Origin of the sequence: Mycobacterium kubicae, assembly GCF_015689175.1 — a bacterium.
Classification (GTDB): domain Bacteria; phylum Actinomycetota; class Actinomycetes; order Mycobacteriales; family Mycobacteriaceae; genus Mycobacterium; species Mycobacterium kubicae.
In genome coordinates this window covers 115,343-576,715 of the sequence record NZ_CP065047.1, presented here as the reverse complement: position 1 = coordinate 576,715, position 461,373 = coordinate 115,343, and the positions used below count along the sequence as shown (strand labels likewise).

Below are 461,373 nucleotides of genomic sequence, written 5' to 3'. Positions count from 1 at the left end.
TTCAGCAGCCGGAATTCGGCGTTACATGCCCGTAATCAGCCGCTCTTCTTAGCGAGTTGCTAACTTTACAGCTGTCTTATATGCTCCTTAGCATAGTCATGAGCTGGAGGCCACGGCGCATGAGCAGAAACCCATATGTGGGAGACATCATGTGGATCATCGAAGTCAACGTTGCCGGCCACCGCTACACCCGCGAGATACCGAACCTGCGGCGCCGGTCCTTCCGGTTCAACCCACGCACCTTGCACTGGCCCGTAACCCGGCATTCACCCGCGGCATGACACGTCAGGATCCCTGCTCAACAAAGCGCGGTGCTACCCGCACCAAGATGCTGGTCAGCGCCGCCCAGGTCATGCGGGAATGTGGCGCGGCGGGTGTGACTATCGATGCGGTCCTCGCCCGCAGCGGTGCGCCGCGCGGTTCGGTGTACTACCACTTTCCCGACGGGCGCAACCAGATCCTCACCGAGGCACTGCGCTACGCCGGTGACACCATCACCGCGACCATCGACGCCGCGGTCGACCGGGGCGCCCGGGCCCTGTTGCGCGAGTTCGTCGAGTTCTGGGAGAACCTGTTGCTCGACGGCGGATTCACTGCCGGCTGCCCGGTGGTCGCGGCCGCGATCGGCTCGGCCGACGACGAACTGTCGCTGGCCAACGAGGCCGGCATCATTCTTGGTCGCTGGTGTACCGCATTGACGCGCGCCTTCGTGGCCGAAGGCTTCGCCGACCAAGACGCCGCCTCGCTGGCGGTCACCTCAATCGCCGCACTGGAGGGCGCCATCGTGCTGTGCCGCTCCACCCACAGCATCGGCCCGCTGCGCGAGGTAGGTGATCAGCTCGAATTCCTGATCAAGGCAAGGGAATTCGTGCGCCGCAATGGGCTGGCCGACAAGCGTGACGACGCTGGCGCTCGTTCAGTGGCTCAGTGATCGGCCGGCCTCAGTCACTGGCCGGCAGCGGCTTGACCTCTTTGAGTTCCAACCGGGTCTGTCCGACGCTCAAACTCCCGGCACCGGGCTTGGTGACCAACACCTCGGCGCCGGTTTCGTCGACATACCGCTTACCCATGACGCTGCCGTCGGCGAAGGCGGGGTCCAGTTCTCCGGAGCGCTCCCCCCCGATCGGCACCATCGGGGCTCCCCCGCAACGCAGATCGTCAAGGCTGTCAGAGCTTCTCACGACGATGACTTGGGTGTCGCACACCTGGCTGGCCAGCCGGGTTCCGTTCTTGATCATGCGCGCAGTCCTTCCAACCTCTGGATGATCTCCCGGCGAAGCACCTTGCCGGTGGCGGTGGTGGGCAGCTCGTCGCGAAACACTACCCGGTCGGGGGTCCGCGACCCTCGCAAACTCTTGCGGACATACTCACGTAATTCTTCGGGGTCAGGATCAGCACCGGCAGCCGGAACGACGACCGCGACGATCGCCTGACCCCACTCGTCGTCCTCAACGCCGACCACGGCGACGTCACGGACCGCGGGGTGTTCGATCAGCACTTCTTCCAGCTCGGCCGGCGCGATGTTCTCCCCGCCGCGAATGATGGTGTCGTCACTGCGTCCGCCGATGAACAGGTAACCGTCCTCGTCCAGCAGGGCGATGTCTTTGGTTGGGAACCAACCGTTTTCGTCGAGTACCGAGCCGACCCCGGTGTAGCGCCCGGAGACCTGCTCGCCGCGCACATACAGCTCGCCGCTGCAGCCGGGCCCCAACACGGTCCCATCGTCGTCGCGGATTTCCAGTTCGATGCCCGGCACCGGCCGTCCCACCGAGCCCAATCGGCGGGCGCCGCCGGCGTCGGTCGCCGCGAGCGCCGAGCGGTGGTCCTCCGGCGTGAGCACCGCGATGGTCGAACTGGTTTCGGTCAAGCCATAGGCGTTGACGAAGCCGACGTCCGGTAGCAGTTCCAACGCTCGGCGCACCAGCGGCAAGCCCACCCGCGAGCCACCGTAGGCCAGATTTCGCAGCGAAGGCAGCTTGTGGTCACCGGATTCCAGCACCGTGATGATCCGGTCCAACATGGTGGGCACCACGGTCGCGGTGGTCACGTGCTCGGCGTTGATCAGCCGAACCCATTCGTGGGCATCGAAATTGGGCAGATAAACCATCTTGCGGCCGGCATACAGGTTGGACAGCGCCGCGCCGACACCGGCGATGTGATAAGGCGGCACACAGATCAGCGCCGCGTCTTCGGTTGCCGCAGAATCGAATTCGACGGTCCCGGTGACATAGCTGGTCAAGTTGTTGTGCGTCAGCTCGACAGCCTTGGGCTGCGACGTAGTGCCCGAGGTGAACAGGACGATGGCCACCGAGTCCGGGTCGGGGAACTCGGCGGCGGGCTCGGCGCTGCCGGCCGCGGCGCGGAACTCCTCGGAGGTCAGCACCGACGCGCCGGTCACCATGTCGCGGTACCGCTCGTCGACGATCACCAGCGGCTCGGGCAATCGCTCGATCAGGGCGCCGATACCGTCGGCGGACAGCCGGTAGTTCAGCGGGGTGAACGGCAGCCCGGCGCGCGCCGCGGCGAAGATCAGCAGCGGCAGCATGGCCCCGCCGGTGCCGACGTACGCAACGTGGCGGGCGTTCGACGCCGCGATCACCCCGGCGCCGCCGTCAGCGAGATCGCTGAGTTGCTGGGTGGTCAGCCGCAAGTCGCCGCTGACCAGGGCGGTGCGATCGGGGTTGGTGGACGCCGCCATCTCGAGTAGCAGCGAAATGCTCATCCACGATCCTTCGGGGTCCGGGGCCCGTTACAAATCTTGGCCTTAGTGTAACCCATGGCCAGTGCGGCGGACCCGCGGCGGCGAATTACCCGCCCTCAGTTCGCCCGGGCGCACGCCGCGACCAACGCGTCGGGGTCATCGACGCTGATGGTGAGCCTGCTCAGGTTGATCGCCATGCCCACAGCCCGCGCGGGCACGGGTGGGTCGAGTACCAAGTCGACCAGGCCGTGCGCGGAACCGTTGACCAGCCACCCGCGTCCCGACGTGCCATGCACACCCCGAGAAAAGACGCGCCTTGAACTGTGTTGCGCACTGGCGATGGCCGTCAGCGGTATGGTCGCCTCGAATGCCCAGCCCATCTTCACGTGCAGATCGGGGCCGGAAATCCGGAGCGTGCTGGACTTCGGTCCGAGGCCCAGCGGAACGGTAAGCGGCAGCACCCAGCGGTCGTAGCGAATTTTCATAGCAGCAGTATCCCGCTGCCACCTTCTGGAGTTCTTCGCAAATTCTTGGCGGCCGTCAATCTCGCGCACCCGGTGGGTGCTGGCCGCGGGTCACGGCCAGGCCGAGATCCGCGGGATCCACCCAGGCACGTTGCGCCGGTACTCCACATAGTCGCGGCCGTAGCGCCGTTGCAGATGCGGCTCTTCCCACAACCGGATGACCGTCGCCTGAAGGGCCCCGAATATTGCGAACCACAACAGCAACCAGCCCGAAGCGGTCATGGCCGCCTCACCCAGCAGGATGCACAACACTGCGCTGATCATCGGATTGCGCACATGCCGGTACGGGCCCTGCACCACCAGCTTGACCGGCTCGCCGAGCATGTCACCGACACCGAGGGTGCCCTGACCCACTCGGTCGAACAGCGCGACCGTCCACACCAGCAAACCCAGGCCGAGGGCGACCAACAGGCCACCACCCGTGACCAGCGCGATGCTCGCCGGCGAATCGAGGCGGGGCGCCGACACCCCGGCCAAACCGGCGATCAGCGCCGGTATCACCAGCGTCATGGTGACCGGTGCGATCAAGAAGGACAGCAGGTGCCGCCACCACAACCGACGTTCATGCGTGTTCGTGTTCATTTCTTCAACCTCCGTTCAAGAATGAGAGTACGCGTGCTGCGTCCAATCATCAACGGGTGTTGAAGTATGCTCGGCGGCATGTCGGAACCTCGGCGCAGCGGCCGTTGGCGCACCGGTCAGTTGAGCAAGCAACGGATCATCGATGCGGCGCGCACCCGGTTCATGCGCGACGGATACGAGCGGGCCACCGTGCGCGCGATTGCCGCCGATGCGGGGGTGGACGTCGCGATGGTCTATTACTTCTTCGGCAACAAAGAGGGCCTGTTCACCGCCTCAGCGCTGACCGGACCGCAGCATCCGTTGCATCAGTTGGCCACGCTGCTCGACGAAGGGACCGACGACATCGGTTCGCGGCTGGTGCGACGCTTCGTCGAACACTGGGACTCCGGCGCGGGCTTCGAGCCGCTGCTGACGCTGTGGAGCTCAGCCGCGATCCAGCCCGCGGCACGAAAAGTGTTGCAGGACAGTCTTGCCGGGCCGATGGCCGAACGGGTCGCAACCGAGTTCGGGGTGCCCGACGCACGGCTGCGGGTCGAGTTGGTGGCCAGCCATCTGGCCGGTTTGGCCTTCGCGCGTTACCAGCTCAAGATCGAGCCGCTGGCCTCGACCAGCGTCGAGGAGTTGGTCTCCTGGCTCGGCCCGACGGTGCAGCGATATCTGACCGGCTAGCTCCCGGTCCAGCGGGGTGGGCGCTTTTCGGCGAAAGCGATGGCGCCTTCCTTGGCGTCGTTGGACATGAAGATCGGGGCCAGGATCTTCATCTGCTTGGCGAACCTGTCCTCCAGGCTCCAGCCGCGTGATTCGGTGATGATGCGTTTGGTGGCGGCCACCGCAAGCGGGCCGTTGGCGGTGATCTTCTCGGCCAGCTCGATGGCGGCGTCCAGCGCTTTGCCCGGCTCCGCCACGACGTTGACCAGCCCGAGCTCGTGAGCGCGTTCGGCCGACAGGTTGTCCCCGGTCAACGCCAGCTCCATGGCGATGGCGTAGGGGATCCGTTCGGGCAGCCGCAGCAGTCCCCCGCCGCCGGCGACCAGGCCGCGCTTGACTTCCGGGATGCCGAACGCCGAATCGCGGGCTGCCACGATCAGGTCGGTGGCCAGCGCCAATTCCGTTCCACCGGCCAGTGCGTAGCCTTCGACTGCTGCGATGAGCGGCTTGGCGGGTGGGCGTTCGGTGAAGCCCATACCCCGGCCTTCGACGACGACGTTCTCACCGCGCGCGAAGGCCTTGAGGTCCATGCCCGCGCAGAAGGAGCCGCCCGCGCCGGTCAGGATGGCCACCGACAGTCCGGCGTCGTCGTCGAGGCGGTCCATGGCGTCGGCCAGGCCTCTGCTGACCGCGGCGTTGACCGCGTTCTTGGCTTTGGGCCGATTGATCGTGATGATCAGAATGCGGTCGCGTTGTTCGACCAGGACTTCGGGTTCGGTAGCTTCGTCGCTCACAGTGCTGATGGTAACGGCCGCCGATCGTGCCTTCGATCAGGCCGGAGCCATCGCGGCCTCGACGACCGTCAGCTCCTCGGAAAGCCCTGCGGCGCGCCGTATTTCGACAAAGTCAGCCACCATGGCCTCGGTGACCTCATGCGGATCCTTGAGGGTTGCGCCGTCGGTGAGCACCGAGATGTTGAGCTGGTCGACATAGCTCCATACGGTGATGTTGAGCCCGCTGCCCGCGGTCAGCGGTCCCACCGAATAGATCTCGGTGACCAGCGCGCCGCCCACTCGGCCGCGCTCGCGCGGGCCGGGCACGTTGGAGATGTTCAGGTTGAGGATCTTGTTGTGCCCGTCGCGGCCGGAGGCATAACGGAAGAAGGCCTCGGTGGGCGCGGGCGGCATGTAGGACGCCCAGCGGCTGACCAATTCCGGACCCATCAGCTGATTGGCTTCCTTGGCCGAGATGGCGTTCTCGTGGCTGCACCGCACCCGTTCCAGCGGGTCCTCGCAGTCGGTGGGGATCGCCACCAGCATGCCGCTGAAGTAGTTGCCGGAGATCCGCTCGGGCGAGAAGTTGAAGCTGACCGGGACCGACGCCAGCAGCGGTTCGGCCTTGCCGTCATAGCGCAGCAGCAACTGGCGCAGCGCCCCGCTGGACATGGCCAACACCATGTCGTTGATGGTCGCGCCCAGCTTCTTGCCCGTCTCCTTGACGTCGGCCAGCGCCAGCGTGGCCGTGGCGAACCTGCGTTCGGGGGTGATCATGTGGTTCAAGAAGGTGCGCGGCGGGGTGAACGGCCGGGTCAATTCCGGGGAGAGCTTGCGCGAACTGCGTCGCACCCGGCCCAGCCCTTCGGCGGTGTAGCGCATCGTCGCCGGAATCCGTCCGAGGTGGCGCAGGTGGTCGACGAAGGCCGCGCTCATCAACTCCCGCCGGCTGGGAGCCGGGTCCGAGGTGTACGCGGTGGGTTCGGGGCTGGGCAGCAGGTCCATGCCGCGCGCCATCAGGTTGGCCGAGGCGACCCCGTCGGCCAGAGCATGATGGATCTTGGCGACGACGGCCACGCGCCCATGGGCAAGGCCGGTAATGAAATACATCTCCCACAGTGGGCGGCTGCGGTCCAGCGGCGTGCTGGCGATCTGGCCGATCGCCTCGTCCAGTTCCCGCCGGCCGCCCGGGGCGGGTAGCTGCCACGGCCGGATGTGGTACTCGACGTCGACGTCGCAATGCTCGCGCCACATCGGATGGTGGAACTTGAACGGGACGTCGATGAGCTGATAGGTCAACGGCTCGAGCTTGTCCAGGCGTCCTTTGAGGACCTGGCGGAACGCCTCGATCCCGAAGTCGCGCCTGTCCGGGTCGAGTTCGATGACGGCCGCCTTGATGGTGTGCATGTGCACATTCGGCGTCTCGCTGTAGAGCAGGACCGCATCCCAGCCGCTGAGCCGTTTCATCGCAGCCCCCTAGTCATAGGGCGACCGTACACTCGGCCGCGGGCTAGATAACCTCTTTGGCGAATTGGTCGCGGGTGCGATGAACCTGGTTGAGGAACAACGCGATCGCGTGCGCCATGGTGCCGGTGCGGGCACCGTCGACCAGGTCGAAACCGTGGCCCGCCCCGGGCAGTTCGACATAGGCGACCAGGGAGCGCGACACCGCGCGGAGACGCTCGACGAAGCTGCGTGCCTGAGCCACCGGAATGACGGTGTCCCGGCTGCCGTGGATCACCAGGAACGGCGGCGCGTTGGTGTGCACTCGCGCGATCGGGGAGGCATCGCGGAACACCTCGGGGTGGCGGTCGATGGACCGCTTGACGACCACCCGCTCGAGGAAATCGACGAAGCGGGCACGTTCGGGGGTGGACCGGTCCTCGAAGTCGTAGCGACCGTAGATCCCGACGACGGCGTCGACGGAGGTGTCGGAGCCCTCGGGCAGTTCGGCCTCGAATTTGGGATCGTTGGCGGTGAGGCCGGCCAGCGCGGAAAGGTGTCCGCCGGCCGAACATCCCGCGATCGTGATGAAGGTGCGGTCACCGCCGAACTTGTCGACGTTGGCCCGCGCCCAGGCGATGGCCGTCTTGACGTCGACGATGTGGCGCGGCCAGCGGTGGTGCGGCGAGACGCGGTAGTCGATGGACAGGCACACCCAACCGAGTTCGGCCAGACGCGACATCAGCGCGTAACCCTGAATGGCGCGGCTGCCGTGGATCCAGGCGCCGCCGGGCACGAAGATCATCACCGGCGCAGGCGTGCTGGGCAGGTCTTTGCGGCGCCAGACGTCGAGCAACTGGGCGGGATGGTCGCCGTAGTGGACGTTGCGGCGGTAGAGGTAGCGACGGTGCCGGCGCGCGCCGGCCACCGGCGGCGTGCGTTCCGGCTCGGGCCAGGCTCCGTCGAGGTCGGCGGCGGACACGATGCCGCGCAGCGCCGTGACGGAGACCTCGTTGGTGCTGGCCCGGTCCTTGCGGCGCACCTCATTGGTGCCCGGGGTCATCCATTCCTTGGCCATGGCGGACATCAGTTCGGGGGCCTGGCGAACACCCCAGACGCCCATTGCGGTCACGCAGCCCAACGGCTCGAGGTGCTTGCCCACCACCGGAAGGGAAGCCCCCGCGACGCTCATGGCCAGCAGGTAATCGGCTGGTCGGGCGCGAAGGAACCATTTAACGCAGGGGGCAATAGCTGGCCTCGTCGCCGTCATGAGGGGGAGCGTACCCCGGGAGGTCAGAAGTAACCCAGCATTATCTGCTGTGTATTTACCGTCGCGACAATTGCTTAGCTTTCCGATTTTGCTAGTCAGCATGCCGCAGCTGGTCGTGGGCGGTCGCCGCGTTCGCGGGGTCCGTGCGTCGGCGAACAAGAATTAACCGGATCGCGTAGCTGACGGCGCTGCCGGCAAACATTGCCGCGACCAGCAGCAGCCACCTGCCCAGGTATGGCTGCTGGGTCTGTCCGGTTGCGGCCTGATAGGTCGGCGCGCCCTGCTCGATGATGCCGGGCAGGAAAACCAGCAGGGTGAGTCCGGCTCCGAGGATCGGAACGCGAATGTGATTGCGCGCGGCCAGGTTTGAGGTCGCACGCGGCGGCACCAGCCTGCTCAGCAGCCAGTCGATGAGGGTGTAGAGCGGGAAGAAGACGAAGTCGTGAGCGATGACAGCGACGGCGAACCAGACCGCAATCGATTGCCACCACTTGTCCGGGTTCCATAGCGCGGTTGGGGTAACCGTGGCCAGGATGTACCCGAACAGCGCGAACCCGCTCACCATGGTCAGCAGATGGAGCGGATGAGATCCATAGTGGGCGGCCAAACCCTTTGCGCTGTTGATCATTTCATTCCGCCTGAAAGTCGATGGCGGCCACCCACTTGGTGTTGTGCACACCGGGCAGGGCGGGAACGATGATCCGGACCGGGTAACCGTGGTCCAGGGGCAGTTCGGCGCCGTTGACACGCAACGCCAGTAGCGCGTCGGGATCATGAATCTGGTTGCGCTGCAATGCCGCGGTGCTGAACGCCCCACCACGCTCCAGCGAGGCGACGCGCGCCGAACGCGCCGCCGGCACACCGGCCCGGTGCGCCAGATCGGCCAGACGCACGCCGCTCCAGGTTTGCACCGTCGACCAGCCCTCGACGCAGGCGATCGGCAGTCGGGCGGTGTGTTGGGGCATGGCGGCCAGCGCGGCGCGGTCCAAAGTGATCTCGGCGGCCCCACCGCGCAACACCAATCGCCAACTGGCGCCGGTGTTTTCGGCGGTGACGCCGGCCGCCGCGGCCGTCCTGTTGACGGGGAAATCGCCGGTGTCCCGGGCGGATCGACCCCGCGGCACCAGCAGCGCGGCGCCGCGCGCCGCGCCGCCGAGGGTTTGGCCGACCGTCAGCACCGCCAGTAACAGCACTCCGGAGCCCACCAACGCCAGCGCACCGCGTCTGCTCATCGTCGGCTGGGCCGGGTCGGCCGCCACCAGGCCGGACGGATCGACAGGCTGAGCCTTGGTGTCAGAAGTGTTGGTGCGCAATACTTCTCGTAGCGGCAGTGACCGCAGACCCGTGCGCAGGTGTGGAATCTTGAGGGCGATGTGCATCAGGAAGCCGGTGATGAAGATCCAGGCGCCGAAGTAGTGTCCGGTGTAGAAGCTGAACCCGAAGATGTAGTCGTACTGGATGTTGAGGACACCGGTGACGATTTCGAAAAGCACCCCACCGACCAGCATCACCAGCGACAAGCGCTCCAACAGCTGAGCAATCGAGCGGGCCGGCGGCCAGACGAACAGTCGGGGAATCACCGACCACAGCTTCGCCAGCACCACCGGGATGACCAGCAGGCCCAGCCCGACGTGCAGGCCCTGCGTCAGCCGATAGAGCCACGAGGGCCGGGTGGGCCAGGCGAACGGCGGTAGGCGCAGCCAGCCGACATCTGCGGGGATGGCCTGGCCCAACTGTGGCGAATACGCCACGTACGACAGCAATCCGGTGATGACAACGATCGGCAGGATTATCAGCAGAACCAGCCCGAACACCGACGTCAGCCAGGGGCCACGCAGCGGGCTGCGGAAACGTCCCAGCTGACGCGGAGGTCGGCTCACATAGCCACCAGGGTGGCGAGGATGCGACCGCTCATCAACCGGACGTTGGTCAGCGACAGCCCCACCTGGGCGGCCAAGGTGGCGGCGCTGTCGATGCCGACCGTTGCCCAGCGAAACCAGGGCCCGATGTCGGTTCCCGATTCCAGGCGCACCCAGCGGGTACGGATACCGAGGGTGGGCGCGTCGAATTCGGCGATGCAGCGCCCGCCGCGGGCGAGCAACTCGGCGGCTCGGCTCAGGATCCGCTGCGGGTCACCGCCCAGGCCGACGTTTCCGTCGACCAGCAGCACCGTCTGCCAGCGCCCCATGCCGGGCAGCGGATCGAAGACATCGCCGAGCAGGGCCGGAGCGCCGCCCCGGCCGGCCAGCCGGATCGCGGTGGCCGATCGGTCGATGCCCAATGCGGGGATGCCCCGTTGCACCAGGCGCGCCACCAGGCGTCCGGGGCCGCAACCCAGTTCGATGGTGGGGCCGGCGCACAACTGGGCGACCGCTTCGTCGAACGCCTCGTCGGACACATCGCGTTCGTCGGGGATGTCGGCGTCGCCGAGCCAGCGGTGCACCGGCAGCGGATGGACCTCGCCGTCGTCATGACGCAGCCAACACCGTTCGCCCGTGAGTGCCCGGTCGTAAAGCTGCCCACGCATGTCACGTCCCTTGCTTCGTGCTTGACCACGTCGCGCGGACGCGCGGCGACAGCTGGCGATAACCCCATCCGCCAATACGTCCATCGTTACCCCAAACGCGGCTCGGTTACACAAGCTGTCAAGGGTTACGTTCGCGCCGATGAAATGGTTCAAACGAGGGCGGCGACGCTGCGCCGGCGGACGTACGCGGCGTACGTCACCACCATGCAGATCAGGTAGAACGCCAGGAACACCCAGAACGCCGTCGTCGCCGACTTGGCGGGTCCGGCGTAGGAGGCGTGCAGCACCACGTTGATGCCGACCCCGCCCAGCGCGCCGACGGCACCGGCGATGCCGATCAGCGCACCGGACATGGCCCGCTCCCAGCTGAGCGTGGCGACGGCCGAATGATCTTTCAGGGCAAGGGATTTCGCGGCGAAGATGGACGGGATCATCTTGTAGACCGATCCGTTGCCGATACCGGAGATGACGAACAGCAGGATGAAGCCGATGACGTAGGCCAGCATGATGCCCGAGCTGATCTTGCCGGGCTGGGCGTCGTCTCGGATGCCGGCGGCGATCAGGACGCCGGTGGCCGCGGCCATGGCGACAAAGCACCACATGGTGATCTTGGCGCCGCCGATCCGGTCGGCGAGCAGTCCGCCCAGCGGCCGGCTCAGCGACCCCAGCAGCGGGCCCAGAAAGGCGATCTGGGAGGCGTGCAGGGCGGCGGTGGCCGGGGTGGTGCCCGGGGTGGCCAGGTAGTTGATCTGCAGCACCTGCCCGAAGGCGAAGCTGTAGCCGATGAAGGACCCGAAGGTGCCGATGTAGAGGAACGAGATCAGCCAGGCGTCGGCGTAGCGCAGTACCTGCAGCATCGCCGCGCCGTTGGACTTCTGCCCGTCGAGGTTGTCCATGAACAGCGCCGCGCCCAGCGCCGCGACCCCGACGAGCACGAGGTAGGTGGCGCACACGATCTGTGGTGAGCGGTTGCCCAGGGTGGCGACGACGAGCAGGCCGAGCAGTTGAATGACCGGCACGCCGATGTTGCCGCCGCCGGCGTTGAGACCCAGTGCCCAGCCTTTGAGGCGGACCGGGAAGAACGAGTTGATGTTGGTCATGGACGAGGCGAAGTTGCCGCCGCCGAACCCGGCGAAGGCGGCGATCACCAGGCAGGTGGTGTAGGACGCGGCCGGGTGCACCATGAACCACCACGTCAGCGTCAGGGGAATCAGCAACAACAAGGCGCTGACGATGGTCCAGTTCCGACCGCCGAACCGGGCGACGGCGGTGGTGTAGGGCAACCGCAACACCGCCCCGACGAGCGTGGGCACCGCGACCAGGTAGAACTTGCCCGCGGCGTCGATGTGGTAGACGGTCTGCGGCATGAACAGCACCATCACCGACCAGATGGACCACACCGAGAACCCGACGTGCTCGGCGAAGATCGACCAGATGAGGTTGCGCCGGGCGATCTTGCTGCCGCCGTTGCGCCAGGCGTGCAGGTCTTCGGGATCCCAACCGGAGATGCGCCGGGAGCGCCGCCGGGTGGCGGGTGGGTCGGGGGCCAGGGTGATGGGTTGAGCGGTCACAGCGATCTCCCTCGACTCGACTGGGATAGCGCGCCGTTGCGCTCGGGGTTGGGGCCCTGCTCCATGCGCAGGTGGATGGTTCCGGTGTCGTCGGCGTGCACGGCGTAGGCGGACACGGCGGGGCCGTCGCTCGCGACCTCGGCGCCGGTCTGTAGGTCGTAGGTGAAGCCGTGCAGCGGGCAGACGACCACCTCGGCGTCGGTGAGCCCGTCGGCCAACGGGCCGCCGCGGTGCGGGCAGACCGCGTCCAGGGCGCGCAGCGAGCCGTCTCGCAGCCGGAAGACCGCGATCTGTCGGCCGTCGACCGCGTAGGCGCGGCCCTGACCGACCGGGATGTCCTCGACGGGACCCAGCGTGATCTCGGTCATCGCACCGGCACCTGCGGCAGCGGTATCAGCGGCAGTGCAGGCCGGAACTGTGCGGCCTCGGCTTCGTTCTGGCTTTCCCGCCACGGATCACGGTAGGAGTCAACCGATTTCTGCATCCGGGCGTCGAGGTCGGCGGCGATGCCCTCGCTGTCGTCGACTACCACGGCGCGCAGGTGCTCGATCCCCACCCGCGGCACGAAGGTGTAGGTGCGTTCCAGCCAGTTGGCGTTTTCCCGGTAGTACTGCAGGAATCGGCCGGTCAGGGTCATCACGTCGTCGGGGTTGTCGACGGTGGCCAGCAGGTCGCCCTTGCGGACGTGGGCGCCGGCCGCGCCGCCGACGTAGATCTGCCATTGGCCGCCCTCGATGGCGACGACGCCGAGGTCCTTGCACAGCGCCTCGGCGCAGTTGCGGGGGCACCCGGTGACGGCGAGTTTCATCTTCGCCGGGCTCGGCAGGCCTTGGTAGCGTTCCTCGATCGCGATGCCCAGCGCTGTGGAGTCGCCTAACCCGTAGCGGCAGAAGTCGCTGCCCACACAGGTTTTCACGGTGCGGAAGCTCTTGCCGTAGGCGTAGCCGGACGGCATGTCCAGGTCCTGCCACACCGCGGGCAGGTCCTCTTTGCGCACGCCGAGCAGGTCGATGCGCTGACCGCCGGTCAGCTTGATCATCGGGATGTCGTATTTGTCGGCGACGTCGGCGATCTTGCGCAGTTGCTCGGCGCTGGTGACCCCGCCCTTGAGCTGGGGTACCACCGAGAAGGTGCCGTCGCGTTGGATGTTGCCGTGCACCCGGTCGTTGATGAATCGGCTGTCGCGCTCGTCGACGAACTCATCGCCCCACATCATGTCCAGCAACGAGGCCAGTGCCATCTTCGAGTTGGCGTCTTCGCGGCCGTCCGGTGCGAGTGCGGCGAACACCGAGGACACCGAATGCAGCTCGAGTTCGCGGATTTTGCGCATCAGCTCGGGCTTGTCGTAGGGGATGCTGGGCACATACCAATTGGCCTGCGGGTCTTCGGTGACCGACGCCCCGGCTTGGGTGGCCGCCCAGTCCACGATCTGGCCCACCAGTCCCTTGCAGGATCCGCAGCCCTTGCCGGCCCGGGTCGCCGACATCACGCCGGCCAGGGATGTCTGACCGTCGTTGACGCAGTTGACGATTGCGGCCTTGCTGACGCCGTTGCAGTTGCACACCTGCGCGTCGTCGGCCAATTCGGCAGCGCCGGTGGCCACTTCGGGGGTGCCGATGTCGAACATCAGCGACACGCGTTCCGGTGGTAACGGCAGCCCACGGTCGAAGGCCTGCATCAAGAACGCGACCTTGCTGACGTCGCCCACCAGGGTGGCGCCGATCAGCTTGTCGTCGCGCACCACGACGGTCTTGTAGACGCCGTGCTTGGGCTCGGAATACTGCACGAATTCGTCGTCGTCGCGTTCGGGGCATTTGACGCCCATGGCGGCAACGTCGACACCGGCGACCTTGAGTTTGGTGGCGGTGCGTGAACCATGGTATGCCGCTTTGGGATTGGTGCCGGTAATGTGGTCCGCCAGCACGGTGCACTGTTCCCACAGCGGCGCCACCAGGCCGTAGACCTGGCCGCGGTGCTGGGCGCACTCCCCCACTACGTAGATGTCGTCGTCGTCGATCGAGCGCATCTGGTCGTCGACGACGATGGCTCGTTCCACGGTCAGCCCGGCGCGCTGTGCCAGACCCACATTGGGCCGAATGCCGGCGGCCAATACCAGCATGTCGCAGGCCAATTGGCTGCCGTCGGTGAATTCGATGGCGCTGGGCAGGCCGTCTTTGCTGAGCATCCGAATAGTCCGCTTGCCGGTGAGCACCTCGATGCCCAGCGCCTCGACCAGGCGGCGCAGGATGCCGCTGCCGTGGTCGTCGAGTTGGGCGTTCATCAGGGTGGGCCCGCCCTGCACCACGGCCGCCTGCAGCCCCCGGTTCTGCAGGCCACGCGCGGCCTCCAGGCCCAGCAGCCCGCCGCCGATGACGGCGGCTTTGCTTCGGCCCTGCGCGAATTCGATCATGGTGGCGCAGTCGTCGAGGCTGCGGAAACCGAAGACGCCGGGCGCCAGGGTCGTGTTGTCTTGCCAGATGCCGTCGATCGGCGGGAAGAACGACCTGCTCCCGGTGGCCAGGATCAGCTTGTCGTAGCGCAGGATGGTCCCGTCGTCGGCATAGACCAGGTGCGCGAATGGGTTGATGCGCACCACGCGCACCCCGGCACGCAGTTCGATGCCGTTCTCGGCGTACCAGTCCAGCGGATTGAGGTAGATCTCCCCCGCGTCGTCGGACCCGGCCAGCACATTGGACAGCAGGATGCGGTTGTAGTTGCCGTAGGGTTCGTCGCCGAAGACCGTGATGGCGAATTTCTCACCGCCGCCGCGGGCGATTATCTCTTCGACCGCACGCGCGCCGGCCATACCGTTGCCGACCACCACCAGCTGGGCCAGCTTGGCCCGGGCGTGGCCGTTGGTTTCGGGCTGGGCATGCCCCACCAGTGTCGTCATGAGTCCTCCCGGGCCCGATCAGATTTCGACGAGGCCGATGTCGACGAAGACGGTGCCGCTCAAGCCGTCCGGTGCGGCGACGAACACCTCCAGGACGGTGTCGGCGATCAGGTCTTCGACGACGCGAAGCGGTACGTGCACAGCGTCTTTGGCGCCGATGGGGAAATACCGCATCGGGGCGCCGTCGCGCATGATGACGATGGTGACCAGCTCGGCGGTGCTGTTGCCGCCGCGAAAGTACACCGGCTGGGTGATCGCCCCGGCCGGTACGACGTAGCGCAGCGACGAGTCGAGCAGGACCGGCGACTCGTAGCCCTTTCCGTCAAACGTGAACGATCCCTGCAGGAATTGCGGTGTGCTGCCATCACCCATGGGTCAGATCTCCCTCTTCGATCGGTGCATCGGCTGCTTCGATGCGGGTCACCGCGACCGCGCACACCTTGAACGACGGCATGCGCGAATGCGGGTCCAGTTCCGGATTGGTCAATCGGTTGATGCAGGCCGCGCCGCCCCAATGGAACGGGGCGAATACGGTGTCGGGGCGGATGCCGGTGTCGGTGCGAGCCGTCATCACCACCTCGCCGCGACGCGTCCGTAGCCGCACTTTGTCCCCGGCGCGGGCACCGAGGCGTTGGGCGAGCGTGGGGTGCATCTCGACCACCGGTTCCGGTTCAGCCTCGGCGAGCTGGGGGACCCGCCGGGTCTGGGTGCCGGACTGGTACTGGCGCAACAGGCGGCCGGTGGTGAGGTAGTAGGGGTATTCGTCGTCGGGCAGTTCGGGGGTAGCGCGCTGCTCGACGGCGTGAAAGCGTGCCCGCCGGTCCGGGGTCGGGAAGTCTTCGACGAACATCCGTGGCGTGTCGGCATACGACGGCGACGGGCACGGCCAGAACACTCCGTCGTGGTCGGCGATGCGTTGGTAGCTGATGCCGCGGTAGTCGGATTTGCCGCCGGCGCTGGCGCGGGTCAGTTCGTCGAACACCTCCTCGGGTTCGGCGGAAAACCCCTGTACGCCCAGGCGTTTGGCGAGGTCGGCCATGACGTCGAGGTCGGTGCGGACGTCGTCGGGTGCGGCGACGGCCGCGCGCCGCAAGATGACCCGACCTTCCAGGTTGGTCATGGTCCCCGACTCTTCGGCCCACTGGGCGGTGGGGAGCACGACGTCGGCCAGCGCGGCGGTCTCGGACAAGAAGATGTCGGAAACCACCAGGAAGTCGAGTTCGGTGAGTTTCTCGGTGAGGTGCAACGCGTTGGGCGCGGAGACCACGATGTTGGACGCCAGCACCCACAGGGCCCGCAGCCCGCCGGGAGTGCCTATGCCGTCGAGCATTTCGTAGGCCGACTGGCCGGGCGCCGGGAGGTCGGCCGGGTTGATGCCCCATACCTGGGCGACGTGGGCGCGCGCGGCGGGGTCGTCGAGTTTGCGGTAGCCGGGCAGTTGGTCGCATTTCATGCCGTGTTCGCGGCCGCCTTGGCCGTTGCCCTGACCGGTCAGGGTGGCAAAGCCGCTGTAGGGACGTCCCGGCAGGCCCAGCGCCAACGCGAGATTGATGAATGCTTGCGCGGTGTCGGTGCCGCTGCTGTGTTGTTCGGCGCCGCGGGCGGTCAGGATCATGGCGCGCTTGGCGCCGGCGAGCATGCGTGCGGCGGTCACGATGTCGTGCTCGGGAACCCCGGTGATGCGTTCCACCCGGTCGGGCCAGTACAGGCGCACCGCCCGGCGCACCGCGTCGAAGCCGGTGGTCCGGTCGGCGATGTAGTCGCTGTCGATGAGTCCTTCGCGGACAATGACATTCAGCATTCCGTTGGCCAGTGCCAGGTCGGTACCGGGGACGGGCTGCAGGTGCAACTCGGCGCGGCGCGCGGTGGCGGTGCGCCGCGGGTCCACGACGATGTGCTTGGTGCCACGGGCGCGGCCTTCGTCGAAGAACTGCATCGACGGCGGCAGGGTGTCGGCGGGGTTGCCGCCGACGATCAGGACGACGTCGGCGTGCGCGACGTCGGCCAAGGGAAATGGCAGTCCGCGGTCGATGCCGAACGACCGGTTCGATGCCGCCGCCGCCGATGACATGCAGAATCGCCCGTTGTAGTCGATCGCCGCGCTGCGCAGCGCGACGCGGGTGAATTTGCCCAGCTGATAGGCCTTTTCGTTGGTCAATCCACCGCCGCCGAAGCAGCCCACCGCGTCGCGCCCGTGGTCGTGCTGGATGGTCTGGAAGTTGGCGACGATGCGTTCCAGCGCCTCGTTCCAGGTCGCCGGTCGCAGTGCGGAGTTGCGGTCATCGCGTACCAGGGGGCCGGTCAGCCGGTCGGGGTGGTTCAGCAACTCCGCGGCGGTCCAGCCTTTGGCGCACAGCCCGCCGCGGTTGGTCGGGAAGTCGCTTTGCGGCGCGAGTTCCACCACCCCCTGCGACACATCCAGGGTGATGCCGCACTGCAAAGCGCAGTACGGGCAATGCGTTTTCGTCGGCGCCGAACCCATTCGTTCTCACCTCCTCTCGGCTTTACTGCCGAAGTTACGTCGCGTCTGTTTCGTTGGGATTGCGGCAGATTGCCGCCGCACTACCGCTCGCTCACGGCCCTCACCGCGCCGCTGCGTTTGACGTCAGTAATACTGGGCAGGTGCCGGACGACGAAGTCCATCCAGATCTGCGCCGCATCGCCCGCCTCGCGCCGCGACGGCTGGTCGGCCCGCGCACGCTGCCGCTGGTGCGGGCGTTCTCCGGGCTCCTGGCCCGCCGGACTCCCCGCGATGTCGAGGTGCTCACCCTGCCCTCCGGGGTGGGCGTCCGGCTCTTCCGCCCCGACGGTGTCACCGAACCGGCGCCGGCGCTGCTATGGATCCATGGCGGTGGCTACGTGCTGGGCAGATCACCCGGGGACGACGTGGTCTCCCGCCGGTTCAGCAATCAACTCGGCATCACCGTGGCCGCGGTGGACTACCGGTTGGCGCCCGAACATCCCTACCCGGCCGCGCTCGAGGACTGCTACGCCGCGCTGACGTGGCTGGCCCGGTTGCCCGCGGTCGATCCCGAGCGGGTCGCGATCGGCGGCGCCAGCGCCGGCGGGGGCCTCACCGCCGCCCTGGCCTTGCTGGCCCGCGACCGCGGGGAGATCCGGCCGGCGTTTCAACTGCTGTCCTACCCGATGCTCGACGACCGCAGTGCCGCCGCGCCGGCCCAGCCCACGTATCGGTTGTGGGATCCGCTCGCCAACCGGTTCGGCTGGTCGGCGTATCTGGGCGGGGCCGACCCCGAAATCGCGGTGCCCGCACGACACACCGACCTGAGCGGCCTGCCGCCGGCGTGGCTGGGCGTCGGCACGCACGACCTGTTCTATGAGGAAGACCTCGACTACGCCGACCGGCTGGTCGCCGCCGGGGTGCCGTGTCAGGTGGAGCTGATCCCGGGCGCGTTTCACGGCTTCGATCTGCTGGTTCCGAAAGTGCAAGTGTCGCAAAGGTATTTCGCCGCGCAGTGCGATGCCTTGCGGGCGGCTTTGGCGCCGACTACGTAGCCCGGTAGGCCACTTCGCCGCCGATGATGGTCGCGGTGACCATGGCCGCGTCCAGCTCGGCCAATGCGGCCGCGGGTGGTTGCGACAGAAGGCACAGCTGCGCGGGCTCGCCCGCCGCGATGGTGCGCGGCCGTGCCGGTTGCTCGGGGTGTCCGGTGAACATCGTCAAAGCCGTTGTGGCGTCGATGCATTCGCGTGGATTCAGCACCACACCGCTGGGCGTCGTGCGGTGCACTGCGGCGCGCATCACCGCCCAGGGATCGAAGTGGCCGAACGGCATGTCGGTGGACAGCGCAAGCGGCACTTCGGCGTCTCGCAGCGAGGCGACCCGCCACAGCTGCTGATGCTCGTGCTCGGGCACGTCGGTGAGGTACTGATCGCCGCGCTCGGCAACGAAGTTGGGTTGGGTCACCACGGTCAGGCCCAGCTCGGCCAGGTCGGCCAGGTTGTCTTCGGGCACCACGGCGGCGTGCTCGATGCGGTCACCCGGGTGGCTGCCCGCCGTGCGCAACGCAGCAATCGTCACCAGGAGTTGCGCGGCGCTCACACAGTGCACGGCCACGGGCCGTCCCGCGCGGTGCTGGGTGGCGACCCAGGCCGTCAGGGCATCCAGGTCGAGGCGGTCGTCGTGCAGGATCTTCTTGCCCGGCGCCAAAAACCTTAGCGTGGGCCGGAATTCGCCGCTGCGGTGGGCTTGGGTGAGGGCGGCCGCGTCCTTCGCGCCGAGGTCCGGGGTGGCGTCGGTGACTCCGGTGACACCGAGCGCGACGAGCCGGTCGCTGAGGCCGGCGAGGTCGGTCGGGCGCTGGGGCACCGCGCCCGACCAGCCGGGATCGTCGCTGCGCAGCCGCCCGTCGACGTGGTCAGCCAGGCCGATGCCGTGCAGGGCCGCGGAGTTGAGCGTCCACAACGCACCACTGCGGTGCTGCACGCGCACCGGAATGTGGGGCACCACCGCGTCCAGCGCAGCCCGATCCAACGGCCCGGCCACCGATTCGTGGTATCCGACCGCGCGGATCCAGCCGTCGGATCCGGGCGCGGCCTTCGACAGCGCTTGGCGCAGTTGCCCTTCGGTGGTGACCGCAGGCGGCCCGACGGCCAGCGAGTGCAAAGCCGAAGCCGCCGCTCGCACGTGCGCGTGGTGATCGTGCAGGCCGGGCAGCAGGGTACCGCCGGCGGCGTCGAGCACCGTTTCGTTTGAGCGGGCGGCCAGGCCGTCGGCAACCTCCTCGATCCGCGCGCCGACGCGGACGTCGACGATTCTGCCGTCCAACAGCGTGGCGCGCCGAATTATCATGGCAGGCAATGGCTTTGGCCCACCAGCCGATGCACCGCCTCGTTGTCGGCGCCGAGGGGGGCCGCTGCCCGCGCTGGGCGAGGGGCCGCGGGTGGCGGCGCCGGGTGTGGCGACACGGGTGGGTCGGTGGGCAGCGCGGCGTAGCTGGCGGCCACGGCCGCCATGGACACGTTGATCAGCTCGCCACCGCCGCGGTGCAGCGACCCCAGCACCGCCGCGGCGGCCTCCAGCCCGGCCAACGGGTCGGCGACGGCGTCGGCGCAGAACACCGGTCCCACGCCGACCAGGCCACCGGCCACCGCGGCATCGTCGCCGAACGCCGGCCGCCGGCAGTTGGCGCCATAACCATTGAGGCGCAACCAGATCCGGCCGGGTCGCGGGGCCACCTGGTCGGGGCCGAGGCGGCGGCGGGCCAGCGCATCGGGTCGCGACCCTTCGATCACGATGTCGGCGATGGTCAACAGGGCGCGGACCTGCTCGGCGTCCCGGTCGAAGTCAACGCAGTAGGACAGCTTGTGGCCGTTGATCCAGTCGAAGAAGGCGGGATCGCCGGCTCGGGTGCCGTCGGGCCGGGTCGGGCTTTCCACCTTGATGACGGTGGCGCCTGCCATGGCGAGCACCTGCCCGCACAGCGGACCCGCCCACATCGAGGACAGATCGGCCACCACCAGACCTGCCAGCTCGCGCCTGGCCGCCGGTGGCCACAGCCGCCGGGTCTGCGGCGGTGCGGCGGTGGCCTCGCCGAGGACGGCAGCGGGGAGGTCGAGCAGCGCGGCGCGCTCGCTGATCTCGGACACGGACCGGGCGCCCGCCCAGCGCTGCACGGCCGGCCAGGGATCCTCGGGCACCTCGTCGGCGTGCAGCAGCGCCGGCACCGCGGCGATGTCGTCGGGGCGAGACAGCGTGATCGCGCACCAGCCGTCGCGCGCGGACATCAGGCGGGTAGCGCCGCCGGCGGACGTGCGGCCGGCGCGGGTCAGTCCGAGCAGTCCGGCGCGGCCGGTCAGGAGTGCGGACGCCTCGAGCGTGATGCCGGTTCGGCCCGCGATGTCCGCGGCGATCTGTTCGGCGCGGCCCAGCACCGGCGCCCGGGAGAAATCGGGGGGCCCGTCGGCGCGGCCGGTGAGGTAGGCCAGCCCGCTGCTGCCCCATGCGCTGGTCCACTGGCTGCCCTGCGGTGACGGCACCGAACCCACACCACCCATGGTGGCCGGTTTACCGACCAATCGGATGACAAATTTTCGTCGCCGTTAACGAGACGACGGTATGGCGGCGGGCTTTCAGCGCACGTTTCCTCGTCTTATGCACGGATCCTCATGGCTCCGGTGTGGTGCAGATTACAGTTTAGAAACTTTTTTAATGACTTGAGCTCTATTCAACAGAAGTTAGTATGCAAAGTACCAAGTTGATCTAACGTTCGTTTCGACGCGACGCCGGCACAGTGACGGGAGCCAGGTTCATGCCCGTCGATCGTGGCCTAGGTAGGTAGGTGGTCCAGATGTCATACCTGTTGGCGTCCCCCGAGACACTGTTAGCGGCGGCTGCAGACGTCGCGGGCATCGGCTCGGCGATCGAATCGGCCAACGCGGCCGCGGCCGCACCGACCACCGCCCTGCTGGCCGCCGCCGAAGACGAGATCTCCACCGCACTCGCGGCCCTCTTCGGTGCGCACGCGCAGGCCTACCAGGTCGTCAGCGCCCAAGCCGCTGCATTCCACACGCAGTTCACGCAGGCCCTGGCAGCGGGCGCCAACTCCTACGCCTTGGCCGAAGCCGCCAACGCCTCCCCCCTGCAACAGCTGCTCAACCTGATCAACACCCCCACCGAGACGTTGTTCGGCCGTCCGTTGATCGGCAACGGCGCCAACGGCATCGACGGCACCGGGGGCAACGGCGGTGCGGGCGGCTTCCTGTACGGCAACGGCGGCCGGGGCGGCATCGGCGCACCGGGCCAAGCCGGAGGAACCGGCGGCAGCGCCGGTCTGATCGGCAACGGCGGCGCGGGCGGGGCCGGCGGCATTTCGATGAACGGTGCCGGCGGGGCCGGTGGCGCCGGCGGCATGGGCGGTTTGCTTTTCGGTAACGGCGGGACCGGCGGGGCCGGCGGCGCCAGCGCGGGCGGCATCGGAGCCGGCGGCGTCGGTGGGGCCGGCGGGAACGCGTGGCTGCTGGGCAGCGGCGGCGCCGGCGGAGCCGGTGGAACCAGCGTCAGCGCCGAAGGCGGCACCGGAGCGGCCGGCGGCAGCGCCGGATTCCTGTGGGGCCACGGTGGTGCCGGCGGGGCCGGCGGGGCCAATCTCGGTGGCGTCGGAACCGGCGGCGCGGGCGGCGCCGGCGGCAGCACCTGGCTGCTGGGCCACGGCGGAATCGGCGGCGCCGGCGGCAGCAGCGTCAGCGCCGATGGCGGCGCCGGCGGGGCCGGTGCCAGCGGCGGGCTCCTGATCGGCAGCGGTGGCGCCGGCGGCGCCGGCGGGGCCAACTTCGGCGGCACCGGGACCGGCGGCGCCGGAGGTGCGGGCGGCAACGCCTGGCTGGCGGGCTTCGGCGGTGACGGCGGTGCCGGCGGCAGCAGCGCCACCGGCGACGGCGGCGTCGGCGGGGCGGGGGCCGCAGCTGGATTCCTGATCGGCAGCGGCGGCTCCGGCGGCAACGGCGGCGCCTCGAGCTTCCTGGGCGGCTCCGGCGGCAACGGCGGCGCGGCCGGCAACGCCGGACTGCTGGGCAACGGCGGCAGGGGCGGCAGCGGCGGCAGCGGCCTCAACGCCGTCGCGGGTGCGGGCGGCAACGGCGCAAACGGCGGCAACGGCGGCTGGCTGCTCGGTAGCGGCGGAGACGGCGGCGTCGGCGGTTCCGGGATATCCGGCGAGGGCAACGGCGGTTTGGGCGGCAACGCGGTGCTCTTCGGGCACGGCGGCGACGGCGGCAACGGCCTGGTCGGCGGCACCGCCGGCCGTGCCGGACTGCTGATCGGCAACGGCGGCGACGGCGGCACCGGCCGCGCGGGCGCCAACGGCGGCCTGTTGTTCGGTAGCGGCGGCGACGGCGGCAACGGCGGCTTCGGCAACCCGACGGCCGGCGGCGACGGCGGCCGCGCCTGGCTGTTCGGCAACGGCGGTCATGGCGGTTTCGGCAGCAACGGCGTCGCCACCATCGCCGGCGGCAACGGATTCAACGGCGGCAACGGTGGCAGCGCCGGTGTGCTGCTGGGTGTCGGTGGTGGCGGCGGCGCGGGCGGCACCGGGCTGGTGACCGGCGTCGGCACCGGTGCGGGCGGCAACGGCGGCCTCGGTGGCGGCAGCGGATGGCTGCTCGGCCTCGGCGGTGACGGCGGAGCCGGCGGCAGCGGCGGCGTCGGCATCGCCGGGGCATCCGGCGGTCACGGCGGTGTCGGCGGCAGCGGCGGCGACGCCCGGCTGCTGGGTATCGGCGGGGCCGGCGGAGCCGGTGGGGTCGGCGGAGCCGCGGGAGCAGGTACGGCGGCCGGGGCCGGCGGCCAAGGCGGCAACGCCGGTGCCAGCGGCTGGTTGGCCGGCAACAGCGAGGCCGGCGGCGCGGGCGGGGCCGGCGGCACCGGCACGCTCAACGCCGCGGGCGGTGCCGGCGGCAATGGCGGGCTGGGTGCGTCCGCGACGCTGCTCGGCGACGGTGGGGCCGGCGGAGCGGGTGGTGCCGCAGGCAGCGGCGGCCACGCCAACGGCCTCGGGGCCGCGGGCGGTCAGGGCGGCGCGGCCGGCAACAGCGGGTTCATCTACGGCAACGCCGGTGCCGGCGGCGCCGGTGGTGCCGGGGGCACCAACCTCAACCTCGGCGCCGGTGGCGCCGGCGGTGGCGGCGGTCCGGGCGGCAACGCCACCTTGCTCGGTAATGGCGGAAACGGTGGCGCCGGAGGCGCCGGTGGTGACGGGACACCCACCGGGCCCGACGGACACGGCGGTGGCGGCGGCCGCGCCGGCTGGCTCTTCGGCCAGCCCGGTGCGCCCGGCCCAACCGGCTAACACGCAGTCAGACAACAACTTTCACACACACGACTCCATCGTGGCCTAGCGAGATAGGTGGTCCAGATGTCATTCCTGTTCGCCTCCCCCGAGGCGCTGCTGGCAGCGGCATCCGACGTCGCCGGAATCGGTTCGGCGATCGAAGCGGCCAACGCGGCCGCGGCGGGCCCGACCACCACCCTGCTGGCCGCCGCCGAAGACGAGGTGTCGACCGCCATCGCGGCGCTCTTCGGCAGCCACGCCCAGGCGTACCAGACCATCAGCGCGCAAGCCGCGGCCTTCCACACCCAGTTCATGCAGGCCCTCAACGCCGGGGGCAACTCCTACGCCTGGGCCGAGGCCGCCAACACCTCACCATTGCAGGCCTTCGAAAAAGCCGTGCTCGACGCGGTGAACACACCCACCCAGTTGCTGCTTGGGCGCCCGCTGATCGGCGACGGCGCCAACGGCACCGCCCCGGGCCAGGCCGGCGGCAACGGCGGGTTGTTGATCGGTAACGGCGGCGCGGGCGCATCGGGTGCCGCCGGGCAGGCCGGCGGCGCCGGGGGCAGCGCCGGGTTGATCGGTAACGGCGGCGTCGGCGGCGCGGGCGGCATGTCCCTCAACGGCAACGGCGGCGCCGGCGGCGCCGGCGGCAACGGCGGATGGCTGTGGGGCAATGGCGGCACGGGCGGTGTCGGCGGCGCCAGCGCCGGACTGCTCGGTGCCGGTGGAGCCGGTGGTACCGGCGGCCACGCGTGGCTGCTGGGCAACGGCGGTGCCGGAGGTGCCGGCGGCGCCGGCGCGTACGGCGGAGCCGGGGCGGCCGGCGGCAACGGCGGCAACGGCGGCCTGCTCTACGGCAACGGCGCGGCCGGCGGCGCCGGCGGCGCCAACCTCAGCGCTACCGGGACCGGTGGCGCCGGTGGCGGCGGCGGTAACTCCTGGCTGCTGGGCTCCGGCGGCGCCGGCGGAGCGGGTGGGAGCGGCCCGGCATTCGGCGGACACGGCGGATACGGCGGCCACGGCGGCCTCCTGACCGGTGCCGGTGGCGCCGGCGGCGCGGGCGGTGCCGGCGGCATCGGCGGCAGCGGCGGTGGCGGCGGCAACGCCGGCTGGCTTTCTGGCGGTGCGGGTGGCGCCGGTGGCGCCGGCGGCATCGGCCACACCGGTGACGGCGGCCTAGGCGGCGCCGGCGGATCCGGCGGACTGTACGGCGCCGGTGGCGCCGGCGGCGCCGGCGGCAGCGGCGCAGCTACCGGCGGTACCGGTGGATCCGGCGGCCGCGCCGGCCTGTTGTTGGGCGCCGGCGGCGGGGGCGGCACCGGCGGCAGCAGCGGTGGCCCGGGCAGCAACGGCGGCGACGGCGGTGCGGGCGGTAGGGGCGGCTGGCTGTACGGCAACGGTGGCGCCGGCGGTAACGGCGGCAACGGCGCGGCGGGTCTGGCGGCCGTCAACGGCGGCACCGGCGGCGCCGGCGGTCACGGCGGTTCCGGCGGCGTCGGCGGTAGAGGCGGGCTGCTGTTCAGCAACGGCGGCAACGGCGGCAACGGCGGGCTGGGCGGGGCCGGTGGCACCGGCGGTCATGGCGTCGACGGCGCCATGGGGACCTTCCCCAGCGGCAACGGCGGTGACGGCACCGATGGCGGCGCCGGCGGCGCCGGCGGTAACGGCGGCAATGGCGGTGCCGGTGGTCGCGGCGGGCTGTTCGGCCACACCGGTACCACGGGCGCCGGGCGCGCCGGCGGGGCCGGTGGTGGCGGCGGAATCGGTGGCAACGGCGGTGACGGCGCCGCGGGTGCGGCCAACAGCCCCAACGGCGGCAACGGCGGTAATGGCGGCAACAACGGGGCCGGCGGGGCCGGCGGCGTCGGCGGCACCGGTTCCACCATCGGCGTGCACGGTGCGTCGGGCACCACACCGACGAATGCGGGCGGTAACGGCGGTAACGGCGGCGCGGGGTACAGCGCCACCACGGCCGGCGCCAACGGCGGTGACGGCGGGGCCGGCGGGCGCGGCGGAAACTACGGCAATGGCGGTAACGGCGGGGCCGGCGGCAACGGCGCGGCCGGAGTGGCCGGCGCCAACGGCATCAACCCCGGCGACAGCGGCGGCAACGGCCTGGCCGGTGGGTCCGGCGGTCGGGGCGGCGCCGGAGGGACCGGCGGCTCGATGGCCGGTAACGGCGGCGCCGGCGGTATCGGCGGCAGCGGCGGCAGCGGTGGCGCGGGCGGCGCCGGTGTCACCGGCAACAACGGTGTCGCCGGCGTCAACAACGGCGCGGGTCAGTCCGGCGGCAGCGGCGGCAACGGCGGCACCGGCGGCACCGGCGGCGCGGGCGGGGTCGGCGGCACGGCGGCCCACGGCACCGCGGGCACATCGGGCACCGGTGGGTCCGGCGGTGACGGCGGCGCTGCGGGGCGCCCCGGTGATGGTGGGCACGGCTCCGACGGCAACGCCACCTACCTCGACGGCGGTAAGGGCGGCGACGGCGGTAACGCGGGCGCGGCGGGTACCGGCGGCTCCGGCGGCGCCAACGGCAGCGGGAGCGGGACGGGCGCCAAGGGCGCAGGCGGTGCGACGGTAGCCGCCCCGGCGGGCAACGGCGGCGCTGGCGGCACCGGTTTCAGTGCCACCACGGCGGGCGGCAACGGCGGCAATGGTGGGGCCGGCGGGGCCGGCGGCAATGTCGGTAACGGCGGCAACGGTGGCGCCGGCGGCAACGGCGCGGCCGGCACCAACGGCACCAACGGCGTCAACGCGGGCGACAGCGGCACCAGCGGTTTGGCCGGCGGTAAGGGCGGCGACGGCGGCGCGGGTGGTAAGAGCGGCGGCGCCGGCACCCACGGCGGTGACGGCGGCACCGGCGGCACCGGCGGCAGTGGTGGGGTCGGTGGTTCGGGCGTCTCCGGCGCGAACGGCGCCGCCACCAGCGGTGTCGGCGGCGCGGGCCAGGCCGGTGGAAACGCCGGCAGTGGCGGCGCCGGCGGCGACGGCGGTAAGGGCGGCGCCGCGGGCGCGGCCGGCACGGGCGGCATCGCCGGCCACGCGGGCGACGGCGGAGCGGCCGGCAACGGCGGGGCCGCGGGCACCGCGGGCAACGGCGGGACCGGCGCCAATGGCGCCAACGGCACCGCGGGTGTCAACAACAACGCCGGATACGACGGCGGGAACGGCGGCGCCGGCGGGGCCGGCGGCAACGGCGGTAAGGGCGGTACCGGCGGCGTATCCGGCGGTACCGGGGCGAACGCGGGCACCGACGGCACAGGCGGCAACGCCAGCAACGGCGGCATCGGCGGTAACGCGGGATCTGGCGGGACCGGTGTGTCCGGCGTCAACGGCACCGCCGGGGTCAACTCCGGCGCGGGGCAGGCCGGCGGTAACGGCGGCAATGGCGGCGGCGGCGGGACCGGCGGCGCCGGCGGGCACCGTGGCCTCGGCGGCGGCACCACGGGCGCGGCGGGCAACGACGGCCTGGGCGGCGCCGGCGGTAACGGCGGCAACGCGGGCCGCCCGGGTGACGGTGGCCATGGCGCGGATGGCACTGCGACGTTCCTCGACGGTGGTCGGGGTGGTGCCGGTGGTAATGCCGGTGTCTCGGGTACCGGCGGCAGCGGTGGCGCCAACGGCAGTGGTATCGGTTCGGGTGCTGCCGGTGATGACGGGGCGATCGTGGCGGCGGCCGGTAACGGCGGCGCGGGCGGCAGCGGCTACAGCGCGACGACTCCGGGTGCCAGCGGTGGTCATGGTGGCGATGGTGGCGCGGGCGGCAACGTCGGTAGCGGTGGTGACGGTGGCGCCGGTGGTAACGGCGTGGCCGGAAAGTCCGGCACCAACGGGGTCAATCCCGGCGCCAGCGGGACCGACGGGCAGGCCGGCGGGGCCGGTGGTGACGGCGGTAAGGGTGGTGCGGGCAGCGGCACCCTGGGCACCCACAGCGGCAACGGCGGTGCCGGCGGCGCCGGCGGGGCCGGCGGCCAGGGTGGCAGTGGTGTGGACGGCGCCAATGGGGTGGCCACCAACGGTGTCGGCGGGGCGGGCCAGGCCGGCGGCAACGCCGGTAACGGCGGCGCCGGTGGCGCGGGTGGTAATGGCGGCGCGGCCGGCGGTGCGGGTGCGGTGGCCGGCAACGGCGGAGCCGCCGGCAACGGTGGAGCCGCGGGCACCGCGGGCAACGGCGGTGTCGGCGCGGCCGGGGCCAACGGCACGGCAGGAGTCAACAACGGCGCGGGCTACGCCGGCGGTGCCGGCGGCGCGGGCGGCCACGGCGGCAACGGCGGCGCGGGCGGCCACGGCGGCAACGGCGGCGCGGGCGGCACCGGCGGTTCCGGGGCACAGGCCGGCGCCGACGGCAACGGCGGCAACGCCAGCAACGGCGGGGTCGGCGGAGCGGCCGGATCCGGCGGCAACGGCATCACCGGCGCCAACGGCACCGCCGACGTCAACAAGTACGGCACCGGCATCGGCGGCGGCCAGTCCGGCGGCGACGGCGGCAACGGCGGCACTGGCGGGGCTGGCGGCGCCGGCGGCACCGGTGGCCTGGGCGGCGGCACCACCGGCGTGCAGGGCGGTAACGGCAGCGGCGGCGTAGGCGGAGCCGGCGGTAACGCCGGCACCCCGGGCAGCGGCGGTGACGGCGCGGCTGGGACGGTCACCAACACCGCCGGCGGCGCCGGCGGGGCCGGCGGCAACGCCGGCAGCATCGGCAAGGGCGGCGCCGGCGGCGCCAACGGCGGCGGCGGCACCGCGAACAACGGCGCCGACGGCGCGGCGGTCGCCGGGTTCGCCGGCAACGGCGGTCACGGCGGCACCGGCTTCACCGCCACCACACCCGGCGCCAACGGCGGCGACGGCGGCGCCGGCGGGGCCGGCGGCAATGTGGGCAACGGCGGCAACGGCGGTGCCGGCGGCAACGGGGCGGCCGGCGGCAACGGTGGCAACGGCGTTAACCCCGGCGACAGCGGTACTAACGGCACCGCCGGCGGCAAGGGCGGCGCCGGCGGTGCCGGCGGAGCCAGCGGCGGCGCCGGAACCCACAGCGGCAACGGCGGCGCCGGCGGCATCGGCGGCGCGGGCGGCACCGGCGGTTCCGGGGTGAACGGCGCCAACGGGCAAGCCACCAACGGCGCGGGCCAGGCCGGCGGCAACGGCGGCAATGCCGGCAACGGCGGCGCGGGCGGCGACGGCGGCAAGGGCGGCGCGGCTGGCGCGGTCACCAGCCCGGGCGCCACCGCGGGTAACGCCGGCAACGGCGGCGCGGCCGGTAACGGCGGCGCGGCGGGTGTGGCCGGCGCCGGGGGCGCCGGCGCTCTGGGCGCCAACGGCACCGCTGGGGTGAACAACGGCGCCGGGTACGCCGGCGGCAACGGCGGTAACGGCGGCGCCGGGGGCAGCGGCGGCAATGGCGGCACCGGCGGCCAGGCCGGCGGCGTCGGCGCAACCGCGGGCACCAACGGCAACGGCGGCAACGCCAGCAACGGCGGCGCCGGCGGCGCGGCAGGGTCCGGCGGCACCGGCAGCACCGGGGCCAGCGGCGTCGCGGGTGTCAACAGCGGCGCTGGTCAGGCCGGTGGTGACGGCGGCGCCGGCGGCACCGGCGGAACCGGTGGCGCCGGCGGCAAGGGTGGCACCGGTGTCATCGCGGGCACGGACGGCAGCGGCGGCGTCGGCGGCAAAGGCGGCAACGCCGGCTTCGCCGGCGGCGGCGGCCGCGGCGCTGACGGCACTGCCACCTTCGTCGACGGCGGCGCGGGTGGGGCGGGCGGCAACGCCGGCAGCATCGGCCAGGGCGGGGCCGGCGGCACCAACGGCGGCGGCGGCACCGCGCAAAGCGGCGCCAACGGGACCGGCGCCAGCGGCGGCAACGGCGGCGCGGGCGGTAACGGCGCGGCCGGCGCGAACGGCGTCAACGGCGTCAACGCCGGCGACAGCGGCACCGACGGACTGGCCGGCGGTAAGGGCGGCGCCGGCGGGGCCGGCGGTTCCGGCACGGGCACCGGCTTCAAGGGTGGTAGCGGCGGCGCCGGTGGTATCGGTGGCGGCGGCGGCACCGGCGGCTCGGGCCTCAACGGCGTCGCGGGCACAGCCACCAACGGCGCGGGCACCGCAGGCGGTAACGGCGGCAACGCCGGCAACGGCGGCGCCGGCGGTAACGGCGGCCAGGGCGGCGCGGCGGGCGCGGGCACCAACGGTGCGACCGCGGGCACCGCGGGCAACGGCGGGGCCGCCGGCAAGGGCGGCAACGCGGGCAACGCCGGCAACGGCGGGGCCGGCGCTACGGGCGCCAACGGCATCTCGAGTGTCAACAACGGCGCCGGATACGACGGCGGCAACGGCGGGGCCGGCGGTAAGGGCGGCAACGGCGGCAATGGCGGCACCGGCGGCCAGGCCGGCGGGGTCGGCGCGAGCACGGGCGCCAACGGCAACGGCGGCAACGCCAGCAGTGGCGGCAGCGGCGGCGCGGCCGGCTCCGGCGGCGCGGGCAGCAACGGCGCCAGCGGCGTCGCGGGTGTCAACAGCGGCGCCGGGCAGGCCGGTGGCAACGGTGGTGCCGGCGGCACCGGTGGCGCCGGTGGCGCTGCCGGTAAGGGCGGCACCGGCGCCACCGCGGGCACTGACGGCAGCGGCGGCGTCGGCGGCAAGGGCGGCAACGCCGGTGTCGCGGGCGACGGTGGTCGGGGTGCCGATGGCACCAGCACCTTCGTCGACGGCGGCGCGGGTGGGGCCGGCGGCAACGCCGGCGGCATCGGCAAGGGCGGCGCGGGCGGCGCCAACACCGGTGGCGGCACCGCGCTCAGCGGCGCCGACGGCACCGGCGCCAACGGCGGCAACGGCGGGGCCGGCGGCAACGGCGCGGCCGGCACCAACGGCATCAACGGCGTCAACGCCGGCGACAGCGGCACCAACGGCGCGGCGGGCGGTAAGGGCGGCGCCGGTGGGGCCGGCGGTACCGGCGCGGGCACCGGCTTCAAGGGCGGCAACGGCGGGGCCGGCGGTATCGGCGGCGCCGGCGGCACGGGTGGCTCAGGGATCAACGGCGCCAACGGCGTCGCCACCACCGGAGCCGGCGGAGCAGGTCAGGCCGGCGGTAACGCGGGCAGCGGCGGCGCCGGTGGCGACGGCGGCCAGGGCGGCGCGGCGGGCGCGGGCACCAACGGCGCGACCGCGGGCACCGCGGGCAACGGCGGGGCGGCCGGCAAGGGCGGTAACGCAGGCGCGGCGGGCAACGGCGGGGCCGGCGCGGCGGGTGCCAACGGCATCTCGGGCGTCAACAACGGCGCCGGATACGACGGCGGCAACGGCGGGGCCGGCGGTAAGGGCGGCAGCGGCGGCAACGGCGGCACCGGCGGCCAGGCCGGCGGGTCCGGCGCGACCGCGGGCGCCAACGGCAACGGCGGCAACGCCAGCAACGGCGGCAGCGGCGGCGCGGCCGGCTCCGGTGGCACCGGCATTACCGGCGCCAACGGCACCGCGGACCTCAACAAATACGGCACCGGCATCGGCGGCGGGCAAGCCGGCGGCAACGGCGGTAACGGCGGCACCGGTGGCGCCGGCGGCGCCGGCGGTAAAGGCGGGACGGCCGGTACCGGCGCGACCGCGGGCAGCAACGGCGTCGGCGGCGTCGGCGGCAACGGCGGCAACGCCGGCACGCCCGGCAGCGGCGGTGACGGCGCGGCCGGCACGACCACCAACACCACCGGCGGCAATGGCGGCAACGGCGGTAACGCCGGCTCCGCGGGTAGCGGCGGATCCGGCGGGGCCAACGGCAGCGGCAGCGGCAGCGCCGCCGCCGGCAGCAACGGCGCCTCGGTCCTCGGCGCGGCCGGCAACGGCGGCACCGGCGGCACCGGCTTCACCTCGACCGTGGCCGGCGCCAGCGGCGGCAACGGCGGCGCGGGCGGTAACGGCGGCTCGGTCGGCAACGGCGGCGCCGGTGGCGCCGGCGGCAACGGAGTGGCCGGCACGGTCGGCAGCAACGGCGTCAACGCCGGTGACAGTGGCGGGGCCGGTCAAGCCGGCGGGTCCGGCGGCATCGGCGGCCAGGGCGGCAACGGCGGCTCGACCTCCGGCGCGGCCGGGGTGGGCGGCGCCGGCGGCGCCGGAGCCGACGGCGGCAAGGGCGGCGCCGGTGTCAGCGGCGCGGTCGGCACCAGCGGGGTCAACAACGGCGCCGGTCAGGCCGGCGGCAGCGGCGGCAACGGCGGGGCCGGCGGCTCCGGCGGCGCGGGCGGGGCCGGCGGCAAGACGCTGGGTGGCACCGGTCTCCAGGCGGCCAGCGGTGCTGGCGGCAACGCCGGCAACGGTGGCGCCGGCGGCAACGCTGGCGCCGGTGGTGCCGGCGCCAGCGGCGTGGCGGGCACCAACAGCGGAACCGGCGGCGCCGGCGCGGCCGGCGGTAACGGCGGCACCGGCGGCAACGGTGGTAACGGCGGCGCCGGGTCCACGATCGGCAAGGCGGGCAGCGCCGGCAACGGCGGCAACAGCGCCGCTGGCGGCAACGGCGGCATCGGCGCCGACGGCACGGCGGCCAACCCCAACGGCGGCAACGGCGGCAACGGCGGCAACCGGGGCACCGCAGGGGTCCGCGGCGCGGTCGGCACCGGTTCGGGCACGCCCAGCGCCGGCTCCAACGGCACCGCCCCCAGCTCGGGCGGTAACGGCGGTAACGGCGGGGCGGGCTTCACCTCGACGGTCGCCGGCGCCAGTGGCGGCACCGGCGGTAACGGCGGCAACGGCGGCAATGTCGGCACCGGCGGCACCGGTGGTGCCGGCGGTAACGGTGTGGCCGGCAACGCGGGCGGCAATGGCGTCAACCCCGGCGAGAGCGGCAGCGCGGGGCAGGCCGGTGGCGCCGGTGGTAGCGGCGGCCAGGGTGGTAACGGCGGCTCGGTGTCCGGCGCGGCCGGAGTCGGTGGCGCCGGTGGGACCGGCGCCGACGGCGGTAACGGCGGTGCCGGTGTGGCCGGCTCCAACGGCGTGGTCGGCACCAACAACGCCGCCGGTCAGTCCGGCGGGTCCGGCGGTGCGGGCGGCAACGGCGGTAGCGGCGGCAACGGCGGCGTCGGCGGGAAGACGGCCGGCGGCAGCGGTACCCAGGCGGCCAGCGGCGCCGGGGGCGCCGCAGGCAATGCCGGCAGCGGTGGCAACGGCGCGATCGGCGGCAACGGCGCGGCCGGCGTGGCCGGCATCAACAACGGCGCGGGCGGCGCGGCCGGTAACGGCGGCGCCGGCGGCGCCGGCGGCACGGGCGGCAACGGCGGCACCGGATCGACCATCGGCAAGGCGGGCAGCGCCGGCAACGGCGGCAACGGCGCGGCCGGGGGCAACGGCGGCATCGGCGCAGACGGCACCGCGGCCAACCCCAACGGCGGGGCCGGCGGCACCGGCGGCAACGCGGGCAGCGCCGGCGCGGCCGGCAAGGTCGGCACCGGCACCGGCACCCCCAGCGCCGGAGCGAAGGGCAGCACCGCCACCTCGGGCGGCAACGGCGGTAACGGCGGCAACGGCTACACCTACAGCACACCGGGCGCCAACGGCGGCAGCGGCGGCGCGGGCGGTGACGGGGGCAACGTCGGTAACGGCGGCTCGGGCGGTAACGGTGGCAACGGCGTGGCCGGCACGGACGGCACCGCCGGCGTCAAGGCCGGCGACAGCGGCGGCAACGCGCAAGCCGGCGGGTCCGGCGGTGACGGCGGCCGCGGCGGCAAGGGCGGCGTGAACGCCGGCAACGGCGGCGCCGGCGGTAACGGCGGCAGCGGCGGCAACGGCGGCACCGGCGGCACCGGTCAGGACGGCGCGACCGGCGTCGCCGGCGTCAACAACGGCGCCGGACAGGCCGGCGGCAACGGCGGCAACGGAGCCAACGGCGGCAGCGGCGGCAACGGCGGAGTCGGCGGCGGCTCGACCAAGGGCGTCGCGGGCACCTCGGGTCTGGGCGGCAACGCCGGCAACGGCGGCAACGCCGGCACGCCGGGCAGCGGCGGCAACGGCGCGGCCGGCACGGCCATTAACCCGACCGGCGGGGCCGGCGGCAACGGCGGCAACGCGGGCACCGCGGGCGCCGGGGGTACCGGCGGCAGCAACGGCAGCGGCTCGGGCACCGGCAAGTACGGCCTCGACGGAGCCATGCCCACCACGCCCGTCGGCAACGGCGGCAACGGTGGCACCGGATTCACCTCAACTGCGGCCGGCGCCAACGGCGGCGACGGCGGCGCCGGCGGCAACGGCGGCAACTACGGCAGCGGCGGCGCCGGCGGCAACGGCGGCAACGGCGTGGCGGGCGCAGCGGGCGTCGACGGAGTCAGCGACGGCAACAACGGCGGCACCGGTCAGGCCGGCGGCGCCGGCGGTAAGGGCGGCGCCGGCGGGGACGCCGGGGCCAACCTGGGTGACGGCGGCGCCGGCGGTGCCGGCGGATCCGGCGCCGACGGCGGCAAGGGCGGCACCGGGCACAACGGCGGCAACGGCGTATCCGGCGTCGACAACTACGGCACCGGCGTCGGCGCCGGCCAGAACGGTGGCAACGGCGGCAACGGCGGGGTCGGCGGCAACGGCGGGCAAGGCGGCACCGGCGGTAGCGCCGGCCTGTACGGCACCGCGGGCACCGTGGGCGCGGGCGGCAACGCCGGCAACGGCGGTGCGGCCGGGACACCGGGCAGCGGCGGCAACGGCGCGGCCGGCATCGCGACCAGCACCGCGGGCGGCAACGGCGGCAATGGCGGCAACGCGGGCAGCGGCGGCGCCGGCGGTATCGGCGGCCTGGACGGCGGCGGAGACGTCAGCGGCAGCAACGGCACCGCGGGCGCCGGCTTCACCGGCTCGGCCGGTCACGGCGGCAACGGCGGCGTCGGCTTCAGCCAGGCACCCAACGCCACCGACGCCAGCGGCAACGGCCTGGCCGGCGGCGCGGGCGGTAAGGGCGGCAGCGGCGGCACCAACGGCAACGGCGGCGCCGGCGGCGCCGGCGGCAACGGCTCCAACGGTGCGACCGGCAGCAACGGCGTCAACACCGGCTCTTCGGGCAGCACCGGCGGTAACGGCGGGGCCGGCGGTCAAGGCGGCGCCGGTGGCGCCGGCGGCACCACCGTCGGCAACGGCGGCGCGGGCGGGCTCGGCGGTAACGCGGGCAGCGGCGGCAACGGCGGCAGCGGCGTGAACGGCAACAACGGTGTCGCCAACTCCAACGCCTACGGCACCGGCATCGGCGGCGGCCAGAACGGCGGCAGCGGCGGTAGCGGCGGGACCGGCGGCAACGGCGGCGCCGGCGGCGCCGGCGGCAACGCCACCAACGGCGCGGCGGGCACCGGTGCGGCCGGCGGCAACGCCGGCAACGGCGGCAACGGCGGCACCCAGGGCAACGGTGGCAACGGCGCGGCCGGCACCATCGCCAACCCCGACGGCGGCGCCGGCGGCAAGGGCGGCAACCCCGGCACCGGCGCGGGCGGCGGCACCGGCGGCAGCGGCGGCGCCAACGGCAGCGGGTCGGGCGCCGGCGCCAAGGGTGCCAACGGCACCGGCGGCACCACGCCCACCGGCGTCGGCGGCAACGGCGGCCAGGGCGGTGATGGCTTCAACGCCACCGTGCCGGGCGCCAACGGCGGCAAGGGCGGTGTCGGCGGTGACGGCGGCCTGTACGGCGACGGCGGCGCCGGCGGTAACGGCGGCAGCGGCGCGGCCGGCCAGAACGGCAGCAACGGGACCGCCCTGAACCCCAACGGTGGCACCGGCCAGGCCGGCGGCAGCGGCGGCGCGGGCGGCAACGGCGGTAACAGCGGCACCCTGAACGGCAAGGGCGGCGCCGGCGGTAACGCCGGCAACGGCGCGGCCGGCGGCAGCGGTGGCGACGGCGCCAACACCTTCAGCGGCACCGGCGGCAAGGGCGGCAACGGCGGCAACGGCGGCCTGGGCGCGGCCGGCGGCACCGGCGGCAACGGCTACCTCGGCGGCGGTAAGGGCGGCAGCGGCAGCAATCCCGGCACGGGCGGCGGCGGCGGCACCGGCGGTGTCGGGCCGGGCGGCTTCGGCGGCAACGGCAGCGCCGGCACCACCCCGACCACCGCGACCGGCAACGGCGGCAACGGTGGCAACGCGTTCGGCCTGCCCGGCGCCGGCCAGACCGGCTACGCCGGTGGCGACGGCGGCAACGCCGGGGCCTACGGCAACGGCGGCAACGGCGGCAACGGCTTCACCGGCGGCACCGGCGTGACCGGTTCGACCGGCGGACCGGGCCAAAACGGCGGTGTCGGCGGCACCGGCGGCGCCGGCGGCGCGGCCGGTAAGGGCGGCAACGGCGGCACCATCGCCGGGAACAGCGGTAACGGCGGCGCCGGCGGCAACGGCGGCGCGGGTGGCACCGGCGGCGCGGGCGGTACCGGCGACTGGAGCGTCAACGGTGGCACGGGTGGCAACGCCGGTAACGGCGGCACCGGCGGCGCCGGCGCCGCGGGCGGTAGCGCCGGGACGGTCACCAAGGGCACCGTCGGCACCGGCGGGGCCGGCGGCAACGGCGGTGACGGCGGAGTGAGCGGGGTCGGTGGCACCGGTGCCGCGGGCACCGCCGCCCACCCCAACGGTGGCACCGGCGGTAACGGTGCCAACCCGGGCAGCGGCGGTAACGCCGGTCTGGGTGGCAGCGGCTCGTCCACCGGCAGCAACGGCAAGTCCGGCGCCACTCCCACCACCATCGCCGGAAACGGCGGCACCGGTGGGGCCGGCTGGAACTCCACCACGCCCGGCGTCAACGGCGGCAACGGCGGTACTGGCGGCAACGCCGGGCAGTACGGCACCGGCGGCACCGGCGGCAAGGGCGGCACCGGCGCGATCGGCCAGACCGGCGCCGGCGGCAGCACGCCGGGCGCCAACGGCAGCATCGGCGGCAGCGGCAGCACCGGCGGCAACGGCGGTACCGGCGGTAAGGGCGGCACGCTCGGCGGGGACGGCGGCGCCGGCGGTGCCGCAGGAAACGGCGGCTCCGGCGGCACCGGTGGTAGCGGGGCCGACGGCGTCAACGGTGGCGGCGGCGGCAACGGCGGCGGCGGCGGCAACGGCGGCGGCGGCGGCAAGGGCGGTGACGGCGGAGCGCCCAGCGCGGCCGGCTACAAGGCGGGCGTCGGCGGTGCCGGCGGCAACGGCGGCAGCAACGGTGTCGGCGGCAACGGCGGCAACGGCGGGGCCGGCACGGCCGCCAACCCGAACGGCGGCAACGGCGGCAACGGCGGCGTCCTGGGCAGCGGCGGCGGCGCCGGTGCGGGCGGCAACGGCTCCACCCTCGGTGCGAGCGGCAAAGCCGGCACCATCCCCACCGTCACGGCCGGTAACGGCGGTAACGGCGGCGCCGGCTTCAACCCCACCACCCCGGGCACCTCCGGCGGCAACGGCGGCAACGGCGGCAACGCCGGTTCGATCGGCAATGGCGGCAACGGCGGGGCCGGCGGCAACGGCACGGCCGGCACGGCCGGCGTCAACGGGACCACCGCCGGCAGCAGCGGCACCAGCGGCACATCCGGTGGCTCCGGCGGTAACGGCGGCGCCGGCGGGGCCAGCGGCAACATCTCCGGCAATGCCGGCAACGGCGGGGCCGGCGGAAACGGCGCCGCCGGTGGCAAGGGCGGCAACGGAGTGAGTGGCAAGGCCGGTCTGCCCGGAGTCAACAACGGCGCGGCCGGCAACGGTGGCAACGGCGGCAACGGCGGTAACGGCGGCTCCGGTGGCAACGGCGGGGCGGCGGGTGCGCTGCAAAACGGCAGCGGCGCCGCGGGCACCACCGGCACCGGCGGCAACGGCGCCAACGGTGGCAAAGCGGGCACACCCGGCAACGGCGGCACCGGCGCGGCCGGCACCGTGACCAACCCCAACGGCGGCAACGGCGGCAACGGCGGCAACGCCGGCATCGCCGGCACCGGCGGTACGGCGGGCACCGGGTCCACACCCGGCACCGCGGGCGTCAACGGCGCGTCGGTCACCGGACCGGCCGGCAACGGCGGTCAGGGCGGCGCCGGCTACAACCCGCTGACCAAGGGCGCCAGCGGCGGCAACGGCGGCAACGGCGGCAACGGCGGTTCCATCGGTAACGGCGGTAACGGCGGCGCCGGTGGTAACGGCGTCGACAACCTGGCCGGTGCCAACGGCACCAAGGCGGGCGACTCCGGCGTCGACGGCCGCGCCGGCGGGTCCGGCGGCAACGGCGGTGCCGGCGGTATGGGCGGCTCCGTCTCCGGCAACGGCGGCACCGGCGGCGCCGGCGGCAACGGCGCGGCCGGCAGCGCCGGCGGCAACGGCGTGACCGGCGGCAACGGCGTCTCAGACGTCGACCAGTACGGCACCGGAATCGGCTCCGGCCAAAACGGCGGCAACGGCGGCGTGGGCGGCAACGGCGGAAACGGCGGCAACGGCGGAGTCGGCGGCAAGACGCAGGGCGTCGGCAGCAACGGTGTCGACGGCGTCGGCGGAAACGGCGGCAACGGCGGCAAGGCCGGAACCCCGGGCGACGGCGGCAACGGCGCAGCCGGCACCGCCACCAACCCCAACGGCGGCAACGGCGGCACCGGCGGCAACGAGACCGCAGGCACCGGCGGCACCGGCGGCACCTCCACCACCAAGGCGGGCACCGCCGGCACCAACGGCGCCCTCGCCGCGGGGGCCGTCGGCAACGGCGGCAACGGCGGCACCGGCTACACCCAGACCAGCACCGCGGGCGCCGCGGGCGGCAGCGGCGGCAACGGCGGCAACGCCGGCAGCCACGGCAACGGCGGTAACGGCGGGGCCGGCGGCAACGGCTTTGCCGGCACGGCGGGCACCAACGGCGCCACCGCGGGCGCCAGCGGCACCGACGGAATGGCCGGCGGTGCGGGCGGCAACGGCGGTCTGGGCGGCAACGGCGGCTCGGTGTCCGGCAACGGCGGCAGCGGCGGCGCCGGTGGCACCGGCGCCCGGGGCGGCGACGGCGGGGCCGGCGTGACCGGCGCCAACGGTGTAGCCGGGACCAACAGCGGAGCGGGCCAGGCCGGCGGCAACGGCGGTAACGGCGGCGCCGGCGGCAACGGCGGCAACGGCGGGGCGGGCGGCACGGTCACCAGCGGCGTCGCCGGCACCACCGGCGCCGGGGGCAACGCCGGCGGCGGTGGCAATGCGGGCGCACCGGGCAACGGCGGCACCGGCGCCAACGGCACCGCCAGCAACGTCAACGGCGGGGCAGGCGGCAACGGCGGCAACGCGGGCGCCGCGGGCAACGGCGGCACCGGTGGCACCGGATCGACCGCAGGGGCCAACGGCAGCAACGGCGCCTCGATCGTCGGCCCGGCCGGTAACGGCGGCAACGGCGGCACGGGCTTCACCTCCTCCGCCGCGGGCGCCAACGGCGGCACCGGTGGCAACGGCGGCAACGGCGGCAACATCGGCAACGGCGGCAAGGGCGGCGCCGGCGGCAACGGGGTCGCCGGCACGGCCGGCACCAACCCGGCCACGGCCGGCGCCAGCGGCGGCAACGGCCAGGCCGGCGGGTCCGGCGGTAGCGGCGGCAACGGCGGCGCCGGGGGATCGACCTCCGGCAACGGCGGTGCCGGCGGGGCCGGCGGTACCGGGGCCAACGGCGGCGCCGGCGGCACCGGCGTGACCGGCGCTACCGGGGTGGCCGGGACGAACAACGGCGCCGGCCAGGCCGGCGGCAACGGCGGCAACGGCGGGGCCGGCGGCAACGGCGGTAACGGTGGCGTCGGTGGCACCGCGCTGGGCGCCGGATCCAACGGCACCGCAGGCGCGGGCGGCAAGGCCGGCAACGGCGGTAACGCCGGTACCCCCGGCAGCGGCGGCGGCGGCGCCAACGGCACCGCGGCCAACCCCAACGGCGGTGTGGGCGGAAACGGCGGCAACGCCGGCACCGCGGGCACCGGTGGCACCGGCGGCACCGGGTCGACCACCGGCGCGGGCGGCAGCAACGGCGTGGCGGTGACCGGACCGGCCGGCAACGGCGGCACCGGCGGCGCCGGCTTCAACGCCACTACCCCCGGCGCCACCGGCGGCAACGGCGGAGCCGGCGGCAACGGCGGCAACGTCGGTAACGGCGGCAACGGTGGCGTCGGCGGCAACGGCGCCGCGGGGACGGCCGGCAGCGGGGGCGTCAACCCCGGCGACAACGGCGGCGTCGGTCAGGCCGGCGGCGCCGGCGGCACCGGCGGCGCGGGCGGCCTGGGCGGCTCGATCTCCGGCAACGGAGGCGTCGGCGGCAACGGCGGCCAGGGCGCAACAGGCGGGGCCGGCGGCACCGGCGCGGCCGGAGACATCACCGTCAACAACGGCGCCGGCGGCGCGGGTGGCAACGGCGGAGTCGGCGGCGCCGGTGGCGCCGCGGGCGCCGGCGGCAATGCCCAAGGTGCCGGCACCGGCGGTGCGGGCGGCAACGGCGGGGCCGCAGGCTCCGGCGGGGCACCGGGCACCGGTGGCAAGGGCGCCGACGGCGCGGGCGCCAACCCGAACGGCGGCGTCGGCGGTAACAGCGGCACCGGCGGCAACGGCGGAGTCGGCGGCGCCGGCGGCAACGGCGGCAGCGGCGGGGCCACCTCCGGTAATGGCGGCAAGGCCGGCAACGGCGGGGCCGGCGGCAACGGCGGCAGCGCCACCACCGGGCAGACCGGCGGGGCAGGCGGCAACGGCGGCGCGCCCGACGGCAACGGCGGCACCGGCGGCACCGGACCCAGCGGCGGCAACGGCGGCGCCGGCGGCCCGGCAGGCACACCGGGCGCGGCGGGCACCGGCGGCAGCGCGGGCGGTACCGGCACCACCGGGGCCGGCGGCACCGGCGGCAGCCAGGGCGACGGCGGTGCCGGCGGGAGTGCGGTCGGCGCCGGAGTGGCCGGCCAGCAGGGCCCGTCCGGTACCCCCGGCAGCAACGGCTGAGCGGAGCCGGACCGGCTGGGCGACTAGAACTGCAGCGCCGAAAAGCGCCAGTCCAGCACCTGCCGGTCCGGCTCGCCGGCCGAGCCGCCGACGGCGTAGACCAGCGACCGCAGCCCCAGCACTCCCCCGCTGGTGGTGGGTTCGGCGGACTCGACCCGCACCTCGCTGTACAGCGTGTCCCCCTCGCGGACCGGTCCGGTGTGGTCGCAGTGGGCCCAGCCCAGGACCGTCGCCAGGTTGGGCAGCAGCCGGGTCACCTGCGCCAACGCCAGGCCGATGGTGTGCCCGCCGTAGACCAGACGATGGCCGCCCACCCGCCAGTCATGATGGGTGGCAGCGATATTCAGGGTGAGACGGGCCAGCTCGGGGGCGCTGCTGACCACGTCGGCGGTGCTGCGCAGCACCGCACCGGCCAGACCCGGCTCGAAATGCGGACCGGGCACCCGGGCGCGGAACACCGCACCGTCCCAGCCGGCGGCCGGGTCGGTGGGCGGCGGCGGCGCGTCGACGCCGATGCCCGACAGGTCGTCGCTGGGCGCATCCTGTGGATCCCACTGCGGGCCGGCGGGCAGCATGGCGCACCGGTAGAAGTCGAGCACCAGGCGGTCGGCCTGGTCAACCGTGGTCATTCGCAGCGCCGCCAGGCCCGTCGGGGCCCGGCCCGGCTTGGCCGCGTTGGCGCGCAGCCCGACCACTTCGGTGCGGGTGTAGAGGGAGTCCTCGATCACCGGGAAGCGGTGAAATCGCAGCCCGCGATAGAACAAGTTGGCTTTGACCCGCTGGGTGACCACCGTCGACTGCCCGATCGCCACGTCGCACACCAGACCCGGATGCGCCAGCGCCGCCGGGGCGCCGGTCACCGCGGCGCACAAACCGCCGTCCAGCGCCAGCCGCAGCCGGTCGCCCAGGATCGCCTGATGCGCGGCGGCCAGACCCGACGACAACGTCATCGCCGGCGCCCAGTCGAACACCTGCCCCACCACCAGGTCGTCGAAGTAGGGGCCGCCCTCGCGCATCGCCGCATACCCGGTCCGACTGTGGGAAGTCACAACGCCCAATATGGCACGGGTGAGCAGTGAGCTGAACGACGACGAACAGATGCTGGTCGCCACCGTGCGCGCGTTCATCGACCGTGAGGTGAAGCCGACGGTCCGAGAAGTCGAGCATGCCAACACCTATCCCGAGGCGTGGATCGACCAGATGAAGCGCATCGGCATCTACGGGCTGGCGGTACCCGAATCCTTCGGCGGTGCACCGGTATCCATGCCGTGCTATGTACGGGTCACCGAGGAACTGGCGCGCGGCTGGATGAGCCTGGCCGGCGCGATGGGCGGGCACACCGTGGTCGCCAAGCTGCTGACGCTGTTCGGCACCGACGAGCAGCAGCAGACCTATCTGCCGCGGCTGGCCACTGGCGAGTTGCGGGCCACCATGGCACTGACCGAGCCGGGTGGGGGTTCGGATCTGCAGAACATGTCGACCACCGCGCTGCCCGACGGCACCGACCTGGTGATCAACGGCGCCAAGACCTGGATCTCCAATGCGCGCCGGTCCGGGTTGATCGCGCTGCTGGCCAAGACCGATCCCACCGCCACGCCGCGCCACCACGGCATCTCCATCGTGCTGGTCGAACCCGGGCCCGGCCTGACGGTGTCGCGGGACCTGCCCAAGCTGGGCTACAAGGGGGTGGAATCCTGCGAGCTGTCGTTCGACGGCTTCCGGCTCCCGGCCACGGCCATCCTGGGCGGGGAACCCGGCCACGGCTTCGCGCAGATGATGAAAGGCCTTGAGACCGGCCGGATTCAGGTCGCCGCGCGCGCCCTGGGGGTGGCCACGGCGGCACTCGAAGACGCGCTGGCCTACGCCCAGCAGCGCGAGAGCTTCGGCAATCCCATCTGGAAGCACCAATCCGTCGGCAACTATCTGGCCGACATGGCAACCAAACTCACCGCCGCCCGCCAACTCACCCGCTATGCCGCCGAGCGCTACGACAGCGGCGAGCGCTGCGACATGGAGGCCGGCATGGCCAAGCTGTTCGCCTCCGAAGCCGCGATGGAGATCGCCTTGAACGCGGTGCGCATCCACGGCGGCTACGGCTACTCAACCGAATACGACGTGGAACGCTACTTCCGCGATGCGCCGCTGATGATCGTCGGCGAGGGCACCAACGAGATTCAGCGCAACGTGATCGCCGGCCAACTGGTGGCCCGCGGCGGAATCTGAGGGCGCGTGCCGGCCGCGGAAATGAATTGTCACCCCGAACCTTTCGGGTCATCATGCTATGGGCCGTCCGAGAGCAGTGCTGACGAGAGGAGAGGAGACCATGAAGCTGGCAGAGGCGTTATCGCTGCGAGCCAATGCCGCACGCCGCATCGAACAGCTGCGCTCCCGCATCGTGAGCAATGCCCGCTACCAAGAGGGCGAAGAACCGGCCGAGGATGCCGCAGCTTTGTTGGCCGAAGCTAGCGAGGTGCTCGACGAGTACGAGACGCTCATCCGCCGCATCAACCGCACCAACGCCGCTACGGCGATTGGTGCAGACGGCACGCTGACCGACGCGCTGGCCCGGCGAGACGCATTGCGCCTGCGGCATTACGTCCTGACCGCCGCGGCCGACGCGGCAGCGGGAATCAACCAACCAGGCTATGCCCGGCAACTGCGGTCGGAGCTGAAAATACTGTCCGCTCTGCCGGTCGGCGAGTTACGCGCTCAGGCCGACGAGGTGGCCCGCCAGCTGCGGGAGCTGGATGTGCGGATTCAACGCTCCAACTGGGAGGTAGAGCTGCTGGACTGATCAGACCGAGGCAAGCAGGTAGTCGTCGCGGAGGCGTGCACAAGCCCCCGACCGGCGGGCAAAGCCGGTCTGCCGGCGCACGAAGGGCAGTGCGGAGGGTTCGACTCCCTCATCACAGCGCAGCCCAGCACCGCGCACCGGTGACAGGGCACACCACACCGCACATCACCACGTGCAGATCCGTGACGACGAGGGTGGGCACGGGGCAAACCTCGGGATACGTGATCGCCGGCCAGCTGGTGGTCCTCGGCGAAATCTGCAAGGTTGTGAGGGCCAGCGAGTCGCCGATCCAAGAGGGGCACCATGAAGCCATCTGTGACTAAAGGGGTGGTCTCCGACAACCAGGGCGACGAACGCAGGTTGCTGCACTTCGACGACACTTGGAGTGTCAAAATCGAGTTGCGCGACCCGGATTCCTACGCGGAGGAACGCCGAGGAGGTAGTTTCTGGCTCCTCAATGCCCGGGTGATCATCGCCAACTATGACGATTCTGCACAGGTCGCCGAGGCCCGACTCCTCTGGATCCGCGGCGAGGAAGAACTGGTCATCGACAAGGTCAGGATTTTCATTCCGCTCATGGCGAAAGCTGCATCGCCTTGCAGGGCCAAGTCGACGCCTACGCGGCCAAGCAAATTTACCTGTACTGCAATACATTTGACGGAATGGCATCGAACAGTCGGATCAACGCCATCTGTGTCGACGAGTTGGAGACCCAGTACCCGTAGTCCCACCTGAGCGCGAGGAACGCCGGGCAACCTAACCGCCGGCGGCCACCCGTTGCGCTAAATTTGCCTGACTTCGGCTCAGCAAACCTGTTCCGGCCGAGGGAGATCAACGGGAAGCAGTTGCCATGAGTTATCCGCCGAGTCCGTACGGAGGCGACCCAGGTTGGCAGGGCCAGCCCGGCTGGCAGGGCCAGCAGCCCGGGTGGCAGGGCCAGCAGCCGGGTTGGTCGGGCCAGCAACCGGGTTACGGCGGACGCGAACCCGACAACTACCTGGTGTGGGCGATCCTGGTCACGGTGTTCTGTTGTCTGCCGTTCGGGATCGTCTCGATCGTCAACTCCACCAAGGTTTCCAGCCTGTGGGCGCAGGGACGGTACGGCGAGGCGGAGGCCGCGTCGGCCAGCGCCAAGAAGTGGGCCATCGTCGGTGCGATCGCAGGGGCCGTGATCGCGGTGATCTCGGTGATCATGTACATCGCGCTCATCGCCCTGGCGGTGCATTCCGTCGACCACAACCTGCCCTCGACGACGTTCACCACCTACCCCGGCTACTGACCGGCTAGGTCACGGCGTCCACCAGCCCCCAGTCCAGGGCGGTCGCTGCGTCGATCATGCGCCCGGACAGCACCAGATATGCGGTGCGCCAGCGGCCGATTCGCCGCGTGACGCTGACGGTGCCCCCGGCTCCGGGGATCAGTCCCAGGCTCAGTTCCGGCAGCCCGAACAGCGAATCCTGCCGCGCCTCAACCCATCCGCAAAACGCCGCCATCTCCAGCCCGCTGCCCAGTACCCGGCCGTGCACCTCGGCGCGACACGCCCGGCCCAGCCGGGCGGTCAGCGCGTCCAGGGCCAGTGCCGGGCTATGACGGGTGCGGGCCAGGTGTGCACTGGCTGGGTCGGCGAAGGTGCCGAACTCGGCCAGGTCTCCCCCGCTGCAAAACGACGGACCGTTGCCGCTCAACACGATTGCGGTCACCGACGGGTCCAGCAGGGCCACGCTCAACGCCTCGAGGAGCGCCGCGCGGGCATCGGTGGAAAACGCATTGTGCCGCTGCGGCCGGTTGAACCGGATCCGCAGCACATCGCCGTCGCGCTCGACGGTCACCGGATCGGCGATGTCAGGTACCCGCGCCGGGCCGCGCTGCTCGAGCCACCCCGCGAATTCGGGGCCCGCCTGCAACGTCGAGTACGCCAGTGATTCGGTGATGACGCCGCGCAGCGTCGCGTCGGCCGGGTCCACCGCACGCAGCACGTCGTCACACACCGCGCTGGCGTGCGGCCAGCGCTGGCAGCGCCGCGTCAGTTCGGCGAGGGTGTTTGGCACCGAGTCGACGGTGATCACCCGACGGTCCGCACTCGGCTCTTCCGACAACGTGAATGTTGCTGTGTTCAACCAGCATTCGTCCGGTGCCGAGCCGTGGGCGATGATCACTCCGGCAGGTGGTGACACGTCGAGGGCCGGCGCGTTCGCCATGTCGACCACCCGAAGCATGTTCAGCCCGAATACTTCTCGATCAGGCCGTTCTTGTAGAGCTTGCCGGTGTCGGTGCGCGGGAGCTGCGTCTCGAAGGCGATCGTGCGCGGACACTTGAAGTGCGCCAACCGCTCCCGTAGCCAGCTCAACAGCTCCGCACCGAATTCGTCGGTCGCGTCGTCCGGGTCGACGGTCTGCACGGCCGCCATCACCCGTTGGCCCATCTCGTCGTCGGGCACGCCGAACACCGCCGCGTCCATCACCTTCGGGTGCGTCACCAACAGGTTCTCCGCCTCCTGCGGGTAGATGTTGACCCCGCCGGAGATGATCATGTGGTGGCGGCGGTCGGTCAGGTAGAGGTAACCCTCCTCGTCGAGGTAGCCGATGTCGCCGACGGTCATCCAGCCCTGTTTGTGGCGCGACGCAGCGGTTTTCGACGGATCATTGAGGTATTCGAAGGAATAGCCGCCCTCGAAGTAGATTTCGCCGGGCTGGCCGGGTGGTAGTTCGGTGCCGTCCTCGCCGACGATGTGGATGGCGCCCTGCATGGGTTTGCCCACCGAACCGGGGTGGGCCAGCCAGTCTTCGGCCCCGATCAGCGTCGACCCGATGGCCTCGGAGGAGGCGTAATACTCGTCGACGATCGGCCCCCACCAATCGATCATCTGTTTCTTGATCTCCACCGGACACGGCGCCGCCGCGTGCATGACCCGCTGCAGGCTGGACACGTCGTAGGAATCACGGACTGCCTGAGGCAGTTTCAGCATTCTCGTGAACATGGCCGGCACGAACTGGCCGTGCGTCACCTTGTGGCGGGCGATCGCGTCCAGCGCTTGCTCGGCGTCGAACTTCTCCATCACCACCGTGGTGATTCCCGCGGCCTGCACCGTCATCGACCACACCGAGGGGGCGGTGTGGTAGATCGGCGCGGGACTCAGGTAGACGGCATCGGGATGCATCCACACGTCGATCAGCATCGACATCATTCCCGGCGCCTCATCCGGCGGCACGTGCGGCAGTTCGCGTTTGATCCCCTTGGGCCGGCCGGTGGTGCCCGACGAGTACTGCAGCAGGTCACCTTCGAGTTCGTCGTCGATCGGCGTATCGGGTTGCTGCGCAACGCATTCGGGGTAGCGTTCCCAGCCGTCGAGGTCACCTGCTTGATCTGAAGAAGCGATCATCAGCAGGCCCGGCAACCCGCCGGGCAGGTGCTCGGCCAGACCCTTGCAGGTGTCGAGCAACGCCGCCGAGGCGATGATCGCCTTGGCGTTGCTGTTGTCGATGATGTAGGCGGCCTCGGCCGCGGTCAGATGCGTGTTGATCGGCACGTAGTACAGGCCGCTGCGGCGAGCCGCCCACATGACCGCGTGGATGTGCTCGTTGTTCTCCATCAAGATGGCGACCGCGTCACCCTCGCGCAGTCCCGCCGCGCGCAACCGATGGGCTAGCCGATTGGCCCGCGCCTCAAGTTCATCGAAGGTGACCACCGTTCCCGACGGGTGCAGGATGATCGCAGGTTTGTTGGCGCCGACATGCTGCCGAATCTGCATGCGCCGACTGTACGACGCCCGCCTTGACACCTGTCACGCGGGCGGCGGGCCGCCGAGCGCGCCAACCGGCGAATGTGACGCCAGCCGCACACTCGATGCCGAACGTGCGGCTAGCCGCACACTCGGCGCCCCAGAAAAGCCCCGCGACTAGTCGGCCTCGGCCAACCGCCCCTTGAGCGCGTCGAATTCGTCCTTGATGCCGGTGGGCAGCTTCTCGCCGACGAACTCCAGCCACTCCTCGATCAGCGGCAGCTCTTCGCGCCACTCGTCGGCGTTGACCGCCAGCGCCTGCTCCACATCGGCGGCGTCGACATCCAGGCCGTCCAGGTCGAGGTCTTCGGCGGCGGGCACGGTGCCGATCGGGGTGCTGCGGCCGCCGGCCTTGTGCTCGATGCGGTCGACGATCCACTTCAGCACGCGGCTGTTCTCACCGAAGCCGGGCCACAGGAAGCGGCCGTCGTCGCCGCGGCGGAACCAGTTGACGAAGAACACCTTCGGCAGCTTGGACTCGTCGGCGTGCTTGCCCAGGTTGATCCAGTGTTGGAAGTAGTCGCCCACGTTGTAGCCGAGGAACGGCAGCATGGCCATCGGGTCGCGGCGCACCGCGCCCACCTTGCCCTCGGCCGCGGCGGTCTGCTCGCTGCCCAGGGTGGCGCCGATGAACACGCCGTGCTGCCAGTCGCGGGCCTCGGTGACCAGCGGCACCGTGGTCTTGCGGCGCCCGCCGAACAGGATGCCCGAGATCGGCACCCCCTGCGGGTCGTCCCACTCGGGCGCCAGGATCGGGCACTGCGACATCGGCGTGCAGTAACGGGAGTTCGGGTGCGCGGCCTTCTCGCCGGACTCCGGCGTCCAGTCGCGGCCCTTCCAGTCGGTCAGGTGCTGCGGGTCGCCTTCCAGGCCTTCCCACCACACGTCGCCGTCGTCGGTGAGCGCGACGTTGGTGAACACCGTGTTGCCGCCCTCGATGGTGCGCATCGCGTTGGGGTTGGAGTTCCAGTTGGTGCCCGGGGCGACGCCGAAGAACCCGAATTCGGGGTTCACCGCGTACAACCGGCCGTCCTCACCGAATCGCATCCAGGCGATGTCGTCACCGAGCGTCTCGGCGCGCCAGCCCGGGATAGTGGGCTGCAGCATCGCCAGGTTGGTCTTGCCGCACGCCGACGGGAACGCCGCGGCGAAGTAGTAGGCCTTGTTCTCCGGCGAGATCAGCTTGAGGATCAGCATGTGCTCGGCCAGCCAGCCCTCGTCGTGGGCCATCGCCGAGGCGATCCGCAGGGAGTAGCACTTCTTGCCCAGCAGCGCGTTGCCGCCGTAGCCCGAGCCGTAGCTCCAGATCTCGCGGGTCTCGGGGAAGTGGGTGATGTATTTGGTGTCGTTGCAGGGCCAGGGCACGTCGGCCTGGCCGTCGTCCAGCGGGGCGCCGACGGAGTGCAGCGCCTTGACGAAGAAGCCGTCGTCACCGATCTTCTCCAGCGCGGCCTTGCCCATGCGGGTCATGGTGCGCATCGAGACCACGACGTATTCGGAGTCGGTGATCTCCACGCCCAGCTTGGGGTCGTCGGCGCCCAGGGGACCCATGCAGAACGGCACCACGTACATGGTGCGACCGCGCATGCAGCCGCGGTAGAGGTCGGTCATGATCGACCGCATCTCGCTGGGGTCTTTCCAGTTGTTGGTCGGGCCGGCGTCGATCTCGCGCTCCGAGCAGATGAAGGTCCGCGATTCCACGCGCGCGACGTCGGACGGGTCGGACAGCGCGAGGAAGGAGTTGGGGTGCTTCTCCGGGTTGAGGCGGATGAAGGTGCCCGCTTCGACCAGCTGGTCCGAAAGGCGCTGGAACTCCTCTTCGGAGCCGTCGGTGAACACCACCCGCTCGGGTTGGGTCAGCTCGGCGACCTCCTCCACCCAAGACAGCAACCCCTGATGCTTTGTCGGCGCGGTATCAAGTCCGGGGATGGTCGCTGAGGTCATCGAACTCTCCTGAATTCTGCTGTGTAGTTACGTCTTGCCTGGTTCCGCATGGCTCGCAGGCAACTTATCGAGGCTCTGCCGGCACAGCTATTGACGTGTTTGTCATCTTCACTACAGATTAACGTGCATCACTTGTCGGGTAAGGCGCGGGCGGGTATAAGCCTGCTCACAAGACCGATTCAGAAGCCGTTGTGCTCTAGAAACTATTGCCTGTGGCATCAAACCTCCAACCCGGGTCTGGCGCGACGGAAGATTCGTTGTCCTCGGATATACCCGTTTCACCCAATTCCGCACGCACCGCTTGCAATGCGGCCTGCACCGTCGGCATCTCCCGGTCCCGCACCGCCGCGGCCCGCGCGGCGGCGATAGCGTGTTCGCGCAATTCGCTGTCGATCGCGCTGACCTGGTCGTTCACCCGGGTGTTCTCCGCCTCGTCGCGCGCGCTGCTGGCGGTGTTCAGCAACGACTCGGCGACCAGGACCTGACTGGCGACCAGCTGCTCGGTGACCGATCGCAGCTCGGCCACCAGGTCGCCCGCCCACCGATCCAGCAGGGCCCGATCGTGCAGCAGCGCGCGGGTGTGCACCACCCATACCGTGACCGCCAGGCCGACCGCCACACACGCCGCGATACCCGCCGCGGTGACGGCGACGGGCAGCCCCGCGGTCAGCCCGGTCATCACCCGGGTCAGGGTCAGCGCCACGCCCAGCCCGAACCCGGCGCCCAGCAGCATCATCAGCCGCGTCTCGAGGCGCCGCGACTTCAGCGGCGGAGCGGCAATGGTGACCGTCGGCAACGGCTCGAGGGGCGGCAGATCCAGCGGCACACCCAGCACGCCGGCGATCTCGCCGAGCTGCTCGGCGGTACCGTCGGCGACTTCGCTGACCACCTCTTCGACCCGGGCGCGGGCGCGGGCCTCGAAGCCGGCCATGTCCCGCCGCGACAGCCCGGAGACGTCTTCTTGCAGCTCCCCGCGCACCGACGAACACCGGTTGCGGGCGAAGTAAGCCAGCTCCACCCGGGCCTGCTGGATCTGCCCGCGCAGCGTGATGGAACGTTCGGTCCTGGACTGCCGTCGTTGCCGCAGCGCGTCGCTGCGTTCTTCCCGCAGCGAGTCCACCCGGGCCCGCCGGCCGCTGCCCTCGGCGTCGCGGTCGAACCTCTCGGCGACCTTGCGCAGGCGAGATTCCCACGCGCGCAACCTGTTTCGTCGCGGTATGTCGGGGTCGGCGAGGCGTTGCGTGAGGGTCTCGACCAGGTCGTCGACGCGCGACTCCCCCAGCTCTGGCACGGCGGCCACACCCACCCACGGCACCTCGGCGTAACGCCGCGCGTGCGCGGCCAGCCGGTCCCGGTTGTCGGCCAGCACCTCCCGCCAGGTGAGGTGCACGTCGATCTTGGACACCACCCCCACCACCACGTCGGTGTTCTCGGCCGCCGCGTCCAGCAGCGTGCAGTCCGATTCGGTCAGGCCCGCCGCCGCCGACACGACGAACACCACCGCCGTCGGCGCATCGCCCGGCGTCAACTCCGGCGACTCGACGAAGGTGCAGTGCGGCAACCGCTCACGCAGCGCGGTGACCACGCCGGTGACCCCGGCCAGCCAGGGACCGGTCACCAGGATCACGTCTTTGCGGTTGATGCCGGGCCGACCCAGCCGCGGCCCGATGGCGGCGACCAACTCGTCCACCGCGGCGGCCGGGTCGTCGTGGTTGGTCTCGCTCATCGGGCCTCCGCGCGTTGCGGGATGCCCCCCGCCTGCGACCACAGTCGAAGCGAGCCGCGGACCAGGTCTGCGGCGCACGCACGGTGCACCTGCGGGCCGTCGCTGTAGCGGTGCCAGCGTTGCGCGCGTTCCAGGTGCCCGACGGGCCCGGTGTCCAACCCACTGGCCCGCAGCACGTCTTCAGCGGCGGCCATCCGGGCCAGCACCGTGTCGTCGCAGGATAGAAACTCGCTGACCGCATCATTGCCGACCGCGATGGCCGCCAGTTCCGCCGTCGCCTGCAGCACCCGCTGGTAGCGCACGTTGGCGCCGGCGGTGCGGAGCGCCGCGACGACCTCGTCGACCCCGCTGACCCGCCGCAACAGCGCCCGGAACCCCGACAGGCTGCCGTGGCGCCGGGCCGCGGCGATGCCCAGGGCGACTCCGAACAGGTCCAGCTTTTCCAGCAGTGTGCGCCGCGCTTCAACCGATACCGGAAGCGAGGCGCTCAAGAAGCCGTCATGGGACTCATCGAGGCAGGCCCACCCCGCATCGGCCAGCGCTTGCAACGCGGCCCAACGGGCCGGGTCGAGGTCCCTGGCGGCGACGGCGAGCAGAGCACTGACCGGCAACACCGGCACCCCGGCCACCGCCGACAACTGCGCGGCACGTGCCTGAGCCGCCATCATCGGCCCGGCACCGCCGAAACCGGTCAGATCGGCCTTGTTCAGCAGGATCAACGCCGGCGGGTGCGCGGCGATCATCGCCCGATCCTCGGGTTTGAGCACTTCGACGGTGACGTACACCGCCACGTCGGCGGGATCGGCCACCGCGATCCCCGGCGCGCTGTTCAGCGCGCGTCTCACCGTGGCGCCTCCCGTGCCCGGCCGACCGCGCACCGCCACCCGCAGCGGCGCGCCCGCCCGCTCGGCGACGGCCCGCACCCGCGGGTCGCCAATCTTCTCAGCGAATCGCCTCAGCTCGTCGACGAAAATCTTTCTGCCCCTTGTCGCCGGTTGTTCCACCGAATGGTGGCAGCTACGTCGCCCAGATGCGAGCCAGGTGTTACTCGTTACCAGCCGAAGGCAACTGTTAGGTATCAATCTGGATCAGGAGCGGCTACACCGAGCCTTCATAGGCCACCATGGACAAATGCACGCGCATCCCGGGTTGGGAGTAAATCCCGACACGCCGGTGGAGTCCGGCACCGGGTTCGATGAGCAAGACGATTCTCGCCGCGGCTACCTCCCGGCGACCAGCTTCCGTTCCCGGCGCTCAGCTCTGTCCCCTGCCCAACGGGAGCTGTGGGAGCGGCTGTGGCCCCAGCTGGGCAGGCAGGCGCGCTCGGAGAGCGACACCGCGCCGCTGGACGCCGGGGCCTGGTTCGGTCGCCAGGCGCCGCTGGTCCTCGAGATCGGCTGCGGCAACGGCGCCTCGACCTTGGCGATGGCCCAGGCCGAACCCGACGTCGATGTCATCGCGGTGGAGATCTATCGCCGCGGGCTGGCCCAGCTGCTGGCCGGGATCGACAGCGCCGGCGTGCCCAACATCCGGTTGATCCGTGGAAACGCCGTCGACGTGCTGCAACACCTGATCCCTTCGGAGTCGCTGACCGGTGTTCGCGTCTTCTTTCCCGACCCGTGGCCCAAGGCGCGCCACCACAAACGCCGGTTGCTGCAGCCGGCGACGATTGCCATGATCGCCGACCGGCTACTCCCCGGTGGTGTGCTGCACGCCGCGACCGACCACTCGGGTTATGCCGAGCACATCGCCGAGGTCGGTGACGCCGAACCTCGATTCGTCCGCGTCGACCCGCACACCGAGGCGGTGCCGATCTCGGTTGTGCGTCCCGTCACCAAGTACGAGACCAAAGCGCGCCACGAGGGCCGCGATGTCACCGAACTGATCTGGAAAAGACGATGACTTCATGAGCGTGACCGAAGACGTGACCGCCGAGACACCCGAACCGCTGGCCGATGCGGATTCGGTACTGAGCGGCGAACCGCTGGGCGGCTACGCGGCGCCCGGACGCGTCCTGCTGGTGTGGGACGCGCCGAATTTGGACATGGGGCTGGGCTCGATCCTGGGCCGGCGCCCGACGGCGTTGGAACGGCCCCGCTTCGACGCCCTGGGCCGCTGGTTACTGGCCCGCACCGCCGACGTCGCCGCCGGCCGACCCGGCGTCGTGGTCGAACCGGAGGCCACCGTCTTCACCAACATCGCGCCGGGCAGCGCCGAAGTGGTCCGGCCCTGGGTCGACGCGCTGCGCAACGTCGGCTTCGCCGTCTTCGCCAAACCCAAGATCGACGAGGACAGCGACGTCGATCGCGACATGCTCCAACACATCGAGCAGCGGTACAACGAAGGGCTTGCCGCGCTGGTGGTGGCCTCGGCGGACGGGCAGGCGTTCCGCCAGCCGCTGGAGGAGATCGCCCGCGGCGGAACACCGGTTCAGGTGCTCGGATTTCGTGAACATGCGAGTTGGGCGCTAGCGTCGGATACCTTGGAGTTCGTCGACCTGGAAGACATCTCGGGTGTCTTTCGGGAGCCACTCCCGCGGATCGGGCTCGATTCGCTACCTGAGCAGGGAGCTTGGCTGCAGCCATTCCGGCCGCTGTCCTCGCTGTTGACCTCGCGTGTGTGAACAGGCCTCGCGTGCAGTAAACAACCCGAGCGTCTGACAACCGAAAAGCAAAGCAAAGCAATGCGCGGGTCGTTGCAGATCCAGTAAGGAGCTTACGTGTTCGCCTGGTGGGGTCGAACTGTGTACCGCTACCGGTACATCGTAATCGGGGTCACGGTGGCGCTATGCCTGGGCGGCGGCATCTTCGGGCTCAGCCTCGGTAAGCACGTCACCCAGAGCGGTTTCTACGATGAGGGCAGCCAGTCGGTGAAGGCCTCGGTCCTGGGCGACGACGTCTACGGCCGCGACCGCACCGGCCACATCGTCGCCATCTTCAAAGCTCCGGACGGCAAGAACGTCAACGACCCGGCGTGGTCGAAGAAGATCACCGACGAGCTCAACAAGTTCGTCTCCGACCACCCCAAAGAGGTGCTCGGCTGGGCCGGGTACCTGCGGGCTCCCGACACCACCAGCCCGATCGTCAAGGGCATGGCCACCGACGACAAGAAGTACACGTTCGTGTCCATCCCGCTCAAGGGCGACGACGACGACACCATCCTGAACAACTACAAGACCATCCAGCCCGCGCTGCAGAAGCTCGACGGCGGCACCGTGCAACTGGCCGGGCTCGAGCCGGTCGCCGAGGCGCTGACCGGGACCATCGCCACCGACCAGCGCCGCATGGAGGTGCTGGCGCTGCCGCTGGTGGCCGTGGTGCTGTTCCTGGTGTTCGGCGGCGCGGTCGCGGCCTGCCTGCCGGTGATGGTGGGTGGCTTGAGCATCGCCGGCGCCCTGGGCATCCTGCGGCTGATCGCGGTGTTCGGGCCGGTGCACTTCTTCGCCCAGCCCGTTGTCTCGCTGATCGGGTTGGGTATCGCGGTGGACTACGGGCTCTTCGTGGTCAGCCGGTTCCGAGAAGAGATCGCCGAAGGCTACGACACCGAGACGGCGGTCAGACGCACGGTGATGACCGCCGGGCGCACGGTCGTCTTCTCGGCGGTGTTGATCATCGCCTCCGGCATCAGCCTGCTGATGTTGCCGCAGGGCTTCGTGAAATCGCTGACCTACGCCCTGATCGCCGCCGTCGGGCTGGCCGCGGTGCTGTCGGTGACGCTGTTGCCGGCCGTGCTGGGTGTCCTGGGCCGCCACGTCGACGCGCTGGGCGTGCGCACCGCGTTCCGGGTGCCGTTCCTGCGCAACTGGAAACCGTCGCGTGCCTACCTGAACTGGCTGGCTGACCGGCTGCAGAAGACCAAGACCCGCGAAGAGGTCGAGGCCGGCTTCTGGGGCAAGCTGGTCAACTGGGTGATGAAGCGGCCGCTGGTGTTCGCCATCCCGATCGTCGTCGGCATGATCCTGCTGGTGTTGCCGCTGTTCAACCTGTCGCTGGGCGGCATGAGCGAGAAGTATCTGCCGCCGAACAATGCGGTGCGGCAGTCCCAGGAGCACTTCGACAAGCTCTTCCCCGGTTACCGCACCAACCCGTTGACGCTGGTGATTCAGTCCAGCAACCATCAGCCGGTCACCGACGGCCAGATTGCCGATGTCCGCAGCAAGGCGATGGCGATCAGCGGGTTCATCCAGCAGGACAACAACCCGGCCAATATGTGGCAGGAACGCAGCCAGGCGCCCGGTGGCTCGAAGGACCCGTCGGTCCGGGTGCTGCAGAACGGGTTGCTCAACGCCGGTGACGCGCCGAAGAAACTGCAGGAGCTACGTTCCATCACCCCGCCCAAGGGGATAAATGTCTATGTCGGCGGCACGCCGGCGCTGGAACAGGACTCCATCCATAGCCTGTTCGACAACATGCCGGCGATGCTGGTCATCTTGCTCAGCGCCACCACGGTGTTGATGTTCCTGGCGTTCGGTTCGGTGGTTTTGCCAATCAAGGCCGCGGTGATGAGCGCGTTGACGCTCGGCTCCACCATGGGCATCTTGACCTGGATCTTCGTCGACGGACACGGCTCTGGGCTGCTGAACTTCACCGCGACGCCGCTGACCGCGCCGGTGATCGCGCTGGTGGTCGCGGTCGGCTACGGCTTGGCCACCGACTACGAGGTCTTCCTGGTGTCTCGCATGGTCGAAGCGCGAGAACACGGCATGTCCACTCAGGAAGCCATCCGAATAGGTACGGCGACCACCGGACGCCTGATCACCGCGGCCGCGCTGGTGTTGGCCGTGGTGGCCGGTTCGTTCGTGTTCTCCGACCTGGTGATGATGAAGTACCTGGCGTTCGGGCTGATGGCGGCGCTGTTGCTGGACGCCACCGTGGTCCGCATGTTCCTGGTGCCGTCGGTGATGAAGCTGCTCGGTGACGACTGCTGGTGGGCGCCGCGCTGGATGCGTCAGCTGCAGAGCCGGATCGGTCTGGGCGAGATCCACCTGCCCGACGAGCGCAAGCGGCCGGTCAGCGCCGGTCGCACCATCCGCCCGCCGGTCACCGCCGGCCTGGTTGCCGCCACGCCGCGCCCCCCGCACGACCCGACGCACCCCGCGGCGCCCGGTGCGCTGGACGCGCCGCGGCTGGTGCGCACCGCCCCGGGCGGTGCCCGTCCGGACGCCATCCCGTCCCAGAACGGCCCGGCAGCCCCGGCCACCAAGCAGGTGCCTGTGCGCGCGGGGTCGACGGAAGCTCCGACGACCCGCCTCACCGCACCCGGCGGCCAGGCTCCGCAGCGCGGACCGAGCACGGCCGCGCCGTCGAAGGCGCCGACGCGTCCCCCGACGCCGGTCCCGCCGTCGCCGCCCACGGCGCCGCCGGCGCCCAAGACTCCGTCAGAGGGTCAGACCCACGCCATGCCGGTGGCGGGCCGCGCCCAGGACACACCCGCCGAGCACGGGGACAAGACCACGGCCCTGCCGGTGCAGCGGCCCGAGGGCGACGATTCGGATGCGGCGACCCAGCAACTCAACGCCCGTGGTCAAGACGACAACGGGACCGATCCGGCCCGGCAGCGCCGGCGCACCGGCGGTGGTGGCCTCAGCGCCCAGGACTTGCTGCGCCGCGAGGGGCGTTTGTAGCTTCCCGGTCGTCCTCGGCTTCGTCCTCGTCAGGGGGCGGGTGATCGCCCGGACGGTCCGGTTCGGCCTGCAAGATGGCTCCGGTGTCGTCGGCCTCTTCGGTTTGTTTCTCCGACTCGGCGGCCGGATCCTTGGCCAGCAACACCTGCATGGCGTTGTTGAGGAAGGCGACCGTGGGCACCGACAGCAGGGCGCCCACAATGCCGCCGAGCACACCTCCGGTGGAGATGGCCAGCACCACCGCCAGCGGGTGAATGGACACCGCCCGGCCCATCACCAGCGGCTGCAGCAAATGCGCCTCGAGCTGGTTGACCGCGATGAGCACGCCCAGGGTCATGAGGGCATAGAGCATCCCTTTGGCCAGCAGCGCCACCACCACGGCCAGCAGGCCGGACACCAGAGCACCGATCAGCGGAATGAACGCGCCCAGAAAGACCAATGAGGCCAGCGGCAGCGCCAGCGGCACCCCCATGATCGCCAATCCGGCACCCACCCCGCCCGCGTCCACCAACGCCACCAGGAAGGTGGCCCGTACATAGCCGATCAACGACCCGTAGCCGGCCTGCCCGGCGGCCAGCACCCGGTCGCGGACGTGGGCCGGAATGATCTTCGCGACGTACTGCCAGATGTTGCGGCCGCCGTACAGGAAAAAGATCAGCGTGAACAGCACCAGCACCGCGCCGGTGAGCAGTTCGGTGATGGTGGCGGCGGTGGAGATGGCGCCGCTGGTCACCTTCGCCTGGTTGTTGCGCAGCGCTTCGATCGCCGAGTTACCGGCGTTGTCGATCTGTTCACGGCGCAGATGCGCCGGGCCCTCGATCAGCCATCTACGGGACGAGTCGATGCTGTGCTCGACCTGCTGCACCAGGTCGGGCAGCCCGACGATGAACTGGCTGACGACGAACGTCATGATGCCGCCCAGGATGGCGAAGCCGCTCAGCAACACCAGTGCCACCGCCGCGCCGCGCGGCAGGCCGCGCCGGTCCAGCCAGTCCACCGCCGGTATCAGCAACGCGCTGACCATCAGCGCCAGCAACACCGGGACCACGATGACCTCGAGCTTTTTGACGAGCCAGAGCAGGGCCACCGCGGCACCCAGGATGACCAATAACCGCCACGACCAGGCGGCGGTCTTCCGGACCAGCGGCACCACCGCAGCGTCGTCGGGACTTGTCAACATCCGGCAAGCGTATCCGCGGGCGGTGACGGTCAAACGCAAATAACCAGGCCGTCACCCCGGCACAATCCGGTCACGCTCTCAGAACGAGGTCGACACGGTCGGCGACGTGCGGTTATTGTGCGCTACCTGCGAGGTTAGGCTAAGCCCGTGTCGCACGGCGCCCTGACCCCCAAACTCGCCGGCCGGCGGGAAGAGGCCCCGCGCGGCAAATACTGGTGGCTGCGCTGGGTGGTGCTGGGCATCGACGCGATCGTGCTGGCCGTCGAGGTCGCGCTGGGCTGGGACCAACTGGCCAAGGCGTGGACGAGCATGTACGCGGCCAACTGGTGGTGGCTGGTGGCGGCCATGGTCGCCGCCGCCGCCTCGATGCACAGTTTCGCCCAGATCCAGCGCACGCTGCTGCGCTCCGCCGGCGTGCACGTCAAGCAACTGCGCTCCGAGGCCGCCTTCTACGCGGCCAATTCACTGAGCACCACGCTGCCCGGCGGGCCGGTGTTGTCGGCGACGTTTTTGCTTCGCCAACAACGCATTTGGGGCGCCTCGACGGTGGTGGCGTCCTGGCAGCTGGTGATGTCCGGAGTGCTGCAGGCGGTCGGGTTGGCGCTGCTCGGGCTGGGCGGCGCGTTCTTTCTGGGCGCCAAGAACAACCCGTTCTCGCTGCTGTTCACGCTGGGCGGGTTCGTCGCGCTGCTGCTGCTGGCCCAGGCGGTGGCCTCGCGACCGGAGCTGCTCGAAGGCATCGGCTGCCGGGTCTTGTCCTGGTTCAACTCCGTGCGCGGCAAGCCGGCCGACACCGGCCTGGAGAAGTGGCGGGAGATCCTCGCCCAGCTCGAGTCGGTCAGCCTGAGCCGGCGCGATCTGGCGGTGGCGTTCAGCTGGTCGCTGTTCAACTGGATCGCCGACGTCGGCTGCCTGGCCTGCGCCGCCTACGCCGCCGGCGACCACGCCTCGTTGGCCGGGCTGACCGTCGCCTACGCGGCCGCGCGCGCCGTGGGCACCATTCCGCTGATGCCGGGCGGTCTGCTGGTCGTGGAGGCCGTCCTGGTGCCCGGCCTGGTGTCCAGCGGCATGGCGTTGCCCAACGCCATCTCGGCAATGCTCATCTACCGGCTGATCAGCTGGCTGTTCATCGCCGCGATCGGCTGGGTGGTGTTCTTCTTCGTCTTCCGCACCGAAAAGTCCACCGCTGCCGACGGCGACGACCCGCCCACCGACCCGGGTATGCGCATCGCCTGAGCACCCAGATCTGTGGCGGCGATAGTCCCGCTTAGTGAACCGCCCCCGGAATCGGGGCGGTAGCCGCGGGGGCTCCCGCTACCGGCGCTGCGGCGCCGGGCATGCTCTGGCCGGGCGGCAGCGTCACGCCGGGCAGCGGGGCGGTGCCCGCCGGCGCGCCACCGGGCAGCGGGCTGGTCGCGCCGGGCGCCAGCGCCGGCAGGTTGGGCAGTCCGCCGCCGTTCTGCGCCGCCTGCACCATGCCCAGCGCCTGAGGCAGCGAGATCGGCAGCTTGCACTGCGTCCCCAGCTTGTTCAACGGGCTGGCCAGTCCCTGCAGGTCACTGGCGACCTTGGGGTTGGCGTCGAGGTAGTTCTTGATCGAGCCCAGGGACTGGGGGCCGGGCTGCTGCTGCAGCGCGTTGGTCATCACCTGGTTGGTCTCTTGGTGTGAATCCAGGTAGTCACCGGCCTGCTTGGCGACCGTGCCGATGGTGCGGGCCACTTCGCTGGCCGCGCACGGGTCCGAGGCGCCGGTGGCGGCCGGGGCCGCGAGGACGGCGGTGCCCGCGCCGGGCAGCGCGGCACCGATCGCGGTGATGGCTGCGGCCAGCAGCCCGCGTCGCATGGTCAGGGTGCGTGGCTTCATGGAAACTCCCTCAATTCCTGGGCCCGCCGCGTTCGGCTGAGTCGAGACGGCCTGGCATCCCCCCGGGCAGCGACAGCCCCGCAACATCCTGCCACCCGTCCCGTCCGGCCCGCCAACTCGTGTGATCTGCGCCGCAAGATCACAAGTTCGCAACGATCCCGCCGCATCTGCACAAAAGCCGTGTCACCGCAGCTCAGGAACCGATAAGCAGGCTAGAGACTCAGCGCCCTGCGGTAGGCTCGCGGGCACGCGTTGCGTGAGAAATACGGGGAGATCGCCATCCAGCAGTTCATGATGCGCCTCAGTCGCAACCTGCGCAGATTCCGCTGGTTCGTCTTCATGGGTTGGCTGCTTGCCCTGGTTCCAGCGGTGTATTTGGCGTTGACGCAGTCGGGCAACCTGACCGGCGGCGGCTTCGAAGTGGCCGGCTCCCAATCCATCTCGGTGCACGACGAGCTGCTCGCGCAATATCCCGACCTGGGCGCCTCCTCGCTGGCGCTGGTGGCCGCTCCCCGCCCCGACGCGACCTTCCAGGACATCAACGACGCCGTCACGCAACTGAAGGCCATCGCCGGCGAGTTGCCCGGGGTGTCGGAGGTGCCCAACCCCACGCAGCGGCCCCCGCAACCCGACCGGCCCTACGTGGTGTCGCTGCGGCTGGACGCCCGCAACGCGGGCACCAGCGACCTGGCCAAGAAGCTGCGGGAGAAGGTCGGCGTCAAGGGTGATCGGTCCGGTCAGACCGCCAACGGCCGGGTGCGGCTCTACGTCATCGGCCAGGGCGCGCTGACCGCCGCCGCGGCGGCCAACACCAAACACGACATCGCCGCCGCCGAGAAGTGGAACCTTCCGATCATCCTGATCGTGTTGCTGGCGGTGTTCGGCTCGCTGGCGGCCGCGGCCATCCCGCTGGCGTTGGGCGTGTGCACCGTCGTGGTCACCATGGGCCTGGTCTATCTGCTGTCGATGCACACCAGCATGTCGGTGTTCGTGACGTCGACGGTGTCCATGTTCGGCATCGCCTTGGCCGTGGACTATTCGCTGTTCATCTTGATGCGGTTCCGCGAGGAGTTGCGCACCGGCCGCCAGCACCAGGAGGCCGTCGACGCCGCGATGGCCACCTCGGGCCTGGCGGTGGTGCTGTCCGGCATGACCGTGATCGCCTCGCTGACCGGCATCTATCTGATCAACACCCCCGCGTTGAAGTCGATGGCCACCGGCGCGATTCTGGCGGTCGCGGTCGCCATGCTGACCTCGGCGACCCTGACCCCGGCCGTGCTGGCGACCTTCGGCCGGTCGGCCGCCAAGAGGTCGCGTTGGCTGCATTGGTCGCGCCGGCCGGAAAGCACCCAATCGCAGTTCTGGATGCGCTGGGTCGGGTGGGTGATGCGGCGCCCCTGGATTTCGGCGCTGGCCGCATCCACCGTGCTGCTGCTCATGGCCGCGCCCGCGACGTCGATGGTGCTGGGCAACAGCCTGCTGCGGCAGTTCGATTCCTCGCACGAGATTCGGGCCGGTGTGTCGGCGGCGGCGCAGGCGCTCGGGCCCGGCGCGCTGGGGCCCATCCAGGTGTTGGTCACCTTCCCCGACGGCAGCGCTTCAGCACCCGAGCACCGGCAGGTCCTGGCCGGCATCCGCCAGCAGATGAGCCAGGGACCCGACGTCGCCTCGGTGTCCCCGCCGAAGTTCGCCGACGACAACAGCAGCGCCCTGCTCAATGCGGTGCTCTCGGTCGATCCCGAGGACATGCGGGCCCGCCAGACGGTCGACTGGATGCGCACCCAGCTACCCGCGGTCGCCGACATTGGTTCGGCGCGCATCGACGTCGGCGGCTCGACCGCGCTGATCAAGGACTTCGACGGCCGAGTGGCGGCCACCCAGCCGCTGGTCCTGCTGTTCGTGGCGACGATCGCGTTCCTGATGCTGTTGGTGTCGGTGCACTCGGTGTTGCTGGCGCTCAAGGGCGTCGTGATGACGCTGCTCTCGGTGGCCGCGGCCTACGGCAGCCTGGTGATGATCTTCCAATGGGGCTGGGCCGACGCCCTGGGCTTCCCGCAGCTGACGTCGATCGACAGCACCGTGCCCCCGCTGGTGCTGGCGATGACGTTCGGGTTGTCGATGGACTATGAGATCTTTCTGCTCACCCGGATCAGAGAACGCTTCCTGCAGACCGGGCACACCCGCGACGCGGTGGCCTACGGAGTGAGCACCAGCGCCCGGACCATCACCAGCGCCGCGCTGATCATGATCGCGGTGTTCTGCGGCTTCGCCTTCGCCGGCATGCCGCTGGTCGCCGAGATCGGGGTGGCCTGCGCGGTCGCGATCGCCGTCGACGCCACCGTCGTGCGGCTGATCATGGTGCCCGCGCTCATGGCGATGTTCTCCAAGTGGAACTGGTGGCTGCCCGGCTGGATGGCGCGGGTCTTGCCGTCGGTCGACTTCGACCGGCCGCTGCCCGAGGTCGATCTGGGCGACGTCGTGGTCATTCCGGAGGACATCACCGCGGCGATTGCGCCCAGCGCGGACCTGCGCATGGTGATCAAGTCGGCCGCCAAGCTCAAAGACCTTGCCCCCGATGCCATCACGGTGACCGACCCGCTGGCCTTCACCGGGTGTGACCGCGGCAATGAGCCCGCCCAGGTCGCGGACGAGGAGACCAACGGACACACCGTCCCGATCGTCGCCGCCTCGGCCGAGGAGAAATCCGCCAACGGTCAGTCGACGGCCCGCAGGGTCGTGGAGCTGGCCTACCGCAGCGGCCTGGCGCGGGCGATGGCGTGGGCCGAGCGGCCCGTGCACCCGGTGACGGTGTGGCGCCGGCGGCTTTCGGTGGCCCTCGACGCGCTGGAAATCAACGCCTCCCAACGCGGCAGGCGCGGAGCGTCGGTGTGCCCGGAGTACGAACGGCGCAGCCCGGTGGAAACCACCAACGTCCAGCTGCCCACCGGCGACCGGTTACAGATCCCGACGGGCGCCGAAACGCTGCGGCTCAAGGGCTACCTGATCATGTGCCGTAACAGCAGCCGCGATTACGCCGAATTTGCTGACATGGTCGAGACAATGGAACCCGAAACCGCAGCGGTGGTGCTGTCCAGCATGGACAGGTATTACTGTTGTCAACCAGCCGGTTCGGTGTCGAGGCGGCATGTGATGGCCACGCAATTGGTTAGCCGGCTGTCGGATCCCCAACCGTCTGACCTGGACGACGAGTGGTCAGAACCGGATGACAAGGCAAGCTGGGAAGAAGTCAGACAGCGCTGCCTGTCGGTGGCCGTGGCGATGTTGGAGGAGGCGAGGTGACGTTGGCTGCTGACCCGCGCCCCGCGCCGCCTCCGCAGCGGCCCGCTGCCCTGCAGCCCGACAAGCCGGTGGAGTTCTGGTCCACCGCCGCCATTCGGTCGGCGCTGGAAAGCGGTGACATCGCCACCTGGAAGCGCATCGCGGCCGCGCTCAAGCGCGACCCGTACGGGCGCACCGCCCGCCAGGTCGAGGAAGTCCTCGAGGTCGCTCGCCCGTTCGGCGTTTCCAAGGCGCTGTGGGAGGTACTCGAGCGGGCCCGCACTCATCTCGAGGACAACGAGCGCGCCGAGGTGGCCCGCCACGTCAAGCTGTTGATGGACCGGTCCGGCCTGCACGAGCACGAATTCGCCTCCCGCATCGGCGTCAGCGCCGAGGACCTGGCCACCTACCTCGACGGCAGCGTGAGCCCGTCGGCGTCGCTGATGATCCGGATGCGCCGGCTCTCCGACCGGTTCGTGCGGGTCCGCAACACCCGCGCGGCCAACGGCAACTAACCGCGTTCAGCGCGAATTGATCGGCGTCACGTCGGCCACCAACCAATCGTGGCCGCGCTTGGTGAGGCTCACCCGTACCGCCGGCGCGGCCTGACTGGGGGGCTGACCGGGAACGGTCTGGGTGACCCGCAGGATCACCGCCACGCTGGCCGCCGACGGCCCGAGCGCCTCCACTCCGGCCGACAGCGTCGCCGCCTGCGCGGTGACCTTGCGCTGGATCAGATCGGCCGTCGACTTCGTGTACTGCGCCTTGAACGCTTCGGCCTGCTCGGGCACCATCATGGCCGCCGCCCGGTCCAGCGAATCCGTCGGTGCGGTGGGTGAGAACGACGCCGTCGCCTCGGCCATGCCGGTGGCCACCTGCACCACGTGCTGGGCGTCTTCCTTGAACTCGTCGTCGGAGCCGGTCCAGTGGGTGTAGCCGGTCAGCACCGCTGCGACGATGGCGGCGGTGCTCAGGATGGCGACGGCCAACCGCAGCCCCGGCGCGTCGTCGTCGGTCCCCACCGTGACCGCATCCCGCCGATACAGCCAGTAGTTGATCGCGACCGCTTGGACGATCAGCAGCACCAGCACCGAGCACGCCGATACCCACCACAGCGGCCAGGCCAGCACGACGCCGATCGCCAGCAGCGCCGCGATCGCGGCCAGCGGCGCCAGCACGTCGAAGGCGGCCACCCGCAACGCGTTCCTCATCGGATCGATTCCAGCCCGGAGATCCGCAGCTTGCCGTCGACGTCGGACACATCCAGGCGCAGGTTCCAGTGCACCGTCGTCGGCTTGGCGCCGGTGTTCTCGGCGACCGACGTGGCGACCAGCATCACCGAGTCGCTGCGGGTGGCGAAGGCGGGCAGCTTGGTGGTCACCACGTTGCGCTGCGTACCCGGCTGGGTGTCCAGGTCGTGGTGCACCCTCTCGACTGCGACCGCTTCGATGCGGCCGCTGCTGCGCGTCTGCAGCTTCTCCACCACCTGCCGGTACGGCTGCACGGCGGCGTCGAAGTCGGTGTTGAGCTGCCCGACGGTGCCGTCGTGCAACCGCTGCAGGCTGGCGTCGACGTTGCCGGCGTTCATATTGATCAGCACGTCGGTCCATTCGGCGGCGGTCTGCATGACCCGGGTCAGGTAGTGACGCTCGTTGATCTCGTCGCGGTGCGCCGACCAGACGAAGTAGCCGAGCACCACCGCCGCCACCGACAACAGTCCCAGGGCAGCCGAGGCGAAGCCGTACGGAGTGAAGATCCGTGCACGCCCGGCGTCCGACTCGTCGTCGGCGTCGGCTTCGACGACGTCCTCGTCCTCGAGTTCCGCGGTCTTGTCCTGGTCAGGCATGGCCCGATCGTCGCACTCCGCAAAGATGGAAGGATGGTTGGGTGACTGTAGAGGCCATCCGCTCGGGCATCGACCTGAGCTACGTCGACGCCGCCGCCCGCCCCCAAGACGACCTGTTCGGTTACGTCAACGGCCGCTGGCTCAACGAGTACGACATCCCCGCCGACCGCGCCACCGACGGCGCCTTCCGCCAGCTCTACGACCGCGCCGAGGAGCAGGTCCGCGACCTGATCATCGAGGCGAGTGAGAAGGGCGCGCCGCCGGGTACCGATGAGCAGCGCGTCGGTGACCTGTACGCCAGCTTCCTCGACGAGGACGCCGTCGAACGCCGCGGCGTGCAACCCCTGCTCGACGAATTGGCGCCGATCGACACCGCGACCGATGCCAGCGCGCTGGCCGCCGTCGTCGGGGCGCTGCAACGCACCGGCGTGGGCGGCGGCGTCGGCATGTACATCGACACCGACTCCAAGGACTCGACGCGGTACCTGGTGCACTTCAGCCAGTCGGGCATCGGCCTGCCCGACGAGTCCTATTTCCGCGACGAGCAGCACGCTGAGCTGCTGGCGGCCTACCCGGGCCACATCGCCCGCATGTTCGCCCTGGTGTTCGGCGGCGACGTGAACTTCTACCAGGACACCGCCGCGCGCGTCGTGGCGCTGGAATCCAAGCTGGCGGCGGCCCACTGGGATGTGGTCAAGCGGCGCGACGCCGACCTGACCTACAACCTGCGCACTTTCGCCGACCTGCCGACCGAAGCGCCCGGCTTCGACTGGACGGGCTGGATCACTGCGCTGGGAAGCAGCCCGGAAGCGGTCGCGGAAGTGGTTGTGCGCCAACCCGATTACCTCAGCGCGTTTGCGGCGCTGTGGGAAAGCGAGGATCTGCAGGAATGGAAGTGGTGGGCGCGGTGGCGGGTGATCCGCGCCCGCGCGCCCTGGTTGACCCAGGCCCTGGTGGCCGAGGACTTCGAGTTCTACGGCCGCCGGATGACCGGCACCGAGCAGATCCGGGACCGGTGGAAGCGGGCAGTGTCGCTGGTGGAGAGCCTGATGGGCGATGCGGTCGGAAAGCTCTACGTGGAACGGCATTTCCCGCCCGACGCCAAGGCTCGCATCGACACGCTGGTGCACAACCTGCAGGAGGCCTACCGGATCAGCATCAGCGACCTGGACTGGATGACCCCCCAGACGCGGGAAAAGGCGCTGACGAAGCTGGGCAAGTTCACCGCCAAGGTGGGCTACCCGGTCAAGTGGCGCGACTACTCGAACTTGGTGATCGACCGTCATGACCTCTACGGCAATTACCAGCGCGGCTACGCCGCCGAATTCGACCGCGAACTGGCCAAGCTCGGCGGCCCGGTCGACCGCGACGAATGGTTCATGACACCGCAGACCGTCAACGCCTATTACAACCCGGGCATGAACGAAATCGTTTTCCCCGCAGCCATTCTGCAGCCGCCGTTCTTCGACGCCGAGGCCGACGACGCCGCCAACTACGGCGGCATCGGTGCGGTGATCGGCCATGAGATCGGGCACGGATTCGACGACCAGGGCGCCAAGTACGACGGCGACGGCAACCTGGTGGACTGGTGGACCGACGACGACCGCGCCGAGTTCGGCGCCCGCACCAAGGCGCTGATCGAGCAGTACGAGGCCTACACGCCGCGCGGGCTGGACAACGGCCACCACGTCAACGGCGCCTTCACCGTCGGGGAGAACATCGGCGACCTGGGCGGCCTGGGTATCGCGCTGCTCGCCTACCAGCTGTCGCTGAACGGCCAGCCCGCCCCGGTCATCGACGGCCTGACCGGCGTGCAGCGGGTGTTCTTCGGCTGGGCGCAGGTGTGGCGGACGAAATCCCGTGTCGCCGAGACGATTCGGCGCCTCGCGGTGGACCCGCACTCGCCGCCGGAGTTCCGGTGCAACGGCGTGGTGCGCAACCTCGACGCGTTCTACGACGCGTTCGAGGTTTCCGAGAACGACGCGCTGTTCCTGGACCCGCGGCACCGGGTGCGGATCTGGAACTAAGCCCGCGCTAGTTCGATGCGCGCCGGGACATGCTTGTGCCACGGCGTGCCGGCATACGGGTCGCGCCACTGGGTGGAGGTCAGCGTGTTGGGCGCGACGCCCGGAATGACGGTGCGGCCTTGGTCGTCGGTGTAATCGAGTCCAAAACCGTTGGGCAGCGCCGCATGTCCGGCCAGCATGGTTTCGGTGACCTCGACGGTGGCCTCCGCGCTGCCGGCCGCGGTGGTGATCCGGGCGCGGCACCCGTCGTGCAGCCCCAGGGCTTGGGCGTCTTCGACGCTGACCCGCAATGCGCCGTCGGCGTCGCGTTTACGCCAGGACGGGTCGCGGAAGATGTCGTTGGCCGTGTAGGCGCGCCGTTCTCCGACCGAGAGCACTATCGGCAGTTCGGGTGTGGTCAGCCGCTGCGGCGTGCGGGACAGCGCGCGGATCTCGTCGAGCATCTGCGGGATTTCCAGCGCGATCTTGTGATCGGCGTGGCTGATCAGGTCGAAGTCGTCGGTGTAGTTGTGCACGGTGAAGGTGACACCGGACGGGCTGTTCACGATGGCGTCGAATAGCGCGTTGCCGTCGGCGTGGCCGGCGCGCCGGACGGCGTCGGGATAGGTCATCGCCGTCTTCTGCGCGAGCCCCCACAGCGCGGCCGCGCCGGCCAGGCCGTTGGGCAGCGTGGGCCCGAGCGTTTCGTAGAGGACATACGGCAGCAGTTTGGCCACCGTCGGGTTGCTGCCGACCGCGGTCAGAAAGGCTTCGGTGTAGGCCTGCCGCCCGCGCTGTGCCGCCTCGCGCAGCGGCCGCAGGTCGTCGTCGTGCACCATGTCCAGCGCCCGGACCAGTCGCGCCCAGATCTCGGGCTCGGGCAGCGTGCCGGGCAGCGGGTCCATCAGCGGGTGCCGCAACTGCATTGCGTTGCGCGGGAATTCGAGGTTGAAGAAGGTGGCTTCGCACTTCTCGAACTGCGAGGACGCCGGCAGCACGTAATGAGCCAGCCGCGCCGTCTCCGTCATCGCGATGTCGATGACCACCAGCAGTTCCAGCGACTCGAACGCTTCCCGGCATGCCGCCGAATTGGCCAGTGAATGAGCGGGATTGGCGCTTTCCACGATCATCGCCCGGAACCGGTCGGGGTGGTCGGTCAGAATCTCTTCGGGCACGACGTTGCCCGGCACCAAGCCGGCGATGATCGGAGCGCCGGTCACCGGGGTGCGGCCGGAGACGGTGCTGAACAGCGGTGCGAACGACGAATGCAGGTGCTGGCCGCCCTTTTTGGCGAAGTTGCCGGTGAGGATCCACAGCAGCTTGTCCAGATACGAGCACACGGTGCTGTTCGGCGCCTGCTGGACGCCCAAGTCTTCGAACACCGAGACGCTGGACGCGGTGCCGATGCGTCGCGCCGCGGCGCGCAGCAGTTCCTCGTCGACACCGCAGCGCGCGGCATAGTCGGCGACGTCGACCTCGCGCAGCAACGCGCGCACGGTGTCGGCGCCGTGCACATGCTCGGCGAGAAACGCTTCGTTGCAGAGGTTTTCCTGCACCAGGACGGCGGCCAGCGCGGCCAGGCACCAGGCGTCGGATCCGGGCCGCACCCGCAAGTGATAGTCGGCCATCTTCGCGGTGTCGGTGATCACGGGGTCGATGACGATCATGGAGCGGGCCGGGTCTTTGGCGATCTCGTTGAGCACCACCCGCGCTCGCGGGAAGCTTTGCGACATCCACGGGTTCTTGCCGACGAACACCGACACCTCGGCGTGTTCGAATTCACCGCGGGTGTGTCCGCCGTACAGTTGCGCGTCGACCCACGCTTCGCCGGTTTTCTCCTGCGCCAACGCATTCGACCGATACCGCGAGCCCAGCGCCTTGAGGAACGCGCCGCTGTAGGCGCCGCCGAGGTGGTTGCCCTGGCCGCCGCCGCCGTAGTAGAAGATCTTCTCCCCGCCGTACACGTCGCGGATGTGCTTGAACCGTTCGGCGATCTCGATAATGGCGGTGTCCCAATCGATTTCCTCGTAAGTCCCGTCGGGGCGCCGACGCAGCGGGGAGGTCAGCCGGCCGCGGCTGTTCTGGTAGTGGTCCAGGCGCAACGCCTTGTTGCAGGTGTAGCCCTGCGACGCCGGGTGCGCTTTGTCGCCCCGGATGCGGGCGAGCTTGCGGTCTTCGACCTGCACGACGATCCCGCAGTTGCATTCGCACAAGATGCAGGCGGAGGGCTGCCAGTCAGTGGTGGTCATTGCGGGGAGTCCTTTCTACCCAGCTCGGTCACGAGGAGGTCGTGCAGTTGCCGGTGCACCAGATCCAGGGGGGCCACGTCGCGGCGGACGCGGGCCAGCAGTAGGGCGCCTTCCAGCGCCGAGGTGGCCAGCACCGCCAGTTCGTGGGCGCGCTGCGCCGCGACGCCGTCGGCGATGAAGCGCTGCGCGATCAGGTCCGACCAGCGGTCGAAGACCGCCGCCGCGCGTTCGATCACCGGGGCCATCTTTTCCCGGTCGGCGGCTTCTCCCGCTTCGACCGACACTGCCGCTATCGGGCAGCCGGCGCGGAAGTCGGTGGTCAGCAGTTGCTCGCGGTACCGCTCGATCAGCGCGTCGAGCAGGGCGACGCCGCCCTCGGATTCGGTGATGATCCGCGCGATGTAGTCACCGGCGTAGTCGACGGCTTCACACAGCAGTTGAGTGCGGCCACCCGGGAAGTAGTGATACGCCGATCCGCGCGGGGCGCCGCTGTGGGCCAGCACGTCCGAGATCGCGGTGGCGTGCGCGCCGCGTTCCCGGATCAGCAGCGCGGCGGACACCACCATCCGTTCGCGCGGGCTTCGCATTCGGACTCCTCGGGTCGCTAACCAGCTTATGTATGATGCTATACATAATCCGGGCGGCAGCGGAAGCCCTTGCCGCATCGAGTGTGAAGCCGCGGTGGTCCCAGGCCGCCGAGTGTGAACATGCGGCGGTATTGGCCGCTGAGTGGTGAACCTGGGGCCTTCAGTGTGAGCTCAGGGCGACGAATCGCCGGGTTTCCCGCCGCAGAGCAACTCTCGACGCCGCACGCTCACACTCGACGCCGCAGAGCGTGAACCTGGGGCGGCATCGCTGTTGACTGTGAACCTGGGGCCTTCAGTGTGAGCTCAGGGCGACGAATCCCCGGATTTCCCACCGCAGAGCAACTCTCGACGCCGCACGTTCACACTCGACGCCGCAGAGCGTGAACCTGGGGCGCATCGCTGTTGACTGTGAACCTGGGGCCTTCAGTGTGAGCTCAGGGCGACGAATCCCCGGATTTCCCACCGCAGAGCAACTCTCGACGCCGCACGTTCACACTCGACGCCGCAGAGCGTGAACCTGACGCGGCATCGGTGTTGACCGTGAACCTGGGGCTTTCAGTGTGAGCTCAGGGCGACGAATCGCCGGATTTCCCGCCGCAGAGCAACTCTCGACGCCGCACGCTCACACTCGACGCTGCGGAGCACCCACCGCAGAGCACCCCGCGACGAGCTAACCCGGTCAGCTCATCCAGTCGTTGGAGCCGTCGTTGCGGGTATAGGTGCCGACGGAGTTCTTCACGATGATCGGATCGCCCGGGCCGAAGTTGGTGAAGAACCACTTGGCGTTCGTCGGGCTCAGGTTGATGCAACCGTGGCTGACGTCGCGCCGGCCCTGGTCATCCACCGACCACGGCGCGCTGTGCACGAAGTTGCCGCTGTTGTCGAAGCGGACCGCGTCGGCCACGGTGATCTTGTAGCCGTTGGCCGAATTGACCGGAACCCCGTAGGTCGAGGAATCCATCACCACAGACGCCATCTTCTCTTGCACGTAATAGGTGCCGTTCGCCGTCTGGTGACCGCCGCTGGCCATGCCCATCGACATCGGGAAGGTCTGCACAACGGCCCCGTTACGGGTAACCGTCAACTGGTGGGTGGCGTCGTCGGCGGTAGCAATCAGCTGATCACCGGTCCGGAAGCTCGACACGGTGCCTCCCGCGTCGACGGTCACGTCGGTGTGAGCGGGCCAGAAATTCAACGGCCGCCACCGCAGTTGAGTCGGGGTCTGCCAGTAGAACTTGCCGTCGACCGGCGGCGTCGACGTAACGCGGATCGCGCCTTCCGCGGCGCCGGCGTCGTCCACCCGCCCCGGGAAATCGATGATGATCGGCTGGCCCACGCCCACGGTCGCGCCGTTGGCCGGGTTGATCCGCGGCGGCCCGAACGGCGCCGCGCCGACGAACGGTGGCGGGTTGTCTGCCGCGGGAGGGGCCGCCGGGTCACCCGGTACGGGATCGGGATCGGCCAGCGCCGGACCCGCCGTCAGGACCAGCGCCAGTCCCAGCACCGACGCGATTCCCGCCGCCTTCAGAGCGCCGAAGAGGCTTCCCCTCCGCCGATCCGACATATGCATCCCTCCTCGTTCGCGCGATCCTGCCGTTTACAACTGCCAGTCTGAGGCCCCGTCGGGCTTGTTGTAGGTCCCTACGGAGTTCTTCACCACGATGGGGTCGCCGCTGCCGAAGTTGTCGTAGAACCACTTGGCGTTGGACGGGCTGAGGTTGATGCAGCCGTGGCTGACGTCCCGCTTACCCTGATCGGCCACCGACCACGGCGCGCTGTGCACGAAGTTGCCGCTGTTGTCGATGCGGACCGCGTCGGACACCGTCACCTTGTAGCCCTGCGCCGAGTTCACCGGCACCCCGTATGTCGACGAATCCATCACGACCGTGGGCATCTTCTCCAGCACGTAGTAGGTGCCGTTGGGGGTCTGGTGTCCCCCGGAGGACATTCCCATCGACATCGGGAACGTCTGCACCACCGTGCCGTTGCGGGTGATCGTCATCTGGTGGGTCGCGTCGTCGGCCGTGGCCACCAGCGCGTCACCGGTGCGGAAGCTGGACTTGGTGCCGGCCGCGTCGATGTTCACTGCGGTGTTGGCCGGCCAGAAGCTGAGCGGACGCCAGCGCAATTGGCTCGGGGTCATCCAGTAGAACTTGCCCGGCACCGGTGGGATCGAGGAGATGTGCACCGCACGTTCGGCCATCGCCTGGTTGGCGATCGGCACCTGGAAGTTGATGATGATGGGCTTTGCCACCCCGACCATCGCGCCGTTGACCGGGTTGAACGTCGGCGGCCGGAATGGCGGGTCGCCGACGAACGGCGTCGGGTCCTGACCGGCGGCCGTCGCACCGGCGGCGGCCGGCACCAACTGCGGGTCCTGCGGCAGGCCGAGCGGAGCCGGGGGCAGCGCCAGCGGATCGGGTGCCGGCGGCAGGGCCAGCGGGTCGGGTGCCGGTGGGTCGGCGGGCGCCATGACCGGGCCCGGACCGCCGGGTGCGTCGTCGGGGTCGGCCAGGGCCTGGCCGGTGCCCAGCACCAGCACCGCCGCTACCCCGGCTGCGTTCACAGCGGCGAACAGGGTCCTCGTCGTGCGGCCCCTTCTCCAGCGCGACATATTGCATCCCTCCAGTCGCGAGTCGGTGACCAGTGTGGCATAGCGGGGAAGCCGCAGACCTCATCGCAGCCCGCAAAAGCCCGGGAAACCGTTGTTGAGCTGCGGGTTCAGGTCGTCTGTGAACTTGCCGAGGAGACCTTGAAGACGTGCCGGGTGGCCGACATGCCCAGCAACGCCACAGCCATCAATCCCGCCGACGCGGTGAGCATCATCGCCACACTGCGCTCGTACAGCAGCCCGCCGGCCAGCGAGCCGGCCATGATGCCGACCTGAAAGGCCGTCACGTACAGGCCCGAAGCGCCATCGGGGTCATCCGCTCCGGCGCGCATCGCCGCGGATTGCAGCATGGGTGTCACCGCGGTGGCCATCGCGCCCCACACCACGATGGCGCCGGTTCCCACGACCAACGCCGTTCGGGCGGACAGATGCCCACCGAACGCCAGCGCCGTCAAGACGACGAACGAGGCCGTCAATCCGGCGATGCAGACGATGATGGCCCCACGAGGCCGACGGTCCAGCGGCCGCGCCACCAAGGTCACCGCCAGCACGCCGGCGACCCCGTAGGCGGCCAGCAGCCAGGCCACATTGGCCCCGCGCACCCCGACGACTTGCCGGATGATCACCACGATGTAGGTGTAGGAGGCGAAGTGGCCGGTGACCCCGACCATGGTGATCAGGCTGATGATGATCAGCGCCCGGTTGCGGTGGTGGTTGGCCCGCGGACCGACGTATTGCAGCTGGTCGGCACTGAGCGTCATCTCCGGAAGGATCAGCCGGGCCGCCACCGTGACCACAGCCGCGGCGACCGTGACGCACACCGCCGCGAGCCGCCAGCCCCACATCAGGCTCAGGGCGGCCGTCAACGGGCTGCCGATCACCAACGCCAGGCTGGTCCCGACGTAGATCGACATGGTGGCGCGTCCGGCGTGGCTGGGTGGTACCAGGCGGGTCGCGACGGGAGCGATCACTGACCACAGCAACCCGTGCGTCACCGCGCACAGTGCCCGCCCGCAGGCCAGCACCGCGAAGTTGGGCGCCAGCGCCGATATGAGCTGCGAGACGGTCAGCACCACCAGGCTCACCACCAGGGTGCGGCGGCGCGGCCAATGCGCGGTCCAGCGCACCAGCGGGAACGTCGTCAGCGCCGCGACCAGGGCATACCAGGACAGCAGCGTGCCCACCCACACGATGCTGACGTGCAGATTGCGCGCGATCGCCGACAGCGCGCCCACCGGCAGGATCTCGGCGGTGACGTAGATGAAGGCCGCCGCGGCCAGCACAGACAGCTGCGCGGCGATCCGTGGCGTCCACGTTCGCGAGGCAGTGGTGGGTATCTCGGTCACGGCAGTCATAACTTGGGACGCGCAATTGCCCAGGCGCGGTCGCCCTGACGCAATTACGCCGCTCTTACGGTACGCACGGCATGGACTGCTTTACCCCAACTTGGGGTTTCAACACGCCCGAGTGATTACGAACGTACCAAGCGCGCAATTGCGGCCGAGGCTTCGGCGAGTTTGCCGTCCGCCTCGGTGCCGCCCTCGGCCACCGCCCGGGTGACGCAGTGGTTGAGGTGTTCGTCGAGCAGGTTGAGCGCCACCGATCGCAAGGCGCTGTTGACCGCGCTGATCTGAGTGAGGACGTCGATGCAGTACTTGTCCTCTTCGATCATGCGCGCGATCCCGCGCACCTGACCCTCGATGCGCCGCAGCCGCTTGGCGTAGTTGTCCTTCTGCTGCGTATATCCGTGAGCGGTTGTCATCTACTCTCCAAGGAGGAACGGCCGGTGCCGCCCATCATACCCCAGCGGGGTATAAGCCTCGGATTTTGGCGCTTATCGCGGCTCGCGCATACTTGAATGATGTCCCGCACCATCGACGAATCAGCCCCGATGCCGACCGACGTCGACATCAAGCCCCGCAGTCGCGACGTCACCGACGGTCTGGAGAAGGCCGCCGCCCGTGGCATGTTGCGCGCGGTAGGCATGGGTGACGAGGACTTCGCCAAGGCCCAGATCGGCGTCGCGTCGTCGTGGAACGAGATCACCCCGTGCAACCTCCCGCTGGACCGGCTGGCCAAGGCGGTCAAGGAGGGCGTTTTCCAGGCCGGTGCCTACCCGCTCGAATTCGGCACCATCTCGGTGTCCGACGGCATCTCGATGGGCCACGAGGGCATGCACTTCTCCCTGGTGTCGCGTGAGGTGATCGCCGACAGCGTCGAAACCGTCATGCAGGCCGAGCGACTCGACGGATCGGTGCTGCTGGCCGGCTGCGACAAGTCGCTGCCGGGCATGCTGATGGCCGCCGCACGGCTGGACCTGGCCTCGGTGTTCCTCTATGCGGGCTCGATCCTGCCCGGGGTGGCCAAGATGTCCGACGGCAGCCAGCGCGAGGTGACCATCATCGACGCCTTCGAGGCGGTGGGCGCCTGTGCCCGCGGGCTGATGAGCCGCGAAGACGTCGACGCCATCGAGCGGGCCATCTGTCCGGGCGAAGGGGCCTGCGGCGGCATGTACACCGCCAACACGATGGCCAGCGCCGCCGAGGCCTTGGGCATGTCGTTGCCGGGCAGCGCCGCGCCCCCCGCCACCGACCGCCGCCGCGACGGGTTCGCGCGCCGCAGCGGCGAGGCCGTCGTCGGCTTGTTACGCCGCGGCATCACCGCCCGCGACATCCTGACCAAGGAGGCGTTCGAGAACGCCATTGCGGTGGTGATGGCCTTCGGCGGTTCGACCAACGCGGTGCTGCACCTGCTGGCCATCGCGCACGAGGCCGGCGTGGCGCTGTCCCTCGACGACTTCAGCCGCATCGGGTCCAAGGTGCCGCACCTGGCCGACGTCAAGCCGTTCGGCCGCCACGTGATGATCGACGTCGACCGCATCGGCGGGGTGCCGGTGATCATGAAGGCGCTGCTGGATGCCGGTCTGCTGCACGGCGACTGTCTGACGGTGACCGGCAGGACCATGGCCGAGAACCTCGCCGACATCAACCCGCCGGACCCCGACGGCAAGGTGCTGCGGGCGCTGCAGAACCCGATTCATCCGACCGGTGGCATCACCATTCTGCGCGGATCGCTGGCCCCCGAAGGTGCGGTGGTCAAGTCAGCCGGCTTCGAATCCGATGTATTCGAAGGGACCGCAAGGGTTTTCGACGGCGAGCGCGCGGCGTTGGACGCTCTGGAAGACGGCACCATCACCAAAGGCGACGCCGTGGTGATCCGCTACGAAGGCCCCAAGGGCGGCCCGGGGATGCGCGAGATGTTGGCTATCACCGGCGCGATCAAGGGCGCCGGTCTGGGTAAGGACGTGCTGTTGCTCACCGACGGCCGCTTCTCTGGGGGAACCACCGGGTTGTGCGTCGGCCACGTGGCACCCGAAGCGGTGGACGCCGGGCCGATCGCGTTCCTGCGCGACGGAGACCACATCCGCCTCGACGTGGCCAACCAGACCCTCGACGTCGTTGTCGATGCCGACGAATTCGAAGCGCGCAAACAGGGTTTCGCTCCCCCGCCCCCGCGCTACAGGACCGGCGTGCTGGCCAAGTACGTCAAGCTGGTCAACTCCGCGGCGGTAGGCGCGGTCTGCGGTTAGCCCCCGCTCGCCGGCCGGAGAGCGAGCGTCCGCTGACGGCGTCGAGTGTGCACACACGGCGGGAAAACCGGCCGATCCCGACCCTGACTACACACTCGACGCCGACGACTCACACTCGGCGCGGCGGCGACTAGCGCACCAGGGCGATCGCGAAGCCGTCCCAGCCCTTGGCGCCGACGGTCTGCAGCGCCGCGGTGTCCAGTTGCGGATGCTCGCCCATCAACTGCAAGGTGTGGCGCGTCGCGGCGACCCGGGCATCGTCGGAGTTCGTCGCCGCGACCTGACCGTTGCGAATCACGTTGTCCACCACGATGACTGAACCTGGCCGGGTCAACCGGACCGCCCACTCCAGGTACGCGGGGTAATTCTCCTTGTCGGCGTCGATGAACACCAGGTCGAACGGGTCACCGGTCAAGGTCGGCAGGGTGTCCAAGGCCGCGCCCACGAGTACCTCGACCCGCTCGGCGACGCCCGCGCGCTGCAGGTTGGCCCGTGCGACTTCGGCGTGCCTGGGCTCGTATTCCAGGGTCACCACGTGTCCCTGGGGGCCGGCGCCGCGGGCCAGCCAAATGGTGCTGAAGCCACCCAGCGTGCCCAGTTCCAGGATGCGGCGCGCCCGGATGGCACCGGCCAGCAACGACAGGAATTTGCCCTGCTGCGCCGACACCGCGATCGGCGGAAGCCCCGCTGCACTGCTGGCTTCCAGCGCCGACGCCAACGCCGGGTCGTCGTCCAGCAGGGCGCTATCCAAGAACGCGTCAACATCTTTCGGGGTGGGTTCGGTTGGCATGCCTGAAACGCTACCCCGTGACAAAGATGCCGCCACACCCTTTACCAGATACCCGTATGGGGTATAGTGGCGGTTGTCGGTCAAACACTGGGACGCTGCGAGTCCCCGTACAGATAAGGGTGAGACGATGCCGAATTACGAGGCTGGAACCGTACTGTCCTGCGGTCACGACCACTGCGGCTGCCGCGTCGTGGTCGAGCACAAGTGTGAATGCTCGGGCTCCGGTGAGGCCTACCGCTGCACCTGCGGCGCCGAGCTGGTTCCCGTCCAATAGGTCCCCCCAGCCGGTCGTGCGGATTCGGCGCTGTTCAAGCGCCTAACGCACGGCCGGCCAACTCGGTTGTGGCCGAGAGTTTCAAGGCCACAGCCGAGGCCCCGACGGCGACCGTGTGGTCACCCGGCTCGATCCGCCAGCAGCCCGCTGACCCCTGGTAGCGCGCCAGCAACCGCGGATCGGCCTCGATCCGCACCTGCGCGGCCTGGCCGGGTTCGAGTTCGACGCGGGTGAATCCCAGCAAGCGCAACATCGGTCCGTCGGGCGCGGCGGTCAAATACACCTGCGGGACGTCCGCCCCGCGCCGCTCACCCGTGTTCACCACGGTGAAGCTGGCCGTCACGGTCTGGCCGCCGGTGACCGTGAGGTCCCGGTAGTCGAAGCTGGTGTAGGACAAGCCATGGCCGAAGGCGAACAGCGGCCGGTGGCCGTATCGGCCGAACCAGCGGTAGCCGACGTCGGCGCCTTCCAGGTACTCAATCGTCGTCGGTGTCCCGAACGGCTCGCCCAGGCCGGGTAGCTGCGGGCGCGGCGTCTGATCCAGCTCCGCCGGGAAGGTGATCGGCAACCGCCCCGACGGATTCACTTGTCCGATAAGCACTTCCGCGATCGCCTGAGCACCGGCCTGGCCGGGATACCAGGCCGCACGACGGCGTTGACCTCCTCCGCCCACGGCATCGCCACCGGGTTTCCGGTTTCGCACACCACCACCGTGTTCGGGTTGACGGCGGCCACGGCCGCGATCACCGCGTCCTGCCCCCACGGCAGCGAGAGGTCGGCGATGTCGACGCCCTCTCCTTCGACCCGGATGGCGAACACGATCGCGACGTCGGCCAGTCGCGCCGCCACTGCCGCCTCTGCCGGGCTGATGCCGGGATCGAACTCGATCTGCGCGTGGGCAAGTCGCTCCCGCAGCGCGTCGAGCGGGCTCGACGGCAGCAGCTGCAGCTTGCGCATGCCGCCCGACAGACCCGGCCCGCCGATCGGGATGACCTCGGCGTAGCCGCCCGGCGGGACGACGGCGGCGGACCCGAAGCCGATCGGCACCCCGCGCTGGGCATAGCCGCCGATCACCGCGATGCGCGCCGTCGACTCCGCGGCCAACGGCAGCACCCCGCGGTTCTGCAACAGCACAATGCCTTCTCGGGCGATCTGCAGCGCAATGTCGTTGTGCGCGGCCATATCCGGGGCAGGAGGAGGGTCTGTTCGGTCGATGCCGACGGCGAACATGGACCGCAGGATCCGCCGCACCATGTCCGACAGCCGCTCCTGGCTCATCCGGCCATCGGCGTATGCGGCGCGCAGCGGTTCGCCGAAGGACTCGGCCTGCCAGAACAGCGCGTCGATCTGCGCACCGGACTCCTGGTCCAATCCGTGCCGGGCACAGTCCCAACTCGGGGTACCGCCCCAATCCGACATCACCCAGCCGCGAAAGCCCCAGGTGTTCTTCAGCACCTCGGTGAGCAGGTAGGTGTTCTGGGCGGCATAGTCGCCGTTGATCTTGTTGTAGGCGGTCATCACCGCGCCGGGCCGGGCGCGCTCGATGACCATTTCGAAGGCCAGCAGATCGGATTCGCGGTGGGCGTCGGGATCGATGAGCGCGTTCAGCCAGTGCCGGTTGGTTTCGTTGCAATTCAGCGTGTAGTGCTTGATTGTCGAGATGACGCCCTGCTGCTGGATCCCGAGCACCGACTCCGCGGCCATGGTCGCGGTCAGTAGCGGGTCTTCGGAGAGGTACTCGAAGTTGCGGCCGTTGCGGGGGTCGCGGGCCAGGTTCATGCCGCCGGCCAACAGCACGTTCAGTCCGCGGCTGCGGGCCTCCCGGCCGATCGCCTGTCCGGCGGCACGGGCCAGCGCCGGGTTGAAGGTGGCGGCCAGCGCCAAGCCCGCCGGCAGCGCGGTGGCGGTGTCGCCCGGGCGGAAGCCGGGATTGGTGACGCCCAGGCTGGCATCGCTCATCAGCAAGGCCGGGACGCCCAGCCGCGGCACCCCGGGCACGTAGCCGGCGCTCATCGGAACACCGTCGGGAATGCGCTCGTCGCGCAGCGGCCACATGTCGCCGGCGCCCATGACGCCGACCAGAAGCGAGAAGCGTTCGTCGTCGGTCAGCTGTGCTTCGATCTCGCGAGCCCGGACGTCGGCGTCTGATCCCGCTAACCCCTCACCGCACACCCTCTTTTGCGTACACGACCCGCAACACGTGGCCGAGTTCGGGGCCCATCACCGCCTCGGCCAGCGTGCACATGGTCGTCACGAACTGCGGACCGTGCGGGGGCGGCGTCTGGCACAGGTGGTGGGCGATCTCGTGCAACACCACCAGTTCGCGCATCGCCCAGTCGGCAGTGTTCCGGTCTGGAACGGCGATAGTGCCTGCGCCGTCGCGGTTTTCGTAGTGCGCGGCGGTGGCGGCTTTGCGCGCCCGCACTCGCAGTGGCCCTGCCGAGGGCCAGTGGGAGCGGACCGCCGGCAACGCCAGCACGTCGTCGACGTAGCGCTGCACCGAGGGCACCGAACCGAACCGGCCTTCGGGCGGCAGCGTCAACTGGGTCCCGAAGAATTCGATCATCGGCGACCCGTGCTCGGCGGCCCGGTCGAACAGCGTCCGCACGAACTCCTCGGCGGCGTAGACCTTGGCGCGCTGGGCGTCTCTGGCGGGCCGGCCCTGCGAATCCGCCGGTGTCACCGGCGCAGTGCGCTCCGCGCGCCGGGCAGTTCCGGGCTGGCACCCAGGCGCGCCCGTTTGCCGGCGCGGTCACCGGCGCGCCGCGCGGCCGACGAATATCCGGCCGAGGCCCTATTGGCCTGCCAGGTGCCCCGCGCCTTGGAGGCCTCGCGGTAGTAGTCGCGCAGCTCGAGATCCTTGTCGCGCAGCGCAATTGCGGTGCCCGGCGCGCGGACCCGGTCCTTGGTGACCTCTTGGCGGGTCTGTTCGCGGGCCTCGGCCAGCCGCTGGCCGACGCGGGCGCCGAACGCCAACTGGAAGTTGAGCCGGGCGGTGATCGTCGGGGTGGGCCGGTGCGCGCCGGAGGCGAGGTAGGCGTCGGAGGCCCGGACCATCTGGACCACCAGGCTGGCGTACAGGGCGTGCGTGGCGTCGATGTCTTCGGCGAACCCGTAGGCGTAGACGAAGGTCGAATTCGACGCCACATCGCAGCGCACGTCGTTGGCCGCCCCGATGAGCACGAACAGCTGCACGTAGGTGCGCAGCCCCCGGGTGCCGGCGTTGCCGATGGTGATGGTGCGTTGGGTCGGGGCCTGGGCCGGTGAGCGGTTGGCGGAGTGCGAACGCGCCACCGCCAGGTCGATGGACGCGGCCGTCGCCAAGCGCTGCGCGGCGGTCATGAATGCGTCCGCCTCGTGGGGATTGTCGGTGCCCTCGGCCTGCCGCAGCAGGGCCGCGATGCGCGCCAACATCTTGTCGTCGGTCATAGCGACAAACTACGGGAGCCTCACGACATCGGGACTACACCCGGCGGTCGATCCAGCTCACCACGTCGTCGAGCACCACGGCACGCTCGGGTTCGTTGAAGACCTCGTGATAGAGGTCCGGATACTCCTTGAGTTCGACGTCGGTGGATCCCACGCATTCGACCAGGCGGCGACTGCCGCCGATCGGGATCAACCGGTCCGCGACGCCGTGCACGACCAGTAGCGGCGCCGTGACGGCGGGGGCCCGCCGGGGCATCGTCTCACCGACCTGCAACAACGCCCGGCCGATGCCGGCCGGGACGCGGCCGTGGTAGACCATCGGGTCGGCGTTGTAGGCGTCCACCACGGCCTGGTCGCGGGAGATCGCGTCGACGTCGAGTTCTTGCACCGGCAAGCCGGGCACCACCACGCCCAGCACCCGCGCGGCCAGCGCCACCACCGGATTGACCAACTCTTGAGCGGCCACCGCCGGCGCGGACAGCACCATCAGGTCGTAGTTGTCCGGGCGTTCGACGCCGTAGGCGAACACGATCGCCCCGCCCATGCTGTGGCCGAGCACGATGCACTTGGTGCCCGGATGCTCTCTTTTGGCGATGCCGACCAGGGTGTCGAAGTCGGCGGTGTACTCGGTGATGTCACGCACCACCATCCGTTTGCCGCCCGAGCGGCCATGGCCGCGGTGGTCCAGGGCGTAGGTGACCAGACCCGCCTCGCCGAATCGTTGCGCGACGTGGTCGTAGCGGCGGGCGTGCTCACCGAGTCCGTGCGCCAAGACCAGCACCGCGCGCGGTTGGGCGTCGGGTGTCCAGACGTCGTAGACGAGGTCCACGCCGCCAAGACCGTCGAAGCTTCTTTCATCGCGGGTGGTAGTCATTACGGGCAGCGTAATGGCTCCTGGAGTTGTCGGCCGGTCTGCGTAGGCTGTTTCGGGTGACGGCGCTCACCGAAGATTTTGCGAACCCCATCGACGAAGGCGGCGGCGACTTCTCCGCCCTCGCCGAGCCCTACCGGCGGGAACTGCTCGCGCACTGCTACCGGATGACCGGTTCCCTGCACGACGCGGAGGACCTGGTCCAGGAGACGCTGCTGCGCGCCTGGAAGTCCTATGACCGGTTCGAGGGCAAGTCCTCGCTGCGGACCTGGCTGCATCGCATCGCCACCAACACCTGCCTGACCGCGCTGGAAGGCCGCCAGCGCCGCCCGCTGCCCACCGGTCTGGGGTCGTCCAGCTCGGACCCGACAGCCGAGCTGGTCGAACGCGCGGAGGTGCCCTGGCTGGAACCGCTGCCCGACGTGACCAACGATTCGGCCGACCCGTCGGTGATCGTCGGGTCCCGTGAGTCGGTGCGGTTGGCGTTCGTGGCGGCCCTGCAACACCTTTCGCCGCGGCAGCGGGCGGTGCTGCTATTGCGTGACGTGCTGCAATGGCGCTCCGCCGAGGTGGCTGAGGCGATCGGCACCACCACCGTCGCCGTCAACAGCCTGCTGCAACGCGCCCGAACCCAGCTCGAGGCGGTCCGGCCCAGTGCCGACGACCGCTTGGATGCGCCGGATTCGGCGGAGGCCCAGGATCTGCTGGCCCGCTACATCGCCGCCTTCGAAAGCTACGACATCGACCGGTTGGTGGAGTTGTTCACCGCTGAGGCGATCTGGGAGATGCCGCCCTTCACCGGCTGGTATCAAGGTCCGCACAACATCGTCACGCTCATCCACCAGCAATGTCCCGCCGATTCTCCCGGTGACATGCGGATGGTCCCGTTGGTCGCCAACGGCCAGCCCGCCGCGGCCATGTACATGCGCGACGGTGACCGGCACGTGCCGTTCCAGTTGCACGTGCTCGACGTCAGCAATGACCGCGTCTCGCACGTGGTGGCGTTCCTCGACGAGAGCCTGTTCGCGAAGTTCGGGCTGCCCAGCACGCTGTAATCGATGGCCGAGTCACCGAGTGTCGTAGCCATCCCCGGCAAACCCGCACTGCTGGTGGGCGCCTACGACATCGGCACGCTGGGCTATGTCGCCGAGGAGTTCTTCGTTTCCGGCACCGCCTCGTCCTTCGCGCCGCTGGGGACGCTCGGTGCCGACGGCCGCTGGGACGTAACCGCCTGCGACACAGCTGAATACACCACTCGCATGGTGGTGCTCCGGCCCAGCGACCCGGCGCAGTTCAACGGCACTGTGCTGGTCGAATGGCTCAATGTCAGCGGCGGCATCGATGCGCCTGCGGTGTGGATGATGGCTCATCGCGAGATCGTGCGCGCCGGTTACGGGTACGTCGCGGTGTCGGCGCAGCGGGTCGGCGTCGAAGGCGGCGCGAGCCTGCTGGGCGCCGACATGTCGTTGAAGAGCCAGGACCCGGCGCGTTATGCGCGTCTGAGTCACCCGGGTGACGCCTTCAGCTACGACATCTTCTCTCAAATCGGCCAACTCGCCGCCGGACCGGGCATCGCGGGATGGAGCGCGGAACACGTTGTCGCCGTGGGTGAGTCGCAATCGGCCATGTTCCTCACCACGTACGTCAACGCCGTCGATCCGGTTGCCGCGACGTTCGACGGCTTCTTGGTGCATTCGCGGTTCGGCTCGGCGGCGCCACTCAACGGCAGCTCGATATTCGACGAAGCGGACACCGACATGCCCGACGTGGTCCAGTTCCGGCCCGACCTGCGGGTGCCCGTCCTGACGGTCATCACCGAGACGGACCTGTTCGGCGGGGTACGGCACGGCTATTACTTCGCCCGGCAGCCCGAGCACGACCGGCTGCGGGTGTGGGAGATCGCCGGCTCGGCGCACGCCGACAACTACACCATCCAGGTCGCGCCGATCGACACCGGTAGCGCGCCGCTGGACGACATTCTCGCCGGCTACGCGCCGACCAACATGTTGATGGGTCAGCAACTCAGCCACTACATCAACTTCGCGCCACAACACCACTACGTGCTGCAGGCCGGCTTGGTCGCGCTGACCACCTGGGTGGGCGACGGCGCTGCCGCGCCGAGCGGCCCGCGCATCGAGGTCCGCGACAGCGGTTCGCCGCAGCCCGTTTTGGACGATTACGGCCTGGCTCGGGGCGGCATCCGCACGCCGTGGGTGGACGTCCCCATCGCGCGGACGTCCGGAGTGGGCGGTACCGACGGCGTGATGTCGGCGATCTTCGGTTCCGGCGAGCCCTTCGACCAAGCCACGCTGCACCAGCGCTACCCCGGCGGCGCCGACCAATTCATGACCGAGTTCACCACGGCCCTCGATGCCGCGGTCGCAGCCGGGTTCATCCTGGCCGCTGATCGTGCCGAGATCCTGGCGCTGGCAGCGGCCACCTATCCCAGCTGAAACAGTCGACTGTCCGGCGCCGGGCCCGGGACCGGACGCATCAGTCCCGCGCCGGTGATCAGGGGCAGGTCTAGCGCCGACAGCAGCCCGGGGCGGGCCGCGTACACGGCCGGGATCGCGTTCACCATCCGCGATGCGCCCGCGATGCGAGCGCCCAGATCGTGATCGCGGTCCTCGGCCATTTCGAACTCGCAGCGCATGCTCGGCGACCCTTCGATTTCCACGCGGTAGCAGCCGCGGCCGGACGCGAGCCCGTAGCCCAGGTCCTTGGGCGCTATGGAGATGTGCGGTTGCGGCCAGTCCGGCGCGAGGTCGTCGCGCATGCGGGTCACGTGGTCGACCACCAATGTCGCCTGGTCACCGACATAGCCGGTCAGCGTGGACCGCATCGCAGCGATCGTGCCCTGCGCGATGTGGCCGGTGGGGGTGTCGAAGGATTCGGGTGCGGGCAGCCGTTCGTTGCTTTCGTCGATGTGGTCGAGCTTGACGCCCAGTCCCGCGGCGAGCTGGTGCAGCACCGGGCCCCACCCGAAGGTGAACACCCCGGGCGTGGCCGCGAAGGCGGTGAACTCCGGCGGCTTGCCGAAACCGAGGATCTCGTAGACGGCCGCCGGGTCGGGGTAGGTGGCGTAGTTGAACATCTCGGTCACCCGCACCGATTCGATGACCCGGGACACCCCGGTCAACACCAGCGGCAGCACGTCGTTGGCGAACCCCGAGTCGATGCCGGTGGTGAAGAAGGAGACGCCGCCTGCCGCGGCAGCCTGCTGCAGCGGCTCGGCGAAGGCCGAGTCGACGGCGTCGGGGTACACCAGCGGCACCACCGAACACGACACCACGTTCTTGCCCGCCTTGAGGATCGACACCATGTCTTCGACGGCTTCCAGCGGCCGCAGGTTGGCCGCCGCGGCGTAGACCACCACATCGGCCTCACCGCCCAGCAGCGTCGCGGGATCCTGGGTGGCGACCACACCCACCGGCGCAACGCCACACAGTTCGCCGGCGTCCCGGCCCGCCTTGGCGTCGCTGTGCACCACCAGGTCGACCAGCTCGAGCTGCGGATGGTCGATGACGCCGCGCAGCGCGATCAGGCCCATGGATCCGGGTCCCCACACTCCCACCTTGATCATGTGATCTCCTAATAATAGGATCGCGTTATTCATTATTTGGACGGATGGTAAGGAGGCGGCCGTGGCGGCGTCAACCGCCAAGTCCCCGCCGACCGGTCGGGTGATGGATGTGCTGACCGCGTTGGCAGCTGCACCGGACGGACGGACGTCCGCCGAGCTGGCCCGGATCTGTCGGATCAGCACCTCGACGTGTGCCCTGGTACTCGCCGAACTCGAACGCGGCGGCTGGGTGGCGCGCCGCGACGACCGCCGTTATGCGCTGGGCAGCGGCTTGTTCGCCGTGGTGCATGGCCTGCGCAGGCAGTTCCCCCTGCTGGATCGAGGCCGCGCGGCGTTGAGTTACCTGCACGAGTCACTCGGCGGGGGTTGCTCGATGTCCAAGATCGGCACCCGGCAGCTGACCACCGTCGACGCGGTCGGTCATGGCACCGACGGCGAACACGCCGTCGGACAGCGCTTTCCGATCGGACCGCCGTTCGGATTGGTCGCGATGGCATGGCGTGACGACGCATCGGTACAGGAGTGGTTGCGCCGGGTCACCCCGCGCCTGGGCCGCGCCGAGATAGAGCAACACCAGCGAGTCCTCGCCGATATCCGCGCCCGCGGCTACGGCGCTTGGCGATTCGACGACACCCACCGATCGCTGCACCATCGGCTGACCGATGTGCTCGCGTCCATCAAGCCGACCGCGCAGGTGAGTCGCCAGCTCACCAACCTGATGACCATGGTCACCTTGGAGTCGGTCACCGATGTGCTCGAAACCTCGCTGGCCTCAACCGAATTCGTCGTACTGCCGATATTTGGGTCAGACGGGCAGCCGGAATACCAGATCGAGATCCACCTGGGCGGGTCGGTCGAGGTGACGTTGGCCGAACTCGACGCGGTACTGCGCCACGCCCAGGGACTGCTCGCGCCACTACCCTGAACCCATGCCTGCCGCCGCGCAGATTCACCGGTCTGCGGACCGCGCCGTCACCACGACATCCTGGCTGCGGTCCAGGCATTCGTTCTCGTTCGGCGACCACTACGACCCGCAGAACACCCACCACGGCGTGCTGCTGGTCAACAACGACGACATCGTTGAACCCGGTGGCGGTTTCGACACCCACCCGCACCGCGACATGGAGATCCTCACCTGGGTGCTGCAAGGGGCGTTGCGACACCAGGATTCGACCGGCAACCGCGGCGTCATCTATCCCGGCCTGGCGCAACGGATGTCGGCGGGCAGCGGCATCCTGCATTCGGAGATGAACGACTCCGCCTCCGAGCCCGTACATTTCGTGCAGATGTGGGTGATCCCCGACACAAGCGGCCTGGACCCCGGCTACCAGCAGCACGAGATTCCCGACACAGTTTTGGCCGGCGGCCTGACCACTATCGCTTCCGGCATCCCCGGCCACGATGCCGCAATCTTCTTGCACAACCGGGGCGCCGCCCTGCACGCCGCCCGACTGGCGCCCGGCGCGGTCGTCGACCTGCCCACCGCCCCCTACCTGCACTTATTCGTGCCCCGCGGCCGGGTCACGCTGGACGGAGTCGGCGAACTGGGCACCGGCGACGCGGTGCGATTCGCCGACGCCGACGCGCCGCGGCTGACAGCCAGGGAATCCGCCGAAGTGCTGGTGTGGGAGATGCATCAGAAATTGGGCGGCTGATCGACATTAGAGTGGGCTCGACAGACAGGAGCCCGCATGTCGAAGAAGCAGCCTAAAAGACAACCCCTGCACGCGGCGCCCAAACCCAATAGAAGTACAAAAGCGCTTCGCACGGTGCGGTTCTGGGTGGCACCGATCGTGATCACCCTGGCCCTGATGTCGGCGCTGTCCGCGCTGTATCTCGGGGGCATCCTCAACCCCACCACCAATCTGCGGCACTTCCCCATCGCCGTGGTCAACCAGGACGCCGGGCCTGCGGGCAAGCAGATCGTCGACGGCCTGGTCGCCGGGTTGGACAAGAACAAGTTCGATGTCCGCGTGGTGTCCAACGACGAGGCCAAGAAGCTGTTGGACCGCGCCCAGGTCTACGGCTCGGTACTGATTCCACCGACCTTCTCGTCCAAGATGCGGGAGTTCGGCGCGAGCGCGGTGACCAGTGACCGCGCCGACCGGCCGACGATCACCATCTCGACCAACCCGCGGGCCGGCACGCTGGGCTCCAGCATCGCCGGCCAGACCCTGACCCAGGCCATCACCGTCGTCAACAACAAAGCGGGCGAACAACTTTCGGCCAGTGTCGCCGCGCAGACCGACGGCGCACCGCTGGCCGGCGCCGCGGTGCTCGGGCTCTTGAGCCCCATCGACGTCAAGTCCGTCGTCTACAACCCGCTGCCCAACGGCACCGGTAACGGGCTCTCGGCGTTCTACTACGCGCTGTTGCTGCTGTTGGCCGGGTTCACCGGAAGCATCGTGGTGAGCACCCTGGTCGACTCTATGCTGGGCTACGTTCCGGCCGAGTACGGCCCGGTCTATCGGTTCGCCGAACAGGTGAACATCTCGCGGTTCCGCACGCTGTTGGTCAAGTGGGGGCTGATGGTGTTGCTGGCGTTGCTGACCTCAGCGGTCTACATGGCTATCGCGCACGGGCTGGGCATGCCCATTCCGCTGGGCTGGCAACTGTGGCTGTTCGGCGTCTTTGCGATCAGCGCCGTGGGCATCACGTCGAGTTCACTGCTGTCGGTGCTGGGCTCAATGGGCCTGCTGGTCAGCATGCTGGTCTTCGTGATCCTGGGCTTGCCGTCGGCGGGTGCCACCGTGCCGCTGGAGGCGGTGCCGCCATTCTTCCGCTGGCTGGCCGAATTCGAACCGATGCACCAGGTCTTCCTGGGTGTGCGGTCGCTGCTCTATCTCAACGGCCACGCCGATGCCGGTCTGTCGCAGGCGGTGACGCTCACCGCGATCGGGCTGGTCATCGGGGTGCTGCTGGGCGGCATCATCACCAACCTCTACGACCGCAAAGGTTTTCACCGCATCCCCGGAGCGGTGGAGCTGGCCATCGCCCAAGAGCATCAGGCCCAACACCAAGCGGCGAAAGCCAAGGAAGCCGCCCGGCGGAGCGCCGCTGATCCCGAGCCCGAACCCGCCGCCGAGGCCAGCCCCGACGCTGTGCCCGAAACCTCAAGCAAGCAAACGTAGTTCCCGCGCAGCAATACCGTCACAACCCTGTTACTAAAGTTGACAGTGTTACTTGTGTGACTGATTCTGGGATAGTCGCCACCATTCCCAGGAAAGGTCATCGTGCTGTCACCATCTGCCAGCGTCGCCAATGTGGCGCGCCGGCTGACGGCTGGTTGGGCGGTGCTCGCCACCTGTGTGACCGTTGCGGCCACCATCGGACAGCCCGTGGCGCGGGCGGCCGATGGCCGCGAAATGCTCGAACAGGCCATCGCCACCACCAAGGGCTCCTACCTGGTCTACAACTTCGGCCCCGGCCATCCCACACCGCTGCTCAACGGCGGCGGCAGCTGGTATGAGATGGACAACGGCGGGCACCTGATGATCATCAAGAACGCCTCGCAACGGCTGCAGCCACACCTGCTGGTCGACACCCACACCGGTGATCAGGCCCGCTGCGAGAACAACCCGGGCGCCCGCACCGGCGAGGGCCTGATGCAGGCATCCGAGACCTACCAGCCATTGCAGGCCTGGCAGCGCATGGGACAACCCACCATCGCGATCAACGCCAACTTCTTCGACGTGCGCGGGCAGAAGGGCGGTACCTGGCGCAGCACGGGCTGCAGCTCACCGCTGGGCGCCTTCGTCGACAACACCCACGGCCAGGGCCGCGCCAACCAGGCGGTCACCGGCACCGTCGCCTACGCGGGCAAGCAGGGTTTGTCCGGCGGGGGTGAGAGTTGGAGCTCGCTGACCACGATGATCCTGCCGGCCGGCGGTGCGCCCTATGTATTGCGGCCCAAGGGCCGGGAGGACTACGACGTCGCCACCCGGTGATCCAAGACCTGCTCAACAAGGACGCGAAGTTCGTCGCCGTGTCCGGGATCGGGCTGCTCTCACCGGGCAACACCGGCCAGCTGCACGACGGCGGCCCCAGCGCGGCGCGCACCGCGCTGGCCTACGTCAAGCAGCGCGACGAGATGTACATCTTCGAAGGCGGCAGCTACACCCCCGACAACATCCAGGATCTGTTCCGGGGGCTGGGCAGCGACACGGCGGTGCTGCTCGACGGCGGCGGGTCCTCGGCGATCGTGTTGCGGCGCGACACCGGCGGCATGTGGGCCGGCGCCGGCTCACCCAAGGGCTCGTGTGATACCCGGCAGGTGCTGTGCGACTCACACGAACGCGGCCTGCCCAGCTGGCTCGCTTTCAACTGACCTCAAATATCAAGCGGGGCAGCATCTTTCGGCGCGTCAGCGCCGAACCGGAAGATCAGCATGCTGGTTGCAACCACGAGCGCAGCAAGGGCCAGCACCGGAGCCACGGCGACCCGGGTGAGGGTCGCACCGACGACGGCCCCGCCGCACATGGTCGCAACCACGCTGTAGCGCAGCTTCTCGCGTTGGCCGGTCCCTCCGGCCAACCGGCTGTCGACGCCCAGACCGACGATGGTCGAGGTCAGCACCGTGGTGGTGAGCTCTTGGATGCCGAATTGTCGTGCGGTGGAGTGCTGCAGGCCGTAGGCGATGGCCATGCCACCGATCAGGAAGAGCTTGGTGTTGTCGTGGTAGTGAACGACGCCGGCGCCGGCCAGGATCGACAGCGCCACCAACAGCACCACCTCCGTGCCCAACGCGGTGGTGAGCCAGCGGCGGGTGTGCGCGGCGTAACGGCGGACCAGTCGGCCGCCGAGGATGGTGCCGGTGACGAAGGTGGGAAAGGCCACCACCGCGGCGGTCAGGTCGATGGTGGTCTTGGGGGCGAACCAGAAGCCCAGGAAGATCACGTTGCCGGTCATGTTGGCCACGAAGACGTGCCCGAGGACGAGCACACTGATGGCGTCGGCCAGTCCCGTGGAGAAGGTCAGCAACAGCAACGCTGTGACGGTCAACCGCTCCGTGATCGGGGATGCGACGGCCATGCGGTCCGGGCCTGACCGGGCGCTACAGGTGCGGCGTCAAGTCGAGCGAGGTGATCGTGGTCATCCTGGTCACCAGCCAGTGGGAGTCGTCGCGTTTCATGAACAACCGGTAGGACAGGTACTTCAGCGACGGAATGTTCTTGGTCAGCGGGCTGGTCGAAGTGGTGTTGGTGTACACCATCACCACCGCGTTCGGGTCCTCGAGGGTTTCGACGGCGACGCCGGTGACAACGGTGCTGTTGGTGATCTTGGCCTGCTTGTTGGGGGCGACGATGGCGTCGACGAATTTGCGGTACTGGGCGCCGAAGTCGCCGCTGAGGTAAGCCGCCGCGCGGTCGGCCAGGTTGTCCATGTTCTCCGGCGTGTAGGTCCACAGGGCGGTGATGGCGTCGGCCGCGGTGCGCGCCACTTTGAGCTTGGTAGCCGCGACCGCGCGATCGGTCAGATAGGGCTGCACCGCCCAGCCGGCGAATGCCGCCGAGCCCACGAACACAACGGCGGCCAGCGCGGCCAGCGCGGCCGCCCAGTTGCGCTTCTTGCGGCGCTTGGCGACCTTCGGGCTCTCGGTGGCGACTTCCGAGGCGGAGTCCGAGTCAGCTTGTGCCGCTTCGTCTTCCGCCGTTTCGGCGGCTGCTGTCGACTCGGCGGTTTCTTCGCTTTTGGTCTCGTCGGTCTGCGTGGCGGCAGCGGCCTCGGTTTGGTCGTCGCCGGGGATCTGTTTCAGATCACCTGCAGCAGGTTGCTGATCTTCCACTGGTTCCCTTCCTGGGTAGCGGTTGCCGTCCAGCGATTGGTGTTGGTGAAAACCTGTTTCTCGTCCGGAGATTTCGACGTCACCTGGGTCGCGACCAGTACGTTGACGCTGCCGTCGTCATTCCAGCGCTCCACTCCGGTTTCCAAGACGGTGCCGGTGGCCGGTTCGGCCCGCGCGACCTGCAGCAGGATTTCGTTCTCCTGCTCTTGGTAGTGCCGCGCGAAATCGCCGGTGGCTTGGGCCAGTACGCGCGCCACATAGTCGTTGGCGTGAAAGGGGTCGATCGAGGTGAAGCCGGTCATGAACCAGGAGACGTAGTCGAGCACCTGGCGATTCCTGCTGGCCGCGACCTCGCGGTTCTGATGTGCGATCAGCATCAGGGTCGAGACGGTGATCGCCGCGGCCATCACCAGCGCCGCACCGGCGGTGATGAGCGGCAGAGCCCAGCGGCGCGGCGGGACCGGCTGTTCGACCAGCAGCGTCTGTTCACCGGGTGCGAACTTGCGGCGGGGGCTCATCTTCCCTCCCCCGGCGGTCTGGGCTTGGTGATGACGTTGAGATCGTCGATGCGCCACTGGTCGTCGGAGCCTTTGGCGAACGTCACTCGAACCGTGGCGCTGATGTAGCGTTCGTCGGGCGCTACCCCGCGGCGGCCCTGCAGGAACAGCAGCATCGTCGCGCGGTCCGGGGTGGCCGATTGGATGGCGCCGCTGCGCGGCCAATATTCGTTGACGACCGGGTGGCCGCCCTTTTCCACGGCGTCTTGCTGCGCGGCGAGCTGACCGCGGTACCGGTCGGTGGCCAGCGACCGGGCCCGCGCGAAGTCGTCGTGCAGCGTCTTGGGGTCATAGGTCAGCATCTGCGCGACCATCTTGGGACCCTGCGTATTGATCTCCGAACGGGTTTGGTCGATCGCCCGGTCGCACGAGTACACCACCCCGTAGCTCACCGCGGCGCCTGCCAGGCATGCCGCGGCGGCGATCGAGGCCGCCACCGCCGTCCAGCGCCGCAGGTCGGCGGGCCGCTCCTGCGGATCAACCCGAGATTCGGTGTGCAGCAACAGGTCCGCGAAGGTCCGGTTCCGCGAATCCCACAGCGGCCACAGCCAGCCCACGAACGCGGCGGCGGTGTCCAACAGATGGGCGAGTTCGCGCAGCAGCAACCGCCACGCGTCGCTGGGTTCGCCGCTGTCCTTGACGACGGTGATGCCGAACAGGCCGCGGCCCAGGCTGTAGCCGAGGATCGTCGGCAACAGCACCCGGTTGACCGACATCAGCAGGATGAGCAGCCCGATGACGACGATGCACACCCACCACCAGGCGCCGCGCGGCGCCACGGTGAAGGAGACCACCGCCATGGTCGCCACCACGGCGCTGCCCAGCACGACGTCGACGGCGAACGCCCCGGCGCGCTTGTGCCAGGGCGCCAATGCTGGCTGCGGTGAGGCTAAGACAACGGCCGTCTGCTGGGGCTGAGTCTGGGGCTGGTCAACCACCACCGTCACTTCGTCACCTGGTCGAGTTTGGAGATCTTGTACTGGCCCTCGGTGGGCGCCATCCGCACTCGCAGCCGGTAGCCGGTCTCGTTCTGCGACTCGTTGTTGGCCACCTTGACGCGCAGCGCCACCAGCACGTCGACCGATCCGTCGGGGTTGTCGCGCTCGACCGCGGCGCGCATGTCGGAGACCTGGACGTGGACGTTGGCGGCTTGATAGGCCTGGACCACCATGCTGGTGTAGAGCAGGGCTTGGGACCGGAACGCGTCGGTGCCGCATTCGACGATCTTCTGTTCGGCGGCGACCATCGCGTTGGTGTCCGGAGCCTGGGTGGCCGCGACGCAATCCATGGCCGCCTTCAGCGCGGCGGCTTCATTGCGCGCGGTGGCCTGGCGCTCCTGGTTGTATCGCAGCGCGAAGTAGGCGCCCGCCCCGAGGCCGCCGGCCATCAGCAACAGCAGCACAGTGATGGCGGCGAACCATTTACGGCCCAGCCGCGAGGGGCCGCGCTCGGCGGTCGCGGACTCGGTGTGCGGGTCTTCGGGCGCCGCGATCTCAGGCTCGGACTCCGAGGACTCCTCGGCCGCCAGGACCTCGGTTTCTTGCGGGGTTTCGGCCTCGGATGCCGGTTGTTCCAGGGTGGTCGTGGTGGTGCGAGACGAATCGTCCGCGTCGGTGGGGTTCAGCCGGCTGGCGCCAGCATCTCCTTCCATCCGTCGTCTCCTGTTCTGGTTGAGTTTTCGACGGAGTACTTCACCCCGTCGGGCCCTACCAGCTCACCGCTCTGAGGACTATAGACCGCCGTGGGAGGCCCGCCGGGAGTGTAAACACACGGGTTGGGCTGCTGTCCGTTGCACTGAACGGTACCCGATCCGGGCCGGCTCAAGGGGTCACTGGTCGGCGGGGGTGTCCCCGGCACTCGGTCGGCTGGCGCGGGGTTCAGGCCGGTATTGATCGACGGCGCCGGAATCACCTGACCGGGTTTCACCGGCTGGTCACAGCGCGCCGCAGGCGCCGGGCACGTCAAGAGCTGGTTGGGGTCACCGAACCACGGGTTGGTGCCCGCCGGTTCGTAGGGCCTGGGGTCGCGGCATTCCCGGGGTGTGGCGGCGCGCTTGCCGGCGACGTCGACACACGGAATGTTGCGCGAGCCGCGCACGCTGTTGGCCGGGGTGTCCATCGGGATCTTGCAGTAGGTCCCGTTGGGCAGCGGCGCCATGTTGGTGTCGGCCGGGGAGCGCCACTCCGAGGCCGGGATGAAGCCGGTCAGACACGGCGGCGGCTGGTTGATGGACAGCGCCAGGTCCAGCGCGGCCTGGTTCGGGAACGGCGCGGCGACCGTCTCCGCGATGGACGCGCCCTGCGGCAGGAACACCAGCAACTGCTCGAAACCGGCATGGTAGCGCTTGAGCAGGTCGAAGACCACCTCCAGGTTCGCCAGCGTCTGCGGCAGCGACTCCCGCACGTCGCTGAACACCTCGTTGACCTGGTCAGCCGTCGGCGCGGCTTGGCGCAGGATGCTGCGCAGGTTCTGGTCGCGTTCAGCGGTCTGCGCGGCCAGCCGGTTGAGGTTGCGCGCCCAGCGCTCGATCGCACCGCTGGATTCGACTTGGCTGTTCAGGATCGGCCCGGAGTGCTGGATGATGTCGTTGACGTCGCGGATGTTGGTGTTGAAGTCCCCGACGATCGCCTGAGTCGAGTCGACAAGACGTTGCAGCGCCGGCCCCAACCCACCGACCGCCTGCGCGGTCTCGTCGAGCAGCGTGCTGATCTTCTCCTTCGGCAGCACCGCCAGCCCTCGGTTCGCGGTGTCCAGCGCCGGCCCGATCTCGGCGGGCACCGTGCCCTTGGTGATGGTCTGGCCGTCTGCGAAGTACTTGCCGGGATTGCCCGAGGACACCAGGTCCAGGTACTGCTCACCGACCGCGGACACCGAATGCACATTGGCGACCGCATCGATCGGGATCTTGTAGCGGCTGTCGATGCTCATCACCGCCTCGGCGCCCCGCTCGGTCGGCTCGACGGAGGTGACCTTGCCGATCGTGATGCCGCGGTAGGTGACGTTGGCCGTCGGGTACAGACCACCGGATGCGGGCAATTCGGCCTTCAGGTCGTAGCGCCCGATGCCCACCAGCGTGGGGACCTGCAGGTAGAACACGCCCAGCACGCTGAGCACGACGACCGTCAGCACGCCGAACAGGATCAGCTGGCGCTTGATGAACTGAGTCAGCATTGCCTATCCGCCCTTTCGACCAGCGGACCGCCGGGTGCGTCGTTCGGGTTGGGCGTGTACCGCACGTCCGGGATCATCGTTTCGGGGTCGCGGCCGAACGACTGCTCGAGTGCGCGCAGCGCGCCCGACAAGCCGGTTCCGGTCAGGAACGCGTTGTCGACCGAACTGTAGGTGACGTCCAACGTGATGGAGATGTTGATGTAGTCACCGCGGAACAGTTTCGGCACCGTATCGATGTCGAACGGCTGGGTGAGGATCAGCTTCAGGGCGCCAATCAGGAACGGCGAGCCCTTACCCAGTTCCCGCAACGGGCACTGCAGCGCTTCGAGGTCGGTGTGCAGCGGACCGCGGGCTTCACCGAGGTACTGAGCGGTGACCTTGCTGGCCGCTCCCAGCGAGTCGATCGCGTTGATCAGCAGATTCTTGGTCTCGGCGAAGTGCTTGATCAACGGCGGGATGTCGGTCAGCACCCGCTCGAGAACGTCCGAGCGGCCACCCACGTAAGCCAGCAACCGATTTGTCGAATCGATGGCGTGGGTGATGTCGTCGCGCTGCTGGTTGAGCTGGTCGGTGAAGGTGTCCAGCTTGCCCAGGAATGCCCGGATCTGGTCACCGCGCCCATGAAGGATGTTGAAGATCTCGTTCTGCAGCACCTCGAGGTTCGGGATGCCGCCGCCGCGCAGGATCATGGCCAGGCTGGCCAGGGTCTGCTCGGTGGTCGGATAGACCGAGGAATTCTTCAACGGGATGACGTCGCCGTTCTTGAGCTGTTCCCGCGCCGGATTGGGTGGCGAAAGCAGCTCCACGTGCTGTGAACCCAGCAAACTGGTCTGGCCGATCTTGGCCAGCGCGTTCTTGGGCAGCTTGACACCGTTGTTCAGACCCAGCGTCAGCGTGGCCACCCAGTTCTTCAGCTCGATCTTGCGGATCGAGCCGACCTCCACATCGGCGACCATCACCTTGCTGTTGCCGTTGATGGCCAGGGTGTCGGGCACCTGCGCGTAGACGACGTAGGACCCCGAGCCGCTGCCCGGCGCACCCGGAATGGCGACCTGCGAGATGCCGCGCCAGCCGCACGAGCTCAGCGTCAACGCGGCAGCCAACAACACCATGCCCTGCCAGGTGCGATGGCGAAGCTTGCCGATCACGGTCACTGACCTCCTACCTCAGCGGGTAGTGGAACACCGACCGGCGCGGGCGCCGGGGGCGCCACCACTGGCGCGGGCGTGGGAGCGACGGGGCCCGGGGCCACGTTCGGCCCTGGCGGCGGCGGCTGGATCGGCACCGGAGCGTTCAGGCCGATCGGGGGCAGCACCGGGTTCTCGTCGTAGGCGTTGGGCGGACCCGGCGGCGTCTGCAGGTTGGACTGGACCGGCTCGATGTTCGGCCCGCCCATCAACTCAGCTAACGACTCCGGCGTCATCAACCCGGCGGTGATCGGCCCGACCTGCACACCCTGCATGCCGGGTGCGGTGATCCAGCCCTGTTGGGTGTTGCGGTGCGAGGTTGGGGTGTCGGGCACCCAGATACCGGGCACGGTGGTGTCCTTGTACCCGTTGGGTGGCTGCAGCCGCGGCTCGGAGTACGCGACTTCCTTGGGCAACACCTCGGCGGTGCTGAATAGGTTCAGCCCGAACGGCAGGTAGTTGAACTTGATGGCGTCCAGGATCGGCGCCAGGTACTGCGCACACAGCTCGGCCGATTCCTGATACCCCAATCGGCTGCCCGCCTGAATCGAGCTACAGATCAACTGCATCGGGTTGGCGAAGTTGGTGATCGATGGAATGGCCACCAACGAGCCGTGAGACGGGTGATAGATCTGGTTGATGTTGGCCGCGGCCGTCGGCAGCACGTGAAGTGCGGTTTCCAGGCCGTTGAGCGGTTCGGGTTGCAGCAAGGTGTTCGTTACCGTCGCCAGGTTGTTGACGTCGGTGGTCAGCACCTCGCGGTTCTTTTCCAGGAACGGGCGCACGGTGGACAGCAGCGAGTCGAACTGCTGCAGCGCGTTGGACAGGTCGGTGTCCGAGTGGGTCAACCGGGTGGTGACCGACGCCAGGTTCTGGTTGAGCGCGACGAACTGCCGGTCGTCCTGGTGCAGCGCATTGACGAACAACGCCAAACTGCGCACCACCGCGAAGAAGTCGCCCCGGCCCTCGTTCAACGCGGTCAGCGCCTGCGAGAGGTTGTTCAGCGTCGTGTTGAACTGCTTGCCCTTGCCGGCCAGTCCGTTGGCGAAGGACTCGATCGCCTCACCGAAGGGACCCGTCGGCTGCTCCGGGGTGGGACCCAGCTTGGAGATGATGTTGGTGACGCTGTTGCGCAACTCGTCCCACTCGACCGGCACCTGAGTGCGCTCGATCGGGATCACCGCGTTGTTGCCCAGTTTGGGGCCACCCTTGTACGGCGGCTCGAGCTGGATGGCACGCGAGGCCACCAGGGTGGGGTTGAGGATGACGGCAGACGCGTTCGCGGGGACCTTGTAGGTGTTCTCGTAGTGGAAGGTCACCTTCATCCGGTCGCCGGCCGGCTCGATCTTGTCGATCGTGCCCACCTGCAGGCCCATGATCTGAACCTTGTCACCGGCGTACAGCGCGTTGGTTTCGGAGAAGTAGGCGATCACCGTGTTGGTGGTCAGCTTCTCGAACAACTTCCAGCCGACGAAAGCCGCGACCAACGCCAGCACCACCAGCAGCGATCCGATGATCACGGTCGCCCGTGACAGCGGCGGCAGCTTGATGTTGCGGATGTCAAAGGCAGTACTCAATTCTGGCTACCTCCGTCCGCGCCACTACCGCCGGTTCCGCCGGGGTTGATGAATGGAGCCGGCAAGTTCGGTCCTGGTCCGGGCGGCGCCGCCGGGCCCGGCGGCAACGCCGGGGCGAAGGTCGACGGCGGCGGCGTCGGACCGGCGGGTCCCAGGTGCTCGGTGCGCGCACCCGGCGGTGCGTTCGGCGGCAACGGGACCGGCGTACCCGGCACGTCCGGCGGGGGATCTCCGGGCCGGCCGGCGATCGGGATGCCCGGTGTGGGCGGCAGGCCGTTGGGGTTCGGCGGCGAGCTCAGCACGTCGAACGGCGCCGGGAAGCCCGGGCCACCGAACGGCCCCACGCTCAGACCCTGACAGGGCAATGGGTTGTCGGGGCGCGGCAGGCCGTCGATCGGCGGCGTGTAGGAGCACGGGGATCCCGGTGGCACCGCTGGCAGCGGGTGATCGGGCGTGCCCTCGAGCACCCGTGGCGCAGGCGGCGGCGCACCGTTGGGGAACCGGGTGCCGTTGGGGTCGGGGAACCGGAACGCCGGCAGCCCGGCGCTGCGCCAGAAATCTTCGGGGTCCAGGCCGCGCTTGCGGAACGCGGCGTCGACGAACGGTTGCACGATCTGGCCCGGCAGCAGGTTGTGCAGGACCACCTTGAAGAACGGGCCGGACCCGATGGCCTCGTTCAGGGACGGCAGGAACGATCCCACTTCGACCAGACCTTTGGCCAGGTCGTCCTTGCGCTGGACCAGGATGTCGCTGAGCTGGTGCAGCTGTTCCAGGACGTGGTTGAGGTTGGGGTTGTCGTTGATCAACCCCGAGACCTGGGTGGAGAAGGCCGCCACGTTGCCCAGCAGGGCGTCGATGGCCCGGCCGCGCTCGTCGATCGCGGCCAGCAGCGTGTTCGCGTTGACCAGCAGCCGGTCCACCTGCTCGCTGCGGTCACCGAGGATGCTGGCCACCTGGTTGGCCTGGGCCAGCAGGTGCTTGACCTCTTCGTCGCGTTTGCCGATCGTGTCGGAGAAGCGGGCGACGCCGTCCAGCGCCGAACTCAGGTGCGGGTAGGTCTCGTCGATGGTCTGGGACAGCACGTGCAGCGACTGCTTGACGGTGTCGATGTTCCAGCCCGATGCCGCCCTGGTCACGTCGAAGAACGCGTCGTAAATCTGGTAGGGCGTGGTGCTCTGGCCGATGGGGAGAATGCCGTTGGGTCGAAGCGGCTGGTTACCCCGCGCCTCGATCTCGAGCACCTTCTTACCCAGGATGGTGTCGGTGCGGATGTTCAACCGGCTCTCGGTGCCGATGGAGTAGGTGCCGATGTTGAACTTGACGCTGATGTGGTCGCCGTCGATCTTCATCGCCTCGACCTTGCCGACGTCCACGCCGGCGATGCGGACCTTGTCGCCTTTGTTCAGTCCCCCGGTGTCGGTGAACTGCCCGTAGTAACTGGGCCGCGCCATCAGCATCGGCACACTGGTGAAGCTCTGGCCCACGCCGATGACCAGCAGGGTCACCACGATGCCCATGAGGCCGATGCGGAGTCTGTTGGGCGGTTCGAGCGTTCTCATTGTGGGGTGCACCTACCCGTCGGCTGGTTGAAGAGCCGGACCGTTCGAATGGGCCCACCGGCCTGCAAACCGTTGATGCGCAGCAGGATGTCGCACTGATAGAAGTTGACGAAGTCCCCGTAGGAGCCGATGCCGCGACCGATCATGTTCAACGCGTTCGGCACCTTGTGGATGAAGTCGTTGAGCTGGTCACGCTGGTCGAGCAGCGGCTGCTGAATGGTGTCGAGGTTGTTGATCGCCTTGTGCAGCAGGGCGCGGTCCTCGGCCAGCAGGTCCGCGATGGTGCCCGTGGCGTTGCTGATGTTGGCGGTTCCGGCGGCCAGTGGGTCGGCGTGGTCCTTCAACCCGGTGATCAGCACCTCGAGGTTGTTGACCGTCTGGTCGAACTCTTTGCGGTGGCGGACGGTGGTGTCCAGCACGATGTTCAGGTTCTTGATCACGTCGCCGATCGCTTGGTCACGTTCGGCCAATTGCGACGTGAGCTGGGCCGTCTGGTCCAGGATGCTGTTGATGGTGCCGCCCTGTCCTTGGAACACGGTGATGATGGCCGAGGTGATGGCGTTGACCTTGTCCGGGTCCAGCGCACGGAACAGCGGCTTGAAGCCACCGATCAGTGCGTCGAGGTCCAGCGCCGGGGTGGTGCGGGCCACCGGGATGAACCCGCCGGGCGGCAGCACGCGGTCCGCGCCTTCGCCCTCGCCGCGCTTGAGCTCCAGGTAGCGGTTGCCGATCAGGTCGAGGTAGCGGATTTGCGCCGAGGTCGATTGGTACAGCTGCACGCCCCGGTCGACGTTGAATTTCACCTGGGCCCGCTTGCCACCGGCGACCAGTTTGACGTCGCTGACCTTGCCGACCTCGACGCCCGAGGCGCGCACGAACTGGCCCTGGCGTAAGCCGCTGACGTTGCTGAACTCCGCGGTGTAGGTGTTGGTGCGGTCGAAGCGCATCTGGCCGAACACCACGATGATCATCACGGTGAACAGCAGCAGCACTATAGAAATAATGCCGAGTTTGACGACGGTGCCGGTGATTTTCATGGGTTGATCGTGTTATCCCCTACCTGACGGCCCCACACGTACTCGATCGCGTAGGGCGAACCGGTGTCTAGGTGGTTGTACGGCGCGATGCTGTTGCCGCTGTCCATCACCAGCTCGGGCGCCGGCCACAGATCGTGGGTGATGTGCTGCCAGCAACCGGGTGCGCCACCTGGGCCACCGCGCGCGTTCACCCGCGGCAGGTTGTCCGGGTAGACGTAGGGGTTGGGCGCCCCACCGATCAGTCCGGCCAGCGAACCGACCTGGGTGAGCAGGGCTGCCACCAGCGATACGGGGTTCAGCAGCAGACCCAATCCGGACAGCAACTTGGTGTCGGCGTTCAGCGAGTAGCCGTTGCCGCCGAGGAACGCCGCGGCCTTCGGTTCGATGTCGTGGTAGTTGCGCAGCGTGCAGAAGATCGCCGGGCTGTAGGTGTCCAGCAGCTGAGCGCTGGGCACCAGGTCGGCGGCGCCGCGCGCCAGGTAGGGACCGGCTCGGCCGATGACGTCGGCGGCGGTGTTGCCGAACCCGGCCGCCGACAACAACGCCGCGTCCAGGTCCTTCTGCTGTTGGTTGATGGTGCGCGAGGTGATGACCGCGTTGCTGAGGAAGTCGAACAAGTCCGGCGAGGCGTTGGCGTAGGTGTCGCCGAGCGCGGCCAGTTGCTGGATGTCGCGACGCGCCTGCGGCATCTGCGGGTTGACGTCGTCGAGGATCTGGTTGGCGTTGATGATCGACTGGCCGAACTTGTCACCCAACCCGGACAGCGACTGCGCGGCCGCGCTGAGCGTCAGATTCAGCTTGACCGGGTCCACCTTCTCCGCGATGGAGGTGATGGTCTGGAACAGCGTGTTGATCTCCGTCGTCACCGTTCGGGCGTCGATCACGCTCTGCGGTGACAGGCGGCCCTTGGCGGTGATGTTTCCGTTGGCGTCCCTGGGCGTGGTCAGCGAGACGTACTTTCCGCCGAAGACGGTGGTCGCCTTGATGTCCGCGTTCACGTTGGCCGGGATCAACTTCAGGTACTTCGGGTAGACCTCCAAGGTGAACTTGGCGGCCGGCTTTCCGTCGCGCGAGATCTCGGAGATGTCACCGACCCGGCCGATCTCCACCCCGTTGTAGGTGACCTTCGACCCCGGGTCCATGACCAGGCCGGCTCGCGATGCCACCATCGTCAGTTTCGTTTTGGCCGTGAAGTCGCCCCGGAACTGGCCGTACACCAGGGCCATGATCACGAAGAAGACGATGATCAGGCCCAGGCCCGCCAGCTTGTACGGCGGGTTGTGCATCTTGTTTTGCTTGAGCAGCGGTCCAGTCATGGCACCTACACCGTCAGTGCGAAGTTGGGATTGACCCCGTAGAGGGCCAAGGCGGCACACAAGACAACTACCTGTACCGAGACGAGCGACAGTCGCATCGACCGACCGACGGCCTCGCCCACGCCGACCGGCCCGCCGCCGGCGTTGTACCCGTAGTAGCAGTGGGTGATCATGACGATCCCCGCGATGATGATCGCTTCCAGGAACGACCAGAACACGTCGTCCGGGCGCAGGAACGTCCGGAAGTAGTGCTCGTAGGTGCCGTGCGACTGTCCGTACAACGCGGTCGTGACAATCTGCGGCGATAGGAAAGACATGATCATCGCCAGCGCGTACAGCGGGATGATCACCACCAACCCGGCGATGATCCGGGTGGATGCCAAGTACGAGACCGACTTGATGCCCATCACTTCCAGGGCGTCGATCTCTTCAGCGATACGCATGGAGCCGAGTTCGGCGGTGGCGCCGGCTCCCACCGTCGCCGCCAAGGCAATGCCGGTGACCACCGGCCCGGCGATGCGCACGTTGATCAGTGCGGAGAAGAACCCGGTGAATGCCTCGACACCGATGTTGCCCAGCGAGGCGAAACCCTGAATGGCGACCAGTGAACTGCCCGACAGGGTCACGAAGCCGACGATTGCGGCGGTGCCGCCCACGACGGCCATCGCACCGGTGCCCATGCCGATCTGGGCGATCAGCCGCAGCGTCTCTTTGCGGTAGTTGGTGATGGCGTGCGGGATCTGCCCCAAGGAGGTGACGGTGAACCACGCGAGGTGGCCGGCTTCGTCGACTCCCCGGGTGACGGCGCCGGCGTAGCGACTGATGTTCGCCGTCGCCCGCGGGAAGCGGGAGCGAAGGACGGTGGCTGTCGACATGTCAGCGTCCTGTTCCGAAGCGCACGCCGATGGTGGTCAAGATGACGTTGACCGCATACAGCGCAACCACGCACAACACCACTGTCTCGTTGACCGCGGTGCCCAGTCCCTTGGAACCGCCCCGCACGGTCAGTCCGCGGTAGCAGCCGACCAGCCCGGCGATCAGCCCGAAGGTCGCCGCTTTGACCGTCGCGATGATCACCTCGGGCAGGCCCGTGATGGTGGTCAGCGTCGCCAGGTAAGCACCACCGGAGACGTTCTGCAGATAAACGCCGAACAGGTAGCCCCCCACCAGGCCGACGGTGATCACCAACGCGTTGAGCAAGGTCGCGACGATCGTCGCGGCGTAGACGCGGGGTAGCACCAGCCGTTGGATGGGGTCGATGCCGAGCACCTCCATCGCGTCGATCTCCTCGCGGATGGTGCGCGCGCCCAGGTCGGCGCAGATAGCCGTGGACCCGGCCCCGGCCACCACCAGCACCGTGGTCAGCGGGCCCAGCTGGGTCACCGCGCCGATCGCGGCACCGGCGCCAGACAGGTCGGCCGCACCGAACTGCGCCAGCAGCACGTTGAGGGTGAAGATCAACAGCACGGTCAGCGGGATCGAAACCATGATGGTCGGCAGGATCGCGACCCGCATGATGAACCAGCACTGACCGATGAATTCGCGCCACTGGAACGGGCGGCGGAACATGGCTCGTCCGGTCAGCACACACATCCGGAAGAACCCGCCGATGAGGGTGAGTGGCGTCTGCAGTTGATCGCGCGCGTAACCGATCAAACTCGGACGCGTGGACGTCGTCACCGCTGCCCCCTCAAACCAGTTCCCCAACCGAGGCATCGCGGTTGGTGTCGCACCCGTCCTCCTTGCCCCGACCCCATGCGTGTGACCCACGGCTCATTACCCGCAGGTAGTAACGCAGACCACAGGAATGTACCCGATGGCCGTTCAGGTGGGAACTGAAGTCGCACAATTAACCCTTCGTCAACAGCTGGCAAACGTAACAGATCCGGTGAGCGTCCCTTCCCTCGCTATGAATCCTTTGCGGCAGAGTGAATTTCGCCCTCTCGAGGGGCGCCGTATCGTACCCGCAGCTCAGTTTTGAGCACCTTCCCGGCGGGGTTGCGCGGCAGCGCGTCCACGACCTCGAGCGCCTTGGGATGCTTGTAGCGAGCAAGCCTCTCGGTCAGGTACTCATCCAACTCTTCGATCCGTAGGTGCCCCTGCGTTACAGCCGCCACGGCGATGGGCACCTCGCCCCATTTCGGGTCCGCCCGGCCGATCACGGCGACCTCCACGATGCGGGGATGCCCGGCCAGAACGTTCTCGACTTCAGCGCAGTAAATGTTCTCTCCACCGGAGATGATCATGTCCTTCTTGCGGTCCACCACCCAGACGTAGCCCTCGTCGTCCATCCGAACGAGGTCTCCGGAATGAAACCATCCGCCCGCGAACGCCTCGGCGGTGGCCTCCGGGTTGTTCCAATAACCGCTCATCAACGTCGGTGCCCGGTAGACGATCTCGCCGACCTCGCCGACGGGTACGTCGTTCATGTTGTCGTCGACCACTCGTGCTGCGACCGTCGGAATCACTTTGCCGACCGAGCCCAACTTCCGGATCGCATCCTCGCCCAGCAGCATGCAGGTGACCGGCGACATCTCGGTCTGGCCGAACGCCGCCAGGATCTGAGTGCCGGGAAAGATCTCGGCCATCTGCCGCAGCAGCGTGTCCGGCGCCGGGGCCGCACCCCACGACATCACCCGCAGCTTCAAGTCGCGGGGCCGCGCTTGCTGCTCGGCGCACACCGCCTGCCATTGGGCCGGAACCAGAAAGATGCCGGTGACCTTCTCGGCCTCGAGGACGTCGAGCAGTTGGGCCGGGTCGAACGCACCCAGCGGATAGATGACCGTGGGCAGGCCGAGCAGCATGCCGGTGAACATGTTGCCGATCCCGGCGATGTGGAACAGCGGCACTCCGATGAAACCGACGTCGCTGTTGATGTTGGCGCCGTTGGTGTAGAGCCCGGTCATGGTCTGGCCGGTGATGTTGGTGTGGGTGAGCACCGCGCCCTTGGGCCGGCCGGTGGTGCCCGAGGTGTACATGATCAACGCGGGTGCGTCGTTGGGGATGTCGACCGGCTCCGGTTCGTCGCCGGGCTCGTCGATCAGGTCTTCGTAGCCGAGCGCGCTGTCGTCGGTCGATCCACCGGCCACCACCACCGTCTGCAGCAGCGGCTGTATGCCGCGCACCCCGATGGCCACCGGAGCCAGCACGCTTTCGGTGACCATGACCCGGGCCGCGCTGTCCTCGACCAGAAACGCGATCTCGGTGGGCGTCAACCGGAAGTTCAGCGGGACCGCGATGGCCCCGAGCATGTTGGCCGCCAGCACCGCCTCGACGAACTCGGGGCGGTTGAGCATCAGGATCATGACCCGGTCGCCGAAGCCGACCCCTCGGCGGCTTAAGGCGCCGGCCAACGCCGCGACCCGGCGCCGCAGGTCGGCCCACGTTTCGGTGTTCCCCAGAAACCGAATGGCCGGCGTGTGCGGCTGCATCATCGCGTGGCGCTCCAGCTGGTTCACCCAGTTCTGCCGCCGGGCAAGATAAGGCTGCTCGGGAGCATGCCCGGAGTGAATGGGCTGACTGGCCAGTTGCGCGGTCAACTATGCATTCCCTTCACTTGCGCACCGCTTGCGCCAGATTGATATTTGATAAAACATGGTGTTGCCCGGGTCACATTAACGGCCTGGGTGGCCCTGTGACAAGACTTCGTTATCACCTCAGTCCAGACCCGTAACAATGCCCGACGAGACCAGAAAGTCCTGGCAGGACCCGTGAACGCACCACTGTCGGCGAAGCAGCGCAGCCGGCCGTTACGCCGCGCACAACTGTCTGACGAAGTCGCCGGGCACCTGCGCGCGGCCATCATGTCCGGGACATTGCGGCCGGGCACGTTCATCCGACTCGACGAGACCGCGGCCCAACTCGGGGTGAGTATCACCCCGGTGCGGGAGGCGCTCCTGAAGCTGCGCGGTGAGGGCATGGTGCAGCTGGAACCGCATCGTGGTCACGTCGTGCTACCGCTGACTCGCCAAGACATCGAAGACATCTTCTGGTTGCAGGCCACCATCGCGCGGGAATTGGCTGCAGCGGCCACCGCACGCATCTCGGAACGGGAGATCGGCGAACTCGAACGGATCAACGATGGGTTGGCGGCGGCCGTGGCGACCGGCGATGCCGAGACCATCGCCTCCCTCGAGTTCGCGTTTCATCGGGTGTTCAATCAGGCCAGTGGCCGGATCAAACTGGCGTGGTTCCTCTTCAATGCCGCGCGTTACATGCCGGCGCAGATGTATGCCGCCGACCCCGGTTGGGGCGTGGCCGCCGTCGACAACCACCGGAGCTTGATCGACGCGCTGCGACGCCGCGACTCAACCGCGGTGATCGAGCACACCGTCTGGCAGTTCACCGACGCGGCCCGCCGGTTGACCGAAGCCTTGGACAAGACGGGAATCTTCAGTTAGGGCTCATCTGCTCGGCGCGCTTCTTGACGTTCTCGGCCAGCGCATCGAGCACGTTGTTGAGCATCATCTTCACCATGGGCGCCGGCACGGGCATGCTCGGCTCGACGTCGATGTCCACGGTCAGCAGGCTGCTGGCGCCGGTCGCCACCACGCTGAACAATTGCTCCTGCTTGGCGAACAGGTCGCCTTGCTGCATCACGGTCTGAATCTGGTTTTCGCCCGGGTAGTACACGGCGTGGATATAGATGCCTTCGAGGCCGTTAATAGAGGTATCGAGCCGGACCTGGCTGGGACGGCCGTCGTCGTAGCGGGCGAGCACCCAGGCGCCTTTGACTCCCTCGTTCCATTCGGGGTAGCGCTCGATGTCGGCGACGATGGCCATGATCGACGCGGCGTCCGCATCGACCTCGACGGTCTTACTCATAACTGCCATGGCCGCAGCATACTGAATGCGCTGCGGCGGGCCTTATTTCACGCAGGCCGTGGAAAGCAGCTCACGGATCTCCGTAGGGATGGGGACGGCTTTGCGGGTGGTCCGATCGACGTAGACGTGCACCCAGTGTCCGAGCGCGGTGATCGGTCGGGCGCCCTGCGCGCCGGTCTGGAAGACGCCGAGCCGATAGGTGACGCTGCTGCGGCCCAGCCGGGTGACCGCGAGCCCCACCTCGAGGCTTTCCGGGAAGCGCAGCTCGGAGAAGTAGCGGCAGCCCGATTCGGCGACGATGCCCAGCGCCGGGATCGTCAGCGGGTCGACGCCGGTGCTGATGTTGATCCAAGCGTTGATCGCGGTGTCGAACAGCTGGTAGTAGACGGCGTTGTTGAGGTGGCCGAACATGTCGTTGTCGGCCCAGCGGGTCAGCACCGGCCACAGCACCGGGAAGTCCTCGCTGGTCAGCTTGTCCGGCGCGGACGGCACCGACGGGACTTCAGAAACCTCAGCCATGGTTGTATTCCAACATGATTCACATTCGGGGCGCGGTGCTGGACCGAATCGGGTCGCCTCGGCCGTACGCGGAGTCGAAGCCGATCAGCGTCGGGGAGCTCGACTTGGACGGGCCGCAGCGCGACGAGGTCCTGGTCCGCATCGAAGCGGCCGGGGTGTGTCACTCCGACCTGTCGGTGGTCAACGGCAATCGGGTGCGGCCGACACCGATGCTGCTCGGGCACGAGGCCGCGGGGATCATCGAGGCGGTCGGTCCGGATGTCGACGACGTGGCGCTCGGTCAGCGCGTGGTGCTGGTGTTCCTGCCGCGGTGCGGCCATTGCGTGGCCTGCGCGACCGAGGGCCTGACGCCGTGTGAACCGGGCAGCGCGGCCAACACCGCAGGGACGCTGCTGGGTGGCGGGATCCGACTGGACCGCGGCGGTCATCCCGTCTTCCACCATCTGGGCGTCTCCGGTTTCGCGACGCACGCCGTGGTGAATCGGGCCAGTGTGGTTCCGGTGCCCGACGACGTGCCGCCCCGCGTTGCCGCTCTGCTGGGTTGTGCGGTGCTGACTGGCGGCGGCGCGGTGCTCAACGTGGGTGATCCTCGGCCGGGTCAGACGGTGGCTGTCGTCGGGCTCGGTGGGGTCGGCATGGCGGCGGTGCTGACCGCGCTGACCTACTCCGACGTGCGGGTGGTCGGCGTCGATCAGTTGCCGGAGAAGCTCTCGGCCGCGCAATTGCTGGGTGCCCACGAGACGTACACGCCGCAACAGGCGGCCGATGCCGGGCTCAAGGCCGCGGTCGTGATCGAAGCCGTCGGGCATCCGGCGGCGCTGGAGACCTCGATTGCGCTGACCGCGCCGGGCGGACGGACCATCACCGTGGGACTGCCGCCGCCCAGCGCGCGAATCAACGTGTCGCCGTTGGGGTTTGTGGCCGAAGGACGTTCGCTGATCGGCAGCTATCTGGGGTCGGCGGTGCCCAGCCGCGACATTCCCCGATTCGTCGAGCTGTGGCAGTCGGGCCGGTTGCCGGTGGAGGCGTTGGTGTCCTCGACAATCCGGCTGGACGAGATCAACGAGGCGATGGATCACCTGGCCGACGGCACGGCGGTGCGCCAGCTGATCACGTTCTGAAGGTCGCCGGGCAGTGTCCTAGCCCGACCAATTTGAGTCGGTGAGCAGCGTCTCGGTGGGAGCGACTGTGGCGGTGTCGATTCCGGCCGCATTGAGGGCCTGTGCCTTGAACGCCACCGCGGCGGCGCTGAGGATGTGCTGCGCCTCGGTCATCCCGCGATCAAGGCCGAGCGGCCACCCCTGTCCCCACAGCGCAACCTCGGTCAACCGGTCAGCCAAGGCTTCTCGGACCTGTTCGCGCACGCAGTCGTGCGCGGTGAACGCCTCCACGCTGACGGCCAGGCTGTGACTCGGCTGGCCCAGTCGCGACTCCAGCTCCGCGGGGTGTACCCCCAGGATGCGCAGCGGTTTCTCATCGCAGCCACGCGGCAGCAAGACAGTGACTTCCCAACCCGCCATGGCCCGGTCGTAGAGCCACCCTCCGGCCGATTGCACGACGTCGACGGCACTGTGGGCTACCACGTCGAGCCGATACCTCAGGCATTCGCTTTCGGTGTGCGGTGGGCGTGCAGCACTCGTCGGGCTGCTTACCGAAGTGACCATCAATCCGTTCCTCTGCCACACCCGGACCGGTGCGCTCAGATGTGGCTGTCGCGCTCGCTTATGGGCCGTCGCCGCGACGGGAGGGGAGTGACGCGGCTCACCGGCTAGCGTGACACTTTTGTCCGGTTTTGTAAAGGTCCGTCGGGTGGTTCAAAGCTTTCGGCGCGCGGCCAACTCGGCCAGGATCTCGTCGGTGTGCTGACCGAGTTCGGGTGCTGTGCTGCGTGGCGCCCACGGCGTACCGTGAAAATCCGCAGGTGAGGCGACCATCGGGACGCTGGCCTGCCCATCCGGCACGTCGACGATGCCGCCCGCGGCGTGGAATTGTTCGTCGGCGACGACGTCTTCGAGTGAGTTGATCGGTGACCAGAAGAAGTCGGGTTCGGCGGCGAAGATCTCGGCCCACTCGTCGAGCGGTTTGGTGGCGAAGATTTCGTCCAATGCGGCGATCAAACCCGCGGCATTGTGCGCTCGGGAACGGGCGTCGGCGTATCGGGTGTCGGTCAGCCAATCCGGTCGGCCGACGGCGCGACACAGGGCCGGCCAGTGTCGGTCGACTTCCAGTCCGACGATCCAGAAGCGGCGCCCGTCGCCCGCGGCGTAGTTGTTCATGCACGGATTGCCCATCGTCTCCCGTTGGCCGACGGCGATGGGCTGGCCGGTGAGCAGATAGGTGTTGAGGTCGAAACTGACCGTGTAAGCGCCTTGGCGGTAGAGCGAGGTGGTGACCAGTTGGCCGGTGCCGGTGCGCGCGCGGGCCAGCAGCGCCGCGCACACCGCCGCGGCGAGGCTCATGCCGGCCGAGTGGTCGCCCATGCCGCCGCGCTGGAACGGAGGGGTGTCACCGGGTCGGGTGAGTAGATGAGCCACACCGGCGCGTGACCAGAACGCCGCGACGTCGTAGGCGGCGCGGTCGGCGTCGGGACCTGTTTCGCCGTAGCCGGTGACGAGGCCGTAGACCAGCCGCGGATTGTGGCCGGCCACCGATTCGTAATCCAGGCCTAGCCGGCTCAGCGCGCCAGGACGCACGTTCGTCACGAAAACATCCGCATCGGACAGCAATTGGCGTGCGGTGTCGCGCCCCGGGTCGGTGGTCAGGTCGAGCACGATGCTGCGCTTGGACCGGTTGTCCATCTCGAATGGCGGGTTGACGCTGAGGTCACAGCCCAGCATCCGGCCGAACAGCCGCCCCGGGTCACCGGTCGGCGGTTCGATCTTGATGACGTCGGCACCCCAGTCCGCCATGATGGCCGCCGCGGCCGGCCCGGCCACCCACACGCCCAGTTCGACGACTTTCACGCCCTCTAACGGTCCCGGCATGTTGGCACCCTAATCAGCCGCCCTAGAAAGGAGGTTCGTCGGGTGGGGGGTCTGGTGCGGGTTCGGCGGGCCGCCAGTCGGGTGGCAGTTCCTCGGGTTCGCGGGGATCGTTGACCCAGGTACAGAATGGACTGGTGCTCGGGCCGCCTTTGAAGGCAAAGAGCATGTCGCGCATGTGATTCCGGAATCGGCGAGCAGCGATCTCTTCTTGACGGGCCTGTTCCAGATAGCGGCGCTCCTCATTGAGTGGCCGCTGCTCGCGGTTATGCCTGCGCGCGGCGGCGATGCGGGTGCTGCGCCGTTGGGCTCGGCTGCGCGTGACCGGTGCTGGTGCCGCGCAAGCCGGCGAGCGCAACTGCGGAAAGAGGTCGGTGCCCGCCGGGACGGTGCGGTAGGTGCGCCCGGTCGGAGAGGTCCACACCACGGTGCCATCGATCAGCTGCTCGTCGCGCCAGCCACCGAAGGTCTTGAGCCGATGATGGCACTAGCGGCGCGAAGTACATTTCACGCATACAAACGCGGCGCCGCCCACCTCACTATCAGGAGTCATCATCCCTGGTCGCGGCAATCACCCGACGCAGCACGTCAAGCATGGGTTCCTTCTCGACGGGCAGAGCAATTTGCTCGCCTTCAAACACGTCGCCGTAGCTATGGGCGGTGGCCGTGTATGTGACTGCTATCTCGTCGGCCTCGAGACCGGGGTCCACAACAACCACTATGTCGTCTCCGTACTCGTCACTTCGCCACTCTGGATGCGGCCTTAGCTGCGGCAACGTGACCGTCACTTCGAGGTCCCCGTCGTCGTTGTGCCGCCATTCGATTGGGTAGTCCGACGGCGGGGCCAGCCGGGGCATAGCCGGCAGTGCGGTATAGAACAGCGGGTCCACCGGACGCTGCCAACTCGGGTCCGGAACCTTGTCGAATTCGAAAGCCTTCGAGATCCTCGAAGTTGACACCCCGTGCCCCGTGGAAGGTCAGGATGACCTGTACATCGTTGAGGAAACTTCTTGCCTCGTTCTTGATCCGAAACCGCAGGCCCGGCCACGCGACACCAGCGAGGTAGTCCCGGCACGCGGGCCAGCGCGCTTCTAGGCCTGCCCGGTATGCGGCTACCCTTTCCGTGATCTGCGCCTCGTCCAGCGGCTGTGGCGGCGTCGGCGGATTGATCCCCAGCGTCTTGTACAGCAGTTCCTCCCGTTTGGCGTCGTCCATCAGAGAGTCACGGCCTTGAACCTGACCAAGGTTGTAATACGGACGTTGACCGAGCATGTCGGTCATCCGTGGGATGGGGGTACCAGCTAGATCCCACGGCCTCTTTGGCCCGAGTTCCCGCAGCCTTTCCTGCTGCGCCTCCTCCGCCGCCTCGCGCGCCGCGGCCGCGGCCGCGCGCTCTCGTCTTTCGCGTTCGGCGCGTTCCTTCGCTTCGCGTTCGGCGCGAACGCGCGCATGCCCCTTATCGGACCGTTTTCGAATCCGCTGCTCATACATCTTCACGAAGGTTTCGAGTACAACCCTGTCATCAGTGAATGCATGAGCAGGCCCAAGTATGGACGCCTTGATTAGCATCGGCGGGGGGCCGGCGACGATATCGAGAAACTCCTCGCGGGTCCGGGCGTACTGAGGTTCGTTGAGGATTTGGGTGACCTTCAACAGATGGAACAGGTGGACCTTGAGGTCAGGGTCCAATTGCTCCCATTGCTCGCGCTCCGCCAGGGTGATCTCCTGATTGGTGACGAACGCGATGCCCACCCCGCCCTTGGCTTTCGCGCCCTTCATGTCTTGCAACAGCTTCTTCTTGATCGTGGCCGGCGTCTTCTGACCTAACGGGAAATAGGCCGCCATCACCCACGTCTCGCCATCCCGCTCACACATGGCGTCCCCACCACCGTCAGGGCCTCCGTGTGTATGTGCCGGGTCAATACGGGTGTAGCCCTCAGCCCCAATCACCTGCCACGCCAGCATCTCGGACTTGGATTGGCCACCTGTCCAATCGCGTAGCCGATGCCAGGTCTCGTCAAATCGGTTTCTCGGGACAGTCACGGTGCTCCACTTCGCCCCCGAATCGGGGATTCGTCACATCACAGCCCAAACGCTACATCCGCCATCAGACGGCACTCGTTGCGCTTCGAGCCCGATCTTTTTCGAGCCGCGCAAAAAATCCATGGCTACCCCGTGGGAGCCACCCCGAGGGGGGAGCCGAAGATTTTCGGGGGTGGGTGGCATCGGTGTGCCGCCGAGCCGAGGGCTGGCCGCGGCCCGCTGGCTGCTGGCTGTCTGGGCGCCCACCGCGGGCCTGGGCCGCCGTCTCGGGGGTCGTGGGCGGCGCCCCGGCAGCCAAGGACGAGTCGGAACCGGGGCGCCTGCCCACGCCGCGCCGGGGTGTGTGCGGGCTGTTGCACCCACCCGGCAGCGCGGTCTAGGTGGTCAGTAGAACCACTGGCCGGATGGGTTGGGGTCGGGCGTTGCGTCGGCGCTGTGCCCGACTTCGCTGAGTGGGACGGCGGTGCCGGGTGCGATGGAGGCCAGGTGCGGCAGCATCGTTTCGTCGTTTTCGCACAGGGTGATCCAGTGTTTCTTGCTGCTGGCCATGATGCGGCCGGTGTCGATGGCGTGGTCAACGGCGGCCTCGACTTTGGCCTTGGCTGCCGCGGCGATGACCCGTCTGCCTTCTTGGGCGTCGCGGCGCAGTGCGTCGGCGGTGGGCTTGTCGATGACCTCCATGCCGTGCCGTGCGGCTGCGGCGACGACGGCGCTGGCCTTGGCGGTGTCGAGGCCCTGGACCTGGGTGGCGAGGTCCTTGGCGGTGTCCACCACCAGGTTGGCGTCGTCGGTGTCGGCTGGTAGGCCCAGTGCGTCGAGTAGCGCCGCGGTCTGGGTGTCGTCAAGCGTGAGTGCCATGGTGTGCGTTTCCCTTCTGGGCTAGCTGAGGCCGGTGATTTTCTTGGCGGCGTAGGGCCGGTCGACGGCCATGGCGGGCACGGCGTAGACCTGCAGCACCCACGACCGGGTGCCCTTCTCTTCCCAGATGTCCACGGTGAGCGGCAGTTCGAAGCCGACCGTGCCCACTGCGCCCTGTTCGAGGACGAAAGCTTGCCCGATGGGGATGCGGGGGTTGGCGAACATGCCGTTGGTGAAGCCCGCGGATTCCAGTGCGGCGTCCAGGTTCTCGGCGTAGGCGACGCGTAGCTGCTTGGCCTGCTCTGGGTGCACAATGAGCAAATCGTGTTGCACACCAAGCTCTTCCAAATCGGCCATCTCTTGCGCCTCGGCCCAGTGGGCACTTGGCCGGTCTGCCGATGGGGTGATGGCATCCAGCGGCCCCACCATGACCAGGTCATCCCATCCGGCCGCGGGTGCCAGGCTGCCGATGCTGGCGGCCTGGAGGGCGGCCACCGCACGGGTATCCAACTTACGAGCAAGGGTATTCGAGAGCTGAGTTACAGTGTTGTCCAACAGGTTTGCGTCATTCCGCAAGATCGCCTCGGCAGGCAGGATGGCCTTGGCGCCCCAGTCCTCCACGGGTGCTAGCCGCGGCTCGGGTGCCACGCCTTCGATGACGGCGTACTCCGCGCCCGGTGTGCGCTTCTCCATGCCACCTGCGGCGTAGTAGTCGGCGGCGGTGATGGTGCTGTAGAGCAGCGCGCCGCCCTGCACCTGCGTTCCCAATTGGCGGAAGAACTTGCCGAGCAGCAGTTGCTTGTCGGCCAGCTTGGCGATGCGGGTCTGGATGATTGACGGATGCTTGAGCGCGGCATCGACGGTCAACTGCTGCCCGGACAGGGTGGGGATGAGCGGTGAAGTCATGGCGGTTCGGTTCCTTTCGGTTAGGCGTAGAACGCCACTTCGGCGACGGCGCCGTCGGCGGCCCCGGTGACGGCGAACCCGACCACGACGCCCGCCGCGGCGGTTGAGGCTGCACCCCCTGCGCCGACCTGGACGGCGGCACCGGCGGCGATGGCCCCGGAGGCAAGGACTTTGACGACGCCGCCGCGGGCCACGTGCACCAACTGACCGGTCGCGGCGTCGTGGGCGGCCACTCCGAACGCGCGGTCCCCTGCTGCGGCTGGCGCTACCGCGAGGTTGCCTGCGGCGGTGCGGTTGCCGCTGATCTTGACGAACTTGCGGGCGCTGATGGTGGCGGTGGCTTCGCCGGTGATGTTCGCGCCGGGGGCATACGAGTAGGGGTTGATGCGGGTAGTCGACATGCGGGTGTCCTTCCGGGTTAGACGGCCAGGGTTCGGGTGCTGCGGGTGCGTCGGGCACGTGCCACCGCGACAGCGCGGGCACGCTGGCTGGTCGCCTCGCCGCGCGGTGGTGCGGCCAGCACTAGGCGGCGCGCTGATGCTGCTGCGACGCCGTACAAGTCGGTGATGTCGGCCAGCGTCTCGATACCCGGCGCGGTGGCACCGAGTAGCGCCACCGCGGTCAGCACCAGCGGCCACACAGTGCCATCGGGTGCGGTGTAATCCACCAACGCCTCCACCGACCGCGAGGGATAGCTGTGCGGCAGCAGCGCGGCGATGGCGGCTGGCACGTCCACAAAGTCGCCGACCAACGTCGCACCGGCATCGGCCAGGCGCAGGTTATCGACGCGGCCAAGTGCGGGACCGCCGTCGAAACGGGGGTCGCTGTGCCCGATTTTGAGCCGAGCCCGCGGCAGCACACCCGCGGCGTGCGCGGCGACGACGGCGGCCAGATCGTCGGCCGTCACCGTCCAGCCATCGGGGTGGCTTGCGGTCTGCCACGTTCCGACCCGCATCAACTCCACGCCGCGGATGGTGCGCAGGTTAGGCACAACGCTCACCTGCCCTGCGCCGCGGCCCTCCGCTGGCTAAAAGCGGTGACGGCTGCGGCGTCGAACTGCCAGCGGGTGCCGGTGCGGCTGGCCGGTAGGCGGCCGCGGCGGGCAAGGTCGCGGACCCCGTTGGCTGAGATGCCGAGGAGGCGTGCGGCCTGGCCGGTGCCCATGGTGCCGGTGACATGCGGACCAGCGTGCACCGAATCACGTTGCAGTGCACGCACACTGGCGGTTGTTTCTGGCGGTTGCGCCGAATGCTGCTGCTCAGCAACCGAATCGGGCACTGGTGGTTGTGCTGGCGGTTCGGCCGAGTGGCGCACAGCGCGGCGCAGCTTCGCCGTCACCGACTCCAGGCGCGCCGGGGTCGGCCCAGCCGTCAACTGCGCCAAGCGGTCCAGCGCTTCCACAACAAACGCGCCGTCATAGGCATCGAGGTACACACCGGCCAGCCGCTGAATCACCGCGCACCCACATCGGCATCGGGGTAAACCATCAGCGAATCGAGGCGCACCAACTCCGCCTGCAACAACGCCACTAGGGCATCGGGTGCAAGGTCGGAGGCCATGCGCGCTACCGCAGGAGCGGCCACGCACCAGACGCCGCGGGGCGTCAGACCGCCGAACGGCTGTTCGCGGCACTCGCGCACGGTCAGGTCATGGGCAGCCGATGCCATGTCGTCAGCGTCGGTGATCTGTGCAATTGCTAGCACGTAACCCGCACGCAGACAACGTAACTCAAAGTCGTCATCGCCGCCTGTGCACCGCACCCGCAGGTCTTCGCGCTGGTGGTCGGTCAGCAGGTCGCGCAGCCGGTTGATGATGCGCCACACTAGCAACTCGACCTGCGGGCGGTCACGGGCACAGCACGTCGGCAGCACCACAGCGGCGCCGCGAATGACGGCATCGTCCAGCACCCGGCGGGCGTCACCGACCAAACGCACATCCGCGGCGCGGAACACTTCGTACGGCATTGACGCCAGGCCAACATCGTCCGGGCAGCACTCGCACGGCGTGCTGGCATGGTCCACAGCTGCCGCGAAGCCCACATCAAGGCCAGCCAGCCCAAACCACAGGGCCATGGCAGCCGTGGCATCGGCGCGCACCTGCCGCCGCACATCGGCGGGGTCGGCGTCGGTGACCGGGTTGACGGGCTTCCGCGGCCGGTTCCGCATCCGGGCAGCCACCCGCGCCACCACAGCCTCGTCATCGTCGGCCGGTTCGCCGCTACTTACCTCGCTCATTTTCCCTCCTGTGTTGTGCCGTGAACGGTTGTGCTGCGGAGTGTTTCGGCTGCCTCGACTAGTGCATCGGCCAATGCGAACGCTTCGGCCGGTGACACCGTCAGGATCACCGGCCCCGCGCGGATGCTCACGCGGCGTGTGCGGAGCTTGGGCACCACCGCAACCGCGTAGTCGCCGCCGTGGACGGTCAACCGCATGCCGCACCGGCATTGGGGTGCTCGTGTAGCGGCTCGCTGGGATCGCGCGCGACGGGCGGGTCGGCGGCGTTGTGGCCGCAGCGCACGGCCGGGTCCAACGGCACTCCATCCGCGCCCAGACGCCACCCTGACGGGTCGCAGCCGCGGCAAGCACGAATGGCTGCCGCGCGCGCCGCCCGCGCCGCCTGCGCCGCACCACGGCCAGTACGGCCCTCCAGGGCGGCGGCCACCTCGCGGGGCTCCGCTCCCGCGGCCAAGCCCGCAACGGCAACGATGCGAGCCCAGTCCTGCGTGCTGACCCAGCGGCCACCGGGCATGCTCACCGCACACGCTCGCCGCTGCGCTGGCCGCCCTCGGGCCTTTGACCTGCGGCAGTACGCAAAGCACGCAATTTCTGTATGACGACATAGGCGCGCGCGTACTGGTGAACCCCCAATTGCGTACTTTGCGTGCTATTCGCCTTCATCGTCGCTCACCTTCACCGCAATTCCGGTGCGCCATCGTTTGCCGTTGGTAGGACGCCCGGCCTGGTAGCCAAGGCGGTCTAGCGCTGAACCGAACGCCCGCTGCGACATCGCCTCGGCGCCATCACGCACCCGCCACCGCTCGAAGGCCTCGTGAAGCTGCGCGGTGGTTGCCTTGAGCGCCGGACTCGTCGTCACGCACTCTTCCGCTATGAAGCGGCGCGCCGCATCGCTCTCGGACTGGTAGTCGTCGGTTGCCGTGCGCACCTGTTCGGGTTCGTCAAGGCCCCAGGCAAGGTAGTCGGCAAGGCCCGCGACAGCCCAGGACAGAATGCCGTCAGCTTCGCAGTGCAGCTTTGTGTCCAGTTCGGTGTCCTGGTCGTGGCTGGGGATGCAGACGGCGAACGGCACCACGCGGATACGCGCCCAGACGGCCGGGTCGTCACCGGACACCTTCGGCAGGTGGTTGGTGACCAGGATCGGCAGGTGCGACGGGGTAAAGGTGACGAAGTTGCGGCGCATGTGGCGGGCGGTGACGGGGTCGCCCCCGGTCAGCCGCTTCATGGTGGCCTCGGCCAGTCGGCGGTCGCGGTCAGACTCCGACACCACTATCAGGCGCCGCCCCAAAAGGTCCATCTGGCCGGTGGGATGCGCCCCTTCGCGGTGCATGAACAGATCCGGTTCAGCCACGTGACCGTAATCGTCCAGCGCGTACAACAGCGCCTTGTACAGGGTGCCTTTCCCGTTGCGGCCGGTGCCGGTGAAGATGGGCAGGATGTGTTCACGCACCTCGCCCAGCAGCGCAAGCCCGGCCAGGCGCTGCACGAATCCGCGTACAGCCCCATCGGGTAGCACCCGCGCCAGGAACGCCTCCCACACTGCTGGTTGTGCCGCCTCGGGGTGGTACGCGCCGCGGCACACCTTTGTGATGCGGTCGGCCGGGTTGTGCGGCCGAAGCTCCTGCGTGCGTAGATCAAGTGTGCCGTTGGCGGTGTTCAGCAGATATGGGTCGGCGTCCAAGTCGCGCACGGTGGCCGCGAAAACCGTTAGCGCAGCGGCGATCTCCAGCACACCTGCAAGCCCGGCAGCGGATTCGCACTTGCGCACGTCCGCCCGCAACTCCCTATCGCCCAGCGACTCTGCCAAGGCTCGCCGCAGCACATCGAGAACGGCGCGGTGGGCGGCCCCGGTGTCGTCGGCTGCCCACCGTCGCCCGTCCCACTGATGCCAGCCGATGCCGTGGACGTGTAGCAGCTTGTTCTCGTAGGCCGCGGCCAACAGGTACGCCATGCGCACCTGCCCGGAATGTTTGGCCTGCTCGGCGTCCCGGATGCCGTGCGCTTGCCCGCTGTCGCCGACCGGCAAACCATTGCGGGCCTCTTCGACTGCCACGAGGTCGTCTAATCCCAACCCGGCGGCGATGTGGTCCGCCAAATCCTTGCCAGCCCTGGCTTCCACGATGCGCACCGATGCGGCGATGCCTTGAAGTTGCTCGGCTACCTGGTAGGCATGCCGGCGGCCGGGCTCGTCGCGGTCGGCGACGATCACGACCGGATGGTCGCGCAGTGGCGTCCAGTCGAACTTGTGGGCTTTACCGGCGCCCATTGCGCCGCACACCGCGACTGCACCTACCGCCCTTGCGGCCTCGACGTCCTTCTCGCCCTCGACGGCGTACACGGTGCCGTGCGCACCGATGTTGTCCACGCCGTATAACGCGCGGCCGCTGGTGTTACCGGATTGCGCGAATTTCTTGCCGGGCTTTCGGTGCACCTTCCGTCCATCGGTGTAGGTGTAGGTGCGGCTTGGGTTGTACGCCGCACGGATACGCGGCTCGTCGAAAAGGTCGCGGTCCGTCAGCCCGATGGCGCCCAAAATGTCCCGGTGGTCGCAACCGGCGTGGCAGTACACCACCACACCTGTGCCGTCACGGCGTTGCTTGATCGACAGCGACGGGTTGCTGTCGTCGTGAGCAGGGCACTGCGCGGCAAGCTGATCACCGCGCTCAACGACGTGTTTTCCGTTGCTGCGCAACGCCTCTGCAATCGCTATCAGCGCCGCACTCATTGCCGACCTCGCTGCGCTGTTCCGGCGCTGCGGCCTAACAGCGTCCCGGCGGTACGCTCAGTGTGCAGTTGTTGTGATGAAGCCTCCCCGAATGCCCGTTCTGGGAGGCTTTTTCGTTCATTCACGCCTGCGCACCACCCAACGCGGCGGTGCGGGCTGGCTTCAGCAACTGGGCAAGTTTCGTCCGCTGGGCATCTGTGAGCGGCGGCGCCTTCGCAAGGGTGTCGCGTATGTAGTCATCGAGGCGAGCTGCGGCGAAGTCGCGCCGCGCCTCAGTCGTCTCGGCCGAATCTCGCCCAGTGGCGTGGGCAGACTGCGCCAACCTGGCGCGAGCGGACCGCGATTGCGGCGAAGTGGGCACAGGCATCGGAGGGAACTCCCAAGGGGCACAAGAAGTGGCCCCTCCGATGAGAGGGATTTCAACGCGTCAGCGGCTGATCGGCAATTGCTTCCGACCGGCGGCGTTACCCGCGCTAACGGGAAACGATACCAGCTATCGCATGTAGAGGAAGTTCCGTCTGACCTGTAGCCGCCCAGGCATCGAGCGCCTCCACCATGCGGGCGTGCGCGCGGGTCTCGCGGGTTTCGTCGAAGACGACCTGGGCGCTGAGGCGGCAACCGCCATTACCGCACCTCAAATCAATCCGGTCACGTCCTTGGCCGCTCTGGTCGGCTCCGTGTCCACGACCGCCGTCGCGTGCAACAGCCCACCCGCGCGCGTCGTCCATGCGAAGTGTTCGCACCATCCGCGCCACGTACAGCCGTGTGTGGGGCGCACCCGGCGCGCCGTCGCAATGAACCTCGATAAGGTGTACGTCATCGTCGCTCATTTCCAGTTCACCTTCACTCTCTCGGGATTGAACACCTTGCCGCCCTTGCCAACTGGGGCAACTTCGAACTCCACCAACACGTCGATGACCGCGCGCAGGCGGTCCGCGGACAGCGCCCGGACCCGCTCGGCGACTTCTGGTGTCCCGAGCGGCAATCCGTCGAATACGCGCAACCGTTCCTGATCGTGCTGGCGGCGCTCGATGCCGGCCAACTGCTCGTTAATGCGATCGGTCATGGCGCGGTAACCCTTGCCGTCGATCAGGCCGTCGGCCCGTTCGATGGCGATGTCGTCCAGGCGCGCCAGCAGCGTCGCCCGCTCACCGCGTAGCCGCTCCGCTTCGGTGGTGTCGTGCAGTTCGGCTTTCAACAGGTCCACCGCGTCCGGCTGCGCCAACCGCCCCGCTACGACGCCGTAGACCAGCGGCTCAACGTGCTCAGCGCGCACCGACACCCCGCGGCACGTCTTGCACGCGTAGGTGATTCGTTTGTCGAGGGTCTGCATCCCGGACAGGTAGCCGCCGCAACCGTCCTTGCCGCATTGCAGCACGCCGGTTAACAGGTGGCGGCGCACCGTCTTGCGGCCCGGTGCCCGTCCGGGCGCTTCCAGCACGCCTTGGACGGCGCGCCACGTGTCCTCGTCCACCAGCGCTGGCCACGTGCCTTTGCCGACGACGACACCGTTGTGGTCCCGCAAACCGGCATTGCGGGGCTTGCGCAGAAAGTTCGAGACCTGCGGCTGCGTCCACTTGCGCCGTTCCACTACGGGCTGCGCGTCGCGGATCGTTTGGCCGTCGGCGTTCTTGGGCTTCACCCAGCGCTGCGTCAGCGCGCCCGCGTCGTTCCACATCCGGCACACGTCGCCGAGAGAGGCCCCGGCAAGGACCGCCGCGTACGCCTCACGCACCAGCGGCGCCACCGCAGGATCGGGTTGGTAGGTGTCACCGATGTAGCCGAAGGCGCGCCGCCACTTCGGTGCGCCGCTCGCGGCTAACTGCTTGGCCGCGGCCCGCTGCCGCTCACCCTTGTGCTCGGACTCCTGCGTCGACACGCTGCCGATGATGGTGGCCAGCATGCGCCCGGTGGCGTTGGAGAGGTCCATGTCGCCGCCGTTGACGGTGCGAATCTCCACCCCGGCGGCCACGTCCAGCAACCGCACCAGGTCAGCAAGACGCCGGTAGAGGCGGTCGGGGTGCCAACAGATCAGCGAGTCGATCTCGCCGCGCTTCATCGCATCCAGCAGCGCCTCGAACTGCGGCCGCGTCTTGCCGTTATAGGCGGATAGGTCGTTGTCGTCGAAGCGGGCCACCACGTTCCAGCCGAGGCGTTCGGCCAGTGCGGTGCAGTCCTCGAGTTGCCTGGTCACGCCGTGGCGTTGGCCGGAACGGTCCAGGCTGATACGGGTGTAGATGGCGGTAGCTTGGCGCATCCTTAAAATGTACTACGGATATCAGGTGATGCAACCGGCACAGGCATTTCAGATTCTCGAATACCGTGCGCCCTCCCGCGGTGGGGTCTTGGTGGTTGAACGGCACCGTATGGTCGAGGTCGCAGATGACAGCAGGGCGGCCACATCCGGGGAACCGGCACGTCAGGTCCCGGCACCGGACTGCGCGTTCCAAGGCGGCCGAGGGCTGGTACCGCAACGCTTCCGCCGCACTGGTCAACGAATCCACCGCATGCAGCGATGCCGTGGCCGCCAACTGACGTACTTGTTCTGCATCGATAATTCCGTAACCCTCGAGGTACCCGGGTCGTTCGCTGTCGCCAAGCAGGGTCTCATCGGTGGCCACCACATTGATCACTACCCGTACTCCGGCCGCCTCGGCCGTGTCGCTCGCCTTTGCCGGGCAATTCGATTGACCACACGCACAGGGCAAAGCGCGACCTTCCGCCAAGGCTGCCAACGCATCCGCGCGACGCTGATCCAGTGTGCGGGGATCGGCACCACACACCAGGGTGGCTAATTGCGACAATCGCCGATCAAACGCCGTGGCCGCCGCCGCGGCTACCCGCCCATACACTTCGGCCATCCCGTCATCCGCGGCGGTGATCCCGATATGGCGGTCTTGATCTGCAGTCTCCCGGCGTTCCTGGGCGGCATCTGGATCCAGCATGCGCACCGTGGCATCGACCGCATTGAGGATGCGCCGCTTGGACCACCCGCGCCAGGAGGCGATCTGGGCAACGAGCGACTCATCGACCGCCGCCATGACCTTCTCATCGGTCAGCAGATCGGTCCTGCTGATGATCAATCGCACTGTGCGCCAGTCGGTACGGCCTTGCGCCAGTAACGCGCGGATCTTGGGCAACCGGGTGTCGAGCGCCTCGGCATCGCTCACCACATAGCTTGCCGCCACCGGCGACAGGTTCATCACCGCGGCCACCTCGGCCGCGGTGTGCTCGAAGGCTCCGATCCTGGCATAGTCGCCGCGCTCGGCGGCTCGCTCGGTGGCGTCCGAGCGATACCGCAACAAACCTGCTATTGCCGCCATCCGCTGTGCCACCAACACCGATTCCTGCCGATATGTCGATGCGACCGCAGCCACCAATGTCTCCGGACCTACCGTAGCCACTTCATCGAATATACTTTCGATTCTAGTTGCACCCTCCGACCGCGTTGACTCGTCAGAAATGCGCGCGAAAGGGTGGTTCGTTGCCTCATGGAAAATGCGCGCGTAGGCCCAGTGGATGAGGTTGACGTTGGCGCAGCGCAGAGCAATCACCGAAGCGGCCGCGACCCGCTACCAGCTGGCGAGCAAGGGCGCTAAGAGTCGGATTCTTGACGAGTTGTCCGCCAATACGGGGTGGCACCGAAACCACGCGCGCAAGGCGCTCGCAGCCGCCCTGCGGCCCAGGATCGTTGCCCCGCGCAGTCCGCGTCCGGTGAAGTACGGGCCTGAGGTCATCGCGGCTTTGACGGTCTGTTGGAGGGTGCTGGGGATGCCGGCCGGCAAACGGCTCGCGCCGATGCTCAGTGAACTGGTGGCAGTGCTGCGCCATTTCGGCGAGCTGACCCTCGACGAGGGCACCGCCGAACTGCTGGTGTCGATGTCGGCGGCCACCATCGATCGCCGTCTGGCCGATCAGCGAGCCAAATACCAGCGGGGACGCTGTGGTACCAAGCCGGGATCGCTGCTCAAAAGCCAGATCCCAGTGCGCACCTGGGCCGACTGGGACGACGCTCGACCCGGGTTCGTCGAAATCGACCTGGTCTGGCACGACGGCGGCAACCGCGGCGGAGGCCATGCATTCACCTTGACCGTCACCGACATCGCCACAGGCTGGACCGAGAACCGCTCAGTGCCCGACAAGACCGCCAAATGCGTACTGGCAGCGCTCAATGACATCACCCACAAAATGCCGTTCCCGATCCTGGGGGTGGACTCCGACAACGGATCAGAATTCATCAACGACCACCTGCTGGGATGGTGCCAAGGCCGCCAGATCACCTTCACCCGGGCGCGGCCGGGCAACAAAAACGACGGCTGTCACGTCGAGCAAAAGAACTGGGCGGTGGTGCGCACCGTGGTCGGCTACCACCGCTACGACACCGCAGCAGAACTGTTGCTACTCAACGAGATCTGGCAGTTGCACTCCAGGCTGACCAACTACTTCTACCCACAGCAGAAACTGATCTCCAAAGTCCGCAAAGGCGCCAAGGTATCCAAAAAACACGACAGAGCCACCACCCCTTTTCACCGAACAATCGATCACCCCACCACGACCGTGCAACGCATCGTGGCGCTGACCCGGACCTACTCGCTGATCAATCCCGCCGCCACCCAACGCCAGGTACAAGCCCTGACCGCCCAGCTGTTCACCCTGACCACCAGCAAAGCTGCGCCCGGCGCCCAACCCCCAATCAATAAGCGCGCACGTTTACGTGAGGCAACGAATCCCCCCTCGCGCGCATCTTGACGTGAGGCAACAGGCCGACAAAACTGCGGTACCGCGCCTAGCTCCGTCCTGCGAGACTTGGAACCGTCGCCGCCTGCAGAAGGAGCTGTGGATTGTGAGTCTGGTAGCAGGACGCGGACCGCTCAGCGCCAATCCCGCCGGTTGGTTCACTCCCCCGATACCCACCGACGTCGTCTACATCGAGCCGCACCCGCGCCGCGTCCAAGCGTTTCGCGACGGCCGCTGCGTGATCGACACCGAGCAGGCGCTTCTGGTGCACCGGCGCAACCACCCCCTCAGCTACGCCTTCCCCGCCGACACCATCAGCGGCCTGCCCACCGAGCCGGAGCCGAAAGCCCCCGGCTTCGTGCATGTCCCATGGGACGCCGTCGACACCTGGCTGGAAGAAGGCCGCGAACTCGTCCACTACCCGCCCAACCCGTACCACCGGGTGGACTGCCGTCCGACCACGCGACGGCTGCGGGTGTCCGTTGGCGATACCGACCTCGTAGACACCGATGACACGGTTATCGTGTTCGAAACCGCGCTAGCACCAGTGCTTTACGTCGACCCCAAGCACGTGCGCACCGATCTGCTGCGCAGATCTGAGACGTCCAGCTACTGCAACTACAAGGGCATCGCGACATACTGGTCCACCGTCGATACCGAGGACATCGCCTGGAGTTATGACGACCCGCTGCCGGAAAGCGTTGCGATCAAGGGGTTTCTGAGTTTCGACGCCAGACGCGTTCAGCTCTTCGCCGAGCTGCCGTAGCTGGGCCGGCCCAGCCCGAGATAGTGTTGGGCGATCATGTTGCGGAAGACCTCGAGTGTCCCGCCGTAAATTCCCATCGGCAATGACAACCGAAACAGTGCTTCCACCGCACCGCCGCCGACGGCTCCCGCGGCATCGGTGGGCAACGCCGACACCGACCCTAGGACATCCATCAGATCCGGTGAGATGTCGCGCATCGTCTGACCGATCGCCACGCGCCCGAACATGCCCGGGGTCGACAGCGCGGCCTCCATCCGAGCGAAGCCTCGTCCCAGTCGATGCCGCACCGACTCGTCGTCGCTGTCGGCCACCAGCGCGGCCACCGTGTCCACCGCCTCGGCCATCAGCATGCCATGGCCGGCCATCGCCGCAACATCTTGCAGCCCATGGTCTTCCGGATCGGTCAAGCCGTGCTCGGCGTCCAGCGCCGCCCGCATGACGGTCCAGCCGCCGTTCACTTCGCCGATGCGGTAGCGGTCGTCGACCCGTACCTCGCTGTAGTAGACGATGTTGGTGCGGTCGCCGTCCAGCGTCCGGATTCCTTGAATCTCGATGCCCGGGGAGTCCAGCGGGACCAGAAACATGGTCAGGTTCTTGTGCTTTGGCCCTTGCGGATCGGTGTTGGTGAGCAGGAAAACATACTTAGCGTTCTGCGCGTTGGACGTGAACATCTTCGAGCCGTTGATGATCCAGCCGTCACCGTCACGCACCGCTTTGGTCTTGCAGGTGGCGACGTCGGAGCCGCCGTCGGGCTCGGTGTAGCCCAGACACAACCGGATGTGCCCGGACAGCACCCCCGGCAACACCGCCTCGCACAGTTCCGGAGTGGCGAACTGTTGCACCAGGCGCGCGACGACCAACGTTGTGCCCCAGTGATACCAGGGGGTATGCGCCCGAGCGATCTCGAGGTTGAAGATGCGCCGACGCAGCGCGCTGAACCCGCCTTCTGACTCCAGCCGCCAATCCGAGGCCAAATGTCCCGCCTCGCCCAACGCCAAATGCACCTGCTCGTCGAAGTTTTCCCCGAACTCCCTGTCCCGCCGCCGCACCTCGTCGGTGACGTGCTCGGTGACGAAGGCACGCATCTCGGCAAGAAACGCCTCGTCCTCAGCGGAGAGGGTGACCCGGGCGAAGTCCATCTAGATCACATCGATGACCGTGGTACCGAAGCGGTCGATAGTTTCCACCGCATGCGCCAGACTGTCGCCGGGCAATCCCACCTGCACCCAGGAAACACCCAGTGCAGCAAGCTTTTCCAGGCCGCCGAGGAAGGCGTCGGCGTTGAAGCCCTCGCTGGCCGGGCTGCCACCCTCGAAGTTGGTGAACGTCACGTCGACGGCCGACCAATCCTTGCCGACGGCATCACAGCGCCGCCGCAAGTCGTCGATGCCCTGGGCCAGCCGGTCCATCGAGTCGATGACCGCAGTGCCCGCGGTGCGGGCCAGACCCGCCGGTGCCGGAAAAGGGCACCAACCATCCCCGTATTCGGCGACGCGCTGGCGCGCCGCTGCGGTATTGCCGCCGATCCAGATCGGCGGATGCGGCTGCGAGGCCGGCCGGGGATGGGCGGTGATGCCGCGCGCCGTGAAATGCTTACCCTCGAAGGACAAGTCGTCGGAAGTCCACACCGAGCGAATCACCGCCAGCGCTTCCTCGAACAGCTCGGCGCGCTCGTCGAAGTTCACGCCCAGGGCGGCGAATTCTCGCTTGAGGTAACCGACTCCGACCGCAAGCGTGAAACGCCCACCCGACAACAGGTCCAGAGTCGCGCCAGACTTGGCGACTACGAACGGGTTTCGGTACGGCAGCACCACGATGTTCGGAATCAACCGCAGCTTCGTGGTACGGGCCGCCGCGAAACCCAACGCCACGAACGGGTCCAACGCGTCGTGTCCCCCGGCTTGCAGCCACCGCTGTGAGGGCGCGGGGTGATCGGTGAACCCGAATCCGTGAAAGCCCGCCTCTTCGGCCGCCGCGGCGACCGCGGCGATGCCCGCTCCACTCACCAACTCCGGGTTATAGGGATGGCTGTGCATCGGGTGGGTGATGGTGAAGCGCATGGGAATTCAGAACCGCGCGCGGGAGTCGATCGCCGAGTCGGTGGTGCGCAGCGGACGGATCAGCGCTTCCTGCGCGAAGGACGCGATCAACTCACCTTGCTCGGTGTGGACGGTGCCGCGCACGTAGGACATGCCCGCCCCGACTTGGGTGCTCTCGTGGCTGTAGAGCAGCCAGCCGTCCCACCGCACCGGCTCGTGAAAGGCGACCGAGATCGACATGGGCGCCGTCGAGACGGTCAAGTGCGCTTGGGCGGTGCCGATGCCCTCGTGCGGCCGCATGGTGGTCGAGATGCCCAGATGTCCGGTGAAGTAGGCGACCAGCGCCTTGGCCAAGTCGTCGCGGGTGGGAATCGGGTCGTAATGCAGCCAGGCGTAGAGCTCCGGCGAGCCTACCTCGTCGGGGCTGTTGACGTCGACCACGTCGACAAGCCGCAACTCCCGCCCGGCCATGGGCATCTCGGAGATATTCGCGTTGGCGGGCGGGGCAACATTGGGGCGCGGCAGGTGGTGGCGAATGACGTCCTCGGTCGGCACATCGGTCAGCACCGTCACGCTTACGCAGCGCCGACCGTTTTGTTGCACGGCCACGATCGCTGTGGCCGTCGACCGGCCTTCATGCACCACATCGACGACCAGTTCCACCGGCGGACCCACCATGACCGCCCGGACGAACACCGCCTGCACCGAACGCACCGACTTGCCCGGAAAGCGCTGCGCCACAGCGGTTATGGCTTGCGCAACGAGTTGGGTGCCTTCCACGACCTGCCGCTCATCCTGTCCGGCGATACCCGTCTCGGCGGTGTACCGGTCGGTTCCGTCGGCTTGTACCTCGAAGAGTTCGAGCAGGCCGTCGACCGACCACTGCGCCTGTTCCGAATCTGTGGTCAATGTGCTCACCTCTCAGCTCATGGCTCAGCGTGACACTCTAGCCATGTTTTGTAAAGGCGCGACGGACGGTGGGCCCGGTAGTTGGTGTCGACGTGATCCAGTCGCCTGATGGGTAGGCAGATACGTTCGAAACTGACGACCAAGGCCGTGGCGCGTGGCTGTATTACGGTAAAGACGCAACAGTCGTCCTTAACACTGACGGCCAAGTCGTCACCGCTTGGGCATGAGGCCGTGAGGGATGGAGACATCAGTGAGTACGGTTCTCGACGCAATCGCACCAGAGCACCGCACGGTAATTATCGATGAGCTAGCCCGTCGCGATTCTGCTCTCCTGGCTCAGCTTCGCGACGCACAGGAACCAACCACCCAGCAGCGAGAGGCCGTTGAGCACCTGCTCGCCACTGCGGTGATCAAAAGCTTGGGTTCTGACTACACCCCGAACGAGCATGGGCTGGCCGTTGAGCGCGCCGTCAAGGCCTTCCTCGAAGCGTGGCCGATTCGCGAGTAACACCCGTATCGCCGAGGATCAGAGGCCGCTACCACCATGGGCCCCGGTGCTAGAACCGAGGCGTGCATTCATTGGAAGCGAGACACCCTGACCTGGCTGGAAGCGCTTGGTGGGGGGTCGCTTGAGAATCTAGCCACCGCTAGACGTGTGGTCATGCAGAGCCAACTAGGGGACAGCAGAAACTTTTGTCTTTGGCGTGCAGTCGTTTCAGAAACATGCCAGGCCACCCGCGCGAACGAACCCTCCCCCGCACCAGCCAAAGGGCTGACGTTTCCAATGCACGACGCAAGCAGCAGGACAGGCTCCGCGTTGACAGCACCGCCATGGGTGCGTGACACTTTTGCGGTGATTTGTAAAGGCATGCTGGATCCCACACCGTTGTCGGACGGCTTCTGCTTCGGTGAAAGCCCGCGCTGGTTCGAAGGGCTGCTGTGGTTCTCCGACATGCTCGGCGAAGCCGTCCACACCGCGGACATGCGAGGGTCGCTGACCACGTTGCCGCTGCCGGGCCACTGCCCGGGCGGACTTGGCTTCCGGCCCGACGGGTCACTGCTGATCGCTTCGACCGAAACCCAGCAGATCCTGCGTTACGACGGCGACACCGTCGTCCCGATCACCGACCTTTCTGCATTGGCTCCGGCCAGCCTCGGTGACATGGTGGTCGACCGCGCCGGGCGCGCCTACATCGGCTCGCCGGCCTTCACCGGCGGCGTCCTCATCCGCCTCGACCTGAACAACAGCGCGACCGTCGTCGCCGACGACCTCGACTTTCCCAACGGCATGGTCATCACGCCGGACGGTCAAACGTTGATCGTCGCGGAGTCCATGGCCAGGCGGCTGACCGCGTTCACCATCGGCCGCGATGGCGGGCTGCATGACCGCCGCGTCTTCGCCGACGGCCTGGACGGACCGCCCGACGGCATCGCGCTCGACACCGACGGAGGGGTGTGGACCTCGATGACGCTGGCCCATCAGTTCCAGCGCATCACCGTCGGCGGCACCGTCACCGACCGCATCGACATGGGCGATCGGATCGCCACCGCCTGCGCCCTGGGCGGTCAGCAGCGCCGCACCCTGTTCTTGCTGTCCAGCACCGAGGCCTACCCCAAACGCCTCGTCGGTACCCGGCTGTCCCGCCTGGACGCGGTGGTCGTCGACATCCCCGGCGCCGGCCTGCCCTGAGCCGACCATGACCGACGCCTACTACGAGCTTCTCGACGACGCCGACGCGCGCGGTGAGAAGTTCCGCGCGACGGATCTGGTGCGCAGCACGTGGACGGCCGCGATCCAGCACGCCGCACCGGTGTCGGCACTGTTGGTTCGGGCCCTGCAGCGGTGCAACCCGCGTGACGACACCCGGCTGAGCCGGGTCGTGGTCGACCTGCTGGGACCGGTCCCGGCCGAAGGTGACCTCTGGGTGCGTCCACAACTGGAACGCCGGGGCACACAGATCGAATTGGTCAGCGCCGAAATGCTGGGCCCTGGCCCCGACGGCCGGCCCCGGCCCGTCGCTCGTGCCAGCGGCTGGCGCTTGCAGCACTTGGACACCGCGTCACTGGTACACGCCGCAGCAGCGCTTCCGCGCCCGCGGGCCGAGGCGCGCAGCCGCAACTTGGAGAAGGACTTCGACCGCAACTACGTGCACAGCCTGGACTGGCGCTGGCTCACCGAGCCCTTGAGCGCGGGGCCGGGCGAATCATGGATCAAGCCCACGGTCGACTTGGTCTACGGCGAGACGATGACCCCGCTCGAGCGCCTGTTCGCGGTGGCCGACTGCGCCAACGGCATCGGCAGCAGACTCGACATCACCAAGTGGACGTTCCTCAACACCGATCTGGCCGTGCACGTGTTTCGGGTCCCCGCCGGGGATTGGATCGGCATTCGCGCGGAAACCAATTACGGACCCGACGGCATCGGCACCACGGTCGGCACCCTGTTCGACGAGCAGGGCGCGGTCGGTGCGATCCAGCAGTCAGTGCTCGTACGCCGGCGGCCCCAGTGACACACGCGCGAAATTTCGTAAGGTTTCTCTCATGAGCCAGGCGGCCCAGGCGGCAGACATCAACGATGCGGACACCTCGACTCGTCAGCGCATCCTGGCGGCCACCGCCGAGGTGCTGGCCCGCAGCGGCAAGACCAAACTCAGCCTGTCCGAAGTCGCCACTCAAGCCGGTGTCTCCCGTCCCACCCTCTACCGCTGGTTCGCGTCGAAAGAAGAGTTGCTGTCGGCCTTCGCCGGCTACGAACGGCAGGTGTTCGAACGCGGCCTGGCCAAGGCGACTTCGGGGTTGAAGGGCGTCGAGCGTCTGGATGCCGCGCTGCGCTTCATCGTCGAATACCAGTACTCGTACTCGGGAGTGCGCATGGTCGACATCGAGCCCGAGCACGTCCTCGCGCAGATGTCCGGCGCCATCCCGGAGATGCGCGAGGGGCTGCAACGGCTCCTGCCCGGACCCAACGCGGCGGTCAAAGCGGCCACGGTGATCCGAATCGCCATCTCGCATTACGTGGTTCGCAGCGACGACGCCGATCAGTTCCTGGCTCAGTTGCGCCACGCCGTCGGCATCAAAGGCAACGGCGGCTAGGCCGGAAACAACACCGCGGCGTTGAGGTAACCCGTCGGGTCCAACGCCGCCTTGAGCGTGCGCATCGCCGCGATATCGGCCGGTTCGCGCGACATCGCCAGGTACGGCCGCTTGCGGGTGCCGACGCCGTGCTCGGAGCTGACGTTGCCCGCGCAGTCGGCCACCAGGTCCATCATCGGCGCGTACAGCGCAGCCTCGCGCTCGGGCGGGACACGCAGCACGTTGAGGTGCAGGTTGCCTTCACCGATGTGGCCGAACAACACCGGCAGTGCGTCGTCGACATGCTCATGCACCAAGGCGGCCGCAGCGTCGGCGAATCGGCCGATCGACGGCAGCGGCAGCGAGACGTCGAACTTCAGCGGCGGCCCGTACACCCCGAGCACCTCGGCCAGCGATTCGCGCGTGCGCCAAAGCCGTTGTTGGGCGGCAACATCCACACCAACCGCGGGCTCACCGCAGAGTTGCACGCCGTCGAGCAGGTCGGCCAGTCTGTCGGTCTGGTCTTGATCGGCGGCCAGTTCCACCAGCAGCAGCCAGGCTCCCGACACGGGCCGCTCGCCGGTGAGTTCTGCCGCACGGCCGTCGATCAATTCCAGCGCGGCGATGCCGTCGACGTCCCGAAATGTCTGCCCGGCCGCCACCAGCGCCTCGAGATCGGCGAATCCGCACACGGCGGTCACCCGGTGCGACGGGGTGGGGTGCAGGCGCAGGTCCACCTCGGTGATCACGCCCAGGGTGCCCTCGGCCCCCACGAACAGCGCCGTCATGTCGTAGCCGGTGTTGTCCCGCCGCACCCGGCTGTGCCGGCGCAGCACCGACCCGTCGGGCAGCGCGACGTCGAGGCCGATGACTTGCTCGCCCATGTTTCCGTAGCGGACCGTGCGCAGACCGCCGGCGTTCGTCGACGCCATGCCGCCGACGGTTGCGGTGTCCCGGGCCGCCAAGTCGACCCCGAACACCAGACCGGCGTCGGCGGCGGCCCGTTGCACGGTCGCCAATGTGGCGCCGGCGCCAACCTGGACGCGCCGCTCGACGGTGTCGACGTCGCCGACCGCGCTCAATCGCTCGGTGGACAGCAGGATGTCGTCGTGTTCGGGGACGGTGCCGGCGACCAGCGAGGTCCGCCCACCCTGCACGGTGACGTGCGCGCCGGCGTCGCGGCACACCCGCAGCACTTCGGCGACTTCATCGGCCGAACCGGGCCGGACCAAAGCACTGGCGCGGCCGCGATACCGGCCGGTGTGGTCGACGCTGCGCCCGGCCAGCACGTCGGGGTCGGTGATGACGTGATTGGCCCCGACCGCGCCCGTCAGACTCCGCAGCATGCTCGCGGTTATAGCACCGCTACATCTGCTTTGACGGCACGGCGGTCACCAGTCCGCCGTCCATGATGAACTCACTGCCGGTCGCGTACGACGCGTCGTCACTGGCCAGGAACACGACGAAGGTGGACACCTCCCGTGAGTCGGCCGGGCGGCCCAGTGGGATGGTGACCAGGTCTTCGGGCAGGTGTTCGGTCATCGGGGTGCGGATGAAGCCCGGGTGCAGCGAATTGACCCGGATGTTCAATGGCGCCAACTCCAAGGCCGCCGACTTGGTGATGCCGCGCACCGCCCACTTCGACGCGACGTAGGGGTGCACGCCCGGGGCGCCGCGCAAGCCCTCGATCGACGACACGTTGATGATCGAGCCGCCGCCGGCTTCGGTCATCGGGTCCACGGCCACCCGCATGCCCAGGAACGTCCCGGTCAAGTTGACGTCGATGACCTTCTGCCACTTGTCCATCTTGAAGCTGCGCAGCGGCCCCAACGCGACGATGCCGGCGTTGTTGACCAGCACGTTGAGCTTGCCGAACTCGCCGGTCGCCGTCGCGACGGCGGCCTCCCACTGGTCGAGTTGCGTCACGTCGAGATGGACGTAGCGGGCGGCGTCGCCCAGTTCTGCGGCCAGCGCCTTGCCCTCGTCGTCGAGGATGTCGCCGATCACCACCTTGGCGCCCTCGGCCACCAGTAGGCGGGCGTGCTCGGCGCCCATGCCGCGGGCTCCGCCACTGATCAGCGCAACTTTGCCGTCTACCCGTCCCATGTAGCCGGGCTCCTTTCGATTCAGGTGGTTACCAAGTTGTTCGGCGTGTACAGCCCTTGTCCGGTGACCAGCGGCAGGTCCACGGTGGTGCGGATGCCGGGGGGCGCGGCGACGACTGCGGGTATCGAGTTCACGATGCGGCCCGCGGCGCCGACGATCGCGGCGTGGTTGTGGTCGCCCTTGCGGCTGGTGGGCACGATGTCGACCGCGTAGGACGGCTCACCGGTGATCTCGACGCGGTAGGAGCCACTGCCCGCGGCGGGTTGCGGCCAGTCGGGCCGCAGGTCTGGACGCAGCCGGGTGATGTGCTCGATCACGATCGCCGGGTGGCCGTTCACCATGCCGCGGATCTCGAATTGCAAGGCGGCCAGCGTGCCCTTGGGTACCCGTCCCACCGCGATGTCGAAGTCTTCGGGCGCAGGCTCGCGTTGCACAGACTCGGTGATGTCGTCGACCTCGATGCCGAGTCCGGCCGCCAGCTGCCGGATCGCCGTCCCCCACGCGATGCTGAGCACGCCGGGCTGCAACAGCATCGGCTTTTCGTCCAGGGACCTGCCGAAGCCCATGTAGTGCATGACCTCCGCGCCGTCATAGGTCGCGTAGTCGGCGATCTCCATGCACCGCACTTGCTCGATGCGCTGGCAGGTCCCGGCGAGCGCGAACGGTATCAGGTCGTTGATGAAGCCCGGGTCGACGCCGGTAATGAGGATGCTCGAATTCCCTTGCTGCGCAGCGTCTTCGACGCGGGCGATGTATTTGTCGGGCATGACGCCCCACGGGTACTGCAGCAGTCCCGGTGAGGACCCGACGACGTTGATCCCGGCGGCCAAGATCCGCATCGCATCGGCCATCGCTTCGGGCAGCCGCGTGTCTCCCATGGCGCAATAGACCACGCAGTCGGGCTTGGTCGCCAACACAGCATCCAGATCGTTGACCGCCGTGATGCCCGTTTCGACGGGAGCATCGAGACCAACGCCGCACAGTTGCCCGGCGTCGCGGCCCACCTTCTCGGGATTGGATACACACACCCCGGTCAAATCGTATTGCGGGTTGGTGATCAGTTCGGCCAGCGCCAACCGGCCGACGTTTCCGGTGCCGACGTGGGCGACGCGAATCGCCATGAGGGTCTCCCATCCGAGATGCAACGCTGCAACTTTTCTAGACAGTAGTCCATTATTTGTGCGGCGGTCGCTGCAGGAGCAGGATTTTCGGAGCATTCTCTTGCTCTCAATGAGATAGACACCGCTATAGGAGGAAGCGATGGTGACGGTTTCTTCCCGAGTTCACGCGGCCTTCCCCGAGTGGGACGCCTTCGCTCATGCCGTGCAAGCTCGCAGACCGGATGCCGGGACTTGGTGCGAGGGCTGGACCGTGCGCGATGTGCTGATCCACAACACGGGTAACGCCGAGGAGTTCGCCCGGGTGTTGCAAGCGCATATCGACCAGCACCCCGTGCCGACCCGCAGTTTCGAGGAGCGGGAGGCACCGTACCGAGCGATGACCGACGTGGACTTGTGGAGTGCGTTCATCGAACGCTGCGAGCGGCTGGTTGACACCACCGAAGCGGCGAGTGAACTGCCGCCGGACGAAGAGATCGAATGGACCGGCCGCACAGTCACGCCCGGGTTTTTCGTCGAGCACATGCGCGAAGAGTTGGTGCTGCACCGATGGGACATGACCGGTGACGACAGTGCATCGGTGCACGCACTGAGCCAGCCGTGGATGACCACACACACCGTGCGCGACGTGGGCAAGCCATTGATGGCCCGCGGGATCAAAGCGCTGCACTTGGCGACCGGCCAGCAGGTTGGCGGACGTTTGCGCTGCCCTGGCACCGACGACGTTCTGGTCACCGCGACTGCCGAGGCCACCACCATTGATCTGGTCGCGCCGGAAGGACAGGCCACCATCGAGTGCGACCCGGCCGTGCGGGCGCTCTTTCTGTGGGGTCGACGCCCCGCCGATCCGTCGCGCTGGCACAGCCAAGCGGGTCCCGAAGCGCTGCGTCAGCTGCGCGCACTGCTTAGCGGGTATTGATCCCGATCGCTAACCTTCGACAAGTGCCTCGAGTAAGGGAGCGACCATGGCGCAGCGGAAAGATGTCGAGTTCACCTCCGGTGCCGACCGCATCAGCGCCTGGCTCTACCGGCCCGCGAGTGAGGGCGACGCGCCGCTGATCGTCATGGCGCACGGGCTGGGCGCGGTGCGGACCATGCGGCTCGACGCTTACGCCGAGCGTTTCAGCGCGGCCGGCTACGCCTGCCTGGTGTTCGACTACCGCAACTTCGGCGACAGCGCGGGCCAGCCGCGGCAGTTGATCGACATCGGGATGCAGTTGGACGACTGGGCGGCGGCGGTCACCTACGCCCGCACCCTGCCCGGGATTGACCATGACCGAATCGCCCTGTGGGGCACCTCGTTCGGCGGCGGGCACGTGATCGCCACCGCGGCGCGCGTGCCGGGCATCGCCGCAGTGGTCGCCCAGTGTCCGTTCACCGATGGCATCGCCTCGCTACGTGCGGTCAACCCGGTGGTTGCGGCCCGCGTGACGGTGCAGGCGGCGCGCGACCTGGCCCGGTCCGCAACTGGCAAGCCACCGTTGATGATTCGCACCGCGGGCAGGCCCGGGGAGCTGGCGTTGATGACCGCACCCGATGCGTACTCGGGCTATCTGCGGCTGGTACCCGAAGGGGTGGAACTATCCAACGAGGTCGCCGCTCGCATCGGCCTCAAGATTGCCACCTACCGACCGGGGCGCAGCGCCGCAGAGGTGTCCTGCCCGATCCTGTTCTGCGTTTGCGCGACCGACTCGGTAGCGCCGCCTGGTCCCACCCTGCGCTACGCGGCGAAGGCCCCCCGCGGCGAGGTCAAGGTGTATCCCGAGGGCCACTTCGCCATCTATGTGGACGACGCCTTCGAGCGCGTCATCGCCGACCAACTCAGCTTCCTGAACAAGCACCTCGAGCCGGCGCAGTAGTCCAGAGCAAAGGTTTTGGTCAAAACGCCGGACTTTGCGACGCGACGGTTCTAACCTCTGTTACTACCTACTACCCGCGGTTGCGGCTAGTTCGTGGCGATCGGAAATGGGGACCGGTCGCAGGGAAGGACGGGGAGATGTCGTACTTAGTCACTGCTCCCGACGTGCTTGCGTCAGCGGCTGTCAACGTGGACGGGATCGCCACCGCGATCAACGAGGCGAACGCCGCTGCGGCAAACCGAACGACAGGTCTCCTTGCTGCGGCAGAGGACGAAGTGTCGGCGGCGATTGCGGGCTTGTTCAATACCTACGGCGAGGAATATCAGGCGGTCGTCCCGCAGGCGAGCGCGTTCCACAGTCAATTCACTGCAGCTTTGGCCGCGGCCGGAAACGCGTATGTGCAAGCCGAGGCGGCGGCCACCTCGGCGCTTGCGAACGCGTCCAGCGAGATCAACACCACCTTTCAATCGCTGCTGGGGCCGGGGGCCGCCGCCACCGGCGGAACGGTCAGCACACTCGCTGCCAGCCCCTCCGCGCTACTGGCGAACCAAGTCGCCTTGATCATGGGCGGCACCAACAATCCACTGCCCGTCGCCCAGTACATCGCGGACATCAACGCCAATTACATTCAGCCGCTGTTCCCCGGGGCCAGCCCGATCGGCCTGCCCACGCCCGAGCAGTTCTGGCCGGTCACTCCGAACCTGGGCAACCTGACCTACAACCAGTCGGTCGCCCAGGGCGTCAAGGCGTTGGACAGTGCTATCCGCGCTCAGATCCTCAATGGGAACTCGGTCGTCGCTTTCGGCTACTCGCAAAGCGCCTCGATCATCCACAACGAGATTGTCGCGTTGATGGCGGCAGGCCCGCCCTACCCGGACGTGTCGTTCATCATGGCTGCCGCAGGGAACAACCCTAACGGAGGCCTGCTGGCGCGCTTCCCCGGCTTCTACATCCCGTTCCTGGACGTGTCGTTCAACGGCGCGACTCCGGCCAACAACCCCTTCCCGACCTCTATCTTCACCGCGCAGTACGACGGCGTCGCCCACGCCCCGCAATACCCGACCAACATCCTGGCGGACGTCAACGCGCTCATGGGTTACTTCTACGTCCACAGCCACTATCCGACTTTGCTGTCCACCGACGCGGTGCAGTTGCCCACGCTGAACCCCGGCAACACCAACTACTACATGTACTTGACCCAGAATCTGCCGCTGCTGCAGCCCATCCGGGACATCCCGTACGCCGGACCGGTGATTGCCGACCTGCTCCAGCCGCCGCTGCGCGTGATGGTCGACCTCGGCTACTCGGACTATGGCTACGCAGACCTGCCCACCCCGGCCGGGCTGATCAACATTCCCAACCCGATCAACGTCGCCTACTACTTGGCCCAGAGCGCCTGGCAGGCGCCGTATGGTGCGGCGGTGGAGATCGGGGTGCAGGCCGGGCTGTGGGGTCCCGAATACTTCCCGGACGCCTACCCGTGGGTTCCGTCGCTGAACCCGGGACTCAACCTCTACCTCGGCCCGGCCCTGAGCCAGCCGCCGGTGACGGCGTTGTCGCTACTGAGCGGAGCGTTGGGCAATGCGTTCCACATCATTCCGTCGATCCACTACTGATCACGGTCCCAGCGGCGAGGTGGTGCGGATCGACTCGTCGCGGATCAACCCGCGCAGCAGTGCGGTGCTGAACTCGGCGGCGATCTCCTTGGCGGAGCGCCGGCCACTGGGCCGCAGCCAGCGGTAGCTGCCCAGCGTCATCCCGATGTAGCCCAACGCCAGCACATGCGAGTCACACTCGTAGAACTCACCACTGGCGATACCGCGGTCGATCAGGCCGTGGACGTGCTCGTAGACCAGCGCTTCCTTCTCCCGCACCTCGGCCACCTGCTCGGCGGTGAACCATTCGGTGATGTACGGCTGTTCCTGGAAGTACACCGCGGCCCGCTCCGGATTGCCGGCGATCCCGGTGAGCAGCCGGACGGTGTATTGGTACAGCGCTTCGCGTGCGGTCCAGGACGGGTCGTCGTGCACGGCGGCCAACGTGCCCTCGGCGGCCTGGCGGTAGATGTCGAACAAGATCAGCGACTTGCTGGCGTAGTAGTGGTAGACGGTCGCCTTGTTCAGCCCGATGACATCGGCCACGTCGTCCATGCGGGTGCCGTGATAGCCGCGCGCAGCGAACAGCTTGGTGGCGACAGCCAGCAACTCTTCACGACGCGACAAGCCAGTTTCGGACGCCATCGATACTCACTATCTCGCTCAGTTATCAATCAACTGGTTGGACAGTTTAGGCGTGACACCGGCCGCCTGTTGCACCGACGCGGATGGGACTAGACTCCGGATGACAGACCAAGTCGCGAGCAGAGGGGTGGGAGTGATGGACCCGAGTCCGGACTACGACGCGAGCGACGAGATCGAGTTCTTCTTCGGCTACCTCACCTGGGGCCTGCGCGGCGTGGAGAGCGGTAACGGTTACCCGCCCCCGGCCTACCCCCCGGTCTAAATCAGAGCGCTTTCAGTTCTTCGGCGACCTGGGTCACCGATTTCTTCGCATCACCGAACAGCATGGTTGTGCCCTCGCCGTAGAAGAGCGGGTTGTCGATGCCGGCGAATCCGGAGTTCATTGACCGCTTGAGCACGATCACCGATTTCGCCTTGTCCACATTCAGGATCGGCATGCCGTAGATCGGGCTGGACGCATCGTTGCGGGCCGCCGGGTTGGTGACGTCGTTGGCGCCGATGACGATGGCGACGTCGGTGCGGGCGAACTCGTCGTTGATGTCGTCCATGTCTTTCATCGCGTCGTAGTCGACCTCGGCCTCGGCCAGCAGCACGTTCATGTGCCCGGGCATCCGGCCCGCGACCGGGTGAATCGCGTACTTCACCGTCACGCCCTTGTTCTCCAGCAGTGCGGCCATGTCCTTGACGGCGTGCTGGGCCTGCGCGACGGCTAGGCCGTAGCCGGGAACGACGATCACCTGGTTGGCATATGCCATCTGGATCGCCGCGTCGGCGGCCGAGGTGGATTTGACGGTCTTGTCGCCGCCGCCGTCGCCGCTGGGCGCCACACCGCCGCCGCCGAAACCGCCCGCGACGATCGCAGGGATGGAGCGGTTCATCGCTTTGGCCATGAGGTTGGTCAGGATCGAACCGGAGGCCCCGACGATCATGCCGGCGACGATCATGGCGGTGTTGTTCAACGCCAGGCCCGCGGCCGCAGCGGAAAGCCCCGTCATGGCGTTCAGCAGCGAGATGACCACCGGCATGTCGGCGCCGCCGATCGGCAGCACCACCATCAGCCCCAGCACACCGGCGGCGGCCAGCAATCCGACCATCCACCACAGCGACACCCCGCCGGTGCCCGGGTGCGCGTGCAGACCGATGACAACCGCGGCGCCCACCGCCGCCGCCAGCAGCAGCAGGTTGATCGGCTGCTGCGCCTTGCCGAACCCGATCGGCGCTCCGGAGATGATCTCCTGCAGCTTGCCGAAGGCGATGATCGAACCCCAGAACGAGATCGAACCGATGATCGCGGCGAACAACGACGCCACCACGATGTGCACCGTCGGTGACTCACCGTGCTGGAAGGCCGAAAAGCCGCTGGTCTCCATGAATTCCGACAGCGCGATCAGGGCGACCGTGCCGCCGCCGACGCCGTTGAAGAAGGCCACCAGCTGCGGCATGGCGGTCATCTTCGTCAGCCGCGCCGGCGGAACGCCCAGCACCACACCGACCACCAGACCGGCGATGATCAGCGGCCACTGGCTGGTGTGTCTGATCGCGATCAGTGTGGCCGCCACGGCCAGAGCCATGCCCACCGCGGCGATCAAGTTGCCGCGCACGGCGGTCTTGGGGCCGGTCAGGCCCATCAGGCCGTAGATGAACAGCGAGAAGGAGACGATGTACAGACCGATGACGAGGTAGTTCATTTGGCCGCCGGCCCTTCCGCCTTCTCGGCTGCAACGGCCGGTGGCTTCTTCTTGCCCTTGAACATGCCCAGCATCCGGTCGGTGACGATGAACCCGCCGATGACGTTCAGCGTGCCGAACACCGTCGCGACGAACAGAATGATCTGCACGGCAATCGAAGGGTGCTCAACCGAGCCGAACACCACCAGCGCACCCAGCACGACGATGCCGTGGATGGCGTTGGTGCCCGACATCAGCGGGGTGTGCAAGGTGTTGGGCACCTTGGAGATCACGGCGAAGCCGACGAAACCGGACAGCACCAGGATCGCCAGATTGGCCAGGAGGTCGTCGTACATGTCTAAGCCTTCTGGTCTCGAGTAACGCAGGACGCCGCGATGACTTCGTCGTCGAAATCGGGGGCCAGCTTGCCGTCGGTGATCAACAGGTCCAGCAGCGCGGTGATGTTCTTGCTGTAGAGCTCGCTGGCGTGCTCGGGCATGGTCGCCGGCAGGTTCAGCGGTGAGGCGATCGTGACGTCATGCTTGACCACCGTCTGTCCCGGCTCGGTGAGTTCGCAGTTACCACCGGTCTCACCGGCCAGGTCGACCACGACGCTGCCGGGCTTCATCGCTTCGACCGCCGCAGCGGTGACCAGCCGCGGCGCGGGCCGCCCCGGAACCAGCGCGGTGGTGATCACCACGTCGAACCCGCTGATCGCTTGTTCGAGCGCCTTTTGTTGTTGTGCGCGTTCGTCTTCGGTGAGCTCACGGGCGTAACCGCCCTCGCCGGCCGCGTCGATGCCGATATCGAGCCACTGCGCGCCGACGGAACGCACCTGGTCGGCCACCTCCGGGCGCACGTCGTACCCGGTGGTGCGCGCGCCCAGTCGCTTGGCCGTCGCCAGCGCCTGCAGCCCGGCCACGCCGACGCCGAGCACCAGCACGGTGGCCGGCTTCACGGTGCCCGCCGCCGTCGTCAACATCGGGAAGAACCGGGTGGACTCCGAGGCGGCCAGCAGCACCGCTTTGTAGCCGGCCACGTTGGCTTGCGACGACAGGGCGTCCATCACCTGCGCCCGCGAGATGCGCGGGATCGCCTCCAGCGCGAACGCCTGGACGCCGGCTTGCTTCAGCGCACCGATCGAGTTCTCGGCGTTGCGGGGCGCGAGGAAGCCGATCAGGGTCTGCCCGCTGCGCAGCCGTCCGACCTCCTCGGCGGTGGGAGGCGCGACTTTGACGACGACGTCGGCGTCCCACGCGTCGCCGATGCTGGCTCCGGCGGCGGTGTAGAGGTCGTCCGGAAGCAGCGCCTTGATGCCCGCACCGGTCTCGACCACTACCGCCACGCCGCTGTTCACCAGCGATGCGACCGCTTTGGGCACCAGCGCAACGCGCCGCTCGTCGGGGCCTGACTCGGCCACCACCCCGACCCTGGTGGCGTGGGTCTGCGGATCTGTCATGGCGCGTACATCTACTTTCCTTAGGTCCTGCCGGGCGAATTGCCCCAGCCACCCTAACGGGCGCCTTCCCGAGGCCCCAATTTCGCCTTGCGCTGGCAGTCGGTCGGGCACTCGGCGGCGGCCTGGAACTCGGCGTTGCCTTGCGTTGTCCTATGGTGGCGGACATGGACTTCGCGATGTCGGCCAAGGCCAGCGACTACCACAAGCGACTGTCCGACTTCATGGTCGAATACGTCTTCCCGGCCGAGGCCGAGTACGAAAAGTTCCGCCACGAAGCCGGCCCGAACGACCACTCGGTGCCGCCGATCATCGAGGAGCTGAAAACCAAGGCGAAGGCGGCCGGCCTGTGGAACCTCTTCCTTCCCGCCGAGTCGGGTCTGAGCAACCTGGACTACGCGCCGCTGGCCGAGCTGAGCGGCTGGAGCATGGAGATCGGGCCGGAAGTGCTGAACTGCGCGGCTCCCGACACCGGCAACATGGAGACCCTGCACCTGTTCGCCAACGAGGAGCAGCGCAAGCAGTGGCTGGAGCCGCTGCTGAACGGTGAGATCCGAAGCGCGTTTTCGATGACCGAACCGGCGGTCGCCAGCAGCGATGCCCGCAACATCGAGACGCTGATCGAGCGTGACGGCGGCGACTACGTGATCAACGGCCGGAAATGGTGGACCTCCGGCGCGGCCGACCCGCGCTGCAAGATTCTGATCGTGATGGGCCGCACCAACCCGGACGCGGCCAGCCATCAACAGCAGTCGATGGTGCTGGTGCCCATCGACACACCCGGCGTGACGGTGGTCCGCTCGACGTCGGTGTTCGGCTGGCAGGACCAGCACGGCCACTGCGAAATCATCTACGACAACGTGCGGGTGCCGGCCACGAATCTGCTCGGCGAAGAGGGCGCGGGCTTCGCGATCGCCCAAGCCCGGCTGGGTCCGGGCCGTATTCACCACTGCATGCGGGCTCTGGGGGCTGCCGAGCGTGCGTTGGCGTTGATGGTGGACCGGACCCAGAAGCGCGTCGCATTCGGTCGGCCACTGGCCGAGCAAGGCGTGGTGCGAGAGGCAATTGCCAAGTCGCGCAACGAGATCGACCAGGCCCGGCTGCTGTGTGAAAAGGCGGCCTGGACCATCGACCAGCACGGCAACAAAGCCGCGCACGTCCTGGTCTCGCAGATCAAGGCGGTGGCGCCGCAAGTGGCGTGTGACGTCATCGACCGCGCCATCCAGGTGCATGGCGCCGCTGGGGTCAGCGACGACACCGTGCTGGCCCGGCTCTACGGCTGGCACCGCGCCATGCGCATCTTCGACGGGCCGGACGAGGTGCACATGCGCACCATCGCCCGCGCCGAGCTGGGCCGGGAGAAGTCCCCGTTTGCCGCGGCGGTCACCTGACATGACGGTCCGGGACCTGCCGGGCGCCTGGAACTTCCGCGACGTCGCAGAAAGCACCGGAGCGTTTCGGCCCGGACGGCTGTTCCGGTCCAGTGAGTTGAGCCGCCTGGAAGAGGACGGCCGGGCGGCGTTGCGCCACCTGGGCATCACCGACGTGGCCGACCTGCGCTCGTCGCGCGAGGTCGCCCGACGCGGCCCCGGCCAGGTGCCCGACGGGGTCGACATTCACCTCTTGCCCTTCCCCGACCTCGCCGACGACCAAGCCGGCACCGACGACGAGGCGCCGCACGAAACCGCGTTCAAGCGGCTCCTCACCGACGGCGCCAATGGCGAGGCGGACCAATCCGAGGCGTCCATCGAAGAGTCCGCCGTCCGCTACATGACCGACGAGTACCGGCAGTTCCCGACGCGCAACGGAGCCCAGCGCGCCGTGCATCGGGTGTTCACGCTGCTGGCCGACGGGCGTCCGGTACTCACCCACTGCTTCGCGGGTAAGGATCGCACCGGCTTTGTGGTGGCGACGGTGCTGGAAGCGGTGGGGGTGGACCGGGACGCCATCGTCGCGGACTATCTGCGCAGCAACGACTCGGTGCCGCAGTTGCGGACCCGGATCTCGGAGATGATTTCGCAACGCTCCGATGTCGAGTTGACTCCAGAGGTCATCACCTTCACCAAAGCCCGGCTGTCCGACGGTGTGCTGGGTGTGCGCCCCGAGTACCTGACCGCTGCGTGGCAGACCATCGACGAGACGTTCGGGTCGCTGACCGGGTATCTGCGCGACGCCGGTATCGACGATGCGGACGTTCGGCGACTCCGCAACCAACTGCTCGGCTGATATGCCGTAGTTATGTGGTCGGCCCAAAGGCCAGACACGCTCGCGAGATCCCTTTACGCTCAGCGGATACCGTTCGCCAGGAGGGATGAGGGCGTTGAGTTACTTAACCGCGGAGCCGTTGATGCTGGCAACCGCGGCCACGGATCTGGCGGGCATCGGCTCGGCAATCAGCGAGGCCGCTGCCGCGGCGGCTAGCCCGACGACCGGTCTGTTGCCTGCGGCCGCGGATGAGGTCTCGGCCGCCATCGCCAAGTTGTTCGGCGCCTTCGGCCAGGAATACCAAGCCGTCAACGCCCAGATCTCGGCCTTCTACAACGATTTTCAGCAGCGGTTGATCGCCGCGGCCAACGCCTACGCCAACGCCGAAGCCACCAGCGCAGCGGCACTGGTGCAGCAAGCGATAGCCGGATTACCGACACCGGCTTCGCCGCCGCCGTCCTCGGTCAACCCGCTGACCGCGCTCGTTTTCGGCGGCACCGGGACGCCCATTCCCGGCCAGGCCTATATCGACGCGATGTTCACGCGATACGTTGCACCACTGTTCCCGAACGCCCTTGCTCAAGGTTTGTTCACCCCTGAGCAGCTCTATCCCATTACCGGTGTCAAGTCATTGCCGTTGGCAACGTCGGTGCAGCAGGGCCTGCAGATCATGGACGCCGCCATCTGGCAACAGCTCAATGCCGGCAACCCCGTCACGGTCTTCGGCTATTCGCAGAGCGCGATCATCGCCTCACTGGAAATTCAGCACCTCATCTCGCTCGGCCCGAACGCGCCGCTGCCCAGCCAGCTCAGTTTCGTCTTCACCGGTAACGAGATGAATCCCAACGGCGGCCTGTTGGCGCGCTTCCCCGGGCTGAACATCGCCAGCATCGGCCTGCCTTTCTACGGAGCTACGCCCGACAACCCTTATCCGACAACGACTTACACGATTGAATACGATGGCTTCGCCGACTTTCCCCGGTATCCGCTGAACTTCATCTCCGACCTCAACGCCGTCTTCGGCATTCTGACGCTGCACACGAAATATGCGAGCATTCCGCTGTCCGATGTGGCCAACAAGGTCCTGCTGGACACGGTCGGGACCACGTCGAATCAGTACTACATAATTCCGTCGGCGCATTTGCCGCTGCTGGATCCGGTACGCGCCATTCCGGTCATCGGAGAGCCGATCGCGGCGTTGATCGAGCCAGATCTGCGGGTGATCGTCAACCTCGGCTACGGCGACCCCAACTACGGCTACTCGACCAGCCCGGCCAACGTGCCCACTCCGTTCGGACTGTTCCCCGACGTCCATCCCAGCGTGGTCGCCGATGCGCTGGTCACCGGAACCCAGCAGGGAATCAACGACTTTGCTGCCGCATTGCCCACGGCGTTGACCACCGCTCCCACCATCGCGCCGCCGGGGTTGCCGCCGTTCTTCACGTCGGTCCTGCCGCCGGCACCTGCTCCCATTCCGGCCACGCCGCTGAACATCGCCAATACGTTCGCGTCCGCTCTCTCCGACGCTTACTCGACGCTGCTCCCGACCGCGGACCTGGGCCTGGCTCTTACCGCCACCCTGCCGGCCTACAACGCGACCTTGGCGTTGAGCCAGTTGGCGCAAGGCAACTTGATCAATGCAATCGGGTACCCGCTGGCGGCGACCGTGGGAATGTCGACTCTTGGCGGCATGATCGAATTCATCGCTGTGGTAGAACAATTGATCGCAATTGCCCAAGCCTTCCAAAGTCTCACTATCTAACTTCGGGCAAAAACCGGACAGGCATTACCCGTACCTCTAGTCTGACTGGCATCCCGGGTCGGAGGCAGAGGATGAGGCCAATGTCAGATTTGATCGCCGAACCGCAAATCATGGCATCGGTTGCGGCGGAGATCGAGGACATCGGCACCACCCTCACCGCCGCCAACGCCGCCGCAGCGGGACCCACTTCCAGTCTGCTTGCCGCGGCGGGTGATGAGGTGTCGGCGGCGATCGCCAACTTCTTTGGCGCATACGGCCAGCAGTACCAGGCCATCGTCGGCCAGATCGAAGCCTTCAACAACGAGTTCCAACGGACCCTGAACGCCGCCGCAACTGCCTACGCGCAAGCGGAAGCCGCTGCTGTCAGTGCGTTGCAGGGTGCTTTCGCTGCGCCCGCGTCGCCGGTGTTCCCGACGGCGACACTGCCGCCGTTCCCACCGAACGCGGTCCAGTTGATCTTCGGCGGCACGGGCGTCCCCATACCGACGCAGAAACTCATCACTGCGGCTGAGAACCTTTACATACGGGGTGCCAACGCGTTGGGCGTCAATACGCCCGAAGAGCTCTACCCGCTGACGGGCGTGCGGAGCCTGTTCTTCAATCAGTCGGTCAGTCAGGGCCTGACCATCATGGACAACGCAATCAAGAGCCAGATTGCGGCCGGTCAATCGGTGACCGTTTTCGGCATTTCGCAGAGCGCGGTCATCGCTTCGCTGGAGATGCAGAAGCTCGCGGCCGCGGGCAATCTGATCCCCCAGAACATGCTCAACTTTGTTCTGACCGGCAATGAAATGAACCCGAACGGCGGCCTGCTGTCGCGATTCCCGGGCCTGTCTCTGGCCAGCCTGGGCCTGGACTTCTACGGCGCAACCCCCGCGAACACGATCTACGACACGGCGATTTACACCCTGGAGTACGACGGCTTCGCCGACTTCCCGCGCTACCCGCTCAACTTCCTGGCGGACCTGAATGCGGTCGCCGGGATCGTGTTCGTGCATCCCACCTATTTCGACCTGACGCTGGCACAGGTGAACAGCGCCCTTCAGCTGCCGACCTCGCCGGGCTACACCGGCCACACCAGCTACTACATGATCCGCACGCCGAACCTGCCGCTGCTCGAGCCGCTGCGCGCCCTTCCGGTCATCGGCAACCCGCTGGCCAACCTGATCCAACCCGATTTGAAGGTGTTGGTGAACCTCGGCTACGGCGACCCGGCGTACGGCTTCTCCACCGCACCGGCCGATGTGTGGACTCCGTTTGGCCTGTTCCCAGAAGTCAGCCCGCTCACGGTGGCCAATGCGCTGGCCGCTGGGACTCAGCAGGGCATCGCCGACTTCTCGCGCGACATCTCCCAGCTGATGGCGCACCCACCCACGTTGCCGTCGTTCACTCTGCCGGCACCGACGGGTTTCCTGGGCGGTGGATTGGACGCACCCCCGACACCGCTTCAGGTGGCCAACACGGTTGCCTCGATCGTCTCCACCAACTATGGCGTGCTGCTTCCCACGGCAGACACGCTGACTGCGCTGTTCACCAGTATCCCGGCCTACGACCTCCAGCTGTTCGTCGAACAACTGGCGCAGGGCAACCTCGTCAACGCCATCGGATATCCCATCGCGGCCGACATCGGGTTGGGCACCGTCGCGGCGGCGGTGGAATTCTTGGTGCTTGCCGAGGCCGCCTCGTCGACGATCAAGGACATTCAAAGCCTGATCCCCTAGGCCGCACGGCCCTTCAGCAGACTCACAGGTACTTATTTAGCCAATACCCGCTATTCCGCCGTGAGCTGGACCACACCGATCTAGTCTGTTCAATGCCCGGGCTTCGCGATGGCCGGCCGCGCCGCCGCATCGACACCACAGCCAAGCGGTGTCACCGCGAAAAGCCCCGTCTGCGAAAGGATTTGGCCGATGGCATTCTTGACGACACAACCGCAACTGCTGGCTGACGTCGCCACCAACGTGGCCGACATCCGATCGGCCATCACCGCGGCGAATGCCGCCGCCGCCGGCCCGACGACCACCCTGGCCGCCGCGGCGGCCGACGAGATCTCCGAGGCCATCGCGGTTCTGTTCGGCAGCCACGCCCAGGAATACCAAGCGATCGTCGGCCAGGCGACGGCCTTCCATGAGCAATTCGTCGCGGCGCTGACCGCTGCCGGAAACGCCTACGCGGCAGCCGAAGCCGCCAATGCCGCAGTGGTCTCCAATGCCGTCCAGACCTTGACCTCACCGATTCAATCGCTGCTGGGCGGCGGCATTGCCCCCGCCGCGGCTGCTGGGGGTCAGCTTCCCAATCTCGCCAGCTTCGCGCCGGCGGCACTGGCCCAGCCGTTCACCGCCCTGATCATGACCGGTAGCGGAACGCCGATTCCTTCGCTGCAATACATGCAGAGCGTCGCCCCTTACCTCTTCGGTACACCCACGCAGCTGATCGGCCTGCCGACCCCCGAGGGGTTGTATCCGCTCACCGCGATCAAGGACTTGCCCCTGACCGTATCGGTGAACACCGGCGTGCAGATCTTGGATAACGCACTCTTCGGGCCTCAAGGGCTCATCACCTTGGGACAGAATGTCAACGTCTTGGGCTACTCACAAAGCGCCATCCTTTCCTCCCTTGAGTTGCGCAACATCATGGCGATGACAAACCCGCCGCCTTTCGACCAGCTCGCCTTCACGCTGCTGGGCAACCCGATGAACCCCAACGGCGGACTGTTCGCCCGCTTCCCCGGCCTGCAACTGCCCAGCCTGGGTCTTGACCTGTACGGCGCCATGCCGACGCACACCGGTTACCAAACCGCCACCTACACACTGCAATACGACGGCTACGCCGACTTCCCGCGGTACCCGCTGAACTTGCTGGCCGACCTCAACGCCTTCGCCGGCATTCAGTTCGTGCACGGCACCTACCCGGACCTCAACCCCGCCGCTCTACCGCCCGGGTTCAACCTCGTCCAGCTGCCGACCACGACGGGTCCCGCCGGGACCGACCAGTTCTACATGATCACCTACCCGAATCTGCCGCTGTTGGAGCCGCTTCGGGCCATCCCGGTGATCGGCAACCCGCTGGCCGACCTGATGCAGCCCAACCTGACCACCCTGGTCAACCTCGGCTACGGCGACCCGCACTTCGGCTACTCGACCAGCCCTGCCGATGTGCCCACGCCGTTCGGCATCTTCCCGTCGGTGAACCCGGTCAGCCTGGCCGGTGACTTGATCTCCGGAAGCCAGCAGGGCTTCGGCGCCTTCGTCGGGGACATTCAAGCGATGGTGCCGCCGTCACCCGCCGCGTTGGTCAATTCACTGACGTCAGCCTTCAGTGGCGGTGGCGCCACCGGCGGAACGGGCGGGTCCTTCCTGCCGGCGCTGAACGCCGGGTTCTCTCCGGATGGTTTCATCGACCAGCTGCAGGCGCTGAACACCAACATCACCAACTCGATCACCAACGCGGCGGCCAACACCTACGCGGTGGCGCTTCCCACCGCCGACATCGCCAATGCACTGGTGACCTCGGTGCCGTCCTACGACTTCAACCTCTTCCTCGACGGCATCGAGCAGGCCATCGGCGGCGACCCGGTGGGCGGATTGACCTATGCGTTCGGCGCCCCGATTGCGGCCAACACCGCGTTGTACGCGCTCGCCGGCGGGTTCGAACTGAATGTCCTCATCAACGCCGTCGAGGGAATCATCTAGCCGCGTCAGGGCTCCAACACGACTTTGCCCAGCACCCGGCCGGCGTCCAGCGCCTGCAGCGCTGCCCGGGCTTCGGACAGCGGATACCGTTGCGGCGGAGGCGGTCTCAAGCCCAGGAAGACCAACTGGTTCAGGCCCCAGGAAAACAAGGCCGCCGAACCCGGCACCTTGTTGAGGTATTCGCCCCACGCCACACCCACCACGCTGACGTTGCGCAGCAACAGCCGATTGACCGTGAGCGTGGGGATGCTGCCCGCCGCGAACCCGATCACCAGCAGCTTGCCGTCGATGGCGAGCACGCGCAGTGCGTCGTCGAACGCCGAACCGCCGACCGGGTCGACGACGATGTCCACGCCCTGGCCGTTGGTGTGCTCGTACACCTGCTCGGTCCATCCGTCGATCAACGGCAGGACCACGTGCGCCCCTAGTGAGGCGACGTAGTCGACTGCCGTCTCACGGTGTACCACCGCTATCACCTTGCTGGCGTTCATCGCCTTGGCGATCTGGACGGCGGCCGTGCCCACCCCGCCCGCGGCGCCGAGCACCAAGACGGTGTCACCCGGGCGCATCGCGGCGCGGCGCGTCAACGCGAAATACACGGTGTTGTAATTCACCAACAACGAAACCGCTTCGGCGTCATCGAGTTCCGGTGGGCTGCGCACCACGTTGGCCACCGGCACCGCGACCTGCTCGGCATAGCCGCCGAGGACGCCGAATGACGAAACCCGTTCACCCACCTCGAATCCGGAGCCTTCGGGCGCCGAGCGCACCACGCCGGCGGTCTCGAGGCCCGGGACGAACGGCGGGCGTAGCTTCAGTTGATATTCGCCCTTGGTCAACAGCAGGTCAGGGAAGCACACCCCGGCCGCCCGAACTTCGATGACCACGCTGTCGCCGTCGTCGGAGACGTCGTCGACGTCGGTGTAGACCATGCCGGACGGGCCGGAAAGCTTCTGTACGACACAGGCTTTCATCGAAGTTACAACTTGAATCCAGCTTTTTGCGCATTCGACAGGTCGGTGATCTCGCTCCAGTGATCAGCGATGTCCTGCACCGACGGCGGGTTGTCGAAGTTGAGGCCCTCGTTCTGGAACAACGCCACTCGCTGGACTTTGCCGCCGCCGACAACGAACACCGATCCGTTGTCGGGGCACTCTTCGGTGCACAGGTAAGCCATCACCGGGGCGACGAACTCTGGAGTCAGCTTTTCGAGCACCTCCTTGGGCAAGATGTCCTCGGTCATCCGGGTGGCCGCGATCGGGGCAAGCGCGTTGGAGTGAATGTTGTACTTCGCGCCTTCCAGCGCCAACGTGTTGATCAGGCCGACCAGGCCGAGTTTGGCGGCGCCGTAATTGGTTTGGCCGAAGTTGCCGAACAGGCCGCTGGTGGAAGTCGCCACCACGACGCGTCCGAAGCTCTGCTCGCGGAAGTGCGGCCAGGCGGCGCGGATGACGTTGTATCCGCCGTACAGGTGCACCTTGAGCACGGCATCCCAGTTCTCCGACGTCATCTTGTGGAACGTGCCGTCGCGCAGGATGCCGGCATTGCTCACTACGCCGTGCACGGCGCCGAACTCGTCGAGCGCGGTCTTGATGATGTTGGCCGCGCCGTCCTCGGTGGCGACGTTGTCGTAGTTCGGGGCCGCGCGGCCGCCCGCGTCGCGGATCTCGGCCACCACCTGATCGGCCATCGCCGACCCGGCTCCGGTGCCGTCGCGGGAGCCACCCAGGTCGTTGACGATGACGCTGGCCCCCTCCCGAGCGAGGGTCAGGGCGTATTCACGGCCCAGCCCCCCACCGGCTCCGGTGACGACGACGACGCGATCCTGCACTCCGGGCATCTGGTTCCTCTCTGAAGTTTTGACGATTCGGGAGATTGACGAGTTAGGTCAGAACATCCTTCGTGCCATCTTGAAGGCACGCTCGGTGTAGGGCGGGTAGATGAAGCTCGACAGGTCGGGCCGGGTGGGCTTGGTCAGCACCGACTTGCGGTGGCTGAACTCCTCGAAGCCGTAGCGGCCGTGATAGGCGCCCATCCCCGACGCACCGACCCCACCGAACGGCAGTTTGGCCGTCGACACCTGAAAAGCGATGTGGTTGATGAGCATGCCGCCTGCCGGCACTTCCTTGATGAACCGCTCGCGAGTCTCCCGCCCTTTGGTGAACAAGTAGGCCGCCAACGGCTTTGCCCGCGAGTTGACGAAACGTATTGCCTCGTCGAGGGATCGGACGGTGATCACCGGGAGAATCGGTCCGAAGATCTCGTTCTGCATCAGCGGGCCGTTCGGGTCGGGATCGACGACCACGGCGGGCTTGATCCGCAGCGTCGAGGGGTCGACGTCACCGCCGACGGTGATCTTGCCGTCCCCTTCGGTCAGATAGCTGCTGATCCGGTCGAACTGGCGCTGGTTGACGATCCGCACACCGTTGGGCTTGTCGGCCGTGAATTTGTTGATGGCGTCGCCGATCTTCTTCACCAGCTCGTCGCGAATGCTGAGGTCTGCGATCACATAGTCCGGGGCCACGCACGTCTGCCCGTTGTTCAACAGCTTCATCCACGCGATGCGCTTGGCCGCCACGTCGACGTCGGCGTCGGCCGCGACGACCACTGGGCTCTTGCCGCCGAGTTCGAGGGTGACCGGGGTCAGATGCGGTGCCGCGCCCTCGTACACCTTGCGGCCGATTTCGGTGCCGCCGGTGAACAAAACGCGGTCCAGGCCCTGAGCCAACAGCTCTTGACTGACCGATCCGTCGCCCTCGACCACCGCGATCGCGTCGTTGTCGAGGTAACGCGGAACCAGCTCGGCCATCAGTTGCGCGGACGCCGCGGCGATCTCAGAAGGCTTGAGAATGACCGCGTTCCCCGCGGCGATGGCGCCGACCGCCGGTCCCAGCGTCAAGTAGAACGGGTAATTCCAGGCGCCGATGACCAGCACGGTGCCGTAGGGCTCGTACTCGACCCAGCCGCGACCCGGCAGCTGCGGCACCTCGAGGAGTTGGTAGCGGCGCCGCGTCCACCTGCGCAGCTTCTTGGCCGCGTACTTGGCTTCCCCGGCGGTGGTGGCAACGTCAGCGATGTAGGCCTCGAACGGGTTGCGGTCGAGGTCTTCGGCCAATGCGGCGGCGATTGCCGCCTCGTTCTCCTCCATCAGCGTCGCCAGCTGCAACAGCTGTTCCTTGCGCCAGTCCAGGCTGCGCGTGCGGCCGGTGGCGAAGGTCTTGCGCAGCCGGGCGACGGTACCGGCGACGTCGTTGGTCTGTTGTGCACCGTTGGCCGGTGCAGCTTTGGGCAGGGAGTCGGTGGTCATCGTTGTCCTTCCTTCTCCGGAGCTGCACGCTGCTGTTCGCATGCGGTCGTCTACCGGGTGATAACGCGATCCTAGTCACGCCCAGAAAGCGGCAGTAGCACGATCCCGACCCGGTTGCTCATCACCCCGCCCGGCAGCCCGCGGGCGAGTCGCGCGACGCGCCGTCGACCATGGCTGGCGCGGGGACAGGTGTCGCGATGTCCGACGTGATACGCGACAACGGTCGGATCAGGCCTTGGCGGCCGTCACGAAGTAATTGAGGAACGGTCGATCCTCTGATTGCGGCGGCCGGCCAAGTCGCTGCGCCTCCTCGCGCGCACCGACCACCTGCGTCGACCAGCCATGCGCGCTGAACCACTCCGCAGTCTCGGGCCGGCCCTCGTCGTCGAACCACAGGTCGAACGGATTGAACGAGGTGTCTTCCCCGCGCGCTTCTCGCTGGGCGCTCACCTGGGCCCACCGCTCCTCGGCCTCTTTACGGTTTTCCTCGTCGACGCCGAACATCTCCACGGCCACCCGGCTGCCGGGCCCGCTCAACGCGTCGATCGAGCCGAACATCGCTTCCTGCGCAGCTGCCGGGAGAAACGGCAACAGCCCTTCGGCCAGCCAGGCGGTCGGCCGCTCGGTGTCGTAACCGGCATCGCGCAGTGCCTGCGGCCAGTCGTGGCGCAAGTCGACGGGCACTGCGCGCCGGTCGGCGGTCGGGGTCGCCCCGTGTGCCGCCAGCGTCTGTTCCTTGTACTCCAACACCTTGGGCAGGTCGATCTCGTACACCACCGTGCCGTCCGGCCACGGCAGCCGGTAGGCGCGCGAGTCCAAGCCGGCCGCCAGGATCACGACCTGCCGGACACCGGCCGCCACCGCCTCGGCGAAGTAGGCGTCGAAGAAGTGCGTGCGGACGGCCTGGTAGTTGATCATCTGCTGGGCGTCGACGACGAGATCCGCCGCCTCCTCGTCGCCGTCTTGAGGCTCGGGCGTCCACCACGTGGCCACCTGTTCCCGGACGCCGGCGAGTTCGGGCGTGGACACCAGCGGTTCAGCGAACTCGTCGCGGATCAGCGGGTCGGCGCTGGCGGTTTCGGCCGCCCGGGCCAGCGCGACCATCACCGCGGTCGCCCCGACACTCGTCGCAATGTCCCAGGAGTCGTCGGCGGTGCGCGGCATTACAGCCGTTCCGCGGTCACGAACTCGGAGAACGCTTGCTTGTCATCGGCCATCGGCACGCCGTCCACCCAGCGGCCCACCCGACGCATCTCGTCGGTCGCGTTCTGGGCCGTCGCGCGCCATCCGTGGCTGTTGAGCCAGTCGGCCAACACCGCGCGATCCGGGTCGTGGTAGATCAGCTCCTGCACGTCGACCGTCTGCTCCAACCCGAGCGTCTCGGCCACCTTCCGGAACCGTTCGCGCATCTCTTCTCGCCGCTCGTCGGCGTGATTGCCGGCCGTCTCTGCCGCGATCCGGCTGCCCGGCGGGCTGAGCTCACCGATGCGGGTGAACAGCAGATCCTGGGCTTCGGCCGGTAGATACATCAAAAGACCCTCGGCCAGCCAGGCGGTCCGCGCCGACGGGTCGAAGCCGGCCTCACGCAAGGCGGCCGGCCAGTCCTGACGCAAGTCGATCGGCACTTCACGGCGATCGGTTGCCGGCCTCACGTCGTTTTCGGACAGCGTCGCCGATTTGAATTCGAGCACCTGCGGCTGATCGATTTCGTACACCGTCGTGCCGGCGGGCCAGTCCAGCCGGTACGCCCGGGAATCCAGGCCGGACGCCAAGATGACGATCTGGCGGATGCCGTCTGCGACGGCGTCGCGGAAGTAGGTGTCGAAGAAGTTCGTGCGCACCGCTTGGTAGCTGCGCATGTGCTGCACGGTGGCGGCGGTCTCGGCGTCGATCGCCTCGACCTTGGCCACCATGTCCTGGTCCAGCATCGCTTCCCAGATCACCCCGGCGCGCGCGTTGGTGACCAGCAGCTTGGCGTACGGATCGCGGATCAGCGGGTCGGGCTGTTCGGTTTCGACGGCGCGGGCCGCTGCCACCATCACCGCGGTGGCACCGACGCTGGTCCTGATGTCCCAGGTGTCGTCGTGGGTGCGCAACGTGCTCATCGCTTGATCCCCTTGTCTGTGCTCAGTTGGCAGGCACGCCGAGACGGGCGCGCACCAGCGTGGTGGTGACCGCCTCGTCGGCCAAATCTTCGGGTACCGGGCGGCCCAACCGGGCCATCTCCTGGTGGTTGTTCACACTGTCCACTTGCCAGCCGTGGCCGGCCAGCCATTGCCCGGCGTCCGAACGGTCCGGCTCGTGGTAGGTCAACGCCTCGACGTTGATGTCCAGCCCCAGCCGGTCGCGCATGCGCTGCCACCGCTGCTTGTTGCCGCGGGTGTTCATCGCGAACACCTCGACGGCGAACTGACTGCCCGGCGCGCTCAGCGCGGTCACCATCTCGAACAGCCGGTCTTGCGCGTCGCTGGGCAGGTAGGCGAGCAGGCCCTCGGCCAGCCAGGCGGTGGGCTGCTCGGGGTCGAAGCCGGCGGCTTTCAGGGCGGCTGGCCAGTCCTCGCGTAAGTCCACCGCGACGGCATGCCGCTGTGCGGCGGGAACCGCCCCGTGCGAATCCAGAATGCCGGCTTTGTACTCCAAGACTTTGGGCTGGTCGATCTCGTACACCGAGGTGCCGGTGGGCCACGCCAACCGGTAGGCGCGCGAATCGAGCCCAGCGGCAAGAATCACCACCTGCCGTACGCCCGCCCCGGTTGCGGCGATGAAGTACTCGTCGAAGAAGTGCGTACGCACCGCCTGGTAGTTACAGCCGATCTGGTGCAGCCGCCGCCCGTGCTCATCCCCGTCCAACCAGGCCATCTGCGCATCGGTCAAGCGGGCCCAGGCCGGACCGGCCGCTGACACCAGCAGCTGCGCGAACTGATCCCGGATCAGCGGGTCAGGTCCGGCGGTTTCGACCGCGCGGGACGCAGCGACGCCCAGCGCGGTGGCGCCGACACTTTCGGTGATGACCCAGCTGTCGCCCGCAGCCCGCAACGACGGCGGCATGTCGTTCAGATCAGTCATATCGCGCCCATGTTACCGAATAAGTTAGCCAAGCTATGCGCTTTGTGCGCCAGGTCACTGTCGGTTCACGAGACGTACTTGCGGGCACCGCCGTTGAGTTGCTTGTCTTCTAGTTGCTGGTAACCGCGCTCCAGATCCGCCGGTACCGGCTTGCGCTCCCGTAGCACCCACGGCAGGCCCCGCACCGCGTCCGACACGCCCTGTGCGCTGATCCGATCACGAGGTAAGCGGCGCAGGAGCCGCATCGTGCGCAGCGCCGCGCTCGGCAGCGGCCGGCGCAGCCAGGTGAACCACAGTGTGTTTCGGATGCCATGCCGGCGGCGCAGGTGCGCGTCGCGCAGGCGCGAGGCGTAATGGTGCGCCACGACGTCGGGCACGTAGCTCATATGCCACCCGGCCCGGGCGAGGTCGGAGGCCAGCAGCTCCTCCTCGCCGCCGAGCCACAGTCGCTTCGAGAAGCCACCGGCGGCCAGGAAAGCCTCCCGGCGCACGATCGAGACGCCGGCCAGGAAGCTGAGCAGCGGGTACCCCGGGATGCCCGGCGGTCGGTCCAACGGCGAATCGGCCATCTCGGTGCAGATGTCATCGAGCCTTCCGTCGGGTTCGACGGTGATGCTTGCGGTCACCACACCGAGGGTGGGATGTGCGTCCAGCAGGTCGGCGGCCAGCCGCAACGCTCCGGGCTCGTACCAGGTGTCGTCGTCGCAAAACGCCACATAAGGCGTGTCGGCGACGTCGACTCCGAGGTTGCGCCCGACGGCGCCCAGGTTCTTCCCGGGAGTCAGCAGTGTGACCTCGGGGTGCCCGGCGCGCACCATGTCGGCCGTTCCGTCTGTCGAGGCGTTGTCCACGACGATGACGCGCGGCTGTTCGGGTAGGTCGGAGAGCCGGTGCAGCGTGCGGTCCAGTTCGTCGCGACGGTTGTGGGTGATCACCACTACGCTCACGCGGCCATCGGGTGACACATGTTCTCCTCGGGAATGGGGAAGTGCGCCCTCGCCGCCGTCCCCCTGCGAGCCGGCGAGTCGATCCGCCTCTTCTACTACCCCGACGACCAATCCTTAAGCAGGTGGCGCTATTTCAGTGATCCGGTCGCCACAGCGTCCCGGACAGCATCTGACCCAACGCGGCGGTAATGGTGTCGATCTCTTCATAGCTGCCGACGAACCCGGCATAAAAACCCACGCCGCACAACACCACCAACAAGGTCTCGGCCAGCACGGCCACGTCGACGTCGGCGGCGATTTCGCCGCGCTCGATCGCGTCGTTGACGGCCCACACCAAAAAGTCCCGGCTGATCCGCACCGCATCCTGTTCGGCGCGGGTCAATTCTGGATGTCGCTGCGACTCGAGCACTGCCGTCGCCAAAAACGCTGCCGTGCAGGGATTTCGCGAATCGACGTCCATCGCGACTGCAATGAAGGCGGCCAGCCGGCCCATCAGCGACGTCTCGCGGCGGGCCCGGTCGATCCCACCGGTGAGGACCAGCTCGTTGGTACGCTCCACCACTTCCCGATACAGCAACCGCTTACTGGAGAAGTAGTGATTGATGGCCGGTCGCGTCAGGTCGGCTCGGACGGCGATCGCCTGGAAGGTGGCGCCGTCGTAGCCGCGTTCGCTGAACACTTGACGAGCCGCGTTCACGATACGTTTGCGCGTCTCGTCTGCTTTCGCTGCCGGGGGACGACCCGGGCCGCGACTGGCCGTGAGCGGCATCATTATAGTGTGCCACCGCGATCGTGCGGCATTACCGCGTTCGGCGGGATGCTACGAAACTTGCCAGCTTGATAGTCCTCGAGCGCCTGGATCACCTCGGTCCGCGTGTTCATCACGAAGGGTCCGTAGTGGAACACCGGCTCCCGAATCGGCCGCCCGCCCAGGATCAGAACGTCCAGAGCAGTGCCGCGGCCCGCCGGCTGCCCGGCCACGGTGATCCGATCACCGGCCCCCAACACCGCCAACTGACGCGAGCGGATCGGGTGATCGACCGGCCCGACCGAGCCCGCACCGGACAAGACGTACACCAACGCATTGAAATCACGCCGCCACGGGATGCTCAACCGCGCGCCGGGTTCGATCGTCGCGTGCGCGAGCGTGATCGGCGTGTGAGTCAGACCGGGACCGCGGTGGCCGTCGATCTCCCCGGCGATGATGCGCAGCAGCGCGCCGCCATCGTCGGAGGCGACCAGCGCCGCGTCGGTGCCCTCGATCGACTGGTAGCGCGGCGTGGCGAACTTGTCCTTCTTCGGCAGGTTCACCCACAACTGGATCCCGTGAAACAGACCGCCGCTTTTCACCATCTCGGCCGGCGGGGTCTCGATGTGCAAGATGCCCGAACCCGCCGTCATCCACTGGGTTGCGCCATCGGTGATCAAACCGCCGCCGCCATGGGAGTCCTGGTGCGCGAAGGTGCCGTCGATCATGTAGGTGACCGTCTCGAAGCCGCGGTGCGGATGCCAGTCGGTGCCGCGCGGTTCGCCCGGTTGGTAGTCCACCGCACCCATCTGGTCCATGTGGATGAACGGGTCCAGGTCCGCCGTGCTGACCCCGGCGAAGGCCCGAACGACGGGGAATCCCAGGCCTTCGTATCCGGTGGGGCCGGTGGTGATCGATCGGACCGGACGTTCGGTGTCGCCGGGTCCGGCCGGTGCCAGCCGCGGCAGGGTGAGGGTGTCTGCGGTGATTGCGGGCATTTCGTCTCCTTTGCGAAAGATACCCATATAACCGGACCGCGGTCCGGTTATTCCCCGCTGAATAGGATGGCGTGGTGGACGAACCTGAGCCGCCACAGGCCCCGCCCGCAGCGGCCGGCGGACGCTTCGGTGCGGCGATCAGGCAAGCCGGTTACCTGCCCAAGTGGTTCTTGTTGGGCATCACCATCGGCGTCATCGCCGGCCTGGGCGCCGTCGTCTTCTACCTCGCGCTGAAATACACCGGCGAATTTCTGCTCGGATACCTGGCGGGCTACCACATTCCCACCCCTGTCGGGGAGGGCGGCAGCCACGGCTCCCCAGGGTTCGTGCGGCCGTGGGCCATTCCGTTGGTGACAACGGGGGGAGCCCTGCTGTCGGCGCTCATCGTGGCCAAGCTCGCGCCGGAAGCCACCGGTCACGGCACCGACGAAGCCATCGAGGCGGTGCACAGCGATCCGCGCGCCATCCGCGGCCGGGCGGTCCTGGTGAAGATGGTGGCCAGCGCGCTGACCATCGGCTCAGGCGGGTCAGGCGGCCGCGAGGGGCCGACCGCGCAGATTTCGGCCGGCTTCTGCTCCCTGCTGACCCGAAGACTGGGTTTGTCCGACGAGGACGGCCGGATCGCGGTGGCGCTGGGCATCGGCGCCGGCATCGGCGCGATCTTCGCCGCGCCACTGGGGGGCGCAGTGCTGGCCGCGTCGATCACCTACCGCGACGACTTCGACTACCGCAGCTTGCTTCCCGGATTCATCACCTCCGGCACGGCGTACGCGGTGCTCGGGTCTTTCCTCGGCTTCGACCCGCTGTTCGGCTACATCGATGCCGAATACCGCTTCGAGCGGGCCGGGCCGCTGCTGTGGTTCGTCGTGATCGGCCTGGTCGCCGCGGCCGTCGGCTACCTGTATGCCCGCGTCTTCCACGCCACCGTCGCACTCGTGCGCCGATTGCCGGGTGGTCCGGTGCTCAAGCCGACCGTCGGTGGACTGCTGGTCGGGCTGATGGGCCTACTGATCCCGCAGATCCTCAGCAGCGGCTATGGGTGGGCGCAACTCGCAGCCGACCGCACCTCGCTACTGGCCATCCCGCTGTGGATCGTCGTCGTGCTGCCGGTCGCCAAGATCCTCGCGACGTCGCTATCGATCGGCACCGGCGGATCCGGCGGCTTGTTCGGTCCCGGAATCGTCATCGGGGGCTTCCTCGGAGCCGTGGTCTGGCGGCTCGGCGAGATTTCCGGCGCGCCGGGCGTCCCCGCCGCGCCGGGAATCTTCGTCGTCGTCGGCATGATGGCCTGCTTCGGCTGTGTCGCCCGCGCGCCACTGGCGATCATGATCATGGTCGCGGAGATGACCGGCTCCTTTTCGGTGGTGCCCGGAGCGATCATCGCCGTCGGCATAGCGGCGCTGTTGATGTCGCGCACCAACGTCACTATCTACGAAGCTCAGCGACTGAATCGGGAGACCGCCGAAGCCGAACGGGCGCGGCAGACACCCCCGGTTTAGGACTCCTGACGAGCGGCGCTCGCGGCGTCCTTCTCATGAGTCGTGCCCTCGTGGGTCAACTGCCCACCCGCGCTCTCCAGGTGGGCCCGCACGAACCACTGGTACTGCTCGAGCTGACCCGCGTGGCCGATCAAGAGGTCCTGGGTAACCGGGTCGAGTTCCTCGGTTTCCTCGATCGCCTTGCGCAGGTCTTCGATGACACCGGTGTAGACCAGGTCCAGCGCGGCCAGGTGGGACTGGACGCAGTCGCGGCCGATCGAGTAGTCATCCCAGGTGCGGTCGCGGATGATGGCGCCCGGGGTGCCCTGCGGCGAACCACCAAGCGCCGCAATGCGCTCGGCCACCTCGTCGGCATAGCCGCGCACCTTCTTCACCTGCGGGTCCAGCATCTCGTGCACACCAATGAAGCTGGGGCCCACCACATTCCAGTGAATGTGCTTGAGCGTCAGATGAAGGTCGTTATAGGTGCTGAGTTGCTTCTGCAACAGTTCGATCAGCCGCGCCGCCTGCTTGTCGGTCAAGCCCGGAATAGTGAACTGTGTCATGAAATATCTCCCCTGAGGTTGCACACGGTCACTTCCTTCCGGGGGTACCCGATGGCCCTGTGCTTAACCGCGAGCCGGGTCACAGGTGCCGAATGTGCTGGACGGGCAGCCGCGGTCCGCGCCGCGGTTCGTATGCCAGTCCGCTGGCTTCGAGCAATCGGACCGCCCGCTGCCGGTGTGGTCGCATCGGTTCCAGCAACTCGAGCATGCCGGCGTCGTCGACGGGGTGGCCCAACAGTGTCCAGCCGATCATTTTCGGCACGTGATAGTCACCCACCGACACCGCGTCGGCGTCGCCGAAGGCCCGTTGCGCCGTCTCGGCCGCCGTCCAGACCCCCACCCCCGGCAGCGACGTCAGCGCCTCGCGTGCCTGTGCCGCCGGGATCGACACCAACCGCTCCAGCGACGCCGCCCGTTGCGCGCACGCCACCACCGTGAGGGCCCGGCGCGGGTCGACGTTGGCGCGATGGAACTCCCAGGACGGGATGGTTCGCCATACTTGCGCCGACGGCGGCACCCGCATCCCGTCGGGCGCCGGCCCGGGGGCGGGGGTGCCGTACTTGGTGACCAGCACCCGCCAGGACCGGAACGCGTCAGCGCCGGGCACCCGTTGCTCGATGACCGCGGGGATCAACGCCTCCAATACCCGCCCGGTGCGGCCCAGCCGCAGATGCGGAACCCGTCGATGCGCGGCCGCGACCGTCGGATGGCTCGGATCGAAACCCGAGGCATCGTCGTCGGCGCCCAGCATGGCGGGCAGCATGTCGAGAAACTCTTCGGCGCCGGCGCCCCACGCCTGGCAGTGCGCCGTGTCGGCTGTGATTCGGCTGATGCGCGCGGTCACTGGTCCGCTGGACAACAGACTGGTCCGCCAGATGGTGCCGTCCCCGGGCAAACGAAAGCAGGGGTCGCGGGGGCCGCGGCGCAAGGGCGCCAAGGTGTGCCCGAAGCTGACCGCGCCCGGGAACGTCACCGTCCGCGAGTACGTCACCGCTTCACTCCCACCGGCGCCGCCGCGATCCGATGCCCGCAACGGCCCCGTCAATTGACCACAAACTATCTCCCAGGTCAGGATGACCTTCATGATGACGCCGTTCGACGATCCGCACGCCGAACTCGTCTGGATGTTCCTGCAGAGCATGAGCGAAGGCGGCGATCTCGACGAGGGGTTCGCGTTGCTCAGCGACGACTTCACCTACTGGAGCATCGCGATCCGCACGACGATCGACAAAGACACGATGCGCCGAGCGGTCGAGCGGCGCAAACAGGTTTTCGAGGTCAACATCGACTTCGACCGCTGCGTCAACGAAGGCGACACGGTGGTGATCGAGGGTCACACCGACGGCGTGACCTCGGAGGGCACCGAGTACGACAGTCCGTTCGTGTGCATCTTCGAGACCCATGACGGCATGATCACGTCGATGCGCGAGTACAGCGACACCCAGTCGATGGCCAAAGTCTTCCCTTGAGCGTCGACTAGTCCGCTACGACGCGGATATCGGCCTTGTTCGGGTAGAAGGCCACATGCCCGGCGATCGCCGCGACCGCGGGATAGGGCTGTTCGTAGGTCCAGATCGCGTCGGTGACGGTGTCCCCGGCCGAGGTCGTCACGCTGTAGTAGTTGGCCTCGCCTTTGAACGGGCAATAGCTGGTGGTGTCGCTGCGCGACAGCCGCTCCGGTACCACATCGCTGAGCGGAATGTATTGCACGGCAGGCAAAGTCGCCTCTTGCAATTGCAGGGCCGCGGTGGTGTCGGCGACCAGTTCACCGTTGACGCGTACCTGCACGCGGCCGTTGGTGGGCGCGATGGTGATCGGGTGCCCGGCGTTGGGCTCTTTGATTTCAGGGTGGCTCATACCGGTGTGCAACGCCGACGGCGAGGCAACATTCCCGTCAGTACGCATAACGGTGGTATTGCGCCATGGTCCGCAACCCCGCAACCTTGCCCATCAGCCGGCCCATCCAGCGGAGCACGGGCGGCACCAGGTCGAAGGTGGGGCTGTCGAAGACCGATAGCCATGCCAGCAGCCGCACGCCGGGCACCTCGTCGATGATGTCGACGGGGCCGTCGATTCCCCAGTGCAGCGTCGATCCGGAGCGACGCACCACGGAGTTGAGCACCTGGGTGCGGATGCCAAGCCGGCTGAACGCATCGAATTGCACTTCACCGCTCGGAAACCGCCCGACCACCCGACGCAACAGCGCCAACCCGTCGTCTCGGGTCAGGTACATGGTCAGCCCCTCGCCCAGAAACAACGTGGGCCGGTCGGCCGGCACCTCGGCCAGCCAGTGCGGATCGGTCACCGATGCGGGCAGCATCCAGTAGTTGTCCCGCTGGGGGTACACCCGCTCACGCAGTGCGATGACGTCCGGGTAGTCGATGTCGTACCACCGCACGCCCGCTCCGGTGGCCACCCGATAGGCCCGCGCGTCCAGTCCGCATCCCACATGCAGCACCACCGCCTCGGGATGGACGGCAAGAAACTGCCGCGTCCACTGGTCGAAGTGTGCGGTGCGGACCGCCACCGACGGAGCCCGACGGGCGGTGATCGTTGTTGCGCGCCAGTCATAGTCGAGTTGCGCGACGGCCGACTTCGCGTACTGGTCACCGAGAATCGGCTGCGGCGCGTCGGCGTCGAGCGCCTTGGCGTACAGGGTCGCCAGCATGGTCTGCGGCGGTCCGGTCAGGTCGACACGAATGCGGGTCACGCGCGGTCAATCGGCCGGTGTGGCCCCGGTGGTTTTCGCGTCCCTTCTCGGCTTGCGCATCGCCGCCCAGAAACGCGCCGCTTCCCGGATCGATTCCTCGACAGGCCTTGGCTGCCAACCCAATTCCCGCACTGCCTTGCTGTGGTCGACCGGCGCTTCGGCACGCATCATGCGCACCGAGTCCAGGCTGAGCTCGGCGTCTTTACCGGTGACCCGGGCCCGCAGGCTGCCCAGCGCGCCCAGCGCGTACAGCACCGGAACCGGAATCGACCGTTGCGGCGGCGCCACCCCGGCCTCGTCCGCGGCGATCCGCACGACGTCTTTGAGCGGGATCATCCGTTCGGAGATCAGGTACTTCTCGCCGTTGCGGCCCCGTTGGGCGGCCAGGATCATCGCGCGGGCGGCGTCGTCGACACCGACGACCTCCAGTTCGATGCCGTCCATGAGAAACGGCAACTTGCCGAACACCGCGCCGGCGATGAACGCACCGTGCGGCGTGCGGCCCCAGTCGCCGCTGCCGTAGGTCGTGGAAACGCACATCGCGACGGCCGGTAAGCCGTGCTCTTTGACGTACTGCATCACCAAGTCCTCGGCCTGCACCCGCGACCGGACGTACGGGGTCACCCGCCGGGATCCGATGCGGTCCTCTTCGGTCGCCACGTGTCCGTGCCGGCGGTCCACCGAGGCATAGGTGCTGGTGAAGACGAACCGGTGCAGGTTCATGTCTTTTGCGACTTCGAGAACGTTGCGCAGCCCCTCCACGTTGGTGCGGAACAGCGGCGACGGGTCGCGCAGCCAGGCTCGGGTGTCAACGACGCAGTAGTAGACGTCGTCGCACCCGTCCATCGCCTCGCGCACCGTGTCGGTGTCGAAGACGTCGCCCTGGAATCGGGTGAGCGGCAAGTCGTCGATGGCGCGGGTATTCGCGGTGGGCCGCACCATGGCTCGCACGTCGCAGCCGTCCTCGACCAGCAGGCGGGTCACGTGGGAGCCCAAGAAGCCGTTGGCGCCGATCACCAGTTTCGGTGCGCTCATTGCGATCCTCCGTATTGCTGCATCCACCGAGCGGCGTCCTCGTCCAAGGTGCCCAGGGCCTGCGCCTTGCGGCACCACTTCATGCCGGCGCGCAGGAACCGCAACGGGTTGTAGATGTCTTCCTGGCGACGCCATTGACCGTCACCGGCGTAGGTGATGATCGAGATGTTGGTGGCGCTGACCACGCTGCCGTCACCGGGATCGCGCATCGGGTTGTCCAACTCCATGATGATGCGGCCGGTCGGCTCGTCGATCACCGACCACAACGACGGAAACGCCACCATGTGACTGCCCGGAAAGGTAGTCATCGTGCGCTGAATCCACTCGCGCACCTCGGCGCGGCCGCGCATGGTGCCGGCCGCGTGCTCGATGTACTCGACATCGGGTGTGTAGTGCTCCACCCAGGCGTCCCAGTCTCGCGTCTGCGCCGCCCGGGCGACGGTCTGCTCGAACTTGTCGAAGGCTTTTGCGAGCTCGCTGCGGGGGAATTCCGGGCTGCTCACGCGCCGTTACACCTCACGCGCGGAGTGTAGCCTGGGGCGTGATCAGGCCCCGGGCCGGTAAGGAGGACAACATGGCGGAAGCGCAGAAGGCGATCCTGGCCGGCGGTTGCTTTTGGGGAATGCAGGAACTCATTCGTAAGCAGCCGGGCGTGATTTCGACGCGGGTGGGCTACAGCGGCGGCGACGTCCCGAACGCGACCTACCGCAACCACGGCACCCACGCCGAGGCCGTCGAGATCATCTACGACCCCGCCGTCACCGACTACCGCACGTTGCTGGAGTTCTTCTTTCAGATCCACGACCCGACGACCAAGAACCGGCAGGGCAACGACCGTGGCCTGAGCTACCGGTCAGCCATTTTCTACCTCGACGACGAGCAGAAGCGCGTCGCACTGGACACCATCGCCGATGTGGAGGCCTCCGGCCTGTGGCCCGGGAAGGTGGTCACCGAGGTGACCGCCGCCGGGGACTTCTGGGAAGCCGAACCCGAACATCAGGATTACCTGCAGCACTACCCCAACGGGTACACCTGCCATTTCGTGCGGCCCGGCTGGAAGTTGCCGCGGCGCGCGGCCGCCGGTCAGTAGTCTGACGCCCTCAGCGGCGGCGCACGACCACCTGTCCGCCGTCCTTGGGTGTGTAGGCGACACCGCGGCTGTGCCACCGCTCGTCGGGGGCGGTCGTCGTCTCAAGAGTGAAGTGGCGCAAGACGGTTCGTAGCACCACGTCCATTTCCATGTTGGCGAATGCCGCGCCCACGCAGCGGCGGGTGCCCCCACCGAACGGAATCCACGCGAACGCCGACGGCTTGCCCCCGATGTAGCGCTGGGGGTCGAAGCGCTGCGGGTCGGGGAAGACGTCGGGGTCTTCGTGAATGTGCGAGATGTTCACCAGGATCGAGCTGCCACGGGGAACTGCCCACTCGCCTAGCCGATAGACCTCCGGGTACACATGGCGCGCCGCGAAGTCGATGACGGTCCTGGTCCGCTGCACTTCCAGGATGGTGGCCTGCCGCAGTTCCTGCCCGTCGTTGTCGGCCTCCTCGACGAGTGCGGCCAGTAACTCGGGGTGGCGGGTCAATCGTTCGAAAGCCCAGCCCAGGGTCGACGCGGTGGTCTCGTGCCCGGCGGCGAGCAGGGTGAGCAGCTCGTCGCCGATGTCCTTGCGGGACATGCGACTTCCGTCGTCGTAGGTGCTGCGCAGCATCAGCGCCAACACGTCGGTGCGCTCTTCGAAATTCGGATCGGAGCGTTCGATGTCGATCAACCGGTCGATGACGATGTCGTATTGCCTGCGGTACTCGGCGAGCCGGCCCCAGGGGCTGTAGCGCCCGTATTCCCGCTTCGGTTTGGGCATTGCCGCCAGCCGCGACCCCAGCGTGACCCACGGCGGGAGGATGCGGCGCAGGTCGTCGAGTTCGGCGCCCGCAGCGCCGAAGACGGCACGCAGAATGGCGTTGAGAGTGATGTGCATCATCGACGGCAGCGTCGGGAACGACTGGCCTTGCGGCCAGGAAGCGGTTTCACGCAGCGTCTCTTCTTCGATGATCGTTTCGTAATTCTTCATGCTCTTGCCGTGAAACGGCGGTGCCAACAGGCGTCGCCGGCGGCGGTGATCGTCGCCCTCGAGTCCGAACACCGAACCGGAGCCGAACATCCGGCTGAGGTTGGGCTGGATATTGCCGAGCACCTCGGGGCTGGTGGTGAAGATCTGCTTGGCCAGTTGCGGCTCACCCACGACCACCGCCCGGCCGTACATCGGCAGGTTGATCGTGAAGACGTTGCCGTGCCGGTGGGCCACCCAGCGCATCATGCCTCGCCGCGAAGCGGCAAAGCCCATGCCCACCAACAGCTTTGGTAACCGCGTCGCCGGTGGCCAATTGACTGTCGACGATGCCGGCGCGTCGGTGATGGCTTGACTCATAGAGGTTGGCTCCCAACATCTGGCCCGAAGGCAGTTGGTACTGCGGGGTACCACAGGCTCAACCGGTACGGTACTCTTTGGTACCAGGGCTGACAAGAGGGCTGACCAGAGGAGGCGCCCGTGACGGCGATGGCTGGCGGCGCGGTGGTCGTCGAGACCGACCCGTTCCGGATGCGGCTGCTCGACGGGCTGGCCGACTCGATCGGCGAGCGTGGGTATCGCGCAACGACGGTCGCCGACATCGTGCGTCACGCGCGCACCTCGAAACGGACGTTCTACGACCAATTCCCCAGCAAGGAGCAGTGCTTCTTGGAGCTGCTGCGCGTCGACATCGACAAACTCGGTGACAACATCGCCGCGGGCGTCGACCCCGAGGCCGACTGGCACGACCAAATCCGGCAGGCGGTCGAGGCCTATGTCGGCTACATCGAGTCCCGCCCGGCCATCACGTTGAGCTGGATCCGGGAACTACCGTCCCTCGGTGCTGCCGCCCGGCCCGTGCAGCGTCGGGGCCTGCAGTTGCTGTCGAGCCTGTTGATCGACCTCAGTGCCAGCCCGGGATTCCAGCGGGCCAACCTGCCGCCGTTGACCCAGCCGTTGTCGGTGATTCTGCTCGGTGGTCTGCGCGAATTGACCGCGCTCGCGGTCGAAGACGGCAAAGACGTCCGGGAGATCGTCGAGCCCGCGGTCGATGCGTCGGTGGCCCTGCTCGGGCCGCGACACTAGGTTTAGCTGCGGCTCGAGACCGACTAGTCAAGGAGGACACCTATGCGCCTGTCGACCCGAAATCAGCTCAAGGGCACCATCACCGAAGTGGACCTCGGCAGCGTGATGGCGATCGTCAAGGTCCGCCTCGACGGCGGTGATCAGATCGTCACCAGCTCGGTCACCAAGGACGCCGCGCAGGAACTCGGCTTGCAGGTCGGTCAGCCCGCGACGGTGTTCATCAAGTCGACCGAAGTGACGATAGGCGTCGACTAGCATGCCGGCCACCATGCGCGCCGAGCGCTTCTACGCGGATACCAAAAGCGTTGTGCTGGAAGACGTCCCGGTGCCCGAGCCTGGGCCCGGTGAAGTTCTGGTCAAGGTCGCGTTCTGCGGGATCTGCCATTCGGACCTGAGCCTGATCAACGGCACCTTCCCTGCTCAGACGCCGGTGGTCACCCAGGGCCATGAGGCATCAGGCACCATCGCCAAGCTCGGTCCCGGGGTGACCGGGTGGCAGGAGGGCGACCGGGTGGTGGTCGCCGCCGGCCGGCCGTGCCAGCGGTGCCCGAACTGCCGGCGCGGTGACGTGGTGAATTGTCTGCGAATTCAGTTGATGGCCTTCGCGTATGACGGGGCGTGGGCCGAGTACACGGTGGCGCAGGCGGCCGGGCTGACCCGGGTGCCCGACAACGTTCCGCTCGAGCAGGCGGCGATATTGGCCGACGCGGTGTCCACGCCGTTCGGCGCGGTGGTGCGTACCGGCAAGGTGGCGATCGGCGAATCGGTGGGGGTGTGGGGAGTCGGCGGAGTCGGCACCCACATCGTGCAGCTGTCCCGGTTGGTCGGCGCGGTGCCGGTGATCGCCGTCGACATCAACCCGGCCGTCCTGGACCGTGCGCTGGAGATCGGTGCGGACTATGCGTTCAACTCCCGCGAGGACGGGCTGTCGGACAAGATCGCCGAAGTCACCGGCGGTCGGCGGCTGGATGTGGCATTCGACGCCGTCGGGCTCAAGAGCACATTCGAGCAGGGCCTCGAATGCCTGACGCCCGGCGGACGGCTGGTCGGCGTCGGGATGAGCGCGGAGTCACCGACGGTCGGGCCCACCGCTCTGTTCGGATTGATGCGCAAGCAGGTGCTGGGCCACCTGGGCTACCAGAACGTCGACATCGAGACGCTGGCGAAGCTGGTTTCCTATGGACGCCTTAATCTTTCGCGTTCGATCAGCGACGTCGTGTCACTCGAGGAGCTGCCGTCGGGAATCGAGAAGCTGGAGCGCCAGGAAGGCAACCCGATCCGCATTCTGGTCAAGCCCTGAGAAACGCGCGCACCCGGTCCAACACCAGATCGGGTCGCTGCGCGACGATCCAGTGCCCCACTCCGTCGACCAGCTCGAACTCGAAATCGCTTGCGCGCTCGCCATATCCTTCGAACAAATCCGGTGTGATGACCGGATCACCGGTGCCGTGCAGCCACCGCACCGGCACGTCGACACGTGCGTCGTCGTATTCACCGCGCATCCAGCTCAGCGCTTCCTTGGTCTGGAATGTGCGGTACCACTTTGATCCGGCCTCCGCGTGACCGGGTTGACCCATCCGCTCGGCATAGATGCGGATGTCTTCCTCGGGCAGGCTGAAGCCCGCCCCCACCCACGAGGAGAGCAGGCGGGCGAAGCGGGCCTTGGGATCGCTGATCACCCGGGGTCCGATCACCGGCAACGACATTGGGATCTGATACCAGAACCGCCACATGTTGCGCACCATGCGCAGGTCGCGCTTCATCCACGGCGCGACGGTGTTCACCCCGAAGAATCCGGTCACCTTCTCGGGATGACGCAGCATCATGATGAATGCTGCCGGTCCACCCCAGTCGTGGGCGACTAGTTTGACCTTCTCGACGCCCAAGCGATCCAGCACCGCGGCCAGGTCGTCACCCATCTCCGTCTTGGCGTAACTCGACTTCGGCGCCGAACTCCATCCCGCGCCGCGCAAGTCCGGGCACAGCACTCGATAACCGTCGGCGGCAAGTGGACCGATCAGCTTGTGCCACTCCCACCAGTTCTCCGGAAACCCGTGCACCAGCATCACCGCTGGGCCGTCGGCGGGGCCGGCATCGGCGACGTGGATCGTGACGTCGTCGCCTAACTCGACGAACCTGTGCTCAACACCTTCCAGAGCGGGCATAGTGGTCATGCCCTCGAGCCTAGGCGAGGAATCGCTCGACATACGGCGCGAAGCGAGACCGCAGGTCCTCCTGGTCGAGGCCGAACATTTCGCACGACGTCTCGACGTTTCCCAACCGCCCGCGGCGGTGTCCGGCCAGGTAATCGGTGATCGCGGTACGCGCTTCGGGGGTGAACGGTTCACCGGCCAGCGCGTAGACCCGCTCGGCCACCCCGAGTTCGTCGGCCATGAAGTCCTCGAATCGGATGTCGATCGAGCGCTGCGGGCCGATGGTGTCCCGGTCAACGACGAGTGCGTTGAGCATCTGCTCCAATCGGTCGATCCAATACCGGGCTATCTGCCGCACCGGGACCGGCGCGCGGTGCATGCGCGCGGAGTAGGTGATCATCGCGATCATCGACAACGCCACCGGCACCGGATCGCGGTGCGTGAACACCACGATGCTGCCGGGAAAGACGCGGTCCAGGACCGGCACCTGCTCCAGGTGCTGCGGTGACTTGAGCAGCCAGCGCCGTCCGCCGCGCAGGAACTGCATGGCTTTGAGTTGGGTGGCGAGGTAGGCGTAGTGCGGAGTCTGGTCGTGGGCTTGGTAATAGTCGCGCCAGGCGGGTACCTCGGCCAACGTTTCCAGCAGCATCGTGGAGACATCGTTGGCCAGCAACTGGATCTCTTCGTGTACATGGTCGGTGGTCATCTCGTGCATGAGCGCGAAGTGCGGCATCACGGTGTTGATGACGCTGACCGCGACATCCATGCGGGTGCGACGCGGATCCGGCTCTAGCCCCACCTCATTGGGCAATGGGAACGGCTCGACGCTTTCCCAATAGGGCATGGTGCGGAAGGTGGGCGGGCCCGCCAGCAGGTTGTGCAGGTGGGTGGTGCCGGTGCGGGGCAGACCGGCGATCACCACCGGCGGCGCCAGCTCGATGTCATTGATCTCGGGATGCCGGTTCAGCAGGTCGGTCAGCAACAGCCGATTCTTGAGCACCTGCAGCAACTGGCCGTAGAAGTTGACCACTCCCCCGGCGTGCATCCCGTCGATGTCGCGGAGCGCGGCGAGGTAGACCTCGAGCCGTTCGCGATAATCGCCGGGGCCGAAATCGCTCAGGCCGGTCTCGGCGCTCGCCTTGGCGTGCAGCGCATCGGCATCCAACGGGCAGTCAGCGGCCAGTGCGCCCATCATGTCGAGGATCTGCCGGGCTTCCGGAGTGAAGCGAGGCTCCGCGAGATCGTCGAGGCGGACGGTTGTGGCGTCGGTCACAGCGACTTATGTTACTGTCAGTTTCGTAATGGCAGAAGACCTGGGGCGTCCCCGCGATCCACGTATCGACAGTGCGGTGTTGCGCGCGACCGTGGAGCTTCTCGCCGAGACCGGCTATTCCGGGCTGCTCGTGGCCGCCATCGCGGAACGAGCCGGAACCAGCAAGCCCGCGATCTACCGACGCTGGCCCAGCAAGGCGCACCTCGTGCATGAGGCGGCGTTCCCGATTGGTGCCGCGACCGCCCTCCCCGATCAGAAAAACCTCGCCATGGATTTGCGGGAGATGGTGCGGCGCACCATGTCGGTGCTGACCACACCGGCCGCCCGGGCGGCACTGCCGGGCCTGGTCGGCGAGATGGCCGCGGATCCCACCCTGCATGCGGCGCTACTGGAGCGGTTTTCCGACATTTTGGGCTCCGGGCTGGCGGACTGGCTTGCCGACGCCGCGGCCCGCCGGGAGGTCCGCGCGGACATGACCGCCGCCGAACTGGCCGAGGCCATCGCCGGCTTGGTGCTGCTGGCCGTGCTGACGCGCCCCGAAGGGCTCGATGAGGCGTGGGTGGACCGCACCACGACACTGCTCCTGAAGGGAATCAGCGCATGACCCTGGAATCGACCGCCGCGTGGCAGGAACTGCTGGACACGCTGGGCGGCTTGGACCGCTCGTTCCTGGAGGGGGAGCGCGCCGTCACCGACGACCGCCACATTGCCGACGGCTACCGCATGCTCGCCACCACACTGGGCGTGGCCTTCGACGCCTACCTGTTCCACGAACCGGGCCGCCCACAGTTCGTCGCCGTCAACACGCCGTTTCGCCGCGACCGTCGCTGGGGCGGCGACAACACCGATGCCTACTACTACATGTGTCCGGTGGATCCGCAACGGCGCTACCGGATCAGCGGCAACAAGGGTGACAGCGTGTACTTCTCGGTGACCGCCTACAACGAGCCATCGCCCGGCGCCTGGTCGGACCGGGTGGTTGCGTTGGTTCGGGACAGCGATCTGGACGTCGACGCCGACGGCAACTTCGCCGTTGAATTTCCGCCGACACCCGATGCGGCCGTGTTGATGACCCGCGACTATCAAGCGGACCCACTCAACGGCCGTCCCGTCAGCTGGAACATCGAGGCCCTCGACGAACCGGACTCCATCCGGCATGGCGACGCCGAGACCGCTGCCCGTCTGCGCGCGACCGCTGTGTGGCTTCGCACGATGTTCGCCATCGTGCCGCTGCCCGTCGGCACGCTGGTCGAAGACGAACACGGCCTCGGCCACGAAACCGTCCACGCCGCAAACGCATTCGCCGACCCATACCAGGTGCCCGACGCCAACTTCGGCTGGTCGGCACGCGACGCCTGCTATTCCTACGGCAGCTTCGTGCTCGACGAGGACCAAGCCTTGGTCATCACCCACCGGCCGCCGTCATGCCGGTTCTGGAACCTGGTGGTGTGGAACCAGTTCATGGCCACCTATGGCGCCTCGGAAGGACCCGATGTCCGCACGTCGATCAACGGCCACAGCGCCGTGCCCAACAGCGACGGCTCGGTGACGATCGTCTTGTCCCGGGGCATGACTGCCCACCCCAATTCGGTGACAGCGCTGGGTTATCCGCGGGGAAACTTGGCCTTTCGGTGGTTTCTGCCCGACGGCCTGCCGGTGCGGCCCGAGACGCAACTGGTCAACCTTTCCCAAGCACCGACCGACGTCTCGTGAGTCAGCCGATCTCGCCGACCAATTCGATGGCTCGGCCCAAGGTGTCCAGCTTGGCGCTCAGGGTCTGGCCGGCGGGGTAGAGCCGCACGGTGGTGACGCCCGCGTCGCGCCATACGGCAAGGCGTGCGCGGACCATCTTCTCGGTTCCGATCAGCGTGGTGGCCAGCACCATCTCGTCGGTCACCAATCCGGCCGCACCGTCGCGATCACCGCCTTGCCACCGCTCGCGCACCGCGGCGGCCACCTCGGCCCACCCTTGCCGGCTGTAGGCCTGGTTGTAGTAGTTGGTGGTCGACGAACCCATGCCGCCGAGGCTGAACGCGAGTTCCTTTTTGCGGTTCGCGACCATTCGGCTCAGCTCGTCTTCGTCGGAGGCGAACGCGACTTCGGCGCCCTGGCAGATGTCGATGTCGGCGCGGGTGCGTCCGGCGGCGGCCAGTCCTTCCTGGAGGTGCGCGAAGTAGGCGGTGCCGGCGCCTTCGGGAACGAAGCTGGTGCCCAGCCACCCGTCGGCGATGCGCCCGGTCAACCGCAGCATCGCCGGCGACAGCGCGGCCAGATAGATTCCGATGGCATGCTCGGGCCGGGTCGACAAACGCATCGGTACCGCGTCACCGCCGGGGCGGGGGATCTGTAACGCCTTGCCGGCGTAGGAGATCTTGTCGCCGGTGAACGCCTGCCGCACCACGTCGACGGTTTCGGCGATTCGGGTCAGTGGCCGGTCGAATGAGGCCCCGTGTAGGCCCTCGATCACCTGCGGGCCGGACGGTCCGAGCCCGAGCAGGAAGCGACCGTGCGACAGGTTGGCCAGCGTGATCGCGGTCTGCGCGATGACGACGGGCGAGCGGGTCCCCACCTGCAGGACACCGGAACCGAGCAGCATCCGCTCGGTGCGGGCGGCGAGGTAGCCCAGCGCCGACGGCGCATCCGAACCCCACGCCTCGGCCACCCAGCACACGTCCAGACCCAATTTCTCGGCCTCGACGGCGAATTCAGCGACCTGACTGGCGTCTTTGGAGAACTCGACCGTGGTCGCGGTCCGCATCAGCGGACTCCGTGCTCGGCCAGCCTTTTGATCGACGCGAGGGTCTTGTCGATGGCGGCTTCAAACTCCCGCAACCGGACAAAGACGATCTTCTGTTCCTTGTCGGGCATCGCATCGATCGCCGTGGACAGACCTGACCGGCCGGGCCCCATCTGCATGCCGTACGTGAGCACCGTGCCGCCGTCGCGCGGAGCCAGCCGGAACCGCCATGTCGCCGAAGGGTATTCGGGGTCGCCGACCACCCACGCGAATTCCCGGCCTTCGTCATAGCCGACGATCTGCGATGTGGTGCTCCACTGCCCGAACGCGTCGTGAGTGTTGTGCCCGACGAACCGGGCGCCCATGCGGGGTCCGCTGGCTCCGTCCGCCCATTGAACGGCTTGCAGCTCGTTGCTCAGCGACGGCATGAGCTCGATGTCGGAGACCAAGCCCCAGACCCGGTGCGGGTCGGCGTCCACCCACAGCGAGGCTTCCACCGTGGGCTTGTCCGCGTAGCGCGCGCCGGTCCATTCCATCTGGCCCATTGTCCACCGCTGAGGCCGGCGCGTCGCCCCCTCCCCTGCAGCGATTTGGACACGGCGCCGGCTCGGCGGGGCTTAGGCGGCCGCGGCGACTTTGTCGTCTGCTTTCTGCGCAGTTCCCTTCGGCCGCAACGGCAGGGACTCCGGGAGGGTCAGCTTGACGATCTTGCGCACGACGGTGCCGAACTGGCGCAGCAGCGGCCCGCGGTTGTAGGGGATGCCGTAGCGTTCGCAGATCTCCTGCACCTCAGGTGCGATATCGGCGTAGCGCCGTGCCGGCATGTCCGGGAACAGGTGGTGCTCGATCTGGTGGGACAGGTTGCCCGACAGCAAGTGAAAAAGCTTGCCGCCGGTCAGGTTTGCCGAGCCGAGGACCTGGCGGAAGTACCACATGCCGCGGGACTCGTCTTGGGTCTCCTCGACGGTGAACTCCTGGGTGCCGTCCGGGAAGTGGCCGCAGAAGATGATCATGTACGACCACACGTTGCGCATCAGGTTCGCCGACAGGTTGCCGCTGAACACGAACGGCGCGAACGGGCCGGCCAGCAGGGGGAAGGCGACGTAGTCCTTGAGGGTCTGGCGACGGGTCTTCTTCCAGATGTCCTTGAGGGTCTGGCGCTTATCGGCCAGGCGGATTTCACCGGCTCGGATGCGCTCGGTTTCCAGCTCGTGCAGCGCGACGCCGTATTGGAACAGCACCATCAGCAGGAATGCGTAGACCGGGTTGCCCAGGAAGTACGGTTCCCAGGGTTGGTCTTCGCTCATGCGGAGGATGCCGTAGCCGATGTCGCGGTCCATTCCCACGATGTTGGTGTGGGTGTGGTGCATGTAGTTGTGCGAGTGCCGCCATTGATCGGCCGGGCAGGCGGTGTCCCATTCGAAGGAACGTCCGGAGATCGTCGGATCGCGCATCCAGTCGTACTGGCCGTGCATGATGTTGTGGCCGATCTCCATGTTGTCCAGAATCTTCGACAGGCCCAGCATCGCGGTGCCGAGCAGCCAGGCCGGCGGCAAGAACAGCATCGCGCGTCCGCCGACCTCGAGCGCACGCTGGGTCTTGATGACCCGACGGATGTATTCGGCGTCTTCTTCACCGAGGTCCGCCAGGACGCGGTCTCGGATGGCGTCGAGCTCACGACCGAATGCGTCGGCCTGCTCTCGAGTCAGGGTGATCTTGTTCTGTGTCATGGCTTTTCCTCCACTTGTTTGGTGGGCACTGGCGTTAAAGAGACAGTTCGACGTCGCCGACGGGCACCGACACACAGATCTGCACATCTTCGTCGGGTCCGGTGGAGACAGCGCCGGTGACGAGGTTGCGGACGGTACCGGCGGTCTTGCGTCGCGTGCAGGTGTGGCAGATGCCCATCCGGCACCCGCTTTCCGGGGTTAGGCCGGCCGATTCGGCCTGTTCGAGCAGCGAGCGGCCGTCGTCGACGACATCAACCGCGCTGTCCACAAAGGCGATTCGACCACCCGACGGATTGGCCGGCGGCTCGAACACCGGCGGCACGAAACTTTCGGTGAACACATTTTCACAGTGCTGGCGCACCCCCTCCACCAAAGTGTCCGGCCCGCAGACGAACACCACGTCCGGTGCCGGCATGGCCGCGGCCAGATGCTCGGGCCCGAAGCGGCCGGTCAGGTCACCGGAATCCGAGCGGGTGTAGCCGTGCAGCACCCGCACCCCGGACATGGCGGCCAGCTCCTCGCGGTAGCAGGCCTCGGCCGGGGTACGCGCGTAATGCACGAACGCGATCTCGGTTTCCCGGACTCGCGAGTGCCCCTCGGCGACCAGCGTGCGCAGCATGGCCATGACCGGCGTGATGCCGCTCCCACCGGAGACGAACAAGATGCGGCGGGGGCGCTGTTCGGGCAGCACGAAGTCCCCGCCGATCCCGGCCAGGCCCACCACCATGCCGCGACGGGCACGTTCGTAGAGGTAGTTGGAGACCACCCCGCCGTCGTGGCGGCCGATGGTCAGTTCGAGTTTGCGGTTCCCCTCGGCATTGGCCGGCGAGTAGCACCGGGTGTGCCGGCGGCCGTCGATGTCGACCGCGAGGTTGACGTACTGGCCCGCCTTGAGGGTGTAGGTGGACGTGAAGGTGTCGTTCGGAAGGAGTGTCAGGGTGACGCTGCGCGGGGTGGTGCGCCGGACGTCGATCACTTTGGCGCGGGCCTCGCCGAGGGTCCAGGTGGGCGCCACCAGCTCGGTGTAGCGGTCGACGCCATGGGGTCCGGTGAGGAGGTCGAGCAGTTCGGAACCCAGCACTCGCTTCTTCAAAGTTTGAGTGAACATATGTACACGGTGCGCTGCTCAACCGCAGGTAGTCAAGGTTTTTTTGGCCTTTTGTGGTAGGGTTCACATAGTGAACGGTCGTACTCCTACACCACAATCTCGGCGGTCCGGCCGAGACCGTGACCGGGACAGCCCGTCCCGGGGTGAGCGCAAAGAAGCGACCCGCCGCGCCATCATCACCGCAGCATTGAAGTTGCTTCAGGACCGCAGCTTCAGCGGCCTGAGTCTGCGCGAGGTGACCCGCGAAGCGGGCATTGTTCCAGCGGCGTTCTACCGGCATTTCGAGTCGATGGAAGCCTTGGGGCTGGTCTTGATCGACGAATCGTTTCGGCACCTGCGCGACACCCTGCGGGGCGCGCGTGCCGGCAAGCTCGACCCGAACCGGGTGATCGAATCTTCCGTCGAGATCCTGGTGGCCAGCGTCGCCGAACGTCGCGAGCATTGGCGTCTGATCGGCCGCGAACGCAACAGCGGGCTGTCGGTGCTGCGCTATGCCATTCGCACCGAGATTCGGTTGCTCACTTCCGAACTCGCTACCGACCTGGCGCGGTTCCCGGGTCTGAACGAATGGAGCACTGAGGACCTCAACGTGCTGGCGACGTTGTTCGTCAACGCGATGATCGTCATCGCCGAGGCCATCGAGGATGCTCAGAGCGCCGAAGCGCGCGAGGAAATCCGACGAATCGCCGTCAAACAACTGCGCATGATCGCGATCGGCGTCGCCGGCTGGAAGAGCCGTCCCTAGTCGTTACTCGGCTTGTTCGTCGACGACTTCATACAGCGAGTCGCCGTCCTCGGGGGCACCCGAAACTTGTCCCCGGTGCGCTCGTCCGGGCACCGCGTCGTCCGCGTCGTCGTCCGATATGTCGGTTTCCGAGACGTCGGGCACCTCGGCGGCGAGTCGGGCGTCGAGGGGTTCACCCTCTTTGGCTTCGCGCGCGGTCATCCCGAATTTGTCGGCTTCGCTCCAGCCCTCGGGCGGGTCAACGACCACATCACCGTCGTCGTTGTGGAGTTCGTCGGAATCGGTCCCCTCCTGCGCGTTCAGCGTGTCGCCGGGGCCGCTTTCTTCCGGGAAATCGCCGGGATCCACCAGATCGCCACTAGTCATGGGCCAACGATTGCCCTCTGTCTCCGGTAGCTAAACGCTCACACCGTCAGCGGGTAACCGCCGCACACTTTCAGCGTCTCGCCGGTGATGAACGACGCCTGGTCCGAGCAGAGGTAGAGCATGGCCGAGACGACGTCGTCCATGGTGCAAAGTCGGTGCACCAGTTGCAGCTCGTGCACGAAGTCGTCGATCAGTGACCGCGGCACGTTGGCCATTGCGCTTTCGGTGTTGGTCAAGCCCGGGGCGATTCCGTTGACGCGGATGAGGTCGGGTGACAGTTCGGCGGCGAATGCGACGGTCAGTCCCCGCACCGCGAGTTTGGAGACACCGTAGGGCGTATTGCTCTGGAACCCCGCTGACGACGCCATGTTGAGCACCACGCCGCCACCCCGGTCGCGCATCGAATTGCGGCATGCCAGAGTGCAATTCACCACACCCATCACGTTCACGTCGAACAGTCCGCGGACGTCGGCACGTGACAGCGCGCCGAATGGCCGGCTGTACTTCATCAGGTGGCGGCCCGCGTTGTTGATGAGGATGTCGATGCCGCCGAACCTCTCGACGGTGGCGGCGACGGCGGCGTCCACCTGCGCCTCGTCGGCCACGTCACAGCGCACCGCCCAGGCGTCGGCGCCCTCGGCCACCAGATCTGCGGCGGCACGACTAGCGCCGTCGCCGTCGATGTCGGCCAGCGCCACACTGGCACCCTCGCTGGTCAGGGCGCGCGCGAAGGCCCGTCCCAGCCCGACGGCGCCGCCGGTGATGAACGCGATCTTGTTCTGGAACCGCACGCATCAACGGTATCGCGGCGATTGCGCTCAGCGAGGGTTTCGCCACATCGCCCACAGCGGCGGACCGCCGTCGGGCAAGGGCAGCTCACGGGTCACGGTGAAACCGAAACGTTCGTAATAGGGCACATTTTCGGGTTTGCTCGACTCTAGATAAGCCGGGGCGTATTCCGCGTCGCACCGGTCCAGCCGTGAGCGCATCAGCACCTGCCCGAACCCTTGGCCGCGCACGGTTGGGTCACTCCCGATGGCGGCCAAGTACCAATGCGGTTCTTCGGGGTGCTCACGCTTCATCATGTCCTGGACCGCCCGCGCTTGGCCTGCGCGCAAGCCGAACACCCGCAGGAAGGCCGGTATCTGCGCCAAGGACTGCCGAGGCGTCTCTTTCCACCTGTTCGGCGCAGCCCAGATTGCCGCCGCCCCGATCGCCGATCCCTGGCAAGCGACCTCCACCCCGCCGCCGGCCAGATGCTGGTGGCGGGTGATGGTGGCGAACAACCGGGCCAGGTGCTTGAGGCGCGCATTGTCGTCGGGCAGGATCCACATCATCACCGGATCGTCGTAGAACGCCCGGGCCATGGTGCGGGCCAACTCCCGGACGTCTGCTTTCTGCGCCGGGCGTGTCTGCGGGGCCATGCCGATCAGGCTAGTCCCCGCCCATCGTGTGGCCACTCGCCCGGCGGGTACTCCGGGGGGATGGCCGAATTTTCCAGACGGGCGTTCGGGCGCGTTGCCGCGGGAGCTGGTGTGCTCGGCGCCGGCGGCCTGGCCGCCGGTTGCCACGCCGGCACCGAGCGCGGCGCCCCTTCCGGTCCCCCCGCGAGTCCGGCCCCGCCCCCGGCCAAAGGCGTCGGGTTCGTGTTGGCACACGAGCAGTTCCGCACTGATCAGCTGGTGGCCCAAGCCAAGGCGGCCGAGCAGGCCGGCTTTCAGTATGTGTGGGCCAGTGACCACCTGCAGCCGTGGCAGGACAACGAAGGCCACTCGATGTTTCCGTGGCTGACGCTGGCTCTGGTGGGCAGCAACACCAGTCGGATCTCGTTCGGCACCGGGGTCACCTGTCCCACCTATCGCTACCACCCGGCCACCGTTGCCCAGGCCTTCGCCTCGCTCGCCATCTTGAGTGCGGGCCGGGTCTTTCTCGGCCTGGGCACCGGTGAGCGGCTCAACGAGCAAGCCGCGACCAACACCTACGGCAACTACACCGAACGTCACGACCGGCTCGTCGAAGCGATCACGCTCATCCGGCAACTTTGGAGCGGCGAGCGGATATCATTCGCAGGCAAGTACTTTCAGACAAACTCTTTGAAGCTTTACGACTTGCCGGCGGCGCCGCCGCCGATCTTCGTGGCCGCCGGTGGTCCCAAGAGCGCGACGCTGGCCGGCCAGTACGGCGACGGCTGGATCACCCAGGCCCGCGACTTGAAAGACCCGAAACTCCAAGCCGCCTTCGCCGCGGGGGCACAGGCCGCCGGGCGCGATGCGGCCACCATGGGTAAGCGCGCCGAATATTTCGCCGTCGTCGGTGACCGCGACGAGGCCAGTCGCAGCGCCGCTTTGTGGCGATTCACCGCGGGCGCAGTCGACCAACCCAACCCGATAGAGATCCAGCGCGCCGCCGAATCCGCCAACCCGACCGACAAGGTGCTCGCCAACTGGACCATCGGCACCGACCCTGCCCCGCACATCAGCGCGCTGCAGACGGTGCTGGATGCCGGTGCGATTCCCTTCATCCACTTCGCGCAGGACAATCCCCTGACGGCAATCGACTTCTACCGCACCAACGTCTTACCGAAGCTGCACTGACGAAACTTGAACTATCCGTCGTGCTCGACATCGGGCTGAAGGTAGACGGCCCGCACCATCGGTACCGCTTCGCGGACCCGCGCCTCCGCGGTTCGGATGGCGTCGGCGGCCACGCCCATGTCGATCTCGGGACCCAGCACCACCTTCGCGGTGACCAGCAGTTCGTCGGGTGCGAGGTATTGGGTGCGCATGTCGCTGACCCGGTCGACATGCGCGGTTTGCTCCAGCACAGCGCGAATCATGTTGTATTGCTTGGTCGTTGCGCCTTCACCGATCAGCAGGCTCTGCGTCTCGAAGATCAGGATGAACGCCACGCAGCCGAGCAGCACACCGATACCCAAGCTGCTGAAGGCGTCCCAGACGGGGTCGTGCGTGACGGTGGTCAAGATGACGCCGGCGAATGCCAGCGTCAGGCCGATCACCGCCGCGCTGTCCTCCAGTAACACCACGGCCGGTTCGGGCGTACGGAAATTCCGGATGAATTGCCACCAGCTACTCGAACCCTTCAGCTTGGCGGATTGCCTGACCGCGGTGCGCAGGCTGATGCCCTCGAATGCCGCCGCGACCACCAGGATCGTGATGGCAACCGCCGGTGTGGTCAGCGGCTCGGGGTGGGTGAGCTTGTGATAGCCCTCGTACAGGGCGACGACCGAACCGATGACGAAGACGGTCAGCGCCACGATGAAGGAGTAGAAATAGCGGCTGCGGCCATAACCGAACTGGTGCAAGGCATCTGGGCTGCGATGCGCGCGCCGCTTGCCCACCATCAGCAACAGCTCGTTGATACTGTCGGCGAGCGAGTGCTGGGACTCGGCGAGCATCGCCGAACTGCCGGTTATCAGGAAGGCCACGAACTTCGCGGCAGCGATTCCTGCGTCGGCACCGAACGCAACCACAATTGCTTTGGTCGTGCCGTCCGCTGCCATTGCCCATAGCTACCCTCGCCGCCATAGCGCCAAACGGGGCCGTCGGCTGTCTGCGGCCAACCAGTTTCAACGCTTCCGACCTGGGTATGCGCTTGCCACTCACCGACTGACAGCCCAATCGGAAGGGGACAATATGGACGCAATCACATTTCTTCGCCAGGACCATAAGAGTGTGCTCGGCTTATTCGAGACGCTTGACGGCGCACCGTCGGGAGCGGGTGCGCAAGCCAGCGGTTTGGAAACCGTGGTGAACAACTTGATCATCTCCGAGTCACAGCACGAAGCGATCGAAGAACAATTCTTCTGGCCGGCGGTCCGCGATGCGCTGGAAGACGGGGACGAGCTGGCCGACAAGGCGATCGAGCAGGAGCAGGCCGGCAAGAAATTGCTGCAGCGGTTGGAAGACGGCAAACCCGGCGAGCCCGATTACCACGAAGCGCTACAGGAATTCGTCAAACTCGGCCGCGAACACATCGCCTACGAGCAGGACGTGGTGTGGCCCCAGGTTCAAGCGGTGATCAGCCGCGAGGAGCTGGAGAAGATCGGGCAGAAGCTGGAGGCGGCCAAGAAGGTTGCGCCGACCCGCCCACACCCGGCCACCCCGCCCAACCCGGCGGTGCTCAAGACGATGGGGATGGGAGCGGCGGTGATGGACCATGTCCGCGACGCCTTCACCGGGCGCTCAGAGGACAACCCGCCAGACCCGCAGGTGAAGTAAAGACATAAAGGCCGGGCGTCGGATAACGCGACGCCCGGCCTTTTGGTGTCAAGATCAGTTGGTCGGCACCCGCTGCTCGTGGGTGAAAGGCTTCTCACCCTGCACGGCCGGCGAACCGTCGGGAACCCGTTCGGCTCCCTTGTTCTGGCGCGTGTCGCTGCCCAGCCACTCCTGCTCGGGCTTTTCCACGTACCGCCACTGCATGCCCTCGGGCCACGGGCCTTGGCCCTCGTTCCACGGTCCGCGGATCGATTCGCCGCCACCGTTGGACATGTTGAAAGCCAGGTTCTGGAAGCGGTCGTCGCCGGGCAGCTGCCCCGGGGGGAAGTTCACCGGCAACTCGTTGAGCGCCGCGGTGAATTGCTGGAAGTGCGCGACCTCGCGGGTCATCAGGAACGTCAGAGTGTCCTGCACGCCGGGATCATCAGTCATCTGCTTGAGGTATTCGTAGACGATCTTGGCGCGCGACTCCGCGGCGATGTTGTTGCGCAGGTCGACGGTGGGGTCACCGTTGGCGTCGATGAAGGCGCCGGTCCAGTTGTTCCCCGCAGAGTCTTTGACGTCCGGTCCCCCGCCGCTGAGCACCAGGAACATCGGGTTGACCGAAACGGAGTTGATGATGCTGTCGCGACCGTCGGCGCTGGCCACCGCGGGCATCCAGTCACACCGCTGGTTGGCGATGTGCAGATTGTCGTTGAGCCCGTCGAGCAACATCGTGATCATCGACCCGACCATCTCCAGGTGGCTGAGTTCCTCCGTGGCGATGTCCATGAACAGGTCGTACATCTTCGGGTTCTTCTGGCGCAGCACGAAGGCCTGCGTGAAGTACTGAAGCGCAGCCGTCAGTTCACCGTTCGCCCCGCCGAACTGGTCCATGAGCAGCGACGCAAAGCGCGGGTCGGGTCGGTCGACTCGGACCTCGAACTGCAAGTCTTTGTTGTGGATGAACATTGACGCCTCCCTGACGGGCTAGAACTTGGGCTGGTTCGAGCGGCGGTTACCCGTGGAGTTGGTGGCTAAACCTTGATGGTGACCCGTCGGCCTAGTTCAGGACGCATACATGGGGCACAATGCGGACCTATGGACTCATCGGAGCCAGATCGCAAACACGACCTGGCTAAGCAAATGGCCGCGCTCGCGCGGACCACAGCCGCGCCTCGGACCGTTAGCGAGATCTTGACCGAAGTGACCAACGCGGCGGTGGAACTCATCTCGGGAGCCGACGTAGCCGGTGTACTGCTGGTGAAGAAGGGCGGGGAATTCGAGTCTGTGGCCGACACCGACGGCATCGTTGCCAAGCTCGACGCGTTGCAGCACGACTTCGGCGAGGGTCCCTGCGCGGAAGCTGCCCTTCACGAAACAGTTGTGCGGTCTGATGATCTGCGCACCGAACCACGCTGGCCGCGCTATGCCCCGGCCGCCGAGGAACTCGGCATTCGGAGCAGCCTGTCGTTCAAGTTGTACACCGCAGACCGCACCGCCGGCGCCCTGAATCTGTTCAGCACCCGCAGCCATGCCTGGGACGTCGATGCCGAAACCATCGGCGCCATCCTCGCCGCCCACGCCGCCGCGGCCATCCTGGCGGGCCGCCACAGCGAACAGATGCAGTCCGCGCTGGCCAGTAGAGACCGGATCGGCCAGGCCAAGGGCATCATCATGGAGCGCTACGCCATCGACGAGATGCGCGCCTTCGAGATGCTGCGCGTGTTGTCGCAGGAGAATCAGACCAAGCTCGTCGATATCGCCCAGCGGGTCATCGACACCCGCGGCGACAGCGCCTGAATCGCATTCCCGCGCGCGGTGATCGGCGCACCGGCGCCCTCTAGGATGGGGTGGCTTGATCAACGATGCCGGTGCGACGGTGCGCCGGAGAACGGTTGCCTACAGTGTGGGACTTCGAAACAGACCCGGAATACCAAGCCAAGCTGGACTGGGTGGAAAAGTTCATGGTCGAGGAACTCGAACCGCTCGACCTGGTCGCCCTGGACCCCTACGACAAGAAGAACGCCGACCTGATGGCGGTGTTGCGGCCCTTACAGCAGCAGGTGAAGGACCAGGGGTTGTGGGCGGTGCACTTGCGACCCGAACTCGGCGGGCAGGGCTTCGGCCAGGTCATGCTGGCGCTGCTCAACGAAATCCTGGGCCGCTCCCGCTGGGCGCCGTCGGTGTTCGGTTGCCAGGCCCCGGATTCCGGTAACGCCGAGATCTTGGCGCTGTTCGGCACCGACGAGCAGAAGGCGCGTTACCTGCAGCCGCTGCTCGACGGCGAGATCACCTCGTGCTATTCCATGACCGAACCGCAGGGCGGTTCGGATCCCGGGCTGTTCGTCACCTCGGCGACCCGTGACGGTGAGGATTGGATCATCAACGGCGAGAAGTGGTTTTCCACCAACGCCAAGCATGCCTCGTTCTTCATCGTCATGGCCGTGACCAACCCCGAGGCCCGCACCCACGAGAAGATGTCGCTGTTCATCGTTCCGGCTGAGACGCCGGGCATCGAGATCGTGCGCAATGTCGGTGTGGGAGGGGAATCGTCAAAGCGCGCCAGTCACGGCTATGTCCGCTACAACGAGGTCCGGGTGCCGGCCGACCACGTGCTGGGCGGTGAGGGACAAGCGTTCATGATCGCGCAGACTCGACTCGGCGGTGGCCGCATTCACCACGCTATGCGCACAATTGCCTTGGCCCGCAAGGCTTTCGACATGATGTGTGAGCGGGCGGTGTCACGCCAGACCCGGCATGGGCGACTGTCCGACTTTCAGATGACTCAGGAGAAGGTCGCCGACAGCTGGATTCAGATCGAGCAGTTCCGGCTGCTGGTGCTGCGCACCGCCTGGTTGATCGACAAGCATCACGATTACCAGAAGGTGCGCCGAGACATCGCGGCGGTCAAGGTGGCCATGCCCCAAGTTCTGCACGACGTGGTGCAGCGGGCCATGCATCTGCACGGGGCGCTCGGGGTCTCCGACGAGATGCCGTTCGTCAAGATGATGGTGGCTGCGCAGTCATTGGGCATCGCGGACGGCGCCACAGAGCTGCACAAGATGACGGTGGCCCGGCGTACCTTGCGCGAATATCAGCCGGTGACAACACCTTTCCCGTCGCAGCACATCCCGACTCGACGGGCCGAAGCCGAGGCACGTCTGGCCGAACGTCTCGAGCACGCGATCGCGGAGTTCTAGCCGCGACCCCCGCCCTTCGCTTCCTCAGGTGATGTAGCGGACGACGCTTTCGGCCACGCACGCCGGCTTGGACGACCCCTCCACCTCGACGGTGGTCGACACCGTCGCCTGCACCGCACCGTTACCGACGTCATCGACGCTGACCAACGAACTCTGGGCGCGCACTCGGGAGCCGACGGGTACCGGAGCCGGGAAACGAACCTTGTTGAGGCCGTAGTTGATTGCCAGCTTGATGCCCTTGACCGTGTACATGTCGTGTTGCAGCCGCGGCAACAACGACAGCGTCATGAAGCCGTGGGCGATGGTCTTGCCGAACGGCCCCTTGGCGGCCCGTTCCGGGTCGACGTGGATCCACTGGTGGTCCCCGGTCGCATCGGCGAACTTGTTGACGTCCTCTTGGGTGATGGTCACCCAGTCGCTTTGCCCGATCGTCTCGCCGGCCGCAGCAGCGAGGTCGGCGACTGAATCGAAGGTGCGCATGGCTCTCTCCTCTGTTCGCGGGTAAGCATAGAACCTGTGCAGCTGCTGCTGATTGCCGATACGCACGTTCCCAAGCGCGCGCGGGACCTCCCGGCCAAGCTGTGGGACGAGGTCGCGAACGTCGACGTGGTCGTCCATGCCGGCGACTGGGTGGACGTGCGCCTGCTCGATCAACTGGAAAGCCGGGCGGCCAGGCTGGTGGCGTGTTGGGGCAACAACGACGGGCCGGAGTTGCGCGCCCGACTGCCCGAACGCGCCGACGTGACGCTCGACGGGCTGCGCTTGACCGTGACCCATGAGACCGGTGCCGCGTCGGGCCGTGAGGCGCGGATGTCGCGGCTCTACCCCGACACCGACGTGCTGGTATTCGGCCACAGTCACATCCCCTGGGACACCACGACCGCCACCGGCCTGCGGTTGCTCAATCCGGGGTCGCCGACGGACCGCCGCCGCCAACCGCACTGCACGTACATGACCGCCACAGTTCGAAATGGCGCCCTGAGCAGCGTTGATCTGGTCAGAGTCGAAAGATAGTTCTGCTACAGAGCTATTATGGGTGAGGTGGACACCCGCACCGACCTCGCCGCCGACGTAATGCGCACCATCGGCCGATTCCGGCGTCAACTGCGGCGTTCGGCCGGCACCGGCTACGCGCCCGGCCGCCTGTCGGAATCACACGCCGAACTGTTGCGCCTGGTCACCTACCGACCCGGCGTCTCGGTGAGCGCCGCGGCCAACGAGCTCGGGTTGATGCCCAACACGGCGTCCACCCTGGTGTCCCGGCTCGTCAGCGAGGGATTACTGGAGCGTCACAATGACGCCGCCGACCGCCGCGTCAGCCGGTTACGGCTCACTCCGTCGGCCCAGCATGTGATGGATGCCTCCGCGGCAAACCGCCGCGCGGTGGTATCCGAACTGCTCGAACAGCTTGACGACGGCCAAGTCGGGGTACTGGCAAAAGGATTGGAGGTCCTCGAAGAGATGACCAGAATGCTGCAGGAGCGGTCGCTATGAACGCACCCACGATGCTGGCGATCGATTGCCAGAACTTGACCTACCGGTACGGTCCGTCGACCGCCGTGGATGACGTGACCTTCCAGGTAGAACCGGGCGAGACGATGGGCCTGCTCGGGCCCAACGGCGCGGGCAAGACCACCGTGGTACGGGTGCTGACCACCCTCGCACCGGTACAGGACGGCCAGCTACGCATCTTTGGGCTGGACGCCCGCCACGAGACCATCGACATTCGCAGCAACATCGGCTATGTGCCGCAACAGCTCTCGATCGAGGCCGCGTTGACCGGCCGCCAGAATGTCGAGTGGTTCGCCCGGTTGTACGGCGTGCCGCGCAGTTCCCGCGAGGAGCGCGTCAACGAGGCATTGGAAGCCATGGACCTGATCGACGTTGCCGAGCGTCTGGCGTCGTCCTACTCCGGCGGCATGGTCCGCCGTTTGGAAGTCGCACAGGCGCTGGTCAATCGCCCGTCGCTGCTGGTACTCGACGAGCCGACCGTCGGGCTGGACCCGATCGCGCGAGACGGCGTATGGAGCCAAGTACAGAAGATGCAGGCCGAGTACGGCATGACGGTGCTGTTGACCACCCACTACATGGAAGAAGCCGACGCGTTGTGTGACCGTGTGGCGCTGATGCACCGCGGGGCGTTGCAGGCGGTGGGATCACCCGATGAGTTGAAGTCGACGGTCTCGCCGGACGCCACGCTCGAGGACGTGTTCCGGCACTATGCGGCCTCGGGTCTCACCGAAAGCTCCGGCGGATCCACGGAATCTTCCGGCATTCGCCAAATCCGTTCCAGCAGAAGGGTTGCCCGCAATGTCGGTTGACCGAGCCGTGCCCACCGTCGACGTCCACCTGGTCCGCGCTCCACGCGGCTTGGCGCGAGTCGGCGCGACGTGGAGCCGTATCGCCGCGTTCTCGATTGTGGAACTGCAGAAGTTGCAGCACGACCGTACCGAGTTGATCACCCGCATGGTGCAACCCGCGTTGTGGCTGTTGATCTTCGGGACCACGTTCAGCCACCTGCACGTGATCGACACCGGACCGGTGTCCTATCAAGCCTTCCTGGCCCCGGGAATCATCGCGCAGTCGGCGCTTTTCATCTCGATCTTCTATGGCATCCAGATCATTTGGGATCGGGACGCCGGTGTTCTGGCCAAGCTGATGGTGACACCGGCACCCGCGTCGGCGTTTATCACCGGCAAGTCGTTCGCGGCCGGGGTGCGCTCGGTCGCCCAAGTCGTCGGCGTGTTGGCGCTGGCATATCTGATGAACGTCGGCCTCACCGTCAACCCGCTGCGGATCTTGGCGGCGATGGCCGTGGTGATGCTGGGTGCGGCGTTCTTCGCGTGCCTGTCGATGACGCTGGCCGGGTTGGTGCGAAACCGGGACCGTCTGATGGGCATCGGCCAAGCCATCACCATGCCGCTGTTCTTCGCCTCCAATGCGCTCTACCCGGTCGACGTCATGCCGGCCTGGCTGCACGCGTTGAGCACGATCAACCCACTCAGTTACGAGGTCGACGTGTTGCGGGCGTTGCTGCTCGGCACGCCGTTCCATGCGGTGGACGTCGTCGTGCTCCTGGTGGCGCCGGTGATCGGAATCGCCACCGCCTCATCGCTTATCCGTCGCCTGGTGGCCTGACCTCCGCCGATACCGCATCGGCCGGCGCATAGCCAAGACAGCTCAATAGAGCTGCAAGCCAATCGTTATCGAATCGCGTCGTTTCTGCGCCGAAGCCCAAACGTTAGCCAACCGCGATGTGGGACTGCGGCGTTGGCAACGCGACCACCTGTGTCCCCTGTGTTTCACTTCTGCCCAGAACGAAATCGACCGCCGCAAGCGGCAGACGAAAGTTGGGATGGGCAGAAGCGATGAAGTTCGTTGAAAAGCTGTGTGGCACAGCGACAACCATGTCCCGCCGGTTGGCTTTCGCGGGTGCGGGAGCTGCTGTGTTGTGTGGTCTGGTCGGTGCCGTAGGCGGTTCGGCGACGGCCTCGGCATACTCCAAGCCAGGTCTTCCGGTGGAATATCTGCAGGTGCCCTCCCCGTCGATGGGCCGCAACATCAAGGTCGAGTTCCAGGGCGGCGGGCCGCACGCGGTCTACCTGCTGGACGGTCTGCGCGCCCAGGACGACTACAGCGGTTGGGACATCAACACCCCAGCGTTCGAAGAGTTCTACCAATCCGGCCTGTCGGTGATCATGCCGGTCGGCGGCCAGTCCAGCTTCTACAGCGACTGGTATCAGCCGTCCCAGGGCAACGGCCAGAACTACACCTACAAGTGGGAGTCCTTCCTCACCCGGGAGATGCCGACCTGGCTGCAGGCCAACAAGGGTGTGTCGCCGTTCGGCAATGCCGCGGTGGGCCTTTCGATGTCGGGCGGCTCGGCACTGGTCCTGGCTTCCTATTACCCGCAGGAGTTCCCGTACGCCGCGTCGCTGTCAGGCTTCCTCAACCCCTCGGACGGCTGGTGGCCGACGCTGATCGGGTTGGCGATGAACGACTCGGGTGGGTACAACGCCAACAGCATGTGGGGACCGTCCACCGATCCCGCCTGGAAGCGCAACGATCCGATGGTTCAGATTCCGCGACTGGTCGCCAACAACACCCGTGTGTGGGTGTACTGCGGCAACGGCACACCCAGCGACCTCGGCGGTGACAACATGCCGGCGAAGTTCCTGGAAGGCCTCACCTTGCGCACCAACCAGCAATTCCAGAACACCTACACGGCCGCCGGTGGCCGCAACGGCGTGTTCAACTTCCCCGCCAACGGAACCCACTCGTGGCCCTACTGGAACCAGCAACTGATGGCGATGAAGCCCGACATCCTGCGGGTGGTCAACGCCGAGCCGGCACCACCGGCCGCGCCGGCCGCCCCAGCCCCGGGCGCCCCGGCGCCGGCCCTCACGCCGGTAGGACCCGCCTGACAGATAAGCCAGCATCGGCAGCAGCGCAACGGCCAGCGCTGCTGCCGATGTTTTTTATTCGCCTGCCTTGTCCCACAATCCGCGCCGGTCCGCGTGAAAGTAGGTGTACCCGGTCGTCAACGCGCAGATGGTGGCAGCAGCGGCCAGCATCTGAGTTCCATTGACTATCAGACTGATTGCCCCGCCAGCGGCGGCGCCTAGCGAGAAGCTGGCATACAACAGAAAATAGCCGAGCCACTCTTCGGCTTTTCCGCCGGCGATGTGACGTTCGATTCCCTGACCCATCTTGACCAATGTGCCGGTCACATAACTCAACGGAATGGACACTTCACCGTCTTTGACAAAAGAAGTGTTCAATGAGCCAATTCCGAAGACGACAAACAAAATCGGGACAAATTCGAGATTGCTCTGCTCCCACCCGCCGATGACGATGTCGAGCGCGGTGGCGACGAGCAGCGACAACGTCGTCAGCACCGTGGGGCCATGCGGATGGGCAACCCAGAAATGGCGCCGGCACACCGACGCGACCACCACCCCGATGACAAAGCAGAGCAAGAGCAGCGCTGCGGTGATCGACAGCCACACGTCATCGCGGAACACGCCCAGCACCGCCCGCTGCGCATTGCCGGTCATGAAGGTCACGAAGTAACCCGCGGAGTGGGTGAACGCCGCAGCCCCTAAGACCCCGGCCAGTCCCGCCAGCAGCCAGGACAACCTCGCCTCGCTGTCGTACATCTCTTTGTGCACACGAGCATGCTTTCAGACACGCGCGGTGCAGAAGGTGTCAGGCGGTCAGGCGGGCGATGGATCGCAACGGGATGGGCAGCCAGCTCGGCCGGTGCCGCGACTCGTAGCCGGCCTCATACACCGCCTTGTCGAGTTCGTAGGCAGCCAAGACGAGAGCCGAGTCGCGCGGGTCGGTGCCCGACGCAGCCGCATACCCGTCACAGAACGCGGTTCGGTTGCGCTCCACCCATTCCCGGGCGCGCGCGGCGCGCTGCCGCTGGTCCCCGCCCTGGTCGACCAACGGCCCGTACGCGGCGTATTCGAACGAGCGCAACACACCGGCCACATCGCGCATCGGGGAATCCGGTGCGCGCCGCTCCTCGAGCGGCTGCCCCGGCTCTCCTTCGAAGTCGATCAGGACCCAGGTCTCCGGCGTGCGCAGCACCTGCCCCAAGTGCAGGTCGCCATGGACCCGCTGGACGGTGATCGGCTCGTCGGCGAGCTTGCCGAAGCGCTCCTCGATCGTGGCGACGTACTGCTCGAGTTCGGGCACGGCCGCCGCGGTGGCCGACAGCCGCGACAACACGGTGTCCACCGGGAACGGCGCCTGCGCGGTACCCAGGGTCTCTGCCAGCGCGGCGTGCACGGAGGCGACCGCTTCGCCGAGCCGATACGCCTCACCGGCGAAGTCGCCGCCGACTTCGTGGGCATACAGGTCGCCCTCGGCGAACAGGTCGCGGACGCTGGCGGTCGCCATTGCCCAGCCTTCGGCCGCGTTGGCAGCGAACGCCGTGACCATACCCAGCGGCCACGCCGATTCCGGCGCCTCCTCCGACGCGCCCAGCTCATAGACGCCCAGCAGGCGGGCCACATGCGGATTGCCGGCCCGGCCCAGTTCCCGGTTGAGTTCGATGTCCGGATTGATCCCGGGGCTGACCCGACGGAAGATTTTGAAAATGGCCGCCGGCGCCCGGTCGAAGATCACGCTGGTGTTGCTCTGCTCGGCGTCGGCCACTCGCGGATAGGCGTCTAGGGGCAGCTTGACGTCGGGTTCCTTGGCGAACCGGATCTGCGTTTCGGATTCCCCGCGGGTCGCCGACGAGTCGATCAGCGACAGCAGAAATTGCGGTGCTTCGGCGTCGTAAAGGGCGTCGAAGCCGATGTGGTCGTCGGCGGAGCCGATGGTGGCCTGCGTGCTGTACTCAGGAACCGGCTCGTGATCCCATCCCACGATCACCTGATACCGCTCGGTCGACCCGTCGGTGTAGGCGGCGTCGACGAGCACCACCTCCAAGTCCTCGCGCAACGGCACAACGACGGCGGCTTCTGCGCTTGCCAACTCCCGGCTGCGCCCGGCATACCAACGTTGCTGCGGCAGCCATTCCGACCAAGGCAGCTTGGTGGAGGGGGTCATCCGTGGTCCTCCTCATCGGACGAGCACAACTGGAACCAGTAGAAACCGTGTCCCGGCAGTGTGAGCAGGTACGGCAGATGCCCGATACGGGGGAATGCCACCTGCCCGGTCAGTTCAATCGGTGTGTAGTGGTTCCATTGCTGCAAGTTGAGTTCGATCGGCTGCGGAAACCGCGACAAGTTGTTGACGCACAACACCAGGTCGCCCTCTTCGCCGTTCTCACCCCGGGTTTCCCGCACAAACGCCAAAACCGACGGGTTCGAGCCACCCAATTCGTGAAATGACCCCACCGCGAAGGCGTCGTGGCGGCGCCGCACCGCGAGCATGGTGCGGGTCCAGTTGAGCAGCGACGTCGACGTGTCGCGTTGCGCCTCGACGTTGACCGCCTGATAGCCGTAGACCGGGTCCTGGCTGGCCGGCAGGTAGAGGCGGCCGGGATTGGCGGTGGAAAATCCGCCGTTGCGGTCCGGCGTCCATTGCATCGGGGTCCGCACCCCGTCGCGGTCACCCAGCCAGATGACGTCGCCCATGCCGATTTCATCGCCGTAATACAGCACCGGCGAGCCCGGCAGGGAGAGCAACAGCGCGTTGAACAACCGCATCTGGTTGAAGTCGTTCTCCAGCAGCGGCGCCAGGCGGCGGCGGATGCCGACGTTGGCCTTCATCCGCGGGTCCTTGGCGTACTCGGAGTACATGTAGTCGCGTTCCTCGTCGGTGACCATTTCCAAGGTCAACTCGTCGTGGTTACGCAGGAAGATCCCCCACTGCGCCATGTCGGGGATGTCGGGTGTCTGGGCCAGGATCTCCGAGATCGGAAAACGCGATTCGCGTCGCACCGCCATGAAGATGCGTGGCATGAGCGGGAAGTGGAACGCCATGTGGCATTCGTCGCCGCCGGTGCTGGGGTCGCCGAAGTACTCGACCACGTCGGCCGGCCACTGGTTGGCCTCAGCCAGCAGTACCCGGCCCGGGAACTCGTCGTCGACCACCTTCCGGCACCGCTTGAGGAAGGCGTGCGTCTCCGGCAGGTTCTCGCAGTTGGTGCCTTCGCGCTCGAACAAATAGGGCACCGCGTCCAACCGGAAACCGTCGATACCCAGCCCCAGCCAGAACCGCAGGACGTCGATCATCGCTTCCTGCACGGCCGGGTTGTCGTAGTTCAAGTCCGGCTGGTGCGAGAAGAACCGGTGCCAGTAGAACTGGCGGCGGACCGGATCGAAGGTCCAGTTGGACTCCTCGGTGTCGACGAAGATGATCCGGGCGTCGGTGTACTTCTCGCTGGTGTCGCTCCACACGTAGAAGTCGCCGTACGGCCCGTCGGGATCCTGGCGCGACTCCTGAAACCACGGGTGTGAGTCCGACGTATGGTTCATGACCAGGTCGGTGATGACCCGGATCCCCCGTTCGTGGGCGGCGTCGACAAGGGCAACGAAGTCCTCGACCGTGCCGAATTCGGGCAGCACCTTGTAGAAATCACGGATGTCATAACCACCGTCGCGCAGCGGCGAGTCGTAGAACGGCGGCAGCCAGATGCAGTCGACGCCGAGCCACTGCAGATAGTCCAGGCGGTCGAGCAGACCACGCAGGTCACCGGATCCGTCGGCGTTGCGGTCCAGGAACGCCCGGACCAACACCTCGTAGAACACGGCGTGCTTGAACCACGTCGGATCGGCGGGTAGTGCAGCGGCGTTGTCGAAGTCTTCAGCGGTCGGGTGCTCGACCACACCACCTTCGACGTGGCTGCCCGCAGCGGGATCGTGCGCGTGATCGTGCCTACCGGCGTTAATCGCGTCAGTCATCAATTCCACGATGCCACGTGTACCCGACCCGCCTTGCAAAGAATCACGACCGGACAGAACTTACGAAAACTTAGCCCAAACATGGTTCAGCCCAATCGAATTCGTTCGCCGGTGAGTTCTGGAGGCCAACGATCAGGCGGGCGGCCCGTCCGCCAACGTCACGTTTTCGGTGCGCACCCCACCCGAATTGGATCGCAACGTTATGGAGATCACATCACCGGGGTGGTGACCGTTGAGCGCATCGGACAACGCGGTCGCCGAGTTGATCGGGGTGCGGTCGATGGAAGTGATCACATCGCCGACGGAGATCCCCACCGACGCGGCGGGCGCGTCACCCACCACGCGCTGCACTCGCGCGCCGTTGCCGTTGTTGTCCACCACGCCAAGGCCGAGGAAGGCCGTCGGACCGACGTGCACGGTGCCACCGCCGCCGCCGGAGCGGATCTGGTTGGCGATACCCATCGCCCGTCCGATCGGGATGGCGAAGCCCTGGCCGCCCTGCGACATCTGGAAGTTCTCCGTAGCGGCCGTGTTGATGCCGACCACCTGTCCCGCGTTGTTGACCACCGGTCCGCCCGAGTCGCCCGGCTGAATCGCGGCGTCGACCTGGATCAAGCCGTTGAGTGTCTCTGAGGCACCGGTCAACTGGTCGGAGGCCTGGACGGTCTGGTTGACCGCAATCACCTTTCCGCTGACGGCGCGCGGCGTGCCACCCTGTCCTCCGGTGTTGCCGAGGGCCACGATCGGCTCGCCGACCGAGACGCCACCGCCGATGGCGGCGGTGGGCAGACCGGCGGCACCGCGCAACTGCAGTACCGCAATGTCTTGGACGCGGTCGTAACCGACCACGTCGACACCGTAGGTGCGGCCGTCACCGACGTCGAATGCGCTGATGTCGGTAGCTCCGGAGATGACGTGGTTATTGGTCAGCACCACACCGTTGGGATCGATGACGATGCCTGTCCCGGCGCCCACGGCGTTGTTGTAGCCCAGTTTGGTGTTGATGTTGACCACCTGCGGGCCCACCTGTCCGACCAGTGCGGACGGGTCGAGTGGGAAGGACGGCGCGGCGTGTGCGGGCGCCGGCGGAGTAGCCAGGCCGAAGCCAAGGACCGTCAATACCGCGATCAACCATGACCACTTCAGTGGTCGGTTACGCGACTTATACATCCCGTGACCTCCTGCGTCGGGGTGAAGAAAAGCGAAACTGTCCCAGTCCTAAGGTCCGGGCAGTTTTCAACAACACCGTAGTCCAGATACCCACTTCAGACCGTGTTAGCCCTTCCTTCCCGGGGAATTGCGGGGGGGCGGCAGCAATGGGCGCGCCAAGATGGTGACTTACCTCACCGACCATGTCAATCAGGGTCAGGTCGCGGTAGGAGAACCGCCAAAATCCGTCAATTCGTTCGAAACGGTCGTGATAGCGACCGGTGACGATGACCTGTAGTGGCAGCTCATCGGTTTGCTGCAACACCGTGTAGTAGCTGCGGCAGCGGGCGGTGCCGGCCTCGTCGTCCACCTCGATGATGGGGTTGGTGACCACGTGTTTGGTCCGCGGGGTGCCGTCTGGATACAGGATGATGAGCGACTTCCAGATTGCCAGCAACCCGGCCGCGTCGGTCGTGCCGTGCTCGGCGTCGTGGCCGATGCGAATGCTTGCGTGCCCGAACAGGTCGGCTGCGCCGGCCAAGTCACCGGTGTCGATGCATTCGGCATAGCGATAAAGCAGGTTGGTGATCTGGGTCTGCGCCGCCAGCATCAGCTAACGGTAACGCGGGGCGAATCAAACAGGCGCACCTGAGCTGCGGCGCAGGCAGCTTCTAGAGTGCTGGAGATTCACCCTTGGCGAAGGTGAACTGTCCGACCTCGATGATGCCCCTCCGGAAGAAGTCGGCGCAGCCCGTCAAGTACCGGTAGAAGCGGTCGTGAACCTCGTGCGACGTGGCCGCGATTGCATCGTCGCGGCGGGCCGCCAGGTTCGCCGCCCACGCATCGAGCGTACGGACGTAATGCGGGCTCAAAATTTCCGCATGCTGTAACGAGAAGCCGGCAGCGCTCGAAAACTCGACAACGTCGTCGGCCAACGGCACCTCGCCACCGGGGAAGATCTCCTGGCTGATGAATCGCATGAACCTGAAGTCACTCGTGGTGGTGTGGATGCCACGCTTCCTCCAGTACCGGGGCGGGTGGGCGAATATGGTTTGCAAGACCATCCGGCCGCCGGGGGGCAGGATCCGATGTGTCATCTCGAAAAAGGCCGCGTAGCGCTGCCTTCCGAAGGCCTCGAACGCCTCGATGCTGACTATGCGGTCAACCGGTTCGCCGAACTCTTCCCAGCCGCGCAGCAGGACCGCGTGGGAGCGGCCGGTTGGGATGTCGCCGAGCAACCGCTGGGTGTACGCGTGCTGCTTTTTGCTCAACGTCAGACCGACGACGTTGACGTCGTACTTCTCCATCGCGCGCCGCATCGCTGAGCCCCACCCGCAGCCGATGTCCAGCAGAGTCATCCCGGGCTGAAGATCCAGCTTGCTCAGACACCTATCGAGCTTTACGAGCTGTGCCTGCTCGAGTGTCATACCGTCGTGCTCGAAATACGCGCAGCTGTACGTCCGCGACGGGTCTTGAAACAACGCGAAGAGGGTGTCGGACAGGTCGTAATGAGCCTGAACGAGTTCGAATGGCGGCCGCAACATCCCGACTGGGGACGACCCGTGGTCAGCCATGTGCGAGTTCCCCTTGAGGTTTGCGTTGGTCACGGGTCCCGAGTGCCGGCCGAGCGGTCCGATCGATAGTTAGCGAGTCTCGCTATGCAGCACTAAGGCTACCTTGAGCCACCCCTAACTCGGGCCAAGTTGAGCTTTCGGGTTCCCGCCGGCCAACACGTTGCGCCACAGCAATTTTCCCGCTAGGTAGCTGCCACCCCTGCGCCGTCACTTGGCGCAGTCGGCAATAGGGGCCGGCCCGGCATGATCAACGCGGCGGCGACCGGCCCTTAAGCTGACCACGTGGACGGTTTCGACCCGAAGGTCCGGTTCACGCAAGCGCCGGTCGCGCGGCTGGCCACCATCACCGCCGCGGGCCGACCGCATTTGGTGCCAGTGGTGTTCGCCGTCGACGGTGAGGTTGTCTATACCGCCGTCGATGCGAAACCCAAGAGCACCCAGCGGCTGCGCCGGCTGGAGAACATCCAGCACGACCCCCATGCCAGCCTGTTGGTCGACCATTACGCCGCCGACTGGACGTCGTTGTGGTGGGTGCGGGCGGACGGTGTGGCCGCCGTTCACCACGACGGCGCGGCCCTGCACGTCGGCTATCGCCTCTTGCGCGCCAAATACCCTCAGTATCAGTCTGTTTCGCTGGACGGTCCGGTCATCGCATTGGCCGTGCGGCGCTGGTCCAGCTGGCATGCGTAACCAGCCCATCGCGGGGCCTTGTGCAGCGCCCCGGATGGGAGAAAAGTTGGCCGCATCGCATGTGAGCTAGGACACATCCCGGCGACGGGGCCGGGGGACTGGAGGAACGTCATGGCCGACAGAGCGGGTGCTGCCCAGAACGCAGCAGCGGTTCCCACCGCGGAGAGCCCCGACGCCATTCGCAACGTGGCGCTGGTAGGACCCTCCGGCGGCGGTAAGACCACCCTCGTCGAGGCGCTTTTGGTGGCCGGTGGCGTGTTGTCCCGGCCGGGATCCGTCGTGGACGGTACGACGGTCTGTGACTTCGACGATGCCGAAATCCGCCAGCAGCGCTCGGTGGGTGTGGCGGTGGCGTCCCTGTCGCGCGACGGCGTCAAGATCAACCTGATCGACACTCCCGGATACGCCGACTTCGTCGGTGAGTTGCGAGCGGGATTACGGGCCGCCGACTGCGCGCTGTTCGTGATCGCCGCCAACGAGGGCGTCGACGAGCCGACCAAGTCGCTCTGGCAGGAATGCAGCCAGGTCGGCATGCCTCGAGCGGTGGTGGTCACCAAGCTCGATCACGCCCGCGCGAACTACGAAGAGGCATTGGTCGCGGCCCAAGATGCGTTCGGCGACAAGGTGTTACCGCTTTACCTGCCCACCAGCGACGGGCTGATCGGATTGCTGACCCAGACGCAGTACGTCTACTCCGGGGGGAAGCGGACCACGCGAGCGCCCGACCCGTCGGACGCCGAGCGCATCGAGGAGGCGCGCGGCACACTGATCGAAGGCATCATCGAAGAATCCGAGGACGAGTCGCTGATGGAGCGCTACCTCGGCGGTGAGGTGATCGACGAATCGATCCTCATCGAGGATTTGGAGCGCGCCGTCGCGCGGGGTTCGTTCTTCCCGGTCCTCCCGGTGTGCAGCAGTACCGGGGTGGGCACGCTGGAATTGCTGGAGGTCGCCACCCGCGGATTCCCATCCCCCAAGGAACATCCGCTACCCGACGTCTTCACACCGCAGGGTGCGACGCACACGGAACTGGCGTGTGACGTCGCCGAGCCGTTACTCGCCGAAGTGGTCAAGACGACGTCGGACCCGTACGTCGGCAGGGTGAGCTTGGTCCGGGTGTTCTCCGGGATGATCAAGCCGGACGCCACAGTCCATGTCTCCGGGCACTTTTCGTCGTTCTTCGGCCAGACCAACGGGCACGGCGACACCCACCCCGACCATGACGAGGACGAGCGCATCGGGGTGTTGTCCTTCCCGCTGGGTAAACAGCAGCGCCCGGCCACCGCAGTGGTGGCCGGAGACATCTGCGCGATCGGCCGGCTCAGCCGCGCCGAAACCGGTGACACGCTGTCGGATAAGTCCGAACCGCTGGTGCTCAAACCCTGGACCATGCCCGAACCGCTGCTGCCGGTCGCTATCGCGGCGCACGCGAAAACCGACGAAGACAAACTGTCGGTGGGGCTGGGCCGCCTGGCCGCCGAGGATCCGACGTTGCGGATCGAGCAGAACCAAGAGACCCACCAGATTGTGTTGTGGTGCATGGGTGAGGCGCATGCCGGCGTGGTGCTCGACGCACTGGCCAACCGGTACGGCGTCACGGTGGATATCGTCGAGCTTCGGGTGCCGCTGCGAGAAACGTTCGCCGGCAAGGCCAAAGGTCATGGCCGCCACGTCAAGCAGTCCGGCGGACACGGACAATATGGGGTGTGCGACATCGAGGTCGAGCCGCTGCCGGGAGGTTCGGGATTCGAGTTCGTCGACAAGGTCGTCGGCGGAGCGGTGCCCCGTCAATTCATTCCGAGCGTGGAGAAGGGCATCCGCGCCCAGATGGAGAAAGGTGTGCACGCCGGTTATCCGGTGGTCGATATCCGCGTCACCCTGCTCGACGGCAAGGCACACAGCGTCGACTCATCCGACTTCGCCTTCCAGATGGCCGGCGCTCTGGCGTTGAAGGAGGCCGCGGCGGCCACCAAAATCATCCTGCTGGAACCGATCGACGAGGTTTCGGTTCTGGTGCCCGACGATTATGTCGGCGCGGTGATGGGTGACTTGTCCGGCCGCCGGGGGCGACTACTGGGCACCGACACCACCGGCAACGACCGCACTGTGGTGAAAGCCGAAGTGCCGCAAGTCGAATTGACGCGGTACGCGAACGACCTGCGCTCGCTGGCGCACGGTGCCGCGACATTCACCCGGGCGTTCGCCCGCTATGAACCGATGCCCGAATCCGCCGCCGCCCGGGTCAAAGCTTCGGCGTAGCGGCGGATCTTGGCCGCACTCAACCCTGACGGCCGAACCGTTGGGCCACCGCGCGCCGGTCCAGGGAACCCTTGGCGGTATGCGGGAGTTCGCTCGTCACTTCGAATGCGGCGGGAATTTCGAAGCCAGCCAACCTTCCTCGGCAGAATTCGGCCAGGTCCTCCGAACTGGGCGGGTTCGCCCCCCGCGGCACAATCGCCGCCGCGACCGCCTCTCCGTACATCGGGTGAGGTACCCCGAACACGGCGGCTTCCAGGACGTTCGGGTGGCTGGCCAGGATGCCCTCGACGCGTTCGGGCGAAATCTTCTCACCACCACGGTTGATGAGTTCTTTGATACGTCCGCGGATGCTCAGCGCTCCCTGCTCGGACAACGATCCGAGGTCGCCGGTGCGTAGCCAGCCGTCGGTGAAGTTGGCCGCGGTGATCTTCGGATCACCCAGGTAACCGCGCACCACCGTGCTGCCATGCAGCCACACCTCGCCCACCGCCCCCGGCGGCAGCGCCGCACCGTCCGGCCCAGCAATCCGGATTTCGGCCCCAGTCGAATTACCCACGAGTCCGGTTGCCTCAGAGAGTTTCCCGACCTCGTCAACACCAGTGGTACTCACCTGATGAGTGGCCTCGGTCATCCCGAAGGCGGAGACAACCGGCGCGGAGAACGCGGCCTTAAGTCCTTGCACCACTTCGGCGGTGAGCGGGGCACTGCAACTGCGGATGAAGCGCAACGCGGCGGGTTGGCTGGCGGACTCGGTCTTGGCGCGCTCCAACAGAATTTGGTGAATGGTCGGGACCGCGGTGTACCAGGTGGCGCCGGCGGCAGCGATGTCGTCCCAGAAGGTGTGCGCGGAGAACCGGCCACCCGCGGGCAACAACACCGTCCCCCCGGATGCCAAGGTCGACAGCAGCGCGGCGACCAAGCCATGACCGTGGTACAGCGGCATCACCGCAACCGTGGCGTCCTGCGGGCCCAACTGATATCCGGCGATGATCGAGCGCACCGAGTTCGCCAGGTTGCCTCGCGTCCAGGGCACCATCTTCGGCAACCCGGTGGTTCCGCCGGTGAACATGACCATCGCGTCCTCGTGGCGCAGTCCTTGCGGCGACGACGTGGCGGGTTTGGGCTCGCTGGCCGTGTCCAGGTGCACCGACAGGGTGCCTTCGGCACGGTTGACCGACACCGCGATCGGCCACCAGACCACGTCCGGTTCGGTTTCGTCACCGGAGGCAACCCTGTCGATGAGCACCGCGCGCGCCCCGGCGGCGTCGGTGCGGGCGCGTTGGTCGGCCACCGGCAATGCCGGATCCAGCGGCACCGCAACCAAATCGGCGCGCGACGCGGCGAGCAGGGCGACGACGAACTCGGCACTGCTGGCGGTGCGCAACCCGATGCGGTCACCGGGCCCCAGTCCGGCGTCGGTGAGCTGTCCGGCAAGGTCCTCGACGAGCCGGATGAGGTCCCGGTAGCTGACGGGAATGCGGTCGGCGGTGACGATCAGCGCCGGCGCTTCCGGCATACGGTCTGCCGCCGCGTGGACAAGGTCGGCAATACGCGGGCTCGACTGCTGGGATGTCATCGCGTGCGCTCCTTCGACTGGTGCTTCGGCCTAGTGAGCACGATGCCCGCGGCGAGCGCGGCAAGTCCAATACTGATCGGCTACCGCTCGATAGCCGGTGACTATTGATTTCTCAAGCGGTCGCGTCGAAGAGGATCGATAGATGCTGTCGATTGACGGATAGCGACCCGGTCTTGGACACCGGCCGCGGGCCGGACGACAGTGGTGAGCACAGACCGCACGCACAGGAGGATCGCCACCATGACCACCGACGGCTTTCATCTGGTCGTGGCAGCCCTGCAGGCCAACGGCGTCGACACCATCTACGGCCTGGTCGGCATCCCCATCACCGACCTGGCCCGCACCGCCCAGTCCTCCGGGATCCGCTATATCGGCTTCCGGCACGAGAGCTCCGCGGGCAACGCCGCCGCCGCCGCGGGTTACCTGACTCAACGGCCGGGCGTGTGCCTGACGACGTCTGGCCCTGGCTTCCTCAACGGGCTCCCCGCTCTGGCCAACGCCACCACGAACTGCTTTCCGATGATTCAGATCTCTGGATCGAGCGGTCGGGCGATCGTCGATTTGCAGCGCGGTGACTACCAGGACCTCGACCAACTCAATGCCGCGCGGCCGTTCGCCAAGGCCGCCTACCGCATCGGGCGCGTCGAAGACATCGGCCGCGGCATCGCCCGCGCCGTCCGCACCGCAATCTCGGGGCGCCCCGGCGGCGTGTACCTCGACATTCCCGGTGAGGTGCTCAGCCAGACCATGGAGACCGCGGCCGCCGCCGCCTCGGTCTGGCAGATCGTTGATCCGGCGCCGCGCCAGCTGCCGGCACCCGACGCCGTCGAACGAGCCCTGCACGTGCTCGCGCAGGCACAACGGCCGCTGATCGTCCTCGGCAAGGGCGCGGCCTACGCCCAGGCCGACAATGCTATTCGCGAGTTCGTGGAGACGACCGGCATACCGTTTCTACCGATGTCGATGGCGAAGGGACTGCTGCCCGACTCCCATCCGCAGTCGGTCGCCGCGGCCCGGTCGCTGGCCATCTCGCGTGCCGACGCCGTATTGCTGATCGGCGCACGACTGAATTGGCTGCTCGGACATGGGGAGTCACCCCAGTGGGCCGCCGACGCCAAGTTCATCCAAGCCGACATCGCCGCCAGCGAATTCGACAGCAATCAACCGATCGTGGCGCCGCTCACCGGTGACATCGGTTCGGTGATGGCGGCGCTCATTCAGGAGGTGACCGAGCATCCGATCAGCGTCCCGGCGGCGGACTGGACCAGCCAACTCCAGGAGCGCCGATCGGCCAATAACGCCAAGATGCGCGAGCGCCTGGCCGAAAACCCGCATCCGATGCGGTTTTACAACGCCCTGGGTGCCATCCGCGCGGTGTTACAACAGAAGCCGGATGTCTATGTGATCAACGAGGGCGCCAACGCACTCGACCTGGCGCGCAACATCATCGACATTGAATTGCCCCGGCACCGTCTCGACACCGGAACCTGGGGCGTGATGGGCATCGGCATGGGCTATGCCATCGCCGCCGCCGTCGAGACCGGCCGACCGGTCGTCGCGATCGAGGGCGACAGCGCGTTCGGGTTCAGCGGCATGGAGATCGAAACCATCTGCCGCTACCGCCTTCCGGTCACTGTCGTGATACTCAACAATGGCGGGGTCTACCGCGGTGACGAGATCCCCTCTGGCTCAGTAACGTCCGAGAAGGATCCGGCGCCAACCGTGCTCAACGCCGGGGCCCGCCACGAGCTGCTGGCACAGGCCTTCGGCGGCCAGGGATATCACGTGACGACACCGGCGGAGCTCACCGCGGCGTTGTCCGAAGCGCTGGCGTCGAATAGGCCCGCACTCATCGACTGCGAACTCGACCCGTCCGCCGGAGTCGAGAGCGGACACCTGGCGAACCTGAACCCGGCTAAAACCACGACATCGTCTTAACGCTGCCGGGTCAGGCTGCGCAACTGGGCGTCGAAGAATTCGTCCAGCGTCAGCTGTTGAGCGCACGCGGACAGGGCGCGCGCCACCGGTGACCCCGGCCCGGCAGCATTGGTACCCAGCACGATCTGGACCTTCAAGCTCGGGTCCACCAGCTGAACCGCACGCACGTCCGCACTGGTGGATCCACTGATGGAAGTGGTCCACAACCAGGTGTGCGGCACGATACACGCGGAGTTTCCCGTCACGACTTGGGCGAAAAGGGAAGCCACCGAATCGGTTTCCACCTGCGGCGTAACAGTGAGCCCGTGGTCGGCGAACGCCGCGTCGATGACCTGGCGATCGCGCATATCAGGTGTGAGCAACGCGAGCGGCAGTTGCGCGGCGTCCGGCCAGCGCAATTCGCCGACGCCCGGCGCCAACATGTCGGCCGGAGACAGCAGCACATAATGCTCTTCGTACAGCGGAATCAGCTCCACGTCGGAACTGTCTGTGGGTGCGGGATGCGCGATGACGGCGTCGAGTTCGAAGTCGCGCAGACGCCGGTACAGTTCGGTCGCGGCCAGCCGGGACGCGATTTGCACCTTTGCCAGGGGATGGGCCGAGCAGAACGCCGACAACACCAGCGATGCCGTCGTCGATGCGGTGGGTACCGTCCCCAGCCGCAGTGTGCCGGTGATTCCGGACTGCACGGCGCGGACCTCTGCTTTGAAGGCATCGTGTTCGGCGAGAATTCGCTTGGCCCACACCACCAATCGTTCGCCCTCCGGGGTGAGCCCCTCGAAGCTGTGGCCTCGGTTGATCAGCGTGACGTTGAGTTCGCGTTCCAGCTTCGCAATCGCCGACGACAACGCCGGCTGGGATACGTAACACTTCTCGGCGGCCCGGGCGAAATGGCGTTCCTGGGCGACGGCGACGAAGTATTCGAGCTGACGGAAGAGCACCGCACCTCCTGGGCCGTGGGCACGATCTCGGTGAGGCTAGCTGGTCGCTGCCCGGACGCCTACCGACGTTAGCGGAGCTACCCGAGAAATGTTTGCTATGGCCCCGAGCGGTAAGACACCATCTAGAATGTCGATATATTCGTCGGACCATCTCGGAGGGTGGGCGCCATGCGCGGAGCGGTTCGTTATCTGTTCGTTATGGTGGCAATTGCCGTGATGGTTGCGGCGGGATCGGGAAGCACGGCTACCGCCGCACTGCCGGTGCCCACGCCGCCCCCCGGGGTTGCTTCGGTGTTGCCGGCCAATGGCGCGGTGGTGGGTGTGGCACATCCGGTGGTGGTGACGTTCAACGCGCCCGTCTTCGATCGGCGCTCAGCCGAGCGGACCATCCGCGTCACCTCACCGAGCAACATGACCGGACATTTCCAGTGGCTGGACGGCAACGTCGTGCAGTGGGTCCCCAATCAATACTGGCCTGCGCATACCCATGTTTCGGTAGGTGTTCAGGAGCTGACCGAGGGCTTCGAAACCGGTGATGCGCTGCTCGGTGTGGCGAGCATCTCCAAGCACACCTTCACGGTCAGCCGCAATGGTGAGGTGCTGCGCACGATGCCGGCGTCGATGGGTAAGCCCAGCCGCCCGACGCCCATGGGCAACTTCAACGCCATGTCGAAGGAACGCACCGTGGTCATGGACTCGCGGACCATCGGCATCCCGCTCAATTCCTCGGATGGCTACCTGATCACCGCGCAGTACGCCGTGCGCGTCACCTCGAGTGGCGTGTACGTGCATTCGGCGCCGTGGTCAGTGAATTCACAGGGTTATGCCAACGTCAGCCACGGGTGCATAAACCTCAGTCCGGACAACGCCGCGTGGTATTTCAACCAGGTCCAGGTGGGTGACCCGATAGACGTGGTGGCCTGACGTCGTCGTGGTCGGCGCAGGCGTGTGGCGACGGTCACAGTGCCTGGCCGGAAGAGCTGCCTGGCTGTGCCGGTTTGCGTTAGAGACTGACGCGAACGAAAGGCCGAGCCATGACCGGTCCGCAGGTAGATTCCCTCGCCACACGAGTTGAGCGGCTTTTCGCCGACGATGATCAGTTCCGGCGCGCCAAGCCAGTTGCCGCAACGCGCTCAGCAGCGCGTCAACCCGAGCTCCGACTGTCCCAGGTGCTGGAAACCCTCGTCGATGGCTACGCGGATCGCCCGGCACTCGGATGGCGTGCTCGTGCTCTGACCACCGATCCCCACACCGGCCGCACCACGACCTCCTTGCTTCCCCGATTCGAGACCATCACGTACCGCGAACTGTGGGACAACGTGCGCGCGATCGCGGCGGCATGGCGCAACGATCCGGTCCATCCCACCGCTGCGGGCGACTTCGTCGCCACGGTGGGATTCGCCAGCGCCGAATATCTCACCGTTGACCTCGTTTGCGGCTACCTGGGTTTGGTGGCCGTGCCGCTGCAGCACAACACCACCGCGTCGCGGCTGCAGCCCATCCTCGCCGAGGTCGAACCCCAGACACTGGCCGTAGGGGCGGGTTACCTCGACCTTGCCGTCGAAGCGGCGTTGGGCAGCACCAGTTTGCGTCGCCTGGTTGTCTTCGACTACCAACCCGAGGTCGACGACCACCGCGAAGGCTTGCAGCGGGCACGGGACAAGATTGCCGCCGCGGGCATGTCGGTAGCCGTCGAGACACTCGACGACACGATATCCCGCGGCCGCGCTCTGCCAGCGGAGCCGCTGTTCACCGGTGACACCGACCAACGGCTCGCCATGATCATGTACACCTCGGGCAGCACCGGATTGCCCAAGGGCGCAATGTATTCCGAGCGGATGGTGGCCAAGATCTGGACCAACCAGCTGATGCCGGACTTCGAGCACATCCCAGTACTCAACGTCAACTTCATGCCGTTGAACCACCTCGGTGGCCGGATACCGTTGTCCACGGCGTTTCAGGCCGGCGGCACCAGCTACTTCGTGCCGGAAAGCGACTTGTCCACACTCTTCGACGACTGGAACCTGGTCCGCCCCACCGAGATGGGGCTGGTGCCCCGCGTCGCCGAGATGCTCTATCAGCGTTACCAGAGCGCGGTCGACCGACGCGTCGCACAAGGAGCGGAGACCGCCGCAGCCGAAACCGAGGCGCTAGCGCAGTTGCGCGAGAACGTTCTTGGCGGCCGGGTCCTCACCAGCTTCAGCGGCACCGCACCGCTATCGGCGGAGATGAAGAACTTCATCGAAGCGTGTTTGGGCGTGCATGTCGTGGACGGGTATGGCTTGACCGAGGTGGGTATGGTCACCAAAGACGGCGTGATCACCAAACCCCCGGTGATCGACTACAAACTCGTCGACGTCCCCGAGCTCGGTTACTTCCTTACCGACAAGCCGTATCCACGTGGTGAGCTCCTGGTGAAGTCGGCCACGTCGATGTCCGGTTACTACAAGCGGCCCGACGTCACGGCGAAAGCGTTTGACGCCGAAGGCTATTACCGCACCGGTGATGTGATGGCCGAGCTGGAGCCGGGCCGGCTCGTCTACGTCGACCGACGCAACAACGTCTTGAAGCTGGCGCAAGGAGAGTTCGTCGCCGTCGCCCGACTGGAAGCGGTGTTTGCCAGCGCGCCACTGGTTCGGCAGATTTTCGTTTACGGCAACAGCGAGCGCCCGTACCTGTTGGCGGTGGTGGTTCCCACCGGCGAGGCCCTGGACAGGTATGCCGGTGACGCGGCCGGGCTGAAGGCTGCGCTGAGCGAATCCCTGCGTCAGACAGCCAAACTCGCCCAGCTGCAATCCTATGAGGTGCCCGTCGACTTCCTGGTGGAACTCGACCCGTTCAGCGCCGACAACGGATTGCTGTCGGGGGTCGGTAAGCTGCTGCGGCCGAAATTGAAAGAGCATTACGGTCAGCGACTGGAACAGCTCTACACCGAACTCGCCGATACCCGGGTCGCCGAACTTCGTTCCCTGCGCGAAGGTGCGGCCGACCGCCCGGTGATCGACACGTTGACCCGCGCCGCGGAGGCCTTGTTGGGACTGGTGAGTGGCCCGCCGGCGCCGGATGCACACTTCATGGATCTCGGTGGTGACTCCCTGTCGGCGTTGACCTTTTCGAATCTTCTGCAGGACATTTTCGATGTGGAGGTGCCGGTAGGCCTGATCATCGGTCCTACCACTGATCTTCAGTCATTGGCCGATTACGTTGCAGGCGAACAGCAATCCGTCTCCAAGCGGCCTACCTTCGCGTCGGTGCACGGGAAGGGCGCGACGCAGGTGCGCGCGGCGGAGCTCACCTTAACCAAATTCATCGACCCCGCGACATTGGCCCAAGCGCCCACGCTGCCCCGAGCAGCCGGTTCTCCACACACCGTGCTGTTGACCGGGGCCAACGGGTATCTCGGCCGGTTCCTCACCTTGGAGTGGCTGCAACGGCTGTCCGAGCGTGGCGGGAAGTTGATCGCCGTCGTGCGCGGCAACGACACCGAAGCGGCCCGTGCCCGGTTGGCCGATGTCTTCGGCAGCGGCGACTTGCAGTTGGTGCAGCGGTTCGAGGAATTGGCCGCCCATCACCTCGAGGTCATCCCCGGCGACATCGGTGAGCCGAATCTCGGTCTGGATCAAGCTACCTGGGAGAGGCTGGCGCAGACCGTGGACATGATCGTCCACCCGGCCGCGCTGGTCAACCACGTCCTGCCCTACGACCAGCTGTTCGGGCCCAATGTGGTGGGCACGGCCGAGTTGATCCGACTGGCGATCACCGCGCGCATCAAGCCCGTCACCTACCTGTCGACCGTCGCGGTGGCGATGCCTGTGCCCGCAGGCGAATTCGACGAGGACGGGGACATCCGGGAAATCAGCGCGGTGCGGCCCGTCGATTCCAGTTACGCCAACGGGTACGCCAACAGCAAGTGGGCCGGCGAGGTATTGCTGCGTGAAGCACACGATCTGTGCGGCCTACCCGTCGCGGTGTTCCGTTCCGACATGATCCTGGCCCACAGCCAGTTCGCGGGACAGCTCAATGTCCCGGATATGTTCACCCGCCTGATCTTCAGCCTGCTGGTCACCGGTATTGCGCCGTGGTCTTTCTACCAGTCCGACGATCCAGGGCGGCGCGCTCGGGCGCATTACGATGGCCTGCCCGCCGACTTCGTCGCCGAATCGGTCACCACACTGGGCGAAGACTCAGCCGAAGCTGGAATGTACCGCTCGTTCGACGTCATGAACCCGCACGACGACGGTGTCTCACTGGACGTGTTCGTCGACTGGCTGATCGCCGCCGGCCACGACATCCGCCGCATCGACGACTACGACCAATGGCGTGGCCGTTTCGAGACAGCGCTTCGTGCCTTGCCCGACAAGCAGCGTCAGTACTCGGTGTTACCGCTGTTGGAGGCCTACCGTCAGCCGGAGCGGCCGCTGCGCGGCGCGCCCGCTCCCACCGACGTCTTCCGCGAGGCGGTCCAGGCGGCCAAGATCGGTCCAGATCAACACATTCCGCATTTGTCGCCCGCGCTGATCGACAAGTACGTCGCGGACTTGCAATTGCTCGGACTGATCGAGGGGGTTGGGAGATGACCGCCGAGACCGCCCGCGCCGTGCGTTTCGACCGTTACGGTGGACGAGATGTGCTGTACGTGACGAACATCGACATGCCGACGCCCGCACCGGGCGAGGTGGTCGTCGAGGTTCGGGCCGCCGGCATCAATCCCGGCGAGGCCGCAATCCGGCTCGGAGCAATGCACGAGATGTTCCCCGCGACCTTCCCCTCCGGGGAGGGTAGTGACCTGGCCGGGATCGTGACCACCGTTGGACCCGAGGTCAGCGAGTTCGCCGTCGGCGACGAGGTGTTGGGGTTCAGCTTGCGCCGGTCCAGCCACGCCACCCACACTGCCGTCCCGGTGACGCAGTTGATCCGTAAACCGCCCGAGTTGAGTTGGGAGGTGGCGGGTTCGCTGTATGTGGTCGGCGCTACGGCGTACGCGGCGGTGCGTGCCGTCGCACCGCAACCGGGTGAGACGGTCGCCGTCTCGGCCGCTGCGGGCGGGGTGGGCACTCTGGTGGTGCAGCTGCTGGTGCACCGCGACGTACGGGTCCTGGGCATCGCCGGGCCCGGCAACGCTGAGTGGCTGCGCGCCCACGGTGTTACGCCCATCGTCTACGGGGACGGTTTGGCGCAGCGGTTACGCGACGCCGCGCCCGACGGGATCGATGCATTCATCGACTTGTTCGGACCCGACTACGTGCAGCTGGCGGTCGACTTGGGCGTGGCGCCGGAGCGTATCGAGACCATCATCGCGTTCCAAAAGGCAGGTGAAGTCGGCGCCAAGACCGAGGGCAGCGTCGATGCGTCGACCCCCGAGGTGCTCAGCGAGATCGCCGGGTTGATCGCCACCGGCGCGGTCGATTTCGACATCGCCGCCACCTTCCCCCTTGACCGCGTCGCTGACGCTTATGAAGTGCTCGAGCAGCGGCATACGCACGGCAAAATCGTGTTGGTGCCCTAACACGCGGCCAGAGCTACGCCAGGCCGATCTCTCGCTGTCGCAACGGGTTCTGGCCAAAAGAGTGAATCCGAACGAGAGTTGGCCGCGGGTGGGCACCCGCCGCCTCGCGCCTGGTGATGCCGGCCTGCTCAAGTGCCGATTACCGATACGGGCATCCGCGTCACGTACGCGTTGGCCCGTTCTTCGGCGCTCATGTTCAGGGCGGCGCGGAACTGTTCGGTCACCCGCCGCAGCGCTGTTCTCGCCGCAGAAGTCCGGAAAATGCGCGGCGGCGCAACATGGTTGACGGTCATGATCATGGCGTGCTCCTGCTGGCAGCCCGATCGGCGCGCGTCATTCAGCCGCTGGACGGCCAAGCCGTCACACTCAGGCGGCGAAGCGAATGCCGGAGCCGGATCGGGACAAGATGGATTCGGGATAGGGACTATCGCTGGGACTCATATCTCGCCCTCACCTCCTCGCAGCCAGGACACACGCGGGTGTCATCACAGTTTCACCAACACGAAAGAGGCGCGAACCTTCGACGGCAGAGCGTCGAACACACCCCTCTCGTCGGAGCTTCGGCACTGCACGGCGTATCCGAATGCTTCGGAAGCCACTTGGGCTCAACCCTTAGGCCGGGAAGAGCTGTCCTGACCCGGGGCGTCTCTCGACGTTCGGGGTCAGTGGCCTGTGTCCATGCAGACGCCTCACCTACCGAGGTGTCTTGCGGGTCCCATGGTCGCACCGAACCCTCGACTCGTCAAACGGGTCGCGCCACGGCCTACCCTCGAACGCATGGCCACTACTTTGCAGGACCCACGGGTCGCCTCGACGCTCGACCGGATGTATGCCGCCGCGAAAGATCAGATGTCGCTGTTGCAGGACAGGCGCGGGGATTTCGCGCGGCCCATGACCGCGCAGGAGCGCACCGAGGCGATGAGCGAGTTCTACATCCCGGTGACCCCGGAAGCGGGCCAACTGCTCTACGCGCTGGTGCGCGCTACCCGTCCGCAGACCGTCGTGGAATTCGGCATGTCCTTCGGCATCTCCGCACTACACCTGGCGTCCGCGGTGCGCGACAACGGCACCGGCCGGGTGATCACCACCGAGCTCAGCGACACCAAAATCGCCGCCGCGAAAGACACCTTCGCCGAAACCGGCCTGGACGACGTCATCACGATATTGGAGGGAGACGCGCTGTCCACGCTGACCGAACTGGACGATCCGGTCAACTTCGTCCTGCTCGACGGGTGGAAGGACCTCTATCTGCCGGTGATCAAGCTGCTGGAACCGCGGTTGTCACCTGGAGCGCTGGTGATCGCCGACAACACCGAGGCCGCCGACGCCGGGACCTACCTCGACCACGTCCGTAACCCCGACAACGGATACGTCAGCTTCAACTTGCCCGTCCGCGCGACCGACAGCATGGAAATCAGCTGTTGGGCAAGCAAGTAGCTATCTGACCGACTCTTCCAGCCACGGGATGAGCCACTTCACCCCTTCGGGGGTGAGGTGGACCCCGTCGCTGCGCACCTTGATGCCGTCCACCTTGGCGGTGTAAACCCCGTCCGGGCACAGCTTCTTGTTCAGGTCCACGATCCCGACGTTGGGTCGTTGGCTAACTGCGTTGCGCAGCATGGTGTTCCACTGGTTGACCCGATCGGGCTGGTCCTCCGGATAGAGACGACCGTCCGCCTTCTCGCCGCCGCGGCTATAAGGGACGGTGGCAACCATCACTCGCACTCCAGTCGAGCCGACGATGTTCAACGCCCGCTGCAGTTCGAAGTTGAGATACGCATCGAAGGTGGGGTCACCGATGTGGGTCCATTTGCCCTCGTTGACGCGGTCCACCGTCTCCCAGCGACCGATGACCAACAACGCCACGTCCGGCCGGTCTTGATTGATCTGCGTCGTCCACCGGCCCGGCCAGGTGTCGCATTCGGCTCGCTGCTCCAGCGTCTGCCCGATGTAGCGATACGGGGTGCCGCGCACCAGGCTGCAGCCGATGACGGTGTGGTCGATGAATTTGAACCCCGGCGTCGCGGGCAGGTAATGCATCATGGTCCACCCGATCGAATCGCCGAACACCGAAACGGTGAACGGCCGGTTGGGGTCTCGCGGTCCCGGAGCAGGCACCGGCTGACCGGTCTGCGGAGGTGACGGCGACACCGCCGCGACCGCAGAAACCCCCGGCGGGAGCCCGACCTCGCGTAGCGCGGGTCCGGTGGCGACCGGGACGACGAGGATCGTCGCAGCCGCAGCGGATGCGACGGTGGCCGCCGCGAGCGGCAACAGCGGAACTCGCTCGGGTCGCCAACGCCGAATGGGCTGCTCGATCAACCACCATGAGGCGCCGGCGGCCGCCACCGTCGCGGCACACCGCACGGCGAAGAGTTGCAGTCCCGACCATCCGGTTCGTTCACCGTTGAGCATCAAGAAGATCGGCCAATGCCACAGGTAGACGCCGTAGGAAATCGCGCCCAGACCGACCAGCGGACGCCACGCCAGGATGCGCGCCACCAGTCCGCGCTGCTCCAACGCCACCGGTGCGACCACCAGAGCAGCGGCGAGTGCCACCACGATCAACAAGCCGTGACGGAATTCGCCGGCGCTCCCACTGGCGAAGTGGGTGATCGCGGCCAGCACAACCAGACCGAGCACCGGCAATATCCGCATGATTCGCCGACCCCAGCGGCTGCGCACCAGGCACCAGCCCCGGTTCAGCGCCGACCAGTCGCGGACGAGCAACGCCGAGGCGGCCGCGCCGACCAGCAATGCCTGCGCGCGGGTATCGGTGCCGAAGTAGATTCGGTCCCGGCTGGCGTCGGTGGTGAAGATGATCGCAGCCGCGGCGGACGCGATGGCCCCCAGCGAGCCGATGACGAAGGTGGCGAATCGCACGTGGCCCACCGTGGTTTTCGCGAAATAGCGCTTGGCGCGCGCCGCCAGTAGGAGGGTCACCCCGATCAGCAGAACCGGCCAGATGAAGTAATACTGCTCCTCGACGCCCAGCGACCAGGTGTGTTGCAGGGGCGATGGCGGAGCGCCCTGGGTGAAGTAATCCGTCTTCTGCGCGACGAACCGCCAGTTGGCCATCCACAGAAAGGCCGCGATCGCGTCACTGCGCAACCCGGTAAGCGACTGGTAGGGCAGCAGGTCACGCGCCACACCGACGGTGAGGACCATCAACACCAACGCGGGCAGCAGCCGCCGCGCGCGGCGAATCCAGAAGCCGGTCAGGTCGATACGGCCGTTGCGGCCGAGTTCGTCGAGCAGCAGTGACGTGATCAGGAATCCGCTGAGCACGAAGAAGATGTCGACACCGATGAACCCACCGGTCACACCGGGGATGCCGCCATGGCCGACCAGGACGAGCGCAACGGCGATGGCTCGCAATCCGTCCAAAGCTGGGATGCCGTTGGGTCGTTGCGGCTGGTCCCATTTGGCCAGCCGTCCCACCCGCCGCACCGGAGCCACCCAGCGGCGCCGAGCAGAAGGCGCCGGCGCGGGATGTTTCCCGCCCGGCTCAGTACTCGCTGTTAATGCGCCCCGACCATCTCGTCGCCCGGCGCCCACGTTGCTGCCGATACGTCGTTGCCCCTCCTCGTGATCTCCGCAAGCTTAGAGGCGGCGTGGGCCGGATCAGCGCAAGACACGCAACGGTTTTCGGCAGCTTTTCTCGGGCTGGACCGTTCGCCGCGGTGGCGGTCGGACAAGATCTGGTCCGGCAGTTTGGCCTCGTGCACCGATCATCAATGTCGGCTGGACGTCGTTCCGGCGCGCACCGCGGCGTGCTCACCTGCTCGTTTGCCCGAGAACACGCAGTCCGCCAGGGAAAGCCCACTGATGTAGGAATTCGAGCAGACGCCCACCGCGGTGCGCCCCGCGGCGTAAAGACCTGAGATCGCGGACCCGTCGTCCCTCAAAACTTCCCCGCTGGCACCGTCGACCTTCAGCCCGCCCAGGGTCATCCCGGGCACAAAGTAAGCCATTGACGGCCGGATGGAGATGTCCACGCCGTAGAACGGAGGTTGCCGCAGGGGCCTCAACATTGCCGTTGCCTTGCGGGCGGGGTCTTGCAGACTCTCCGCGGCGGCGTGGTTGTAGGCCGCCACGGTGGCCGCCAGACCGGAAGGCGAGATGTCGAGTTTGACAGCCAATTCGTCCAGGGTGGCCGCCTTGCGCCGCTCGGTCGTCAACACCGCGGCCATCTGGAGTCGCTGAAGCGGCGTGGTCTGGTAGGGCAATTGCGCTCGGGCCCGCTGCCACATCGCTGCATCGAGTATGAGGAAGCCTTTTCCCCCGAAGTTCCGGACCATGACGTCGGCGTGGGTGGCGCCGTACAGGTCTTCGTTCGCGATGCGTTCACCGTTGACTCCGACGCTGACCCCCTGCAACATCGCCGACGGAGGGCTCAAGAACCGCCAGGCGGCCAACCGATTCAGGTATGCGGTGGCTCCACCGACACTGACCCCCAGCATGATGCCGCTGCCGTCGTCGCCTTCGGTTCCCATCGGCGATATACCCGCATAGGCTGGCGCGTTGTACAGCAACATGTCTCGGTTGAAAGCGAATCCACCGGCGGCCAGGATGACGTTAGGTGCCTCGACGATCAACTCGCCGCTGCGGCGCCACAGCCGCCTCTCGCCGGTGGGTAATGCGCGGCCGATCGCGGGCGCCCAGTTGGTCAGTTTCGCCCGCAACGGCGCTGTGCGCAGGTAGTGCTGCAACATGATCAAGTTACAGTCGGTGACGCTACGGCAGCGCAGTCCGGCCACCCGGCCATCGACCATCAGCACCTCCTCGGCTCGGGTCAACGGCAAAAACTGCACACCCAGGCTCTCCGCGGAGCGGCGCAGCGCCTGCCACAGCGCCCTGCCCGACCCCATGCCTTTGGCAACTTGGCGGTGTCCACGTGGCGCCGGCATGGCGTGCAAGCAGTACGGATAGGCCTGTTCATTGCCGGAAAAGTACAGATAGTGCCGGTCGGTCGGATACGACGTCTTGTAATCGCACAGCATCCCCGCAAACCGGGCGCCGTGCTGCTCCAACCACGACAGCCGCTGCACACTTTCCTCGCAGAATCGTTGCAACGTGGCGTCATTCACCACACCGGCGACCTCTTGGCTTAAGTAGCAATACATCTCGCGCGGCGTATCAGGGTATCCCGCTGCATACTGGTATCGAGTACCTCCGCCGGCGTAGACCACTCCACCCGACAGCGCTGATGCCCCGCCCCCTAGTGACCTGTCCACCACAAGCACCCGGGCACCGTGCTCCGCAGCCGCGATCGCCGCGCAGGCACCGGCGGCGCCGAATCCGACGATCACTACGTCGAATTGGTCGGCACCCGGCCTTCGGTCAGTGGCGCTTATCGGCCACGAGCGGCTGATCTCGTTGCGCCGATTCCGAACCGACGCGTCCTTGGTCGAATCCATCGCCATCAACTCCTTCATGCAGCTGCCGGGGCTGGCAGGTCGACCCGCCTGATCAAGCAGAATGTTGGTGGCCGAAGTGGCTGTCGCCTTCGGCATGAAGGCTCGGAATCGACCTAAGGGCTTGTGAGTCGGTGATCCGGAAGGCGTTGTCTTCCAGAATAATCCAGCCGTTACGCTCGAACTGGCTCAGAGTCGCGCTGACCGTCTTGGCTGGAACACCGACCAGACGAGAGAAGTCTTCAGAGGTCAAGTTATGCACCACCCGCACCGTGTCACCGTCTTGCCGGCCGAACCGCCATTCCAGGAACAGAAGTCGGTTGGCAATGCGCTTCGGTGCGTCGGCCGACGCGAAGTCGCCCACGAAAGTCGTCATAAATCTTGCCCACCGCGCCAAAAGGCGAAGCAGTTGCTCGCCGATTTCTGAATGTTGAGCCATCCACCTCAGAAGTTGCGCGCGTTCGATCGGTACTGCCAGCACCGCGGTGAGGGCGGTGACGCTCGCGTCGCATGCCGCCGGATCGAACATCGCAGTGACACCGAGGAGTTCTGCGGGTCCTACCACGGTGATGAGCATCTCGTGGCCGTCGGGGCGCCGATACGAAACTTTGACTTTGCCGGAGATGATCACGTAAAGGCGGTCGCCGAAGTCGCCATTAGTTGTCCCGATATTGCCGGGTGGAAGGTGCACCGGCGCCAGCTGCCGAGCGAACGCCGAGACGACATCGGGTTCTGTTTTGGAGAAGATTCCCGTTGCGTAGAGCGCCTGAAGAACCTCTCGGTGTTGTGTTCCCGTGCACGAGCTGTGGTGGGAGTGCCGCAATCTGATGCTGTTGCGATGGATTTGCGGATCGGGGAGGTCGCTCGCATCGCAACACCTCAACCCTGTCGCCGGCCGCCCCAACAGAGTCATAGCTACCCTCGCCGCTGACTGCGGGCGGTGGTCCTGAGAACGATCACGAAACCAACGTTAGGTGCACCCGTGCAGTGCAACGACACGTCGTGCGCAGCAGTATGTCCAAATTGCGCAACGCAGAAGGTTCGACGTCAGGGACCGGGGCTAGAGCAGGCCCAGCAGTTGCAGGTCTTCAGCGTATTTGACGATGACTGGTGCTGAGACATGCGGAACATCTTTATCCGAACCAATTTTCGCCTCTTGCACCGCGGCGCGGAAGCGCTCGGTGGGAGCCCGCGACCCGAGGATGGGCTGTTGGGGCTGCTGGTAGTTCTGCAACAGCGGCAACAGCGAGGCTTGGCGCTGCCGGTCGGGCAGGGCCCGCAGGCTGGTCTCGAACCGGCGCAGCCACTCATGGTAGTCCGCGATGCGGGTGATGGCATATCCGGCTTCGATCAACCAGTCGATGTACTCGTCGAGTCCGATGCCGTCGTCGTAGGGGTTCATCACGTGGTAGGTCCGGTGTCCGTCGACCTCCTGTGCTCCCAGCGCGGAAATCGACGCAGCAATGAACTCCACCGGCAGACCGTCATAGTGGGCGCGTTGGCGTATGCCGTCGGCGTTGTCTATCGGGGGCTCGTAGAACGAACCGGGTGCGATCCCGGTAGCCAATACGCTCAGGATCAGCCGCGTGAACATGTCCGGCACGTTGAGCTGACCGGCATATGTGGTGTCGGCCAGAATCATGCTGCAGCGGAACACCGCTACCGGCAAACCGCACAAGTCGTGCGCTTCGCGCAGCAGCACCTCGCCGGCCCACTTGCTGTTGCCGTATCCGTTGGCGTAGCTGTCGTCGATCTTGCGCGACGGGCTCGACACCCGAATGTCTGTGTCCTCAAGGAACATCGAAGGATCGATCTGATCGCCCACACCGATTGTGGAGACGTAGGTGTAGGGCTTGAGCTTCGTGGTCAACGCGATGCGGATCAGCTCAGCGGTGCCCACGGTGTTCGGACCGAACAGCTCCGCATAGGGCAGCAGGTGGTTGACCAGTGCGCCGGGGTCGACGATCACATCGACGGTGTCGGCCAGCCGCTGCCAGCTCCGCTGGCACAGGCCAAGATTGGCAGCGCCCTTGTCACCGGCGACGACCGCCAAATGTTCCGCGGCCAGCCGCTGGTAGCGGGCGAGCAGCTCGGGGTCGCGACCGTCGAAGGTCTTGTCCAGCCGGACCCGTGCTGCCGCGTCGTCCTTGGCGCGCACCAGGGCGATCACCTTGCCATCGATCAATGCCATTCGTTCCAGCCACTCCAGCGCCAGGTAGCGGCCCAGGAAGCCGGTCGCGCCGGTCAACAGAACGGTGCGCACCTCCCTGGCAGGCCGGCGCAAGTTCGGCGCGGCAGCCAACGTCTGCGCTGCAATGAACTTGTCCAGCTTCAAGTCGGCGGCGTAAACCTCCGCCGCGCCAGCACCGTGCACGGTGGCGAAGCTCGGTCGCTTCGTGCCGGCGCGGCCGGCTTCGATGTAATCGGCGACGGCCTGCAAATTGTTGGCCGGGCTGACGATGACACCGACCGGCACATCCACGTCGAAAATCTCATGCAGCAGGTTGCCAAAAGTCAGTGCCGACAATGAGTCTCCACCCAAGTCGGTGAAGTGCGTTTCCGCTGACACCTCCGCGCGGACCGCACCCAGCAGGGCGGCTGCCGCCCGAGCTACTGTCTGGCGCACCGGCGCGGTAGCTCCGGTGCGTCGCAGTTCGTCCAGCTCGCCGGCCTGGTTAGCGTCCAGCTCGGCGTAGAGCCGTTCGAGGCGCTGGCCGTAGTGCTGCTTGAGCCTCGGCCACGCCAGCTTGCGAACTTCGGTCAGCAGACCATTCTCCGGAGTGAACGGCGTAGTTTCGATCAAGAAGTCGCGCGGCACCTCGTAGGACTGCAGCCCAGCCCTTCTGGCGACGTCTTGCAGAGAGTCGGTGATCAGACTCTTCAGTTCGGTGAGATCATGTTCGGCCAGCGCCTTTTCGGTGGGTACCACCACGGCCAGCAAGTACGGCTGGGTACTGTTGCCATAGACGTAGATCTGGCGAACCAGGGGGCTACAACCGAACACCGCCTCCAACTTCGCGACCGCGACAAACTCGCCCTGAGCCAGCTTCAGCACATTGTTGCGGCGATCGACATAAAGCAGCCGACCTGGACCAGTTTCGGCGACGACGTCACCAGTGCGGTAGTAGCCGTCGGCATCGAACACTTCAGCGGTGACGTCAGGCCGCTTGTAGTAGCCGGGAAACACGTTCTCGCTCTTGAGCAACAGCTCACCCCGCGGATATGGCCGGTCGGTGGTGAAGTAACCGAGATCCGGTACGTCGACAAGCTTGTAGTCGACGACGGGCGGACTCTGAATTTGACCGTCCAACAACACCATTCCGGCCTCGGTCGAGCCGTACCCGTTCACCACGTGCATCTGGAGCAATGACTCCACCCACCTGGTCAACTCAACTGAGGTCGGAGCCGTTCCCGTCATCGCGAAGATGACGCGACCGCCAAGCAGACGTTGCCGGTGCTCCTCCAACACTTCTGCTTCGATGACCTCGCGGTGATTTCGGCCGGCGTCAGCGGCGCATCGGCGGTCCACTTCACTGCGGAATGCCTGAAACAGCGTCTCCCAGACCCGGGGAACCAGGGTCAACTCCGTCGGACGCACCAACCGGAGGTCGTCCAGCAGCGTGGACAGGTCACTCTTGGCCGGAAAATATGCGGTCCCGCCATTGCCCAAGGTGCCGTAGAGGATTACGCGACACATCGAGTGGCTCATCGGCATGAAGTTCAGGGTGATCGACGGCGCACTGGCCCCCACCCAGGCGCGGTTGGGTCTTTGCCACATCCGGGCCAGAATGCTGCGCGGATACATCGCGCCCTTGGGCGCACCCGTGCTACCGGAGGTGTAGACCACCAGGGCCAACGGGTCCTGGCCGTCTACCGCGGCCAGCGACGGCGTCGGCAGCGTCCTACCGCGCTCGACCACCTGGGCCAATGTCATGACGGTCACCGTGGTGTCGGCCAACCGCGCCCGCGCGGTTGCTACCGCCTCGCGCTGCTCGTCGACCTCGGGGTGATAGTCGAACACCACCAGTCGTGCCGGCGGATGATCGGCTTGGGCCAAGTCGACTGCCAGGTGCAGATATTCGGCGCTGACGGCGATCGCAATGGGCTCGGTTTCGGCCACTATCGCCTGTAGCTGGGTGAGTGATGCGCTGGCCTGCAACGGAACAGACACAGCACCACATAGGGCCAGCGCCATATCGATCGTGGTGTAGTCGACGCTGGTGAAGCCCAGCATGCACACCCGGTCACCCGGCGACACCACATCGTCAAGCCATCCGCTGGCCAGGGCAGTGACGCGCTCCCCCAACTCGGCATAACTGATCGTCTCGAACCGGGACAGCAATTTCACCGACCTGCGCCCACTCGCAGGGTCAACGATGAATTCGACAGCGCGTTGCCCCAGCGCGGGTCGATCGGCATAACCCCGAAGAACCGACTGGATGACTTGGGGCAGGGGTAGCCCCGGGCGCTGAACCGTCGCCGCCACCGCCTCGCTAGGGAAGGCGGCAGCGAATTGTTTATCGCTGGTTGCGATTTCAGCAATTCGGCGCTGCAGCCGCTCCTCATGAGTGGCAGGCGACATAGCAAAACCTTTCAAGCAAAGCGATGACTGACCGACATCGAGCCAACGCTAGACAGCCGACGGGTCAGCCACTATCCATCGTGCGCACGCCTCTAACCGCATAACGCACAGGCGGTTCCGTCCGCTGTCGCGGGGTGGCTTGCACCAGTCAGCATGCCCGCAGTGCACCATGCGGCCCAGGCAGTGCGCACGCTGGATACTCGGCCGGCCACAGACGCCCCCGTCGGCGGGGTCGAGCAAATCGGCGCGCTGAATGCCCGTGCATAACGGCTGTCGGCTCCACGGTCGACTGTGCGAACTGAACTCAATCCTTGCGCGAGTCGGCCGGGCGGTTGCGCAATGTGGATACCTCAATGAACGAGACGGCCCTAATCTGACGGCTTAGCACGAATTCGAAAGGTGAATCGATGACCATACTTTCTGACGCGCTGGTCGCGGACTCGGACGCATCGGCAATCTGGAAGCGGGTCAACGAGATCGCCCCTGTCCTACGTGAGCACAGTGAGGAAGCGGAAGCCGCCCGTCACCTGAGCCAACCCGTTGTCGACGCGATGCGCTGGGCGGGTGTCTTCCGGATGGCGATGCCCGCGGCATGGGGTGGCCCCGAACTCGACGTGTGCACACAGGTCGAGGTGATCGAGCGGTTGGCCAGGGCAGACGCCTCGGCGGCATGGTGCGCCATGATCGGAACCGAAAGCGGGTTCTTCGCTTCTTACCTCGATGAATCCGCGGCCCGCACCCTCTACCCGGAATTAGACATGATCAGTGCCGCATTCCAAGGCCCGGCGGGCACTCTCGAAGTCTGTGACGGCGGCTATCGCCTATCGGGCCGATGGCCGTTCGGCAGTGGGGTGACCCACGCCGACGTCATCGCCGGCGGCGCCATCGTCAAGCAGAACGGACGACCGCGATTGACCCGTTCGGGTAAGCCTGAATACAGAGTGGCGATCCTGCCAGCGCACGAGTGGAAGATCGTCGATACGTGGAATCCAGTCGGGCTCGCCGGCAGCGGCAGCCACGACTACACGATCGAAAACGCCTATGTGCCGCAGGATCACACGTTCGTTCCGGGAGAACACCACCGGTCCGAACCCTTGTATGCCTGGTACGGCCTGTTGCCCGCCTGCGGTGTCGGCGTCGCACTTGGCGTGGCGGCAGAAGCATTCGATAACGCACGCGAGATTCTGGAATCCAGAATCAGCAAGGTGACCAATGTTCCCGCGAAGCAGGATCCGGTCGTCTTGAGCAATTTGGCGCGCGCATCAGCCATGATCGGCGCATCGCGCAGCCACGTATTCGACACACTCGGCGATGTGTTCGCAACACTGCAAGCCGGAAAGGAACTTTCGCTCGACCAGCGCGCCCGCTGGGCCGGTGCCGTCGTACACGCAGGAACTTCCTGCCGTGACGCGGTGCAACTGTTGGTCGACGCGGTCGGTGCTGGGGCGCTACACCGGTCGTCTCCACTGCAACGCCAGCTACGCGACCTCAACATGGTCGCCCAGCACGCGTTGACAACGAAGCGGGTGTGGGAGTGGTCCGGGGCATTGTATTTCGGCACGCAGCCCCCGGTAGCCGTCTACTGAGACAGGTCCGACCTTCCCGGTGTGCCTAGAGAGACTTGAGACGACGAACACGGTCGTCCGATACGCGTTGCGCGAGCTCGCTGTTCGGGGCAAAAAGCTCGAAGCCATGGGGGGCGCCGGCATGCAGGTGAAACTCGGTTGGCACACCCGCTGCCATAAGCCGTTCTGCGTATCGCAGATCCTCCCGCCAGAACAGGTCGAGTCCGCCCACGTCAATGTAGGTCGGTGGCAGCTCAGACACATCGTCAGCGCGCGCCGGCGCGGCGTACGGCGAGACGGTCTCGCCGCCTACCTTCTCCCCGAGCAGGGCCGTCCACCCGGTGATGTTGTCATCAGAATCCCACGTCAAATGTGACGCCACGGCGGAGCTACCTGTTTCTGTGCGGTCATCAAGCAGCGGCGCGAACAGAAGCTGCTGGGCTAGTGCCGGACCACCTCGATCTCGTGCCAGCAAAGCTACTCCGGCCGCAAGTCCACCTCCTGCGCTGCCGCCCATCACCGCAATGCGTTGTGGGTCGACGGAAAGAGCGGATGACTGTTCGGCTAGCCACACCAGCGCTGCATAACAGTCTTCGACCGGAATCGGATCCGGATACTCTGGCGCGAAGCGATATTGAACCGACAGAATCGGAACGCCGGACAACGCGACATACGACCGCACAAGCAGGTCGTAGACGCGGTGCCAACCCATAATCATCCCGCCGCCATGCAGCAGAAGCGCTGCCCGGCCAGATTCACGCGTGCCAGTGGGCCGGTAGAGAAACAACGGCAGTGGCGTGCCGTCCAATGCGTTCACCACGAACGGGTAGACATCGACTCCGCTGGCAGGAGGGAACATTTGTGCGGCCCTGTCTAGGGCCGCTTCGACGATGACCCGCCGGGTCCGCCAATCACCGGCCGGCGGTCGCCGGACCTGTATCTCTGTCATGTTCTGCGGGATGCACTACGGCGCAGGGTTTCCGCCGGCTTCTCGTGGTAGCGAGCCGAATAGGTGGCCGCGAACCTGCCGAGATTGGCGAAACCCCAGCGGGAAGCGACCGCAGCCACGGTAACCACCGATGGATCCGCTTCAAGCAATGTCTGATGCGTTCGGCGCAACCGAACCTCGCGCAAATATGCCATCGGCGATGTTTCGAGATAGCGTCGAAATCCATACTGCAGCGTACGAACGCTCAAATGACTGTGCGAGGCAATCGACGACAAGGTCAACGGCGAATGAGCTTCTTGCTCAATGTATTCGATGGCGGTACGGATCGCGCGGGGCGCTGTCGGCCGTTCGTGGCAGACGACGGCCTCCCGGTGTGGATGCGGAGCGGCCAGCAGGAAGCCGCGCACGAGACTGTCGACGAATGGCATACCGACAAGCGGTTGGGTAAGCAAGCCGTCCTGCCGGAGAATCTGCTCGGTGAACAACCCCAACATCGTGACCCAACCTTGGACTGGCGGCGTATGCGCCGGCAGGCTGGGAGAAGAATCGATTTGAGAAGTCGCGCGATAACCTAGCGCATCGCTGAGGGCCTCATCGACGGCGTGGCGGTCGATCGTCAAACACATCATCTTGGTGCCGGCCGTCCATCGCGTCGCGCACCTATTGGTGTGTTGGCGCTGCGGGGCCAGCACGGTAGTAGCGCCAGGACCGACGGATACAGCAGCGCCTTTATAGAGCCCTTCCACCCGGCCGTTCTGCAGCACCAGCACCTGATAGGTGTCGTGGCATCCTCGGCTATCCATCGAGATGTCGGAGCCGACAACGAGTTCGGAAACCGTGACGGGACCGAGTCGGCCCGCCCGTCTGCACAGGGAAAAAGATTTCGGGTCACTGACCAAATCGACGTGGCGCCGGCCGCAGCAAGCGAGGGCGAGGTCATCAAACGTTGGCACCGGTGTCAAAGTGCGCATAGGCGCAGTGGTAGCTGTCGATCGTTCAGTCACGCAGTTGCCCTCCTCGTTAGCAGCTAGTGTCCTTTCCCCTCGCCTCGGCAACAACCACGGTAATGCCGTTGTCGTGGAATGAAAGCGCCGCTGCCAGAGACTGCGCCACGCGTCCGCAGTCATGCGCTAACTGGCTACTCGGCCGCTCGCACTGGGGCAGCTGTCAAAAAGCGAAGACCTATGCCCGCTCTTCGAGCACACCATGTATGACTTTCGGTAATGAGACGGGTGACGCGAGCAGCTGCATAATTGAATTTCCGTCTAAGGGTTGGCTTTTCGACGCTATGGCTGCGGTGTCACCGACCGCGTCCGCTGGTATCGTCACGCAGGTGGTGGGTTGTACACTGCCTCAGTTCGGGGAATTGGCGCACGCGGATGTGGCTGCATTTGCAGCGGCGACGGAGCAGTTGGGCGTTGACAGCTTGTGGGTCGCCGACCGACTCTTGGCACCCGTGGACCCAACCGCACTACATGCTGGTATGCGCGGTGCGATACCCGAGCACTACCGCACCATCGCTGATCCGTTAATCGCGCTGACTGTAGCCGCGACCGTGACCACTACGGTGCGGTTGGGCGCCAGCGTGTTGGTGGGGCCTTGGTATCCGCCGGTCCAGTTGGCGCGTCAGCTCACGACCATTGATGCCGTCAGCGACGGACGGTTGCTGCCCGGATTCGGTGTCGGCTGGTCGCCTGACGAGTACTGCGCTTCTGGCGCTCGTTTCGAGGACCGCGGCGCGCTTCTCGATGAGTTGTTGGATGTATTGATTGCGCTCTGGACCACCAGTCCCGTTGAGCATCAAGGCGTTCACTGGTCGATCCCGCCGTCGTGGGTTGACTTCAAACCGGTTCAGCGCCCGCGGCCACCGATTGGACTGGGCGCCTTCACCGGTGCCGGCTTGCGGCGGGTGGGTGAGCGTGCAGACTGCTGGCTGCCAGTCGTGTGGGCCAGTAATCACGTGGATCTGTCTCCGTTACACGCACAACGGAACGCGGTCGATGCTGCCGCCCGCGCGGTTGGCCGCGACTCTGCTGAGATCACTGCACAGGTTCGCGTCAACGTCGCGCCTGGCACTCCCCTTGTGGCGGTGGCTGACACCACGCGTCGACTGGCCGACAACGGTTACCCGGATTCGTTCGTGGAGTTGATGTGGGCCGTCGAGGATATCGACTCCCAACTCGAGTGGATCGCGAAATTCGCGGCCTTGTAATCAAAAGTCGGAAGCCATCGCATAGCCAGCAGCCTCAGGTGCGGTTGATTTGGGGCGGCTCTGTGGGTGCTGCCGATGGGCGTTCGAGGAGTAAGCCGGCCCCATAGGACCTTACCGATGCCGGAACCGACTGTGCTGCCCCTGGCGACTGGCAAGACGTCGACATGTTGCTCTTGCAACGACAGCTCTCCCCGCTCGGTTTCCTAGAATGGCCCCACTGGTTCGGCGTCGGATCCGGTCTCGACAGAGGTCAGGCCAAGTTCCTCGAGTACCTGGGCGGTGTCGGCGCCCAGTTCCGGCGCCGGACCCGCGACCTTCCCCGGCGTCCGGGAAAACCAAGCCGGCACACCGGGAAACCGCACCGGGCCGTGCGGCGTTTCCACGGTCTGGAAGAAGTCGACAGCGTTCAGGTGCGGATCGTCGAACAACTCCGCCGGGCTGGACAGCGGTGCCGCCGGGATCTCGAGTTCACCGAACAGATCGAGCCATTCTTCGGTGGTGCGTTGCGCCATCGTTTCGGCCAGCAACGCATAGACGGCGTCGATCTGACGCGCCCGACCCTCGAGTGTGGCGTAGAGGTCGCTGGCCCACGGCGGCCGTACGGCTCGGATGAATGCCGCCCAATGCTTGTCGTTGTAGATCAATGCGGCGATGTAGCCGTCGCTGGTGCGATACGGCCGGCGGTTGGGCGCCACGGTTCGGGGATAGATGGCCGGCCCAAGCGCGGGTTCGAACATCGCACCGTTGGCGTGTTCGACCAGCATGAAGGACGCCACGGCTTCGAACATCCCGATTTCCACCTCTTGGCCTTCACCGGTGCGTTCCCGGTGGAACAGCGCCATCATCGTGGCGTAGAGGGCGGTGAGACCGGCAACCTTGTCGGCCAGGATGGTCCCAACGTAGTTCGCCTCGCCGGTCAATTGCTGTTGCACAGCGGGCAATCCGCAGGCCGCCTGAATCGTGTCGTCGTAGGCGGGCAAGTCCCGTTTGGGTCCGCGCCGTCCGTACCCGTAGCAGTTGGTGTACACGATGGCCGGGTTGATCGCAGCCACGTCGGCGTAGCTGAGGCCCAGGCGGCCGATCGCCTTCGCGCGCATCGAGTGGATGAACACGTCGGCGCCCGCGATCAGGGCGCGCATGGCGGTTTGACCGGAGTCGGACTTCAAATCGAGGCTGACCCCGCGTTTGCCGCGGTTGACGTTGACGAAGACGCCGCTCATTCCGGGTGCCGGGCCGACGGAGATGTAACGAGTGTCATCGCCTTGCGGCGGCTCGACTTTGATGACGTCAGCACCCATGTCGGCCATGATCTGCGTGCAGTAGGGCCCCATCACCATCGCGGTGAGGTCGACGACACGCACCCCGGCCAGGGGTCCGGAGCTACCCATGGTGCGCGCGCTCCCGGTTCACCCATGCCGCGGAATCGAAGCTGTAGCGAATATGGTCGGCGTGACCACTGGGCACCACCGGGAAGACTAGCGGCGCGGAGCGGTCCCGGATGGCGTAGAGCTGCTCGGCCACGTCCTCGATCGACCAGGACAGGCGCTGCACCCCGGGGCTTTCTGCGACCACGGCCGTCGCGACGCGACCCGCGATGGCGATCAGCATCTCCCCGTTGACGGGGCAGGACTGGTGAGCCAGTAGCCCGACGACCGGCGCGACCAGGTCGGTGCCCATCGGTGGATAGGCCGAAATGTCCAATCCCTCAGCCATTCTGGTGACCGCGGACGGAACGATGACGTTGCACAGCACCCCGTCGTCCGCGCCTTCGAGCGCCACGACATTGGACAGGCCCACCAAGCCGGCCTTCGCGGCGGCGTAATTCGCGACGCCATGGTTGCCGTAGAGGCCGCCGATCGACGAGGTCAGGACGATGCGACCGTAGTGGGCGTCGCACATGATCGGGAAGGCGGGCCGCACGACGTGGAAGGCGCCGCGCAGATGCACATCGATGACGGCGTCGAAGTCCTCGTAGCTCATCTCCCGCAACGCCGCCCGCCGGACATTACCGGCGTTGTGGATGAGGATATCGATCCGGCCGTAATTGTCCAGGGCCGCTTGGACGATCGCTTGGCCGCCCGCGGCGGTCGCCACCGTTTCAACGCAGGCGACCCCGTCGCCGCCCGCGGCCCTGATCTCTGCGACCACCTGCTGCGCGGGACACTCATCCATTCCCGCTCCGGACACGGCACTGCCGCTGTCGTTGACCACAACCTTGGCGCCCCGGGCCGCCAGCATGAGCGCATACGCGCGCCCCAAACCCCGGCCTGCGCCGGTCACCACGGCGACTCGGTCGTCGAACCTGAGTTCGGTGGTCATGACTTCAAGACCAGGCCGTCCAGATCACCGTCATCCCGCCATGCGGCGAGCAGGTCGCCGAATGCGTAGAAGCCGGGGCCGTACGGCTCGCCGATGTGGGATCGAATGCCTTCTCCCGCTGCTGCTCCCGGGCCGCCGCCTTCGTTGTTGTAGTAGCCCGGCGTGCACTCGCTGTCGAACTGGCTGTTGTCGATGGCGGTGTCGCGGATGGTTTGACACCACCGGTCCTGCGCCTCCTGGCTGGGTTCGACGGTCGTCGCGCCCCGGGCCAGCGCCTCGGCGATGATGTAGGCGATGTGTTCGCCCTGCAGTTCGTAGTTGGCGGCGATATTCGCCGAGATTCCGACCTGGGTGAAGCCGGTGAAGAACTGGTTGGGGAACCCTCGACTGGTCATGCCGTGCAACGTCTTATAGCCGTCGCGCCAGTAGTCGAAGAGGGACAACCCATCGCGTCCCTCGATTGCCTCGATCGAATACCGCCGGCTGATTTCCGTGGTGATCTCGAAGCCGCTGGCATAGATGATGCAGTCGAGTTCGTACTCCACCCCGTTGGCCACCAGGCCTTTCTCGGTCGCCCGCTCCACGCCCTTGCTGGCTGACACGTCGACCAAGGTGACGTTCGGTCGGTTGAACGTCGGGAGGTATTCGTCGTTGGTGCAGGGCCTTTTGCACAAGAACCGATAGTAGGGCTTGAGCGCCTCGGCGGTCTGCGGGTCTTCGACGATCGCCTCGACACGCCGGCGCAGGCGCTCCATGACCTTGTAGTCCTCCTCCTCACGGATCGCCATGAACTGCTCGGGGCTCATCGAGGCCGGATCATCGAGTGCCAGTACGCGGGCTGCGGTGTTGCGGCCCAATTCGGTCCAGAAGTCGCAGACATAGTCCGGTTGGCCGGGCGCCATGCCCTCGAACGTCCAGGAATGGAAGTTGCGTTGTCGCTCTTTCTGCCAGCCAGGCCGTAGCGTCTTGACCCATTCGGGATCGGTGGGGGTGTTGTTGCGCGCGCCGACCGACGACGGGGTGCGCTGAAAGACATACAGGTGCTTGGCGTCTCGGCCCAGGAACGGCACGATTTGTACCGCCGTGGCGCCGGTGCCGACCACGGCGACCCGTTTGTCACGCAGCTTGTGCAGCCCGCCGCCGCTGTCTCCGCCGGTGTAGTCGTAATCCCAGCGGGAGCTGTGAAAGCTGTGTCCCTGGAAGTTCTTGATTCCGGGAATGCCTGGAAGCTTCGGCCGATGGAAGGGACCGGATGCCAGCACGACGAAGCGGGCGCGGATGTCGTCGTCGCGGTCGGTGCTGATGCGCCACCGGTGGACCGCTTCATCCCAGTGCAACGCCTTGACCTGAGTGGAGAAGATCGCCGAGTCGTAGAGGCCGTAGTGCTTGCCGATGCGCCGGCAGTGCTGGTAGATCTCGGTGCCGTCGGCGAATTTCTTGCTGGGTATGTAGTCGAGCTCTTCGAGCAGCGGTATGTAGCAGTAGGATTCGTTGTCGCATTGCAGCCCGGGATAGCGGTTCCAGTACCAGACACCGCCGAAGTCGCCGCCCAGTTCGATGATGCGCACATCGTCTACGCCGGCCTTCTTCAGGTTGGCCGCGCACAACAGACCGCCGAAGCCGCCGCCGAGCACCGCGACATCGATGTCGGCACAGATCGGATCACGCACTACCGGTGTCGAATACGGGTCGGTCTCGTAGTAGCCGGCGAAGTCGTCGACCAGTTCGATGTACTGTTTGGACCCTTCCGGTCGCAGCCGTTTCTCCCGTTCCTGGCGGTACTTCTCGCGCAGGGCGGGCAGGTCGATGTCCTCGGGTGTCTGCGTCGGTGGGCAGTCCGGACCTTCGGTCATGCCAGAGCGTTTTCCGGCAGGGCGGCGGCGTGCAGGGGCGCGTCCATGTCGTGGACAGCGGGTAACACTTCGGCGGCGAACAGTCGAGTGCTTGCCATCGCCTCGTCGTATGGCATGGTGCCGAACTGTGGGACGATCGTCAGCTCACAGAACGAGCAGGCTTGCTGGGCGGCTTTGAGGCGGTTGAAGATTTCCTCCGGGGTACCGATCAGCAAGTTGGAGGCGTGGTATCCGGGCGTTTTGGAGGGCCCTTTGGAAGCCTCACCGCTCACCGACGATGCCAGTACTGCCGTTGCGGTCGCCTCCCGGGCAGCGTATGCCTCATAGCCCTTGACGCCCTTGAAGTTCGACGCGTCGGCGAATCCGTAGTGCACGGTGACATCGCGGTTGGCCGTCCAGATCCACTCCTCGGTTTTGGCGGCATCTTCGGCAGTCGGAGTGCAGTACATGAACATCACGTTCTTGGGCTGACACGGGGGCAGTCCCTCCTCCTGACGGAAGGTGTTCACTTGCTGCACTTCTCGTCCGGCATCCTCGATCGGCTTGTTGCCCACGAACAGCGGCACCATGCCGCGGCGCGCGAGGATCTCCAGCGACTCCGCGGTGGAGGACGAGCTGTAGACGCGAGAGAACAGGTCTGGGGTTTGCGGTTCGGGCCGCAGTGACATCTCCGGGACCGTGAAGATCTCGCCCTGGTAGGCGAACCGCTCGCCCGACAGCGCCAGTTGCAGGATGTCGAGGGCTTCGTTGAACCGTTGCCGGCTCTCTTCGCGGGGCACGCCGACGGCGGCGAACTCACCTTTCGATACCCCGCGCCCGATCCCGATGGTGGTGTACCGGCCATTGGAAAGGATGTCCAGGTAGGCGATTTGGTGTGCCAGCCGGACGGGGTGCCACCACGGCGCCACGGCGACGAAGGTGCCGAGGCTCACGCGTTCGGTCCGACCGGCGAAGTAGCTGAGCGCCTGAATGGGATTCGGTGTCATGCCATACGGCGTTCCACAGTGCTCGGGCACCCAGATGCCGTCGAAGCCCAAGGGTTCGGCCAGATCGCCGATCGCCAGGGTGGACTGAACGCATTGCCAGTCTGGTGTGTCGGGTGGTCGGCTGAAGTCCTCGGCGAGCACGCGGTCCCAATCGTGCGAGTTGTGTGCTCCCAGACCAATGTTGACTTTCATCGCGGTGTCTCCGTTGCTAGTTTGCGGGGCGCGCCGGTCCCCATGTATTCGGCCAGGTTGCGGTGCAGGTTGGCGGTGCTGCGTTCCATGTACGGGTTGGGCCGTGGACCGCGGAAGCCCAGTGACTTCATGCCTTGCTGAACTGCGGCCATATTGGAGAAGTCCTGTGGTAGCACACTGCGCCAGTTCGGGTCATCCGGCGGCGCGTACACCCATTCGGTTTGCGGCTCTTCGCCTTTCGGATACAGCTCGTAGCATGCGGCTTCGAAGATGCATCGGTCCGGGTCATAGCCGTGCGGCCGAGCGCTGTAGCACAGTGCGGTGGTCAAGCCCTGCCCGATCTGGAAGTTCGGGAAGATCTGCCAGGCGGTGCCGCTATTGGCCAGGTGCTCGGGATCAATGGTCGGCCAGATCACGCCGCGGGCGGCATCGTCGCGTCGCGCGGAGGTCAGCCAGTGACTGAGCACCTGGTCGGCGGGTGCGTCCTCGGGCAACTCGTCGACCAGTCGTTGCGCCGCTTCGACCAAGGTTTTGGTGGTGGTGGCGTTGGTCTCCACCAAGGTGTAGAGCTGCATTTCGGCGGTCGAGATGCGCGGGTCTGCGCCCGTACCCAGGCGGATCTTGGATTTGGTCTCCGCCAAGTCCGTTGGTGCGTCGTAGCCGATGTTGCTGTGTTTGCCGTGTGCGGCGGCCCAGCCGCGGAAATTGCCGAATTTGTTGAACTGCGGATGCGTGGTCGCGACGTGGTAGGTCTCGTTGAACGCCTCCATGGCGACTTTCCAGTTGCACTGAAAGTGCAGCCACTTACGCCATTTGCAGCGCATGTCGCCCAGGCGGAAGGGGTCGAGCATGGTGGCGGCGGGCTCCAGATAGTCGCGCAGGGGGGCACAGGCCGGATCCATATTGATCCATATCCAACCGCCCCAGGTGTCGACGTTGACCGGCGCCAAGTGCGTGTTCTCGGGGGTCAACGCGCCCCGCCAGTCCGCCTGCTCGGGGATGTGAATGCAGTTGCCGTCCTGGTCATATGTCCAGCCGTGGAAGCCGCAGACGAACGACTTCTTGTGTCCGCATGCGCTTTTGGCGCCGGGCGGCAAATCCACCAACCGACGGCCGCGATGCATGCACACGTTGTGGTGTGCCTTGAATCCGTCGTCGGCGGTACGGACGACGACAATCGAGTCGTCCAAGATGTCATAGGTCAGGTAGCTGCCTACCTTCGGGAGATCTTCGACCCGCCCGACCTGCTGCCACACCTTGCGCCACAGCTTGTCCCGCTCGGCGCGCGCATAGTCCTCGGAGAGGTATGCCTCGACGCCGATCGTGACCGGCTCGATCAGTTCGTCCATCTGGTCCTCCCTTCCTTCACTCAGGCGTCCCAACGCTTGATCGCGGTGCGGAAAGATTGGTCTTTGAGAAACAGCGATGTGTTGTCCGAATCCAGATGGCCCCACTTGAGATTGAGTCCGCCGTCGACGAGCAGGGTCTGGCCGGTGATGTAGGTCGACAAGTCGGAAAGCAGAAACAGAATGGCCCCGGCCACCTCCTCGGGACGACCCCGCCGCCCCATCGCGATGGCCCGCCGGTCGCGTTCGGGATCCTCGTCGGTGTAGGTGCGCGAGGCCGGTGTCTCGGTAACCCCCGGAGCGACCGCGTTGACCCGGATGGTGGTCCCGTTTTCGTCGCAGGCCAGTTCCAGAGCCATCGTTCGGGTCGCCGCCACGATCGCGGCTTTGGCTGTGCCGTAAGCGATGTGAAACGGCGCCGTGTTCATGCCGCTGATCGACGAGATCGACACGATCGAGCCCGATCGTTTGCTGCTCTTCAGTTCGCCGGCCACAGCCTGACTCAGGAAGAACATCGTTTCGAGGTTGCGCGTGAAGAGGTCCTGCCAGTCGCGGCGGGTCACCCGGGTCGACGGCATCCAGGTCGACGGGTCCGCGCCGCCGGCGACGTTGACCAGGCCGTGCAATTCGCCATCGGCGCGCCGGGCGGCATCCAGGGTGGCGCACACGCCGTCATCGGTGGAGATGTCGGCCGCGACGGAGACCACGGGCAGTCCCTGGGCGGCCAGCGGAGCGACGTGCTCGTCCAGGTTGTCTTGGCTGCGGCTTACCGCCACCACGGTGGCGCCGGCTCGGGCGACCATCCTGGTCACGGTCGTGCCGATACCGCCGCCTGCTGCGCCGGCCACCACTACCGTGCGGCCGGTCAGCCCCATCACATCGGCTGGCATTTTGTCCGGACAAGATAACGACGTGCACTCATTAGAGAGCATGATTCTCTCTTGTCCTTCAGCACGTCAAGGGCGCATACGGATTCTGCTCATCGTATTGTCTGGACCAAGGCCCAATTGCTATGGTCCGAGCGGTGGTAACCGCAACCGGATCGTCGCAGCAGATCGGCCCTGATCAAGGGCGGTACGCGGCCGCGTTGCAGCCGCGGCTGGCCGAAGGCTGGACGTTGACGCGGCTGACGCCGCCGAGTCGGTTGTTCGGCGCCAATGGGCTGCGCACCGGACCGGACGGCCGCGTCTACATCGCGCAGGTGACCGGCAGCCAGATCAGCGCGCTGGACCTGAGGTCCGGACAACTGGACACCGTCAGCGCGAAGGGCGGGGCGATCGTCGCCCCCGACGACGTGGCCTTCGACCCGGGCGGCAACCTCTACGCGACCGAGGTCATGGACGGCCGGGTCAGCGTCCGCGACGCCACCGGACGCACCCGGGTGCTGCGCGACGACCTGCCGTGCGCCAACGGCATCGCGTTTCACCGCGGCAGGTTGTTCATCGGTGAATGCCGCGCCGGTGGACGCCTGCTCGAACTCGATCGCAACGGCGCGGTGCGGCAGGTGTTGCTGGACAACCTGCCTTCGCCCAACGCCATGGAAGTGGGGCCGGACGGTCTGCTGTACTTCCCGCTCATGGGCGCCAACGAGATCTGGCGCATTGATCCCGACGGCGGTAATCCGCAGCGGGTCGCTGCGGACCTCGGGGTCCCCGACGCGGTGAAGTTCGACTCCCAGGGGTACCTGGTCTCCACCCAGGTGCACAGCGGCGAGGTGCTGCGTATCGATCCGCGCACCGGAGACCGAACGGTGCTCGCGAACCTCAACCCGGGGCTGGACAATCTGACCTTCGCGGGTGATCGGCTGTTCGTCAGCAATTTCACCGGGGAGATCACCGAAGTACTGGCTGCCGGAGGTTCGCGGACCGTGCTACCGGGCGGGTTGAACTGGCCACTGGATCTGGCCGTCGGCGTCGACGGCAACCTGTACATCGCCGATGGAACCTACTTCTACATGTTGGCCGACGGGACACTGCACACCGTCGGCATGATGTTCACGCCCGGGTATCCCGGATTTCTGCGCGGCCTGGCGCCGTTGGCGAGCGGGGAATTCCTCGTCACCACCTCCAACGGTGAAGTGGTCCGCTACCGCCCAAACGCTGGCGAAAGTAAAGTCCTCGCAGCGGGTTTCGATCAGCTGTACGGAATCGCGGTCACTGCGGACAGCGCGGTCTTCGTCGCCGAACTCGGCGCCGGTCGGGTCCTGTCCATCGACGGCGGCCGGGTCGAAGTGCTGGCCTCGGATCTGCGTGAGCCGGTGGGTGTGACCGTCGCCGCTGACGGGGCCTGCCTGGTGGCCGAAGCCGGCGCCGGGCGGGTGCGCAAGTTCGACGGCACCGGCACCGGCACCGCCACCGTCGTGGACGGATTGCGGCGCCCGCAGGGCATTCTCGCGCTGGGCACGGCGCTCTACATCCTGGACGCGGACGCCAAAGAACTCATCGAAGTCGACATGGAGACCCGGGCTCGCCGAACCATTGCTGCGGACTTGCCGGTGGGCGCCCCGCCTGGTGTCACGCCCAAGCCGCTGCTGGGCATGCCGCCCTTCTCCGGTCCGCAGGGCCCGTTCGCCGGCATCGCGGCCGCAGCCGATGGCACGCTGTACGTCTCGGCCGATGCTGAAGGCAGCGTGTTGGCATTGCGCCGGGAAGCCTGAGAGGCCGCAAAAATGTCCGACGCAAAGGTAGTCGATCACCGATACCTGCAGGTCGCACGCACGCTGCGCAAGGAAATCGTCGACGGTGTGTACCCGGTGGGCTCGCAATTGCCTACCGAGCACGAGTTATGCGAGCGATTCGCGGTCAGCCGCTACACCATCCGGGAGGCATTGCGCCGACTGCGCGATGACAACCTGGTGTCCTCGCGGCCGCGGACCGGGACGTTGGTCGTGCCGCGGCCGTCGTCGGATTCCTATGTGCAACACGTCATGTCGATCAACGACCTGGTCGCGTTCGCGACGGGCACCCGGTTCGCGATCGAATCGGTTGCGACGGTCACTGTCGACGACGTGCTTGCCGCTCGGACTGGACTGATCACCGGTGAACAATGGCTGGCCGTTCGCGGCTTCCGTCAAGCAGACAAAGACCCGTCCGCGGCCGCGCTTTGCCGCACGGAGTACTACATCAACCGCGCATTCGCGGCGGTGGGCAGGTTACTGCAACGCCATGAAGGCCCGATCTTCCCGCTCATCGAGGACCTGTTCGGATTGAGTATCGTCGAGGTCCATCAGGAAATCGCCGCGGTACTCGTTTCACCGGAATTGGCCGAGGGTCTCGACGTCGACCCGGGCATTCCGGCATTGGAGGTCCGGCGCACCTACAAGACGTCGGACGGTCAGGTCGCGCAGGTGACCATCAATACCCATCCCGCATCACGGTTCCGCCACTCTATGACGATGCGGCGGGTACGTGTCTGACGGCGTTGTGAGCCGAAAAATAGTCGGCGGCAGGTCGATCCGATGGGATGACCGCCGAGCCGCCGCCGCGTACGCCGAAGGGTGGTGGGTCCGCGAGACACTGGCCGATGCGCTGCGCGCCGCGGCCGAGGACACCCCGCAGCGGCCGGCCGTGGTCGACGGGGAACACCGGTTGGACTGTCAGAGCCTGTGGCGCCAGGCGACGGCGCTCGCACAGTCCTTACTCGCTCGCATCCCGCCGAGCAGCGTGGTGTCGTTCCTGCTGCCCAACTGGCACGAAGCCGCGGTCATCTATCTGGGCGCGACACTGGCCGGGATGGTGGCCAACCCCATCCTGCCCTCCATGCGAGACCGCGAGCTTCGGTTCATTCTGGAAGACGCCGACAGCCGGATGATCTTCATCCCGGCGGAGTACAACCGCCACGACTACCCCTCGATGTTGGCGCGGGTGACTTCTCAACTGGAATCCCCACCGCAGGTCGTGGTGGTGCGCGGCGAGGGCACGTCCGACCAATTACCGTTTCCGGCGCTGCTGGCCGACGCGGGCGACGCGATGCGCTTGCCCGCACTGGATCCCGACGCCGTACGGATGATCCTGTACACGTCCGGAACGACGGGTCACCCGAAAGGGGTTCTGCACACACATAATTCGATCCATGCGCTGATCCGCCAGATCGGCGAGCACTGGATGGTCGAACCCGGTGATTCCTTCCTGGTGGCCTCGCCCATCGCGCACATCGGCGGTTCCATCTACGCCTTCGAATGCCCGCTGCTCCTGAAGACCACCGCGGTTTTGCTAAATCGGTGGAACGCCGACACCGCAGTGCAGCTGATGCAGGCCGAACGCTGCACACACATGGCCGGAGCGACACCCTTCCTCGAGCAACTGCTGACCGCGGCGCAGACCGCGCACACCCGACTGCCCGATCTGAAACTGTTCGTCTGTGGCGGGGCGTCAGTGTCAACGGCGTTGATACACCGCGCGGCGGGCTATTTCGCGTCAGCCGTCGTCACCCGGGTGTATGGCTCGACGGAAGTGCCGGTGACGACAATCGGCGCCCCAGGCAACAGCGACCGGGCCGCCGACACCGACGGCCGCGTCGGTGTCGCTGACATCAGACTCGTCGACGGCGAGATCAGGGTGCGCGGACCCCAGATGTTGGTCGGCTATCAACACCGCGAAGACGAGGCAACGGCTTTCGACGCCGACGGCTACTTCCGCACCGGGGACCTGGGGCGTTGGGTCGACGACGAGTACCTCGTCGTCACCGGGCGCGCGAAGGATCTGATCATTCGCAACGGTGAGAACATCTCGCCCAAAGAGGTCGAAGACATCCTGGCCGGCCATCCCGCCATCACCGAGATCGCCATAGTGGGGCTTCCGGACGAACGGACCGGCGAGCGGGCGTGCGCCGTCGTGGTTCCGGCCGCCGCCCCCGGCCCCGACGTGGCCGATTTGCGCGGCTTCCTGGAGGAAGCGGGAGTGGCGCGCTTCAAAGTGCCCGAGCAAGTGGTCATCTGGGACCTGCTGCCGAAAAACGACGCCGGAAAGGTGCTCAAGCACCAGATCAAAGCGGCGCTGCTGAAGACGGAGCGGTGAGATGGCGGTTGCGGTGGTGACGGGAGCTACCGGCGGTATCGGATTCGGTTGTGCGACAACGCTGGCCGGCATGGGCATGGCGGTGTTCGCGACCGGACGTGACGAGGCCAAGCTCGCCGACCTCGCCGCCCACATCGACGACCCCGATCGGGTGGCGACCTACCCGGCCGACCTGACGGACGACGAGGCCCCGAAGTCCATCGCCGATACCGCTTTCGACCGTTGGGGCCAGGTCGATTTCCTGATCAATGCCGCAGGGGTGGGTAGTCCGAAACCGCTGCACGAGACCGACGACGAATCCCTGGATCACTTCCTCGGCTTGATGTTGCGTGCGCCGTTCCGGCTCATTCGCGAGGTGCTGCCGCGTATGCAACCCGGCTCCGGAATCGTCAACATCACCTCCACGTTCGCCGTGGTCGGCGGCATGCGCGGCGGCGCCTACTCCGCGGCCAAGGGCGGGCTCACCGCACTGACCACACACATCGCCTGCCAATACGGTGCCCGCGGGATCCGCTGCAACGCGGTTGCTCCCGGTGTCATTCAAACGCCCATGACCGAGGAAAGGCTGCGCGACGAGCGGTTTCGGCGAATCAATATCGAGATGACGCCGCATCAGCGACTGGGCAGCGTCGAGGACGTCGCCAGTACCGTCGCATTTCTGTGCTCTCCCGGGGGCGCGTTCATCAACGGTCAGACCATTGTTGTGGACGGCGGCTGGAGCTCGACGAAGTATTTGTCCGACTTGGCGCTGTCCTCGGAGTGGAGAACCGTTCAGCACGACTCGAAGTGACGGCGGATGCCCGCCAGCATCTCGCGGTGCGCTTTGTCTGCCGCGCGGACAGTGAAGGCCGCCAGCGGCCGTGGCGCGGTTAGGTGAATCCGCTCGGTGAGACGAGTGCCGCCGGCTATCGGCTCGAAGCTGACCGTCCCCCGCAGGCGCACGCCCGGTGATTGGTCTGCCTGCGTTCTGACGTCACCGGCCGTCGGCACCTGCAGCCGGGCCCGGTAGCTGATTCGGAATCGCCAGGGCCCTAACGGGATGCGATCAGTCACTTGATAGCTGTGCTGATAGCCGTCGGTCGTGCGGGTACGCGACAGCACCTGTACCGCCGCGATCAACGGGTGGAGGGTTTTGAGGTTGTCCAGGTCGACATAGAACGCCCGGACGTCCGCCGGTGGGGCGGGCACGTCTTCGGTCAGGGTTCGTTCGACGCTGGCCACCCACCAGCTCATGCCAACGCGCCGGTGAGCAGATCCACTGTGCGCCACCAGATGAGCGCGACGAACAACGCCGAGGCCATGACCGTTACCGCCGCTTGGATCGCATTCCGGTGTTGCCGCGGTGCATATACGTAGGCCGCCCCAACCAGCCCACCCGTGACGAGCCCGCCGACGTGGGCTTGCCAGCTGATGAGTTGAGAGCTGACGGCCGGCACCACGAAGGTGAAGGCCAAGTTGACCACGATGACTGCCACCACACCGCGGACGTCGAGGGTGAGGCGCTTGGCCACCACGAAAGTTGCGCCGAACAGACCGAATACGGCGCCAGATGCGCCCGCCGTTGCCGTGTTGAGCGGGGACAGCAGGTAGACCAATACCGATCCGCCTAGCCCGCTGAGCGCGTACAGCGCGCCGAATCGTATTCGGCCCAGCCACATTTCGAGTGGCCGCCCCACCACGTAGAGCGCCCACATATTCAACAGCAGATGTGGGCCGCCGTAGTGCAGGAACGCCGAGGTGACCAGCCGATAGAACTGGCCGCTGGCGACACCCGGTGGCCACAGCACCAACTGCTTCTGCACGTCTACCGACGTAAGCTCGGCAACGAAGGCCAATACGTTGATGGCGATCAGGACGTAGGTGACCACCGGTGTGGCGGACCGTTGGCGTCCGCCGAATCGGGTTCGCGGCTGTCGAATGGTCCGGGCCCCCGCGTGCACGCATTCGACGCACTGGTGACCGACGGCAGCGCTGCGCATGCAGTCCCCGCAGATGGGCCGTTCACATCGGGTGCACCGGACGTAGGTCTGGCGACCGGGATGGCGGTAACAAGTCGGCGCCTCGGCCGGCGACTGCGGTGGATTGACGCCTTGCATCTCACCATTGTCGCTTGCACCGCGGCCCGGGCGCGCTGGGACCAAGCGGACTATCCGGCCGTTTCCGGTTCGGGCACGTGGTCGGGGAAGGCGTCTTGGGTGTGCCCGCCGCGTAAGCTGCCGTCGAGGTAGGCGGCGCGGCAGGCGGAGTGAGCGACTTTGCCGCTCGAGGTGCGTGGGATCGACCCGGCGGGCACCAGCAGTACGTCGCGCGCAGTCAGGCCGTGGCGTACCGCGACCGCGGCTCGGATATTGCCGGCGATCGATTGCATGTCGGTCTTGCGCGCGCCGGGCGCGCGTTCGCCGACGATCACCAGCTGCTCGGAGCCGTCTTGCGGGTCGTTATCGAGCTTGGCGTGAGGATTGTCGAAAACTTGGGACGGCAGCTGGTTGGCCGGCACCGAGAAGGCGGCCACATAGCCGCTGCGCAATGCGGTGCTGGCCTCTTGGGCGGTGTGCTCGATGTCTTGCGGATAGTGGTTTCGACCGTCGACGATCACCATGTCTTTGGCCCGGCCGGTGACATACAGCTCGCCGTCGAAGTAGGTGCCGTAGTCGCCGGTGCGCATCCAACGACCGTCCTCGGGCACGCCCTCGGCGTGCGACGGGCTGGCGCGTGTGTGCAGCACGTTGCCGAAAGTCTCGGCGGTGTCCTGCTCCCGGCCCCAATAGCCGGAGCCAATGTTGTCGCCGTGCAGCCAGATCTCACCGACCTGCCCGTCCGGGCGCTCGGTGGCGGTGTCGGGATCGACGATGGCGGCCCATTGGTCGATCGAGACGACACCGCACGCCACCTGCGCGACAGCCGAAGGTGCGTCGTGGGCGACGGCGCGGAAGCGGCCTTGGGTGAGCTCTTCGCGGTCCACGTAAGTGGTGGTGGCCTCCCGCTTCATGTCGGTGGTGGATACGAGGTGGATACGAAAAGTGTCGCTTCGGCCATGCCGTAGGACGGCTTGATGGCGGTGGCGGGCAGGCCGTATGGGGCGAACGCCTCGTTGAACTTGCGCATGGACGCGGTGGAGACCGGCTCGCTGCCGTTGAGCAGGGCGAAAACGTTGCTCAAGTCGAGTTCGGGGTCACCGTCTTTGGGCAGACCGCGCAAGGCCGCATGCTCGAAGGCGAAATTCGGGGCTGCCGAGAAGGTGGGACCGTCGTCGTCGCCGAGCACCGCGAGCTCGCGGATCCAGCGGAGGGGCCGACGCACGAACGCAGCCGGACTCATGAAGGTGATGCGGTGTCCGATGACCGAGGGCACCATGGCGGTGATCAGACCCATGTCGTGGAACAGCGGCAACCACATCACGCCCCGCTGGCCCTCTTCCACCTGCAGTGCGTAGATGAGCTGTGCCAGGTTGGTGGCCACCGCCCGGTGGGTGATCTGCACACCGGCCGGGGTACGCGTGGACCCGGATGTGTATTGCAGGTAGGCGATGTCGGTCGGGTCCGCCTGCGGTGATCGCCAGGTTTCACCGACCTCGTCGGGGACGGCGTCAACGGCGATGATGCGCGGCCGTTCCGCGCCGCGGCGATCGTGGTGGAAGAACTTGCGCACTCCTTCCGCCGAACCGGTAGTGGTCAAAATCGCCGTGGGTTTGCAGTCGTCGAGAACCGAATGCAGCCGGCCGACGTGCCCCGGTTCGGCGGGGTCGAACAACGGCACCGCGATGACACCGGCGTACAGCGCACCGAAGAACGCCACGATGTAGTCGAGGCCCTGCGGAGCCAACACCGCGACCCGGTCACCGGGCTGGGTGACCTGTTGCAAGCGCGCGCCGACGGCGCGATTGCGGGCACCGAAACGCGACCAGGTCAGATCGTGATAGACGCCATCGGGATCAGCGGAGAAATCGAGGAAGCGGTAAGCCAGGCTTTGTCCACGCGCCTGGGCCCACCGCTCCACATGACGAATCAAGCTGCCGTTGTCGGGGAATTTGATTTTCCCATTCACGACGTAGGGGTTGGGCACTGCCATATCAACTCTCCGATCGCGCGGGCACAGCGGACGACGCCGGTTACCTACAGATGACGCCTGGTGATGCAAGGGTTGGAGGTGCCTTGGTTAGCCGCTCAATCCCTAGTGGCGCTGGCTTAGCGAGAAACGCCGGATTGTGGGCGATGTTCGCTCCGTGAGGTTACTTGAGAAACGAGAACAGTGTCGTAGCGTCAGCTCTCCGCCGCATCGCCGCAGCTCGCGCCGTATCGCTCGTGTCGCATTGAGCTGGGCTGGGTGCGGCTACCGGCGTCGAGCGCGCAGCGCCACCGCGGCGTCAACTATTCCCTCACTCGCGGAGTTGACTTACTGTGATTTGGGTGGAGTCGAATGGATCCCCTGAATTAATACCGGTCGAGAAATTGCATTCCGGTGACCCGATAACCGATGTCAACGGTGGCGGTCAACGCTACATAGTGCTCGAGTCCAAGGCCTACGGTGACAGCTGCGTGGTCCTTGAACTGGAGTCACGCGTGGACCATCAACTGCAGGTCATCGAAAAGACTTTCCCCACCGGCTATCACGTCGGCAAAGCCGACCACCGAAGTCTGTAGCGCAAATACGAGGGCCGGATTGCCGGACGCCTCCCGCGCGGCATCGCCTTTGTATCAGGCGCGACGCGGTGGTCGTTGGTCATTGGGATCATTCGGGTCCGGTTCACCGAACCAGCGCGACGGCTCTTCCTGGCCGTATTCGTCGTGCCAGTTCCACCATTCGTACGGCTCGGTCTGCGGGTAACCCGCAGGCGAGTCTTCCCACAACTCCTGACGCCCAAGCGCCGTCATATCCAGAAAACTCCATGTGTTGCCCAGCGCCTCGTCGCCACGGTTGTTGATGAAGTACGTGCGATAGACACGGTCGCCGTCGCGAATGAATGCGTTGGTCCCGTGCCATTCATTGACCCCGAAGTCGGTGTCGAAATTGTCGGTCAGCGTGTACCACGGCATGTGCCAACCCATCCGCGCCTTGAGTCGCTCGATATCGGGTTGCGGCGCCCGGGAGGCGAAGACCAGCGTGGTGTCGCGGGCGTTGAGGTGGGCCAGGTGACCGACGTGGTCGGCGATCATCGAGCAACCCCGGCACGCGTGGTCGGGCCAGCCGTGCACGCCTGGTTCGAAGAAGGCGCGGTAGACGATCAGTTGGCGCCGACCGGCGAACAGCCCCACCAAGTCGACTCTGCCGTCGGGTCCGTCAAAGAAATATTGGTCGGTCACCGCTTGCCAGGGCATGCGGCGGCGCATGGCCGCCAATGAGTCACGCGCCCGCGTCATCTCTTTCTCTCGGACCAGGAGTTCTTGATGCGCTGCGGCCCACTCCTGTGCCGACACGATCGGTGGTTTATCCATTGCGATGCCGCCTTCCGTTGTTGTTGGTTTACTGCACGGGCGGCCGATCAGGCCAGAGGTGAGAGACCGGCCGCTGTCAGGAGGTACGCGTCGCTGTCGCGGTGCAGGCCGCTGGCGATCTCACCGACGCTGCGCGCGACTTGAGCGGCGGACAGCACCGGCCCCGCAGACTGCAGGAACGCGTCGACGTCGATGCCTTGCCGCTCGGCGTAGGCCGCCACCGCCATGGCACCCAGATCGGTTGCCGGCGTCAGCCGAGGGAGCACTGAGATGAATTCGATGCCCAATCCGGCGCGGCGGGATTCCGCCCGGGCGTAGCTGCTGATGAACCGCACGGTGGCCTTGGCCCCCGCGTAGCCCCCGCTCAACGGCGATCCGTTCACCGCGGCGCCACTGGAGATGGTGATCACCGAGCTGCCCGGCGCCAATGGCCGCCGCAGCGCACGGCGGGTCCAGTGGAAGGCTTGCGCGACGTCCACATGCCAGTTGGCGCTGAAGGACTCCCAGGTCTGTGCCGGTAACGGGACCATCCGCGGCGCCAAGCCGGCGCTCAGCACAATCGTGCGGGGTTCGTATTGGTCGATGAGGCTATCGGCCGTGGCCGCGTCGGCCGCGTCCGCGACCACCCCGGTGAAGCCGTCGCCCAGTTCGTCGCGCACCTGCTGAAGCTGAGCATCGGTGGGGGCGACGCCGACAACATGAGCACCCGCCGCCGACAACGCCGCGGCGATGGCACGGCCGAAGCCACGGCCGGCTCCGGTGACGACAGCCGTGCTGTCGAGGAGGCCATCGGCCTGACGATGGGGAGACTGGGTCGGAAGTGTGGTCACTGTCAATCCTCTCTGCGGGTTTGCACCAATACCGATACGCCGGGTCGTCGCAATTCATCGCTGTGCAGCTCAGCCGATGAATTTCGGTCGCCGAACCGATCTATACGAGTGGGTGGCCCTACCCTCAGAGCAGCGGACCAGGAGCAGGACGTGCCGGCACAAGCGGACTTCATCGAGCAGGCGGCGCCGTTTCGCGCCGAATTGATCGCGCATTGCTACCGCATGCTCGGATCGGTGCACGACGCCGAGGACCTGGTCCAGGAGACGTATGTGCGGGCCTGGCGCGGGTACGAAGGTTTCGAAGAACGGGCAGCGTTACGGACGTGGCTGTATCGCATCGCGACGACCGCGTGCCTGCGGGCGCTGCAGAACCAAGCGCGCCGCGTACTGCCCGCTGGGATAGGTGATGCGTCCGTCGACCCGGAGACCCCGCTCGAGGGCGGCGGGTCGCACGATTGGCTCGAGCCGATACCTGATGCTTTGACCTTCCGGAACCCCGAATCCGCCGCGGCCGCGCGGCAGAGTATTCGGCTGGCCGTCATGACCGCACTGCAGGAGCTACCAGCGCGGCAACGTGCCGTGCTGATCCTGCGTGACGTGGTGCAATTCAGCGCGGCCGAAGTTGCCGAACTACTCGAAACGACTCCCGCGGCCGTCAACAGCTCGCTGCAACGTGCCCGCGCCCGTCTCGCCGAAGTGGCTCCGCGCGAGGAGGACCTGTCCGAGCCGGATGACGCCGAGCGCCGAGAGTTGATCGACCGCTATTGCGCGGCGTTCGAAAACGCGGACATGGCCGCCCTGACCGAACTGCTGCAAGCCGATGTGAAGCTGCAAATGCCTCCGGTGCCGGTGTGGTTCAGGGGCCGAGACGTCGTGCTGCGGTTCCTCATTGCGCGCGCTCTGGCCAAGGCCGGTGACATCGTCATGATTCCAACTGCCGCCAATGGCCAGCCGGCCGTGGCCGAGTACCGGCGCAGCGCCGATGACGTCAAGCGAGCCCATTCCATCCACGTCCTCACCAAAGGTGGGACCGGGATTGCGGCCATCACGGTTTTTCTCGACCCGTCGCTGTTCACGTCTTTCGGGTTGGCCGCCAGCGTGTAGCCGCCAAGCCGGCGGCGAGGAATACACTGACAGACTTCTCGCAGCGTCTTCGCTGCTCGAATGGGTAACCCTGATGGTCTGGGATCCTCGGGCGATCCACCTGACCGTCAAGCACCACCGGCACCGACGCGCGGCAGCCCTGCACGCTCGCCATGTGGACAGGCTTGCTACACGCCGGGAGGATTGGCGCGTAGAGGCAAGTGAAGGGTGATGGATGAAGATTCCGGGTGTGGCCGACGTCGTCGGCGGAATCACCGGTGGGGCGACGCTGGCCTTGCGGACCGGCGTGCAAACTGCGGCAGGTGCTGCCGACGCGGTGCAGTCGTTCGCCAGCCCGGTAGTCGAGTTGGTGGCGCCCGTGGTGCAGTCCGCCGCCCGGTCGACGGGTCGCGTGCTCGGCACCAACAACGGCGCCAATGGATCCGCTGAGCACATCGCGCCCCCAGTGCGCTGGCACAGTGGGCGGCGGGTCCACTTCGACCTGGACCCCTTGCTTCCGTTCTTCCGTTGGCACGAACACGCGGCCGTCGTGGAAGAACCGGTGCGCCGGGTCGCCGGTGTCGCCACGGCTCACGTCGAGGGCGCGCTTGGCCGGCTGGTCGTCGAGTTGGACGCCGACGCCGACGAGGACGCGGTGGTCGATGAGGTGCGCGACACCGTCGTTGCCGTGGCTTCCGACATCTCGCCGCCGGCACCGGATTCCGCCTCCCTTGCCGCACCGTTCGCCGACCCGGGAAACCCGTTGGCGATCTTGGTGCCGCTCACCGCGGCGGCGATGGATGTGGTCGCGATCGGCGCCGCGGTAACCGGTTGGTTCACCCGGCTTCCCGTGGCGCCGCGCAGCGCACGAGCGGCGGCGGCTCTGCTGAACTACCAACCGCGGGTGGTGTCGGTCCTCGAGTCCCGGCTTGGCCGGGTCGGCACCGACATCGCGCTCAGCGGTTCGACGGCGTTGGCGTATGGCTTGAGCCAGTCCGTCGGCACACCCCTGCTCAACCTCGCCTCGCGCACTCTTCAGCTCTCGGAGGCCACCGCGCATCGGCAGCGCTGGCACGACCGAGAGCCCGAACTCGCCTCGCCGAACCGGCCGCAAGCTCCGGTGGTCCCGGTCCTGTCGTCGGCCGGCGCGGAATCCCATGCGCCGCGGCATAGTTGGGCCGCCGCGGCGGCAGGTGAGACTTCACATGTCGTCGTCGACGGCGCCATCGATGCTGCCATCGACACCGAAAAAGGTTCTATGGCCGGGCCGATAGAGGATTACGTCAGTCAAGCGGCGAACGGCTCGGTGATTGCCGCCGCCGGCGCGTTGTTCGCTGGAGGCGGTGCCGGCGAGGCCGCTGAGGCGATCTTGGCCGGAGTGCCCAAAGCCGCGCATCTGGGCCGGGAGTCGTTCGCGGCAACACTGGGTCGCGGTCTGGCCAACGCCGGGTTACTTGTCCTCGACCCAGGTGCGTTGCGCCGCCTCGATCGGGTGAAGGTGGTGGTCATCGACGGTGCCGCGTTACGTGGTGACCACCGAGCTGTCCTGCACGCCGAAGGTGACGAGCCGGGCTGGGACGACGACCGCGTCTACGAGGTTGCCGATGCGCTGCTGCATGGTGAAGAAGCACCCGAGCCCGACCCCGACGAACTACCCGCCACCGGTGCGCGGCTGAAATGGATTCGTAAGCAAGGCTCTTCGGCAACGCCGGCGCAGGGGCTGGAGCACGCCGACCTGGTGGTCGACGGCCAGCGCGTGGGCCGCGTCGACGTCGGTTGGGAAGTCGATCCCTACGCCATCCCGCTGCTGCAGACCGCGCATCGCACGGGCGCCCGGGTGGTATTACGCCATGTCGCCGGCACTGAGGATCTGTCCGCCAGTGTCGGTTCCACACATCCACCCGGTACGCCGCTGTTGCAAGTGGTGCGCGACTTGCGCAGCGACCGCGGTCCGGTCTTGCTGATCACCGCCTTGCACCGCGACTTCGCGTCGACCGACACGTTGGCCGCGCTGGCCATCGCCGATGTCGGTGTGGCACTGGATGATCCGCGCGCGGCCACGCCGTGGACCGCCGACATCATTACCGGCACCGACCTCGCCGCGGCGGTGCGGATCCTGTCGGCGATTCCGGTGGCACGGTCGGCCAGTGAGTCGGCCGTGCACCTGGCCCAGGGCGGTACCACGCTGGCCGGGCTGCTGTTGGTCACCGGTGAGCAGAATCGGTCCACTAATCCGGCTAGCTTTCAGCGTTGGCTCAATCCGGTAAATGCCGCTGCCGCAACGGCTTTGGTCTCCGGCACCTGGTCGGCCACGCGGGTATTGCGGCTGCCCGATCCCACGCCGCAACCGCTGACCGCCTGGCACGCGCTGGATCCCGAGATCGTCTACTCACGGCTGGCCGGGGGCTCTCGCCCGTTGGCCGTCCAGCCCGGAACCGCCACGTGGCGGCGCCGTCTGGATGACCTGTCCTACAGCCCGGCACTGGCTCCGTTGCGTGGGCCGGTCGAAACGGTGGGGCGCCTGGCCAAAGCCACCCGCCATGAACTGGCCGACCCGCTGACCCCGATCCTGGCCGTCGGTGCGGCGGCATCGGCGATCGTCGGCAGCAACGTCGACGCGCTCCTGGTGGCCGGCGTCATGACGGTCAACGCCATCACCGGTGGCATACAACGGTTACGGGCCGAGGCCGCCGCGGCCGAACTGTTCGCCGAACAGGATCAGCTGGTGCGCCGAGTCGTGGTGCCCGCCGTCGCCACCACCCGGCGCCGGTTGGAAGCCGCGCGGCATGCCACGCGGACCGCTACGGTGTCGGCGAAGTCCCTGCGGCCCGGCGACGTCATCGACTTGTCCGCACCCGAGGTGGTACCGGCCGATGCCCGGCTGTTGGTGGCCGAGGACCTGGAGGTCGACGAGTCCTTCCTCACCGGTGAGTCGTTGCCGGTTGACAAGCAGGTGGATCCCGTCGCGGTCAACGATCCCGACCGGTCCAGCATGCTGTTCGAGGGCAGCACGATCGTCGCCGGACGCGCCCGCGCGATCGTCGTCGCCACCGGTGTCGGCACCGCCGCCCACCGCGCCATATCGGCGGTGGCCGACGTCGAGACTTCGGCCGGTGTGCAAGCGCGGCTGCGCGAGCTGACCAGCAAGGTGTTGCCGCTGACGCTGGCCGGTGGTGCCGCGGTGTCCGCGTTGGCACTGCTGCGGCACGCGACGCTGCGCCAAGCCGTCGCCGACGGTGTAGCCATCGCCGTGGCCGCAGTGCCCGAGGGCCTGCCCCTGGTGGCGACGCTGTCCCAACTCGCCGCCGCCCAACGCCTCACGGCGCGTGGCGTCCTGGTGCGTTCGCCGCGGACCATCGAAGCGCTGGGCCGGGTAGACACCGTCTGTTTCGACAAGACCGGCACGCTGACCGAGAACCGGCTGCGCGTGGTGTTGTCGGTGCCGAGCACCGCCGAGCCGCTGGGACCCTACCCCGAGGCCACCGATCCGCAGGCCGTCGCGGTACTGCGGGCTGCCGCACGTGCGTCCACCCAGCCTCAAGACGGACAGGGCCACGCGCACGCCACCGACGAGGCGATCGTTACAGCGGCTGCCACTTCCCGTGGCGGAGAGCCTGATTCGGAGTGGACCGTGCTCGCCGAAGTCCCGTTCGAGTCGAGTCGGGGATACGCCGCCGCGATCGGCTCACTCAGCGGCGGTAATGGGACACCGATGTTGATGCTCAAGGGCGCTCCGGAAGTTGTGTTGCCGCGGTGCAAGTTTGCCGATCCCGACGCCGACCAGCAGCACGCCGGGGCGCTGGTGGACAACCTCGCCGAACAAGGCTTACGCGTGCTGGCCGTGGCGCAACGCGCCTGGCCCAATGGCACTTCCGATGACGAAGAGACCGACGTGGAAGCCGTGGACGCCGCCGCGCAGGATCTGGAACTTCTGGGTTACGTCGGATTGGCTGACACCGCACGAGCCTCGGCGCGGCCGCTGATCGAGGCGCTGCTGGACGCCGACCGCAACGTCGTGCTGATCACCGGTGACCATCCCATCACCGCGCGGGCCATCGCCCGCCAGTTGGGCCTACCCGCGGATGCCCGGGTGGTCACCGGGGCAGAACTGGCCAACCTCGACGAAGACGCGTGCGCCAAGATCGCGGGCGACGTTCAGGTGTTCGCCCGCGTCAGCCCCGAACAGAAAGTCCAGATCGTCGCGGCGCTGCAGCGGTGCGGGCGAGTGACCGCCATGGTCGGCGACGGCGCCAACGACGCCGCGGCGATCCGGATGGCCGACGTGGGCATCGGGGTGAGCGGGCGTGGCTCGTCGGCCGCTCGTGGCGCCGCTGACATCGTCTTGACCGACGCCGACCTGGGTGTGCTGCTCGATGCGCTGGTGGAGGGCCGCAGCATGTGGGCGGGGGTCCGCGATGCGGTGACCATCCTGGTCGGCGGCAACGTGGGTGAGGTCCTGTTCACCATCATCGGCACCGCGTTCGGGGCGGGGCGCGCACCGGTGGGAACCCGGCAACTGCTGCTGGTGAACCTGCTCACCGACATGTTCCCCGCCCTGGCCGTCGCGGTCACCTCCCAGTACGAGGATCCCGAAGAAGACGACGACGTCAGCGATGAAGACGTGGAGGCGGCGCGGCGCGCACGCCAGCATGAGGTGCTGACCGCGCCGGCGCCGTCACTCGATGCGCCGCTGATGCGTCAGATAGTCAACCGTGGCGTGGTGACGGCCGCTGGCGCGACGGCCGCCTGGGCTGTCGGACGCTGGACGCCGGGCACCGAACGGCGCACCGCGACAATGGGTTTGACCGCGTTGGTGACCACCCAGCTGGCTCAGACACTGCTGACCCGGCGGCACAGTCCGCTGGTGGTCGCGACCGCGTTGGGCAGCGCCGGCGTCCTGGTCGGCATCATCCAGACCCCGGTGGTCAGCCAGTTCTTCGGCTGCACGCCGCTGGGGCCAGTCGCGTGGACGGGTGTGATCGGGTCGACGGCAGGCGCGACGGCCATCTCGGTGCTTGCGCCGCAATGGCTTTCCAAGGCCGTCGACGTGGTTCAACCCGAAGAGGAGCAGGACTCCTAACGGGGCTGTTGCGATAGTTCCCGACGCAGCACCTTGCCGGCCGGGTTGCGGGGAATGCTGTCCACCACGTGGATGTCCCTGGGCTGCTCAAAGCGAGAAACTTTGCCCTTCAGATATTCTCGCAGCCCTTGCCCGTCGACGGCGCTTCCCGGCCTGGTCACCACGTAGGCCGCCAGCCGGTTTCCGAAGTGCTCGTCGGGCACGCCCACCACGGCGTTTTCGGCGACATCGGGATGTGCGGCGAGCGCGTTCTCCAGGGCGCGCGGGTAGACGTTCTCGCCACCGGAGACGATCATGTCGTCTTCGCGGCCGACGATGTACAGCCGACCAGCTTCGTCGAGATAGCCCATGTCACCGGTGCTCGTCATCCCGTCGATGACGGCTTTGGCGCCGCCGCCGGTGTACCCCTGCGACGTGAGCTGACCTCCGACGAAGATGCGTCCGGTCACTCGCGGACCCAACCGAGTGCCGTGCCGGTCGTAGATCCGCACCGGACATCCCGCCACCGGTCTGCCCACGGTTTCGGGTGCCTGCCGCAGGTCGGTCGGTGTGGCCAGGGACCCGATGCCCACTTCGGTGGAACCGTAGAGGTTGTACAAGACATCGCCGTAGGCATCCATGAACCGCCGCGCCAGGTTGGGATCGAGCCGGTCCCCGCTGGAGATCACCACCCGCAACGCCGGCAGTGGGTTCCTGGTCCGCACCCGCTCGGGCAGGTCGAGGATGCGGGCCAGCATGATGGGCACCGCGCTCATGGCGTCGGCACGCTGCAACGACGCCTGCGCGAGGGTGGCCTCGGCATCAAAGCGCCGGTGCGTCAAGACAGTGCCGCCAAGCCCCACGGCGAGCATGAGGATGCCGAAGCCCAGACCGTGAAACATTGGCACGGCCAATGCGATTCGCGACCCGACCGGTAACCGCGTGCGTTCCAGCAGCGTCACTCCGACACCGAGCCCGGAGCTGATTCGGGGAGTGCGCGGCACACCTTTGGGCACGCCGGTGGTGCCCGAGGTCAGCAGGATGATCCGCCCCGAGGAAGCAACCTTGGGCCGCCGGCCGCCGTGATCCCTGATCGCCTGGGGATCCAAGACGTGCACCGGTTCACCGGTGTCGCCGATCTGCTCTTCGAACTCGTTGTCGCAGAACATGACTCGCACCTGGTGTGCACTCAGCGCCCCGGCGAGTGCGGTGGTGCGGAACTCGGTGTTGACCAGCACGATGTCGGCGCCCACCAGACCGGTGGCGAAGACCGCGGCGAGGAAATTGCGGCCGTTCCGGCACATGATGCCCACCGGCTGGCCCGGCCCGATTCCGGCGGCGAGCAATTCGCGCGCCAGCGATTCGGTCATCAATTGCAGTTCGCGGTAGCTAAGGGCACCGTCGTCGTCGATGATCGCGGTGCGATCCGGCCAGCGCGCCACCGACATGGCAAGCAGTGTGTACAGATTCGTGCCACTTCGGGACACCTCGCCGAGCAGTCGCAAGGCCGCCACCGGGCCGGGCGGACCGAGCAGTCCCGACGAGAGCACCCCGCGCGCCGCGCTGACCGCCACACCGGTCATGGTCGTCATCAGCCCGCCACCGCGCCGGCGGAATCGGCGAAGAAGCGGCGGTGCCATAAGCGCGCCGCGCGGTCGGCGGGTCCGGCCAGCAGCACCGATGCCAGCTCAGCCGGCCCAAGCCAGGGCGGCTCGATGGTGCGGGGCCGCTCGATGACCGCCTTGGCGATCACGTCGGCGGCTTCGTCAGAAGACAGGCCCGGGAGGCGTCCCAGCATGGGCGTCGGCTCGATCATGCGGGTGCGCACCAGCGCGAAGTACACCGACGTCACGTCCACCCCGTCGAGGTGCAACTCCGGTCCCACGCTGCGCAGCCAGCGGTCGAACGCCCCCTTCGAAGCTTGGTAGGCGCCCCATTGCGGGCCGGGAGCCACGCGCACCCCGACGCTGGAGACGTTGACGATGTGCCCGCGGCCCTGCTCGCGCATCGCGGGGAGCAGGCCGAGGAGCAGCCAGATCGGCCCGAGGTAGTTGATGTCAATGGTGCGCTGAAAGTCGTGCGGGCGGTCGTACTGATCGTGCAGCGACCGGCGCAGCGACTTACCGGCGTTGCTGACCACGATGTCCAGGGCTCCGTGGTTCTCGGTGACCTGCTTGGTCAACCCGCTGACGACGGCTTCGTCGGTCAGGTCAGCGGGGTAGGCAACGGCCTGTCCGCCGCCGGCGTTGATCGATGCCGCAACGTCGTCGAGCTTGTCGGCGGAACGAGCCACGATCAGCACCGTGGCCCCAGCGGCCGCAAGTTTGCGGGCGGTCGCCTCGCCGATACCGTAGGACGCACCGGTCACCAGCACCGTCTTGCCGCAGACCGCGCCGCGCAGCCGGTCCGGGTCGGAGATGCGCGCGGGGTTGGCCAACAGGTCGGTCGCCCAGTTAAGGACCTCGCCTGCCAGATTCATTGGACCGCGTCCTCCGATCGCCTTCGACCTGTCAGGCCCTATTGTGACCCATGGTCACATAGCCGTGCTAAGAGGATCGCTGGCCGTACCGCCGGTAGAACCGCTCGACGCGGCCAGCGACGCCGAGCGTCCGCTGGGTACCCGTCCAGAACGGGTGCGAATCGGCCGACACCTCCACCACCACCAGCGGGTAGGTATGCACCCCATCGGCGGTCTGCCATTCGATCGTGCGGGGGCTGCTCAGCGTGGAACGCGTGAGGAAACATGCGCCCGTATTGGCGTCCTGAAACACAACAGGGCCGTAGTGGGGGTGGATCCCGCGTTTCATCGCTCGTCTCCGTTGTTGCGGTGTGCCGACAAGTCACCGACCACGTCGGGCGCCTCCTGGCACGGGTCTTCATGCCAGTCGCCGAACGGGTCGTCATAGGTCTGCCAGCGTTGCGGGTGCGCCATCTCGTCATCGGTGAGCAGCGCGCCGTGCAAGGCGCGGACGACTTCAGCGCGGTCGGCGCCACAGACCAGGACGGTCATCGCGGTGTGTCGGTCGCCGAACCGGTATTTCCACATCAGCTCGGCGAACAAGCGCCGCTCGGGGTCCACGTAGGCCACCTCCGCGGCGGACATCGCCGCCAGCCATTTGCCCGCGGAGGTCACCCGCAGCCCGCCGCCGGCTGACTCCAGCCACATGACCTGGTCGGGCCGGTTGGCGAGCCAGAGCCGACCCCGGGTGCGAATCACTCCGTCGAGCAGCAAGTCCATCCCATCGTGCAGACGCCGTGGGTGAAAGGGGCGGCGGGCGTTGAACTCCAGGACCGCGACGCTGCCGTCCACGGTCAACGGAGGGCTTCCGGCCAGCAGCGGGGCGTGTGAATGGAAGCTGCGCCCCCGGCGCGAGTCGTCATCCAGATTCGCCAGCCCCAACTCGAGGCGCTCGAGCCCGACGGTGATGCGGGCCCGTGGCGCCAGCCGGCGCAACACTGCCAGCGTGACCGACTCCGGGTGGGTCAACACCAGCATGTCGGCGAACTCGGCTTGGCCGACCGTCACTTGGGCCACCGTCCGTCCATCCGGAAGTTCGTCGTCGCCGAGCGACTGCGCCAGCCATCGAGCGGCGTCGACACAGGTCACTACGGCCCCGATCCGCACGTCGAGCCCGGCCGGTCCGTCCGGATAGCCCGAACCGATCCGGACCCGGACGTGATTGATCGCCCAGCAGATCGGCTCGGGCTCCAACCACGGCGCCAGGTGCACCACGATCCGGTCCACCTGGTCACGGCGGTGCAGCTTGCGCAGCAGCACCAACAGGTCGTTGCGAACGGTGCAGGCCACACAGCCGTGCGCCAACTCCAACGCCTCGTCGGTGGCGGTGAGTTCACCGCCGTGCAGCGCGATGGTCGACCGTTTCACCACGTGGCCGTCGAAGCGGTGCTCGACCACCACCGTCCCAGGCCGGCGCAACAACGCACCGGCGACGCCGTCGGTTTCGCCCTGACCTACCACCAGAATCACCGGCGTCCGCATCCGCCCGCCCCCTTGTTGAAAATGATTGTCATTAAGCCCGGAATCACGGTACAGTCCCCGGCAACGCTTGTCGAAGATCGTTTCCCACAGAGAGGAGCGGCGTGATGTCCGCCCGCTGCCAAGTCACCGGACGCACGGTGAGTTTCGGTAATGCCGTGTCGCATTCGCACCGTCGCACCCGGCGACGCTGGTCGCCCAACATCCAGGTGAAGAGCTATTACCTGCCGTCGCAGAATCGGCGCATCACGCTGCGGGTCAGCGCCAAGGGCATCAAGGTCATCGATCGTGACGGCATCGAAGCCGTCGTCGCCCGGATGCGGCGAAGCTGATGGCGCGCAGCGAGATTCGGCCCGTCATCAAACTGCGCTCGACCGCGGGCACCGGCTACACCTACGTCACGCGGAAGAACCGTCGCAACGATCCTGACCGAATGATCCTCAAGAAGTACGACCCCGTCATCCGCCGGCATGTGCAATTCCGGGAGGAACGCTGACAGACATCGCCGTCGCGATATCCCAGCCCCAGCCAAAACGCCAAGCCAAATCCCGTGTCTGCCTTGGGTATTCGGAGTCGACTACATAGACGTAGCTCGACTGCGCACGTTCCGCCCCGAGCGCGCCAGGATCCGGCCACGGCGATCAAGAATGCGCGAGATGGCGCTGCCGCCCTATCCCGTTGCAGGGCCAGGAGAATTAGGCAGCCGGACGGTTGTGCAGTCTGCGTGGATCGATGCCCCGGCGAATCCACGCCTCCGCCGCCCACGGCGCGTACACGGCCCGGATCGGCAACCGATTGATGAGGGGATTCAGCGCCCGCATTACCGCGGCAAATCGCTGAAACCGCTTCTCTTTCTTCGGATTCCACGCCAGACCGCACACGTCGCGCATCTGCGGCGGCAAGGTGCCCACGATCACCAGGCGGGCATAGGCGTTCAGTGGCGCGGACATGATCTTCCAGAGCGGTCGGGGAATGCTGCGCGGCCCCGGAATCCCTTTGCGGAGGTACCCGGTGCCGTACAAAACCGTCTTGTGCGGCACGAACCGGTTCAACATGCCGTCCCAGTAGGCGACGAATTCGTCGTACGTCTGCGGCTGCCCGCGGTCGCTGACGCCGTAAAGGCGATACCAGACCTTGCTTTCCTCGAAGATCTGCTCCTTCTCCGCACGAGACAACCGGCGGATGAACATATCCGCGTTGTAGAGGACCTGGTCGACGAACGTGGCGTGCGCCCAATAGAACAACTCGGGATTGAGCGCGTGATAGCGGGAGCCGTCACTGATCGTGCCCTTGATCGGTTTGTGGAAGTCCCGCACCGTGCGGCCCCACTTCTGTGGATCGTCGGAGTAGACGGTCCGCATTAGCGGCGGCGCGGTGCGCTTAGCTCTGCCCAGCGTGTCGCTGAAGATGACCGAGTGATCGAACACGCCCTGTGCCAGTTGTTCGATGCAGTTCTCCGTGCCGGCGACCCGCTGGAAACCGAAAATCTGGGTTCGGTTGTCTCCGTAGAACTTCCAGATCAGCGAATCGGGACCCAGCCGGATGACGTCCGCAGCCGACAGGTCGTCGACCAGCACTGGCTGCGCTTCGCCGACCCCGGCGTCGAAGCTTGCGGCGTTGCGCGCTGACATGCCATCCTCTCGTGAAGCACAGACACAAACTTGTATTTTTGTGTCACCCTAGCTTCGCTGCCGGGCCTGCCGCAACGCGAAACCGCTGCGCCCAGTGTGCCGCCACGGCCGTTGACCGAGCCGTCGTCACAGCCGCGGCGGCAATGTCGCTGGCCCGCGGCGGAACTACCATGCAGACCAGGATGAGCCCAGAGACACAATCCGTCACCGATCTCGACCGCCTGATCTTGGATACCGCGCGCACGGTGTTCGAGACCTACGGCGTGCGCCGGGCCAACATCGAAGACGTCGCGGCGCGCGCCGGTGTCAGCCGCAGCACCATCTACCGCCGCTTTCCCACCAAAGACGAGCTGTTCGAACGCGTGGTACGGCGGGAGGCCGAGTCGTTCTTCACCACGCTGGACCAAGCGACCAGCGGCCGTAACCCGCAGCAGGCCGTCGTCGAGGCGTTCGCCCTCGGTGTCCGTCTCATCCAGGACTCGCCGCTGTATTCGCGCATCGCCGAAAGCGAACCCGAGCTGTTCGGCATGTTCTCGCGCTCGCATGTCTTCCCGGTCGGCCAGTTCGCCGACGGGATCGCCCACACCCTGCGGCGGTGCGGTGCAGACCTGGCTGATGCCGATCTGGCCAACGTGGCCGAGATTCTGCTGCGCGTCGCTGTCGGCATCATCATGTTCCCGACCGACCGCCTGGACACCTCCGACGACGCGGCGGTGCGCGATTACGCGGCTCGCTACCTGGTGCCGATCATTAGCCTGTAACCGTGGCGCAGCTACCCCGGACCCGCTACGCCAGGTGCGGCGACCTGGACATCGCCTACCAGGTCCTGGGCGAGGGCCCGATAGATCTGCTGGCGGTACCGGGACCCAACATTCCCATCGACACCATCGACGCCGAGCCGTCGATGTACCGCTTTCACCGTCGGCTGGCGTCGTTCAGTCGCGTCATCCGGTTCGACCACCGGGGCGTGGGCCTGTCCTCGCGCGTCTCTTCCCTCGAGATGCTCGGACCCGAGTACTGGGCCGAGGACGCCATCGCCGTCATGGATGCGGTGGGCTGCACGCAAGCCACCATCTTCGCCAACGGATTCAGTGCGACCAGCGCCCTGGTTCTTGCCGCCGAACACCCCGAACGGGTCCGCAGTCTGGTGATCGTCAACGGCTCGGCACGCTCGCTGCGGGCACCCGGCTATGAGATCGGCGCCGACCCCGACATTGCCGACCCATTCCTGACGGTGGGCATCGAGCCCGACGCGGTGGAACGGGGGTTCGACGTGCTCGGCATCCTCGCGCCCAGTGTCGCTCACGACGACGCGTTCCGGTCTTGGTGGGACCTTGCCGGCAACCGCGCCGCCTCGCCCAGCAGTGCCCGCGCCTTCGTCAACGCCCTGCGGGACGCCGATGCGCGCGACTCGCTGAGCAAGATCACCGCGCCGACGTTGATCATGCATCGCCGAGGCGCGCGGTTCGTCCCCTTCCGGCATGGTCGCTACTTGGCCGAACACATCGCCGGTGCACGCTTCGTGGAGTTAGCGGGCAACGACTCGCTGTACTGGGTCGGCGACACCGCGGCGATGCTCGACGAGATCGAGGAGTTCATCACCGGAGTACGCGGCTTCGACGCCGACCGGGTGCTGACCACCATTGTGTTCACCGACATCGTCGGCTCCACGCAACGCGCCGCCACGCTCGGCGACGACCGGTGGCGCGACCTACTCGACAACCACGACACCATCGTGCGCCACGAACTCGACCGCTTCGGCGGGCGCGAGGTGAACACCGCGGGCGACGGGTTCGTAGCGACCTTCACCAGCCCCAGCGCCGCAATCGCCTGCGCCGATCAGATCGTCGAGGCGGTTCGGGTGCTCGGCATCGAAGTGCGGGTCGGGATTCACGCGGGTGAGGTGGAAATGCGGGGTGCCAACGTGGCAGGTATGGCGGTCCACATCGGGGCGCGGGTCGCGGCGCTGGCCGAGCCCAGCGAGGTGCTGGTGTCATCGACGGTGCGCGACATCGTCACCGGGTCGCGGCACAGGTTCGCCGATCGCGGCGAGCGCGAACTCAAGGGCGTGCCCGGCCGCTGGCAGCTGTGCGCCCTGGTCCGCGCGCACGCGACCAGCCAGCGATAGCACCGCTTGTACGCTGGCGTTCAACACGCCGCAAACCATGCTGAGTTTTTAGGAGGGCCGTGACGGCTCCGATCGTCCAGGACGCCGACCCTCGCTCCGTACGACGTATCCAACTGGATATCTCCGGGATGTCCTGTGCGGCCTGCGCCAGCCGCGTCGAAACCAAACTCAACAAGGTCCCCGGCGTTCGCGCTTCGGTCAACTTCGCCACCCGAGTGGCGACCATCGACGCCGTCGACGCCCGGGTCGAGGACCTGTGCGCTGCGGTCGAGCAGGCCGGCTATCAAGCGGTGGCGCGGGCGGACTCGACCGTCGTGGGCAGCGACGCTGCCGATCCCGACGCCGACCACGCCCGCAGTCTGCTGCGTCGCCTCCTGGTTGCGGCGGTGCTGTTCGTGCCGCTGGCGGACCTGTCGACGATGTTCGCGATAGTGCCGAGCGCCCGGATACCCGGATGGGGCTACCTGCTGATCGCCCTGGCAGCGCCCATCGTCACGTGGGCCGCCTGGCCGTTCCACGCCATCGCGCTGCGCAACGCGCGCCACCGCACCGCGTCGATGGAAACGCTCATCTCGGTGGGCATCGTGGCGGCCACCGCCTGGTCACTGTGGACGGTTTTCTTCCACCAGCAACCCCGTGAAACTCACGGCATCTGGCAGGCCGTCTTGCACAGCGATGCGATCTATCTCGAGGTCGCCGCAGGTGTGACGGTGTTCGTCCTGGCGGGTCGCTACTTCGAGGCTCGCGCCAAGTCCAAGGCCGGCGGTGCGCTGCGCGCGCTGGCCGCGCTAGGCGCCAGGAATGTGACTGTGCTGCTGCCCGACGGTGCGGAGTTGGTCATCCCGGCCGGGGAACTGAAGAAGAAGCAGCGGTTTGTGACGCGGCCCGGTGAGACCATCGCCGCCGACGGAGTCGTCGTCGAGGGCAGCGCCGGCATCGACATGAGTGCGATGACCGGTGAGGCAAAACCGGTCCGCGCCCAGCCGCAGGCCGCGGTGGTAGGCGGGACTGTCGTCCTGGACGGCCGCCTGGTGATCGAGGCCACGGCCGTGGGCGCCGACACCCAGTTCGCCGCGATGGTTCGCCTCGTCGAGGAGGCTCAAGCGCAGAAAGCCGGCGCCCAGCGTCTGGCCGACCGGATCTCGTCAGTCTTCGTACCGGTGGTCTTCGCAATCGCCACGCTCGCGGGCGCGGGGTGGTTGATCAGCGGAGCGAGCGCCGACCGCGCCTTCTCGGTGGTGCTCGGCGTCTTGGTGATCGCCTGCCCGTGTGCGCTCGGCCTGGCCACGCCCACCGCCATGATGGTGGCCTCGGGCCGAGGCGCGCAGCTGGGCATCTTCATCAAGGGCTACCGCGCGCTGGAGACGATTCACGCCATCGACACCGTCGTGTTCGACAAGACCGGCACGTTGACGATCGGGCAGCTGACCGTGACCACGGTGACGACGGTCGACGGGCAGGACCACGCCGACGTTCTCGCGCTGGCCGCAGCCGTCGAGGCGGCCTCTGAGCATTCCGTTGCCACGGCCATACTCGCCGCCTCCCCCGATCCCATGCCGGTCACCGACTTCGTTGCGGTGCCGGGCTGCGGAGTTTCCGGCCAGGTCGGTGATCATCGCGTCGAAGTAGGCAAGCCCTCCTGGATCACCCGCAGCACGCCGTGTGCCGACAAGCTCGCGCACGCTCGCCGCGACGGCGAATCTCGCGGTGAGACAGTCGTTTTCGTGTCCGTCGATGGTGTCGCTCGCGCGGCTGTCGCCATCGCCGACGTCGTCAAAGAGTCTGCGGTCGACGCCGTGGCGGCGCTGCGCGCCCGGGGCCTGCGAACGGTTCTGCTCACCGGCGATAACCAGGCGGCCGCCGATGCGGTTGCCGCCCGGGTGGGCATCGATACTGTGATCGCCGACGTGTTGCCCGAAGGCAAGGTCGACGTCATCGCGCGGCTGCGCGAGCAGGGCCAGACCGTGGCGATGGTGGGTGACGGCATCAACGACGGCCCCGCGCTGGCCTGCTCGGACCTCGGCTTGGCGATCGGACGGGGCACCGATGTCGCGATCGGTGCGGCGGACATCATTCTGGTCCGCGACGATCTGCAGATCGTGCCGCAGTCCCTCGATCTGGCGCGGGCGACCATGCGCACCATCCGCATGAACATGGTCTGGGCGTTCGGTTACAACGTGGCCGCCATTCCGGTCGCCGCCGCGGGGCTACTCAACCCGCTGATCGCCGGCGCCGCCATGGCGTTCTCCTCGTTCTTCGTCGTGTCAAACAGCCTACGACTGCGTAACTTCGGCGCCGCGACAGCCACTGGGAGATAACAGATGGCCGAACAGACCTTCTCCGTCAACGGACTGCACTGCGGAGGCTGTGTGGCCACCGTCACCAATGCGCTCACCGCCCTGCCGCCGGTCAATGCCGTCAGCATCGACTTGGACAGCAAAGGCAGTTCTACGGTGCGGATTTCTACAGACACCGAATTGACCAGCGACCAGGTTCAGGCGGCACTCGACGGCGAGGGAAACTTCGCGGTCGTCGGGTGAAGGCCCGTTATCGGCGCATCCGCGACAGCTCGCGCAGCATCGCGTTATAGGCCTCGAGGTCGTCGTCGCCGTAGTCGCTGTCGGCGTGGCGGTCGGTGCGCGACGCGACGCGGCGGTCCTGGCGTGCCCATTGCGTCACCAACGCAACGATGACGATGATGACTGGCAACTCGGTGAGGCTCCATGCGATTCCGCCACCCAGATGCTGGTCGTCGACGACGCTGGACAGCCAGGGCAGGTCCAGTGTGCGGTAGAACCTGCCGCCGACGGCCGACGCCATGGTCATCAATGCGATACCGAAGAAGGCGTGGAAAGGCATGACCGCGAACAGAAGTCCGATGCGGCCGGGATAGGGCAGGCGGCGCGGCCCCGGGTCGATCCCGATGATGGCCCAGTAGAACAAGTAGCCGACCAGGAGGAAGTGGATCGCCATGAACTCATGGCCCCAGTGATACCGGACCAGGGTGTCGAAAATCGGTGTGAAATAGACGATGTAGGGCGAGCCCACGAAGAGGACGAAGGCGATCATCGGGTGCGACAGGAACTTCGTCACCCGGGAGTGCAGCAGCCACATCAACCACTCGCGCGGGCCCGGCGGCTGTCCGTCGCGTGCGGCGGGCAAGACCCGCAACGCCAGCGTCACCGGCCCGCCGAGCACCAACAGGACCGGGATGAACATGTTGAGCGTCATGTGTTCGGCCATGTGCACGCTGAACATCGCAGACCCGTAGGCCCGCATACCTGAGCTGCTGGTGAACACCAGTGCGACACAACCGATCAGCCATGCCGCAAGTCGGCCGGCCGGCCAGGAGTTGCCCGCGCGCCGCAACCGGACGAACGCGACCACATAACCGATCGCCAGGACCACACCCGCGGTTCCGATCAGGGTGTCGAACCGCCAAAGGCTGAGCACTGTGGCGACCGTCGGCGGTCGGGGCAGCGGGTAACCCAGGAACACGTCCCAGGCGGTGAACCGATGGGTCAACAAACGCGGCGCGGTGGAGGCTGCCAGGGTGGCCAGTGCGGCGGTGGCCGCCATCATGGCCACGGCCGCGACGGTATTCGCCGTCGCGCTCGGCAATCGGTCGGCCCGCAGGTTTCGCAGGTCACTCACCCACACCACCGCAACAACCACTCCGGCGCCCAAACCAATGCGACCGAAGTCAGAACCGATCGGCCAGCCCGGGACCAGCAGCAAGAGCAACAGAGCCCCGTACCCCAGAACCACCCCGCCGCAGATCACCTGCGTCACCGAGACGGCGCGGTTCGGCGTCCCTGCGGCCACGGCGGTGACCAGCTTGAGCCCGGTGAGCGCGGCAACGGCAATCGCGAAGACGATGGCCGCGCTGGTCGAGTAGTCATGGTCGGGCCCCTGCCCGGCATTACCGGTCACTGCGGTCGCGACAACGGCGATCACCACCGGGACCAGCAGTACGACATGGCCGACCCAGCGAGTGACGAAGCGCAACGCCACCGCGGTCAGCAGCGCGCAGATCGCGACGACGATCCAGGCGCGGCTGACCTCCGAGGCACCCACGGCGTCGATTAGTCCGGTGCCGGAAAGCAGCGCACTGGGCGCCACACCGGAATCGTGCGACGCCTGAATGACTATCATCGCCGCAGCAGCTGCCAGCCATCCCACCGAAAGGCGTTCCGCGAGAACATGAATACGGAAGGACGCCGCATCGATCAAACCATCGGGCTCCGGCCGCGACGCCATGACGACATAGGTCAACGCCCCCAGGCAGAGTGCTGCCAACACTGCGGTGATGAAGTACCCCGTCGGCTCGGCGACGCTGATCACCGTGCCGGGGTGGGCATTACCGGCCTCGGCATAGCGGCGGTCCCCGGAAAGCAACCCATACACCGCGGCCACGACCGTAACAGCGAGAAACCCGCAAGCCAGGCCCACCAGGGCGGCGGTGGGTGCGCGACGCGGTTGGCCGACGGATGCCGACGGCGTCGAGTCCGCGGCCCGCACGTCACTGTTCACTCTTGCAGCTTAGGAGAAGTTCGCCGTCGGTCCCGGAGTGCATAGTGGTCGGTGATGATCGACGACCTGCCGCTGCGCTGGATAGTCACCGGACTGTTCGTGCTCAGCGGTGCCGGCTTCGCGGTCGCGGTCAATCGCCGGTCGGTGGCGTCGGTGTTGAGTCACGGCTTGCACTTGGTGATGGCCGTTGCGATGGCGGCGATGGCTTGGCCGCAGGGATTGCGGTTGCCGACGACGGTGCCCGAGATCTTGTTCCTCGCGGCGGCGCTGTGGTTCGTGATGACGGCGTTGCTCACCGCACGGGTCGTCAAGCAGCGTGTCGTCGGTGGGTACAACGCGCTGACGATGTTGGCGATGGTCTGGATGTATGCCGTGGTGCCCGGCCACGGCTTGACCGACGCCCTGGGCGCCGGGCAGCACCACCACCATCACCACCCGCAGGCGCCGGACATGGACCTCAGCGGCATGGAGGTGCAGCCCGATGACACGTGGCCGGCTTGGATCGATCTGGGTAACTGGGCCTGGACAGCGATCTTCGTTGTGGCCGCGGTGGTATGGGTCTACCGATTCGTCACCCAGCGCCGCACCGGTCGACGCCGGCGGGCGGGCGCCTGGCGTAAATCGCTCAACACCGCGGTGCAGGCCATGATGGCGCTGGGAATGGCGATCATGTTCGCCATCACGCTGTTGCTGGCGTGACGGTCAGTTGCGTTTCACGCCGGGGTGATTGCGGGTCAGCACCGGCAACAACAGTTCCGGCGGCGCCACGCGGAACAGCGCGGACGCCAGACGGTTCACCCGGCCGGGGATGACGACGGCTTTGCCGGCGGCCAGGCCGTCGATGCCGGCCCGGGCCACCTGATCGGCCGGCACCCACATGACCGGCGGCAGGCTCTTTTCGGCTTCCTCCTTGGTGAAGCCCGCTGCCTCGCCGAATCCGGTGTCTACCGGTCCGGGGCACAGCGCTGTCGCAGAGACTCCGGTCCCGCGCAATTCGCCGCGCAGACTGTGGGTGTAGGACAGCACGAAGGCCTTCGCGGCTCCGTAGGCGGCTTGGCCGGGTAAGGGCCCGAATGCGGCGATCGATGCCACGTTGAGCAGCGCGCCGCGATGCCGGTCGACCATTCCCGGCAAGAACCGGCTGCACAGGTCAACCACTGCTGCCACGTCGACTTCGACGAGGTTGAGTTCTTGCTCGGGAACCGATTTCGCCACGACACCCAGTGTCGACAACCCGGCGTTGTTGATCAGGATGTCGGGGACCAAGCCGAGCGCCGCGACGCGGTCCGGCAGGCTCGCTCGGTCGTTGCGGTCGGACAGGTCTGCCGGTAATGGGTGCGCTTGCGCGCCGAGCCGCGCGGCGATGTGTTCCAGCTGCTCAACCCGCCGGGCCACCAAGACGACCTGGTGGCCGCGCTCGGTGAGTATTCGGGCGAACTCCTCGCCGATACCCGAGGATGCTCCGGTGATGATGGCAGCTCGGTCGTTTCCCGGCGGTGGAAGAGCCATGGGCTGACCGTACCGGGCGCGGGCAGGGTCTATCCCTCGGTGCCCGCTTCGGCTGCCTCTGCGATCGCCGCCAGCCGATCGAGCGACGCACGCAGCATTTCAGCGGTCGTGGCTTGCGCCCGAGCCAGCCGCTGCTCGTCGGTCAGCGCGGTCCAGTCATAGGTGTGGGTCACGCTGGTCTCACCGGCACCCCGCGCGGTGAGTTCCCAGCGCCACAGGTGACCGGGCGGTTCTTTTCCGGGTTCGGCGGGCCGCCAAGCGATTCGGCGGCCTTCGACGAATTCGACCACATGATTTTCCCGAACCGCACCGTTGGTCAGTGTCATGGTGAAGACGTCACCGACCTGTCGCACCCGCTGCCCCTGCGCGCTCTGCGCAAGGTTGTCGTTTGCGTCCCACCTCGGCTGCAGCGACGGATCGGCGATCAAGTCGAAGATCCGTTGGGCGTTCGCCGCTACGTCGCGGGTGGCGCTCACAATGCGCTGGGCGCTCTGAGATTCCGCGTCTGCCACGTTCGAGATTCAACACCACAGCCCCTGCTATCCCGCGCGCAGCATCTCCACCGGCCCGGACAGCGAAGCTTTCACGTTGCGGGTGAGCTCGTCAGCCAGGACCTCGGCGTCCCCACGTTCGATGCCATCGAGGATCTCGCGCGCCACCTGCCTCGGGTCGTTCTTCGGTACGTCGAAGCTCGACACCAGGTCGGTGTCGGTGTAGCCGAGGTGGACTCCGGTCACCACGGTGCCCTGCGGCTCGAGCTCAATGCGCAGTGAGTTCGACGCCGACCAGAAGGCCGCTTTGGAGTCACCGTAGCCACCGAAGCCGCCAGGAGAGCACCGAATGAATGTCGACCAGCGCGCCGCCGCCATTGCGGGCCAGCACCGGCGCGAACGCCTTGGCGATTCGCAACGCACCGAAGTAGTTGGTCTCGAACACAGCCTTGATGTCCTCGATGTCACTGCTCAGCAGCTTCGGCGCGCCCAATATCCCGGCGTTGTTGATGACGATCTCGGCATCGGAGGCCAGGTTGGCCAGTGCCGCAACGGAATCGGCGTCGGTGACGTCGAGGGCGGTGCTGACGACCCGCGGATCCGCACTGGCCTGCGGTTGGCGCGCCGTCGCGTAGACCTTGGCGGCGCCCCGCTGCAACAGCTCCTCGACAATGGCCTTGCCGAGGCCACGTTGCCCGCCGGTGACCACTACCGTCGCTCCTTCGATGCTGACCATGATGTACGCTCCTTTGACGTAAGTGAATAAGTTTTGATTATGTCACCATATGAGCTGTACTTGACATAGGCAAGTACAATTCAGGTATGTCTCCATGGTCTGCATCACACCGTTATGGCCTGACGCCGGCGCCTGCCGGCCTGGGTTTGGTGCAGGACTTTCTCAATACCGTCGGCATCGGCGACTACGGGCCCGATCTGCTGGGCGACATGGAGCGGGCCGGCGCCTGGGCGGCCGCAGCGGTTGCGGCCTGGTCGGCCGAGCGGGGCCATGGCGCGACTCCACCGCCCTTGACGGAAGCGGATTTGCCGAAGCTGCGTGCAGTGCGAGACACGATCGGCAAGTTGGTCAACGGAGAGCCGGTCAACGTTGTCGCCAACGCTGGCTCAGCGTCGTTGGCGGTATCGCAGACCGGCGCGGTCCGCCTCGAGCCGGCCGGCAGCGGCTGGCGTTGGTTCGCCTCGGCGCTGTGGGCCGAGGTACTGCTCAGTCAGCGCGACGACACCTGGCGTCGCCTCAAGCAGTGTCGCAATCCTCGTTGCGACGCCACGTTCTATGACCGCTCCAAGAACAACAGCGGGGTATGGCACGACGTGAAGACCTGCGGCAATGCCGCGAACTTACGTGCGTCCCGGGCCCGCCGCCGCCAACGCGACCGCGCCGCGGAAGCGACTAACGCAACGCAGGCAACAGCTGGCGCAGTACCATCGCCGAGCTGATGGCGACCTCGTGAACAAAGCGGTTGAAATCGAGCCCGGAGTCCGCACCGGCCAGGTCGGAGAGCGCCCGTACCACCAGCCATGCGATCGAGAAGGCTTCGCAGACCTGCGCCAGCGCGCCGCCCTCCATCTCCACCGCGAGACCACCGAACTCGTGGTGCAGCCGGCGGCGAGTGCGTTCGCAATGCAGATACTGGTCACCGGTGAGGATGGTGCCGTAGTTGATTCGCGGTGATCGGTCACCGGTCCTGTCAGCGGCGCTGCGCAGTGGCGGGAGAACGTAACCGTCCAGCCGGTGTTTGACGCGGTCGATCAACGCGGGATCGGCGCAGTAGCCCAGCTTTTCGGTGGGTTTGATGAAGGGCACATGGCCAGGTTGGTAAGTCTGTAACCGTTCGTCAGCCAGGAGACCGAAATCGTGTTGCACAACGCGGTCGGCGATGACGATGTCACCAATGTCGAGCTGTGGATCCAATCCGCCGGCCACGCCGGTGAAAACGATGCTGTCGCAATGGAACCGGTCGGCAAGCAGAGTTGCGACCAGACCGGTGTTGACTTTTCCCATCCCGGCTTCGGCCAGAATGACCTGCTGCCCGTCCAGGTCACCGGCTGTGAACGAGAGTCGGGCGATCTCTTGGCTTTGCCCGCTACGCAACTCGCCACGCAAGTGCGACAGCTCTTGCGGGATGGCGCAGATGACCCCGATGCTCACTCGCGTAATTGTATCGACGGCTGCTGGGTCAGCAGCGCTCTACGCCGCGGCGCATGAGCCGTGGCCGCTCAGCCAATTGGCGTTGCCTGGTTCTCCATACTGCGTTCAAGGCGTCACAAGCGCGCGCTCTGCTGGGCGCGAGCACGTTAACGCCACTGAGGCTGTTGAGCCCGGTGGGGTTCTCCGACACTGTTCTGGTTCCTTCATCAGTATGCCGACAGTGGACCGCCCGAATTCAATTGCACCTTAGCCGTTTTACGCGGTTGCCGCGCCGCGGTGAACACCACGCAAATCGCTTTTGTGGCATCTGCCACAAGTGGGTGGACCAGCGTCGAGCGTCACATTTCCGGTGCAGCGAAAACCGCATGGCTACGGGTTGATGATGAGACAATGACTCGTCGCGGTCGCCAGCAGTTTGCCGGAGTGACTGGTGAGCACCGCCTCGGCCAGCGCAGTACGGCGGCCCAGATGAGTGACCGTCCCCGTGCACCGGACCAGGCCGGTTTCGACGGTGATCCCTGCGATGAATCGGACCGCCAAATCCAAGGTGGTGTAGGCGACTCCGGCTGGCAACATGCTATGAACCGCACACGCCGCCGCCGAGTCCAGCAGCGTGGCATACACGCCTCCGTGCACTGATCCGATCGGGTTGTAATGGCACTCGGCCGGCGTCAAGGTGAACACCGCGGTTCCCGACGCTACCGATTCCAGTTGCGCACCAAGGGTGTTCATGATGGGAGCCGGCGGCAGATCTCCATCGACGATGGCCTGCAGGAATTCCAGTCCACTGCGGCCTCGGGCACCCAGAGCGGTGACCGACGGATCCTCCCAGCAGATAGTGCGGGTCCGGTCGCCAGTCGTTGTCACGCAGGCAGCTTCGCTCACAGTAGGTCCTCGTCTTCGTCGCGGTGTGCAAACGATCGTCACATCTGACTATACTTTAGTCAAGTCAGGGTCGATGTGAACGACGCCCGCGGGACCGGACGTCAGGTCGCCATCGCGGCGCGCTCGAGGTCTAGCAGCTGCTCCCCATGACGCTCCTCCTCGTTAGCTCGGCGCCCGCCCCGCGCCCCGAAGAGCCGCTTGGACACGACGAGATAGATGACCGCGGCCACATTGATCGTGAAGGTGAGCACGCGAGTCATCGTGATACCTCTGGTGAGGTCATAGACTTCCAGCGGCAAAAAGACCGAGGTGGCTACCACCGCGAAGTACTCGCCCCAACGCTTGAGCAGCCACAGGCCAACACCTTCGACAACCTGTAACACCGCATAGGCGACCAGCATCAGGGTGATCAACGTCAACGTAGAAGGCTTTGCGGCAAGCGCCTTTTCCAGGTGCTGCACCGCAGACATCTGGTCGACTTTGAACCCGGCGGCTCGAAAGATCGGCAGGTCACGTTCCAGCGTGCTTTGGATCGCTCCGCGGGCGCCGCGAAACGTCCATACCGCCCATGCGGCCAAGGCGAGCACCACCGCGCGAAGCAAGCGCTCGACAGCCAGGGCGCGGATGATGATGGCTTGGCGTAATGCCTTGCCCCGCATGATCATCGGCGCTTCCTCGGCCGGTCCGCGGCCGTGTGGCTCACCCAGCGCGAAATCACCGCAGCGCAGGCAGCGCCATACTTCACCGAGCTTGGTGCTGGCGCGCAGTCGTTCGGCGAGCGCTTCGTCGTTCGGTGCATAGGTGGCGTGACCGCCCAGCGCACAGGTGACGAGCTCCCATCGATTGGTACCACGCTTCTCGGGCTTTGCCATGCGCCGATCATTCAGTGCGGGTAGCAAACCACGCAAGGGGGTCGAACGCATTGGCTTCAGAAGCGGTGCTGACTGCGGCGGCGCTCGGCGGCGGGTCGCACCTGACCGAGCAGGCGGGTGAGGTGGGTGATGGGCTCGTCGTCGATGTGTTCGACCGTTGTGATGATCCGGGCACGTAGTTCTTCATCGCAGAACGGTTCGGCCAGCCAGTGAAACTTGTCGACGACCCTCGACCAGGTCAGCGGACGGGTGGGTGATCCCTCGTAATCCGCACTAGCCCTGCTGAATTCAGATCCGTCATGAGTGAGCACGTGCACGCGCGCGGAGGTCCGGTGTGGATAGTCGGCGCTCAGGTCGGGCGCGGGCTTGACCCTCACGCGAGCGAGCAGACCCTGCACGTCCGGGCGAATCACGCGGTCGTTCTCCAGTTGTTCGGGTCCCACCGCGCCGTCGATGAGGGCCACCGCGCTCAGGTACTTGAGGTTGTAGTCGGCCTGCTCCTTGGTGCGTGGCTGGTCCTTGTTGCCGAATGCGCCGCCGCCGGCGAAATCGTATGCGCTTTGGAACACCTCCAATTCCACCCGTTCGACGTCGTCACCGCGCACTTGATGCTCGTCGCGTATTGCCAAGACTGCGTCGATGATCACCTGTCCGTGGATCAGTGAGCAGTACTGTTTGAGGTAGGTCTGCTCCACCGCGGTGAGTCCGCGGTCGCCAGTGCGCGAGTCGATCGCCTGACCGAACAGCTGAGCCAAGCCATGGGGGCCCTCGAAAAGCGTCATCGGGCCGGTGATTCCGCGCCCGGCCAATATGGTGGCGTATACCGCCCGCATCCCGGTGATGGCGGGCGAGATGCCCTTCCAATTGGACACCGGTTCGCCGTGTATGGCGGCCAGGGAGACGTTGTCGGCAGCACAGGACGCGATGGCATTGGCGGTGCGGTCCGCGTCGAACCCGAGCAGCTTGGACGTCCCCGCCGCGATTGAAATCGCCAGCTGCAACGCATGGTTGAGCCCGAGCGCCATCACCGGTACCGCAGCGCTGAATCGGCACTGGATTTCGTAGGCGACCGCCAGCGCGAGCAAGAAGTCGGCGCCGCTGGCCTCGACGTGCTCGGCTGCGGCGAGCACCGCGCCGAAGTTGTCCGCGGGGTGACACAAGCCGCCCGCCGTCAGATAGGTGTCCAGCAGATCTGGGTAGCGCACCAGGACCGTGTTGAAGAAGGCGGCCTGATCCACCGATGCCCGGCCACCGCCGACGAGCGTCGCCGTCGGGCGACCACTGAATTGTTCGGTCTGCTCGCGAATGACGGGGACTAGCTCACCGTCCAATGCGCCGATAGCACAGGCAATGCTGTCCAGCACGTTGCGCTTGAGCAGCAGCCGGTGCCGCTCGCTCAAGTCTTCCGGACGCGCGTCGATGGCGAATCCGGCAAGCGATTGCACCACATGTTCCTGTGCCATTGTCCCGTCCTTCCCCTGCCGCTGGCTCGACTCAACCGCGACTGGCCCGCCCCGTCCAGGACTGAATAGCTACCTGTAGTCAGACAGGGTTTCTAGAGCAGATCGGTGCCGCCGGCCAGCACGCTTCGATGCGGATCGTCCGCGGGGACCCACCACGGCGCGCCGGGGGGTTGTCGCCAATCTCGGCTTCGGGCCAGGGCTGTCAATGATTCCACCACTTGCCGTACGCCGGCGCGCTCGTCGTCGCCACGGTGTACCAGGGACCACGTCCACAGCGGAACGGGATTGGCGACGGGCCGCTGTCCCAAGCTCGGCGGAGTGATCGCGGTATGACGCTTGGGTGAGGCCAGCACTGGTGCTCCCAATCGGCGGACGTGCGCGTAGAACGCGTCACCGGTGACTCCCCCGTCATCGATCTTGACCACGCGGGCTTTGGCATAGGCCGCGCACTCCGCCGCGAACCGGTTCCATGACGACCAGGCCGATTCGTCGGCGTCGATGAGCACCCTCAGCTGCTGTGCTGCAACGGGTTCGGGAGAACTCACGCCGGGAAGAACTGCATGCAGGACTTCGGCGCGCAGCAGGTGTGCGGTCAGGCCGCGCTCCCTGGCTTGCTGCGCTGTGACCCAGGTCAGCGCGATGTCCAAGGTGCCTTCGGCGACACGATCGGCTTGTGCGTGCGACGGCAACACCCATTCGTCGATCCGCAACTCGACCGATGGGCCGACCACGGCCTTTAACTCGTCGGGTAGCCAACTGACATAGCCCAGGCGCAACGGTGTGCTCTCGGCGGCGGTCCGCGTCACGCGGTGCTTGGCATCGTCGGCCAGAGCCAACAGTCTGCGCGCATCTGCCAGCAGCGTGCGCCCAGCTTGGTTGAGTCGAACTGTGCGCCGGTCCCGTACGAACAAGTCGGTGCCCAGTTCTCGCTCCAACGCAATGATCTGTTGCGATAGTGCCGGACCCGAGATATGGACGCGCTTGGCGGCCCGGCCGAAGTGCAACTCTTCGGCGACGGCCACGAAATAGCGCAGCTGCCGAAGCTCCATGCGAGCAGTTTATGGTGGTGCACCTGGGGGCTGACGGCGGTTGCGCGAGACGCCAGGCAAGAGACCCCGCTTGAACCCGTTGCCCGGCGTCGGCGAGGTCACTAGTCTCGACGAAGCCGACGCGCGCTGAGCCCACCCGAACGGAGGCGTCGCATGACCGAACGGGAAGACCGCCAGGATATCTCGGATCTGCTCGTGCGCTACGCCACCGGAATCGACCGGCGCGACTGGCCGCTGTTCCGCACCGTGTTCACCGACGACTGCCACCTCGACTACGGCGAAATAGGTGCCTGGGAGGGCGTCGATGCGGTCACCGATTTCATGGACAAGGTGCATGCCATGGCCGGACACACGCTGCACCGCATGACCAATCAAGCCGTCACCGTCGAGGGTGACCAGGCGCGCGCCCGCACGTACGTCGACGTGCTGGTCATGGCCGCGGACAATCAGTCGGGAGTCAACGGCGTCGGGTTCTACGACGACGAGTTGATCCGCACCGCTGCCGGTTGGCGGATTGCCAGCCGCCGCTTCACCTCGGTGCGGGTCAGCACGGTGCGATGAGTTTCGCGACGAGGTACGGGCCCTGGGCGTTGGTGGCCGGCGCCTCCGACGGCGTGGGCGCCGCGTTCGCCCAAGAACTCGCCGAGCGCGGCGTGAATGTCGTCTTGCTTGCCCGTCGTCAGGCGGTCCTGGACGAGGTTGCCGCACAGATCGCCGCGTCGACGTCGGTGCAAACACGCACACTGGCAATCGATCTGGCGCGCCCCGGCGCGGTCGGCGAGGTCGTCGCGGCCACCGCCGACATCAGGGTTGGATTATTGGTCTACTGCGCTGGCGCCGACCCGAGCTTCAGGCCTTTCCTGGCCGCGCCGATCTCCGATGCCGAGTCGATGGTGATTCGCAACTGCATGGCGCCCATGCAGCTGTGCCACCACTTCGCTCCGGCCATGGTCGAGCGGGGCAGCGGCGGAATCGTCCTGTTTGGGTCTGGTGCCGGCTTCGCCGGTGGTCCCAATATGGTCGCCTATGGCGCCTCGAAGGCTTTCGACATGGTGTTCGCCGAGGCCCTATGGACCGAGTTGCACGACAAGGGCGTCGACGTACTCGGGCTCATCCTGGGAAAGACCAACACCCCGGCACTTCGTCAACTCGAATACCGCCGCGGCCAGATCACCTCGCCCGAGGAGGCGCCGTCCGGGGCTGCGGCCGTCGACGATGTCATCACGGAGGCGTTTGCGAACCTGTCCAATGGCCCTACCTGGGTCGTCGGCGAAAACCTGCGCGCGGCAATGCAAATGCTCGGTTCCCTGCCCCGAAATCAGGCCGTGGAACTGATGAAGCAAGCCAGCGCAGCGGCGATGGGCTCCGACGTTTAGTCCGGTGCGGTCCAGGTGATCAACACGCGTCCGTAGCACAACCGGCGCACCTGGGCTCCGGGCAGGACTGCCTGGACGTGGTCGCGCAGCTGCGACAAAGTGAAGTGCGGTGGCCATCGTATGGGGGCGGTGTGCTCCCACTTTCCCTTGATGCGGTTGACCACCAGACATGCCACCGCGGTCCACAAGTGCCACCAGCCATATCGCATCGAGGCCTTGACGAAGGTGATCACCGCCAGTGTCCCACCCGGTGCCACCAGTTCGGCGAGCCTGGCCAGTGCCGCTCGAGTGTCCGCGATGTGGTGCAGGGCGGCGTTGGAAACCACGGCGTCAAAACCGCCGATCGGCAGTTTGGTCGTCATGACATCGCCCTGGGCCCACCGGATGGGGGCGGTCGCGAACCGGGCCTGGGCGCGCTGCAACACCGGTGCGTCGAGTTCGACCGCAGTGACCTCGGGTATGCGTCGAGCCAAGCGCCCCGCCAGGAACCCATCGCCGCAGCCGACGTCCAGTACCCGCCGAGCACCGGTGGGAACCTTCGAATCCAGCAGGGCGTCGTAGTGGATGTTGAGGTTCCACGGTTGCTGCTCGGGTGCGGTCATGACTTCTATACTGCTCACCATTCAGCAGGCCTATCCCCAACGGGCGTAGTTGTGGGAGCCTGGGCCGGTGATGTTGACGTGACGGCCCCCAACCTTTTGGTTGTGATCGGGGTGGGCGGCATGGGTTATGCCATCGCACGTCGGATGGGATCGGGCAGAACGGTGCTGTTGGCCGACTACAACGATGACACGTTGGCCTCGGTCGCCCGATCGCTGTCGGCCGACGGCCATCAGGTGCATACCCGCGGCGTCGACGTATCCGCACCGGAATCGGTTCGCGCACTTGCTGAGTACGCGACGACCCTGGGTGACGTCGCGCAGGTGGCACACACGGCCGGGCTCTCCCCCGCGCAGGCCTCGGCACAGGCCATTCTCGCCGTCGATCTGGTCGGTGTGGCGTTGGTGCTGCAGGAGTTCGGAAACGTCGTGACTTCAGGGGGCGCGGGCGTGGTGATCGCCAGCATGGCTGGACACATGTTTCCGCCGCTGACCGTCGAACAAGAACACGCGTTAGCGCACACACCGCCCACCGAGCTACTCGGCCTCGACATCCTCGCCGGCACCACCGAACCGGGTACAGCGTACGGAATAGCCAAGCAGGCCAACCACGTTCGGGTGCGGGCCGCCAGCGCATCGTGGGGCCGACGAGGTGCGCGGATCAACTCGATCAGTCCCGGGGTCATCTCGACGCCGATGGGGCAGCAAGAACTCGCCTCGCCGGTGGGTGACGGCATGCGAGCCATGATCGCCATGTCCGGCACCGGCCGCATCGGCACGCCCGACGACATAGCGGCTGCCACTGAATTCCTGCTGGGTCCGGGCGCCGCCTTCATCACCGGCACCGACCTCTTGGTCGACGGCGGCGTCATCGCGGCTATGAAGGCGGGCACCCCGCCCTTCTGACAGGGTCTACACCAGGTAGTAAAGGTCCTCGTCACGTTGCTCTGCTTCTTGCAATTCCGGTTTCGGATTGGCGGCGGCGCGCCGAACGTGCACGTAACGCACCGCTTTGAGCGTCGCTGAGAACTGTTTGTCTTCTTCGGGGAAGACCTGCTCCTCAGGGAACCAACGGTGCAGTCCGACGTTTCCGAGGACAGCCAACGTGTCCGGGCGGACCCCGGCTAGCAGAACCACCACGCCGCGCTCGGTCAAGTCGCGTAGGAAATGCTCGATCCGCTCGATGCAGACCACGTCTGGGTGCCGTACCCGCTTGAGCCGCAGGATGACGAATTCATTGTGATCAGCCGCGATTCGGTCGCGCAGGTCGTTGAGGTGACGGTCCAGCTCCGGTGCGGCTCCGAAGAACAGCTCACCTTCCAGGTCGTAGATGACCGTATGGGAATCGGTGAGGTCGCCGGGAATTCGTTCCCGGACAACGCGCTCGGGCGTGACGATCAGTTCTGTGGCCCGCAACTTGGCTGCCCGCGGCACGAACAACACAACAGACAGGATCACGCCCAACACCACAGCCTTGTCCAAATCGATCGCCACCCCGGTGATCGCGGTGACGATTACCAGACCTGCGTCGTAGCGCGACGCTTTGAGTGTGTAAAGCAGGCGCTTGCCGTCGACCAGCCGGACTGCGGTGATGAGCAGCAGCCCTGCCAACGCCGGTTGTGGGACATACCGCAGCAAGGGCGCAAAGGCGAGCAACGCTACCGCGACCGTTGCGGCGGAGACGATTCCGGAGAACCGCGTTGCGGCGCCGGACTGGAAGTTGATCGCCGACCGCGATAGCGACCCCGAGCCGGGCAGGCTCTGGAAGAAGCCGCCGCTGAGGTTTGCCAGGCCTTCGGCCAGGATCTGCCGGTTGTAGTCGATCTTCTGTTGGGTCTGGTGCGCAATGGCTTTGGCGATCGACAACGCCTCGATGATGCCGACGAACGCGATGGCCAGCGCGCCCACCGACAGGTGCGGCAGCCAACTGGTGTGTACCTCCGGGATGTGGGCGGTAGGCAGGCTGCGCGGCACCTTCCCGGCCAGTGACACAGCGGTGCGGCCGTTGGCACCCGGTGTGGACCAGCCTGCCAGGTAGGCGATCACCGCGGTGATGACGAGCACGGCGAGCATGTCGACCTGCGGCCACCCGAAGCGCTGCACGATCTTGCGGAGCACCACCGCCAATACCACCGCGGTCACGCTCAGTATGACGGCGCGGTAGTTGATCCGATCACCGTGCGTCAGGCTGAGCCAGACGCGGTGCAGCACATGCATGTGGCCGTTGCCTTTGTCCTTGACACCCAGTGCATTTCCGATCTGGCCTACCGCGAGCAGGAACGCCGCGGCCGCCATGAAGCCGATGATGACCGACTCGGAGATGTAGCGAGTCAAGTTGCCCAGTTTGAACACCGCGATCACGATTTGGATCGCACCGACGAGAACCCCTAACAGGAACAGCGCTTCGAACAGTTCCTTGGAGTTCTCCGAATCGATGAAGGCCAGCGCGGTGAACACCAATAGGGAGATGGCGCTGGTAGGCCCGTTGATCAGATGCGATGACGACCCGAAGATCGACGCGACGGCCGTCACCACGATGGCTGAGTAGACGCCGAACTTGGGGTCCACTCCGGCGATCAACGCATAGGCAATCGCTTGTGGGAATGATATGGCCGCGACGGTCAGGCCCGCGACAACGTCGCTGCGGCCCTTGACCCAGTTGTAACTCGAAGCAACACCCACGTTGAGTTCCGTCTTTCCGCTATGTCGCCGGAGCCGCTGCGATCGGCGGCGCGGTGATCGTGTCGTAGATCCCGTTGTCGCCGAAGAACTTCTCCCGCGCGTCGGCCCAGTCGTTGGCGATCGCCGTGATCGGAAACAGGCCCAGGTTCGGCAGCCGGCCGGCATACTTGGCCAGGATTTGCGGCTGGAACGGTCGATATCCGTTGCGCGCCATGAGTTCTTGCGCAGCGTCGGTGAACAGGTAATTCAGGTACGCCTTGGCGTGTGCGGCCACCTTGGGATCGGTGACGTTGGCGTCCACCCACGCTACCGCGGGTTCGGCGCGAATGCTGACCGGCGGATAGACGATCTCGAGTTCGTCGGGGTTGGCCGCGACCTCGCGCAACGCCTCGTTCTCCCAAGTCAATTGGACGTCACCGATGCGCTGGACGGAAAAGCTGATGCCGGCACCGCGCGCACCGGCGTCGGCGACCGCGACATGTTGCTGCAGTGCGCGCACATAGTCGGCCGCCTGTTCCGGACTCCCGCCGCGGGTGGTGACCGACCCCCAGGCCGCCAGGACGCTCAGTTGTCCGTTGCCGGACGTCCGCGGGTTGGGGGTAACGATGGAGACATCGCCCTTGGTGAGGTCCGGCCAGTCGTGGATGGCTTTGGGATTGCCCTTGCGGACCAGGAACACGATCGTCGAGGTGTAGGGGACCGAGTTGTTGGGCAGCCGGGTCTGCCAGTTGGGGGCGATCAGCCCGCGCTTACGCAGCATGTCGATGTCACTGATGAGGGCAAGCGAAACCACCTCGGCTCGCTGGGAACCGTCGATGACGCTGCGGGCTTGCCGGCCCGAACCGCCGTGTGACTGCTTGATGTCGAGGTTGGCGCCGGTTTGCGTGCGGTACTGGGCGGTGAACGCTTGGTCGAGTGCGGCATACAACTCGCGCGTCGGGTCATAGGACACGTTCAGAAGCTGATTGGGCCCCTCGTCGGGGAGATTCTTGATCGTGATCGCGGTGGCGGCAACGACAATGGCGACGATACCGAGGATGTTCAGCCAGGGGATGCGCAGCCGCCGATGCCAACGCCGGCCCGGCCGGTGGGCTTCTACCATCGGTGTCTTCGATTCTGTGCGGTCCAAAATTGTTGTCGATGCTAATGATTGGACCGCCAAAGGGCAGCGGTGAGAATCAGCCTGAGTCGAAGTGTGACAGCGAGATCGAGGTGGTGCGGTCAGCCGACGTGGTATTCGTGCAGTGTCTGGTTCGTGCCTTCGCTGACCGTCACGTAGCCCGATCCGTCGGGATGGAACGCGATTGCTTCCCCCTGCTGCTCATCGATCAGCGGCCCGTCAACGGGCGGCTGGCCAAAAGGTGACCAGGCACTGGCGTTCGGGTCGCGGTTCCACAGCAGGACATCGTCGTAGGTACGCACGGCCAATTGGGAACCGTCCGGTGCGTAGTCGGCGCTGGTGACCAATTGTGAGTTGGCCTGGGACAGGTCTACCGTGCCCACCTGCTGCAGCGTGGTGTCGGCGCCGCCCCAGGCGCTGGCCGGCGCCGAGTAGACGCGTGAAACATCACCATCGGTCTTCTCGATGAGCAATAGGTTGCCCGATCGCGGGTCGACCGCAAGTGCCTCGGAGTTGATCTTCTCCCCATTGGGATAACGCACGTTGAGCTGGTCGACGCCGGTCAGCGTCGTGCTGGTGGGATTGGTCGCGGTTCCGGTCACGGTTGGCTCGGGGACCCGGTAGATGACGACGTCGCTTCGGGAGTGGCCGTTGTCCCCGATATCACCGACATAGATGTAGGACTTGCCGTCGGCGCCGGTGGCGACCTCGATGTCCTCCCAGTCGACCGCTCGTGCGCCGCTGAGTGTGTAGGTGCCGAGTGTCTGGCCGGTGTTCGCGTCGACCGCGAAGATACGGGCGGAGTCACCCGAGTCGTTGTGCACCCAGTAGACGTTCGGGTTCTTGATGCCGGCGTCGATGCCGGAGATCTCACCGAGCGAACTGTTGGTGATCTTTCCGCCGTCGGCGGAGACCAGGTGGCCATCGCGGGCGGCGTCGACCGCATTCAGCGTGGGCTGCGATGGTCCACCGGGGTCGCTTGGTCCGCCCGGATTTCCTGGTCCACTGACTTGCGCACCTGGTGCTCCGTTCACTCCCGGTTGACCGGCGAGGTAGCCACCTGTGCTTCCGGCGCCGCCCGCGCCGGGGGTCGGACCCGATCCGCCGGTGCCACCATTGCCTCCGTTGCCCACAAGTAGGCCGCCCGCGCCTCCGTTCCCGCCGGCGGGCGCGAACTGAACACCGGCTCCGGCGGGGCCGCCCGGTCCGCCGGCGCCGCCATTGCCAATCAAGCCGGCGCTACCACCGTTGCCGCCGGCCTGACCCACGCCGCCGGACCCGCCGTTGCCGCCGTTGCCGTACAGCCAGCCCCCCGGTGCACCGTTTTGCCCTGTCCCCGGCGTTCCGTTGGCACCGTCGCCGATCAGGGGGCGACCGGACAGCGCCTGGGTCGGCGCGTTGATCAGGTTCAACGCCGCCTGCTGCAACGCGTTGGCGTTGGTCAGCTCTGTGGTCGCATACGACGTCGCGCCGGCGGTCAAGGCCTGCACGAACTGCTGATGAAAGGTCTCGACCTGGGCGCTCAGCGCTTGAAATTCGCGAGCGTTCGCGGCGAACACCGTCGCGATCGCCGCTGATACCTCGTCTTCGGCGGCTGGGACCAAGCCGACGGTCGGCAGGGCCGCGGCGGCACTGGCCGCTTTGAGCACCGAACCGAGGCCCGCCAGATCCGTCGCCGCCGACGACAACCACTCCGGAACCGCCACCACATACGACATCGCTGCCCTCTCGCACGACCGGCACCTGATATAATCAATCAGTTGATAGTATCGCCCTATTCAGGGCTCGGTGACACTTTCGCCGAACATCCGGATTGCCCGGCCGGCGCTCGCTGCGTGCCACCCGGGTGATGTATCCAGTCGCGCGATCGCAACCGCCAGGTCCGACGGGCGTACTCGAACTCGGTATAGGGCCATTGAGTGACGATGCGTCCGGTGGGCGAGCGGAAGTAACTGTCGCACTGGGTCCAGATGGATCGCTCGAGGGCGATGGAAAGCTGCTCGTTGTAACGCCGCTCCGCTTCTGCCCGGACGTCAAGGTATCCGCCTCGGCGCGCTATCCGCGTCGCGGCGCTGGCCACCAGCCGGGATGCGGCCTCGTGGATGTAGACGATGGAGTTGCCGCCCTGGTTGGTATTGGGGCCGTAGAGCATGAAGAAATTCGGGAAGCCACCCACCGCCACGCCTAGGTAGGCAGTTGGCTCGACGCCCCAGACATCGTGTAGCCGCCGGCCATTCGCCCCGATGACCTCGATCCCGGACAAGTAGCGTGACGTCTCGAATCCGGTGGCCAGGACGATCACATCGAGGTCGGCGGCCTCCTGGGACGCAGTGATGATGGACCTTTCGGTCACTTGTTCAATCGGGTCGGTGACGAGTGCGACGTTGTCCTGCTGCACGGCGCGGTAGAAGTCCTCGCCCAGCAGAACCCGCTTGCACCGGAACGGATATTTCGGCGTCAGGGCTCGACGCAGATGGTCGTCGGCGACACTACGTTTCAGAAATGCGGTGGCAAATTCGCTGCGAGAAGCCACGATTGGGTCATCGGCCATCGTCGCGGTGTTGTCGTGCTGGAACTTCCATACCTTCCAGCGGGCTCGGCGCACCGCGAACGGGTCACGCCGGAACCGGCGCAATTCTGTTGCGGTGTAGGCACGGTCGTCCTTGGGCACCATCCAGGGCGGGGTGCGTTGAAACACCGTCAGGTGGGCGGCTGTCTTGGCCAATTCCGGAACGACCTGGACACCGCTGGCTCCGGTGCCGATCACCGCGATGTTCTTGTTCGCCAGGTCGATGCCGTGATCCCAATGCGAAGTGTGCATGACGGCGCCGCGGAAGTCGGACAGGCCGGCGATATCGGGCAGTTTCGCCGTGCCGAACAGCCCAACGGCGCTGACGACGATGTCGGCATGCATGGTGTCGAGGCTTCCCGCGCGGTCCAGCGCGAGTGCCCAGCTACCGCCGTGCCACTCGAGTGTCCGCACTCGAGTGTCGAGCATGAGGTGGCGGCGCAGGTCGAAGTTGTCGACCACCGACTCCAGATAGGCCAGTATCTCGGGTTGGCGGGCGTAGGTACGACTCCAGGACTTGTTGGGCGCGAACGAGAACGAGTACAGGTGGCTTTGGATATCACACGCGGCGCCCGGATAGGTGTTGCGTCGCCAGGTGCCGCCCACGCCGTCATTGCCGTCGATCATCACCAGATCGTCGATTCCGGCACGGCGCAGCGCCACTGCGACGCTGATTCCACCGAAGCCGGTTCCGATGATCGCCACCTTCGGTGAGCGGTGACGCCGCATGACGGCCCTGACCCGCCCCGCGAGGTAGCGCCGTCCTGCTGTCATGAGCGAAACCCGCGAATGTGCAACCCCTCGAGGTTTCCCTGGGCCCGCCATGCCTGCAAAATGTCGGCGTATTCGGTGGGCGCACCGAAGAAGAAGCTGCCTTGCCGAGTTTTGGCGTCCGCCTTGCCTTCGCGGTTGTAATAGCCGGGAGTGCACGTCTTGGCGCGCTCGGCAGTGGCCGCCGAGCGCTCGACCACTGTGTCGACCCAGGCGGCTTCCGCGTCTTGTGTTGCCTCCAGTTCCTGGACGCCGTGTTCCAGGGCCCAGGCGATGACCCATGCGACGTGGGTGGCTTGTACGTCGAGCAGGTAGGGGAAGTTCACCGTCAAGCCGGCCTGGGCGATGCTTTCGATGAAGCAGTTCGGAAATCCGTTGGCGCACAAGCCCTGAAAGGTACGCACACCGTCGCGCCACTGCTCGGTCAACGTGACACCGTCGCGGCCGATCAGTTCGAAGCCGGTACGACGGCAGTAGTCCGTGCCGACCTCGAAACCGGTCGCGAAGATCAAACAGTCGACGTCATGGCCGACGCCGTCGACGACGACGCCAGACTCAGTGATGCGCTGCACTCCCGAACCCCGGGTATCGACCAATGTGACGTTGTCCCGGTTGAAGGTCTGCAGATACTCGTCGTGAAAGCAGGGCCGTTTGCAGAAGTAGCCGTACCACGGCTTGAGTGCCTCGGCTGTGGCACGGTCGGTCACGAGTTCGTCGACACGCACGCGTATCTCGTCCATCTTGGAGAAGTCGGCCAGTTCGATGTCGCGGGTGCGTGCTCCTTCGGTGTCATGCCGCATGACCGGAAGCCTGCGAGTGATGCTGGTCCAAGCGTCGGCGACCAGGTCTTCATCGGACTGCCCTCCCGCAGTCAGGCTTTGGAAGTTCTGGATGCGCCGGCGCTGCCACCCGGGTTGTAATGTGTTCACCCACTGCGGATCGGTGGGTGCGTTGGCGCGCACGTCGACCGACGACGGTGTGCGCTGGAAGACGTAGAGTCGCTGCGCCGCGGCGGCCAAGTGTGGAATGCACTGCACGGCAGTGGCACCGGTACCGATGATGCCGACGCGCTTGTCGGCCAGATTCTCCAGCTGGTCACCGGTGTAGCGATAATCCCACCGGCTGGTGTGGAAGGCGTGACCACCGAACGCGTTGATGCCGGGGATTCCGGGGAGCTTGGGCTTGGCCTGGTAGCCGTTGGCCATCGACACGAATTTCGCCCGCATCACATCGCCGTGACTCGTCCGGATAACCCACCGGGAAGTCCCTGCCTCCCAGCGGATTTCGCGCACTTCTGTCTGCAGGCAGGCGTCGCGGTACAGGTCGTACCGCTCGGCGATACGACGGCAATGGTCGAGTATTTCGGCGCCCTTGGCGTATTTCTCCGTAGGGATGTAACCGAGTTCTTCCAGCAGCGGCATATAGACATAGGACTCGACGTCGCAGGCGATTCCGGGGTAACGGTTCCAATACCAGGTGCCGCCCACATCGGCCGCCCGGTCGATCAATCGCACACTTTGCACCCCGAGTTCGCGTAACCGCACGCCCGTCAAGAGCCCGCCGAAGCCGGCCCCCACGATCGCCACGTCGACCTCGTCGGTCAATGGTTCGCGGGTGATCGTCTCCGAGACCCAGGGATCTGCACCGAACCGGGCGAAGTCGCCGGCGACTTCCACGTACTGAGCGATGCCGTCGGCCCGCACTCGCCGTTCTCGCTCTCGGGCGTACTTGCGGCGCAGCGCATCGACGTCTGTCAACTGCGCAGCAGTTCTGGTCAAGGTGCGGCCCCACTCTCCGCGAGGACTCTATAATCAATCGATTGATTGCATCAAGGCCCGGCCGCCTGGTTGCGGTCGAACAGCGCGCCCTCGACCAATACCTTGGCCGATTGCAGCGCAGCGTGATACTGCGCTGCCGGCAATGTGGCCGCGAGTTCGGTCAAGCCGTAGATGAGCGCGTAAATCGCCTCGATCGCACCGCGCCGGTCCGGGTCGTCGCCGAGTTCCCCATGCCCGATCGCCTCGTCGACCAAGCTCTCGATGATCCCGCGAAACGTCACAAAACCGGCAGCGTCGTCCGAGGCGCCGGCGCCGTCGGTGGGGATGACATTCGCCGCCCGAATAGCCCACTCGAACGCGGCGAGGTCCGGATATTCACGGATCAAGTTGCCGCATACGTCGAGCACCGCCTGGATTCGCGCAATGGCGTCGCCGGGCCCTTGGGCGGCAGCACGCAACCGGGGAATCGACGCTTCGGCCCGTGCCGCGATGGTCGCCTTGATCAGCTGCGCCTTGTTGGGAAAGTAGTTGTACAGGCTGGCACTGGTCACATTGGCCGCGCGGGCGATTTCCCGGATCGTCGCCTGCGCATAGCCGACCTCGGCAACACACTTCATGGTGGCGAGGATGATCCGCTGGCGAGTTTCTTCGCCGCTGGCGCCGACGGGGCGGCCCAACTGGGCGGGGGTCATGGCCAGAGGTGTCCTTACGTGCATGTGGCGGCCCGTCGACCGTGGCCACCGTACCGGCGTGGTCGAATATATTCGATCGATCAATTGGATCCGAGGGACCTGGAGGAGGGCGGCATGACAGCCGGCCCCGCCCACCTCGGTCGCCCCGTCGGCGCGAGCGGCGAGCAAACGCGGCGGCGAATCCTCACCGCGGCGATGCGCTCTGTGGCCGAGGTGGGCTACGCGCAGGCTTCGATCCGAGAGATCGCCCGCGCCGCCGAGATGACCAGCGGCAGCCTGTACCACTATTTTGCGAACAAATCCGAACTGCTGACCGCGACCAGCGAGGAGATCGAGGACATTGTGCTGCCCCGGCTGCGCACGGCGGCAGCGCAATACGACGATGTGCTCGATCGCCTCGACGCGGTGCTCGACGAGTCGAAACGACTGATCAGCGATTACCCCTATCTGGCCGGCTTCCTGCGCGCGGTGCGGGTGGAAAGTGCGATCCAGTCGCGGCGCGGCAGCCCGACGTACCCCGGATCGAAAGCGCTACGCGATGTCATCAGTGCCATCGTGGAGGACGCGCAAGCACGCGCCGTGCTGTCCGCTGACATCGACGCCGCGGCCGCCGTGGAAGCCATTTGCGCGCTGACTCGCGGCCTGTCCCAGCAAGCGGCCAGCCTGCCCCCGGAGGCCTATGACGCCACCCTGAACTCCGCCAAGCGGATGATCAGGGGCGCGCTCTTCGTCCGGACCTAACGGCCCGATGCGTGCGGTTCGTCGTTGCGTTCTGCGAGACCCGCCACGATGAGGCTCAGCCCGAAGTTGAACTCTTCGGCTAATGGGACCGGCAGTTCGTCGGCCACCGCCACCGTGGCCGGATACTGCGACGGATCGAGCTGACGAAACGCCGCGGACACGGCTGCGTCGTCCTGGGCGGTAGCCGCAGCTGTCGAAACCTGGATGGCGAACCCCAAGACGTACCGAGACAACGTCGCGTACGCGTGCGCGGCGATGACCGGCGCAAACCCATTCCGCAGCAGCACTGACAGCACGAATTCCCGTTGAGCCAGCGCGTTCGGGCCGGTCGGAACCTGTCCGATCAGCAGTGACGCCACATTCCCGTGTCGCCCCAGCGCGTCGAACATCTGTTGAGCGAGCGATGTGCAGGCGTGCTGCCAGGACAGTCCGGGAGCGTCGAGGTGCACTTCACCGAGCATGCGGTCGACCACCATGGCGACCAATTCCGTGCGCCCGGCGAAATGCCGGTACAGCGTGGCCGTGCCCGACCCCAGACGCTGCGCCAGAGACCGCATCGACAGCGCATCGGCCCCGTGTTCGTCGACGATGTCCAGCGCTGCGGTGAGGATCCGGTCCAACGGCAGCGCTGGACGGCCGCGGGTGCGGCCCAGTGACTGTTTGACACCTTCGTGATTAATGGACACACTGTATCCAATATTAACCGGGGTGGTCAACCATCCCCTCAGCGAGGAACTTCGTCATGCTGCTACCTCTGGCGCCCGAGCCCTATACCGCTCCCACCGATCGGGACATGCTGCCGTCCGAGCGACGGGAATTTGTCCGCACCCACCGGACGTGTGTGTTCGGGTACCGCCGCCGCAACGACGGTCCTGCGATGTCGATCGTGTATTACGTCCCCACCGATGACGACGAGCTATTGGTCTCGACGATGGCGGGGCGGGGGAAGGCCCGCGTCATCGAACGCGACGGCAAGGTGAGCCTGTGCGTCCTCGATGAGCGCTGGCCGTTCAGCTATCTGCAGGTGTATGCCGACGCTACGCTCGACGCCGACCCGGATCTGGCCGTCGACGTCATGACGGCCGTCGCCGGTCGAATGTCCGGGCAACCGCTCGGGGAAGAAGCTCGCCCGGCCGTCAGGGATATGTGCGAACGGGAGAACCGGGTGGTGATCCGGTGCCGGCCGTATTCCAGTTTCGCCACGCCGCCGCGCCACTTGCACCGCAATGACCAAGTGCAACAACTGAGCCACTGGGTGTCCGGCGTCATCCCGTGGGATGCCGATGATCCGGCCTGACCGACTTTGCGTCGAGTGTGCGTTTAAGGCGTCGGGCGAGTACTCACGGCGGACTTCGTGGGACTTTGCCACCCAGGCCGCACAGTGAAAGCCGCGAACACACGCTCGACGCTGCCCGGTGAACGAGGCTGGTCATGGTACGGTTCGCTGCTGTGGCGTCGTCGTTAGTCAACCTAGGTGTCCCGCACGGGCGCCGGCGTGGTTGCAGGCGCAGCAGAACCTCGGCCGTCACATGTCAGAGCTGAACCGGCGCCGATTCCTCGGGTCCCTCGCTGCAGCAACGGTCGTCAGCGTAGGGGCGGCTCGCTGCATGGTCGACCCGCAACCGCGCACCTTCGCTCAGGCCCCCGCAGCAGCCGCCAATCCCGCAGCCGGCCCGACCGTCGCCGGCTTGTTGCCCCCGCCGCCACCGAGTGCGCGCATCCGGTTACCGGGTGGTGGTGTGCTCAACAGACTGCCCGGCGAGGGTGACCTGCTGGCGCTGACCGTCGATGACGGCGTCAACTCCGAGGTCGTGCGCGCCTACACCCAGTTCGCCAAGGACACCGGCATACGACTGACATTCTTCGTCAACGGCGTGTACGACTCCTGGACGGACAACCTCAAGCTGTTGCGCCCGCTGGTCGATTCCGGTCAAATCCAACTCGGCAATCACACCTGGTCTCACCCGGACCTCACGACGCTCAACAAGGGACAGATCGCACAGCAGCTGGTGCGCAACGACGATTTCCTGAAGAAGACGTATGGCGTTGCGGCCAAACCGTATTGGCGACCGCCCTACGCCAAGCACGACGCCAACGCCGACTCCGTCGCCACCGACCTCGGCTATGCGATCCCGGTCCTTTGGTCAGGGTCACTGTCGGATTCGACGTTGATCACCGAGGAATACATCGTGAAGATGGCCGACCAATACTTCGTTCCGCAGGGGATCGTGATCGGACACCTCAATCACCTGCCAATCACCCACGTCTACCCTCAGCTCGTCGAGATCATCCGCGCGCGCAACCTGCGTTCGGTCACCCTCAACGACGTCTTCCTCAAGACGGCGTAACCGCGCGACCGGGCCCCCGGCATCGGCGACGGGCTTCGAGCAGAACTTTGCGGTATGAGTGATTACCAACATGTCCCGACACCCGCGCGCAGTGGCCGTATTGGCGATCGCCGCTGCGCTGCAGCCGGTGCTGGTAGCCGCCTGTACGAGCGGCGGCACTTCGGGTCCCGGCGCTCAACGCTCGTCGTCGCCGTCGACCACGCGAGCCGCGGCACATGGACCGTTCTTCCCCGAATGCGGCGGTGTGACCGACGAGACCGTCAGCCGGCTGACCCGGGTTCCCGGGCTGGTCACCACCGCCCGCAACTCGGTGGGGTGTCAGTGGCTGGCCCGGGGAACCGTCGACGGTCCGTGGTTTTCCTTCACGTGGTTTCGCGGCAGTCCGATCGGTCGCGAACGTAGCAGCGAGGAGCGGATGCGACCGCGGGTGGACGACATCACCATCGATGGTCACCACGGATTCATCGCGGTCGCTTCGGTGACCAAGGCCGTCAACAGGCTCTGTGACGTTGCCATTCAGTATCAGGACGACTTCTTCGAATGGTCGATTCGCTACCAGAGAAGACCGCTGTACGACCCGTGCGACATTGCCGTTGAGTTATCCCGCCAATCGATAGCGGCCGCGCGATAGGCCAGTGGTGTCCACGGATCAGGGCCAGGCTGTGGCGAAGTTGCCGTAGCTCTGGTTCAGCGCACCACAGAAGTCACCGGCGGTGCCGGCCAACAACACGTAATAGGTTTCCGGCCGGTGGTTTTCCCCGGATGTGGGATACGTCCAGCCGCTGGCGCACATCGATGTGGCGTCTCCCGGTGACGGCGCAGGCCAGCTGGATTTGACACAGGCGGTCAGTGCGTCCAGGTTGCGCGTCGCACTATTGGCGACGACGAGCATCGCGCCGCCCCACTGGCCGTCGGCCCGCCGGTAGGCGCGAACACCGAAGGACGTGTTGTCTTTCTGGCAGCCCAGCACTCGCTGCACGGGCACGAACGCCGATGACAGGGAAGAGTTCTTGGCCGCAGCGGCCGCACTGATAAACGCCGCCGCGTCTGAGCCGTCCCCCTCCTGAATGTCTGCTTCGTCAAGGTTGCTGAGCTGCATCCCGATTCGTGCTTGCTCCGCATCGTCCCCACCGCCGGGGATCGGGCCGGCTCCCGTCGCGGTGATCGGCGGCAGCGCGACGTTCGGGTCTGCCTGCGCCGGGAAGACGCCGAGGCTTACCGCTAGTAACAGCGCCACTACTCCGCCCATACCGGTTCGACTCGCCACGGTTGACGATCATATTCGGCTCGGCGTTGCGCCACTCATCATGACCGCCACGGGGAAGTCGTCACTCAGAGATGAAGCTGATGATGTCGTGGGCGATGGACTTGATGGATGCGTTGGCGTCCTTCGACCGCGCTGCAATGAGTTGCATCGCGCGTGTTGCATCGATCTTGAAACGCTCCATGAGAATGCCCTTGGCTTGGCCGAGGACGTCGCGGTCGTCCATGGAGTCGAGGGCCGCGGCCTTCTGATGGGCTAACAGCGCGATTGCCGCGTGAGCCGCGAGCATCGCTCCGATTGCTTCGTCTTCCACGGTGAAAGTTCCGGCGGCACAGCCATACACATTCAGCGCGCCCGCGCAGTGCTGACAGCGATGGATCTGGAATGTCAAGACGCTGCGTACGCCCCGGGCGGTGGCGGCCGCGGTGAATTCCGGCCACCGACCCTCACGTGCGAGATCAGGTACTCGAATGACCGGATCGTCGAGCGCCGCCTCCAGACATGGACCGCGTCCGTATTGCATTTGGACTGCGTCCAATTCAGTGACAAAGGCGGCCGTCGGGGCTACCGATTCGAATCGCTCCCCGTCGATCAGCATGAGGTCCGCGCACTCGGCACCCCGAATGAGTCTGACCGCACCTGCGGTCACCGTTCCCAGAGCGCGGTTCACCCCGGTGCCCGCGGTCGACTGTTCCGCTAGGTCTGACATGACCTTGCGGATTGAGTCGCGGTAGCCGTCCAAGTCAGGCGTCCCGGTCGCCGGGTCCGGTCACCGCCATCGCCAATTGCACCTACGAAGATCCGGCGTAGGCGGTGCTTCGGTTATCAAGTGCACCATTTCCGCGTCCTTCCCAGCAGACGTTCCACCATCGGGTGCGGGCCGCGGCAGTTGCTAGAAGTGCCCGCGTAGGCGGGACCTCAAACGCAATCAGTTGCTGCGAATGACGGAGTCGTCGTCGACTCCCACGTATTCGAAGAAGGTGATCGAAGCGAACTGGAAAGAAAACACTTCATGCATTGGCCTCTGACTGCCGCGCCATAACTCGACCGAAGGACGCGGCCCCGGCTCACTCGAGAAGTCCGTCGATGAGCCGCCGTAACACCTGCCTGATCTCCCGACGGGCCCGCTTGGGATCCTCGGCGGTGGCGATCGCCATGGCAGCCTCGTCGAGCGCACCGATCATGACCGTCGCCAGCGGTCGCACCGGTTGACGAGCCAACTGGCCGGCCTTGATGGCCTCTGTCAATAGTTGCTCAGTCATGCCCAGGCTGTATCGCTGGGCAACTTCCCGGAAACCCGCCCAGCCGAGTACCGCCGGCGCGTCCAACAGCATCAATTGCCGGACCTCTGGGTCGCCCGAAACTTCCAGCCACGCGTCGACGGCGGCGCGGATCGCATCGGCGGGCGAAGCGGCGCCCGACGACGCCACCATGGTGGCCATCCGGTCCATCACGTCCTGTTCCACCGCTTCCAGCACTGCACCGAACAACGCTGCCTTGTCGGTGAATTGGTGATACATCGCGCCCCGGGTGACCCCCGCCTCCTTGGCGATCTCGGGCGTGCCGACCTCGGCATAACCCCGTTGGCCCCACAGCTTGCGGGCGGCCGAGATCAACGCTTCGCGGGTGGCCGCGGAGCGCTCCTCCTGAGTGCGTCTCTTGATTTCCATACAACCTGTTGGTAAGTTACCGGCAGCCTGTTTGTAAAGTATCGAAGTGGGAGCTATCCATGCCGACGATCGACATTAACGCCGGAACCATTCATTACGAAGCAACCGGACCCGACAATGGCCGGCCCGTGGTGTTCGTGCACGGGTACATGATGGGCGGTCAACTCTGGCGACAGGTCAGCGAGCGACTCGCCGATCAAGGCCTGCGCTGTATCGCTCCCACCTGGCCGCTCGGCGCTCACCCCCAGCCGCTGCGACCCGGCGCCGACCCGACCATCACCGGTGTCGCCGACGTCGTGGCTGATGTATTGACCGCCCTCGACCTGAACGATGTGGTCTTGGTCGGCAATGACACCGGCGGCGTCGTCACCCAGTTGGTGGCGGTGCACCATCCCGAGCGCCTCGGCGCGCTGGTGCTGACCAGTTGCGATGCGTTCGAACACTTTCCGCCACCGATCCTCAAGCCGGTGATACTGGCGGCCAAATCGAAAGCGCTGTTTCGCCCCGCCATCCAGGCGATGCGGGCACCTGTGGCGCGCCGGCGCGCCTACGCCGGCTTGGCTCACCGCGACATCGACCATCTCACCCGCATCTGGGTGCGGCCAGCGTTGTCCGACGCCGCCATTGCTGAAGACCTGCGCCGGTTTTCATTATCGCTGCGCACCGAGGTCACTCTGGAGGTCGCGGCTCGACTCCCGGAGTTCGACAAGCCCACTCTCATTGCCTGGTCGGCCGACGATGTGTTCTTCGAACAAGAGGACGGCAGACGACTGGCCGCGACGATCCCCAATGCCCGGTTGGAGGTCATCGAGGGGGCGCGGACGTTCTCAATGGTCGACCGGCCCGAGCAGTTGGCCCAGCTCTTGTCGACGATCGCGGTGCGCGCCTGAACATTTGGGCCCCAGCCCTAGCCAAGCGTCGTATGCATCAACATCACGTCGTATGCGGACCACAGCGACAGGTTGAAGTACACGTCTTTACCTGTCGACCAGGGATGCATCATCGGCGCATAGATGCCGCCGGGCATTGACCACGAGGACACCAGCATGTGTTCGGGACTCCACGGTCCCTGTGGAGCGGGTGCGGTTCTGGCCACGACGTCGTTGGCGCCGTTGGTGTACATCACCAGGTATTGCTTGAGATAGGTGTTGTACTGGGCCGACATCTCAGCGACCGGGCCGGGGATGACCGGGGTTGCCGCCGACGGCCTGTTCGGTACCCACGAGTTCGAATCACCGTTCCAGTATTCGTATTTGGTGAGGTCCGGAACGAAGCGCTGGGGCACTCGCGACAGGTGCGCGGAGCCGCCGCGTCCAGCACGTGTACCGAACGAATACAGATAGCCGTCGTTCGACTTGACGTAGGCCCCCATCTGGAAATTCTCGTTGCCCTCGACGTACGGCACTCGGCCGGTGTCGGGTCCGGCCGCGCGGATGGTGTTGGGGTACACCCCCCAGTTCTGCCCGTTATCGGTGGACATGGCGATGCCGGAATAGTTCGTCCACCATTCTCCATCGCGTCCCCATTGCTTGATGGACATGAAGTTGATGTATTGCGTCTTGCCGACGGAGATGGCAGCGGTCGGAATGATTCCCGTCTCTTCATTCGCGTACTTGATGCTGTTGATGACTTGCCGGGAGAAGCCCGGCTGTTGTGTCGGTGAGCCCGCGTACCTGTTGCTGGGGTCGCCAGCCTCCACGTGCAGGCCGTGGGACAGATCATGGTCGTTGCTGCGGAACAGCACGTTGTACCGCCACTGATCACCTTGGACGGCGCAGTAGCCGAATGTGTCGCCGAATGCCATGAGCACCTGATGATTTGCGGGATCGCCGTTGTCCCAGAGGATTCCGAGGTCGGTCCCGGAGATGCCGAAGCGTTCGAGAGTCTTGTTCGGGCCATCGGGTCCGGTCACCCACTCGACGAGTGAGGTGTTGGAGCCGCCCAGGGCGTCACCCCCATCTGGCGCTCCGGCCGGAGGAGCCGGTGCCGGCGCAGGGTTTGGCGGCGGGACTGCGGCGCCATTGGGTGCCAGCTGCGCGGCCGGCGGTTGCTGTCCGGCGGCGGGCGGCGTGGGAGCGGGTGGCCCAGGATTGGCGCCCGGGACAAGTGCTTGCTGCTGCACTGGCGCGGAGTAGCGCTGACCCGGTGGGACCACACGCTGCAGCGGACCTCTCCTCGGCCGCGGCGCGCCTTCGTTCGCGCCACGTGGCCTGGGTCCCCTGTTCATCGGCCCGAGCACCTTGCCGCCTGGATTCGTCACCACCGCGTTAGCCGGCGGCGGGACGTTCGCTTCGGGCGCGCTGCACGGCAACGCGTTCGCCGTCGGCGCCACGCCGATCGGAAGGATGAGCCCGATTGCGGCCGTCGCTGCCAGCGATAACGTCACGAAGCGAGGAATCGCCGACATGTAACACCTTCCCTGAGACAGACGTCGCGTTGACGCCCGCAGTTCGCTCATGTGACGATAGTGATTACTGAGACCCTTGTGACCAGTGATTCACGGATAGGTATGGACCCGTGACCGTGTCGCAACACCGAATTCTGAGACGCGGCGCGACAAGGGCCGCCCGCAGAGCAGCCGGCGCGGCCGAGGCGGTGCCGACCGGCTGGTGATCGGGATTGGGCGCTGCGGCGCCGCAACGGCATTGGCAGCGGTCAGAACACCTATGATATCGCCGTAAACGCCCTAATGATATCTTTGGAAACGACTGGCCGACGCGCCGGGATGAAGGCCGGCGCACCGCAAATATGTTGGGAGCGCGCATGAAATTCGGTGTCGGTACTTTTGTCACCGATCAGGGCATTGAACCGGCAGAGTTGGGCAAGGCGCTGGAGGAGCGCGGGTTTTCGTCACTGTTCGTCGCGGAGCACAGTCATATCCCGGTCGAGGCGAAGACGCCATTTCCGGCAGGTGGGCCCATCCCGCCGCAGTGCTATCGCGTCCTGGATCCCTTTGTGGCGTTGACTGCAGCAGCAGCCACCACCCAGAACCTGGTCTTGGGAACGGGTGTAGCACTGGTCCCGCAACGCGATCCGATTCTCACAGCCAAGGAGGTCGCTTCGCTGGATTTGGTGTCACAGGGTCGCTTCCGCTTTGGCGCCGGCGTGGGCTGGCTTCGTGAAGAGGTCGCGAACCACGGTGTCGATCCCGCCTTGCGCGGACGGGTGGCTGAGGAGCGCCTGCGCGCGATGATCGAACTATGGACGCAGGACAAGGCCCAATTTCACGGAGAATTCGTTAGTTTCGACGCCGTCTACAGTTGGCCGAAACCGGCCACGCAGCCGCACCCGCCGCTGTATCTCGGTGGCGGCCCGGCGAGTTTCCCACGCATCGCCCGCCTGAACACCGGTTGGATTCCGTTGAGTCCGTCGGTCCAATCGCTGGCGGGTCAGCTTGACGATCTGCGCACCGTCGCCGGACCCGAAGTGCCGGTAATCGTCATCCATGCGGGTGAGAAGACGGCCGAGGCTATGTCAGGTTACCTTCACCTCGCGGTCGAGCAGGTTCTGATCGAGCTTCCGACCGAACCTTATGACCAGACCCTTCGCCGGTTGGACGCGCTGCAGGCCGAAGTGGCGAAACTAGGGTGAGGTTTTCGGCGACGATAGCGACGTGAGAGCCGGCACCAACGACACTTTCCGCATCGGTTGCGCTTAGCAATTGTGGAGAATCGGCACTCGGCTCCCGGCGAGCCGCTGCGAAGGCTACCCCAACGACGGCCCACTGACCTGCTTTCCGCACGACCACGTCGCCACGACGCTGACGATCGGCTCGGTGCGCACCGCGACCAGATCGGCCGACTGGCCCGGCACCAGGGCACCTGTCAGCGGTGAACCAATAGCCCGGCACGGATTCGTGGAGAGCATGTTCACCGCCGCAGCGATCGGAATGACCTCCGCTGCAGCTATGGCCACCGCGGCGCGCGCCAGCGAGCCGGTGTGGTAGTCCGACGCCAACACGTCCACCACGCCGGTCGCGATGGCCGCGCGCGCAGACAGATTGCCCAGGTGCGAGGCACCGCGCCAGGCATTGGGTGCACCCATGACAACCGCGATCCCCAATCACGCGCGGCGACAGCGGTTTTCAGTGTCAGCGGAAATTCACAGAGGCGAGCGCCCATGGCGGCTGCCTCGCCGACGGCACTCGGGCTATCCGGATCGTGCACCGCCAGGACCGTCTGGTGGGCAGCAGCGAGACGCGCGACCTGTCGGCGACGCGCCACAACTCCTGAAGCATGCTCGTGCAGGGATTGCCGCCAGCGATCCAGCTCTTCATCATCGAGGCGCAGACGTGCGCCCATGGCCCTGCGCCACGCGCCTTCGGTCCGGAATTGGCCCTGCCCGGGGGTGTGGTCCATGACCGACAGGAGTCCAATCACCGCGCCGTGCCGGGACAGCAATTGTGCAGTGCGGTCAACCGATTGCGGATCGCCAACGTCGCCCCGCAGGTGCACGCGGACCGGCACCGCCAAGGCATCCCCAATCCGGTCGAGGGTCTCCAGCACTGCCTGTGCGCGGCAATACCCGCCGATCGGCTCGGGTCCCTCGCCGACCGAGACGCACAGGTAAGGGCGGACGACACCGTGTGCGACGGCGTCAGTGGCGAAGTCTTGCAACGCATCCGGAAGCGGGATCCTGACACCGCTTCGGGGAGACTCGAAGCGCGGCAGGGTGTCGGCGTGCAGGTCGGTGAAAGCGGGCCACAGTTGCAGCGGCCCGAGGTCGTACCGGAGTGCTGCGCTCGGCGGCTCGGTTTCAATGGCACTGATGCGGCCGTCGTCGATGGTGACCCACCGCGGTACGTCGGCGTCCCCCATGTCGGCGGCTGCGGTGACCACGCGGACGGCGCGCAGGCTGATCACGCTGTCGGACAGAGTGATTGGCGGAGAAAGCTTGAATGGGGTGCGGAACGCAGGGTCGCGTCGAGGTGGTCGAGACCGGCCGGCGCCGCTACCAGGCTGGCGAATGGATAGCGGTGCTGGTTTGCGACCAGGAATTCGACCGCGGTATGCAAGTGCACGGGACGATAGTTGTGCACCCCGGTGACGGTGATCAGCCTGCGCACCAGGTGCTCCGGGTCGATCGAGACATCCCGGCTGGCGGCTACCGTGCCTGCCAAAACGGCACGGCCGCCGACATCCAGGCGCGCGATGCACGCTTGGACCGCGAGCGAACTGCCGGACAGTTCCAGTGCCACATCAACAGGAGGAACCTCCAGGGCGTCTGCAACGACCAGGTCGGCGCCAAAGCCGGCCGCTACTTCCCGTCTGGCCGGATCGGGATCGCAAACCGTGACCCGCGCTCCCAGCGCGTTGGCCATCGCGGCCGCAGTCACTCCTAGCATGCCGGCGCCGGTGATGAGGACTCGTGTGCCCTCGGATGACCGGTTGAGTGCGGCGGCGTCGAGTACCGCCGCAACTGTGGCCGTCGCACAGGAGGCGGGTGCCGCTACCGCGTCTGGCACGCTGTCGGGTACCGGGGCGATCGTCGTGCCCGGCACGAGGACGCAGTGACTGGCGAAGCCGCCGTTGAGGGGCCAGCCGTTGTCAAGCGCTTCGTGGCCGTACTTCTTGAGGTGCGAACACTTCTGCTCGATGCCGCGTGCGCAATTGCGGCAGCGGCCGCAGGACGCCGTGACTGACCAGACCACTCGATCACCGATGTTCACCTGTGCACCGCCGAAGTAACGCGGCTGAGCACCAGAACCAATTGCCGTCACATGCCCGACTTGTTCGTGGCCGAGGATGCCCGGATGAGGTGCACTGCGGCGTCCGTGCACAGTGTGCAGGTCGCTGCCGCAGACGGTGGCGAGATCGATGGCCACCAAAACGCGCCCGGGCCCGGGATCGGTTGTCGTGCTGGTCTTCACGACCGTGATCGGCTGACCTACTCCATCCCACCGGGCATAGCGGGCCGCGACGGTCGCAGCGGTCATGCGGTCACCGGCTGCGTCGGCGCGTCGAGCTTGGCGTCGCGGCGTCTCGGTTGCGTGACGTCGGGGCCGACGGTGTCAAGTGCGGCGTCTTTCGGCTCGGCCAGCAACATCGTGGTGGCAACACCGAACAGAAAGCACACACCGGCGATCAGCACTGTGGGCCGTAAACCCAAGTGGCCGAGCGTTACCGAGGTGGTCAGGGCCCCCAAGAAGGCACCCACCTTGGCGGTTCCGGCGGACACTCCGTGTGCGGTACTGCGGATTGCCGTCGGATAGCATTCGGCGGCGAGCAGCATGGTGGTGTAGTTGGGTCCGACCGCGATGCCGAACAATGACAGCCCGAAGACCACGGCGAACGGCGTGACCATCGACGCCAGATCCGGTATCGCCGCGATCAGCACCATCGACAGCGCCGAGAGCCCAAAGCCAAGCATTTGCAACGGCTACGGCCGACACGATCCAGCAGGGCCAGGCCGACAAGGGCTGCGACGAGGCTGAAACACACCACCAATGCAGCGTTGATGGCCATGTTCGCGACGATGCTTGTTTGCGGCGCAATGCTGTTGATGAGCAGCGGTTGGCTCACGGCGTTTCCGTATACCGCGACGTTGAAGAAGAACCAGCTCCCGGCGGTGCCGAGCAGTGTCAGCCGGAAGCTCCTGTGATGCAGCGCGTTTCGCAGCTTGATTGCCGGAACCAGGGTTTCGTTACCTGCCGCCGTCGGCACCCCCTGACCGGAGAAAGCGGCAAGATCATGGGCCGCCTTGTCAGCATCGCCGGCCACCAGGAGAGTCCAACGCGGTGATTCGGGCATGTGGCGCCGGTTCCACAACACCAGTAGCGACGGCACCGCGCCCAGGCCAAGGATCAGCCGCCAGGCCAGTCCGTGCGGTGTGCCCACGCCTACGATGACCAGCGCCGCGACATAAGCGAAGACCTGTCCTAGGACGTAGAAACCGAAGGTCAAGCCAACGAGTCGGCCGCGGTTGAGGCGGTTGGCGTATTCGGTCATGATCACCCCGGAAGCTGGGTAGTCCCCGCCGATGCCGACACCCAATACCACGCGCGCGATCAGCAGGCCGGTGAAATTCGGCGCGCACGCGGAAGCCAGCGCCCCAACGATCATCAGCAGCGCCTCCAAGCCGTACACGCGGCGACGTCCCAACACGTCGCCGAGGCGCCCGAATAAGAAGGCGCCCAACGCCACTGCGAGCAAGGTGGAACTGGTCAGCGCCCCGACCTGGCCGGCCGACAGGTGGAACTCGGGTTTGACGAGCAAGATCACCGTTCCGATGACGTTGAGGTCATAGGAGTCGGTGAAAAATCCCATGCCGGCGGTCACGGCGGCCTTCAGATGAAATCGGCTTACCGGCGCGTCGTCGAGCTGGGCGCGTAGCCCTCGGTCCGCCAGGACGGTCATCGCGACACTGCCTGGTTGTGTGCATCGATACAGTCGACGAGGTCGGCAACGGAGTCAATCACGTGGGTGTGGGGGACCGTGGCGAAGTCGACATCGCTGTGCGCGCCGGTCCGTACTCCGGCCACGATCGCCGCACCGGCGCGCGTACCCGTCCACAGATCGCTCGTGGTGTCACCGGCAACGGCGATTTCGGATACCGCGTCGGTCCGCGTGCGCATCAAGGCGACCAGCACCATGTCCGGAAAGGGCCGCCCGCGACCGGCATCGGCCGGTGAGATCGCCAGCGTAATGAGGTCACCCCATCCCAGCGTGGCGATGATGTGCTCACGGGTACGTGGCGAGAATCCGGTGGTAAGCACTACGGCACAGCCCGACCCGCGAAGCTTCTCGATGGTCTCGCCGGCCTGGGGCACCGCCCGCAGGCCGTCGTTGCCGATGGCATCGAGATAGGCCGATTCGAACGCGGTGTTGGCCGCCTCGGCGCGAGGGTGGTCACCGGCGAAGATCGAGCGAAACACCTCGATCTTGGACTGCCCCATCGTCTCGTGGACGTAGCGGACGGCCGCCTGATAGCCGGGGCTGCCGGGACGGAGCCCGGCCGCGGCCAGCGACGCGTCGAACGCAGTTGTGACGGCACCGTCGTCCAGCACCGTGGTGCCTGCCATGTCCAGGCACACCAATCTGATCATGGGATCTCCTCGGGTCGCGAGCATCACACATCGGGGCTCAACGAATACCGTCTTAGGAGACGCTGGCCGGTCGGCGTCGCGAAGGTGTACGTAAAGCAAACAGTCACAGCAGATTTGCCCACAGTTGTCCGTACAACCTCATTGCGATGGAGACTGACAACGTCGCGTAACGCGACGACGCTAAGGTGCCACCTAGTGGGCCACCCGAAATACCTGTTGATCGCGCGGACCCTGGAAACCGAGATCCGCAACCTCCGCGACGGGCACCGCGTTCCCAGCGAAAACGACGTCGCGGTGAGATTCAACGTTGCCCGCTCGACGGAACGCGCGGCGCTACAGCACCTCACGGCACGCAACGTCATCCGCCGCGTGCGCGGCGCGGGGAGCTTTGCCAGTCACCGCATTGATTATCCGATCGACGCGCGTCGACCTCCCTCCTGGAGCGCCACAGTGCGTGCGGCCGGCGCGCAGCCCCGCAGTGCGGTGCGCTCCTGTACGCGGCAACGGCCGCCCATGGACATCACCGGCAAACTCGGGCTGTCGCAGGGAGAAACCTGCCATCGCCTGGTTCGGCTATCCTTCGTCAACGACCTGCCCGCCGCATGGGGAATCGAATGGGTGCCAGTTGATTTGGTGCCTGACCTGGCGTTGGCCATGCGGGTCGAAGACTCACTGCACCGGGTGCTCACCGGCGCAGGCCTGTTACCACGCCGATCGTGGGTACACGCCAGCACCGAACTGTTGGACGATGACGTCGCCGGCCAACTCGATGCGCCACAGTCCAGCCTCGGCTGGTACATCGAAAGCCTGAACGTCGATCAGACCTCGCTGCGGCCGGTGTCGATCACGCAGCGCTGGCTGCGCGCCGACACCATCCGTGTCACGTTTGAAAGCACCGTGTTCGGCTGATAGCTCGCGCTGCGGTGACTCAGCCGGCGACCGAGGCGTCGTAGATCGACTGAATCGCTTGATCCAGCGTGGCATTGAACTGCGCGTCTGACTGATCGACCGAAAGGCCCTCGGTCAACGCGCGGCTGAAGCTGGCTACCACTCCGGTGTTCTTCGCCAGCAACTCATTGGCTTCCTCGCGGGAGTAACCACCGGAGAGGGCGAGCACCCGCATGACCTTCGGATGGTCGACGAACGGACGGTAGTGGTTGACCTCGGTCGGCAGGGTCAGCTTGAGCATCACCCGCTGCCCGTCGGGCACCGTTTCCAGCTGCTTGGTGATCTCATCGCGCAGCATCTCCTCGGCCTGTGCCTTGTCCGAGATGGAGATGGTCACTTCTGGTTCGATGATCGGAACCAGACCGTGCGACAACACTTGGTGCGCCACTTCGAATTGCTGGGCGACTATGGCGGCAATGCCGTCCTGGTTGGCGCCGCCGATCACCGACCGCTCCTTGGTTCCGAAGACGCCCTTGCTCACCGCGCGCTTCAGCAGCTCGTCGAGTCCCGGCATCGGCTTCATCAGTTGAACGTCGTCGGATGCCTCGGCGAGACCCTTGTCGATCTTGAGGATGGGCACCACGCCTTTGGTCTCCCACAGGTAAGTGGTCGACGGCTGGCCCGCGATCTCGCGGTCCATGGTCTGTTCGAACAGGATTGCCGCCAGCACCCGGTCACCGGTGAAGACCGGCGATGTGATGATCCGCGAGCGCATCTCGTGGATGAGGTCGAACATCTCCTTCTCCGAGGAATACGCGTCCTCTTCGATGCCGTACAGGCGCAACGCCTTGGGCGTCGACCCGCCGCTTTGGTCGAGCGCCGCGACGAATCCCTTGCCCGACGACATCCGGTCCGCTTGCTGCTCGTTCGGCATCTTCTCCACTTCCTCGTGGTTATCTCACTGGTCGGATGGCACACGTATGAGCCCGATTTGTGCCGATCATATGCGGCGGTACCCGCAATGACCGGCGGCAACCCCTCGGGGCCGAGCGTTGGATCCGCGCTGTCGATCGATCAATCGCTGGCCAACTCTCGGTGCTCGATCAGATCGCGCATGCCTCCCATGCCCAGCCGCTCACGGAAGGCCTGCGCGGTGTAGCCCATCACTGTCGCGTCGGTGCGGGCACGGGCGGTCGCTGAGCGTGGCATATGGAACAGCACCCCCATTTCGCCGAAGTAGTCCCCGGGGGTGGCGACCTTGATCAATTCCTCACCGCCGTCGGCCAATTCGCGCACCAGCTCGAATTCACCGTCGGTCACCACGTAGATCAGCTCACCCATCGTGCTCTGCTCGAACAACACTTCGCCGGCCTTCAAGTGCACGGTGTCCGGTGGCCGATTGGTCTCGGCGAAGTCGGGCGTCAACTCGACGACGCGATCGGCCATCGGCAGCATCCGGCTGTCGTGGGTAGCGACCACGACGACCCGGTTCCCGTTGGCCAATTCGCGAATCAGCCGCACCACCTCCTCGACCTGGATGAAGTCGAGATGGGCGGTCGGTTCGTCGGCCAGGATCAACGGCGGATCCAACGCAATCGCGCGAGCCACCGCCACCCGCTGCTGCTGGCCGCCGCTGAGATCACCGGGCCGATGTTTCATCCGCTCAGTCAAGTTGACCCGCTCGAGCAATTCCTCGGCACGCTTGCGGGCCGCCGCGCGCGACCACCCGGCCGAACGCAGCGGCACCATCACGTTCTCCAGCGCGGTGAGACTCGGCACCAGATTGAACGCTTGAAAAACGATGCCGACCTTGTCGCGCCGGTATTTCGCCAGCGCGGCTCCCTCGAGGGTGGTGATGTCGACGTCTTCGAATTTGATCGCCCCGGACTTCGGCCGCAGAATGCCGCCGAGGCAGGACAACAGCGTGGTCTTCCCGCATCCACTGGGGCCGAGCAGGATTACCAAGGAACCCGCTTCCACGTCGAGGCTCAGCCCGTTGATGGGGCGAAGGGCGTATCCGCCGCTGTAGTACTCGACCACCAGGTTCTGGATGCTGAGATCGCCCACCGGTTACGGACCTCCGAACGCCAGGGCCGGATCGACGGCCATTACGCGGCGCAGGCCGGCAAGGCTGGCCACCAGACCGATGACGATGGCGACTCCAGGCAGCGCCAGGTAGGCAGTGAGCGGCACTGCGACGATCATCGGAAACAGCGGCGCCAGCAGTTTGGAAAGGACCATTCCCACCAGCGCGGCGAACAGCGACACCACCAGCGCCTGCAGCGCCAACCCGGCCATGATGGATCGCGTCGGTGTGCCGATGGCCTTGAATACCGCGAAGTCCCGCAGCCGCTCGAGCGCGGATAGGTACACCACCGATCCGACGATCAGCGCCGCCACGATCCACAACAGCACGGCCACAACAGAAATCGAGTTGACCGCCACCTTCAGCGGACGCAACAAGTCGTTGACCGCGCCGGTTCGGTCGTACGTCTGGTAGCCGTCGGGAAGCCGTTGAGCGGTTCCGACGATCCCGATCGAGGTGACCATCGGCTGCCCGTTGTATGAGACGTCTTGCAGTCCCTGTGTGGTCAGGAAGACATTGGGAATCTTGGCCAGCGCAGTCGAGTTCGGCACTATGCCCACGATGCGCAAGGTGTGCACCCCGATCTGGATCGTGTCGCCGATGTGGCGTCGCAGCGTGCTGGAAACCGCAACCTCATCGGGGCGCGACGGTGCCCTGCCCGCTGATACCTGCGGCATGCCGGGCCCACGTTCGGGGGCACCGAAGGCGGTGATGTTGCGTCCCGACGTGCCGTCCTTCATGATCGTGCCGACGCAGCCCAACGGGGCTGCTGCCCCGACTCCGGGCGAAGCGGCCACTCGCGCGAAGTCGACGTCGGCAAAAGGGGTGGAGCCCAAGAACGGACCGGCGGCGCCCGTTTTGACCACGAACGCGTCGACGCCCATCGAATCGATGGTGTCACGAGCCTCGACCCGAAAGCCGTTCGCCAGACCGGTCAGTACCAGGGTCATACCGAAGATCAGCCCGGTGCTGACGATGGCGATCACCAAGCGGCGCTTTCGCCATTGCATGTCGCGCAGGGCCGCAAAGAGCATTACCAGAACCTACCAATGGCGCGCGGCCATCTGGCGGGTTGTCGGCGATCGGTTAGCTAGCCCGCCGCAGCGATATCAGCCACGAGCTCATTTGTGCTCACAATGGCGGTGGCGTAGTTGGGCATATTGACCTCGAGGGCTGCCGTCATTTCCCGATCCGAATAGCTGGCCACGGCATCCTTGACCACCACAACCTCATAACCGAGTTCAGCCCCGAACCGGACAGTGGATTCTACGCAGGTATGGGCGATCAGGCCGATCACGATGAGTTGATGAATGCCGTGTCTCTTGAGTTGTAGGTCCAGATCGGTATTGGCGAACCCGCTGGAACACCAGTGTTCGTCGGCGACGACGTCCCCTGGTTGGGGCGCGAATTCGGCGCGGATCTCCCCGCCCCACGTTCCGTAAGCGAAAGTTCGTCGAGACCATGCCGCTTTCTGTATCGGCGCGATGTACTTCCAGGTCTCATAATCACCGGGCCGGTAGCGGCGGTGCAGCGCGTAGAAGACACGAATGCCGGCGGTTCGCGCGCAGTCGACAACCTGCCGCATATGCGGAATGCACTGGTTGGCTTCTGCAACCCCTTTGAGGCGATCCCATACTTTGCCGCCTTCGGAAATGAAGTCGTTGTACGGATCGATCACGACAAGACCAGTCAGGTCCTTGTGATACGCCATGGTCATACCTCGTCCGGTTGTCGGGATGCCGCTTTGGTCGGCCACACGGCCATACGGTCGATAAGCCGGTCGCGCAGAACTAGCGTATGGAAGAGGACCGCGAGGACGTGAGCGGTGAAAGCCACAAACAGCAGATATCCGAAAAGGCCGTGGCAGAAGCGCAGCACCCCGTAGACATCGATGTTGTGCGGGGCGATCGGCGGCAGCCGGAATGGCCCGACCATGGTGATGGGAACCCTCGCCGCCGACAGCATCGCCCATCCGGTCAGCGGCTGGACGAAAAGCAAGCCGTACAGCAGGTATTCCGACCAGGAGGCGATCCGCCGTTCAGCGGGTCCCATTGTCGGCGGGAACGGTGGCAGCCTGCGGGTGAGCCGATTGGCCAGCCGTATCCCGGCGAAGATCAGGATCAGCAGACCCAACGGTCGGTGGATGGCCAACAGCAGCGGGTAGTAGCTCAGCGAGGCGACCATGGTGACGCCGATGAACAACTGAGCGATGACCATCGGCGCCATCAGCCAGTGCAGTACCCGGGATGGGACCGCAAAGCGCGGCGCGGCGGTGGCGGTTGTGTTGGTCACAGCGTCACCGCGGTGACGTTGACCTCGCTGGGCGCCTTGGGCTCTTCGGCGCGGCGAGTGAACGAACGCGCATAGACAGCCGAGCGTGCCGGCGGCAACGGGTCGTCGGAGACGGTGATGCCGTCCGGCAACACCAGCGGGTCGAAGTTGACATCGCGCGCGTTGCCGGCTTGCTCGGTGTGCACGGCGGTGATCGTGACGGTGCCGGCGTCGATGGTCCGCCGTGCTGGCGGCCAAGGTTTGGTGGCGTCGTTGGTCGGATCACCCGGTTCGCCCACGGTGAGCATGAGCCGCCAGCTCAGTGGCCGTTGCGACACCGCCCGGATCAAGTCGTCGAAGAGGAAGTCTTTGCCTGCGACGGAAGAGGCGCCTCGGGTGGGTTCGCCGGCGCCTTGGGGCACGAGCGACCAACGCACCGCTACGGTGGTGCCGGCGTCGTTGGTGAAGTGGAAAGCGTTCAGTCCGTAGTAAGCACTGTCGGCGAAGCCCGCAGTCGGTGGTGATTGTTTGATGATCTTCATCGCCGCAGCGGTTTCGGGGTGGCGCTGCAGGAAGGCCGCCATGGCTTGCGGGTCGGCCTTGCCGGTGTCCGGCCGGGGTTTGCTGGCCAGCAGCCGTTCGTAAAACCCTTGCGGGGTGCTGTCCGTGAACACCGGAATGTTGATCATGGCGGTACGCCACTGCTGGCCGGCGACGGCAAACACCAGCCCCAAACCTCTTACCGTGTCGAGCTTGTCGGGCTGGTCCGGCAAACCGCCGCCCAACGAGAAGCGACCGGTCACCGGGACGGTTCCCGGTCGAAAGACGGCCGCTCGGCAGATGGCCGCGCCCGCTCCGGTACTGGTGAAAGTGCCTGTGGCACTGAGTCCTTTGGCGTGGTTGCGACGGAAGCCATCGTGGCGGCCGTAGACTTCCTCGAACCTGTCGGCGAACCTATCAGGGGTCAGGGCGTCCGGCCGCAACCACCCGCCGGCGTAAGCGAACCCGCCCACGTCGACCGCGGCAATACCCGCCAGCGCGCCCAGTCCCCACAACGCACCTCGACGGGTCAGCGCGCCCCGCAGATACTCGGCGCCGCCGCGAGCGTTCGGTACGTCGTCGCGATGATCGGTCTCCATACCCACCGTCCTTACTTAAGCAGCGACCATGCCCAACCGGCACCACGAGGCGGCACGCGAATCCGTTCAAGTCTGTACCGCCGTCCAGGACAGCGCATCTCAGTCAGAATTAGTTAGGCGATATAGGGATATTCGCAGACATGACATTGCAAGAAGGTCTCCTTTTGATGACGAAAGCGATCTAGACTCCCCGTTGTGACGACCTCGTCCAACCCGTGGGGCGATGAACGAAAAAGGCAAGCGCATCAATTGCAGATGCGGGGCCCAGTCTTGGGGCGGCGGCAGGCGCGGCGATTATGCCGCCGCTTCGCCCGCGTCGGCGTCGATATTCCGCCCAGGCGCCTGCAACATCTGGCTGCGGGTTCACCGCCCGCGGACGGTGAACTGACGGACGTCAATTTCGCTTTGATCGCCACGCACATCAACATGGAGAAACGGGCCGCAAGAATCAAGCGATTGCGTCGCCGCGGCACCCTCTCGCTGTTGTTCGCCGGGTTAGTGCTTGTCGTGCTCAACTTCCTGTTCTGCATCGCGTACGTGTTTTTGAACCTCGCCCAGCAGACCGCACCGTAGCCGACCGTTAGACCCGGCGGTGTCCGGTAACCACCGATCGGGGAAGTCGGCCGGCGCGTGAATGTCCGGTCATGACGTCACCCTCGACGACGACGTCGAAAGCCAGGTTCAGTCGCATGGGCTTGGTCACCGATTGCCGCCAGCGAAGTCGCGTGCCATCGGCGCCAGCTCCGCTCGTAATATCTTGCAGCACAACAGTTTCGCCCCGACAGGTGGCGCGGCCGGCCAGCGCCCCACTGTGCCGGTCGAAGACGTATTCCACCGTTAGCGTGCCGATCGGGGTTTTGATGGCGATCTCCCACTCGCCCTCGATGCGCATTCATGCCTCCACGGGCGGTGTTCCCGCCGCGCGCCAGACGGTGCCGCGCCGCTCGTACTCGAAGAGTCTCTCGACGGCGTGCGCGATTCGCGGTCCGTACCAGCGGTCAAGTAGGTGCAACGCCAAGTCAAGACCGGACGTCACGCCTCCCGCGGTGATCAAGTCGCCATCATCGACCACTCGGGCCGCCACCGGTTGCACGCCTGCTGCCTCCAACAGATCCATGCCCAAGTGATGAGTCACCGCGTGACGCCCTTCGATGAGGCCCGACATGGCCATGATCACAGATCCCCCGCACACGGCCGCAACGGTGACTTGCGGGTGCTCAAATGCGTTGCGCAGCAACGGGGTGAGCTCAGTTTCTGCTGCCTTGGCCAGCAGCACCGGGATGGTCTGGATGCCGTCATCCGGGTCCCCGGCGATGGGCCCGCTGGCGCCCGGCACGATGACCCACCCGGGTTTCGTCGGATCCAGGGCAGCGGTCGCGGTCAACGCCAGACCTCGTGTGCCAGCGGTGACTGCGCGGGGGCCTTCGGCTGACACCAGCGTCACGGTCAACTCGGCCGCCATGCGGTCGCTGCCCGCGGCGAGCACTTCGAATGGAGCGATGACGTCGAGGGGATCGAACCCGTCATACAACACAAGCTGGGCATGCATTCCGTCATGGTCATCAAAATCTGGTCAACAGACCAGTGGCCAGATCGCCATAACTTACCGGTATATTGCCAAAATGCATTCGGTCGCGATCCTGGCCGAGCCGGACGTCATCGCGTTCGACTTGGCCATCGCAATCGAGGTCTTCGGCCGTGTCCGCCTCCCCGGCGGCCATCCCGGCTACCAAGTCCGGGTGTGTGGCTGTGAGCCCGTCGTAGCGTCGGGGCCGATGCGCATCGCCACTGACTTCGGCTTGGACGCGGTGGCCGGCGCGGACACCATCATCGTGCCGGGTCGCCGTGACGTCACCGCACCAGTCCGCGAGGACATCGTCCTTACCCTGAAGTCCGCGCTTCACAACAGGATTCGCATCGCTTCCATTTGCACCGGTGCCTTCACGCTCGCCGCCGCCGGGATCTTGGACGGCAAGCGCGCGACCACCCACTGGTTGGCGGCGGAACTGTTCGCCACCGCCTACCCCGCGGTCCGCCTCGACGCCAATGCGATCTACGTCGACGAAGGCTCGGTCCTGACGTCGGCCGGAGCGTCGGCAGGTCTGGACCTCTGCCTGCACATGGTGGCGACGGACTATGGGACGGCCGTAGCCGCCGACGCCGCGCGACTGGCCGTGACCGCGCGCCATCGCACCGGTGACCAAGCGCAGTTCATCGCCCCTGATCGTGGCGAGTGCGGCGGTGAACTCGAGGCCCTACTTACCTGGATCGAGGGCAACTCCCAGCTACCGCTCACTCTGGCCGACATAGCTCGCCACGCCTCGACCAGTGTTCGTACCCTCAACCGACGCTTCAAGGCCCAGACCAAGCAGACTCCCATGCAGTGGGTGAACAGAGTGCGGATCCGCCATGCGCAGGAGCTACTGGAGTCAACCGACAGTTCCATCGAAAACATTGCTGGCAGAGTCGGTTTCGCATCGAGTGCAAACTTTCGTGAGCAGTTCCGGCGAGTGACTGGGGTCGCACCGCAGAACTACCGCAACGCGTTCCATGGCAGAGCCGGCGCGGCGAAACTACTCAGCGGACGCGGGTAGAACTACTCAAGTGTGAAGCTGTGCCGGGCAGTGATGCTTTGAGCGTGACATCTTCCCTGCGCTTTCCCAGCCCAGACGAATTGGCCGTGCGCACGCCGGCCGACCGGGACCGGGCCATCGACGTCATCCGCATCACAGCTCTGGTCGGCGTGGTGGTAGGCCATACCGTGATGGCGACCAGCGTCATCCGCAACGACGTGCTCATCTGGGACAACCTGCTGACCACCTCGACCGCTTTCCAGGCTTTGACCTGGATCTTCCAGATCATGCCGTTGTTCTTCTTCGCCGGTGCCGCAGCCTGTGTGACGTCTTGGCGTTCGGACAGCACGTGGGGCAGCTGGTTGATGAACCGCTGCACCCGGCTGTTCCGGCCGGTGTTCTACTACCTCGGATTCTGGGCGGTCGCGTTGACCATGTTGTATCCGGTACTACCGCAACATATTTACGAGCCCATCGCCGGAATCAGTATCCAGTTGCTGTGGTTTCTCGGCGCCTACGTCCTGGTGCTGGCAGCCATGCCCGTCCTTTGGCACATCACCACGACGAGGCACCTGGCCGCGGGGGTCGTCGCCGTGTACGGAGCAGTCGCCGTCGTCGACGCCGTTCGACTGCACTGGCCGGCAGCGGCGCCCCTCGGCTATGTCAACCTCGCCGTGTGGCTCATCCCCGGCATGTTCGGTGTCGCGTACCGGCGCAACCTGCTCAACGGCCGCACCGCACTTCTGACGGCGGTGGCAATGCTGCTCTTCAACGTCGCCTTACTGCGCTGGGGGCCGTACGAGTTGAGCCTGGTGGGTATCGAAGGCCAACGGCTGCCCAACATGACGCCACCGTCGCTGTTGCTGGCGGGGCACGCCATCGTGCTCAGTGCGGTGGCGATAGCGGCCGCGCCGGCGATCCGCCGGTGGGCACAGCGGCCGCGGGTGTGGTGGCTGACGGCTATCGGCAACTCCGGAGCGATGACCCTGTACCTGTGGCATATGCCAGCCCTGCTGGCCGTGCACCTGGCCTTCGACTACCTCGGCATTCCGCGCTATCCCGGGCAGTCGCACTTCATGCTGATCACCCTCATGCAGCTTTTGATCATGGTTGCCGTGGTGGCGGTTCAATTCCTGGTGCTGCGGCCGCTGGAAAACAACCCGCTACCGGGTTGGGACGGCGCGGTCACCGTCGCCTCGGGCCGGCGGGCGGCGGTCGTGGGGGTGCTACTCAGTGTGGCGGGAGCTTCCATCCTCGCCGCCGTGAAGTGGGGCCTCAAGGACGACGGTCTCGTCTGCGTGGCCATGATGCTGGCTGCTCTGGTCTCGGCTAGGGTCCTGACGTCCGCTCAGCAGGACGAGCCGCTGACCTGACGGCCCGGGGCGGCAAGCGACGCGACTTGAACCCGCCCCGCCGACCACGGGTGCGTGCTCACTTACCTACGTGCCTTAAACTAGCCCGCAACGGTGTGTCGCTGCGCCTCCACTTCACTGCCCACAAATGGCAGTAAGTCGCGTTACAGGCGAGTGCGTTCGGCAGGGTTGAATCAACAGCCGCCGGGTCAGAGTGGATATCGAGAAGAGCGGTGTCCCCGAGGGACAGATGTGAGATGCAGCATGGTCGAAAAATCCGGTGATCCGGTCGATCGGACGGCTTTCGAAGTCGGGAATTACCAGGCAGATGGGGCGGCCGTACTCGCCGTCTCCGGTGAAGTGGACATGCTCAGCGCGCCGCAGCTCGCCGAGGCCATCAGTAGCGCCCTGGCCGCCAAGCCCGCAGCCCTGATCGTTGACCTGTCAAAGGTGGAGTTCTTGGCTTCGGCGGGAATGACAGTCCTGGTCGCGGCGCAGTCGGAGGTCGTACCGCCCACTCGCTTCGCGGTCGTCGCGGACGGTCCGGCGACCAGCCGGCCGATCAAGCTCATGGGAATCGATAGTGTGTTCCCGCTCTATCGGACGCTGGACACCGCGCTCAGCGGTGTCAACGGCGCGTGATCGACGAATAAGACGACAGGACGCTTTTTCACCAGCCTGCATATGGCATCTCACATCGATGACCGAACCCGCTTCGTTCGGATGCGAGTTGCCGCAGATGCGCACAGCGCGACCCAAGCCCGAGTTGAGTTCCGCAGCTGGCTTGATCGGCACTTCACCTTGGGCGCCGAACGGTTCAGCGACCTGCTGCTGGCCGTCAGCGAAGCATTGGCCAACGCCGCGGAATTCGCCTATGTCGAGCACGCGCAGCGCGGGACGATGGACTTCAGCGCGGACTACCACGCCGAGTCGGACACCCTGATCGTCATGATCACCGACCGAGGATGTTGGCGCCCGAGCGTCCCGGAGACGACTCCCGACCGGCAGTTCCAGATCCGGGGACGGGGCATCCCACTGATGCGGGCACTTGCCGATGAAGCGATCATCGACCGCACGCCACAGGGAACGCACGTGACGCTGCGGTGGACGCACTTGACGGGGTCTCGAACGACCGCTTGATCCGAAGCCTTCAGAATTTACGCTCCTGGGCGTAGCGTAATCACCGTTCAATCCAGGTTCGCGCCCCGCCGTACCCCGGGATTCGCCGGTCACGCCGCAGTAGGGCGACCGAGACGGGGACGGAGAGCGGGCTCGTGTTCGATCTGAAGATTATCGGAGGCACGGTCGTCGACGGCACCGGTGCGCAGCGGTATCGGGCCGACATCGGCGTCAAGGACGGCAAGATCGTCGACGTCGTGCGCAGGGGAACCGACGACGCGGGTGGGCTGGAAACGGCGGCTGCTGTCGAGACCATCGACGCCACCGGCCAGGTGGTCGCGCCCGGCTTCGTCGACATCCACACCCACTACGACGGACAGGTGAGCTGGGACAGCTTGCTCGAACCGTCCAGCGGTCACGGGGTGACGACGGTGATCACCGGCAACTGTGGAGTGGGTTTCGCGCCGGTACGCCCGGGCCGGGAGGACTGGCTGATCAAGCTGATGGAAGGCGTCGAGGACATCCCCGGCACCGCCCTCACCGAGGGCATCACGTGGGGCTGGGAGACCTATCCGCAGTATCTCGACATGATCGCCAACCAGAAATTCGCCATCGATGTGGGCAGCCAGATCGCCCACGGCGCGGTGCGCGCGTACGCGATGGGTGAGCGCGGTGCCCGCAACGAGCCCGCCACCGCCGACGACATCGCCGCCATGGGCCGACTGGTGACCGAAGCGATCGAAGCCGGCGCGCTCGGTTTCTCCACGTCGCGAACCATTGCCCATCGCGCAATGGACGGAGAACCCGTGCCCGGCACGTTCGCCGCCGAAGAAGAACTGTTCGGCCTCGGCCGCGCGATGGCCGCCGGTGGGCAGGCGGTGTTCGAACTTGCTCCGCAAGGCGCCGCCGGAGAGGACATCGTCGGCCCCAAGAAAGAACTCGAATGGATGCGGCGGCTAAGCCGTGAAATCGACCGCCCACTGTCGTTTGCGTTGATCCAGGTCGACGCCGACCCGAACCTGTGGCGCGAGCAGTTGGACGTCTCGGCCGCCGCCCACGAGTCGGGCAGCCGCCTGCACCCCCAGATCGCCGCGCGCCCGTTCGGCATGATGATCGGATTTCAAGGGCATCACGCCTTCACCCACCGGCCCACCTACCGCAGACTCAAGGCCGAATGCAGCCGGGAGGAATTGGCGCAGCGCCTGGCCGACCCGGCGGTCAAGGCGGCAATCTTGTCCGAAGACGACCTGCCCATCGACCCGTCAATTCTGTTCGACGGCATGGGGGTTTTCGTTCAGCATTCGCTCGAGCGCCTCTACGCACTCGGCGACCCGCCCGACTACGAACCCACGCCCGACCGCACGGTCGCCGCCATCGCCCGAGCCCGCGGTGCCGACCCGCTGGCCACGCTGTACGACTTGATGCTCGAGTCGGACACCAGCGCCATGCTGATGCTGCCGCTGTACAACTACGCCGACGGCAATCACGACGCCATTCGCGAGATGATGATGCACCCGGCCGGGGTGCTCGGACTGTCCGACGGTGGCGCGCACTGCGGAATGATCTGCGACGCTTCGTATCCCACCTTCCTGTTGACGCATTGGGCGCGAGACCGCCACCGCGGCGCGAAACTCTCGCTCGAGTACGTCATCCGCAAGCAGGCGCGAGATACGGCCCACCTGTTCGGTCTCACGGATCGCGGCACCATCGAAGTCGGTAAGAAGGCCGACCTCAACGTCATCGACATGGCGGCGCTCACCTTGCATCCCGCAGCAATGGCGTATGACCTGCCGGCCGGGGGCCGCCGAATTCTGCAGGGCGCGAGCGGTTACCGGGCCACAGTTGTCAGCGGGACGGTGACTCGACGCAACGACGCCGACACCGGAGCGCGGCCGGGCCGCCTAGTCCGCGGCGCGCGTTAAGGCCGGGCCATGAAGCTGGCCTCCGGAAACCCGGCCCGGGCCCGCGACGAGGACGCGATCGGCACTCCACCCGCCACCCCGACCCTGGTACCGGCCGCACGGTATTACTCAGCGGAGTTCGCCCGGCTCGAAGCCGAGCGCATGTGGCCGCGGGTGTGGCAGCTGGCCTGCATGGTCGACCACGTCAACGAACCGGGTGACTACTTCGAATACCGTTGCGGCCCATACGCCGTGCTGATCGTCCGAGGCGACGACGGAATGCTGCGAGCGTTCCAGAATGCCTGCCGCCATCGCGGAAACTCGTTGTGCGTCGGATCTGGCTCGGGACTGCGAGAACTCAAATGCGGCTACCACGGGTGGACGTGGACTCTAGCCGGAGACCTCAAGCGGGTGCCCGACCGCAAAGGCTTCGGCGCCCTGCGCATGTCGGACTTCCCGTTGCTACCGGTGCACGTCGACGTATGGGCCGGCATGGTGTTCGTCAATCTCGACCCCGAGGCGATGCCGCTCACCGAGTACCTCGAGGCGATACCCGAAGACATCGCCTGGTGCCGCCTGGAAGATTTCCGGTGCTATGCCACTTTGACCGTGGCGGTCGAGGCCAACTGGAAGACGATCGCCGACGGCTACAGCGAGACCTACCACATTCAGACGCTGCATCCAGAACTGCTGCGCTGTGTCGACGACGTCCACGCCCCACAACGTATCTGGGGTCACACCGGCAAATCCGATCAACCCTATGGCGTGCCCAGCCCACGCTTCGACGGCACACTGACCGACCAAGACGTGTGGGACGCTTACGTTTACACCCAAGGCGCGTTGATGGGCGCCGCTGCCGGCACGCCGTTTCCGGCCGACAAGCGGCTGCCCGGACAGACGGTTCAAGACGTGATCGCCGACCATACCCGGGCGTTCGCCGCCAGCCGTGGGGTCGACCTGGACTGGGCCGACACCGACCGCATCACGCGGCTGCACCAGTACAACGTCTTTCCCAACATGACGTTCTTGACCAACGCCGACCATTTGACCATCATGTGCTCACGGCCGGGCGTTGACCCCGACCACGGCGAGATGGTGATGTTCCTGATGACCCGGATGGCCCCCGGCGCGCCACACACCAAGCCCACTGACGTTCGCATGGCTGCGGCGGACGCTGAACCCGGCGTGGTGCTTACCCAAGACATCCAGATCTTGCCAGGATTGCAGCGTGGCCTACGCCAACCCGGATTCACTCACCTGGTGTTGTCCAGCGAAGAGCGACGCGTGATCAACATGCATCGCAACTTGGAGCGCTACCTCGACCTACCGGAATCCGAACGGATGACCGGCGGCGACGCGTGCGCCCAACAGTGACGAGGCGGCCGTGACCGCCGCGGTGCGCTATGCCGGCCGCAGCGACATCGGCCGCTATCGGTCCACCAACCAAGACCGCTGGGGCGCTGACCCCGATCAACAATTGTTCATTGTCGCCGATGGCGTGGCGTGCAGTACCGATGGTGCGCTGGCCGCTCACCTGACGGTCGAGTTGCTGCCCAGTTATGTTGCGCGTCACCTGAAGCCGGCCGATCTGAACAGCACCGAGGCGCCCGAGTTGCTGGGCCGTGCCGTCGCCGAGTTCTCCGATCACTTTCGCGACTACAGCACCACCGACGAGCGTGTTGCCGGGGCCACCACCACGGTGGTGGCGGTCGTCATCGCCGGCGAGCGCGCTCTGGTTGCCCACCTTGGTGACAGCCGCGCCTACCTGTGCCGCGACCAACGACTGCAGCGCCTGACCCGCGACCACACCGTGCTGCAAGACCTGATCGACGCGAATGCGGTCAAACCCGAGGATGCAGCCCGGCACCCGGCACGCAACACCCTGAGCCGACATGTGGCGATGTACCCGCGCGCAGCACCGGACGCCGCCGCGGTGGACTTGGAAACCGGCGACCGCATCCTGTTGTGCAGCGACGGCCTCTACGGACCCGTCGACGAACCAACTCTGGCGCAGCTGTTGACTCAACACGACGCACCGGAGGACGCCTGCGCAGCGCTGATCGAAGCGGCAAACCAGGCGGGTGGACCGGACAACATCACCGCCGTCGTGATCGACGTCATCCGCGACGCCACCGACGACGATATGTAGTCCGTCTTACCAAGTTAGGCCTTCCGACCTGGCGAGAACGTAACTAGAACGTGTTACAGTTCCTCGCGCGGGCAACGATTGGGGTGATACATGGCAAGGGACACCAACTTCGCCGCATCCGCCGATGTGGTGGTCGTCGGATTCGGTGCCGCAGGGGCCTGCGCGGCCATCACCGCGCGCGAACACGGTGCGGACGTCATTGCGATAGACCGAGCCAACGGCGGTGGTGCGACGACCCTTTCCGGCGGGATCATCTACGCCGGCGCTGGTACGACCATCCAGAAACAAGCGGGTGTTGTCGACACCGCCGAGCAGATGCTGACGTATCTGCGCCTGGAGGTCGGTGACGCGGTCAGCCCACAAACGCTCGAGTCGTTCGTCCGCAGCAGCCCGGAGATGATCACCTGGCTGCGTCACCACGGCGTGCCGTTCGACGCCACGCTGTGTCCGTACAAGACGTCGTTTCCCAACAATCGCTACTACCTGTATCACTCAGGCAGTGAAAACGCCGGCGCTTTTCGCCGGCACACCCCGCCGGTCCAGCGGGGCCATCGCGTCAAGGGCAAGGGCACCTCCGGCAAGCAGCTGTACGCACCGCTAGCCGAATCCGCTCTGGCACAAGGGGTTCGGCTACACCCCCACACGACCGCGACCAAGCTCATCCAAGATGCAACCGGTCGAGTGACCGGAGTCGAAGCGATGACCATGCATTACGCGCCGCCTCGCGTACGCCGGCGGTACGCCGCGATGGCGCAACTGTCCGCCAAGCCGGGCATCTACTACCCACCTCTGCGGGGCGCTTTGGAGCGGCGCCTCCGACACCTCGAGCGACGCTACGCGCGGCCGGTGCGAGTCGAGGCGCGGCGCGCGGTCGTGCTGTGCGCGGGTGGCTTCATTGCGAACAGCGAGTGGATACAACGGTATGCGCCGCAGTACTCCGGCGGGCTGCAGCTGGGAACCAGTGGTGACGACGGAAGCGGAATCGCGTTGGCTCAGAGCGTAGGTGCCGTGGCGGAGCGGATGGACAACGTATCGGCCTGGCGCTTCATCACTCCACCGAGTGCGTTTCTCAGCGCCATCATCGTCGACCAACGCGGGCGCCGCGTCATCGACGAAACCCGTTACGGCGCAGCCGTCGGCCAAGCCATGGTGCGTCAACACGACGGCAAGGGTTGGATCCTGGCCGACGCTGCGCTGATGAAGGAGGCGCGGCGCCAACTGATCAAGCAGCCGTTATGGTTTCAGCGGGCCCAGTCGACCGCGCTGATGGTTGCCGACTCGGTGCGGGGGCCCTCTCTGGCGGCCGTCGCGCGTGCCGCCGGCGTCGATCCCGACGGTTTGGTAGCCACGGTCGCGGCACACAACGATGCGTTCCACTCGGGCGCACCGGATCCCGCCGGGAAACCGAGGGAGTTCGTGCGCCCTGTCAGCCGGCCGCCGTACACGCTGCTCAACATTTCGGTGCGGCCCAGTTTGATCAATCCCACGCCCATGCTCACCCTCGGCGGTATTCGAGTCGACGAAGGCAGCGGTGCGGTGCTCGATCAAGCCGGCCGACCGATTCCCGGCTTGTTCAGCGCGGGGCGTACGGCGGTCGGCGTCTGCTCCAATTCCTACGTCAGTGGGCTGTCCCTGGCCGATTGCGTCTTTTCTGGCCGCCGCGCCGGAAAGTGCGCCGCCACAACGAGATCGGTTGACCACATCGCCGGCTGAGAGTTTCAGTCCAGCGGATAGGTCACGCCCGTCAGGTCCTCGGACACCTGCCATAGCCGCTGCTGCAGCCGCGCATCGTGGGATTGCGCACTGGACGCAACAACTTTGGGGTAACCCCGCACCTCGCCGATGCCGTCGGGACCGAAGTACTGGCCACCGAGCACACCAGGATCGGTGGCAGCGCGCAACTGCGGTAACGCGCCCATCCCGGCGTCTTGCATCAACGGTTCCAGCAGGGCGGTGGCCGCCGCGAGCGGCCGGGGCAGGTTGCGGGTCAACTCGGTCTTGGAGCCACCCGGATGGGCGGCCACCGCGATGGTGGTGACGTGCGAGACCAGCCGACGCTGCAGCTCATAGGTGAACAGCAGATTAGCCAGCTTGGCTTGCCCGTAGGCGCCGACCCGGTTGTAACTGCGCTCCCACTGCAGGTCCTCGAAATGGATCGCGGCGCGGATGCGGTGGCCGAGACTGCTGACGGTGACCACCCGTGAACCGGCAACGGGCAACAACCGGTCCAGCAGTAGCCCGGTCAACGCGAAGTGGCCCAGATGGTTTGTGCCGAACTGCAATTCGAAACCATCCGCAGTAGTCGCCTTGGGTGTCCACATCACCCCGGCGTTGTTGATCAACAGGTCGATGCGGTCGTGCTGTGCCCGCAACTGTGCCGCCGCCGCCCGCACCGAGTCCAGTGACGTCAGGTCCAATTCCTGCAGTTCCACGTCGGCGCCGGGATTCGCGGCGGTGATCCGCGCCGCTGCCTGCTTCCCCTTGTCGAGGTTGCGCACGGCCAGCACGACCTGCGCGCCCCGGGCGGCTAGTGCGGCGGCGGTCGCGAAGCCCAGACCGGTGTTGGCGCCGGTGATGACGGCGGTACGACCGGTCTGGTCGGGAATATCGTCTGTTGTCCAGTTGACCATGAGAGGCTCCTCTAAGATGACTTAAACGGGGCGAACGCTCCGGTTGAGTCGACTATACGGAACGCGCGCCCCGCTTAGCAACGGCTGCGGTGGAATCGGAGGTGTGACGTGGCGCAAAGCGAGCGGCCGGTGCGGGCCGACGCCGCCCGTAACCGCGCCCGCGTGCTGGAGGTCGCCTATCAGACGTTCGCCGCCGACGGGTTAGCCGTGCCGATCGACGAGATCGCCAGACGCGCCGGGGTTGGCGCCGGCACTGTCTATCGGCACTTCCCTACCAAAGACGCACTGTTCCAAGCCGTGATTGCCGACCGGATGCGTCATCTCATCGACGACGGGTACGCCCTGCTCAGATCGGAGCGGCCCGGCGAAGCACTGTTCACTTTCTTTCGCAACATGGTGTTGCATTGGGGAGCCGGTGACCGCGGGCTGGTCGAGGCTCTCGCGGGAGTCGGAATCGAGATCAGCACCGCGGCGCCGCAGGCCGAAGAGGAGTTCAGGGAATTGCTCGCCGAACTGCTGCGCGCGGCCCAGCAAGCGGGCGCGGCCCGGCCGGACCTCACGGCCACCGACGTCAAAACGCTCTTGGTCGGTTGCCAAGCCATGCAAACCTACAAACCGGAGTTGGCGGCGAGAACGACCGACATCGCCTTGGACGGCTTGCGCGGGAAGGCAAAATGACCGACCTGGACAGCGGCGTGACCCTGGACGTCCGCGTTCTGGATTCCGAACGCGAACTGGTCGCGGCGGCGAATGTCTTCCGCGTCGCCATGATCGGGCTTCCGCCGATGTCGAACCTGACACCTGGCCAGATCACCACGATGCTGGAGCCCGGCCGGACCCTTGGCGCCTTCATCGACGGGCAGCTTGTGGGCACCGCCGACGCCACCACCGGAGGCCTGACTCTGCCCGGAGGAACGGTTGTCGGCCATGCCGGCGTCACGCACATCGGCGTGCTGCCGTCGTTCACCCGGCGCGGCATCGCGACCGCGTTGATACGCCACCAGCTCCACGACATCGCCGCCCGGGGGGAAGTGGTCGCGACGCTGCGCGCGTCGGAAGCGACAATCTACGAGCGGTACGGCTACGGCGTGGCCAGTTCGTCGCAGAGTGTAGAGGTGCAGACCGCGCGGACGAAGCTGCGACCGGGCGCCGCGGCTGGCGAGACCGTGCGCCTCCTTGACTCGCCGGAAGCGTGGGACGTGCTGCCGCGAATCTATGCCGAACACCGGCCCGCCCGACCGGGCACCATCGACCGCCCGCGCGTTTGGTGGCAGAGCCGGCGACTGCGCACCGAATCTTCCTCGGAACCTTCATACATCGCGGTATGCGGGACGCCGGGATCGGAGTGCGGATTTGCCAGGTACCGTCCCATCGACACCGACCGGTGGTTCGTCAGCGAACAACGCACCATCGTGGTCGAGGACTTCTTCGCGCCCTCGGTCCCCGCTTATCTGGGACTCATGCGTTTCCTGTTCGGGCTGGATCTCATCGACCGTGTGGTGTTCTGGTCGCTACCGGTCGACGACCCGTTGCCCTGGCTGCTCGCCGACCGGCGGGCCGCGCGGGTGACCGCGGTGCACGACGAAACATGGCTGCGAGTCGTCGACGCCCACCAGGCACTGACCGCACGCCGATATGCGGGCGAAGGTGCGGTCACCATCGCCGTCGCCGACCCAGTGCTGCAACACAATTCGGCCACCTTCACCATCACCAATGACGGCGCCGAACCAAGTGGCCGACGCGCTGATCTACACATCGGCGCCGAGGGCCTCGCCGCCGTGCTGCTTGGCGGTGCCACCTGGCGCGGTCTCACGCTCGGCGGATTGGCCAGGCCAGCGGATCCAGCCGCAGTGGCCGTGGCCGATCAGCTATTCGCTGTAACGCAGGCCCCGCACGCAGGCTTCTACTTCTAGCGCGGGGCCGAACGTGATCATCATCATCGGCGCCGGAATATGTGGGCTGGCAACGGCCTACGAACTGTTGCGGCGCGGAGAGCGGGCGATCGTCGTCGAACGCGGTGAGCCGTTCTCCGAACAATCCGTCGGACTCGCGCGGATCTTTCGCATTGCCCACCAACGTCCGGCGCTGTGCGACCTGGCTATGCGGGCTCGTGCGGGCTGGCAGCGCTGGGAAACCGAGCTGGGGGTGGGGCGATTACTGGGCGCGGAGGGCTTCATCGCCGCCGGTGACCAAGAGGATACCGCTGCGGCAATGACGGCTGCGGACGCCGCATTTTCCTGGCTTGACCGCGCCGACATCAAGTCGCGAATTCCCTTTGTCGCCGCGCCGTGGGACACCGGAATGCTCGACCCGCTGGGCGGCAGCCTGCGCATTCGGCGCGCGCTGAACGCCTTGGCGCGCCGCGTCGACATTCACCGTGGCGAAGCGGTGGGGCTCGCCGACGACGGCTCGGTGAACTTCGCCGACGGGACTGTCCTCCAGGGGGACCGCGTCCTGGTTTGCGCCGGTGTGCAGACACCGGCCCTGTTCGGCCCGCTCGATATCGACTTCGGTCCGCACACGCGGTTCACCTATGAAGGTGCCGACGCGGTGGGCGCCGCATGCCTGTCCGCACCCGAGGGCTACGGCTTGCCGTTGGGGAGCACCGGCCGCTGGGCGTTCGGCCAGGAGGTACCCGACGCCGACACCGTACGTGCGCTGTTCCCGTCGCTGACACCGGTAAGCCAGGTCGACTGCGTCACGGTCCGGGCCCCATGGCTGGATAGCGGCGGTGACGGCTGGACGGTTGCGCAACGCGGCAGGGTGGTCGCGTTCGTCGGCAGCAATCTCATGAAATTCGGTCCGCTGCTCGGGGAACTGCTCGCCAGGTCAGCGCTCAACGACGAGCTGGCCAGCGAGTTGCTTCTCAGCTAGCCGATCCGCGAAGTGATTCGGGCAACAAACCCCTAGTGGCCCGCCGGAGTGAGTGAGTACTCTCTCACCATGCAACAGTCGGGCCGTGACCGGTTGTTGGCTGCAGCGCTCAAGCTGTTCGCCGACAAGGGATACGGAGCGACGTCTGTGGCGGACATCCAGCGCGCGTCGGGTCTTGCGCCGGGTTCCGGGGCGCTTTACAAGCACTTCGCGTCCAAGAGAGACCTGCTGGAAGCCGCGGTGGCGCACCGGATGAACAGCATCGTGGACGCGCGGGAGCAGTATGACGCCGGCCAACCGGCCAGCGTGGAGGATGCAGTGCGCACCGCCGGCCAGCTCATCTGGAACAACTTCAAGCAAAGCGAGGACCTCCTGAAAGTCATGCTGCGCGAGCCCGACCAGCTCGGTGACCTCGATGAGAAGACGTGGCAGGTCATCACCGACAACGCCTATCAGCGGTTCGCCGACGAGTTGGCCAGGCTGAACCGCTCCGGCCGCACCAACATCCCGGACCCGGAGGCAGCCGCCGCGGTGGCGATCGGGTCGCTGTCCTACGCCGCCACGCTGCAGGCCCTGACCGGCCGCTCCCCCGGAAACATCGATGACGACCGCTACTTCGAGGCGTGGGTGATGCAGACACTCAGCGTGCTCGATCAGTACGCAATCCCCCGAAACCCCTGAACGACAACCTGATCCAGGAGTGAAACGATGACTTTTTCAATGCAATTGAGCGACGACGTAATCGAGGTCCGCGACTGGGTGCACGAGTTCGCCGCCGACGTCATTCGCCCCGCCGCGGCCGAATGGGACGAGCGAGAAGAAACTCCGTGGCCGGTCATTCAGGAAGCGGCGAAGGTCGGGCTGTACTCCCCCGACTTCTTCGCACAGCAAGCGGCCGAGCCGACGGGCCTGGGGATGCTCACCGCGTTCGAGGAGATGTTCTGGGGCGACGCTGGTATCGCGCTGTCCATCATGGGCACCGGGCTGGCGGCGGCGGCCTTGGCGGGCAACGGAACTCCCGAACAGCTGGGCCAGTGGCTGCCCGAGATGTTCGGTACGCCCGGTGACCCCAAGCTCGGCGCGTTCTGCTCGTCGGAGCCCGACGCCGGTTCGGACGTCGGCGCGATCCGCACTCGAGCCCGCTATGACGAGGCCGCCGGGGAATGGGTGCTCAACGGCACCAAGACCTGGGCGACCAATGGCGGTATCGCCAACGTTCACATCGTGGTCGCATCCGTGTATCCGGAACTGGGCACGCGCGGTCAGGCAACGTTCGTAATCCCGCCTGGCACGAAAGGTTTGGCCCAGGGGCAGAAGTTCAAGAAGCACGGCATCCGCGCCTCGCACACTGCCGAGGTGGTGCTTGACAACGTCCGGCTGCCCGAAGACGCGATCCTCGGTGGCCGGGCGAAGTTCGAGGAGCGCATCGCCCGGGTCAAGTCGGGCGCCTCGGCACGGAGTCAAGCGGCGATGAAGACCTTCGAACGCACCCGGCCGACAGTAGGTGCGATGGCCGTCGGGGTGGCCCGCGCGGCATACGAGTATGCGCTCGATTACGCCTGCCAGCGTGAGCAATTCGGCCGCAAGATCGGTGAGTTCCAGGCCGTGGCGTTCAAACTGGCTGACATGAAGAGCCGGATCGACGCGGCGCGATTGCTCGTGTGGCGGGCCGGTTGGATGGCGCGCAACAATCAGAACTTCGACTCCGCCGAGGGTTCGATGGCCAAACTCGTGGCCAGCGAGACCGCGGTCTACGTCACCGACGAGGCTATCCAGATATTGGGCGGCAACGGCTACACCCGCGACTACCCCGTCGAGCGGATGCACCGCGATGCGAAGATCTTCACCATCTTCGAGGGGACCAGTGAGATTCAGCGCTTGGTGATCTCCCGCGCCGTGACCGGTCTGCAGATCCGCTGAAGCGGGCCGTCCTAGCGGCGCCGGCCATGTGAGCTGCGCGTTTAGCGACGCGCCCGGAACGGCGGTGGCGTCCTGGCGACCGCCGTGTCCATGAACCCCCTCTGGACTCCGGGACGCACGTGGCCGCCCCGGGGCAACTGCTGACATAGTGGATGGCGAACTGACATCCACCGTTTCTACGCAGAGCCCTTGACGTGTGACCGACACTGACGCCGGGAGAACAACCATGAGCGCCGAGCAGCCGACCATCCACTACACGCTGACCGACGAGGCGCCGATGTTGGCGACCTACGCCTTCTTGCCCATCGTGCGTGCTTTCACCGAGCCCGCCGGTATCAAGATTGTGCCCAGCGACATTTCGCTGGCCTCCCGGATTCTGTCCCAGTTCCCCGACTACCTCAGCGAAGAACAGCGCGTCCCGGACACGCTGGCCGAATTGGGTGAGCTCACCGAGCGGCCCGAAACCAACATCATCAAACTGCCCAACATCAGCGCCTCGGTGCCCCAGCTGGTGGCCGCCGTCAAAGAGCTGCAGGGCAAGGGTTACAAGCTTCCCGACTTTCCGCAGAACCCGAAGACCGACGAAGAGAAAGAGATTCGGGAGCGCTACGGCAAGTGTTTGGGCAGCGCGGTCAATCCCGTTCTACGGCAAGGCAATTCCGATCGCCGGGCACCGAAGGCGGTCAAGGAGTACGCCCGCAAACACCCGCACAGCATGGGCGAATGGTCCATGGCCTCGCGCACGCACGTCGCGACCATGAAGCGCGGTGACTTCTATCACGGCGAGAAGTCGATGACGCTGGACCGCGCACGCAACGTCAAGATGGTGCTCAAGACCAAGAGTGGGGAAACCCTCGAGCTCAAGCCCAAAGTGGAACTGCTCGAGGGCGACATCATCGACAGCATGTTCATGAGCAAGAAAGCGCTCGTAGAGTTCTACGAAGAGCAAATGGAAGACGCCCGCAAGACCGGCGTGATGTTCTCCCTGCACGTCAAGGCCACCATGATGAAGGTCTCGCACCCAATCGTCTTCGGGCACGCGGTCAAGGTCTTTTACAAGGACGCCTTCGCCAAGCACCAGGAACTCTTCGACGAACTCGGCGTCAACGTCAACAACGGATTGGTCGACCTCTACAACAAGATCGAGTCACTGCCCGCCTCGCTGCACGACGAGATCATCCGTGACCTGCACGCCTGCCACGAACACCGCCCGGAACTGGCGATGGTCGACTCGGCCAAGGGCATCACCAACTTCCACTCCCCCAGCGACGTCATCGTGGACGCCTCCATGCCGGCGATGATCCGCGCCGGCGGCAAGATGTACGGCGCCGACGGGCGGCAGAAGGACACCAAGGCGGTCAACCCCGAGTCCACCTTCTCCCGCATCTATCAGGAGATCATCAACTTCTGTAAGACCAACGGACAGTTCGATCCGGCTACGATGGGCACCGTTCCCAACGTCGGTCTCATGGCGCAACAGGCCGAGGAATACGGTTCGCACGACAAGACCTTCGAGATTCCCGAGGACGGCGTCGCCGACATCGTCGACCTGGACAGCGGTGAAGTGCTGCTCACCCAGAACGTGGAAGAAGGCGATATCTGGCGCATGCCGATCGTGCGCGACGCCCCGATCCGCGACTGGGTCAAACTCGCCGTCACCCGCGCCCGGGACTCCGGCATGCCGGTGTTGTTCTGGCTGGACCCCTACCGTCCGCACGAGAACGAGCTGATCACCAAGGTGAAGACCTACCTGAAGGATCACCACACCGAGGGCCTGGACATCCAGATCATGTCCCAGGTGCGCTCGATGCGGTACACACTGGAACGCCTGATCCGCGGCCTGGACACCATCGCCGCCACCGGCAACATCCTGCGCGACTACCTGACGGACCTCTTCCCGATCCTGGAACTCGGCACCAGCGCCAAGATGCTGTCCATCGTGCCGCTGATGGCCGGCGGCGGCATGTACGAGACCGGCGCCGGCGGCTCGGCGCCCAAGCATGTCCACCAACTGGTCGAGGAGAACCACCTGCGCTGGGACTCCCTGGGTGAATTCCTTGCGCTGGGCGCCTGCCTGGAAGACATGGGCCGCAAGATGGACAATCCGCGGGCCAAGATCCTGGGCACCACACTGGACTCGGCCATCGGCAAATTGCTGGAGAACGACAAGAGCCCGTCGCGCAAGACGGGTGAGCTCGACAACCGCGGCAGCCAGTTCTACCTCGCGATGTACTGGGCAGAAGAACTCGCCGCCCAGGACCAAGACGAAGAGCTCAAGAATCACTTCGCCAAGCTGGCCGACGAGTTGAGCAGGAACGAAGAAACCATTGTTTCCGAACTCAACGAGGCCCAGGGCGACGCGGTCGACATCGATGGCTACTACGCGCCGGACAGTGAGAAGACCACAGCGGTGATGCGGCCGAGTAAGACCCTGAACGCAGCCATCACCGGCGACAAGGATCCCGCCGACCCTCGCGCGTGAGGGCCGCCGACTACCTGACGCCGTCCACGAGCTGACGGAGCGTTTCCACCAGCTTGACCCGCTCGGCACGTGTGCCCGCCAGCGGCACCACGTTCAAAGTGGTGACGCCTGACTCGCGGAACGCCGCCAGACGTTCTTTGACGAACTGCGGCGTACCGATCAGGTTGACGTCTCGGACTAGTTCATCGGGCACCACCTTGGCGGCACCGTCCTTGTCCCCGGCCAGGTAAAGCTCTTGAATGCGGTCGGCTTGCGGGCCATAGCCGTATTTTGTGGCCAAGGCGTGGTAGAAATTCTTGCCCTTGGCGCCCATGCCGCCGATGTAGAGCGCAAGGTGTGGCTTCACCAGCTCGCGCAGCCCTTCGACGTTGTCTCCGATGGCCAGCGTCGGACCGGCATACACATCCAGCGCACCCAACGCCGGGTCCCGCCGGGCGTGGCCGCTCGCCAAAGCCTCACCCCAGACGTCTTGCGCCTTCTCCGGCAGGTAGAAGATCGGTTGCCAGCCCTCGGCGATCTCGGCTGCCAGCTCCACGTTCTTCGGTCCAAGTGCGGCCACCAATATCGGGATACGTTCGCGCACCGGGTGATTGATGAGCTTGAGCGGTTTACCCAGACCGGTGCCCTGCTCAGCGGGTAAGGGGATGGTGTAGTGGCGGCCTTGATATTGCACCGACTCACGCCGCCACACTTGCCGGCAGATCTCGATGACCTCGCGGGTGCGAGCAATCGGAGCGTCGTAGGGCACACCGTGAAAACCTTCGATGACCTGCGGGCCAGAGGCGCCCAGACCGAGCGTGAACCGCCCGTCGGAGACGTAATCCAGACCGGCCGCGGTCATCGCGGTCAAGGTCGGCGTTCGCGTGTAGAGCTGCAGAATGCCCGAAGCCAGTTGCACCCGTTCGGTTTTGGCGGCCAAGTAGCCCAGCGCGCTTACCGCGTCGAAGGAGTACGCCTCGGGGACGAAGACGATATCCAGGCCGGCGCTTTCCAGATCGGCCACTTCCGCGGCCACATCCTTGAACCCGCCCGCGTAATTGATGCCCAGTCCGATCCGCATGGCTAGTTCGACACCCCTTCGAGCGCTTCGCGTTGGATGCGGTCGAACTGGGCGCCCATCGCCTCGGACAACGCCTGGGCGCCAGTGAGGGGCCGCACCATCACCATGAGTTCGTCGATCAGTCCGTCGTCGTTGACGTGCAGGAAGTCGCAACCGGTGACCAGCACCCCGGGTGCCCCGGAGATCCCGGTTTCGAACACCAGCGCGTGGTCATGACCGTCGCCATATTCCCGGATGTAGTGGAAATTCTCGAAGATGCGCATCACCCCGCGCAGAATCGCGGCGGTGATCGGCTTGCCGACGTACGGCTTGAAGGCGACCGGGCTGGTGAAGACCACGTTGTCGGCGAGTAGCGCCTCGAGGGCGGCCGCGTCGCGCGCCTCGACTGCCGCGCGGAAGGGGTTCTGCGAAGTCACACGACACCTCTGCTAGTCAATTTGTTGAGTACTGCTTGGACGGTAGATCGTGAGCGGGCGGATTGTCCAGAGGTGATTAATCACTTTGTTGATTAGTCGCGGCGTTGTACGCTCGGCCGATGTCACTACGTGACGCGGTGTTGGCCGCGCTCCTCGAAGGGGAGTCTTCCGGCTACGACCTGGCCAAGGAATTCGATGCGTCGGTGGCCAACTTCTGGATGGCCACGCCGCAGCAGTTGTACCGGGAACTCGACCGACTGGCCGAACAAGGTCTCATCCGGGCCCGCATGGTCCATCAGGAACGTCGGCCCAACAAGCGCATGTACTCGCTGACCGAGACGGGTTACGAAGCGATCCAACACTTCACCTCCCGCGCGCCGCGGCCTTCGGTGATCCGCGACGAGCTTGCCGTTCAGGTGCTGGCTGCTGACGCCGGTAATGCCGTGGCGGTCCGTGACTTCGTGGCCGAACGGCTGGCATGGGCGAGCGCCAAGCTGGAACGTTACGAACGGTTTCGCGCTCGCATGCTCGACGGCCGAACCGAAGACGAGTACCTTGGCCAAGCCGAACGGGTGGGGCCCTACCTGACGCTGCTGCGCGGAATTTCGTTCGAGCAGGAGAACATTCGGTGGGCCGAGCGGGCACTCGCGGTCATCGGGCAGCGGCTGCCGCAGACCTGAATCAGCACCACCGAAACGGGCGGGGCAATGTGATGGTTTTCTCGGCGGGCTCATACCAGCCCTGGGGAGCGTGCTGGTCGGTGTGCAGGTAGCACTGCACCCGCACGTCAGCGCTGTCGGGAGTGAAGGTCAGCAGCCTGCTCAGCGGCAGGGTGGTCAGCGGCATGTGGTGGCGGCTCAGCGAAGCGACATTGAGGAACCAAGTGCCCCAGCGGTTTTCGATGTGAGTCTTACCGCCGTGCTGGTCATCGGGATGGGTGTGGGTGTGGCCGGCCAGCCACATCGCCACCCGACCTGGTTCCTCGGCCAGGAACGACTCGAACTGAGCGGAATCGGGTTGGCTGTCGACCCAATAGAGATAGGACGCCGCATGGGGCGTCCCTTGCGCGAACGGACGGTGGTAATGCTCGTGCCATTGGCCGTCGGCTCCCTTGCGGACCCCCTCCCATTCCCCCGAAGCGACGGTGGTGTCTTTGAGGACATAGTGATGCACCGAGATGATGTTGAGGTCGGGATGGGCCAGAACCATGTTCTTCCACCATTGGAAAGTCTCACCGCTGACCACGCCGCCCGGGTTTCCGCCAAGGGTGCCACGTCCGACCCGCTGGGTCGGCTCGTTGCGGTCACTCATCATCAGAAACAGCAGGTTGCCCACCTGAAACGAATAGCGCTCCCAGGTTCCGGTGACCGGGTAGCGCCGCGCATGCGCATCAACGCCGGAGCTTTCCGGGTGCTCCCCGAGTGGGTCCACCCACTTGCGCCACCACCATGCCTCCGGCTCGTCGAGGCCACTTCGGTCGTGATTGCCGCACACGTCGTAGATGTCCTCGCGCCGGTGCCGGCGCAGCGCTGCGAACTGCCGGGTGACCTCGAGTCCTTCGGCATCGTCGGGAAGGCTGTGATGCTTACCCGACATGTCGCCGACATCGATGGCCAGATCCCACTCGAACGCCGGCCCGCCATCGGGCCCGCCGAACTCTGAGTGAATGATGGCCTCTGCCAGACTGTCTCGGCCGAAGCACTTGTCGGTCCCTACGTGTGCGTCACCGAAAGCCCAGAGTCGAAACGGCGGTCGCTGCGACTGGTGACCGTCAGGCGTCATGGTCGTCCAGCAGCCCCCACCGACGGCGGATTCGCAGGTCCAAAGTGCTGAACAACGCGTCGACAACGATGCCGATCGCCAGGATCACGATCATGACGGCGATCGCCGAGGGCATGTCGCTGAGATTCTGCGCATTCTCGAGCAACACCCCGATCGATGACGTGTTGGCAACCAGCACGACGAGCTCACCGGCCATCAGGCTGCGCCACGCGAAAGCCCACCCCTGCTTCAGTCCAGCGACGAACATCGGTAGGGCGGCCGGCAGGATCACCAGGCGGTACAAGGCAAGCGATTTCAACTGCAAGGTGGACGCTGCCCGCAGCAACACAGGTGAGATGTGGTCGACACCGGAGATCACTCCGATGGCTACGGACGGGACGGCGCCGACCACGATGACAAACAGGATTGCGGTGGTGCTCAGGCCGAAGAAGATGATGGCGAACGGGAACCACGCGATCGCCGGCATCGTCTGCAGGCCGGTGATCAATGGGCCGAATGCCTTGCGGAACAATTTATTCCGGGCGATCAGCGCGCCGGTCAACGATCCGATCACCGCTGCGAGAGCAAATCCGGTGACGGCTCGGCCCATGGTGGTGCCGATGGCTTGCCACAGCACCACACCATGCAGCTGCTGCCAGAGATTTTCCGCAACGGCGACGGGTCCGGGCAGTACGAACGAGGGCTTCCATCCGCTCAGGACGATCAGCTCCCAGAAGACTACGAGCACGGTGACTGCCAGCAACTTCGGCCAGACGGCGGCCGCGACGACATGCGCAATGCTGCGCCGTCGCGTACCGGGATTCGTGGGCGGCAGTACGCGGACCGTGGGATCAGGTGCCGTCAGCATGTGCGCTCCGATTGAGTTGCTCGGTGATTTCTGCGGCCAGTTCCGCAACCTGAGCGGTGTTGATGTCGCGTGGGCGCGGCAGCGCCACGTCAAATTGTTCGACGATCGTGGCGGGCCGTTGGCTCAACAGCACGACGCGATCGGCAAGGCGTACCGCCTCACGCACGTTATGGGTGACGAAGACGACGGTCAGGTTGCGCGCCAGCACGATTCGCTCGAGCTCGCCTTGGAGACGGTCGCGCGTCAAAGCGTCCAGGGCGGCGAAGGGCTCGTCCATGAGCAACACGTCGGCGTCTTGCGCCAGCGCGCGGGCCAATGCGACTCGCTGCTGCATCCCGCCGGACAACTGGTGCGGCCTGTTGTCGGCGAAAGCTGTCAGTCCAACGGTTTCCAAGAGTTCGCGAGCCTTCGCGCGTCGTTGCTGGCGCGACATCGCTCGCGCCCGCAACGCCAGTTCCACGTTTCCCGCCGCGGTCAACCACGGGAACAGGGCAGCCTCCTGGAACATCAGCGCGACTCGGTGCCCACCGGTGTCCAACACACCTGATGTGGGCCGGTCCAATCCAGCGATGAGGGATAACAGGGTGCTTTTACCGCAGCCCGAAACCCCTACCAGACAGACGAATTCACCGGCTCGCACGGTAAGCGAAATCGGGCCTACGGCGGCGACAGATGACCGCCCGGTTCCGAAGTGTTTCCTTACCTGGTCCAGTCGAATGGCTGGAATCGCGGCGGGCGCGTTGGCAGCGGGATCGGACACGGCCACCTCCCGCCCGGCGATCGTCGTCACGCCGCCACCGCCGGCTTACCCACCGCAGCGAGTTCTCGGTTGAGCGGACCCAGATCGAAGATGCCGTCGAGATTGAGTGGCTGTAACAGGCCCACAGCCACGGCTTTTCGGACTTGGTCGTTGAGCGACTGCACTCCGGGGTCATTGGTGAAAGTCGTCTCCTGGAACGACGCAGTCAACACCTCGGGTGAGAGCCCACTACCGAGCGCCTTGGTCAAAGTGGCGTTGGCAGCTTGGGCAGCGGCATCCGGATTGTTGTGGATCGTGTCGTTCGCTTCGATCTGGCCGCGGACCAAGGCCGCCACAACATCGGGATGGGCGGACAAGAATTCCTGCCGCACAACCAGAATGGTGATGGTGTTGGGATCTGACCAGAGCCGCACCCCGCCGGCGTTGACCAGCTGGACGTCATAAGGGGCGGATTCGATGGCACCGGCAATCTGGTTGCTGATGAACTGTTGGACGATGGCCGACTCAGGCGTGGTCGGCTTGATCGAAACATCGCCGCCGCCTTGTGGATTGGTCTTCAGCCCGTTCTTCAGCAACCAATCGCGCAGGCTGACGTCTTGCGCCCCGCCGAGTGCGGGGTCGGCGACGGTCTTCCCCCGCAGGTCGGCTGCGGCCGTGATACCCGGCTTGACCACCATCGATGTGCCGCCGGTCGCGGAGCCGGAGATGATCTTGATGGCGGTGCCATTGGACCGCTGCCAGGCGTTGAACGCCGGATTGGGACCGACGAAGGCGGCATCGAGTTGGCCTGACAGCAATGCTGTCGTTTCGGCGGTGCCTTGACTGAACGGTTGCGGCTGGAAATTGACGCCGGGGCCGAGATTCCTGGCGAACGCGCCGTTCTCGATGCCAACGAGCGCCGACGCGTGGGTGATTCGCGTCAGGTAGCCCAACCGCAACGTGACCCCAGACGACTTGGGGGTCGGTCCGCCCCCGGTGCAGCCGGCCAGCGCCGCGGTGACGAGGAATGCGGAGATGATTGCGAAATAGATCTGTCGAGGACGGGACACGGATTCTCCCGGGGATGTTCGAATTGGTGGGACGGTCGGCAGCCGGGTGGATTCACCGGACACATGCCGGACACGCCGCGCAGGTGATACGACCGAAGTCGACGTGGCGGCGGCGCGTCAGCGCCGCGTGCTTCGTCATCGTGGCTCCGTCGCGGCTTGAGAGATGAACAGCGGACTGGTCCACACCTGATGTCCGTCGCACTGCGCGGCCCGTAGATAAATCGCACTGTGCTCAGGAGGCAGATTCACCGGCAGCGCTCCGGTGACAGCGGTGGGCAGTGCTGCCGGCTCGGCGATGCGTTCCACCCGTATTCGCAGGTTCAGCCCGCCGACGGCCTGCTCGTAGCGCGATTGCGCGATCAACTGTGCGCCGGTGACGGTCAGGCTCGCAGCGCTGTCGTCTTCGGTCACTGTGGTGTCGATCCGCAGCTGTGCCCGCGCGAGGTCACCGAGGCGCACAATCACGCCGACGTCGGAGCCGTAGGTAGCGGTGCGCCAGGAGACCGTTGGGCCGGTGACGTCAATGGCCTGCTCGGGATGGCTGGTCGCCCAGGGTTGCACCGAATCAATCGACGTCTCCGTGACTTTCAGGTGCCCTACCCAGGTGGCCCAACGGTAACGGTCCCGGTGCCGCGCACCGCCCCAGCGAATCCGCACCAAGGAATCCGAAAGCCCGGCTTCGGCGTTGAGGTCGCGCCGCCATAGCGGTCCGTGCGTGTCGTAAATAGCCAGTTCTTCCCAGCCCGTGCTGCCGTACACCGCATAGTCGACTTCCAGACTCGCTGCGGCAGTCAGGATTTCGTCCCCCATCCAGTCGCTCCCGCTGCGCAGCAGCGCAACTGACCGGCTGCCGGTGGTCGCCCAGGTTCGCCGCGAGCGCAAAGCCCGACCGACGAATTTCGCGGTCAGGTCGTCGGCCAGGACGCCGGTCAGACCACCGTGTCCGCCGAAGATGTTGGCGCCGGGTGCCCCGCCGCCGGGCCGGCCGCGATGTTCGTCACTGGCCGCACTGGCCCCCAACTTGAGCCCGCGCGACAGTGCGTCCTCGAGGAACCATGGGCTGCTGCCCCAGCTGGAATGCACTTCGATGAGGCGTTCCAATTCGGGGTGGTGCCAATCCAATACCGCACGCCTGCCCCCGACATGCGGGATCAACAAGTATGAGTCGGGCTCTTTTTCATAGGCGGCATACAGTTCGGTGATAGGCCACGTCTGCGGGGTAGGCGCGGTGGCGGTCATGCCCTGGCGCCACTCCAGGGATCGCGCAATGGTGGTGTCTTCACCGAGGAAGACGACGTTGTGATCACCGCCGACACCGGCGGTTCCGCACCACTCCACTCCCGGAAAGCACACGAATTGGCCGTCGTGGGATGCCGCACGGCAGGCTGCGACAACGTCCGCCCAGGCGCCGTCGGTGATCTGAAAGTCGTTGGCGGTGTAGCCGAGTATGTCCAGTCCGCCGATATCGCGGCCATAGCGCAGATTCCAATCGGTGTTCTGCGTTCCGACCGTGTCGTTGGAGTGCACATGCAGGTCACCGAAATAGGCCCGGGGAGCGGGAAGGTCTGCCACCACGTCGATCTCGGCGGTGGTCGGCCCGAACGTCACGGTGTCCGTTTCCGCCGTTACCGCGAAGACACCGGCCCGGGCCGGCAGGCTCAGCACCGCGTGCGCCCATCCGGTGGCCGGTGTCTGGGCCGTGGCCGCGCGCTCACCGTTGCAGTCGGCACGCACGGTCGCAGGCACGCCGCGGCACACATTGCCCCAGCGGTCCTGCAGATGGGCGCGCAACTGCACAGTCGCGGTGCGAGGGCTCACGACGCGCGGACCCTGCACCACCAACCGCTCGGGCGGCCCCGGAGCAATGTCGATCTTGGCGACTGCGGCGTGGGCCATGCGCGAGGTGCCGAGGGGATCGACATAGAGATGCAATTCGAAGTCGTCCTCGACGAAGGTCTGCACCCGGGTACCGGCCCCGCCGAACCGGCGGTCGCCGAGTCGGATCTCGATGACGTCACCGGGACGCAGGTAGCCGTCCACCACATGCACCAGAAGCGACTTCTGGAAGGGCCGCTCGCCGCCTTTGACGTCGTAGCGAGTGGTCAAACGCTGCACCGTGGCAGCGCCGTCCGGCGAGGCTCCGCCGATCAGCGATCGATCGATCAAGGTTGCCGTGGCGAAGTCACGCCCGGCAGGGTCGGTGGTCTGCAAGTCCCAGTCGGAGTAGTAGCGAAAGCACAGCTTCAACCAGCCGCTATCGGCGATACCGGAGAGGCCGACGGTGTAGGTGAGCTTCAGTTCCTCGACCGCTCCGGCCACCAGGGTGCGCTTATCGCAGCCGAGGGTGCCCAGAAACGGTAGGCCTTCGAGCTCAGCGTTGATCCGCTCGCGCACCTCGGCAGAGGAGCAGTCGTTGGTTCGCAGGCCGGATTGCGGGCGCACGGCGACTGCAGTGGCCGGCATCGGCCGTTCGCGCCGGTCACCCGAGGTCATTCGGCTAATTCTCGACGCACCGCACTTAGGCGTCCAGCGCATAGATATGATCTGATCAATCATTGGGAGTGATCAATTGTGAACCTGCAGCAGATTCGCTATGTACTCGCCGTCGCGGAAAGCCGCAGCTTCACTCGCGCCGCGGACAACATGTTCGTCGTGCAATCGGCATTGAGTCAGCAGGTGCGCAAGCTCGAGGAGGAACTGGGACTGCAGATCTTCAACCGGACCACCCGCTCGGTCTCGCTGACTCCGGCGGGCGAATCCCTGCTTCCGCTGTTGCGCCAGGTCGTCGGCGGGCTGGACCAAATCGTCGTCAGCGCGCAAGCGCTGCGTGGCGCGGTGACCGGGCGACTCACCGTCGGGATGATGGAGATCCCGTCGGAGAGCCTCGACGTTGCGGCCCTCATGGCGACCTTTCACACCCGCTACCCCGACGTCACCGTGACACTGCGCAGTGGCGGCAGCGACCTGCTGGTGCAAGCGACGCGCGACCGCAAACTCGACGTCGCGGTCGTCGGTTCGAACGTGGCGCGATCGGCCGATCGGCTGTCTTTCGACCACTTGTTCTCCGAGGCGCTGGTGGCGGTGCTGCCCATCCGGCATCCACTTGCCGCCGGCCCCGCTGTGTCACTGGACGCGTTGGCCGACTACCCGTTCATCGACTTCCCGCCCGGATACGGATTGCGCCATGAAACCGATCGCGGCTTCGGGGAGGTGCGGCGGCGCGTGGCTTTTGAAGTGACTCGTGTCGACGAGGTGGTCCATTTCGTCTGCCAGGACTTGGGCGTGGCGTTGCTTCCGGAATCGGTGGCGCGAAGCCGTGCAGAGGTGGGCTCGGCCCTCGTCCTGCTTCCCGTGCGGGGCGCTGTCTTGCGGCGGGAGGTTCACCTGGTCGCTCCGCATGCCGAACTGCGATCGGCTGCGACGCAGGCGTTCATCGAGTGCGTGCACGAGCACATCACCGACAGGGCTGGGACCGAACCGCCGTCAGGGCGCGCGGCCGGCAAGGTAGTGCGCTAGCACCGGCCTCAACCAGGCAATGAGATCGCCGTCATCCATCTCGGCCAGTGCCGGGATCGCCAGAACGTAGCGCGCGACGGCAAGTCCCAGCACTTGGGAACCCACCAACGCGGCGCGCTCATGGGCCCGGTCGGGTACGACCGCGGCCAACGCCGGGGCGACCCGGTCGACGAACACCCCGAGCAAGGCGTCGGTGGCCGCCTGGTTGGTGGCGGCCGCCCGTAACAGCGGCAGGAACGGCCCTTCCGGTCCCCAGACACTTACGAACAACGGCAGCAGCACATCGGCGATGCGGTCGGGAGGGACATCGGAAAGGTCGGGGAAGGTGATGTCCAGCCGAGACGCGGCGGCGAACAATTCGGCCTTGCTGCCGAAGTAATGCATGACGAGCGCCGGGTCGACGCCGGCCGCCGCCGCCACCGATCGGATGGTGGTGCGCTCAAAGCCGTTGTTGCCGAATTGCGTTCGAGCCGTGGCCAGGATCGTCGCTCGCGTCGCCTGTCCGTCACGTCCTTCACGGGTCTTCGCCGGCATGCCAGCAGTGTATTCAACAACTGTTGACACCGCCAATCGGCTTCGCTATCGTCGGATTCAACAGTTGTTGAACTCGATGGCGAGGGAGTTTCGGCAGTGACCGTCACAGCAATCCAAATCGGCCTCGACCCCGAGGTAATCGACTACACGGCAGCCGACTTCGCGCAATTCGCCGGCTTGTCCAAAGAGACCCTGCGGGCCGCGAACGACGACAATGTCGCCGCACTGCGGGCAGCGGGATATCGGGTCGACAACTGCCTCATCGACTTCGGTGAAGCCGGTGTCGCCAAGGCTCGCAGCTGGCTGCAGGCAAACCACTACGACGCGGTTCTCATCGGCGCCGGGGTGCGACTGGTGGCAAGCAACACCCTGCTGTTCGAGGCGATTGTCAACGCGGCGCACGCCTTACAGCCGGGTTGCCGGTTTGTGTTCAACCGCGCCGCCACTGCGACACCCGACGACATCCGCCGCTGGTACCCGAACCCCGAGGTGGTGGCGTGATGACACGGTCTCACGCGGACGTCCTTGTCGTCGGTGCCGGGCCCACCGGACTGACCGCCGCCGGGGATTTGGCCCGCGCGGGCCGGTCGGTCACCGTGTTGGAACGCTGGCCTGCCACCAATCCATCCAGCCGCGCCTTCGCCACCATGGCGCGCACACTCGAGCTGCTCGATTCGCGCGGGGTCGCCGAGGGTCTCCTGGCGAACTCGCACAAAGCACCGGCAGTCCGCCTCTTCGCCGGCGCCCGACTGGATCTCAGCCATCTGGATTCGCCGTACCGGTTCGTGATGGTCGCGCCGCAGACCAACGTAGACCGTGCACTCGAGGGCTACGCCGTCGAACGAGGCGCCGACATCCGCCGGGGCGTCGAGGTCGTCGGCCTTGACCAAGACGGCGAGGGCATAACGGTGACCGCACGCAGCCACGACGGCAGCACTGAGCAACAGTGGCGGGCGAAGTACCTCATCGGCGCCGACGGCGCCCACAGCACTGTTCGCGCCTTGGTGCGAGCGCAGTTTCCGGGCAGGACCGTGTTGTCCTCCGTCGTGCTTGCGGACGTGAAATTGGCGCATGGACCCAGCGGCGGTGGCTTGCACCTGGCCAGCACCCGTGATGTGTTCGGCTTCTTGGCCCCTTACGGCCGACACGACGCGGACGGCTCCTGGTATCGCGCGATGGAATGGGACCGCCATAACCAGCTACCGAACACTGAGCCGGTGCACGATGACGAGATCGCCGGCGTTCTTGCCAGGGCGCTGGGTGCCGAGCCTGAGTTGCTCGACGTCGGATCGAAGTCGCGATTCCGTTGTGAGGAAAGACAAGTCGCTCAATATCGGCATGGTCGTGTGTTCCTGGCCGGAGACGCGGCGCACGTTCATTCCCCGATGGGCGGGCAAGGCATGAACACCGGTATCCAAGACGCCGTCAACCTCGCCTGGAAACTCGACGCGGCTCTTGATGGCGCCTCCGATGCCGTTCTGGACAGCTATCACGACGAGCGCCATCCGATCGGCAAGCGTGTCCTGGTCCAGTCCGGCCTCGTGGCACGTAACATCACGCTGCATCCCCGGCTCGCCCGCGGGATACGCAATCTATTGGCGCCCAAGCTACTTCGCGTTCCCCGCGTGCGCGACGCGATAGCGGGAAGCTTCGCCGGAACTACGTTGCGCTACGCCCATCGCCGAGGCGACAGTTCGCTGGTGGGCACCCGGGCGACTCAGATTCCCTTGACGCACGACCGCCTCACCCGCCTGCAACGCAGGCCGGGCTTCGTGTTGATTCGTGAGCAGGGGGCGTCAACACTCGATGTCGGCCTGCTCCAAGCCGAGCGCGCCGACGGCGGTCCGGCGGTCCTCGTTCGGCCTGATGGCTACATCGCCTGGTCCGGCCGGTCAGCGGACCGGCCGGCGTGGCTTGCCGCACTCGGTCGCTGGACCGCAGCTGCGCGCCAGGCTGTAGCCAACTGACCAGGACACCGCACATCCCCCACCGGCTCGAGCACTCGGAGGATGACGAGTTAGGTTCGTCCCCGATGAAAGTCGTGGTCGTCAGCTACGGAAGTCGCGGCGACGTGGAACCCTGCGCCGCGCTCGGTCGGGAGCTGCTACACCGCGGGCACCAGGTGCAGATGACCGTTCCGCCCAACTTGCTGAAGTTCGTCGAGTCCGCAGGGCTCACCGCCGTGGCGTACGGACCCGACTCCCGCGAGCAGTTGAACCCCGCCAGCGAGTTGGTCCGCGACTTGGCGACCAAACCCCAGAATTGGTTCGATCTCCTCGGTCACGTGATCCAACACGTGAGCGCGGTCGACGCGGAGAAGAGCGCGACTCTCACGTCGCTGGCTGACGGCGCTGATTTGCTGGTCAGTGGTTTCAATGAACAGGGGCTCACGGCCAATGTCGCGGAGTATTACGGCATCCCGTTTGCGGCACTGCACTATTTCCCCGAACGACTCTGGGCGTCTGGGGGGCCCGCGACGGTCATCGCCAAGCACTCCGAAGACGCGCAACGCCGTGCCTTGGGACTACCGGAAACGTCGAAAAGCGCGGCGCAACGGATGGCCGAAAGCGGGATCCTGGAAGTCCAAGCCTATGACGAGATCTGCTTACCTGGACGGGCCGCCGAATGGGTATCGCCAGAAGCGCGACGCCCCTTCGTCGGCGCGCTGACGTTGGAACTGCCGACAGATGCTGACGAGGATGTCCTGTCGTGGATTGCCGCTGATGCACCGCCGATTTACTTCGGCTTCGGCAGCACACCGCTGGAATCGGCAGCCGATACGGTGCACATGATCAGCACGGCATGCCGCAAACTCAACCAGCGGGCGTTAATCTGCAGCGCGGCAGAACAATTGGCTGATTTTCCCCGTTCAGACCACGTCAAGATAGTGGCTGCGGTCAACCATGCGGTGATCTTTCCGGCTTGCCGTGCAGTGGTCCATCATGGTGGCGCCGGCACGACGGCCGCAGCTATGCGCGCCGGAATACCGATGCATATTCACTGGCTATGGCTTGATCAGCCGATGTGGGCGGCCGCAGTGACCCAACTCGGTGTCGGGACCGGGCGGCCTTTCGGGACTGCCACCGAAGAATCGTTGATCGCCGACTTGACCACGATCCTCACTCCGCAGTACGCAGAGCGCGCCCGCGCGTTAGCCCCGCGGTTGACCGCAGCGGCGACCAGCGCAGCCCACACCGCCGATCTTCTGCAGCGAATTGCCCTACCCTGAACCGTGCGCCGTCGACCGACCGCCACGGACACCTAGCAGTGGGTGGACGGGACTGGGCGCGGCGCCGCCTAGAAATCTCCCAGCCAACTCCAAGGTCGCCTATCCCGGTGGGCTGCAGCAAATAGCCGCGGCCCTCCGACCACAACCGCGTGCCAAGTCGGCGAATCCTCGGACCGGCGCACGGCTTGGTACTGGCGCCCGAAAACAACTGTGTCCCCTAACCAACGGGGAATAACTTCCTGATCCGGGCCGTCGTTTCACTTCGTCGGTCGGCCAGATGACGAGACCTGCGGAGGAATGCGGTGACTACGGCGCGTGTGGCAACCGACCGCTCTGCAGGAACCGCGATCGATGCCATGTTCGCCGCAGTGCTGGCCGTCCTGCTCGCAATTGGCTGGGCTGCCAACCACTTTGCCGCGCTGATGCCGGTGATCAGTGACCACCAGCACCTGAGCGCCGCGACACTCAACGCGGTCTTCGGCGTCTACGCGGTCGGCTTGCTTCCCGGTTTGCTTATCGGTGGGCGAATCTCGGACGCGCTCGGGCGACGGTCGGTGGCGTACGCAGGTTCGGCTGGCGCTCTAGCGGGCACCGTAGCCATGCTGCTTTCGCAGCACTCCGGGGTACTGCTGGTAGGTCGCCTCATCGTCGGAGTCGGCGTCGGATTGGCCATTAGTTCCTGCACGGCTTGGGCGTCCGACCTCAAGGGCCCCGGCGGGGCCGCCACGGCCGGAGCCGTACTCACTGCCGGCTTCGCCATCGGACCCTTCGCTGGCGGCATCATCGGCACGGCCGGACAACGGGGCGTCGAAGCTTCGTTTCTGGTGGCCGCCGCGCTCGTCGTGCTGGCGGCGGTGGCAACCGTCGTGGCCGTACACCGCGCGGCCGCACCGAAGCCGGTGACAGCTATCGGTCGGCAGCAAGCGACCTCCGGACAGCATGGCGCCGCACGAGCCTTGAGCTGGGCCATGCCGTTGGCGCCCTGGGTATTCGCCTCGGCCACCCTGGCGTTCGTGACAATTCCCACGCGGCTGCACACCGGGCTCGCGGCTCCGGTGGCCGCAGGAACCGCCGCCCTGATCGTCAACGGTGCCAGCGGATCGATCCAGGTACTGGCCAGGCTGCGCCGGTGGGGTCCGCAAACCGGCACGGTCGGTGCATCGCTGGCTGCGGTGGGTTACGCCCTCGCGGCCACTGCACCGCGGACCATGACGGTCGAGATGGGTGTGCCGCTGCTCGTGGTCCTCGGTTGCGCGTCGGGTCTGTGTCTGCGCGAGGGTCTGATCGACCTGGAAGCCGCGGCACCGAAGCGCTCGCGGGGCGCCATCACCGGCGTGTTTTATGCCGTCACCTACATCGGCTTTGGCCTGCCGCTGCTGCTTACCACGATCGGGTACGGAGTCGCGGCCATGCTTCTCGGGGCGATGGCGGTGTTGGCGGCGGCGACGGCGGTCAGTCGAGCGGTACGGCTGCGCCGAGACAGCCACCGCCAGCGATGATCACGCCGCTGGTGCGCCTTGGCGGTGCTTGACGCCGGCCGGCGACAACGGCGCGCTGCCCACAACGCTCAAGCCACCTAGACGCCGCCAGGAGCGAATGGCATTGCGGGTGACTTCCAATATGCGCGCGGCTCCGGCATCACCATTGGCCAGCCTGTGTGCCCGCAACGCATTACCGGTTACCGCATCGAGGGTGTCCCAGTCGTCGGTCTCGACCAACGCCGTAGATTGCGTTGCGGCCCGCAACGCATACAACTCAGCCCCGCGAACCGTCCCACTGACCTGACGCGCGATGCGAGCGGCACTGTCCCAGGCGGCAATCGAGGGCGTGTCGCCCGGAAGGAATCCGCGATGCAGCTCGGCGATGTCGCAGATCGCCTTTGCCGCGGGGCCTTCGGCGTATCGCACGACGCCCCACGGCGGGCTGGTCAACAACTTGGTCACCCAGGCATGGGTGACGGTTTCGGCGACATCGGCGGTCCCCACCGTGAGCCACCCCATATCCACCACAACCACACTGTCTTGTGGGGACAGATAGCCGTCCGGTCCAGCCAGCAGGTCGTTGCACAACTGCACGAACGATGCCAACGGCCGTGCCGAAGTGGCCGGGAAGTCAGTGATTTGCTCGTCGCCATTGATGTACGAAATGACGTTCATCGCACAGCCTTTGCCCGATCCCGGCTGGTGCGACCCTCTGGCCAACCTCAACGGATGCGTGATGCGTTCGAGATCCATGACCTGACACAATCTTTCGCTGTGGAACCACTCGCTTAGGGCTTCGCGATGGCACTCTATGGCAAGCGGAGGCAGCAGGCCTTGCGACACGTGGACCGGCGGCGCGGATGTTTCTGCAAATTTCAGCTGGGTAGCCGAGGCGTCATGCCGCCCCAGCCAGCCGCGCCATGCGACGCCGACCTGTCGGACGGTCAACCGCTGATCCGCCCACAGCATCGGCGATGGTCGCTGCGCCGCATCCCGCTCGAGACCCGCAAAGCCGCCGCCGTGATTGCCATCGCGCTCGCGATGACATCCAGTTTCGCGGCCGCCTACACCGTCGCGCTGGGCAGACCGTCTCCGCGGCAACTTCCGATCGGTGTAGTGGGCCCGACGTCGGTCACCGGCCCGATCATCGCCGGAATGCAACAGCGCCAGCACGATTTCGACGTACGCAGCTACCCATCGCGCCAGTCGGCGGTCGCGGCGATCGACCATCAAACGATCACCGCCGTCATCGACGCCACCGAGACACCGCCGCAGCTGCTGATCTCCAGTGCCAGTGGCCCCTCGGCCGCGCACGTGCTGACCCAACTCGACGAGCCGACACCCGGACGCTACCTGCTACCCATTGTCGATCTTCATCCGCTGCCGCCGTCGGATCCCGGTGGGCTGGCCACGTTCTACCTCGTCATAGCCGCGACCATATTGGGCTTTGTGACGATGTTTCAGTTGCGCGCCAACGTCAACACGCTCACGCTGGGCCGTTGGTTGGCCTGTCTGGGCGTCCTGGCGATCGCCGGCGGTGCATCACTTGCCGCGGTGGCCGGACCGATTCTGGATGCACTGCATGCGCCGTTCCCGGAGCTGTGGCTGCTGACTTCACTGCAGATCGCGGTCGCGGCCGCGTTCAACTCGACCATGCTGGTGCTGATTCACCGATGGGCCATCATCCCCACCTGGGGCGTGTTCATCTTGCTCGGCAATACCTCGTCAGGTGGTGCGGTGTCACCATCGTTGCTGCCGCAACCATTCGCGTTCCTCAACCACGCACTGCCGAGCGGGGCGACCGTCTCGGCCATCCACGCGGCCTCCTACTTCCCGCACCAACAGCGGATCATGCCGTTCCTGGTCTTGGCTGCCTGGCTGCTGGTGACCCTGACCGCGCTGGTGACCTGCTCCCGCGCCTTGGGTCGTTCCCCGACGGACTAGGCCAGAATCACCCCGTGCGGGTAGCGGTGAAGAATTTGGTCCGCAACAGCCGCTCGAAGACCGGTGGCAGCTCTGCGAAGGGGCGGCCATATTCGTGGGCGGCCAGGTGCACCAGATCTGTACCGGTCACATCCCAATTGCGCTGCGCCAGCCACATTTTGGTGTCGGCGCGCGGGTCGTCGTACCACAAGTCGGCCACGGGGGGCTGGGTACCGTCCTGGCCAATCGCCGGCATGCTGTCGGCGAATTCCTGGATTTCGCCCGGCGCGGGACCAAGTTCGGCGGCGATCTGGCTGCCTACTGCCGACAATTCGTCCAATCTCTCGAACAGCGCGTCTTGCGCCGCGCCGGGAAGATAGGGCAGCAAACCTTCGAGTGCCCATGCCGTGGGTTGGTTCGGGTCGAATCCCGCCGAAACAAGCGCCCCCGCCCAGTCCTCCCGCAGATCGGTGGCAATGGTGACTCGACGCGTCGCGGGCACCGCGCCGCGCAGGTCGAGAACCTGCTGTTTGAATTCGAGCACTCGAGGCTGGTCGATCTCGAACAGCGTGTGATCTACCGGCCACGCCAATCGGTATGCGCGGCTGTCCAATCCGGCTGCCAGTATGACAGCTTGCCGGACACCGGACCCGCTGGCTCGGGTGAAGAAGTCATCGAAGAACCGCGTTCGTACGCCGACCCACTGCGCATTGAACGCCGCCGCGCTAGTCATGTCCGTATTAGCCACTGCTGCAATCAGACTCGGCTCGCCGGCCGCCTCGACGAAACCAGCGGCATAGTCGTCGTTGGCCAAGGGCGGGTCCAGTGCGGCATCGAGTGCGCGCGACGCACACACAGCCAGCGCCGTGAACCCCACACTGGTCACGATGTCCCAGGTATCGCCTGCGACTCTCGACATAAGGGCCTCCCGCTGCATTTCGATATGAGACGTGGCAACGTAGGTGCGCAGGTGCCTCGGCATCCGCGTCAACATTGTTCGCTTAACTAACGCATAGTGTACGCCGCCGTAGCTTGCAGCTCAGGAAGGAGTGCTCGGGTGAGCGAGCCGGTCCGGGTCGGCCATATCGACTTGAGCTTCCACGACGCGGCGGCGCGCGAAGTCGAGAACGTCCTCGTTGCACACGGTCATCGCATCGAACGCTCCGCCGCTCCGCACGAGGACATGTTCCGTCGTCTCGGCAGTGGTGAGGTCGATGTCCTGGTGGCCGCATGGCTCCCCGACAGCCACGGCGCCTACCTGGCTCCCTTCCGTGAGCAGGTGCGAGAAGTCGCCGTTCTCTACGAGCCGTACTGCCTCTGGGGCGTGCCCGACTACGTGCCGGTCCAGGCGGTGGCTGAAGTTGCCGATCTGCTGCGGGCCCCGGCGTTGCAACACATGGAACGGCTGATTCAAGGAATCAATCCCGGCGCCGGCATCAGCCGCTTCTCCACTGCCATCGTGTCGCAGTACGGGTTGCACGCGGCCGGGTACCGGTTCGAGACCGGCACCCAAGCACAGTGCTTCGGCCGATTCGTGGACGCTGTCGCCGAAAGGCGGTGGGTGGTCATTCCGCTGTGGCAACCGCAATGGTTACACCACCGCTACCAGATCCGCGAGCTCGAGGAGCCCAAGGGTCTGCTCGGCGGCACCGATCAAGCGACCGTGCTTGTCCGCAGGGATGCCGAGCAGCGGATCGGCACTGCCGCTTTGACCGAATTGGCTGCGCTGCACCTGGGTAACGCCAAGGTGAGCGAACTCGACGACAGGCTGCAGCGCTGAGCGTCACCTCTCATTAACGACATTCAACCCCAACAGATTTCGCAGGCTTTCGGCCGAATAGCTGTTCAAGGCAACGCCGTTACCCGCCGCCCCACGTGCGGCGCGTGCCAGGGCGGCATTGACAGGAGCCGTGATGCCGTGCCGGTGAGCGATCCGCACAATCTCCCCATTGAGAAAGTCGGTCTCGACATTGCCGGTATGGCGGCTCAACGACTGCCAGGTCGAGTTGCTTGCTCCGACATTGCAGCCGGGTACCGGACGCACGGTCGGCCCGTCCGCCCTTGCCTTGGAGGAGGTTTCGAATGAGACATACCCGATTCCCGCGCGATGCAACACGTCCTCAGCTTCGGCGCGCAGGGCCGCCACTACGTCGCTGACATCGGCCGCATCGGCCGCCAGCGCACCCACGGCATTCCCGAGGTTGCTCAATAGCTTGTTGTACTTCCATGGGACCACGTCATCGGGAAAGCGCACCCGGATGCCCGCAGCGCCCCAGCACTCGCCGAGTTCAGCCAACAGTTGCGCGTCGGTCGCGGTGCCTGCCGATGCGGGCCAGCGGCCTATATGAAACTGCCCGACCACAGGCCAAGACCGCGCAATAACTTCGCCCGGTTCCAAGTGAACGGCAGGTAACCAAACACAGACACCGAAGACGCGGCGAAAGTAGCGCAACGCTTTCTCCTCGGCGGCAACACCGTTGAGCGCCGTTAGCACCGGCAACAGTTCCCCTGCGGTACCGGTACGGCCGTCGCCGCGATGGACCGGTTGATCAACCCATTGCTGCAAAGCGGCATCGAGTTGTTGCGTCTTCGTCGTGAAGACCAGCACGTCGCGCTCTGTCAACCGCACCTCCTCCGGCGCGATCACCGCGGTGACGGGGACGTGGAAGGTGCCGTCGGGTGTCCGCAGCGTCATGCCGGCTGCGGCCAGTACCTCGGCGTGCCGGCCCCGCGCGACCAGCACCACCGGTACTCCTGCTCGGGCCAACACTGCGCCCACGGTCCCGCCGATCGCGCCCGCGCCGACGATCACGTACCGGCGGTCGTCTGCAGACAATGGCCGCGCCTTCCGGTTGGTCTGTGCCCTACCTTGGCGAGGTTACGGCTGTTCCCTGAACACTTCCTTGGGACGGCTAGCCTTTGGAGATGGTCCAATATCGTTCGCCCTCGACGGGTCTGACAGTGCGCGCGATACTTTTCGACACCTTCGGAACCGTTGTCGACTGGCGCTCGGGCATCGCCCAGGCAATCCGTGAGTTCGCGCAACAGCACGACTTGAGCGTGGAACCGCTGGCGTTCGCCGCTGACTGGCGCATGCGCTATCAGCCCGCTATGGAGGCGGTGCGCTCAGGTCGCCGGGACTTCGCCTCGCTGGACGTACTGCACCGAGAAAATCTGGAGGCATCGCTGAGCGACCTCGGAATGCGACCGGAGGAGTTTCCGGACGACGAATTGCGGGCGCTGGCCCGCTCGTGGCGTTGGTTGCCGCCGTGGCCGGATAGCGTCGACGGCATCTCCGCCATGAAGCGTCATGTCATTGTCGGCCCGCTGTCCAACGGCAACACCGGGCTGCTGGTGGAGATGGCGAAACATGCCGGTTTGCCATGGGATGTGGTGCTGGGTTCGGATATCAGTCGGGCCTACAAGCCCGACCCGCAGGCCTACTTGGCGCCCGCGCGCCTGCTCGACCTGGCGCCGGGTGAGGTGATGCTCATGGCGGCCCACAATCGCGACCTGGCGGCCGCCCAAAAAGCTGGTTTGGCAACGGGATTCGTGGCCAGGCCGCAGGAGCACGGCCCGGGGCAGACCAGCGACCTGGAGCCCTCGGGTCGCTGGGATGTATCCGGGTCCTCGATAGGTGAACTCGCGACGTTGATGTTCGGATGAGGTCGCAACACTGAGAAGACGATCGGTCGTTCTCACCTTCAATCTATATCCGACCCCGGGGCTTGCGGCAAGACCCGGGGTATGCCGCACAATCGCTGGCCAGACCAAAATCTGGGCCGGAACTCGCGCATATGGGGGCATGTGTCAACTCAGGATTACGAAGACGAATTGCGATCAGAGCGCGCCTATGTCGCCGCTCTCTATGCCCGGTTGGACGCTGAGCGAACGCAGCTGAAGGACAGCTACACCGCCGCCTTGCGTGAGCCCGTGGACATGATGGATGGCGGGACACTCGTCGCGCGGGACGTGGCGGTCCGATCACTGGCCAAAGCGGTGAAGCGATTGGATGTCGCGGACAGCGGCCTGTGTTTCGGTCGACTCGACAGCCTTTCGGGCGAGCGAATGTACATCGGCCGCATCGGCCTTCTCGACGAGTCCAACGAATACGAACCGTTGTTGTTGGACTGGCGGGCGCCAGCGGCGCGCGCGTTCTACGTTGCGACCGGCGCGGCGCCGGAGAACATGCGTCGGCGGCGACAGTTCCACACCCGCGGACGCCAAGTGCTCGATTTCACCGACGAGGTCTTCGGCAACCCCAGTGGCGAAGAGCGCGGTGACGCAGCACTGCTGGCGGCGGTGAACGCGCCGCGCGGTGCCGGCATGCGCGACATCGTGGCGACGATTCAGGCTGAGCAAGACCAGATCATTCGGCTCGACCACCCGGGCGTCCTGGTGATCGAAGGTGGTCCGGGCACCGGGAAGACCGTGGTCGCGCTACACCGCGTGGCCTACCTGCTGTACACCCTGCGGGATCGGTTCGAACATCAAGGTGTGCTGGTCGTTGGCCCCAACCACGCGTTCCTGAACCACATCGGCCGGGTGCTGCCCTCCCTGGGCGAATCCGAAGTGGTGTTCACGACCACCGGCGACCTAGTACCCGGTCTGCACGTCACCGCCGAGGATGCCCCGCAGATCGCGCGACTGAAGGGTTCGCTGCGCCTGTTGGATGTGCTGGCGGCCGCGGTGGCCGACCGCCAACGATTGCCACCTGAGCCACTGCTCATCGACTTGTCGGATGTCACCGTGCGAATCGACGCCGAGACAGCTGAGTGGGCCAGACAGGAAGCCCGCGACAGTGGGCTGCCACACAACGAGGCCCGTACCGTGTTCACCGACATCGTCACCTGGGTGCTCACCGAACGGGCGATAGGGCGAATAGGCCGCGGCTGGTTGACCCGACAGGATCGTGCCGCTTGGGAGGAGTTGCGCGGCGACCTCCTCGAAGAGCTCGCCGGCAACCAGCGATTCAGTGCCGCGCTGGACTCCCTGTGGCCGATTCTGACGCCCGAGGCGCTGTTGTCCGACCTGTACACCTCCGCCGACCGGCTACACGCGGCCGGGGCGGACCCTGCGCTATTGCGCTCCAAAGGGGACGCGTGGACCGTGTCCGACGTTCCGCTGCTCGATGAGCTCGTCGACCTTCTGGGCCGCGACAAGGCCGCCGAAGAGGCCGCCGAGCGGACCCAAAAAACCGAGGCCGCCCTACGCGCGCAGTACGCCGCCGGAGTGCTGGACATGATGACCAGCCGGGAGGACCTCATGGACGACGAGGATCACCTGCTCGCAAAAGACCTCTTGTACGGCGCGGAGCTAGCGGACCGGTTCGTCGAGCGTGATACGCGTGAGCTGGTCGAGCGCGCCACAGCCGACCGCGACTGGACTTACGGCCATGTCGTTGTCGACGAGGCTCAGGAACTTTCCGCAATGGACTGGCGGGTGCTGATGCGGCGCTGTCCAGCCCGGTCTTTCACGGTGGTCGGTGACCTCGCCCAACGCAGGTCGGCGGCCGGTGCGACATCGTGGGACACGATGCTCGAACCCTATGTGCCGGGTCGGTGGGTCTACCGATCGTTGTCGGTCAACTACCGCACACCTGCCGAGATCATGGCCGTCGCCACCGCGCTGTTGGCCGACTTCGCACCGGGTGTTCAAGCGCCGGAATCAGTCCGCGCCTGCGGGTTCCGCCCTTGGTCTCGCCGCATATCCCCCGACGAGATACCCTCCGCCATCAAAGAATTCGTTCAGGGCGAAACTGGCCGTCCAGGCACCAGCGTGGTGATCGGACCCGCGGGTGTGTCAGATGCCGTACTACCGTCGCAAACCAAAGGTCTGGAGTTCGACGCGGTGCTGGTGGTGGCGCCCGAACAGATCCTCGCCGACGGCCCGCGGGGCGCGGCCGACCTCTACGTGGCGCTGACTCGCGCGACGCAACGCCTGGGGGTCTTGCACGTTGACCCGTTGCCGCCAGCATTGTCCGGACTCGTCGAAATAGGGTCGCCGGGCTGACATCATGGGGCGTATGGCATTGCAGTGGGATGTGGGGACCACCGTCGACGCCGACGCAATCGTCGGCTCGGTAGCCACGATCCAGAGTGTTGGCGTCGCCGGATCGGTCGCGACCGCAGGAAGCACCGCCGTGGCCGGATCAGCCTCGACCGCGGGCTCCGTCGCGGTCGCCGGATCGGTCGCGACCGCAGGCAGCGTGGCGGTGGCCGGTTCCGCCCTCACTGCGGGCAGTGTCGCGGTGATCGCCAGCGCGTTGAGTGTCTTGTGTGTTGGTATCCGCGAGTGCGTGGCATGCCTGGCATGTATCGCCTGTACCCGATGTGCAGCCTGCGTGGGATGCGTGCGCTGCACGGACTGCGTGGGGTGCGTCGGCTGTGTGAATTGCTCGGGGCTGCGAAACGTCAAGGGCGCCCGGAACGTTCATGTGGAGCCTGGGCAATACCCGCCCGCTCATAAATTACGTGCATGAAGGCATAGCCAATTTCCATTGGACCCGATGACGCTACCTTCGTAACGTTGGTCCGGCCGACCACGCCCATTCGTCTCCGAAAGATCGGGTTCCAGATGTCCACCACCCCTACCGTCATCGACTACGTTCTGCGTCGTCTCCACGAGATCGGCATCAGCGACGTCTTCGGCGTCCCAGGCGATTTCGCGTTCCCCATGCACGACGCGATCGTGGCGCACCCCGAAATCAACTGGATCGGCTGCTGCAACGAACTCAACGCCGCATACGCGGCCGACGGCTACGCGCGCGTTCGGGGTGTGGGCGCCGTGAGCACCACTTACGGTGTCGGCGAGTTGAGTGCGATCAGCGCGGTGGCCGGCGCCTACGCCGAACACCTGCCCGTCTTCCATCTCGTCGGCATGCCCAACCTCGCGACGCAGGCCAACCGCGCTCTGGTGCATCACACGCTGGGCAACGGGGAGTTCGAGTTGTTCCGCAAGATGGCGGACATCGTCGTCGGCGCAAGCGCCATCATCACCCCGGCCAACGTGGTGTCCGAGACCGAGCGGCTGATTCACGAAGCGTTGTACAACCGCCGCCCGGTGTACTTGGCCTTTCCCACCGACGTGGTCGACAAGCCCATATTGGCGACCTCGGCGCCGCTGCCCCTTCCCGTCAGCGAGCCCGAGGCTTTGACCGCAGCGGTCGACGCCGTCGCACAAGCGCTCTCCGCCGCTTCGACGGCATGCGTGCTGCCGGGACTCCTGCTGCACCGACTTCACATCACCGACATCGCAACCCAGTTCGTCGATGCGGCGGGACTGCCCTTTGCCACCATGTTCGCCGACAAGTCGGCGATTGATGAAGACCACCCCCGCTACATCGGTATGTACGACGGTCAACTCATGGAAGAAGACGTCCGGGTGTTCGTCGAGTCCGCGGACGTCGTCATCACGGTGGGCACAATGCAGACGGACTTCAACACCGGCGCGTTCACCGCCCGCCTCGACCCCGCCCGCACCATCGACATCGGCCTGCACCGCACCACGGTCGGCTCCGCGGTCTACCAAAACGTAGAGATGGCCGACGTTCTGCGCGAGCTGGCGAGTCGCGCCTGGACCAAGCGCTTCCCGCCGGGGCCGCGGCCCACCTCATTGGGCCCGGTGGTCGGATCAGCCGCCGAACCGATTACCGCGGCGGCGCTGTATCCGCGCTGGGCCGACTTCCTTCGGGAAGACGACATCGTCATCGCCGAGACAGGGACCTGCTCGATGGGATTAGCGTTTGCTCAGCTGCCCCACGGCGCGCGCTTCTACAACCAGACACTGTGGGGCGCGATCGGATGGGCTACCCCGGCCTCCCTCGGAGCCGCCGTCGCCGCACCCGACCGCCGGGTGGTGCTGATCACCGGGGAGGGCTCGCATCAGTTGACGGTGCAGGAGATCAGCCAATTCCATCGCCTGGGACTGCGTCCAATCATCTTCGTGCTGAACAACTCCGGCTACCTCATCGAACGGCTGCTGTGCAAGGATCCCGGAATCGTCTATAACGACGTGGCTACCTGGAACTACGCCGAGCTGCCGCACGCCCTCGGGTGTGACGACTGGTTCACCGAGCGGGTAACGACCTGCGGTGAGCTCGACGAGGCCCTGGCCAAGGCGGCCCAAGGTGACCAGGCCACCTACATCGAGGTGGTCACCGATACGTACGAAGCGCCGCCGCTACCCAACAAGCTGCACGAGAACGTCAAGACGCTCTACAACATCGGCTGAGGTGACTGTGTGCGTCGGCGCAGCAGCCGCGGGAATGAAGAAGCGACACACCCCGTTTTTCCAATTCGATGAAGTTCCTGCTGATAACGCTGATTACGCACCTTCCCGACCCGGTCACAGGCGAGAAGAAGAGCGCGGCCAATCGCCTGCGCGAGGTGATCGAGAAGGCGGTGCTCGCCGAGGAACTCGGATACGACGGTTTTGCGGTGGGCGAGCGGCACGAGGATCCGTTCATCTCGTCGTCTCCGCCGGTCGTGCTGAGCAACATCGCGGCGCGAACATCGACGATTGGCCTGTTCACCGGCGTGACGACGTTGAGTCTGCTGGATCCGGTGCGCGCGTTCGAGGACTATTCGACGCTGGACAATCTGTCCGATGGGCGGCTGGAGCTGATCATCGGGAAGGGGAACGGCGCGGCGCAGGCAGAGTTGTTCCACGTGACCGCCGCCGACCAATGGGACCGCAACCGAGAAGGGTACGAGCTGTTCCGGCAGCTGTGGCAGAACGAGCGCGTGACATGGTCGGGCCACTTCCGCCCGGAGCTCGTCGACGCCAAGACGGTCCCTCGGCCGCTGCAGGCCAGGATCCGGATCTGGCACGGCAGCGCAACGAGTAGGGACTCGGTGGATCTCGCCGCTCGCCACGGTGACCCCATCTTCTCCGCCAACGTGAGCAACACGGTCGAGCCGTATGCCGAACTGGTACGTCACTATCGGCAACGTTGGGAGTTCTACGGCCACCGACCCGAGGATGCGTTGGTGGGTGCGGGGACCGCCGGCTTCTACGTGGCGCCGACGTCTCAGGAGGCCCTGGCTACCTACCGGCCGGTGATCGAGGCGCGGTTGGCCGTACAGCGCCGGGTCGGCATGCCTGTGGTGTTCGACTCGGTGGAAGATTTCGTAGCGCGCAGTTCGGCGGTGATCGGCAGTCCCGAGCAGGTCATCGACAAGGTCGGTCGCTATCACGAACAGCTCGGCCATGAAGTCATGCATCTCAGCGCCGATGCCGACGGCGTGACCCCCGCTCAGCAGCGTCGTAGCCTGGAACTGTTCCAATCCGAGGTTGCGCCGGTCCTGCGTGCGCACATGCCGAGCCGCCCTCTCATCTCCCAGCTGCGTCTGGGAAACGCTGCCCGACAAGCCGGTTAGAAAGGATGGTCACACAATGACCAGCAACGTGGAGACCACCCACAGCAGCGTTCGAGGCACAGTGGAACCAGTGGCACAGTGAACGCGAACGCTACTACGGTGATCCGCTGGGATGGGTGAGCATCACCGGCTTGTATTGGCTCAGTGACCAATTCGCGCAAGTCGCCGACCTTCCCGGTCGATGGCGGGCCGACACCGACGCGGTGTATGTGGAAGGCATCGAGGGCGCGGACCGGCTCGAACCAGTCGAAGGGGCCCCGGGATTGCTTGTCGACGTCGCGGACCGCCGGGTCGAAGTCATCCGCCGAACCGGCTCGGCTGCGTTGCGTGTACATGACCCGAAGTCGCCATACCTGGCTACGTACCGAGGAATTCCGACGTACCCTCCCAGCCGGCGCTGGGTTGTCTCGGGTTCATTCATCCCATACCAGCAGCCGACGACCGTCACGACGGGCGCCGTCGTCGAAGGACTGCAGCACCACCATCAAGCCGTCGGCGTTGTTCACTTCGAACTGAACGGCGCCGCCCACCAGTTGGTCGCGTTCCGCGGCAAAACCGGCGGATTGCAGCTCTTGTTCACCGACGCCACCAGCGGTGTGACGACTTATCCTGCCGCGAGGTCACTTTCGGTTGCAGACCCGGACCCCGATGGGGCGGTGACGCTGGACTTCAACCGGGCGTCGAACTTGCCTTGCTCTTTCACCGACTTCGCCACCTGCCCGGTGGCGCCGACCGAGAACAGGCTGCCGGTCGCCGTTGCAGCCGGTGAGAAGAACCCGCGATAACGGCTACCTCCAGGCGAAGACCGGTTGCTCCAGTTGGTCCACCGGGTCGTGTCGGCCTTCCAGGCACAGCCACCGCAGTTGCAGCAGCACCGCGCCGGTCGGGGCGTGGATCAGGTCGTTGCCCAACGGGATCTGCACGACCGGCCGCGGGCTCTCCGGGATGGAAATGAACCGTGGCGAATCCTTCCGTTGGAGTTGATGCAGTCCGACCCGGTAGACCGCCAGCACCTCGTCAGGCGCCGGTTGGGGATTCAATCGGCCGCCACCCCAGATCACCACGGGGGTGATCACGTATCCCGACCGCGTCGGGTAGTCGTCCAATAGGCCCAGCACGTTCGCGTCGGCTAGCCCAATGCCGAGCTCCTCGTCCAATTCGCGCAGCGCTGCGTCGATGACCGTTTCTCCGGGGTCGAGTCGGCCACCGGGCAACGCCCACTGGGCGGGATGCGCATTGAGGCGAGATGCCCTGCGACACAACAGGAACGCGGCACCACCCGAGACGTTGATCATGTGACCGTCCAAACCGGCCTCGGGCAACGGTCGCCCACCGATCCACTCATCCACCGGGGCCGGGTCAACCCGATCCTCGCCCACCTCGGAGTCGACGATCACCACCGCCACCGCGGCACGCCGCTTGGTCGGGTCAGTCACACTTCGACGATCATGACCGGCCAAACGCGACCGGAACCCCTCCCGCAGCCCGTCGTCATACGCGATTGTCACCGTTCGACCATATGCCGAACGCGAACAACGCTCGGTAATCAACCCCACGCCACGTCGTAGGGTCGACTTGTGTCGGTCCGTGAGCTCATCGTGCTGGGTACCGCCAGCCAGGTGCCGACTCGACACCGCAACCACAACGGATACCTGCTGCGTTGGGACAACGAGGGATTCCTGTTCGACCCGGGCGAAGGCACGCAACGTCAGATGCTGTTGGCAGGTGTGCCGGTCAGTACCGTGACGCGCTTGTGCCTCACCCACTTTCATGGCGACCACTGCCTGGGTGTGCCCGGCGTAGTGCAGCGGCTGTCGCTCGATGGAGTGCAGCACCCGGTACACGCCCACTTCCCAGCCTCCGGCCGCGAATATTTCGCCCGCCTGCACCACGCATGTCTCTTCCACGATCGCGCGGACCTGCGCGCCGAACCGGTCGTCGATGACGGGCCGGTCGCAACCGACGCGTTCGGGGTGCTCGAGGCGCGCGCGCTTGACCACTCAGTCGACGCGATCGGTTACCGGCTGGTGGAGCCCGACGCTCGCCGGTTCGTGCCCGAGCTGCTGGCGCGTTTCGGCGTCGCCGGACCGATGGTCCGTGAGTTGAACCGGAGCGGCTCACTTCAGGTCGGCGACCGCACCGTGACCGTGTCCGACGTCAGCAAGTTGCGACGTGGACAGCGATTCGCCTTCGTGATGGACACCCGATTGTGTGACGCGGTGTATGCCCTGGCAGATGGGGTTGACATGTTGGTGATCGAGGCGACGTTCCTCCATGCAGACGCAGAGCTGGCCGCCCGTTACGGTCACCTGACCGCTCGCCAGGCCGCACAAGTGGCTGCCGACTGCGGCATTCGGCGCTTGGTGCTGACACATTTTTCCCAGCGCTATCCCGACACCGAACAACACCGCGATGAAGCGGGTGCGGTGTTCGACGGTGACCTGGTAATCGCCGAAGACCTGAGCCGCATACCCGTGCCGAAGCGCACACCCGATTAGCTCGAAGGTCATACGCCGGCCAAGGACAGCATGCGACGGTGTTCGCTCGCCGAGATGTGTTGCCAAATCGGACATCCCAATCCCATCAGTCTTATTGCGCCTTTGTCGCCACCAGCGAGCATCAGCATCGACGTTGACAACACGGTGCCGGGCGCGGATCCGTCTGACTGCGCTCGTCCCGCCTTTGCTTGACTATGGCCCCTGGGAACAAGCGGGCATTCACCGCGAGTTGCTACACCCTGCAAGGGCAGAAGAGCTTTCAGGAGAAGCCATGAACACCATGTCCGGTCAAAAGGCTCTAGTCACCGGGGCGACCTCCGGGATTGGCAGAGCGATCGCCAAACGACTTGCGGCCGAAGGCGCCGGAGTCATCGTGCATGGGCGTAACGGCGCTCGTGCCGAAGAAGTGGTGCACGAGATCACCGCCCAAGGTGGCACCGCGCGCTTCCTCACCGCCGACCTGAGCGACACGGCCGACATCGAACGCTTAGCCCGCGACGCCGGAGACGTCGACATCTTGGTCAACAACGCCGGCGTTTACCAGTTCCTTGGCACCGCCGAGATGACCGACGACGGTTTTGCGCTACACATGGACCTCAACACCCGCGCCCCGTACGTGCTGGTGCGATTGCTTGCGCCCGGTATGGCGCGACGCGGCCGCGGCGCGATTGTCAACATCAGCACGCTGGCTGCCACCGTGCCCACCGCCGGCACGGGAATGTATGCGGCATCCAAAGCGGCCCTGGAGCAACTCACTCGAGTGTGGGCGGCCGAATACGCCGACAGGGGAGTCCGGGTCAATGCCGTCGCACCGGGACCCACACGCTCCGCGGGAACCGACGACATGGATGCCGCGACCCTTCAAACCATCGCCGATACCACCGCCCTGCGTCGCATCGCCGAACCCGAGGAGATCGCCGAGCCTGTGGTGTTCCTAGCTTCCGACAAGGCCAGTTACATCACCGGCATCGTGTTGGAAGTAGCCGGCGGTCGGCGCGCGATCGCCGGTTGATCAGCAGGGAAGCGGTTGCGGCACCGCGTGGTTGAATGGCGAATGCGCATTGGCGTCGTGTTCCCGCAGACCGAGCTTGGTGGCGACCCCGCAGTCGTACGCGCGTACGGGCAGGCCGTCGAAGGACTCGGATTCAGCCACATCCTTGCCTACGACCACGTGGTCGGGGCCGATCCCGATGTGCACCCAGGCTGGCAAGGGCCCTACAACATCGAATCGACCTTTCACGAGCCGTTCGTCATGTTCGGCTACCTGGCTGCTCTTACTTCGCTGGAACTTGTGACCGGCGTCATCATCCTGCCGCAGCGACAGACGGTGCTGGTGGCCAAGCAGGCCGCCGAGGTCGATCTCCTCACCGCCGGACGCTTCCGGCTCGGTATCGGGTTGGGCTGGAATGCCGTCGAATACGAGGCGCTCGGTGAACGGTTCACCAACCGAGGCAGGCGTTCCGAGGAGCAGGTTGAGTTGATGCGCCGGCTCTGGACGCAGCGATCCGTCACGTTCAACGGCCGCTATCACACGGTGACGGGAGCCGGACTTGGACCGATGCCCAACCAACAGCCGATCCCGATCTGGTTCGGCGCGGCCTCCGACCGAGCCTACGAACGCGCCGGACGACTCGGTGACGGCTGGTTCCCGATGATGGAGCCGGGACCGGGCCTCGACTACGCCCGCGAACAGGTCGAGCGGGCAGCGACCGCAGCGGGCCGCGATGCCCGCAGCGTCGGGATGGAAGGGCGGGTCACCTGGACCGGTGACCGCGACAAGGCGGCCGGTGAGATTGCCGCTTGGAAGGCAGCGGGCGCCACCCACCTGTCGATCAACACCATGAAGAATGGATTTGCGTCGGTCGATGACCACCTCGCCGCCTTGGAACGCGTGGCCTCCGACTTGGAGTAGGCCCGAAAGGTGTTGCGCCAGAGCCGTGTAAGCGCGCGACGGTTGGGCTGCAAGCCGCGGGAATATCAACGACGACTCACCGCGTTTCGCTCCAACATGAAGACCCTCAGCGAGACCGAACGTCAGCAATTCCTGTCCGACAAGCATGTCGCCGTGCTCTCTGTCCACGCCGCCGACGGCCGTCCCCCGGCCAGTGTCCCGATCTGGTATGACTACACCCCCGACGGGCTCATTCGGATCAACACCAGCGCGTCGACCCGCAAGGCGAAGCTCATCGAGAAAGCCGGGGTAGTGACCTTGGTTGTTCAACGCGAGGAGCCGCCTTACCAATACGTGGTAGTGGAAGGCACCGTGGTGGACACCACCAGCCCAGCCCCGGTCGAGGATAGAGAAGCAATCGCGATCCGTTATCTCGGCGAGGAGGGTGGCCGCGCGTTCGTGCGCAATTTCGACGACCGGGAAAGCGTGCTGTTCACCATTCGCCCGGACCGCTGGCTGACCGCCGATTTCTCCGGCGAGCTGTGATTTCGTGGGCTTGGCCACTTAACACTTAAGCGGGCTGCAACCGGGTATGCGAGGGGTCTCGCCCGACTACCCCGAAGGACCCGACGTGCGGAGCAACACGAGCCAACGTCAACTCGGTGATCTCGACAGTCCCATCGAAGACGAATTGGAACGAGCGTTTTGCAGAATGCTCGCCGAAGGCACCCAGCGCCTACATCGCACCTGGCGCGGAGTGATGGTGACCGGCTTCTTCGGCGGTACCGAGGTGGCGATGGGAGTTTTGGCCTATCTGTCGGTGCTACATGCGACCCACGACCCGCTGTTGGCCGGCGTCGCTTTCTCGATCGGTTTTCTGGCCCTGCTGCTTGGCCGCAGCGAATTGTTCACTGAAGGGTTTCTCATCCCGATCACCACGGTCGCGGCTAAGCGGGCGAGCGTGGCACAGCTGTTGAAACTGTGGGGCGGAACGCTGGTCGCCAATCTCGTCGGTGGTTGGCTGTTGATGTGGCTGATCATGCGGGCGTTTCCTCAGCTACATCAGCAGACATACGAGTCTGCCGCTCACTTCGCCACGGCTCCGCTGTCGGCGCAGAGCCTGTCACTGGCCGTGCTGGGCGGGATGGCGATCACCCTGATGACCCGCATGCAACATGGCACCGATGCGGTGGTGGGCAAGATGGCAGCCGCCATCGCCGTCGCGTTCCTGCTGGCCGGTCTGCAGCTGTTCCATTCAATATTGGACTCGCTATTGATCTTCGGCGCGCTCGTGGCCGGCCGGGCGCCGTTCGGCTACCTCGACTGGCTTTACTGGTTCGGCTACACCGCGGTCGGCAACGTCGTGGGAGGCCTGGTGCTGGTGACCCTGCCGCGTTTGTTGCGCAGTAAGGACCGCCTGTACCAGGAACGCGACGAGGTGGAGAGTTCGTCCCCTGGCTAGCGCAAGCCGTGCCCCGTGGTGGACGGGTCGTGTGAGAAAGCACGGCTCGGGTATAAGAGCGGTGTGTTCCAGCGTCGGCGCCAGTGCAGCGCCCCACCCAGCAACCCGGCCGCTCCCGCGTACCCCTTGTGGGCCCGATGATGGCTGCTCCCAAAACAATTCCCGATGACCTGCGCCAGCTGGCAGCGGCGCACGGGGTCGCCACCTCGTACCGCAACGAGAAACGCGAGCCGGTAGAGGTCGACGCGGACATTGTCATCCGGGTACTCGGCCTGCTCGATGTCGATGCCGCCACCGAAGATGACAGGCGCCGCGAGTTGGCGAAGTTGGCCGAGAGCGACAGCGCCGGCATGCTGGCCCCCACCGTTGCCGTGCGGCTCAACGGTGGCCCGCAGCACTTGGCCGGAGCAACTCTTTTGGTCGGCGAGGACGGCAGTCGCATCGAGGTCCGAGACGAACTACCCGGTGACCTGTCGCCGGGCTGGTATCGGCTGCACACCCGCGAAGGGCAAAAGGTCACTCTGGTGGCGGCTCCGCCGCAGGTGCCGCCGACTCCAGCCACCTGGGGATGGATGTTGCAGCTGTATGCCCTGCGCTCGGCGCGCTCCTGGGGCATCGGAGACCTGGGGGATCTACAGGAGTTCGTGAAGTGGACCGCTACGGAGCACGGCGCCGGTGCGGTACTGCTCAACCCGCTGCACGCACCTGGCCCGACTCATCCGGTGCAGCCCTCCCCGTACACGCCGTCGAGCCGACGTTTCGCCAACCCGTTGGCGCTGCGCATCGAAGACCTGGACGCATATCGACGAGCCGATCCGGACACCCGCGCCGAAGTGGACGCGTTGCGCGTTTCGGCCACCACCGACCGGATCGACCACGACCTTGTGTGGGCGGCTAAGCGGGCGGCGCTGGAACTGTTGTGGCGGACAGAGGGGCGGCCGTCTCCTTTGGATGACTCGGCCGCTTCAAAAGGCTTGGCGGACTGGGCCACTTACTGCGCACTCGCCGAGCGGCACGGCGGTCGCTGGACCCGATGGCCCGAAGCTTTGCGTGACGTCAACAGTGCAACCGTGGCGGCGGCGCGTCGCGAATTGGCCCCGCGGGTCGCTTTTCATGCCTGGGTGCAACAACGGTGCGCCGAGCAGTTGACGGCTGTGCGCGCTACCGCCCGAGACGCGGGCATGGCGCTGGGGGTTTTGCACGACCTTGCAGTCGGTGTCGACCCGGAAGGCGCCGACGCCTGGGCGCTTGCCGACGTGCTGGCCACCGGCGTCAGTGTCGGCGCGCCGCCAGACAATTTCACTCCCCGTGGGCAGGACTGGGGGTTGCCACCATGGCGTCCCGACCGCCTCGCCGCAACGGGGTATCAAGCATTACGCGACATGGTGCGGGCCGTCCTCGCCCACGCGGACGGGCTGCGCATCGACCACGTTGCGGGCCTGTGGCGATTGTGGTGGATACCGCCGGGCGACGGGCCCGAGCGCGGCACCTATGTCCACTACGACGCTGAGGTCATGCTGGCGGTGTTGGCGCTGGAAGCCCACCGCGCCAAAGCGACTGTGGTGGGCGAAGATCTGGGCACCGTCGAACCGGAAGTCACCGAGGCGCTGGCCGGCAACGGAATGCTGGGGTGTGCGGTTTCCTGGTTCACCCGGGACGAATCCGCGCCCGAGGAGCCGCTGCTCTCGTCGGAGAAATGGCCGTCACGGGCGGCGGCGAGTCTGTCGACACACGACCTACCGACAGCGGCGGGCTTCTTACGTGGGGAGCATGTGCGGGCTCGCGCCGATCTCGGCCTGCTCAACGACGTGCCGGCCGAAGAGCGGGCGGCAGAGAAGGAACGCGCCGAGTGGCTCGCGCTGCTGCGTTCCGAACGCTTGTTGCCCGCCGAGGACACCGGACCTGAGCCGGACGAAGAGGCGATCATCGTTGCGATGCACCGATTTTTGGCCTCGACGCCTAGTCGGCTGAAGCTGATAGCGCCTTACGACGTGATCGCCGAGACGCGGCAACCCAACTTGCCGGGAACGGTCGACGAATACCCGAACTGGCGTCTACCTCTGCGGGAGACGTTGGAGGAGTTGAAAGCCGACCCACGGGTTGCTGAGATCGCCAAGGTCTTTCGGTCAGCCGCTGATCAGAAGAGCTGAGGAACCTTGATCCGGCCCAATACCGCGGGCCGCAATCATTTCGATCGCTCAGCATCGACGGCGGGATGCGTCCGGGCGGTGGTGTAATCCAGACACACAGTGGTGCCGCTGGGCCGGGCGTTGATGGTGCAGTGATCTGCCAGTGCATGCATCAACGCGATGCCGCGCGATGCCCGTGGATCATTGGCACGTTGCGGGGCCGGCCGGTGCCAAGCCCCGCGGTCGCTGACGCATACGCTGATCGACTGCGTGCTGGAGTCGTAGCTCGCCTGCAACCTCATGGTGCCGCGCGAATGATGGTTCCTATAGGCATGTTCGACGCAATTGGCAAGCGCCTCATTGACGCTCAACACGATGTCGTCGCAGATATCTCCCGACCCGGGCACCGTCTGCTGCAGCCACCTATTCAGCGAACGGCGCAAATGCGCGGCGGTGGTAGCGTCGGCGGCACCTGCGCACGTCAACCGATCCGGATCGGCGACGAGAGACGTTGAAAGATCCATGCTTTCAGGCATACCCAGGTATAGGTAGTCGGCTAAACCCAAAGCCGTCTCGAATCAGGCACGAACGCATTGCGACGGTCACGACTCGCCGCTACGTCGGAAACGCTTGAATAACAAGCGCAATAAAGCGGTTCGGTCAGCCGTTCTGACCGGCGACATAATCCATGGGCGGGGCTTCGCCGTGTCCCATGCCGTGGTGAGCTACGGCGGTGGCCAAAGCCCTGCCGTTCTGAATGGTTCCGACGATGTCGACTTCGTCGTTGACCGTCAAATGTGGTGCCCCCTGGGCAGGTTGGCGTCCGCCCATGGTGATGACCGTGGTGTCCGCCGTAACGAAATACGTTTGGATGTAACCGTTGATGCTGCGCGCGGTGACCGAGTTCGGCGAAACCGCGATCACGGTCCCCTCCTGACTGACCGGCTGCGAAACCTGCGGAGGTTCAGGGGAAATCGCAGCCGAGACGTCCTTTGATCCTTCCAACTCGATCGCATTCGCCGCCAGCCCGATCAGGCTCGCGGCGCACACCACTGTGGCGGACACCACCTCGAATGCCATGCCGGGACGGGACGTTTTGCGCCGCGCACGGGAATCGTTCGGCCCTTGTTCTTTTGGCTTGAGTTTTTTGTTCATGCGGTGCTTGGCACTCATATTGTCCTTCTTCCTGCGGTAAGCCGCCGGCGAATTTTGGCGCCTACCGAATCAGGTCGTTGCAAACGGTGTTACCCGAAGGGCTGCGGTGGTAAACAGCTTTGCGATCGCCTCGCCGATCACTGCGCCACGGCGCTGGTCAGCGGTGGGGTGCCGAGCCGATCGGCAAGCCAGGGCAGCGTCGCGGCGAAGGCGTGGGCGGCCGAGGGCCAGTCGTGCTTACCCGGGAGCGCCACGACCTGACACGAGATGCCGTTGGCTGTGCCCAGTGCGCACAATGACTCAGCCGCGGCTTGTCCGACCGCCGCTCCTGGCACCGCGAACATGCCAGAGAGGTTGTTATAGGGGCCGTGGCGGGCGATCGCTGTGCTGGGGTCGAACCATGACCACGCCGCAGCGTCGCCGCCGTAAAGCCGGTCGATCGTCTGAGCCCGGGTACCGGCATTCGGACCGATATCGCCACCGATGTCCACGAAGGCGCTGATCGTGCCGGGATGCATCACCGCGAAGTCGACCGCGCAGGTGCCTCCGGAGGAAAACCCGACAATGCCCCAGCTGGCCTGGTCGCCCAGCCCGAATTGGCGGCTGACCTCGGGAATCACATCAGCGGTCAAGTGGTCGGCCGCGTTTCCGCGGGGCCCGTTCACGCACTCGGTGTCGACGGTGAAACCGCCGGTGGCGTCGGCGAAGACGGCCACGGGGGCGACGCCGGCATGTGCAGCAGCGAACGCGTCGAGGGCGGTGACCGCGTCGCCGGCGCGCGCCCAGTCGGCCGGGGTGTTGAATTCACCGCCGATCATCAGGACGGCGGGCAGCCGTGGTGCAGGCGTGCTGGCGAACCAGGCGGGCGGCAGGTAGACCCACTCTTGACGGTGCTTGAACCCGGATCCGCGGTCGCCCGTGTCCACCGGCACCACCACTCCCCTGCGCGGCGCGATGGCTCTGTGCTTCAGGGACTGGACGGTTTGCGGGTCGACCTGATTGGGCAGCGGCCGGTTGGTCAGCTGGCTCCACGCGGTGTCAACCGTCGGGAAGTACCCCAGCCACGCGTTGATCGTCAACCCCATGCTGAGCATGCAGAACGAGGCCGCGAAGACGGACACGTTGCGCCGCCACCAGCCCGCGCTTCGCCATCCGGTGATCGCGACCGCAGTGGCCACCCCGACGAGCGCCACCCACAACCACATTTGCCATGGCGCCGGCTCACTGGCGATACCGAGCGTGCTGAAATACCAGTACGCCAGCGTTGCGGTGAGCGCCCCGACCACCACCGACAGCGGTACCCACATGGTTCGCCAGCGCCGCCGCCGCCAGCCGATCGCATACAGCAGCGCTGCCGCGGCGAGCAGTTGCACGGCGGTGAGGATCCAACCGCCCATCAGCGAGGCCTGCCAGGCGTGGTCGATCACGCAGGCAACCTCGACGAATGGGCTCGATGCACCGGTCTGTAGTACCCGTAAGTCCAGGTCGGGAAGCGTCAACGGGTTGCGCAGATTATCGGGTCCGCGTCAGCGATGCGCTCACCTCCGCGGGCGCAACACCGGTGTCACCAAGTCACCCGTACTGAGGAACGTGTCCAGGTTGCGGATGGCAAGCATCGCCATCGCCTTGCGGGTGCGGGCCGTCGCACTGCCGATGTGCGGGAACAAGACGACGTTGTCGAGTTCGAGCAGCGCTTCGGGGACATTCGGCTCGTCGGCGAAGACGTCCAAACCGGCACCAGCCAGCCCGCCGCCCGCCACCAGTTCCACCAACGCGTCCTGGTCGACGACACTGCCGCGCGCAATGTTGATCAGGTACCCCTCGGGTCCCAGTGCCTCGAGCACGGCCCGGTCGACCAGGTGGCGGGTCGTGCGGTCACCGGTGGTGGCGACGACCAGGATGTCGACCGACTCCGCGAGTTCCACCGGCGACTGCGCGTAACGAAATGGCGATCCGTCGATGCGGTGACGGTTGTGATACGCGACGGCGCAGTCGAATCCCAGTAGCCGGGTTGCAATGGCTGAACCGATTCGACCCAGACCCAGAATTCCGACTTGAAGTCCGCTGACGTCCCTCGCGTACGGGAATTGCCCGTCGCGTCCCCAGCGGCCGGCGCGCACGTAGCGGTCGGCGACGCCGAACCGGCGCAGGGTCATCAGGATCAGTCCCAAAGCCGTGTCGGCGACCGTGTCGGACAACACGTCGGGCGTATTGCTCACCCCGATACCGCGGCGCTTCGCCGCGGCCAGATCGATTGCGTCCACACCGGCACCGTTGTTGACGATCGCCTCCAGATTGGGCAGCGAAGCGATCGTGTCCGCGTCGACGCCCGGACCACCCGAGGTCAACACGACTCGCACCTTGGCCCCGCGTGAACTCAGGAACTCGGATCGCTTTGGACCGTCGGGAAGCGTGGGAAGGTCGTAGCGCGCGGTGAGTTCCCGGTCGAACGTTGGCTCGAACGCGCCGATCCGCAGCACCTCGTCGGTCTTCTTGATGGCCACCCCTGCATTCTCCGGTAAGCAACAGGTGCCGAACGAGAGCTACGTCACTGGGGACAAGCATGCGGCGGGCCGAACAGTATTGTTTTTCCAGCAGCCCAGCTGATGGGCCTGTTCAGTACCGCAGAAGTCGCAGAGACCAGAAGGAAGTCAAGTGAAGCCCACCCCACCGCCGAGCGGCTGTACGCGCCGGACCAGCAAACTGAGTGCGATTGCCAGCTGGGTGGCCGCGGTGGTAGTGGTGTTGGCGTCGATGATCACAGCGCCGGCCGTCAGCTGGGCTGCGGACGGCGACAACTGCCCCGACGTCGAAGTGGTGTTTGCCCGCGGCACGTTCGAACCGCCCGGTCCCGGAGCGACTGGGCAAGCGTTCATCGACGCTCTCACGGCTCGGCTGCCGAACAAATCGGTCGAGGTGTATCCGGTCGATTACCCTGCATCGCTTGACTTCTCCCGAGCAAGTGACGGAGTGGTCGATGCAGGGAACAAAGTTCTCGACATCACCAACACGTGTCCGAACACCAAGGTGGTCCTGGGCGGCTACTCCCAGGGAGCTGCGATCGCGGCGTACATCACCACCGACAGCATTCCGCCGGGGTATGCGCTCCCTCCGGGAATCAGCGGGCCGTTGCCGCCCAGTGCGGCCAACCACGTAGCCGCCGTCACCTTGTTCGGCAAACCCTCGAACGGCTTCATGGACCTCGTCGACCGCAATGCTCCACCGATTGTCATCGGGCATCTGTACACCAGCAAGACGATCGACTTGTGCGCGCCCGACGATCCGGTCTGCGCCTCTTCCGGCTTCAATCGCAGCGCCCACAGTTCCTACCGATTCAATGGGATGACCGATCAAGCCGCGGACTTCACCGCCAACTCGATCAAGGGCACTCACTAAGCGCCGCCGCCGGTCAAAGGTCCAGGACCGGTTTGGGCGAAGACGGGCAACATCGACGGCACGGGTGTGACGGCCACCTCCGGCAGTCACCCCAACCACCGGTGGAATATCCGGACCACTGCCTTAGTTGACTTCGGCGACGGTGTCGGACGTTCCCCCGGGTACCACCTCAGAACTGTCGCTTCGAGCGACCACTTGCCGAGAGGCGCGAAGACGGCACCGTCACACTCATCTTCCTCACTCGAGGACGAATACCGGGATCTGCCGGGACGTTTTGGTCTGGTATTCGGCGTAGGGAGGATAGGCCTCGACCGCGCGCTGCCACCACTGTTCGCGTTCGTCGCCCTCGACCTCGCGTGCCGTGAGCTCAACGACCTTCTCCCCGTCTTGCAGCGTCACCGCGGGGTTCGCTTTCAGGTTGTTGTACCAAGCCGGGTGTTCTGGGGCGCCGCCTTTGGACGCGACGATGGCATACCGACCGTCCTGTTCGACTCGCATCAACGGCACGTAGCGCTTCTTGCCGGTTTTGGCGCCGGTCATGGTCAACAAGACGACGGGCCGGTCGAACACCTCGACGCCGTCGGTCGTGCCTTGCTCCAGGATTCGTTCGGTCTGCTTCCGCACCCAGTCCGTGGGGCTCATCTCGATTTGGTCGGCCATATTCCCTGCCTAACACTTCGGCGGGCATTGTGCACACTGAGCAGCTCAGCCCCGAGACTTAGGCGCGCGGCTGGCCCGTGTAGCAGTTACTCCGAGGCCGCGCAGTCGCATTACTCACATCGCCGGGGTGTGCAGTGCGGAATTCGGCCACTACGCGGGTGGTTGGACTAAACAATGACAACGACGTTAGCCGGTTCGACTCCGGTGGCTTTTCCCACAACTGACCGGCCCACGCTGTGGACGCCATTGCGCGTGTTGGTGACGAAATCGGCATCCCAGACGCCGCACGGCGGCAACATCGTGCAGCGGTGCGAAGCCGCGGGCGTTGCTGATATTCAAGTGTTGGCGGGCGATCGACTGCCCCCCATGCGCGCCGAAAACGACCGGGCCGCTTACGCCCTGGCCAAGCGCACGCTCGCGGTCGTCGTCGCGCCGCCCAGCAAGCGCCGGTTGCAGCCGATCCCGCCGAGCGCGGACTGGCGTATCGACCTAGCGGAAGGTTGCCCCGCGCACTGTCAATACTGCTACCTCGCCGGCTCCCTTTCGGGCCCGCCGATCACCCGCGTATACGCGAACCTGCCCGACATTCTGGCTGAGATGGAGGGTTACGTCGGTCGCGGAACCATCACCTCGGCCTCGGCCGAGCGGGCCGACGAGGGAACGACGTTCGAAGCTTCGTGCTACACCGATCCGCTGGCGCTAGAGCATCTGACCGGCTCGTTGTCTGCGACCATCGCGCACGTGGGTACCCATGACTGGACCGCGCCGGTCGGGCTGCGGTTCACCACGAAGTTCGACGATGTCGCGCCGCTGCTTGGCCTACCCCACGGCGACCGCACCCGGGTGCGAGTTTCGGTGAACGCCAACGAGATCGCCACTCGCTTCGAAGGTGGTACCGCGCGCCTGCCGCAACGGGTTGCGGCGTTGCGCGCGCTGGCGCTGTCGGGTTACCGCGTCGGTCTGACCATCGCCCCGATCATGCCTATTCCCGGCTGGCGGGAGGGTTACGGGGCGCTGCTGCGCGACGTTGCCACGGCATTGGCCGACATTGCCGACGTCGATCTCACCGTCGAGTGCATCACGCATCGCTTCACCGCGACCAGCAAGGACGTGCTGCTCGGCTGGTATCCGCGTACCAAGCTCGAAATGGACGAGTCCGCCCGCACCCGCAAGTATGGCAAGTTCGGCTCGGCGAAATACGTGTATCCGAAAGACACGATGTCGCAGCTGCGCGACTGGTTCGAGGCCGAATTGGCCGCGACACTGCCCGCCGCCCGCACACTGTATTGGACCTGAACCCCGTGACCGACGACGTCGCTGTCCACGCCGACCGCCGCCGCGCCGAGTCGTTCGGTGCGGCGGCCGAAGCATACGACCGACATCGGCCCCGCTACCCGGGTGCCTTGATCGCCGATCTGATCTCCAAACCAGGAACGACGGTGCTCGATGTCGGCGCCGGAACCGGCATCGCATCAGCACAATTGGTCGAGGCGGGAGCCGATGTCTTGGGCGTAGAGCCCGACGAACGGATGGCTCGCGTCGCCGCCGGCAAGGGCATCACCATCGAACGGTCCGGCTTCCAAGATTGGGATCCCGCAGGCAGAACCTTCGATTTGGTCGTGTTCGCTCAGTCGTTTCACTGGGTCGAGCCCCGCTCCGCGCTGACGAAGATCGCCGGTCTGCTGCGACCGGAGGGCCGGCTCGCGCTGGTCTGGAACCGGATCACTCCGATCACACCGTCCCAGGCGGAACTCGACGAAAGCTACGCAGCCTTCCTGGACGCCACTGCCCGACCGAGCGTTCACGCCGAGGACGAACTCGCCGGTGTCATCGCAGAATCCGGCTTCACCACCGAGCGGCGCAGCTATACACAGCGGTTGCGTTTCTCGGCAGATCAATGGCTGGACATGGTGTTCACCTACTCGAACCATTTGCTGTTGCCGACCGACGAACGAGTGCGACTCCGCGATGAATTACATCGGCGCATCGGGGCGGCGGGGGTGATCGCCAAGAACGACGCACTGGCGATCATCTGCGCGCCACAACGCTGAGCCTGCCCGCAGGGGACCCGCACCCGGGCGTATTAGCGTGGCCTGCAAGCGGTGACACACGCCGACGGAATGGATGGCAATGACAACACCCGGTGCGCAGCCTGGACGGCAACGCCAAGAAACGATCTACCGCAATGGCGTATTCGGCCAAACACCTCCGGTGCCGACGAATTTCGGGGCGCTGGAGCGAGCCGCGAAAGCCAAGATGTCCAAGCAAGCGTGGGCCTATGTCGCCGGTGGCGCCGGCGAAGGTGCCGGCATGACGAACAATCGTGCCGCGCTGGACCGATGGGCGATCGTGCCCCGCATGCTGCGGGACTGCTCACAGCGAGACCTTTCGGTCGACCTGTTCGGCCGGCGACTGCCCGCCCCCCTTCTGGTGGCGCCAGTCGGGGCCGCCGGACTGGTGCACGCTCGAGCCGACGTCGAAATCGGCGCCGCCGCAGCGGCTGTCGGGGTCCCTTACATCTTCTCCAACCAAGGGTCGGCAGCCATGGAGGAGACCGCCGCCGAGATGGACCGGGTGGCCGCCAAGGCGCCGCGTTGGTTCCAGTTGTACTGGTCCACCAACGACGCCGTGGTGGACAGCTTCATCCGTCGGGCGGAAGCGATTTCGGCCGATGCTCTGGTGGTCACCGTCGACACCACGCTGCTGGGCTGGCGTCCGCAGGACCTCAACCTCGGCTCGCTGCCGTTCACGAAAGCGATCGGTATCGCCCAATACACCTCAGATGAGCAGTTCATGAAATCCGTGCGTGACCGGGTGGCCGCGGCGAAGGCCGCCGGTGAACGGCCCCCCATTCAGGTGACGAGAGCCGCGGTACAGACGCTGCTGACGATGGCGCGCAATGTACCCGGCAAGTTCTTCGGCAACCTCGTCTCACCGGTCCCGCGCGCCAGCGTGGAAACCTTCCTCGACACGTATTCACGACCGTCGCTGACCTGGAATGACATTGCTGGCCTGCGAGAACGCACGACGCTGCCTATCGTCGTGAAAGGCTTGTTGCATCCCGACGATGCCCGACAAGCGGTGGATATCGGAGTCAGCGGTATCATTGTCTCCAATCATGGTGGGCGACAGGTCGATTCGGTTATCGGAGCCGCTGATGCGCTGGCAGATGTCGCCGCTGCGGTCGGCGGCCGAATACCGATCATCTTCGACTCCGGCATCCGCTGTGGCGCTGACATCGTCAAGGCTCTTGCCTTGGGCGCTGACGCAGTGACGGTGGGCAGACCCCACATTTACGGGCTGGCGTTGGCCGGCCGCCAAGGAGTGACCGAGGTCCTACAGAATCTGATCGCCGAATTGGATCTCCTGTTAGCCCTCGCCGGCGTTCGCGCGATCGACGAACTCAACACCGACCTGTTGCGCCGGATCGACTGAGCGGGACACGCGTGAGTTTCGCGGTCAATGGGTAAAAGCCTTCTTGGACATCGACTTAACCCAGGAGAGCGATACTGACATGCCCCACCACCAAGTTGCCCGTCGAGTTACCGCCGCCGCCGGAATCGCTGCGGCAATTGCCCTGAGTACTTTGACCGCAGGATGCGGTTCGGACAAGGACAGCAAAAACCCGACGACGACGAGCACCGTCACTACCACGGTCACGACGCCGGCAAGCGCGACGACGCCGCCTTCCTCAGCTCCTTCGGAAGCGCCTGGAACCGGTGCGCCGGGCGGTGGCGCCGGTCCGGGTGGTGCCACTACGGCCGTGCCCGGCGGCGGCGCAGGCGCCGGACCTGGCGGGGCCAGCGCAGGCGTGCCGGGAGCGGGGGCGTCCGCCGGACCCGGCGGTGCGGGTGCCTGCGCCGGGGGCATCTGCGTCGGGACGAATCCCAACCCGTAGCGACCGCCCCGACACCTCCTCCTTTACCTGAACGCGCTGGTGCAGGTCACCGCGACCTGCACCAGCGCGTCATGCGTACAGCTGCCACGCCCCGACTCGGGCGCATTGACGAGTTGGTTCGCGCCAGCAAAGTTTCGGGTAAAGGATGTGTCAATGAACAGCGAACGCGGCCCGGAGAAGGTGGCTGAAACGTCGACCGACGACACCAATCGGTCGGTGATGTCACGAACCATCGCGGGCACCGCGATCGGCAACTTCATGGAGTGGTACGACTTCGGGATCTACGGCTATATCGCGACCACGATCGCCCAGGTGTTCTACCCCGGTAACAGCGTCAGCGCCGTCCACCTCATCGCGACCTTCGGCTCACTGGCGGCCGCCTTCGTAGTCCGTCCGCTTGGCGGGTTCATTTTCGGCCCGCTCGGTGACCGGATCGGGCGCAAGCGGGTGCTGATCATCACCATCCTCATGATGACGGTGAGCACCACGGCGACCGGTCTGCTTCCCACCTATCACCAAATCGGCATCTGGGCACCGATCCTGCTGGTCGTGGCCCGAGTCTTTCAAGGCTTGTCGACCGGTGGCGAGTACGTGGGTGCGATGACCTATCTGGTCGAGCAGGCTCCGGACCGCAAACGCGGCATGGTGGTCGGGTTCTTGCCGATGGGCAACCTCGTCGGGTTCGTAGTGGCCGGGTTCTTGGTCAGCGGACTGCAAGCCTGGCTTGCGCCCGAAGACATGCTGGCGTGGGGCTGGCGGATCCCCCTGCTGTTGGGCGCGCCGTTCGGGATGATCGCGATCTACATGAGATTGCGGCTCGAGGAGTCGCCCGCCTACACCCAGATCAGCCAGACCGTCGACGTGTCGAGAGAGCGTGGGCTGAAACTGCTTCGGCGCACGGTCGCCTGGCAGTGGCGACCGATGCTGATCTGCGCGGCTCTGGTGTTGACTTCGCAAGTCGCCGATTTCATGATGACGGGATACCTGCCGACCTACCTCAGAGTGGTCGTGAAGGTGGGCAACGTCGCCGGGATGGTGATGATCGTTGCCACCTTGGCAATCCTTATGGCCACGGTGGTGCTTGTGGCGAAATTGTCCGATCACATCGGCGTCAAACCGGTCATGTGGACGGGCTGCGCTCTGCTGATCGGCGGTTCCATCCCGGCATTCCTGCTCATCCGCTTCGGCGGCATCTATCCGCTCATCTTCCTCGGCGTGCTGCTGGTCGGACTCATGGAACTGTGCTTCGACGCGACGACACCGTCGGCGTTGCCGGCCTTGTTCCCCACTCGAGTGCGCTATGGAGCCCTGGCCATCTCCTACAACATCTCGATCTCGGCCGTCGGCGGCACCACTCCGCTGATCGCGCAAGCGCTGATCTCGAGCACCGGCAATGTCATGGTGCCTGCTTACATGCTGATCGGCGCCGGCCTAGTCGGTGTGATCACCCTGCTGTTCACCCCCGAGGTCGCCGGCAAACCGCTACCCGGTTCGGAGCCGTGGGACACAGAACAAGTCGCCCCCATACCAGCCGACGAGCCCGGCTAGCCGAAGCTTGGGTAAACGAACGTTTCGCTGAGTCGACGCTCACACCGGTCCGTTTGATCATCGAGTGTACGGTCGTTTACTGTTGGGTATCCGTGACGGCGGTGGCGAACCCTGTGGCCGCTGCCACCGTGAAACGACGAGACATCTGACGGAATGCAGCGATGACCACATATGCGGCAACATCACTTCTCACGGCAGCGGGACCCGAAGGCGGCGGCGCCGCACTCAACCAGGTAATCGGCTTGAGCGGAGTCGCCGCCGTTCTGGCTGGGGCACTGGTCTGGATCGGGTATCTGCATCGAACCCGCAAAATCACTTGGCTGAACAACCTGGCCGAAGCATGCGGCCGACGACTCAACCGCCCGCCATGGGTGGCACTACCTGTGCTGGTGTTCGCGCTGAACATCATCTTCGCGCTGTTCGGCTTCATCTGGGACGTCAGCTTGCACATCGGGAAGGGCAGAGACCCTGGGCCACTGGCCAACCCAGCGCACTACTTCATCATCATCGGCTTGTTCCTTCTCTTCGTCGGCGGCATGCTCGCCGTCGTGCTGCCGTACGACAAACCCGGCCCGGCGGCGGTCCGCATCACCGATGACTGGTATGCACCGGTGGGTGGCGTGTTGATTGCCGGCTGCGGCTTTTATGCCCTCGTCGGATTCCCGCTCGACGACATCTGGCACCGCCTGTTCGGACAGGACGTCACGTTATGGGGTCCAACGCATTTGATGATGATCGGCGGCGCCGGCCTATCCACCCTCGCGTCGGTGATGCTGGAATACGAAGCGAAGAAGGCGATGGAACCCGGCGGCGAACCCGACACCTTCGCGCTGCGACTTCGCCAGTACCTGCGCTTCGGCGGCCTCGTCATCGGCTTGTCGGTGTTTCAGATCGAGTTCGACTTCGGAGTGCCGCAGTTCCGCCTGGTCTTTCAGCCCATGTTGATCGCTGCGGCCGGCGCGCTCGCTCTGGTAGCGGCGCGCCTGACGTTCGGACGGGGCGCAGCGATTCTGGCAGCGGTACTGTCGGTCGTCATCCGGGGCACCGTGGCGCTCGTCGTGGGCCCGATCCTCGGCGCGCCGATCAGTTGGTTCCCGCTCTACCTCGGACCCGCGATCGCGATCGAACTTGTTGGGCTGACCTCACTTATCAAGCGGCCGTTGCTCTTCGGTGCAATCAGCGGCCTAGCCGTCGGCACGGCCGGGCTGGGCCTGGAGTCACTGTGGATCCGCGCTGTCTACCACTATCCGTGGCCCACCAGCATGTGGGGTGAAGCGCTGGCGATGGCGGTACCGGTCGCGGTGCTCACCGGGCTCTGTGGCGCCATGCTCGGCATGGTGCTGACGGGCCAACGCCTGCCGGCACGCGCCATCGGCATCGGTCTGGTGACGCTCACCGTCGTCGTCATCGGTGCCGCAGTGGCCAACGGCTTACAGTACCGAGTCCCGGTAAACGCAACCGCGACAACGCGCTTGACCGACGTGTCGAACGACAACGGTCACCGCATGGTCAACGCCGACATCACAATCGCTCCGGACACCCTGGTCGGCGATGACCCCGAGTGGGTGTCGATCCTGGCCTGGCAGGGCGGCCTTCCGAACCAGCGTGGACTGGTGATCGACGAACTGCAACGAGTCGGTCCCGGTCATTACCGTTCGACCACGCCGATACCGGTGTGGGGCAGCTGGAAGGCGCTGTTACGCGTGCACGACGGCAAAACCCTTGCAGCCGTGCCGATCTATCTACCCGCGGACCCCGGTATCGGCGCGACTGCGGTGCCGGCCGAGGCAACCTCGACACGCCCCTTCGTCCAAGAAATGACCATTCTCCAGCGTGAACGCAACTCGGATCATCCCGCTTGGCTCTGGACGGCAGGCTGCCTGGTGGTGCTGATCTGCACACTATTGATCGTGACGGCACTCACCTGGGGCGCCGGTCGCATCAACAACAGTGAACCCGAAGAGGGGGCCAAGCAGGAGCCCGCTCCGCGGGTCCACGCACGGCAGTAAAAGGAGTGCGCCCGTACCGTGTCGATGTTCGCAAATTTGGGTCGAGGGGCCGAAGTGGCCGTAGCGCGAAGCGCTTTCGCGGTCCATCAAGTGCTCGACACCACTGTGCTGCACTTGCGCCGGATTGCCGGGGCAGTGTCCGAGACACTGACCCGGGTGACGCGCGAAGCGCGAGATTTGGCATGGGACTACCAGGACATGGCTGCTGACTTGCACAACTTCGCCGTCGACGAGCGTTCGCGCGCCAATCCCAATAAACGCCATAGTGATTCACTGGCTGAGGTGGTCGAGCTTCCGCTCGGAAACAACCGGCGCGCGAACAGAGTCCGGTCCCGTTAGCTTCCTGGGCATAGTGGCCCTCATCACGGATAGTTCTGGCCGAACACATATGGAACTTCCCGGCCGCCCGCACCGACTACTCCATCGGTGAAATTCATGCGGCCGACTAGGTGGACTCCGGTGGAAAATCAAGCAGTCAGACGCGCAGTGGTGACCGATGCGCCACAGCAGCGCGAAGAGGCAATCGCCTCGATGCCGCGCGGCGGCCCCGACGCTTCTTGGCTGGATCGTCGACTGCAGACACAGGCGCTGGAGTACCTCGACCGCGACGATGTGTCCGATGAAGTCAAACAGAGAGTCATCCGGACGCTGGACCGCATCGGAACATTGAGCAAGCAGCACGAGAAGTACGCGCGCGCCGCACTTTCCGTGGTATCCGATGTGCCCAACCCGCGGATTCTCGAGCTTGGCGCTGGTCATGGCAAGCTGTCCGAACAGATTCTGATGATGCACCCCACCGCGACCGTCACGGTCAGCGATCTGGACCCGACGTCATTGGCCAATATCACTGCAGGGCCGCTCGGAGATCACCCCCGCGCAGTGGCCCAACTGATTGACGCCACTGAGATAGACGCCGCCGACCAGAGCTACGACCTGGTCGTGTTCGCGTTGGCATTTCACCATCTGCCGCCAGTGATCGCCTGCCGGGCGATTGCGGAGGCCACCCGAGTGGGAAGGCGCTTCCTGGTCGTTGATCTCAAGCGCCGCAATCCCTTTGCAGTGCTGCTGACCACAGTGGTGATGCTGCCGATCAACGCACTGTTCTGGCTGTGGCCGGCGACGCGACCGGCTGTGCACGACGGCTTCATCAGCGCACTGCGCGCCTACAGCTTGTCGGCGCTTAGGGCGCTCGGCCGCGCCGCTGATCCCAGTCTGCGGCTCGACCAGTTAGCTCCGCCGACGCGATTCGGACCGCCACTGACCAGTGTCGTGTACTCCCGCGCGAGGAGTGAAAGCGCGCGTTAGCAAGCGAGCTCATCATTCACGGCGGTAACTCACGTTGCGACCGAGCGCAGGAATGCCTCGGTGAAAACTTCACAACACTCGTCCAGTGCCGGCAGCGCGAGGTCGGCTCCTTGGCGAGCCGAGCCTGCCCGCAACATGCAATGCACCGAAATCGGGCTGATTAGTTGTTGAATGAGCAGCGCGCGAGGGAGGTCGCGAATCCGACCCGCGTCCACTTCCCGCTCCAGCCACCGATCCAAGGTGCTGAGCATGAGCAGCGCACCCTGGTCTGCGAGCACCCGCGCACTTGAATCCGCCGGGCGAGCCAACGCGTCGGCGAGAACGGCGACGACCACCCGGGGCTGCTGAAGCAACACCTCGGCGAACCACTGATAGATCCGGAGCACCGTGCCCCTCAGGTCAGCAGGTGAGCCGGAAACGACATCGTCGATGTCAAGGCTGGGCATGTACCTGTCGTAGACAGCCTGCAACAGCTCCTCGCGACCGGCGAAGACGGCATACAGGCTGTGCACCGAGCAGTCCGCGCGGGCGGCAACCGCTTCAAATGATGCCGCCCCAACCCCTTCCTCGCTGATCAGCGCGGCAGCAGCAGCAACGGCGCGCAGCCGCACAGGAGGTCGCCCGCCGGGATCGACTCCGGAGTCGCGGACCGCGTCATCCAGGGGTCTACGCGTTCCACCGAGCTGACGCAGCAAAGTGCTACGAGATACTCCCAACGCGTGCGCGATGACGACGATCGGCACATCAGCTACATCTCTTCCTAGACGTTCGGCCGAAGCCAACGTGGCCTGGACGACATCTGCCGGCACCGCGTTTTCCCGCCGCGACCTACGTCGTGACATAGCAATAAACCTGCTTTGTATATGAATTTCAAGTGTGACTAGACCACTAGTTCATTCGGTCTGTAACGTTACCGCCTACCGGGCCTGCACCGATAGGTAGGCCACCACAACGAGAGGCATGGATGGTCGGCTTTCCGATACCCGCGCCGATCATCACGGCTGCGATGCCGTCGCGTTGAGCGTGCCTAAGACGCTGGCGCAGCGATTGGGCCGCCTGCTCGAGACCGTCACCCGGCAGAGCGGCAACCTGCCCGAAACGTCCTACGGCTCATGGATTTTGGGCACTCCGGCGGAGAGTCAACAGCGTCGCCGGGTACGCCTGCAACTGATACTGACCGTCTTTGTGGTGTCGGCGAATCTGATCGCCATCGGCGTGGTGATGGTGCTGGTGACCGTGGCGATTCCCGAACCCAATGTCCTTGCGCCGGGTGCACGCTGGATCACAGTGCTCGCCGCGCCGGCATATATCGGTGTCGCCGTTGTGGTGGGCTGGATTTGGGCCACCAAACGCATCATCCATGATCTGCGCTGGGCCATCGAAGAGAAGCCGCCCACCCCCGAAGACCAGCGCAACACCTTCCTGGCACCGTGGCGATTGACCCTGATTCCCGTCGTCCTCTGGGCAATCGGCACCATCATGTTCGCCACGCTCTACGGTCGGGTGGACTCGAACTACATCCCCAAGATGGTGTTTGGCATCAGTTTCTCCGGGATCGTGGTATCGGCCAGTTGTTACTTCGTCGCGGAGTTCGCGTTGCGGCCGGTGGCCGCGCAAGCCTTGCAGGCCGGTCGCGCGCCGGAACGGTCGGGCCCCGGTGTGATGGGCCGCGCCGTGGCGTCGTGGCTGCTGGGCTCCGGTGTGCCGGTCATCGGGATCGCACTGGCCGCGGTGTTCACCTTGTCGCGTCGCAACATGACGCTGTCCCAGTTCGGCGTCGCAGTGCTGCTGTTGGCAGTCGCGGCGTTCGTGTTCGGCTTCTTCCTGATTCTGGTGGCCGCATGGCTCACCGCTACTCCGGTGCGCACCGTACGGGCCGCGCTGGAACGCGTCGAAGAAGGTGACTTCGGCTGCCAGTTGCAAGTGTTCGACGGCACCGAATTGGGGGAATTGCAACGCGGGTTCAACCGAATGGTCGAGGGGTTGCGCCAACGCGAACGCATCCGCGACCTGTTCGGCCGCCACGTCGGACGGGAAGTCGCCGCCGCCGCGGAGAACCAGGAGATCGAGCTGGGCGGCGAGGAACGCCACGTGGCAATCCTTTTCGTCGATATCATCGGCTCTACCGAGTTGGTCGCCGAGCGTGCGCCCACCGAGGTCGTCGATCTCCTCAACCGCTTCTTCACCGTCATCATCGACGAGGTCAACGCCCGCAGAGGGCTGATCAACAAGTTCGAGGGTGACGCGACCCTGGCCATCTTCGGCGCGCCAGTCCCCGCGCAATCACCAGAGACGGATGCCCTGGCCGCTGCTCGCAGCATCGCGCAGCGGCTCGTCGACGAGGTACCGGAATGTCCCGCCGGCGTCGGTATCGCCGCCGGCACTGTGGTGGCCGGCAACGTCGGCGCATACGAACGTTTCGAGTACACGGTGATCGGTGATCCGGTCAACGAGGCTGCCCGGTTGTGCGAGTTGGCCAAATCGACTCCATCGCACGTCCTGGCTTCGGCGGTTGCGGTCCGCGCCAGCGATTCTCAGGAACAGGGCTGCTGGGAATTCGGCGAGGAAACCAAGCTTCGGGGGCGGACCAAACCGACCCTACTGGCGAGCCCAAGACAGGCGGCGAAGCCAACCCACCAACCCAACGACGCCGACTAAGGAAGGCCACCCGATGCCCGACACCTCAGAACCGCAGCAGGACAACATCAGTCGCCACGTCAAGGTCGCCGTCATCGGAAGTGGATTCTCCGGTCTGGGCGCCGCGATCCGGCTGGCCGAGTCGGGCCACAACGACTTCCTGGTCTTCGAACGCGGCAGCGAAGTCGGCGGTACCTGGCGCGACAACACCTATCCCGGAGCCGCGTGCGACGTCCCGTCCCACTTGTACTCCTATTCCTTTGCGCCGAACCCGGATTGGACACGCTCGTTTTCCACCCAGCCCGAGATCCAGGACTACCTCCGGCGGGTCGCGCGCGACGCCGGGGTCTTGGACCGCCATGTTTTCAACTGTGAAGTAACCAACGCACGGTGGCAGCGCGATCACCTCCGGTGGGAACTCACCACTAGCCGCGGCGCCGTCACCGCAGACGTCCTGGTGGCCGCGTTCGGAGCGCTGGCCGAACCGAAGCTCCCACCCATAGCCGGCATCGAAGACTTCACCGGTGAGCTTTTCCACTCGGCGCGCTGGAACCACGACGCGGATCTGTCGGGGAAGCGGGTAGCAGTGATCGGAACCGGCGCCTCCGGGATCCAGATCATTCCGGCAATCGTGGACACGGTCAGCCATATGGACGTCTACCAGCGCACCGCACCTTGGCTGCTGCCCCGCTTCGATCGCCCCTTCACCGCCGCCGAGCGGTGGCTATTTCGCCGAGTTCCCGCCCTCATGCGGCTGGCCCGCGCCGGTATCTACCTTGCTCGTGAGACTCAGGTGGTCGGTCTGGCCAAAGCCCCTCGGTTCATGCTCCCCTTCGAGCTCATCTCCCGGAGCAAGATCCGGTTCGAGATCAAGGACCCGGAGTTGCGCAAGAAGGTGACCCCCAACTTCCGCATCGGGTGCAAGCGAATGCTGATCGCCAACGATTACTATCCCGCCCTTGACCGGGAACACGTCGAGGTGGTCACTGACGGCATCGCCGAGATCCGCGCCGACGCGATCGTGACCGAGGACGGCACGGCTCGACCGGTTGACGCCATCGTGATCGCCACCGGGTTCCACGTCACCGATTCACCGATGTTCCAGAGGATATGCGGCGTCGACGGGCACAGTCTCAGCGACACCTTCGCCGAACAGGGGATGCGTGCTTACAAAGGCGCCACCATGACCAACTTCCCGAACATGTTCGTTTTGGTCGGGCCCAACACCGGACTCGGCCACACATCGATGGTGTACATGATCGAATCGCAGCTCAACTACCTCATCGATGCGCTGAATGTCATGCAAGACAGAGTTTTACGTACTGTCGAAGTAAAGCCAGAGGTTCTCGACGCCTATCACGCCGAGCTGCAGGACAAGCTTGCCGGGTCGGTGTGGATGACCGGTGGTTGCGGAAGTTGGTATCTGGATGCCCACGGCAACAACACGACGTTGTGGCCTGACTTCACTTTCCGCTTCCGTCGACAAACCAAACGCTTCGATGTGGCTTCCTACGACACGACAACACCCGCCAGCCACGCCTCCGCGCGCCGAACGGCAGGCGAATAATCGAGGAGCGGGATGTGATCCGTGCCAGCTCAGCAAAGCGAAAACTCAATGCATCCTGTTTTGGTCGCATACCTCGCTTCACGTGACCGGTGATCATGAACTGGAAGTGGCCGTAGTTTCCGACCAAGGCTGCTGCTTCTAATTCGGGTGATTGGCGTCGTGTCGGCACTCGAAGTGCGGGGCCGAGGGGTCGCATTCGGATGTGACCAAAAATTGGTGGCAGCCCGACCGCGGGCCTACGCGTCGCTGATACCCGGCTCTGCGGGCCAAATTCGGCCGCAATCAATCCAGACGACAATCGGCGCATTGGCCGGATTTTCCGGACGGGAACTTGCCGGCGATCTCGATGGCTCCGGGCACCTTCATGGTGCTGCGATTGGGTCTTGAGGGATGGCGCGTGTTGGGCGGCCGATTGGTCCGACGAAGTCCCAAACGCATGCTTTGGCGGTCGCATCTCTTGCACCTGCTCGCCGCGCTGCATGTGGTGTCATCAAAGCCGCCATCGCCCTTGGACGCCGCCACTCAACCCCACCATGCGGGCATTACTTGTAGTGGCATTACAGTTTTGCTATGGTGTTACAACTATGAACTTGAGATCGGCTACCGAGACCCGGCGAAACCGGCGCAAGGCCCGCACCGCGGGCGCGATCCTGGAGGCCGCCGAACGCCTCTTTCTGACCCGCGGCTATCACGCGACTACCGTCGAACAACTCGCCGAGGAAGCGGATGTCGCGGTCGGATCCTTGTATGGGCACTTTGGCGGCAAGGAAGGCATCTACGCCGCGTTGATCGAGCGTGCGCTGGAGCTTGACCAGCGCTACTGCGACCAGGGGTGGGCCAGCGGCGGTGAGGACCCGATTGGTCGCCTGGTCGGGCTCGCCGACGGATACTTGCGGTTTGCGAGCGAAAACGTCGGTTACTTCCGCATCTTTCGTTTTCCACCTCCTGACGCGCCGACCGACGGGCCGGTCGGTTCCGCCGCCGAGCGAGTGACCGAGCGCATCCGGTCCGAGACCGAGCGCATGGCCGGAGCGATCGCGGAGGCCATCGAGGCCCGGGTCATGCGTGACGTCGATCCGCGGCGCGCCGCGGTGTTCCTGTGGGCGGCCTGGGATGGGGTGATCGCGGCCCACCTGCTGCCCGGCAACATGGGGCTTACCGAATTGGAGTTCGAACAGGTGCTATCGCTCGGTCGCCAGGTGCTCACCCTGGGCCTGCTGGACCCGCAGGGCGGTGTCGAATGATCGAGCGCGTCCCGGTGAACGGCGACTACGGCCAGGCGGCAGAGCCGACCTGGCGGCGTGCCGATTGGTCGGAGCGTGAACGCGACGCCGTTGTCGGCGGTCGCCGGCTTCGCTACGTCGACACGGTCCACGGCGATCGCGCATTCGTCCTGGTGCACGGGATGGGCGGCCGCTGGCAGCATTGGCTCGAGGCGATCCCGACCCTTGCCAAGCACGGTCGGGTGCTCGCCTTGGACTTACCGGGGTTCGGCCGAAGCGAATCGCCTGCAGCCGGCGCATCCCTCGACAATTTTGCCGACGCCGCGGCTGAGGTCGTCACCAGCCTGGACATCGAGCGCGTCGTGTTCGTCGGTCACTCGATGGGCGGCCCGGTAGCGCTGCGCTTCGCCGCCCGTCATCCGGCGCTGGCCGAGGGCATCGTGCTTGTCGCCGGGGCGGTATTGCAATTCAGTGCAATGCTCGGCCTGCGCGGGGTGCGGCGGTTCGTTCGCGAGCGTCCGCGGGAGACTGCGGCAATCGCGTTGGAAATCGCGACGGCGGGGCTGCCGGCGCCAGCACCGCTCCGCCGCCTCGTCGTGCGATCGCCCGCCCTGCGTCGCGTCTTCTTGTCGCCCTATGTCCTCGACCCGCTGGCCCTGCCAGACGACTCCGTGGCGCTGATCGTCGACGGCGCCGGCGCCCGCGGTGTCTTCCCGACCGTGCGGGCGATCGGGCGCTCAAATCCCCGCCAGGGGTTGGCCGATGTGCGTTGCCCGATTCTTTCGCTGGCCGCCGAACACGACCGGATCGCCCCACTGGCCGATACCGAGGCGCTCGACGCCGAGCTATCCGGCGCGCGGACCGTTGTATTGGAGGGTTGCGGTCACATGCCGATGCTGGAACGCCCGACGGCGTTCAACGCCCAGCTTGTTCGGTTCGCGGAGGAGATCGGATGACCGCGGATCTGCGCGTCGCAGCGGTTCAGCTCGAGCCCGTCCTGGGCGACGTGGAGGCGAATCTCGACCGGGCCGAGCGGCTCGCCCGGCGCGCCGCCGACGAGGGAGCCGAGGTGATCGTCTTGCCCGAATTCTTCACCACCGGCATGGCCTTCGTGGCGCAGGTGGGCGGCGGCGCGCTGCCCGAAGACGGTCCGGCCACCGAGATGCTCACCCGAGTCGCGTCCGACAAGCGGGTGCTGGTTGGCGGCTCCTTTCTGTGCTGCGGGCCCGACGGCGACGTCCGCAACGCCTTCCTGCTCGCCGGCCCCGATGGGTTAATCGGCCGTCACGACAAGGACCTGCCGACCATGTGGGAAAATTATTTCTATATCGGCGGAGATGACCCGGGCATAATCGAGGCGCCCAGCGGCCTCAGGATTGGCGTCGCCCTCTGCTGGGAAATGATGCGCAGCCAGACCGTGCACCGGCTCCGCGGTAGCGTCGACCTGGTCCTCGCCGGGTCCGGGTGGTGGAGCATCCCACACTGGCGGCCTCGTGCAGTGTTTCGGCGCTGGGAAGCTGTTAACCGGGAGCGAGCGCGCCGCAGCGTGCTCGACTTCGCTCCGCTCATCGGAGCCCCCGTCGCGCATGCCTCGCTGTGCGGGCCGATCGCCTGCCCACTACCTGGGATGCCGGGACGCTACCGCGGCGAATACGAAGGCCCCAGCGTGATCTGCGACCGCGACGGCGACGTGCTCGCCGAGCGGCCGGCACAGTCCGGCCCCGGGGTGACGGCCGCCACGGTGCCCACCGGCGCCGCCAACCCCTCGCGGGAGCCCGGCCAGAACTTCTGGCTTCGCCCGCGTGGCTCGCTGCCCGCGTTCGCCTGGGCCTATCAGGGCTGGCTCGGTCGCCGCGCCTACGCCAGTAATTTGCGAGTCCCCAAACGGGCCACGGGCCCACAGACGGTTCGGAGGTGGAACGCATGACCCGCGCAAGCACAAACGAGACGCTCGTTCTGTCCGGCCTGGTGGAACTCGCAGCCGGGGCGCTGACTGGATGGCCCTACGCGCTCGCCATCGCCGACAGCGAGCGGGCGCGCCGTCTCGGGATCCGCTCGACGCCGCGCCTGCGCCAGTGGCATCTCGATTTGATCGCGCTCGGTGCGCTCTCCGTGCTGGTCGGCGCCGCGGTGCCCGATCTGCCGCGCAGCGTCGCCTGGCCATTGGCCGCCGGGTGCTGGACGAACGCGAACGCCTTCGGCGTGCTCGCCTTCCGTCCCGACGCCGCCGAGACGACCGCCTACCGCACGGCAGTGGCGGCGTCATTCACCGCCGTTAGCTGGGGCTCCACTTCCCTTGCGGCGCTCGCCCTTCGACGCCGCCGGCCAAGTGCACGGCGTAACAGGCGAGAACTTCGCGTCAACTTCGCGACCGCCGAAGGCTGAAGTCAACCGCAACCGAAGCCGCCACCAAAGCCCTGGACCTGGCCACGGGTGTCGGCTCCGGTCGAAAAGTGAGCAGGTAGTTCCGGTCGAAAAGTGAGCACCCTTCTGATTGGAGAGTGATCACTGTGGAGGATTGGGCGGAGATTCGCCGGCTGTATCGGTCGGAGAAGCTGTCGCAGGCTGCGATCGCGCGGCGGCTGGGTCTGTCGCGGAACACCGTGGCCAAGGCGCTGCGCTCGGAGGCGCCACCGCGCTATGAACGCAAGCCGGCGGTGATGTCGGGGTGGGCCCAGGTCGAGATGGCGGTGCGGGTGCTGTTGGGGCAGTTTCCGACGATGCCGACGACGGTGATCGCGCAGCGGGTGGGTTGGACTGGCGGGCACTCGTGGTTCGCCGAGAACGTTGCGCGGATCCGCCCGGAGTACACCCCGGTCGATCCGTGCGATCGGCTGGTGCATCTGCCCGGTGAGCAGGTGCAGTGCGATCTGTGGTTTCCTGGCCAGCTGGTTCCCGATCACGCTGGGGTATTGCGGTCGTTTCCGGTGCTGGTGATGGTCGCTGCGTACTCGCGGTTCATCGCCGCGATGATGATCCCGTCACGGGTGACCGGGGATCTGTTGGCCGGGATGTGGCAGTTGATCGCCGGGAACATCGGTGGTGTGCCACGGACTCTGTTGTGGGACAACGAGGCCGGTATCGGTCGGCGCGGCCGTTTGGCTGAGGGGGTGGCCGGGTTCTGTGGTGTGCTGGGCACCCGCTTGATTCAGGCCCGGCCCTATGATCCGGAGACCAAGGGTCTGGTCGAGCGGGTCAACGGTTACCTTGAGACGTCGTTTCTGCCGGGCAGGATGTTCACCTGCGCAGCCGATTTCAACGCCCAATTGTGGGACTGGTTGATCTCGATCGCCAACCGCCGCGTGCACGCCAGCACCCGGCTGGTCCCTGCCGAGGCCTTGGCGGCGGACCGGGCGGCGATGGCCATACTTCCGCCGGTGGCTCCGGCGGTCGGGACGACGATCACGACGCGGTTGGGTCGCGACTACTACGTCGGCGTCGGCGGCAACGCCTACTCGGTGAACCCGGAGGTGATCGGGCGGATGATCACGGTGGCCGCCGGCCTGGATCGGATCACCGTCCGCTGTGGTGACCGGCTGGTCGCTGATCATGAACGGCTCTGGGGCACAGCCGGATTGGTCACCGATCCGCAGCATCTGGCGGCTGCGGCGGTGCTGCGCGAGCAGTTCCGGACCCGGCCAGCCAAGGGAGCTCACCTGCAGGTAGATGTCGAGATCGCCGACCTGAGTGCTTATGACGCACACTTCGGGACCGGGGAGGTCGCCTGATGGCCACCACGAAACGCAGCCCCTCGGCGCCGGGTGAGGCCGACAAGCTGATCGCCCACCAAGCTCGTCTGCTCAAGGCGCCGCGGATCGCCGCGCACTACCACCGGCTAGCTGAACAAGGCCGTGAAGCGAACTGGTCGCTGGAGGACTACCTCGGCGCCGTCTTGGCAGTGGAGTCCAATGCCCGTGCTGAATCCGGTGCCCGTCAACGCATCCGGTATGCCGGATTCCCAGCGATCAAGACGATCACCGACTTCGACTTCACCGCCCAACCCGGCATCGACCGCGCCCAGATCGCCCGCCTGGAAGCCGGCGGCTGGCTGGCCGAAGCCCGCAACATCGTGCTGCTCGGCCCGCCGGGCACCGGTAAAACGCATCTGGCCACGGCCCTGGCAATCGCGGCCGCCCACACCGGGCACCGGGTTGCGTTCGCCCCGGCCACCGGCTGGATCACCCGCCTGGCCGAAGCGCACCGCACCAACCGCCTCGACGCCGAGTTGCGCAAAATCTCCCGCTACGGGCTCATCGTCATCGACGAGGTCGGCTACATCCCCTTCGACACCGAAGCGGCCAACCTGTTCTTCCAACTGGTCTCCACCCGATACGAGAAATCGTCGATCATCCTGACCTCCAACCTGCCGTTCTCCCGATGGGGACAGGTCTTCGGCGAAGCCACCATCGCCTCAGCCATGATCGATCGGATCGTGCACCACGCCGACGTCATCGCCCTCAAAGGCGCCAGCTACCGCATCAAACACACCGCGATCGAATCCCTACCCTCCGTGGAAGCCGATCGTCAGGCAGACTCAACCCCGTAAACCTGCTCACTTTTCAACCGGAGCAGGCTGCTCAGAATTCAACCGGAGCCGACACACGGGGACTATGGTGACGAAGGGTAGGGGCCATCACGGCGGCGGACATAGCGGTGGCGGTCAATGTCAGGGCCAGCTGAGCCCAGTGCGGGCTGAAACATGATCGGCCGCGCCCGTGCTCCACGGGGTTTTGTCGCAGTCGCCGGATCTGCGCCTTCAGCCCGTCGGCTGAAGCGCGCGGGTCGCGCGGCAACCCCGGGTGTGTGCTGGGCCAAGCCTGAATCGTAGGAATTGGGGCTCGGAAGAACTCATAGGGCTCCCGTCGAGGCGGTGTGCCCCAATGCATGATCGGCTTCGCGGCTAACTGCGCGGCGGCTTCAATAAGTTGCCCGCATGGACGTGATTTAAAGTGGCGCGACTCGGGCGCACTTGCGCGGCGCTCACACGTAGCACCGGTGTCGACCTGACCTGTCATCAGCAGACGGTCAAGACTCCGCAAGTAAGCACCTGTCTGCTTGACGCTCTGCCGCCCAGCACCAGCCCGGCCGCCTGGGCGGCCGGGCTGAGCGGGGCCTGCTAGGTAGCTGGCGGGTTCGCTATCAGCATGTAGAAAGCCTGTTGATGCCGAACTGGTTGAGCATCAGGACCTGGCTGGGCCGGTCGAAGCCTCGAAACCGGGTCAGGATATTCCTCATGCGGCTGCGATCAGTGCGGGGTTGACGACGGTGCTGGTGCGAGTCCAGGAGGTCACCACCTGCTGGGTGGGGTCAGTGATGACGGCGGGCTCGGCGACGGGTTGCCAGTCCAGCAGCTGGTGTTGGTGGCAGTAGTCGTCGTTGTAGATGGTGTCGAAGTAGCGTTGCGGCCCGTCGGGAAATACCGCGGCGATGCGGGTGTCCTGCGGGAAGGTGCGCGCGGCCCAGCCCGCGACCAGCGCCACGGCCCCCACGCTCCAGCCGCCGCTCGCGAAGTTGCTGGCCGCCAGGGTGCGGCACGCCCACACCGACTCCTGCGGGGCCACCCAGTGCACCTCGTCGAAGGCGGCGTAGTCGATGTTGCGCGGATAGATGCTCGAGCCCAGCCCGCGCATCAACCGGCTGGCCACCGGTTGACCGAAAATGGTCGAGCCGATGGTGTCGACCCCGATCAGCTTCATCGCCGGGTTGAACTCGCGCAGCACCCGCGCCACCCCGGCCGAATGCCCGCCGGTGCCTACCGAGCACACCAGCACATCGACCCCGCCGAGCTGATCCAGCAGCTCCAACGCCAACGACCGGTAACCGGTGATGTTGTCGGGGTTGCTGTACTGGTCGGGGCACCAGGAGCCGGGGTGGGCTGCCAACAGCTGGGCGACCCGGTCTTTACGGGCTTGTTGCCAGCCTCCCACCGGGTGCGGCTCGGTGACTAGCTCGACATCGGCGCCGTAGGCGGCCAGCATGTGACGCACGATCGGCTCCATGCCGGTGTCGGTGACCACGGTGACCGGATGCCCATAGGCCTGGCCGGCCAACGCCAGCCCCAACCCCAGGCTGCCGCTGGTGGATTCCACGATGCGCGCTCCGGGAGCTAATTCGCCGCGGGCGCGGGCGGCTTCGACCATGTGCATGGCCGGGCGGTCTTTCATGCTGCCGCCAGGATTGAATCCTTCCAGCTTGGCCCAAAACCCGCGTCCGGGCGGGGCAAACGGCGCCTCAATGCGCAGCACCGGTGTGTGGCCCACCATCGCGCCGGGGCGCCGATAGGTGTCGGTGCCGGCTCGGGCGCACTCACGTGGTTGCACAACTTTCAGCGCCGGGATCGGGTGAACATAGTTATCGAAGGACAAAACATCGGTCATGAGAGTCGTCGCTTTCTTGCGAACGCCGCGATCAGTGCGGCACTTGACAGGGATCAGCGAACACCGGCCGCTGGCACACACGTGCTGCGAACGGCCTGGCGCTGACCAGTCAGCGACGAGATAAGCAGAACCGCGTCAAGACATCTTGACCGGTAAGATAGACGGCTGGGCCGCGCGGTGGGCCGCGCCCAGCGGGCACCCCCAATCCGGCCAGCCACCCCCCGAGAGCAACGGCCACCGCCACCCCGAGCACCACCAACGCATCCAGCGCGGTGGCCGAGCGCGGCATCACGGCGGTCATCAACCGCTCCGGGTGAGCCGAAGAACCCTTATCGAAATGCGGCAGTTCCATTGTCGCGGCGAAGCCGCCATGTGAGGACATCAGCGACGCTTGGGCGGGCTGCTGCACGGGGGAGTCCGAATGCCCCGTCACGTGGTGCGCGCCGATAACCAACAGCCAGCCCGCCAACCACACCGCAGCCATCACCGCCACCACGACCCGTAGCCGCGGCGTCGCCGTCGCTCCGCCCCACCTCATAACAGCCCCGAGTCTAACCGCGCGGCCGCGTAAAGTCCGAGGAGCGGACCTTGGCTGTGTCCAACTCGTGACCCCTCAGCGCACAATGACGCACAACGCACCACGCACCCCACCGACAACCGGCTCAGAACGTGGAAAACAGGCATAGCTGTAGCATACCCCCTACTGGTATGTGCTAACCGTCGGCGTCGCCGGTTCAATGCTCAAAAGACGACTGACATCCCGCACGCCCTGACCGCGCGGCGGCCAACACGATCAATGACCCTCAGTGAGATCGCTTGGCGGCACCGCGCGATCACCGGACACAGGAAGACACGATGCCCACCTCGCCCCTTCCTACGACGTGGTTCCTGTCGGTATCGCTGCTCGCATACAGCGCAGCGCTGGCCGGTATCGCTGGATTCATCAATTCAGTGGCCCTGCTGGTATGGGCGTTCCCGGTGGGCAACCTCACCGCGTTAACTACCCAGGCCGGCATGCACAGCACCTATCCGCTCCTCTATCAAGGCCGCATGATCGCCGCCATCGTGGGCGGATTTTTCCTCGGAGCCACCACCGCAAGCGCGGTGCTAGCTGCCACGCGCACCATCACCAGCCACCGCCACGCCGCGATCCTGGTGACTGAGGCCGCACTGCTAGTCGCCGCAGCCGGCATCGAACACCCCCTCGCCCGAGCCGCGATCGCCGCCGGCGCGTGCGGGCTGCAAAACGCCATGAGCTCCAACTTTCCCGGCATGCCGATTCGGACCACACACTTCACCGGCACCATCACCGACCTCGCGCTGCTCCTAGGCCGCAGCTCTCGCCACGGACTAGACAAACCCAAAGCCACACTGCTGACAACAACCGTGGTGCTATTCATCGCCGGCGCCGCCGCCGGAGTGCTACTCGGCAACCGAATCGGCGATCACGCACTCATCCCCCCCGCCGCCGCCACGCTCGCACTGGCCACCGCCATCACAATGCAACACCGCCGGCACAACTCTCGCCTGGCGTGTGTGACGGTCCAGACTGAACGGTGACTGACGCTGCGCTGCCCCACCGGTCAACTGAACCTTCCTGCGTGCGGTAGTGGCGTCTCGGACGCTGACAGCGTTCAACCGCAACATTGACAAGCGCGTTGGTGTCGCGCTGCATGTCCGCGCGAGCCGACACGTGCTGTGACCGACGAGCGAACGTCAGCACAGTGCGTGGTGATTGAATTGATTACCGCCTAACCGTTTTGCTTGATACATCGCCGCGTCGGCGGCCGTTATAAGTTCCTCGAGGACCGACTTGAGTTCGCCATTTGCATTGTCACAAAGATCGGCGCATGCAGTACCGATGCTGGCGGTAACTCCAGCGGTCGAGTCCGCGATGGCCTTGCACATGTTGGCAGCTATCGCCTCAGCGTTGCAGGACGCCGAAGTGCCGGCCACGAGGAACTCCTCACCACCGCTGCGCGCTACCACGGCCTGACCGTCGGCCGCGGCCAGTAACGCCTTGGCGACTTGGACCAGCGCACGATCGCCCGCGGCGTGGCCGCGACGGTCGTTGAGGGCTTTGAAGTTGTCGAGATCGATCAGCAAGACCACCAGGTGCGCATCGATGCCGCGGCGAGCCACGATCATCCCCAGCGCGTTGTGCTGGAACGCGCGCCGGTTGAGTAAACCGGTCAGCGGGTCGCGGTCGGCGCGCAGCAGATCACCGGAAAGGGCGCGCACCAAGACCCGAATGGCCAGCGGTAGGGCGATGTTGACCTCGACCACCAACCAAGAGTCGACGGCGGCCAGGCTCGGGTGTCCGGACTCGGCGAGCCGCACCGCTTCATAGCAACCCACAGCGGCGGCGACGGCGAAGTTGTACAACACGAATCCGGTCGTGTGGAAGAACGCCATGTAAGCGCCGAACGTCGCAAACGCGATACATCCGATGAGCGCGGCCAACGGGTTCGGATGCGCCAGGCATGCTAGCGCGACGGACATGTTGCACGTCAATGCGAAGGCCACCGACTGAGAGCGGGTCGGCCAGCGCCACACCCACAGCAGCATTGCCGCCAAACCTCCGGCGACTGCGACCCAGGTCATCGCAATTGGTAGTGCTCCGCGGGGGCCATCCGAGCCGGCCATCAGCGCGAAAAGACACAACACCATCGAGCCCGCAATGAACGCCATCAGAGCCCGAGTGGCACCGCTGATGCCCCGCGCCGCTAGGTATCCGGAGAGCCAGTCGTACTGATCGGCCCGCCACCACCGGCTGAAGGACGCGGTCATCATCGACTCTTGCTCGTTCCAATCGCTACCGCCGGTCGCCGGCTGCCAGGTGCTTGGGCGTGTTGTGGTTGTGTTCAGGCCGAGCCGATTATGGCTGAGCGGCCCTAAGCACGTTGGCGCATCGGACCAACTCTCAAAACGAACATAATTAACGATCGTGTCGAGATGCGGCGCCCAGTGGCCGTTCGGCGCCTAGCGTCTTAACGCAGAAGCGCGGCAAGCTGGGTTATCGAGGCGTCGGAAGCGATCTGCGCCCATACGGTTTTGCCCCTGGACGTCGGGTTGTTACCCCAGCTGCGGCAAAGCACGGCGACGATATCCAGCCCCGTTGGAATGCCGCCGGGTGGCCGTTCCCGCCGGATGGCCGGGGCTGCGCTTTCATCCGACACTGCCACGACAATGTCGTCGTCAGCGCTCTCCAACCGCAGGTCGCAGCCATTGCTGGTGTAACGCAGCGCATTCTCGACCAGGATCGTGGCCACCGTGTGTGCGACAGGCGCTTTGGTCGGCATCGACCACCGCGTCAGATGATCGCAAACAAAAAATCGCATCGCCCCGATGGTGGACTCGTGCGGGCCGACTCGCATCACAGCGCGGCGACGGTAGCGGCACGTGCCTTGACCGATAGCCATTGTTGCCGCGGCCACGCTGGCGTAGACGGGAACGTAGCGCGAAATAGACAGACGCGCGAGCCGCTGATGAACAGCAGGCTTGGCGCAAGCCAGCGCGATGACAACTTCCGGCCACTGGCACACATGCCATCGGGCGCTGGTGAACGCCGCCCAGCCAGAGTCATCCGGTACCTCGAGATCGTCGACGTCGACGATCACGGCGGTGCACTGGTCGAGCGCAGCCTTGATGACCGCGTCTCGCGCTTGGCGGTAAGTACGAGCGTCGAGGACGCCACTCAAGCGGATCACTGCCACGCCGCGGAAGGCCTCAGCGAACGCCGTCAACACGGTGCGCCCCCTTCAACTACGACGCCGCAGGAAACAGTGACTCTACTGTCGCAGCGTGGCTACCGCGAGACCCCGCGCCATCTGATGCGTTGAGGCGCCGAGAGTTAGCTGTCGAACACCTGAGATCCTGGCTGACGATGGACGAGATTGAATCGGTGCGTCAGATCTGGCAGTCGTTGGGCTTGCCGGGACTGGTTGACGTGCATGTGCACTTCATGCCCAAACCAGTAATGGATAAGGTCTGGCGATACTTCGACGACGCCGGTCCACTGGTGGGGCGCCCCTGGCCGATCGCCTACCGGACCGACGAGCAGCGTCGGTTGGAGACGCTGCGCGGATTCGGGGTTCGGGCATTCACGTCGCTGGTCTATCCCCATAAACCTGAGATGGCGGCGTGGCTCAACGAGTGGGCGGCCGCGTTCGCCGCCCAAACGCCGGACTGCCTGCACACGGCGACGCTTTACCCGGAGCCCGGCGTCGAAGCCTACGTCCGGCGAGCACTCGACGAGGGCGCACGAGTGTTCAAGTCGCACATACAAGTTGGCCGCTATGACCCTACCGACCCGCTACTCGATTCCGCCTGGGGCGCGATCGAGGACGCGGGAGTTCCCGTCGTCATCCACTGTGGTTCTGGGCCCGCGCCGGGTGAACACACCGGACCTGCGCCAGTCGCCGCTCTCCTCAAGCGCCATCCCCGACTCCGCTTGGTCGTCGCGCACATGGGCATGCCGGAGTACACCGAGTTCCTCGATTTGGTGGACCGCTATCGCGACGTCCGACTCGACACGACTATGGCGTTCACTCCCTTTGTGGAGGAGACCATGCCCTTCCCACAGTCGCAATACGCCCGGTTGCGCGACCACGGCGACCGCATCCTGTTCGGCAGCGACTTCCCCAACATCCCGTATGGCTTTGTCGACGCCATACGCGTCCTTACGCGGTTGCCCGGCATCGACGACGATTGGCTGCGGCAGGTCCTTTTTCACAATGCCGCTCAACTTTTCAGTCTCTCCGGCGGGCGGTTACGCACTTGATTCAACCCGATTCCGGTGTGGCGCGAGGCTTTCGAAGGTGCCGCGGGTTCGGCGGGAGCCACGGTGGACACTTAGCGCACGATGTAGGCCGTTGCCGCACTCGCAAATACTTGATCGACCGCGATGTGTTGAACTAGGTGATGTTGCTTCTTCTGTGCGGGCGGCAAGTCGGATTGTGAACTTGCGGCATAACTCTCCGAGGATGAGCGGCGTGATTACACACCGCGGGTCGGCGCTGCGGACCGCGAACTGGCTGATGCACATGGCGCTGCCGATGCTGGCGCTCTGGTTGCTGCTGGCCCGACCCAAAGTCGATCTGGCCTGGGACAACCGGGGGGCGCACTTCGTGCTGGTGTTATCGGCCGCAGCAGTGAGTGTGGGGTTGGGTGCCTCGATCGCACGGGCGGCCCGGGCTCGTGACGACGCGCGCCTGTGGTTGGTGTCCCTGGTCTTCGTGACCACCGCCGGCTTCTTCGGTGTGCATGCGCTGTTCACACCCGGGGTGCTGCTGGACACGTCGGACGCGGAGTTCATGCTTCCGACGCGGATGGGCCTGGTGTTGGCCGGGATCGTCGCGCTGGCCTCCGCGATCACCTTCAGCCCCGAAAGAAACGCCCGGCTGTGGTCGTTGCGCCGGCCGCTGTCCGTTTTGATCGCGGCACTGATGGTGTGTTGCGCGGTGGTCGTCTGTCTGGGACTGCTCGACCGGCTCCCGGACCAAGACCTGGTGGAAAGCGTCGAACAGGACGCGGCCATGGCGGGATGCGTGCTATTCGCACTGGCCGCTCTTGCGTATTTCCCGATCTATCGTCGGCGTCCGGCTGTGGTCGTCATGTCGGTCCTCACGTCGTTCGTCTTGCTGGCAGAGGCGTCAGTGGCATTGGCACTGGGGATGAGCTGGCATGCGTCGTGGTGGCTATGGCACTTACTCATGACGACCGCCTTCTGCTTCATCGCCTACAGCGCGCGGGTCCAATTCCACCGGGAAGGTTCGGCACGGGGGTTGTTCGATGCACTTGCCACCCGGCAGACCATCGCGGAGTTGCGCCGCGATTACGCCGCGGCCCTGGAGGCGATGGTCGATATGCTGCAACGCCGCGAACGTGGCGAGCGGGTGCCGCCAGGTGCGGTCACCGGAGGCCTCGCCGAACGATTCGGGTTGACCGAACAGCAGGTCGCCGTTCTCAAACGCAGCGCCGAAGCGCTCGGTGCCGAACGCGAGCGGGTACGCAAGCTGGGCAGGCTAGTCGCCGTCGGCCGGGAATCCAGCGTCATTCAGGACGAGGATGCTCTGCTGGAAGGGGTGATGGCTGCCGTCACCGAGGCCTTCCCCGACGACGAGATTCGACTGGGCCTGTTACACGCCGGAGAGCTGCGCTTCCAGGACGACGCTGCCGGTCAGGCCTGCGACTCGGATCTCAAAGCGGATCCCGCGGAGCAAGCCGACGCCCTGCAGCTTCCCCTGATGGTCAAAGGCCAAGTCGCAGGAGTGATCACAGCCCGACGGCCGGGCGGGACCTTCGCCGACGCGGATGTCGCTCTGCTGCGCTCGTTCGCTACCCAATCGTCGATCGCGTTGGAGAATGCTCGCCTTTACCGTCACCTCGACGGACTATTTCGCAGTTACATGTCGCCCGCGGTGGCGACCGCGCTGCTTGCCGACCCGGATCAGGCGGGGCTGGGCGGCGCGATCACCGATGTGACCGTCCTGATGGCTGACCTGCGGGGCTTCACCGCATTCACCGAAGCGCACTCTCCCGAGCAGGTTGTCACCATGCTCAATACCTACTACGGCGCCATCGTCCCGGTCATTCTCGACAGTGGCGGCACCGTCACACAGTTCGTCGGGGACGCTGTGATGGCGATCTGGGGCGCGCCGGTACGCCAGCCCGACCACGCGAGACTGGCCGCGTGCGCCGGGCTCGCATTGCACCATGTGGTTGAGCAAGTCGCCGCCGGCCACCCCGACTGGCCGCGTTTCCGGGTAGGGATCAACACCGGTCCAGCCGTGGTGGGCAACATCGGTGCCGCAGAGATGCGCAACTTCACCGCCATCGGTGACACCACCAACCTGGCGGCGCGGCTGCAGAGCCTGGCCCCGGCAGGCGAAGTGGTCATCGGACCCGGAACAGTGGCTGCGCTCGGTGATGCCGCCCGGGTGAGCGAGCACGGCTGGGTGAAGGTCAAAGGCAAACGCGACCCGGTCCGGGTCTGCGTGTTGCACGAAATAAGGGAACCGAAATGAGGGAAAGTGCTGTCGCGGGATGGCGATTCCGCGCTCATGGCCCGACATCTCGCCCCAACCATTTTCGGCTGATTGCCGCGTAGGTGCCGTCGTTGTCGGCGATGGTGAGCCATTGATTGACCCACTCCTGAGTCTGCTTCGCGCTCAACGGAATTAAGTAGGCCTTCTGGATGGTATTGAACGGGTGGTCGAGGTCGCCGGCGCACAGCTGGGGATGCTGGGTTGTCTGGTAACGGATTTCACTGCCGTCGGTGATCATCACATCGGCTCGACCCGTGATGATCTGCTCGAAGATCGTATTGTTGTCGGGGTAATCGATGACTGTCGCGTGCTGCAGGTTCGCGCGATCGAACTGCGCGTTCGTGCCATCGGGGTTGACGATGACGCGTACCCCGGTCCGGTCGATGTCGTTGAGCGACCGGTACTTCGACCGGTCAACACAACGCGCGATCGCGGCCTTGCCGTCGCGCAGGTACGGCCGCGAATACAGCGCATCCCGCGCACGGTCGGCAGTAATGGTGATTCCGCCCATCGCCACGTCGCAACGCTTGCCCAGATCCTGCAGCACAGCCGACCAGGTGGTCGCCACGATCTCGAGTGTGACGGCGAGACGGCGGGCCATATCGGCAGCCATGTCGATATCCAATCCGCTCCATTGACCGCGGATATCACGATAGGTGAACGGCAGGTAGTCGCCGGTGCTACAGACGCGCACCACGCCGGCGTGGGAGATTCGACGCAAATCGTCTTGTCCACCTTGGTCTTCCGATCGGCATGATCCGATCACGACCGCGACCGCAACGGCCAGCAGCGCGAGATGTCGTCTCTTCGGGGCCTGGGCTGACGGCAGAAGCATGCGACCAGTGTTGGCGCTGCCCATGGTCGCCGCAATGCCGGCCGCGCCGCCTTCGATACACAGCTGGGTATAGTTCGATATATTCAGCAAACCGTGGGCCAAGAGGGGGTTCTTGTGACGGCGACGCATGTTTGGGCGACGCGAACGACGTCGACCGTCTTCGTCGTCTCCGTGGCGGCTTTCTTGGCCAGTCTGGACCTGTTCATCGTCAACATCGCCTTCCCCGAGATGCGGGTGGCGTTCGGCAACACCGACCTCAGTGCCATGTCGTGGATCCTCAATGGCTACACCGTGGTCTTTGCCGCCTTCCTCAACCCGGCCGGTCGACTCGGAGATCGCTACGGACACCGCCGGTTGTTCCTCTGGGGGCTGGCGCTGTTCATGGCCGGATCCGTAGCGTGCGGGTGCGCGGTGTCGTTCGCGATGTTGGTCGCCTCCCGCGTCGTTCAGGCCGTCGGCGCGGCGATGCTCATGCCGAGCTCCCTGGCCCTGTTGATGGCATCCGTCCCGGCCGCACGGCGGGCAGTGGCGGTGAGCACTTGGTCGGCAGCCGGCGCCATGGCGGCCGCGTTGGGACCACCAATTGGTGGCGTCCTCGTCGACCTGTCGTGGCGGTGGATTTTTCTGGTCAATATCCCTTTTGGGCTGCTTGCGCTGGCAGTCGGCCCCTGGGTTCTGGTCAGAACCGACAACACCGGCACCGGGGTGCCCGATGTGTTCGGCGCGCTGAGCTTGGTCATCGGGATCGCAGCGTTGGTATGGGCCTTGGTTGAGCTACCCGCCGCCGGGTCGGTGGTAAAAGTTTATTGCGCGGCCGCACTGGCCGTTGCTGCGATCACTGTGACCGTCTGGCGTTCCCGCCGGCACCACACCCCTGCCATCGACCTTGCAGCCGTGCGAGTCCTACCGATGTGGTCCAGCAGTGTGGCGTTGTTTTTGTTCGCTGCGGCCTTCGGCGCGATGCTGCTGGGCAGCGTCATGCTGTTCACCGACATCTGGCACCAGAGGCCGGTGATCGCAGGTTTGTGCCTGTCCCCGGGACCCGTTGTGGTAGTGCTGGTTTCGCTGACGATCACCGGCCGACTGATCAATCGCTACGGCGTCGGCTTCGTCGCCGCGGGCGGAGCGGTGATATACGCCGTCGGCGTCATGGTGTGGCTCTGTCGGGTGAGCCTTGAACCGCATTATCTGGCCGACTACTTACCCGGCCAACTGTGCACCGGCGTCGGCGTCGGCCTTGTCATGCCCAGCCTGTCAGCTGTCAGCGGCCGCGCGCTACCGGCTCACCAATGGGGCGCCGGGTCAGCGCTTACGAACACCGCCCGTCAACTGGGAACGGTTCTCGGCACCGCCGTCCTGACCGTGCTTTACCAACCTCGCGTCACCATGACTTCGGTTCGGGACGGCTGGGAACTGACGACTGCTGCAGCAGGATCAGCGGCGCTGATCGCCACTGCCCTGGCGCTGCGGTGGCAGAAGCCGCCGATTCAATTTCGGGCAACGGGGTAGATATCGGCTATGAACCTGCATGACGCCCTCGGCAGCGTTGAAGAAGTCGAGGTCCTCGACGCGCCCGCCGGTGCCGCCTCCCGCATTGCCGCACGACTGATTGGCGGCGGCCGCGTGGCCAAGGCCCTGCGCGGATCGTGGCTCGGCCATCCGGTGCACCCGCTGTTGATCACGGTTCCGATCGGCACATGGATGACGTCGGCGGTCTTCGACATCGTCTTCAAAGACGCGACCACAGCGCGCCGACTTTTGGCGGTCGGCCTGGCCGCTGCCCCGCCCACCATCGTGGCGGGGTGGGCTGACTACGCCTTGCTCAACCGACGACAGCAGCGGGTAGGACTGGTGCACGCCGGGTCGAACTTCGTCGGTGTGGTCTTGTTCTGGTTGGCGCACCGGGCCTATCGCCGTGATCGGTTAGGGGCGGCTCGCGCCTTCACCCTGTTGGGCTTGACCGCGATCAGCGTCGGCGGCGCGCTGGGAGGTCACCTGTCCTACGCACAAGGCGCCGGCATGTTCCGGTGGGAACCACTGCGCGCTCTGACCAATCGGAGCCCGGTCGAATACCGACGCGCCGCGTAAGCGACTCAACCCAATTGGGCGCTGATATAGCTGACCGCGTGACGGAATTCGGCAAGGACCTCGTTATCCGGTAGTACGAAGCCGTGCTCGTCATACAGCTGTTCGGTGGCGTATTCGGTGACGGTCCAACCGGTGGCAGCCAGGTGTTCGGCGGCTGGGCGGCGCGGACCCGCCCACACCAAGTCCGCAACGTCGATATCCAGGCCGTGCTTGCGCCAGGCGGTGCGCATCGCGCGGGCTCGCTCGTCGGTGAACACGCTCATGTCCGTGATGTTCTCGGTGGCCAACCGGCTTCCCGGTGCACTGAGTGCGGTGATGTTGTCCAGCAGCCGGTCTTGGGCGTCCGGCGGAAGGTAGGGCAGCAGTCCTTCGGCGATCCAGGCGGTCGGCGCGGTGGTGTCAAAGAAATTGTCTCGCAACGCCTGCGGCCAGTCCTCGCGCAGGTCAATCCCCACCGCCCGGCGTTCGGTGGTGGCTTCGGCGCCGATTTGGGCCAGCGTGGTGCTTTTGAAGGCGATGACCTCGGGCTGGTCCACCTCGAACACCACGGTGCCCGCGGGCCAGGACAGCCGGTAGGCGCGCGCGTCGAGTCCGGAAGCCAAGATAACGGCCTGTCGTAGACCGTCATTGGTAGCGGTGCGGAAGAAGTCGTCGAAGAACCTGGTGCGCACCGCGATCTGCTCGCGCCGCTGCTGCAGCGTAATCGGCACTTCTTCGTCGGTGTCGAACGGGATCTCCCCGTCGAGCATGCGCGTGAAGAATGGATGCCCGACCGCTCTTACCAGCGGTTCGGCGAACCGGTCGTCGAGCAGCGGATCTGGGTCACGAGATGCCAACGCCCGGGCGGAGGCGACCATCGTTGCGGTCGCTCCCACACTGGATGCCAGATCCCAGGTGTCCCCTTCGCTGCGCGCCGAACCAAGTGATGACACCCGCTGCTCCCTTCCCGGACCGGCAACCGATCCACCGGCCCCCAACCATCGCATCGTACGTTCAGCCACGCGCCGTTTCAGTAGCGGCGTCCAGCGACCGCCTCACCGTCTTCTCAAGCCATCCAACAGTTGCTGGATGGCGGTGTAGACGTCCCGGCGGAGGATTTTTCGTTTCGCCGGTGACGCTTCGGCGAGAGCAACGCCAGCATGGGTGATCATTCCCGTCATAAGTTGCGCCATGGCGTCCACAGGTACGTCGGACGGGAAGATCTTGGTCTCGATGGCGCTGTTGAGCAGCGTGCGGATGTTGGCATAGGTGTATTGGTCTTCGCATTCCCGCCACCGCTTCCACCCGAGCGCGACGGGACCTTCCACATAGATGAGTCGGCCGACTACTGGGTCGACACATGCATCGAGGGTGACTTCGAGCGCGGCCAGCGCGCCACGCCACAAATCGTCTGGATGCTTGGCGACGGCTGCCAGCACTTTGCTTTGCGCCTCCTCGTCGCATTGTCTCAGCACCTCTTCGAACAATGCGCGCTTATCCGAGAAGTGGTGGTAGACCGCGCCTTTGGTGACTCTCACGGCTGCGGCGATGTCGGCGATCGAGGTCGCCGCGAAGCCGTCCTGGGCAAACGCGGATGCGGCGGCGGCTAACAACGCTTGACGGGTTTGTTCGGCGTATTCCTCGCGGCGGGTCTTGACAGCGTCCACGGCCCTGAGCATAGTCATCCGTAGGTCACATACTCCGGGTATGTGACAGTCCTTGAGTATCCGCCATCGCAGAGGAGCTGACCCCGATGGACGTCAACACCCTCGATCTACATCGCCAGTTCGCCACCATCTCGTCGGGACCGGTGAGCTACCTTGACGTCGGCCGCGGCCGAACTGCCGTTTTCATTCATGGTGTTGTCACCAATAGCTTGCTATGGCGAAACGTCATCTCCGCCGTCGCTTCGGCGGACCGTCGTTGTATCGCCATGGACCTGCCTGGTCATGGACATACGCCTGCAGCCACCATTGAGGCCGATGTCTCGCTCACAGCTCTGGCTAATCGCGTGATCGAGCTGTGTGATCACTTGAAGCTTGATCAGATTGATTTGATTGGCAATGACACCGGCGGTGCGGTGGCTCAGATAGCCGCAACGCGCCTGCGAAACAGGTTGGCAACATTGACCTTAACCAACTGTGATACAGAAGGCAACGTTCCGCCACCGCTGTTCAAGCCGGTGGTCTTCACCGCACGGTGGCCTCGTATCTTTGCGCGGGTGGGGCCATGGGCAGCGGCTCATCCACGACTGATGCGTGTGCTTCTAGCGGCGGGTTACCAAGATATTCAACGGGTGCCGGCGCAGATCCTCACCGCCTATTGGCAACCGGTTCTCGGCACCGGCGATCGGGCGCGTTCATTCGCGCATTTACTGGCATCCATCGATTCCGACGACCTAGCGGCCGTCACACCTCAACTTCGCCAACTGCACGTGCCCACCCTGATTGCTTGGGGCACAGGTGATCCCTTCTTTCGACTCAAATGGGCACATCGGCTTGCCGAGCTCATTCCTGGCACTACCAAAGTCGCGACAATCCGCGGGGGACGTCTGTTTTTCCCCGACGAACGGGCAGCAGAGTTCGTGGAGTTGCTACAAGAGCATTGGGGCCTTGGCATACGGCCGCCATATCAATCCACTTGACATATATCAGGCCGGTTGATATCAAGGGTCTATGACGCAACCGACTCAAGAGATGTTCGAATCCGCTTACCAGGGCAAGGCTCCGGAGATGGGAGAGGGCAGTCGCCCACCGTGGAGCATCGGTGAACCGCAACCGGAGATTGCGGCTCTGATTGCGGCAGACAAGTTCCACGGGGACGTACTCGACGCGGGTTGTGGCGAGGCGGCGGTGTCGCTGTACCTTGCCGAACGCGGCTTCACCACGGTTGGCCTGGATCAGTCGCCCACCGCAGTGGCATTGGCGCGCGAGGAAGCCGCGAGGCGCGGGCTTTCCAACGCCAGCTTTGCCGTCGCAGACATCAGCGCCTTCACCAGCTACCCGCCCGGATCAGAGAGCCGCTTCGGGACGATCGTCGACAGCACCCTGTTTCACTCGATGCCCGTCGAGTTGCGTGACGGCTACCAGCAGTCCATCGTGCGCGCCGCGGCGCCCGGAGCATCCTACTTCGTCTTGGTCTTCGACCGCGGCAGCATGCCTGCCGACGGACCGGTCAATGCGGTGACGGAGGACGAGTTGCGCGAGGTCGTCTCGAAATATTGGGTGATCGACGAGATCCGGCCGGCACGGATTCACGCCAACGTGCCGGACAACGTCTTAGCCAACTTCGAGGCGTTCGCCGGTGCCGACATCCGCGATGAGGGGAGCGGCCGCAAATCCGTGCGCGCCTGGTTGCTTTCGGCCCACCTTGGTTGATCAGGCGTCTGCCGAGCGCTAACGGGCGGTGATCGCCAGGACGGCGACATCGTCGTCGGGCTCGAGTTTGGGTATCAACGCGGCGAGGTCGTCGACGAGTCCGCGGGCGCCCATCGCCGCGCGCTGACGGGCGAAGGCAGCCAAGTCCTCCTCCCCGAAGGGGAAACGGCTGTGGCGAGCTTCGATGAGCCCGTCGGTATAGAACAGCAGTGTCTGGCCCGGCTGCAGGTGCAACCTGCACGCGTCGAAGGTGGCGCTGGGGGTGGCGCCCACCAGCATTCCCCCGCTGGACCGGATCTTCTCCGCCGTACCGCTGCCGGCGTCCAAGCGCAGCGCCGGCGGATGCCCTCCGGTGGCCATGGTGATCTCGAAGCCACCGCCGTCACCACTGGACCGCAGCGTCCCGAACAGCACCGTGCAGAACCGCCGCGGATTCATCTCTTTCAGCAACACCGTGTTCAGTTGGGCCAACCCCTCGGTGGGGTCGCTTATGTGCAAGGCGGCCGATCGCAGTGTGTAGCGGATCAGTGACGTCACGACGGCGGCTTCGGCACCGTGGCCCTCGACGTCGCCGATGAAGAACGCCCACCGCTGATCGTCCAAGGCGAAAACGTCGTAGAAGTCGCCTCCGACCTGCCGGGCGGAAGCTGGGTGATACAGGCAAGCCAGGGCCAACCCGGGAATGTCGGGCAGCGCCGGCGGTAACAGCGTGCGCTGCAGGACGGTTGCGTACTGCTCGATCAGGTCGCGCTCCCGCTCGGCAATGTCGCGGTCCAACCGTGCGTCGTCACGGGCTTGGCGCGCCGCGTCCCGCCCGCGGCGGGCGTCGTCGCGGGCATATTCGGCAGCACCCCGTAATCGCCGTTCCACCCGCACCGCGTCGAGGGACGACAACCGCAGCTCCAGCTGTTCCATCACGATTGCCGCCAAGTCCTGCAGGATGCTCAGCTGCTTCTCCGAAGCGGTGGCGACCTTGGTGTCCATCACCGCAACCACACCCAGTCGGTGTCCTTCAAAACTCACGATGGGCGCGCTGGCGTAAAACCGGATACCGCGCTCCTCGACGAATCGATTGTGGGCAGTGCGGGAATCGGTCAGCGTGTCGGACACCACGTAGGGTGTGTCGCTCACGACGGCCGACCCGCACAGCCCCTCGTCGCGCGGGATTTGCCGCAATGACTCCAGCCCGTGCACGCCCATGAACCAGATGCGATCGTGACCGACAACGGACACCACCGCTATCGGTGCGTCGAAGACGTGAGCGGCCAAGCCTGCGATCCGGCCGAATACCCGATTGGGCGGCGCGTCGAGTACCTGGTAGCGCTCGACCGCACGCAGGCGCGCGGCCTCATCGTCGCCAGTGAAGTTGCGATCCCCGGAGTTAATCGTCTATCTCCCAGTCGAACTGTCATGCGTATCTCGATTAGCCGTTGCTGGACAAGCGAGTAATACCCAAGATCGGTCGTGATCAGTGCACGAGACGGTGATTGCGGTGGTTTTAGCGGCTTGGTCGGGTGAATATGCGCCGCACCGGCTTCAGTCAGGGAGCGTGCAGGTGGGGAACCAACCGGGTTCAGCCAGCCAGACCGCGGTATCTTTGCCATCGCGGCGGTAGGGGGTAACAATGCATCCGCTGATGTAACTCAAGGTGCAACGGGACCCGCGGGTACCGCACGAGCATCAGACGAGGACAGCGTCTTCCGCCCGGTGGTTGGTGGTGGTACGGAATCTGTCCCGGTAGTTCTTTGGTGAGACACCGAGATTCTCCACGAACGCCCTGCGGAGAGTTTCTGTGCTGCCGAAACCGGACAACCGCGCTGTGTCGCTGACCGTGTGCCCCGCGTCAAGGGCTGCTCGCGCCGCATCGATACGCACCATCTCGACGTAGCGGGCCGGAGTCATGCCGAGTTCGGATTGAAACAGCCTGGTCAACTGGCGCGTACTCAAGCACGCTCTGGCGGCAAGCTTGTTCACGCTATGGTCGTCGGCCGGGTCAGCCGCGATCGCGTCGGTGGCGGGACGCAGGGCCGACTGTGGCGGTGGCTCGGCCTCGACGAGCACAGAAAACTGCGACTGGCCGCCCGCCCGTTTGAGATAGACCACTAACGACCGGGCGACCTCTCGAACCAACTCGGCGCCATGATCCTGCTCGACCAACGCCAGCGCAAGGTCGATCCCTGCCGACACTCCCGCCGAAGTGAAGACGTTGCCGTCGCGCACAAAGATTGCGTCCGGTTCCACACGGATGTCGCCGAACACGCGGGCAAACAATCGTGCGTCTCGCCAATGGGTAGTGGCTCGCCGGCCGCTGAGCAAGCCGGCTTGTGCCAACAGGAAAGAACCGGTGCAGATCGAGGCGATCCGGCGGGTGCGGGCCGACACCGACCTGATGGCGTCCACCAGCAAGGGATCGATCGGACGTCGGAACAGGTCGTCGCCGCCCGCGACCATCACGGTGTCGGCGGACTCGATCGACGAAATGTCGTCGGTGACGCCTAACCGCGACCCGATCGAGGTCATCACGTCGCGCCCGCCAAGCGAGGCGGTCTTGATGAGATAGTTGGCGCCCGCCCGGTTAGCTTCGGCGAACACCTCGCCCGCTCCGGCGACATCCAAGAGCGTCACTTCATCGAAGACGACAATCACGACCACCCGCGCGTTTGCCTTCGTTTGTAAAGCCATGATGTGCCCCTCCCGCAGTCGTGATGATGCTCGATCTGCGCTTCTTCACGACGATGGCGGTCCGCTGACGTACTACCGACCACGATGAGTCCCCGAGTCACTATCTTGAGAACTCCAGGCGGTAGGCGCCGATTATTGGTGTTGTCCGCTCATTGTCTCACTACGATTCCCTGAACGCCGCGCCGGTCAGATCGGCCAACACGCTTCCTGGCGGCGGATTGTCGTGATCGAATGAAGCGGACCGCAGTCCCTCGCCGCCAAGAGGGCAGGATTGCGCCGCTTCGACAGACAGGAGCATCGTGACCGGGCTGGCCGGACGCTGTTGCGTCCAGAGATGATCGTGCGCGCCGGTTGCTCGAGCCGTGACAGCTAGCGGGGGCGTACCGTCGGCGTAGCGGTCAGCCGATGCCACTACTATGAACGTCTTGGTCGCCCCGGATGAAACTCGTTGAGACACAACATTTCCGCCGGTACCATCCCCTCAGGTGTTGTGGGACAGAGGCATTCGCAATCAACAGGTCGCTTCTTCGTCTCATGTGCGACATTCCCGCTGTCCCTCCTGCCGCCTGCCTCAGCACAGGCAGGGGACAGCAAAGGGTCACACTTTGCCGACCAGATCGCGAATAGCAGAGGGCGGCATTTCCTCAGACCACCCCGCCGTTGGCGTAGATCACCTGTCCGTTGACCCAACGGCCAGGACCGGCAAGGAAGGCAACGACATCGGCGATGTCGCCGGCCTCTGCCAGTCGCTCCATTGGCGGCATCGATTTGAGGCGCTCGATGGCCTCCTGCGGCTTGCCATCGAGGAAGAGCGGTGTGGCGGTCGGTCCGGGGGCGACGGCGTTGACGGTGATATCGCGGCCGCGCAACTCCTTGGCAAGAATCAGTGTCATGGCGTCCACGGCGCCCTTGGTCGCGGCGTAGGCCGCGTAGCCGGTCAAGGCGATTTTGACCACCGACGACGAGAAGTTGATGATGGCGCCGCCCGCTCGCACGCGACGCGCGGCCTGCTGACTGACTACGAAAGTACCTCGCACGTTGGTGCGGTGCATCCGGTCGAAATCGTCGAAGTTCAACTCCAGCAACGGTTTCACCAGCATGATGCCGGCGGTGTTAACCACCACGTCGACGCCACCGAATTCCGCTTCCACTTGATCGAACATGTCGGCGACCTGCGCCTCGTCGGCGACATCTGCTGACACCACCATGGCGCGGCCTCCCGCGCCGACGATCTGATCTGCGGTCTGCTGCGCGCTGTCGCGATTGCCGGCGTAGTGCACGGCCACCGCCATTCCCGCCCGGGCCAGCTGCACGCATACCGCACGGCCGATGCCGCCCGAAGCTCCGGTAACCATCGCCACCCTTGTCATGTCACCCTCCTATTGATATGTACGGTGCGTACATATACTATATCCGGAAAGGAGGTCGATGAGTCAACCAGTGCCACCCCGGCGAGGCCGGGGACGTCGTCCCAGTGAGCAGGTTCGCCGCGAGATCTTGGCGGCGGCCGGCGCGTTGCTATTCGAGGAGGGCATGGCCGGTTTCACAATGGAAAAGGTGGCCGGCCGCTCGGGTGCCAGCAAGATGACGATCTACAAGTGGTGGCCGACGAAGGGCGCACTGGCGCTAGACAGCTATTTCGCCACAGTAGAGCCGGAGTTGGCCTTCGCCGACACCGGCGCTATCGAGGAAGACCTGCGGGCGCAAATGCACAGGTTCGTTCGCGTCATCAGCGACTCCCCGGCCGGACGCGTGATCGCCGAACTCATCGGACAAGCGCAGTCCGACCCCGAGCTGAAAGCAGCTTACCTGCAACGTTATTCGTCGCCCCGACGACTGCTGGCCGTAGCAGCGATGGACCGCGCCAAGGCTCGCGGACAGCTACGCTCAGACCTCGACACACAGAGTGTCGTCGACCAACTGTGGGGTGCGTGTTATCACCGTTTGCTGCTCCCCGACGAACCGCTGACCGAGGAATTCGTTGACAACTTGGTCACCAATCTTTTCCGGGGTGTGATGCCCGATAGCAGGTGATCCGACCGCACGCTGTTGTGTTGGCCGGGCGCTGCGTCGCCGCGCCGATCCCGTGGGTGCAGCTTCGCCCACCATTGACCCATATCATCGACAACATGTCAGAGCAGAGTCGACGCGGCAAGTCGCAGAGGGCAGGCATTGAAGCCCCTGCACCCACTCGGTCGGAGAGGGTGCTGCAGGCCGCGGCGGAGCTGTTGCGTACCGGCGGCATAGACGCCGTCTCGACCCGGGCAGTCGCGGCAGCCGCCGGTGTGCAACCGCCTGTTATCTACCGGGAGTTCGGCGGCAAAGATGAACTGCTCGATGCCGTTTCGCAATTTGTGCTGGAGAGCTACCTACATAGCAAGCGCCGGCGACTGCAGCAAGCTTCGGGGGACCCGTTGCATTACCTTCGCGAGTCATGGGACCGGCATGTCGAATTCGGCCTCAAGCATCCGGACACTTATGTACTGACCTTCGTGCAATCTCGAGCCGGTGCGCGGAGTACCGCGGCCGCCGAAACCATCAAGTTGTTAGAGGGAGCAATCGCGAGGGTCGCAGACGAGGGGCGGCTGCGGATGAGCGTGGAGCGCGCGACCATGCTCTTCCACTCGGCCGGTATCGGCACCGTCCTGACGCTGATCGCCATGCCGCCCGATGAGCGTGATATGCAGTTGTCAGTACTCGGCCGCGACAACGTGATATCCGCAATCTGCAATGACAAGAAGGCTGCAGCTGCAAAGTCGTCGCCACTCACAGCACGTGCGGTCGCGCTGCGCGAAGCTGTTCGGCGAGCCGACGACACGCCACTGAGCCCCGCCGAACGTAGCCTGCTGTTGGAGTGGCTTAAGCGTTTGGCCGACCGGGATTAGTGATATCTACTCCCTTCCTCTCGGATTACGCGCTCAAGCGTGTAGAGCGGCGGGTGATCTAGATTCCGTAAGCCGCTTTGATGATGTCGGCGGCGCGCTCTCCGATGACCATGCATGGCGCCATGGTGTTGCCCGTCGTGATGCGCGGCATGATCGAGCCGTCAGCGATCCGAAGGCGCTCCACGCCGTAAACTTTCAGGTTGCTGTCGACAACGGACATCTCGTCCAAACCCCATTTTGGCGGAACAGGTTTGGTGCCAGTACGTGGTAGCAGCGTCACGCACGTACGTTTCCAAGTCGGCGTCGGGCAAGTCACCAGGTGCGACCGCTCGCCGTGCATACGGCCGCAAGGCTCGGGAAGCCGCGATTTCCCGACAAAGTTTCACCCCCGCCACGGCGGCCTTGACGTCGTCAGGATCTGCCAGGAGGCCGGCATCGACGGCTACGGGATCGGTGGGCTGCGGTCCGGTTAGGCAAACACGGCCTCGACTTCTTGGCTTCGCCAGCCCCAGAGCCATGGTCCAAGCGTTCTGCGGGGCAACGAATCTACTGCTGACTCGATGATTGGCCAGCGCAATTTCCGCAACGCAGCAATGTAGATCCGGTGTGTCCAGTGAGGGGTCGCTCTTGGAAAAGAACGTCGCTTCTGATCCATTATTGCGTGGGAACATCGGCTCCGGCGCCTCCCACAGACAGGGGATCAAAGCGTGATCCTGATAGTTCTGTCCCACGCCAGGTAGATGCTGATTCACCGGAATCCCGAACTTGCGCAGTTCGGCCGCATCGCCGATCCCTGACTGCATGAGCAGCTTCGGCGTGTGGATTGCGCCGAGGGACACGATCACCTCACTGGTCGCTCGAACCCGGCGCGTTTCGTTGCCGATCCGGAACTCCACACCGGTAACTCCCCGGCTATCCATGGTCAGTCTGGTGACCAGGGCGCGGGTCAGCACCGTGAGGTTTGACCGGTGCAAGTGCGGTCCAACGTAGGCGCGGAACGCGGACTGGCGGCGCCCGTTGCGGATCCGGATTTCTTGAATTGACGCGCCGCCGTCGGACTCCATCATGGCGCCGTTTTGACTTCGGTAGGCAGGAATCCCCACGCCCTCAGCAGCTTTGACGACCGCGGCGGCCAGTGGATGTGGGTCCGGTGACGGCTCGACGAATGCCGGGCCCCCGGTCCCGCGGTAGTGCGGGTCGGCTGGACCATGCCAGTCCTCGATCCGACGGTAGGTTTGCAAGATCGCCTCGTAACTCCACGATTTGTCGCCCGCCTCCTCAGCGAAGAAGTCCCAGTCATTCTTGTGTCCCCGCGCCCAGCACATGACATTGATGCTGGATCCGCCGCCGAGCACCTTGCCCATCGAAAGCCGTATCGATCGGCCATTCAGGTGCCGACTGGGCATCGCGACGAAACCCCAATCCCGCTCGCTACCCAGGTTCGCCGGCCATCGGGCGGCGTTCATCACCTCGGGCACGTCGTCAGTACCGCCGGCTTCCAACAACAACACGCTGACGTCGGGGTTCGCTGCTAAGCGCCCAGCCACGACCGAACCGGCTGACCCGGACCCGCACACGATGAAGTCGTACTGTGGTGTCGCTTGCCTGTTCAACATACCGCTCACGGTATCAGCGATATCACCATATGTATATCAGTGGAAACCTCATGTTCTGGGCGGCAACGGCGTCAAGGCTCCTTGGCCAGTTCGTCGAGCCATTCGCCCAACAATGCGCGCTCCGACTCCGAGAGCGTGTCCGCATGACAGGCGCATAACTCCTCCCGGAGCGCGAGTGCGCGCGCTGAGACGTTCCACAGCGCCTGCTGCGGCTCGAATTCGTCAAGGACCACTGCGGAAAGTGTGCTGTCGCGCAGCACGCGTGATATCTCTGGATCCCTTTCGTGCGCGGGAAGCGGCATCAATGCGAGAACGACGCTCAATCCTGCCGACCGGATCAGGGCGGCAGCGCGCTCGACACTGATCCGTAACCGCCCTTGGTTTCCCAGCTCAGCGACCACTCCGTGCAGGAGCGCGAACGACTGAGCGGCACACGCGGACATCTTGTCGCGCCCGCTGTAAGCGTAAGCAAGCAAATAACAATCCGGGTGAGTCAGCCCGAAATCGACATGCAGGTCCCACAGATGCTCGAGTTCTCGAAGCGGGTCGGGGTAGGTGGCGATCAAGCGACGCTTGTCGGCAATGTATTGGTCAAATACGAAGCGCGTAACGGCATCCAGCAGCCTCTTCTTGTCACCGAACCGGCGGTAGATGACCGGGGGCTGAACACCGGCGGCCATAGCGACGGCCCTGGTGGACAATGCATCGATACCACCGGCACGGAGCAAGTCAGCAGCAGCCTGAAGTATCTGCCGTTCGGCAGTTGCCGAAGGATCTTTCCGAACACGTACGGTCGGCATGTTTCCGACGATATCATTTTACCGTTTCCGCCGGGCGAACTGATATGACTACGCCCTAACGGTGTTCGTCGTATCCGGTATACCGCACGATAGAATTGGCGTTATCCTGACCATGCGCGGTGGCACATGGCTGGCAGGCTCGTTCAGACCTTCGTGCTTGCACTGAGGCGACTAGCGGCGAAACGCGCGGCTTCGGTGGTCTTGCCGGATTCGACGTAAGAGTTGTGCGCCGCGAGATCAACACCGTTCGAGCACATCGGGTCTGCGCCGTTGCAGAGATCGATTGTCCGGGACGCGTACAACGGCGTGACGGCGTTCAGGGGCCCGCTGGCTCGTAGTGGGTTCGCGAAGACGACTACGGCTGCCACATGAGTCGCTACATCCGTCGGCAATATGTCCGTATATCCGAACATGGGGCGCTCGGCGACGGTAACGAAATCGATTACCGCGGCCCCTTGCGAGTATCCGCCGAGCACCAATTGAGAAGCAGGACACTGCTTGACGATGATTTGAAGGAAGCGGCTGGCGTCGTTGGCGCCGTCGGCCGCGCGCCAATAGTCATGGGATGCCGGATAGTCGACGGCATATACCTTGACCGACTTGTCCGACATCAGCGATCGCAGGGAGTCAGCGAACGCTTCCCCCACGCGCCCGGGCCCTGGTGGCTCGTCAGTATCGCGCGCCAAAACCACTTGGATGTCCGCGCACTCAGACTTCGTGACAACCGGGTGGAATGCCCAATAGCCATGAAGACTCACCACGGATAGCGCCAGCAAGACCGTAGCCGTCAACGCTGGGGCCGCCAGTCCGGCTGCATACCGATTCATCATCGACGGCGCTTCAGCTCGAACGCAGCGCGAGTCACGCCGTAAAGGACTGAAATATCGACCACTTCGATCGGCTTCCCGTTGCGATGTTTCCGGTGGAATCGTCGTTATGATATCGATGGAATCACGGTGACGCAATGCCTCGTTGTTCTCTGCCGCTGTGCCGCTGGTCTCAGCCGTTCGGAGTGGTGGAGTGTCGGATCAATTCGGCTGCCTGTTCGGCGATCCCATACACCGTTGCCAGTGGGTTGTTTGACGGCAAGGAAGGCATCACCGACGCATCCACGATGCGCAGACCCGTGATCCCATGTACCCGCAGTTGGGTGTCTGTCACGGACTGCTCGGTTTCGCCCATCGCACATGTCCCTGCCGGATGGAAATAGGAGCTGAGGGTTTGGCGGATATACATGCGCAGACTTTGATCGTCGTCAGCTTTCGGCCCAGGCGCGATTTCCTGCCCGTACCAAGGCTTCAACGACGCGGCCGCCGCGATGTCACGGGCGATTCTCAATCCCGTGATCAATGTGTCCATGTCTCGCGCGTCGCTCAAATAGTTCGGATCAACGATCGGCGGCTGATCGGCGGCTGAGCCGGCTAGTTGTAGTGCCCAGGGTCGTTGGTTGAGATGTGACGACACGCTGTAGCGGTCGTTGATGGGTGAAGGTCTCCTGTCGTGGAGTGGAGCTGCTACCACTGCACCCACAACGAACAGGAGACCTTCGTGGTCCACGCTAACGCTGTTTTGACGCCTCGGGGTCGGTTGATGCTGGCTCGTCGTGTCGTTGATGAGGGATGGCCGATCGTGCGGGCCGCTGAACATTTCCATGTGTCGTGGCCGACCGCTAAACGTTGGGCGGTGCGGTATGCGGCGATGGGCGAGGCCGGGATGACCGATCGCTCTAGCCGACCCCATCACAGCCCTAACCGCACACCGCCGCCGGTCGTGCGCCGCATCGTGGAGCTGCGGTGGCGACATCGCCTCTCACCGCTGGCGATCGCGTCGCGGTTGTCGATGCCGGCCTCCACAGTGCACGCCGTTCTGGTGCGGTGCCGACTGAATCGCCTGTCGTACATCGATCTTCGCACTGGAGAGGTCATTCGTCGCTATGAACACGATCGCCCCGGTGCGCTCCTCCACGTCGATGTGAAGAAATTGGGCAACATCCCCGACGGCGGCGGCTGGCGATTTGTGGGACGAGCGCAAGGATGGCAGAACCGACGTTCGATGCCCGACACCAAACGCAGTCGTTACCGCAACGAATTGATGGGGCATGGCTTCGTGCACACCGTAATCGATGACCACTCGCGGGTGGCCTACGCCGAAATCCACGACGACGAAACTGCGGCCACCGCGATCGCGGTGTTGCGCCGCGCTGTGGGCTGGTTCGCCGTGCGCGGAGTGACGGTGCAACGTGTGCTCTCCGACAATGGCTCGTGCTACCGCTCCCATGCCTGGCGCCACGCCTGTGCTGAGCTGCACATCGTGCCTAAACGGACCCGCCCCTACCGGCCTCAGACCAACGGCAAAATCGAGCGCTTTCACCGCACCATGACCGCCGAATGGGCCTTCGCCCGTCACTACCCCAACGAACGCACCCGCCGCTCAGCTCTACCGGCGTGGCTACACACCTACAATCACCACCGGCATTTTCTGGGGTTAGCTGCCCTGTTGTGTGACGTTGCGTAAACCGGCGACACGGCCCGGTTCTGCAACAGATCTCCCGGGGTGTGGTGCTCGTGGCTGGTAGTGGTAAAGCTGCCTGCTGCGAGAGGAGATCAGGGTGCGGGCGTTTCTGGTGAGGTTGCCGTCCGGGGCGAGGTACTGGACGGTGCTGGATGAGGATTTGGCGGTGGTGGCCGAAGCGGATGCGTTCTTGCGGCATGTCCGATTCGGCCGTGACGGTTCGGAGTTGACCACAAGGTCATATGCGGGCGCCATCGCATTGTTTCTGCGCTGGTGTGTTCGCACCGGCCGGCATTGGCATGACGGGGTGGCGGCGCTGGGGCTGTTCATCACCTGGCTGCGTCACGCGGGGCCGCAGTCCAGCGGTGTCGAGGTCGTGGCGGGTGGGCAGGTGCTGGCTGGTCCGGGCGTTGAGCCGGTGCGTGGGGCGCGGCGGATCAACGGTGTGCTGACCGCGGTGCGGGGCTTCGTCGCTCACGCGGTGGCATCCGGTCAGGCGCCTGGCGAGCTGATGCCGTTGATCTATGAGCTGGCCGACGAGCGTGACCTGCCCGCGCAGGCCCGCGGTGAGGAACATCGGATGGCCTGGCGGATGCGGGCGCGGCATCGGTTGCACGAGCCAGAGGCGATGGTGGACCGGGCCAGCGATGCCGAGATCGTGGCGCTGCTGCGGGCCTGCCAGTCGGCGCGGGACAGGCTGATCGTGCTGTTGATGGCCAGGGCCGGGCTGCGGCGCGGCGAGTTGTGTGGCCTACGGCGCTCGGACGTTCACCTGTTGGCCGACTCACGTCTGCTGGGCTGTGAAATCCCGCGAGCGCACCTGCATGTGGTGCGGCGGGAGAATCCGAACGGCGCGTGGGCCAAATCGCGTCGCCAACGCGTGGTGCCGCTGGATTTTCTGGCGGTTCAGCTGTTCGATGTCTACGAGTTCGAGCGGTTTGCGGTGCCGCGGGCGGCTGAGTCGGATTTGTTGTTGGTCAACCTGTTTCGCGAGCCGATCGGCGCACCGATGCGCCCGGATACGATTAATGAATTGATCACCGCCTGCGCGCGGCGGGCCAGAATCGAGCATATGACGCCGCATCGGCTGCGGCATGCGTTCGGCAGTAACCTTGCCGACGCCGGTGCCGGTCTGGACGAGATCGCCGCCCTGCTGGGGCATGCGGCGATGAGTTCGTCGCAGGTCTATCTGCATCCCGACCCGGCCCGGTTGCGTGAGGCCGTCGACCGGGTCCGCAGTCCCCGCGAGCTTGCCGGGACGGACGGGTGAGCGCCGTGACGATGCCGACGGCTGCGATCGTCGCCGGCAGAGTGCACGTGTTCGCCGATCCAGCAGGAATCGACCGGCACGCTGCGTCGATCACCGTGGTGATCGATCCCGCGTTCCTCGCCGAAGCCGGCTGGGACGCGGCGCGAAAGGTGCTGTCGTTCGCACCGGAGCATCCGCTGCTGGGACGCCCGGTCTGCCGCGCGTCGGGCTGTTTGACATCCGCGCCGGCAGCGACGCGGATCTGCGCCTCGTGCCGGCGTCGGCTTGCCGAACACGGGCTCGGTGACGACGAGATCGCCTCGCTTCCGCCGCGGGGTCGCGAACGAATGGGGCGCGGGCCGGATGCTTGTGTCGTCGACGGTTGTCGACGCGAGTGGGAATCGGCGAGTTCCGGGCTGTGTCACGCCCACGCAGAACAGCTGCGCGCCTTGCCGGTTGCCGATGTCGACGAGTTCCGTGCTCACCGGCAAACCAGGCCGCTTCCGCCGTGTCCGCCGTGCGCGGTGGCCGCCTGCACTCGCCAGCGGCGCCATCCCGACGGTCTGTACTGTGAGGCGCACCAGCAGCGGCTGCGCACCGTCCGCGCACGTGACCCACATTTAGATGAAATCGTCTGGCGGGCAACCGAACCAGCGATCGGTCGCGGCGGCGAGGTTAGTCTGCGGGGCCTGACGCCGCTGGTGGTCGCTGAATTGCTGGTGGGCTTGCAGCAGCGCTGCCGGATCAACGCGGTCAAGACCGACGAGGCCGTGCTGCGCGCGTTCTGTAACGACTTGCTGGGCCAGCAGGTGGGGTCGATCGCCGACTATGTCATCGGTGACGGCCGGGGCCTGGAGTTCACCGGGCTGGTCAACTGCCTGATCGGTCATGCTCGGCGCGCCTTGTCGAGCCCGGAAACCGAAGTCGCCCAGGACGAATGGGACCTGGCGGTGTTTGGGCATCACGGCACGGTGTCGTTTACCGGCATCAGCCAGTCCTGGCTGCGGGAGGCCGCCAAGCGGTGGGCCGCCGATGACCTGCCGAAACGACGTGTCCGAGCCGGGCGGCGCACCAGCGCCGGCCTGGCCGTGCGCCACTACATCGGCTGCCTGGTGCGGTTGTCAGAGTCGCTGCGCATGCGCGAGGACCGCGGCGAACACCCAGCGGCGTTGGGACGCACCGATATGGAGGCGTTCCTGCACCGGCTGGCCTACCTTGAATCGGTCGGTCAGATCAGTGGCGATGCCCGGATCCGGGCCTGCCGCGAGGTTCGTGCCGTGCTCACCCGCATCCGGGCGATGGGGCTGACGCGGCCCGGCGGCATCGCCGCCGGGCTGGGCGAGGACTTTGTGATTGGGCAGGCGGACGTGCCTGTCGAACCCGAACCGGGCGAACCCAACCGGGACCTGCCGCCGGAAATCATGAAGCAGTTATGCGAACACCTGGATGAACTGACCTCATCAGAGATGCGCACCGCGGTCGAGTTGGCCATCGACACCGGCCGCCGTCCCGAAGAGATCTGCGAGCTGGACTTCGACTGCCTGACCCGAGACGACGACGGACAGCCCGTGCTGATCTACGACAACCATAAGGCCAACCGGCTCGCACGACGCCTGCCGATCAGCGAGCAGACCGCCGCCGTAATACTCGCCCAGCAGCAACAAGTCCGGAACCGCTACCCAAACACTCCGATCGGCGAGCTCAAGCTGCTGCCCACCGACCGGCGCAACCCCGGCGGACGCCGCGCGATCACCGGCTTTTCTCTCGCGTTCGCCCACCGCACCTGGGTCGACCGACTGCCGGTGCTGCGCAACGCCGATGGTGTCGAATATGACAAGAGCAAGGTGGTGCTCTACGCCTACCGGCACAGTTACGCCCAACGCCACGCTGACGCCGGCGTCCCCATCGAGGTGTTGCGTGAGCTGATGTCGCACCGCAAACTCGACACCACCAGCTGCTACTACCGCATCGGCGAAACCCGCCGCCGTGAAGCCGTCGATCGCGTCACCGCGATGCAGTTCGACCGGCATGGCAACCGCATCTGGCGGCAAGCCCAAGCATTGTTGGACTCCGAACACGCCCGTCGCGCCGTCGGCGAGGTCGCGGTTCCATTCGGTGTCTGCGCCGAACCGTCCAACGTCAAGGCCGGCGGCGGTGCCTGTCCGTTCCGGTTCCGCTGCGCTGGATGCGACCACTTCCGCACCGACGTCTCCTATCTGCCCGACCTGCGCGCCTACCTCGACGACCTGCTGCGCACCCGGGAACGCCTGCTCGCCACCACCGACCTCGATGACTGGGCCCGCGTCGAGGCGATGCCCTCCGAGGAGGAAATCCGCCGCATCCGCCGCCTGATCGACCAGATCAGAAACGGGCTCGGCGAACTCGAACCCGAACAGCGACAACAACTTCAACAAGCCGTCACCGTCGTGCGCCGACACCGCAGCGTCATGCTCGGCATGCCTCGCACCCGCCAAATCCTGCCCGACCTGCGCCCAGAGAGAACCCCATGACCACCAACACCACCCATGCCCTCGACGCGATGATCGACGGACGACGAGCCGACTCCACCAGACGCCGCCAACGCGTCCTTTCCGCCCTCGAGGTCGCCATCAAAGACGGCGCAGAACTCAGCGCCACCAGCATCGCTCAACGCGCCGGAGTCGACCGCACCTTCCTATACCGCCACCGCGACCTGCTCGAACGCATCCACGCCGCTGCAACCCAGCCACCAGACAAATCCGAGATCGGTCACCAGGTCACCCGTGCCTCACTGCAGGCCGACTTGCTCGCCGCCCAGCACCGCTGCACCCGCATGGCCGCACGCACCCAACAACTCGAGATCCGTCTGTCTGAACTGCTCGGCGAACAAGCATGGCGCGCAAGCGGACTCGGCGCGCCAACCGACATCGAGCAACTTCAGCAACGCATCGTCACGCTCGAACAACAAATCGTCGAGCTACGGCTGCAACTCGAAGAACGCGACCAAGACCTCACCGCCGCCCGCGCCGCCAACCGCGAACTTATGGCCCAGCTCAACCTCTCCCAGCCGACCGGCTGACAAATGAGTCCTTGCACCACACCTGTTGCGCACCATATTCTTCAGCAGCCAGCCGCGCGAACTGCGGAAACACCGGGACACTACCGCGACTCAGGCCGCGAGCCCAAGAGAACCGTCCACACTCCGCAATCGGCAAGACCCCACCCATCACACGGTTGACCAACCTGCCTGAGCAGTACAGCTGATATGTAGGCACTGTTTGTCAATAGGCAGGTGAAAGCCGCCCCGGTATGGGCCGGGGCGGCTTTCGTTTGATCGGGGTCAGTCGGGCGTCGCGGCGGTCGTTGGTCAACGACGGTGGTGTCAGACTGATATACGCGGGTTGGGTACCGCAAGACGATGGTTCGGCGCGAACGGTGGCTGCTTTCTAGGGGCGGGCGTCACATCAGCATTGGTCGAATGCTGTTGTTGCTCATAGCTGTAACGCAGGTCCAGTTCGCCTACCTCACCGCCGACCGGCTGACTCCGATCAAGCTTCGGGCGGCTGCGCTTATGTCAGCGTGGCCAGCGACCAACACCAACCGGCCAGTTGACGAGCGACCGCGACGTTGGCCACGACGTGGGGCTTCTTGCGCTCATTGAACCGGCACCACTGCTGATGTAAACGGCGGTTTCCGGCGTGCCCGCGGTCCTTGAGCGCTGGGTCGACCTTGGCCCATCGGGCCCGCATCGTCGGACCGGGGGTGCGGTAGCCGGCGCGGTGGTGCCAGGCCGATTCGATCAGCAGTCTGCGGACGTGGGCGTTGCCAGCCTTGGTGATCGAACCCTGGACCCGTGAAGTCCCCGAGGAGTACTCGGTGGGCACCAGACCGACGTAGGCGCCGATCGAGGCACCGGTGAATCGGGTCCAGTCCCCGATTTCTACGGCTAAGGCCAGACCAGTCAACGCCGAGATCCCGCGTAGGCAGCCCAGCCGGTTGACCGGATCGGCCCAGCGCGGTGAGGCCGCGACCATGACGATCTGCTCGTCGAGACGGTTCCTGGCCGCGGTAGCGGTGAGCACCGCGTCAAAGTGATGATCAAACGCCGCCGCGGTGTGGACATCGTCGAATCGTTGGCGCCTAAGCCACGTTTCGTGCACTCCGGTCCAGGCCTGACCACCTGAGTAGACCCGGCCTTGGCGCAGCAACAGCTTCGACAACCGGTGCCGAACACGCATCAGATCCGCACGGGCGTCCTCGCGAGCACGAACCAAATCTCGCACCGCCTCGACCTCAACGTCGGGCACCGTAACCGCAGTGATCTCATCCAACCGCAGCAACCTGGTCAGATGCGCAGCATCACGAGCATCGGTCTTGACCCGATCCCCGGCCGGGCGGATCAGCTTCGATGGCGCGGCGACCACGCAGTCGATCTGGGCATCCGCTAGAGCTCGTGCCAGACCAAACCCCGTTGGCCCGGCCTCATAGGCCACTCGCACCGGGCCTCGCAACCGGTGCAACCAATCCAAGATCTCACCGTGATCAGGACACAACCGCGCCCGTTCGACTCGACCCGTCTGTTCATCGACGGCATGAGCAACCACCGAAAGCGCGTGCACGTCCAACCCGACACTCGTACCGTTGAAACTCACCGGAGGCCTCCTGATCTGCAACTGTGGCTCTACCCGTGCGAGTGTTCACCCGACACCGGCAACCCACGTCCGATTGCAGCCCGAGGCCTTCGGCCTCGAGTCAGCCTCCATACCGTCTAGTCGGACGCTGCCTCTACTGAACGGTTGCATGGCGGCCGCTCCGATGAGGAAGCTGTTGGGCAGATCCAGCCCAGTGACAGCGGCGGTGTCGACGAAGAGGATCTGCAAATCGGGCGCTGCCGCGCTGCCGTTCGTTCGGATCACCCCCATCATTTCGCCGCGATTGTTCCGGGGTGCCGGAATCGGTTGTGCGGCGGCAAGAACGAGACCGGCCAAAGGGTGGTCCTGCAGATTGGATCCGACGCCTGGAAGATCGACGACGACGTCGATACCGACGTCACGCAGGTGCGACTTCGGTCCGATCCCGGACAACATCAACAGCTTTGGCGTTCCGATGGCTCCCGCAGACACGACAATCTCGGCGGCTGCGCTGGACACAATTGTCGACGGGTTGCCTGCGGTGCTGTATTCGACACCGGTGCACCGTCCCTTTCTGATCAGTAGACGGTGAGCGATTGCATCAGTGATGACGTCGAGGTTGGGGCGATTCATCGCCGGTCGTAGATAGGCATCTGCGGCGCTTTGGCGCCGCCCTTCAAAGATGGTCGCGTCTGGTGCGCCGAAGCCCGTTTCGCATCCGCCGCTCAGGTCGTCAGCTCGACGGTATCCGCAATCAAGTGCTCCACGCATGGCCGCGACCAGGACGTCGTTGGCCGGTGATACTGGGCTCACCCGTAACGGGCCGCTTTTCCCGCGCAACGCTGGATCACCGTGGGGGACGCTCTCGCTTCGCTTGAAGTACGGCAAGAGATCGTCGAATCTCCAGCCGTCAGGCCAATCCGCGTAGCTGTCACAGTGACCGCGGGCGAACATCATCGCGTTGATCACTGATGAACCGCCGATCACGTGCCCCCGCGACAGGTGCACGGCGTTGCCGGTCGCGGCCTGCACTGCCGTGACGCCGCCGCCGTCAGCAGGGCCGCGGACCAAGGTCGGCCACAGGGGCGGCTGGGCACTCTCCGTGGGAGGCGTTGCGCTGCCGGCTTCTATGAGCAGCACCTTGATGCCCTCGTCTTCGGTCAACCGACGGGCCAGTACGCAACCAGCGGTACCACCGCCCACGACAATGACGTCGTAGAAGTCTGCTTCGACCATGCCGGACCTCCGTGGTACTTGGTGATGCTTATAGGGCCCAGGGCAATGTAACACACTGATATCGTTGAACTGTTTCCGCCGGAAACGCTGCGGTAGCTGTTCCGGTGGTACCGTGAGGCCAGTAACGCCGGTAACGCCGAAAGGGAGCGTTTCTGCGGTTCCGGACGGCAGGGAGGTCGCGGTGAAGTCGGGTCCGCACGCCATCGGTGCGAACGATCGTGAGAAGAGTTACTCACTCCCGTACGAACTATTCCCAACCGGCCCCTTCGAATTGCCCGCGGCGCTGCGGCGACTACGCGACATGAAGAAGTCAGCGAGGGGACCTGACATCGCCGCGCTGATGGATCAGGCGGTAGCCGAGTTGGCGGACGCTGATTCGCTCACGATGGTGCCGGGCGTCGGTGACCCCGCCCCGAAGTTCGAGCTGCCGAACCAGATCGGCGCCCTCGTTTCGTTGGACGGACTACTGGCTACCGGGCCCGCTGTCCTCGTCTTCTACCGCGGCGTGTGGTGTCCGTTCTGCACTCTGACGCTGCGGGCATACGAGCAGTACCTGCCGGACTTGCGCTCGGCGGGAGCATCCCTGGTGGGGATCTCCCTGCAAACGCCGGACGACTCCCTGACCATGGCTGAGCGCAACCGGCTCAGCTATCCGGTGCTGAGTGACCTCGGCGGCGCGGTGTCTAGCAACTATGGCTTGGTGTTCAAGCTCCCGAACTACCTTCAGGAGGTGTACCGCCAGCTGGGTCATCCATTACCCGCGTTCAACGGCACCGACGATTGGGAACTGCCCGTGTCCGCGACTTTTGTCGTCGACCGCTCCGGCCTGGTGCGTTTCGCCGAAGCGCTGCCGGATTACACGCAAAGGAGTGATCCCGCAGATGTGCTGGCGACGGTAATGCGGCTGTGAGCGTATCTTCGGCTCGAGGATCTGTTGGTGATGGCACCCAAAGAGAAATCCGGGCCCCTCGGCGGTGCGAGGGGCCCGGATCAATTCGCCGGTCGTGTTGCCGGGGTGGGGTTATCGGTCGTCGCCGTGGTGACGGGTGCCCGACTTCGCCAGCCCGCGGCTAACCATGTAGCCGACGCTCAGAATCGAAATGTACAGCCACGCTTTGTCGGCCTGGAAGTAGTCGCCGTGCCCGTCGGTCGCCTTCACCAGGTACGACGCCAGCAGGACACCGATGGCTGCGACAACGAAAACCAAGAATTCGCTGGTTTTGTAGAACACCTTGGTTTCGTGGCCGAAACGAGAAATACTGCGAGTCGGCTGTGCACCGACTGGGCCACCGTGGGTGTTCGACGTGTCGACGTCGCGCACAGATGCGGCATTGCTGCTGACCATTTGAAATGCTCCTTGGGTCTGTTTTCGAACTGACGCCCCGACAACATCGAGAGCCCGAGCGTCCGAACTGCGTTGGGCGCCACTGCTCGACGGCCCGTCCTCCGACGATTGCCCACGTCGGAGCAATGCCAAACCGGCCAATAGGGCCATAGTGGAAAATGTCACATTGCGTTAGAAATTTGCTGGAGATATTTTGCCAGGTCAAAGATCGAAATGCTCTCTTTACCAAGTCCAGCTAGGTATCGGTAAGCTCGACCGCTCAGTCCGCTAACTTATTAGAGGCGGTCCGTGGACCTCGGCCACCATTATTGTGCAAATCCCGGCGTTCAGTAAGAATTTGCGCAAGCAAAGCAAGCGCATGCCGTGAGCGCTAAGACGTCGCCATCAAGCTGTTTAAACCCGAAAACAACGGGCATCCCGGTCGCCACGTTCCTGAAGGTGGTGTCTCCCGCAGCGCCACCGCGACGCGACGAGGAGTTGTCATGCGGCGGTCGCGCAATGCCGAGCCGATCGACCCAGGTCCGGTCCAGATCCGGCCGCGGCAGGTCCAATTCGATTTCTCCGACATTCCGCTGCATTGGATCCCAGGTCACCCGGTGGCTTCTGACCTCATCGGCTTACTGAATATCGGCGTGCCGGCGTTTGAGAGATGGACCGTGGAGACATTCAACGAAGCGTTGCCGCTGGTCAAGGACGACAAGTTGGCCGAGGACATGCGCGCGTTCATCGGCCAGGAGTCAATTCACGCCGCCAACCACGAGCGGGCGCTGCGCGACTTCATGGTCGCCAACGGCGTGGAGCCCACCGCGATGTTGCGGCAGATCGACTACCTATTCAGCAAGGTGCTTGCACCTTCGCGGTCAACGAACCCGAAACGGCGGCACAACCATCTGTGCGACAGATTGTGGTTGATCGCGGCAATGGAGCATTACACGGCCGTGTTCGGTCACTTCGCACTGAACAGCGCCTGGGACGATTATGGCGCGCATCCGACGCTCGTTGATCTCTACCGATGGCATGGAGCCGAAGAGGTCGAGCACCGCACAGTGTCCCACGATGTAGCCACTTATTTCAGTGACAGTTACTGGGACCGGCTCAGCGGTGCCATCTTCGCCGTAATTTTTCTGTTCGGAGCGTTTCAATCAGGCACCTGGTACCTGATGAAGAATGATCCGCAGGTCGAGATGACTTGGTGGCAAGCCCAGCGCGCACGTTGGCTGGACGCTAAGCATCGACTCCTTCCGCGGTACTGGGAGGCCTTCGGCAAGGAGACGTTGACCTACTTGCGGCCCGGCTTTTCGCCCGATGAGGTGGGCTCGATGGCCCAAGCCGTCGCCTATCTCGCGAGTTCACCTGCCGCACGAGCTGCAACCCAATAATGGCCGCAGACAACGCCGCTCGTCCGAAGCGGACAGAGAAGTCTGGGCGCTTACTAAATATGTTGACCGGTTCATTCGGTGCGGCGCTTTCCTGCGTGTGGGCGTTGAGCGGATCCATCCGGGTTCCGCCTGAATTGGCCGAACAGAAGCGAACCCAGGTGCTGACCGTGGTCGACCGACGCATCGTGGCCCAGGATGCGGATGTGGTCGCGCTGACCCTGGCGGCCATCGACGGACAACCATTGCCGCACTGGTTCCCCGGTGCTCATATCGAGGTTCACCTGCCCAGCGGTCGAGTGCGTCAGTACTCGCTGTGCGGGGCGCCCGACAATCGCGATTCGTATCGAATTGCGGTGCGCCGCATCACTGCCGGCGGTGGCGGGTCAATGGAAATGCACGACGATATGCGCGTGGGCGCCATGGTCACCACTGAAGGTCCGCGCAACGGCTTCCCGCTATCGCTGCCTGGCCATGGGTCCACGATGCAACACCTGAGATTCATTGCCGGTGGCATCGGTGTCACACCGATTTTGCCGATGTTGGCGAAGGCGGAGGCTGTTGGCGTGAACTGGTCGATGCTGTACGCCGGTCGAAGCGCGGACAGCATGCCTTTCCTTGACGAGCTAGTCCGTTACGGCGACCGCGTCGTCGTGCGAACCGACAATGTCCACGGAACACCAACGGCCGCAGACCTTCTGGGTGATTGTCCCGACGGTACGGCGGTGTATGCCTGCGGACCGGCGCCGATGCTGACGGCGATCCGGACCGCGCTGGCCGGCCGGCGCCAAGTGGAATTGCATTTCGAGCGATTCGCAGCACCACCGGTGATTGACGGCGAAGAGTGCCGTGTGTCGATTGCGTCGACCGGGATGATCGTCGATGTCGGCGCAGACGAGACAGTGCTGGCGGCGCTACAGCGGGCCGCCGTTCCAGTCCGCTATTCGTGCCATCAAGGATTCTGCGGGTTGTGTCGCACCAGAGTTCTCGACGGAACCGTCGACCACCGAGACACCCTGCTGACAGAGGACGAGCGCGGCGAAGCGATGCTGTTGTGCCGCAGCCGGGGGCGCAAAGGCGCCGTCCTCGGCCTCGATCTGTAATCACGCGACCACATACCGCGCCCAGCGCAGCGTATAGTGAAGCTATAAGTTAAATGAGCTAACTAATGCGCAGAGCCGAGAGGAGTGTGGCCGTGGCCCGCACGGAGAATGACACCTGGGATCTTGCGTCCAGCGTCGGAGCGACCGCTACCGCGGTCGCGGCGTCGCGGGCAATTGCGTCGGCGGGAGATAACGCCTTGCTGGCCGACCCGTGGCCCGACCCGCTGGTCCGCGCGGTCGGTATTGACACTTTCATCAAGCTCGTGGACGGCGAGATCGAGGGTGCCGACGATCCCTTGCTGAACAGGCAGGCCATGAGCGAGCAGATCACCGTGCGCACCCGCTTCTTCGACGACTTCTTCATGCAGGCGACCGACGCGGGTATCCGGCAGGCCGTGATCTTGGCTTCCGGTCTGGACACTCGGGCCTACCGGCTGCCCTGGCCGGCCGACACCGTGGTGTACGAAATCGACCAGCCCGAGGTCATTGAATTCAAGACTCGAACGCTGGCCGACCTGGGTGCCCAGCCGGCCGCGCAGCGCCGCACGGTGCCGATCGATCTGCGTGACGACTGGCCAACAGCGTTGCGCGAGGCCGGCTTCGATACCGCGAAGCCGACCGCATGGAGCGCCGAAGGGCTGTTGGTCTACCTGCCGCCCGAGGCACAGGATCGTTTGTTCGACAACATCGCGGCCTTGTCTGCGCCGGGCAGCCGTATCGCCACCGAGCACATGGACCTGCGCAACATTCCGGCGGACTGGGCCGAAAAGCTCACCGAGCGTTCGCGCCGCCTCGGCTCGAATATCAACCTGGCCGAGCTGTTCTACACCGGTGACCGCAACACGGCCGCCGACTACCTCAGCGGTCATGGTTGGCGGGTGGATGTCCGCACCACCGAGCAGGCGTACGCCGCGCACGGGTTCGACCTGCCCGACGACGAGTTGGCGTCGTTCGGTGATTCCTCCGGTTATCTGACGGCGACACTGACCTAGTGCCGCGCCGGCCGCTCACGCGTGCCGCAGCACCAGCAGTTCACCGGTGACCTTCTCTTGCGCGAGTAGCTCGCCGATCCGGTTGCTCTGGCGTTCGGCGAGTTGCCAGGTCTGCGATCGGCCGTGCCGTTCGGCCAGTGCGTCAGTAACTGCGTCGACGCGGCGCGTCCACTCCTGTGGGATGTCGGGCAGGTCGGCTGTGCTTCGCCAACTCTGCACTCGTAGACCGGCCGCCTCGACCAACTCGGTGAGGCGGTCGGTCGTCGGAAAGTGATTGCCCTCCGGCTGTTCTGCGTCGACCGACTCGCGCGCCACGAACGTGAGCAACGCGACCCGGCCGGGCGGTCGTACGGTTCGCCGCAATTCCGTCAACAACTCTCGCTGATCGGGTGTCGTGCACAGCACGCCCAGCGACCAAGCCGCGTCGAAGGTCGCGTCGGCCAGCGGCAGCGCCGACCCGATCGCCTGCAGGACCGGATAGTCGAACAGGGTGCGAGCCGCGCGGCACGCCCCCGCCTCCGGCTCGACGAGCAGCGGCGTCACGCCCACGGCCTGCGCGGCATACGCGGCGGGGCCTCCCACCCCCGCACCGGAGTCGAGCAGCGTTTCGTCTGCCGTCAAGCCCAGCTCGTCGATCAACCAATCCAGAGCCGCCGGACTCCCACTGCCCCGGCAGCCCGCGGGAACGTAGTAGTCGGGACCCAGATCGACGGCCACCTGCGCAGTCCATTCGGCGACGGTGTCGAATTCAGCTTCCATCGCTTCGGTCATGACACCGCCTCCTCCTTGATGCGCCGGCCTACTTCAGCCTTGATCTCTGCGCCGACGCGAGTTCCGGAGGCCGACGCCAACCCGGACAGGTTGACGCCCTCGACACCGTCGATCGACAACAGGGCACGCGCCTCGGTGACCGCAGCCGATATTCCGGCCGCGATGGGATCCGCCGCATGTAGCACCTCGTCGACCACCGCGTGGTCGAGTTCGAGCCCGGGAAGCCCTTCCAGAACCGCTGCGGAGACGGCGTCGGTGTACACCGCCACCGCGGCGATGATCGGGATGGACAGCCCCGCACCTCGAGCGCAGGACACGAAGTCGGCGATCATCTGCGGATACGGCACGTGGTTGAGCACCGCCAGGCTTGCTCCGGCTCGCTGTTTCTCCACCAGGCGCAGCGGCCGACCGTGGATCGGCGGGGCGGTAGGAGTCTCGGGGACGGCCGCCACCATTCCCAGCGATGCCGCCAGCGACACCAGTCGTGGACCGTCCAGGTCGAAAGTCTGCGTAACGTCCGGGCGCACGTCATATCCGCGGCCATCTCCGGTCACGCACAAGACTGTGCGCAGGCCAAGACTTTGTAGCCCGCGCAACTCCTGCTCGAGGACCACCCGATTGCGGTCCCGGCACGACAAGGTGATCCACGGGGACGCACCCACCTCGAGCAGCAACCGCCCCATCAGGGTGGGTGGAAAGTCCGGTCGGTTCTGATGTTCGCCGACGAGTACCGCATCAGCCGAGCCAGCCAGCATGGCTGCGGTTGCTGCAACGTCCGCCTCATCGAACGGGGTGCAACTGAAGTCGGTGAGCACCAGCGGCGCCTGGACCGGTGCGGTCCGATACTGCGAACCCGACCAGGGCACCACTTCGGGAAACGCGCACTCGCCGGCCCGCATCTCACATTGACCGTCGGGCCGAACACCGCCGCACGGGCCGTACTGCATTCGCTTGGGACATCCGAGGTCCGTCGACGGTTTCACCCCCCGGCCATCCTTTCCCGCGTTCGGTATTGGCAGCCTGTACCCGGAATGCGCGGACGCGAAGCCGTTTCCCGCGTCGTCACACCGGGTAGCTGTGATTGAGTCGTACGACTCCGACGGAGGAACAGTGACCACTGCCGAGCAGCCGCCGCCCGAGGGCGGCGAACAACCGCCCCAAAACGCATCCGGTGAAGGGATCGACGACAGCCAGGAAGCGCAAGACCCTGACTCCGGTACCTCAGCACGCGACAGTTGAGGCCCGTACTCGTGTGCAGACGCAACGGTCGGCATCCGCCACGTCGGCAGGGCGAAAATGATTGCGGCAGCCGCTAACTCACTCCACCCGCGGCTGCGCCACGGTCGTAGAACTCAACGTCGATGCGCGCGCAACTGATATAGGCCGTGGGTGGTCGCGACGACTGTGCCCGCCGCGTCGGTGACCACCGCGTCCAACACATAGTCAGCCTTGCCCTTGGCCGCGGCCTCGGCTTCCACGCGGGCGATCGTTTCGTCGTCCATGCTCGCCTCGGCGCGTAGGGCCGTCGTGGCCATGCCGAGGAAGGCGATCTCGAGGTTCTTGACCAGCGGGAAGTACTTGCTGGAGTCGAATGTCGCCAGGGCGATGATGCCGCCGAGCATTTCGGCGACGGTGAATTGCACGCCGGCGTAGATGACGCCGAAATGGTTGCCGTTGCCTTCGGCCGGGACGCTGGCGGCAGCAAACCCGCGCCGCGCCTCGAGCACTCGCACGCCCATCTTGTCCGCGGTGGGGATGGTCGTTGCCATGCCGGCGTTCATCATGTCGACGAGCGGGTCAGCCACATCGACGATCGTTGCACACGCGAATGCCGCCGCCTACCGCCGCCGCAGCACCGCGCGGATATCCTCATCGACGACTTCGAAGGAGCACTGAGTTGAACATCGATCCCGCCGCTACCGGCTGGTTGCTGGCAAGCACCGCACTCGTCCTGCTGATGACGCCTGGGCTGGCGATCTTCTACGGGGGCATGGTGCGCACCAGTGGCGTGCTCAACATGATCATGATGAGCTTCATCTCCATTCCACTGGTGACGGTGGCGTGGTTGCTGGTCGGTTACAGCCTGGCGTTCTCCGACGGTGGCGCGGGCGGGTTCCTCGGCGGATTGGCGCACGCCGGGATGCAAGGGATAGGTCCGGAAACCGCGCACGGTGCTGTTCCCGAACTGCTGTTCGCCACGTTCCAGCTGAGCTTCGCGATCATCACCGCCGCCCTGGTCAGCGGCGCCATCGCCGACCGCGCCAAGTTCGCGGCCTGGATGGTGTTCGTGCCGCTTTGGTCGGTGGCGGTCTACTGCGTTGTCGCGCATTGGGTTTGGGCGCCCAGCGGTTGGCTGGCCAAGATGGGGGTGCTCGACTACGCGGGTGGGCTGGTCGTCGAAATCGTCTCGGGTTCCTCGGCGCTGGCGTTGGCGCTGGTGCTGGGCCGGCGCATCGGGTTCAAAGTGGAGGCGATGCGCCCGCACAACCTGCCGTTCGTGCTCCTTGGTGTGGGGCTGCTGTGGTTCGGATGGTTCGGGTTCAATGCCGGATCGGCGTTGGCGGCCAACGGTTTAGCGTCCGCAATATTTCTCAATACCCTGGTCGCCGGTTGTCTGGGCATGCTGGGTTGGCTTTCGGTCGAACAGATCCGGGATGGGAAACCGACGACCTTCGGTGCCGCTTCCGGTGTGGTTGCCGGCCTGGTGGCGATCACACCGTCCTGCGGCACGGTGAACACCTTGGGCGCCGCCGTCATCGGACTCGCAGCGGGCATCGTGTGCTCGTTTGCGATCGCGCTCAAATTCAGACTCAACTACGACGATTCGCTGGACGTGGTGGGCGTGCACTTTGTCGGGGGAGTCGTCGGTGTCCTGTTGATCGGGTTGCTGGCCACCGCCGTCATGACGCATGGCCCGCGCGGCCTGCTCTACGGCGGAGGTCCAGGGCAGCTGGGCAAGCAGGCGCTGGCGATGGTGGTCGTTGGCCTCTATGCGTTCGCGGTGAGCTACGGGTTGGCGGCGCTCATCGACCGACTCATGGGCTTTCGCCTCAGCGCTGAGGATGAGGTGAGCGGTGTCGACCTCACTCAGCATGCCGAAACCGCCTATCCCGAGGGTGTTTATGGGCATCAAGCCCCGCGCCGCCTCTCTACCGGCGAACGGGATGACGGCCGTCCCCGGCCCGATGACGACGAAGACCGCTGACTCGCCGTCTGCAGTGCTTCTTGGCCGGCCAGTTCGCTGAACTGCGGCTCGAAGACCGGCGCATGCAGGTTCCACGTCGGGAAGGCCCGGCGTAGCCGCGCCGGGCCGCTGACCGTGACCTCCCCGCTGCGAAGCACATCACGCCACGTTCGCGCACCACGGTGCCAGTCGACGAAAGCTTTGGAGTTGGCCTCAACGGTCAGATCCGGCTGGCCACCGGGGTCGGAATGACATAACTCCGCGTCGTGCCGGTCGATCAAAATCCAGTACCGCCGGTTGATCGGGCGCTCTTCGGGAAACGTGAAAGCAACTACCACCCGGCCACCCGGCAGGGCATCCCGATCGACCTGTGACTGGCACCATGCCCACAGCGCATAACCGGGATCAGATTGTTCTGCGGTGACGTCGACCCACCGTCGGCCCCACTCGGCGAGCGCGGCGATCACCCCCACCAGGTCGGCGCCGGCTTCGGTGAGTCGGTAGAGAGAGCCGCGGCCCCCCGGCTTGGGCTCGGTCTCGATCACTCCCGCCCGCTGCAGCTCATCGAGCCGCTTGAGCAGCATCGACCGAGACATCGTCGGCACGCCGTTGGCGATCCCTGAAAACGTGTTGGCGCCGAGCATGAGATTGCGGATGATCAGCGGATTCCAGCGTTCCGCGACGACCTCGGCTGCCACAGCGACCGGGCAGTACTGACGGTAGGTGACCACGGCTTCGATTATGCGTGCGGCAGAGTCGGCGGTGAAGTTCTATTTTAGAACTTCACGACACACTGCTGTGTGGCAACCATATCTCCATGAGCACCGATTACCCCGACAGCGCCGCCCAATTGAAGATGCGCTTCGAACGTGACGTGGTTCCGCTGCTTGACGACCTCTACACCGCCGCTCGGCGGCTGACGCGCAATAGCGCTGACGCCGAGGACCTGCTCCAGGACACCATGCTCAAGGCATACAGTCGTTTTCACCTCTTCACTGAAGGGTCGCGCTTGAATGCATGGCTATACCGCATCTTGCGCAACACATGGATCAACAACCATCGCAAGTCCTTGTGCCGCCCGGCTTTACAGCTCAGCGCCGACATCACCGACTGGCAGCAAGCAAGCAGTCGCCAGCATCATGACTCCGCGGAATGCCGGGCCGCAGAACTCGACGTTCTCGAAAAACTCCCCAATCAGAAGATCATCGAAGCGCTCGAAGCGTTGCCGGAGAACTTCAGGACCACTGTCTTCTACGCCGACGTCCACGGATACCACTATCGAGAAATCGCAGACATGCTGAACATCCCCATCGGAACAGTGACGTCACGCCTGTCCACTGCCCGTCGCCGATTGCGCGTGCTGTTGGCCGACCTGGCTTCGGAGCACGGGCTCGCCGGATAGCTCACTGACCGGTCCCCCGGGCCGCTTGTTTCAGCACGGGACGTCGGGGTACGCCGCCATAGGCAGACCTTTCGATAAGACGGCCCAGGCATGACGTGTCGCCATGTCCAGGTCTCGATTCGGGGGACCTTGTGCTGACCCCCAACCGACCAGGAGCAAGACATGACCGATGTGTCCTCACTGCAACCCGACCCCGACGACACCCGGGACATCCTGACCGACCGGCAAGGTCACCCGATCTACGACAATCAAAATCAGCGGACGATCGGCGCCCGCGGCCCGGCAACCCTGGAGAACTACCACTTCCTCGAGAAGATCAGTCATTTCGACCGGGAACGGATACCGGAGCGGGTCGTGCACGCTCGCGGCTTTGTCGCATACGGCTATTTCGAGTCCACCGGTAAGTGGGGCGACGAGCCGGTCGCGAAGTTCACCCGAGCGAAAATCTTCGCCGAGCCGGGCAAGCGCACCGATCTGGTCATCCGGTTGTCCACAGTGATTGGCGGTCGCGACTCGTCGGAAACCGCCCGCGACCCAAGGGGATTCGCGGTGAAGTTCTATACCGAAGACGGCAACTGGGATCTGGTCGGCAACAATCTCGGCGTCTTCTTCATTCGCGATGCGGTCAAGTTCCCAGACGTCATTCACGCGCTCAAGCCGGATCCGGTCACCTTCCGGCAGGAGCCCGCGCGCATCTTCGACTTCATGTCCCAGACTCCCGAGTCGATGCACATGCTGGTCAACTTGTTCTCCCCGCGCGGCATCCCGGCCAACTACCGCACCATGCAAGGCTTCGGCGTCAACACCTACCGGTGGGTCAACGCCGACGGGGAGAGCCGCCTGGTCAAATACCACTGGATGCCCAAGATCGGGGTGAAGAGCCTGACCGAGGCGGACGCCGCGGCCATCCAGGCTCAAGACCTCGCACACGCGAGCAAGGACCTCTACGAAGCCCTCGAGGCCGGCGACTATCCCGAATGGGACCTGCTGGTCCAGATGATGAGCGACGACGATCACCCCGAACTGGACTTCGACCCACTCGACGACACCAAGGTGTGGCCGGAGAACGAGTTCCCGCCGAAGCTGGTCGGCACGATGGTGCTCAACCGCAACGTCTCCGACCACTTCAACGAGAACGAACAATCCGCCTTCGGCACCGGCGTGCTCGTCGACGGGCTGGAGTTCTCCGACGACAAGATGCTGGTCGGGCGGACGTTCTCCTATTCCGACACTCAGCGCTACCGGGTCGGGCCGAACTATCTGCAGCTTCCGGTGAATCAAGCCAAGAACACCAAGGTGTCGACCAACCAGCAGGGCGGCCAGATGCAGTACCGCGTCGACAACAACGGGGCCAACCCACACGTGAATTACGAGCCGTCGATCACCGGCGGTCTCCGCGAGGCGAGCAGCCCACGTCAAGACGAGGTCGGCCCCGAGATCCGCGGGCGTCTGACCAAGAAGCGGATTCCGCGCACCGACGACTACACCCAGGCCGGTCAGCGCTACCAGCTGATGGAGCAATGGGAGAAGGACGACCTGGTGCTCAACCTGGTCAACGGTATCTCTGAGGCCGTGCGCGAGGTGCAGGAACGCATGGTGTGGCACTTCCTCATGTGCGACGACGAACTGGGAATTCGGGTCGGGCAGGGGCTTGGCATCACACCCGATGACGTCCGTCACCTGGAGCCGCTGAAATCGCAGACGTTGTCCGACGACGAAGAGCAGCGCCGGGCCAACCTCGGCAAGAACGGCCCGCGCGACGTCGCGGGCATGACGATGACCCACTGCGTGCCCAACGAGCACGTGTCGGTGGCCAGCCAGTAGGCGGCGGCTTCAGGAAGCGACCAAGTCGTCGATCTGGTTGATCGCCGACGACGCGCCTTCCACGACGCCCATGTCCAGTACCTGCTGAAGCGCCTCGGCCGACTCGTAGGTGCTGACGAACGTCGCGCGGGTGCCGCCGTCGTGTTCAGTGAAGGTGTAGACGTTCTTCGAGACGGGCAGCCCTGGGTCCGGGTTGAAGTCCAGGTCGGCGAAGCCGTCGATGAAGGAGAAGCTTGTCGGCTCGTCGACGGCAGTGATCTGCCAGTAGCCGGCGTGCTTGTCGCCCTCTGGGCCGGTCATGAAGTACGTGACGCGGCCGCCGGGTGTCAGGTTGTGGTCGACCACGGTCGCCGGATAGCTCGGCGGCCCCCACACTTTTTCCAGTTGCCGCGGGTCGGCGTAGACCTGCCAGATCCGCTCCACCGGCGCGGCGAAGTCGGCGATGATGGTCAGGGTCAGGTTGTCCAGGTCATGTTGGACGTCGGTCACCGGCATTGTTCAGTCCTCCTTGATCGTGTCGGATGAGATGAGTTCGTCGATGCGCGCGACGCGGTCGCGCCATACCTGCTCCAGATCGCTGAGCATGGACGCCACCGACCGCACCGCCGCCACGTCGCCGCTGGCCAGCTGCTCGCGACCGCTGCGTCGCTTGGTGAGCAAGCCCGCCTTCTCCAGGACGACGACGTGCTTTTGCACCGCTGCGAAGCTGATCTGGTACTTCACCGCCAGCGCCGAAACCGAGTGTTCCCCGGTCAACACTCGGCGCATGATGTCGCGCCGGGTCCGGTCGGCAAGCGCGTGAAACAAGGCGTCCGCCCGGTCCTCGCTGTCTACGGTCACGCACACAACATACAACCAATCGGTTGTATGTTGTCAAGACTTCCGGCTCGTACGGTGGAGCTATGACTGTGCCTGTTTCGAAGGCGGTCAGCGCGGTTCGGCGCGACCTGGGGAGCAAGTTGTTCGCGATGGTGGCTGGGCCTGAGGGGCCGGCGAATCGAGAGCGCATACACGGCACCCCGGGAGCGCGGTGGTTCGACGACGACCGTCCGATTCGGCGGGTGCACGCGGACGCGGCAATGTTCGTGGGCGGGCTGCGGGCCTTGCTGCTGCAGTCTCTGCACCCGCTGGCCATGGCCGGCGTCGCCGAGCATTCCGACTATCGAGGCGATCCGTGGGGACGCCTCCAGCGCACCAGCACATTCCTGGCCGAGACCACGTTCGGTTGCGCTGCCGATGCCCAGCGGGCCGTCGACCACGTTCGGCGCATCCATGAGTACGTGCACGGCGTCGCACCGGATGGCCGGCCCTATCACGCGTCGGATCCGCATTTGCTCGAATGGGTTCACATCGCCGAAGTGGACAGCTTCTTGCTGGCCTATCAGATGTACGGTGCGGCCCCCTTCGGCCAGGCTGGGCGGGACGGTTACGTAGCCGACATGGCCGTCGTGGCATCAGCGCTTGGCGTGCCGGATCCGCCGCGCTCGGAAGGGGAATTGCACGACCGGATCAACGCCTATCGCCCCGAATTGCGGGGAACGGCCGCCGCGCGCGACGCTGCGCGGTTCCTGCTGCTGACTCCGCCGTTGGCGCTGCCGGTCCGGCCCGTGTACGGGGTGCTGGCGGCTACCGCGGTCGCGATGCTGCCCAGGTGGGCGCGGCTGCCTCTGCTGCTCCCCTACGCTCCGCCGGTAGAGGCGACCGTGACGCGCGCGGCCGGCCGGTTACTCGTCGGAGGCATTCGCTGGGTGATGCCGTCGAGCACCGACCACTAGTGGCCCTGGAACTCGTCCATGGAGTTGTAGACGCCGACGCGCCGGAGATACACGTCGCGCAGCCGGACGGGTAGCACTGCGGAGAGCACCTTGTTGAGCTTCGACGTCCATGGCATGACGACGAATGGGCGGCCCGCCAGCATCGCCTGCCACGTCCGGTCCACGACGTCCTCCTGCTCGAGCATCGGGGTGAACAGGATGCCTTTGGCGCCGTCGAACATGCCGGTGTTGATGTAGGTCGGGCAGACCGTGGTGACCTTGACCCGATCATGGCCGGCCTGTTCGAGCTCTAGCCGCACGGAGTCGGAGAATCCGATCGCCGCCCACTTGGAGGCGGCGTACGCGGCCATGCGCGGGATGGCGTTCAGTCCGGCCGACGATGCGATGTTGACGATGCGGCATTGCGTGCCGGACTTGATCATCGCGGGCAGGAACTCCCGCGTCACCAGCATGGGACCGATCGAGTTGACTTCCACGGTGAGTAGGAAGTCGCGCGGCTCGTTCTCCCAGAAGTAGCCATTGCCACGCACGATGCCAGCGTTGTTGAACAGCACATGGATCGTGCCGATGTCGGTGCGGACGCGCTCGGCGGCTTCGGTCACCCGGTCCTGGGAGGTGACGTCGACGGCTTCGTAAAGGACCTTGCCGCCAGCCGCTTCCAACTCGGCTGCGGTCTCCTTCAGCGCGGCCTCGTTGGCGTCCCAGAGCACCACCGCCGCGGCACCTTCCTTGACAGCTTGGGTGGCGAACAGCTTGCCCAGGCCCATGGCGGCCCCGGTGACTAGGACGTTGGTTCCGCTGACGGACTGCATAACTGTGCTCCTTTGGCCTCTCCGGTGAAGCGATGTCATTGCCCTTATACCCATTGGGGCTGCTCAGGCCGCGCCGACTTGTCCGATTCATTGAGCGTGGTTCGCGGGCCGCCGGGTGCGGGCAGGATTGAGCATGTGCCCGAAGGCGACACCGTCTACGCGCTGGCCCGCCGTCTGGACGCTGCCCTGCGCGGTCGCGTCCTGACCCACGCCGACCTACGGGTGCCGGCTTACGCCACGGCGGACATCGGCGGGCGGTTGGTGCTGGCGCACGTCACACATGGCAAGCACCTGCTGACCAGATTCTCCGGAGATCTCACCCTGCACACGCATCTGAAGATGTCTGGGTCCTGGACTGTTTCGCAGGCCGGTCGCTGGCTACCGCGATCGGTGATGCCCGACGTTCGGGTCGTGTTACGCACCGACGGCCCGGCGGCTTACGGGATACGGCTTCCGGTGGTCGAACTCCTTCGCACCCGGGATGAGGCGTGTGTCGTCGGCCACCTCGGCCCCGACCCACTGCGGGACGACTGGGATATCGCCGAGGCGACCCGCCGGGTCGCCGGTGATCCGGACCGCCCCCTCGTCGCCGCCCTCTTGGACCAACGCTGCGTCGCCGGGTTCGGCAACCTGTGGGCGAACGAACTGTGTTTCCTGCGCGGCCACTACCCGTGGACGCCGGTGGGTGAGGTCGACGTGCGCGCGTTGCTGGAGGTCGGAGCGCGGGCGTTGCGCCATTCGGCTACGCTTCCCGGCGCCATGCAAGTCACCACCGGAATGCGGCGCAAAGGCGAGCAACACTGGGTGGCCGGACGTGCGGGTCGGCCATGTCTACGATGCGGTACCGAGGTCCAGGTGGTCGCCGAGATCCCGAACGACCCGGAGCGCCGCCGCACCTGGTGGTGCCCGCGTTGCCAGCCAGGTCAGACACCCGAGGGCCGCTGACGATCGCGTTTCGCACTGACGACCTGCGTCGTCTCGATCGGATAAGCCGTTACTGTGCTGTGGTCGGACTCAGCGAACAAGCCGACAGAACGGTTGGGCGAATTCATGACTGCAGCAGCAGAAGCATCGACGATCGAATCGCGGGTGGGCCACTACTACCGGATGGGCCACACCTACGTCGTCGGCCGCGAGAAGGTGCGCGAGTACGCCCGTGCCGTGCAGGACTACCACCCTGCACACTGGGAAGTCGAAGCCGCGGCGGAGTTGGGATATTCGGACCTGGTGGCCCCCCTGACGTTCACGTCGGTTCCGGGTATGACCTGTAATCGCCGCATGTTCGAGTCGGTGGTCGTCGGTTACGACACCTACGTGCAGACCGAAGAGGTCTTCGAGCAGCACCGTCCGATCGTGGCCGGGGACGAACTGCACATCGACGTCGAGTTGTCATCGGTGCGCAAGGTCGCCGGCAGAGATCTGATCACCGTGACCAACACGTTCACCGACACCGCCGGCGAACGCGTGCACACCCTGCACACCACGGTCGTCGGCGTCACGGCCGAGGAAGTCGATCCCGCGATCAAGGCGGTTGTCCAGCGGGCGATGATGCACGACGTGAACATCCTCGGAAGCGAGGAATCCGACGCGGCTTACCAAAAGACGGTGCGTCCCGACGGAGAGATCCGGATCGCCGAGGGAGGCGCTACCCGAACGCCCGGCACGCCGTCCTTCGATGAAGTGAAAGTCGGCGACGAGCTCCCGGTACACCACGCCCGCCTGTCGCGCGGTGATCTGGTGAACTATTCCGGCGTAGCCGGGGACGCCAACCCCATTCACTGGGATGAGGGCATCGCCAAGGTGGCCGGGCTGCCCGACGTGATCGCCCACGGGATGCTCACCATGGGTCTGGGGGCCGGCTTCTTGTCGGCGTGGTCCGGTGATCCCGGCGCTGTGACGCGCTACGCGGTGCGGCTTTCTGCGCCTGCGATCGTGTCGGCCAGCGACGGCGCAGATATCGAGTACAGCGGCCGGATCAAGTCATTGGATCCGGCCACCCGCACCGGTGTCGTCATCGTCGGGGCAAAGTCCGGTGGCCGCAAGATCTTCGGCCTGGCGACGATGAACGTACGCTTCCGCTGATCAGCGGTGCCCGATAGCGGCGCCTAGGTCGAGTTCTGCGCGGATCGGGCTTCAGCGCCGCTCAGCCGAGCGAGCACACGAAGGAAGACGCTGCGCTCCTCGGCCGTCAGTTTGGAGAGCCAGCGTTCCTCCCCGCGTTGGATGTCGGATTGCACCGCATTCTTGGCCGCGCGACCCGCCGGGGTGATCTTCAGCAGGCGCACTCGGCGATCGTCGGGATCGGGAGTGCGCTCGATGTAGCCGCGCTGCTGCAGCTCGTCGAGTGTGCCGATAATCCGTGTCTTGTCGGCGCCGATTGCATCGGCCAGGGCGGCCTGCGTGCGTACCGGCGCTTTGTCCAGCGCGTTGAGCACCACGTATCCCCACATGGTCGTGTCATGCGCGGCCAGGATCGGCAGTTCGGCCGCCACAAGATCTCTGAGCAACGGGTGCAGCATGGCTGCGAGGTCGTCACGACGGGGCTTCGGCGGCACGGCCACATATTAAGCGTTGCACAATCATATGTAGATGCTTATGGTAGGCAGATGCATACTGATCTGAAAGACATCCGTAGGCTCCATCGCGTCACCGTGTTGAACTCCATTGCGGTCGTCAACTCCGTCGAGGGAGCTGACCTCGATGCGCCTACGCCGTGCGCCGGGTGGAACCTGAACGACCTGCTCGCCCACATGACCGCACAACATCGCGGATTCGCCGCTGCCGCAAGGGGGTTCGGGGATGACGCCGACGTGTGGCGAGTCGACACCCTGGCGGGTGCGACCGCCGCCGGTGTTATCGAGACGTACGTCGCCGCGGCGAACGACGTGTTGGCCGCCTTCACCGACGACGCGGTACTTCAGGCTTCGTTTGCGCTGCCGGACTTCGGGCCTAATGCCACGTTCCCGGGAATCATCGCCATTGGCTTCCACTTCATCGACTACGTGGTCCACGGCTGGGACGTCGCCGCATCGCTGGGCGTCACCTATGCCCTGCCCAGCGACGTCATCGACGCGGCGCTGCCCTTGGCTCTCGCCATACCCGACGGCGACTACCGCGACACCTCGGCCGTACCGTTCGCGCGTGCCCTCGACGCCCCGAGTGTGACGAACCTCGATCGAATCCTGCGCCACCTCGGGCGGAATCCGAATTGGACCCGAGAGTGTTCGAGGGCTGCGACATAGCGCCGTTGCGTGGCGATGCGCAAAAGGTGAGCGTCACCGAACGCCACGCTGCCTGAGCGGCATGGACGGGGTACCGTCAGCTCACGAAGTGTTGATCCGAAAGGGCGGTACGGGGATGGTGTCCGGCTCGGCACGGTGGTCGCAGCGGAATCCTGCAAGTTCGGTGCCGTCGTGACTTCGCTGGCGCTGGCGAGTCTGTCGTCGCACCGCCACCTGCCGGGCAAGCGGGTGTCTTCGAGTGCGGCCTTGGATTGGGACTCCTCACTTGTTGAGGTCATCGAGCAGCCAGCGGTGGCAACAGAATTCACCACGCCAGCGACACCGGATCTGCTGGTGGTCATGGGCCTGCTGGGACCGCTTCAGGTGCAGTCGCGCGTCGGCGGTCGCTGGCAGGCCGCCCAATATCACAGTGGCACTATAGGTCTGACCGCTCCCGGCAGCTCAGATACATTGCGCTGGCACATGATCAACTCCAGCCCTCGTATGACCTTGCATGTGCACCTGCCGTCGGAGTTACTCGAAACGACCCGTGCGGACCTGCCACGTGCGTCGCGCATAGCAGATTTAGACGCTCTTGATCTAAAAGATCTCGTCGCGGCCGCCATTTTGCGGGCGCTACACAGTGCTCTGCGTCGGCAGGCGGAGGCCGTGGTCGCCGATTCGTTGGCACAAGCCCTTGCGGCGCAACTTCTTTCCCCATCGACTGCGGGTGCCGCAGCGCAAGCCAACGCATCGGGTGGGCTATCGCAGCGCGCGATGAACTGCGTCGTGGATTACATGCATGCGCACTTACCCGACCAAATCGCCCTGGCGGATTTGGCCAAGCAAGTGCACCTGAGCAAATTCCATTTCCTCCGGGCCTTCAAAGCATCAGTCGGGATGACACCACACCGCTACCTTACTGAGCTGCGGATGCAGCGCGCCGCAGAACTGTTGGCGTCACAACGGCATACCGTGTCCGCGATCGCATCGTTGTGCGGGTATGCCAGCGTGGGACGCTTCACCGCCGTGTTCCGTCAGCACTACGGAGTCCCACCCAGCAGCTACTACCGACTCTGAAACCTGCGTCCTGCCGGGCCATCGGACGCTCAAATGGCTTGTTCGGTTGGCAACACGATGACTTCGGCGAGATTAACGTGTTTGGGCAGGGCGGCTATGAATGCTACGAGTTCTGCAATGTCCTCTGACCGCAGAACATCGATCTGCTCGATCAAATCCGCCATTAACTTGGTCGCGCTCGGATCTGTCACGTGGTCGGGAAGTTCGGTGTCGACCATGCCCGGCTCAATGGTCGAGACCCGGATCTTCTCCTTACCAAGTTCGGTACGCAGTAGCCGGGACAGCTGGGTGATGTAGGCCTTGGTGGCCGAGTAGACCTGGAATCGGTCGAGGATACGAACCGCGGCAATGGACGATGTCGTGATCAAATCCGCCGGCCGGCCGTGGGATGCCGCCTCGCGCAGCGGCCGGACGAATGCCTGGATCGCGTTCATCACCCCGCCCACGTTGGTTGTCACCTGGGTGTCCCAGTCGTCGACGGCAAGGTCGGTGATGCTGGAGATGAGCTGGATACCGGCGTTGGCGAAGACCAAGTCGACGACACCCAGGTCGCCCGCGACCCGCTCCGCGGTGGCCAGGACGCTGGAACGGTCGCGGACGTCGGTCGGCAGCGCGAGCGCATGGCCACCGGCAGCTGCGATGCGTTCCTGCAGCGCGTCGAGCCGATCACCGCGTCGAGCGACGAGGGCAACGCTGGCGCCCAGTTCAGCGAGTCGAGCCGCGGTGGCTTCCCCTATTCCACTGGATGCGCCCGTGACAACAGCGACTCGACCGGCCAGCGGCCTACCCGAGATGAGATGCGGTGCAGACGTTGTGGGCACCGGTGATTCGGTCATGGACACACTATTGGCCCGTTGGTGCACTCTTGGGAGGTCGGTCGCCTCGGCGGAGCAAGATCGGGTTGAGGCGCAGCAATTTCCGACAGATTGCGGACCCTAATCGCGACAGCGACCGTCTTATTGTGAAGGTGAGGCTGAAGTCGTGTGCGGCCGGTGGGAAAGGAAAGTTGGTCATCGATTCGAGCGGCCGCGCGGCACAACCCGACCGGGCCGGCGCGGCGACCACTACAAGAGGGTTGCCTCGCGAATTCGGTGATCTCTTCACCAGCCGCTGGGTGAACTCAGGTGACGTGCGACTTCACGCGGTCGTCGGTGGTGCCGGTCCACCGGTGTTGTTACTGCATGGCTGGCCCGAGACGTGGTACGCGTGGCGTCTCGTGATGCCCTCGCTGGCCCGTCACTTCACAGTCGTGGCTGCCGACCGTCGCGGCGTAGGCCTATCGGATAAGCCCGCCGAGGGGTACGACAGCGCGACATTGGCCGACGACATGGTCGCCGTGATGGACGAGTTGGGCCACGAACGTTTCGCGGTGGTCGGCCACGACGTAGGCATGTGGATCGCCTACGCCTTGGCGGCTGATCACCCTGAACGGGTCGAACGAGTGGCGTTCCTCGAAGCCGCGGTTCCCGGGCTCACCCCGGACCGCGACCTACTGCGCGCTCAAGAGACGTCGAATGCACTGTGGCACTGGGGTTTCAACAGAATTACCGACCTCAGTGAGGAGCTCGTCGCGGGACGGGAACGGTTGTTCTTCGGCTGGCAGTTCGAGCACAAGGCCGTGACACCGCTGCCCCCGGACGCAGTCGACGTCTATATCGATGCACTGACCACGGGCCCCGACGCCCTACACGGCAGCTTCGCCCCATACCAAGAACTCGGCAGCACCATCGAGCAGAACGCCCGGCGCAGCCAGCGCCAGTTGTCGGCACCAGTGTTGACGATTGCCGGAGATCGCTCCACCGGGGACTTGGTCGCGGCGACCATGAATCCCGTCGCCGAGCACGTGCACGCGCATATCGTGCTGGCCGGCTGCGGGCACTTCCCCGCGGAAGAAGCGCCCCACGAAGTGCTCGCTGTCCTCGACGAGTTCCTTGCCTCCTACCGTGCGTCCTGACACGCGGACACAACGCGCGGTGTTCGGAGACCAGTCCGGTTATCTCTCACAGTATTTGGGCTTCATTCACGCACAGAAAGGCACACCATGCACACAAACCACCGGATCGGCTGGCTGGGAACCGGGCGGATGGGCACAGCCATGGCCGCGCGCTTACTCAACGCCGGCATTGCCGTCACCGTGTGGAATCGGACTGCCGACAAGACGGGCCCCCTGCTCGAGTTGGGCGCCACGCAAGCCGGCAGCATCGCCGATCTTGCCCACTGCGACATTGTGTTCACCACGGTGACTTCGTCCACTGACCTGCTGGCGGTGACAATCGGACCTGGCGGGCTGTTGAGCGGCGAGGGTGTTCCGTCGATCATTGTCGATTGCTCGACGGTGTCGGTGGAGTCCGCCGCTGAAGTGCGCGAGACCGCACGAGGTCTGGGCAGTGAGCTGCTGTCCGCACCCATCAGTGGAAACCCGGTGATGGTCGCCGACGGCGCAGCCGCCATCGTCTCGTCGGGGTCACGCCAGGCGTTCGATCGGGCCCGCGACTACCTACAGGTGATCGCTGGCACGGTCGTCTACAGCGGCACCGGCGAAGAAGCCCGACTGGTGAAGCTATGCCACAACCTCATGCTGGGAGTGCTCACCCAGGCCCTCGCCGAAGCCACCACGTTGGCCGAAAAGGGCGGCGTTTCACCCGCAGCGTTCCTCGACTTCCTCGACGGTTCGGTCTTGGGCTCAATCTTCATTCGGCACAAAGGCAGCGCCATCCGTAACCGCGACTACGAAGCCACCTTGACCACGGTGAATATGCGTAAAGACTTCGATTTGGCCCTAGCTGCAGCACGAACGCTGGAGGTTCCGCTACCGCTGGGCGCCGCGACGCAGCAACTGATCCAAGCCGCCATCGGATACGGGTACCGCGACACCGACTACGTCGCGCTCTACGAGACGGCAAGACACGCCGCCGGACTGACATCGGGAGCCGACAGCTGAGCGGACATCAGTCCGCCACCGCTATTTCCCCGCTATGCAACGAAAGCCAGTCCGGGAAGGACTGCAGTTGCGGGTTGAGTTCGCGCACTTTGGCCAAGTCGCGGGCACCGACGAAGGCTGCCGAGTTCTCCGCGTAGTACTGGAACATGTTGCCCATTTCGACCGCGCTGGGAAACCCTTGCTTCCGAAAGGCGTCCCAGGTCATGGGTCGATAGGTCACTTGTTCTTTCAGAGCGTCACTCAGCGCGGCGGCATACTGCTCGCCGGTGAGGTGATCGCCAGCGATACTGACGGTCTTGCCGATGTATGCCTCGCCGCGCGCGAAGAGTTCCAGTGCCGTCTTGCCGATGTCGCCCACGGCGATGCCGGGCATCGGCTGGTCGGCGATGGGCAGGGTCAAACTGACTGCGCCGTCAGCACCACGTCGCGGTGGGAAGGAGTTGATGAAGCCCTCGAAGAACAGCGCGGTGCGCAGAAACGTTGTGGGCACCCCGTACTGACGAAACAATGCATCAGCCTCGGCCTTGGCATCGAAGTGCGGAACCTTGAACCGCTCCTCGACGGTCGGTACCCGGTCGTCGTCGCCGAAGAAGTCACGAGTGTCCTCCAATGTGGACCACACCACGTGTTCGACGCCGGCCTCCTTGGCCGCGCGCGCCGCCGAATCAGCCTGCGCCAGTTCCCTTTCCGCTCTCGTCCGCACGCCCTCGGCTTGGGATGACAACTCGGCCCAATAGTTGGTGACGACGAACGCCCCGTGTGCGCCCTCGAAAGCACGGCGGACGCTTGGACCGTCGTCCAAATCCGCTTCCACCACTTCAGCACCGGCGGCGGCCAGCTTGCGAGCGGTCGCGGACTGCGCATTACGAGTGAGCGCGCGCACGCTGAATTGCCCGTCGGGATTGTCGAGGATCGCCTTTACCAAGCCGCCACCCTGTGACCCGGTAGCCCCGACCACGGATATCAACTTCTTCTCTGTCATGCTCATCGCCTCCTGGTTGATATGTCAACCCAAACGACGATACCTCTTTGAGTTGATATGTCAACCCGACGCAGTAAGATCTGCGCTATGGACGAACAGTGGCTGCTCGATGCGGACGAGCAGGCGGCATGGCGAAGTTTCGTCGACATGCATCACCTGCTCGAACGACACCTGGCCAGTAACCTGCAGCGCGAATTCGGTCTCTCGGCTGCCGACTTCGAGATCTTGGTGAACCTCTCCGAGGCGCCGGCGGGACGCCTGCGCGCCTACGAATTAGGCCGGGCCACATCGTGGGAGAAGAGTCGGTTATCTCATCACCTTGGCCGGATGGAGAAGCGAGGACTGGTCAGCCGCGAGCCCGACCCGCACGGTGATTCGCGCTTTCCGCAGATCGTGCTTACCGCTGCTGGCAGGGCGGCGATCGGCTCGGCCGCGCCCGCGAACGCCGCCCGAGTGCGCCGGCTGTTCATCGACGTGCTGGGCCGGGAGCGCCTTGCAATTTTCCGCCAGGCCTCCGAGGACGTCATCGCTGCTATTCAGGAGAACCGGTCGGACTACACCGACGGGCAACTGCGACGTCTCGACCATCGCAGTGGCGGTTGACGCGATGAGTCTGCGTGCGCTCGGAGGTCTAACCTCCCGACCGCACTGACCGAATGTTGGGAGCAAGGCATGGGCCTCATCTGCATCGAACTTTTCGCGACCCTCGACCTCGTCGGGCAGGCGCCCGGGGGCCCCGAGGAAGACCCAGTTGGATTCTCCTTCGGTGGCTGGCAGGCGCCACTGATCGACGAGGTCACCGGCGCCCAGGTAGGTGCAGCGTACGAGGGAACGGACGCCCTCCTACTCGGTCGGCGGACGTACGACATGTTCGCCGCTTATTGGCCACACCAGGAAGGTGGCGAGGACAACGACATCGCCACGCTGTTCAACAGCGTGCCGAAGTACGTGGCTTCGCGCGGCCGACCGGATCTGTCGTGGCGCGGGTCCACCCAACTCGGCGCGGACCTGGCCGGCGCGGTGCGCGAGATTCGCGATCGACACGAAAACATCAAGGTCGTCGGCAGTCTCGACTTGGTACGAACCTTGTTGCGCGAGAAGCTGTTCGACCGCATCGACCTCTGGCTGCACCCCATCATGCTCGGCGAGGGCAAGAAGGTGTTCGACGGTGGCGTGGTGCCCACGAACCTCACCCTTCTCGAACCGCCGGCATCCGGTGGGAAGGGCACGGTCTTCCTCCGCTACGGCCTGGCCGACGGCATCCCTACTACCGGTGACATGAGTGCACCCGATCGTGGGCTGGGCAGCAATTAGGCTGCTGCTTCGCGTCCCACCACAAGGTGCCCCGGTGGCCTTCTGCGCGCAATGAGACGCGCAGCGGGCCATGGTCATCCGATGAGGGGGACTCGCGAGGCGGTCATGTCGGTGAGTGCAACGCTCGGGTTCGCAGCTTGGTGGGCAGCGGGAGGTATGGGAGTAGGCCGACGGCGCCGATGCTGAGCCCCCAGGGAAGGGAGACGCTGAGCGGAGCCGGTTTGACCCGAAGAAGCTTGTCGAGCCGAAGCGCGCGAGCCAGGCGTTCACCGCTGGAAATCACGAAAAGGGATTCCCCAGCACCGGCGGTGATGATGGGGACGATGGGGACGCCGGCCTCGATGGCCAACCGGGCCGGTCATGGCGCAATCCTCTGCTACCGCTGCGCGCTATTGGCGACGAGCCGCACCGGAAGCTGTTTGTGGCGGTGAATGACGTTGTTGATAACCCACGTGGGTTCGGCGGTGATCTCGATGCGGTCGACGAGATCGATGAGCGCTTTGAGCATCGCGGTGGTCTCCAGACGAGCAAGGCCTTGACCGGCACAGGCGTGGGCACCGTTACCGAAACCGACGTGACGCCCAGCGTCATTGCGGATGTCGAAGAGGTGGGGGTGTTTCCACTCGCGTTCGTCACGGTTGGCCGAAGCATAGAGGACGAGCACCCGGGCACCTGCCGGTATCTGCGTACCATTGATCTCATTGTCGCGCAGCGCTTTTCGGGTGAAGGCGCGTAGCGGCGACTCGAAGCGCACCACTTCGTTGACGGCGTTGGGAAGCAGCGAGGGTTCCTCTTTGAGGAGCTGCCACTGGTCGGGGTGGGTGGCGAACAGGTAGATGGCGCTGGAGATGGCGCTGATCGTGGTGTCCAGCGACGGGCCGAGGTAGTCGATCAGCAGTGGCGGCACTTCCTCGACGGTCAGGGTGCCCTCGTCAACGGCGCTGAGCAGTTCGTGCGCCATGCTGCCGGGCAGCACGTCACGCTCGCGGACGACGCGACGCGCGAAGCGCAGCATCTGCAGACTGCGCGGCACGGCTCTGACGGCCTGCCGGTTCAGCGGCCCGAGGATGTCGAAAGTCGCTGCGGCCCAATCCAGCAGGTGAGCGCGACCGTCGCGGGGCCACCCGACCATGTCGGGAACCACGGCCAGCGGGAGAGCAGTGGCCAGGTCGGTCACCGCATCGACACTGCCGCGGTGCACGGCGCGCTGGACGAGGGAGCGAGCCTGTACGTCGACGTCGTCGCCGAGAGCGCGCAGCGCGCGGGGCATCAATCGGTGCGCGACGAGTTTGCGGCGTCGGTCGTGGTCAGCGCCGTCACTGTTGAGTGTGGTCCCGCGCGACAGTCGGTTGGCGATGGCATTGGCCGCGACACCGTGTCCGGACAGGTAGACGCCGTCGTCGCGCAGGGTGGCCTTGCACTCGGCGTAGCGCGGCAGGCCGTAGAGGCGGTGGCGGGGCAGCCATACGACGGGTCCGAGCTCCCGCATGGCGCAGTAGTGCCGGTAGGGATCGAGGATCGCCGAGGTGGTGTAGATGTCCGGCCGGTACACCGGCACGTCCGTGGGATGACGAAACATCACGCGATCCCTTTCCGGGGGGCGCGATGCGGAGGGGGCACCGGCGTCCGCGAGGTGGCCCCCGGATGGTTCAGCAGGAACAGCGGCAGGGCCCGGCACGCTGTGGTGACGTCACGGCCGGCGATCATCACGGTGCGGTCGGGTCGCACCACCGCAGCCTTGACGTGGTGGCGGTTCAGCCAGCGGGCCAATTCGGACCCGGCAGAGGCGTGTACGGCGCGGGCACCGCGCGCAGACACCATCTCGCGCTGCGCGGACGTCAGTGCGACCGTCGACACCAATCCGAATCCTTGGTCCAGCTCGTCGTCGAGGCGACGGCCCGTGTCGAGCAACGCATTAGGGCAGAGACGTCCGGTGATGCGGCGAGTGAACAGGGTGCGCTTGATCAGGAGTGAGCGCCGCAGCGGCGGGGTTTCGGAGTCGGTGACCTTGGCGCGCAGACCGGGCACCAGGTGCAGCCTGGGCAGCAGCAGTCGTCGTATCGCGGTGCCGAGCCGGCCGCCGGCGGTCATCGCGCGTCCGACGTTGAGCGCGAGGGTGATCATGGCGCGGGCATGGGGCCGGCGCTCGGTCTCGTAGCTGTCGAGCACCTCCGGTGGTAGATCACCGTGGTGCACCCCGGCGATCTTCCAGGCCAGATTCATCGCATCGCGCAGTCCCGCACCCAGGCCCTGGCCGATGAACGGCGGGGTCAGGTGGGCGGCGTCACCGAGCAGGAAGAGATTTCCGTGGCGCCAGCGGTCGGCGATCTGGGCACGAAACGTGTACTCCGCGACCCGCATTATCTGCATGTCGGCGTCGGCGACGTGGCGCGTCCACGGGCCGATCAGCGGCCGAAGCGCGGCCAGGGTGGTGTAGTCGTCGGCCGATTCGTGCTCGAGGAGCGCGAATTCCCAGCGATACCTCGTAGGGCCGATCCGCATGTACGTCCCTGCGCGGCCGGCGTCGCACACTTGGTGCACGCCTTCCCATTGGTTCAGGTCGACGGTCGTAGTGATGTCGACCACCAGCCAGCGCTGATCGAATCTCAGGTTGCGCATCGTGGCACCGATCGCGGTGCGCACCATGCTGTTGGCGCCGTCGCATCCCAGCACGTAGTCGGCGGTGATCACCGATTCGGCACCGCTGCTGCGGTCGCGCACCTTCAGTCGCAGCGGGCGTACCGCGGCGGCTGTGGTGATGTCGAGAACTTCGACGCCGCCGCGGAACCGGGCATGCGGATGGCGAGCGAGGTTGCGGCGGAGGAGATGCTCGAGCTCTGGTTGATCGAACATGCTGGCCGCCGGAAAACCGTTGCGCGTCAACGCTGTATCGCGCTCGAACTGAATCAGCACCGACAAATCGCGCTCGACGAGCCGTAAGCCGTGGGCCGCGCGAGAGATCTTGGCGAACTCCGCGGCAACGCCAAGCCGCGCCAGCACACGATGGACCTCGTCGTCGAGGTGCACCGCGCGCGGTTGCGCGTAGACCTGCGGCCACCGGTCGAGGACCAGGGTGTCCACCCCGTACTGGGCCAGCAGGGTAGCGACGGTGACCCCGGTGGGGCCGCCGCCCACCACGGCGACCGGCACATGCTCGACTGCTACGTCGTTGAGGCCGTGCGTCATTGCTCGTAGCCGAGTTGACCGACGGTGTGGCGGGCGCTGGCCCGGTGAACGGCCTCGCCCGACAGATCCGTGATCGCAGCACGGTCAGGCCACAGCTTCCCGGCGCGCATGACGGCCGCTCGCGGGTCTTCGGGCGGGTAAGAAGCCTGCCACCGCAAGTCAGCGTTCATGCGTGCCGCACCGTCAACCGCTGTGCGCCGAGGTCGATGGCCCCGTCGTCGGTGGCGACCGCCGCCTCGACGACATCGCCGTGCTGCAGGTACTTCGGGTTTCTGGCCTGCCGGGCGAAGAACGCCTTCCACTTGACCGCCGGGGGCAGAAAGTTGCCGATCACTTCGATCGGTTTCGGGGGCGCGCTCAGCGCGGTGCCTGCTGGTGTCCCGGTGAGGATGAGATCACCGGCGGCCAGGTTCTGGAACCGCGTCAGCGACTGCAGCGCCTGCAGCGGTCGATACAGCATGTCCCCGTCGACGACCGCGTTCTGGCGCTCCTCGCCGCTGACGCTCAGTCGTAGCCGGAGGTCGCCGAAGCGGGCCAGCTCTGCGGCGTCGACGAGCACCAGCGCGGGCCCGACCGGCGTGAAGGTCGGATACGACTTGGCCTCGTAGAACTGTGTTTGGGGAAGCTGGATGTCGCGAGCGGACACGTCGTTGGTGATCACCAGGCCGGCTATGTAGTCGGACAGGTTGGCGTCCGTGATGCGGACGCCCAGCGGGATGTCTCTTCCGACGACCAGACCGATCTCGACCTCGTAATCCAACAGCGCTACATGCGCGGGCCGGATGATCTCGCCGAAGGGATCGGTGATGGAGGCCGATGACTTCCGAAAGAACGTCAGCGGAGTGGTTTTCGGGTCCATACCCGAATCGTTGACATGCGATTCGAAGTTGGTCATCTGCGCGATGACGCGGCATGGCGCGGTGACCGGGGAGAGCAGTTGCAGCTCGTCGATCGCGACGGTGCCGCCGGCGGTAGCCGCCGCGTCGACCGCGGCCCGGTCGGCCAGCAATTCGCCAGTGCTGTTCGCCGGGGTGTGGATTGGGGCGGCGCCGGTGGGCGTCTGCACCCACCAGCCGGTCGCCGTGCGAAGGACGGTAGTGGTCACGACGTCGCTACTTTCAGCAGGCCGATGAGGCGGTTGAGGTCGATTTCGTTGTCGCCGCGCAGGGCGGTGAGCATTGCGGTCACCTGATGGCGCGCGGCGCGTGGGCTGGCGTCGAGGAAGTCCCTTGTGGCGGGCGGGCCCCATTGCGCGAGGCCGCTCGCGGTGAAGGGCGACCAGCCGGGTTCGAGGGTGTTGTCGAACATGTCGCCGTCGGCGAAGTGCTCGACCAGGAAGCCGTCGGGATCGCGCCAATAGTCGAAGAGTTGGCTGCCCTGGATGTGGCGGCCGATACCCCAGGACCGGTAGTAGCCGCGGTCCTTGAGGTATTCGCCGCCGGCGGCCAGCGCGTCGAGATCGCTGACTTCGTAGGCAGAGTGGACGTAGCGGTTGGCCGGGCCCAGAGCCAGTGCCAACGTGTGATGGTCGGCCGGGGTTGCGCCGCGGTCGCAGCGGATGAAACTCATCGCCGGACCACGGGCACGCTGCCCCGGGAAGAACAGGAAGTCGCTGACGATCATCCCGAAGGTGTCCAGATACCAGTTCAGAGTTCGCAGGTACGTGGTGGACTGCAGCACCACGTGCCCCAGACGCTGCACGCGGGCAGGAACCCGCGGCGGCCGGACTGTGGCGTTGATGCGCCCGTCGACTGAGCCGACGTTGCTCACTTGCGGGGGCTGATCGGGCTGGGCCGGCAACTCGTGAAGCCCGGTGACGACCTTGACCGCCACGCCGCTCGGGTCGGTCAACTGCACCGCGACACCCCCGACCGACTCAGGAAGCCGGTGCACCGGGACTCCGGTCTTATCGGCCAGACGCAAAACGTCGATTTCCTCCGCGGCGCGAAATGCCAAGCCGCTGAAGCGCATCCGCTGGCCGCGGCGCAGAATGACGCACGGACCCCCAGCCTTGGTGCCTCTCAGATGAAGCTGGGCCGGATCGCGCAGGGCGATGCCGAAGCCGAAGGCGCGGGCGAATGCCTCAGCCCGCATGAGGTCGGGCTTGTCGAACTCCAGCCACGCTATATCGGCGACCCGAATGATCGGATCGCCCGACCGGCCGGGGTGTTCGCCGCGCAGCGCTCCCCGTTCACCGTGGAGATTCTTGTGTCCGTCGACCACCGGGGTCACTACATCCGTCATACGTCTGCCTCTTCGTCGCTCTAATTGAGGAAATCGTCACATGCGATCAGATACTCAGTCAAGACATTCTGACGAAACCATCAGAGTTGAAGCCAGCTGATATAGTCCACCGCATGGACGCGCACGGACGCGACGCTCACCAGTCGCCTACTGTGCCGGTCAACCGTCTCGAGCGCCGCAAGATGCGCACGCGCAGCGCGCTCATCCGCGCCGCTCAGCAGTTCATCGCGCAGGGCAAACTGAGCGTCCCCATCCTGGAGATCACCCAAGCCGCGGACGTCGGAATGGGGTCCTTCTACAACCACTTCGACAGCAAAGAACAGTTGTTCGAGGCGGCCGTGACCGATGCCCTCGACAACCTTGGCGCCCTACTCGACGGTTTCACCGCATCCATCTGCGACCCGGCCGAGGCCTTCGCCGCGAATTACCGCCTGAGCGGACGACTGTTCCGATACCGCCCGCAGGAAGCGGCGATGCTATTGGCCCACAGCGGGTCCCTCATCCTGTCCGATCGCGGGCTATCCCCGCGGGCGCTGCGTGACATCACCGCGGCGGTCGAACGGGGCCGGTTCACCATCTCCGATCCAGAACTCGGTCTTGCCATCGCAGGCGGGATGTTCGTCGGCTTGGCGGTGCTGCTGCGGGAACGACCCGAGCGCGACGCCGACGCGACAGTCGATGAAGTCACCGAACGTCTGCTGCGAACGTTGGGAATGACCCCCAAGCAAGCCCGGGCGATATGCGAGAAGCCGCTGCCGGACGTGTCGACATTGCGTGACTCGCCCGCGAATTGGCCAACACCGATCGCATCACCCGAGCCGCCCACTCGCTAATTTCGTTCTGCCATTCGCGACGCTCCGACCTCACCAGCGCAACCGTCGACGCCGCGGAGGTCGGATGCGACTGACTTCGCACGCGCGGCGGTACCCTCGGAATTCCTGGAAACGGCACCACCAGAAATGTCGAGATGCAGCGAAGATTGACAGGACACGCCTGCCTACTTTGACGAAACGTCGGCGTGTCGCGGGGGCTCGCTAATCTTCGCTGCATAACCCCAGTTCAGCCACCTATCGAATCAATCCGCGAGCTCGATCTCGTTATCGGCAAAACCTAGTAGGGACGGCAGCACTGCCGGCAGCATGCTGCCGTGGAGGTCCGTCGTGTCGGCGTCAGTGCCGAATGCCGCCTTGTAAGCACCTTCCGCGGTGTCGTGCGGTACATCTGACACGTAGCGAATCTCGACGTCATCCGGGTCTCCTTCAGGCCATGCGCAGATGGCTCCACGCTGAGTTGGTCGATCCCGGCGCCCATGCGTCAATATCGCGAGGCGCAGCGCTCTCATGGGGCGAATTCCGCGCTCGCCGCCGATGGTGATTGTCTCAGATAACTTACGCGCGAGATGTTGCTCGCGTATGTGCGCTTCCGCCAATTGAGCTTGCAGTAAATCCTTTTCGAGGCGTACGACGGTACGCGGTTGACGCGTATTGAATTTTTCGGCTTGTTTCCGAAGCGTGCCCAGCAGTTCGACCACGGGATCTTGAGTCCGCTCTCCTTGCCATGTCTGCGTGGTTAGGTGCTTCGTCGAGGCAGTTGATGTAAGGCCCAGCGCCAGCTCCATTCGGGCTGACACGAGTGACCTGTTTGCCAGGATGTCAGTTGTCTTATTAAAGTCCATCGAGTAGACGTGTGCTGTTCCCTGGACGTCAAGGCGGTATTCCGTCTTGCCCTGGCGTGCGATGGCAACTCCGGATAGTTGGGTTAGGCCGTAGACTTCGCGTTCGAGTTCGTCTGTCTCCGAGCGCAATAGGCCGAGTAGGTCGACTTGCCTTTGCGCGAACTCGAGCATCGGTAGCGGCGGCGGATGGTCGAGCCAGTATTCGCGATGATCGGAATGGACGCTGAGACCTGTCGCGAAATAAACAGCTCGCATGAACCTGAGCGAAGGGATTGTGTGTGTCGGATCTTTAAAGGTTCGGTCTACTACTACGCGTCGGCCGAATGAGCTGCTCGAAAGGTCGGCGATCTCGCGCTCGGCGGCAGCGCGGTCGGCGGTCGTATTGAAAACTCCGACCACAGTTACTGGTTGGTCGCCGTAGCGAAGCCATATGCCGAGAGCTGGATCGCCAATACGCCGGAATAGTGCCGGCGCGCGAACGAGATTGGCATTATCGATGACTTGCATAGCGTCGGCGTGGCCAACCTGGGTGATCATTGCATATGACTCGAGCCTCACACGCTCCAGATGAGTGCGGACGACGTGATCAGCCAAATGGGGCACCGCGGCCTTGCCCAATACTGCCTGGATCCGACCCCGTGCGACGATGTCGGATTCGTAATCGAGCAGCAGATATGTCACCGACTCTGTAGTATCGGGCGGATCGCTTGAAATCTCTTTTAAATCGACAATTTTCAGCTCTTGAAGGGCCGGAAGGGCGTAGATCGCTTTGGCTCGATCGACCCCGTATGCGGTATGCGCATGGATAACCACCTGGTCTGCAGGCGTGGGTGATCCTGATTCGACGTTGGTCAATTCGATGACGGCTGCGAGTACGCCCAGCTGGTCGACATCCAGGCCTATAACCGACGCCAATGTGGGGCTGGCGGCAAGGCTTTCGTGGGCGTAGGGAGCCAAGGCAGATATCTGCCGAAAGAGGCCTGCGGAGTAGGTGGCTTCGGCACGGCGCTGCTGCTCGAGTAGCCGCGAATATGCCGACTGCCCGACTTGCTCGCGTTCTGGCTTGGTTAAGACAGCGCCCCATAGGTAAGCGCGCCGTGTTTCGTGGAACCACGTGCCGTCGGGGTAGGGCACGGAGAAAACTTTTTCGCGTTCAAGAGCATTGCGCATTGCACCCCACGCGACAGCGTCAACGCCGAGATAGCCCGGAATCTCGCTCTCGGGCAGCGGGTACGCGAAAGCAGACAGTCTGCGTGCAGCATGATGGGCGTCTGTCGGCAGTCGCGTGAGCGCGTCGGCCAGCACGTCGTGAAAAGCGTTGGTGCTGAGTATCGGTCGAGGGGGCCGCCGCTTCGCAGGTATGCGACGAGGCCTTCAACCAATAGCGGGTAGCCCGCCGTTAGCGAGTGAATGTCGTCGGTCATCTGTGCCATACCCACACTCGTGAGCCACCGTTCGATGTCCTCACGACTTAAGCCCGCGACCTCAATCTCCGGCACGCTCAACTTTCTGAGTCTCACCAAGCCCGGCAACGAATCGATTTCCGCAGTCGACCACGCGATCACGATCCGAACGCGACGCGCCGGTGCGGCAGCGATAGAAGCGAGAATTCGTTGATCGTCATCGCTGAGACGGTTGCCCTCATCCAGGGTGATGACGAGGTCTCGACCAACAACGCTGGCGACTTCGTCGCTCATTTGCATTAGCAGTCGAACCACGTTGGTGTCGGACTGCGCACGGAGCGTACGTCGTAGGTCTGGGCTCGTGTCCTTTTTCAGTGACTTCCAAAACTTGAGCAATCCCTTGCCGGCGTTCTCACCAAGCTTGGTCTTCGCGAACTCAACCACCTCCTCGACGACCGCATCCGCGAGTGCCTTCCCGACCTCGAGGGCCGCTTCACGGGTCGCATGCCGAAAGCGCTTCGCCAGATCGCGCCACTTTGATTCGCCGGGTCCCGCAGTGGCAAGCACTGTCGCCAAAGCCTCAAACAGCGCCACTTGCAGCGCCCCACTGTCGAAAAGGCACACTGATACCGGCGGCGCCACGACCGTGCTCGCGTACTCCGCGAGAGTTGATTGAAGGACCGAAGACTTTCCGGTGCCGGTGTCCCCGGTGACGAGCACAACGGGCGCGGTGCTAGTAACCACCTGCCACACCTCGGGGCGCATAGGGATCACCCTCCCAGCTGTATCCGACAGAACCGATTAGCCGCACGCTAGGACGTTTCGAATTACGACGTGTCGTGCTGGCGGCGCCGATTCTCGGTTGCGGCCATCATGCTGTGGATCTCGACGACCCAGGCACCATCTATGTCCTGGACGGTGTTCACGGATCTGCCACAACTTGCGCACGACATACTGGTCGGCGGAGTGCCGGATACCGGCTGCCCGCTCGCTGAACACTCGTATTCAAGCATTAGCTCATATTGTCCCCGTTCCACGTATGCGAGCTGAGACTTTCGCTCGAAGCGAAATAGCCGTGAGCACACGTGGCTGCTCGTGCCGGATCGAGAAATCAGAGGCTATGGCGCTGACCCCGCCGCGGAGCGCCATCAGAGCAACCCTTGAGATGGGTTTGCCGCCGGGGAGCGCGCTTGTCGGTCGGAGCGCATATTGTCCGCACCTATGAACGATGTTGAGGCGATTCGTGAGGAACTGACTGGAGGCGACAGATGGTCGCCAGATGGCGAAGCCAGTTCGGCATTCGCGTTAGCTGTCAACAGTTTTACAGGCTGGCCGGTTGATGCCTGGGCGGGCATGCGAGACGAGCAAGGGCGTCTGCGAAAACTTTACTGGCTGAAGGGCAACGCGCTCGGACAACTGACGGCGAGGGGCGACGAGAATGGTTTGACGGTCACCGGCTCGATTCACCTGATCTCCAACATCAGAACAGTGCACTTAGCCGCCGAGGTCACCCTCGACGACTACCACTTTGGCCATGGCCGCCGCCAAATAACTGTTGTCGTCGATGGCGGCGAAGATCTAGTCGTGGACGTGGAAAGCTGCACGGGACACCTACGCCTACGCGCTGATGGCTTCATCGACGCCCTTGTCGCAGCGATCGCGGCCAAATCCAGTCCAGGCGACTCATGAGCTCCGATACCGAGGGCGTTGTGCGGAACAGATTGCCGCGCGACGATTGCGCCCGAGAATTGCTCAGCGTTAGAGCAAGACGTTCACACTTGAGCCTTTCGTCGTACACCGCTGCACCGCCCATTTCCTCAGCGAATCGCGGCTAGACGTAGCACCAGCCTGGCCGTCAGTTCGTGCGCGATCTCCGCCGCGCGAGCCCCCAGCGCGGAGACGGGGACTGAATCGGTCGGTTCTATGCGGAGTGCCGACTTTGGCGCCATCGTGTAGAGCAATTGCGCAGAGGAACGCGTCTCAACTTCACCCGCCCGTCCTACCATTAACATGCTGATCGGCTCGATCGAAAGTGCCAGCGCCACTTCCCCTTCTTCGTGCAGACCCGTGCTTGCGTGCAGTGCCAATGCGGCGACCAGGCGATTACTTACGTCTTCCTCGTCGAAGACCGACCCGAGGCTTCCGTGTGGCAACGGGAGCCAACTGCTCACACCCCGATCTCTCTCAACGGCAATCCCTTTTGAGCCACGCCAGCCCTGGGCACCGGTTGCATGTGCTTCAGCACGGTCCTCTGCTGCACCAGCTTCGACAGCTTCCGTTTGGTCGAACAACCCGCTTTGTCGACCGAGTGCTGGCAGGGCGTTGGCCAACTCCCGTAGTGACCGAGCCTCGAGGGTCTGTTGATCGATTGGGATGCTGTGCAGCTCAAGCGTCGATCGCGAGTATCCACCGTGCATGGTGTCTCCCCTCCATTGGGGATGAATCGGCTTAGCCAGAGGTCTCCAGAGCGCTCGTTTGCTTGAGCTACTCGGCTGTTTCGGAATGGGGAAGGGTGTGCCACTTGAGGCACCTGGAAATGGCGGTGCGACAGCGGGTTTCGTACGCCCCGGGCTCAGCTGCGACAATAGACGCTTTCGCGAAGCTTCCTCATCGAGGCCAACGAGATCACAGTAGATGACCTGGCCGAGCAGGCCCTCGATGTCACAGGAGTCCACGCGCACCGGAACAAGCCTGCGGTTGAGACCTTTCGGATCAGTTGCGAACTGCGCTGCCCATTCCGGCACGGTGAATTCGGCATCTAGATAATCCTGCGACAGGACCGCAATCGTCCGCGCGCACTCTTTAGTGGCGGTGTCCATCTCCACGACAAAATTACCGCCGGGCTTGAAATCCCAGTCCTGGACTACCGTCCTATACCCTTCGGCTTCAAGCACCCACGCGATCCACTCAGCCCAAGCACGGTTCGCCTTGTTATAGCTGATGAAGAAGTCTTTTGAATGCGCCACGTCTCGACTTTACCGAAACGCCGCTACCGGAAACGGCGCCGCAACTCTCCACCGGTATTCTTCGAGGGGAAACGCGCTCCAGACGGTGTTTCGCCTCAGCCGAAAGTCTTGCAATTAGGGAAATTCGCCGTCTATAGAAGAATGTCGAGATGCAACGAAGATTGACAGGACACGCCTGGCTACTTTGACAAGACTTCGGCGTGTCGGGTGGGCTTGTTAATGTTCGTTGCAAAAGTTCGTACGAGCTTAATCGACCCGGCTGTCCGGATGCGGTCGATCAACGCGCGCGACCATTTTGCGTCTGAAAGCCGACTTCTCCTCCGAATCTACCGGTGCGTTCTGAAGGAATGTTGGCGCAGTCGCCACGTCGCTTTAGTTGCCGAAATCCTCGTTCTGGCCTCGCAATTCGCCACGTCTTAGGAGCGCCCGTCCAGCGGCAAGTGTCGAGTGAATCATCGACGCGGTTGTCGGTATAGAGGACTCACCTCTGCGGCGGACGATACTAATGAATGCTCCCTCCACTGCGCCGTTCACGATCGCGCCATGAACAAGGAAAGGCTTGAGTTCTTCCGGCTGGGGCGGGATGTCAATCAGAATCACCCCAAGGTTCCCTGGATCTCCGATAGGTTCGATAGTCAGGCGATCGGGCGGGGGGTAGAGCCGGAACTCAAGCGCCTGGCGATACCGCTTGACCGTCTTGCCATCGATCGGTACAGGACAGTGTCTGTGTATCACTTCCCCACCGGGAATCTTCTTCGCAGCAAGCCCGATGACAATGAGCCCTCCCAATTCTGAGTTTGCGAACTTTGCGACCGCTTCGGCGAGCCTGATGGTTCCAACCGGGCCGGGCAGTTCAAAGTGCTGTCTCTTGACCTCGAGCCAGTGCCCCTCAGGCTGACCCAACAGGGATGAAACGTGCCCGGCGCGAACCAGATCAGCGGCAATCTGGCGATTGAGATTACCGTTCTGCCCGAATGCTTCGGCCAAGGCTATCGCGTCTTTCGCAAGCGCCACGCAATCCGTAATGCTTTTCCCACGGACCTGCACAGTGGCGGCGGCACGCCACCGCCACGGCGGATACGCATACTGCGGGTGGAGTTCAATGAGGCAGAGTTCCAAGCCATTTCGCATCATGAAAGTTTTCAGCACTCCTGACAAGACGTGCGCTACAGCCGCGTCTTCGTCGTAGTACTCGCCGCCGTCTTCGAGTTCGTCTCGGCGGCGGAACGGCGCAGCCTCATCGCTGTGCCGATCTGGAGCCATCCAGGTGTTAGTGGTGAACTCGAAGAAGATTGATAGCGCGTCGCCATTTAGACCGAAAGAGACTGGCTCTTGTGAGCATTCCTCGTCGTCGTAGTAGGCGTCATCGTCAGCACTTATCAGTAGTCCCGAATTCTCGATACCCGCGCGTACGTCGGCGCGCAACGCGCGACGCAGGTCTATCGCCGTATGCCCGTCGAGGTCGGGTAGGCGGGCAATTATTCGGTCCGAGTAGACCTCTCTTCCCCGAAACTTCGTGCCGAAGTACCACCCGCCGCTATTTCGATCACGGCGGATCCGACCATCGTTCGGTTCGCGTCTCGAGGTACCCATCGGACGATTGTGCACTCCACCTCGCGCTGACCGTGGTGCCCGCGAGATCGCGTCAAGTTTTCGGCTCTGTCGATGAAGTCCGATACGTCCGCGGCGTCTCGGAAAGCAGTTGTTCTTGCGCGGAAAATTATCCGACCGCCATAGTCCGTTCTAATAGCCGCAGCAACTGCTGCCATCAAGAATTGCTGTTCCGGGCTCGGCTCGCCACACGTTGGACGAACTCGGTATCACGGCGCTGGGGTCATGGCTCCGAGGCCCTAGTCGTCCCGCTATCGATCCTTCTCGTGTCTAATGAGCGATCGCTGCGGCGATGTCTACGGATTCCCTCATTTTCCCGAAGCGCGACCAGTTTCCCGTGCAGTGGGCATACTGACCCGCTACCACCCCAACGGACAACTTCGTCTTCGCAGCGAATTCTTCAACATCGGCAACCGTCGTCAACAGCACCAACGCGCAGCGCTGCTTATCGGTTAAGAATGTATCGGCCGCAAACGAGTCGGCCGCAGTCTCCTGCCGGTCCTGGTCATCGGAAACAGACCCCTTTCGATCAAAATGCATAAATGTCACCCTTTTCGGATGCAGTAATACATGAGCAATTTCATGAACCATTGTGAACCAAAATGTATCGACGAAGCGATACCGCCCGGTTAACGCAATGATGGGATGAGAAGGAGTGAGCCACCACGTCGCACCCGATATTCGCGTACCGTCAATTTCAGGAATAAAGACTAGTAACACTCCGGCATCGGCGAGAATGTCGATCGCGTTTTGGAAACCGCGTCGCAAGTCCATTTGAGTCAGCGGTGGTATCCGCTCGGCGGCGCGTCTTAATTTCACCGCATCGTAGGCCCTCGCGGAGGGTACCAGAGCTTCCGCCTTTACCTCGGCGAGACGGCGCCACAACGCTGTCGCATAGGGGTCGACGGTGAACTTCTGGCTTCGACGATAATTCACTTGCGGCGCTAGCCAGATCCTGTCGAACGATTTCTCATCGGCCACGCGGAAGAAGCGCAAGAGCTCGTCTGCGCGCTCCTCGACCGCCTTCTGAAAATCTATTATTTGATACTTTCGAAGCGCTTCGCGAGGAAATTTATCGATCCATCGACTCAATCCCGCCAGAACAGAAGACGATGCGCGCCGTACCCTCTCCGCCTGCCAGGTGGCGTCCATTCGCAACGTAATCTCCGCCGGAATTCCCAAGACACGCTCTAAAGATATTGCAATATCGGGCGATAGTGGAACATGTCCGTTTAGCAATTGATTGAAATGCTTGGTGCTCACATTCGCGCGTGCCGCCACATCAGATTGAGAATATTCGAGAGCGTCGAGTTCAGTCTTGATGAGTGAACCCGGCGGCTCGGCCCAATCCGGTTCGAATTGAGTCGCCACGTACGTGACGCCAGGGCCAGTGCGAGACTCGGCGGCCATCAGCCGGCGTTTCGCATAAAGCTCGTGCCGTCGACGCGAATGTCATCGACGCGTAGCGCCGACGACTGCAGAGCGGCGGTCCAAAACGACTCGCCGTCACCTTCGAGTACGCGTCCGCTCCGGTTCAAGACAGCGGCATGCATGCCTACCTCCTTATGTTCGACGACTATGCGGCCCTGGGCGGGATCGGTCAGCCGTATCCCAATACTGCGCAAACGTGCCACTGCGAAAAGTGTCGGAGCGTTCGCGATCACCGACAGCAGTAGACGCGCGGCGGCCGGAGACGCGGGGCACGCCCTCGCCAGCGCCTCGCCGGATGTGCAGACCCCGTGAACGTTCGGGGAAGACCACGCCAGAAAAATGTTGTTACCTCCAAGGTAATAACAATGTCGTGTAGAGTGGGTTACCGGATACACCAAGCATAGTTCGTGGGCGCCGCATGTCAGCACGGACACGTGCGCGAACAGATCGGAGACACCGTCATGACCGACATCCGCGTCGAGATCGACGGGGTGACGCACCCCGTCAACGACGACGACTTCGAGGCTGCGGCGTTGGTGAGGCTCGCCGGCCGCGATCCCGCCGACTACGACCTCTTCATCGTCGACAAGCACGGGGTCGAGACCCATGTCAAGGACAAGCAGATCGTCAATCCCCGAGACCGCCAGCGGTTCCGCACCCGCCGCAAGGTGCGCTTCACCATCGACGGCGAGCGCCACAGCACCTGGGACGACGACCAAACCGCCGCCGACCTGATGCGCTTGGCGGGTGTCGATCCGGCCCGTTATGACTTGGCGCGCGTGAACGGCGCGAACGGTCCGCAGACCTTCACCGCCGACCAGATCGTGACGATCAGCGACGGGGATGAGTTCGTCACCGCTCGACGCGCAGGCCCCGTCGCGTGACGGAGCTGCCACCGCCGGGTTCGGCGGCACGTCGCTTCATCGACGACATCACGCTCGCGGGGTCGCCGGTGCGCGTCGAGCCCGGCCGCCTGATGTACGAGGTCCTCGCGATCGGCGGCGCTTTATCCGGCCTGAAGGTCGAGACCGGCGTCAGCCAGGTCGAGGTCGAGAACTGGCCCCTGGTACCGCCGCACTGGGTGCATCTGCGCGACAGCGTGGTGATCGAAAACACCAACACCGACACCACCGATTGCCCACCCGGATGGCGCCGACACTCCCGCGAATTCGCGTTCACAGACACGTCGGTCCCGCCGGCGACAGCATGGCTGCGCCACGTTCGCGGCGTTCTCTCACTCGCCGTCACTGCGGCGTAGACCATGAGCGGCGACGACCGGACTCCAACTACCCTCCCGCTGCGCGCGTCCGCGCGGCTGTCGGTGGCTATGACAGGCTCGGTGCACAAGGTTATGCGTGAGCACCTGCTGCGCTCCGACGGCCAGGAAGACGTGCTCGCCGCAACCTTCGTGCCCTCCACGGGCGTGCAGCGCATGACCGCGTTGGTGAACCGCGTGATCATGCCCCGCGATGGTGAACGCCTTGTCCACGGCAACGCGTCGTTCACGAGCGCCTATGTGCTGCGGGCCGCAGCTCAGGCGCGCGCCGACAACGCCGGGCTCGTACTGCTGCACTCGCACCCGAGGGGTCGCGGATGGCAAGGCATGAGCATCGTCGACCACGACACTGAAGCCGACTACGAGCGCGTCGCCCGCGCCTACACAGGTCTGCCGCTGGTCGGTATGACACTCGCCGGCGACGACACCTGGTCGGCACGCATCTGGTTCGACCGCGCCCAGCCGCGCTGGGCTGAGTCGGTGCGGTCCGTGTCCGACCGGCTCGTCGTCTGCTGGAACGACGACCTGCGCCCGCCCCCGCCGCCGACCGGTTCGCAGCAACGCACGGTGTCAGCGTGGGGAGACCGCATGCAGGCGTCGATCGCGCGCCTGCGCGTGCTTGTCGTCGGAACCGGCAGCGTGGGCCTCGATGTGGCCCAGCGTCTCGCAGCGACCGGGCTCCTCGAGGTCGGCGTGATGGATTTCGATGCCGTTGAATCCGTCAACTTGGATCGCATGATCGGCGCGACACGTCTCGACGCCGCCCTGGGCAGGGCCAAGGTCGACGTCGCCGAGCGGCTGATGACGTCGGCCGCGACGGCCGAGAACTTCACGCCAGTGAAGCACGAGACAAGTGTCAGCGATCCCGTCGGACTGCGGAGCGCGTTGGACTACGACGTGATCTTCTCCTGCGTGGACCGGCCCTGGCCGCGGGCGGTGCTCAATCTGATTGCCTACAGCGACCTCGTACCAGTGATTGACGGCGGCATCGCTCTCGACACGTTTGACGACGGTCGGCTCCGTGGAGGGGTCTGGCGCGCCCACACTCTGGTGCCGAACCGCCCTTGCATGGTCTGCATCGGCCAGCTTGATCTGGGCGAGCTCGCCCTGGACCGACGGGGCTTGCTCGACGATCCCTCTTATATCGAGCGGGCGGGCCGGCCGGCACCCGCCCGTCAGAATGTCGCCGTCCTTTCGGCGAGCGTGAGCGCGGCGCTACTCGCCCAGTTCGTGAGCCTCGCGGCCCACCCCGGAGGACGCGGTGTCCCCGCACCGCTGCGCTACATCCTCGCCGCACACCACCTCGAACACTCGACCGCGGAACGCGGTGAGCACTGCGTTTACGAATCCGAGACCGCAACCGGCAACCGGCGACCCATCCTGACCGCGAGTCAGGACAGCTGGCGACGGATCGTTGCCGAGCGCAGGGACCGAAAACCGAACCCGTTTCTGCGACTTGTTGATTCAGCCGAGTCTGCGATGCGACGCGCCACCAACTATGTGCTTGCTCGGCGACCGCGCCGTTGACGGCATCTCCCGAGTACCAGCAGTCCTGGTTAGGTCACCGCGACTTCTTCTTCCAGCGATAACACCCCGCTCTGTCGGTCTCGACTAGTCGACTTGCGGAACAACTGCTGATGATTGCTAATCATGCGAATGCGGCTAAGCCGATTCTGTTGAGCGCATTGACTTCTCAACTGGTAACGCAAGTTTTGACGTAGAGGTTCTCCACTGAGGGCTCCCGGGCAAGCATCCAGATCTTCAGTGCGTCAGCGGATTGAGTGTGTCGTTGGCAATGCCGCGCGCCGTCTCGTAGGCTCGCTTAAATCCAGCGTCGATGCGTGCGAGGCGGCGATCATCAATGTCGCTGAGGTCATCTGCCGACTTGCTCAGGGCCGCGCGATCTTGTGGTGTCAATCGCGACAACGGTGAGGTCATGTTCGGAACTCCTTCTTCAATGCGTTGATCGCTCGCCGCTCTCTCTCGGCTCGATCCTCATCTTCTCGCATCTCACCGACAAGTGGCTGCGCGAACTTCCGGTCGTACTTACGAAATTTCCCGGCCATATCAGCAACAAACGCAGGCCGATCACCAAAAATTTGCATGTAGCGGCGCGGCGCCACGCCGGCGAACGGGACCAACTTGTCTTCGGCTTCCTTGGAGAACATCGCAACCGCCCGGCTCTTCGGGTACGGCTCGATGTACTCGATGCGGGCTAGGCGCACCGATAGGGCTTGCTTGTAGCACAGGTGGCAGGGGTAGGTCGTGACAAACAGGGTTCCACCAGCGGGCGACACTCCGCGGACCGTTGCGTCGTCGATCGCCTTGGCTTCGGCGTGCACTGCACGCTGATATTCGATAACGCTCAACAGCTCACCCTTGTCGAGCGCCGCGGCGGCGAGCGCCACCCCGTCGTCGTCAGCTTCAAGCTTGTCGGCGAGTAGGCCGGATTCCTTCAATCGTTTCAGGGTGTCCCGCAAGTTCTCCCGCTTGAACGTTTCGCTGGTGTCCTCACCCTCCAAGATGTCTGGGATCTGACCGTGCGGCACCTCGTTATAGCCGGTGGCGATGACCGCGTCGTCAACGACGATCGCGGCGCCGACCTTGCGGCTAGCCGCAAGTGAGCGCGCACTACTGGCCAATGCCACATACATCGCGTACTCGCCGATCGTTGGAGCTTCAGGCTTCTGAAACAAAAGGTCGAACACCCGGTCGATATCCGCGCGGTCGTTGTTTCGGATGAAGAGGTCAGCCTGTGGATATGTCCGGTTTACGTTCTGCCCAAGCTGTTCCCGTTCGTCGGCATCGATCTCGATCAAGATCTTGACGATGTCGTCTTTTTTCTTGTCATCGGCGGAGGACAAATTTAGTTGAAGCAGGCTGTGCGTTCGCTCGGCGACACTGCCCTGGCTGCCAATCAGGATGAACTGATTGCCGTAGACCTCTCGCAGCAGCTGTACCTCCTCCCGCCGCTTCAGCGACTGCACAATGTAGGCCGTCCGCGGCCTACTTGTAATCTCATCGATCGGTCGATCATCGCCGTCCACTCGGATCAATTCGATCCGCCGTGCTTGAATCGCGCTGACCGCCAAACGCGCAACTGCGGCGGCATCCTCGTTGACTTTGCAGAACTGGTTCCCAGCTTCTATCAGCCGCCGGATCCGCTGATCCTCGGTCTCACCGGTAGGCGCCGGCGCAGCAGTCCCCAGTAGCTCCGACAGTTTGATCGGCACGGCCTTGTAACCGAAGCGCGACAACGAGCCCTGGATCTCCTTGGTCAGATCGGTAGTGCTCGTGCCTAGCGGCGCCACTAAACCGATGACCAGCTCGGGATCACTGGTTGCCATCGCCGAAGCGTACCTAAGCCATGGCCAAAGTTTTGCCGTCAGACGTAACTTCGCCCTGTGGCGACCAGTACAACCCCCGGCCCTGAGCAGCAAGCGCTTCGATGCTGGCGACCGTCAGTCCGCCGCCTTTCGGCGAATCGGCACGGCGTCGGGGTAGAGCACACGCGGCATATTCAACGTGACACTCAGAGGCATATGCGGCCGGCCCGTAACTACATCACTGTCGACCGTCAGCCGATAACACCCGAATGCGTCAGCCCTCCGAGACCCTTATCGGCGAGTTCGACAACCCGTCGTCGTGTAGGCACGCCTGACCCACGACTGCGATCAGAGTTTAGCCGAGCTGACGTTGTTGTTAGCTAATCAGTGCGTGCGTGTCAATCTTCGCTGCAAATGCCAGCTCATCCCTTAACGCCCGTCGGTCGATGAAGGGGGCGCTGGCCACCGGTGTTCTACCGCGTTCTGGAACCACCCTTGTCAACGAGGTCAGCGTGATCGCTCACGATAATCTGCAACCGCGGCGCGAACGTCTCGACCGCGTCGCGCATGACAGTGAACATCGCCAGCACGGCGGCGCGGTCCGCGTCGTCGACAGTCCCTTCGTTCTTCGCGGCATCCGATTGGATAAAAGGCCTGCGTTGGTTGTAGGTTCTCGCGATCGGCCGCCTCTGCCGGCTTGTCTGACCTGAGGTTTTCGTTTCTGTCTCACTGCGGCTGCGTGCGGTTTGTTTCACGAAGCGCTTCATTTCCTACGAGGCACGCGATCGACGTTGCCGGGTTCTCAGGGCGTCTTGAATTTCTTCTCTGGTGGCTACGTGGATCGCGGGCGCGCCGTCGCACGCAAACTCTGATCCGTGAATCTCGCAGGGGTTTAGGGTTCGATCGGCTCCATACCAATGAAAGCCGCAAGATCGGCCACGTCTCGGTGTCCGTCGTAAGCCCGAAGCAGCTGGATGTACCGTGTCTTGTCAAGCTCCCAGTCGTATTGCAGTTGGGTGGGATCTTGAGCTGTCGCGAACACTAAGTCAGCGAGAAACCTTGTGGTACGCCCATTTCCATCCGTAAATGGATGGATGCGCACAGTCTCGGCGTGCACCACGATACCCAGTTGCCGAGGCGTCCAGTCGTCGGTGTACTCCCATCGGTAAGCGATGGTGTCAAGCGCGCTTCGTAGTTCAACGGCAATCTGCTCCGGCGGTACGCCGATGTTCAGCTCCAATCGCCGCCACCGTCCGGCCCAGTTCCACACCGGACCGTACATCCGCGCGTGGAGGTCGCGGACAAAGTCGTCACTGAGGAGCCCGTCGAGCGGCAACGAGCCGTCGAGTGCAGCCGGCATTAGTTCATCGAACACCCGATCCTGAAGCCCTTGCTCGAGTAGCGCAGTCAGTTCGTCATGTGGAAGTGGGGTCTCACCGTAACCCGGCGTCAGCGGCATCAGCGCTTAGGCGGCTGCTGTTTCGCGATGTAGGCCCTCACGGTGGCCGACCGTCTGTAGCCAGCGGGAACCACTCGGCCCTCCAATTTGGCGGAGGCCCTCGTGGCGCGCACCCCTGACTTCTTGACGGCAGCCTTCGACACCACCACCTTCTTTGGTGTCCGGCGTTCCACGACCGCACCTCCTCTAAGCCTTGGCTCATCCTACCGGCCAACCGTGGCCTCTAACCAGGCCGTTTGCGACCCATAACGTCGCGTGTAACCGAGCGGCAGTGTGGTTGATCCCGAACCTACATGGTGTGTCGGCCTGAGCTGCAACAATCGTGCCCGGCACACTCTCAACTCGGCGACAGGGGTCTTGAATGCGGCTGAACGCGACCTACACCCGGTTCTTCCGGTCGCTGAACTACGACTACATTGGCGCTTCATCGGAGACCTACGCGCCCGACCCGTGCGACAGCACCCCGTCGGGGGCTGTGACCAGATCAGCTGACTACCCGTTCGTGCGGCTGCGGCTGCGCCCCGATATCACCACCGTCGTGGGGGACAACAAGTCCGGAAAGAGCCTGATGCGAGCGGCCATCGCCGCGACACTAATCGGAGAAGAATTTGATCGCAGCGACTTCTGCCGATACTCCGCCTTCTTCGGTGTCGACAAAGCCCTGCTAGCCCCCGAGTTTGGCGCCGAGTACACCGACATCACCTCCGGCGACGTGGTGACCATCGAACAGATGACTGGGCTGGAGAACATCGGTCCAGCTCAACGTGTGGCTATCTTCCTCATGAACACGACCCCCAAATTGCGCACGTATCTGCGAACAAGATGGCACCTGGACCGCGCCAGCGCACATCGAGACGCCAAAGCTGTTGCGCAACATCGGTGTTCCGGCACCGGTCTTCATCGACACCGATGTCCCCTTACCCGAAGTGGCGGGAAACGTCAGCAACCCGGTTTAGCGTTGACGTCATGGCGAACCTGATAATCGAAGCCGGTCAAATGCCTGATGCGGCAATCCGTTTTGCTCAAGGAATTGGGCAGGTATGGACACCCGAGCACTTGGTGCCGCTGCGGACCCGGGTGCGGCAGCAGCACGCAGGGCAGTTGCGCTCAGTGTTCCGTGCGCTGGACCAACGCTTTGGGGAGCCGAACGGGCAGTGGATGGGTGTGTTCCGCGCAGCTGCTGAGATGGCGGTGATGGTCGAGGTTGTCGGAGACGTCCTGCCTGCCGGGGATCGTCAACTGCTGCGCAACCTTTGGGCGACGCTGTTGAGGGCGACGTGACGACGCTACAGATGTCGCCATCACTGACGGACCTGTGACGATAGTGCCGAACCACCCCGAAATCGAGGCCTGCCTATTCCACTACACGTCGGCGAACGGCTTGGAGGGAATTCTCAGAGACCGATGCATCTTCGCGATAGACTCATGAAAGTGACACTGGCTGAGGGGTATCCGGTGACCACGCCACTCTTCGTGGATGCCGGTGATCGAACGCCTAAGAGATCAGAACCGTCCGCAGTTGGGTGTCGTCGGCAATCGGGTAAATCGGTCGGGGTTACCTGTACCGTGTCACGCCGATTGTGTTGTTCGCGATGAGATTGAGTCCTTAGTAAGGGCTAGCAGCGGGGTTTAGCCGGCTTTCCGGCCTAGGAGCGCTCACCGCCGGCTCGACTCACGATTGTGGGCGGCGTCCTTGTCCGGGGCCGATGGCAGTGGCCGGCTCGGGGGCTGCGGATGTGGCCGGCGTCGGCCACGGGGCGGGGATGGGGCGTTGACGGACGCGTTGTGGCCACCAGAACCACTTGCCCAGCAGCGCGGCGATGGACGGTGTCATCAACGACCTGATGATCAGGGTGTCGAACAGCAGCCCGAGGCCGATGGTGGTGCCGACCTGGCCGATGACGGTGAGCTCACTGACCGCCATGGTCATCATGGTGAAGGCGAATACCAGGCCCGCTGAGGTGACGACGACTCCTGTGCCGCCCATCGAGCGGATGATGCCGGTGTTCAGGCCGGCATGGATCTCCTCTTTGAACCGCGAGACCAGTAGCAGGTTGTAGTCGGCGCCCACGGCCAACAGGATGATGACAGACATGGCCAGCACCATCCAGTGCAGCTCGATGCCGATCAGGTGCTGCCAGATCAGGACCGAGAGCCCGAAGGACGCGCCCAGCGAGAGCAAGACGGTTCCCACGATCACCGCCGAGGCCACCACACCGCGGGTGATGATCAGCATGATGATGAAAATCAAGCACAGTGAGGCGATTCCGGCGATCAGCAAGTCGAAGTTGGCGCCGTCCTGCATATCTTTGAAAGTGGCCGCGCTGCCGCCAAGGTAGATTTTGGCGCCTTCCAGCGGGGTGCCTTTGAGCGCTTCGTAGGCGGCTTTCTTGATCGCGTCGATGTGCGCGATGCCTTCCTGCGACATCGGATCGCCGTCATGGCTGATGATGAAGCGCACCGCATGGCCGTCGGGGGAGATGAAGTTCTTCATGCCCTTCTTGAACTCTTTGTTGTCAAACGTTTCCGGGGGCAGGTAGAACGAGTCGTCGTTCTTGGAGGCGTCGAACGCCTTGCCCATGGCGCTGGAGTTCTTCTGCGCCTCGTTCTGCTGATCCTGCATTCCCTTCTGGGTCGAATACATAGTCAGCATCGTGGTTTTCATGGCCTTCATGTTTTCGATCATCGACGGCATCAGCGCCACCATTTGCGGCATCAGCGTGTCGAGATGATCCATGATCGGCAGCAGGCTCTCGATGTCATCGGTCATCGTGTCGATGCCATCCAGGCCGTCGAAGACCGAGCGCAGCGACCAGCACACCGGGATGTCATAGCAGTGCTTTTCCCAGTAGAAGTAGCTGCGCATCGGGCGGAAGAAATCCTCGAAATCGGCCATGTGGTCGCGTAATTCATTGATGTCGATGGTCATGTCGTGCATCTTTTTGACCATGACGTGCATGTCGTTGGCCATCTGCGCGGTGATGCTGGACATCTTTTCCATGCTGTCGATGGTGGTCTGCATCATGTCCGCTTGATGCAACATGTCGGCCATCTGATCTTGTTGGTACTTCTGGTTCATCTGCTGGGTGACGCCCTGCATGCTGATCTGAAACGGGATCGAGGTGTGCTCGATCGGTGTGCCCTGCGGACGGGTGATGGCTTGCACGCGGGCGATTCCGGGCACCCGGAAGATCGACTTAGCGATTTTGTCGATCACCAAGAAGTCCGCGGAATTGCGCAGATCGTGATCGCTTTCGATCATCAACACTTCCGGATTCATCCGCGCCTGCGAGAAGTGCCGGTCCGCGGCGGCGTACCCTTCGTTGGCGGGCAGATCGGCCGGTAGGTAGTTGCGGTCGTTGTAGTTGGTGCGGTAGCTCGGCAGGGCCAGCAAGCCGACCAGTGTCGCCGCAATGGACACGACGAGGATCGGGCCGGGCCAGCGGACAATGAGCGCGCCGATCTTGCGCCATCCGCGAATCCGTTGGGCCCGTTTGGGTTCAAGCGTCTTGCCGAAACGGGAGGCGACCGAGATGACCGCGGGCCCGAGCGTGAGCGCCGCTGCGACGACGACCACCATGCCGATGGCCAGCGGAATGCCCAGCGTCTGGAAATACGGCAGGTTGGTGAAGTGCAGGCAGAAGGTTGCGCCGGCGATCGTCAGACCCGACCCGAGCACCACGTGGGCGGTGCCCTTGTACATCGTGTAGTACGCCTGTTCCCGAGATTCGCCGATACCCCGGGCTTCCTGATATCGCCCTACCAAGAAGATGGCATAGTCGGTGGCCGCCGCGATCGCCAGCGTGACCAACAGGTTCGTGGCGAACGTGGAGAGCCCAATGATGTTGTGGTAGCCCAGGAACGCGACCACGCCGCGCGCACCTGCCAGTTCGAGCACCACCATCACCAATGTCAGCAGCACGGTGACGATCGACCGATACACCAACAGCAGCATCCCGATGATCACCAAAAAGGTGACGGCGGTGATCATTTGTAGGCTGCGGTCACCGGCGATGTTTTGGTCGGCGGACAGTGCCGCAGACCCGGTGACGTAGGCCTTCACGCCATGGGGTAAGGGGACACTGTTGACGATGCTCTGTACGGCCTCGACCGACTCGTTGGCCAGCGCCTCGCCCTGGTTACCGGCGAGGTAGACCTGGACGTAGGCGGCCTTGGCGTCGTTGCTTTGCACCCCTGACCCACTGAGGGGATCGCTCCACATATCCTGCACGTGTTCAACGTGTTTGGTGTCGGCCTCGAGTTTCTTGACGATCTGGTCGTAGTAGGCGTGCGCGTCGGCGCCTAGAGGATTTTGGCCCTCGAGGACGATCATCACCGAGCTGTTGGACTTGTATTCGTGGAACACTTGACCCACGCGCTTCATCGCGATCACCGACTGCGCATCGTCGGGACTCATCGACACTGAGCGCATCTTGCCCACCTCGTCCAGCTGGGGGACGACGACGTTGAGCACCGCGATGACCGCGATCCAGCCCAGGATGATGGGCACGGCCAACGTGCGGATGATCCGGGGGATCTTGTCGTGCACGGGTTCTTTGACGACGGGGATGGCGTCGGTTTGGGTGTCGTCGGTTGTTGTGCTCATGCGGATTTCACCAAGCAGAAGGTCAGGGCGTGCACGCCGTGGGTGATGTTCTCGTTTTTGACTTCGTCGTCGATGATGATGCGACAACCCAGCAAGGTGCCGTCACTTTGTGCCGAAAGATTCGGGAACACCGAAGGTGCGGTGGTGCTCAAGACCAGCGTCCACGGCAACGGCGCGCCATCGATCCGCCGAGGGTCGGCGGACAGGTCCAAGTAGTTCACGTTCGCCTGGATGGCCGAGCCGAAGACCTCGTATTTGACGACCTTGGGCTTGAACGGCTTCGAATCATCGAGTCGCGGGCTGCTCAGGATCCCGGTGTCGTGCGCAGCGAAAAAGGACTTGACCCGCGCCACCGCGAACCCGCCGACCACCAAGACCACCGCGATTAACAGCGGCAACCAGGCGTTGCGGATACGCCTCACCATCTGCACGCCAGATTCCTTTCCTCAGTGCCGACGAATCCGGAAAATGCGCTGGCACACAGGCACCCTCAGCGGCGCCCAGAGCTACTCCAGCGTTGACTGCCCTGAAGTACCGGTGTCCTTGCGGCGGGGCTCAATAGTGTTCCGACACCTCTCCCCCGCGGCACCGCGCCAGCCCCCGGTGCCGCACCGCACTCGGAACGGGGATCCAAACATGTTGCCCGCGAACATTATCCCATATTATTACATGCGCTGCATAGTTTGCATTCTCTGCACGTAAAGGTACTTGAAGTAACTCTTGGTGGGGCGTCATTCGGGGGTGGGTTGGTAGCGCAGCATCGTGACGTCGTGCTCGGGGTAGTCGACGAACACCGGTTGCACCCGCATCCCGACCCGCAGCTGAGCGGGGTCGACATTGACCATCTGGGTGGAAAACCGTGGACCCTCGTCCCACTCGACGATCGCCAACGAATGGGGAACGGCATCGGCGAAGTGCGGGCTCACCGGCCGGCGGGCAATGCTGTAGCTGTACAGCGTCCCCATGCCTGAAATCTCGCGCCACTGCAGGTCATTGGCGAGGGTACGGGGCGCCCGCACGCGTGGGTAAAAGACGTAGGTGTCACTCGATGGCGAATACTGGATCACGACACGGTGTCGCGCCAAACCGTCCCAGAACGGTGCCGTGGTTGGTGTCTTGACGGGCATGGGGCGTTCCAAAGTGCTCATGTGTCAGTCGCCTTCCAGTACCAGGGCGGTCTGCTCGGAGAGGATGCCGCCGTTACCCGACACGAACGCGCGGTGGCAGTCGGCGACTTGTGCCGCACCGGCGCGTCCCATGATCTGGCGGGCCGCATCGGAGACATGGTGCATGCCGCCGGCCAGGCCGGCCTGCCCGAATCCAAGCTGACCGCCCGCGGTATTGAGCGGGAAATCACCTCGAAAGGTCAGATCGTGATCGGCGACGAACGACATGCCCTGTCCCTTCGGGCAGAAGCCGGCATCCTCCAGCGAGAGGAGCACGGTGATCGTGTAGCAGTCATAAATCGACACCATGTCCATGTCGCCGCGGTCGAGTCCGGCCATCGCGAACGCGCAATCGGCGGCGTCGACGATCGGAGTGCGCAACAGATCCGCAGCATACGTCGGTGTCTTGAACGGTACGTGCTCACCGAAACCCTTGACCCACACCGGGCGGTTACGGGCACGTGCGGCCACCTCGGCGTTGGCCAGGACCACAGCCGCCCCACCCACGCAGGGCATCACGATTTCGAGCATGTGCAGCGGATCGGCGATCACCGGACTGGCCAGTACGTCATCGACGGTCAGTGGCGTGTCCTTCCAGATGGCGCCCTCGGTGTGGTTGGCGTTGACGCGCTGGTCCACGACGATCTTGGCCATCGCTCGCTCGTCATAGCCGTACACGGCGCCGTAGCGGGTGGCGACCTGCCCGTAGGGGCCGTTTTGACCGAGGTTGCCGTACGGAATTTCGAATTCCGCTTGCGGGGAACCGAATTGGTTGCTCGAGGCTCCGAAGAAGAGCGCATCGGTGTTCGGCTTGGGCTTTTTGGGCGAGGTCGGTGTCGTGTAGCGGGCGGGCAACGCGCACACCACGACGTCGCAGACACCGAGTTCGATGGCCGCAGCAGCACGCCACACCATCGCCGCCGCGCTAGCACCGCCGAGGTCGACCAGTTCGGCGAAGCGGGCGCCGACACCGAGGTATTCCGCGATCGTCGAGGGCACGAAGATTTGGGACTCCTCCAAATGGGAGGTCACCAAACCGTCGATCAATTCCGCCGGCAAGCCAGCGTCATCCATAGCTTCGGCGGCAAGTTCGGCCCATTGTTCCAACGTGAAATTCGCCGGCGATGCCTGGCTGAGCCGCTCCGGTGACCATTCGGTGAAACCGACGATTCCGGCCTGGCCTGCTAGCCCCATGCGAAGGATCCTCTCGTCAACGACGCACGCCGCAGCGAGGACAACCTCTGCCCCACTGCTGCGCTCCATGAACCACCCCGCTCAGCAACCGGATTTGCACCGCCCATCGACCCCCGGTATGAAGCTCGGCCTATCACCAAGAGAGAGCAAGACATTCACGTCTCCTTTTCCTTGAACCTTGAATCCAGGCGGTCGGCTCTCTTGATGTCGCTACCCCCCGTCCACTGCAATCCGGTCCGCCTCGTCGAGTGCGGCATCAGCATCGCGGTCGACGATCACCTCATCCGCGCCGCGCGGCGGGAGTAGCATTCCGCCGCGAATTGCGAGGTAGGTTTCCGTGTCGTGAGCCGCCTGGCCGCAATGCCCGGCGCTGTCGAGGGCGCAATTCTTGAACGCGGTCGCTGCCCGGCTGAGACGGTACGCGCGAGACTCGACCGGATGTCGCAGTGTCACCGGAGGGGCTTCGCCAAAGAACACGATGTCGACACATCCGCCCTGCATGGCAGCATCGACCAGGTCGTGTGACACGGGATCACTGTCGAATAGCTCCCCGGCGATCACTAGGGCTGCTGTGGGCCAACAGCTTTGATCGAGGGACAGGAATTCCTCATTGCCAGTGTGGTGGGCGCCCAGTATGTGCACCGGTTGGGGGTCGCCAGGGTCCGCCGTCGCAACGGTGACGTCCACTCCGACCAGTGCGCGGTCGACGATGAGGCCTCCAACGCTGTGTACGACCTGCACGGTGTCCGTGCCCAGGACGTGCATGCGGTAGCGCTGCCGCGTGAAGACAGCCGCCCCGGACTGTGTGGTCTCGCAAAGCTTCTCGGCGATGTCTGCGCCTCTCGTGTAGGTGATGGGTGCGGCTACCTGTCAGACGGGCTTTAGCGGATGGTGCCTGCCCGGGGATCAGGGGTAGGTCACGTGCGGTCACCCCTGGCGGAAGATCGCTGACCCCGAGGACGGCGTTCAGTGCGCGCAGCCCCGTCGACAGGCACACCGCGGCGGTGGCATAACAACCGGAGCTGTCAGCCAAGCGGAACGCTGGTTCTTGCGAAATGCTCGGCGCGCCTTCGACATCGAAGCGGTAGGTCCCGTTTTGATTACCTGAAACCAATGTGCGCCCCGGTGCCGTCGCGAACGTCCTCGTCGACGTTGGCCGAACTGTAGACCAGCCCCACGCGCTGCCCCTGGGCGATTGGCGCTTCGGCGATATCGCTGTCGCGTAGGACTGCAGAGTCGGTGGCATCGCTTCCCCGCGCGGCATGGGAGACCGGCTTCTAGTGCTTACCTACGCCCCCCTCCTCTCTGGCAGGTACCACCTGACCCCGCACCTGGTACCACAGACTGTTTCCTTTCTAGCATCATCATGTTAGAAAGGAAACA

General features: G+C 66.0%; 416 protein-coding genes, 10 pseudogenes and 1 riboswitch. Of the genes and pseudogenes, 182 read left to right on the top strand and 244 right to left on the bottom strand.

The annotated features are described in order from the left end of the window. The first annotated feature begins 119 nt into the window (after nucleotides 1–119). Complete coding sequence (locus I2456_RS02685) at nucleotides 120–281, top strand: hypothetical protein (protein ID WP_163703770.1); 162 nt, start codon at nucleotides 120–122, stop codon at nucleotides 279–281. Next, entirely contained in the window at nucleotides 278–931 is a 654-nt protein-coding gene (locus I2456_RS02680; RefSeq protein WP_241007849.1) for a TetR/AcrR family transcriptional regulator, read from the top strand. Before I2456_RS02685 ends, I2456_RS02680 begins: the two co-directional genes overlap by 4 nt. 10 nt (nucleotides 932–941) lie before the next feature. Here I2456_RS02680 and I2456_RS02675 read toward each other — a convergent pair whose 3' ends face one another. The 4 genes from I2456_RS02675 to I2456_RS02660 all read right to left on the bottom strand — a co-directional run bounded on the left by I2456_RS02675 (nucleotide 942) and on the right by I2456_RS02660 (nucleotide 3,807). Then, a complete protein-coding gene (locus tag I2456_RS02675; protein ID WP_068024391.1) occupies nucleotides 942–1,238 on the bottom strand; it encodes a hypothetical protein in 297 nt (98 codons plus the stop codon). Continuing rightward, entirely contained in the window at nucleotides 1,235–2,722 is a 1,488-nt protein-coding gene (locus I2456_RS02670) for a class I adenylate-forming enzyme family protein (RefSeq protein WP_085072512.1), read from the bottom strand. Before I2456_RS02670 ends, I2456_RS02675 begins: the two co-directional genes overlap by 4 nt. Before the next feature lie 95 nt (nucleotides 2,723–2,817). Then, a complete protein-coding gene (locus I2456_RS02665; RefSeq protein WP_068024384.1) occupies nucleotides 2,818–3,186 on the bottom strand; it encodes a hypothetical protein in 369 nt (122 codons plus the stop codon). A 90-nt stretch (nucleotides 3,187–3,276) separates the two neighbouring features. Next, complete coding sequence (locus I2456_RS02660) at nucleotides 3,277–3,807, bottom strand: methyltransferase family protein (RefSeq protein WP_085072513.1); 531 nt, start codon at nucleotides 3,805–3,807, stop codon at nucleotides 3,277–3,279. Nucleotides 3,808–3,885: 78 nt separating this feature from the next. Here I2456_RS02660 and I2456_RS02655 point away from each other — a divergent pair, with 78 nt between their 5' ends. Then, complete coding sequence (locus tag I2456_RS02655; protein WP_068024472.1) at nucleotides 3,886–4,476, top strand: TetR/AcrR family transcriptional regulator; 591 nt, start codon at nucleotides 3,886–3,888, stop codon at nucleotides 4,474–4,476. Here the strand turns inward: I2456_RS02655 and I2456_RS02650 are convergent. From I2456_RS02650 to I2456_RS02600, 11 genes are all read right to left on the bottom strand, one after another. After that, nucleotides 4,473–5,258 (bottom strand): crotonase/enoyl-CoA hydratase family protein, encoded by a 786-nt coding sequence (locus tag I2456_RS02650; RefSeq protein ID WP_068024377.1) that lies wholly within the window; start codon nucleotides 5,256–5,258, stop codon nucleotides 4,473–4,475. The genes I2456_RS02655 and I2456_RS02650 overlap by 4 nt on opposite strands. Nucleotides 5,259–5,285: 27 nt before the next feature. Then, a complete protein-coding gene (locus tag I2456_RS02645) occupies nucleotides 5,286–6,695 on the bottom strand; it encodes a WS/DGAT/MGAT family O-acyltransferase (RefSeq protein ID WP_068024373.1) in 1,410 nt (469 codons plus the stop codon). Between the two features lie 43 nt (nucleotides 6,696–6,738). Continuing rightward, nucleotides 6,739–7,941: an alpha/beta hydrolase gene (locus I2456_RS02640; protein ID WP_085072514.1), complete on the bottom strand. Its 1,203-nt coding sequence runs from the start codon at nucleotides 7,939–7,941 to the stop codon at nucleotides 6,739–6,741. Between the two features lie 91 nt (nucleotides 7,942–8,032). Further along, complete coding sequence (locus I2456_RS02635) at nucleotides 8,033–8,569, bottom strand: hypothetical protein (RefSeq protein WP_085072515.1); 537 nt, start codon at nucleotides 8,567–8,569, stop codon at nucleotides 8,033–8,035. A gap of 1 nt (nucleotide 8,570) precedes the next feature. Next, nucleotides 8,571–9,821 (bottom strand): molybdopterin-dependent oxidoreductase, encoded by a 1,251-nt coding sequence (locus I2456_RS02630; protein WP_085072516.1) that lies wholly within the window; start codon nucleotides 9,819–9,821, stop codon nucleotides 8,571–8,573. Further along, the gene (locus I2456_RS02625; RefSeq protein ID WP_085072517.1) at nucleotides 9,818–10,468 is read right to left on the bottom strand and encodes a methyltransferase domain-containing protein; all 651 of its coding nucleotides are present in this window, start codon (nucleotides 10,466–10,468) and stop codon (nucleotides 9,818–9,820) included. The genes I2456_RS02630 and I2456_RS02625 overlap by 4 nt, the downstream gene beginning before the upstream one ends. Nucleotides 10,469–10,617: 149 nt before the next feature. Beyond that, a complete protein-coding gene (locus tag I2456_RS02620) occupies nucleotides 10,618–12,024 on the bottom strand; it encodes a nitrate/nitrite transporter (RefSeq protein ID WP_082965979.1) in 1,407 nt (468 codons plus the stop codon). Nucleotides 12,025–12,035: 11 nt separating this feature from the next. Beyond that, entirely contained in the window at nucleotides 12,036–12,407 is a 372-nt protein-coding gene (locus tag I2456_RS02615; RefSeq protein ID WP_068163862.1) for a Rieske (2Fe-2S) protein, read from the bottom strand. Next, nucleotides 12,404–14,845: a nitrite reductase large subunit NirB gene (nirB, locus tag I2456_RS02610; protein ID WP_241007939.1), complete on the bottom strand. Its 2,442-nt coding sequence runs from the start codon at nucleotides 14,843–14,845 to the stop codon at nucleotides 12,404–12,406. Before nirB ends, I2456_RS02615 begins: the two co-directional genes overlap by 4 nt. Nucleotides 14,846–14,950: 105 nt before the next feature. Further along, nucleotides 14,951–15,304 (bottom strand): molybdopterin oxidoreductase, encoded by a 354-nt coding sequence (locus I2456_RS02605; RefSeq protein ID WP_169717171.1) that lies wholly within the window; start codon nucleotides 15,302–15,304, stop codon nucleotides 14,951–14,953. After that, complete coding sequence (locus I2456_RS02600; RefSeq protein ID WP_169717172.1) at nucleotides 15,297–17,414, bottom strand: molybdopterin oxidoreductase family protein; 2,118 nt, start codon at nucleotides 17,412–17,414, stop codon at nucleotides 15,297–15,299. The genes I2456_RS02605 and I2456_RS02600 overlap by 8 nt, the downstream gene beginning before the upstream one ends. A 140-nt stretch (nucleotides 17,415–17,554) precedes the next feature. Here I2456_RS02600 and I2456_RS02595 point away from each other — a divergent pair, with 140 nt between their 5' ends. Continuing rightward, nucleotides 17,555–18,448: an alpha/beta hydrolase gene (locus I2456_RS02595; protein WP_085072518.1), complete on the top strand. Its 894-nt coding sequence runs from the start codon at nucleotides 17,555–17,557 to the stop codon at nucleotides 18,446–18,448. Here I2456_RS02595 and I2456_RS02590 read toward each other — a convergent pair. After that, entirely contained in the window at nucleotides 18,441–19,745 is a 1,305-nt protein-coding gene (locus I2456_RS02590; RefSeq protein WP_085072519.1) for an amidohydrolase family protein, read from the bottom strand. The genes I2456_RS02595 and I2456_RS02590 overlap by 8 nt on opposite strands. Continuing rightward, complete coding sequence (locus tag I2456_RS02585) at nucleotides 19,742–20,950, bottom strand: CoA transferase (protein WP_085072520.1); 1,209 nt, start codon at nucleotides 20,948–20,950, stop codon at nucleotides 19,742–19,744. Before I2456_RS02585 ends, I2456_RS02590 begins: the two co-directional genes overlap by 4 nt. A 293-nt stretch (nucleotides 20,951–21,243) precedes the next feature. Here I2456_RS02585 and I2456_RS02580 point away from each other — a divergent pair, with 293 nt between their 5' ends. Beyond that, on the top strand, nucleotides 21,244–23,739 hold the full coding sequence (locus I2456_RS02580) for a PE family protein (protein WP_085072521.1): 2,496 nt from the start codon (nucleotides 21,244–21,246) through the stop codon (nucleotides 23,737–23,739). A gap of 66 nt (nucleotides 23,740–23,805) precedes the next feature. Then, nucleotides 23,806–40,608, top strand: a complete 16,803-nt coding sequence (locus I2456_RS02575; protein ID WP_205880219.1) for a PE family protein — start codon at nucleotides 23,806–23,808, stop codon at nucleotides 40,606–40,608. A gap of 23 nt (nucleotides 40,609–40,631) precedes the next feature. Here I2456_RS02575 and I2456_RS02570 read toward each other — a convergent pair whose 3' ends face one another. Further along, nucleotides 40,632–41,624, bottom strand: a complete 993-nt coding sequence (locus tag I2456_RS02570; RefSeq protein ID WP_085072522.1) for a MaoC family dehydratase — start codon at nucleotides 41,622–41,624, stop codon at nucleotides 40,632–40,634. Between the two features lie 64 nt (nucleotides 41,625–41,688). On the opposite strand from I2456_RS02570, the gene I2456_RS02565 reads away from it, so the two are divergent. The 4 genes from I2456_RS02565 to I2456_RS02550 all read left to right on the top strand — a co-directional run bounded on the left by I2456_RS02565 (nucleotide 41,689) and on the right by I2456_RS02550 (nucleotide 44,681). After that, nucleotides 41,689–42,831 carry an acyl-CoA dehydrogenase family protein gene (locus tag I2456_RS02565; protein ID WP_241007938.1) on the top strand — a complete coding sequence of 381 codons (1,143 nt, stop codon included), beginning with the start codon at nucleotides 41,689–41,691 and terminating at the stop codon, nucleotides 42,829–42,831. Nucleotides 42,832–42,931: 100 nt separating this feature from the next. Then, nucleotides 42,932–43,402, top strand: a complete 471-nt coding sequence (locus I2456_RS02560) for a DIP1984 family protein (RefSeq protein ID WP_085072524.1) — start codon at nucleotides 42,932–42,934, stop codon at nucleotides 43,400–43,402. Nucleotides 43,403–43,717: 315 nt separating this feature from the next. After that, nucleotides 43,718–44,137, top strand: a complete 420-nt coding sequence (locus I2456_RS02555; protein ID WP_139822963.1) for a hypothetical protein — start codon at nucleotides 43,718–43,720, stop codon at nucleotides 44,135–44,137. 115 nt (nucleotides 44,138–44,252) lie between these two features. Continuing rightward, a complete protein-coding gene (locus tag I2456_RS02550; protein ID WP_085072525.1) occupies nucleotides 44,253–44,681 on the top strand; it encodes a CD225/dispanin family protein in 429 nt (142 codons plus the stop codon). A gap of 4 nt (nucleotides 44,682–44,685) precedes the next feature. Here I2456_RS02550 and I2456_RS02545 read toward each other — a convergent pair whose 3' ends face one another. The 5 genes from I2456_RS02545 to I2456_RS02525 form a co-directional block, all read right to left on the bottom strand. Then, nucleotides 44,686–45,618, bottom strand: a complete 933-nt coding sequence (locus I2456_RS02545) for an enoyl-CoA hydratase/isomerase family protein (protein WP_085072526.1) — start codon at nucleotides 45,616–45,618, stop codon at nucleotides 44,686–44,688. A gap of 2 nt (nucleotides 45,619–45,620) precedes the next feature. Then, complete coding sequence (gene fadD4, locus I2456_RS02540; protein WP_085072527.1) at nucleotides 45,621–47,150, bottom strand: fatty-acid--CoA ligase FadD4; 1,530 nt, start codon at nucleotides 47,148–47,150, stop codon at nucleotides 45,621–45,623. 147 nt (nucleotides 47,151–47,297) lie between these two features. Then, nucleotides 47,298–49,124, bottom strand: a complete 1,827-nt coding sequence (locus I2456_RS02535; RefSeq protein WP_068030652.1) for a phosphoenolpyruvate carboxykinase (GTP) — start codon at nucleotides 49,122–49,124, stop codon at nucleotides 47,298–47,300. 196 nt (nucleotides 49,125–49,320) lie between these two features. Further along, a complete protein-coding gene (locus tag I2456_RS02530; protein WP_174814161.1) occupies nucleotides 49,321–50,850 on the bottom strand; it encodes a hypothetical protein in 1,530 nt (509 codons plus the stop codon). After that, nucleotides 50,847–51,854, bottom strand: a complete 1,008-nt coding sequence (locus I2456_RS02525; protein ID WP_085072528.1) for a hypothetical protein — start codon at nucleotides 51,852–51,854, stop codon at nucleotides 50,847–50,849. Before I2456_RS02525 ends, I2456_RS02530 begins: the two co-directional genes overlap by 4 nt. Nucleotides 51,855–51,963: 109 nt before the next feature. Here I2456_RS02525 and trmB point away from each other — a divergent pair, with 109 nt between their 5' ends. The 3 genes from trmB (at nucleotide 51,964) to mmpL3 (ending at nucleotide 56,473) form a co-directional block, all read left to right on the top strand. Further along, nucleotides 51,964–52,752 (top strand): tRNA (guanosine(46)-N7)-methyltransferase TrmB, encoded by a 789-nt coding sequence (gene trmB, locus I2456_RS02520; protein WP_139822967.1) that lies wholly within the window; start codon nucleotides 51,964–51,966, stop codon nucleotides 52,750–52,752. Nucleotides 52,753–52,756: 4 nt separating this feature from the next. Next, nucleotides 52,757–53,473 carry an NYN domain-containing protein gene (locus tag I2456_RS02515; RefSeq protein ID WP_068030643.1) on the top strand — a complete coding sequence of 239 codons (717 nt, stop codon included), beginning with the start codon at nucleotides 52,757–52,759 and terminating at the stop codon, nucleotides 53,471–53,473. A gap of 96 nt (nucleotides 53,474–53,569) precedes the next feature. Further along, nucleotides 53,570–56,473, top strand: coding sequence for a trehalose monomycolate exporter MmpL3 (gene mmpL3 / locus I2456_RS02510; protein ID WP_085072530.1), 2,904 nt, complete (start codon nucleotides 53,570–53,572; stop codon nucleotides 56,471–56,473). On the opposite strand, the gene I2456_RS02505 is transcribed toward mmpL3, so the two are convergent. Continuing rightward, nucleotides 56,433–57,653: an AI-2E family transporter gene (locus tag I2456_RS02505; RefSeq protein WP_085072531.1), complete on the bottom strand. Its 1,221-nt coding sequence runs from the start codon at nucleotides 57,651–57,653 to the stop codon at nucleotides 56,433–56,435. The two genes, mmpL3 and I2456_RS02505, sit on opposite strands and share 41 nt — an antisense overlap. Nucleotides 57,654–57,800: 147 nt before the next feature. Between I2456_RS02505 and I2456_RS02500 the strand changes: the two genes are divergently transcribed. After that, entirely contained in the window at nucleotides 57,801–58,889 is a 1,089-nt protein-coding gene (locus I2456_RS02500; protein WP_085072532.1) for a lysylphosphatidylglycerol synthase transmembrane domain-containing protein, read from the top strand. A gap of 31 nt (nucleotides 58,890–58,920) precedes the next feature. Here I2456_RS02500 and I2456_RS02495 read toward each other — a convergent pair whose 3' ends face one another. Then, on the bottom strand, nucleotides 58,921–59,517 hold the full coding sequence (locus I2456_RS02495) for a hemophore (protein ID WP_085072533.1): 597 nt from the start codon (nucleotides 59,515–59,517) through the stop codon (nucleotides 58,921–58,923). A 291-nt stretch (nucleotides 59,518–59,808) separates the two neighbouring features. Here I2456_RS02495 and I2456_RS02490 point away from each other — a divergent pair, with 291 nt between their 5' ends. Both I2456_RS02490 and I2456_RS02485 read left to right on the top strand, forming a co-directional pair. Beyond that, nucleotides 59,809–62,817 carry an MMPL family transporter gene (locus I2456_RS02490; protein WP_085072566.1) on the top strand — a complete coding sequence of 1,003 codons (3,009 nt, stop codon included), beginning with the start codon at nucleotides 59,809–59,811 and terminating at the stop codon, nucleotides 62,815–62,817. After that, on the top strand, nucleotides 62,814–63,311 hold the full coding sequence (locus I2456_RS02485) for a hypothetical protein (RefSeq protein WP_068030635.1): 498 nt from the start codon (nucleotides 62,814–62,816) through the stop codon (nucleotides 63,309–63,311). Before I2456_RS02490 ends, I2456_RS02485 begins: the two co-directional genes overlap by 4 nt. A gap of 6 nt (nucleotides 63,312–63,317) precedes the next feature. Here the strand turns inward: I2456_RS02485 and I2456_RS02480 are convergent, their stop codons facing one another. Both I2456_RS02480 and I2456_RS02475 read right to left on the bottom strand, forming a co-directional pair. Next, nucleotides 63,318–64,007 carry a hypothetical protein gene (locus tag I2456_RS02480; protein WP_068030632.1) on the bottom strand — a complete coding sequence of 230 codons (690 nt, stop codon included), beginning with the start codon at nucleotides 64,005–64,007 and terminating at the stop codon, nucleotides 63,318–63,320. Next, the gene (locus tag I2456_RS02475) at nucleotides 64,004–64,642 is read right to left on the bottom strand and encodes a hypothetical protein (protein WP_085072534.1); all 639 of its coding nucleotides are present in this window, start codon (nucleotides 64,640–64,642) and stop codon (nucleotides 64,004–64,006) included. Before I2456_RS02475 ends, I2456_RS02480 begins: the two co-directional genes overlap by 4 nt. 41 nt (nucleotides 64,643–64,683) lie before the next feature. Between I2456_RS02475 and I2456_RS02470 the strand changes: the two genes are divergently transcribed. After that, the gene (locus tag I2456_RS02470) at nucleotides 64,684–66,669 is read left to right on the top strand and encodes a M13 family metallopeptidase (RefSeq protein WP_085072535.1); all 1,986 of its coding nucleotides are present in this window, start codon (nucleotides 64,684–64,686) and stop codon (nucleotides 66,667–66,669) included. Here the strand turns inward: I2456_RS02470 and I2456_RS02465 are convergent. The 6 genes from I2456_RS02465 to ricR form a co-directional block, all read right to left on the bottom strand. After that, on the bottom strand, nucleotides 66,666–68,897 hold the full coding sequence (locus I2456_RS02465; protein WP_085072536.1) for a molybdopterin-dependent oxidoreductase: 2,232 nt from the start codon (nucleotides 68,895–68,897) through the stop codon (nucleotides 66,666–66,668). The genes I2456_RS02470 and I2456_RS02465 overlap by 4 nt on opposite strands. Beyond that, the gene (locus I2456_RS02460) at nucleotides 68,894–69,484 is read right to left on the bottom strand and encodes a TetR/AcrR family transcriptional regulator (protein WP_085072537.1); all 591 of its coding nucleotides are present in this window, start codon (nucleotides 69,482–69,484) and stop codon (nucleotides 68,894–68,896) included. The genes I2456_RS02465 and I2456_RS02460 overlap by 4 nt, the downstream gene beginning before the upstream one ends. A 679-nt stretch (nucleotides 69,485–70,163) precedes the next feature. After that, nucleotides 70,164–71,048, bottom strand: coding sequence for a L,D-transpeptidase (locus I2456_RS02455; protein ID WP_068030619.1), 885 nt, complete (start codon nucleotides 71,046–71,048; stop codon nucleotides 70,164–70,166). A gap of 33 nt (nucleotides 71,049–71,081) precedes the next feature. Next, nucleotides 71,082–72,098: a L,D-transpeptidase gene (locus I2456_RS02450; RefSeq protein WP_085072538.1), complete on the bottom strand. Its 1,017-nt coding sequence runs from the start codon at nucleotides 72,096–72,098 to the stop codon at nucleotides 71,082–71,084. A 107-nt stretch (nucleotides 72,099–72,205) separates the two neighbouring features. After that, complete coding sequence (locus I2456_RS02445) at nucleotides 72,206–73,450, bottom strand: MFS transporter (protein WP_085072539.1); 1,245 nt, start codon at nucleotides 73,448–73,450, stop codon at nucleotides 72,206–72,208. 116 nt (nucleotides 73,451–73,566) lie between these two features. After that, nucleotides 73,567–73,857 carry a copper-sensing transcriptional repressor RicR gene (gene ricR, locus I2456_RS02440; protein ID WP_068030610.1) on the bottom strand — a complete coding sequence of 97 codons (291 nt, stop codon included), beginning with the start codon at nucleotides 73,855–73,857 and terminating at the stop codon, nucleotides 73,567–73,569. Between the two features lie 99 nt (nucleotides 73,858–73,956). Here ricR and ilvD point away from each other — a divergent pair, with 99 nt between their 5' ends. Further along, nucleotides 73,957–75,684: a dihydroxy-acid dehydratase gene (gene ilvD, locus I2456_RS02435; RefSeq protein ID WP_139822964.1), complete on the top strand. Its 1,728-nt coding sequence runs from the start codon at nucleotides 73,957–73,959 to the stop codon at nucleotides 75,682–75,684. A 130-nt stretch (nucleotides 75,685–75,814) separates the two neighbouring features. Here the strand turns inward: ilvD and I2456_RS02430 are convergent, their stop codons facing one another. Further along, nucleotides 75,815–76,474 (bottom strand): O-methyltransferase, encoded by a 660-nt coding sequence (locus I2456_RS02430; RefSeq protein WP_085072540.1) that lies wholly within the window; start codon nucleotides 76,472–76,474, stop codon nucleotides 75,815–75,817. 127 nt (nucleotides 76,475–76,601) lie between these two features. Between I2456_RS02430 and mymT the strand changes: the two genes are divergently transcribed. Next, on the top strand, nucleotides 76,602–76,748 hold the full coding sequence (mymT, locus tag I2456_RS29280) for a copper-binding metallothionein MymT (protein ID WP_082952221.1): 147 nt from the start codon (nucleotides 76,602–76,604) through the stop codon (nucleotides 76,746–76,748). Nucleotides 76,749–76,782: 34 nt separating this feature from the next. Here mymT and I2456_RS02425 read toward each other — a convergent pair. The 4 genes and pseudogenes from I2456_RS02425 to I2456_RS02410 all read right to left on the bottom strand — a co-directional run bounded on the left by I2456_RS02425 (nucleotide 76,783) and on the right by I2456_RS02410 (nucleotide 81,051). Then, nucleotides 76,783–78,920: pseudogene (locus I2456_RS02425) on the bottom strand (glycoside hydrolase family 3 C-terminal domain-containing protein). Next, nucleotides 78,910–79,431: a TIGR04338 family metallohydrolase gene (locus tag I2456_RS02420; RefSeq protein ID WP_085072541.1), complete on the bottom strand. Its 522-nt coding sequence runs from the start codon at nucleotides 79,429–79,431 to the stop codon at nucleotides 78,910–78,912. Before I2456_RS02420 ends, I2456_RS02425 begins: the two are co-directional and overlap by 11 nt. Then, nucleotides 79,428–80,177 carry a DUF2786 domain-containing protein gene (locus I2456_RS02415; protein ID WP_068030602.1) on the bottom strand — a complete coding sequence of 250 codons (750 nt, stop codon included), beginning with the start codon at nucleotides 80,175–80,177 and terminating at the stop codon, nucleotides 79,428–79,430. The genes I2456_RS02420 and I2456_RS02415 overlap by 4 nt, the downstream gene beginning before the upstream one ends. 34 nt (nucleotides 80,178–80,211) lie before the next feature. After that, nucleotides 80,212–81,051, bottom strand: coding sequence for an alpha/beta hydrolase (locus I2456_RS02410; protein WP_085072542.1), 840 nt, complete (start codon nucleotides 81,049–81,051; stop codon nucleotides 80,212–80,214). 13 nt (nucleotides 81,052–81,064) lie between these two features. Here I2456_RS02410 and I2456_RS02405 point away from each other — a divergent pair. After that, nucleotides 81,065–82,103: pseudogene (locus tag I2456_RS02405) on the top strand (sigma-70 family RNA polymerase sigma factor). 3 nt (nucleotides 82,104–82,106) lie between these two features. Then, on the top strand, nucleotides 82,107–83,501 hold the full coding sequence (locus I2456_RS02400; protein ID WP_085072544.1) for an alpha/beta hydrolase domain-containing protein: 1,395 nt from the start codon (nucleotides 82,107–82,109) through the stop codon (nucleotides 83,499–83,501). Here I2456_RS02400 and I2456_RS02395 read toward each other — a convergent pair. After that, entirely contained in the window at nucleotides 83,489–84,631 is a 1,143-nt protein-coding gene (locus tag I2456_RS02395; protein WP_085072545.1) for an NAD(P)H-dependent amine dehydrogenase family protein, read from the bottom strand. The two genes, I2456_RS02400 and I2456_RS02395, sit on opposite strands and share 13 nt — an antisense overlap. A gap of 103 nt (nucleotides 84,632–84,734) precedes the next feature. Between I2456_RS02395 and I2456_RS02390 the strand changes: the two genes are divergently transcribed. From I2456_RS02390 to I2456_RS02375, 4 genes and pseudogenes are all read left to right on the top strand, one after another. Then, on the top strand, nucleotides 84,735–85,556 hold the full coding sequence (locus I2456_RS02390) for a MarR family transcriptional regulator (RefSeq protein ID WP_085072568.1): 822 nt from the start codon (nucleotides 84,735–84,737) through the stop codon (nucleotides 85,554–85,556). A gap of 4 nt (nucleotides 85,557–85,560) precedes the next feature. Further along, on the top strand, nucleotides 85,561–86,286 hold the full coding sequence (locus I2456_RS02385; protein ID WP_085072546.1) for a pirin family protein: 726 nt from the start codon (nucleotides 85,561–85,563) through the stop codon (nucleotides 86,284–86,286). 36 nt (nucleotides 86,287–86,322) lie between these two features. Then, nucleotides 86,323–87,762, top strand: coding sequence for a YhgE/Pip domain-containing protein (locus I2456_RS02380; RefSeq protein ID WP_085072547.1), 1,440 nt, complete (start codon nucleotides 86,323–86,325; stop codon nucleotides 87,760–87,762). Between the two features lie 99 nt (nucleotides 87,763–87,861). Continuing rightward, nucleotides 87,862–88,958: pseudogene (locus I2456_RS02375) on the top strand (phosphodiester glycosidase family protein). A 2-nt stretch (nucleotides 88,959–88,960) separates the two neighbouring features. Here I2456_RS02375 and I2456_RS02370 read toward each other — a convergent pair. From I2456_RS02370 to fadD5, 14 genes are all read right to left on the bottom strand, one after another. Further along, on the bottom strand, nucleotides 88,961–89,662 hold the full coding sequence (locus tag I2456_RS02370; protein ID WP_085072548.1) for a YoaK family protein: 702 nt from the start codon (nucleotides 89,660–89,662) through the stop codon (nucleotides 88,961–88,963). A gap of 22 nt (nucleotides 89,663–89,684) precedes the next feature. Beyond that, complete coding sequence (locus I2456_RS02365) at nucleotides 89,685–90,416, bottom strand: mammalian cell entry protein (protein ID WP_085072549.1); 732 nt, start codon at nucleotides 90,414–90,416, stop codon at nucleotides 89,685–89,687. After that, nucleotides 90,383–90,934: a mammalian cell entry protein gene (locus I2456_RS02360; protein WP_085072550.1), complete on the bottom strand. Its 552-nt coding sequence runs from the start codon at nucleotides 90,932–90,934 to the stop codon at nucleotides 90,383–90,385. The genes I2456_RS02365 and I2456_RS02360 overlap by 34 nt, the downstream gene beginning before the upstream one ends. Next, nucleotides 90,931–91,920, bottom strand: coding sequence for an RDD family protein (locus I2456_RS02355; RefSeq protein WP_085072551.1), 990 nt, complete (start codon nucleotides 91,918–91,920; stop codon nucleotides 90,931–90,933). Before I2456_RS02355 ends, I2456_RS02360 begins: the two co-directional genes overlap by 4 nt. Then, entirely contained in the window at nucleotides 91,917–92,624 is a 708-nt protein-coding gene (locus I2456_RS02350) for an Mce protein (RefSeq protein ID WP_085072552.1), read from the bottom strand. Before I2456_RS02350 ends, I2456_RS02355 begins: the two co-directional genes overlap by 4 nt. Further along, complete coding sequence (locus I2456_RS02345) at nucleotides 92,594–94,144, bottom strand: virulence factor Mce family protein (RefSeq protein ID WP_085072553.1); 1,551 nt, start codon at nucleotides 94,142–94,144, stop codon at nucleotides 92,594–92,596. Before I2456_RS02345 ends, I2456_RS02350 begins: the two co-directional genes overlap by 31 nt. After that, on the bottom strand, nucleotides 94,138–95,256 hold the full coding sequence (locus tag I2456_RS02340) for a virulence factor Mce family protein (RefSeq protein ID WP_068030793.1): 1,119 nt from the start codon (nucleotides 95,254–95,256) through the stop codon (nucleotides 94,138–94,140). Before I2456_RS02340 ends, I2456_RS02345 begins: the two co-directional genes overlap by 7 nt. A 38-nt stretch (nucleotides 95,257–95,294) precedes the next feature. Then, complete coding sequence (locus I2456_RS02335) at nucleotides 95,295–96,908, bottom strand: virulence factor Mce family protein (protein WP_085072554.1); 1,614 nt, start codon at nucleotides 96,906–96,908, stop codon at nucleotides 95,295–95,297. Continuing rightward, complete coding sequence (locus I2456_RS02330; RefSeq protein WP_068030561.1) at nucleotides 96,905–98,467, bottom strand: virulence factor Mce family protein; 1,563 nt, start codon at nucleotides 98,465–98,467, stop codon at nucleotides 96,905–96,907. Before I2456_RS02330 ends, I2456_RS02335 begins: the two co-directional genes overlap by 4 nt. After that, complete coding sequence (locus I2456_RS02325) at nucleotides 98,464–99,504, bottom strand: virulence factor Mce family protein (RefSeq protein WP_068030558.1); 1,041 nt, start codon at nucleotides 99,502–99,504, stop codon at nucleotides 98,464–98,466. Before I2456_RS02325 ends, I2456_RS02330 begins: the two co-directional genes overlap by 4 nt. Further along, nucleotides 99,501–100,820: an MCE family protein gene (locus tag I2456_RS02320; protein ID WP_068030555.1), complete on the bottom strand. Its 1,320-nt coding sequence runs from the start codon at nucleotides 100,818–100,820 to the stop codon at nucleotides 99,501–99,503. The genes I2456_RS02325 and I2456_RS02320 overlap by 4 nt, the downstream gene beginning before the upstream one ends. A 5-nt stretch (nucleotides 100,821–100,825) precedes the next feature. Next, nucleotides 100,826–101,695 carry an MlaE family ABC transporter permease gene (locus I2456_RS02315; protein ID WP_085072555.1) on the bottom strand — a complete coding sequence of 290 codons (870 nt, stop codon included), beginning with the start codon at nucleotides 101,693–101,695 and terminating at the stop codon, nucleotides 100,826–100,828. Between the two features lies 1 nt (nucleotide 101,696). Further along, nucleotides 101,697–102,500: an MlaE family ABC transporter permease gene (locus tag I2456_RS02310; protein ID WP_085072556.1), complete on the bottom strand. Its 804-nt coding sequence runs from the start codon at nucleotides 102,498–102,500 to the stop codon at nucleotides 101,697–101,699. Nucleotides 102,501–102,727: 227 nt separating this feature from the next. Further along, entirely contained in the window at nucleotides 102,728–104,359 is a 1,632-nt protein-coding gene (gene fadD5, locus I2456_RS02305) for a fatty-acid--CoA ligase FadD5 (RefSeq protein WP_085072557.1), read from the bottom strand. Nucleotides 104,360–104,530: 171 nt separating this feature from the next. Here fadD5 and I2456_RS02300 point away from each other — a divergent pair, with 171 nt between their 5' ends. Next, nucleotides 104,531–105,220, top strand: a complete 690-nt coding sequence (locus I2456_RS02300) for a GntR family transcriptional regulator (protein ID WP_085072558.1) — start codon at nucleotides 104,531–104,533, stop codon at nucleotides 105,218–105,220. Here I2456_RS02300 and I2456_RS02295 read toward each other — a convergent pair. Together I2456_RS02295 and I2456_RS02290 are read right to left on the bottom strand one after the other, a co-directional pair. Further along, nucleotides 105,213–105,653 carry an SRPBCC family protein gene (locus I2456_RS02295; RefSeq protein ID WP_068030543.1) on the bottom strand — a complete coding sequence of 147 codons (441 nt, stop codon included), beginning with the start codon at nucleotides 105,651–105,653 and terminating at the stop codon, nucleotides 105,213–105,215. The genes I2456_RS02300 and I2456_RS02295 overlap by 8 nt on opposite strands. 33 nt (nucleotides 105,654–105,686) lie before the next feature. Next, a complete protein-coding gene (locus I2456_RS02290; protein ID WP_139822965.1) occupies nucleotides 105,687–106,163 on the bottom strand; it encodes an acyl-CoA thioesterase in 477 nt (158 codons plus the stop codon). Nucleotides 106,164–106,177: 14 nt separating this feature from the next. On the opposite strand from I2456_RS02290, the gene I2456_RS02285 reads away from it, so the two are divergent. Next, entirely contained in the window at nucleotides 106,178–107,284 is a 1,107-nt protein-coding gene (locus tag I2456_RS02285; protein WP_085072569.1) for an alcohol dehydrogenase catalytic domain-containing protein, read from the top strand. Nucleotides 107,285–107,302: 18 nt separating this feature from the next. Here I2456_RS02285 and I2456_RS02280 read toward each other — a convergent pair whose 3' ends face one another. The 17 genes and pseudogenes from I2456_RS02280 to I2456_RS02205 form a co-directional block, all read right to left on the bottom strand. Continuing rightward, nucleotides 107,303–107,827, bottom strand: a complete 525-nt coding sequence (locus I2456_RS02280) for a hypothetical protein (protein WP_085072559.1) — start codon at nucleotides 107,825–107,827, stop codon at nucleotides 107,303–107,305. Nucleotides 107,828–107,977: 150 nt separating this feature from the next. After that, nucleotides 107,978–109,147, bottom strand: a complete 1,170-nt coding sequence (locus I2456_RS02275; RefSeq protein WP_085072560.1) for a CoA transferase — start codon at nucleotides 109,145–109,147, stop codon at nucleotides 107,978–107,980. A 22-nt stretch (nucleotides 109,148–109,169) separates the two neighbouring features. Continuing rightward, nucleotides 109,170–109,628 (bottom strand): annotated as a pseudogene (locus tag I2456_RS02270) (HNH endonuclease signature motif containing protein); the annotation flags it as partial. Nucleotides 109,629–109,686: 58 nt separating this feature from the next. Then, complete coding sequence (locus I2456_RS02265) at nucleotides 109,687–109,863, bottom strand: hypothetical protein (protein WP_163703845.1); 177 nt, start codon at nucleotides 109,861–109,863, stop codon at nucleotides 109,687–109,689. 19 nt (nucleotides 109,864–109,882) lie between these two features. Next, nucleotides 109,883–111,019: a hypothetical protein gene (locus tag I2456_RS02260; protein WP_139823051.1), complete on the bottom strand. Its 1,137-nt coding sequence runs from the start codon at nucleotides 111,017–111,019 to the stop codon at nucleotides 109,883–109,885. A gap of 552 nt (nucleotides 111,020–111,571) precedes the next feature. Beyond that, nucleotides 111,572–112,045, bottom strand: a complete 474-nt coding sequence (locus I2456_RS02255) for a phage protease (protein WP_085073153.1) — start codon at nucleotides 112,043–112,045, stop codon at nucleotides 111,572–111,574. A gap of 21 nt (nucleotides 112,046–112,066) precedes the next feature. After that, nucleotides 112,067–112,951: a major capsid protein gene (locus I2456_RS02250; RefSeq protein WP_085073154.1), complete on the bottom strand. Its 885-nt coding sequence runs from the start codon at nucleotides 112,949–112,951 to the stop codon at nucleotides 112,067–112,069. A 20-nt stretch (nucleotides 112,952–112,971) separates the two neighbouring features. Then, nucleotides 112,972–113,352 (bottom strand): capsid cement protein, encoded by a 381-nt coding sequence (locus tag I2456_RS02245; RefSeq protein ID WP_085073155.1) that lies wholly within the window; start codon nucleotides 113,350–113,352, stop codon nucleotides 112,972–112,974. A gap of 17 nt (nucleotides 113,353–113,369) precedes the next feature. Continuing rightward, nucleotides 113,370–113,951, bottom strand: coding sequence for a hypothetical protein (locus tag I2456_RS02240; protein WP_241007717.1), 582 nt, complete (start codon nucleotides 113,949–113,951; stop codon nucleotides 113,370–113,372). After that, nucleotides 113,948–114,406, bottom strand: coding sequence for a helix-turn-helix domain-containing protein (locus I2456_RS02235; RefSeq protein WP_085073156.1), 459 nt, complete (start codon nucleotides 114,404–114,406; stop codon nucleotides 113,948–113,950). The genes I2456_RS02240 and I2456_RS02235 overlap by 4 nt, the downstream gene beginning before the upstream one ends. Continuing rightward, nucleotides 114,403–115,185, bottom strand: a complete 783-nt coding sequence (locus I2456_RS02230; RefSeq protein ID WP_085073157.1) for a hypothetical protein — start codon at nucleotides 115,183–115,185, stop codon at nucleotides 114,403–114,405. Before I2456_RS02230 ends, I2456_RS02235 begins: the two co-directional genes overlap by 4 nt. A 187-nt stretch (nucleotides 115,186–115,372) precedes the next feature. Continuing rightward, the gene (locus tag I2456_RS02225) at nucleotides 115,373–115,705 is read right to left on the bottom strand and encodes a hypothetical protein (RefSeq protein WP_139823052.1); all 333 of its coding nucleotides are present in this window, start codon (nucleotides 115,703–115,705) and stop codon (nucleotides 115,373–115,375) included. Nucleotides 115,706–115,834: 129 nt separating this feature from the next. Continuing rightward, a complete protein-coding gene (locus tag I2456_RS28285; protein ID WP_169717183.1) occupies nucleotides 115,835–117,136 on the bottom strand; it encodes a DNA primase family protein in 1,302 nt (433 codons plus the stop codon). Between the two features lie 186 nt (nucleotides 117,137–117,322). Further along, nucleotides 117,323–117,910 (bottom strand): annotated as a pseudogene (locus tag I2456_RS28280) (AAA family ATPase); the annotation flags it as partial. A 473-nt stretch (nucleotides 117,911–118,383) separates the two neighbouring features. Further along, complete coding sequence (locus I2456_RS02215; protein ID WP_085073162.1) at nucleotides 118,384–118,740, bottom strand: hypothetical protein; 357 nt, start codon at nucleotides 118,738–118,740, stop codon at nucleotides 118,384–118,386. Then, the gene (locus I2456_RS02210; protein WP_241007848.1) at nucleotides 118,737–120,104 is read right to left on the bottom strand and encodes a recombinase family protein; all 1,368 of its coding nucleotides are present in this window, start codon (nucleotides 120,102–120,104) and stop codon (nucleotides 118,737–118,739) included. Before I2456_RS02210 ends, I2456_RS02215 begins: the two co-directional genes overlap by 4 nt. Beyond that, a complete protein-coding gene (locus tag I2456_RS02205) occupies nucleotides 120,010–121,314 on the bottom strand; it encodes an HNH endonuclease signature motif containing protein (protein ID WP_371869900.1) in 1,305 nt (434 codons plus the stop codon). The genes I2456_RS02210 and I2456_RS02205 overlap by 95 nt, the downstream gene beginning before the upstream one ends. A gap of 115 nt (nucleotides 121,315–121,429) precedes the next feature. Here I2456_RS02205 and I2456_RS02200 point away from each other — a divergent pair, with 115 nt between their 5' ends. Beyond that, nucleotides 121,430–122,659, top strand: coding sequence for an integrase catalytic domain-containing protein (locus I2456_RS02200; protein WP_205880188.1), 1,230 nt, complete (start codon nucleotides 121,430–121,432; stop codon nucleotides 122,657–122,659). A gap of 94 nt (nucleotides 122,660–122,753) precedes the next feature. After that, entirely contained in the window at nucleotides 122,754–123,413 is a 660-nt protein-coding gene (locus I2456_RS02195) for a DUF427 domain-containing protein (protein ID WP_085073912.1), read from the top strand. Here I2456_RS02195 and I2456_RS02190 read toward each other — a convergent pair. From I2456_RS02190 to I2456_RS02180, 3 genes are read right to left on the bottom strand one after another with little or no spacing between them, the layout of a single operon-like run. Beyond that, nucleotides 123,389–124,552 (bottom strand): acyl-CoA dehydrogenase family protein, encoded by a 1,164-nt coding sequence (locus tag I2456_RS02190; RefSeq protein ID WP_085073911.1) that lies wholly within the window; start codon nucleotides 124,550–124,552, stop codon nucleotides 123,389–123,391. The two genes, I2456_RS02195 and I2456_RS02190, sit on opposite strands and share 25 nt — an antisense overlap. Continuing rightward, nucleotides 124,553–125,473, bottom strand: a complete 921-nt coding sequence (locus I2456_RS02185) for an LLM class F420-dependent oxidoreductase (protein ID WP_085073910.1) — start codon at nucleotides 125,471–125,473, stop codon at nucleotides 124,553–124,555. A 6-nt stretch (nucleotides 125,474–125,479) separates the two neighbouring features. Beyond that, nucleotides 125,480–126,370 (bottom strand): acyl-CoA thioesterase, encoded by an 891-nt coding sequence (locus I2456_RS02180; protein WP_085073909.1) that lies wholly within the window; start codon nucleotides 126,368–126,370, stop codon nucleotides 125,480–125,482. Between the two features lie 229 nt (nucleotides 126,371–126,599). Here I2456_RS02180 and I2456_RS02175 point away from each other — a divergent pair, with 229 nt between their 5' ends. The 4 genes from I2456_RS02175 (at nucleotide 126,600) to I2456_RS02160 (ending at nucleotide 129,454) form a co-directional block, all read left to right on the top strand. Next, the gene (locus I2456_RS02175; protein WP_068030524.1) at nucleotides 126,600–126,869 is read left to right on the top strand and encodes a hypothetical protein; all 270 of its coding nucleotides are present in this window, start codon (nucleotides 126,600–126,602) and stop codon (nucleotides 126,867–126,869) included. A gap of 363 nt (nucleotides 126,870–127,232) precedes the next feature. Further along, complete coding sequence (locus I2456_RS02170) at nucleotides 127,233–128,051, top strand: SMP-30/gluconolactonase/LRE family protein (protein WP_085073948.1); 819 nt, start codon at nucleotides 127,233–127,235, stop codon at nucleotides 128,049–128,051. Between the two features lie 7 nt (nucleotides 128,052–128,058). Continuing rightward, nucleotides 128,059–128,871 (top strand): thioesterase family protein, encoded by an 813-nt coding sequence (locus I2456_RS02165; protein ID WP_085073908.1) that lies wholly within the window; start codon nucleotides 128,059–128,061, stop codon nucleotides 128,869–128,871. 31 nt (nucleotides 128,872–128,902) lie between these two features. Next, complete coding sequence (locus I2456_RS02160; protein WP_068030510.1) at nucleotides 128,903–129,454, top strand: TetR/AcrR family transcriptional regulator; 552 nt, start codon at nucleotides 128,903–128,905, stop codon at nucleotides 129,452–129,454. Here I2456_RS02160 and I2456_RS02155 read toward each other — a convergent pair. The 3 genes from I2456_RS02155 to I2456_RS02145 are packed head-to-tail and all read right to left on the bottom strand — an operon-like array spanning nucleotide 129,451 to nucleotide 132,660. Continuing rightward, on the bottom strand, nucleotides 129,451–130,779 hold the full coding sequence (locus tag I2456_RS02155) for an FAD-binding oxidoreductase (protein WP_085073907.1): 1,329 nt from the start codon (nucleotides 130,777–130,779) through the stop codon (nucleotides 129,451–129,453). The genes I2456_RS02160 and I2456_RS02155 overlap by 4 nt on opposite strands. A gap of 19 nt (nucleotides 130,780–130,798) precedes the next feature. Then, nucleotides 130,799–131,539: a glucose 1-dehydrogenase gene (locus I2456_RS02150; RefSeq protein ID WP_068160347.1), complete on the bottom strand. Its 741-nt coding sequence runs from the start codon at nucleotides 131,537–131,539 to the stop codon at nucleotides 130,799–130,801. 20 nt (nucleotides 131,540–131,559) lie between these two features. After that, complete coding sequence (locus I2456_RS02145) at nucleotides 131,560–132,660, bottom strand: NAD(P)H-dependent amine dehydrogenase family protein (protein ID WP_085073906.1); 1,101 nt, start codon at nucleotides 132,658–132,660, stop codon at nucleotides 131,560–131,562. A gap of 139 nt (nucleotides 132,661–132,799) precedes the next feature. Here I2456_RS02145 and I2456_RS02140 point away from each other — a divergent pair, with 139 nt between their 5' ends. From I2456_RS02140 to I2456_RS02130, 3 genes are all read left to right on the top strand, one after another. Beyond that, a complete protein-coding gene (locus tag I2456_RS02140; protein ID WP_085073905.1) occupies nucleotides 132,800–133,576 on the top strand; it encodes a maleylpyruvate isomerase family mycothiol-dependent enzyme in 777 nt (258 codons plus the stop codon). A 46-nt stretch (nucleotides 133,577–133,622) separates the two neighbouring features. Beyond that, the gene (locus tag I2456_RS02135) at nucleotides 133,623–134,516 is read left to right on the top strand and encodes an alpha/beta hydrolase (protein ID WP_085073904.1); all 894 of its coding nucleotides are present in this window, start codon (nucleotides 133,623–133,625) and stop codon (nucleotides 134,514–134,516) included. A gap of 137 nt (nucleotides 134,517–134,653) precedes the next feature. Then, a complete protein-coding gene (locus I2456_RS02130) occupies nucleotides 134,654–136,132 on the top strand; it encodes a PE family protein (protein WP_085073903.1) in 1,479 nt (492 codons plus the stop codon). Here I2456_RS02130 and I2456_RS02125 read toward each other — a convergent pair whose 3' ends face one another. Next, nucleotides 136,133–136,756, bottom strand: coding sequence for a TetR/AcrR family transcriptional regulator (locus I2456_RS02125; RefSeq protein ID WP_085073902.1), 624 nt, complete (start codon nucleotides 136,754–136,756; stop codon nucleotides 136,133–136,135). 133 nt (nucleotides 136,757–136,889) lie between these two features. On the opposite strand from I2456_RS02125, the gene I2456_RS02120 reads away from it, so the two are divergent. Further along, nucleotides 136,890–137,018, top strand: coding sequence for a hypothetical protein (locus I2456_RS02120; RefSeq protein ID WP_174814163.1), 129 nt, complete (start codon nucleotides 136,890–136,892; stop codon nucleotides 137,016–137,018). Nucleotide 137,019: 1 nt separating this feature from the next. Here I2456_RS02120 and I2456_RS02115 read toward each other — a convergent pair whose 3' ends face one another. From I2456_RS02115 to I2456_RS02105, 3 genes are read right to left on the bottom strand one after another with little or no spacing between them, the layout of a single operon-like run. Continuing rightward, complete coding sequence (locus I2456_RS02115; RefSeq protein ID WP_068030492.1) at nucleotides 137,020–138,444, bottom strand: NAD(P)(+) transhydrogenase (Re/Si-specific) subunit beta; 1,425 nt, start codon at nucleotides 138,442–138,444, stop codon at nucleotides 137,020–137,022. Beyond that, nucleotides 138,441–138,779, bottom strand: a complete 339-nt coding sequence (locus tag I2456_RS02110; RefSeq protein ID WP_068160369.1) for an NAD(P) transhydrogenase subunit alpha part 2 — start codon at nucleotides 138,777–138,779, stop codon at nucleotides 138,441–138,443. The genes I2456_RS02115 and I2456_RS02110 overlap by 4 nt, the downstream gene beginning before the upstream one ends. A 2-nt stretch (nucleotides 138,780–138,781) precedes the next feature. Next, entirely contained in the window at nucleotides 138,782–139,882 is a 1,101-nt protein-coding gene (locus I2456_RS02105) for a Re/Si-specific NAD(P)(+) transhydrogenase subunit alpha (protein WP_085073901.1), read from the bottom strand. Nucleotides 139,883–140,058: 176 nt separating this feature from the next. Here I2456_RS02105 and I2456_RS02100 point away from each other — a divergent pair, with 176 nt between their 5' ends. The 5 genes from I2456_RS02100 to I2456_RS02080 all read left to right on the top strand — a co-directional run bounded on the left by I2456_RS02100 (nucleotide 140,059) and on the right by I2456_RS02080 (nucleotide 147,538). After that, the gene (locus I2456_RS02100) at nucleotides 140,059–141,270 is read left to right on the top strand and encodes an acyl-CoA dehydrogenase family protein (RefSeq protein WP_163703767.1); all 1,212 of its coding nucleotides are present in this window, start codon (nucleotides 140,059–140,061) and stop codon (nucleotides 141,268–141,270) included. A 1-nt stretch (nucleotide 141,271) separates the two neighbouring features. Next, entirely contained in the window at nucleotides 141,272–142,105 is an 834-nt protein-coding gene (locus I2456_RS02095) for a tyrosine-protein phosphatase (protein ID WP_085073899.1), read from the top strand. 94 nt (nucleotides 142,106–142,199) lie between these two features. After that, nucleotides 142,200–143,846 (top strand): PE family protein, encoded by a 1,647-nt coding sequence (locus I2456_RS02090; protein ID WP_085073947.1) that lies wholly within the window; start codon nucleotides 142,200–142,202, stop codon nucleotides 143,844–143,846. An 80-nt stretch (nucleotides 143,847–143,926) separates the two neighbouring features. Next, nucleotides 143,927–145,567 carry a PE family protein gene (locus tag I2456_RS02085; RefSeq protein ID WP_085073898.1) on the top strand — a complete coding sequence of 547 codons (1,641 nt, stop codon included), beginning with the start codon at nucleotides 143,927–143,929 and terminating at the stop codon, nucleotides 145,565–145,567. Nucleotides 145,568–145,756: 189 nt separating this feature from the next. Next, a complete protein-coding gene (locus I2456_RS02080) occupies nucleotides 145,757–147,538 on the top strand; it encodes a PE family protein (RefSeq protein WP_085073897.1) in 1,782 nt (593 codons plus the stop codon). Between the two features lie 5 nt (nucleotides 147,539–147,543). Here the strand turns inward: I2456_RS02080 and I2456_RS02075 are convergent, their stop codons facing one another. The 9 genes from I2456_RS02075 to I2456_RS02035 all read right to left on the bottom strand — a co-directional run bounded on the left by I2456_RS02075 (nucleotide 147,544) and on the right by I2456_RS02035 (nucleotide 156,604). Then, nucleotides 147,544–148,512, bottom strand: a complete 969-nt coding sequence (locus tag I2456_RS02075) for an NADPH:quinone oxidoreductase family protein (RefSeq protein ID WP_068030475.1) — start codon at nucleotides 148,510–148,512, stop codon at nucleotides 147,544–147,546. A gap of 5 nt (nucleotides 148,513–148,517) precedes the next feature. After that, entirely contained in the window at nucleotides 148,518–149,378 is an 861-nt protein-coding gene (locus I2456_RS02070) for an SDR family NAD(P)-dependent oxidoreductase (protein ID WP_068030472.1), read from the bottom strand. Between the two features lie 48 nt (nucleotides 149,379–149,426). Continuing rightward, the gene (locus I2456_RS02065; RefSeq protein ID WP_068030466.1) at nucleotides 149,427–150,845 is read right to left on the bottom strand and encodes an aldehyde dehydrogenase family protein; all 1,419 of its coding nucleotides are present in this window, start codon (nucleotides 150,843–150,845) and stop codon (nucleotides 149,427–149,429) included. Nucleotides 150,846–151,073: 228 nt separating this feature from the next. Further along, a complete protein-coding gene (locus I2456_RS02060; RefSeq protein WP_085073896.1) occupies nucleotides 151,074–152,009 on the bottom strand; it encodes a class I SAM-dependent methyltransferase in 936 nt (311 codons plus the stop codon). Further along, nucleotides 152,009–152,941 (bottom strand): class I SAM-dependent methyltransferase, encoded by a 933-nt coding sequence (locus I2456_RS02055; protein WP_139823126.1) that lies wholly within the window; start codon nucleotides 152,939–152,941, stop codon nucleotides 152,009–152,011. Before I2456_RS02055 ends, I2456_RS02060 begins: the two co-directional genes overlap by 1 nt. A gap of 31 nt (nucleotides 152,942–152,972) precedes the next feature. After that, the gene (locus I2456_RS02050) at nucleotides 152,973–153,911 is read right to left on the bottom strand and encodes a class I SAM-dependent methyltransferase (RefSeq protein ID WP_085073894.1); all 939 of its coding nucleotides are present in this window, start codon (nucleotides 153,909–153,911) and stop codon (nucleotides 152,973–152,975) included. Between the two features lie 65 nt (nucleotides 153,912–153,976). Continuing rightward, nucleotides 153,977–154,858 carry a glycosyltransferase family 2 protein gene (locus tag I2456_RS02045; protein WP_085073893.1) on the bottom strand — a complete coding sequence of 294 codons (882 nt, stop codon included), beginning with the start codon at nucleotides 154,856–154,858 and terminating at the stop codon, nucleotides 153,977–153,979. 133 nt (nucleotides 154,859–154,991) lie between these two features. Further along, a complete protein-coding gene (locus I2456_RS02040; RefSeq protein WP_116645730.1) occupies nucleotides 154,992–155,627 on the bottom strand; it encodes a TetR/AcrR family transcriptional regulator in 636 nt (211 codons plus the stop codon). A gap of 2 nt (nucleotides 155,628–155,629) precedes the next feature. Further along, nucleotides 155,630–156,604 carry a pirin family protein gene (locus I2456_RS02035; protein WP_085073946.1) on the bottom strand — a complete coding sequence of 325 codons (975 nt, stop codon included), beginning with the start codon at nucleotides 156,602–156,604 and terminating at the stop codon, nucleotides 155,630–155,632. 74 nt (nucleotides 156,605–156,678) lie between these two features. Here I2456_RS02035 and I2456_RS02030 point away from each other — a divergent pair, with 74 nt between their 5' ends. Further along, nucleotides 156,679–158,103, top strand: a complete 1,425-nt coding sequence (locus I2456_RS02030) for a chloride channel protein (RefSeq protein WP_241007846.1) — start codon at nucleotides 156,679–156,681, stop codon at nucleotides 158,101–158,103. Here I2456_RS02030 and I2456_RS02025 read toward each other — a convergent pair. Then, nucleotides 158,100–158,648 (bottom strand): Dps family protein, encoded by a 549-nt coding sequence (locus tag I2456_RS02025; protein ID WP_068160396.1) that lies wholly within the window; start codon nucleotides 158,646–158,648, stop codon nucleotides 158,100–158,102. The genes I2456_RS02030 and I2456_RS02025 overlap by 4 nt on opposite strands. A 79-nt stretch (nucleotides 158,649–158,727) precedes the next feature. Further along, nucleotides 158,728–159,639, bottom strand: a complete 912-nt coding sequence (locus I2456_RS02020; protein ID WP_085073945.1) for a DNA-3-methyladenine glycosylase family protein — start codon at nucleotides 159,637–159,639, stop codon at nucleotides 158,728–158,730. Between the two features lie 94 nt (nucleotides 159,640–159,733). On the opposite strand from I2456_RS02020, the gene I2456_RS02015 reads away from it, so the two are divergent. Then, a complete protein-coding gene (locus I2456_RS02015) occupies nucleotides 159,734–160,117 on the top strand; it encodes a nuclear transport factor 2 family protein (protein ID WP_116645731.1) in 384 nt (127 codons plus the stop codon). A gap of 7 nt (nucleotides 160,118–160,124) precedes the next feature. Here the strand turns inward: I2456_RS02015 and I2456_RS02010 are convergent, their stop codons facing one another. The 4 genes from I2456_RS02010 to I2456_RS01995 are packed head-to-tail and all read right to left on the bottom strand — an operon-like array spanning nucleotide 160,125 to nucleotide 162,896. After that, nucleotides 160,125–160,505: a DUF427 domain-containing protein gene (locus tag I2456_RS02010; protein ID WP_068030437.1), complete on the bottom strand. Its 381-nt coding sequence runs from the start codon at nucleotides 160,503–160,505 to the stop codon at nucleotides 160,125–160,127. A gap of 37 nt (nucleotides 160,506–160,542) precedes the next feature. Next, the gene (locus I2456_RS02005; RefSeq protein WP_085073944.1) at nucleotides 160,543–161,349 is read right to left on the bottom strand and encodes a class I SAM-dependent methyltransferase; all 807 of its coding nucleotides are present in this window, start codon (nucleotides 161,347–161,349) and stop codon (nucleotides 160,543–160,545) included. A 15-nt stretch (nucleotides 161,350–161,364) separates the two neighbouring features. After that, on the bottom strand, nucleotides 161,365–162,393 hold the full coding sequence (locus tag I2456_RS02000; RefSeq protein WP_068160407.1) for an NAD-dependent epimerase/dehydratase family protein: 1,029 nt from the start codon (nucleotides 162,391–162,393) through the stop codon (nucleotides 161,365–161,367). Then, the gene (locus I2456_RS01995) at nucleotides 162,390–162,896 is read right to left on the bottom strand and encodes a nuclear transport factor 2 family protein (RefSeq protein ID WP_068030432.1); all 507 of its coding nucleotides are present in this window, start codon (nucleotides 162,894–162,896) and stop codon (nucleotides 162,390–162,392) included. Before I2456_RS01995 ends, I2456_RS02000 begins: the two co-directional genes overlap by 4 nt. Nucleotides 162,897–162,967: 71 nt before the next feature. On the opposite strand from I2456_RS01995, the gene msrA reads away from it, so the two are divergent. Next, on the top strand, nucleotides 162,968–163,483 hold the full coding sequence (gene msrA / locus I2456_RS01990) for a peptide-methionine (S)-S-oxide reductase MsrA (RefSeq protein ID WP_085073943.1): 516 nt from the start codon (nucleotides 162,968–162,970) through the stop codon (nucleotides 163,481–163,483). Between the two features lie 10 nt (nucleotides 163,484–163,493). Here the strand turns inward: msrA and I2456_RS01985 are convergent, their stop codons facing one another. Continuing rightward, nucleotides 163,494–164,819 carry a cytochrome P450 gene (locus I2456_RS01985; RefSeq protein ID WP_068030428.1) on the bottom strand — a complete coding sequence of 442 codons (1,326 nt, stop codon included), beginning with the start codon at nucleotides 164,817–164,819 and terminating at the stop codon, nucleotides 163,494–163,496. A 120-nt stretch (nucleotides 164,820–164,939) separates the two neighbouring features. Here I2456_RS01985 and I2456_RS01980 point away from each other — a divergent pair, with 120 nt between their 5' ends. Genes I2456_RS01980 through I2456_RS01970 form a run of 3 tightly spaced genes read left to right on the top strand, consistent with a single transcriptional unit; the run spans nucleotide 164,940 to nucleotide 166,845 of the window. After that, a complete protein-coding gene (locus I2456_RS01980) occupies nucleotides 164,940–165,545 on the top strand; it encodes a TetR/AcrR family transcriptional regulator (RefSeq protein ID WP_085073891.1) in 606 nt (201 codons plus the stop codon). Between the two features lie 42 nt (nucleotides 165,546–165,587). Continuing rightward, complete coding sequence (locus tag I2456_RS01975; RefSeq protein WP_068030425.1) at nucleotides 165,588–165,800, top strand: TOBE domain-containing protein; 213 nt, start codon at nucleotides 165,588–165,590, stop codon at nucleotides 165,798–165,800. 1 nt (nucleotide 165,801) lies between these two features. Further along, on the top strand, nucleotides 165,802–166,845 hold the full coding sequence (locus tag I2456_RS01970; RefSeq protein WP_085073890.1) for a zinc-binding dehydrogenase: 1,044 nt from the start codon (nucleotides 165,802–165,804) through the stop codon (nucleotides 166,843–166,845). On the opposite strand, the gene I2456_RS01965 is transcribed toward I2456_RS01970, so the two are convergent. Both I2456_RS01965 and I2456_RS01960 read right to left on the bottom strand, forming a co-directional pair. Further along, nucleotides 166,835–167,719 carry an alpha/beta fold hydrolase gene (locus tag I2456_RS01965; protein ID WP_085073889.1) on the bottom strand — a complete coding sequence of 295 codons (885 nt, stop codon included), beginning with the start codon at nucleotides 167,717–167,719 and terminating at the stop codon, nucleotides 166,835–166,837. The two genes, I2456_RS01970 and I2456_RS01965, sit on opposite strands and share 11 nt — an antisense overlap. 10 nt (nucleotides 167,720–167,729) lie before the next feature. Beyond that, on the bottom strand, nucleotides 167,730–168,971 hold the full coding sequence (locus tag I2456_RS01960; RefSeq protein ID WP_085073888.1) for a sulfotransferase family protein: 1,242 nt from the start codon (nucleotides 168,969–168,971) through the stop codon (nucleotides 167,730–167,732). Between the two features lie 28 nt (nucleotides 168,972–168,999). Here I2456_RS01960 and I2456_RS01955 point away from each other — a divergent pair, with 28 nt between their 5' ends. Beyond that, nucleotides 169,000–169,575, top strand: coding sequence for a TetR/AcrR family transcriptional regulator (locus I2456_RS01955; RefSeq protein ID WP_085073887.1), 576 nt, complete (start codon nucleotides 169,000–169,002; stop codon nucleotides 169,573–169,575). Then, a complete protein-coding gene (locus I2456_RS01950) occupies nucleotides 169,572–170,684 on the top strand; it encodes a DUF1214 domain-containing protein (RefSeq protein WP_068030412.1) in 1,113 nt (370 codons plus the stop codon). Before I2456_RS01955 ends, I2456_RS01950 begins: the two co-directional genes overlap by 4 nt. Nucleotide 170,685: 1 nt before the next feature. Here I2456_RS01950 and I2456_RS01945 read toward each other — a convergent pair whose 3' ends face one another. From I2456_RS01945 to I2456_RS01930, 4 genes are all read right to left on the bottom strand, one after another. Continuing rightward, nucleotides 170,686–171,729 carry an LLM class flavin-dependent oxidoreductase gene (locus I2456_RS01945; RefSeq protein ID WP_085073886.1) on the bottom strand — a complete coding sequence of 348 codons (1,044 nt, stop codon included), beginning with the start codon at nucleotides 171,727–171,729 and terminating at the stop codon, nucleotides 170,686–170,688. After that, a complete protein-coding gene (locus I2456_RS01940) occupies nucleotides 171,729–172,244 on the bottom strand; it encodes an SRPBCC family protein (protein WP_068030767.1) in 516 nt (171 codons plus the stop codon). The genes I2456_RS01945 and I2456_RS01940 overlap by 1 nt, the downstream gene beginning before the upstream one ends. An 81-nt stretch (nucleotides 172,245–172,325) precedes the next feature. Beyond that, a complete protein-coding gene (locus I2456_RS01935) occupies nucleotides 172,326–173,438 on the bottom strand; it encodes a fatty acid desaturase family protein (RefSeq protein ID WP_068030406.1) in 1,113 nt (370 codons plus the stop codon). Between the two features lie 34 nt (nucleotides 173,439–173,472). Beyond that, the gene (locus I2456_RS01930) at nucleotides 173,473–174,546 is read right to left on the bottom strand and encodes a ferredoxin reductase (protein ID WP_068160429.1); all 1,074 of its coding nucleotides are present in this window, start codon (nucleotides 174,544–174,546) and stop codon (nucleotides 173,473–173,475) included. Nucleotides 174,547–174,616: 70 nt separating this feature from the next. On the opposite strand from I2456_RS01930, the gene I2456_RS01925 reads away from it, so the two are divergent. Beyond that, nucleotides 174,617–175,291: a TetR family transcriptional regulator gene (locus tag I2456_RS01925; RefSeq protein ID WP_068030391.1), complete on the top strand. Its 675-nt coding sequence runs from the start codon at nucleotides 174,617–174,619 to the stop codon at nucleotides 175,289–175,291. A 3-nt stretch (nucleotides 175,292–175,294) separates the two neighbouring features. Here I2456_RS01925 and I2456_RS01920 read toward each other — a convergent pair whose 3' ends face one another. Genes I2456_RS01920 through I2456_RS01910 form a run of 3 tightly spaced genes read right to left on the bottom strand, consistent with a single transcriptional unit; the run spans nucleotide 175,295 to nucleotide 177,081 of the window. Further along, entirely contained in the window at nucleotides 175,295–175,657 is a 363-nt protein-coding gene (locus I2456_RS01920; RefSeq protein ID WP_068030388.1) for a hypothetical protein, read from the bottom strand. Nucleotides 175,658–175,695: 38 nt separating this feature from the next. After that, complete coding sequence (locus I2456_RS01915) at nucleotides 175,696–176,448, bottom strand: SDR family NAD(P)-dependent oxidoreductase (RefSeq protein ID WP_068030386.1); 753 nt, start codon at nucleotides 176,446–176,448, stop codon at nucleotides 175,696–175,698. A 27-nt stretch (nucleotides 176,449–176,475) separates the two neighbouring features. After that, nucleotides 176,476–177,081: a GNAT family N-acetyltransferase gene (locus I2456_RS01910; RefSeq protein WP_068160432.1), complete on the bottom strand. Its 606-nt coding sequence runs from the start codon at nucleotides 177,079–177,081 to the stop codon at nucleotides 176,476–176,478. A 60-nt stretch (nucleotides 177,082–177,141) separates the two neighbouring features. On the opposite strand from I2456_RS01910, the gene I2456_RS01905 reads away from it, so the two are divergent. Next, nucleotides 177,142–178,251, top strand: a complete 1,110-nt coding sequence (locus I2456_RS01905) for a F420-dependent hydroxymycolic acid dehydrogenase (RefSeq protein ID WP_085073885.1) — start codon at nucleotides 177,142–177,144, stop codon at nucleotides 178,249–178,251. An 11-nt stretch (nucleotides 178,252–178,262) separates the two neighbouring features. Here I2456_RS01905 and I2456_RS01900 read toward each other — a convergent pair whose 3' ends face one another. Further along, nucleotides 178,263–179,177 (bottom strand): cation diffusion facilitator family transporter, encoded by a 915-nt coding sequence (locus I2456_RS01900; protein WP_085073884.1) that lies wholly within the window; start codon nucleotides 179,175–179,177, stop codon nucleotides 178,263–178,265. A gap of 133 nt (nucleotides 179,178–179,310) precedes the next feature. On the opposite strand from I2456_RS01900, the gene I2456_RS01895 reads away from it, so the two are divergent. Continuing rightward, on the top strand, nucleotides 179,311–179,895 hold the full coding sequence (locus I2456_RS01895; protein WP_068030376.1) for a hemerythrin domain-containing protein: 585 nt from the start codon (nucleotides 179,311–179,313) through the stop codon (nucleotides 179,893–179,895). 54 nt (nucleotides 179,896–179,949) lie between these two features. Here I2456_RS01895 and I2456_RS01890 read toward each other — a convergent pair whose 3' ends face one another. Further along, a complete protein-coding gene (locus I2456_RS01890) occupies nucleotides 179,950–180,846 on the bottom strand; it encodes a manganese catalase family protein (RefSeq protein WP_068030374.1) in 897 nt (298 codons plus the stop codon). A gap of 129 nt (nucleotides 180,847–180,975) precedes the next feature. Here I2456_RS01890 and I2456_RS01885 point away from each other — a divergent pair, with 129 nt between their 5' ends. Together I2456_RS01885 and I2456_RS01880 are read left to right on the top strand one after the other, a co-directional pair. Then, nucleotides 180,976–181,677, top strand: a complete 702-nt coding sequence (locus tag I2456_RS01885; RefSeq protein ID WP_068030372.1) for a GAF and ANTAR domain-containing protein — start codon at nucleotides 180,976–180,978, stop codon at nucleotides 181,675–181,677. 104 nt (nucleotides 181,678–181,781) lie between these two features. After that, on the top strand, nucleotides 181,782–183,077 hold the full coding sequence (locus I2456_RS01880; protein ID WP_186246627.1) for an acyl-CoA dehydrogenase family protein: 1,296 nt from the start codon (nucleotides 181,782–181,784) through the stop codon (nucleotides 183,075–183,077). 24 nt (nucleotides 183,078–183,101) lie between these two features. Here I2456_RS01880 and I2456_RS01875 read toward each other — a convergent pair whose 3' ends face one another. After that, nucleotides 183,102–183,557 (bottom strand): MaoC family dehydratase, encoded by a 456-nt coding sequence (locus I2456_RS01875; RefSeq protein WP_068030369.1) that lies wholly within the window; start codon nucleotides 183,555–183,557, stop codon nucleotides 183,102–183,104. Between the two features lie 36 nt (nucleotides 183,558–183,593). On the opposite strand from I2456_RS01875, the gene I2456_RS01870 reads away from it, so the two are divergent. The 5 genes from I2456_RS01870 (at nucleotide 183,594) to ag85C (ending at nucleotide 187,501) form a co-directional block, all read left to right on the top strand. Continuing rightward, nucleotides 183,594–184,091 (top strand): metallophosphoesterase family protein, encoded by a 498-nt coding sequence (locus I2456_RS01870; protein WP_068160074.1) that lies wholly within the window; start codon nucleotides 183,594–183,596, stop codon nucleotides 184,089–184,091. Nucleotides 184,092–184,109: 18 nt separating this feature from the next. Beyond that, entirely contained in the window at nucleotides 184,110–184,571 is a 462-nt protein-coding gene (locus tag I2456_RS01865; protein WP_068030363.1) for a MarR family winged helix-turn-helix transcriptional regulator, read from the top strand. Next, nucleotides 184,568–185,398: an ATP-binding cassette domain-containing protein gene (locus tag I2456_RS01860; RefSeq protein ID WP_068030360.1), complete on the top strand. Its 831-nt coding sequence runs from the start codon at nucleotides 184,568–184,570 to the stop codon at nucleotides 185,396–185,398. Before I2456_RS01865 ends, I2456_RS01860 begins: the two co-directional genes overlap by 4 nt. Beyond that, a complete protein-coding gene (locus I2456_RS01855) occupies nucleotides 185,388–186,215 on the top strand; it encodes an ABC transporter permease (protein ID WP_085073882.1) in 828 nt (275 codons plus the stop codon). Before I2456_RS01860 ends, I2456_RS01855 begins: the two co-directional genes overlap by 11 nt. Before the next feature lie 230 nt (nucleotides 186,216–186,445). Continuing rightward, the gene (ag85C, locus tag I2456_RS01850) at nucleotides 186,446–187,501 is read left to right on the top strand and encodes a diacylglycerol acyltransferase/mycolyltransferase Ag85C (protein ID WP_068030762.1); all 1,056 of its coding nucleotides are present in this window, start codon (nucleotides 186,446–186,448) and stop codon (nucleotides 187,499–187,501) included. A 54-nt stretch (nucleotides 187,502–187,555) separates the two neighbouring features. On the opposite strand, the gene I2456_RS01845 is transcribed toward ag85C, so the two are convergent. The 6 genes from I2456_RS01845 to I2456_RS01820 form a co-directional block, all read right to left on the bottom strand. Continuing rightward, nucleotides 187,556–188,248, bottom strand: coding sequence for a YoaK family protein (locus I2456_RS01845; protein WP_139823122.1), 693 nt, complete (start codon nucleotides 188,246–188,248; stop codon nucleotides 187,556–187,558). Nucleotides 188,249–188,285: 37 nt separating this feature from the next. Then, the gene (locus I2456_RS01840; protein ID WP_068030352.1) at nucleotides 188,286–189,641 is read right to left on the bottom strand and encodes a maltokinase N-terminal cap-like domain-containing protein; all 1,356 of its coding nucleotides are present in this window, start codon (nucleotides 189,639–189,641) and stop codon (nucleotides 188,286–188,288) included. Next, complete coding sequence (treS, locus tag I2456_RS01835; protein ID WP_068030760.1) at nucleotides 189,638–191,440, bottom strand: maltose alpha-D-glucosyltransferase; 1,803 nt, start codon at nucleotides 191,438–191,440, stop codon at nucleotides 189,638–189,640. Before treS ends, I2456_RS01840 begins: the two co-directional genes overlap by 4 nt. A 132-nt stretch (nucleotides 191,441–191,572) precedes the next feature. Then, nucleotides 191,573–192,610, bottom strand: coding sequence for a S1C family serine protease (locus I2456_RS01830; RefSeq protein ID WP_085073880.1), 1,038 nt, complete (start codon nucleotides 192,608–192,610; stop codon nucleotides 191,573–191,575). Next, complete coding sequence (locus I2456_RS01825) at nucleotides 192,603–193,199, bottom strand: nuclear transport factor 2 family protein (RefSeq protein ID WP_169717192.1); 597 nt, start codon at nucleotides 193,197–193,199, stop codon at nucleotides 192,603–192,605. Before I2456_RS01825 ends, I2456_RS01830 begins: the two co-directional genes overlap by 8 nt. 61 nt (nucleotides 193,200–193,260) lie before the next feature. Continuing rightward, entirely contained in the window at nucleotides 193,261–194,163 is a 903-nt protein-coding gene (locus I2456_RS01820; RefSeq protein ID WP_085073941.1) for a cyclopropane mycolic acid synthase family methyltransferase, read from the bottom strand. A gap of 282 nt (nucleotides 194,164–194,445) precedes the next feature. On the opposite strand from I2456_RS01820, the gene I2456_RS01815 reads away from it, so the two are divergent. Both I2456_RS01815 and I2456_RS01810 read left to right on the top strand, forming a co-directional pair. After that, entirely contained in the window at nucleotides 194,446–194,853 is a 408-nt protein-coding gene (locus I2456_RS01815) for a TIGR03668 family PPOX class F420-dependent oxidoreductase (protein WP_085073879.1), read from the top strand. A gap of 111 nt (nucleotides 194,854–194,964) precedes the next feature. Further along, entirely contained in the window at nucleotides 194,965–197,112 is a 2,148-nt protein-coding gene (locus I2456_RS01810) for an elongation factor G-like protein EF-G2 (protein WP_085073878.1), read from the top strand. Between the two features lie 19 nt (nucleotides 197,113–197,131). Here the strand turns inward: I2456_RS01810 and I2456_RS01805 are convergent, their stop codons facing one another. Continuing rightward, on the bottom strand, nucleotides 197,132–198,688 hold the full coding sequence (locus tag I2456_RS01805) for a FadD7 family fatty acid--CoA ligase (protein ID WP_085073877.1): 1,557 nt from the start codon (nucleotides 198,686–198,688) through the stop codon (nucleotides 197,132–197,134). Nucleotides 198,689–198,928: 240 nt separating this feature from the next. Between I2456_RS01805 and oxc the strand changes: the two genes are divergently transcribed. Further along, nucleotides 198,929–200,626 (top strand): oxalyl-CoA decarboxylase, encoded by a 1,698-nt coding sequence (oxc, locus tag I2456_RS01800; RefSeq protein WP_085073876.1) that lies wholly within the window; start codon nucleotides 198,929–198,931, stop codon nucleotides 200,624–200,626. Here oxc and I2456_RS01795 read toward each other — a convergent pair. After that, nucleotides 200,623–201,567 (bottom strand): LysR family transcriptional regulator, encoded by a 945-nt coding sequence (locus I2456_RS01795; RefSeq protein WP_068030328.1) that lies wholly within the window; start codon nucleotides 201,565–201,567, stop codon nucleotides 200,623–200,625. The two genes, oxc and I2456_RS01795, sit on opposite strands and share 4 nt — an antisense overlap. A 168-nt stretch (nucleotides 201,568–201,735) precedes the next feature. Between I2456_RS01795 and I2456_RS01790 the strand changes: the two genes are divergently transcribed. The 3 genes from I2456_RS01790 to I2456_RS01780 all read left to right on the top strand — a co-directional run bounded on the left by I2456_RS01790 (nucleotide 201,736) and on the right by I2456_RS01780 (nucleotide 207,073). Beyond that, a complete protein-coding gene (locus I2456_RS01790; RefSeq protein ID WP_068030757.1) occupies nucleotides 201,736–202,491 on the top strand; it encodes a L,D-transpeptidase in 756 nt (251 codons plus the stop codon). Between the two features lie 110 nt (nucleotides 202,492–202,601). Next, complete coding sequence (gene car / locus I2456_RS01785) at nucleotides 202,602–206,144, top strand: carboxylic acid reductase (RefSeq protein ID WP_085073875.1); 3,543 nt, start codon at nucleotides 202,602–202,604, stop codon at nucleotides 206,142–206,144. Then, nucleotides 206,141–207,073, top strand: a complete 933-nt coding sequence (locus I2456_RS01780; protein ID WP_085073874.1) for an NADP-dependent oxidoreductase — start codon at nucleotides 206,141–206,143, stop codon at nucleotides 207,071–207,073. Before car (I2456_RS01785) ends, I2456_RS01780 begins: the two co-directional genes overlap by 4 nt. Before the next feature lie 128 nt (nucleotides 207,074–207,201). Here I2456_RS01780 and I2456_RS01775 read toward each other — a convergent pair whose 3' ends face one another. Further along, entirely contained in the window at nucleotides 207,202–207,429 is a 228-nt protein-coding gene (locus I2456_RS01775) for a hypothetical protein (protein WP_085073873.1), read from the bottom strand. A gap of 181 nt (nucleotides 207,430–207,610) precedes the next feature. After that, nucleotides 207,611–207,781: riboswitch (M-box (ykoK) riboswitch) on the bottom strand. Between the two features lie 69 nt (nucleotides 207,782–207,850). Between I2456_RS01775 and I2456_RS01770 the strand changes: the two genes are divergently transcribed. Next, on the top strand, nucleotides 207,851–208,510 hold the full coding sequence (locus I2456_RS01770) for an O-methyltransferase (RefSeq protein WP_085073872.1): 660 nt from the start codon (nucleotides 207,851–207,853) through the stop codon (nucleotides 208,508–208,510). On the opposite strand, the gene I2456_RS01765 is transcribed toward I2456_RS01770, so the two are convergent. The 4 genes from I2456_RS01765 to car (I2456_RS01750) all read right to left on the bottom strand — a co-directional run bounded on the left by I2456_RS01765 (nucleotide 208,511) and on the right by car (I2456_RS01750) (nucleotide 217,072). After that, nucleotides 208,511–210,523 (bottom strand): acyltransferase family protein, encoded by a 2,013-nt coding sequence (locus I2456_RS01765; RefSeq protein ID WP_068030756.1) that lies wholly within the window; start codon nucleotides 210,521–210,523, stop codon nucleotides 208,511–208,513. Between the two features lie 284 nt (nucleotides 210,524–210,807). Beyond that, on the bottom strand, nucleotides 210,808–212,493 hold the full coding sequence (locus I2456_RS01760; protein WP_085073940.1) for an FAD-binding protein: 1,686 nt from the start codon (nucleotides 212,491–212,493) through the stop codon (nucleotides 210,808–210,810). 52 nt (nucleotides 212,494–212,545) lie between these two features. After that, entirely contained in the window at nucleotides 212,546–213,403 is an 858-nt protein-coding gene (locus I2456_RS01755; RefSeq protein ID WP_085073871.1) for a Crp/Fnr family transcriptional regulator, read from the bottom strand. 147 nt (nucleotides 213,404–213,550) lie between these two features. Then, nucleotides 213,551–217,072, bottom strand: a complete 3,522-nt coding sequence (car, locus tag I2456_RS01750; protein WP_085073870.1) for a carboxylic acid reductase — start codon at nucleotides 217,070–217,072, stop codon at nucleotides 213,551–213,553. Nucleotides 217,073–217,479: 407 nt separating this feature from the next. Here car (I2456_RS01750) and I2456_RS01745 point away from each other — a divergent pair, with 407 nt between their 5' ends. Next, the gene (locus I2456_RS01745; RefSeq protein WP_068163583.1) at nucleotides 217,480–218,658 is read left to right on the top strand and encodes an acyl-CoA dehydrogenase family protein; all 1,179 of its coding nucleotides are present in this window, start codon (nucleotides 217,480–217,482) and stop codon (nucleotides 218,656–218,658) included. A 25-nt stretch (nucleotides 218,659–218,683) separates the two neighbouring features. On the opposite strand, the gene I2456_RS01740 is transcribed toward I2456_RS01745, so the two are convergent. Both I2456_RS01740 and I2456_RS01735 read right to left on the bottom strand, forming a co-directional pair. Beyond that, nucleotides 218,684–219,454, bottom strand: a complete 771-nt coding sequence (locus tag I2456_RS01740) for an alpha/beta hydrolase (RefSeq protein WP_241007845.1) — start codon at nucleotides 219,452–219,454, stop codon at nucleotides 218,684–218,686. 128 nt (nucleotides 219,455–219,582) lie between these two features. Beyond that, nucleotides 219,583–220,557 (bottom strand): AraC family transcriptional regulator, encoded by a 975-nt coding sequence (locus I2456_RS01735; protein WP_163703760.1) that lies wholly within the window; start codon nucleotides 220,555–220,557, stop codon nucleotides 219,583–219,585. Nucleotides 220,558–220,796: 239 nt separating this feature from the next. On the opposite strand from I2456_RS01735, the gene I2456_RS01730 reads away from it, so the two are divergent. Beyond that, nucleotides 220,797–221,798, top strand: a complete 1,002-nt coding sequence (locus tag I2456_RS01730) for a TIGR03619 family F420-dependent LLM class oxidoreductase (RefSeq protein ID WP_241007844.1) — start codon at nucleotides 220,797–220,799, stop codon at nucleotides 221,796–221,798. A 203-nt stretch (nucleotides 221,799–222,001) separates the two neighbouring features. Here I2456_RS01730 and I2456_RS01725 read toward each other — a convergent pair whose 3' ends face one another. Genes I2456_RS01725 through I2456_RS01700 form a run of 6 tightly spaced genes read right to left on the bottom strand, consistent with a single transcriptional unit; the run spans nucleotide 222,002 to nucleotide 229,384 of the window. Continuing rightward, entirely contained in the window at nucleotides 222,002–223,186 is a 1,185-nt protein-coding gene (locus I2456_RS01725) for a CaiB/BaiF CoA transferase family protein (RefSeq protein WP_068030294.1), read from the bottom strand. Then, nucleotides 223,179–224,117, bottom strand: coding sequence for an SDR family NAD(P)-dependent oxidoreductase (locus I2456_RS01720; protein ID WP_068030291.1), 939 nt, complete (start codon nucleotides 224,115–224,117; stop codon nucleotides 223,179–223,181). Before I2456_RS01720 ends, I2456_RS01725 begins: the two co-directional genes overlap by 8 nt. Further along, complete coding sequence (locus I2456_RS01715) at nucleotides 224,114–225,970, bottom strand: flavin-containing monooxygenase (RefSeq protein ID WP_068030288.1); 1,857 nt, start codon at nucleotides 225,968–225,970, stop codon at nucleotides 224,114–224,116. Before I2456_RS01715 ends, I2456_RS01720 begins: the two co-directional genes overlap by 4 nt. After that, complete coding sequence (locus I2456_RS01710) at nucleotides 225,967–227,148, bottom strand: LLM class flavin-dependent oxidoreductase (RefSeq protein ID WP_085073867.1); 1,182 nt, start codon at nucleotides 227,146–227,148, stop codon at nucleotides 225,967–225,969. The genes I2456_RS01715 and I2456_RS01710 overlap by 4 nt, the downstream gene beginning before the upstream one ends. Next, nucleotides 227,145–228,497, bottom strand: coding sequence for an aromatic ring-hydroxylating oxygenase subunit alpha (locus I2456_RS01705; protein WP_085073866.1), 1,353 nt, complete (start codon nucleotides 228,495–228,497; stop codon nucleotides 227,145–227,147). The genes I2456_RS01710 and I2456_RS01705 overlap by 4 nt, the downstream gene beginning before the upstream one ends. Before the next feature lie 20 nt (nucleotides 228,498–228,517). After that, nucleotides 228,518–229,384, bottom strand: coding sequence for an SDR family NAD(P)-dependent oxidoreductase (locus I2456_RS01700; protein WP_085073865.1), 867 nt, complete (start codon nucleotides 229,382–229,384; stop codon nucleotides 228,518–228,520). A 122-nt stretch (nucleotides 229,385–229,506) separates the two neighbouring features. Between I2456_RS01700 and I2456_RS01695 the strand changes: the two genes are divergently transcribed. Genes I2456_RS01695 through I2456_RS01680 form a run of 4 tightly spaced genes read left to right on the top strand, consistent with a single transcriptional unit; the run spans nucleotide 229,507 to nucleotide 234,299 of the window. Continuing rightward, nucleotides 229,507–231,150, top strand: coding sequence for an SMP-30/gluconolactonase/LRE family protein (locus I2456_RS01695; protein ID WP_085073864.1), 1,644 nt, complete (start codon nucleotides 229,507–229,509; stop codon nucleotides 231,148–231,150). A 12-nt stretch (nucleotides 231,151–231,162) separates the two neighbouring features. After that, a complete protein-coding gene (locus tag I2456_RS01690) occupies nucleotides 231,163–231,909 on the top strand; it encodes a GntR family transcriptional regulator (RefSeq protein WP_068030277.1) in 747 nt (248 codons plus the stop codon). Nucleotides 231,910–231,946: 37 nt separating this feature from the next. Then, nucleotides 231,947–233,509, top strand: coding sequence for an AMP-binding protein (locus tag I2456_RS01685; RefSeq protein ID WP_085073939.1), 1,563 nt, complete (start codon nucleotides 231,947–231,949; stop codon nucleotides 233,507–233,509). Between the two features lies 1 nt (nucleotide 233,510). Then, nucleotides 233,511–234,299 (top strand): SDR family NAD(P)-dependent oxidoreductase, encoded by a 789-nt coding sequence (locus I2456_RS01680; protein WP_085073863.1) that lies wholly within the window; start codon nucleotides 233,511–233,513, stop codon nucleotides 234,297–234,299. Here I2456_RS01680 and I2456_RS01675 read toward each other — a convergent pair. From I2456_RS01675 to fadD32, 3 genes and pseudogenes are all read right to left on the bottom strand, one after another. Further along, on the bottom strand, nucleotides 234,281–234,742 hold the full coding sequence (locus I2456_RS01675) for an SRPBCC family protein (RefSeq protein WP_068030266.1): 462 nt from the start codon (nucleotides 234,740–234,742) through the stop codon (nucleotides 234,281–234,283). The genes I2456_RS01680 and I2456_RS01675 overlap by 19 nt on opposite strands. Then, entirely contained in the window at nucleotides 234,739–235,605 is an 867-nt protein-coding gene (locus I2456_RS01670) for a rhomboid family intramembrane serine protease (RefSeq protein WP_068030263.1), read from the bottom strand. The genes I2456_RS01675 and I2456_RS01670 overlap by 4 nt, the downstream gene beginning before the upstream one ends. A 50-nt stretch (nucleotides 235,606–235,655) precedes the next feature. Next, a pseudogene (gene fadD32 / locus I2456_RS01665) lies at nucleotides 235,656–237,577 on the bottom strand (long-chain-fatty-acid--AMP ligase FadD32). A 338-nt stretch (nucleotides 237,578–237,915) separates the two neighbouring features. On the opposite strand from fadD32, the gene I2456_RS01660 reads away from it, so the two are divergent. After that, a complete protein-coding gene (locus I2456_RS01660; RefSeq protein ID WP_085073938.1) occupies nucleotides 237,916–238,149 on the top strand; it encodes a hypothetical protein in 234 nt (77 codons plus the stop codon). A gap of 54 nt (nucleotides 238,150–238,203) precedes the next feature. Here I2456_RS01660 and I2456_RS01655 read toward each other — a convergent pair whose 3' ends face one another. Both I2456_RS01655 and I2456_RS01650 read right to left on the bottom strand, forming a co-directional pair. Then, nucleotides 238,204–238,941 (bottom strand): DUF899 domain-containing protein, encoded by a 738-nt coding sequence (locus tag I2456_RS01655; protein WP_085073862.1) that lies wholly within the window; start codon nucleotides 238,939–238,941, stop codon nucleotides 238,204–238,206. Nucleotides 238,942–238,988: 47 nt separating this feature from the next. Continuing rightward, entirely contained in the window at nucleotides 238,989–239,771 is a 783-nt protein-coding gene (locus I2456_RS01650; protein ID WP_085073937.1) for an SDR family oxidoreductase, read from the bottom strand. Between the two features lie 150 nt (nucleotides 239,772–239,921). Here I2456_RS01650 and I2456_RS01645 point away from each other — a divergent pair, with 150 nt between their 5' ends. Continuing rightward, a complete protein-coding gene (locus tag I2456_RS01645) occupies nucleotides 239,922–240,875 on the top strand; it encodes a sigma-70 family RNA polymerase sigma factor (RefSeq protein WP_241007843.1) in 954 nt (317 codons plus the stop codon). A 214-nt stretch (nucleotides 240,876–241,089) separates the two neighbouring features. Continuing rightward, nucleotides 241,090–245,934, top strand: coding sequence for a cation-translocating P-type ATPase (locus I2456_RS01640; protein ID WP_085073861.1), 4,845 nt, complete (start codon nucleotides 241,090–241,092; stop codon nucleotides 245,932–245,934). On the opposite strand, the gene I2456_RS01635 is transcribed toward I2456_RS01640, so the two are convergent. From I2456_RS01635 to mrf, 4 genes are all read right to left on the bottom strand, one after another. Continuing rightward, nucleotides 245,931–247,505, bottom strand: a complete 1,575-nt coding sequence (locus I2456_RS01635; protein ID WP_085073935.1) for an AMP-binding protein — start codon at nucleotides 247,503–247,505, stop codon at nucleotides 245,931–245,933. The two genes, I2456_RS01640 and I2456_RS01635, sit on opposite strands and share 4 nt — an antisense overlap. Then, a complete protein-coding gene (locus I2456_RS01630; RefSeq protein ID WP_085073860.1) occupies nucleotides 247,505–248,392 on the bottom strand; it encodes an SDR family NAD(P)-dependent oxidoreductase in 888 nt (295 codons plus the stop codon). The genes I2456_RS01635 and I2456_RS01630 overlap by 1 nt, the downstream gene beginning before the upstream one ends. 67 nt (nucleotides 248,393–248,459) lie before the next feature. After that, on the bottom strand, nucleotides 248,460–248,720 hold the full coding sequence (locus I2456_RS01625) for a type B 50S ribosomal protein L31 (RefSeq protein ID WP_085073859.1): 261 nt from the start codon (nucleotides 248,718–248,720) through the stop codon (nucleotides 248,460–248,462). Next, entirely contained in the window at nucleotides 248,717–249,913 is a 1,197-nt protein-coding gene (gene mrf / locus I2456_RS01620) for a ribosome hibernation factor-recruiting GTPase MRF (RefSeq protein ID WP_085073858.1), read from the bottom strand. The genes I2456_RS01625 and mrf overlap by 4 nt, the downstream gene beginning before the upstream one ends. 104 nt (nucleotides 249,914–250,017) lie before the next feature. Here mrf and rpmB point away from each other — a divergent pair, with 104 nt between their 5' ends. Together rpmB and rpmG are read left to right on the top strand one after the other, a co-directional pair. Next, a complete protein-coding gene (rpmB, locus tag I2456_RS01615) occupies nucleotides 250,018–250,242 on the top strand; it encodes a 50S ribosomal protein L28 (RefSeq protein WP_085073857.1) in 225 nt (74 codons plus the stop codon). Beyond that, entirely contained in the window at nucleotides 250,242–250,406 is a 165-nt protein-coding gene (gene rpmG, locus I2456_RS01610; protein ID WP_068030232.1) for a 50S ribosomal protein L33, read from the top strand. The genes rpmB and rpmG overlap by 1 nt, the downstream gene beginning before the upstream one ends. Before the next feature lie 199 nt (nucleotides 250,407–250,605). Here rpmG and I2456_RS01605 read toward each other — a convergent pair whose 3' ends face one another. Continuing rightward, on the bottom strand, nucleotides 250,606–251,541 hold the full coding sequence (locus I2456_RS01605) for an oxygenase MpaB family protein (RefSeq protein WP_085073856.1): 936 nt from the start codon (nucleotides 251,539–251,541) through the stop codon (nucleotides 250,606–250,608). Between the two features lie 182 nt (nucleotides 251,542–251,723). On the opposite strand from I2456_RS01605, the gene I2456_RS01600 reads away from it, so the two are divergent. The 4 genes from I2456_RS01600 to I2456_RS01585 are packed head-to-tail and all read left to right on the top strand — an operon-like array spanning nucleotide 251,724 to nucleotide 256,209. Continuing rightward, nucleotides 251,724–252,302 carry a TetR/AcrR family transcriptional regulator gene (locus tag I2456_RS01600; protein WP_371869899.1) on the top strand — a complete coding sequence of 193 codons (579 nt, stop codon included), beginning with the start codon at nucleotides 251,724–251,726 and terminating at the stop codon, nucleotides 252,300–252,302. Nucleotides 252,303–252,304: 2 nt separating this feature from the next. Further along, entirely contained in the window at nucleotides 252,305–253,669 is a 1,365-nt protein-coding gene (locus tag I2456_RS01595; protein ID WP_085073855.1) for an adenylate/guanylate cyclase domain-containing protein, read from the top strand. 59 nt (nucleotides 253,670–253,728) lie between these two features. Continuing rightward, on the top strand, nucleotides 253,729–255,987 hold the full coding sequence (locus I2456_RS01590) for a heavy metal translocating P-type ATPase (protein WP_085073854.1): 2,259 nt from the start codon (nucleotides 253,729–253,731) through the stop codon (nucleotides 255,985–255,987). Between the two features lie 3 nt (nucleotides 255,988–255,990). Next, nucleotides 255,991–256,209, top strand: a complete 219-nt coding sequence (locus tag I2456_RS01585) for a heavy-metal-associated domain-containing protein (RefSeq protein WP_085073853.1) — start codon at nucleotides 255,991–255,993, stop codon at nucleotides 256,207–256,209. A gap of 7 nt (nucleotides 256,210–256,216) precedes the next feature. Here the strand turns inward: I2456_RS01585 and I2456_RS01580 are convergent, their stop codons facing one another. Beyond that, on the bottom strand, nucleotides 256,217–258,124 hold the full coding sequence (locus tag I2456_RS01580) for a cytochrome c oxidase assembly protein (protein WP_276052154.1): 1,908 nt from the start codon (nucleotides 258,122–258,124) through the stop codon (nucleotides 256,217–256,219). 132 nt (nucleotides 258,125–258,256) lie between these two features. Here I2456_RS01580 and I2456_RS01575 point away from each other — a divergent pair, with 132 nt between their 5' ends. Next, nucleotides 258,257–258,901, top strand: coding sequence for a DUF5134 domain-containing protein (locus I2456_RS01575; protein WP_085073852.1), 645 nt, complete (start codon nucleotides 258,257–258,259; stop codon nucleotides 258,899–258,901). Nucleotides 258,902–258,904: 3 nt separating this feature from the next. On the opposite strand, the gene I2456_RS01570 is transcribed toward I2456_RS01575, so the two are convergent. The 3 genes and pseudogenes from I2456_RS01570 to I2456_RS01560 all read right to left on the bottom strand — a co-directional run bounded on the left by I2456_RS01570 (nucleotide 258,905) and on the right by I2456_RS01560 (nucleotide 260,938). Then, nucleotides 258,905–259,711: an SDR family NAD(P)-dependent oxidoreductase gene (locus I2456_RS01570; protein WP_068030212.1), complete on the bottom strand. Its 807-nt coding sequence runs from the start codon at nucleotides 259,709–259,711 to the stop codon at nucleotides 258,905–258,907. A 29-nt stretch (nucleotides 259,712–259,740) separates the two neighbouring features. Beyond that, nucleotides 259,741–260,223 carry an SRPBCC family protein gene (locus I2456_RS01565; protein WP_085073851.1) on the bottom strand — a complete coding sequence of 161 codons (483 nt, stop codon included), beginning with the start codon at nucleotides 260,221–260,223 and terminating at the stop codon, nucleotides 259,741–259,743. Between the two features lie 27 nt (nucleotides 260,224–260,250). Next, a pseudogene (locus tag I2456_RS01560) lies at nucleotides 260,251–260,938 on the bottom strand (SDR family oxidoreductase). Between the two features lie 86 nt (nucleotides 260,939–261,024). On the opposite strand from I2456_RS01560, the gene I2456_RS01555 reads away from it, so the two are divergent. Beyond that, a complete protein-coding gene (locus I2456_RS01555; protein ID WP_241007841.1) occupies nucleotides 261,025–261,657 on the top strand; it encodes a CGNR zinc finger domain-containing protein in 633 nt (210 codons plus the stop codon). Here the strand turns inward: I2456_RS01555 and I2456_RS01550 are convergent. From I2456_RS01550 to I2456_RS28865, 5 genes are all read right to left on the bottom strand, one after another. Beyond that, nucleotides 261,611–262,369 carry a 5'-methylthioadenosine/adenosylhomocysteine nucleosidase gene (locus I2456_RS01550; RefSeq protein WP_085073850.1) on the bottom strand — a complete coding sequence of 253 codons (759 nt, stop codon included), beginning with the start codon at nucleotides 262,367–262,369 and terminating at the stop codon, nucleotides 261,611–261,613. The genes I2456_RS01555 and I2456_RS01550 overlap by 47 nt on opposite strands. A 369-nt stretch (nucleotides 262,370–262,738) precedes the next feature. Continuing rightward, nucleotides 262,739–263,236 (bottom strand): PaaI family thioesterase, encoded by a 498-nt coding sequence (locus I2456_RS01545; RefSeq protein ID WP_068030741.1) that lies wholly within the window; start codon nucleotides 263,234–263,236, stop codon nucleotides 262,739–262,741. A 119-nt stretch (nucleotides 263,237–263,355) separates the two neighbouring features. Further along, entirely contained in the window at nucleotides 263,356–264,126 is a 771-nt protein-coding gene (locus I2456_RS01540) for a DUF2127 domain-containing protein (RefSeq protein ID WP_085073849.1), read from the bottom strand. Nucleotides 264,127–264,182: 56 nt separating this feature from the next. Beyond that, nucleotides 264,183–265,589, bottom strand: coding sequence for an MmgE/PrpD family protein (locus I2456_RS01535; protein ID WP_085073848.1), 1,407 nt, complete (start codon nucleotides 265,587–265,589; stop codon nucleotides 264,183–264,185). 92 nt (nucleotides 265,590–265,681) lie between these two features. Next, nucleotides 265,682–266,638 carry a LysR family transcriptional regulator gene (locus I2456_RS28865; RefSeq protein ID WP_082952212.1) on the bottom strand — a complete coding sequence of 319 codons (957 nt, stop codon included), beginning with the start codon at nucleotides 266,636–266,638 and terminating at the stop codon, nucleotides 265,682–265,684. 153 nt (nucleotides 266,639–266,791) lie between these two features. On the opposite strand from I2456_RS28865, the gene I2456_RS01525 reads away from it, so the two are divergent. Next, nucleotides 266,792–267,199, top strand: a complete 408-nt coding sequence (locus I2456_RS01525; protein WP_068030189.1) for a nuclear transport factor 2 family protein — start codon at nucleotides 266,792–266,794, stop codon at nucleotides 267,197–267,199. Next, nucleotides 267,196–268,014: an SDR family NAD(P)-dependent oxidoreductase gene (locus tag I2456_RS01520; RefSeq protein ID WP_085073847.1), complete on the top strand. Its 819-nt coding sequence runs from the start codon at nucleotides 267,196–267,198 to the stop codon at nucleotides 268,012–268,014. Before I2456_RS01525 ends, I2456_RS01520 begins: the two co-directional genes overlap by 4 nt. Here I2456_RS01520 and I2456_RS01515 read toward each other — a convergent pair. Continuing rightward, nucleotides 268,011–268,616 (bottom strand): class I SAM-dependent methyltransferase, encoded by a 606-nt coding sequence (locus tag I2456_RS01515; RefSeq protein ID WP_085073846.1) that lies wholly within the window; start codon nucleotides 268,614–268,616, stop codon nucleotides 268,011–268,013. The two genes, I2456_RS01520 and I2456_RS01515, sit on opposite strands and share 4 nt — an antisense overlap. A 120-nt stretch (nucleotides 268,617–268,736) precedes the next feature. Between I2456_RS01515 and I2456_RS01510 the strand changes: the two genes are divergently transcribed. Further along, nucleotides 268,737–269,519 (top strand): SDR family oxidoreductase, encoded by a 783-nt coding sequence (locus I2456_RS01510; RefSeq protein WP_241008041.1) that lies wholly within the window; start codon nucleotides 268,737–268,739, stop codon nucleotides 269,517–269,519. Nucleotides 269,520–269,525: 6 nt separating this feature from the next. On the opposite strand, the gene I2456_RS01505 is transcribed toward I2456_RS01510, so the two are convergent. The 6 genes from I2456_RS01505 to I2456_RS01480 form a co-directional block, all read right to left on the bottom strand. Continuing rightward, nucleotides 269,526–271,295 carry a SulP family inorganic anion transporter gene (locus tag I2456_RS01505; protein ID WP_085073845.1) on the bottom strand — a complete coding sequence of 590 codons (1,770 nt, stop codon included), beginning with the start codon at nucleotides 271,293–271,295 and terminating at the stop codon, nucleotides 269,526–269,528. 19 nt (nucleotides 271,296–271,314) lie between these two features. Further along, nucleotides 271,315–272,397, bottom strand: coding sequence for a sulfate ABC transporter substrate-binding protein (locus I2456_RS01500; protein WP_085073844.1), 1,083 nt, complete (start codon nucleotides 272,395–272,397; stop codon nucleotides 271,315–271,317). Nucleotides 272,398–272,516: 119 nt separating this feature from the next. Then, nucleotides 272,517–274,133: a PE family protein gene (locus I2456_RS01495; RefSeq protein WP_085073843.1), complete on the bottom strand. Its 1,617-nt coding sequence runs from the start codon at nucleotides 274,131–274,133 to the stop codon at nucleotides 272,517–272,519. Between the two features lie 56 nt (nucleotides 274,134–274,189). After that, nucleotides 274,190–275,758: a flavin-containing monooxygenase gene (locus I2456_RS01490; protein WP_085073842.1), complete on the bottom strand. Its 1,569-nt coding sequence runs from the start codon at nucleotides 275,756–275,758 to the stop codon at nucleotides 274,190–274,192. Then, nucleotides 275,755–277,533 (bottom strand): flavin-containing monooxygenase, encoded by a 1,779-nt coding sequence (locus tag I2456_RS01485; RefSeq protein WP_085073841.1) that lies wholly within the window; start codon nucleotides 277,531–277,533, stop codon nucleotides 275,755–275,757. The genes I2456_RS01490 and I2456_RS01485 overlap by 4 nt, the downstream gene beginning before the upstream one ends. A 50-nt stretch (nucleotides 277,534–277,583) precedes the next feature. Next, a complete protein-coding gene (locus I2456_RS01480; RefSeq protein ID WP_085073840.1) occupies nucleotides 277,584–278,225 on the bottom strand; it encodes a TetR/AcrR family transcriptional regulator in 642 nt (213 codons plus the stop codon). Nucleotides 278,226–278,339: 114 nt separating this feature from the next. Between I2456_RS01480 and I2456_RS01475 the strand changes: the two genes are divergently transcribed. Then, nucleotides 278,340–278,966, top strand: a complete 627-nt coding sequence (locus I2456_RS01475) for a TetR/AcrR family transcriptional regulator (protein ID WP_085073839.1) — start codon at nucleotides 278,340–278,342, stop codon at nucleotides 278,964–278,966. Here the strand turns inward: I2456_RS01475 and I2456_RS01470 are convergent. Continuing rightward, nucleotides 278,963–279,586: a TetR/AcrR family transcriptional regulator gene (locus I2456_RS01470; RefSeq protein ID WP_085073932.1), complete on the bottom strand. Its 624-nt coding sequence runs from the start codon at nucleotides 279,584–279,586 to the stop codon at nucleotides 278,963–278,965. The genes I2456_RS01475 and I2456_RS01470 overlap by 4 nt on opposite strands. Before the next feature lie 122 nt (nucleotides 279,587–279,708). Here I2456_RS01470 and I2456_RS01465 point away from each other — a divergent pair, with 122 nt between their 5' ends. The 3 genes from I2456_RS01465 to I2456_RS01455 all read left to right on the top strand — a co-directional run bounded on the left by I2456_RS01465 (nucleotide 279,709) and on the right by I2456_RS01455 (nucleotide 281,945). Next, a complete protein-coding gene (locus I2456_RS01465) occupies nucleotides 279,709–280,263 on the top strand; it encodes a pyridoxamine 5'-phosphate oxidase family protein (RefSeq protein ID WP_085073838.1) in 555 nt (184 codons plus the stop codon). 241 nt (nucleotides 280,264–280,504) lie between these two features. Further along, on the top strand, nucleotides 280,505–281,314 hold the full coding sequence (locus I2456_RS01460) for a polysaccharide deacetylase family protein (RefSeq protein ID WP_085073931.1): 810 nt from the start codon (nucleotides 280,505–280,507) through the stop codon (nucleotides 281,312–281,314). Between the two features lie 70 nt (nucleotides 281,315–281,384). Further along, a complete protein-coding gene (locus I2456_RS01455) occupies nucleotides 281,385–281,945 on the top strand; it encodes a DUF3558 domain-containing protein (RefSeq protein WP_085073930.1) in 561 nt (186 codons plus the stop codon). An 18-nt stretch (nucleotides 281,946–281,963) separates the two neighbouring features. Here I2456_RS01455 and I2456_RS01450 read toward each other — a convergent pair whose 3' ends face one another. The 3 genes from I2456_RS01450 to I2456_RS01440 form a co-directional block, all read right to left on the bottom strand. After that, a complete protein-coding gene (locus tag I2456_RS01450; RefSeq protein WP_139823124.1) occupies nucleotides 281,964–282,563 on the bottom strand; it encodes a hypothetical protein in 600 nt (199 codons plus the stop codon). Between the two features lie 79 nt (nucleotides 282,564–282,642). Then, nucleotides 282,643–283,287 carry an ANTAR domain-containing protein gene (locus I2456_RS01445; RefSeq protein ID WP_139823119.1) on the bottom strand — a complete coding sequence of 215 codons (645 nt, stop codon included), beginning with the start codon at nucleotides 283,285–283,287 and terminating at the stop codon, nucleotides 282,643–282,645. A 358-nt stretch (nucleotides 283,288–283,645) separates the two neighbouring features. Beyond that, nucleotides 283,646–284,248: a TetR/AcrR family transcriptional regulator gene (locus tag I2456_RS01440; protein ID WP_085073835.1), complete on the bottom strand. Its 603-nt coding sequence runs from the start codon at nucleotides 284,246–284,248 to the stop codon at nucleotides 283,646–283,648. Nucleotides 284,249–284,307: 59 nt separating this feature from the next. Between I2456_RS01440 and I2456_RS01435 the strand changes: the two genes are divergently transcribed. Beyond that, complete coding sequence (locus I2456_RS01435) at nucleotides 284,308–285,138, top strand: alpha/beta fold hydrolase (RefSeq protein ID WP_085073834.1); 831 nt, start codon at nucleotides 284,308–284,310, stop codon at nucleotides 285,136–285,138. 17 nt (nucleotides 285,139–285,155) lie between these two features. Here I2456_RS01435 and I2456_RS01430 read toward each other — a convergent pair whose 3' ends face one another. After that, entirely contained in the window at nucleotides 285,156–286,706 is a 1,551-nt protein-coding gene (locus tag I2456_RS01430) for a DUF4185 domain-containing protein (RefSeq protein ID WP_308203599.1), read from the bottom strand. Between the two features lie 305 nt (nucleotides 286,707–287,011). Between I2456_RS01430 and I2456_RS01425 the strand changes: the two genes are divergently transcribed. Beyond that, entirely contained in the window at nucleotides 287,012–287,839 is an 828-nt protein-coding gene (locus I2456_RS01425) for an LLM class F420-dependent oxidoreductase (protein ID WP_085073929.1), read from the top strand. 114 nt (nucleotides 287,840–287,953) lie between these two features. Here I2456_RS01425 and I2456_RS01420 read toward each other — a convergent pair whose 3' ends face one another. The 5 genes and pseudogenes from I2456_RS01420 to I2456_RS01395 form a co-directional block, all read right to left on the bottom strand. Continuing rightward, nucleotides 287,954–288,208 (bottom strand): amidohydrolase family protein, encoded by a 255-nt coding sequence (locus tag I2456_RS01420; protein ID WP_241008040.1) that lies wholly within the window; start codon nucleotides 288,206–288,208, stop codon nucleotides 287,954–287,956. Further along, nucleotides 288,154–289,110: an amidohydrolase family protein gene (locus I2456_RS01415; RefSeq protein WP_085073831.1), complete on the bottom strand. Its 957-nt coding sequence runs from the start codon at nucleotides 289,108–289,110 to the stop codon at nucleotides 288,154–288,156. The genes I2456_RS01420 and I2456_RS01415 overlap by 55 nt, the downstream gene beginning before the upstream one ends. Next, nucleotides 289,107–290,183, bottom strand: coding sequence for a zinc-binding dehydrogenase (locus I2456_RS01410; protein WP_085073830.1), 1,077 nt, complete (start codon nucleotides 290,181–290,183; stop codon nucleotides 289,107–289,109). The genes I2456_RS01415 and I2456_RS01410 overlap by 4 nt, the downstream gene beginning before the upstream one ends. Beyond that, nucleotides 290,180–291,513, bottom strand: a pseudogene (locus tag I2456_RS28270) (MFS transporter). Before I2456_RS28270 ends, I2456_RS01410 begins: the two are co-directional and overlap by 4 nt. A gap of 86 nt (nucleotides 291,514–291,599) precedes the next feature. Next, entirely contained in the window at nucleotides 291,600–292,292 is a 693-nt protein-coding gene (locus I2456_RS01395) for an HAD family hydrolase (RefSeq protein WP_085073928.1), read from the bottom strand. A 195-nt stretch (nucleotides 292,293–292,487) separates the two neighbouring features. Here I2456_RS01395 and I2456_RS01390 point away from each other — a divergent pair, with 195 nt between their 5' ends. After that, nucleotides 292,488–293,201: a GntR family transcriptional regulator gene (locus I2456_RS01390; protein WP_163703757.1), complete on the top strand. Its 714-nt coding sequence runs from the start codon at nucleotides 292,488–292,490 to the stop codon at nucleotides 293,199–293,201. Nucleotides 293,202–293,220: 19 nt separating this feature from the next. Here I2456_RS01390 and I2456_RS01385 read toward each other — a convergent pair whose 3' ends face one another. From I2456_RS01385 to I2456_RS01360, 6 genes are all read right to left on the bottom strand, one after another. Next, nucleotides 293,221–294,114: a fructose bisphosphate aldolase gene (locus tag I2456_RS01385; protein WP_085073926.1), complete on the bottom strand. Its 894-nt coding sequence runs from the start codon at nucleotides 294,112–294,114 to the stop codon at nucleotides 293,221–293,223. A gap of 140 nt (nucleotides 294,115–294,254) precedes the next feature. Further along, nucleotides 294,255–295,247, bottom strand: coding sequence for an ABC transporter ATP-binding protein (locus tag I2456_RS01380; protein WP_068030143.1), 993 nt, complete (start codon nucleotides 295,245–295,247; stop codon nucleotides 294,255–294,257). A 3-nt stretch (nucleotides 295,248–295,250) separates the two neighbouring features. Beyond that, nucleotides 295,251–296,300, bottom strand: coding sequence for an ABC transporter permease (locus tag I2456_RS01375; protein WP_085073827.1), 1,050 nt, complete (start codon nucleotides 296,298–296,300; stop codon nucleotides 295,251–295,253). A 56-nt stretch (nucleotides 296,301–296,356) separates the two neighbouring features. Next, nucleotides 296,357–296,977: a cysteine hydrolase family protein gene (locus I2456_RS01370; RefSeq protein ID WP_085073925.1), complete on the bottom strand. Its 621-nt coding sequence runs from the start codon at nucleotides 296,975–296,977 to the stop codon at nucleotides 296,357–296,359. A 2-nt stretch (nucleotides 296,978–296,979) separates the two neighbouring features. Further along, complete coding sequence (locus tag I2456_RS01365) at nucleotides 296,980–297,492, bottom strand: cytochrome b (RefSeq protein ID WP_068030715.1); 513 nt, start codon at nucleotides 297,490–297,492, stop codon at nucleotides 296,980–296,982. A gap of 62 nt (nucleotides 297,493–297,554) precedes the next feature. Beyond that, entirely contained in the window at nucleotides 297,555–298,676 is a 1,122-nt protein-coding gene (locus I2456_RS01360) for a catalase family peroxidase (RefSeq protein ID WP_241007840.1), read from the bottom strand. A 270-nt stretch (nucleotides 298,677–298,946) separates the two neighbouring features. Between I2456_RS01360 and I2456_RS01355 the strand changes: the two genes are divergently transcribed. Continuing rightward, entirely contained in the window at nucleotides 298,947–299,249 is a 303-nt protein-coding gene (locus tag I2456_RS01355) for a hypothetical protein (RefSeq protein WP_308494542.1), read from the top strand. 7 nt (nucleotides 299,250–299,256) lie between these two features. On the opposite strand, the gene I2456_RS01350 is transcribed toward I2456_RS01355, so the two are convergent. After that, nucleotides 299,257–299,568 carry a hypothetical protein gene (locus tag I2456_RS01350; RefSeq protein ID WP_085073826.1) on the bottom strand — a complete coding sequence of 104 codons (312 nt, stop codon included), beginning with the start codon at nucleotides 299,566–299,568 and terminating at the stop codon, nucleotides 299,257–299,259. Beyond that, nucleotides 299,569–300,225, bottom strand: coding sequence for a DJ-1/PfpI family protein (locus tag I2456_RS01345; RefSeq protein WP_085073825.1), 657 nt, complete (start codon nucleotides 300,223–300,225; stop codon nucleotides 299,569–299,571). It abuts the gene before it with no gap. 73 nt (nucleotides 300,226–300,298) lie between these two features. On the opposite strand from I2456_RS01345, the gene I2456_RS01340 reads away from it, so the two are divergent. From I2456_RS01340 to I2456_RS01305, 8 genes are all read left to right on the top strand, one after another. Beyond that, complete coding sequence (locus I2456_RS01340; protein ID WP_085073824.1) at nucleotides 300,299–301,270, top strand: GlxA family transcriptional regulator; 972 nt, start codon at nucleotides 300,299–300,301, stop codon at nucleotides 301,268–301,270. A 56-nt stretch (nucleotides 301,271–301,326) separates the two neighbouring features. After that, nucleotides 301,327–302,622, top strand: coding sequence for an acyltransferase family protein (locus I2456_RS01335; RefSeq protein WP_276052159.1), 1,296 nt, complete (start codon nucleotides 301,327–301,329; stop codon nucleotides 302,620–302,622). 243 nt (nucleotides 302,623–302,865) lie between these two features. Continuing rightward, nucleotides 302,866–303,243 carry an STAS domain-containing protein gene (locus I2456_RS01330; RefSeq protein WP_068030126.1) on the top strand — a complete coding sequence of 126 codons (378 nt, stop codon included), beginning with the start codon at nucleotides 302,866–302,868 and terminating at the stop codon, nucleotides 303,241–303,243. 81 nt (nucleotides 303,244–303,324) lie between these two features. Further along, the gene (locus tag I2456_RS01325) at nucleotides 303,325–303,741 is read left to right on the top strand and encodes an ATP-binding protein (RefSeq protein WP_241007839.1); all 417 of its coding nucleotides are present in this window, start codon (nucleotides 303,325–303,327) and stop codon (nucleotides 303,739–303,741) included. A 134-nt stretch (nucleotides 303,742–303,875) separates the two neighbouring features. Then, nucleotides 303,876–305,642 carry an N-acyl-D-amino-acid deacylase family protein gene (locus I2456_RS01320; protein ID WP_085073821.1) on the top strand — a complete coding sequence of 589 codons (1,767 nt, stop codon included), beginning with the start codon at nucleotides 303,876–303,878 and terminating at the stop codon, nucleotides 305,640–305,642. Between the two features lie 9 nt (nucleotides 305,643–305,651). Continuing rightward, entirely contained in the window at nucleotides 305,652–306,995 is a 1,344-nt protein-coding gene (locus tag I2456_RS01315; RefSeq protein WP_085073820.1) for an aromatic ring-hydroxylating oxygenase subunit alpha, read from the top strand. Between the two features lie 10 nt (nucleotides 306,996–307,005). Next, the gene (locus I2456_RS01310; protein ID WP_085073819.1) at nucleotides 307,006–307,770 is read left to right on the top strand and encodes a PP2C family protein-serine/threonine phosphatase; all 765 of its coding nucleotides are present in this window, start codon (nucleotides 307,006–307,008) and stop codon (nucleotides 307,768–307,770) included. Nucleotides 307,771–307,860: 90 nt separating this feature from the next. Then, nucleotides 307,861–309,483 (top strand): FAD-binding protein, encoded by a 1,623-nt coding sequence (locus tag I2456_RS01305; RefSeq protein ID WP_085073818.1) that lies wholly within the window; start codon nucleotides 307,861–307,863, stop codon nucleotides 309,481–309,483. A 5-nt stretch (nucleotides 309,484–309,488) separates the two neighbouring features. Here I2456_RS01305 and I2456_RS01300 read toward each other — a convergent pair whose 3' ends face one another. Further along, nucleotides 309,489–310,400: an SDR family NAD(P)-dependent oxidoreductase gene (locus I2456_RS01300; RefSeq protein ID WP_085073817.1), complete on the bottom strand. Its 912-nt coding sequence runs from the start codon at nucleotides 310,398–310,400 to the stop codon at nucleotides 309,489–309,491. A 108-nt stretch (nucleotides 310,401–310,508) separates the two neighbouring features. Between I2456_RS01300 and I2456_RS01295 the strand changes: the two genes are divergently transcribed. The 6 genes from I2456_RS01295 (at nucleotide 310,509) to I2456_RS01270 (ending at nucleotide 317,676) form a co-directional block, all read left to right on the top strand. Next, nucleotides 310,509–311,078 carry a TetR/AcrR family transcriptional regulator gene (locus tag I2456_RS01295; RefSeq protein WP_085073816.1) on the top strand — a complete coding sequence of 190 codons (570 nt, stop codon included), beginning with the start codon at nucleotides 310,509–310,511 and terminating at the stop codon, nucleotides 311,076–311,078. After that, the gene (locus I2456_RS01290) at nucleotides 311,075–312,313 is read left to right on the top strand and encodes a GNAT family N-acetyltransferase (RefSeq protein WP_276052138.1); all 1,239 of its coding nucleotides are present in this window, start codon (nucleotides 311,075–311,077) and stop codon (nucleotides 312,311–312,313) included. Before I2456_RS01295 ends, I2456_RS01290 begins: the two co-directional genes overlap by 4 nt. A 13-nt stretch (nucleotides 312,314–312,326) precedes the next feature. Next, nucleotides 312,327–313,274 (top strand): NAD(P)/FAD-dependent oxidoreductase, encoded by a 948-nt coding sequence (locus I2456_RS01285; protein ID WP_085073815.1) that lies wholly within the window; start codon nucleotides 312,327–312,329, stop codon nucleotides 313,272–313,274. Between the two features lie 69 nt (nucleotides 313,275–313,343). Beyond that, nucleotides 313,344–313,955, top strand: a complete 612-nt coding sequence (locus I2456_RS01280) for a TetR/AcrR family transcriptional regulator (protein WP_068030107.1) — start codon at nucleotides 313,344–313,346, stop codon at nucleotides 313,953–313,955. 27 nt (nucleotides 313,956–313,982) lie between these two features. Continuing rightward, nucleotides 313,983–315,194, top strand: a complete 1,212-nt coding sequence (locus I2456_RS01275; RefSeq protein ID WP_068030099.1) for an acyl-CoA dehydrogenase family protein — start codon at nucleotides 313,983–313,985, stop codon at nucleotides 315,192–315,194. Between the two features lie 226 nt (nucleotides 315,195–315,420). Further along, nucleotides 315,421–317,676, top strand: a complete 2,256-nt coding sequence (locus I2456_RS01270; protein ID WP_085073814.1) for an NADP-dependent isocitrate dehydrogenase — start codon at nucleotides 315,421–315,423, stop codon at nucleotides 317,674–317,676. Nucleotides 317,677–317,686: 10 nt separating this feature from the next. Here the strand turns inward: I2456_RS01270 and I2456_RS01265 are convergent, their stop codons facing one another. Together I2456_RS01265 and I2456_RS01260 are read right to left on the bottom strand one after the other, a co-directional pair. Continuing rightward, entirely contained in the window at nucleotides 317,687–318,736 is a 1,050-nt protein-coding gene (locus I2456_RS01265; RefSeq protein ID WP_068030087.1) for an LLM class F420-dependent oxidoreductase, read from the bottom strand. A 2-nt stretch (nucleotides 318,737–318,738) separates the two neighbouring features. Further along, nucleotides 318,739–319,152 carry a nuclear transport factor 2 family protein gene (locus tag I2456_RS01260; protein WP_068030083.1) on the bottom strand — a complete coding sequence of 138 codons (414 nt, stop codon included), beginning with the start codon at nucleotides 319,150–319,152 and terminating at the stop codon, nucleotides 318,739–318,741. Nucleotides 319,153–319,271: 119 nt separating this feature from the next. Between I2456_RS01260 and I2456_RS01255 the strand changes: the two genes are divergently transcribed. After that, nucleotides 319,272–319,832, top strand: a complete 561-nt coding sequence (locus I2456_RS01255; protein WP_085073813.1) for a PadR family transcriptional regulator — start codon at nucleotides 319,272–319,274, stop codon at nucleotides 319,830–319,832. Nucleotide 319,833: 1 nt separating this feature from the next. Here the strand turns inward: I2456_RS01255 and I2456_RS01250 are convergent, their stop codons facing one another. The 5 genes from I2456_RS01250 to I2456_RS01230 all read right to left on the bottom strand — a co-directional run bounded on the left by I2456_RS01250 (nucleotide 319,834) and on the right by I2456_RS01230 (nucleotide 326,083). Then, a complete protein-coding gene (locus I2456_RS01250; RefSeq protein ID WP_085073811.1) occupies nucleotides 319,834–320,934 on the bottom strand; it encodes a hypothetical protein in 1,101 nt (366 codons plus the stop codon). Next, nucleotides 320,924–321,781, bottom strand: a complete 858-nt coding sequence (locus I2456_RS01245; protein ID WP_085073810.1) for an ABC transporter permease — start codon at nucleotides 321,779–321,781, stop codon at nucleotides 320,924–320,926. The genes I2456_RS01250 and I2456_RS01245 overlap by 11 nt, the downstream gene beginning before the upstream one ends. Further along, on the bottom strand, nucleotides 321,765–322,499 hold the full coding sequence (locus tag I2456_RS01240; protein ID WP_068156378.1) for an ABC transporter ATP-binding protein: 735 nt from the start codon (nucleotides 322,497–322,499) through the stop codon (nucleotides 321,765–321,767). Before I2456_RS01240 ends, I2456_RS01245 begins: the two co-directional genes overlap by 17 nt. 68 nt (nucleotides 322,500–322,567) lie before the next feature. Beyond that, complete coding sequence (locus I2456_RS01235) at nucleotides 322,568–323,590, bottom strand: ABC transporter substrate-binding protein (RefSeq protein WP_085073809.1); 1,023 nt, start codon at nucleotides 323,588–323,590, stop codon at nucleotides 322,568–322,570. A 135-nt stretch (nucleotides 323,591–323,725) separates the two neighbouring features. After that, on the bottom strand, nucleotides 323,726–326,083 hold the full coding sequence (locus I2456_RS01230) for a CehA/McbA family metallohydrolase domain-containing protein (protein ID WP_085073808.1): 2,358 nt from the start codon (nucleotides 326,081–326,083) through the stop codon (nucleotides 323,726–323,728). Nucleotides 326,084–326,161: 78 nt separating this feature from the next. Here I2456_RS01230 and I2456_RS01225 point away from each other — a divergent pair, with 78 nt between their 5' ends. After that, nucleotides 326,162–327,106: a LysR family transcriptional regulator gene (locus I2456_RS01225; protein ID WP_068030073.1), complete on the top strand. Its 945-nt coding sequence runs from the start codon at nucleotides 326,162–326,164 to the stop codon at nucleotides 327,104–327,106. On the opposite strand, the gene I2456_RS01220 is transcribed toward I2456_RS01225, so the two are convergent. Further along, nucleotides 327,074–327,640: a TetR/AcrR family transcriptional regulator gene (locus I2456_RS01220; protein ID WP_068030070.1), complete on the bottom strand. Its 567-nt coding sequence runs from the start codon at nucleotides 327,638–327,640 to the stop codon at nucleotides 327,074–327,076. The genes I2456_RS01225 and I2456_RS01220 overlap by 33 nt on opposite strands. Before the next feature lie 96 nt (nucleotides 327,641–327,736). Between I2456_RS01220 and I2456_RS01215 the strand changes: the two genes are divergently transcribed. The 4 genes from I2456_RS01215 to I2456_RS01200 all read left to right on the top strand — a co-directional run bounded on the left by I2456_RS01215 (nucleotide 327,737) and on the right by I2456_RS01200 (nucleotide 332,368). Further along, nucleotides 327,737–328,141: a hypothetical protein gene (locus I2456_RS01215; RefSeq protein ID WP_085073807.1), complete on the top strand. Its 405-nt coding sequence runs from the start codon at nucleotides 327,737–327,739 to the stop codon at nucleotides 328,139–328,141. After that, entirely contained in the window at nucleotides 328,141–329,607 is a 1,467-nt protein-coding gene (locus tag I2456_RS01210; RefSeq protein ID WP_085073806.1) for an FAD-dependent oxidoreductase, read from the top strand. Before I2456_RS01215 ends, I2456_RS01210 begins: the two co-directional genes overlap by 1 nt. A 65-nt stretch (nucleotides 329,608–329,672) precedes the next feature. Continuing rightward, nucleotides 329,673–330,869 (top strand): glycosyltransferase, encoded by a 1,197-nt coding sequence (locus I2456_RS01205; RefSeq protein ID WP_085073804.1) that lies wholly within the window; start codon nucleotides 329,673–329,675, stop codon nucleotides 330,867–330,869. Nucleotides 330,870–331,225: 356 nt separating this feature from the next. Continuing rightward, nucleotides 331,226–332,368 (top strand): MFS transporter, encoded by a 1,143-nt coding sequence (locus tag I2456_RS01200; RefSeq protein WP_085073802.1) that lies wholly within the window; start codon nucleotides 331,226–331,228, stop codon nucleotides 332,366–332,368. Here the strand turns inward: I2456_RS01200 and I2456_RS01195 are convergent, their stop codons facing one another. After that, complete coding sequence (locus I2456_RS01195) at nucleotides 332,369–333,025, bottom strand: hypothetical protein (protein ID WP_205880196.1); 657 nt, start codon at nucleotides 333,023–333,025, stop codon at nucleotides 332,369–332,371. A 222-nt stretch (nucleotides 333,026–333,247) separates the two neighbouring features. Here I2456_RS01195 and I2456_RS01190 point away from each other — a divergent pair, with 222 nt between their 5' ends. Next, nucleotides 333,248–334,294 carry a DUF3533 domain-containing protein gene (locus tag I2456_RS01190; protein WP_241007837.1) on the top strand — a complete coding sequence of 349 codons (1,047 nt, stop codon included), beginning with the start codon at nucleotides 333,248–333,250 and terminating at the stop codon, nucleotides 334,292–334,294. 7 nt (nucleotides 334,295–334,301) lie between these two features. Here the strand turns inward: I2456_RS01190 and I2456_RS01185 are convergent, their stop codons facing one another. After that, nucleotides 334,302–335,192, bottom strand: coding sequence for an SAM-dependent methyltransferase (locus tag I2456_RS01185; RefSeq protein ID WP_085073799.1), 891 nt, complete (start codon nucleotides 335,190–335,192; stop codon nucleotides 334,302–334,304). Nucleotides 335,193–335,330: 138 nt separating this feature from the next. Between I2456_RS01185 and I2456_RS01180 the strand changes: the two genes are divergently transcribed. After that, nucleotides 335,331–336,053 carry a glycine betaine ABC transporter substrate-binding protein gene (locus I2456_RS01180; protein ID WP_085073798.1) on the top strand — a complete coding sequence of 241 codons (723 nt, stop codon included), beginning with the start codon at nucleotides 335,331–335,333 and terminating at the stop codon, nucleotides 336,051–336,053. Nucleotides 336,054–336,056: 3 nt separating this feature from the next. On the opposite strand, the gene I2456_RS01175 is transcribed toward I2456_RS01180, so the two are convergent. Further along, a complete protein-coding gene (locus I2456_RS01175; RefSeq protein ID WP_241008039.1) occupies nucleotides 336,057–337,043 on the bottom strand; it encodes a ketopantoate reductase family protein in 987 nt (328 codons plus the stop codon). Between the two features lie 155 nt (nucleotides 337,044–337,198). Between I2456_RS01175 and I2456_RS01170 the strand changes: the two genes are divergently transcribed. The 6 genes from I2456_RS01170 (at nucleotide 337,199) to I2456_RS01145 (ending at nucleotide 344,438) form a co-directional block, all read left to right on the top strand. After that, the gene (locus I2456_RS01170) at nucleotides 337,199–337,939 is read left to right on the top strand and encodes a haloacid dehalogenase type II (RefSeq protein ID WP_085073796.1); all 741 of its coding nucleotides are present in this window, start codon (nucleotides 337,199–337,201) and stop codon (nucleotides 337,937–337,939) included. Nucleotides 337,940–338,080: 141 nt separating this feature from the next. Beyond that, complete coding sequence (gene helR, locus I2456_RS01165) at nucleotides 338,081–340,285, top strand: RNA polymerase recycling motor ATPase HelR (RefSeq protein WP_241007836.1); 2,205 nt, start codon at nucleotides 338,081–338,083, stop codon at nucleotides 340,283–340,285. A 13-nt stretch (nucleotides 340,286–340,298) separates the two neighbouring features. Then, on the top strand, nucleotides 340,299–340,754 hold the full coding sequence (locus tag I2456_RS01160; RefSeq protein WP_082952205.1) for a hypothetical protein: 456 nt from the start codon (nucleotides 340,299–340,301) through the stop codon (nucleotides 340,752–340,754). Nucleotides 340,755–340,849: 95 nt separating this feature from the next. Next, nucleotides 340,850–342,505 (top strand): alpha-keto acid decarboxylase family protein, encoded by a 1,656-nt coding sequence (locus I2456_RS01155; RefSeq protein WP_085073795.1) that lies wholly within the window; start codon nucleotides 340,850–340,852, stop codon nucleotides 342,503–342,505. A 68-nt stretch (nucleotides 342,506–342,573) separates the two neighbouring features. Further along, a complete protein-coding gene (locus I2456_RS01150; RefSeq protein WP_085073794.1) occupies nucleotides 342,574–343,653 on the top strand; it encodes an LLM class flavin-dependent oxidoreductase in 1,080 nt (359 codons plus the stop codon). Nucleotides 343,654–343,769: 116 nt separating this feature from the next. Next, nucleotides 343,770–344,438, top strand: coding sequence for a DUF1684 domain-containing protein (locus I2456_RS01145; protein ID WP_085073793.1), 669 nt, complete (start codon nucleotides 343,770–343,772; stop codon nucleotides 344,436–344,438). A 3-nt stretch (nucleotides 344,439–344,441) separates the two neighbouring features. Here I2456_RS01145 and I2456_RS01140 read toward each other — a convergent pair whose 3' ends face one another. Next, complete coding sequence (locus tag I2456_RS01140) at nucleotides 344,442–345,161, bottom strand: NUDIX hydrolase (RefSeq protein WP_085073792.1); 720 nt, start codon at nucleotides 345,159–345,161, stop codon at nucleotides 344,442–344,444. Between the two features lie 69 nt (nucleotides 345,162–345,230). Between I2456_RS01140 and I2456_RS01135 the strand changes: the two genes are divergently transcribed. The 6 genes from I2456_RS01135 to malQ all read left to right on the top strand — a co-directional run bounded on the left by I2456_RS01135 (nucleotide 345,231) and on the right by malQ (nucleotide 351,654). Beyond that, nucleotides 345,231–346,151, top strand: a complete 921-nt coding sequence (locus I2456_RS01135; protein WP_085073790.1) for a ribonuclease Z — start codon at nucleotides 345,231–345,233, stop codon at nucleotides 346,149–346,151. A 271-nt stretch (nucleotides 346,152–346,422) separates the two neighbouring features. Then, nucleotides 346,423–347,163, top strand: a complete 741-nt coding sequence (locus I2456_RS01130) for an SDR family NAD(P)-dependent oxidoreductase (RefSeq protein WP_308203603.1) — start codon at nucleotides 346,423–346,425, stop codon at nucleotides 347,161–347,163. 42 nt (nucleotides 347,164–347,205) lie between these two features. Further along, entirely contained in the window at nucleotides 347,206–348,063 is an 858-nt protein-coding gene (locus I2456_RS01125) for an LLM class F420-dependent oxidoreductase (protein ID WP_085073919.1), read from the top strand. Between the two features lie 96 nt (nucleotides 348,064–348,159). Next, nucleotides 348,160–348,588 (top strand): pyridoxamine 5'-phosphate oxidase family protein, encoded by a 429-nt coding sequence (locus tag I2456_RS01120; RefSeq protein ID WP_068162248.1) that lies wholly within the window; start codon nucleotides 348,160–348,162, stop codon nucleotides 348,586–348,588. Between the two features lie 46 nt (nucleotides 348,589–348,634). After that, complete coding sequence (locus tag I2456_RS01115; protein WP_085073789.1) at nucleotides 348,635–349,504, top strand: formate/nitrite transporter family protein; 870 nt, start codon at nucleotides 348,635–348,637, stop codon at nucleotides 349,502–349,504. A 140-nt stretch (nucleotides 349,505–349,644) separates the two neighbouring features. After that, nucleotides 349,645–351,654, top strand: a complete 2,010-nt coding sequence (malQ, locus tag I2456_RS01110; RefSeq protein ID WP_085073918.1) for a 4-alpha-glucanotransferase — start codon at nucleotides 349,645–349,647, stop codon at nucleotides 351,652–351,654. A 35-nt stretch (nucleotides 351,655–351,689) separates the two neighbouring features. Here the strand turns inward: malQ and I2456_RS01105 are convergent, their stop codons facing one another. The 4 genes from I2456_RS01105 to I2456_RS01090 form a co-directional block, all read right to left on the bottom strand. Beyond that, nucleotides 351,690–352,157, bottom strand: coding sequence for an ATP-binding protein (locus I2456_RS01105; protein ID WP_068030012.1), 468 nt, complete (start codon nucleotides 352,155–352,157; stop codon nucleotides 351,690–351,692). A 136-nt stretch (nucleotides 352,158–352,293) separates the two neighbouring features. Next, nucleotides 352,294–352,806: a hypothetical protein gene (locus tag I2456_RS01100; RefSeq protein WP_068162241.1), complete on the bottom strand. Its 513-nt coding sequence runs from the start codon at nucleotides 352,804–352,806 to the stop codon at nucleotides 352,294–352,296. 119 nt (nucleotides 352,807–352,925) lie between these two features. Continuing rightward, nucleotides 352,926–354,272, bottom strand: coding sequence for an alpha/beta hydrolase (locus tag I2456_RS01095; protein WP_371869903.1), 1,347 nt, complete (start codon nucleotides 354,270–354,272; stop codon nucleotides 352,926–352,928). Nucleotides 354,273–354,326: 54 nt separating this feature from the next. After that, nucleotides 354,327–355,292 (bottom strand): 2-hydroxyacid dehydrogenase, encoded by a 966-nt coding sequence (locus I2456_RS01090; protein ID WP_085073787.1) that lies wholly within the window; start codon nucleotides 355,290–355,292, stop codon nucleotides 354,327–354,329. Between the two features lie 250 nt (nucleotides 355,293–355,542). Between I2456_RS01090 and I2456_RS01085 the strand changes: the two genes are divergently transcribed. Then, entirely contained in the window at nucleotides 355,543–356,184 is a 642-nt protein-coding gene (locus tag I2456_RS01085) for a cutinase family protein (RefSeq protein WP_068030006.1), read from the top strand. A 237-nt stretch (nucleotides 356,185–356,421) separates the two neighbouring features. Here the strand turns inward: I2456_RS01085 and I2456_RS01080 are convergent, their stop codons facing one another. Beyond that, complete coding sequence (locus tag I2456_RS01080; protein ID WP_068030004.1) at nucleotides 356,422–356,844, bottom strand: nitroreductase family deazaflavin-dependent oxidoreductase; 423 nt, start codon at nucleotides 356,842–356,844, stop codon at nucleotides 356,422–356,424. A gap of 174 nt (nucleotides 356,845–357,018) precedes the next feature. Here I2456_RS01080 and I2456_RS01075 point away from each other — a divergent pair, with 174 nt between their 5' ends. From I2456_RS01075 to I2456_RS01065, 3 genes are all read left to right on the top strand, one after another. Beyond that, complete coding sequence (locus tag I2456_RS01075) at nucleotides 357,019–358,140, top strand: spore photoproduct lyase family protein (protein ID WP_085073786.1); 1,122 nt, start codon at nucleotides 357,019–357,021, stop codon at nucleotides 358,138–358,140. A 5-nt stretch (nucleotides 358,141–358,145) separates the two neighbouring features. Next, nucleotides 358,146–358,895, top strand: a complete 750-nt coding sequence (locus tag I2456_RS01070; RefSeq protein WP_085073916.1) for a class I SAM-dependent methyltransferase — start codon at nucleotides 358,146–358,148, stop codon at nucleotides 358,893–358,895. 79 nt (nucleotides 358,896–358,974) lie between these two features. Further along, entirely contained in the window at nucleotides 358,975–360,279 is a 1,305-nt protein-coding gene (locus I2456_RS01065) for an alpha-hydroxy-acid oxidizing protein (RefSeq protein ID WP_085073785.1), read from the top strand. 24 nt (nucleotides 360,280–360,303) lie between these two features. Here I2456_RS01065 and I2456_RS01060 read toward each other — a convergent pair whose 3' ends face one another. Further along, entirely contained in the window at nucleotides 360,304–360,504 is a 201-nt protein-coding gene (locus I2456_RS01060) for a hypothetical protein (RefSeq protein ID WP_163703756.1), read from the bottom strand. A gap of 457 nt (nucleotides 360,505–360,961) precedes the next feature. Here I2456_RS01060 and I2456_RS01055 point away from each other — a divergent pair, with 457 nt between their 5' ends. The 4 genes from I2456_RS01055 to I2456_RS01040 all read left to right on the top strand — a co-directional run bounded on the left by I2456_RS01055 (nucleotide 360,962) and on the right by I2456_RS01040 (nucleotide 365,604). Next, nucleotides 360,962–362,290, top strand: coding sequence for an MFS transporter (locus I2456_RS01055; RefSeq protein ID WP_085073915.1), 1,329 nt, complete (start codon nucleotides 360,962–360,964; stop codon nucleotides 362,288–362,290). A gap of 161 nt (nucleotides 362,291–362,451) precedes the next feature. After that, nucleotides 362,452–364,299 (top strand): hypothetical protein, encoded by a 1,848-nt coding sequence (locus tag I2456_RS01050; RefSeq protein ID WP_085073782.1) that lies wholly within the window; start codon nucleotides 362,452–362,454, stop codon nucleotides 364,297–364,299. 54 nt (nucleotides 364,300–364,353) lie between these two features. Next, on the top strand, nucleotides 364,354–364,638 hold the full coding sequence (locus I2456_RS01045) for a hypothetical protein (protein WP_085073781.1): 285 nt from the start codon (nucleotides 364,354–364,356) through the stop codon (nucleotides 364,636–364,638). Between the two features lie 192 nt (nucleotides 364,639–364,830). Next, entirely contained in the window at nucleotides 364,831–365,604 is a 774-nt protein-coding gene (locus tag I2456_RS01040; protein WP_241008038.1) for a class I SAM-dependent methyltransferase, read from the top strand. A gap of 29 nt (nucleotides 365,605–365,633) precedes the next feature. On the opposite strand, the gene I2456_RS01035 is transcribed toward I2456_RS01040, so the two are convergent. Continuing rightward, a complete protein-coding gene (locus tag I2456_RS01035) occupies nucleotides 365,634–366,446 on the bottom strand; it encodes a TetR/AcrR family transcriptional regulator (protein WP_068029985.1) in 813 nt (270 codons plus the stop codon). 175 nt (nucleotides 366,447–366,621) lie between these two features. Here I2456_RS01035 and I2456_RS01030 point away from each other — a divergent pair, with 175 nt between their 5' ends. The 8 genes from I2456_RS01030 to istB all read left to right on the top strand — a co-directional run bounded on the left by I2456_RS01030 (nucleotide 366,622) and on the right by istB (nucleotide 375,577). Beyond that, on the top strand, nucleotides 366,622–368,262 hold the full coding sequence (locus I2456_RS01030) for an adenylate/guanylate cyclase domain-containing protein (RefSeq protein ID WP_085073913.1): 1,641 nt from the start codon (nucleotides 366,622–366,624) through the stop codon (nucleotides 368,260–368,262). Nucleotides 368,263–368,275: 13 nt separating this feature from the next. Then, on the top strand, nucleotides 368,276–369,808 hold the full coding sequence (locus tag I2456_RS01025; protein ID WP_085073780.1) for a flavin-containing monooxygenase: 1,533 nt from the start codon (nucleotides 368,276–368,278) through the stop codon (nucleotides 369,806–369,808). Between the two features lie 590 nt (nucleotides 369,809–370,398). Next, nucleotides 370,399–371,052, top strand: coding sequence for a TetR/AcrR family transcriptional regulator (locus I2456_RS01020; protein WP_371869898.1), 654 nt, complete (start codon nucleotides 370,399–370,401; stop codon nucleotides 371,050–371,052). Then, nucleotides 371,049–371,987 carry an alpha/beta fold hydrolase gene (locus tag I2456_RS01015; RefSeq protein ID WP_085073778.1) on the top strand — a complete coding sequence of 313 codons (939 nt, stop codon included), beginning with the start codon at nucleotides 371,049–371,051 and terminating at the stop codon, nucleotides 371,985–371,987. The genes I2456_RS01020 and I2456_RS01015 overlap by 4 nt, the downstream gene beginning before the upstream one ends. Continuing rightward, nucleotides 371,984–372,958 carry a carbon-nitrogen hydrolase family protein gene (locus I2456_RS01010; protein ID WP_085073777.1) on the top strand — a complete coding sequence of 325 codons (975 nt, stop codon included), beginning with the start codon at nucleotides 371,984–371,986 and terminating at the stop codon, nucleotides 372,956–372,958. Before I2456_RS01015 ends, I2456_RS01010 begins: the two co-directional genes overlap by 4 nt. Next, nucleotides 372,955–373,416: a hypothetical protein gene (locus I2456_RS01005; protein ID WP_241007833.1), complete on the top strand. Its 462-nt coding sequence runs from the start codon at nucleotides 372,955–372,957 to the stop codon at nucleotides 373,414–373,416. Before I2456_RS01010 ends, I2456_RS01005 begins: the two co-directional genes overlap by 4 nt. A gap of 125 nt (nucleotides 373,417–373,541) precedes the next feature. Beyond that, the gene (istA, locus tag I2456_RS01000; RefSeq protein WP_085073774.1) at nucleotides 373,542–374,759 is read left to right on the top strand and encodes an IS21 family transposase; all 1,218 of its coding nucleotides are present in this window, start codon (nucleotides 373,542–373,544) and stop codon (nucleotides 374,757–374,759) included. After that, nucleotides 374,759–375,577 (top strand): IS21-like element ISMyma9 family helper ATPase IstB, encoded by an 819-nt coding sequence (istB, locus tag I2456_RS00995; protein ID WP_085073773.1) that lies wholly within the window; start codon nucleotides 374,759–374,761, stop codon nucleotides 375,575–375,577. Before istA ends, istB begins: the two co-directional genes overlap by 1 nt. 685 nt (nucleotides 375,578–376,262) lie before the next feature. On the opposite strand, the gene I2456_RS00990 is transcribed toward istB, so the two are convergent. Then, entirely contained in the window at nucleotides 376,263–377,408 is a 1,146-nt protein-coding gene (locus I2456_RS00990; RefSeq protein WP_139822969.1) for a PLP-dependent cysteine synthase family protein, read from the bottom strand. 109 nt (nucleotides 377,409–377,517) lie between these two features. After that, nucleotides 377,518–377,946 (bottom strand): putative copper homeostasis (lipo)protein LpqS, encoded by a 429-nt coding sequence (lpqS, locus tag I2456_RS00985; RefSeq protein ID WP_139822970.1) that lies wholly within the window; start codon nucleotides 377,944–377,946, stop codon nucleotides 377,518–377,520. Between the two features lie 317 nt (nucleotides 377,947–378,263). Here lpqS and I2456_RS00980 point away from each other — a divergent pair, with 317 nt between their 5' ends. After that, nucleotides 378,264–378,968 carry a YoaK family protein gene (locus I2456_RS00980; RefSeq protein ID WP_085072593.1) on the top strand — a complete coding sequence of 235 codons (705 nt, stop codon included), beginning with the start codon at nucleotides 378,264–378,266 and terminating at the stop codon, nucleotides 378,966–378,968. 156 nt (nucleotides 378,969–379,124) lie between these two features. On the opposite strand, the gene I2456_RS00975 is transcribed toward I2456_RS00980, so the two are convergent. Next, a complete protein-coding gene (locus tag I2456_RS00975) occupies nucleotides 379,125–380,198 on the bottom strand; it encodes a GGDEF domain-containing protein (RefSeq protein WP_085072580.1) in 1,074 nt (357 codons plus the stop codon). Nucleotides 380,199–380,398: 200 nt separating this feature from the next. Continuing rightward, nucleotides 380,399–381,157: an STAS domain-containing protein gene (locus I2456_RS00970; RefSeq protein ID WP_085072581.1), complete on the bottom strand. Its 759-nt coding sequence runs from the start codon at nucleotides 381,155–381,157 to the stop codon at nucleotides 380,399–380,401. Nucleotides 381,158–381,294: 137 nt separating this feature from the next. On the opposite strand from I2456_RS00970, the gene I2456_RS00965 reads away from it, so the two are divergent. Next, nucleotides 381,295–382,191 carry an amidohydrolase family protein gene (locus tag I2456_RS00965; protein WP_085072582.1) on the top strand — a complete coding sequence of 299 codons (897 nt, stop codon included), beginning with the start codon at nucleotides 381,295–381,297 and terminating at the stop codon, nucleotides 382,189–382,191. Nucleotides 382,192–382,402: 211 nt separating this feature from the next. Next, on the top strand, nucleotides 382,403–384,436 hold the full coding sequence (locus tag I2456_RS00960) for an adenylate/guanylate cyclase domain-containing protein (RefSeq protein ID WP_205880195.1): 2,034 nt from the start codon (nucleotides 382,403–382,405) through the stop codon (nucleotides 384,434–384,436). Nucleotides 384,437–384,470: 34 nt separating this feature from the next. On the opposite strand, the gene I2456_RS00955 is transcribed toward I2456_RS00960, so the two are convergent. Next, nucleotides 384,471–385,394: a transporter substrate-binding domain-containing protein gene (locus I2456_RS00955; protein ID WP_241007832.1), complete on the bottom strand. Its 924-nt coding sequence runs from the start codon at nucleotides 385,392–385,394 to the stop codon at nucleotides 384,471–384,473. A gap of 12 nt (nucleotides 385,395–385,406) precedes the next feature. Between I2456_RS00955 and I2456_RS00950 the strand changes: the two genes are divergently transcribed. Next, complete coding sequence (locus tag I2456_RS00950) at nucleotides 385,407–386,801, top strand: MFS transporter (RefSeq protein WP_085072596.1); 1,395 nt, start codon at nucleotides 385,407–385,409, stop codon at nucleotides 386,799–386,801. Between the two features lie 9 nt (nucleotides 386,802–386,810). After that, the gene (locus I2456_RS00945) at nucleotides 386,811–387,380 is read left to right on the top strand and encodes a DUF2231 domain-containing protein (RefSeq protein ID WP_085072583.1); all 570 of its coding nucleotides are present in this window, start codon (nucleotides 386,811–386,813) and stop codon (nucleotides 387,378–387,380) included. Between the two features lie 5 nt (nucleotides 387,381–387,385). Here the strand turns inward: I2456_RS00945 and I2456_RS00940 are convergent, their stop codons facing one another. Together I2456_RS00940 and I2456_RS00935 are read right to left on the bottom strand one after the other, a co-directional pair. Continuing rightward, on the bottom strand, nucleotides 387,386–388,312 hold the full coding sequence (locus I2456_RS00940; protein WP_068158415.1) for a class I SAM-dependent methyltransferase: 927 nt from the start codon (nucleotides 388,310–388,312) through the stop codon (nucleotides 387,386–387,388). A 102-nt stretch (nucleotides 388,313–388,414) separates the two neighbouring features. Then, complete coding sequence (locus tag I2456_RS00935; RefSeq protein WP_163703755.1) at nucleotides 388,415–389,026, bottom strand: TetR/AcrR family transcriptional regulator; 612 nt, start codon at nucleotides 389,024–389,026, stop codon at nucleotides 388,415–388,417. Between the two features lie 86 nt (nucleotides 389,027–389,112). On the opposite strand from I2456_RS00935, the gene I2456_RS00930 reads away from it, so the two are divergent. After that, a complete protein-coding gene (locus I2456_RS00930) occupies nucleotides 389,113–390,003 on the top strand; it encodes an alpha/beta fold hydrolase (RefSeq protein WP_085072584.1) in 891 nt (296 codons plus the stop codon). A gap of 31 nt (nucleotides 390,004–390,034) precedes the next feature. Next, nucleotides 390,035–390,736 carry a class I SAM-dependent methyltransferase gene (locus tag I2456_RS00925; RefSeq protein ID WP_085072585.1) on the top strand — a complete coding sequence of 234 codons (702 nt, stop codon included), beginning with the start codon at nucleotides 390,035–390,037 and terminating at the stop codon, nucleotides 390,734–390,736. A gap of 18 nt (nucleotides 390,737–390,754) precedes the next feature. Here I2456_RS00925 and I2456_RS00920 read toward each other — a convergent pair whose 3' ends face one another. The 3 genes from I2456_RS00920 to I2456_RS00910 form a co-directional block, all read right to left on the bottom strand. Further along, nucleotides 390,755–392,005, bottom strand: a complete 1,251-nt coding sequence (locus I2456_RS00920) for a GAF domain-containing SpoIIE family protein phosphatase (protein ID WP_241007831.1) — start codon at nucleotides 392,003–392,005, stop codon at nucleotides 390,755–390,757. A gap of 411 nt (nucleotides 392,006–392,416) precedes the next feature. Beyond that, nucleotides 392,417–393,418 carry a GlxA family transcriptional regulator gene (locus I2456_RS00915; protein WP_174814160.1) on the bottom strand — a complete coding sequence of 334 codons (1,002 nt, stop codon included), beginning with the start codon at nucleotides 393,416–393,418 and terminating at the stop codon, nucleotides 392,417–392,419. 644 nt (nucleotides 393,419–394,062) lie between these two features. Continuing rightward, nucleotides 394,063–394,788, bottom strand: a complete 726-nt coding sequence (locus I2456_RS00910; RefSeq protein ID WP_085072586.1) for an SDR family oxidoreductase — start codon at nucleotides 394,786–394,788, stop codon at nucleotides 394,063–394,065. Between the two features lie 58 nt (nucleotides 394,789–394,846). On the opposite strand from I2456_RS00910, the gene I2456_RS00905 reads away from it, so the two are divergent. Both I2456_RS00905 and I2456_RS00900 read left to right on the top strand, forming a co-directional pair. Further along, nucleotides 394,847–395,452, top strand: coding sequence for a TetR/AcrR family transcriptional regulator (locus I2456_RS00905; RefSeq protein WP_085072587.1), 606 nt, complete (start codon nucleotides 394,847–394,849; stop codon nucleotides 395,450–395,452). 20 nt (nucleotides 395,453–395,472) lie between these two features. Continuing rightward, entirely contained in the window at nucleotides 395,473–396,303 is an 831-nt protein-coding gene (locus I2456_RS00900) for a TetR/AcrR family transcriptional regulator (RefSeq protein WP_241007830.1), read from the top strand. A gap of 58 nt (nucleotides 396,304–396,361) precedes the next feature. On the opposite strand, the pseudogene I2456_RS00895 reads toward I2456_RS00900, so the two are convergent. The 4 genes and pseudogenes from I2456_RS00895 to I2456_RS00880 form a co-directional block, all read right to left on the bottom strand. Continuing rightward, nucleotides 396,362–397,919, bottom strand: a pseudogene (locus I2456_RS00895) (GMC family oxidoreductase). A 71-nt stretch (nucleotides 397,920–397,990) separates the two neighbouring features. After that, nucleotides 397,991–398,719, bottom strand: a complete 729-nt coding sequence (locus I2456_RS00890; RefSeq protein ID WP_085072588.1) for a TetR/AcrR family transcriptional regulator — start codon at nucleotides 398,717–398,719, stop codon at nucleotides 397,991–397,993. A gap of 143 nt (nucleotides 398,720–398,862) precedes the next feature. Continuing rightward, nucleotides 398,863–399,366 carry a cutinase family protein gene (locus tag I2456_RS00885; RefSeq protein WP_241007829.1) on the bottom strand — a complete coding sequence of 168 codons (504 nt, stop codon included), beginning with the start codon at nucleotides 399,364–399,366 and terminating at the stop codon, nucleotides 398,863–398,865. Between the two features lie 352 nt (nucleotides 399,367–399,718). Beyond that, the gene (locus I2456_RS00880; protein WP_170291479.1) at nucleotides 399,719–400,372 is read right to left on the bottom strand and encodes a GMC oxidoreductase; all 654 of its coding nucleotides are present in this window, start codon (nucleotides 400,370–400,372) and stop codon (nucleotides 399,719–399,721) included. Between I2456_RS00880 and I2456_RS00875 the strand changes: the two genes are divergently transcribed. From I2456_RS00875 to I2456_RS00860, 4 genes are all read left to right on the top strand, one after another. Further along, entirely contained in the window at nucleotides 400,268–401,233 is a 966-nt protein-coding gene (locus I2456_RS00875) for an IS481 family transposase (RefSeq protein ID WP_163703754.1), read from the top strand. The two genes, I2456_RS00880 and I2456_RS00875, sit on opposite strands and share 105 nt — an antisense overlap. A gap of 94 nt (nucleotides 401,234–401,327) precedes the next feature. Next, complete coding sequence (locus I2456_RS00870; RefSeq protein ID WP_033710464.1) at nucleotides 401,328–402,500, top strand: tyrosine-type recombinase/integrase; 1,173 nt, start codon at nucleotides 401,328–401,330, stop codon at nucleotides 402,498–402,500. Beyond that, nucleotides 402,497–404,989, top strand: coding sequence for a tyrosine-type recombinase/integrase (locus I2456_RS00865; protein ID WP_141244865.1), 2,493 nt, complete (start codon nucleotides 402,497–402,499; stop codon nucleotides 404,987–404,989). The genes I2456_RS00870 and I2456_RS00865 overlap by 4 nt, the downstream gene beginning before the upstream one ends. Beyond that, nucleotides 404,986–405,537 carry a DUF6262 family protein gene (locus I2456_RS00860; protein ID WP_080711234.1) on the top strand — a complete coding sequence of 184 codons (552 nt, stop codon included), beginning with the start codon at nucleotides 404,986–404,988 and terminating at the stop codon, nucleotides 405,535–405,537. The genes I2456_RS00865 and I2456_RS00860 overlap by 4 nt, the downstream gene beginning before the upstream one ends. Before the next feature lie 490 nt (nucleotides 405,538–406,027). On the opposite strand, the gene I2456_RS00855 is transcribed toward I2456_RS00860, so the two are convergent. Then, on the bottom strand, nucleotides 406,028–407,110 hold the full coding sequence (locus tag I2456_RS00855; RefSeq protein ID WP_170291478.1) for an IS110 family RNA-guided transposase: 1,083 nt from the start codon (nucleotides 407,108–407,110) through the stop codon (nucleotides 406,028–406,030). 45 nt (nucleotides 407,111–407,155) lie between these two features. After that, nucleotides 407,156–408,325 (bottom strand): GMC family oxidoreductase, encoded by a 1,170-nt coding sequence (locus tag I2456_RS00850; RefSeq protein ID WP_085074343.1) that lies wholly within the window; start codon nucleotides 408,323–408,325, stop codon nucleotides 407,156–407,158. 181 nt (nucleotides 408,326–408,506) lie between these two features. On the opposite strand from I2456_RS00850, the gene I2456_RS00845 reads away from it, so the two are divergent. Then, nucleotides 408,507–409,235 (top strand): peroxiredoxin-like family protein, encoded by a 729-nt coding sequence (locus I2456_RS00845; RefSeq protein WP_085074344.1) that lies wholly within the window; start codon nucleotides 408,507–408,509, stop codon nucleotides 409,233–409,235. Nucleotides 409,236–409,346: 111 nt separating this feature from the next. Here I2456_RS00845 and I2456_RS00840 read toward each other — a convergent pair whose 3' ends face one another. After that, nucleotides 409,347–409,670, bottom strand: coding sequence for a hypothetical protein (locus I2456_RS00840; RefSeq protein WP_085074345.1), 324 nt, complete (start codon nucleotides 409,668–409,670; stop codon nucleotides 409,347–409,349). A gap of 482 nt (nucleotides 409,671–410,152) precedes the next feature. Here I2456_RS00840 and I2456_RS00835 point away from each other — a divergent pair, with 482 nt between their 5' ends. The 3 genes from I2456_RS00835 (at nucleotide 410,153) to I2456_RS00825 (ending at nucleotide 413,141) form a co-directional block, all read left to right on the top strand. Beyond that, nucleotides 410,153–411,049, top strand: coding sequence for a metal-dependent hydrolase (locus I2456_RS00835; protein WP_085074346.1), 897 nt, complete (start codon nucleotides 410,153–410,155; stop codon nucleotides 411,047–411,049). A gap of 59 nt (nucleotides 411,050–411,108) precedes the next feature. Then, on the top strand, nucleotides 411,109–412,149 hold the full coding sequence (locus I2456_RS00830) for a PDR/VanB family oxidoreductase (protein ID WP_241007828.1): 1,041 nt from the start codon (nucleotides 411,109–411,111) through the stop codon (nucleotides 412,147–412,149). A gap of 92 nt (nucleotides 412,150–412,241) precedes the next feature. Next, nucleotides 412,242–413,141: a class I SAM-dependent methyltransferase gene (locus I2456_RS00825; RefSeq protein WP_085074430.1), complete on the top strand. Its 900-nt coding sequence runs from the start codon at nucleotides 412,242–412,244 to the stop codon at nucleotides 413,139–413,141. Between the two features lie 15 nt (nucleotides 413,142–413,156). Here the strand turns inward: I2456_RS00825 and I2456_RS00820 are convergent, their stop codons facing one another. Both I2456_RS00820 and I2456_RS00815 read right to left on the bottom strand, forming a co-directional pair. Then, nucleotides 413,157–413,912: a class I SAM-dependent methyltransferase gene (locus tag I2456_RS00820; protein WP_068024254.1), complete on the bottom strand. Its 756-nt coding sequence runs from the start codon at nucleotides 413,910–413,912 to the stop codon at nucleotides 413,157–413,159. Further along, the gene (locus I2456_RS00815; RefSeq protein ID WP_068024251.1) at nucleotides 413,909–414,859 is read right to left on the bottom strand and encodes a methylenetetrahydrofolate reductase; all 951 of its coding nucleotides are present in this window, start codon (nucleotides 414,857–414,859) and stop codon (nucleotides 413,909–413,911) included. The genes I2456_RS00820 and I2456_RS00815 overlap by 4 nt, the downstream gene beginning before the upstream one ends. A gap of 163 nt (nucleotides 414,860–415,022) precedes the next feature. Here I2456_RS00815 and I2456_RS28860 point away from each other — a divergent pair, with 163 nt between their 5' ends. Next, on the top strand, nucleotides 415,023–415,151 hold the full coding sequence (locus tag I2456_RS28860; protein ID WP_255322456.1) for a hypothetical protein: 129 nt from the start codon (nucleotides 415,023–415,025) through the stop codon (nucleotides 415,149–415,151). Nucleotides 415,152–415,264: 113 nt separating this feature from the next. On the opposite strand, the gene I2456_RS00810 is transcribed toward I2456_RS28860, so the two are convergent. Then, complete coding sequence (locus I2456_RS00810) at nucleotides 415,265–415,717, bottom strand: DUF4442 domain-containing protein (RefSeq protein ID WP_308203639.1); 453 nt, start codon at nucleotides 415,715–415,717, stop codon at nucleotides 415,265–415,267. Between the two features lie 92 nt (nucleotides 415,718–415,809). On the opposite strand from I2456_RS00810, the gene I2456_RS00805 reads away from it, so the two are divergent. Next, complete coding sequence (locus I2456_RS00805; protein ID WP_241007827.1) at nucleotides 415,810–417,117, top strand: ammonium transporter; 1,308 nt, start codon at nucleotides 415,810–415,812, stop codon at nucleotides 417,115–417,117. Here the strand turns inward: I2456_RS00805 and I2456_RS00800 are convergent. Continuing rightward, nucleotides 417,042–417,827, bottom strand: coding sequence for a winged helix-turn-helix transcriptional regulator (locus tag I2456_RS00800; RefSeq protein ID WP_085074349.1), 786 nt, complete (start codon nucleotides 417,825–417,827; stop codon nucleotides 417,042–417,044). The genes I2456_RS00805 and I2456_RS00800 overlap by 76 nt on opposite strands. An 86-nt stretch (nucleotides 417,828–417,913) precedes the next feature. Here I2456_RS00800 and I2456_RS00795 point away from each other — a divergent pair, with 86 nt between their 5' ends. Then, on the top strand, nucleotides 417,914–418,498 hold the full coding sequence (locus I2456_RS00795) for a sigma-70 family RNA polymerase sigma factor (RefSeq protein WP_085074350.1): 585 nt from the start codon (nucleotides 417,914–417,916) through the stop codon (nucleotides 418,496–418,498). Between the two features lie 162 nt (nucleotides 418,499–418,660). After that, nucleotides 418,661–420,322 carry a catalase gene (locus I2456_RS00790; protein WP_085074351.1) on the top strand — a complete coding sequence of 554 codons (1,662 nt, stop codon included), beginning with the start codon at nucleotides 418,661–418,663 and terminating at the stop codon, nucleotides 420,320–420,322. Nucleotides 420,323–420,331: 9 nt separating this feature from the next. Here I2456_RS00790 and I2456_RS00785 read toward each other — a convergent pair whose 3' ends face one another. Next, nucleotides 420,332–420,817 (bottom strand): SRPBCC family protein, encoded by a 486-nt coding sequence (locus tag I2456_RS00785; RefSeq protein ID WP_068158355.1) that lies wholly within the window; start codon nucleotides 420,815–420,817, stop codon nucleotides 420,332–420,334. A gap of 3 nt (nucleotides 420,818–420,820) precedes the next feature. After that, nucleotides 420,821–421,162: an ArsR/SmtB family transcription factor gene (locus I2456_RS00780; RefSeq protein ID WP_085074352.1), complete on the bottom strand. Its 342-nt coding sequence runs from the start codon at nucleotides 421,160–421,162 to the stop codon at nucleotides 420,821–420,823. 62 nt (nucleotides 421,163–421,224) lie between these two features. Here I2456_RS00780 and I2456_RS00775 point away from each other — a divergent pair, with 62 nt between their 5' ends. Beyond that, on the top strand, nucleotides 421,225–422,097 hold the full coding sequence (locus I2456_RS00775; RefSeq protein ID WP_085074353.1) for an oxygenase MpaB family protein: 873 nt from the start codon (nucleotides 421,225–421,227) through the stop codon (nucleotides 422,095–422,097). Here the strand turns inward: I2456_RS00775 and I2456_RS00770 are convergent. Further along, nucleotides 422,094–422,909, bottom strand: coding sequence for an SDR family NAD(P)-dependent oxidoreductase (locus I2456_RS00770; RefSeq protein WP_068024226.1), 816 nt, complete (start codon nucleotides 422,907–422,909; stop codon nucleotides 422,094–422,096). The genes I2456_RS00775 and I2456_RS00770 overlap by 4 nt on opposite strands. A gap of 135 nt (nucleotides 422,910–423,044) precedes the next feature. Here I2456_RS00770 and I2456_RS00765 point away from each other — a divergent pair, with 135 nt between their 5' ends. After that, nucleotides 423,045–423,854 (top strand): DNA-formamidopyrimidine glycosylase family protein, encoded by an 810-nt coding sequence (locus I2456_RS00765; protein ID WP_085074354.1) that lies wholly within the window; start codon nucleotides 423,045–423,047, stop codon nucleotides 423,852–423,854. A gap of 105 nt (nucleotides 423,855–423,959) precedes the next feature. Next, the gene (locus I2456_RS00760) at nucleotides 423,960–424,991 is read left to right on the top strand and encodes a fused (3R)-hydroxyacyl-ACP dehydratase subunits HadA/HadB (protein ID WP_085074432.1); all 1,032 of its coding nucleotides are present in this window, start codon (nucleotides 423,960–423,962) and stop codon (nucleotides 424,989–424,991) included. A 23-nt stretch (nucleotides 424,992–425,014) separates the two neighbouring features. Here the strand turns inward: I2456_RS00760 and I2456_RS00755 are convergent, their stop codons facing one another. Next, nucleotides 425,015–425,428 (bottom strand): MarR family winged helix-turn-helix transcriptional regulator, encoded by a 414-nt coding sequence (locus I2456_RS00755; protein ID WP_068024221.1) that lies wholly within the window; start codon nucleotides 425,426–425,428, stop codon nucleotides 425,015–425,017. 87 nt (nucleotides 425,429–425,515) lie between these two features. On the opposite strand from I2456_RS00755, the gene I2456_RS00750 reads away from it, so the two are divergent. Together I2456_RS00750 and I2456_RS00745 are read left to right on the top strand one after the other, a co-directional pair. After that, nucleotides 425,516–426,151 carry a TIGR03086 family metal-binding protein gene (locus tag I2456_RS00750; RefSeq protein WP_085074355.1) on the top strand — a complete coding sequence of 212 codons (636 nt, stop codon included), beginning with the start codon at nucleotides 425,516–425,518 and terminating at the stop codon, nucleotides 426,149–426,151. Nucleotides 426,152–426,322: 171 nt separating this feature from the next. Further along, complete coding sequence (locus tag I2456_RS00745) at nucleotides 426,323–427,210, top strand: helix-turn-helix transcriptional regulator (protein WP_139823171.1); 888 nt, start codon at nucleotides 426,323–426,325, stop codon at nucleotides 427,208–427,210. Nucleotides 427,211–427,239: 29 nt separating this feature from the next. Here I2456_RS00745 and I2456_RS00740 read toward each other — a convergent pair whose 3' ends face one another. Then, entirely contained in the window at nucleotides 427,240–428,046 is an 807-nt protein-coding gene (locus I2456_RS00740) for an SDR family oxidoreductase (RefSeq protein WP_068024323.1), read from the bottom strand. 125 nt (nucleotides 428,047–428,171) lie between these two features. On the opposite strand from I2456_RS00740, the gene I2456_RS00735 reads away from it, so the two are divergent. Next, a complete protein-coding gene (locus I2456_RS00735) occupies nucleotides 428,172–429,164 on the top strand; it encodes an alpha/beta fold hydrolase (protein ID WP_205880194.1) in 993 nt (330 codons plus the stop codon). An 87-nt stretch (nucleotides 429,165–429,251) separates the two neighbouring features. Continuing rightward, complete coding sequence (locus I2456_RS00730; RefSeq protein ID WP_068024211.1) at nucleotides 429,252–430,151, top strand: NAD(P)-dependent oxidoreductase; 900 nt, start codon at nucleotides 429,252–429,254, stop codon at nucleotides 430,149–430,151. 7 nt (nucleotides 430,152–430,158) lie between these two features. On the opposite strand, the gene I2456_RS00725 is transcribed toward I2456_RS00730, so the two are convergent. Beyond that, complete coding sequence (locus I2456_RS00725; RefSeq protein ID WP_068024316.1) at nucleotides 430,159–431,133, bottom strand: NmrA/HSCARG family protein; 975 nt, start codon at nucleotides 431,131–431,133, stop codon at nucleotides 430,159–430,161. Nucleotides 431,134–431,220: 87 nt separating this feature from the next. On the opposite strand from I2456_RS00725, the gene I2456_RS00720 reads away from it, so the two are divergent. Together I2456_RS00720 and I2456_RS00715 are read left to right on the top strand one after the other, a co-directional pair. Further along, complete coding sequence (locus I2456_RS00720; RefSeq protein WP_116672308.1) at nucleotides 431,221–431,736, top strand: MarR family winged helix-turn-helix transcriptional regulator; 516 nt, start codon at nucleotides 431,221–431,223, stop codon at nucleotides 431,734–431,736. Nucleotides 431,737–431,805: 69 nt separating this feature from the next. Continuing rightward, the gene (locus I2456_RS00715; protein ID WP_068024205.1) at nucleotides 431,806–432,447 is read left to right on the top strand and encodes a dihydrofolate reductase family protein; all 642 of its coding nucleotides are present in this window, start codon (nucleotides 431,806–431,808) and stop codon (nucleotides 432,445–432,447) included. A 103-nt stretch (nucleotides 432,448–432,550) separates the two neighbouring features. Here the strand turns inward: I2456_RS00715 and I2456_RS00710 are convergent, their stop codons facing one another. The 6 genes from I2456_RS00710 to I2456_RS00685 are packed head-to-tail and all read right to left on the bottom strand — an operon-like array spanning nucleotide 432,551 to nucleotide 437,877. Further along, on the bottom strand, nucleotides 432,551–432,796 hold the full coding sequence (locus tag I2456_RS00710; protein ID WP_085074357.1) for a lysophospholipid acyltransferase family protein: 246 nt from the start codon (nucleotides 432,794–432,796) through the stop codon (nucleotides 432,551–432,553). Between the two features lie 27 nt (nucleotides 432,797–432,823). Further along, the gene (locus tag I2456_RS00705) at nucleotides 432,824–434,026 is read right to left on the bottom strand and encodes a cytochrome P450 (RefSeq protein ID WP_085074358.1); all 1,203 of its coding nucleotides are present in this window, start codon (nucleotides 434,024–434,026) and stop codon (nucleotides 432,824–432,826) included. Beyond that, complete coding sequence (mhpA, locus tag I2456_RS00700) at nucleotides 434,026–435,633, bottom strand: bifunctional 3-(3-hydroxy-phenyl)propionate/3-hydroxycinnamic acid hydroxylase MhpA (RefSeq protein WP_085074359.1); 1,608 nt, start codon at nucleotides 435,631–435,633, stop codon at nucleotides 434,026–434,028. The genes I2456_RS00705 and mhpA overlap by 1 nt, the downstream gene beginning before the upstream one ends. Beyond that, complete coding sequence (locus I2456_RS00695; protein ID WP_163703879.1) at nucleotides 435,630–435,803, bottom strand: hypothetical protein; 174 nt, start codon at nucleotides 435,801–435,803, stop codon at nucleotides 435,630–435,632. The genes mhpA and I2456_RS00695 overlap by 4 nt, the downstream gene beginning before the upstream one ends. Continuing rightward, nucleotides 435,800–436,738, bottom strand: a complete 939-nt coding sequence (locus I2456_RS00690) for a fumarylacetoacetate hydrolase family protein (RefSeq protein WP_068024195.1) — start codon at nucleotides 436,736–436,738, stop codon at nucleotides 435,800–435,802. The genes I2456_RS00695 and I2456_RS00690 overlap by 4 nt, the downstream gene beginning before the upstream one ends. Next, nucleotides 436,735–437,877, bottom strand: a complete 1,143-nt coding sequence (locus I2456_RS00685) for a VOC family protein (RefSeq protein ID WP_085074360.1) — start codon at nucleotides 437,875–437,877, stop codon at nucleotides 436,735–436,737. Before I2456_RS00685 ends, I2456_RS00690 begins: the two co-directional genes overlap by 4 nt. A 113-nt stretch (nucleotides 437,878–437,990) precedes the next feature. Between I2456_RS00685 and I2456_RS00680 the strand changes: the two genes are divergently transcribed. Further along, nucleotides 437,991–438,710, top strand: a complete 720-nt coding sequence (locus I2456_RS00680) for a TetR/AcrR family transcriptional regulator (RefSeq protein ID WP_085074361.1) — start codon at nucleotides 437,991–437,993, stop codon at nucleotides 438,708–438,710. Between the two features lie 242 nt (nucleotides 438,711–438,952). Here the strand turns inward: I2456_RS00680 and I2456_RS00675 are convergent, their stop codons facing one another. Further along, the gene (locus tag I2456_RS00675; RefSeq protein WP_085074362.1) at nucleotides 438,953–440,686 is read right to left on the bottom strand and encodes a hypothetical protein; all 1,734 of its coding nucleotides are present in this window, start codon (nucleotides 440,684–440,686) and stop codon (nucleotides 438,953–438,955) included. After that, nucleotides 440,620–441,720 (bottom strand): AAA family ATPase, encoded by a 1,101-nt coding sequence (locus tag I2456_RS00670; protein ID WP_085074363.1) that lies wholly within the window; start codon nucleotides 441,718–441,720, stop codon nucleotides 440,620–440,622. Before I2456_RS00670 ends, I2456_RS00675 begins: the two co-directional genes overlap by 67 nt. A gap of 456 nt (nucleotides 441,721–442,176) precedes the next feature. Here I2456_RS00670 and I2456_RS00665 point away from each other — a divergent pair, with 456 nt between their 5' ends. Further along, entirely contained in the window at nucleotides 442,177–442,644 is a 468-nt protein-coding gene (locus I2456_RS00665) for a hypothetical protein (RefSeq protein ID WP_139823172.1), read from the top strand. A 128-nt stretch (nucleotides 442,645–442,772) separates the two neighbouring features. Here I2456_RS00665 and I2456_RS00660 read toward each other — a convergent pair whose 3' ends face one another. The 4 genes from I2456_RS00660 to I2456_RS00645 form a co-directional block, all read right to left on the bottom strand. Continuing rightward, nucleotides 442,773–443,921: a toll/interleukin-1 receptor domain-containing protein gene (locus tag I2456_RS00660; RefSeq protein WP_085074365.1), complete on the bottom strand. Its 1,149-nt coding sequence runs from the start codon at nucleotides 443,919–443,921 to the stop codon at nucleotides 442,773–442,775. 372 nt (nucleotides 443,922–444,293) lie between these two features. Then, nucleotides 444,294–445,514 (bottom strand): hypothetical protein, encoded by a 1,221-nt coding sequence (locus I2456_RS00655; RefSeq protein WP_085074366.1) that lies wholly within the window; start codon nucleotides 445,512–445,514, stop codon nucleotides 444,294–444,296. 288 nt (nucleotides 445,515–445,802) lie between these two features. Then, nucleotides 445,803–446,903 (bottom strand): ImmA/IrrE family metallo-endopeptidase, encoded by a 1,101-nt coding sequence (locus tag I2456_RS00650; protein ID WP_163703880.1) that lies wholly within the window; start codon nucleotides 446,901–446,903, stop codon nucleotides 445,803–445,805. Nucleotides 446,904–446,941: 38 nt separating this feature from the next. Then, entirely contained in the window at nucleotides 446,942–447,166 is a 225-nt protein-coding gene (locus I2456_RS00645) for a hypothetical protein (protein ID WP_139823173.1), read from the bottom strand. A 231-nt stretch (nucleotides 447,167–447,397) separates the two neighbouring features. On the opposite strand from I2456_RS00645, the gene I2456_RS00640 reads away from it, so the two are divergent. Genes I2456_RS00640 through I2456_RS00630 form a run of 3 tightly spaced genes read left to right on the top strand, consistent with a single transcriptional unit; the run spans nucleotide 447,398 to nucleotide 449,766 of the window. Then, nucleotides 447,398–447,847, top strand: a complete 450-nt coding sequence (locus tag I2456_RS00640; RefSeq protein ID WP_085074368.1) for a hypothetical protein — start codon at nucleotides 447,398–447,400, stop codon at nucleotides 447,845–447,847. After that, nucleotides 447,844–448,221 carry a hypothetical protein gene (locus I2456_RS00635; RefSeq protein ID WP_085074369.1) on the top strand — a complete coding sequence of 126 codons (378 nt, stop codon included), beginning with the start codon at nucleotides 447,844–447,846 and terminating at the stop codon, nucleotides 448,219–448,221. Before I2456_RS00640 ends, I2456_RS00635 begins: the two co-directional genes overlap by 4 nt. A gap of 3 nt (nucleotides 448,222–448,224) precedes the next feature. Next, nucleotides 448,225–449,766, top strand: a complete 1,542-nt coding sequence (locus I2456_RS00630) for a ThiF family adenylyltransferase (protein WP_085074370.1) — start codon at nucleotides 448,225–448,227, stop codon at nucleotides 449,764–449,766. Nucleotides 449,767–450,000: 234 nt separating this feature from the next. On the opposite strand, the gene I2456_RS00625 is transcribed toward I2456_RS00630, so the two are convergent. The 4 genes from I2456_RS00625 to I2456_RS00610 all read right to left on the bottom strand — a co-directional run bounded on the left by I2456_RS00625 (nucleotide 450,001) and on the right by I2456_RS00610 (nucleotide 453,024). After that, nucleotides 450,001–450,177, bottom strand: coding sequence for a hypothetical protein (locus I2456_RS00625; protein ID WP_169717198.1), 177 nt, complete (start codon nucleotides 450,175–450,177; stop codon nucleotides 450,001–450,003). Beyond that, on the bottom strand, nucleotides 450,174–451,586 hold the full coding sequence (locus tag I2456_RS00620; protein ID WP_085074371.1) for a deaminase: 1,413 nt from the start codon (nucleotides 451,584–451,586) through the stop codon (nucleotides 450,174–450,176). Before I2456_RS00620 ends, I2456_RS00625 begins: the two co-directional genes overlap by 4 nt. 452 nt (nucleotides 451,587–452,038) lie before the next feature. Continuing rightward, nucleotides 452,039–452,332, bottom strand: coding sequence for a DUF3732 domain-containing protein (locus I2456_RS00615; RefSeq protein WP_085074372.1), 294 nt, complete (start codon nucleotides 452,330–452,332; stop codon nucleotides 452,039–452,041). Between the two features lie 125 nt (nucleotides 452,333–452,457). Further along, nucleotides 452,458–453,024, bottom strand: a complete 567-nt coding sequence (locus I2456_RS00610) for a Fic family protein (protein ID WP_085074373.1) — start codon at nucleotides 453,022–453,024, stop codon at nucleotides 452,458–452,460. 361 nt (nucleotides 453,025–453,385) lie between these two features. Here I2456_RS00610 and I2456_RS00605 point away from each other — a divergent pair, with 361 nt between their 5' ends. Together I2456_RS00605 and I2456_RS00600 are read left to right on the top strand one after the other, a co-directional pair. Beyond that, a complete protein-coding gene (locus I2456_RS00605) occupies nucleotides 453,386–454,003 on the top strand; it encodes a hypothetical protein (RefSeq protein WP_085074374.1) in 618 nt (205 codons plus the stop codon). Then, complete coding sequence (locus tag I2456_RS00600) at nucleotides 453,991–454,305, top strand: hypothetical protein (protein WP_085074375.1); 315 nt, start codon at nucleotides 453,991–453,993, stop codon at nucleotides 454,303–454,305. Before I2456_RS00605 ends, I2456_RS00600 begins: the two co-directional genes overlap by 13 nt. A gap of 391 nt (nucleotides 454,306–454,696) precedes the next feature. On the opposite strand, the gene I2456_RS00595 is transcribed toward I2456_RS00600, so the two are convergent. From I2456_RS00595 to I2456_RS28265, 6 genes and pseudogenes are all read right to left on the bottom strand, one after another. Next, nucleotides 454,697–457,630: an MMPL/RND family transporter gene (locus I2456_RS00595; RefSeq protein ID WP_085074376.1), complete on the bottom strand. Its 2,934-nt coding sequence runs from the start codon at nucleotides 457,628–457,630 to the stop codon at nucleotides 454,697–454,699. Beyond that, nucleotides 457,627–458,055: an MmpS family transport accessory protein gene (locus I2456_RS00590; protein WP_174814243.1), complete on the bottom strand. Its 429-nt coding sequence runs from the start codon at nucleotides 458,053–458,055 to the stop codon at nucleotides 457,627–457,629. Before I2456_RS00590 ends, I2456_RS00595 begins: the two co-directional genes overlap by 4 nt. 306 nt (nucleotides 458,056–458,361) lie before the next feature. After that, a complete protein-coding gene (locus I2456_RS00585) occupies nucleotides 458,362–458,778 on the bottom strand; it encodes a Zn-ribbon domain-containing OB-fold protein (protein ID WP_085074377.1) in 417 nt (138 codons plus the stop codon). A 3-nt stretch (nucleotides 458,779–458,781) separates the two neighbouring features. Beyond that, nucleotides 458,782–459,990, bottom strand: coding sequence for a thiolase family protein (locus I2456_RS00580; protein ID WP_085074378.1), 1,209 nt, complete (start codon nucleotides 459,988–459,990; stop codon nucleotides 458,782–458,784). Nucleotides 459,991–460,200: 210 nt separating this feature from the next. Further along, on the bottom strand, nucleotides 460,201–460,518 hold the full coding sequence (locus tag I2456_RS00575) for a hypothetical protein (protein WP_139823176.1): 318 nt from the start codon (nucleotides 460,516–460,518) through the stop codon (nucleotides 460,201–460,203). A 370-nt stretch (nucleotides 460,519–460,888) separates the two neighbouring features. Beyond that, nucleotides 460,889–461,077 (bottom strand): annotated as a pseudogene (locus I2456_RS28265) (dihydrodipicolinate reductase); the annotation flags it as partial. Nucleotides 461,078–461,373: the final 296 nt, after the last annotated feature.

Bases quoted from the DNA above. Each gene is read 5' to 3' on its own strand.
- I2456_RS01710 (WP_085073867.1), bottom strand. From the start codon at position 227,148: ATGAAAGTCAACATTGGTCTGGGAGCACACAACTCGCACGATTGGGAC.
- I2456_RS01585 (WP_085073853.1), top strand. From the start codon at position 255,991: ATGGCCGAACAGACCTTCTCCGTCAACGGACTGCACTGCGGAGGCTGT.
- istB (WP_085073773.1), top strand. From the start codon at position 374,759: ATGGCCACCACGAAACGCAGCCCCTCGGCGCCGGGTGAGGCCGACAAG.
- I2456_RS02665 (WP_068024384.1), bottom strand. From the start codon at position 3,186: ATGAAAATTCGCTACGACCGCTGGGTGCTGCCGCTTACCGTTCCGCTG.
- I2456_RS02590 (WP_085072519.1), bottom strand. From the start codon at position 19,745: ATGATAATTCGGCGCGCCACGCTGTTGGACGGCAGAATCGTCGACGTC.
- I2456_RS01125 (WP_085073919.1), top strand. From the start codon at position 347,206: ATGCGCATTGGCGTCGTGTTCCCGCAGACCGAGCTTGGTGGCGACCCC.
- I2456_RS02415 (WP_068030602.1), bottom strand. From the start codon at position 80,177: ATGACCGACGACAAGATGTTGGCGCGCATCGCGGCCCTGCTGCGGCAG.
- I2456_RS01155 (WP_085073795.1), top strand. From the start codon at position 340,850: ATGTCCACCACCCCTACCGTCATCGACTACGTTCTGCGTCGTCTCCAC.
- I2456_RS02015 (WP_116645731.1), top strand. From the start codon at position 159,734: ATGACGCCGTTCGACGATCCGCACGCCGAACTCGTCTGGATGTTCCTG.
- I2456_RS01280 (WP_068030107.1), top strand. From the start codon at position 313,344: ATGCAACAGTCGGGCCGTGACCGGTTGTTGGCTGCAGCGCTCAAGCTG.
- I2456_RS02025 (WP_068160396.1), bottom strand. From the start codon at position 158,648: ATGACACAGTTCACTATTCCGGGCTTGACCGACAAGCAGGCGGCGCGG.
- msrA (WP_085073943.1), top strand. From the start codon at position 162,968: ATGGCGGAAGCGCAGAAGGCGATCCTGGCCGGCGGTTGCTTTTGGGGA.
- oxc (WP_085073876.1), top strand. From the start codon at position 198,929: ATGACCACCGACGGCTTTCATCTGGTCGTGGCAGCCCTGCAGGCCAAC.
- I2456_RS01935 (WP_068030406.1), bottom strand. From the start codon at position 173,438: ATGACACAGAACAAGATCACCCTGACTCGAGAGCAGGCCGACGCATTC.
- I2456_RS00625 (WP_169717198.1), bottom strand. From the start codon at position 450,177: ATGACCTCACCGTTGTCGCGATTGACACCACAAGATCGCGCGGCCCTG.
- I2456_RS01035 (WP_068029985.1), bottom strand. From the start codon at position 366,446: ATGTCACGACGTAGGTCGCGGCGGGAAAACGCGGTGCCGGCAGATGTC.
- I2456_RS01970 (WP_085073890.1), top strand. From the start codon at position 165,802: ATGCCGGCCACCATGCGCGCCGAGCGCTTCTACGCGGATACCAAAAGC.
- I2456_RS02680 (WP_241007849.1), top strand. From the start codon at position 278: ATGACACGTCAGGATCCCTGCTCAACAAAGCGCGGTGCTACCCGCACC.
- I2456_RS00760 (WP_085074432.1), top strand. From the start codon at position 423,960: ATGACTGCAGCAGCAGAAGCATCGACGATCGAATCGCGGGTGGGCCAC.
- I2456_RS01840 (WP_068030352.1), bottom strand. From the start codon at position 189,641: ATGACCCCCTCCACCAAGCTGCCTTGGTCGGAATGGCTGCCGCAGCAA.
- I2456_RS01910 (WP_068160432.1), bottom strand. From the start codon at position 177,081: ATGGCCCCGCAGACACGCCCGGCGCAGAAAGCAGACGTCCGGGAGTTG.
- I2456_RS02475 (WP_085072534.1), bottom strand. From the start codon at position 64,642: ATGCCTGACCAGGACAAGACCGCGGAACTCGAGGACGAGGACGTCGTC.
- I2456_RS28285 (WP_169717183.1), bottom strand. From the start codon at position 117,136: ATGGCGTACCTGTTGGCCGCGGCCTACGAGAACAAGCTGCTACACGTC.
- I2456_RS00755 (WP_068024221.1), bottom strand. From the start codon at position 425,428: ATGCTGCACCCGTTGCTCAGAGATCTTGTGGCGGCCGAACTGCCGATC.
- I2456_RS01435 (WP_085073834.1), top strand. From the start codon at position 284,308: ATGCCGACGATCGACATTAACGCCGGAACCATTCATTACGAAGCAACC.
- I2456_RS00630 (WP_085074370.1), top strand. From the start codon at position 448,225: ATGAGCGGCGACGACCGGACTCCAACTACCCTCCCGCTGCGCGCGTCC.
- I2456_RS00910 (WP_085072586.1), bottom strand. From the start codon at position 394,788: ATGACAAGGGTGGCGATGGTTACCGGAGCTTCGGGCGGCATCGGCCGT.
- rpmB (WP_085073857.1), top strand. From the start codon at position 250,018: ATGTCCGCCCGCTGCCAAGTCACCGGACGCACGGTGAGTTTCGGTAAT.
- I2456_RS01105 (WP_068030012.1), bottom strand. From the start codon at position 352,157: ATGGATCTTTCAACGTCTCTCGTCGCCGATCCGGATCGGTTGACGTGC.
- I2456_RS01270 (WP_085073814.1), top strand. From the start codon at position 315,421: ATGAGCGCCGAGCAGCCGACCATCCACTACACGCTGACCGACGAGGCG.
- I2456_RS00860 (WP_080711234.1), top strand. From the start codon at position 404,986: ATGACCACCAACACCACCCATGCCCTCGACGCGATGATCGACGGACGA.
- I2456_RS01205 (WP_085073804.1), top strand. From the start codon at position 329,673: ATGAAAGTCGTGGTCGTCAGCTACGGAAGTCGCGGCGACGTGGAACCC.
- rpmG (WP_068030232.1), top strand. From the start codon at position 250,242: ATGGCGCGCAGCGAGATTCGGCCCGTCATCAAACTGCGCTCGACCGCG.
- I2456_RS02315 (WP_085072555.1), bottom strand. From the start codon at position 101,695: ATGTCGACAGCCACCGTCCTTCGCTCCCGCTTCCCGCGGGCGACGGCG.
- I2456_RS01825 (WP_169717192.1), bottom strand. From the start codon at position 193,199: ATGCTGGCGGCGCAGACCCAGATCACCAACCTGCTTTATCGCTATGCC.
- I2456_RS01500 (WP_085073844.1), bottom strand. From the start codon at position 272,397: ATGGTAGAAGCCCACCGGCCGGGCCGGCGTTGGCATCGGCGGCTGCGC.
- ricR (WP_068030610.1), bottom strand. From the start codon at position 73,857: ATGACAACCGCTCACGGATATACGCAGCAGAAGGACAACTACGCCAAG.
- I2456_RS01445 (WP_139823119.1), bottom strand. From the start codon at position 283,287: ATGTCAGACCTAGCGGAACAGTCGACCGCGGGCACCGGGGTGAACCGC.
- I2456_RS02100 (WP_163703767.1), top strand. From the start codon at position 140,059: ATGTCGGCCAAGGCCAGCGACTACCACAAGCGACTGTCCGACTTCATG.
- I2456_RS02645 (WP_068024373.1), bottom strand. From the start codon at position 6,695: ATGAAACGGCTCAGCGGCTGGGATGCGGTCCTGCTCTACAGCGAGACG.
- I2456_RS01950 (WP_068030412.1), top strand. From the start codon at position 169,572: ATGACCCTGGAATCGACCGCCGCGTGGCAGGAACTGCTGGACACGCTG.
- I2456_RS28865 (WP_082952212.1), bottom strand. From the start codon at position 266,638: ATGGAGCTTCGGCAGCTGCGCTATTTCGTGGCCGTCGCCGAAGAGTTG.
- car (WP_085073875.1), top strand. From the start codon at position 202,602: ATGACCGGTCCGCAGGTAGATTCCCTCGCCACACGAGTTGAGCGGCTT.
- mrf (WP_085073858.1), bottom strand. From the start codon at position 249,913: ATGCGGACGCCGGTGATTCTGGTGGTAGGTCAGGGCGAAACCGACGGC.
- I2456_RS02655 (WP_068024472.1), top strand. From the start codon at position 3,886: ATGTCGGAACCTCGGCGCAGCGGCCGTTGGCGCACCGGTCAGTTGAGC.
- I2456_RS02155 (WP_085073907.1), bottom strand. From the start codon at position 130,779: ATGCTGCGGAGTCTGACGGGCGCGGTCGGGGCCAATCACGTCATCACC.
- I2456_RS01150 (WP_085073794.1), top strand. From the start codon at position 342,574: ATGAAGTTCCTGCTGATAACGCTGATTACGCACCTTCCCGACCCGGTC.
- I2456_RS01670 (WP_068030263.1), bottom strand. From the start codon at position 235,605: ATGCAAGGCGTCAATCCACCGCAGTCGCCGGCCGAGGCGCCGACTTGT.
- I2456_RS01510 (WP_241008041.1), top strand. From the start codon at position 268,737: ATGGGTTATGCCATCGCACGTCGGATGGGATCGGGCAGAACGGTGCTG.
- I2456_RS02070 (WP_068030472.1), bottom strand. From the start codon at position 149,378: ATGCCCGGAGTGCAGGATCGCGTCGTCGTCGTCACCGGAGCCGGTGGG.
- I2456_RS02505 (WP_085072531.1), bottom strand. From the start codon at position 57,653: ATGTTGACAAGTCCCGACGACGCTGCGGTGGTGCCGCTGGTCCGGAAG.
- I2456_RS01085 (WP_068030006.1), top strand. From the start codon at position 355,543: ATGATCACAGCGCCGGCCGTCAGCTGGGCTGCGGACGGCGACAACTGC.
- I2456_RS01770 (WP_085073872.1), top strand. From the start codon at position 207,851: ATGGCCACTACTTTGCAGGACCCACGGGTCGCCTCGACGCTCGACCGG.
- I2456_RS01700 (WP_085073865.1), bottom strand. From the start codon at position 229,384: ATGCCAGCCGATGTGATGGGGCTGACCGGCCGCACGGTAGTGGTGGCC.
- I2456_RS01570 (WP_068030212.1), bottom strand. From the start codon at position 259,711: ATGGCTCTTCCACCGCCGGGAAACGACCGAGCTGCCATCATCACCGGA.
- I2456_RS02615 (WP_068163862.1), bottom strand. From the start codon at position 12,407: ATGACCGAGATCACGCTGGGTCCCGTCGAGGACATCCCGGTCGGTCAG.
- I2456_RS01430 (WP_308203599.1), bottom strand. From the start codon at position 286,706: ATGAGCGAACTGCGGGCGTCAACGCGACGTCTGTCTCAGGGAAGGTGT.
- I2456_RS02040 (WP_116645730.1), bottom strand. From the start codon at position 155,627: ATGCCGCTCACGGCCAGTCGCGGCCCGGGTCGTCCCCCGGCAGCGAAA.
- I2456_RS01790 (WP_068030757.1), top strand. From the start codon at position 201,736: ATGCGCGGAGCGGTTCGTTATCTGTTCGTTATGGTGGCAATTGCCGTG.
- I2456_RS02600 (WP_169717172.1), bottom strand. From the start codon at position 17,414: ATGGGTTCGGCGCCGACGAAAACGCATTGCCCGTACTGCGCTTTGCAG.
- lpqS (WP_139822970.1), bottom strand. From the start codon at position 377,946: ATGAGGTGGGGCGGAGCGACGGCGACGCCGCGGCTACGGGTCGTGGTG.
- I2456_RS02480 (WP_068030632.1), bottom strand. From the start codon at position 64,007: ATGAGGAACGCGTTGCGGGTGGCCGCCTTCGACGTGCTGGCGCCGCTG.
- I2456_RS02150 (WP_068160347.1), bottom strand. From the start codon at position 131,539: ATGGGACGGGTAGACGGCAAAGTTGCGCTGATCAGTGGCGGAGCCCGC.
- I2456_RS02095 (WP_085073899.1), top strand. From the start codon at position 141,272: ATGACGGTCCGGGACCTGCCGGGCGCCTGGAACTTCCGCGACGTCGCA.
- I2456_RS00840 (WP_085074345.1), bottom strand. From the start codon at position 409,670: ATGGTCAGCAGCAATGCCGCATCTGTGCGCGACGTCGACACGTCGAAC.
- I2456_RS01130 (WP_308203603.1), top strand. From the start codon at position 346,423: ATGAACACCATGTCCGGTCAAAAGGCTCTAGTCACCGGGGCGACCTCC.
- I2456_RS01535 (WP_085073848.1), bottom strand. From the start codon at position 265,589: ATGGCACAGGAACATGTGGTGCAATCGCTTGCCGGATTCGCCATCGAC.
- I2456_RS01195 (WP_205880196.1), bottom strand. From the start codon at position 333,025: ATGAACGTCATTTCGTACATCAATGGCGACGAGCAAATCACTGACTTC.
- I2456_RS01705 (WP_085073866.1), bottom strand. From the start codon at position 228,497: ATGGACGAACTGATCGAGCCGGTCACGATCGGCGTCGAGGCATACCTC.
- I2456_RS02325 (WP_068030558.1), bottom strand. From the start codon at position 99,504: ATGAAAATCACCGGCACCGTCGTCAAACTCGGCATTATTTCTATAGTG.
- I2456_RS02160 (WP_068030510.1), top strand. From the start codon at position 128,903: ATGAGCCAGGCGGCCCAGGCGGCAGACATCAACGATGCGGACACCTCG.
- I2456_RS00610 (WP_085074373.1), bottom strand. From the start codon at position 453,024: ATGCCGCTGACGCCGGGTTACGGTGAGACCCCACTTCCACATGACGAA.
- I2456_RS00600 (WP_085074375.1), top strand. From the start codon at position 453,991: ATGGCGAACCTGATAATCGAAGCCGGTCAAATGCCTGATGCGGCAATC.
- I2456_RS02345 (WP_085072553.1), bottom strand. From the start codon at position 94,144: ATGCTGACTCAGTTCATCAAGCGCCAGCTGATCCTGTTCGGCGTGCTG.
- I2456_RS01200 (WP_085073802.1), top strand. From the start codon at position 331,226: ATGTTCGCCGCAGTGCTGGCCGTCCTGCTCGCAATTGGCTGGGCTGCC.
- I2456_RS00605 (WP_085074374.1), top strand. From the start codon at position 453,386: ATGCGGCTGAACGCGACCTACACCCGGTTCTTCCGGTCGCTGAACTAC.
- I2456_RS00915 (WP_174814160.1), bottom strand. From the start codon at position 393,418: ATGGCTTTACAAACGAAGGCAAACGCGCGGGTGGTCGTGATTGTCGTC.
- I2456_RS02135 (WP_085073904.1), top strand. From the start codon at position 133,623: ATGGCGCAGCGGAAAGATGTCGAGTTCACCTCCGGTGCCGACCGCATC.
- I2456_RS02570 (WP_085072522.1), bottom strand. From the start codon at position 41,624: ATGCGCGAGGGCGGCCCCTACTTCGACGACCTGGTGGTGGGGCAGGTG.
- I2456_RS01115 (WP_085073789.1), top strand. From the start codon at position 348,635: ATGCGAGGGGTCTCGCCCGACTACCCCGAAGGACCCGACGTGCGGAGC.
- I2456_RS02585 (WP_085072520.1), bottom strand. From the start codon at position 20,950: ATGGGTGGTGTGGGTTCGGTGCCGTCACCGCAGGGCAGCCAGTGGACC.
- I2456_RS01920 (WP_068030388.1), bottom strand. From the start codon at position 175,657: ATGACTAGTGGCGATCTGGTGGATCCCGGCGATTTCCCGGAAGAAAGC.
- I2456_RS01350 (WP_085073826.1), bottom strand. From the start codon at position 299,568: ATGCGCATCGAGGGCGAGTGGGAGATCGCCATCAAAACCCCGATCGGC.
- I2456_RS02580 (WP_085072521.1), top strand. From the start codon at position 21,244: ATGTCATACCTGTTGGCGTCCCCCGAGACACTGTTAGCGGCGGCTGCA.
- mymT (WP_082952221.1), top strand. From the start codon at position 76,602: ATGCCGAATTACGAGGCTGGAACCGTACTGTCCTGCGGTCACGACCAC.
- car (WP_085073870.1), bottom strand. From the start codon at position 217,072: ATGTCGCCTGCCACTCATGAGGAGCGGCTGCAGCGCCGAATTGCTGAA.
- I2456_RS00705 (WP_085074358.1), bottom strand. From the start codon at position 434,026: ATGTTTCGTCATCCCACGGACGTGCCGGTGTACCGGCCGGACATCTAC.
- I2456_RS01755 (WP_085073871.1), bottom strand. From the start codon at position 213,403: ATGACTCTGTTGGGGCGGCCGGCGACAGGGTTGAGGTGTTGCGATGCG.
- I2456_RS02330 (WP_068030561.1), bottom strand. From the start codon at position 98,467: ATGAGAACGCTCGAACCGCCCAACAGACTCCGCATCGGCCTCATGGGC.
- I2456_RS02605 (WP_169717171.1), bottom strand. From the start codon at position 15,304: ATGGGTGATGGCAGCACACCGCAATTCCTGCAGGGATCGTTCACGTTT.
- I2456_RS02165 (WP_085073908.1), top strand. From the start codon at position 128,059: ATGACCGACGCCTACTACGAGCTTCTCGACGACGCCGACGCGCGCGGT.
- I2456_RS00595 (WP_085074376.1), bottom strand. From the start codon at position 457,630: ATGAGCACAACAACCGACGACACCCAAACCGACGCCATCCCCGTCGTC.
- I2456_RS02675 (WP_068024391.1), bottom strand. From the start codon at position 1,238: ATGATCAAGAACGGAACCCGGCTGGCCAGCCAGGTGTGCGACACCCAA.
- I2456_RS01895 (WP_068030376.1), top strand. From the start codon at position 179,311: ATGGACGCAATCACATTTCTTCGCCAGGACCATAAGAGTGTGCTCGGC.
- I2456_RS01865 (WP_068030363.1), top strand. From the start codon at position 184,110: ATGGGTGAGGTGGACACCCGCACCGACCTCGCCGCCGACGTAATGCGC.
- I2456_RS01080 (WP_068030004.1), bottom strand. From the start codon at position 356,844: ATGGCCGACCAAATCGAGATGAGCCCCACGGACTGGGTGCGGAAGCAG.
- I2456_RS00820 (WP_068024254.1), bottom strand. From the start codon at position 413,912: ATGACCGAAGCGATGGAAGCTGAATTCGACACCGTCGCCGAATGGACT.
- I2456_RS00725 (WP_068024316.1), bottom strand. From the start codon at position 431,133: ATGACAGAGAAGAAGTTGATATCCGTGGTCGGGGCTACCGGGTCACAG.
- I2456_RS00750 (WP_085074355.1), top strand. From the start codon at position 425,516: ATGCATACTGATCTGAAAGACATCCGTAGGCTCCATCGCGTCACCGTG.
- I2456_RS00665 (WP_139823172.1), top strand. From the start codon at position 442,177: ATGAACGATGTTGAGGCGATTCGTGAGGAACTGACTGGAGGCGACAGA.
- I2456_RS02060 (WP_085073896.1), bottom strand. From the start codon at position 152,009: ATGCCGCGCACCGCCGACGACTCCTGGGACATTGCGACGAGTGTCGGG.
- I2456_RS01250 (WP_085073811.1), bottom strand. From the start codon at position 320,934: ATGACGCCTGACGGTCACCAGTCGCAGCGACCGCCGTTTCGACTCTGG.
- I2456_RS01855 (WP_085073882.1), top strand. From the start codon at position 185,388: ATGTCGGTTGACCGAGCCGTGCCCACCGTCGACGTCCACCTGGTCCGC.
- I2456_RS02190 (WP_085073911.1), bottom strand. From the start codon at position 124,552: ATGGACTTCGCCCGGGTCACCCTCTCCGCTGAGGACGAGGCGTTTCTT.
- I2456_RS01315 (WP_085073820.1), top strand. From the start codon at position 305,652: ATGAAGCTGGCCTCCGGAAACCCGGCCCGGGCCCGCGACGAGGACGCG.
- I2456_RS02550 (WP_085072525.1), top strand. From the start codon at position 44,253: ATGAGTTATCCGCCGAGTCCGTACGGAGGCGACCCAGGTTGGCAGGGC.
- I2456_RS02110 (WP_068160369.1), bottom strand. From the start codon at position 138,779: ATGTACGACGACCTCCTGGCCAATCTGGCGATCCTGGTGCTGTCCGGT.
- I2456_RS00830 (WP_241007828.1), top strand. From the start codon at position 411,109: ATGTTGACCGGTTCATTCGGTGCGGCGCTTTCCTGCGTGTGGGCGTTG.
- I2456_RS01325 (WP_241007839.1), top strand. From the start codon at position 303,325: ATGCGAGTTGCCGCAGATGCGCACAGCGCGACCCAAGCCCGAGTTGAG.
- I2456_RS01725 (WP_068030294.1), bottom strand. From the start codon at position 223,186: ATGGGTAGCTCCGGACCCCTGGCCGGGGTGCGTGTCGTCGACCTCACC.
- I2456_RS01905 (WP_085073885.1), top strand. From the start codon at position 177,142: ATGGCCGAATTTTCCAGACGGGCGTTCGGGCGCGTTGCCGCGGGAGCT.
- I2456_RS01575 (WP_085073852.1), top strand. From the start codon at position 258,257: ATGATCGACGACCTGCCGCTGCGCTGGATAGTCACCGGACTGTTCGTG.
- I2456_RS02395 (WP_085072545.1), bottom strand. From the start codon at position 84,631: ATGATCAAGGTGGGAGTGTGGGGACCCGGATCCATGGGCCTGATCGCG.
- I2456_RS02285 (WP_085072569.1), top strand. From the start codon at position 106,178: ATGATTCACATTCGGGGCGCGGTGCTGGACCGAATCGGGTCGCCTCGG.
- I2456_RS02385 (WP_085072546.1), top strand. From the start codon at position 85,561: ATGCCTGCCGCCGCGCAGATTCACCGGTCTGCGGACCGCGCCGTCACC.
- I2456_RS00620 (WP_085074371.1), bottom strand. From the start codon at position 451,586: ATGGCAACCAGTGATCCCGAGCTGGTCATCGGTTTAGTGGCGCCGCTA.
- I2456_RS01555 (WP_241007841.1), top strand. From the start codon at position 261,025: ATGTCTCCATGGTCTGCATCACACCGTTATGGCCTGACGCCGGCGCCT.
- I2456_RS02535 (WP_068030652.1), bottom strand. From the start codon at position 49,124: ATGACCTCAGCGACCATCCCCGGACTTGATACCGCGCCGACAAAGCAT.
- I2456_RS02410 (WP_085072542.1), bottom strand. From the start codon at position 81,051: ATGACTACCACCCGCGATGAAAGAAGCTTCGACGGTCTTGGCGGCGTG.
- I2456_RS01015 (WP_085073778.1), top strand. From the start codon at position 371,049: ATGATCGAGCGCGTCCCGGTGAACGGCGACTACGGCCAGGCGGCAGAG.
- I2456_RS01365 (WP_068030715.1), bottom strand. From the start codon at position 297,492: ATGGCGCCGATGGTCATCGCTCAGTTGTTCATCGGCGTCACCATGGTC.
- I2456_RS02430 (WP_085072540.1), bottom strand. From the start codon at position 76,474: ATGCCAACCGAACCCACCCCGAAAGATGTTGACGCGTTCTTGGATAGC.
- I2456_RS01440 (WP_085073835.1), bottom strand. From the start codon at position 284,248: ATGGAAATCAAGAGACGCACTCAGGAGGAGCGCTCCGCGGCCACCCGC.
- I2456_RS01635 (WP_085073935.1), bottom strand. From the start codon at position 247,505: ATGACGACCATGACCGGTGTGGCGGTCAGCGCGGCGCGCGGGGTGCTC.
- I2456_RS01830 (WP_085073880.1), bottom strand. From the start codon at position 192,610: ATGTATAAGTCGCGTAACCGACCACTGAAGTGGTCATGGTTGATCGCG.
- I2456_RS01695 (WP_085073864.1), top strand. From the start codon at position 229,507: ATGGTCCGAGCGGTGGTAACCGCAACCGGATCGTCGCAGCAGATCGGC.
- I2456_RS00680 (WP_085074361.1), top strand. From the start codon at position 437,991: ATGGACGCGCACGGACGCGACGCTCACCAGTCGCCTACTGTGCCGGTC.
- I2456_RS01025 (WP_085073780.1), top strand. From the start codon at position 368,276: ATGCCCGACACCTCAGAACCGCAGCAGGACAACATCAGTCGCCACGTC.
- I2456_RS02125 (WP_085073902.1), bottom strand. From the start codon at position 136,756: ATGGCGTCCGAAACTGGCTTGTCGCGTCGTGAAGAGTTGCTGGCTGTC.
- ag85C (WP_068030762.1), top strand. From the start codon at position 186,446: ATGAAGTTCGTTGAAAAGCTGTGTGGCACAGCGACAACCATGTCCCGC.
- ilvD (WP_139822964.1), top strand. From the start codon at position 73,957: ATGTCCCGCACCATCGACGAATCAGCCCCGATGCCGACCGACGTCGAC.
- I2456_RS02685 (WP_163703770.1), top strand. From the start codon at position 120: ATGAGCAGAAACCCATATGTGGGAGACATCATGTGGATCATCGAAGTC.
- I2456_RS00695 (WP_163703879.1), bottom strand. From the start codon at position 435,803: ATGAACGCTGACTTGCGGTGGCAGGCTTCTTACCCGCCCGAAGACCCG.
- I2456_RS02115 (WP_068030492.1), bottom strand. From the start codon at position 138,444: ATGAACTACCTCGTCATCGGTCTGTACATCGTCTCCTTCTCGCTGTTC.
- I2456_RS00795 (WP_085074350.1), top strand. From the start codon at position 417,914: ATGAGCACCGATTACCCCGACAGCGCCGCCCAATTGAAGATGCGCTTC.
- I2456_RS00905 (WP_085072587.1), top strand. From the start codon at position 394,847: ATGAGTCAACCAGTGCCACCCCGGCGAGGCCGGGGACGTCGTCCCAGT.
- malQ (WP_085073918.1), top strand. From the start codon at position 349,645: ATGGCTGCTCCCAAAACAATTCCCGATGACCTGCGCCAGCTGGCAGCG.
- I2456_RS02340 (WP_068030793.1), bottom strand. From the start codon at position 95,256: ATGGTGTTGTTGGCTGCCGCGTTGACGCTGAGCTCGTGCGGCTGGCGC.
- I2456_RS02450 (WP_085072538.1), bottom strand. From the start codon at position 72,098: ATGTCGCGCTGGAGAAGGGGCCGCACGACGAGGACCCTGTTCGCCGCT.
- I2456_RS01930 (WP_068160429.1), bottom strand. From the start codon at position 174,546: ATGTTCACTCAAACTTTGAAGAAGCGAGTGCTGGGTTCCGAACTGCTC.
- I2456_RS01245 (WP_085073810.1), bottom strand. From the start codon at position 321,781: ATGCTGACGGCACCTGATCCCACGGTCCGCGTACTGCCGCCCACGAAT.
- I2456_RS00850 (WP_085074343.1), bottom strand. From the start codon at position 408,325: ATGGTCGAAGCAGACTTCTACGACGTCATTGTCGTGGGCGGTGGTACC.
- I2456_RS00770 (WP_068024226.1), bottom strand. From the start codon at position 422,909: ATGCAGTCCGTCAGCGGAACCAACGTCCTAGTCACCGGGGCCGCCATG.
- I2456_RS01040 (WP_241008038.1), top strand. From the start codon at position 364,831: ATGCCGCGCGGCGGCCCCGACGCTTCTTGGCTGGATCGTCGACTGCAG.
- I2456_RS01490 (WP_085073842.1), bottom strand. From the start codon at position 275,758: ATGACAGCAGGACGGCGCTACCTCGCGGGGCGGGTCAGGGCCGTCATG.
- I2456_RS01875 (WP_068030369.1), bottom strand. From the start codon at position 183,557: ATGCGCACCTTCGATTCAGTCGCCGACCTCGCTGCTGCGGCCGGCGAG.
- I2456_RS02035 (WP_085073946.1), bottom strand. From the start codon at position 156,604: ATGCCCGCAATCACCGCAGACACCCTCACCCTGCCGCGGCTGGCACCG.
- I2456_RS02000 (WP_068160407.1), bottom strand. From the start codon at position 162,393: ATGAGCGCACCGAAACTGGTGATCGGCGCCAACGGCTTCTTGGGCTCC.
- I2456_RS01475 (WP_085073839.1), top strand. From the start codon at position 278,340: ATGACAGCCGGCCCCGCCCACCTCGGTCGCCCCGTCGGCGCGAGCGGC.
- I2456_RS01820 (WP_085073941.1), bottom strand. From the start codon at position 194,163: ATGGCTGACCACGGGTCGTCCCCAGTCGGGATGTTGCGGCCGCCATTC.
- I2456_RS01265 (WP_068030087.1), bottom strand. From the start codon at position 318,736: ATGCGGATCGGACTGGGCATCAATTACGCGGGCGGGTTCAAGGATGTG.
- I2456_RS02360 (WP_085072550.1), bottom strand. From the start codon at position 90,934: ATGAGCCCCCGCCGCAAGTTCGCACCCGGTGAACAGACGCTGCTGGTC.
- I2456_RS02465 (WP_085072536.1), bottom strand. From the start codon at position 68,897: ATGACCACCACTGACTGGCAGCCCTCCGCCTGCATCTTGTGCGAATGC.
- I2456_RS01300 (WP_085073817.1), bottom strand. From the start codon at position 310,400: ATGGTCAACTGGACAACAGACGATATTCCCGACCAGACCGGTCGTACC.
- I2456_RS02245 (WP_085073155.1), bottom strand. From the start codon at position 113,352: ATGTCGACTACCCGCATCAACCCCTACTCGTATGCCCCCGGCGCGAAC.
- I2456_RS01375 (WP_085073827.1), bottom strand. From the start codon at position 296,300: ATGCTCTTTGCGGCCCTGCGCGACATGCAATGGCGAAAGCGCCGCTTG.
- I2456_RS02460 (WP_085072537.1), bottom strand. From the start codon at position 69,484: ATGCGAAGCCCGCGCGAACGGATGGTGGTGTCCGCCGCGCTGCTGATC.
- I2456_RS00590 (WP_174814243.1), bottom strand. From the start codon at position 458,055: ATGGTGAGGCGTATCCGCAACGCCTGGTTGCCGCTGTTAATCGCGGTG.
- I2456_RS02370 (WP_085072548.1), bottom strand. From the start codon at position 89,662: ATGGCCGTCGCATCCCCGATCACGGAGCGGTTGACCGTCACAGCGTTG.
- I2456_RS01520 (WP_085073847.1), top strand. From the start codon at position 267,196: ATGAGTTTCGCGACGAGGTACGGGCCCTGGGCGTTGGTGGCCGGCGCC.
- I2456_RS01210 (WP_085073806.1), top strand. From the start codon at position 328,141: ATGACACGGTCTCACGCGGACGTCCTTGTCGTCGGTGCCGGGCCCACC.
- I2456_RS01455 (WP_085073930.1), top strand. From the start codon at position 281,385: ATGTCCCGACACCCGCGCGCAGTGGCCGTATTGGCGATCGCCGCTGCG.
- I2456_RS01450 (WP_139823124.1), bottom strand. From the start codon at position 282,563: ATGGGCGGAGTAGTGGCGCTGTTACTAGCGGTAAGCCTCGGCGTCTTC.
- I2456_RS02490 (WP_085072566.1), top strand. From the start codon at position 59,809: ATGATGCGCCTCAGTCGCAACCTGCGCAGATTCCGCTGGTTCGTCTTC.
- I2456_RS01075 (WP_085073786.1), top strand. From the start codon at position 357,019: ATGACAACGACGTTAGCCGGTTCGACTCCGGTGGCTTTTCCCACAACT.
- I2456_RS01465 (WP_085073838.1), top strand. From the start codon at position 279,709: ATGCTGCTACCTCTGGCGCCCGAGCCCTATACCGCTCCCACCGATCGG.
- I2456_RS01395 (WP_085073928.1), bottom strand. From the start codon at position 292,292: ATGATCAGATTGGTGTGCCTGGACATGGCAGGCACCACGGTGCTGGAC.
- I2456_RS00685 (WP_085074360.1), bottom strand. From the start codon at position 437,877: ATGACGGATGTAGTGACCCCGGTGGTCGACGGACACAAGAATCTCCAC.
- I2456_RS02455 (WP_068030619.1), bottom strand. From the start codon at position 71,048: ATGTCGGATCGGCGGAGGGGAAGCCTCTTCGGCGCTCTGAAGGCGGCG.
- I2456_RS01480 (WP_085073840.1), bottom strand. From the start codon at position 278,225: ATGACCCCCGCCCAGTTGGGCCGCCCCGTCGGCGCCAGCGGCGAAGAA.
- I2456_RS02130 (WP_085073903.1), top strand. From the start codon at position 134,654: ATGTCGTACTTAGTCACTGCTCCCGACGTGCTTGCGTCAGCGGCTGTC.
- I2456_RS00785 (WP_068158355.1), bottom strand. From the start codon at position 420,817: ATGCCGGTGACCGACGTCCAACATGACCTGGACAACCTGACCCTGACC.
- I2456_RS01360 (WP_241007840.1), bottom strand. From the start codon at position 298,676: ATGGAGACCGATCATCGCGACGACGTACCGAACGCTCGCGGCGGCGCC.
- I2456_RS01190 (WP_241007837.1), top strand. From the start codon at position 333,248: ATGCCGCCCCAGCCAGCCGCGCCATGCGACGCCGACCTGTCGGACGGT.
- I2456_RS01515 (WP_085073846.1), bottom strand. From the start codon at position 268,616: ATGACCGCACCCGAGCAGCAACCGTGGAACCTCAACATCCACTACGAC.
- I2456_RS01170 (WP_085073796.1), top strand. From the start codon at position 337,199: ATGGTCCAATATCGTTCGCCCTCGACGGGTCTGACAGTGCGCGCGATA.
- fadD4 (WP_085072527.1), bottom strand. From the start codon at position 47,150: ATGCAGATTCGGCAGCATGTCGGCGCCAACAAACCTGCGATCATCCTG.
- I2456_RS01600 (WP_371869899.1), top strand. From the start codon at position 251,724: ATGAGCCCAGAGACACAATCCGTCACCGATCTCGACCGCCTGATCTTG.
- I2456_RS00730 (WP_068024211.1), top strand. From the start codon at position 429,252: ATGCACACAAACCACCGGATCGGCTGGCTGGGAACCGGGCGGATGGGC.
- I2456_RS01100 (WP_068162241.1), bottom strand. From the start codon at position 352,806: ATGAGTGCCAAGCACCGCATGAACAAAAAACTCAAGCCAAAAGAACAA.
- treS (WP_068030760.1), bottom strand. From the start codon at position 191,440: ATGACTGACGCGATTAACGCCGGTAGGCACGATCACGCGCACGATCCC.
- I2456_RS01220 (WP_068030070.1), bottom strand. From the start codon at position 327,640: ATGCCGGCGAAGACCCGTGAAGGACGTGACGGACAGGCGACGCGAGCG.
- I2456_RS01690 (WP_068030277.1), top strand. From the start codon at position 231,163: ATGTCCGACGCAAAGGTAGTCGATCACCGATACCTGCAGGTCGCACGC.
- I2456_RS01010 (WP_085073777.1), top strand. From the start codon at position 371,984: ATGACCGCGGATCTGCGCGTCGCAGCGGTTCAGCTCGAGCCCGTCCTG.
- I2456_RS00670 (WP_085074363.1), bottom strand. From the start codon at position 441,720: ATGCGCCCCGAGGTGTGGCAGGTGGTTACTAGCACCGCGCCCGTTGTG.
- I2456_RS00945 (WP_085072583.1), top strand. From the start codon at position 386,811: ATGAACCTGCATGACGCCCTCGGCAGCGTTGAAGAAGTCGAGGTCCTC.
- I2456_RS01495 (WP_085073843.1), bottom strand. From the start codon at position 274,133: ATGTCGTATGTGGTGGCGGTTCCGGAGTGGTTGTCGTCGGCGGCGACG.
- I2456_RS01860 (WP_068030360.1), top strand. From the start codon at position 184,568: ATGAACGCACCCACGATGCTGGCGATCGATTGCCAGAACTTGACCTAC.
- I2456_RS02200 (WP_205880188.1), top strand. From the start codon at position 121,430: ATGAGGTTGACGTTGGCGCAGCGCAGAGCAATCACCGAAGCGGCCGCG.
- I2456_RS01185 (WP_085073799.1), bottom strand. From the start codon at position 335,192: ATGTCGAGAGTCGCAGGCGATACCTGGGACATCGTGACCAGTGTGGGG.
- I2456_RS01255 (WP_085073813.1), top strand. From the start codon at position 319,272: ATGTCACTACGTGACGCGGTGTTGGCCGCGCTCCTCGAAGGGGAGTCT.
- I2456_RS01050 (WP_085073782.1), top strand. From the start codon at position 362,452: ATGACCACATATGCGGCAACATCACTTCTCACGGCAGCGGGACCCGAA.
- I2456_RS01540 (WP_085073849.1), bottom strand. From the start codon at position 264,126: ATGGCAAAGCCCGAGAAGCGTGGTACCAATCGATGGGAGCTCGTCACC.
- I2456_RS02660 (WP_085072513.1), bottom strand. From the start codon at position 3,807: ATGAACACGAACACGCATGAACGTCGGTTGTGGTGGCGGCACCTGCTG.
- I2456_RS01745 (WP_068163583.1), top strand. From the start codon at position 217,480: ATGACCATACTTTCTGACGCGCTGGTCGCGGACTCGGACGCATCGGCA.
- I2456_RS02065 (WP_068030466.1), bottom strand. From the start codon at position 150,845: ATGACCACCGACTCCCTGCCCAAAGCTGCACCGGCCAACGGTGCACAA.
- I2456_RS02640 (WP_085072514.1), bottom strand. From the start codon at position 7,941: ATGACGGCGACGAGGCCAGCTATTGCCCCCTGCGTTAAATGGTTCCTT.
- I2456_RS01525 (WP_068030189.1), top strand. From the start codon at position 266,792: ATGACCGAACGGGAAGACCGCCAGGATATCTCGGATCTGCTCGTGCGC.
- I2456_RS02075 (WP_068030475.1), bottom strand. From the start codon at position 148,512: ATGAAAGCCTGTGTCGTACAGAAGCTTTCCGGCCCGTCCGGCATGGTC.
- I2456_RS00580 (WP_085074378.1), bottom strand. From the start codon at position 459,990: ATGGGGCTAGCAGGCCAGGCCGGAATCGTCGGTTTCACCGAATGGTCA.
- I2456_RS01890 (WP_068030374.1), bottom strand. From the start codon at position 180,846: ATGTTCATCCACAACAAAGACTTGCAGTTCGAGGTCCGAGTCGACCGA.
- I2456_RS00615 (WP_085074372.1), bottom strand. From the start codon at position 452,332: ATGAAGCGCTTCGTGAAACAAACCGCACGCAGCCGCAGTGAGACAGAA.
- I2456_RS01940 (WP_068030767.1), bottom strand. From the start codon at position 172,244: ATGGAATGGACCGGCGCGCGCTACGCGGACAAGCCCACGGTGGAAGCC.
- I2456_RS02320 (WP_068030555.1), bottom strand. From the start codon at position 100,820: ATGACTGGACCGCTGCTCAAGCAAAACAAGATGCACAACCCGCCGTAC.
- I2456_RS02390 (WP_085072568.1), top strand. From the start codon at position 84,735: ATGGATGTGCTGACCGCGTTGGCAGCTGCACCGGACGGACGGACGTCC.
- I2456_RS02250 (WP_085073154.1), bottom strand. From the start codon at position 112,951: ATGACTTCACCGCTCATCCCCACCCTGTCCGGGCAGCAGTTGACCGTC.
- I2456_RS01065 (WP_085073785.1), top strand. From the start codon at position 358,975: ATGACAACACCCGGTGCGCAGCCTGGACGGCAACGCCAAGAAACGATC.
- I2456_RS00585 (WP_085074377.1), bottom strand. From the start codon at position 458,778: ATGAGCACTTTGGAACGCCCCATGCCCGTCAAGACACCAACCACGGCA.
- I2456_RS00655 (WP_085074366.1), bottom strand. From the start codon at position 445,514: ATGGGTACCTCGAGACGCGAACCGAACGATGGTCGGATCCGCCGTGAT.
- I2456_RS01290 (WP_276052138.1), top strand. From the start codon at position 311,075: ATGACCGACCTGGACAGCGGCGTGACCCTGGACGTCCGCGTTCTGGAT.
- I2456_RS02560 (WP_085072524.1), top strand. From the start codon at position 42,932: ATGAAGCTGGCAGAGGCGTTATCGCTGCGAGCCAATGCCGCACGCCGC.
- I2456_RS02175 (WP_068030524.1), top strand. From the start codon at position 126,600: ATGGAGACATCAGTGAGTACGGTTCTCGACGCAATCGCACCAGAGCAC.
- I2456_RS02670 (WP_085072512.1), bottom strand. From the start codon at position 2,722: ATGAGCATTTCGCTGCTACTCGAGATGGCGGCGTCCACCAACCCCGAT.
- I2456_RS01005 (WP_241007833.1), top strand. From the start codon at position 372,955: ATGACCCGCGCAAGCACAAACGAGACGCTCGTTCTGTCCGGCCTGGTG.
- I2456_RS02515 (WP_068030643.1), top strand. From the start codon at position 52,757: ATGAGCGTGACCGAAGACGTGACCGCCGAGACACCCGAACCGCTGGCC.
- I2456_RS02105 (WP_085073901.1), bottom strand. From the start codon at position 139,882: ATGACAGATCCGCAGACCCACGCCACCAGGGTCGGGGTGGTGGCCGAG.
- I2456_RS00720 (WP_116672308.1), top strand. From the start codon at position 431,221: ATGGACGAACAGTGGCTGCTCGATGCGGACGAGCAGGCGGCATGGCGA.
- I2456_RS01305 (WP_085073818.1), top strand. From the start codon at position 307,861: ATGGCAAGGGACACCAACTTCGCCGCATCCGCCGATGTGGTGGTCGTC.
- I2456_RS00835 (WP_085074346.1), top strand. From the start codon at position 410,153: ATGCGGCGGTCGCGCAATGCCGAGCCGATCGACCCAGGTCCGGTCCAG.
- I2456_RS01715 (WP_068030288.1), bottom strand. From the start codon at position 225,970: ATGACCGAAGGTCCGGACTGCCCACCGACGCAGACACCCGAGGACATC.
- I2456_RS02145 (WP_085073906.1), bottom strand. From the start codon at position 132,660: ATGGCGATTCGCGTCGCCCACGTCGGCACCGGAAACGTCGGCCGGTTG.
- I2456_RS01780 (WP_085073874.1), top strand. From the start codon at position 206,141: ATGACCGCCGAGACCGCCCGCGCCGTGCGTTTCGACCGTTACGGTGGA.
- I2456_RS01640 (WP_085073861.1), top strand. From the start codon at position 241,090: ATGAAGATTCCGGGTGTGGCCGACGTCGTCGGCGGAATCACCGGTGGG.
- I2456_RS02350 (WP_085072552.1), bottom strand. From the start codon at position 92,624: ATGGAAGGAGATGCTGGCGCCAGCCGGCTGAACCCCACCGACGCGGAC.
- I2456_RS01675 (WP_068030266.1), bottom strand. From the start codon at position 234,742: ATGAGCTGGTGGGTGGCCAGCGTCGAACGAACCCTGACCGAAGACGTG.
- I2456_RS01985 (WP_068030428.1), bottom strand. From the start codon at position 164,819: ATGAGTCAAGCCATCACCGACGCGCCGGCATCGTCGACAGTCAATTGG.
- I2456_RS01345 (WP_085073825.1), bottom strand. From the start codon at position 300,225: ATGCATGCCCAGCTTGTGTTGTATGACGGGTTCGATCCCCTCGACGTC.
- I2456_RS00880 (WP_170291479.1), bottom strand. From the start codon at position 400,372: ATGGAAATGTTCAGCGGCCCGCACGATCGGCCATCCCTCATCAACGAC.
- I2456_RS01275 (WP_068030099.1), top strand. From the start codon at position 313,983: ATGACTTTTTCAATGCAATTGAGCGACGACGTAATCGAGGTCCGCGAC.
- I2456_RS01630 (WP_085073860.1), bottom strand. From the start codon at position 248,392: ATGAATCTGGCAGGCGAGGTCCTTAACTGGGCGACCGACCTGTTGGCC.
- I2456_RS01410 (WP_085073830.1), bottom strand. From the start codon at position 290,183: ATGACCGCTGCGACCGTCGCGGCCCGCTATGCCCGGTGGGATGGAGTA.
- I2456_RS02495 (WP_085072533.1), bottom strand. From the start codon at position 59,517: ATGAAGCCACGCACCCTGACCATGCGACGCGGGCTGCTGGCCGCAGCC.
- I2456_RS00790 (WP_085074351.1), top strand. From the start codon at position 418,661: ATGACCGATGTGTCCTCACTGCAACCCGACCCCGACGACACCCGGGAC.
- I2456_RS00775 (WP_085074353.1), top strand. From the start codon at position 421,225: ATGACTGTGCCTGTTTCGAAGGCGGTCAGCGCGGTTCGGCGCGACCTG.
- I2456_RS01120 (WP_068162248.1), top strand. From the start codon at position 348,160: ATGAAGACCCTCAGCGAGACCGAACGTCAGCAATTCCTGTCCGACAAG.
- I2456_RS02080 (WP_085073897.1), top strand. From the start codon at position 145,757: ATGGCATTCTTGACGACACAACCGCAACTGCTGGCTGACGTCGCCACC.
- I2456_RS01730 (WP_241007844.1), top strand. From the start codon at position 220,797: ATGACTTTCGGTAATGAGACGGGTGACGCGAGCAGCTGCATAATTGAA.
- I2456_RS02380 (WP_085072547.1), top strand. From the start codon at position 86,323: ATGTCGAAGAAGCAGCCTAAAAGACAACCCCTGCACGCGGCGCCCAAA.
- I2456_RS01605 (WP_085073856.1), bottom strand. From the start codon at position 251,541: ATGTCAGCGCGCAACGCCGCAAGCTTCGACGCCGGGGTCGGCGAAGCG.
- I2456_RS01760 (WP_085073940.1), bottom strand. From the start codon at position 212,493: ATGGATTCGACCAAGGACGCGTCGGTTCGGAATCGGCGCAACGAGATC.
- I2456_RS02085 (WP_085073898.1), top strand. From the start codon at position 143,927: ATGTCAGATTTGATCGCCGAACCGCAAATCATGGCATCGGTTGCGGCG.
- I2456_RS00715 (WP_068024205.1), top strand. From the start codon at position 431,806: ATGGGCCTCATCTGCATCGAACTTTTCGCGACCCTCGACCTCGTCGGG.
- I2456_RS02050 (WP_085073894.1), bottom strand. From the start codon at position 153,911: ATGACTGATCTGAACGACATGCCGCCGTCGTTGCGGGCTGCGGGCGAC.
- I2456_RS01055 (WP_085073915.1), top strand. From the start codon at position 360,962: ATGTCACGAACCATCGCGGGCACCGCGATCGGCAACTTCATGGAGTGG.
- I2456_RS01955 (WP_085073887.1), top strand. From the start codon at position 169,000: ATGGCAGAAGACCTGGGGCGTCCCCGCGATCCACGTATCGACAGTGCG.
- I2456_RS00925 (WP_085072585.1), top strand. From the start codon at position 390,035: ATGACGCAACCGACTCAAGAGATGTTCGAATCCGCTTACCAGGGCAAG.
- I2456_RS02635 (WP_085072515.1), bottom strand. From the start codon at position 8,569: ATGATCAACAGCGCAAAGGGTTTGGCCGCCCACTATGGATCTCATCCG.
- I2456_RS01230 (WP_085073808.1), bottom strand. From the start codon at position 326,083: ATGACCTCGGGTGACCGGCGCGAACGGCCGATGCCGGCCACTGCAGTC.
- I2456_RS02140 (WP_085073905.1), top strand. From the start codon at position 132,800: ATGGTGACGGTTTCTTCCCGAGTTCACGCGGCCTTCCCCGAGTGGGAC.
- I2456_RS01340 (WP_085073824.1), top strand. From the start codon at position 300,299: ATGCATTCGGTCGCGATCCTGGCCGAGCCGGACGTCATCGCGTTCGAC.
- I2456_RS00965 (WP_085072582.1), top strand. From the start codon at position 381,295: ATGGACGAGATTGAATCGGTGCGTCAGATCTGGCAGTCGTTGGGCTTG.
- I2456_RS01805 (WP_085073877.1), bottom strand. From the start codon at position 198,688: ATGACATCCCAGCAGTCGAGCCCGCGTATTGCCGACCTTGTCCACGCG.
- I2456_RS00930 (WP_085072584.1), top strand. From the start codon at position 389,113: ATGGACGTCAACACCCTCGATCTACATCGCCAGTTCGCCACCATCTCG.
- I2456_RS01385 (WP_085073926.1), bottom strand. From the start codon at position 294,114: ATGCCGAACGAGCAGCAAGCGGACCGGATGTCGTCGGGCAAGGGATTC.
- I2456_RS01810 (WP_085073878.1), top strand. From the start codon at position 194,965: ATGGCCGACAGAGCGGGTGCTGCCCAGAACGCAGCAGCGGTTCCCACC.
- I2456_RS02575 (WP_205880219.1), top strand. From the start codon at position 23,806: ATGTCATTCCTGTTCGCCTCCCCCGAGGCGCTGCTGGCAGCGGCATCC.
- I2456_RS01625 (WP_085073859.1), bottom strand. From the start codon at position 248,720: ATGAAACGCGGGATCCACCCCCACTACGGCCCTGTTGTGTTTCAGGAC.
- I2456_RS02215 (WP_085073162.1), bottom strand. From the start codon at position 118,740: ATGAGCGACGATGACGTACACCTTATCGAGGTTCATTGCGACGGCGCG.
- I2456_RS02185 (WP_085073910.1), bottom strand. From the start codon at position 125,473: ATGCGCTTCACCATCACCCACCCGATGCACAGCCATCCCTATAACCCG.
- I2456_RS00975 (WP_085072580.1), bottom strand. From the start codon at position 380,198: ATGACCGCGTCCTTCAGCCGGTGGTGGCGGGCCGATCAGTACGACTGG.
- I2456_RS02255 (WP_085073153.1), bottom strand. From the start codon at position 112,045: ATGGCACTCACGCTTGACGACACCCAGACCGCGGCGCTACTCGACGCA.
- mhpA (WP_085074359.1), bottom strand. From the start codon at position 435,633: ATGACGCACGGCCTCAACGACGTAGCAGTCGAGCATGTGCCGGTCGCC.
- I2456_RS02280 (WP_085072559.1), bottom strand. From the start codon at position 107,827: ATGGTCACTTCGGTAAGCAGCCCGACGAGTGCTGCACGCCCACCGCAC.
- I2456_RS01160 (WP_082952205.1), top strand. From the start codon at position 340,299: ATGGCATTGCAGTGGGATGTGGGGACCACCGTCGACGCCGACGCAATC.
- I2456_RS01885 (WP_068030372.1), top strand. From the start codon at position 180,976: ATGGACTCATCGGAGCCAGATCGCAAACACGACCTGGCTAAGCAAATG.
- I2456_RS02290 (WP_139822965.1), bottom strand. From the start codon at position 106,163: ATGGCTGAGGTTTCTGAAGTCCCGTCGGTGCCGTCCGCGCCGGACAAG.
- I2456_RS02260 (WP_139823051.1), bottom strand. From the start codon at position 111,019: ATGTGTGAGCGGGATGGCGAGACGTGGGTGATGGCGGCCTATTTCCCG.
- I2456_RS01900 (WP_085073884.1), bottom strand. From the start codon at position 179,177: ATGGCAGCGGACGGCACGACCAAAGCAATTGTGGTTGCGTTCGGTGCC.
- I2456_RS01720 (WP_068030291.1), bottom strand. From the start codon at position 224,117: ATGACCACCGAACTCAGGTTCGACGACCGAGTCGCCGTGGTGACCGGC.
- I2456_RS02230 (WP_085073157.1), bottom strand. From the start codon at position 115,185: ATGAGCGAGGTAAGTAGCGGCGAACCGGCCGACGATGACGAGGCTGTG.
- nirB (WP_241007939.1), bottom strand. From the start codon at position 14,845: ATGGCCGGCGCGCGTGCGGTCGAAGAGATAATCGCCCGCGGCGGCGGT.
- I2456_RS02625 (WP_085072517.1), bottom strand. From the start codon at position 10,468: ATGCGTGGGCAGCTTTACGACCGGGCACTCACGGGCGAACGGTGTTGG.
- I2456_RS00990 (WP_139822969.1), bottom strand. From the start codon at position 377,408: ATGACCGATGTTTTGTCCTTCGATAACTATGTTCACCCGATCCCGGCG.
- I2456_RS01655 (WP_085073862.1), bottom strand. From the start codon at position 238,941: ATGGATAAACCACCGATCGTGTCGGCACAGGAGTGGGCCGCAGCGCAT.
- I2456_RS01965 (WP_085073889.1), bottom strand. From the start codon at position 167,719: ATGACCACTATGCCCGCTCTGGAAGGTGTTGAGCACAGGTTCGTCGAG.
- I2456_RS01735 (WP_163703760.1), bottom strand. From the start codon at position 220,557: ATGCGCACTTTGACACCGGTGCCAACGTTTGATGACCTCGCCCTCGCT.
- I2456_RS02295 (WP_068030543.1), bottom strand. From the start codon at position 105,653: ATGGCAGTTATGAGTAAGACCGTCGAGGTCGATGCGGACGCCGCGTCG.
- I2456_RS01370 (WP_085073925.1), bottom strand. From the start codon at position 296,977: ATGGCGTATCACAAGGACCTGACTGGTCTTGTCGTGATCGATCCGTAC.
- I2456_RS02400 (WP_085072544.1), top strand. From the start codon at position 82,107: ATGGCCGAGTCACCGAGTGTCGTAGCCATCCCCGGCAAACCCGCACTG.
- I2456_RS02445 (WP_085072539.1), bottom strand. From the start codon at position 73,450: ATGACTGCCGTGACCGAGATACCCACCACTGCCTCGCGAACGTGGACG.
- I2456_RS01945 (WP_085073886.1), bottom strand. From the start codon at position 171,729: ATGCGGACCGCGACCACGGTCGAGTTCTCCAAAGACGCCAGTCAGGTC.
- I2456_RS00740 (WP_068024323.1), bottom strand. From the start codon at position 428,046: ATGACCGAATCACCGGTGCCCACAACGTCTGCACCGCATCTCATCTCG.
- I2456_RS01425 (WP_085073929.1), top strand. From the start codon at position 287,012: ATGAAATTCGGTGTCGGTACTTTTGTCACCGATCAGGGCATTGAACCG.
- I2456_RS02275 (WP_085072560.1), bottom strand. From the start codon at position 109,147: ATGCCGGGACCGTTAGAGGGCGTGAAAGTCGTCGAACTGGGCGTGTGG.
- I2456_RS00980 (WP_085072593.1), top strand. From the start codon at position 378,264: ATGCCCACCTCGCCCCTTCCTACGACGTGGTTCCTGTCGGTATCGCTG.
- I2456_RS00815 (WP_068024251.1), bottom strand. From the start codon at position 414,859: ATGCAGTACGGCCCGTGCGGCGGTGTTCGGCCCGACGGTCAATGTGAG.
- I2456_RS01680 (WP_085073863.1), top strand. From the start codon at position 233,511: ATGGCGGTTGCGGTGGTGACGGGAGCTACCGGCGGTATCGGATTCGGT.
- I2456_RS02545 (WP_085072526.1), bottom strand. From the start codon at position 45,618: ATGCTTCGGGTGGTCGACATGGCGAACGCGCCGGCCCTCGACGTGTCA.
- I2456_RS02530 (WP_174814161.1), bottom strand. From the start codon at position 50,850: ATGAGCGAGACCAACCACGACGACCCGGCCGCCGCGGTGGACGAGTTG.
- I2456_RS00890 (WP_085072588.1), bottom strand. From the start codon at position 398,719: ATGCCGACCGTACGTGTTCGGAAAGATCCTTCGGCAACTGCCGAACGG.
- I2456_RS01330 (WP_068030126.1), top strand. From the start codon at position 302,866: ATGGTCGAAAAATCCGGTGATCCGGTCGATCGGACGGCTTTCGAAGTC.
- I2456_RS01975 (WP_068030425.1), top strand. From the start codon at position 165,588: ATGCGCCTGTCGACCCGAAATCAGCTCAAGGGCACCATCACCGAAGTG.
- I2456_RS02010 (WP_068030437.1), bottom strand. From the start codon at position 160,505: ATGAGCCACCCTGAAATCAAAGAGCCCAACGCCGGGCACCCGATCACC.